Origin of the sequence: Flavobacterium rhizosphaerae (genome assembly GCF_046000445.1) — a bacterium.
Classification (GTDB): domain Bacteria; phylum Bacteroidota; class Bacteroidia; order Flavobacteriales; family Flavobacteriaceae; genus Flavobacterium; species Flavobacterium rhizosphaerae.
In genome coordinates this window covers 112,779-453,172 of record NZ_JBELPZ010000002.1, presented here as the reverse complement: position 1 = coordinate 453,172, position 340,394 = coordinate 112,779, and the positions used below count along the sequence as shown (strand labels likewise).

Below are 340,394 nucleotides of genomic sequence, written 5' to 3'. Positions count from 1 at the left end.
GTACTGCAGTTTGTGGGAGAGTATGTCATCGCCTTCTTATATAAATCCCCTATCCTTATGGATAGGGGATTTTTTTTGTTTTATTAATTTGTGTTAATGTCAACTTAAATACTAATTGTATGTATTATCTTAATAAATATTAAATGTATATTTGATATTCATGTGCTGTAATACAATCTATTAATGGATATTTTTCTGACAATACTCGTAGTAATATCATTGTTATTTACCATACTATCTATAATCAGGAACGACAATTGGGCATTCAGAATATTTGATTATCCACGTCTGCAAAAATTTGTGTTTTCCTTTTTGTGTTTACTGTTACTTTTTATTTTTTTTAAAAATACGCTTTACTATTATATACTTATAGTTTTAGTATTAATCAACATACTGTATATAGGCTATTTAATATTTCCATTTACATTTTTTGCCAAAAAACAGGTATTAAATGCTTCATCAGTAAAAGATGAAGATACATTGTCAATAATGATTGCTAATGTGTATCAGGATAATACAAATTATTCAGGATGCTTAAATCAGATTAAATCTGCAAATCCGGATATTGTTTTATTAATTGAAACCAATAAATACTGGGAGGAGAATACTAATGAGTTAAGTGAAAATTTTGCCTATTGTAAAAAAGTTCCTCAGGAAAACACTTATGGTATGCTTTTATATTCTAAATATGAACTCTTAAATTTAGAAGTAAAATATTTAGTTGAAGATGATATACCCTCTATACATACATTTATTAAGCTTAAAAACGGTGTAGATGTGCGTTTATTCGCAGTACACCCAACACCACCTGTACCTAACGAAAATATAAGGTCTACAGAGAGGGATAAAGAGTTGCTTTTGGTTGCAGATATGGCTGAAAAATGTAAAGACCCTGTTATAGTATTTGGAGATTTAAATGATGTTGCCTGGAGTTATACCACAAAATTATTTTTGAAGATGAGTGGTCTTTTGGATCCGCGAAAGGGTAGGGGATTTTATAATTCTTTCCATGCACATTATTTTTTCATGCGTTTTCCTTTAGATCATGCTTTCATATCCAAACATTTTAAACTTGTAAGTATGAAGAGATGTAAAAATTTTAATTCTGACCATTTTCCTATCTATATAAAATTACAATATGATAAGAATGCTATTTTACAACAAGAATCCATGGAGAAAGATGCTGACGATGTAAAATTAGCCAATGAGAAAAAGAGCAAGATATAGTAATTTAATATAACATTAAGAGTAAGTAGCTTGCTGTTAAGTAACTTTGAATAATTCCTAAAAATTATGATTATGAAAAAGTTCTTATTAATAGTAGCATTAACAGGAGGCTTTTATATTTCTGAAGCTGCTGTTACATCCTGGGGCATAAATAATGAGCGTTGTATATTTATGCAGCAGGAGAAGCAATATAAAAAAATTAAAGTATCTGAGGTTTCTAAAGAAGCTATGGATAAGATAAAAGCCGGTTACGGATCTTATACTGTAAAAGAGGCTTATAAAGCAGAAGATGGCAGTTATAAGCTCGTTTTAAGTAAAGATGGAATAAATACTACAGTGACATTTACTCCTGAAGGAGAATTAATTAAGATATTAGATTAAAAAAAGCTGCCTATTGGCAGCTTTTTAAGTACTAAGACAATATTATTATTTTTTGTCGTGTAATTTTTTAGACAATTCTAATGATATTGCACTGCGTTCCATTTTTAGCCTGCCAGCCATAGTTTCTATAACTACAGTATCGTTAGCCAGTTCTGAAATGCGACCGTGTATACCACTTTTTGTAATTATTTTATCACCAACTTTAAGGGTGCTTTCAAATTCTTTTTCCTGTTTAACCCTTTTTTGCTGGGGCCTGATCATGAAAAAGTAAAAAATGATTACTAATAGAATTATCGGTAAAAACTGTTGAATATCTGCCATGTTTATAATTTAATTATTTTCCTTTTGCAACGCCTATACCGTTGTCTTTTACATCTGCAGTAAATTTAAGCATCTCAGTACCTTTTTCGGTATTAAGTGTAAGTGTTACTGTTTTTGATTGTGATCCTTTTTTCCCTGCAGTATTAAACTCTACAGTTACTTCACCTTTTTCTCCGGGTTTAACGGCATCTTTTGTAAAGCTGGGCACTGTACAGCCACAGCTTGCTTTAGCATCGCTTATAATAAGGTCTGCAGTTCCGGTATTGGTAAAAGTATAGGTATGGTTAACTTTTTCTCCCTGGTCAACCGTACCAAAATCATATTCTGTATTCTCAAATGAAATTACAGGAAGTTTTCCTGCTTCGGCATGTGCCAGTTCAGCTTTTTTTGCTGTCTGGTCATCTATACGTAAAGCTGCATTTTCTTTTTTGCAAGAAGCTGTAAGGGCTAATGAAGCTATGGCGAACATAGCTAATGATTTTTTAATCATGGTAATAATATTAATTTGTTTTACATTAAACCTCTGCCGGTTTTTACTAACTTATTATATGTTTGATAGTCTTTTACAAGGTTATCTAAAATACCGTTGATAAAAATACTACTTTTTGGCGTACTGTATTCCTTAGCAATTTCAAGATATTCGTTAATAGTAACTTTTACCGGAATTGATGGGAATTTTAAAAACTCGCAAATGGCCATTTTTAAAATGATTGTATCCACTTCGGCAATACGCTCGGTATCCCAGTTTGGTGTTTTACCAACAAATTCTTTTGAAAGCTCGGTATCGTTAAGCACTGTTTTCCTGAACAGGTTACGCACAAATTCTTTATCATCAATATCCTTAAACAACCTGGGCGCCAAGTAACTGTTGCCACTATCAACATTTAATTGTTTAAGTTGTTTATTTATAAGGGTATTAACTAAAGGTATATCATCAACCCAGGTAAGCTTATAATCTTCAAGATATTCATAAAGCTTATCATTAGGGGCAATAACCTGTGTAAAAATATTGATTATAAATTCTTTATCCTCTTCAAAAGTATTATCACGGTTGTGCATATACTCTTTATAAATATCGCTGTTTTTTACCTCATTAAGCAAAATAACAATATAATCGTCATTAAGCTTCCAGTTATTTATTTTGCGGTTTTCCAGCGCTATACTAAGGCCGTTGTTTTCTTCTAAAAGCTTTAGCGCAATATTATTTACAAATTTCAGGTTAGGATTACGTTCTTCCTGTGTTGCTAAATGCTTTTTTTGTGATTTTTCAATAAAATCGTCTTCAACATTACGCAATTCTATAAGTGCCGATAACATAACCAGATATAAGTCCTGGATATTTTCTATACTCTGAAACAGGAATTTCTCTTCCTTTTCAAGGTTATCAGAATGATTTTGATGCATGGCGTAGATAGATTGCATCACCTTTACACGAATATGTCTCCTGTTTAGCATCGCGCTTTTTTAAGAACTTTTTAAAATTAATAAGCGAAAGAAAATATTTTCTTTCGCTTAGCAAAATTAGTAATTATATTTTTTAAAGCTAATTTATTTAGCCGTTTCTTTTTTTCTTTCGTCAATACGCTTTTGTGCTATAGACATGGCCGCCTGTTGCGTAGTAATATTATTTAGCTCTGCAAGGTTAAATATCTCTAACGTAGTATTATAAATATTTTCGGTTTTCTTTAAAGCCTCGGCTTTATCATACCCCGCAATTTCAGAATACACATTTATTATACCTCCCGCATTTATTAAAAAGTCAGGGGCATAATGTATGCCTCTTTCCATAAGTATCCTGCCGTGTGTTGCCTCATTGGCAAGTTGGTTGTTAGCAGCCCCGGCAATAACTTTTACTTTAAGCTTTTGTATAGTATCATCATTAATAGTGGCTCCAAGTGCACATGGTGCATAAATATCTACATCGGCGCTGTAAATATCATCGCCTGTAAATGGTATTGCCCCATAAGTTGTAACCATTAACTGCATACGCTCTTCATTAATATCAGTAACATATACCTTGGCGTCTTCTTTGGTAAGGTAACTTATAAGTGTTTCCCCCACATGGCCTGTACCCTGTACCAAAACCGATTTACCCGCAAGGCTATCGGTACCAAAACGGTGCATCGCAGCTGCCTTCATACCCATATACACACCATAAGCAGTAACAGGCGAAGGGTTTCCGGAGCCGCCACGTGACTCAGATATTCCCGTAACATAAGGGGTAACATCACGTATAATATCCATATCTGGCGTGGTGGTACCCACATCTTCTGCAGTTATATATTTACCGCTTAGCGAGTGTATAAATTCGCCAAAACGTTTCATCATGGCAGGGGTCTTGTCAGCTTTGGCATCACCAATTATTACGGCTTTGCCACCGCCAAGGTTTAATCCGGATATTGCCGATTTGTAAGTCATGCCGCGCGAAAGCCTTAACACATCATTAAGTGCTTCCCATTCATTGGTATAGTTCCACATACGGGTACCGCCCAGGGCAGGCCCCAAAACTGTATTATGTATACCAATTATTGCTTTTAAACCAGTATCTTTGTCATGGCAAAAAACTACCTGTTCGTGGTTGTCAAAAGACGTTTGTCCGAAAAGTGGATCAGCTTTTATAAGTTCTGAGGCCTTAATTACATCGGTATACATAGTTATTAATTTTTAGAAAAGTATACAAAATTACACATTTTATTGTTATATGTTATTTTAAGGGTATTTTTTTATATTATTTTTAATTAAACACGGTGTAAATTATGAATGTATGATATTTTTAGGTTGTTTTTTTAACAATGCGCCTGATGTTTTTTTGATATTTTCTATTTTTTACTATGAAAGAACTTAAATATTTAAATAAATATTTTTATAAATATAAATTTCAGTTGCTGCTTGGTATATTCATTACCATTGGTGCACAAACATTCTCACTTTTTACCCCAAAATTAATTGGTGATAGTGTAAATGATATCCAGGTATTTTTAAAAGACCAAAATGCTACCCGCGATGTTATTGTGGAGAGCCTCAAGATGAATTTATTCTGGATAGTGGTTACTACACTGGTAGCAGGGGTGCTTACCTTTTTAATGCGCCAAACCCTTATAGTAATGTCGCGCCATATAGAGTATGACCTTAAAAACGAGATATTCAGGCATTATGAAAACCTTAGCCAGTCGTTTTACAAGCGCAACCGTACAGGAGACCTTATGAACCGTATAAGTGAAGATGTAAACCGTGTGCGCCAGTATGTTGGCCCGGCTATAATGTATTCTTCTAACACAGTTATACGTTTTGTGGTTATTATTACCCAGATGCTTATTATTTCGCCAAAGCTTACATTGTATACCTTGTTGCCATTACCCGTTTTGGCTTATAGTATTTTTTGGGTAAGTAAAGAAATTAACCGCCGTAGTACACTGGTACAGCAAAACCTAAGTTTGCTTTCCAGCTATTCACAGGAAAATTTTTCAGGTATAAGGGTTATAAAGGCCTATGCGCTGGAAGCGCTTAAACATGCCGGGTTTACAGAGCTTTCAAGGGAAAGCAAAAAGCGAAATATGGGCCTTGCCAAGGTGAGCGCTTTATTTGGCCCGTTAATGATATTGCTTATAGGTATAAGTAACCTGGTTGTTATTTATGTAGGCGGGCGCATGTATATTAATGGTGCCATACCTGATATAGGTACAATAGCCGAGTTTATACTGTATATAAATATGCTTACCTGGCCGGTAGCCTCTTTAGGGTGGATATCGAGCATGATACAGGAGGCCGAAGCATCACAAAAAAGGATTAATGAGTTTTTAAAAACTGAACCGGATATTAAAAACGAAAATTCCAACCATACTCCTGTATTGGGTACCATTACGTTTAAAGATGTATCTTTTACTTATGAAGATACCAATATAACGGCGCTTAAAAATATATCATTCACCGTTAAGAAAGGTGAAACGCTGGCAATATTGGGCCGCACCGGCTCCGGAAAAAGCACCGTACTTTCTTTAATAAGCAGGTTGTACGATCCGCAATCAGGGCAAATACTTGTAGACGGGCAGGATATAAAAGAACTTAACCTGTATGACTTGCGTAACAGTATAGGCTTTGTACCGCAAGATGCCTTTTTATTTAGTGATACTATAAAAAACAATATTAAATTTGGTAATGAAGATGCTACTGATGATGAAGTAGTAGCAGTTGCTCAAAAAGCAGTTGTACACCATAATATCGCAACTTTTACAAAACAGTATGAAACCATATTAGGTGAAAGGGGTATTACACTTTCCGGTGGGCAAAAACAGCGCGTTTCTATAGCCCGTGCTATGATAAAAGATGCCCCGGTATTGTTACTTGATGATTGTCTTTCGGCAGTAGATACAGAAACCGAAGAGGCTATTTTAAATAACCTTATGGAGTTTTGCAAAGATAAAACCACAATTATTGTAAGCCACAGGGTATCGTCAGCCAAAAATGCTGACCGTATTATTATAATGGAAGGTGGGGAAATAGTGGAGCAAGGCACTCACAATCAGCTTATAAATGAGAGTGGTTTGTATAAAGAATTGTACCTGAAACAACTTTCGGAAAAAGAATTAGGGTAAAATCTTGTATTATTTAGATTTTTTTTAGATTTTTGAGTGCTACATAAACCAAATAAAATTAACAAAGGATTATGAAAGAAAATGATATGTTGGAAAAGGAAGAAATCTTTTCTAAAGTTTTAAGGGCAGGCAGGAGAACATATTTTTTTGATGTAAGGGCCACCAAAGCTGATGATTATTATATAACCATTACAGAAAGTAAAAAATTTACTGAAGATGATGGTTCTTTTCATTTCAAAAAGCACAAAATTTACTTATACAAAGAAGATTTTGCAGCTTTCAGCGAAATTCTTGATGAAATGACAAATTTTGTGGTAGAGCACAAAGGGGAAGAAGTAATAAGCGAAAGGCACCAGAAAGACTTTAAAAAATTATTTGGTGAAAGAGGCGAAGAAGCTACAGTAACAACAGAAAGTTTTACTGATATAAGTTTTGATGATATTTAATATTAGGTAACAAACACATATAAAACTTTTTTAGGGTCCGGAAGCTAATAGTTTTTGGGCTTTTTTTATTGTATACGCAGCCCGTTCTCAACTACAGTGTCGGGCGAGAGCAAAACCACATCGCCTTCTGTACCCACTGCACCAAGTACCAGGCACTGGCTCATAAAATTGGCAATCTGCTTTTCAGGAAAATTAATTACAGCAATAACCTGCCTGCCTGTAAGCATATCTTTTGTATATCTTTTGGTTATCTGTGCCGATGATTTACGCACGCCAATTTCTTTACCAAAGTCAATAGTAAGCTGGTAAGCCGGCTTTCTCGCTTTCGGAAAATCACTCACGGCTGTTATGGTTCCCACCCTCATTTCTGTTTTTTCAAATTCTTCCCAGGTCAACATTATAATTTTATAATTAAATTTATTCACAAAAATAAACTAAAATGGCTAATACACCTTCTAATATGTTGCTGTCCCTGGGTACCCCTGCACCGCAGTTTTGGCTAAAAGATACCACTACAGGCACTATGCTATCGTTTTCTGAACTTCGTGGGCACGAAGGCACGCTGGTTATGTTTATATGCAACCACTGCCCGTTTGTACACCATGTATTGGAAGAAGTAGTAATGATTGCTAATGATTACCGTGTACAGGGCATTGGCGTTATAGCGATAAGCAGTAATGATGTTGAACGCTACCCGCAGGATGGGCCGGAACGTATGGCAGAATTTGCTTTTAAAAATAAAATAGATTTTCCATACCTGTTTGATGAAACTCAGGAAATAGCCAAAGCTTATAACGCCGCCTGCACCCCTGATTTTTATTTGTTTGATGGAGAAGATAAATTAGTATACCACGGCCAGTTGGATGATTCGCGCCCGGGGAATAATATTCCCCTTAGTGGCAGCGACCTCCGGGGAGCTATTGACAGTGTGTTGTATAACCGCAGTTTGCCAGAAAGCCAAAAACCAAGCCTTGGGTGCAGCATTAAATGGAAACAGCCTTTTTAAATTAGGTTTTTGTTAATACCTGCAAGGCAGAATAAATTTGTAACTTTGCCTTTTGAACGAAAAACAATAATAATGGAAAACGGAATTTACGCAAAATTTAATACTTCTAAAGGTACTATACTGGTTAAGCTAACGCATGATAAAACCCCGGGTACTGTGGGTAATTTTGTTGGCCTTGCCGAAGGAAATCTTGAAAATGACGCCAAACCACAAGGGAAGCCGTATTATGACGGACTTGTCTTTCACCGTGTGATACCTGATTTTATGATACAGGGCGGTTGCCCCCTTGGTAAAGGTACAGGTGGCCCCGGTTATCAGTTTGATGACGAATTTCATCCTGACTTGAAACATAGCGGCCCCGGTGTATTAAGTATGGCCAATTCAGGCCCCGGCAGTAACGGATCACAGTTTTTTATAACCCATGTTGCAACCCCATGGCTGGATAATAAACATACTGTTTTTGGTAATGTGGTTGAAGGTCAGGATGTAGTAGATGCTATTGCCCAAGGAGATAAGATTGAAAGTATTGAGATTATACGCGAAGGCGAAGAGGCTAAAAACTGGAATGCTATAGAAGCGTTCCGTACGTTTGAAGGTTCACGTGAAAAGCGCCTTGCAGAAGCTAAAAAGAAGAGTGAAGAAGCGCTTGATAAAATAGCGGCAGGTTTTGATAAAACCGAAAGTGGGTTGCGCTATAAAATAATACAGAAAGGTGCGGGTAAAAAAGCCGAAAAAGGTAAAAAAGTATCCGTACACTATAAAGGGTCTCTTGAAAACGGAGAGGTGTTTGATTCTTCATACCAACGCAAAGAGCCTATTGAATTCCCATTAGGACAGGGTTATGTTATTCAGGGTTGGGACGAAGGTATTGCCCTTTTACAGGTTGGTGATAAAGCCCGTTTTGTAATCCCTTCTGAGCTTGGTTATGGTTCACGTGGTGCAGGCGGTGTTATACCACCCGATGCTACCCTTATTTTTGATGTGGAACTTATGGATGTGAAATAAGTATTTCAACTTTAAATACTTACTATCTTATATAATAAAACCCGTTTTGTTAACTACAAAACGGGTTTTTAATTAAATATATACCGAATTTATTCTTTTAAAAGTTTTAAAGTTTTACTACTGCCTTTTTCATTTTCAAAACGCACAAAATAATATCCGGATGAAAGGTCGCTTACGTTTATTTGGTTTTGGCCTGAAGCTACATTTCCGCTACTGATTACGCTTCCGGTAAGGCTGATAACAGAATATGTACCGGCTTCTTCAACAGTAAGGTTTACGGTTTGGGTAGCCGGGTTAGGAAATATAGAGAAACTTTTAACAGTTATCTCATCAGGGTTTGCCATCATATCCGGATTAGCATAGCGTGCCGAACTTTCTACCTGGTTAAAAGACCATTGCTGGTTGTTACCACCGCCATAGGCCCATACCTGTATCAGTGCGCCATTTGCAGTAGATACATCTGTAACATCCAGCGCTTTCCCACCATATACATTTTCAATTTTATAATAACCACTACCCACACTGCTAACTATCCATTTGTAGGTATCATTGTTTGCATAGGTTTTCTGCTGCACTTTAATTCCGTCTGCTGTACTGGTACTTGCCAGGGCCAGGTACATTCCGGTTGATTTAACCCTTATATAATAATTGCCGTTGCCCGCATCTTCAAACCGCCAACGCTGGTTGTTGCCGCCACCATTTGTAATGTCCCATTGTTGTATGCTGCCACCGCTTGCAGTTGAGTTATCGGCTACATCTAAACCTTTACCGCTTAATCTCGAAATAATGTTATAATATCCCGGAAAACTACCCGCTGATCCCCCCGAAGGTGTCCATTTAAAAGTAACGGCCGATTTTCCGGGGATGGAATAAGTAAAAGCATTGGAGCCAGATACCACCTTAGTACTTGCCGTAGAAGAATTGTTATTGTAAGCCACTACTACAATGCTGCCATCACTGTTTTTAAAAGAAGAAGCCGATATATTAGCACCGCTTACACTGGTACCTATTCTTTGGGCACCGTTTTTTACAAACTTAGATATTTGCCCAATAATATAATAGCTGGTATTACGGGTATAGCTGCTACTGTTATTTACCGTTATCGCACCTTCGCAATTGCCGCAGCCACCTGCGGTATGGGGGCCGTAAGAAGTATTGGTGGCCAGGTTCCATTCAATAGCTACTTTAGACCAGTTGTTGGCGCTGCCTATCACCACATTTTGCATATGCCAGCCAAAGTCGCCCGAAAAATTGCTGGGCCCTCCAATATATTGCTCAGTAAAATAAACGTTTTTACCCGTATTGTTATGTACAGTACTCATTGCAGAAATATTTCCTGCATACAGGTGAAAAGCCGCGCCGTCTACATAGCCGCTGTTATTAAGTACATCAGTAGGGTAGGCAGTATTATCGCAATTATGGTCAAAAGCAATAATTTTAATATAACCAAAACCGGCAGCATTCATTTTTGGTCCCAGGTGGTTATTAATAAAGTCTTTCTGCTCTGACGAGTTCATAGTCATACTTGGCTCATTGTATGGGTTTTCGGGTTCATTTTGTGGTGTAATACCCCATAAATAAATGCCTTGTGCCTGCATTGCCTGAAAATATTTTACAAAATAATCGGCATAGGTGCTATAGCGGCTGGTAAGCAGGCTGCCGCCCACCCAGCCATTATTGGTTTTCATCCAGTAAGGGGCAGACCATGGGGTTGCTAGTATTTTTATATTTGGGTTTATCTGCAATATTTTTTTAAGTATCGGCACAGTATAATCCATAGTAAAACCCGCAAGGCTAAAGTTATTAAGGGCGGTATCACCATAAGTATCATCGTAGCTGTATGTATATTGGCTAAGGTCAGACGATGCTATGCTGATACGTACCACATTAGAGCTCAGCCCTGTGTTAGGGTTAAATAATTCCTGCAATAAATTATTTTGCTGTGTGGCATTAAGGCTGGATATTACCTGTGCGCTGCCATCGGTAAGGCACCAGCCAAATCCGTCCATTGTCTGGTAAGTATTGCCGGCATTAACAGTTATAGTATAAGAGCTGCTTCCGGAGTTGGGGCCAAAGCTAATATTTCCCTGTTGCTGTATAAGTGCACTTTTATCGCCTTTGGTAAGCCAGGGGGTTACAGTTTGAGCCTGTATAATTGCAGGGAGTGCCACAAAGACACATAAACAGTAAAACAGTTTTTGATAGAGGAAGTTTTTTCTCATAATGATAAAATTTAAGTGAATAATTTTTGTTTTCCTTAAAATTATATCGTTTTAATCTAAGAATAGATAAAATAGCTTTAATCAAAAACACATCAATACATTTAATTATCAAATATTCAGGGCTTAAAAACTATACGTTTGTATATAAAAATGTTAAAACTTTATTAAATAACGAAAACGTTGTAATTGTGTAATAAAGTAGATATTTTAAAAAAATTAAAAGCGACTTTCTGTTTATAACATTATTGTATAAAAGGGATAAGGCAACTATTGCCAGATAAATTTTGCGCCTTAAAAAGTGGAAAAAACGGCTCTTTTTAGCTGCCTGTATGTTAATATATGTGTTTAATGCTTATTTAAAAACCATATAGGCACATGTATTGTAAAAATCATACCTTTGTAAGCATAATAGATTAAATTATGAAATACATTATTTTCATATTAGCAATTATTGGTTTTTCAGTTAATGCCCAGCAAACTACCATGCATTGCGGGTATGATTTCACCTCTTATGTGGTGCTTGATGTGCATGAAGCCGGCAAAAAGGAGAACATAAAAAATTTGCATATTACTATTGTAGACAGCCTGGGTAATGATGTTATAAACAGCAATAACCAATACAGCTGGAAAAATGCCGATAAGCCTATGGTTTTTAATAGTAATTACAGAATAGGCGATGATGATAAAAGGTTGCCCGAAGGCGCTACCGCTACAAAAGAACGCTGGTTTTTTCCTTATTCAGGAGATACGTACCTTATTTCTGTAGCCAACAGCTTTCCGGCTGATAATTTCAGTATAAAAGTAGAAGATATAGACGGCGCTGAAAACGGGGGCAAATATAAAACGGTTATTATTCCGCTATATAGCTACAACATGTACATTTTGTGCAGCAACCAAAGCCAGCAGGCAACTATGAAGTTTGGGCGTAAAATGAACAAACCTATTGACATTGTACTGGAAAAGGAAAGTCTGTAATAAAATTTTATTGTATAGCTATGCAAAGCCTTTTTGACCCCAACGGCAACCGGATTATAATAGAACGTATAGACCAGTTAACGCCTATAGTACTTTCTCAATGGGGAAAAATGACTGTAAGCCAAATGTTGCTTCACTGCCAGATGCCTATCAAGGTGGCTTTTGGTGAAATGGAAATTAAACCCAATTGGTTCCTGAAAACTTTTTTTGGTAGAAGCTCTAAAAAAATGTTTATTGACAGCAAACCCCTGCGCCATGATTTACCCACCTCAAATGAATTTAAAATAACCCATGAGCCTGATTTTGATCAGGCTAAAGAAGAGCTCAAAGCACTGGTGAAACAATTCACTGAAAAAGGTCCTGCTGTTATAAAAATTGAAAAACACCCTTTGTTTGGTAAAATGACTATGGAAGAGTGGGATATGGCACAATACAATCACCTGGACCATCATTTAAGGCAGTTTGGAGTGTAATTTTATTACCATATCAATTTTACAATATACAATTGGCAATAAAAGATAGTGCCTATAATTGTTACATTTGCAAATTGAATGACCTGATCAAATTAAAATTATGCGCATTGATATAATTACCGTATTGCCAGAATTGCTGCGAAGTCCTTTTGAAGCCTCTATTCTTAAACGTGCTATTGATAAGGGCATTGTAGAGGTACATGTGCATAACCTGCGCGAATACAGTACTAATAAACATAAAAATGTAGACGATTACCAGTTTGGTGGAGGGGCAGGTATGGTAATGATGGTAGAACCTATTGACCTTTGCATTACTAAACTGAAAGCCGAGCGGGAATATGACGAGGTGATTTACATGACCCCCGATGGCGAAACACTTAACCAGGGCATGGCTAACCAAATGTCTTTACTTAAAAATATTATTATTTTATGTGGGCATTATAAAGGGGTAGACCAGCGTGTGCGGGACCATTTTATAACTAAAGAAATTTCGATAGGCGATTTTGTCCTCTCAGGAGGTGAGCTTGCAGCGGCGGTGGTAGCCGATGCAGTAATACGGTTGATACCCGGGGTTTTAAGTAATGAAACCTCCGCACTTACTGATAGTTTTCAGGATAACTTACTGGCGCCACCTGTTTATACCCGCCCAGCAGAATATAAGGGTTGGAAGGTTCCTGAAGTTTTGCTTAGTGGGCACGCAGCCAATATTGATAAATGGCGTGAAGACCAAGCCTTGCAACATACTCAAAGCCGAAGGCCCGATTTACTTGAAGAATAAATTATTTTTTAGCCAGACAATATTCGCAAACCTCTGCCACTATACATTCATTGTGTTTGGGGTTTGTGGGGCGGCATACTTCCCGGCCTAAAAAAGACATGGCCATGCCAATTTCTCCCCACATACTTTTGGGCAGGGCATCCATAAGTTCTTTTTCTATCTTATCGGCATTTTTGCCTTTGGCAATGCCCAGTCGGGGCGCTACACGCACCACATGCAGGTCTACCATTATACCTTCGGATTCGGCGCCGGCTTCACGTTTAATAACATTGGCCGATTTTCTTCCCACCCCTTTCAGCGCGGTAAGCTCTTTCATGGTAGTGGGTATATTTTTATCCTCTTTTACCTCAGAGGCAATATCCTGCAGCCATTTAATTTTATTGGTATGAAAACGTACTTCAGAAAGCACCTCGGTTAGCTCTGCCGTATTGGCTTTGGCAAGCGCTTTCATATCAGGATATTTTTTAAAAAATTCCGGGGCAATTTTATTTATGTGTGCATCGCTGTCCTGCGCGCTAAGCACTACCATAACCAAAAGTTGATATAAATTTTTATAATCCAGCGGGTGCTGCCTGCCTTTATACTTTTGTATTAATGGCTTTAAAGCCTTTGGCCAGTCGGTTTGCATAAATAAATCCATTTGTATAAAGTTAGTAAAAAATAAAAGCCGGTCAATACCGGCCTTGCTTAATCTTCTTTTAAATCTATAGAAAGAGAGTTCACACAATAGCGTTGCCCGGTTTCAGTGGGGCCATCATCAAACACATGGCCAAGGTGGCTGCCGCAATTGGCACACACTATTTCGGTACGTTTCATACCGAATGAATTGTCCTGTATGTATTCTACCTTACCCGGTATAGAGTCATCAAAAGAAGGCCATCCGCAGCTCGATTCAAATTTCGAATCACTTTCAAATAACGCCTCACCACAAGCACCGCAGCAGTAAGTACCTTTCTCAAAAGTAAGGTTATATTTACCCGAATGGGGAAACTCAGTGCCTTTGTCGCGTAAAATTTTATAACGCTCTGCCCCCAGTTGCTGTTTCCATTCAGCCTCACTTTTTTGTATATTATAATCTTTCATTATTTATATTCATTCCGTTAAACAAAATTAAATTTTAAAATACAACATAACAAGCTATGTTGGCATTATTGCTATTACTTTTTAGCGGGTATAAACTCTATAGAAACCGAGTTGGTGCAAAAACGTTCGCCGGTAGTATCTTTAGGGCCGTCATCAAATACATGGCCCAAATGGCCGCCGCAGCGCGCACACATTACTTCGGTGCGATCCATGCCATAACTGGTATCATGCTTATAAATTACAGAGCCTTTAATAGCCTGGTCAAAAGAGGGCCAGCCGCACTCTGAATCAAATTTAGCATCAGATGTAAAAAGCGGGTTACCGCAGGCAGCGCATACATATACCCCTTTTTCAAAATGCTTGTAATATTCCCCTGTAAAAGGGCGCTCGGTAGCTTTGTTACGCAACACATCAAACTGTTCCTGCGTAAGGTCGGCCTTCCATTCTGATTCTGTTTTGGTTACCTCAAAAGAGCCCTCCTTCTTTTTAGACTCGGTTTTAGGAGCTTCTTTTTTAATGTCTTTTTTCTTTTCCTGGCCCTGGCACGCAGTCAGCGAAAGCAGGAGTGCAATCATTATTACATATTTCATATTTCTAAAAATGCTGTTATTTTATTAATTACGGCTTTATCGCCCAAAATTTTACGGTGGCCCAGTCCCTGTGTTATATATAATTCGGCATCGGCAAGGTTACTGTATATATTATGGGCGGCACTTACAGGTACATCATGGTCATCTTCATCATGTAGTACCAGCACAGGTATGTTAACCTGCTTTACTGCCATATACGCAGAATATTCATTAAGGGGTTCATTAAATTTTTTCTGGAACTGTTGCCTTACCTTATTGGTGGTGGCAATTTTCATGCCTAATTTTCCGGTAAAGGCGGTTATAATATCATCAATTATATCCCCGCTGCCAATAGTAACAATTTTTTTAACTGATAGCCCCTTTCGCACAGCATTTAGAACAGCCATAGCACCAAGCGAATGCCCAATGGCAAACTCAAAAGGGCCATATTGCTGCTGTAGCTGCAATATGCAGCCTATAAACTCAGTCATATCACTGGTTTTTCCTTCAGATTTTCCATGAGCCGGGGCATCAAAGCTAATAGTGCTGTAACCAGCTTTAATTAGTTTATCGGCAATAGAATGTAATTGTGTACCACGTCCGCTCCAGCCATGTACCAATAATACCTTACGCGCACCGGTGCCGTAGTGGTATACGCAAATAGTTTTATTAAGTGGGGTTATAGTAATGTGTTCCTGCTGCGTGTTTTTATCCATATTTTCTTCCCGTTTTGGGAGCTTATATTTAATGGGAGTCATAAAAAGTTTTATAGCAAACTTAGCGGCTAATTTTGGCGATAATGCTTCTAAAATAACAGAAGCTGTTTTTATTGACTTTGGTATAGAAACCGGGCTTTGTTTAGAGGAGCTCATTACAGAAAATATTTTTATTAAAGATACTCATAAGTTATATTACAATGCACGCATACTTTAATAACGGAGCAAAATGTATTATTTACAATACTTTAACTTTTGTAAGATTTTTTTCGGAAATTATTATAAATTAATTTCATTAATTTTGACAAAGATTTAAATAGCCAAGAAATGAAAAAAAGTATGTTTGCCCTTTCGGGATTTTTATTTATGATGGTAATGGCCTGTAGCACAAACCCGTTTACAGGTAAAAGTTCTCTTAATTTTGTATCAAACAGTCAAATTTTTCCTACTGCTTTTGCCGAGTATGATCAATTTTTGAAAGAGAATCAGGTAATAACAGGTACGGCCCAGGCGCAAATGGTGAATACCGTTGGACAGAAAATTAAAAATGCCGCAGAAACATACCTTAAATCTATAGGGCAGTCAGAATATTTAAATGGCTACCAATGGGAATACCACCTGGTAAAAAATGATGAAGTAAATGCCTGGTGTATGCCCGGTGGAAAAATAGTAGTGTATAGTGGTATCTTACCTATAACTAAAGACGAGGCAGGGCTGGCTACAGTATTAGGTCACGAGGTAGCACATGCTTTATTAAACCATGGAGCGCAACGTATGAGCGCCGATGTTATAAACCAACTTGCTGCTACAGGTGTTGCTGCAGCTACTGCAAATAAAAGCCAGACAACACAACAATTAGTAATGCAGGCATATGGGTTAGGTTCTACTTATGGCGCTATATTGCCATTTAGCCGTAGCCACGAAAATGAAGCCGATGAGGTTGGGCTAACTTTAATGGCAATAGCAGGGTATAACCCTGATAAGGCACTGGAGTTTTGGCAGCGTATGGATGCTAATAGTGGTGGTAGCGCACCACCTGAATTTTTAAGCACACACCCAAGCAATAATACACGTATCAGCAATATACAAAAAGAAATACCCAAGGCTAAGGCTACAGCAGCAAAATTTGGGAAATCATATTAAAATTAAAATGCCAGAAACTAGTAGAGGCTGCCTTAACAGGCAGCTTTTTTTATAGTGCATACTTAATATATGTGTTACGGATTTTTCAAAAAAAATGCATTAGATTTGAAAAATCAAACCAATGTAATATGACACAATTAGAAAAGGGTAGCAAAAAGCTGCTTAATGCATGGGCTTTTTATGACTGGTCTAACTCAGTATACAGTCTTGTTATAGCTTCGGCGGTATTTCCTATCTTTTATAATTTTATTTACCCAAAAGGTAGTGTTATCACTGCTTTTGGTGCCGAAATGAAGAGCACGGCACTAATGAGTTTTACTACAGCTTTTGCTTTTTTAATTGTCGCTTTTATATCTCCTTTACTTTCGGGCATTGCCGATTATTCCGGTAATAAGAAATCATTTCTTAAAGCATTTTGTTACCTGGGCGCCATATCTTGTATCGGGCTGTATTGGTTTGATAGCGCCCATTTATATTTCAGCCTGGTTTGTTACCTCTTTGGCCTTATAGGTTTTTGGGGCAGCCTGGTGTTTTATAACTCTTATCTGCCGGATATTGCCTATGCAGAACAACAGGATGCAGTAAGTGCCAAAGGATATTCAATGGGGTATATAGGTAGTGTAATATTATTGGTTTTCAACCTTTCTATGATCATGTTTCCGGATATTTTTCATTTAAAAGATGGGATTCAGGCCATGCGTATTTCATTTATTTCGGTAGGAGTGTGGTGGATAGTATTTAGCCAGTATACCTATTACTACCTGCCAAAGGGAAACAGAGGCGGCAATAAAGTTACTACCCATGTATTGCTTAATGGTTTTAGGGAGTTGCAAAAAGTATGGGCTCAGCTAAAAATGAATATTACCTTAAAAAGGTACTTGGGAGCCTTTTTTGTATATAGTATGGCAGTACAAACCGTAATGCTGGCTGCTACGTATTTTGGTGCGGAAGAAATTGCCTGGCCCGATGAAGATGCTAAAAGCATGGGGCTTATTATTAGTATACTGCTAATACAGCTTATAGCAGTAGCAGGTGCATTGTTAACATCGTTATTATCAAAAAAAATAGGCAATATAAAAGCACTTATAGTTATTAACTTTATATGGGCGATAATATGTGTATGCGCCTTTTTTGTTACATTACCACTTCACTTTTATATAACGGCTGGTTTTGTAGGGCTGGTTATGGGCGGTATACAGTCACTTTCGCGAAGTACTTACTCCAAGTTTTTGCCACAAACAACCGATACGGCATCTTTTTTTAGTTTTTTTGATGTTACCGAAAAAATAGGTATTGTAATTGGCATGCTGTTATATGGGGCAGTAGACCAGATTTTTGGGAGTATGCGCTATTCTGTAGTGTTTTTAACCATATTTTTTGTGATAGGTATAGGTCTTTTAACACGCATACAAAAAAAAGATTAGGATTTTGATAAAAAATATTTAAATTTGGCAACAATCAATATTTAATACCTTTAGCTATGCGAAAAACTTTACTGGTAAAAGCATTTGTTGCTTTGTTTTTTATAAGCCTTGCTTCCTGTGATACTGAGCCGGTTGACCCCGTACTTAATGATTATGATGATAGCGCAGAAAATCCTGGTGAAGGATCTTCTGACGTTGACGATAATGATGGTGACAGTGGCAGTTCGGAAGGAGATTATTGGCCTATGGCTATAAATAATGAGTGGGTGTTTGAAAGTACGGCTCAGGAAAATGTACAGCCCATGAAGATTATAGGTACCGAAGTTATAGGCGGAAAAACCTATTACCGTGTTGATGACTATTTTTCTGTAGCAGGTACCGACGAGTATACTGAGTTTACAGGAACAACAACAGTATACTTACGTAAGGAAGGGGGCAGTTACTACCAGAGAATTAGTGTGAGTGTGCCTGATGCAGAAGGTATGAGTACAACTGTTACCCCATATGAATATATTTGTTTTAAAGACAATCTTGAGGTAAATGAAGGCTGGACAGATACAGCAACACAAACATCTACGTATACAATGGATGGAGGCGATTTTGATTTTCCTGCAATCGAAATTGATTTAAACCTTAGTTTTCAGGGAGTTATTTTAGAAAAAGGAATAACACTTACGGTAAACGGTGTTACGTACCAAAATGTAATAAAAGAAAAGCTTATACAAACCATAACAATGCAAGGCATGTCTGCGGGTAGTATAACTACTTATATTTGGTTTGCCAAAGATGTTGGGCCTATAAAATCGGAAACTAATGAGGATAGTTATGATGCTACGGTAACCCTTACATCATATACTCTAAATTAAAAAAACAGTGTTAAAATACTTATAAAGCCACTTCGAGTGGCTTTTTTTATTGATTTTTGCCTTAATTCAGCTATTTTTGATAAAAATTAATGATTACTATGAAGAAATTAAAATTAATTTATCCGTTATATTTTTTAATAGCGGTGTTTGTTTTTGCTGGGTGCGATACCGAACCCATTGATCCTGTACTTAATGATTATGTACCAGTAGAAGATGGAGATGCTATGTTTGAGGTAGACTTTAGCGGGCAAACTTATGAAGCTACTGCTACTACCGTAACTATGGAGGAAGGTACAACCACAATTACAGCAGTTAGAAATACTGATGGCGCTGTTTTTTCAATTGTAATACCCGGTACTGCACCCGGTACTTATGCCACTTCTATAATTAGCTATACACCTACAAGCGAATCGCAAAACCACTATATAAATGTTACCGATACCGGCATGTCAGGTTCGGTTACTATAAATACCATTAATACAGTTAACCATACTATTAGCGGTACTTTTAGTTTCACAGGATATTGGTCAGATCCTTCAGCAAACTTGCCTACTATACAATTTACCAATGGTAAATTTACCAGTTTACCGTATACTTCTGATACAGAACCGGACCCGGATCCGGAAACAGGAACACCATTATTTAAGGTAATGATTGATGGTGAAGAATATATTGCAGATAATTATGCAGCCACTGTTGGTAATGGGCTTATTACAATATCAGGAGAAAGGGGCACTGCAGGAGAATATGTTGGTCTGGCAATAGACGGCACAACCGAAGGAACGTATACTGCCGAAGCACTGTTTTTAGCTTATTCACCCGATGGGGGTGAAGATAATGTATATCTTAATATTGATTTTGAAAGCGGAAATAGTACGGGTGAAGTTGTTATAACCAATATAAACCAGTTAAATCATACCATATCGGGTACATTTAGTTTTGTGGGTGTGCTTGAAAACGGAGATTCTAAAACCTTTACACAGGGTGAGTTTACCAATATACCTTATACAACTGGTGTTTCAATGGATGATAGCGAATTTAAAGCTACTGTAGATGGTGTGGCTGTTGATTATGTGGATGATTTGGTTGTAGGCTATGCTAATGACGATATAACTATTAATGGTATAGGGGCAGATCACACTATAACTTTGTTTATTGATGGTTCCCTTGGCCTCGGGTCTTATCCTATTACAGATAGCCCTACTGCTACAGCAAAAGGCACTTATGAGGATGAGAATGGAAATCAATATGATGCCCAGGAAGGTACATTAATAATTACTAATATTTCTGATGGCTGGATAACCGGTACTTTTGAATTTACAATAGAAAATGAGTCAGGCACCGTAATTCATGAAATTACAAACGGTACTTTTCATGTGGAGCAATAATAACACACTTTTAGTCTAAAGTATATATAAATCCGTCCAGATAAAGGGCGGATTTTTTTATGGCACAGTCATTGCCCTGTACACATAGATTTACAATAAATACAGATGCTAATTACTGATATACAGTAGTAAATATAGAGGTTTATATGTAAAGCCTTATTTTGCTATACGTGTAGCAATGACAAAATGACTTTAAATTAACTATGTCTAAACAAAGAATTTTAAATATTGACAGTTTGTCACTTCAGGAACTGGATACTGATGCAGAACTAATTCCGCTAATGACCCCTGAAGATGAACAGGAAATGAATAACGAAATACTGCCCGAAGAGCTTCCTATATTGCCATTACGCAACATGGTGTTGTTTCCCGGGGTGGTTATCCCTATTACGGCAGGCAGGGATAAATCTATAAAACTCATTAATGATGCCAACAGCGGCAATAAAATTATAGGTGTAGTAGCCCAAAAAGACGAAAGTGTAGAAGAGCCTTCGGCAGATGATATTCACAGTGTTGGTACAGTAGCGCGTATTTTACGCGTATTAAAAATGCCCGATGGTAATACTACAGTTATAATTCAGGGTAAAAAGCGGTTTGAAATAGATACTATTACTACAGAACTTCCCTATTTTAAAGCAAATATAAAAGAGGTAAATGAGGTAAAGCCGCAAGAGCCGGACGTGGAGTTTACTACTATTATAGATTCTATAAAAGAGCTTGCCATACAAATTATTAAGGAAAGCCCTAACATTCCTACCGAAGCTACATTTGCCATTAAGAATATAGAGAGCAATTCATTTCTTATAAATTTTGTTTCCTCTAACATGAACCTCACGGTAAATGAAAAACAGGATTTATTGGCAATGAGCGCCCTCAAAGACAGGGCACTGCAAACGCTGCGGCACATGAATATGGAATTGCAAAAGCTGGAACTTAAAAATGATATCCAGAGTAAAGTGCGCTTTGACCTGGACCAGCAGCAGCGTGAATACTTCCTGCACCAGCAAATGAAAACCATACAGGAAGAGCTTGGTGGCGTAAGCCATGACCAGGAAATTGAGGAAATGCGTAAAAAGGCTAAATCCAAAAAATGGAATGATAAAACCAGGTCGCATTTTGAAAGGGAGATTTCCAAGTTGCAGCGCTTAAACCCACAGGCAGCTGAGTATGGTATACAACGCAATTATATAGAACTTATGCTGGATTTGCCCTGGGATAAATTCAGTACAGATAAATTTGACCTTAAACGGGCTGAAAAAGTGCTACACAGAGACCATTACGGGCTTGATGATGTAAAGCAGCGCATTATAGAATATCTCGCGGTGTTAAAACTGCGTAACGATATGAAATCGCCTATATTATGCCTGTACGGTCCTCCGGGTGTAGGAAAAACCTCTATCGGTAAATCGGTAGCAGAGGCTTTAGGAAGGGAATATATACGTATTTCTCTTGGTGGTTTACGCGATGAGGCCGAAATACGCGGGCACCGTAAAACGTACATTGGCGCTATGCCGGGCCGCATTATACAGAGCTTAAAAAAGGCTGGTACCTCTAACCCGGTATTTGTGTTGGACGAAATTGATAAATTGAGCAGCGGCTACCAGGGAGATCCTTCTTCGGCGTTGCTTGAAGTGCTGGACCCTGAGCAAAACTCAGATTTTTATGATAACTTCCTTGAAATTGGTTATGACCTTAGTAAGGTAATGTTTATTGCCACTTCTAATAACATGTCCACCATACAGCCCGCCCTGCGCGACAGGATGGAGGTTATAAACATGACGGGGTATACTATTGAGGAAAAAGTAGAAATAGCCAAAAAACACCTGTTACCAAAGCAAATAAAAGAGCACGGTTTAAATAATAAAGATGTTTCGGTAGGAAGAAAACAGCTTGAAGCAATAGTTACAGGATACACCCGCGAATCTGGGGTGCGCGGTCTTGAAAAACAACTTGCAAAGCTGGTGCGTAATATCGCCAAATCCATTGCTATGGATGAGGAGTATAATGTAAAAGTAACTGATGAAGACATTTCAAAAATACTCGGAGCCCCTAAACTGGAGCGTGATAAATATGAAAACAATGATGTAGCTGGCGTAGTAACAGGCTTGGCGTGGACAAGCGTAGGCGGAGATATTTTGTATATTGAGTCCATACTTTCTAAAGGTAAAGGGCTGCTCACCATGACCGGTAACTTGGGTACTGTAATGAAAGAATCGGCTACCCTGGCGTTAGAATATATTAAGGCAAATGCAGAAGATTTAGGCATTAGTCCCGAAGTTATTGCTAATTATAACGTACACGTACACGTGCCTGAGGGCGCTACCCCAAAAGACGGGCCAAGTGCGGGGATTGCCATGTTAACATCGTTAGTATCTTCGTTTACACAGAAAAAAGTAAAAAAACACCTTGCCATGACGGGAGAAATAACCCTGAGGGGACGTGTATTGCCTGTGGGTGGTATTAAAGAAAAAATACTGGCAGCCAAAAGGGCTAATATTAAAGAAATTATACTTTGTGAAGAAAACAAACGCGATGTAGATGAAATAAACCAGGAATATCTTAAAGGGGTAACCTTTCATTATGTAAAAGAAATGCGGGAAGTATTGCAATATGCCATAACAGGGCAAAAGTCAAAAAATGCAAAAGTTCTGTAAAAACCATCGTTTCATAATATTTAAAACGGCTAATATTTTATTGGCCGTTTTTTTTGTTTAAAAAATAATATCTTCGCATCTGCGTTATACAAAGCAAATCGCCATAACTATAAGCATGTTTAAAAACCTTATTTTTTATTTCTCCCTGCTTTTCACTACTGTTTCTTTCAGCCAGATAGGGGGTAAATATACCTATCAGTTTTTAAACCTTGTAACCTCGCCGCGGCAGGCGGCACTTGGGGGCAAAATAATAACCTTATATGATTATGATGTGAACCAGGCCATTTTTAACCCGGCTACCATAAACAGGGATATGCACAATCAGCTCTCTGTAAATTATGGTAATTATTACGGTGAGGTAACCTATGGCACGGCTGCTTATGCCTACACCTGGGACCGCCACGTGCAAACATTTCACATGGGGGTAAACTATGTCAATTATGGCACTTTTGAGGGCAGGGATGAAGCCGGCCTGCTTACGGGCGATTTTACCGGTAGCGAAATAGCTGTTTCTTTTGGCTACGCTTATAACATTCCGTGGACGGATATTTATATTGGCGCCAACCTTAAAATGATAAGCTCTACTTTAGAAAGTTATAATTCTTTTGGAGTAGCCGCCGATATTGGCGCAATTTATATAGATGACAGAAACGATATTAATATAGCGCTGGTAATACGCAACGCGGGTACCCAGATTACTACCTATGCAGGGTTGCAGGAACCTTTGCCCCTGGAAATTTTGGCGGGTATATCTCAGGAGGTAGAAAATGTACCTATACGCTGGCACATAACCCTTGAAAACCTGCAACAGTGGAACATCGCTTTTTCTAACCCTAATCGCGCAGAATCAGACCTTGATGGCAATACTACCCAAGAAAAAGTATCTTTTGTAAACAATGCGCTACGGCACGTAATTTTAGGGGCCGAATTATTTCCGGGAAAAAGCTTTAACCTTCGCCTGGGTTATAATTTCAGGAGGGCAGAAGAGCTTCGTATTGAAGATAAGCGAAGTTTTTCAGGCATTTCTGCCGGTGTTAGTGTAAGGTTTAATAAATTGCGCTTTGATTATTCATATTCAAGATATACACTGGCTGCCAATACCAGCCTTTTTGGCTTAATGATTAATTTACAGTAAGCATTTGAATAAAAAAATTACCATAGCAATAGACGGTTTTTCTTCTACAGGAAAAAGTACATTGGCAAAACAGCTTGCCAAAGCCCTGGGCTATGTATATGTTGATACTGGCGCTATGTACCGCGCCATCACCCTGTATGCTATGGAGCATGGCTTTATTGTAGATGAGCACATTGATACCGAAGGGCTTATAAAACGCCTGCCCGAAATAAGCCTGCAGTTTTTATTTAACCCTACCCTTGGCTATGCCGAAATATACCTTAATGAGCATAATGTTGAACACAAAATACGCAGCATTGAGGTATCTAACCAGGTGAGCCGCATAGCCGAAATAAGCCAGGTGCGCGCTATGCTGGTAAATCAGCAGCAACATATGGGCGAAAATAAGGGGGTTGTAATGGATGGGCGCGATATTGGTACAGTAGTTTTTCCGAATGCAGAGCTTAAATTGTTTATGACGGCAAGCCCCGAAACACGTGCAGAACGCCGTTTTAAAGAATTACAGGAAAAAGGGCATAAGGCAACGTATGATGAGGTACTCAAAAACGTACAGGAGCGTGACTATATAGATACCCACCGAAAAGATTCCCCCTTAAAAAAGGCGGATGATGCGGTTGAAATTGATAATTCAGGCCTTACGATTGGTGAGCAATATCAAAAAGTACTGGATATGGCCCGTGCAGCGCTACAACTTTAACGATTTACCTTCTTTAAAATTCCAAATTTTATTGATAGTTTTACCGGCGTTAATAAAATGTTAACTACACAAATACATTCATGGGCATAAAACTACGTTTAACAGCAATGAGCTTCCTGCAGTTTTTTGTTTGGGGAGCCTGGCTAATTACTATTGCAAATTACTGGTTTGGTACAAAACAATGGGATGGCACACAGTTTGGCCTTGTTTTTGGCACTATGGGCATTGCTTCTATATTTATGCCCACCCTTACGGGTATAATAGCTGATAAATGGGTTAATGCTGAAAAACTGTATGGGGTGTTGCACATTTTATATGGTATTGTACTGTTTTACCTTACACAGGTAAATGAACCGGGTACTTTTGTGTGGATAATGCTTTTGGCTATGTGTTGTTATATGCCCACCATTGCCCTCAATAATTCAATATCATATACACTTTTAAAAAATAATGGGGGAGATGTGGTTAAAGATTTTCCTCCCATACGCGTTTGGGGCACTTTGGGTTTTATTGCTGCCATGTGGATAACCAACCTCACCGGGAGTAAAGCTTCAGAATACCAGTTTTATATTGCCGGGCTTGCCGCTGTATTATTAGGGTTTTATGCCTTTACATTACCACCATGCAAACCGCAAAACACAAAAAGTAATTCAACGTTTATAGAAACACTGGGCCTGGAGGCTTTTAAGCTTTTTGGCACCTATAAAATAGCCCTGTTTTTTATATTTTCAATGTTTTTGGGGGCTGCCCTGCAGCTCACCAATGCCTATGGCGATGTTTTTCTTGACGAATTTAAGATATTCCCTAAATATGCAGATTCTTTTGTTGTAGAATATTCTACACTCATCATGTCTATTTCACAATTTTCTGAAACCCTTTTTATATTGGCCATTCCTTACTTTTTAAAGCGTTTTGGTATAAAGCATGTTATGCTCATCAGTATGTTTGCCTGGGTACTGCGGTTTGGCTTGTTTGCTTATGGAGACCCGGTAAATGGTTTGTGGATGATTATACTTTCGTGTATTGTTTACGGTATGGCGTTCGACTTCTTTAATATCTCAGGCTCGTTGTTTTTAGAAACCACTACAGACCATAAAATACGCTCATCTGCACAGGGTATTTTTATGATGATGACTAATGGCTTTGGCGCGGTGGCAGGAAGTTTTATTTCCGGCTGGGTGATAGATAAATATTTTACCAGGACATTTACTGATGTAAGCAGCCTTGCCCAATATCTTGACACTACGGTTACCAATAAACAGTTTCTTGCTTTTATTACTAAAAACAATGCAATAGAAGCATCAGGTGTTTTAAAGAATCCTGTAATGTTTAGGGAGTGGCATGATATATGGCTTTCTTTTGCAGCTTATTCACTAATAATTGCTATTGCCTTTGCTGTACTGTTTAAACATAAGCACGATCCCAAAGTTTTGGCTGATGGTGTAGTTACGCATTAACTTTTTGCGGGTTTAAATAAGATATGGCAAATACCAAAACTGAATATTTAGGAAAACTGCTTCTTTTTATTGATATTGAGAAGAAGATAATTACCGATTCAACCACTATTCCGGATGCTATAAAGAAAGGTTATGATACTTTATCAAAGTTTGATCTTAAGTATATAAATGATAATCCTGATATCACTTTAACACAGCTTAAATCAATTACAAAAGAACATTTAATTTACTGGAATGAGAGTATTGGGCTTGATACGGAAACACTTTGGGTGATGCTCAAAAACCATAATATTGATTACCAAAGAAAAGATGAATTAAATTTTGCATTAGCCAAAGGCAGGTTTAGGCGGGTTGACCAAGGTATGTGTGCACGTAATGAGTGGTGGCTGATAAGAGACACGGGACCGGTTAAAGAACGTTTTAGTAATACTGAGATTAAAACAATTGATGAAATTATAAAACAAGATGAAGAAAACCGTTTAGCTGTTTTAACTAAATGTTTAAAGAAATATAGTATTGCGCCTTCCCAATATTTAAAGTTTGGTGAATGCATGGCCTATTTTAATAACTGTAAGTTGTTTGAACAATATTTTTCTAAGGATGAAGTAAAACAGCTTTATACTATATGGCGTAATTTTAAATAAATTACCTGATTAATGAAAAATGCCCCCGGTATTCTTTGCCGTCCTGCCGTTTAACTACAAACCAGTAATCGGTGCTGGGTAGTGGCTTTCCATTAAATGTGCCGTCCCAACCTATACTGTTTACATCAAACCCGGTAATCAGTTTGCCGTAACGGTCATAAATAAAAGTCATTAATTCCGGCTCTGCTGCCGAAAACTGTATTCTCCATGTTTCATTAATAGTATCGCCATTAGGGGTAAAAAACTTAGGATAGGTAAGCAGGTAAGCCGTATCTAAATCAGTTCCGCAGCCCAGCCTGTCTCTAACATATACTACATACATACCGGGAGTAAGTCCTGTAAACGTATTGCTCTCCTGATAGACTATACCGTTTAGGGAATACTCAAAATTTCCGGCTACCCCTTCCGTTTGGTTTACCAATACGGTTAATACATTATCATGGTCTGTCCAGTCTTTAATTTCAACAGTTGCAATACTTGGTTTGGCCGACTGGATAACGGTTACTGTTTTTGTGCCGGTACAACCGTTTTCATCTTTTACGTTTACGGTATAACTGCCTTCTTCCATTACGGTTATTGATGGGGTAGTTTCTCCGTTAGACCACTCATATGATACATAGCCTTCCTGGGCGGTAATAGTAACTTCTTCCCCTTCGCAAACGGGCCATATTTCCTCCATTTCTATTACAGGTGGCTGCCATAAATTAATTTCAAAAGAAGCCAATGCATAACAGCTATAATCGCTGATATGGCTAACCCGTGCATATATTGTGGTGGGGCCACTTGTAATAACATCTGGCAGAGGGTTAGTGCCGGCCTCTGCATCTTCTACTGTGTGGTGATACGTAAGCATAAATGTAGCCGGGTCTTGCCCGTTTAAAATAATAGCATCCTGTACAGAGAGGTCAAAAGTTTCAGTTTCGTCATTACCTTCATCACAAGTCTCGAGAGATGGTGGGTCGGTTGCATTTACAAGCGAAGGTAATTCCGAAATGCTAAATGTAGGTTCTATTACATTACCACAAGGGTCTTCCACGTGCAATGTATATTGTGCATTTTCGAGCCCATAAAATATATTGTTTTCACCATTATCAATATAAAAAGGCTGTCCGTTTTTCTTTATTATAGCGTATGTTATAGGGGTAACTCCTTCTACGTTAACCTGTATATCTGTATCATTTCCTACACAGGTAAGCCTTATAATATCATCTAAAACAAGGGTATCGGTAAAGTTGAATTCATAAAGTGTTTCAACACAGTTTTTGGTTGTGGCAGTATTGCCGCTGCCATACGTTAAAAAGTATTTAACCACCCGAAACGTACCTGTAAAAAACTGTGTAGACAGGGTGCTGTTATTGGTAAGCTCCAAAGAGTTTTCTTCATCAGGTTCTTCACCTTCGGGATACACTTCACCTGTTGAAGGGTGCCCCCATACATTATTCACGGGGTCAACAAGCTTTTGCAGCCAAAAGCTAACAAATGCTACCCCATTAGATTCGTGAAATAACGATAAGTCGAAAGAGCCGCAATAACGTGTAATATATACATCATTCAGGGTAACTTCATAAGCAGTAATTGGTATATCAGTTACATAATCCGTAACACATTCGGTATTGCTTACAAACTGGTAATTGCCCGGGGGCAGGTTATCCATATAAAAAGACCCATTGGCATTTATATTATATGAGGCATCATAGGGTAAAGGGTTATCGGCAATAAAAGCAGCAGGGGCATCGGCTATTGTTACCGATGTAAATGGTCCCGGGCTTGGGGATAAGCGCACAGTGCCCATGCCTGGGGTACAATCTGGCCTGCCCTGTGCACCCACGCTGGCATTTGCAAAAGGCGGAATTATAACTTCACGTATATATATAGTGCCACAGGTATCTGTAATTTCAAGCGTATAATCACCCGGTGGCAAACCATTTATACTAATCTTGCCTTCATCATTAATATTAGCTGAAATATCAGAGGGCAATCCGTTGGGGAGCATATCAATATATTGCTGCGGCGCTTCAGTAATTTTTACTGATGCTATTATATAATCGGTTATAAATGCTTCAAAGCCGCCAAAGCCGCCATTACAATCTGAATTGTAGGGTAAAATAGTGGGTTCAGGGTCGTCCGGCACTTCCAGCTCATCACTGCCATAAAAGGTGCGTCCGCAGCTATCAGTAATTTCATATTCATAAATACCAAAAGGTACTGTGTTCTCTAAATCACCAAAAATAATCTCATTTGCTGAAAATGGCCCCGGATATTGCGTGTTAAGTATTTCAGGGTCAAAACCTGCGGGGGTGCTTGTAAAATTTACCGTGTATGGTTCGCCGTACTTAAAAACATTCAGTTTCATAAAATATTCGCCACAAGATGCAAATACAAACGACATTACACCTATGAGGTGTTGATTTACAACGCTGTTAAGTACTTTATACTCCACGCCACAAGGGTCAGTGAGTATGAGGTCTACATAATAAGGGGTATCATAATAAAAGGGAATAACCTGGTTTAGTTGTGCAAAATCCGGATTACCGCTGCTTATTACAGTAGTATATTCAATTGGTGTACTGCCATCAGGTGGATATACTGTATAATGTGCTGTGAGTGGATAAGGGATGCCTACTTCCGGATAGGTTTGGGCAGCAACCATATGGGTTATGGTCAAGTGGTCGCAATCAGGCAATGCAGAGTCTGGAAAACCGGGATCAGTTACTGTAAGTATCGGCCCGTCTGTAAATAAAATTCTTGTTTTTACCACCGCAAACCCGCAATTATCAGTAACACGCACTTCATAAGTACCGGCGGGCAGGTTATCAAACACACCCGATGTTTGCGGAGGTGCAGTAACAGGGCCGTTAATAATTTCGTAAGTTACCGCCGTGCCCGATGTAATATATACCTCCATATTGCCATCATAACCGCAGAGTGCATTTTTACTGCTTATATAATAGTTAAGCGGAACTACATTATTATCAATTACAACTTCTTCCTCATCAGTAAAAGTAGTGCCGTTAACAACCTGTGTAGCAACAACTAAATACGTGCCAGACTGTAAGCCTGTAACACCTGTAGCCTCACTGTCAGAAATAGCATTGGTAGTATCAGGCAATAAATATACTTTATAATTTACTGCTGCACCCGGGTCAGCATTTTGTACGGTAAACGTTAGTGCCCCGTTGCCATCGCAGGTTTCGGGAGTTACGGCAACAGTAAGCGTAAAGTCTTGTGCCCATAAGGCGGGCATATATAACACACAGATTAATAAAATAAATTTTTTTATTAAATACACATGGTTAGTTACATTAATAGCATTATAGTATTTCATGAGAAATTAAGGGGTCTGCTTAATTTCAAGTTTTTTTCCTTATGCAAGTTAAAAAAAAACCTTGATTAACTATATATTAACATTAGCTAAATCAAATAATTATGTTATAATCAGTTTTAAATACTATTTATTAAAATAATAAAGGATTTTGGTTTTAAAAAAACAATAAGGGTTTGTAAATCACAAAAATAGTATTACCTTTGCGCACCTTTTGGCAAATGGGTTTACCTAAGGGATTTATCAAAATAATATGTAAAACAGCTTCTGTAATTTATTGTTGCTTATAAACCCCGATAAATGCAGGATACAAATTTTAATATCAGACATGTCTGAAGAAACAAAAACAAAAGAAGAATTTTTACAGGATTTTAACTGGCACAACTTTGAAGAAGGTATTGACCCGGTAGACGAAAACAACCTGAAAGAGTTTGAGGATTTAGTTGCAAAAACCTTTATTGATACTGACAGTGATGAAGTTGTTGAAGGTACTGTAGTAAGGATTACTGACAGGGATGCTATTGTTGACATCAATGCAAAATCTGAAGGTGTTATTTCTTTAAACGAGTTCCGTTACAACCCTAACCTTAAAGTAGGGGATAAAGTAGAGGTACTTATAGATGTACGTGAAGACAAATCGGGCCAACTTGTACTTTCTCACAAAAAGGCGCGTACTATAAAAGCATGGGATAGAGTTATCAGTGCTAATGAAACCGGAGAAATTGTAAACGGTTTTGTTAAGTGCAGGACTAAAGGAGGTATGATTGTTGATGTTTTTGGTATTGAAGCATTCCTTCCGGGTTCTCAGATTGACGTAAAACCTATCAGGGATTACGATCAGTACGTAAACAAAACAATGGAATTTAAAGTGGTTAAAATTAACCATGAATTTAAAAACGTTGTTGTTTCGCATAAAGCCCTTATTGAAGCTGATATCGAAGTTCAGAAAAAAGAAATCATCGGACAGCTTGAAAAAGGCCAGGTACTTGAAGGTGTTGTTAAAAACATTACTTCATACGGTGTATTTATTGACCTTGGAGGTGTTGACGGACTTATCCACATTACGGATCTTTCTTGGAGCCGTATTAACCACCCAAGTGAAGTACTTGAGCTTGACCAGAAACTTAACGTAGTTATTCTTGACTTTGATGACGAGAAAACACGTATTCAATTAGGTCTTAAGCAGCTTAACCCGCACCCATGGGATGCGCTTGACCAAAACCTTGCAGTAGGCGATAAAGTTAAAGGTAAAGTGGTGGTTATTGCTGACTACGGTGCGTTTATAGAAGTTGCCGAAGGTGTAGAAGGCCTTATCCACGTAAGTGAAATGTCATGGTCTACACACCTGCGTTCTGCTCAGGATTTTGTAAAAGTTGGTGATGAAGTAGATGCTGTTATCCTTACCCTTGACAGAGATGACCGTAAAATGTCTCTTGGTATCAAACAACTTACTCCAGACCCATGGACAGACATTACCTCTAAATACCCTGTTGGCTCTAAGCACAAAGGTATTGTACGTAACTTTACTAACTTTGGTGTATTTGTAGAACTTGAAGAAGGTATTGATGGCCTTATCTACATATCAGACCTTTCTTGGACTAAGAAAGTAAAACACCCAAGTGAGTTTGTAAACGTTGGTGATGAGCTTGAAGTAGTTGTTCTTGAACTTGATGTTGACGGACGTAAACTTTCTCTAGGTCACAAGCAAACCCAGGCTAACCCTTGGGATAAGTATGAGGATTCTTTTGCAGTAGGTACTGTACACAATGGTGAAATTGCCGAGATTGTTGACAAAGGTGCTACTGTAGAGTTTGGTGATGATATTGTTGCCTTTATCCCATCACGCCACCTTGAAAAAGAAGACGGTAAAAAACTTAAAAAAGGAGAAACTGCCGACTTTAAGGTAATTGAATTCAATAAAGAATTTAAGCGTGTTGTAGCTTCTCACACTGCCACATTTAAAGATGAGGAAGAGAAAAATGTAAGAACTGCACAAGAGTCTAACAACAATAACTCTAATAACAATTCAGAGAGAACCACCCTTGGTGATATTGATGCGTTAGCAGAACTTAAAGAAAGAATGGAAAAAGGAGGTAACTAATCCCTTATAAACCATTTGAAATATAAAACCTCCGCAATACTGCGGAGGTTTTTTTATTGCGTTACTAATGATATTGAAATTTTGGAGTTAACTACATTTCATATATGCTCAGCATGTTAAAAAATCATAAAAATTCTCTCGTAAAAAACCATGATTGATGTATTGGCGTAAATGCCTGTATAATCTTTTAACAAACAAATTATGAAAACGTTAAAATTTTTATCATTAGCATTTCTTGCTTTTACCATGCTTATCAGCGGTGCATCATTTGCTCAAAAAACTAAAATAGTAGGCGGTGCTGCTATGTATCCTACAAAAGATATTGTTGAAAATGCCGTAAACTCTAAAGACCATACTACATTGGTTACTGCAGTTAAAGCTGCCGGCCTGGTAGAAACACTGAAGGGCAAGGGGCCATTTACGGTATTTGCGCCTACCAATGAAGCTTTTGATAAGTTACCCAAAGGTACTGTTGAAACGTTATTAAAACCCGAAAATAAGGCAATGCTGCAAACAATACTTAGTTACCATGTAGTAGCGGGTAAATGGAGTGCTGAAGATATTATGGCTGCCATTAAAAAGCACGGCGGCTCTTATGAAGCTACTACTGTAGAAGGAGGAAAACTATGGTTTAAAATGGATGGAAAAGACCTTTGGGTGATACGAAAAAGGTGGTAAAGCCAAAGTGACCATTGCTGATGTAAACCAAAGCAACGGCGTTATCCACGTAGTAGATACTGTATTAATGCCAAAATAGTATATAACATTGGGCTTATAGCAGTACAAAAAATATTATTGTTTGTAAAACCGTATTAAAAAGTTGTACGTATGTAAGCCATATTTACAGTGAAGGCTGTAAATAAAAAACATAATTTAGGTGGTTGGTTTTTAGCCCTTGTCCTCTCCCCATGAGGCTTGGGCTATTTTTATGCATAAAAAAAGCCCTTAATAATAAGAGCCCCTTTAAGGTTATTATCTTAAAATGATTATTCTTTTATTTTAATTTCAAACATTTTATCCCAGTTTTTGCCCGTAATAAAAAAGCTTTTGGTTTTTGGGTTATAGGCAATACCGTTAAGCACATCAGTAACACCTGGTGTTACAGTAATCTTAGATTTAAGGTCTGCAAGGTTCAATACAGCTTCAACAGCACCATTTTCAGGGTTTATGCGGGCTATGGCATCCTGTTGGTATACATTGCCGTATATTTTGCCATCTACCCATTCCAGTTCATTTACCGCTTTAATTTTGCCGGTTGTACCATATACATTTATATAATCAATTTCTTTAAAAGTTTCGGGGTCTACAATCCATATCTTTTCAGTGCTGTCTGTCATATATAAATTTGTACCGTCAGAGGTAAGTCCCCATCCTTCTACATTTTTAAAGTAATCACCTTCCTTAATCTTTTCAAGGTTATCAGCATTATATACATAGTATTTTTTCTCTTTCCAGGTAAGCTGGTATATTTTATTGTTAACTACTGTTATACCCTCACCAAAAAACTCTGGCCCCATAGTAATCTGCTTATATACTTCTCCTGTTTTATAATTCAGCTTGTGCAATACAGAGTGCCCGTATCGGCCTGTACCTTCTATAAGCGTATCACGGTAAAACTCCAGCCCTTGTGTATACGCATCTGTACTGTGCGGGTAGGTATTCACAATTTCATAGGTAAGTATTTTTGGCGTTACATTACTTACCAGCTCAATACGTCCCGTTGCCTCGGTGCTTTCATTATTATAAAAAACCAGCGCTTTTATATTCTGGTATCCGAATTTTTGCTTAGCCAGTGAAGCGTCAAATGTATTATTGCCTTTTACACCTCCAATACGGGTATCGTTCAGATAGTATACAATAGAATCTATTTCCTTATTTTCAGGATTTTTTATACCTAATGTAAGTGACTCCTGTGGGTGGTATTGCTGCTTAAGTGTAGAAGTATCGATCGAAAATAATTTTTTTTTATTGGTTTCTCCATCATGGCAGGCTTTAAAACTAAATGCCAAGGCTATGATTGCTAAAAGATTAAGTTTTTTCATTGTGTTTGTAAATATAAAGGCAATATACAACGCTATTTTAAAATGGGCAATTGGCTTGTTAAAAAACAAAAAGATTGTATCTTTGCACCCGGCAAGTCCTACACGACCAGCTCCTGCAAAATCCTCCAGGGTGGGAACACAGCAAAGGTATGCGGTTGTAGCGGTGCGATGTAGGTAGCTTGCCTTTTTTTATTCCTTTTATTTTGCAATTCTTTCTGCAAAATCTTCCATCTCCCATTTATATCATTATTATATAAGCCAGTTAAGTAACTTTTGCAGTATTGTATACCAGGGCATAATTGTAAGTACTCGAAAGTCTATTTAAAGATAGTATTAAAAAAACAATAATATTTTTACGATATACTTTATTACAATTGGTATTTTTGATGCTGCTGCTTAAATTATTGATATATTATTGATGGAAAATGTAAAAAAGAAAGATAATATTTATATAAGAGTTATAAAAAACCTCACTTTTTGGGTACTTATAGCCATATTGGCCGGGTTGTTATTAGGGCATTTTGCACCAGCAACCGCAGTTAAAATGAAGGTGGTAGGAGATACGTTTATAGATATTATTAAAATATTTATTGCCCCTATTATATTTATTACTATTGTATTAGGTATTAGCGGTATGGGCGACCTTAAAAAGGTGGGTAAAATAGGCATTAAGTCTCTCATTTATTTTGAAATTGTTACTTCTATAGCTTTAGTTATCGGTATAGTGGTGGGCCTTGTTATAAAGCCTGGAAAAATAAATAAGGAAGGCCTTAATATACAAGATGCCAGTCAGTTTATAAATACCCCTAAAAAGGAATTTAGCTGGTGGCATTTTTTGCAGGATAATGTAACACTGCAGGTGCTTATTGTGGCAATTATTGTGGGTATAATACTAAATTATTCCCGCCATAGGGAAGTAGCTGTTTCTTTTTTAAGTAAATGCTCTAAAGTGGTTTTTATTGCCCTTAAATACATTATGTATTTAGCCCCTCTGGGGGCGTTTGGCGGCATAGCCTACACCGTGGGCAAATTTGGCGTTGTAACACTTATGCCTTTGGGCAAACTTATGTTAACGGTATATGTAACTATGTTTATCTTTATATTCTTTATACTGGGTAGTATACTCAGGTATTATAAAATAAGTATTGTAAAGTTTATAAAATACATACGGGCAGAGCTTCTTATTGTTTTGGGTACTTCGTCATCAGAAGCTGCGCTGCCCAACCTTATGGAAAAGCTGGAGCATATGGGGTGCAGTAAAGCTGTTGTAGGGCTTGTGGTGCCTACGGGCTATTCTTTTAATTTAGATGGTACTTCCATATATCTTTCAATGGCTATAATTTTTCTTGCACAATTATATAATGTACACTTATCTTTGGGCGAAATCATCACCATAATAGGGTTGCTTATGGTTACTTCTAAAGGCGCTGCCGGGGTAACGGGCAGCGGTTTTATTATACTGGCTTCAACATTAACAGCAATTCATAAAATACCTGTAGAGGGCCTTGCCTTTTTACTTGGTGTTGATAAATTTATGAGCGAAGCCAGGGCCATAACAAACTTTATAGGTAATGGTATTGCTACTATAGTAATATCAAAAAGCGAAAAAGAGTTTGTTACTGTAGGTGATCCGTTTGAAGAAAATACATTATAAAGCGTATTAAATATAACTTTTTTTAAAGTTTTGTACTTAACTGAAAAGATAAACGTAACAACCAATGACATCACAAAATAAAATAAATACTATTGTCCCTGTTGTAAAATCTGATTATGCCACAATGCAGGATGGACAAAAAATTGAAATGTATACGCTTACCAATAGTAATGGTATGATTGCAGAAGTAATAACAATGGGCGGCGATATAATAAAACTCACCGCACCTGATAAAAACGGTACCTTTAAAGATGTGGTATTGGGATATACATCACCAGAACTTTATTTAAATGAAAATCCTTATTTTTTTGGGGCTATTATAGGCCGCTATGGTAACCGCATTGCCAATGGCAGGTTTAGCCTGGATGGTAAAGAATATAGCCTGCCGGTTAATAACGGGCCAAATACATTACACGGGGGTAAAGGTTTTGATAAAAGGGTATGGCAGGCTGAGCCGCTTGGCAATCAGACAGTAGGCTTGCAACTTACCTACACAGCAAAAGACGGTGAAGAGGGTTTTCCTGGAAATTTAAAGGTTACGGTTACCTATATACTTACTGATGATAATACACTTGAGGTAAGCTATGAAGCACATACGGATAAAAAAACAGTTGTAAACCTTACCCAGCACAGTTATTTTAATCTTTCGGCTGATTTTGACACGACTATTACAGACCATGAAGTAATGCTTAAAGCCGATAAATTTCTTCCTGTAGGTGAATCACAAATTCCTACGGGGGAATTATGTGCGGTGGCAGGCACACCATTTGATTTTACTACCCCAAAGGAAGTTGGAAAAGATATAGATGCTGATGATGAACAACTGAAAAAAGGCCATGGTTATGACCATTGTTTTGTTTTTTCTGATGGTGCCAATGCAGGATACAGGGAGGTAGGCAGTGTATACCATAAAGGCTCGGGCAGGTTTATGCAGCTATTTACTGATCAGCCCTCGGTACAGTTTTACAGCGGTAACTTTCTAGATGGTAAGGCAGATAGTAAAACAGGTGGAAAGTATGAAAAAAGAAGCGGCCTATGCCTGGAAACACAGCATTATCCGGATGCACCCAACCAGCCTGAATTCCCTTCTACAGTTTTAAATCCGGGAGAAAAATACAGTACTAAAACGGCTTATAAATTCAGCGTAAAATAAAACTGTTTCTACACTAAAGTAAAAAGCCGGTTTTCATAAACCGGCTTTTATATAGCAATAAGTAAAAAGAAATTATTTTTTTCTTGCCATCACCTTTTCTACGGCCTTAATAATATGTTCTGCATCAAGGCCATATTTTGCCATAAGTTCGGCAGGGGTGCCACTTTCTCCAAAACTGTCATTTACAGCCACGTATTCCTGCGGGGTAGGGTTGTGCGTAGCCAGTACCTGTGCAATACTGTCTCCAAGCCCGCCCAGCCTGTTATGCTCTTCTGCTGTAACCACACACCCTGTTTTAGCCGCCGATTTTAATACTGCGTCTACATCAAGTGGTTTAATGGTGTGTATGTTAATGATCTCAGCGTCAATACCCATTTCGGCCAGTTTTTCTCCTGCCTGTATGGCTTCCCATACTAAGTGTCCTGTAGCAAAAATTGTTACATCTTTTCCTTCGTTTACCATCCATGCCTTGCCAATTTCAAACTTTTGGTCAGCATCAGTAAAAATAGGCATTACCGGGCGTCCAAAGCGCAAATATACCGGGCCTTCATATTCAGCAATAGCAATTGTTGCCGCTTTGGTCTGGTTATAATCACATGGATTAATAACTGTCATGCCCGGCAGCATTTTCATCAGGCCGATATCTTCCAGTATCTGGTGGGTAGCACCATCTTCACCCAGGGTAAGCCCGGCGTGGCTGGCACATATTTTTACGTTTTTATCAGAATAGGCTACGCTTTGGCGAATCTGGTCGTATACCCTTCCGGTAGAAAAGTTGGCAAACGTTCCGGTAAACGGAATTTTACCTCCTATGGTTAAACCGGCTGCAATACCTATCATATTGGCTTCTGCAATACCCGTCTGGAAAAAACGCTCAGGAAATTCATTAATAAAGTCCTGCATTTTTAAAGAGCCTACCAGGTCGGCACAAAGTGCCACTACCTGGTCATTACGCCTTCCGGCTTCCAACAGCCCGGCACCAAAGCCAGAACGTGTATCTTTTTTATCTGTATATGTATATTTTTTCATTTATTCAGAATTGAGTATTTGTATTGAGTAATGAGACCGAAAAGCAGATACGGTTAGCATTTACCTATCTCTTATCCAGCATCCCGGAAAAATTAATAGTCGCCCAGTGTTTCTTCCAGTTGTGCCAGTGCGGTTTCAAGCTGCACATCATTAGGGGCAGCGCCATGCCATTTGTGGCTTCCCATCATATAATCTACACCATGCCCCATACCTGTTTTTAAAAGTATAACAATAGGCTTGCCCTGTCCGGTAAGAGATTTTGCTTCTTCAAGTGTCTTTACAATCTGCGCCATATCGTTACCTTCACTCTCTAGTACAATCCAGTCAAAAGCGGTAAACTTAGCTTTAAGGTCGCCCAGCGAAAGCACCTGGCTTGTTGGCCCGTCAATTTGCTGGCCGTTGTAGTCTACCGTACAAATAAGGTTATCTACCCTGTTATGCGGAGCAAACATGGCAGCCTCCCAAATCTGGCCTTCCTGTAATTCTCCATCCCCAAAAAGAGCATACACGAGGTGGTTATCATTATTTAATTTTTTAGCCAGTGCTGCGCCAATAGCTACACTCATGCCCTGCCCAAGCGAGCCCGAAGCAATACGGATGCCCGGAAGATGCTCATGCGTGGTAGGGTGCCCCTGTAGCCTTGAATCAAGTTTACGGAAAGTTTTCATTTCAGAGGGGTCAAAATACCCCGCACGTGCCAAAACGCTGTAAAAAAGAGGAGAAATGTGCCCGTTGGAAAGAAAGAACATATCTTCATCTTTTCCGTCCATATCAAAGCCCTCTTTACGGTCCATAGTATTAAAATAAAGGGCAGTTAAAAAATCAGCACATCCTAAAGAGCCTCCCGGGTGGCCACTTTGGCAACCGTGTACCATGCGTACAATATCGCGGCGTACCTGGCTGGCTATTTGTTCAAGTTTTGTTATATCAGTTATCTTTTTTTCCATAATAATTATGCTTTTTGTGCGGCAGCATGGTCAGCAAGAAACTGAGCAAGGCCATTATCAGTAAGTGGGTGTTTTAATAAAGCAGTCATAGCGCTAAGGGGGCCTGTCATTACATCAGCGCCAATTTTAGCACAGTTAACAATGTGCATGGCGTGGCGTACCGAAGCTGCCAGTATTTGGGTTTCATATCCGTAATTGTCATAAATCAGGCGTATTTCCTGTATCAGGTTAAGGCCATCGGTTGAAATATCGTCCAGCCTGCCCAAAAAAGGAGATACATATGTAGCGCCGGCCTTTGCGGCAAGCAATGCCTGCCCTGCAGAGAAAACAAGGGTAACATTGGTTTTAATGCCTTTATCAGAAAAATATTTTGCAGCCTTAATACCGTCTTTAATCATAGGGAGCTTCACAACAATTTGTGGGTGCAGTGCTGCAAGTGCTTCGCCTTCGGCTACCATTTCGTCAAAAGTGGTTGCAATTACCTCTGCACTAACATCGCCATCGGTAATTTCGCAAATGGCTTTATAATGATTAATAATGTTATCATGGCCGGTAATACCTTCTTTAGCCATTAGCGATGGGTTTGTGGTTACCCCATCTAGCACGCCAAGCTCATGCGCTTCTTTAATCTGGCTTAAGTTGGCTGTGTCAATAAAAAATTTCATATGTGAGAGTTTTGAGTTTATGCTTACTATTTAACAGTTTTAATTTATTCATCTGTCCTGAAGGGTGCAGCAGGAAGTTTTTCTTTATTAATAAGGTTGGGGTTAACCGGGTTATCGGCCCACGCATATCGAACGTATTTTGGCTCAGGTATATCATCATTCCACAATACAATTGTCGAACCCTCTATTTTGGCATTTGCCCAGGCAAACTCTTTATCTTCTCCTGCAATGGCAAACTCTGCAGGCGCCTCGCCATCGCTGGTGGTAAGTCCGCTTCCTGTGTTGGTAAAGCTTATTATTATTTTATTACCTTTAATTTCAGCCGATTTAAACATGGGGCCTGAACTAACAATGTCTTTTTCTCCATAGGCTATCTTTTCTGCTAAGAGCGCAATGCGGTCGCCTACTTCTTTTTTGCGGTCGGGGTGTATATCATTCCATTCTCCCAAATCTATGGCTACAGCCATGGCAGTATTGGGCACTGATAGTGTTTTGGCCTGCGCCTCCCTGAACTGTGCCCACTGGCTATCAGACGGCAGATAATTATAATCCATAAATCCGGGCAGCTGCACAAATATAAAGGGCAGGTTAGGGCCGTGAAATTTGTTTCGCCAGTTGGTTATTAGCGCAGTTTGTAATTTGGTGTACTCGTCTGGCCTGCCTGCATTACTTTCACCCTGGTACCAGGCTATACCTTTAATGTTGTAATTAATATATGGCGCTATCATAGAATTATATAACGCCGTGGGCTGGTTTTGTGCGGCAATTCCGCCACCGCCAAAACTACCTCTTTTAAAAGGCAAGTTTACCCGCCCAACCTTATACTGCCAGTAACCGGTTAGGTCTATAGTATCATTATCAGTTATTAACTGGTAGGGCTTATCGGGCACAAAGCCACCCTTGCCAAAATTGTTGGTGACCTTTACCACAAAAAGGTTTTTACCGGGTTTAAGCAGCCCATCAGGAATTTGGTAACGGCGCTGGGGATACATATAGGTGGTGTTGCCCACTTTTTCGCCATTTATATAAAGCTCGTCAGCATCAACAATACGGCCTAAAAATACCTTGGCTTTTTCTGTTGCCATAGCCTCCGGCACGTTTATTTCACGCCTGTACCAAACTATACCATTTAAATCTTTTACGCCCTGGTCTTCCCAGTATCCGGGTATGGCAATTGTGTGCCACCCTTTAGGGATATAGGCCGGGTCATACCATTTTTCGTCCATGCCCTTATCAGCAGGGATTTTCATATCGCCCCAGTCAGGCCTTTTATTCATACTGTTAACATAAGCAGTATCTTTGTTTTTTGATACAGTTTCCAGTATTTCAGGAAAATCTTTAAAACCGTCCTCACTAATCCAGGCCTCTACCGGGGTGCCGCCCCAGCTGGCGTTTATAATACCTATGGGAACATGGTATTTTTCGTAAAGGTCTTTAGCAAAAAAATAAGCCACTGCCGAAAATTCAGTAACATTGGTTGGGTTAGCGCTTTTCCATGAACTTTCAGGTAAATGGGTTTTAGGGCCTTCCATACTCGTAACATTCGGAACAAAAAACTGCCTTATTTCCGGGTAGTTGGCTTTGGCTATTTCATCGGCATACCGCACACCGTGCAGCCGCATCTGGTGCACCATGTTAGACTGCCCCGCGCAAAGCCATACATCACCCACTAAAATGTTACTTATTGTAATATGATTGGTAGCTTTTACATCCATTGTATAGGGTCCGCCAGCGTTCATTTTGCGTAGCTTTATTTTCCATATACTGTCATTATCAGCCGTTGCACTGTAGCTTTTGCTGTTAAACTTTACAGTTACCTTTTCTCCGGGGGTGGCCCAGCCCCATATATTTATATCTTCATTTCGTTGTAAAACCATTCCGTCGCTAACAAGCCTGGGGAGTTTTACCTGAGATAATGCACTTAAAGAGAATAATGTACATGTAATAAAAAATAGCAGTGTTTTAAAATATTTCATGCAGATGTTTATGTTGTTTGGTGAGTAAAGAAATTTAAAATGCCTGAGGTTTAAAACCGCAGGCATGTAAAAAACTAACCCAATTTTAAATAAATAATATGAAAGCCAAAAAGCTGATTTTTTGTTGTTGTGTAAGCGTGTGTTTTTAAACTATATAGTTGAAACATAATTTTAAGAATGTATTTTAGTAAATTTTGTAATTATACAAATGTGAGTTTCCTGATACATAGTTACAAACTTGGTTTTTTTAATGATAAAATTTTAGAGTGCATATACTAGAAAACGTTTTCGTAATTTTTACTTCCCCATATCTTTTGTTACATCTGTAAAACCTACTTTTGGCAGTAATCCCTTAAAAAATGGGCTTTAAAAGCAATAAATCAGTACGGGGAAAAACTTATTAAAATTTCTTATGGTAAATATGACTACAAGTTTAAAAAAATTATTTAACTTAGCCAAAAAATATTAACCCTATTATTTCATTGTTTTTAAAATTACGTTCAAAATATTTTATTATTACTTAAATATGCTTTATTTATTGGAGAATACGTAAAAGTAAGCCTCTTTGTAAATAAAAATATATAATGAAATATTACATTATAAATGATTAAAAAAACGCTTTACGCTTTAAAGAAATATGTTGTTTTTAGGAATTGATTTAGGTAGTTCATCCATTAAGTTATCAGTATTGGATGGCCAGACAGAAACGATAACGGCCTCTATAACGGTGCCGGATTTTGAATTAGCTATAGACGCACCAAAATTTGGCTGGGCAGAACAAAACCCTGAAGGATGGTGGGCTTATGTTAAAGAAGGTATTGATAAACTCAGCAGGCAATATAATATAGATATAAAAGCCATTGCAGGTATTGGTATAGCCTACCAGATGCATGGCCTTGTGCTTACAGACGAGCAATTGAACCCTGTACGCCCTTCTATAATTTGGTGTGACAGCCGTGCCGCCGAAACCGGAGAAGCCATTTACACTAAAATGGGTACTGTGGCCTGCCAGCAGAGTATATTGGGCAGCCCGGGCAATTTTACAGCTTCAAAACTTAAATGGGTAAAAGATAATGAACCGGATGTGTTTGCTAAAGCACGCTTTATGATGCTTCCCGGCGATTTTATAGCCGCAAAATTTACCGGCATTGCACAAACCACTCCATCGGGATTATCTGAGGCCGCTTTGTGGAATTTTGCAGAACAGCGCCCTGCTACTGAGGTGTTGGATGCTATGGAGCTTTCAGCCTCTATTTTACCAGAGGTAGTACCCACATTTGGGCACCAGGCGGTTATTGACAGCAAAGTAGCCGGAGAGCTGGGGCTTAACCCCAATGTTAAAATTACTTACCGCGCCGGTGACCAGCCTAATAATGCCTTATCGTTAGGGGTGCTTAAACCCGGCGAAATAGCTACTACTGCAGGTACATCAGCCGTAATTTATTCGGTAACACAGGCCAATGCTTTTGATACAGAAAACAGGGTAAATACCTTTTTGCATGTAAATGATATGCCACAACAGAAAAGTAATGGTGTGTTACTTTGCATTAATGGTTCGGGTATTTTATACCAATGGCTTCGCAAAACCCTGAGTACAGGCTCCAATGAGCTTATATCTTACGAAACTCTTAATGGCGAAGTGGCAAAAGCCGAACCGGGAAGTAAAGGATTACGCTTTTATCCTTTTGGAAATGGTCTTGAGCGTATATTCAGCAATAAACCTGCTTTTTCCGGCATACAGAACCTTAATTTTAATATACATCAATCGCCCGAATTGGTACGCGCTGCCTGCGAAGGTATTGTGTTTGCCATGAACTATGGGTTTGATATTATGAAAAATATAAATGCAGGTGGTACCCTGGTAAAAGCGGGCAAGGCAAACTTATTTCTTAGCCGTGTTTTTCGTGAAATATTTGTAAATACCACACAAACCACACTGGAACTTTATAATACCAGTGGTGCAGAAGGGGCTGCCCGAGGTGCAGCTTATGGTTATGGCCATTATGAAACTCTTGAAAAAGCTTTTGAAAACCTGGAACATCTTGAAACTATTGAACCCAATGATGACCTGAAAGATCTGTATTCTGAAATTTACCAATCGTGGAAAAACCACATTTAATTTATATAATTTATAACGCATTATGAGTACAACAAAACACGCTTATTTTAAAACTGTGGATAAAATACAGTTTGAAGGACGCGAGAGTGATAATCCTCTTGCTTTTAAATGGTATGATGAAAACCGCGTTGTTGCCGGAAAACCCCTTAAAGATCATTTTAAATTTGCCATGGCATATTGGCATACCCTGTGCAATACCGGTAACGACCCTTTTGGACCGGGTACCGAAACACATGCATGGGACTCTAAAGATAATGCTGTAGCCCGTGCCAAAGATAAAATGGATGCCGGTTTTGAATTTATGGAAAAACTGGGCATACCTTATTACTGCTTTCATGATGTGGATATGGTGGATGAAGCGCCAACCCTTGCTGAGTTTGAAGAGCGTGTACAGGCAATGGTAGAATATGCAAAAGAAAAACAAAAAGAAACCGGTATAAAATTGTTATGGGGTACCAGTAACCTGTTTAGTAACCCGCGTTACATGAACGGTGCTTCTACAAACCCTAATTTTGATGTAGTGGCCTATGCCGGAGGGCAGGCAAAAATAGCTATTGATGCTACCATAGCCCTTAATGGTGATGGTTATGTATTTTGGGGTGGCCGCGAAGGTTATATGAGCCTTTTAAATACTGATATGAAGCGTGAGCAGGAGCATCTTGCCATGTTCCTTGCTATGTGCCGTGATTATGCACGTAAAGAAGGCTTTAAAGGTACTTTCTTTATTGAGCCTAAGCCGATGGAGCCAATGAAGCACCAGTATGATTTTGATGCGGCTACCTGCGTTGGTTTCTTAAACCAATATGGCCTTCAGGATGATTTTAAACTGAATATAGAAGTAAACCATGCTACCCTTGCAAGTCATACATTTGAGCATGAACTTCAGGTGGCAGCCAATGCCGGGATGCTTGGTAGTATAGATGCTAACCGTGGTGATTATCAAAACGGATGGGATACTGACCAGTTCCCGATAGATATATATGAAGTTACCCAGGCTATGCTGGTATTCCTTCAGAGTGGAGGGTTACAGGGTGGTGGTGTTAACTTTGATGCTAAAGTACGCCGTAACTCTATTGATATTGAGGATAAATTTGTAGCCCACATTAGCGGTATGGATGTTTTTGCACGCGGCTTAATCTGCGCAGAACATATCCTTAAAAACACAAAATATACCGAGTTGCGTAAAGAGCGTTATGCATCGTTTGACGGTGGCAATGGTGCTTCATTTGAAAAAGGAAACCTTACTTTAGAGCAGCTTAGCAAAATTGCCCGTGAAAACGGAAACCCTGAGCCAAAAAGCGGCAAACAGGAACTGTTTGAGCAGATTATTGCAAACTCATACTAAATAATTTTATTAAGCCATTTTGTGATTTACAAAATGGCTTTGTTTTTTATTGTAACTATATCGTTTTAGTAAAATTTAAATCAATGGTAACAAAAAATAATATTTTAAGAGCAGGTGCACTCACTATAACGGCTATAACTGCAATTAGCCTTACAGCCTGCAAAGGAGAAAAAAAAGAAGGCGAAGATACTGCCACAGTAAATGATACCGTACAGGAAGAAAAAAAATTCCTCACAGAGCCATTAGTTACTGATATTTATACTGCAGACCCTTCGGCACATGTATTTGATGGAAAAATATACATTTATCCCTCGCACGATTATGATGCCGGAATTGCTGAAAATGACAATGGCGATCATTTTGCCATGAAAGATTACCACATTTTTTCTATGGACAGCATAGGAGGGAAGGTAACCGACCATGGCGTAGCACTTGATGTTAAAGACATTCCGTGGGGAGGCCGCCAACTTTGGGCACCCGATGCGGCTTATAAAAACGGTACCTATTACCTGTATTTTCCCCTTAAAGATAAAAATGATGTTTTTAAGATAGGGGTTGCTACCAGTAAAAACCCTGCGGGACCTTTTAAGGCTGAAAAAGAACCTATAAAAGGCAGCTTTAGTATAGACCCAGCCGTGTTTATGGATGATGATGGCACTACTTATATGTACTTTGGTGGTATATGGGGCGGACAGCTTCAGCAGTGGGAAAATGGTAAATATGATGCCAACGGCTCTAAAACGGATAATGAAAAACCTGATTCACCTGCACTTAACTGTAAAGTAGCAAAACTGGGCAAGGATATGCTACAGTTTGATGGCCCGGTTATGGATGTGGTGATTAATGACAGCCTGGGCAAACCACTACTTACCTCAGACCATGACAGGAGATTTTTTGAAGGCTCATGGATGCATAAATACAATGGCAAATACTATTTTACCTATTCAACCGGAGATACACATTACCTTGCCTATGCAATTGGCGATAAGCCTACGGGGCCATTTACTTATGCAGGCCATTTTATGCAACCGGTACAGGGATGGACAACACATCACTCTATTATAGAAGTTGACGGAAAATGGTATATTTTCTACCATGATACAGAGCTTTCCGGTAAAACGCACCTTCGTAATATAAAAGTTACTGAGCTTACCCATAACCCGGACGGTACCATTGAAATGATAAATCCATAATGTATGAAGTCTATAACTATAAAAAGCATAGCGGCATTTTTTCTACTGGCCTGTTCAGGGTTTACAAATCCTGTTTCGGAACCTGCCCCGGTAAAGGATATATCTTTTAAAGATGCCTTTAAAGGCAAATTTTATATAGGTGTTGCCATAAACCGCTTTCAGGCTATGGGAAGGGTAGAGGATGAGGCTAAATTAATCAAAGAGCAGTTTAGCAGCATTAGCCCGGAGAACGACCTCAAGTGGCAAATGATCCATCCGCAATCGGACCAGTATAACTTTGAGCCTGCCGATGCCTATGTAAACTTCGGAAAGGAATCTGACATGTTTATTATAGGCCATACTCTGGTGTGGCATTCTCAAACCCCAAAGTGGGTATTTGAAGATGAAAACGGTAACCCGTTAACCCGTGAAGCCCTGCTTAAACGTATGGAAGACCATATTAAAACAGTAGTTGGTCGATATAAAGGGGTTATTAAAGGATGGGATGTGGTTAATGAAGCGCTTAATGAAGACGGAACACTACGTGATTCTAAATGGCGGAAAATTATAGGTGACGATTATATTGAAAAGGCATTTGAATTTGCCCATGCTGCCGACCCTAATGCAGAATTGTATTACAATGATTATAATATGTATAAAGCAGAAAAAAGGGCAGGGGCGGTAAAGTTAGTAGAAAAACTAAAGGCAAAAGGCTTGCGTATTACTGCTGTTGGAGCGCAGGCGCATTACAGCCTTGAGAATGGTACCCTACAGGAAGTGGAGGCCACTATTAAAGACTTTATTAATGCCGGGGTACATGTAAACTTTACAGAGCTTGATATATCTGTATTACCAAATGGTAACGCAGCCAATTCTGCCGATGTAGCCAATTCTGCCGAATATAAAGAAGAGTTAAACCCTTATACTAAAGGTCTTCCGGCAGAAGTGCAGACAAAACTGGCAGATAAATACGGTAACCTTTTTAAACTCTTTGTTAAGTATAAAAAGCATATAGACAGGGTTACTTTTTGGGGATTATCAGACCGTACTACGTGGCTGAATAATTTTCCTATCAGGGGGCGTACCAATTACCCGCTGCCGTTTAACAGGGACCTTAGTGTAAAAAAAGATGTAAAAGAAGCAATTTTAAGCGCTGTACAAACCAGTCGCTAATATAATTTAGTTTGGATTTCACTACTACTAGTTGAAATTTGGGTGTGTTTTTTACACAAAGCCTGTCGGTTTGGGTTCCGGCAGGCTATTTTTTTTCTTTTCTTATATGTGCCAAAAAAAGCCTGCAGGGTTAACCATCCACTGCAGGCAAAAGCAAATTAACTAACCCAAACTTAACTACTTTTATGGGCTGTAATTGAGCCCTGTACTATTTAATTGTAATTATTTTATTTATAATATTTCCGCTGCCTTTATTAGGTTCTCCAGGCTGGCAGCCACCTATTGCAATCTCAACATCACCTGTAAATTGCTTTTGTTTACCATCCTGTGTAATGAAAGACAGGTCTTGTGGGGTAAGCGTGAACGTAATGGTTTTACTTTCACCGGCTTTCAGGTTTATCCTTTCAAAACCTTTCAACGCCTTTAAAGCGGTTTTAACTGTAGTATCTTTATTTACTATATATAATTGAGCAACTTCATCACCCGCTACATTGCCTGTGTTGGTAACCTGTACCGAAACGGTAACATTTTCTCCCTTTTTAATTTTAGCAGGCATTTTTGGTTTATCATATTTAAATGTGGTATAGCTTAACCCATAACCAAAGCCATATAGCGGCGTACCGTTAAAGTATCGGTAAGTGCGGTTATCCATAGAATAATCTGTAAACGGGGGCAGGTCGCTGTCACTTTTATAAAATGTAACAGGCAGCCTTCCTGATGGGTTATAATCTCCAAAAAGTATATCAGCTACTGCTTCTCCTGTGGCCTGCCCGCCATACCATGCGTTTATAATGGCAGGTATATGCTCAGCCTCCCACGAGGTAGCAATGGCACTACCGGTCATCATTACAAAAACAACAGGCTTTCCGGTAGCATTAAGCGCTTTCATTAAATCTGTCTGAACTGTAGGCAGGGCAATAGTAGTACGGTCGCCCCCTTCAAAACCGGGGTCGTTTACTTTCATCTCTTCTCCTTCAAGCTGTGGCGATATACCGCCTGCAAAAATAAAAGCATCGGCATCTTTATATTTCTCTGCAAGGGCTTTATAATCGGTTTTTATAAAACTTCCGGTACTTAGCCTTATATTGCCTTTACCTTCGCCCTGCCAGTATTCTACCTGTAAATTATATACTGAATCTTTTTTTACCTGTAATTCGTAGGTTTTTGCACCCCAGCGGTTTCTTTGCCATGCATCAACCACTGTTTTACCATTTATTTTAAAGCGGTAACCGTCATCACCCTCAAGTTCAAAAGTTATGGTGTCATCATGTTCAGGCTTAAAATTTGTAGTATAGCGGGCAGAGAAATTATTTGCCCTTATATTGCCTATAACCGCCTGGCCCTCCTGCCACATAATATCGAGTTTAGCTTCGGTAGCTGTTACTGCAGTGCCGGATAATTCTTTATTATCAAAATATTCAGCTTTAAAGCCCTGTTTTCCGTTATAGGAATACTGATTGGTCAGGTCTTTGTATACCAGTATATTGTTGTTGGTAAAGTTTACGGCTTTTTCGTAAACTATTTCAGTGTTTTTACCTACCTTATCTTTTATTCCCTGTAGTACGGTACTTAGTTTTGATGGCATCCCGTTATAATTTCCTAATATTGAAATTGCGTTATCGGCATTAGGGCCAAGTACTACTATCTTTTTAAGATCTTTTTTAAGAGGCAGTGTATTGTTTTGATTTCTAAGCAATACCATAGATTCGTGCGCCATTTTTAGCGCATGTTCAGCATGGGCTTTGCTTTCCAGTTCAGAGTCTGGTACCTGTGCATATTTTACCATCGCATCCGGGTCAAACATACCGAGGCGGAAACGTACCATAAACAACCGTTTTACAGAAATATCAATCTGTTTTTCAGTAATCAGGCCATCTTTAACCGCCTGCACTAATGATAGGTAAGCATCTGTACCACACTCTACATCAGTACCATGAAAAACAGCATCGGCTGAGGCTGTTTCTGCATTTTTATGTGTTTTATGGTTTTTAAAAAAGTCATCAATAGCCCAACAATCTGAAGTAACATAGCCGTCAAAACCCCATTGGTTTCTTAAAATATCATTCATCAATATGTCACTGCCGCAACACGGCTGTGTCCTGAATGCATTATAGGCACACATAACCCCTACAACATCAGATTCTGTTACCAATTTTTCAAAAGCCGGCAGGTAAGTATCCCATAGCTCATAAGGCGTTACATCTACATCAAAAACATGCCGTTCCGGCTCGGGGCCGCTATGCACGGCATAGTGCTTGGCACAGGCGGCAGCGTTAATATATTTAGGATCATTACCCTGCAGGCCTCTTACAAAAGCATCGCCAAGTTGAGCCGTTAAAAAAGGGTCTTCACCGTAAGTTTCCTGGCCGCGGCCCCAACGTGGGTCGCGAAATATATTAATATTGGGTGTCCAATAGGTTAGGCCAACATAACGTTCGTTATTACGGCCGGCTTCCAGCGCTTTTCTGTAAATAACCCTTCCTTCGGTAGCAGAATATTCTGCCATAGTATGCAGGGCATCTGTATCAAAAGTAGCTGCCATACCAATAGCCTGAGGAAAAACCGTGGCTTTATACGGTGTGCGTGCTACGCCATGCAGGGTTTCGCTCCACCAGTCATAAGCCGGTATGCCCAGGCGTGCTATGGCTGGCGAAGAATTCATCATTTGTGATACTTTTTCTTCAAGTGTCAGGCGGCCAACCAAATCATTTACCCTTTCTTCGAAAGAAAGATCTGTGTTGTTAAACGGATAAGATTTATTTTGCGCATTACAGCTTAAAGTACTGTATAACAAGTATAAAGTTATAAAACAGAATGTGTAGGTTTTAAACATTTTGGAGAGTATGTATATAGTTAATTTCAAAAATATAATAATGATATGGTACTTATGACAATTAGAGCAACAAAAATACGAAAACGTTTTAGCTTATATTTTTAAAAGATTTGAAAATTAAAGATATTTAGGGGTAATATTGAATTTAGAAATTTAATAATTTACAAAACATATGTTTTATACCACTTCAAAAAATATTTTCTTACTGTTTTTTGGTTTTCTTTATTTTAATTCCATCGCACAACATCTAGTTACAGAGAGAAATAGCGGAGCGGATTTCCCTATCGTGTCTTCAGCCGAAACGGCTACCGTGATGTATGATGAAAATGATGATTCGCTTATTGGTATTGCAGCCAACCTTTTTATTGATGATGTAGAACGTGTTACCGGTAAAAGGCTAAATGCTGTAAACAAACCCGGTAAAAACAAAAATGTAATTGTTATAGGCAGTGTAGAAAAATCTTCTTTATTACAGGAACTTGTAAAAAATAAAAAGCTTGATGTTACCACATTAAAAGGTCAATGGGATGGATATTATGTAACTGTTGTGCATAAGCCTTTTAAAGGGGTAAGCCAGGCACTGGTAATTGCCGGCAGTAACAAGAGGGGCGCGGCTTATGGTGCTTTAGAACTTTCTAAACAAATGGGGGTTTCGCCTTTATACTGGTGGGGTGATGTGCCTGTTGCTAAAAAGAAAGAAGTTTTTGTTAAAAACAATCTGGTTATGGCCGATGCCCCCAAGGTAAAATACAGGGGGATTTTTATTAATGACGAAGCCCCGGCACTGAGTGGCTGGGTACAAGAAAATTACGGTAAGTTTAATCATGAATTTTATGTAAAGGTATTTGAACTGATACTAAGAAATAAAGGTAATTATTTATGGCCTGCCATGTGGGGGCGTGCCTTTAATGATGACGATCCTGTAAACCCGGTACTTGCCGATAAATGGGGTATTGTTATGGGTACATCACACCACGAGCCAATGCAGCGTGCCCAGACCGAATGGAAAAGATATGGTACCGGCGCCTGGGATTATAACAAAAATGAAAAAGAGCTTAAAGCCTTCTGGAAAAAAGGTATAGAAAATATGGGTAACCATGAGAGCCTGGTTACTATTGCCATGCGTGGTGACGGTGATGAACCGATGACTGAGGGCACTGCTACTGAATTGCTGGAACGTATTGTAAAAGACCAACGTGAAATTATTGCGGAAGTTACAGGTAAGCCGGCTGAAGAGACACCGCAGGTATGGGCGTTATATAAAGAGGTTCAGGACTATTATGATAAAGGTATGCGTGTTCCTGATGATGTTACCTTACTGTTGGCGGATGACAACTGGGGAAATATCAGGAAACTGCCTTCACTCACTGAAAAGAAACGTAAAGGTGGGTACGGTATTTATTACCATTTTGACTATGTAGGTGGCCCAAGGAATTATAAATGGATTAACACAAATAATATAGCCCGGGTGTATGAACAGATGCACCTTGCCTATGAATATGATGTGAAGCGTATATGGATTGTAAACGTAGGAGATATTAAGCCTATGGAATTCCCTATATCTTTTTTTCTTGATTATGCGTGGAATCCTGAAAAATGGACGCCTGATAATTTAAGGGATTATTATACAGAATGGGCAGCAGCGCAGTTTGGTAGTGAGTATGCAGAAGAAATTGGCGCAATTATACGCGATTATGGACAAATTTCTGCACGCAGAAAACCAGAGCTTGTAGATAGCCGAACATATAGCCTTACTCATTATGATGAAGCACTACGGGTTGTAGATGAGTATAAAAACCTATTGCACAAGGCAGAGGGTATAAACCTAAAATTACCAGATGTTTATAAAGATGCTTATTTCCAGTTAGTGCTGCACCCGGTAATGGCAACTGAGAACCTGCACCGTATGTATGTTGCCGTGGCATTAAACCATAAATATGCAACTGAAAATGATAGCAGGGCAAATAAATATGCAGACATGGCTAAAGATTTGTTTAAAAAAGATTCGGCAATCAGCTATCAATACAACAAGAAACTGGCCAACGGAAAATGGAACCATTTTATGGACCAGACGCATATTGGTTATAAATCATGGTTTGACCCTAAAAATGATATAATGCCTGAAGTAACGTATGTTGATACCAAAATGGCAGCACAGCCCTTTACCGAAAATACCGTAACCGAAAAATCATCAAAAATAGTAGCTACTATGGATGGGGAACTGGCTTTTTATGAGAAAAATGGCTATGTATCAATCAACGCAGAGCATTACACTAAGGCTAATAATACCAACGGTATAGAATGGAAGGTAATACCTGATATAGGCCGTACAAACTCGGGCATCACCCCGTTTCCTGTTACTGCATCAGAACAGGTTCCGGGTGATAATAGCCCTTATGTTGCATATGATTTTTATACTTATGAAGATGGAACTGTGAATGTTGGTGCTTATTTTTCTCCCACACTTAACTTTCATAACACCGAAACAGGTTTACGCTATGCAGTATCTATAGATGATGAAAAACCGCAAATTGTAGGTATAAACGGCGGCGATACAGGCAGGATTTGGAATATGTGGGTTGCTAATAATATTATTGTTAAAGATACGTCTCACAAAATAAGCAAACCGGGTAAGCATACTGTTAAAATATGGATGGTAGACCCGGGTGTTGTATTGCAGAATATAGTAATTAATTTTGGAGAGTTAGAAAAAAGCTACCTTACACCACCCGAAACAAGAGTTATAAAAGAGTAGAACTATTAAAGTAAAAAGGTTTAACCTATACATTTTATGAAAAATATTAAGTTAGTTTATTTATTGTTATTGTCGTTTCTGTCTGTTTCGCTTTACGCAAATGACGGATATGATTTGTGGCTGAATTACCGTACGATTGAAGATGCCAAACTTCTTGCACAATACCAGAAAAATTTTACAGGATATTATATTGAAGGTAATTCGGCAACAATGCAGGCAATTGACACCGAGCTTAAAAAGGCTTTACCTCTTTTACTTGACAAAAAAATTGATAAAGTAAACTCTATAAATGACGGTAGTATTATTATCTCTACCGGAAAAATGTATATAGACCTTGGTAATGAGTTACAGTCGGTTGGTAAAGAAGGCTTTATAATCAGGTCAGTTACCATAAATAAAAAGAAATGTACACTAATTACAGCAAATACCGATATAGGTGCTATGTATGGTGTTTTTCATTTTTTGAAATTGCTGCAAACCAATACACCGACTGATAAGTTATCTATAACAAGTGTACCAAAGCTTGATTTAAGGCTTTTAAATCACTGGGATAACCTTAATGGAAGCATAGAGCGCGGTTATGCAGGAAAATCACTTTGGAAATGGGATGAATTACCCGGTGTAGTAGATCCCCGCTATACAGATTATGCAAGGGCAAATGCTTCTATTGGCATAAATGGAGCAGTAATTAATAATGTAAATTCTAACCCCTTAATAATGACCGAAGAATACCTGCCTAAAGTTAAAGTACTGGCAGATGTATTCAGGCCATATGGGGTAAAAGTATATTTATCAATTTCTTTTAGCGCGCCAATACGGTTGGGCGGCCTTAAAACAGCTGATCCTTTAGATCCTGAGGTAATTAAATGGTGGCAGGCCAAAACCGCTGAAATTTATAAGTATATTCCTGATTTTGGAGGTTACCTTGTTAAAGCAAATTCTGAAGGGCAACCGGGGCCACAGGATTATGGGCGTAATCATGCTGATGGGGCCAATATGCTTGCAAAGGTACTAAAGCCCCATAATGGTGTTGTAATGTGGAGAGCGTTTGTATATAACAGCAGCCCTACTGAAGACAGGGTTTTACAGGCTTATGACAGCTTTAAACCCCTTGACGGTGATTTTGATGATAATGTATTGGTACAGATAAAAAACGGCCCTATTGATTTTCAGCCGCGCGAACCTTTTTCGCCTTTATTCGGAGCGATGCCAAATACATCGCTAATGATGGAGTTTCAGGTTACGCAAGAATACCTTGGCTTTGCAAACCACCTGGTTTTTCTTGCACCGTTGTATGAAGAAGTTTTAGATTCTGATACCTATTCTAAAGGAAAAGGCAGTACTGTGGCAAAAGTGATTGAAGGCGAACTTACCACAAAGAAACTAACAGGTATGGCCGGGGTGTCTAATATAGGAAACTCCAGAAACTGGTGTGGCCACCCATTTGCACAGTCTAACTGGTATGCACTTGGCAGGCTTGCCTGGGACCCGGAAGCTTCGTCTGCAGATATAGCAAATGACTGGATACGTATGACATTTACCAATACAGAAGCATTTATAAATCCTGTAGAGGATATTATGCTGAACTCAAGAGAAACTACTGTCAATTATATGACACCACTTGGGCTTCACCATATTATGGGCTATGCCAGCCACAGGGGCCCTGGCCCATGGGTTGACAGGGCAGCACAGCCTAACTGGAAATCTACCTACTATCACAGAGCCGATAAGGATGGGGTAGGTTTTGATCGTAGTACTACAGGCTCTAATGCTGTATCTCAGTATTTTCCGCCTGTAAGAGATAAATTTAATTCACTTGAAACCTGCCCTGAGAATTTGTTACTTTGGTTCCACCATGTGCCGTGGACGTATGAAATGAAATCAGGTAATACGCTTTGGGATGAAATGTGCTATCATTATTATGATGGGGTTAAAGAGGTTAGAAACATGCAGAAAACCTGGGAAGGTATGCAGCCCTATATAGATAGTGAGCGTTTTGAAAAAGTAAAAACACTAATGGAAGAACAGGAATGGGAAGCTGTGTTTTGGAGAAATGGGTGTGTGCTCTATTTTCAAACATTTTCCGGAATGCCTATACCAAAGGGGCTAGAGAAGCCAAATAAACCTTTAAGCTATTATGAAGAAACAATTTTGAGGTAATATATGTTATTTATATGTTGTTAAATACAAGTAAAAAAAACTATCTCTTTTCAGGGGTAGTTTTTTATGCTTATAAATTAATACTGTAAATAAAACTTATATTTTTGAGGAAAACATATTTTTAGATTGAAAAAAATATGAAATACTAAATTAACATTTATTTTTTTAATATAAACATTATTAACGTAATTTTCAACTAAAACGTATTCGTAGCTTTTTTGAGTTGATTATTGATGAGTAAAAAAGAAAATTCTACTTTTGGTCTTATTCACTATAAGTAGGTTGTGTTACTTTTAGATTATGTACAAAAATTTGCTTGTAGAATTTCCATGAAAGTTTATTTTTAGGTCATCATTATAATGATTGCCATGTAATTTTAAAAATTCTGGAATATTCATGCTTTAATTACGAAATCGTTTTAGTTTAATTAAAAAAGAGATTTATGATATGAAACAGTAAATTGAATCAACACACAAACGTTAATTTATTTAATAACTAACTAGTCTAAATTTTATGGAGAAACTCTACAAAGTATCAATTAAGTCTAAGCACCTGATACTATTATTCACGCTAATTTTTACAACGCAATTTGGTTTTGCCCAAGGCCAGAACACTACTGTTACTGGTAAAGTTATCTCTTCGGATGACAATATGGGAATACCAGACGTTTTGGTTACAATTAAAGGAACATCAAACTCAACAGCTACCGATTTTGACGGTAATTACAGTATAAGTGTTCCTCAAAACTCTGTTCTTGTATTTTCTTCTGTTGGTTTTTTACCTCAGGAAGTTTTAGTAACAGAAAGTACTGTTAACATTTCAATGCAACCCGATACAAAGTTACTTGATGAGGTTGTAGTAATAGGTTATGGTACTCAGAAAAAAGAAGCGGTAACCGGTTCGGTTGCTTCTATTTCTGGAGACAACCTGCGCGAAATGCCTGCGCCAAACATTACACAGGCAATGCAGAGCCGTTTACCCGGCGTTGAGATAAACCAGACAGATTCACGCCCGGGTGCTGCCATGCAGATACGTATTCGTGGTGTACGCTCTCTTACAGGTAGTAATAACCCGTTAATTGTTCTTGATGGTATTCCGTTTTCAGGATCTATTACAGATATTAATTCAGATGATATTAAAAGTATTGATGTACTTAAAGATGCTTCTGCAACGGCTGTATACGGTTCTCGAGGTTCTAATGGTGTTATTTTAATAACTACTAAAAAAGGCGCGGTAGGCCAGGAAGCTCAGTTTAGCTATAATTCATATTTTGGTGTGAGGACTGCCAGGGAGTACCCAATGATGAGCGGCCCGGAACTTGTTAAGTTACGTGCTGCTGCAAACCTTTATACTAATGGACCTGATGAATTTGATGATGTAAATACTAACTGGCAAGATTTATATTACAAAACGGGTGTAACACAAAACCATCACCTTAATGTAACGGGTGGTACGGCTAAAGGTAACTACACCTTTAGTACTACCTATTATAAAGATGAGGGTGTAGTGCCTTTGCAGGACTACCAACGTCTTTCTTTGTTCGGTGCATTAGATCAACAAATAGGAGATTATATTAGAGTTGGTGTTACAACTAACAGTAACTATTCTGTAACCGACAATGGTACAGGTTTATATGGAGTACTTTCGCAATCACCGCTTGCAAGTCCTTATGATGAAGATGGCAATCCTAGGAGGGCTATAGAAACAGCTGCAGATCAGTCTTGGGTAAATACCAGGAGCACACTTGAAGCATTGGGTGATAAATATGTTAACCAGAATAGGGCCTATGCTTCTTATAACAGTGCTTATGCAGAAGTTAAAGTGCCTGGTGTAGAAGGGCTAAAATATCGCCTTAATCTTGGTGGTAACTTACGTGTTTCTTTTGGTGGTTATTATGAAGGTGCAGGTGTTTTTGACTTTAATGAAGCTACGGTTTCTAATGCTAATATCAACCAATCAATTAATACAACCTGGACGGCTGAAAACATACTGTCATACGATCGTATTTTTGGTGAAAAGCACAGTGTAAGCGCTCTTGCTTTATATTCTGCACAACAGGAAAAATTTAACAGCTCTGCTTTTTCTACTACTAACATTGCTTCAGATGCCTTCCAATTTTATAACCTTGGACGTACTGATGAGCCTGTTGTAGCAGACCCCAATAACCAGGGATACTATAAAAGAGGCCTAACCTCATATATGGGGCGTGTTACATATTCTTATGACGGACGTTATATGTTTAATGCCAGTTATCGTTCTGACGGATCTTCAGTATTAGCGCCAGGAAATAAATGGCATAGCTACCCTGCACTATCTGCTGGTTGGAATATCGCTAACGAATCATTTATGAGCGGTGTTAAGTCTATTAATCAGTTAAAGTTAAGGGTGGGTTATGGACAGACAGCCAACCAGGCAATAAATCCATATAAAACACTTGGTTTGCTATCATCAAGGCCATATAATTACAGCGATGTATTTTTAACAGGTTACTATGTTTCTGAAGCGCCAAGCCCAGATTTAGGATGGGAATATACAGAAGGATGGAACTATGCTATTGACTATGGCTTATTTAACAACCGTCTTTCAGGTTCGATAGAATACTATGTTATGAAAACAAGTGATGTACTTGTTGGCGTAGGTCTTCCTGGTTCATCAGGTTTGGGTAGCTATACTGATAATGCTGCCAATACACAAAACAAAGGTATTGAGTTTTCTGCCAACGGCCTTATTATAGATAATCCTAATGGTTTTAGCTTATCGGCAGGTTTCAATATATATGCCAATAAAAATGAGATAACATCATTATCTAATGGTACTGATAGAAATGAAGGTCAAGGTTGGTTTGTAGGCCATTCGATAAATTCAATCTATGATTATAAAAATATAGGGTTATGGCAAGAAGGTGATCCTTACCTGGATATACTTGAGCCAGGAGGAACAGTTGGTATGATTAAAGTAGAATATACCGGTGAATATAATGAAGACGGTACACCTGTAAGAGCTATTGGCGCTGATGACCGCCAGGTATTGGACGTAAACCCAGATTTTCAGGGTGGTTTTAATACTAATATGAGCTACAAAGGATTCGATCTTAACATTGTAGGTGGTTTCCAGAGTGGTGGTATACTAATTAGTACTTTATATGGTTCTGGTGGTTACTTAAATCTTTTAAATGGCCGTAGGGGTAACGTAGATGTAGATTACTGGACACCTGAAAATACTGATGCAAGATACCCGAACCCTGCAGGGCCACGTAGTGGCGACAATCCTAAGTACGGTAGTACATTAGGCTATTTTGATGCCTCTTATGTAAAAATACGTACTATAACATTAGGATATAATTTTACTCAGGATTTTATCAAAAAAGCAGGTTTTGAAAGACTTAGGCTTTATGCAACGTTACAAAATCCATGGATAATTTCTTCTCCTTATCATAAAGAAACCGGTTTAGATCCTGAGCCAAACTCTTATGGAGATCAAAACCAGGCTGTATCAGGTTATAACAACAGGATATTAGTTGTGGGTACTAATGCACCTAATACACGTAATTTTGTATTTGGGTTAAACGTAACATTTTAAATTAAAAAGCAATGAAAAGAATAAATTTTAAACCCTTTTTACTAGCATCTATGTCAGCGTTATTGGCTGTTGGATGTAGTAAAGACATTTTAGATGAAACACCCCGTGCTACTTATACCCCGGAATTTTTTAGGACAGAAGAAGGTGTTAATGGCGGTGTAACGGGTTTTTATGCCCATTTACGCCAGATGTACGGACAGGCTTATTATTATAATACTTGTGAAACAGGTACTGATGAAGCTACATATGCACAAAGTGCAGATGGTAATTTTAAGGATATGGACATGTCTGGTGTAGGCCAGATTACCCCCAGCACAAGCCGTACCGATGCTATTTGGGGTGAATGTTTCAGAAATATAAACAGTGCCAATGGTGTATTAGAGTATGGTGCAGAAGCAGGCGCTTCGGCATCACTACTTGCAGAGGCGAATTTTTTCCGCGCCTTTGATTACTTCTTGTTGGTACAGACATTTGGAGGAGTGCCTTTAGATTTAGGATCTGGGGAACTTGCTTTTAACACAACTCCATCAACAGAGTCAACGCGGAATACAGTTCCGGAGGTATATACAAAAGCTATTTTCCCTGACTTGATGACAGCTATTGAAAACCTGCCTGATGCCCCGCGTTTAACAGGTACTGTTACAAAAACAGTAGCACGCCTTTATTTGGCTAAAGCTTACCTTACTTATGGTTGGTGGTTGCAAAACCCTAATAACATACCTACGTACCCTGAAACTACACGTACAGACCCTGACGGGCATGATGCACAATGGTATTTTCAACATGCTTATGATATGGCTATGGAAGGTATAAATAATCCTGGTGGATATTCATTACAACCAACTTATTATGATGTTAACGTGGCAGAAAATGACCGTAACAGTGAAATAATGTTGTATGCAGACCATACAGAGGAAAGTGCTTATTATAATGGTGGAGACCTTAATTATGGCAGTGGTGGTGCGCCGGATAACTTTGCCGGCTGGATGATGACATGGAATTATACAAACCTTAAAAGTGCTGAAGACCCTGCGCAAACTACACTTGTAAACTCTGTACAGCGCGAAGCTGCACAGCCACTTGGACGTCCATGGACACGTATGTGCCCAACAATAGAGGTAGTTACAAACACTTTTGCAAATAAAGTTGATGATTCGCGTTATGATGGTACATTTACTACTACATATCGTGGTAACTGGCCTAAAGGAGGCGTTGCTAATGATGTATTATATAACGCAAACTCTTTACCAGTATATCCTGGAGATGCCATCCTGACTTTTCTTGATGAAGAGCCTGCACAAGCTGTAGACTATTCACCTAATATAAGTAATATTGGTGCCGGTAAACTACCAGGCAGGGCTGATTGGGTTATTAATCCACAAGGTATTAGCCGTCTTACATATCCCGGACTATGGAAACTGGGACCTTACCGTACTGATAATGCTGATGGATTAGGACAGCCTAACGCAGGTAGTACACGTCCGTTTAATATTGCAAAATTCTCTGAATTTTACTTTGTTGCTGCCGAGGCTGCCGTTAAAGGTGCAACGGGTAGCATGAGTGCCAGGGATTTAATTAATGTAATACGTGCACGTGCCGGTATGTGGCGTTTTGATAACAACGCAAATGAGGTAAGAATTGAAGACCATAGTGCCGAAATGACAGCTGCTACACCTGCTGTTATAGATGTTGATTATATACTTGATGAGCTTTCACGTGAATATTACGGAGAGGGTCACCGTTGGTTTGACCTTGTACGTACACAGAAATGGGGAGAAAAAGCAGCAACTTACACAATTTGTGGTTCAGCTCTTTATGCTCATACACCAGAAACATTCCAGCGTACTATTGAAACTCATTTTTACCTGCGCCCAATACCGCAGGGACAAATTGATGCAATGACAGGTGATAAAGCGGCATATCAAAACCCTGGTTACAATTAATAATTTGTGTTTTTTAATATTTAAAGCCTGCAACATTATGTTGCGGGCTTTTTTAGTTATATTAGGTTAATAAAATTAGAATAACTTATTTTTAAAGATTAAATCTGTTTAATAAAATACATTAATTTTCAGGGTATAATTTATTATTTTATAAAAAATGTCCTAAATTTTAATTTATTGAAATATTTTGTATTATTGTACAAATGACTATAAGTTGTCAGGCAGATTATAACAGATATACACAAAATGGCTAATATTACCATAAAAGATATTGCAAAGGCACTTAACTTCTCTGTGTCAACTATTTCTAAAGCACTTAACAACAGCTATGAAATAAGCCCTGAGACCAGAAAAATTGTTATAGACTATGCTAATGAACATAAATATAAGCCAAACCGCTTGGCAAAGAGCCTTAAAATAGGCCAGACAAACTCAATTGGTGTTATTGTTAGCTCTTATTTTAGCAGTACATTTCTGGCTCAAATTCTAGATGGCATACATAAAGCCTCTTTTGAGGCCGGCTATGATATTATTATTATGCAGAGTTTTGAAAATATAGACACAGAAAAAGCTAGCCTTGATGCCTTGGTTTCCAAAGGGGTAGACGGAATTTTGCTTTCTCCTGTTAGTGAAGTTTCTAATTCAGAATATATAAATTATATCCATGAAAACCATTGCCCTGTTGTTTTGTTTGACAGGATAAACCCCGATTTAAAAACTACTAAAATTGGTGTTAATGAATACAGGGGTGCGCTTGAAGCTACCCAACACCTTATAACTATAAACAGAAAGAGGATTTTATTTATAACTGGGGACAAATTTGGTGAAAATAACCAAAGGATACAGGGATTTAAAAAGGCTCTTAAAAACCTTGATATTCCTATAAATCCGCGTTATATGGTGTATTGTAATTTAGAAAATGTAGATGAGATTGATGAAAAAATAAGTTCATCTTTATTGGAATTAAAGAAACAGAATATTATGCCAAATGCTATTTTTGGCGCTACTGATACTATTACAATGCGTTCTTTAGGCATATTGGCCAACCTGGGTATAAATGTACCGGAAGATATAGCGGTGATAGGTTTTGCAAATACCGATATTGCTTTTTCGTTAAACCCGGCGCTTTCAACCATACGTCAGCCTGCGAAAGATATGGGGTACCTGGCTCTGAAAAAACTCATAGAGCTAATAGACCTGGAAGCCACCACTGGCAAGAAAACACAGGTGGAAGAAACAATTTTACTGGAAACTTCTATACAGATAAGAAAGTCCACAACACTATCGTAAAAAAGATACAAATTGTGAAAGACTTATAGCCCAAAATACGTTTTGGCGTTGTTGTAGCATATATCTGATATTACAGAACCCATCCAGTTAATATCATTTGGTATAAAACCTTTATTTATATCTTCGGCAAAAAGGTTGCACAGCAACCTGCGGAAATATTCATGCCTTGAATACGATAAAAAGCTTCTGGAATCCGTAAGCATACCTATAAACGTACTGATTAGCCCTTGGTTAGATAAAGCGTTTAGTTGCTTTGTCATACCGTCTAACTGGTCTAAAAACCACCAGCCAGAGCCAAATTGTATTTTGCCTTTAATGCCTTCTCCCTGAAAATTACCAATCATGGCAGCGAACATAGTATTATCAGCGGGGTTTAGGTTATAAATTATGGTTTTTGCAAGCTTTCCTTCGCTTTCAAGGTAGTTAAAGAGTGCTGAAAGCGTTTCTGCCTGCTTATAATCACCAATTGTATCATAGCCTGTATCAGGGCCAAGTACAGCTACTTTATGGGCATTGCTGTTGCGTAACGACCCCAGGTGAAACTGTTGCGCCCACCCTTTATCATGGTACATCTTACAAAGTTCAGCAAGTATATAAAAAGAAAAAGCGTCTTTTATTTCGGCTCCCTGGGTATCATTTCCATTAAGCACAGCTTTAAAAGCATTTTCAATTTTTGCTTTATCATGTTTTCCTTTAGGCGGAATAGCAGTAAGGCCGTGGTCTGAAGCTGCACATCCTGCACTATGGAAATACTTTACACGGTTGGCATAAGCTGCCAGCAGCGACTCAAAATCGGTGATTGTAACCCCCGAAGCAGTACCTAATTTCTTTACATATTCCCGGAAGTTATCACCACTATCTATAGCAAATATTTTATCAGGCCGGAAGGAGGGGAGTACCTTAACACCAAAGCCACTTTCTTTAATTTTAAAATGATGCTCCAGTGAATCTGTGGGATCATCGGTAGTGCCTACCATTGCTACGTTAAAATGCTGTAATAATCCCTGTGTAGAAAAAGCGTCTTGCTGTAACTTTTCAGAAGTATCTTTATATATCCTTTCAGCACTTTGTGTATTAAGCAGTTCTGTAATGCCAAATGGGTTTTTCAGCTCCATGTGTGTCCAGTGAAAAAGTGGATTACGCACTGTGTAAGGAACGGTTTGTGCCCACTTTTCAAACTTTTCATAATCTGTGGCACTGCCGGTTATATACTTTTCATCTATACCCAGTGCACGCATGGCCCTCCATTTATAATGGTCGCCTTTCAGCCATATATCGGTAATATTCTCAAACTTTTTATTTATAGATATGGCTTCCGGCGAAAGATGCGAATGATAGTCTATTACAGGCATTTTTTCAGCAAAGCCATAATATAGCTGTTCTGCCGTATCTGATGCTAAAATGAAATTATCTTTTAAAAAGTAAGACATGCTTAGTCAGTATTTTATGCTCCCATAATACCCAGTTCAAGGCCGCGAAGTTCCGCAAGGCCACGTAACCTGCCAATGGCAGAATATCCGGGGTGGGTGGTTTTATTCAGGTCATCTAACATCTGGTGCCCGTGGTCTGGCCTGAAGGGAATAGGTGTAGTACGTTTTTGGTTTTCGGCAACAATGGCTTTCATAATGTGGTACATATTTACATCGCCATCAAGATGGTCGGCCTCATAAAAATTGCCCTGTTCATCTTTCTTTACATTGCGCAGGTGTATAAAGTTTACACGATTTTTAACTGCCTCAAAAATAGACGGGATATCATTATGTTTTCCGGCGCCTAATGAGCCGGTACAAAAACAGATGCCGTTAAAATCTTCGTTTACACCATTAATAATAAACTCAAGGTCTTCCTTATTACTGGCAATGCGTGGCAGGCCTAAAATTGGGTAAGGAGGGTCATCCGGATGGATGGTCATTTTAATGCCTTCTTCTTTACAAACATCGGCAATTGAGGTAAGAAAGTATAAGAGGTTTTGCCTTAAGCCATCAAAACCTATTGCCTGGTAGGTATCAATACTTTGCTGAAGGTTTTCCAGAGTGATACTATCTTCACCGGGAACGCCCATCAGCACAATTTCTTCCAGTACCGATTTTTCTTCCGGTGTAATGGTTTCCTTTCTTTCGGCAGCAGCTTTCAATATAGCTTCATCATAATCATTTTCAGCACCTTTGCGTTGAAGCACATAAATATCAAAATAGGCAAGGTCAGGCCAGTTAAAATACAGCGCTTTAGAGCCGTCTGTCATTTCAAGGTCAAGCTGTGTACGTGTCCAGTCGAGCACCGGCATAAAGTTATAGCATACGGTTTTTAACCCACATGCACTTAAGTTTTTTAGCGACTGCCTGTAATTATCAAGATATTTTTCAGCATCACTGCTACGTGTTTTTATAGCCTCATGCACCGGTACACTTTCTACTACCGACCATACTAATCCGGCATCTTCAATCTGTTTTTTTCGTTTACTTATTTCATCAACAGTCCATATTGCGCCGTGTGGCACATGGTGCAGGGCAGAAACTATTCCTGTAGCGCCTGCCTGTTTCACATCCTGAAGGCTAACCGTATCATCCGGGCCATACCACCGCCAGGTTTGTTCAAGTTTATGTGTTGTACTCATAATTTGTCTAAAATAATATTAAACACCGCTCCAGGCATTAAAGCCACCATCAACAAAAATAGTTTCTCCCGAAACGAAAGAAGAAGCGTCACTTAATAAGTATACCAGTGTGCCTTCAAGCTCCTGCGGGTCACCAAGGCGGGAATAAGGTGTGTTGTTTACAAATTTCTGCGCCCTGCTGGTAAAACTTCCGTCAGGATTGGTAAGTAGCGCACGGTTTTGCTCTGTTAAAAAAACGCCTGGTGCTATAGCATTAATACGCACTTTATCTCCATAGCGCAGGGCAAGCTCTGCCGCCATCCATTTTGTATATCCGTCAACTCCGTGTTTGGCTACATTATACCCCATAACCCTTGTTATAGAACGGCTGGCTGCCAGTGAAGATATATTAATTATTGAGCCTTTACCTTTTTCGGCAATGGTTTTGCCAAAAATATGCGTGGGTATTATAGTACCATACAGGTTAAGTTCAATAGCTTTTATAGAGTCACCTACGTTGGCATCAAATAAATTATCATCAGGCCCTATGGTAGCGCCGGGTATGTTGCCACCAGCGGCATTTACAAGCCCGTCTATAGTACCAAAATGTTCTAAAATTTCATTTTTAGCCCTAATTACATCCTCTTTATTCATAACATCAGTAAGTACCGCAATGGCCTCGCCACCTGCTTGTTGTGCCTGTTTAACACGTTCTTCGGCACGTTCTTTATTACGCCCCAAAACGGCAATTTTGCCGCCTGCTTCAGCAATAGCTTTTATAAAAGATTCTCCCAAAACACCAGTACCACCGGTTACCACTATTACTTTTTCTTTAAGTGAAAAAGAGTCTAAAATGCTCATTTATAGTTGTTTGTTTTATTAACGAATAAAATTATTTAAAACTCAATATTACTCCGAAATTTTAGTAATTAAACATTTTTTCAGGGTATTCAGCTAAAACGTATTCGTAAATCTGCCTTCCGTTTTTTACAATCGAAAGGTATTTATATTGATATAGGATAAAAATATGTATACAATGTGATTTATAAACAGGTGGATAACCCCGTAATTTTAATTTCACTGAATTAATTAAAAGATACCCAGTCTACTTGGGCAGTATTATCTCCTTTGGATATTACATAAAGGTTATGTACGCCTGCAGCAAATTTTGTAATTGGTGATGTTATAGTATCCCATTGTTGTATATCGTTTAACTTAACGGTGGCTAATAACGGCCCATCAATAGCATCAATCCGTATTTCTATAGTTGCCCCTTTATCAGCAAGTGCTTTTACAGTTAGTTTTTTTAGCTTTTTACTGCCAAAATCTACGGCATTATACTGTACAAATGCGCCTGCTTTGGCAAAGACTGTTTTCCAGCCTTTAAATGCATCATCATGATTAAGAAAAGCTACAGAAGCCCCACCGCCTATGGCGCTGTAACGGTCTATCTGTATTTCAGTTCTGGCATCGGTTAAACCTACCCCTCGCAATGTTGGGATTACTTTTTTTATGGTCCCATCAGTATTAAATGATAGGCTGTCTATACGCACCGACCGGTTCTTATCAAACTCTGGCGATAAATCGTTATGATGGTAAAACAGGTACCATTGTTTTTTGAACTGGATAACAGAATGGTGGTTTGTCCAGCAGCCTGTAGGTGATTCATCCATTATTACCCCGGTTACAGTAAAAGGGCCAAGCGGGTTATCTCCAACAGCATATTCCAGCCGTTCGGTTTTATTTTCAACATGCGGATAGGTAAGGTAATAGATACCGTTCCGTTCAAAAAGGTAAGGGCCTTCTTTTAGTCCCTTGGTTGGCAAATCTGCTAAAATCACCGGTTCAGAGTCCAGGTCCAGCATGTTTTCTTTTAATTTGGCAGCATAAATATTACCCTGAGACCAATACAGGTACGCCTGCCCGTTTTTATCTATAAAAACATTTGGGTCTATGCCTTTAACGCCTGCAATAGGTTTTTCCTGTGCTTTGTATGGGCCTTCGGGTTTATCTGCTATGGCTACGCCAACTGTAAACCCGCGGGCTACAGTGCTGTCTTTAGGGGTAGAAGGGAAATAAAAATAATACTTGCCATTGCGTTCAATACAATCGGGGGCCCACATGCTAAAGCTGTCTGGTTTTACCCAGGGAACTTTATTTTGTGTTACTACTATGCCGTGATCTGTCCAGTCTGTGAGATTCTCAGACGAAAATACATGGTAATCTTCCATCGAAAACCAGTTTTCATGGTTTTTATTGGTATATGGCGGAATATCATGAGAGGGGAACAGGTACACTTTGTTTCCAAATACCCTTGCAGACGGATCGGCAGAATATTGGTCTCTTATGATAGGGTTTTGTGCCATTGCAATACTATTTGTAAGCAGTATTGCAATGGCGGATAATTTATTTAATTTAAATTTTTTCACACTATTACTTTTTTGAGATGGAATCTTCTATCCTGAAATAATCAAAATCGGCATAGCCTCCTGCATTTTTAGTAGCATAGTTAAATAGCCCAAAGCGATACCCCATAAAATGGGGCAGGGTATACGCCATTTTAAGCGGCGAGCCTATTGTTTTCCAGTTTTTATTGTCAAGGCTGTAATAAAAAATTGCTGTATCTTTTCTATCGGTAAAATTGCACTCTGCTTTAAAATATACAGTGTTTTGGGTTAAGGGCATACGGGCATCTTCAATGGGTTCGCCACTACTTGCATTTATAAAAACTATAAACTTATTTTTACCCTCAGTTTTTACTCCCAGTTGCCCGTAATTTTTTTGCAAAAGGCATAGGCCTGCAAAATCTCCATCGTTACTATGAGATACATCTACAGCGGTAGTGCCGGTACATACCGGGCCAATAGTACGTTGTGTAAGGGTGTTTTTAGCCTGTGTAAGTTCAGTATCTGTCCTGCCTGTGGCTAAACGTAAAAAACCTTTTCTTTTAGTAACTGACCATAATGTATTATCGGGGTTATGGTTCCATTGCCAGACCAATGGCAGGTCGGCCTCTCCTTTTTTTCGTTCAAACTCGTCAGAATGCACAATACCCGGTATTAGTGATTTATTGGCAGGAAGGTTGAGTGTTTCGGGTACTTTTCCATTTTCACCCAATACCGGCCAGTTATCTTTCCATGTAACAGGAACAAGGTAAGGTATACGCCCAACAGCGCCATTATCCCTGAAAAGATACGCATACCAATCGCCATTTGGGGTATCTATAAGCCCACCCTGTGCAACGCCCAAATCCTGTAGACCAAGGCGGCCTTCATAAGGGCCGGTTATTTTATCAGCACGGTGTATCACTACCGTACGCATACCCCCCCTGGGCCATGTTATATTAAACAAATAATATTTTCCATTAATTTTAAACAATTGCGAACCTTCGGCTTTTAGCATAATATTATCCCCGGCAGGTGCGCTGGCTTTTTCAACCACTACTTTTTCTGTTCCCGGTACTATGCCGCTAACATCTGGTTTTAGCTCAACCAAAGTAAGGTTGTCTGTGCCATAGAGCATATATACTTTGCCGTCATCATCAAAAAAAAGTGAATGGTCATGCATAACGGGTTCAAATTCAACAGCCTTCCACGGTCCGTTTTCTATATCTTTTGTGGAATAAACATGTGTTTTACCACTGGTTGCCGCAAAAGTTGATACGTAATATATGCCGTTGTGGTAGCGCAGGCTACTGGCCCACGAACCCCTGCCGTAGGTACTCTGCCCGTTATCAAGGTTCATCGCATCATTATCTACGAGTTCATCATAAGCATAACTCACCAAATGCCAGTTTACAAGGTCGTCCGATTTCATTATCGGTACACCGGGGCTCATGTGCATGGTAGTGCTGCTCATATAATAAACATCACTCACACGAATTATAGACATATCCGGCACATCTGCATAAAGTATGGGGTTGTGTGCCTTGCCCTGTTGGGCAGGCGCACTTGCCGAGAGTAACAGGATTAGCCAGAATAATATTGAATTGCAATTTGATTTCATACCTATAAATTTATGGCTGGATATCATTTTCGGAAGTAGCGTATAAGCCTATAAGGCTGCCTGTAAAACCACCGGCTACATCAGTAGATAATATATCACCTGAAACGGTACCGCCAAGGTTTTTATATTCTTTACCATCAATAGCATAGTTAAAATTATAGTCATCACCATTGGCAGTTACTTTTAATGTAACAGATTTTTCTAAAGTTACCTTTTCGCTGGCTAATAGCTTAGAAGCTCCTTTTTCTGTTCTTTGCAGGACCATATAATAATCATTACCTTTTTTTGTCAGGCCGAAAACATAATTAAATGTTTCACTTTGGTAGCATACCAGCCCGGCAATGTCTTTTTCTGATTTTGGTTTGTACTGCAGGGTTGTTTCAGCGCTGAAAGCGGCATGTTGTTGCCTGTAAAACAGGGTTGATATGGGTGCTTTGGCTTTAATGGTGTTTTCTGAAGGATTTATACGGATACCGTTTTTGTCTTTTACTACAAAATTTTCTCTCCAGTTACGTTCGCCTATCCACCTGTAATCAAGCTTATCAGCAGTAAAATTGTCTGTAAAAGTAAAGTTGCCGTTCGGCATAAAACCGTTTTTACCGGTTTGGTTGGTTACCCCTTCAGGCATTTTTATTATCGGTTTAAGCGGCACCAAGCCATTTTGAAATACCGGGAATTCACCACTCCAGTCAACCGGTAGCATAAAGGTTTCTCTGCCTGTGTTTACGCGTTGTTTCTCATTAGGGCGTACCGCAAGAAACACCCCGTAGTAGTCTCCTTCAGGAGTGTCAACAAGGTCGGCATGCCCGGCCCAGTCTACTTTATTTTTCCTGTCTTTGGCAAAATAACGCTGTGTTAGTATCGGGTTATTAGCGGCAGGTATAAAAGGCCCGGTTGCTTTATCGCTTACAAAAATTACTTCACTATGCCAGCCACCGGTACCACCTTCGGCGCACATAAGATAATAACGGCCGTCTTTTTTATATAAGTGGGGACCTTCAATCCAAATGGGTTTTTGTGTAATATCTACGCCACCATTTACAATAATACGGTCAGATCCCGGTACTACACGGTCGTTTTCCACATCATAATCCCACATTTTAATCACGCGGTGCCCCTGGTATTGTTCGGTGCCTGCGGGGGGTGCATCATTATGCACTAAGTAGGCTTTACCATTATCATCAAAAAACAGCGATGGGTCTATACCGTCAAAAGCAAGTTTTACAGGGTCACTCCAGCCTTTAAGCGGATCTTTTGTTTTTACTACAATATTGCCCATATTACCGGCAATTTCGGTAGTAATCATATAAAAAGTATCGTTATTAGGGTTGTATTTAATATCCGGTGCATATACCCCGCCCGAAATACGGGAGTCTTCTACTTTTAACTGGCTTGGTCTGTCTAATACATGCCCTATCTGTTTCCAGTTTACCAAATCGGTTGAATGAAAAATGGGCACCCCCGGTACCATGGCAAAAGATGAATTTACAAGATAATAGTCATTTCCTTTACGTGTGATACTCGGATCAGGGTAACATCCTTGTAATATAGGGCTGTAAAACTCATTGTCTTTCAGTGGATTTTCTTTATAAATTGCATCATTGCCCTCATAAGTAAATTGTGTGAACAGGGGCATATCTTTTTCCTTGATTTTTTTATTTCCCTGAGCTGACGTAGTTAACGCTGCTAATGCAGAAAAAAGGACTACTATTCTTTTCATTGATTTTTTGAATTTGGTTTATGAAATTTAATTTTTAATTCTGTTGTTTACTAGTTAGGGTATAGGTTTTTCCTGCCTCGGTTTCAAAATCATACGTATAAGTTTGTTTGAGGGTAACAGGGGCAAGGCTTGCCGAAGCAGCAACAAGCGGCTCTTTTATATTTGGTGTTTCAAAAAAGGCATTTGGGTTGTTTCCTTTTGCCGGGTTTAATTTTTGTTTGCCCTTTAGCTGTACCGGGTTAGGTACATTAATACGGCAATTGCCTCCTAAAAGGGATGTAATAGTAATTTCGGTGGCTTTGTTATCTTTCCATGCCAGGCTTACTTCAAAACCTCCGTAAGTTCTTAAGCCGCTAATGCTTCCGTCCTTCCAGGCATCCGGCAGGGCAGGGAGTATGTCTATCTGGCCATTTTGGGTTTGTAACAGCATTTCGGTAATACCAGATGTGCAGCCAAAGTTACCATCAATCTGAAATGGCGGATGGGCATCAAACAGGTTGGGGTAGGTGCCGCCACTATGGCCTGAATTAACCGGATCTACCAGTGTAAGCTGGTCGGTTATAAGTTTTAATGCATGATTGCCATCCAGTAATTTAGCCCATAAATTTACTTTCCATCCCATAGACCACCCGGTTGAAACATCTCCGCGGTGAATAAGAACCGTGCGTGCAGCATCAAAAAGTTTAGGGGTAGTATATGGTGATATCTGGTTGCCCGGAAATAAACCGTATAAATGTGATACGTGCCTATGTTTATCTTCGGGGTCATCCCAATCGCCAATCCATTCCTGCAATTGCCCATAACGGCCAATTTGCATAGGGGGCAGGCGGTCTTTTAATTGTTCAAGTTCAATAGCAAAACCTTTATCCTGTTGCAGTATGGCAGTTGCCTTAATCGTTTTAGAAAATAAATCAAAAACAAGCTGGTTATCCATGGTTGTACCAGCCGAAAGCGCACTGCCCTGGTGCCCCTGCGGTATATTTTCGGGAGATATTGAGGGGCTTACCACAAGCCATTTGTGTGTAGGCTCTTCTATTAAAAAGTCTTTATAAAATTCACAGGCCGATTTTAATACAGGATATACCGATTTAAGGTACGCCACATCGCCACTATAAAGATATTTTTCCCAAAGGTGTTGCGAGAGCCATGCCCCACCCATAGGCCATTGCCCGGCATTTGCAAAATCTACCACTCCGGTTATACGCCAAAGGTCAGTATTGTGGTGGGCTACCCAACCATTGCTGCTATACATTATGCGGGCAGTTTCATGCCCGGTTTCGGCAAGCTCTTTTACCATTTGTACCAGCGGTTCATGCATCTCTGGCAGGTTGCACTTTTCTGCCGGCCAGTAGTTCATCTCTGTGTTTATGTTTATGGTATACTTGCTGTCCCAGGCCGGGTGTATGCTTCCGTTCCATATGCCCTGCAGGTTGGCGGGCTGGCCACCGGGTTGCGAAGAGCAGATTAAAAGGTAACGCCCAAACTGGTAGTATAACGAAACCAGTTCAGGATCATAAGTCGAAGCAAAATTTTTAATCCGCTCATCAGTTGGCCGTTTTGCAGCAGCAGAGGTTCCCAAATCAAAAGATACTCGGTTAAAGTACTTTTGGTAAGCTTTGATGTGGTTGTTTAATAGCTCTGGATAGGGTTTTGCAGCTGAGGTAAGATATCCGTCACATTTTTTTACTTCGTCTTCTGCCAGTTTTTTATAATCGCTAAAATTTGTTGCAATAGAAACCAGTATTACAACTTCATCAGCGCCATGTACTTTTATAGCATTTCCATCAATATTTGTACTCCCGCCAGAATTTATTATGCGTGCACGGGCATTATATTTTACCTGACCCTGTACACCTTCATGTGTGCCTGATATGCCACTCATTTCAAGCGTATGGTTATTTATGGATTTTGATGATTGTGCAAGTTCCCCGTTAAACCCTGCTGTAAAATCAATCATGCCTTTTTTATCAGCAGATAGCTTTATTACAATAACCTGTGCGGGTTGCGTGGCAAAAACCTCACGTGTGTAGGTAATGCCATTAACTTTAAATGATGTAGTAAATAGAGCCTTTTCAATATCCAGTTCCCTGTAATACTCTGTATAATTTTCTGTATCGTTAAATTTCAGGTCAAGGTTGCCTATGCTCTGGTAGGCGGCACCGTGAAACTGGGTTGCGGTTAGCCCTTTGTTAGCCAGTATTTCGGCACGCTTATAATTACCGTTAAAAATATAATAACGGATAGAATCGAGCACCTGCGGCCCATTGGGATTATCGTTTCTGGATGGCCCTCCAGACCAAAATGTAGCTTCGTTAAGCTGGAGCTTTTCATTTACAGGATCTCCAAAAACCATCGCACCCAGCCGCCCGTTACCAATGGGCAAAGCCTCGTTCCATACTTTGGCAGGCTTATCATACCACAGTTTTAGTTTTCCGCTGTTTTGAGAACAACAGGCAAGGCTGCTGAAAACAGCACACAAGAGTGATATATGTTTTTTTAAAGTCACAATTACATAGGTTTATATTCCTGCGTTAGCAGCCGTACTTCTATTATTTTAGCAGTAAAAGCCCTTTCTGCGGCTTTAAATTTAACAGTTAATGTTTCCTGAGATTGTTCACTTTCAGGTAATGGCAGTAACTGGTATTGCAGCGCATGGCCTGATTTTCCTTCCAGTTTTTGAGAAGTTACAGTTTTACCGTTTACTTCTATGCTTAGGGTACGGTTTCTGTCATTATCAAAATAAGCTATATATAAATATTTTGCATTTTTATCGGTGTTACGCATCTGGTAGCTAAACCATCCGCGGGCATCTCTGTAATGCCGGTCTTCCATATATCCGGTAAAAGCATCTTCCATCTTAATAAAATGGTCGGCTTCAGGCTGTTGCTCGCCCAGGGTAACTTCATCTACTGTTATAACATCAAGCTTTCTTTCACGCTCTTCAGCAATGGCTTGCTGCTTTTGCATTTCGCTAACTTTATCTGCATTAGCCTGTGGCCAGTAAATAATATAGCGTTCGGCCTGTATTTTATAAAAAGGCACCAGGTCAAAACCCTTTGAAAATGCCTCCTGATAAATACCATCCAGGTGAAAGGTAAGCGTTTTGTCTTTTATTGGATTTATATGAGTAATTACATTTGAAGTTTCACTTAACAGAATAGGTATATCATTTAAAGGAATTTGGGGTCCACGGGCAACATGTCCGCCACGGCTGTCATCAGCAAAAAGGCCTTCCTGTCCTTCCGTTCCAAAGGGCGCGGCTAAAACTACAGGCCCGTATTTATATGCAAAATAATCAGAGCCATCCGGCAGGCGCTCTGCTGTAAGAGTCATAGGGAGTTTAAATACCACCACATCACCATTCTTCCAATTCCTGTTAACTGAAAAATAACCCATACTGTCAGCTGTTGTTTTTACCTCTTTTCCATTTACCAATACTATTGCTTTACGGGCATCAGTCCATTCGGGGCACCTTAGCTTAAGGGTAAAATTTGCTTTTTTAGGGGTATTTATTGTAAACGTTGTTTCCGGTATTTCGGGAAAATTATTTTTCTGGGTAACTTTAATGTTTTTTCCGGCCCAGTTTAGCGTAGAGGGTATAAACAGGTTTACATACAAGTCATTGTCAGTATGTGCATAAATCATCTCGCCATACTTGGCGTGGTTTTCCATCCCGGAGCCTACACAGCACCAAAAGCTGGTATCTGGCTGGGAATATACCCTGTAATGACCCGGGCGCATGGGAGTAAAATAAACAAAACCGCCTTCTTCGCTATTTTGGGTGGTAAGTATATGGTTATAAAGGGCTTTTTCGTAATAGTCTATATATGAAGCTTGCGGGTTAGTACCATATAACTCCTTAGTAAGTTTGAGCATATTATAAGTATTGCAGGTTTCAGGGCCTTCAACACTTTTAACCATGCCCGAAAAATCATCAACCGGGTTAAAATGCTCACTAATACTATTGCCACCTATTGCTACCGAACGTTTTTGCGTTACATTACTCCAAAAAAACCGGGCAGCATCAGCCCATTCTGTATTGTGGTCTAAATCGGCTATACGTTTAAAACCTACCACTTTTGGTATTTGCATATTAGCATGTAACCCCGTTAGGCTGTCTTTATGGTTTATAAGCGGATAGAGTAGTGCATGGTGCGAAAATTTTTTGGCGAGTTCCAGGTATTTAGTATCACCAGTAATTACATAAACATCGGCAAAAATCTCATTTAAGCCGCCATGCTCGCTACGCAGCATATCCTGTATCTGTTCTTCTTTAAGCGCCTTAATTTCATTAGCCATCCAATCGGTAAGTTTTACAAGTACATGTTTCGCTTTTTCATTACCGGTGTATAAATAAGCATCACGCAGTCCGGCATAAGTTTTATGTATGTTATAAAGCGGCACCCACCTGTCATTCAGCCCAAAGCTATGTGCTTTAATAGTACCAGAGGCAATTTGCTGCCATATAATTTTACCGTCAGGAATACCACCAACATACCCATTGCCGTTGGCCTTTTGGCAACGCTCAAGCTCACCAATCATATAGTTAACCCTGCGCAATAGCTCCTGGTCTCCGGTAGCGGCATACATTAGTGATAGCGCCGAAATGTAGTGCCCGCCAATGTGGCCATCTAACCCTGTGCTTTCCCAGTTGGGGTAGTTTTCTTCCTTTGGTGCCAGGCCGGCATCTTTTAAGTAAGGTGCCAAAAGCCTGTCCGGGTCCATTTTTAAAAGATACGCTTTGTCTTTTTCCTGTGCGTTGCTAAAAACACTTTCTAAAAGGCGTACCTCTTTTAAATTAAAGTATTGTATAGTGTTTTGCTGGGCATAAGCCGCACAGCTTAAAAGCAGCAGGGCAATTATATTTTTTAACGGCATTTTTTATAGTTTTTAATGGCAGTAGTCAGGATATTTTCTTTAAAGCTTATCTGAGTATAAAACCTCCTTTTGGCTGAATTTCAATATCTGCTTGTCCGTTATTTTTTATTTTTATTTCCTTTGTATAGGTTTGGCTGTCTTTGTCGTCACTAATCAATTGTACGGTTTTACCCGCAAGCATAGGGAGATTTATTTTTAGTTTTAAGGCTTTTTGTTCTGCATTTACCCCGGCAACATACCAGCTTTCGCCATGCCTGCGGGCAATAACGCAGTATTTACCGGGATATCCGTCAATATAAAGTGTTTCGTCCCAGGTGGTAGGTACCTGCTTTACAAAATCCAGCTCAAAGGCTGGTACATCAGTAAGGTTGTTGGGGGTAATACCAAACATTTGCACAGGGTTTTGAAATAATACAGCAGTAGCAAGCTGAAAAGCATCGGTGGTGAGCCTCTTATTTTTCTCTTTATTACTTTTTGTAAGGTATTTATTAAGCAGTACACCACCAAACTCCATGCTGCCAACCGTATTTCTTATAAATGGATGGAGTGAGGCAAAAAATGCTTCTGATTCCCTTACATTTTGTGAAAAAATAAGCATTTCAGATGCCAGTACAGCTTCACTGCCCACATAATTAGGATACATTACTTCCCAACCTCTTGGTAGTGTGGTACCATGAAAAAATATCATCAGGCCATATTCGTTAGCATCAGAAAGTATATCTTCATACAACCTCATGGTTTCCTGTTTGTCTCCGCCAAAAAAATCAACTTTAAGGCCTTTTACACCCACGTCTCGCAACCATTTCATTTCATCTTTACGTGCAACAGAAGTATTCATCCTGTTTCTTGGCCCTACGGGGGCATCGTTAAACGGGCCATTGGAGTTATACCACAGCAATACATCAACACCTTTAGAGTGCGCGTATTGTATTAGTTCTTTCATTCGTTCTTTACCAATATTTGCATCCCATATTGCATCTATAAGTATATATTCAAATTTTAAGTTAGCGGCAAGATCTATAAAAGTAACCTGGTCTTCATAGTTCATGCTGGGGTCTTGCCATATAATCCAGCTCCATGTAGCTTTACCAAAATCATATTGTTTAGAGGGTTCATAAAGCGGGTCAACCACATCAAACGGTATGGTGGTTTCTACAATCGGTTTCGGGTTGTCGCCAACAGTTATAGTTCTCCATGGAGTTACACCCGGTAGGGCCAATGCAGCGCCTGTACTGCCAAAACCGTTATTTTGTTTCGGGTTAGGGTATTCAATAGTATATAACCCGCCGTTTCCGCCATCGCTTAAATGCGAGGCACAGTAAAGGCTGCTTACACCTGTTTCAGATAACAGTACCCACCCGTTTTTACCCACATGAAACAATCCGGGGAATACATAGCCTTCTTTACCTGAAGTTGTTTTACCAATAGGGGCATCTGCCTCATAACCGCTTTCATAACTGGGGGCAGACCGAGCAAAACCACCCATTGGCGCCATCATAGGAGAGAGGAAAGTGGTAGTGGCAGCAGGAAATTTAAATCCTGTGGCCTCTTTTTCAACCACGCAGGTAAGGCGCTCACCCCAGTTTGGTAGCTCGTAACGGAATGCAATATTATTATTGCTTACCTGAAAAACAATTTTTATTTTTTGCTGTTGTGCATTTTCAAACACGCAGGCCAGCTTGTTTGCGTTGTACTGTACTTCAGATTTTTTAATTTTTGCGTTGGTATATGTTTTTTCAATAGTACCTTTTTCTTTATTTAAAAATTTCATGTCCGATGAAAAATCGCCTTCATTAGTGTAAAGCCCCAAAGGAGAATTTTCGAGCATGGTAACATTATTATACGTTACCTTATATACGGGTTTACCATCGGTAACAGTTATATCAACCCTTGTTTGTTTATCAGGGCTGAAAACACTGGCATCCTGGGCAGATACCTTATAGGTGAACTGAAGAAGAAAAAGTAATAGCAAAAAAGAAGAAGCTTTCATAATTTTTATTGATTGTTGCTGAGTAAGGTTGTTTAAAAGTGTAACTGATTTTATAACAGGTTTTACCAGGGCATTACCTTAATTTACAGTGATTTTAATTGTTTTGAGATCTTTTTGTGCAGAACTTGTTCCATACAATATTTCATATTCACCCGGCATCACTGTTAATTCCTGTATGTTGTCATTCTCATTATAAAAGGCAAATGCCGTGTATGGCAGTTCTATTACTGCATCAGTGGTTTTACCTGGTTTTATTTCTACTTTTTTAAATCCTTTCAGGGTTTTTAGCGGGCCATTTACATCGCCTGTTTTATGTATATATACCTGAACCAATTCAGTACCATTGCGCTTTCCGGTATTGCTAACCGGCACCGTCAGGCTCAGGGTTTCATCTTTTTTAATTTTTGATGAGGAGAGGCGCGCTTTACCTACAGAAAAGCTTGTATAACTAAGCCCATATCCGAACTGAAAAAGAGGATCGTCCATAAAACGGTATGTTCTTCCTTTCATAGAATAATCTTCAAAATCATCAGGAATCTGTTTCATGCTTTTATAAAAAGTTATAGGCAATTTCCCTGATGGGTTAAAATCGCCAAACAGTACATCGGCTACTGCCTGTCCTCCTGATTCTCCACCGTACCATGCCTGTAATATGGCATCACAACTTTGTGTTTCGGGCATAAGCGCTATTGCCGAACCGGAACAGTTTACAAAAATTACTTTTTTACCCGCAGCTTTTAATGCTTTTAAGCAATTGCGCTGTACTTCCGGCAATTCAATATCTGTGCGGTCACCGCCTTTAAAACCGGGATAGGAAACAGGCATTTCTTCTCCTTCAAGCAGGGTAGAAAGCCCGCCTGCAAAAATTACCGTATCAATACCTTTTAGTTTATTTATAAGCACTGTAAAGTCAATATCTACTTCCTTACCAAAATCAAATTCAAGGTTGGCCTGCCAGTTGTTAAGCTGGGCATAGCGTATTTCAATTTTATAGGTTTTCCCTTTTTCAACATTATAAGGAATGCGGGTAGGCAATGTGCGCCAGTTGTTATACTTTGCAATTGACTCATTGTTTATAAATAACTCAAAATAACCTGTTACGCCTACTTTAAAAACAATTTCCTCTGTTTCTGGGGCTTTAAATACTGTTTCATAAAGTCCGGAAAAACCTTCTAATTTTACACCGGAAGCAAATTCATGCTGACCTGCGGTTGTAAGCTTTAGAGGATCTGAAATCTGTACGCTGATTGCAGGATTACCACTTCGATCCGGGTTATTCCAATACGTAGCTTTAAAACCTGTTTTACCATTAAAAGCAGCCCTTTTAAAATAACTTTGCGTTAGTTTATTTTCTACAAGGTCACAAGCTTTATCATAAACTACACTCCCTGCAGGTAATTTTGATTCTATTCCATTCAATATGGTTATTGTCCTTACGGGCTTACCGTTATAATTTCCCCATAGCATGGGGGCATTATCGGCATTTGGGCCAATAACGGCTATTTTTTTGGCAGATTTATTTAAAGGCAGTATAGCATTATTATTTTGTAGCAATGTCATAGACTGTCGGGCCATATCAAGTGCCATCTGGCGGTGCTCTTCATTATTTACAACAGACATAGGTATCTGTGCCCACGGCACCTGTGCCTCTTCATCAAATTCGCCAAGTTCAAAACGCGCTTCAAGCACGCGCATAAGGTGTTTGTCTACTTCTTGCTCAGATAACAAACCACGGGATACGGCTTCTGGCAAATGTTCATAAGCATAGCCCTGCCACACACACTCAACATCTGTACCGGCTAAAGTGCCTTTTGCGGCAGCATGTACAGCATCAGAAGATACTTTATGGGAGGTATAAAAATCGGTTACGGCGCCGCAATCAGATACCACAAGATATTTAAATCCCCATTGTTCCCGCAATATAGTTTGTAAAAGCCTGCTACTGCTGCAACAGGGCTCGTCATCAAGGCGTTGGTAGGCACACATTACCTGGCGCACGTCAGAATCCTTTACAAGCGATTTGAATGCCGGCAGATAGGTTTCCCATAAATCACGTGGGGCTATATTATTAAGATTCAATTCGTGGCGGCTCCATTCAGGCCCGGAGTGTACTGCATAATGTTTGGCACAGGCCAGCAGTTTTCTGTATTTGGCATCTTCAGGCCCCTGAAGCCCCTTTACTACGGCAACTCCCATAAGGGATGTTAAATAAGGATCTTCTCCATAGGTTTCCTGGCCGCGCCCCCATCGGGGGTCGCGAAAAATATTAACATTAGGTGTCCATACCGAAAGGCTTAAAAAACGTTTATTCTCTTGCCCGTTGCGCAGGGCATTGTGATATTTTGCACGTGTTTCGTCAGATACAGCGTCAAAAATACTGTATACCAAATCATTATTAAATGATGCTGCCATACCTATAGGTTCCGGAAAAACAGTAACACTGTCATTATTGGCAAGGCCATGCAGGGCTTCGCTCCACCAGTTAAACTTTTTTATGCCCAGCCGGGGTATGGCCGGAGACTGGTCAAACATAAGGGAGGCTTTTTCTTCAAGAGTAAGCCTTGAAATAAGGTCTTTTGCCCTTTCTTCAAATGAAAGACCGGGGTTTTGGTAAGGTAGCTGCTGTGCCGTGACAGTTGCCAGGGCAGATAAAAAAAGAACTGAAAAAAGCCAATACCGTTTTACTGTAAACATATGTTGTATATTACTTTATAAAAATTTCCACCAGTCAAAATCAAATAAATCACCATCAGCCCCCTTAAAAACAAAATAAACATCGTGTATGCCCTTTGTTTTATTTACTTTGCATGAAACAGTTTCCCATAAATTACCTTTTTTTTGTTTAACAGTACAGGTGCCTATTAGTTCTCCATCTATACCATCTAAATGAATTTCGATAGTTCCACCGCTTATTCCCAATACTCCTGCTTCAAATTTTCTTGCGGATTTTGAAAAGTTTACATCACGTACTTTTATATAATCTCCACTATTAATATCGGTAACATATACACCTGTTTGTGTATTTGCTTTTGTTTCTATACCTTTTTCCCATGCAATGGTTTCGGCTTCCTGCCTTATAAAAGGGTTTAGGGTCCCCACACCTGTTTTAAGGCCGGGAGTAGGGGCAAGGCGTGGTAAAGATCCATCAGGGTTAAATGTAATTTCATCTACACAAACAGACCGGTTAAAACCACCACCGCCCGGTAATGCACCATTGTGGTAAAAAAAGAACGTATGGCCTTTATAATCTGCCATAGCAGGGTGGTTGGTAAAAGCACCCCCGTCTTTTATTATGGGCATAATGGTATCACGATATACCCATGGGCCAGTCGGACTTTTAGCGGTAGAGTAGGCAAGGTGCTCCGGCACACCGCCTGCCGGGTATAATAAATAATAAAGGCTGTTTCTTTTATACAACCACGGACCTTCTTCGTATGTAGTCTGTCTCTTTTCGGTGCTGTTTTCTGTACTTTTTATTTTTGCTGAAAACCATTCTTGTTTATCTGTGGGCACCTGCCGTATGCCTTCTTGTGTATTATAAGACATAAAATCTTTCTCAAGGTTTACATACCAAAGCTCATTTTTTCCCCACACCAGGCAGGCCTGCCCGGCATCATCAAAAATAACGGTGGGATTAGCTCCCGCAGTATCAAAATGATTAGAAATAAAAGGCTTACCTAAAATATCTTTATAAGGGCCAATGGCTTTATCAGACTGCCCCAAAGCAATAGTGTTTTTCCCGCTTGTTTTATCTTTAGCAGTTACAAACCAGTAATATTTATCATCGTATTTGTTTTTTATAGCATGTGCATTTAAAGGATTAACAGAAGCAGCCCATTTAAAAGTGTTTTCTGCATTACGAACTCTATATTTAAAACTTTCTCCTGTTAAAGGCACTTTTACTACACCTGTGTCTTTGTTAAAAGAAACCATATCTTCATTAAGTTTTACATAATAAAGATTTGGGTTCCCCCAATATAGGTAAGCCTGCCCATCATCATCTATAAAAACTGTAGGATCTATATCCCCCCAGGCATTTGCTATAAGTGGTTTACCTAAAGCATCTTTAAAAGGGCCGTCAGGCCTGTCTGATACTGCTACGCCAATAGACATCCGGTTTAATTTCTTGTCGTTAAGGCACACGTACCAGTAAAATTTTCCGTTTCGTTCTATGCATTGCCCTGCCCATGCATCTTTTTTAGCCCAGCTAAAAGTATCTACTGATAGTGGAGATCCTTTATCTGTCCAGTTAACCATATCTGTAGTGGCATAAACATGCCAGTCTTTCATAGTAAACCATGTGGAATTGTCTTCATCATGCCCGGTATAAAGAAAGAGTGTATCCTTATGTACTAATACGGCAGGATCAGCCGTATAAATGGTTTGTATAATAGGATTTTGAGATCTTGCAGGCAATAGAAACAGTAATTGAATTACAAGAAAAAAGTATGAATGGACTTTCATTTTTATATATTAATTCAAAAAAGTGTATATAACTATATCGTTATATATAATGGTTAATATGACTACAAGTGTACTTTCAAAAATAATAAAAAACAAATTATTATGGCAGAAAGTTCTAAAATATACCCTTACTTATTATAAAAGAAAGTCTACAGTAATAATTCTGTAGACTTTCATACTAACTAAACTCTACTTTAGTCACTAATATCCCGGATTCTGAACCAAGTTGCTATTGGTTAACATAACACTATATGGTACAGGATAAAGTTTTTTGGTATCATCTGATGCGTCATGAGAAAACCATGACTTTGTAGTAAAGACCCCGAAACGAATCATATCCTGGCGGCGGCGGCCTTCCTGGCAAAACTCCCAGCCAAGTTCATCTAAAAAGCGTCCATACATAATATCAGCACCACCTTCATGGGTTTCAGATGTATTGTCCCTTCGTCCGTAATCATAATTACTGCCCATGGTAAGTTGCTGGTCGGTTACAATAGCATCATTAGCATCATCAAAATCTCTCATGCGTACTTCGGTAACTAATGCCCCGGCGCCTGATTGTCCGGAGCGCATTAATGCTTCTGCTTTCATAAGCAGTATATCTGCATACCTGAATACAGGAAAGTCATTACCAAGGCGATTGGTACAGCCTATTTTATATTCAAATTTGCCCCAACGGTACCCGTCATCTTTATCAGATTCGTCTATTGAGGGTACCGAGTTGGTGTAGTTTATAGTTAAAGGGTCGCCTGTACGTGTATATTGCTGTCCCTTTATATAATTTTGCTGCAGCCTTTTATCATTAGGATGAAACGATTCTATAAACTGTGGTACAGCACATACGCCACCCCATGGAGAGAAAACCATATCATAGGTTTTTTGGTTTTCCTGTGCAAGGGTATACATGTGGAAATCAAAAGCATTCCAGTCTGTTACATATTTTTCATCCATAGGAAGTGCAAATATGATTTCTTTTGAATCCTGATTTTCTGTGATGAATATATTTTTCTGATTTGCTTCCAGTAAATAATTACCTGAAGCAGTAACAATATCACATTCATCAATACATTCCTGCCACATCGGTTGTCCCCTCCATACTTCAGCGTTAAGATACATTTTGGCAAGTATAGTATGGGCAACCCACTTATTCATACGTCCGTAATAGTAACCCCTTGCTTCATCCGAAAGCAAATCTATATTATCGTTAATTTCAGAAATAATAAAGTCAAAAACTTCTGCCCGGGTAGATTGTACCGGCAAGCTTGTATCGGCATAATCTGTTGCAATAGGCACATTGCCATACAGGTCAACCAGTAAGTAATAGTAAGAAGCCCTTAATACTTTAAGTTCTGCAATTAATGCATCGCTGGTTTCCTGGTCTGGTAATACAATTACGCCTTGCTCAATTTGGTAAAGTAATCGGTTTACGGTATTAATACCCTCAAAAGTGCGACTCCAGGGTTGTAGCGTACTGTCATCATTAGTTGTCCAGGTGTGCTGATGCCATCTTTTATATATATATCCATCTATCCAGCCTATACCAATCCGTGCAGGTATAACATCTTGGTCTGCACTTAATTCCTGTGCCCTTACAATACCATTCCATAATAAAATGGTTTTACGCCACGGTATATACGCAGCATTAACCAGTGAACTTATGTCACTCTCGGTTTCAGGTTGAAAGTTTTCACTCACAACACTTCCATAACTGTCATCATAAAGTTCAGTACACGAAGTTGTACTTAACAACAGTGCCATCGCGGCTCCTAATATTATTTTATTTGTTTTCATCACAGTTTTTTTAATTATTAAAATTGGGCACTCAATCCTATCGCAAATGTTCTTATGGTAGGGAATTTTTCACGCCTGTCAACACCCGGGTCAAGCCCGGAGGTACTTACTTCAGGATCAATACCTTTATAACCTGTAATAATAAAAGCATTATTAACAGATCCATAAAAACGTAAAGAATTAATGGCTTTTGTGTTGAGTTTATTTACAGTATACCCCAAAGTAATGTTATCGATTTTCCAATAGTCGCCATCTTCTACATAATAGCTGTTAAATTCAGCCTGCACCTCCGGGCTTAATGTGGTTTTTCCGAAAATTTTATCATTAACTGAGGTAAGGCGGTTATCCCTGTAACCATTTTGTGTACCTTCAAAATTCATACGGGCTTCATTAATAACCTGATAATTAAAAGCACCCCGCATATTTACCGTAAAATCAAAACTTTTATATCTTATTGTATTATTAAATCCTGCATACCACTTAGGTATACCGTTACCAATATAATGCCTGTCTTCAGGAGCATGGGTAAAGTCATCGTAAGGTACCCTTTGCCCGTTACGGTCTTCATATATCCATTTGCCGTCATTATCAACATCTACTACTTTAAAGCCATAAAAATTACCAATAGACTGTCCTACCTGCACCCTGTGAGAGCTGGTAACTTGCCCTTCATAGCCAACAGAACCTGTATCAAAATAATCATACTCTGTTTTAAACACACTTCCGTTAAGGCTCTTAAGCTTATTTTCATTTGTAGAATAGGTAACGGTTGTGGTCCAGCTAAAATCATCAGTCTGAATGGGTGTAGCATTGATAAGCACTTCAATACCTCTATTCACCATATTACCACCATTTGCCATTATTGTTGGGTAAAGGTTAGGAGGCATAGGTACATTATAAGAATATAGCAAACCAACCACATCCCTGTTATATGCATCTATAGAACCGGAAAGGCGCCCACCTAATGAGGTAAAGTCTAATCCTATATTAGTTTCTCTTTTTTCTTCCCATTTAAGATCCGGGTTTGGGTTAGAGGCAGGTACAATTGTACGTATCCATTCACCATTTACATAAGCATAATCACCATATTTTAACATAGCAGGGCCTAAAAAAGATGCAGAAGGCTGAGAACCCGTAACCCCATAACCAACGCGTAATTTAAGGTCATCAAATATTTTCTGGTCTTTCATAAAATTTTCATTAGATATTCTCCAGCCAACAGATGCTGCAGGAAAAGTTCCCCACGCATTATCAGTACCCCAAAGCTGGCTTGCACCTTCGTGCCTTACACTTGCCATAAGCAGGTATTTATCGTCAAAAGCATAGGTAGCACGGGTAAAAAAGCTTATAAGGTTAGTTTTCCATTTTCCTGAACTCATACCTGCAAAACCTTGCTGTAGTGCATTACCTACGCCTATATTATGCCACCCACCAAAATAATCATCCTGAAATCCATAGTTATTCATGCTCCATGATTCCCCACCGTTAGATATATAGCTGTAACCACCCAGCAGTGAAAATTTATTTTTTCTTAATGTTTTATCATAAGTAGCTGTTAGTTCCATTTGCTTTTCAGTGTCAGTATATCCACCAATAAATGAGTTACCTGCAAAACCATCACGAACATTTGAAATATGGTTTAACGTTTCAGAATACCCGTTTGTGCTTGGCTGCCTCCTTAGGGAAAAATTTCCGTTAAGCGTAAGGTCTTTTATAGGGTTATAGGTTATTGTCCCTGTGTAACGCATTTCGGTAGTTTTTACATTTCCGTTAGATTCATTTATTAATGATAACGGATTTTCATAGCCTAATTTACTAAGGTTTTGGTACCATGTGCCATCAGCATTTCTAATAGGGTCGGTTGGATTGTAGCGCATAGCCTGATAATAAATCCAAGGCCTGAAACTTGATCCTGCACCTGTTGAGGTATATTGGTTATCCCTGCTTAGTAATGAAAAACGTAAATGTAATTTATCATCAAACATTTTATGGTTTACCTCAATCCTGCCGCGTAATGTTTTGTTATCTGATTTTAAAAATATACCTTCCTGATAATTATAGTTAAGGTTAGCTATATAATTGGTTTCAGAATTTCCTCCCTGCATGGTAATGTTATGCACATGTACTATAGGTGTACGTGTTATTTCGTCAAGCCAGTTTGTATTTGCGCCATTATCAGCCTCAGGATATAATTCTCTAAATTGCTCAGCATTTAAAAAATGAAGTTTTCTTGAAATTTGAGAAGTACTTACATAACCAGTATATTCTACCCTGTTTATTTTTGCGCCAGTGGCTTTTTTTGTTGTAATAAGTATAACGCCGTTAGTACCCCTAACACCGTATATTGCAGCGGCTGATCCGTCTTTTAATACATCAATACGTTCTATATCTTCTGGGGCTACAGTATTTAGCCAACCCGGTACACCGTCTATAAGTACCAATGGGTCTGTATATGCGCCTGATAAAGTGTTGTTACCTCTTAATTTTATAGAGGTAGTAGCTGTTGGGTCGCCTGTAGGGTTGGTAACAGCAAGGCCGGCCACTTTGCCTTGTATTAACTGCCCCGCATCTCTAACCTGCCCCTGGGTAAATTTATCTGACTTTACACTTGCTACAGCACTTGTTACATCACCGGCTTTTTGCTTACCATAACCAATAACAACAACTTCATCCAGCGTTTTAGAATCTTCTTCTAAAATAACATTAATCACAGTATTGTCTTCAATTGCAATTTCCTGTGGACTAAACCCCACAAAACTTATTTGTAATACATCACCGGGAGATGCCATTATCGTAAAATTACCCTCAATATCTGAACTGGTTATGGTTTGGGTCCCCTTAACTCTTATGTCTGCTCCCGGTAGTGGTAAACCCTGTTTATCTGTAATAGTACCTTTTATGGCCTGCTGATAATAGACCGAGGCAGATGAGCCGCCCGCTTGTGCAGTAAAAGGCAAACTAAGTAACATTAATAACAGCATAATTGCTGTAGAAAATGTTATGGAGTAATAGAATTTGTAAAATTTGCTCATAATTATTGTGCGTTTTTAAAGTAGGTTAAATTGTTTTTACAACAGATGCCTATTTTACGAATACGTTTTCGTGAACTAGGTAAATTTTTTTTATGAATCATTTAAATCATACGGAAATAATTTTGGTTAACATTAAAATATGAAGGCTGTAAAAGATAGCCTTCATCCATATAATATGGATGAAAGCTTTTGTTGTATTGAGATTTTAGTTTAATATAAATTAGAACTTTACTTTACTGTTCTTACCATTATAAGTCACTTCTTTTTTGGCGCCGGAAGGCAGGACAATAACAAATTTCCTGTTTTGTATCATTCCGTTAAATGAGCCTTTACGATCAGAAATCTTCAATGTTTTTGAAGCATCATTCCAGGTAAATTTTATTTCCGAATAAGCGCCCTTTTCATAATTATAATTGTCAAATTCATCTTCATAAAGAATAAAAGTTCCATCTGCCCCCGGATATACCCTTATTTCAAGGTTATCCCATTTTTTTTCGGTAGCATATTGCACATCAGGGCCAATTGGCAGTATAGAGCCACCTTTAATATATAATGGTATGATATCCAGGGGAGTTTCTTTGCTTACAGTGCTCCCTCCCAAAAATTTTTCACCTGTCCAGAAGTCATACCAGTTTATGCCCGTTGGCAGGTAGGTTTGCGTAGACTTTACATTCGTAAAATCTTCTACCATAACTTTGTTTTGTGAGTTACCAGATTCTTTAACATACATTGGCTCAGTTACAGGGTTTACAAGTATGGATTTTCCAAAAAGGTATTCATTAGTTATTTCCCAGGTTTTTTTATCATCCTTAAAATCCATCATCAATGCCCTCATCATAGAAGAGTTGTTGGCTGTTATAGCTCTTGATTCGGAATATATATAAGGCAACAGGCTATAGCGTAGTTTTATAAATTTTTCTATAGCATCATAAACATTATCCCCTTTTTTACCAAACTGATAAATTTCGCGCGGGGCATCTGCACCGTGTGAGCGCATCATTGGGCAAAAAGCACCAAATTCAACCCAGCGTGTGTAAAGTTCACGATATTCAGGGTCTTCTATTTTTCTTCTGAATTTACCCAGGAAAAAGCCACCTATATCGCTGTTCCAATAGGGTATGCCGCTAAGCGAGAAGTTAAGCCCGGTTGGAATTTGATTTGTAAGTGTTTCCCATGATGAGGTAACATCACCAGACCATGTATTGGCCCCATAACGTTGCTGGCCTGCAAAGGCTGACCGGGTAAGAATGAAGACGCGTTTATCTGAAATGGCTTTGCGCTGATGCTCATATACACCGCCTACAGTCATTAATGGGTAAGCATTGCGCACTTTTCTGAAAGAACCTAAATAGGTTTCAGTATCATAATCAGCCGGCTTTGCATCCAGATGGTCGGGCTCGGTGGAATCCATCCACCACCCATCGATTCCTTTATTTAATAGTGTACTTGCATATTTCCAGTATATATCCCGCGCTTCAGGGTTATAGGCATCATATACCCTAACCCCTGAAGGATAATCGCGGTTTGGGGGCCATTTATCTGATCCGGACTGCGGCCAGGTAGCAAAATTAAATAACATCCCCTTTTCATCTAATTCACGGTATTGTTTAGTTTTAGGGCCAAACGAAGACCATATTGATATTATTATATGCGCATTCATGGCATGTATATCATCAGTCATTTTTTCGGGGGCCGGAAACTCAGCATTAAGAAAGTCCATTGCGTTCCACAGGTAATTGCTTCCCCAGTATTGCCAGTCTTGTATAATGCCATCCAGAGGAACGCCCAGTTCCCGGTATTTTTTTACAACATCTACAATTTCAGTCTGACTTTTATAACGCTCTTTACTTTGCCAAAACCCAAAAGTCCATAAAGGAAACATTGGAGCCGTTCCTGTTAACTCCCTCATCTTGCCTATAACACCATCAGAGCTGTTACCATACATAAAATAGTAGTCTACACTATCTCCTACGTCAGATTTAAACGTAGTCATATCCGTATTATCAGTAAAATCAGTAGGGGAGTAGTTATCCCAAAACAGGCCATAACCTTTTATGGATTGAAAAAAAGTGATAGCATCTTCTGTATTGCCTTGTTCAAGGCGATATTTTTGATTACGCTGGTTTAAATTACCTCTTTGGTGTTGCCCCAAGCCATAAATAGGCTCATCTTTATCTAAAATAAAAGATTGCGACACAGTATACGTGTTATTACCGGCATCATTAAATGGTGTAAAGGTTACACCATTTGGTTGTTCTTTTAATAAAGGATTTCCCGAAGCCGTTGCAAACGAAATATCACCCGACTCCAGGTTTAGCATTATATTTAAGTCTTTGGATGTTAAGGTAACAGTGTGGCCTTTTTGACGGGTTGAAAAGTTTGTTTTTTCCGGCCTTAAAATAACCGATAAACTTTCTTTTTTTAAAGGCTTACCCCCAGGTGTTTTAATTATCCTGGCTATAGAAGGCGAATAAAACTGTATTTCTGTCTGGTTGCCGCCTATATCTGCTTTAATTCCCTTATCTGTTTTTTGGAAAGATTGCGCATAGGTGCCCGCATTAAAAATTATGAAAACAAATAATAAATAGATAAACTTCATTTTTATGAATTAGTGGTTATTGTATAAACATCTATAATATACTACATCGTTATAGTGTTGAGAGCATAGTTATTTCTGTAGTGATAAAAGTAAAATAGTTGATGTTTTATAACTTTTACTAATGTTGAAATATTTATAACTAATGTTGAAAAAGATAGCTTTTGGTGGCTTATGTTTTAATAATCAATAAATTATAAGTGCTTATTTTTAATTATAAATAATTATATAAATCATAATTACACAGAAGACTAAAATATTATATGACAGTACCACCTTTTATGGATGATACTGCTATAATATATAAATTAACAGTGAATAAAGATTGGCTTTTTATTCCTTAAAAATTGTTGTTTCTTCACGATACTGGCTGGGAGTTGAACCAAATGACTCGTGAAAGCATTTTGAAAAGTAAGAGACACTGTTAAAGCCTACTTCTTCAGCTATATCTGCTACAGGTTTTAATGTGCCCGATAATATTGTAGCAGCTTTTTTAAGCCGTACTGCACGAATAAAGTTTGTAGGAGACTGCCCTGTTAGTGCCAACAATTTTCTGTAAAGGCCCGTACGTTCCATACCCATATCAGCACTAAACTTCTCTATAGAATAGTTAGCGTTAGAAATGTTTTTCTCTACAAAATCCAGTGCGCGCTCCAGTATTGCCCTGTCAAGAGGGTTAGAAGTAATTAATTCTGTCTTTATGTCTTTTTCTTTTATAAATGCATTTTGTCTTGCTTCACTAATTTCTAATAGCTTAGAAATACGCAAAAGCAATAGTTTAATATCAAAAGGCTTTTCGAGATATGCATCAACACCCGACTCATAACCTTCAAAATGTGCCTCTTCCGATGTTTTTCCGGTAAGCATCAATACAGGTGTATGGCTTATAATAACATTGTTTCGTAGTGCTTTACAAAAATCCTGGCCATTCATTACAGGCATCATCATATCTGTTATAACAATATCGGGCCTTAATTTTTGCGCTTTTTCCAATCCAATTTTGCCATTTTGCGCAGTAATTACATTATAGTGAGGCATTAATTCGTCACACAGGTATTTAGAAAAAGTTTTATGATCTTCAACAATTAAAACCGTTTTTTTGTCATTTTCATTATCAACATCCAAAGGTATTTCTTCATCTTCCTCTTTAACAGATAGTTTTAGGTTAAATGTGGTACCCTCACCCAAAACACTGCTTACTGTTACATTACCTCCATGCAGTTCGGCATATTGTTTTACCATATACAGGCCTATACCACTACCGCCTGTGGTTTCATTTTGATTTGTGGCCTGGTAAAAGCGGTCAAATATTTTTTCTGTTTCACCTTCAGCGATGCCTTTACCATTATCTTTTACAATTATATTTAACTCTTGATTTTTTTCGTTAATGGTTGCAGAAATAAATACATTGCCACCGGCAGGAGTAAATTTAAAAGCATTAGATAATAAGTTAATTATTATACGCGTAACTTTTTGCCTGTCTATATGAATGTGAACCTCACCTCTTTGTATTTCAGATATAAAGTTAATTTCTTTCTCGGCAGACACCTTACAATAAGCATCACAAATTTCTTCAATAAAATAGAGGTTATCATAAAAGTGGCGGTGTAATAGTTCATTTCCGCTGTCAATTTTTTTGAAGTCAAGAAGCTGATTTACCGTGTCAAGTAATAGGTTTGCATTATTGCTTATTTGTTGCAGGTCGGTTTTTATTTTTTTGTCAGATACTTTAGCTATTAGAGATCGTAAGGGAGTTATTATAAGTGTGAGCGGAGTGCGCAACTCATGGCTCATGTTGGTAATGAAATCAGATTTAGCCGTTTCAATTGCCTCGGTATATTTTTTCTGACGTATTTTACGATTGTGTCTTACAATTTGAACAGTAATAAACCAAATAAGCAGTAATATAAAAATTACATAAAAAAGCTTTGCATAAGTAGTTTTCCAAAAAGGGGGATTAATTATAATAGATAATTTTTTTGGTGTGCCCCACAAATTACTTCCATCGGGGCTGGCCTGTAATTTAAATGTATATTCCCCCGGCGAAATATTAGTATAGCCAGCTTCGCCAATTCCGGAAATCGGGTTGTCAATACGCCAGTCATCATCTACCCCTTCAAGCATATAGCGATAATATGTTTGGGTAGGGTTTGTGTAATTTAATCCGGAAAAACTGATACTAAAAAAGTTTTGATTATAATTCAACAACAGGGTATCGGTTACAGACATTGATTTGTTAAGAACAACATTGCCTTTATAATCACGGCCTTCAACTACATTTTTTCCAAATAACTTCAAATTTAGCCATACAGGGCTAAGGCTGCTTTTATTGGTACTATATTTATCCTTGGGAAATACATTCATACCGTCTACCCCCCCGGCAAAAAGGGTAGATTGTGAAGACAAAAATACAGAACGCTCTGAGAAAGTATGCTCTAACACCCCCGTATTATTATTATAATTTATAATTTTAAAAGAGCAGGTGTTATCTTTACATGTTTTGAAAATGTGGCTTATACCCCTGGAAGTTGTTACCCAAAAAGAATGGTCAGTATCTTCTATAATAGCTTTAATACTGTTGTTTACCAAACCATCATCGGTATTTAACTGATATAGTTTTTGCTTTTTTTCGTTCCAGAGAGTAAGGCCATCATACGTTCCAAGCCACAAGTCTCCGTCAGAATCAGGGAAAAGACATGAATATCTGTGGTTGTTGTGCCTAAACATTGGATATTGTTTATAGCCTTTTTCAAAAGGCAGGTTTACAATACCATTTTCATCAATTACAAAAGGACCTTTAGCACAAAGCCCAAAGAGGTTATCTTTCCATTCTGTAAGGAATTTTATTTGAGGCAGAGTTTCGCCCGGATAACTGTTTTTGAAAGACTTGGTTGTTTTATCCCAAAGTAAAAGTCCATTTTCCTGTGTACAGGCATATAATTTACCAGTTTGGGTTTGATAAACATAGTGCACAGCATCATTTAAATATTTATTGAATGTACCATCAGTATTTATCATGTATAAACCCTGCGAGGTAGATACCCATATGTTTCCGGTTTTATCCTTGTATACTGCGTTACAGTATACATTTGGGAGTATTAGCTTGAAGGTAAGATTTTTTTTAAGAGGCAGGGTGGAGGTGAAGAGACCGTTGTTGGTACCCACTAATAACTGTCGGTTAATCGTCTCCTCAAAACAATTTACCTGAAGTTCAGCCAAATCTGATAAACCAAAAAATCTTTTACCCAGGCATTGAAAAAGAAACCTGTCCGGATGATAGTAATATAGCCCTTTATTTAGTGTGCCTGCCCAAAGCCCTCCCTGGCGGTCATATAGTAGGGTACTAATTTCTATTTTTATTTTATGCCCCCCTGTTATGTTTAACTCAGGATAAAAAGCCCCGTTTTTTTCACCAGCTTTAAAATACCAAAACCCTTCGCGGCAACTCATAAACAAATCGCCATCTTTATTAGCTGCTAAACTGTTTAGCCAATATTTTTTGGTTTCTAATAATAGTGTAGATTTATGAGTTTCTGTATCATATCTAATCAGTTTACCCTTGCAAAAACCCGCCCTTACAAAGTATAGATATTTTTGTACGGGGGTTACATGTAGCCAGTCGGTATAATCATCAGGACGATTATTTATTGTAGATAATTTGTACACTTCCTTACCTGATAAACGGTTATAGCAACGCAATAATCCTGATTTATAACACAGGTATACCATATTATTTAATGTGACAATGTCATACAAGGCATCCAGGTTATTATCAGGATTAGTAACATCATGTACAAAAGTTGTTACTTTTTTAGAAACCTGGCTGTAGCATAATAATTTATTTTGGCTGGTAACAACCCATATACCCATATCAGTATCTACAAAAAGGTCTGTAGGAGTGCCGGTAAAACCAAGATTCTGTAAAACTTTCAGCGGATGTTTTTCACAGTTTTCTTTAGATAGGTTTATAACTGCCAGTCGGCCTTTATTTTTAAACCAAACCCTGTTATTTTCAACATAGCTATGATGAAAACCTGTATATCCTGTAATTGCAGTAGTATACCCATCATCAATATGAATAGTTTTAAACCCGGCCCCATCATAAAGATTAAGCATTCCTTCAGTAAATACGCCCAGCCTTCCATCCTGTAGCTGCACAATATTGCGTATCTGCTCTTCATTAAGTTGTTGTTGCCCTTCGGCAGGTGCAAACAAAAAACCTTGTGAATATTCTCCTTCAGTTTTTTGAATATCTGTAGAAAATAAAGCATCAGCTTGGCCTTGTATTTTTGGAGTTATCAGCAGGAGTAATAGCAATACAAAAAAAACAACTATATCGTTTTCGTTTTTTTTGATATTAACTAATTTATTAAATATGAATTCTGCCATTGCCATTTTTTGGGGTTATACTATTATTAAAAGATAAAATTATTTAATACAATTTTACCCATATAATTATAATAAAGATGACTACAATGTATATAAGAAATTTTAAAAAAGCAATGTTTGTAAATAAATAAATTGTTCGGTTTTTTATATTAGATTATTAGTAGTAATGGCGATTTTGAAGTTGTTTTTAAGGGGGATTTTTTAAAATTGAGGCTATCTCAGAAATGAAAAATATACCCCCATAGAGAAATGAGGGTATAAATTGAAACTATATATAAAAGTATTAATGGGGCATTATTATATCATTATAGGAGGGCTTATTTTGAAATAAATTGCCACCAATCTAATTTAAATAAATCTTTTTCACCTTTAAATATGAAAAACAGATCGTGAACTCCTTTAATATTATCAACTGGTGCTGAAACACTCTTCCAGATATCACCTTCGCCACTAGCATTTATATCTATAGTTACCAATATAGGGCCATCAATAGCATCGGTATGAATTTCTATTTTTCCACCATGTAATGATGCCACGCTAACATTGACAGAGGTAGCCCCTCTTGAAAAGTCAGCTCCTTTAACCATTAGATAATCACCATTATTAATAGAAGTAACTATAAGCCTGTCTGCCACTTTTTTACCTTTATTCCAGGATATGTTTCGCTCCCATTCCGTAGACTTTTCTGTTTTAAGCCCTTCGCTATAAGCTATTGTTTCCGCTTCTACACGATTATATGGGTTTAATGTTCCCTTTTGTTTAACATTTTTAGACCAAAACGGAAGTTTATTAATGGTACCATCGGTATTATAAACCAGTTCTTCTACACATATTGAACGCCTTTCGTAATGTTTTGACATAGTTTGTTTTAAAATGGCATAATTAAAACCAAATACATAAGGAGTGCCTTCATAGTCAATAATTCCGGGATGGTTTCCGCTGGATCTCGGATCGCCATCCATAATCATTCCCTTATATTCCCATGGTCCGGTAGGGGAGTTGCTCATAGCATAACCTATTCCCTCCGGGCAGCAGGTAGAAGCATATGCCATGTAGTAATTTCCGTTACGTTTCCATACCCAGGGGCCTTCCTGATAGTTTTTGGGTTTGGTAGGTTCATTTACAATTTCACCGCTGTAGGAGATCATATCTTCATTAAGTTTCACATAATACAGATTTGGGTTACCCCAGTATAAATAAGCTTGGCCATCATCGTCAATTAATACAGTAGGGTCTATATCGTGGTTGCTGTTTTTAATTAACGGCTTGCCTATAGGGTCTGTAAAAGGCCCATAAGGGCTATCGGCTACCAATACACCTATACCATTACCGTCAGGTACGGGACAATAAAAGTAAAATTTTCCATTTCGTTCTACACACTGTGGCGCCCATGCGCCATTATTTAAAGGAAGCCATTTAAAATCTTTTAATGATGCTACAGCGCCATGATCAGTCCAGTTAACCATATCTGTTGAAGTATACAATAACCAGTCTTGCATATTAAAGCCAAAAGCATCGTCTTCATCATGGCCAGTGTAAAGAAATACAGTATCATTATAAACCAAAGGTGCGGGGTCTGCAGTATATTTAGTTTGTATTATTGGTTTTTGTGCATAACATGACAGTGCGGTAAAAAAAATAAATACGTAATATATTTTTCTGATCATAGTAGTTATAAAATTAATGTTTGCTAAAATTAAACAAAGAAGTGCCATAGCATTTTAAACTATGTTGATTTAGCTATAACATTTGTTGATTTTATCTAATATAATTATTAGTGTTTATATATAAGTACTTGCATAAGAATGGATAAGCTATTGATACCAGCCTCAATTAGATATCCCAATTATTTAAGTATATATACTATATTTTAAGCAGCATGAGCATTTGGTATGCATATCTTTTACCTAAACTCCTATATCCAGCAGCACTGAAGTGCAGCCTGTCTTCAACCCCCTCACATCCTTCCGAAGGTATTACATAAGCATTTGGTAGCGTTTCAGGTAATTTATTTATAATAACATTCATACTGGCACATTTACCATTTTGGTCTTTACCTACTACTTCACCTGCCAATAAAGGAACAGAATCCGGTTTTAGATTCAGGTCTTTGAGTAAGTTATCATAAACTTTTTTAACCTTTTGTGGCCAAAGCGTATCGCCCGTGTTAGATTCTCCCTGATGCAGCAGTATTCCTTTTATTACACCTTTTTGCTGTGCCAGTTTCGCCATAGCTACAAGCCTTCCATACGGATCATCATTATAATTTTTAACGAGGTTTTTTAGCCAGTCTGGCGATGTAGAAATATACTCCTTATAGGTGTCTTTATCAAATAATTCAATTTTGCAGCCTCCCACGGCAACATTAATTACTCCCACAGTTATATTTTCGGGCATGTTGTCAACCATAGTCCGCCCAAAATAATCAGCGGGGGTAAGGCCGGTGTTACAACGGCAAAGTGGTGGGATGGCTGTATACCATTCTCCCTGTTTTCTGTGAAGCTCTGGGCAATCTACAGATGAAAGTACTTTAAAACGACTGTTGACGTTTAGTGTGTCTTGTGGTTCAAATTTTGCATTCCCTTCCATATTAGACTGGCCAAAGCAAAGATATATATGAAAATTAGGGTCTTGTGCCAATGTAGTACCCGATGCAAAAAGAAGTATAAATGTTGCTATTAAAATATTATGCCTTTTCATTACAGGTTTATTTAAATACTATTTGTGCAAAATTATAAAGGTTATTACGCCATACCGGCCAGGTATGGCCACCGGGATATTCGCTATACGTATATTTAATACCCATTTCGTCAAATTTGCCTAACATAATTTTACAGTTTTCATAAGCAATGTCTTCTTTGCCACCCATTGAGATCCAAAGGCTTTTGAGGTTATTGTTTATCATATCCGCGTTTTGCCTCATAAAATCATATTGAGCCGAATACATTTCGGGCTGGTTTGCCCACCATCCGGAACTAAATACGCCCAGATAATCAAACATATCTGTATTTTTTATTCCTGCGTACAGCGTTTGTATCCCTCCCATAGAAAGCCCTGCCAACGCCCTGTTTTCAGAGCCTGTAGCTACACGGTAGTTACTTTCTATAAAAGGTATAACTGCTTGTTTTATTTCATTTTCAAAAGCCATAAGGGCACGTTCATTAAAACCTCTTATACCTGTGCTAAAATTACCATCTGCCATTACAATAATCATAGGTTTGGCTTTTTGTTCAGCTATAAGGTTATCCAGAATCAGGTCGGTTTTACCCTGTTTTGCCCATCCGCTTTCATCTTCTCCTCCGCCGTGTTGTAAATAAAGCACAGGATATTTTTGGGAGGTATTGCTATCATACCCCGGCGGAGTGTAAATGTATAATTGCCTCCAGCCGTTATTTGCCTGCGAATAGTATTTTTTTATGCGTATATCACCATGGGGCACATTTTTAAGGGCATAATAGTCATCGCCCTTAAAAGGTATTTCTATACCACTTGCCATACGGCCCATGCCATAAAATGTTTCGCTGGCAGGGTCAGCTATAGGCAGGCCATCTATAATTAAGGAATAATAATGAAACCCTTCGCTTACAGAATCTGTAGTAGCGCTCCATATGCCATCGGCATCTTTCACCATATCATATTTTCGTCCAAGGTCTACCTGCACTTTTTGAGCATCGGGTGCCTTAGTGCGAAAAATTACCCGGCTGTCCGGCAATATTTGTGGATACGATGCCGACCTTATGTTGGTAGAGGCAGGTATGCCAAGCACGGTATATTTTGCGAATGCAGAAGTATTTACAGGCTTAAATATAAGTTGTGAAAACATATAAAGGTCATTTTTCCAAACTTTAAAATCATGCCCGCCCGGTTCAACATAAAAAATATGTTTTACATTATTTTCAGCAAGGTAATCGTGTGTGCGTTTGCTTATGTACATTAAACCGTCACTATCCCCACAGGAAATCCATAATAGTTTGAGTTTCTTTTGTGCCTCAGCAGGATTAGGTAATAATTCTATTGGTGATTTTGTGTTTGGTGCAGAAGAAAAACCGCCTACCCATGCAAAAGTATCAAGATTGCCAAGGCCAAAGTTAAGCGACTGCCCTCCACCCATAGAAAGCCCTGCTACAGCACGGTTTACACGGTCTTTTTTTACCGGATACTTTTTTTCAATATAGGGTATAAGGTCGTTTAATAAATCTTTTTCAAATGTAGCAAAAGCTGCCACCTTATCGGGAGCCATAATATTTCCGGCAGCACTGTCATCTTTCATGGCGCGGCCGTTGGGCAATACCACAATCATGGGGGTTAATTTGCCCTGTGCATACAGGTTATCCAGTATTACCTGTGGCTGTCCGTTTTTATACCATTCTTTTTCATCGCCCCCAATGCCGTGAAGCAAGTAAAGCACAGGGTATTTTTTACTTTTAGAGTAGCCCGGAGGGGTATAAATTAATGCTTTACGGCTAACCCCTACAGTTTTTGAAGGGTAGGTAACAGAATCAATTTTGCCGTGGGGTATGCCACTTTTTGGGGTATCAAAACCTTCTGGTGCCAACATACTATAGTTTTGGCTATAAGCACAAAAGCTAAATGCTAAAGCGCATAAAAAGAAAATTATATTTTTTTTCATGAGTTTGGTTGTTTAGAATTTATATAATAAACTTTATTGTTATATTCTGAAAACAGATATATGCCTACCTCGCTTATGTTTGAAAAACCAGTACTTGTATGTTTTATAAGGCCTGTTAAATAACTTGCTCTATTATGGATAAAAAATACCTGCTTTAATAGGCAGGTATAGTTTAAACAAATTTACTTTCATTCAGACATTATTTTTTTAACCATAAATGTTCAATCTCTTCAAGGGCTTTGCCTTTGGTTTCTGGTACAAATTTCCATATAAATAAAGCTGAAAGCAGCGCCATAATACCATATATCCAATACGAGAATCCATGGTTAAACATTTCGGTAAGGCCCTGATTATTGTTCATAAGCGGGAATGTCCACGAAACTATAAGGTTAGCCAGCCATTGTGCTGCTACTGCCACGGCCATTACACCTTTAATTTTATTAGGGAAAATTTCTGAAAGAAGTACCCATGTAATAGGCCCCCATGACATTGCAAAGGCAGCTATATATAATAGCATCAATAACAATGACACTACAGGGTCGCCCTGCAGATAAAGTGCAGAACCAAGGCCAAGCATGCTTATGGCCATAAATACACTACCTATTAACATGAGCTTTTTACGCCCGAAATTATCAACGGTAAAAATTGCCAATACTGTAAACAGCATATTTATAAGCCCTACTATAATTGTTTGTATCATAGAAGCATCAGTACCTAACCCCATGCCTTTAAAAATTTCAGGGGCATAATATAAAACTACATTAATACCTACAAACTGCTGAAATATAGATAACATAAGGCCAATTATTACAACTCCCCAGCCATAACTTAGCCAGTGTGCTTTTTTAATATTAAATGAGTTTTTAATATCTTGTAAAATAAATGGTGCATCATCATGCCCATTAAGTTTAGATAATGTTGCCAAAGCTTCAGTTTCTTTACCTTTTAATACCTGGAAACGTGGGGTTTTAGGTACAAATAACAAGAAAACTAAGAACAGTAATGCCGGAATGTTTTCTGAAAGAAACATATACCGCCAACCGTCACTGTTTATCCATTCAACAGTTTGCCCTTTAACAATGTAATAATTTACAAAGTAAACTACAAGCATACCGGTTACAATAGCAAACTGGTTGCAGGATACAAGCTTACCCCTGATTTTTGCAGGTGCCATTTCGGCAATATAAAGTGGAGCCAGCATACTGGCAAGGCCAACACCAATACCTCCAATAATACGGTATATTATAAATGAAGTAAGGCTGCTGCTTCCTAAAAAAATATTCATTACTTCAGGATATCCTGAACCACAAGCTGATATAATAAAAAGTATAGCCGATACAAGTAGTCCATTTCTTCGTCCAATAGAATTAGCAATACGGTCTCCCGCTGCAGCCCCTATAATACACCCTACCAGGGCGCTACTTACCATGAATCCTAATATGGAGTTTTTTAAATTTTCAGTAAGTTCTGGCTTAATCATTAAAAACTCAAAATAAAAATAAGCCCCGGTGGCAACAACTATAGCTGTTATAATAGCATAGGCTGTGCTGCGTTTATAAAATCGAAATATAAATGAGGCACACAAAGCAATTATCGCAAGTGTGCATAATGAAATAATAACTTTAAATTCTGTAATAGCTGAGGCAGACGCAACTATATCGTTTGAAATTGCTTTTATAAAAAAATCATTTAAAGATCCAACAGCTCCAGAAATTACTGCGGTGTCATAACCAAATAAAAGGCCGCCAAGACTGGCTACAGCTGTAATAAGATATATATCAGAACTGCTTTTTTTTGCGGATAAATTCATAAAATTCTTATGGTTTTTAAGACCACAAGTATAGTGATATTTCTATTCTTAACAAAATTTTATGTTTAAAAATTGATATTTGATAATAAATAATAATTTAATCCAATATATCTAAAATAACCTGGCTACTTAATGTAAAAAAAATACTTATATTCGTTTCCCTATAAAATTATGCTTAGTGAAAAAAATTATTAATGAAGAGTCAGGAAAACTCGTTGAACGTTCTGTGATAAATGCTATAACTATTGACTGTGTTATTTTTGGTTTTGATAATGGGGTTTTAGAGGTACTGCTTGTACGCCATGCCGAAGGTATAATGAAAAACCAATGGGGTTTACCCGGGGGATGGATAACTGAAAAAGAAAGTACAGATGATGCTGCAAGAAGGCTGCTGGCCGATCTTACAGGGCTGGATAATATTTACCTGGAGCAACTTAAAGCTTTTGGCGAACCAGACCGTTTTCCTTTAGGTCGTGTAATTACTATAGGCTATTTTGCCCTCATCAAAAAAGAAAATTATGATGTAAAGGCAGGCTTTACAGCTTCAGAAGCAAAATGGTATAAAATAAAAGATGTACCGGAACTTATTTATGACCATAACGAAATATTGGATTATAGTATTCAACACCTGAGAAACAGAGTGAGAAATGCCCCAGTTGGGTTTAATCTGCTTCCAGAAAAATTTACTTTACTGGAGCTAATGCAGCTTTATGAAGAAATTTTGGGTGTAGAAATGGATAAATCTAATTTCAGGCGAAAAATATTAAGAATGAAAATTTTGGTAGCACTTGATGAAAAACAAAAGGATGTTTCTCACCGTGCTGCAAAATTATATGAGTTTAACCAAACGGTTTATAATGATTTAACTAAGAAAGGTTATAATTTTGAGTTTTAAGTTATATTCAATTAGCCTACTGGTGAATATATAGTATTGATAAGTAATGTTTTTACGAAATTAGTACATCATTTTTGTTTATTGTTTCTTAAATAATCTGAAGGAGAAACGCCAAATTCATTTTTAAAATTAATGGTAAACCGCTTAGGGGAGTTAAAGCCTACTTTATAGGCAATTTCAGCAATTTGTAACTGACTTTTCTCAAGTAGTTCCCTGCCGCGTTTCAGCCTTATGGTACGTATAAATTCTGAGGGGCTTTTTCCGGTTATAAACATTAGTTTTTTATATAGGTGGCTCCTGCTTAGCCCCACTGCCGTACCCAGTTGTTCTACACTAAAATCAGTGTCATGTATATTTTCTTCAACAATTTTTATGGCTTTTTCAATTAAATGTTCGTCTAAAGAAGTGATGGTAATTTCTGCCGGCGATACATTTACTTTCTGGCTAAATGAACTATGGCTCCTTTGTGTCCACTCTAAAAATTTGCTTATACGCAGCTTTAATACATCAAAGTTAAAAGGTTTTGTAAGGTAATCGTCGGCCCCAATTTCAAGCCCTTCAATTTTATATTCTTCAGCCGTACGCGCAGTAAGGAGCAAAACAGGTATATGGGACCATTCTATATTGGTTTTTATGCGCCTGCATAATTCCATACCATCCATTTTTGGCATCATAACATCGCTTATAACAAGGTCAATAGTAGTATTATTTAACTTTTCTATAGCTTCAAACCCATTATTTGCCATCAGCATAGTATATTCATCGGAAAGGCTTCCGGCAATAAACTCACAAAAATCCTTATTATCATCTACAATTAGCAATACCGGGTTCTCTTTGGCTTTTTTATTATAATCTATCCCTGGTGAAACTTCGCTTAAAAATGTTGGTTTAAATCCGGTTTTAGATACCATCTCTTCTGCATCTGCTTCTTGTACAGGTAATTTTATAGTAAAAATACTGCCGCTTGGTATATTGTCACTCACCTCAATACTACCGCCATGCATAACTACATATTCATTTACAATATGCAGCCCGATACCACTACCGGTATATTCTTTATTTTGGATAGCCTGATAAAACAGCTTAAAAATATTTTTTTTATCTTCCTCTTTAATACCAGATCCTGTATCAGAAATGCTCATAAAAACAGTTTCATTTTCTATAGTAATGCTTACCGAAACACTTCCGCCGTTTGGGGTATATTTAAAAGCGTTAGAAAGCAGGTTATAGAGTATTTTTTCAACTTTAACCGGATCAAACTGCATAGGTAACGTTTCTGCCTGGCTGCTGAAAGAAAAGCTAATGGAGCGGTCTGTAGCATACGTGTTAAATAATAAACATTTTTCTTTAATAAAGTGGACAAAATCGCCGCTCTTGCGGTTAAGGTGTTCCGCACCCACATCAAGTTTTCTAAAGTCGAGCAAAGAATTTATGAGTTCCATCAACTGCCCCACATTTTTATTAATAATGCTCAGTTTGTGGCGCAAACCATCTGGAAGCTCCTGACGTAGTATATTTTGAAGTGGTATGTCTATAAGGGTTAAAGGTGTTCTGAGGTCATGGCTTATGTTGGTGAAGAATTTAAGCTTCATCTCATTAAGGTTCTTTTCCTGCTCACGTTCCAACTGAAGTTTTTGCTTTTCCAGCTTTTTGTGGTGGTGCCGTTTTGTTCTTATAAAAAATACTATAGGTATGGCCAAAGCTATAATTACATATAAAGCAATGGCCCATACCGAAAGATAAAAAGGGGGGGTAACAATAATTTCTAATGAACTGCTATTGTTATTCCATATACCGTCACTATTGCTTGCCTTAACTTCGAGTACATAATTTCCGGGCGCCAGCGAAGAAAACATTACGTTATTAGCCGTAAGTATTACCCACTGGTTATTAAATCCTTTTAATTTATATGCATATTTAACTTTATCCGCATTAATAAGGTCTCCGGTAGTAAATTCTACAGAAAGCAGTTTATCATTATGTTTTAATGTTATAGATGGCGTCTGCCATAGAGGTTTTTCAAGTAGTTTACGGCCACCATAAACGGAATCTATTAATATTTTTTTATTCCCCAAACTTAAGCCAGTAAACAGCACCCTGGCCAGGGGCTCATTTTTTTCGGCCATTTTATTGGGGTTAACAATAGTATATCCCTCTGTGCCCCCCATAAGTATATCGCCATTGCGTAGCCGGCATAGCGCATGGTTATTAAAATAATTATCGGGCAGCCCATCTTTTGTAGAAAAGTTACGGCTGCTAAACCGGATAATGCCTTTTTTATCGCGCTCTGTAGTGAGTACCGACATACCATTGCTTGTGGTTACCCATATTTGGTTGTGGTTATCTTCAATAATACCCCTTATGGCATTATCACTGAGCCCCTTATCTTTGTCAATATAATAAAGAGTGTCTTTTTTCTGGTCCCATACCGTCATGCCCTTAGGGTGGCCTAACCATAAATTTTCATTATCATCTTTATAAATATTGGATATGGTTACCTGCTTAAATTTTTGTGTACCCTTTTTATTTCCGGTGCAGGATTTATATTTTTTTGAGCTGATATCTACAAGATATAAACCTGTGGTGGTGCCCACATATAAATTATCGCCTTCATCATAATACATTTCCATACAATATTCCAGGCCTTTGCCCGGTAGTAATATAGGGTTAAAACCGGTATCATCATGCTTTAAGTATTGTAAACCAAAGCCCAGTGTGCCAATCCATAAGTTTCCGTAACGGTCTTCTTTGAGGCTCCAGATATCGTTAGATATTAAAGAACTATTACTTTTTGTATATTGTTTAAACGAGCCATTTTCATAGCAAAACAACCCATTTAAATAGGTACCTATCCAAATGCGGCCTTTATAGTCTTCTTCAAGTGATACAATGGCAATATTTGGCATATCCATTTTTTTTATTGTACCACCTGTCAAAGTATTGGCGATGTACAGCCCATTGCCATCTGTGCCCAGCCATATATTACCATTATGGTCTTCTATTATTATACTTATGTCTTTGGCATTACCGGTATCTACATTAACAAGGTTATGGAAACTGTTATCATAAAAAGACAAGCCTTTTTTATTGTGCCCCATCCATATGGTACCATTATCATCTTTATAAAGTGATGTAATATTGTTTGCGGATATTGATATGTTGCTGTTTTTGTTATGGGTAATATTTACAATACTATTATCATTTGTATTGAATATAAAAAGGCCCCTATGATCTGTGCCAATCCATAAATTACCATTTCCATCATCTATAACATCAAGAACAATATTACTTTTGGCATTAAGGCTTGAATTTAGGTGAAGTTTGTGCCAACCGGCAATGGTGTTTTTAAGATAATAGGCAACATCAGATGAACCTGTATATAAAAAAATACCACTATGTGAATCAATATAAATACTGTAATCCCTGTTTGGGATTTCCTTTTGAATAAAATCGGGTAATTTTAGTATAGTTTGATTTCCGGAGTATTTGTTTATTTTTTCTATTTGGCCTGTATTCTGGCATATATAGATATTGTCATCATCATCTCCAATTGCTGATGTTGCAGCGGGGCCAACGGTAAATTTTTTAAGTTTTTTTGCAGACGTATTATAAAAATACAAATAAGGAGCATTTAATACATACAGATTCCTGGCTTTATCAACATAAACAGTATTAGTGGTGTCCACATCAATGCCCAGGGCCTTTAGTAGTAATTGGGGCTTATTATTAAAACTGTCATTATTGCTGTTATAAACAGTATAAGTTTCTCTTCCTTCAACCCATATATTTCCCAATCCGTCTTCCTGCAGTCCGTAAATATTATCAAATGCAATAGATGATTTATTTCCTGCCTGAGAGGTATATACTCTAAATTCATAACCGTCATACCGGTTAAGTCCTGCTTCAGTTGCAATCCATAAAAAGCCATGGTTGTCTTTTAAAATGCTTTTAACATAGCTGTTAGAAAGGCCATTATCTGTTTTAAGATGATGAAACGTATAAGCCTGGCCTGACACATCAATTACAGATAGAGCAACAATAAAAAATAGGCAGTATATAAATTTGTAAAATTTCATTTTGAATAACTGTATTGGTAAAAATATTTAAGCAAAATAATAGTGTGTTAATTTTTTAGATAATCCAATTTATGTAAAGCAAAATTTATAATGTTAAAAAAACACTCAGTAAAATTATTATATTCTAAAATTAGAAGATACAATAATAAGATAAACCTAAAACTTAAAGGTATCTTATGTTTTTAGTAAGGTACTGTTATGTTGCCCGCATTTTCAATTAGGGTAAATATGCCTCCTGACTGGGCTGGTTATGTTTTTAAAATGGTATTGTTATGGGTTATATCCATGTTAGCCTATTGTGGCTCAAAATGTTTTTAGTTTACTTGCATCAGGTTTCATAATAATTTAACACTATAGAAGCCATAAATATCAACTAATAAATAATTTCTTTTAACAGCGTTTCAGGTTAATCCCTGTTTTTTTTGTAACCATTTGCGAAAACGTTTTAGGTTATCAAGACGAAAATTAAAAGAATACTATTAATTGTTTTAGCATGCAATGCAGTATAAAATAAAGTAGAGCTCACTTTAATTAAATCTGTTTTGTATTGTTGAATACATATATAACCCTTGGTTTATGACTGGTAGTAATTACCACCACCAAACTCCAGGAGATTAACAATTATAAATTTAACCAAACTCTCAACTCTATTATGAAAAGTAAAATTACAATTCCTCCAAAAGTTTTAGCTTTTGGCCTCTTTTGCTTTTTTAACCTTTTTGCATTGCCTGCCATGGCACAAACTATTATTGTAACAGGCACAGTCAGCGGAACGTCAGGCGAACTTACGCTGCCCGGGGTAAGTGTAACCGAAAAGGGTACCGCCAATAGTGTAAGTACTGATGTTGACGGTAAATATCAGATAAAAGTAAACCCAGATGCTTCACTGGAATTCAGCTATATTGGTTATGAATCACAAACGGTCACAGTAAACGGTCAGATACAAATAAACATAACGCTTAACCAAGTTATAGCACAACTTAGCGAAGTAGTGGTTGTGGGCTATGGTACACAAAAAAGAAAGGTTAGTACTGCTGCAACTACTGTAGTAAGCGGTAAAAACCTGCAACAAACCAATAGTATTGATGCCACCAGCGCTTTACAGGGGCAAACAAGCGGTGTTAATATAACGCAAACATCTGGCCAGCCGGGTGCAGGCTTTGTAGTAAATATACGGGGAGCGGGCACAGTAGGTAACGCTACGCCTTTGTATGTGGTAGACGGTGTTGTGGTAGATAATGGTATTAGCTACCTAGACCCTTCTATTATAGAACGTATAGATATTCTTAAAGATGCTTCAGCGGCAGCCATTTATGGTGCACGTGCTGCAAATGGTGTTGTATTGGTTACTACCAAAAAAGGATCTAAGGGAAGAATTAATGTATCATTAAACAGCTACACAGGGTTTCAGGAAAGCTATAAAAGGCTGGACCTGCTCAATGCCAGGGAATATGCCACAATAATGAATGAAGCGCGTGTAAATTCCGGTTTCTCTCCCCTTTATAACCAGGAGCAAATAAATACTATGCCTAATACCAATTGGCAGGATGAAATGTTTAATGATGGGGCCGTAAAGCAAAACCATTCGTTATTAATAAACGGCGGTACAGATAAGGCTACTTATAGTGCCGGCCTATCTTATTTTGGGCAGGAGGGCTTAATAGGCAGCCAGACGGGGCAATCTCAGTATGACAGGGTTACCTTTACTACAAACACTACTTTTAATGTGGTAGATGACCGCTTTAAAATAGGAGAAAATTTCTCTTATGCGCGTGCAAAAAGTAAGGGCATAGCAGATCAGGGTATATATTCAAATGCTCTTAGAGGTTTTTTAAATGCTCCGCCAAACTATAGTGTATATAACGAAGACGGTTCATATGGCTCCTCAAACCTGAGTGCCGATATTACAAACCCGCTTGGCCTTTTATACTATACAAACTTTAAAGAAACCCTTTCAAACCGATTTGTGGCAAATATTTTTGCAGAAGTAATACCGGTAAAGGGGCTTACCTTCAGGACTTCTTTTGGTATAGATTCTTACACAGACGACTACAGGGCTTTTACTCCTGAATATTCTTTATCTTCAGTGTCATACAGTAATCTTTCTAGTGTAACCCAAAGTGCCAGCAATAACTTTTCATGGATATGGGATAATACATTACAGTATCAGGAAAGTTTTGGCAGGCACAACCTCGATGTACTTGCCGGTATTTCTGCACGTGAACGTATTACACGTTCTAACAGTGCGACAGGCCGCGACCTGCAGTTTAACGACTTTTGGCATGCATATCTTAACAATGTGCTTGATCCTACCCAAAATACGGTTTCTGGAGATCGGTATGATTACAATATAGCCTCATATTTTGGAAGAATATTATATGATTTTGATAACAGGTATTTGTTTACTGCTACTATACGTCGGGATGGTTCATCAGAATTTGGATCACAAAAATGGGCAGTATTTCCATCTTTCTCTGCCGGATGGAATGTGGACAGAGAAGTATTTTGGCCTCAGCAGGAGGTGGTAAATGCTGTTAAAATACGAGGTAGCTGGGGGCAAAACGGTAACGACCAGTTCAACAGAAGGTTTGCATATATGTCTACCATTTCTACTTATGACAAAAGCTATCATTTTGGCACAGGTGATAACGAATTGCCGCTTGACCCGGGAGCAAGCCCCGACGCACTTAATACACCGGACCTTAAATGGGAAACCAGTGAGCAACTTGACCTTGGGGCCGATATAACTTTATGGCATGACCTTACCATTAATTTTGATTACTATAAAAAAACTACTAAAGACTGGCTTGTACAGGCTAGTGTGCCTTATATAGCAGGTGCCCAGGCTTCTTATATAAATGGAGGTAATATACAAAATACAGGTTTTGAAATTGCGGCATCTTATACACGCAGTTTTAATGAAGACTGGAGGCTTACTGTAAATGCAAACCTCAGCAGGAATAAAAATGAAGTTACCCGTGTTGAAAACCAAAACGGTATTATATATGGAGAAAGCAATTTGCTATTTCAGGGTATAGATGAAATTAACCGTGTGGCAGAAGGCAAGCCTATAGGTTATTTTTACGGGCTTCAGACGGATGGAATTTTTCAAAACCAATCTGAAATAGATGCTTACAGCCAAAACGGAAACCTTATTCAGCCAAATGCAATGCCCGGAGATGTTAGGTTTGTAGACCGTAATGGTGACGGGGCTATTACTGCCGATGACAAAACTATGGTAGGCGACCCTAACCCTGATATATATTATGGCGTTAGTTTTCAGTTAAATTATAAAGCTTTCGACCTTTCTGTTTATACATATGGAGTAGGGGGCAACCAGATAGCTTATAGCCCAAGAGATTACTCCAGGCCGTTTTACAACTATTCTACCAGTGTCTTTAACCGTTGGACTACAGAGGGAAGTTCTAATTCACTGCCAAGGGTAACTTATGGTACAGATACCAATGGCAACTGGACAAAGTTTAGCGACCTTTATATAAAAGATGGCGATTTTTTCAGGATTAAAACCATTACACTGGGCTGCGACCTTGCCAAACTTACAGATGTAATTGGCAAAACATTCTCTCAATTCCGGATATATGCATCAGCAAACAATCTTTACACCTTTACTAAATATCCGGGGCTTGATCCCGAAGTAGGTTTTGGCAACGTAAACCAAAGCTGGGCAAGGGGTATAGATGTTGGGTTTTACCCGCAGCCAAGAACATATATGATAGGTTTAAGTGTTAATTATTAAAACTGTGAGAAAAATGAAAAATATATTTAAAGCAATTATACTTACTTCTATACTGGCACTCACTGCCTGTACAGATGAATACATAACCAATGCCCCATATACCGATGTGGTGGAAGACAACTTTTATAAAACCCCGGATGATGCTTTTAAAGGGCTTGTTGCAGTATATGATATACTACAGCGCGAAGGATATGGTACATGGCTTATGAATACCGAAATAGCCAGCGATAACTGTTACGGTGGCTTTGGTACTGCAGATAGTAATGTTTCTCTTGAATGGGATCGTTTTCAGTTTGTTACAGATAAAGAAATGAACGCCCCTATATGGCAAAATAATTATATAGGTATTTACAGGGCAAATGTATTACTGGAAAATATTGATAACGTAGAATGGGGAAACCAGGAAGAACTACGCATACAATATGAGGCTGAGGCAAGATTTTTAAGGGCATATTATCATTTTCAGTTGGCAAGGGTATTTGGTGATATTGTACCGTTAGACCACACTATAACAGCAGATGAATTTGAATTGCCGCGTGAAAGTGCCGAAGTAACTTATGCCCTTATTGCAAACGATTTTAAATTTGCTGCCGATAACCTGGGCAATGAAAATTATTCCACCCCCGGCAATGCCAACTATGGGCGTATTACCAAATGGGCTGCCGAAGCCTTTTTAGCTAATGCATTTATCTTTTATACAGATTATTATAATACTACAGACCTGGCCGGTGTGGTAACGAAAGCAGAAGCTGTAAACTATATTAACGATGCGGTAAACAATAGCGGGCATGACCTGGTTACAAACTTTGCAAGCCTTTGGCTGGCCTCATCGGCATCAGAATCAGTAGATTATGCCGGTGAAGGCAATACAGAAATTGTTTTTGCCATCCGTTTTAACAGTTCCGGCAATGCTAACTGGAACCTTCATGAAGGCAACCGTTTTACCGTAAATATTTCAACGCGTGGGGGAGATTTAGGTACTTACGGGCAGGGTTGGGGAGGAGCTCCTGTAACACCTTCCTTATATAATGCTTATGGTGCAGGCGATACACGCAGGGAAGCCACCATAATAGACTATGCTGCTGAAAGCCTTGATTTTGATGCTGAAACACGTGGCCAACGCCAATTTACAGGTTATGGATGGAAAAAAGGTACCCGTCTGGTAGACCCGGCTTTTACAGGAGATTTTCAGATTGATAACTACGAAGACATACCGCTGATGCGCTTTGCCGATGTATTGCTTATGGCTGCAGAGCTAAACCTTGATGCAAATGCCGGTTTTGCACAAACCTGTTTAGACAGGGTTCGTGCCCGAGCGTATGGTGATGATGCGCATAGTATAGCAGCTACTTATAATAATATTCTTAATGAACGTAGGCTGGAACTTGCACTTGAAGGCCAAAGATGGTTTGACCTGATAAGGCAAAGTATGGGTGCTACCCAGGCAGCTATAGCAGCTACCGATATGGGTGGTGAGTTTATACAAAGCTTCAGGCCCGAAACACAGGGGTGGTTTGCGCTGCCACAGTCTCAGATAACACTTTCTAACGGAGCGATACAACAAAATCCAGGATGGTAATAAATAAAATGACTATGATTATGAAACAGGTAACAAAAATGCTTGCAGCCCTTTCGGCCTTCGGAATGTTATTTTCATGCGAGCCCGTAGAAGACAGGGAGTCACTGCCTTCTATAACACTTAGTCCTTCAGAGATAAATATCTCGGTAACCCAAAACCCGTCTAACCTTAATGAGGTGACTATGACAAACCTTACGGATGATGTTATTCCGTACTGGAGCTATACCAATGCTTATGGTGATGACCTGGGGCACAGCAACCAGCAAAGTAATACGGTAGTATTTCCGTTTGCAGGCACCTATACCGTTCAGTTCACAGCATACACCCGGGGAGGTGCTGTTGAAGCAGCACCGGTTACGGTAACAATAGATGCCAATAATGAAGAATACTTTAGCGACCCGGCGTGGGATATGCTTACCAATGGTGTTGAAGGAAAAACCTGGGAACTTGATATGGCTTCTCCAATTGGATGGTGTGGGCTTGATTATCCCTGGTATCCAACAGGGGCTGATTACTGGAACTGGTTTCCTACCTATGCCGATGCTTCGTGGGCCATGGAAAATAAAGACTGGGGTAGCATGACATTCAATCTGGATGGTAATTATAATGTAAGTGTAACCCAAACGGCGCTCACAACAAATAACCAGGTTACTAAAACAGGAACGTTTAGTTATGATATTGACAACCATAAACTGACATTTAATGGAGGCCCTGAAATGTTGTATGGAGGAGATTATTATCCCGATGCAAGCAACTGGGTATCAGTAAATGTAATAGAACTTACCGATGCATCTTTACGTTTGGCAGTTATCCGCGACCAAAGCCGTGCAGGCGAAAGCGTTTGCCAGATTATGTTTCATTATAAACCAGTTGAATAAACCTATGCCGGTAAGCATATCAGCTTACCGGCAATTTAAAAAATGTAAATGATAATTAAATATTCGCCATATTTTACTAAAACTATTGGTTTTGTATTCATTATTACACTTATAGCATGCAGCAGTAAAAGTAATAACAGCTTTACCGCCAAACGAAAAGCTGATTTTAATCAGAGCTGGCAATTTCACCTAAATGCCGGCATAAACAATAACGATAGTATAAATAGTAATACAAAATGGCGCACACTTAATCTCCCTCATGACTGGAGCATAGAAGGTCGGTTTAAGCAGGACAGCCCGGCCGGTATTGGAGGCGGGGCACTTGATGGGGGCATTGGCTGGTATAAAAAAATATTTAGTATCCCCAAGCAGGACAGCACAAAAATTACCAGTATCACTTTTGATGGTGTGTACGCTAACAGCAGTGTATGGATAAACGGTCACTATCTGGGTACGCGCCCAAATGGTTATATAGGTTTTACCTATAACCTGACCCCTTATCTTCAATATGGAGATAGAACTACAAACGAAATACTTGTAAAAGCAGATAATGCAAAACAGCCAAATTCACGCTGGTATTCGGGTTCGGGTATTTACCGCAATGTTTGGTTAAATACTACAGATAAACTTCATGTAGCAGAAAACGGAACCTTTATTACAACTCCGTTTATATCGGCTGAAAAAGCTACAATAAAGCTACAGGCTGTTATTAAAAATGAGTATACTCAAGAAAAAGAAGTAACCGTTAATACGGTTATTTATAAAGGCGAAACCATGATAGATGCTATTACTCATGAGCAAAATATAGGGGCGGATACAGAATTTGTAATAAACCAAAGTGTTACTATTAAAAACCCTGTCCTTTGGAACATTGAAAAACCTGAATTGTACCGCGCTGTCACATCTGTAAATATAAACGGTAATCTGACGGATGAATACGAAACAAAATTTGGCATTCGCGAATTTAAGTTTGATTTAGATAAAGGGTTTATCCTGAACGGAAAGCAGTTTAAAATAAAAGGTGTTTGCCTTCATCATGATTTGGGGCCGCTTGGCGCTGCTTTTAACACCCATGCTATGGAACGCGAACTCCGGATTATGAAGAATATGGGCGTAAACAGTATACGTACAAGCCACAATGCTCCTGCACCCCAATTGTTAGACCTGTGCGATGAAATGGGCATACTGGTTATGGACGAAGCTTTTGATATGTGGGAACAGGCCAAGACAGAATATGATTATAGTAACTATTGGGAAAAATGGCATAAAAAGGATCTTGAAGACCAAATATTGCGGGACCGTAACCACCCGAGTGTATTTGTGTGGAGCATCGGTAACGAAATTCCAGAACAGTGGAGCAATAAAGGTGCAGAGATTGGGCGTGAGCTATCTGCTATAGTAAAAAAACTTGACAGTACCCGCCCCATTACAGCGGCAATGAATCCTCCGATAGCTGTAAACCCTGATGAAGCCGGTATTCAATTTAAAAACACGGCCGATAAGCCTAATAACCTTGCTGCATCGGGCGCCTTAAACATTATAGGCTATAATTATGCACACCAAACCTGGCCTAGGCACCGTATCAACTTTCCTGAAACACCTTTTATAGCTACTGAAACTACTTCGGCACTCCAGACGCGTGGTTATTATGATGAGAAGTCTGATGTAGAGAAAAACTGGCCGGTACGGTGGGATATCCCTTTCTATGATGGCAACACAGGCAATACAGTTTCAGCTTATGACCAAACTCATGCACCCTGGGGCTCTACCCACGAAGAGAGTTGGAAAATTATTAAAAAACATGAATTCCTCTCAGGCATGTACATCTGGACAGGTTTTGATTACATAGGAGAGCCTACTCCGTACCAATGGCCAAGTATAAGTTCTTATTTTGGCGTGGCAGATCTGGCTGGGTTTCCTAAAGATGTGTATTATATGTACCAGAGCGAATGGACTGATAAAAATGTGTTGCATATTTTTCCGCACTGGAACTGGACAAAAGGCAAGGAAGTAGATATTTGGGCCTATTACAACAATGCTGATGAAGTAGAACTGTACCTCAATGGCAAATCGCTTGGAAAAAAACGCAAACAGGGTGATAACCTGCATATAATGTGGAGGGTAACCTATGAGCCGGGGTCCCTTAAAGCTGTTTCGCGAAAGGACGGAAAAGTAATACTCGAAAGAGAGATAAAAACATCAGGCCCTGCTGCGGGGCTCAAAGCAACTGCTGACCGCGAAGCGATAGCAGCCGATGGATATGACCTTAGCTACATTACTATTAATGTAACTGATACTAATGGCATATTTGTGCCAACAGCGAATAACCAAATTAGCTTTACCCTTAAAGGCGATGGAAAAATAATTGGTGTTTGCAGTGGCGACCCTGTGAGCCATGAACCTTATAAAGCTCAAAAACATACTGCCTGGATGGGCAAATGCCTTGTAATAATACAATCGGGCAAAAAAGCCGGTAAGCTACAACTTTCGGCAAGTTCCCCGGGACTAAAACCTGCATCAGTCTCTATAATAACTAAATAATTTTTAACCCAAGATGAACAAAAAAAGAACACCCCTTCTTTCGGTTGCATTTATGCTCCTTGCAGCCTGTGGCTATACAGCATCGGCACAGCTGCAAAATGCAGGCACACTAAATGAGCCTGTAGATATAAGCAAGGATTTTGAAGATTACAGAAATACATTTTATTTTGCCGATGAGCTTAACAGTTTTGACCCTGCTACGGGCAAAGGTGCTGTAAAATATACCCGTTATGAATATAAAACAAGGCAGGCTTTTGATAATATGCTGGTAAAACCGGATTCGGTACCTGCAAATGAGTTTCCTGCTACCGAATATGAAGCCTCACCGGTTCAGCCATTCCTCATACAATTTGTTTCAGAACGTACCGTACGTATAAAAATGGCTTCAGGGCCTCAGTTTCACCAGCCCAAGGAGTCAATCATGCTGGTAAACGGCACTGCTCCGAATCACCCCGAAAGCTGGAAGTACACTAAAACCGCAGCGGGGCATAAATACTCAGGTAAATACGGTACGGTAGAAATTATTGCAAACCCCTGGCATGTAAAAGTATATGATGCTTCTGGAAAACTACTCACCTCTACACTGCATAACAGCGATGTGCAAAACACCTATACTCCCGTATTGCCGTTTAGCTATGTGCGCCGTAACAGTGATTACTCCCGCAGCATGGCGCCGGTTTTCAGTCTTGAACCGGACGAAAAAATATTTGGCTGTGGCGAATCGTTCACACAGTTTAACAAACGTGGGCAGAAAGTAATATTATGGACGGATGATGCCAATGGTGTGCAGAATGAAACCATGTACAAGCCCATCCCCTTTTACCTGAGTAGCCGTGGCTATGGGATATTTATGCATACCTCATCGCCGGTTACAGTTGATTTTGGTAAATACTGGGCAAGCGCCAATAAAATGATGATTGGCGATGATGTGGCCGACCTTTTTATTTTTATTGGTGAGCCGAAAGATGTTCTTGATGAATATACTGACCTTACTGGGAAGGCCGCTATGCCGCCATTGTGGTCTTTTGGTTTCTGGATGAGCCGTATAACCTATTTTTCTGAAAAGGAAGGCCGGGAAGTAGCTAAAAATCTTCGTAAATATAAAATCCCCAGCGATGTTATACACTTTGATACGGGTTGGTTTGATGTAGACTGGCGGAATAACTATGAGTTTGCCTCAAAACGTTTTGATGACCCCGTTAAAATGATGGCAGACTTAAAAAAGGATGGCTTTAATGTTTGCCTTTGGCAATTACCGTACTTTACACCGAAAAATACACTTTTTAACGAAATTGTAGATAATAACCTTGCTGTAAAAGACCGTAAAGGAAATATACCTTATGAAGATGCAGTACTTGATTTTACCAACCCCGAAACCGTAAAATGGTACCAGGGCAAACTGAAACATCTTTTAGACCAGGGTGTGGCAGTATTTAAGGTAGACTTTGGCGAAGCTGCCCCTGCCGAAGGTATTTACAGTAACGGCCGTACCGGTTTTTATGAACATAATCTTTTTCCGTTGCGTTATAACAAAGCTGTGGCAGAAGTTACACAGAGAGAAAAAGGCTATACGCTTATATGGGCGCGCAGTACATGGGCAGGCAGCCAGCGCTACCCGCTGCATTGGGGGGGAGATGCCGCTACTACCAACGGAGCAATGAGTGCTACATTAAGAGGAGGGCTCTCTTTAGGGCTTTCAGGTTTTAGTTTCTGGAGCCATGATGTTGGGGGGTTTGTTACCAAATCGCCTGAAGATTTATACAGAAGATGGACACCATTTGGTATGCTTACCTCGCACGTGCGCAGCCACGGAGAACCGCCTACTGAGCCATGGCTGTATAGCGAAGATTTCCTTAAAGATTTCCGAAAAGCAGACAATATGCGTTATGAGCTGATGCCGTATATATATGCACAGGCAAAAGACTGTAGTGAACGTGGTTTGCCAATGATGCGTGCATTGTTTGTAGAGTACCCTGATGATCCGGGATCATGGCTGGTAGACAATCAATACATGTTCGGGTCAGACATGCTTGTTGCCCCCCTGTTTGAAGAGGTAACCGAAAGGGATGTTTACCTTCCGCCGGGGCAATGGATAGATTACCAGACAAAAAAACTATACCAGGGCGGCTGGCATAAAATTAGGTCAGGGGACATTCCTATTGTTGTGCTGGTTAAAAATGGTACAGTGCTTCCTCACATAAAACTGGCACAAAATACCCAGGATATGGACTGGAGTAAGCTTACGCTCAAAATATATGCAGCTGATGCCACAACCACGGCAACAGGTAAAATATATCTGCCCGGTGGCGAAAAGGTGCAAACACTTACGGTTGCTAAAAAGGGCAATGACTTTGAAGTAAGCCAGGATCCATTACAAGGAAAAACAACATTTAAAACGGAATGGATTAAATGAGTTAATATAGGTTAGTTAGTTTATTAATTATTCGGGGAGCCTTTTACAACCGGCTCCCCATCTTTACCATTTTCTATTCACACAATTATGAAGAAAAAAAAGTATACCCAAGTACTATTATTTTTTATATTTTTTACAGTATTTACCATATATGCGCAGGATAAAACACATAAACTGACCTCACCCGGTAACATAAATACTATTGCATTTACATTAAAAAACGGGTTACCCACCTATACGGTAAACCATAACAATGATGAAGTTATAACCCCTTCTTCCATGGGGTTTGTGCTAAAAGACGAAGACCTTAGCAAAAACTTTAAAGTTACTGATAGTAAAACTTCATCTTTTGACGAAACATGGACACAGGTTTGGGGAGAGAAGAAAAATATACGTAACCACTATAACCAAATGGTGGTGCAGCTGCAAACCAATGATAATAGAAAACGGAAACTTAATATTGAATTCCGTGCGTTTGATGACGGCGTGGCATTCCGTTATGTATTCCCGGAACAGGGAATAAAAGACAGCCTTTATATAATGGATGAGGTCACGGCTTTTAACCTTAAAGAAGATGGACAGGCCTGGTGGATACCGGGCTATGAAGAGCAGCAGATGGAATACCTTTTTACCAAATCATCTGTTAGTTCGCTAAAAGTAGTACACACTCCCCTTACAATAGAGAATAAAAATAATATCATCAGTTTTCACGAGGCAGGCCTTGATGATTTTTCTGCTATGATGTTATCTCGTATTTCGGGCACAGCCCTGAAATCTGAATTGCATCCCTGGGCCGATGGTATAAAAGTAAGGGACAAAGGCACCTTTACATCACCGTGGCGCACACTGCAAATAGGTCAAAAACCATCAGACCTTGTGGAGTCTTACCTCATTCTAAATCTTAATGAGCCACCAGCCATACCACAGCAGGAGTATGGGCATCCATTTAAGTATATAGGTATTTGGTGGGGTATGCATATTGGCAAATATAGTTTTTGGGAAGGCAAAAAACAGGGAGCTACAACCAAACATGCCAAAGAGTATATAGATTTTGCTGCAAAAGAAGGTATTAATTACCTGCTTATTGAAGGATGGAATAAAGGTTGGACACCTGACTGGTACAAAAACCAGGTACATATTTTTAGTTTTACCCAGAACGCTGATAACTTTAACCTTGAAGAAGTAGTGCGCTATGGCCGCAGTAAAGGGGTTGAGATTATAGGCTATCATGAAACAGGGTCAAATATAAACAACTACCTTACTGAAATTGATGAGGCATTTGCCCTTTATAAGCGTTTAGGCATACGCAATATAAAAATAGGTCAGGTGGGCTCATTACTTAATATGAAAGAATATCACCAAAGCCAGTATGGGGTGCGCTACTACCGGTATGTTCTTAAAAAAGCTGCAGAATACGGTTTGGCAGTAAACTTTCATGAACCCATAAAAGATACCGGTGAGCGCCGCACATACCCTAATATGATGGCACGCGAAGGGGCACGTGGTATGGAATATAATGCATGGAGCGAGGGTAATCCTCCAAATTATGAAACAATATTACCGTTTACCCGTATGCTTTCAGGGCCGATGGATTTTACGCCCGGCATTTTGGATGTTGAGGTTAAACAGGGCTTTCCTGGCAGGCGTGTGCATACTACAGCAGCAAAGCAGTTAGCACTTTATGTGGTGCTGTATTCACCGATACAAATGCTGGCCGACCTGCCTGAAAATTATGATGGACAACCCGCATTTAAGTTTTTAAAGGATGTACCTTCAGACTGGGAAGATACCCATGTGCTTAATGGGGTTATAGGCGAATATATAACCACTGTGCGCAAAGACCGGAATTCTGCTGACTGGTACCTCGGGAGTATAACCAATGAAAAGGCACGCAAACTGGAGGTGTCACTTTCATTTCTTGAAACTGGTGCTAAATATGAAGCGCAGATTTATACAGATGCACCGGGAACTGATGAAACGCATAACCCGGGAGATGTTGCCCTCTCTTCAAAAGTAGTAACTTCTGAAGATACGATGATATTTAACCTGCCTGTTTCAGGGGGATATGCCATACGGTTTAAAAAAACAGAATAGGCTATATAAAAAAATTAAATCTATATTTATACTTAGGAAAGAAGTGTGTTGAATCTAAAACTGAAATTTTGAGTTAAGGGCTCGCATTGCATCTTATAATATTTAATTAAAAAACACCTGTTATAACCCAATAATCAAGCCTCATTATGAAAAATAATATAGTACTTTTTTTAATTGCCATAATATTTGTTACAGCATCGTGCAAAAATGACAAAAAAGAGAATGATGTTACTGGAGATAAAAGCATTGCGACTTATAAAGGGGTAGCGCTAAGCGATGAATTTGATGCTGAAATAGATAAAATTGTAAGCAAAATGACCCTTGAAGAAAAGATAGGCATGTTGCACGGCTACAGCATGTTTACAAATGAGGGAGTAGAGCGCCTTGGCATACCTGAGGTGCATATGGCCGATGGCCCACTTGGCATTCGTGAAGAACTTGAACGTATGAGCTGGGCACCTGCAGGACGAACAGATGACTTTGCAACATTTTATCCGGCAGGAGGCGGTCTTTCGGCTACATGGAATCCTGAAATGGCTGCTACGTTTGGCAGGAGCATTGGCGAAGAAGCCCGTGCACGTGGTAAAGATATTCTTTTGGCGCCTGCATTTAACATTATACGCACACCGCTTGGCGGGCGTACGTTTGAGTATATGACAGAAGACCCTTTTTTGAACAAAACCCTTGTGGTACCTTATGTGGTTAGCCTTCAAAACCAAAATGTGGCCGCCTGCATAAAGCATTATGCTGCAAACAATCAGGAAACCAACCGCGGTACTGTAAATGTGCAAATGGACGAACGCACTTTGCGTGAGATATACCTACCGGCATTTGAGGCTGCCATTGTAGATGCAAAAGCATATAGTGTAATGGGGGCATATAATAAATTTCGCGGAGACTACCTTTGCGAAAATGCATATATGCTCCAGGATATATTAAGGGACGAGTGGGGATTTAAAGGTATTGTAATATCAGACTGGGCAGCAGTACACACCACCAAAAAGGCACTTGAAGCAGGTACAGACCTGGAGATGGGTACCAATGCGCCTTCGTTTGATGAGTTTTTCTTTGCTAATCCGTTACTCAAGGCTGTAAAAGACGGAGAGGTAAGTGAAGCCGAAGTAGATAAACATGTAAAAAGGATTGTAAAACTGTTGTTTAATCTTAAAGCTATGGGTAATACCAGTGGTAGGGAAGAAGGCAGTATTGCAACTGAGGCGCACTTTAAAGATGCTTATAATATAGCGTCTGAATCTATAGTGCTTTTAAAAAACAGCGAAAACCTGTTGCCGCTTGAGTCAGCCGATTTAAATAGCGTGGCTGTTATTGGTGCCAATGCTACAAGAAAACATGCCCAGGGCGGTTTTGGTGCAGGCGTAAAAACCAACCATGAAGTTACACCGCTTGATGCTTTAAAAGCAAAATTACCTAATTCGGTTACTATTAATTATGCAGAAGGATACAAAACAAACTTTAAACCGAAAAGCAATGTTAAGTTTGGTGATGTTACAGTAGAAAGGGCAGAACCGGTTAATGAGCCTGACCCTAAAATGGTTGCAGAGGCAGTTGAAGCAGCAAAAAAATCTGATGTAGCGATACTTTTTGTAGGTGCTAACCGCGATTATGAAACCGAGGCGAGTGACCGTGCCGACCTGAGCCTGCCTTTTGGGCAGGAAGCGCTTATATCAGCCGTTAAAAAAGCCAACCCTAAAACAATTGTAGTTTTTATTGCCGGAGCACCTTATGATATTAATAATGTTGTGAAAGAAAATTCAGGTGTAGTATGGAGCTGGTACAATGGTAGTGAAGGAGGAAATGCCCTTGCCGATGTGCTTTTAGGCAAAATAAACCCATCGGGTAAATTACCATGGACTATGCCTAAGAAAATAGAAGACTCACCTGCCCATGCTACAAAAAGTTTTCCGGGTGGAGATATAGAAGAGTATAAAGAAGGCATACTTGTGGGGTATCGCTGGTTTGATACCAAAAATATAGAACCACTCTATCCGTTTGGTTATGGTTTATCTTATACAACTTTTGAATTTGAAAATGCAAAGACAGATAAAAAAGAATACAATAACGGTGATACCATAACAGTAACTGTAGATGTAAAAAATACGGGTGATAAAGATGGTAAAGAGGTGGTACAACTATATTCATCCAAACCCCAAAGCAAGGTGCAGCGTGCCACCAAAGAGCTTAAAGGATATAGCAAGGTAGATATTAAAGCGGGTAGCAGTAAAAGTGTATCTATAAACATACCGGTAAAAGAACTTGCATATTATGATACCGTAACCAAAAAGTGGCTTATAGAACCCGGAAATTATATTTTTAAACTGGGCAATTCTTCAAGAGACAGTAAAGCACAGGTTAGTATAACAATTAAGTAAACTATGATTATTTAATCTACAAGATATAGTTAGTTTACAGGTATTTCCAATTCAAAAAAATGAAGAAAATAGCCTTACTGGCCTTTTTATGTACTATAAGTGCCTGCACTTCAAAAAAAGCTATTCTGCAAGTAAAAAATTACGAGCCAACATGGGAATCACTTGCTCAGTATGACCAAACTGCTAAATGGTTTAAAGATGCAAAATTTGGCATTTATGCACATTGGGGCGTACTCTCAGTTCCTGCTTATGCTAATGACTGGTATCCGCGTAACATGCATATAGAAGGTACTGATGAGAATAAGCACCAGATAGAAACCTATGGTCCGCTCAGCAAATTTGGTTATCATGATTTTGTACCAATGTTTAAAGCCCAGCAATTTAATGCTGATGAGTGGGCTGGCCTAATGGTACAGGCAGGAGCAAAATTTGGAGGTATAGTAGCAGAACACCATGATGGGTGGAGCAACTGGGCAAGCAAATTAAACCCTTGGAACAGTATGGATAAAGGTCCGCACCGCGATTTAGTTGGAGAGCTTGCCACAGCTATTAAAGGACATGGGCTGAAATTTGTAACCAGTTTTCATAAAGATCGTAATTTACAGCTCTTTCAAAATGAGTCGGAAAATTGGCTTGATGATACTTCATATTTTCCGTATAATCCGGATATGGCAACTTCGAGTACTGATCCTGAAATAAGCATTATGTATGGTAATATTGTAAAAGAAGGTTTTTACAGGTTGTGGCTGGGCGAATTAGAGGAACTTATTGATAATTATTCGCCAGACCTGATTTATTTTGACAGTAAAATGACTAAGATACCCGAAACTTATAAGCAGCAGTTTCTTGCATATTATTTTAATCATTCAGTAGCCAAAAAAAAGCAGGTTGTTGTAACACATAAAGAAGGTGAACTACCCAAAACCGTAAGCCTTGAAGACCTTGAAAAAGGCCGAATGAACCGTATAACACCGGAGTTTTGGCTTACTGATGAAACCGTATCAGAAGGTAGTTGGAGTTATACTGATACAATGGGGCTTAAAACTGCTGATGAAATAATAGACCTGCTGGCAGATATTATAAGTAAAAACGGCACATTAATGCTTAATATATCGCCGAAGGCAGATGGCAGCATACCACAAAATCAAAAAGATATTTTACTAACCATTGGCCATTGGCTTAAACAAAATGGTGAGGCTGTTTATGCAACCCGTACCTGGGAAACCTTTGGCGAAGGGCCTGCCAGACAAGATAAAGGTGGAATGTTTGTAGACAAGGTTAATTACACATCGAAAGATATACGCTATACCCGCAAGGGGAATAATATATATGCTATAGTTTTGGGGTGGCCAGGCGATAATAAAAAAGTTTTATTGCAAGCCTTTAGCGGAAAAATGTTAGATGTGGTTCCTGAAATTAAAAGTGTAACAATACTTTCAACCGGGCAAAAATGTAGTTTTAATCAGGATGACACAGGCTTATATATTATTACGCCAAAAAATAAAGTGGATGATAAAGCTTTTGTGTTTAAAATAGAAACCAGATAAAAATGAATTATAAAACAGGCTTTTGAGAAGGATAGTCCAAAATTTTTTTGAAAGTAATGATTAAATATACTGTAGTGTCATTATCTGATAAATGCTGTTTTAACTTTTTTTTAACAAAAAATATTACCACTCGTTTACTATTGTCTTTATTTTAGTTAAAACTTATAGTAAGCAGTAACTGGTGTAAATTGTGCTGCTGCTTGCTATAATAGCATCAACAACCAATTATTAAATAGCAAAGGGCTCTTATCATTCAATTACAGCACCCTATTATTTCAATTTTTTTCAGAATATAACATTCAGGAGCAAAAATTTCATAGAGTTGCTTTGGAGCCAGGCATACTTAATTAATACAAAATACAATGAAATATTATTTATTAGTGTTTTCAATTGTGTATATGTTTTCATTTTCTGATACATCACTTAAAAAACGTATATCAGATGAAAACTACCGTTATGAGTTTTATACTACAAATAAAAAAGTATCTCCCCGTAGTGACCGCAACTACTACTGGTTTAAAGGGGGAAGGATACACCAGAGTGAGGAAGGGGTTGCGGGTGAGCTTCTGCACGATGAATTTTTAAAATTTTATCATAGTAACCAACTTGCAGAATCCGGCCTTTTTAAAAATGGGCTTAGGGAAGGTGTATGGAAAACATGGTTTGAAGACGGTACTTTACAATCGGTTGCTGATTGGCATAAAGGCCAAAAAGATGGTAAAAGCCAAGAGTTTGATAAAAACGGAGATTTACTGGAAACCGGACGTTACAGAAACAACAAAAAACATGGTGTATGGATTATTGCTAAAGATACATTACAGTATAAAAAAGGTATACTTTTATTAAAAGCAGCCGATACCATAGCACCCAAAACAGAGAAACCTAAATTTTGGAAAAGAATTTTTAAAAAGAAACAAGATAAACCTGATGATTCTAAAAAGGTAAAAAAATCTAAGGAACAAAAAACTGTAAAAAAGGCTGACAGAAACATGCCTGAAGTAAAAGAGTATGAAGTAGAACCTAAACAAAAAACACATAAACAGGGATTTTTTAAAAGATTGTTTTCGGGTAAAAAAACAACTGATGATTAAAGCCCAAAGCTTACTATACGCTGTATATATATGCCTCATAATGGCAATAATGTGTGCAGCGCTATTATTTACATCATCTATGTATGATGACATTAATTTTTACTACTCAAAAAGAAATTCACTCTATATAGAAAATGGTTTTACGGCTAATTATGCCATATCAAACAATAATTACACAGAGGGCGAACCGCAATATGTGCCAGATTTAAGCAGTAATTATATAATTGACGATTATGGGCTGTTTAAAATTATAAAGGTTAATTCTTTTACTAAAAATGATACTGTATCAGCAGCTTATTTCGCAGGGGTCTCTCAGAATAAAAATTTGTGTTTGTATTTGTCAGACCTGGATAATGGCCTTACTTATTCAGGAAATGTTAAGATTCTGGGAGATAAGAAATTACCAAGTATGGAGATACAGCCAAAATACATCGGAAATATTCAAAACAATCTTGAATCCAAGGGGACTATTACTAAATCGGGCAGAAACCTGCCAATGCTTACTAACGGCTTTGAAAAAATTTTTGCCGCGGATTACAGGTTACAAGTCGAAACATCAGATAATAGTGAACCAGTAGAAGCCGGTCAGCAATTTAATAACTCCTTTCTTTCTCCTGTAAAGTATTTTACATTAAAAAACTCAGTATTAGAAAATACCTCTTATACCGGAAATTTAATTTTATATGCTAATGATTCTATAGTAATTAAAAAAAGTGCAATTTTAGAGGATGTCATTCTTATAGCGCCATCAATACATTTTGAAGCAGGATTTTGCGGCAGTGTACAGGCGTATGCCACTCAAAAAATAAATGTAGGAGAGAATGCTATTTTAAAATACCCTTCTGTACTTGCTGTAAAAAGCGACAATTTAGGTGATAATATGATTACTATTCAGGAAGGGGCAATAGTTAAAGGAGCAGTAGTGTTATTTAATGCCATGCCTAATGTTATAGAGAATACTATTACACTTAATAAAGGAAGTATTGTTTACGGCGAGGTATATTGCCAGGGCAGGCTTTTTAGTAGGGGAGCCGTATATGGAGCCGTATTTACACAAAAATTCTTTTATAGTGAAAATGCATCGCGTTATGAAAACCATATTGCAGATACTGAGATAAACATTTTTAAGAGGCCCGCTTATTTTGTGCCGATATCCATATTTCAGGAAAAAAAACATGATTATGCATTGGTTAAAAAAGTATGGTAATACTAAAGCAGGCTCATTGCTGGAGTCTGTTATAGCACTGTGTATTATTGCAGTGTGTATTTATGTTACCATAATAGTGTTCAGCAGGATATACCTTCCTGCATCATCTGTAAGGGCATCACACCTCAAAAATAAGATGTTTGAAATTGCAATTTTAAAAGAAATAGGGGCGGATTCATTATCAGCAGTAGTAAATAAAAACAATTTACACGTTAAAGAGGAGCTTGACGGAAACCTGGTGAAGATGACAATAACAGCAAATGACAGTATTTATGACAGCCTTGAGCAGATATATTATTATAAGGAGTAACAATGTTTAAAAAGAAAGTACCAGCTTTTACAATGACTGAAATTTTAATAGGACTTATTGTTACGTCCATAATTATCAGTATTATCTTTTTACTGTTTCAGATTTCCGGAGACCGCCTTGTCGATGTGCGTGTACAAAATGAGGAGACAGTAGATATGAACAGGTTTAGCTATACAATAAATAAAAGCATTTTTGAAAGTAAATCAATGAATATTAAAAATGACAAACTTTCATTTAGTACTTATAATAATACTGATATTATTTATCACTTTCAGCAGGACTATGTTATCAGAAATGAAAAAAAATTTTCTGACACGCTTTTTTTAAAGTACAAGCAAATAATATGCGATACTATAGTTTCTGACATCAATCCAATTTCTTATCAATGTCTTAAATGTACCTTTTATACTGGTGGTATGACAAAATGCTTTAGCTATTACAAAAAAATATATCCGGCAGATCTGCTAAATCAATAATTGCAATCCTATTCTTGTGTAAGAAAACAGTTGTTAATTAATAATATTTTAACGATATAAAGTGATTTTTTTTTAACTTTTTTTTAACTTTAAAAAATACATATACGTTAATATTTTATGCTAAGTTTACAATAAGACCAATTTAAACCAACCAATTACCATGATTTATCTAAGAAAAAGTTATTTTTTAACTTTTTTATTGATATTTGCATTTTTTTGTTTTTATCTTATTTTTAACATTATTTTTTCTTCACCTAAAATAGTGTTTGTAGATAAAGAAAAAATACTCCAGGGCTTTGCCATGGTTAAGGAATTGCAAATACAAGAAAAAAAAGAGTATCTACAGTATCAACAGTCAATGGATAGTATAAGGTTATTGCTTGCCGATAACCAGGATAGTTCCGTAAAAGAATATCTTTTTCAGGAACTCGCCAAACAACAATCAGTGTTTAAACAATCCAGCCAGGACTTTTCCAACCAGACTTATACTAATGTGTGGAACCGTATTTCCGGATATGCCAAAGACTTTTCAAAACACAGAGGCTATGATTTTATTATGGGCGTAGCACCCGGCGAAAATGTGCTTTATGGTGCAGAAGGCCTTGACATTACAAACCAATTTCTAACCTATATAAATAAACGGTATGAAGGTGTTGAGTAGTATTATAGCATTTTCGGCGTTATTTTTTTCGTGTAAGACAGAAAATAATAAGCCGGATGATGAAGCCCTTACCTATAAATATTTTGAGATGGAAAACAGGGGGTGGAAGTCAAAGCTGCAAAACCAGTATGTTGATGATATTAATTTTACAGCTACAGAGGTGCCGGTTCAGTATTTCCTGCTTCAGGATTTGGGGCCGGGCGAAGTTTCAAAAGTAGACTCACTATATACTTTAAATAAAGAAGAAAGAATTATAGAGTTTGAGTTTACCCATGAAGAGGAGAAAGACCTTCTTTCATCTGATTTTACAGCACTTAGTTACGAAGATGGTATTAAATACCTTTCGTTTGAAATCAATAAAGATTTCTATATAGTAAGTAGTAAGAACGATACCATTGCCTGTTCTGGGGTTTTATATGAGAGAAATTTTAAAGTAGCTCCTTTTCAGCGTGTTATTCTTTTCTTTTCGGGAGTACCAGAAGGTGACAACATACAGTTAGTATATAATGATAACCTTTACAGAAAAGGTATAATCAAATTCAGGTTCAAAGAAAATATTTCAAATATCTTATTATGATCCAACTAATCAAAACCAGTAAACTCAAAAAGGTTGTAGCCTGTTATCTGTCTTTAATGATATTAATTGAAATTACAGCCCCGGCTACGGCTTATGCACTCACCAGCGGCCCAACACAGCCGGAATTTAATTCGTTTACCCCTATCGGTACCTCCGATATTGTAAACTTATCCAATGGAGATTTTAGTTACAATATACCTGTTATGGATGTTGGGGGGTATCCTATTAATCTTTCCTACAGTTCCGGTATTACAGTAGACCAGGAAGCATCCTGGGTAGGGCTTGGCTGGAACCTTAATGTAGGGCAAATCCAGCGCATGGTGCGTGGGCTTCCCGATGATTTCAGGGGTGATGAGATGAGGTATGAAAATGATATTAAAGATAATGTAACCATAGGTACAAACTTTAACGTATCTCCTGCACTTTTTGGTAATGATACACCTTTTACATTAGGTATGGGCGTTCAGTTTAATAATTATGAGGGCATAACCTTTCATCCCTCTATAGGCATTTCTTATTCCCTGGGAGATAACGTTCAGGTAGGGGCTACCCTTTCAAGTTCAGTGGCAGATGGTGCTACGTTAAGCCCAAACATATCAATTTCCGGCAAAATCCGCGAACAGGAGGCTAGCGCCACAACCCTCGGGGGGAGTTTCGGTATGTCACTAAGCAGCCGCAAAGGTGTAGAAAATATGGGTATAAGCGCATTTGCCCAAACAACAAAAAGCTCTGGAAAATTTTATCCACCGGAAACAGATAAAGCAGGTAAAAGCATAGGGAGGACAGAAGGAAAAGGAGATGTTGGTAGTAGCATAACCTTTAATAACCAAAGCTATACGCCAACAAAACGTACTGCTTATATGAATGAGAGCCTTACATTTAATGCAACACTGGGAGGTGAGATTTTTGGATTAGAAGGGCAGGTGCGGATTTCTGGTTATGGCAGTCGCCAAAAAATTATGCCCGGTTACAAAAACCGTCTGGTAAAAGCATTTGGCTATGAAAATACAGAATATAAAAACAGTACCGAGGGTGTATTAGATTTCAACCGCGAAAAAGAACAGATTGTAAGCAAAAATACAAATGTATTGCCGGTTACCAATTATACGTATGATGTATACTCTATTCAGGGCCAGGGAGCAGGAGGTATGTTTCGTCCATACAGGTCGCAGGTAAGTTACCTATATAATGACAGGGTTATAGATTTTGGCGGAGGCGCCAGCTTTGGCGCAGAAATAGGATTAGGTAACCTGGTACACGTGGGGGGCAGTTTTGTAGAGTCACCTTCCTCAAGCAGTACTGGTAAATGGGCCGGACAAAACTATGCATTGCCTTTATTTGAAGAAAGTTCAGCCGATAATAACAGGCTGGTATACGAACCCACCGCATTTAAGATGGTTGGTGAACTGAATACAGATACGGAGGCTAATATTTATGAAAACCTGCTGCACAAAACTTCTCCGATGCGTATAAAATTAAGCGGCACCAGCTTTCACAGAAAAACCATGCCGGTATATGAAGTGAAGGAATCATCAGCTCAGGCATCAGATGGATATCAAAACATACAATATCCTATTAGCCAGAAAATAAAAAGGAAAGAAAGACTTTTGCGAAACCAGGTAGTTGAGAAAATACAGGCGGCTAACGCCGATAATAAATTTATTTTTGCAAATACCAATGCTAACCCGCACCATACAGCAGGTATAAAAGTATTACAAACAGATGGTAGCAGGTATATATATGGCAAAGCGGTATACAATACCAAAAAAGTTGAGGCTACGTTTGATGTTTCAAACTATACAGGAAGCAATACTACCGGCCTTGTAGGGTATGGCACGGTGGGGAATAGCGGTACCGGGCAAAGCAACCATTTTGTAAATAAAATTACTACCCCGGCTTACGCCCATTCTTTTTTAATTACCAGTGTTTTATCGGCAGATTATGAGGATATAGATAATAATGGCCCCTCTGATATGGATTTGGGCAGTTATACAAAATTTGGTTATGTTACACCGGTCTCAGCATACAAATGGCGTATGCCCTATGACTATGGCAAGGCTTCGTATAACGAAGGCTTAAAAACAAAAAATAATGACCAGACGGGTAATTATATATATGGAGAAAAAGAACTAACCTATCTTAAAAGGATTGAAACCAAAACACATGTTGCCTATTTTGACCTTCAGACAAGGCAGGATGCTCTTGGTGTATCAAGTGATTATGGCGGGGCAAGCACATCTTCAAAGATGTATGCTCTCAAATCAATCCGCCTTTATTCAAAGCCACAATTAATTGCTGCAGGCATAAACCTGGAGCAGGGTCCGGCAGTTGGCAGCACGACTGTTTTACCTATTAAAACAGCCCAATTTGAATATAATTATGCATTATGTACTGGCACACCCAGCAATTTAAGCAGTACCCGCGGTAAACTAACACTTACCAAAGTGTATTTTACCTATCAGGGTAGTAACATGGGCAAATATGCTTATTATGGCTTTGATTATGACACAAATGGCAACAACCCTGCATACGATATGAAAGCTTTTGATATTTGGGGTAATTATAAGCCAAACAGTGCGAGTCCGCTTACAAATACAGAGTATCCTTTTGTAGAGCAGGATAAAGAAAGCGCAGATAAATATACTGCCGCCTGGACGCTAAAATCTATAAAATTACCCTCTGGCGGAGCTATTAAAATTACTACAGAAAGTGATGATTACCAATACGTTCAAAACCGTAAAGCCATGCAGATGTTTAAGGTGGTAGGTGCAGGCAACAGCCCCACTGCATCATCTATGAATAATATTCTTTATAATAACAATAGCCATTATAAATACCTGTATGTAAAAATTAGCGATACCCCGGTAACAATGAATTCTAATGAATTCCGTCAGAAGTATTTAAGTGATAGTTACGGCAAGCCTATTTATTTTAAGTTTTTACTGAACATGACCTCTTCAAAGTCTGATTATGTAACAGGCTATTTTGAGCTCGATAATATTGCTATTCCTAATCTCGTGAACCAGACCTATGTTGCTCTGCCGCTGCGGTTTTTAAGGCGCGACGGCGGCTTATCGCCCAACACCTTAGTAAACCCCATAGCAAAAGCGGGGTGGGGCTTTGGGCGCAGTTTCTTAAACCGCGAGGTATACAGCATGGGGGGCGCCAGCTACAACGGCAATTTCGTCTCGATAGTAGAAGACCTTGTAGGCAGCATTGGCGCTATGGCAGAAATTTTTACCGGCCCCAATAAAATGCTCGAAACAAAAGGCTGCGCACGCAAGTTTGATAATCAAAGGTCTTGGGTAAGGCTGCAAAATCCTGAAGGTATTAAATATGGCGGAGGTTTGAGGGTTAAAAAAATAGAAATGTTTGATAACTGGGACCTGATGACTTCTAATGATAATGACCAGCTTTATAAACAATACTACGGACAGGAGTATAACTATATGCAGGATAATGGAACCTCGAGCGGTGTGGCTACTTTTGAGCCTAATTCATCTCCCGAAAATCCATTTGTAGAACCCTTTTATGGTACTGGAGACCAGGATTATGCCGATAAAATATCGTCACCTAAAGAACTCAACTATGTAGAAAAACCTTTTGGGGAAAACTTTTTTCCTTCTCCAACAGTAACCTATTCAAAAGTTACAGTTTCAAATTTATCAAGGTATGACAATAATACTGACAGGGTGGTTAAAAAACATGCTACAGGTAAAGTAGTTACAGAGTTTTATACCTCATATAATTTTCCTACCCATACTGAAATTACTGATATAGATGTAAAGTCAGATGAAATGCACAGTCCCTTGCTTAACTTTTTAAATGTATATTCTACTAACCATCTTACAGCATCGCAAGGTTTCTCTGTAGTTACCAATGATATGGACGGTAAAATGAAATCGCAAAAGGTATTTGGAGAAGAACAGGCAACACCAATATCATCTGTGGAATATCATTATAAGCTAAACGATGAAGGTAAGCTTGATAATACACTTACTACAATTAATGAGCATGGAAAAACCCAAAAAAACCTTATGGGAGTAAGCTATGATGTTATAAATGATTTTAATGAAAGCGTTTCTGAGCTTGAAACTATGGGGGTTGACGGCAATGTTGCCGGTATGATTTTCGGCATATGGCCATTTGCTGCCCCTACTGTATTGCCGCGCTATGCTTCGCACAAAACCCAGCTTCGCACTGCTGCTACTACCAAAGTGGTGCACCAGACAGGAATTCTTGAAGAAACGGTAGCTTATGATCTTGGATCAAGGGTAGCTACTAAAAATCTCGCCTGGGATGCAAAAAGCGGGCAGCTGATACTAACACGCATAAGCAACGAATTTGATGATGTATACTATTCATTTAATCATCCGGCTTATTGGGAATATAAAAATATGGGTATGGCCTATCATAACCTTGGGCTAAAAATAAAATTCAATACCACTACCGGATCAGGGGATAACACATTCCATACCATTCAAAACATGGCTTCGGGCACTACCATTAAAGACTATTTAAAAATAGGTGATGAAATAACCGATAGCAATGGTGTAACCTTATGGGTTTATGAATATAATAGTGCTGGCACCGCTGTAAAACTTATGAAATCAACGGGTATTATACAAAGTTCAGCCCTTTCCAATCAGTCTGAATACCGGATATCAAGAAGCGGATATAGAAATTTACAGGTAGCCACTATGTCATCAATTAGTTGTATGGTTAACCCAATAGATAAAAATAACGATGGTTCGCTTGAAGACCTTAATGAAAATTCATTTGTATATAATGATACCGGTAGCGGCCTTGTTAATCATTATATCATTTCGGCAGGAGCTGTAGAATATGGTGAAAACTGGCTTTCCCAGTGTGAAAATAATCTTCCTGATGAAAATGGCCTTATCAACGGTACCGGAAATATGGTTAACCCGTTCCGCTATAACATAAAAGGAGACTGGCGGGCAAAACGATCATGGGCATATCTTACGGGGCGTAATAATTTTGAAAGTACCAACCGCAGAAACACAGGTTACTTTAAAGATTTTGTACCATATTATAAACTGATAAATGGTGAATGGACAGTTTATCAACCGGGCTGGACCTATGCCAGTGTAGTTTCTAAATATAGCCCATATGGCCTGGAGCTTGAAAATATGGATGCTTTAGGGCGTTTTTCATCTGCACAATACGGATATGACTATACCCTGCCGGTAGCGGTGGCTGCCAATGCAATGTACCAGGAAATTGGCTTTGACGGTTTTGAAGATTATGATACTGATAATATACCGTATGCTTATAAGCCGCATTTTGGTTTTAGCCAGGGCATGAATAACAGTACAACTTACAGGACAAATACTACATCACACACGGGTAATAACAGTGTAGTAGTAAAACCGGGGGAAAAATTATCGTTCAGCAGAAAAATAGACGGATGTAAAGATTAACAAACCAACCAACTGATTTTTATGAAAAATACACGCTATATCAAAACGATAAGGTGCTTTGCCTTATGGTTGTGCATAACTCTTACCTGTTATGCACAAGAACCCACTGACGAAGAAATTGGTTTTAACCGGGATACATTAAGAAAAGAAATATTGAATTCTGGTGGATTTGTAAAGCAGGAATATGTTGAGGCAAGGCTTGATAAGTTGCGCAAAGATGCCGTATTAAGATACCAGTTAGGAGAGGATAAATGGTTTGAACAGCAATGGCCAAGCATCCTTTTGTCAGGCAGCGAGTCTTTTCCTGATTGTGAAAAAGCCACTTTTAACAGCGATATCAGCGAGCCCTTATCAGCAGGCTGGGAGCTATGGTATAATATCCATCAGCCAGATTACAATTCGGCAGATGATGATTATGATTACAGCGATGATTATATGTTTTCTGTCAGCAATGAATCCCAGATGTCTCACGAAGACCAGTATGGTGAAATACGCTATGTAGTTGACGATGCATTTACAGATAGCTATATGAATGTTGGAGGTGTTAATCCTAACAATACCCAGTTCTTGCAAATTGGTAACTCAGAAACAAGTGTAAGAAGGGAATATATACAAAGAACATTTGAGGTTACAGGATCTGAAGATTTAATTTTTTACCGCTTCGCTATTGTACTTCAGGATCCAGGGCATAGTGAACGTCCTTTCTTTATGATACGGATATTAAAAAATGATATTCCTATAGACTGCTCTGTAGTAAATTATGAAGCTATACCTAACATTCCTGGGTTTATCCAGTCATCATCAGGCAGTTCAGTATGGGTAAGGCCCTGGAGTAGTAATGTGATACGCCCTTCAGATTTTGGCGCCCAGCAGGGCGACGATATCAAAATACAGGTTGGAGTATCAGATTGTGGTGCTGGCGGTCATTTTGGCTACGGGTATTTTGATATAGAGTGTATAGAAGAAAGTGATATTATTGATAGCCCTGACGATGCTTGCTTGGGTGGTTCCATTGAATTTACCTCTACTATTGAACTTTTTGGGGAAGATTATAAATGGAATATTTATAATGAAGCAACCAATGCTTTAGTTGCAGGGCCGTTTACTGCACCCAGTTGTAGTTTTATACCCATAGCCCCCGGTAATTACAGGGCTGAGCTTAGTGTGCCCTATTTTACTACTTCGTCACAATCCTGTAATGTGGTAACACTTTTTAAAAAGAGCTTTAGTATTAAAAACTGTAAGCCAGAGCCCTGTATAGATTGTACATCCTTCAATCTGCTTAAAGGCGATACTTATTTGGTGAGCGGTTGGGTAAAACAGCAAGACCCGGTAAACATGCAAAAGCAATTTTTAAATTATGATCGGGGTTACCTGCGTGTTTATTTTACTGATGTATCAAACACTCTAATAGGGCAGGCAAATATGTTTTACCCTTCGGGAGATATTATAGACGGGTGGCAGCGTATAATAGGTGAATTTACAGTTCCGCCCAATGTTGATGATATGCATCTTGAACTGATGAATGAAGATAATAAATTGGATGTGTTTTTTGATGACATACGCGTATACCCCAGCAAGGCCAATTTAAAAAGCTTTGTGTATGACCAGCATACACAAAGACTTATGGCTGAACTGGACGAAAACAACTATTCAACATTTTATGAATATGATAAGGAAGGTGGCCTTATCCGTATCAAAAAAGAAACTGAAAAAGGAGTATTTACAATACAGGAAACCAGGACAGGAACCCATTTAGAGCCTTAAGCTATGAATAAAATAATATTGTTTTTTTTAGGATTGTTTTGCGCTTCGGCACAAACCCCCATTACTGTTGAAAAAATTTTTGATAAGGTTAATGCAGCTTATAAAGATTCACCTTATATAACATATAACTCACGGTATATAATGTATGATTCCTATACATCAAAAAATGTATACGAAAACTATTCAGGTTTTTATATAAAAAAGGGTAACAGGGTGTACTTTAAGCTTCATAATACAGAAGTAATAGTTTCAGATTCGGTAGGTGCAAAAATTAACCATGACCAAAAGGCTATACTTATTGGAACAGGCGGGGGGGTAGACTCCGGGGCTATGATAACTAACCAACTTGCGTTGCAGGGTTTTAAATCTGAATTAAAAACAGATCCCGGATTTTATATATGCGAGTTCACAGCCGGAAAACTCACGCAGGCGCCATACAACAAAGTAATTGTGTTTGTTAATAAAAAAGATTTTACGGTAGCAAAACAGATATTGTACCTCTCATCCCCACTTGAGGGTAATGATAAATCCGGAAAAAAAACAGTGTCATTTCCACGGCTTGAAATTCAGTTTACACTCCGAAAAAAAGATATTGCAGGCGATGAAAAGTTACTGAGCCTGAAAAACTACTTTACTATTAAAAACAACACAACCATACTTTCCCAGCCTTTAGCGGGGTATCAAATATTTCATAGTAACTAAAACCAGCCAGTACCATGAAGACAACCAACCAACTAAAAAGAATTATTAAGCAACTGCTTTTAGCTACTCTGCTTTTAACGGGAAGTATTTGTTTTGCCCAGCAGATAGATGATTCTAACATATACAACTATACCGCAATTCAAAACAACAATGGCGGCAACGGGTTAACATTTGAGGATCCTGATTATAATTCAACCCAAACCTATGTTACGCTAAATCCTAAAATATACATCAGGCTATATGATGATGCATATACACCACATCCAGCGGAGTTTAAAACTATTATCTCTGTAAAGGTTACAGCCATGAAGCAAGATGGCAACTGGGATTCTCCTTATGATACAGAACTTCTTGTGGAGTATAACCCTAATGGCAACTCTTATAATTTTACCGATTTATCTTCGCATGAAATCCCCAATCGTTATGGGGTTAAGGTAGAGGTTATAAATATTGCAACTTACTATGGATCAATTACAACGCCGGCTAACACATTATATCCAACTACTAAGATGGAAATAGGTTTTGCAGCTGAGCGCTACTATCAGCTAGACGCCGACCAGGGAAATACAGTGTCAGGCAATGTAGTTAATGAGAGTAATGAGCAGGGACAACAGGTGCCGGTTTCACTTCCGCTGAAGTGGAATGAAATAGAGGGCGCAATAGAGTATGAGCTGGAGTGGACCTGGGTTGATGATTATAATACCTCGTTTACAAGTTTTTTGTCGGCATCGCAAATTAAGTTTTCGGAGCGTGATTTTGAACTTAACCATACCAAAATACGCACTAAAAATACCTCCTATAGTATACCCCTTATTTATTCCAGCGGATATATAATTTACCGCGTCAGGGGAGTAGGGCGTTTTATGGAAGACTCCTCTAAAGAACAATTTGGTAGATGGAGCAGTGGTACCAATCAAAAAACAGTGGTGTCTAACTGGAGTAATAGCTATAAAAAAATAAACAGCCATGATAACAAAAAAAACTGGCAGTTTCAGGCAAGCTATGCCGAAGAAGGAAAAAAGAAAGATGTAGTAAGCTATTTTGACGGTACACTTAGAAACAGGCAAACAGTAACTGTTAATAACTCTGATAATACTGCCATTGTTGGCGAAACGTTTTATGATAATCAGGGGCGTGCAGCGGTAGAAGTGCTACCAGTGCCCTTGTTCAAAAAAAATTATTTACGCTACTTTCATAACCTTAACCGCAATTTAGTCGATAAAAAATATTCCCACTATGATTTTGATTGGGATATAGAAGGGCTGCAATGCGCCGCACTGCTTTCGGGCATGATAGAAAAAAGCGGCTCCAGCCAATATTATTCCCCTAATAATAATTTTACAGGTAGTCCTTTCCGGGATTTTATCCCCCAGGCTTTTACCTATCCCTTTAGCCAGGTAGAATATACACCGGATAATACAGGCAGGATAACAAGAAAGGGCGGCGTGGGCCCCAATTATCAACTGGGCAGCGGTCATGAAATGAAATATTTCTATTCTTCGCCATTTCAGGAAGAGCTCAACAGGCTTTTTGGTTATGAGGTGGGCTGGAACTCACATTACAAGAAAAATATAACGGTTGATCCTAACGGGCAGGTGAGTGTAGCTTATCTTGACCCGCAAGGACGCACCATTGCCACTGCCCTGGCTGGGGAGTCGCCAGAATCACTTATCCCGCTTCCCGACACAAAAAATAATGCGCTACACCAGTCTTTAACTATAGACCTGCTGAATAATGCACCAAATTACATTAATACAGATACAGATAATAATATTCTGTCATCATCCAACGATTTTGGTAATCACCAGGATATACTTACCCTGTCAAAACAACTTGGCGTGGCGGGCAACAACATAGGCTATAATTTTGAATATGGCATTTTTCAGCAATCGTCTTTCAATTCCTGCCCGGGCTACTACCCTTTTGTTTATGATTTGCAGCTGAGCCTTAAAGATGATTGCGCACAGGATGTAATGGAGTCTGTAAACCTTACCCTGGGGACAGAAAATCCCGGGGGGGGCGTTATACCCATAGATTTTGGTGTGGCACCACAGGCAGTGCTAAACACAGGAAATTACACCCTGTTTAAAGAACTGAGGGTGAATAAAGAAGCTTTAAACAATTATGCCGATTTTTATGAGTCGCAGTTACGGGACCCTAATAGTGAATGTTATGTAGACCCCGGCATTTTTGCCCCGGTACTCGAAATAGATTGTGAAACCACCTGTGCAGATTGCAGGGAAAGCATTGGTACACAAGCTGATTATATTCTTACAGAACTTAAAGGGTATTATAACATTGCAGATAATGATAATACCTCATTAACTATTAATACCACAAACCTACAGGTAACCATAGGTGCCAGTGCTGTAGATGTATTAGGTAATGCAATTGAACAGCAAAAGGTTAACGGGCTTGTATATCGTTTTAGTGCCGAGTGGGACGCACTTAATGAGGCATGCGAGCAACTGTGCAGGCCAACTTTTGCATCTTCATGTAATTTTATGGAGAAGATGCTTTTAAAAGATGTTTCCCCCATGGGGCAGTATGGTGCTATAGACTCTCAGGCTGTAACCGCGAATCCAGATGAGCAGCCATACTTGTTAAGCATATTTAATGAGCAGAATCAGTTAATACACCATGGTGAAATTATAGATAATGACTGGAGGCACCCCACCCTGATTTATCGTGATGAGGAAGGGCAGGTTTCTATGGTAGAGGTAGTATTAAATGCCGATAATACAACTTATTCACCACCGGTAGTACCAGGCGCAAGTATTATAACCGGCGATGACGGACTGCTATATACCAACCCCCACCAGCTACTAAATGTAGAAGATTTTTTAGCAAACTGGAAAGATACCTGGGCAGAATCACTGGTAGTATATCATCCGGAGTATTGCTACCTTGAATATACCAGGGCGCTTTGTAATGTAACTAAAAACTTTACTGTTACAAGCTATGATAATACCTCGCAGAATGTTCCTCTTAATTCAGACGAATATGATGATTATCTTAACTACATAGATACCTATCAGGAAGCGGTGCAAGAGGGGTTATTCAGCCTCTCAAATCCAGGCTATATATTATCTAATGATCCTTATTTTACCTATTTATCAGGTTACGAAAACAGTACTGTATTTAACCTTAGAAAAGGTATAATGCTACAGGCTATAAATACCCAATACGAAAACTATACTATTTCACAGCAAAACACTACTGCTATAACAATGTTGCAGGCCGCTTATAAACTTATAAACTGTAATGCACTGCAAGCATGTAATATTACTTCGTTTAATTATAGCTCGTTAAGCACTGAAGATAAAGACAGGCTCTGGAATACTTACAAGAATCTTTATAAGTCATTAAAAGACAGAATCAGGCACGTATTTATTAATGTTTATGCAAAAGCTAACGGCTGTTATAACGGTTGTATAGGAGATTCTGGATCTACAAATATTACCAGCGTTATAGAAAATTACCCTCAAAGAAGCAGTATTGATACTTATATTAATTCTAACAACCCCACAGCTACTACGCCCGTTACACCCGTTTTTTGTGATAATTATTATGCCATAAACTATCAGTTTTCCAAAAAAAGGTTTGTACCTATAGATTTTGCTCTTGATTATAAAGATGATGCACAGGGAACTATGGACCAACTTACTGCTATGGCTAGTTATGAGTATTATATGCAAACAGGTAGTTGTCCACGCATCCAGGATATGGATTTGTTCCTTAACAATTTTTTCGAAGCATATAACACAAATGTAAATGTTTCCTCTCTCAATAATACTTCGCATGCTGTAGGACAGTATTTTACGTTCAGCCTTTTTCAAGATTTTACAGGCCTTACAGCCCCAATACCAGATACACCGCAACCTTTAATAAATACATCAGTGTCGGGTAATGCGCTCACATTTTCTTTTACCCCTACAGCGCTTTCTGCTACACCTTATGCTTTACGCCTTAACCTGCCTTCAACCCCTTTTACTTCGGGACTTAGCTGGAACAACTATGGGTTAACAGGAAGCTGGCATATTATAGGCTTTGCACAATTATATTATAATGCTTCAACATCTAATTTTACTGATGTTAATAATCCTGTTTTTGGTTTTTCAGTAATCGCAAGGGTTTCCAAAGGAAGTGAAATTCAGGATGTGCTTATTACTGGCACCACCCGCGCAAAGATAGGGGAGTGCTCTGTTAGCGGTAATTCTGGAGTTGGCGAATCTCTTAATCCTTCTGCTGCTTCAGGGTGTTCCCAAAAAGATTATTTTGCAGCTGCCCTTAAAGGGCTGGTATGGAATTTACAAGTGGCAAATTCGGTTAATAGTACTGTTAACCTTATGAATAACAGTTACTTTAATCCGCAACCATATGTAAACGATGTAAACGAAAGCTTTTTGCGTTACTATTTTGGTGTGCAGCCTACCGATCAGGTAACATGGAGTGTAAGCAACCAGGTTTATACTATAACTATTAATGGTACTCCTCGTTTTGTATTTCATCCAAATGGTAATTTGCTTTATGCTAATGATATTACGTTAGGAGATTATACACCCGGGTCTATAAACTGGCCTGTAAGCATTACTTATAATGCTGCTACAAGTGTAGAAAGTTCTTATGGCTATGCCTCTGCAGGTAATAATCCTTTATATCTTGTATGTTGCTCACCATGCGGGCAATGGGATTTTAACGGCAATGGCATAGGAGATGATTGTGATGAAGGTACAGACCCTTATGTTTTAGATTGTGAGGATATTGCTTATGCAGAAAATGAGGCAAGGTACATATTTGTAGTAGATGTAGAGGTAGGATATGTTGTAGGATCGGCAGGTATAAATTACGATGCACAATCTTTACCTGACAATTTTATACTATACTACTTAAATACAGGCACGCCAATTGGTGCCGAAACACCAGTAGACCAGGTTGCGAGTACTGGTTTTGTGGGTAGTTACCTTTCTTACTCAACCAGCAGCCCGCAATACCAGATAGCATATGAAGGTATTATACACCCTTATTCACCTTCTAATACCACTACCACCAGTTACCCTTATCCTGTTAAGGTGTATAATGGCTTAACCGGGCAATGGGATGTTACGGGCCTTACCGAAACTCATACCTATACTGCATCTGATATTACGTCACCCTCTACAGGAACAGGCACATTAACATTTAATGCCAACGGTTCCAAAAACATGATGCGGATAAAAATTATTGGAGGCTCTTCGGTAACGGTTTGGGATATTGTGGGCTTTATCTGCCCACCAGAAACCGGCGGGCGTCCGGCTAAATCTACAGCTTCTTTGCAAAAAAGGATAAAAAAACAGGAAGATTTAGAAACAGCATTTGCTATGTATGGTTTTGAATTTCCTGAAGAAGAGAAAAAAAAGTTAGTATCTACAGATGCAACAGCTTCAAAAATCCCCGGAAATCCTGCAGGTTTAGCGGTATTTACAGACCCATCGCTTACTTATGTGGCTCCTTCATGTAATTGTGTGCCTCAGCCGGTAGCACCGGTACCCTGTGAGCAAAAGTATGCAGAGTTTATTTCATTCCTTAATTTTAATAGCCAGAATGCTTCTACTGTTATACAAAACCTTGACTTGGATGAAATACCTTCACTACAGGAATTTTATAACGGCAGCCTGCAATACCTGGTGGATTCGTATATATATTATATAACATCATTGGGGGTTACTTCTACTTATCATCCGGAGTACCTTTCGTTAACCCAATTTGGCAATACCCAGCTTAATTACGGCTACCTGCAAATTAATGATGCTATTAATAGTTATGATACTTATGCTTCGCAAAACAGCAACAATCAGGACCGTTTGTTCTGGAATGATTATATCAACACTGTATATATTTTAACAGCACAATGTCCGCCTGCGCCAATGCCGGTTTATTCACCACCTTTTGAGTTAGGCAACCCTTGCGAAGACATGTTTGAAAGCATTATAGCTACCTATACCGATAACTCTTATGAAAGTTATATAGCCTATTTACGTGATGAATTTATCAGAAAATATATTGAAACAGCTATGGGCAGTGTAAAAGAACGTTTCAATGTAAAATATGCTGATAAAGAATATCAATACACATTATATTATTATGACCAGGCAGGCAATTTATTGCAAACAGTAGCACCAGAAGGCGTACACCGTTTTGAAGCAAACCAGTTAGGCAGCATAAATGCTGCAATTAATTCGCACAGGGAGAATGCACAACCCATACTAAATGTGCCTGAAAATCCTTCTTTAGTACCACAGCACAATTTTAAAACAGAATATAAGTATAACAGCCTTAACCAGCTGATATGGCAAAAAACACCCGATGGGGGCGTAACACGCTTTGCGTATGACAGGCTTGGCCGCATCATAGCCTCGCAAAATGCCAGACAGGCTACCTCTGTTGCACCCACCTATTATACCTATATGAGCTATACGGAATATGATGAATTGGGCCGCATAATAGAAGCAGGTGAAGTGCGTATAAGCCCTACTGTTATTAACTTCGGTACGTATAAAATTGACGATAACGGCAGGCTTATAAACATAAATCAGACAGGGCAGTATGTTGCCAGCGGTTTTAATCCGCAATCAATTAAAAGGGAAGTAACCAAAACATTTTACGATAACTCCATAACCATACCGGGCGGGGTACAGTCTTCATCCCTGTTTGAAAGCTCTTACAAGCCTTTTGATGCTAAAAACCGCGTTACTGCCATAGCTTATTATGAAGCTTATGACCCACAAGATCTTACAGACTTTGATAATGCTATTTTTTATAACTATGATGTGCATGGCAATGTAAAAGAAGTAGTAAATTACTATGCCTATTTAAGGGAGGGCTCATGTAATTTTACTTACATAACAGATCCCGATACCGGAAGGCTTAACGATTGCGAAGCCTACCTGAAAAGGGTTATATATGAGTATGACCTTATAAGCGGCAATGTTACCACCGTAACCTTTCAGCCAAATAGGGAAGATCAGTTCATACATAAATACGAATATGATGCCGATAACCGTTTGGTTAGTGCAAAAACCTCTCAAAACGGTTCGCTTTGGGAAAGGGATGCCGCCTACCAGTATTATCCTCACGGCCCACTCGCCCGTACCGAAACAGGTGCCAAAAGGGTACAGGGTACAGATTATACCTATACCTTACAGGGCTGGATAAAATCGGTTAATGGCGACAATAATAAAGATGGTAATTTTGATCCCGGACTGGATGGTACAGAGGGGTCTTTGGTAAACCTTGATGCATTTGGCTATGCGCTTACTTATAACAGCAGCGATTATTTTGCCATAAGTGATGATGATGACGGTAGTTATAACTATTTGCCGCTGTACAACAGCCGCAAATATAACGGTGGTGCCAACCTGTATAACGGTAATATAAAACAGGTTACAAACCACATGCTGGATTTTGATGAAAAAGAATTGCCTGTACAGGTAAATACCTATAGCTATGATCAGTTGAACCGTATAAATGATATGCGCTCAATAGCTGTAATAGGCGGTAAAGTGAAGGACAGCTACCAGTCTGGATATGCTTATGACCGTAATGGTAACCTGCAGAAGTTGGTAAGAAATGTTTTTGATGCCAATGGTGTAAACGGTGGTAGCCCCTTGCCAATGGATTCTTTTGAATATAAGTATACTCCAGGAACCAATAGACTTAATATAGTGCGCGATGGTGTTGATGGTCCATCGCAAATTGTAGATTTTGCAGACGATATTGAAGACCAGGTAACCCAGTTATATCAGGAGTTTGGTATAAACTATAACCCTAACAACCCGGCTACACATAATTATGTGTATGATGCTATTGGCCAGCTTATCGAAGATAAAACCGAACACCTAAGGATAGAATGGTATGTAACCGGTAAAGTGAAAAAGATTTCAAAAACCGATACCGGCGAAGAAATTTATTTTGATTATAACGGCCTTGGCCAGCGTATTGGCAAACGTATTGTAAAAGGCACTAAAGAAACAGCCTCTCATTATGCGTTGGATGCCCAGGGCAACACTATGGCAGTATACCGTGCCAATGTTACCGTTAAAAGCGGCAAACGCTATATTAAAATGTATCTTAATGAGCATGATATTTATGGCAGCAGCCGTTTGGGTATAGAAAAATCTACTAAGCTATTATATGTAAATAATACATCAGGAACATTAGTTCCTGGAATTAAAAAAGAAAAATTCAAAAAATTTGCTAACTTAGTAGGAGATAAGCGTTATGAGCTAAGTAACCACCTGGGGAATGTGCTTGTGGTAATAAACGATAAGAAGCTGCCTTCATCAATGCAAAGCCCTTACCGTTTTAGACCCGATGTAATGTCCTATCAGGATTATTACCCGTTTGGTATGCTGCAGCCCGAACGCCATGGTAGCATTGATAAAGACGGTTACCGGTATGGCTTCCAGGGGCAGGAGCAGGATGATGAGGTAAAGGGAGAAGGTAATAGTTATGATTTTGGAGAAAGGCTATTTGATTCGAGGATAGGAAGATGGTGGAGTACGGATAATTATTTAAAACCATGGCTGACTTCTTATCAATTTGCATCTAATAATCCGATTAACAATATAGATCCTGATGGGAATGATGAGATACATTTCTATTACAGAACTCAACAAATGTTGAATAGTGAAGGAAAAGCACTCACAATTTTAATATTAGAGTCGGAAATTATAAAGAATGATCAAGAGCATACATTTTTTATGCATTCTCCTACAGGTGCCACCACGCAATTCCATCCTTTTCAAAATAATCATTTACCAAATCAAGGCTCTACTGCTGCTTCTGATGCCCAATTACCAATGTCTCAGGGAATAAGTTGGTTTTTTGGTCTCTTTGAAAAAAAGTTAGATGATTATGCTTATTTAGGTAGACTACTTCAAGCTTCTCCAGAAATTATGGATCATTATAGTAATATCCGTGAAGATGGTATGCGTTTTAAAGGAGCAGTGAATATGGCTGGAAGTGTTGAGTTTACAGAGAAGCTTATTACAGCTGAAGAAACAGTTTATGCAATTGTAGATGGTTATTATCTTGTTAAAGGGTTAAGCAAATTTATAGTAAGAGAATATGCAAAAAGTGCTCTTAAAATTACTACAAGTAATTTAGAGTTTTCAGCTAAAATGTCTAAAATTGGTGCTAGTGGTGAAATTGGAGAAAGCTATTTAAAAAGTTTAGGAGGGGCCTCTCAAGTACATTTTGTTACAGAGGTAGGAAAAGGCGGAAGATTTGTAGATCAACTTGTAAATGGAATAGCCTATGAATCAAAAACTGGTTATACTACATTAACAGAAAGCGTTAAAATGCAGATTGCAAAAGATGCAGAATTATTAGCAAATAGTAAAACTACAGGAGTTAAAAAAGTTATTTGGACATTTTTTGAAAGTCCAGTTACGGGGAAGGCAGGTGCAAGTAAACCGCTATTAAAAGCTCTTGAAGAAGCCGGGATAGAAACACAAATAATTAGAAACCCATAATATATGTATAATTTAATAAAATTGCCTAGAGTATTTGACAAGGATGTTTATTCTTTTGATAAATCAGAAGCAAAAGAATATTTTGATTGGTTCAAGAATGTTAAGAATGAAAGATTGGATATTTTAAAGATTTATGTCCAATTAGAGTACCCAAATTGGAACTTAGATTATGATAGAGAATCTCTAATTGATTTATATTCTTGGTTTGCTAAAAATATTTACTTGAAAAAAATTAATATTGAGGAAGTTAAGAGAATGAAGGTGCAGATTAACAAAACACCACCTTTTAGTAATATAATTAATATTCCAGAGTATATTTTTTCAGAAAATACTGTGTCAATTTGTTTTGATATAGGAGTATATTTAGGTGAAACACTCATTAGAAATTGTGAAGGAGTCAAATGGGGACAAAAAATAAGTTCAAAAAATTATATCGATTATGCATATCCTTTGCTCATTTCTAAAAATTATAAAGTTCCCATAAACCCTAGAAGAGCTGCTGAAAGTTTAGCCCATGATATATTGAATAATTCTCCAAAAAAGGAGAATTTTATAAATCTATTTGATGATTTAGCATCAAAATTTAATTAATATTTCACCGTACTTTCTAAAATCTAATTTATAAGGTATAATGAAAGTTAAAATTTTTAACACTAATATCCTTTATTAAACTCTTTTTTATGTTATTTTAGCAAATAAGATATAAAAGTATATACTTTTATTCTAAAACCAACAATCCAACCAATTACTTACTTATGAAAAATTTACTCATTTACCGCAATATTACTCTTTCCACTTTTACTCTGTATATCTCTGAAAAGCACTTTTAAAATTGTAATCTGTATATAGTATAGTTTTCAATTTTTTCAACCCTGAATTCAGATATGAGTATTGACCTTAGCACATATAAGAATACTGTAGGTTCAAAAAAAGCGCAATCGTTTAACCTGCAACTTAATTTCGGTAAAGGCTTCTCTGATAAGCAAAAGGAGCATTTTTACCGGGAGCTGGGCCTGCTATTGCAGTCTGGGGTAGATTTTAGGAAGTCTCTTGAAATAATGGTAAGGCAGGCAAAAAAGAAATCAGAGAAAGATGTTTTAACTCAAATAAAAGACAAAGTTATACAAGGCAAAGGCATATATGAGTCTATGAAGCTTTCAGGCCATTTCTCATCCTACGAGTATTACAGTGTACAAATTGGTGAAGAAACCGGTCTGCTGGAGTCAGTACTTGAGGAGCTGCACAAATTTTTTGAGAATAAAATACAAATGCGCCGGCAGGTAATCTCTGTAATGACGTATCCGTGTATAGTATTGTTAGTCACATTTCTGGTACTATACTTTATGCTTGTAAAAGTTGTGCCCATGTTTAGTTCGGTGTTTAAACAATTTGGCAGCGAATTACCTAAAAGCACCCAGGTGATTATTATGTTATCAAATAATTCGGGCGTGTTTTTCTCGATATTCATTTTTGTTATAATTGCTGCTGTTGCTTCGCACCAGTTAATGAAGAATAAAGATAGCTACAGGAGTGTGTTTACTTCATTTTTATTAAAGGTACCCTATTTTGGCAGCTTAATCAGAAAAATTTACCTATCGCGGTTTTGCCAGTCTATGAACCTGCTCACGGCCTCTAAAACAAACCTTATCACTTCGTTATCGCTCACAGCAAAAATGATTGCTTTTTATCCTGTAGAAAAATCTTTGCAGGGAGTAATACGCGATATTACTTATGGTGAACTTTTAAGCGATAGTTTAAAAAAACATAGTATATATGAAGACAGGCTTGTTTCTATGATTGAAGTTGCAGAACAGGTAAACCAGCTTGATAAAATGTTTGAAAACTTAAGCGACCAATATAAAAATGAAATTAGCCATCAGACTAAAATGATTGGAGTGGTGCTGGAGCCACTCATCATTATCATCATTGGCATTTTTGTAGGTACAATAATGGTTGCCATGTATGCCCCCATGTTTGACCTTAGTAAAATTATGAGCAGATAATATAAGGATAAGTATATGAAAAAAATTAGTTACCACTTTCAAAAAAAATCCCGCTATAATGTAAAGGCGTATTCACTTACCGAAATATTAATAGTATTGTGCATTATAGGTATTTTACTTTTAATGGTACTGCCAAATCAAACTTCGGTAATAGGGCAGGCCAAAGCTATAGAGGCACAGGCAATGCTTAACCAGGTGTATGGCTTACAAAAAAGTAATTTTTACCGTTTTTCAAAGTATTCTCAAAACCTTGAAGAATTAGGTTTTGAACAGGAGGCTACCGTTGATGAGGGGGGGCAGGCTGTTTATAAAATAGAAATAATAGAAGCTTCAAATAATTCTTTTGTAGCACGGGCTACTTCTGTTACTGATTTGGATGGAGACGGAAACTATAACACATGGGAAATTAATGAACGAAAGCTTTTAACCGAAACAGTAAAAGAATAGATGAATTGGGAAGCATTGATTTTAGGAATTTGCCTGGCACTAATAACCTGGCAGGATGCCAAATTCCGCCAAGTGCATATAAGCCTTCTAATTATTATGTTTTTAGTTTCATTTTACAACAGTTATCTACAGCTAGGCAATTTAAGTATCAAAATTAGTGGCTTTAATATCTTATTTTTCTTTTTAACATTTGGCTTGATGGTGGCATATATCAGTATCAAAAATAATTCTTTTAATAATCCTTTTACCCATTATTTCGGATTAGGAGATGTGCTTTTTTATGTTGCGGTCAGTCCATTATTTGTAAACCGTTATTATGTGCTTTTTTTTATATGTTCTTTATTGTTTTCAATGTTGCTCCACGCAGTTTTTAAAAAGGTGAGCAAACACAATACTGTGCCTTTGGCTGGTTATGCGGCTTTTTTATTATTATTGATTATAAGTTGCGATGTGTTGACAGACAGTAAAATAACAACAATATTCCTATGAATGATATAATTATAGCACCAGAACTTCAACATAGAATTAGTCCTGAGGTAGCTAATCATTACAGGGTACTGCCCAAAGAAGCAGCACAAAACGAATTGCACCTGTATATTGATGCAACCCATACTATAATAGGGCAGGAAGATGAACTGGAATTACTTTTAGGGTGCGAAGTTAAATTTCATAATTATCCGGCCGAAAAAATTGAGAAAGCCCTCCAGATATATTACAGGAAAAGCTTAACTGAAAGCAATAAATCTTTTGACATTGATAAGGCTGATTTTCTGGAGAATCTAATGCAGGAAGCTAAAAATTTAGGTAGCAGTGATATACATTTTGAGGTGTATGAAGAGGAAGCACGCATTAGGTTCAGGATTGATGGGCAACTAATTGAGCGTTATAAAATTAAGATGGAAAACTATCTTGAGTTAGTTAATAAGGTAAAAATAAAATCAAAACTTAATATTACAGAAAAAAGGCTGCCACAGGACGGGAGAATAAAAAATAAAAATTTTGATATAAGGGTTTCTATATTGCCAACCCTGTTTGGAGAAAAGATTGTTATGAGGCTTTTGGGTAACGATGCTTCTGATATTGACCTTAACAAACTTGGCTTTGAAGGTAATGAGCAATTGCAGTATTTAGAAGGAATAAAAAAGCCTAATGGTATTATACTTATAAGTGGGCCAACAGGTTCAGGTAAAACAACTACGTTATATGCTACTTTAAAACTATTGAATGATTCAAAAAGAAATATTGTAACCGTTGAAGACCCTATAGAATATACACTTAAAGGAATAAACCAGGTTCAGTTAAAGGAAGATATCGGGTTAACATTTTCATCAGCCCTGAGGTCTTTTTTAAGGCAGGATCCTGATATTATCATGCTGGGGGAAATACGTGATTCAGAAACGGCCCTAATGGCTATCCGTGCTTCTTTAACAGGACATTTGGTGCTTTCCACAATTCACACTAATTCTGCTTTAGGCACTATTTCAAGGCTGGCAGATATGGGCGTGCCTTTATACCTTATAGCTGAAACATTAAACCTATCGGTAGCCCAGCGGCTGGTAAGAAAGCTTTGTAATAATTGTAAAAAACCAGCACCTTTAGTAAAAGAAAATTTCCCCCCGGGTTATAAATTTCCTTACGATGGAGATACAGTTTACGTTCCTGTAGGATGTAATCACTGTTTTCATACGGGATATAAAGGGAGAAGAGCCGTTTATGAGGTGCTTAGTGTAGATTTTGAAACAGCTGGCCATATTAAAGATAACAACCTAAAAAGTATTTATACAAAAAAGCATAAAAGCCTTTCAGACAAAGCTTTTGATATACTGATGGATGGGGAGAGTTCCCTGGATGAAATTTATGCTCTATTAATTAACACCTAAGCATGTACAAATTTTTATACATACTATTATTCTGTTTATTTAGTATCAACCTTAATGCGCAAGGGGATACAGAAGATTTACGCAGCAGGCTAAACGATTTCTCTAAAGAGAAACCCGGGCTTAATGATGTTCTTAAAGTTGATGTATCTGGTTTGCCGTTGCATGATTTTATTGCTGCTATTGCCAGTGAACACCAACTTAATATAAGTGTTGATTATGATTTAAATCAGTCGGTTAATAATAATTTTTATGATGTAACGGTAAAGGATGTATTACTTTTTCTTGCTGAAAAATATCGTTTGGATATAAGCTTTATGAGTAATATTATGATTATTAAAAAACATATAGAAGATATAAAGCCTGTAGCACAGCCTCAAAAGATAATTGATGTAGCCTATAATAAGGAAAATGATTTCCTGTCAATAAAACTAAATAATGATACCCTTTCATCTGTAGCTAAGGCAATTATAGATAAATCAGGTAAAAACATTGTACTCTCACCAGACGTAAAAAATCTTCCTGTATCGGCGTATATATTAAACAGGCCGTTTGAACAGGTTATCGAAATGATGGCTAAATCAAATGGTTTTATTGTTAATAGAGATGAAAACGGCTTTTATTACATTGAGAAAAACCTTCAGCCAGATATTACCACAGACAGAAATGCTCCAAAAAACCGTATAAAACGTCCAACTGATGTAAATGCAGAAGGATATTTTGAAGTTACCCTTAGTAAAAATGGTTTATTAAGGGTAGATGCAACTGCAGCAGATGCTTCTGAGTTGATAAGTGAAGCTGCTGAAAAACTTAACGTTACTTATTTTTTATATAATGACCCCGAAAATGAAAAGGTTACATTGTTGGCAGATAATATAACTTTTGATGAGTTACTCGAACATATTTTTAGGGGCAGGAAATATACATTTAAAAAGAAAGACGATTTTTATATGATTGGAGAGCAAGTAACCCAGGGTTTAAGGGTTACAGAAGTTATTCAGCTGGAAAACCGCTCAATAGAGTCGGTCATGATGTCTTTACCAAAAGCCTTTTCTGAAAGAGTAGAAATAAAAGAGTTTGTAGAACTTAACGGACTAATTGTTTCGGGGGCAAAAGAAACAATTGAGGAAATGAAGGTATACATAAAACAAATTGACCGAGTAGTGCCTTTGGTGCAGATTGATGTTATGATTGTACAGTATAATAAATCACATACCGTAGAAACGGGTATAAAGGCAGGCCTGGACAATACCCCGGGAAGAAAGACAAGCGGGGTGTTATTTCCGACAGGCGATATTAGTATGAACTCAACTTCGGTTAACAGCCTTATAGATGCTTTTAACGGTATGGGGGTTATGAAAATAGGAAAAGTTACCGACGCTTTTTATTTAAACCTTCAGTTTTTAGAAGATAACTCTATTATTAAAATTGAATCTACCCCAAAAATAGCAACCATAAGCGGACATGAAGCAAAACTTGCCATTGGAGAAACCAGCTATTATTTTGAGCAAAATAACCAGTTGCTTACCAATACAATAACCAGCAATATTTTACAAACCGGTACATGGAAATCTACTGAAGCTAATCTGAGTGTGAATATAAAACCTTTTGTAAGTACAGATGAGACGGTAACCTTAAATATTTCGGTAGAAAAAAGTTCATTTTTGGCGCGAGCAGGAGAAAATGCTCCCCCGGGAAAAGCCACACAAAAATTTGAATCGCTGGTACGGGTTAAAAACAATGAAATGGTTTTGTTAGGTGGGCTTGACGAATTACAAAAAGATGGTACTGCATCGGGAGTGCCACTACTTTCAAGGATACCTATAATAAGCTGGTTTTTTAGCAGTAAAAGAAAAGCCAAAAGCAACTCTAAACTGCATATTTTTATCAGGCCTACAATAGTATATTAATGAGCATACTTACTAAAATAGTAAAAATTAATGATGTAATTGTCATAGGGGCTTTTAGAGATGAGGCTGCTATCCGCTATGCTTATGCCGAAGTACAAAAAAAAGGGAATAAGCTTACTATAAAGGCTTTAGGAGCTTTTGAAAACAGTGAGCAGCTGGCTGGTACTTTAAGTACAAATAAACCGGTAATATTGGTTCTTGACGGTAAGAACGTACTTTATAAAAAAATAGATTATACCAGTGAAGCCGATATTAACTGGAGGAAAAACCTTGATTTTGAAAATATCTATTACAATCAATTAACATATAGCAACTGTGCTTTCATCAGTTTGTGCCGTAAAGAAAAAGTTGATGATATTATAAAAGACATACAACAATATAAATTTCAAATCATAGGCTTGCATATAGGTATCCTGAATACAGTATTACTGCAGCAAATTATAGGCAATACCCACATAACGGCTAATAAAACTATTTTAAATTTTGCAAACCTTGAATTACATGATGTAGAAAAACTGTCGGAAGACGAAGAGGAATCGTATAAAATAGCAGAAACGCATTTAAGTAATTGGCAGCTTCCACTTTATGCAAGCGCATTAGCCTATTTTATAAACAATGATAAATTTACGGGTAACACAGAGCGTATTGCTGAAAAAGATGAAGCGCATTATAAAAAAGCATTTGAATACCTGGGAGTTGGTATGATGCTATTTTTTTTTGCTACGCTTTTAATAAGCTATCTTGCCATACGCCACTATTCCGCAGAAAATTTAGAACTCAACCAGAAAACTCTTTTTTCCGGACAGTCAATTAATAAAATAGAAGAGCTGGCGCGTAAAAAAAGTGAGAAAATGCGCCTTCTTACCGAGACAGGCCAGTTATCTAAAAATTTTCTTTCTTTTTATGCCTATTCGCTTTTTCAAACCGTTCCGGAGGGGACACACTTAACATCATTAGAAGTGTTTCCCTTAGCTGATGATATTAAAGAAAGTAAAAAGGCAGAGTTGATTGCAAAAACAATTGGAGTTACAGGAACAACTTCAGGCGAAACATCATTTAACAATTGGCTGGAAACAATTAAAAAGCTTAGCTGGATTCAGAAATTTGAAATAATATCCCTAAAAAAGGATTCTAAAAACATACAGCATTTTGAACTGAAAATTTTAGTAGATGATGTTTGAGCAATATTCATATAAAATAAAATTTAAAGCACTGCTGGTTATTATAGTTTTACTTTCGGTAACAGCATATAAAAAATCGTTTAGTACACTAATTAGTGTATTTAAAGAAAATAGGGCGTTATCATCAAGAGTGCAGGAACTTAAGGGCACAACAGGTAACCTTAAAGCTTTAGAGCAGGAAATTGATATGATAGACCGGGTTTTAGGAAAAGGTGGGGCAGATAAAGAAAAGATACAGCAAAAAATTATGGCTTTTGCGGCCACACATAATAAGCATCCGTCTATTTATAATCTGGCGCCCATACACACATTCCAAGATGATGATTTCAGGACATATACCAACAGGCTTGAAGTTACGGGTAACACAAATCAGTTACTACAGTTGAGCTATGATTTTGAAAAAAACTTTGAAACATCCAGGCTTGTAGGATTACATTTTTATACTATAAAAAAGGGCAGCAGCAAGCCCGAATTACATCTTAACATGATATTTCAAAATTATGAAAATAATAAATAAAATACTTTTACTGGCAGTTGCATTTTGTTTTACAGGTTGCGATGATATTTTTGAAGAAGACATCTCTGGTGATACTGTTGTTATGATTTATCCTCAGTATCAAACCGTTGTAGAAAGTAATATAGTTAATTTTCAATGGCAGGAGCTGGACGGAGCCGATGATTACCGCCTTCAGGTATATGGAGGCAACCAGATAGTTGCTGATACTTTAGTAAGTACGGCCTATTTTTCAGTTCCTGTTCCGCCAGGCAGTTATCAATGGCGTTTGCGAGGAGAAAATTCTGCATACAATACTAATTATTCTTTTCCGGTATCTTTTTCAGTAGTAGCTTCTGAAGACCTTACCAATCAGCAGGTTTTGCTAAGCAGCCCATCTGCCAATATTTATATGCAAAATACACAGCCAACCTTTACATGGAATACCCTTAACAATGCCACCTCATATAATTTTTCTCTTATTAATCTCACTAACGGGAACAGCATTATTACCGAAGTGCCTGATATTAATGACACGAGCTATACACTACCTGAAAATATTATTACGCAAGACGGCCATTATCAATGGAGGATAAAAGCTTTAAATGAGGAAAATGAAACGGAAACGGCCTACGCCACAAGAAATTTTTATATAGATACCACACCACCAAACCAATCTCAAAATGTTGAACCAGAGAATGAAGCAACTTTTGAAACAGATATTGAAGTAGATTTTGAATGGAATATACCCCAAGATTCCGGTATTATCACCTCACCATTAGTGTATACTATTCAAATAGCTACAGATACCTCTTTTACCAACATTATACAAACAGGCAGCAATATTGCAACTAATTCATATAGCTATACTTTTACTACCGAAGATACTTATTACTGGAGGGTAAAAAGTACCGATGCTGCCGGTAATCAAAGTACTTATAGCAGTTATTTTAAAATAATGGTTTATGAATAAAAAAACGCTGAACATTATTTTATTATTTTTTGTGTTAGGCCTTTGGGGTGTTGCTGGCTACCGGTTTTTTAAAAACACTTTTGCAACTACTGCATACCCCACTGCCTTAAAATTTGATGGCCCGCAATTAGGCGTTTTAATAATTAAAAGGGATACTTTTTTACTAAATCCTGTACAACGCGATCCTTTTCTTGATAATGTAAAAACAAACCCTGTACGCACTATTCCTAAGCCAGCACGCAGGTTAAGAACAACTATACTGCCAACAGCTTTAAAACCCGCTGTAAACTGGCCGGAAGTAAATTATTTTGGATATATAAAGGCAGCTAAAAATGACGAGCTTGCCCTTATAAAAATTGATAAGGTTCTTTATAAAATGCATAAGAAAGAAACACGTGCAGGGTTAACACTTAAAAATATTTACAAAGATTCTGCACAGGTTTTATTTAATAAAGAGTTGAAAATAATTAAAAGGAATTAAATAATTATCATATTTATTATTGACCTTTTATAATTTGCTATAAGTGCAGAATATATTTAGTACAATAAACTTTTATAAGCTATTGCAACAGTACCACATCTATTATTTGTTTTTAACTTTTGTTTAACTTATTTTATTTCTTAATAAAAATAAAATTAACTTAATTTGATGATAATCATATTGTTCTGAAACAATAAATAAACTCAATTAACAAACAATTATAAAATTTAATATGTAAATATATTTTTTTAAAACGAACCAAAAACCAAAACTAATCAATTATTAAACTATGAAAAAATCTTACATGAGCCCCTCAGGTTCCTTGTTGTGCTTCCTATTATGGATATCGGTTATACTTCCTGCCTTTAGCCAAAGCACAATTTCCATAAAATGGAATTCAGAAACAGGTTGCCGGGAAGAAATTAAAGGCAGAAAAGAATATTCACAGGAAATTGAACCTTCAGAATGTGTGCGTATTTGCGAATTCAGCTATGTTACATATAGTCTTACGGGTAATGATACTTCAAATTCAGCAGGCTGGATTAATACTCAGTGGAATGTAGGCGGGGGCAGTATAAGCAGCTCTAATCTTACACAGTGTAATGTAGTATGGGGTTCTGCCGGTTCCGGTCTGGTTAGTGCAACCATCACTAAAAGCGATGGTACACAGTTTTCAACAGAAGTATGTATAGAGGTTATAAAGGCTCCCAAAGCCAATTTTGGAGTGAGCCCATACTGGCCGCAACTTCCTTACGAAACCTGTGTTGGGCAGGTTATTAACTTTTCAAACCTTTCTACCGCCGATGGAGGTACAGGTATTACCAATAGCTATTGGGATTTTGGCGACGGTACTACCTCTTCGTTGTATAACCCTACTCATACCTATAATGCTCCCGGTGTTTACCCTGTAAAGCTAACAGTAACCAATGCATGTTTTTGCACAGACACCTATTCAGGAGAAATAAAGGTGGGAGACTACGGTTTTAATATTGATTGCCCCGGGGTTGTTTGCGAAGGCAAGCGTGAGGTATACTCGCTTCCGCCCAATGCCGCGTCAGCCTGTAACCAGTTTGTCTGGAAGGTGGAAGGGGGAACCATAGTAAATTCAAACGTTGGCCCGGGTTCTGTAATGGTAGAGTGGGATGATGTTGATGAGAGCGGGTTTGGTTATGTAACTTTTGATTCTAATTACTGCCAGGTTGCCTGTCCGGGAGTTACTACTATAAAAGTTCCGGTTATACAAAGCGAAGGGACTATACAGGGAGAAACAACTGTTTGCGGAGGCAACCAGTTTAAATACTCGTTACCGCAATGGCCTGCAACTCAATTTAACTGGAATTTGACTGATGGAGGTACAAATTCGGGCTTGCTTGAAACAGACCAGCCTAATGAAATAGTATTGCAGGCAGGTGAAAATAACGGACAGGTTATATTAACATGTACTTATGTAAATACGCTGCTAAATTGTGGAGGCACAGCAACCATTACTATTAATGTATTGCCCCTTATAGAAATACAGGGTAATGATGAAGTTTGTAAAGGAAATAGCGAAACATATAGCATTAGTACTACCGCCAACTGGACATTAACGGATGATGATGAAAATATTGTAGCAACCGGTACAGGTACTACTTTCAATCATAATTTTTCACAATTAGGAAGTTTCAGGTTGCGCGCAGAAACGGCCAATGCCTGCCCTGCGGAAGATATGATTATTACTGTGCACCCTTCACCGGGAAATATTACAGGAATAACAGGCCCCAGTGTAGTTTGTCCTGGTAGCCCTGCCACTTTTTCGGTTGATGATAGCGAACCCGGCACTGTAATAGAATGGGAAGTAGTTAATGGACAAATACAAGGTTCATCTTTTGGAGATGAGGTAAGTGTGTTGTTTAATTCTTCTGGTCCGTTTCAGGTTAAGGCCGTACGAAAAATGCAAAATGACCCACAGTGCGAATCGCCGGTATTTACAAAAAATGTAAGTACCCCTGTAGTGAATATCCCCATTTCCGGGCCAGCTACTGTTTGCCCCAATTCAGAACAGTCCTATCATGTCCCTTATGCTGATGGCGAGGTTTATACCTGGACAATTCTTGAACCGGGTGTTGGTAATGTAATTTCTGGTAATGGCACTAAAGATGTTTCTGTTATATGGAATAACGCCACTACAACAACTACAGCAACACTACAATTAGAAGTAAGAAAATGTTCGCAGGTTTACACCTCTCAGTATACTGTAACGGTGCAGGTGCCAACTTTTACGGTAAATACGCCAACACAGATATGCCGGGGGCAGGTTGCAAGTGTTTCATTAACGGCTAATCCGGGAATTGGCCCCGGTACTGTAACCTGGGATTTTGGTGATGGGTCAACAGCCACAGGATTATCTGCAAGCCATGTATACAATGCAGCCATATCTTCCAACGTATCCTATATTATTACTGCTACCGTACAAGGTGCAGGGGGGTGTGACAATACCTATATCTTTAACAGGACAATTGAAGTAGTACCTGCGCCTAAGGGTCTTGTAAGCAGTACCAACGGTATTTATTATTGTGGCTCTTTCTCTGAAGACCTCGTACTTACCCTACAGTCAGGGTATGGCGCTACTACGGGCATAAAATGGTATTACCAAAATAATCTTGTTGCTACAAATGTTACAACCTATACTGCTACACAATACGGAACCTACTATGTTAAGGTGACTAATGCACAGGGTTGCGAAACAAGAACAAATTCTATTACAATTCAGCAAACCTGCGGAGGAGGGTGTGAAATAGACCCTTATCCAACAGTTACCTTAAATGCTCAAAAAACATCCTGTAATACCTTTTCAGCTTCAGGAACTTTTACAGGCAGCCCTGTAAGTGTAACGTGGAATACAGTGCCTTCTACAGGTGTTACTATTTCTAATAATAATAATAACGGTGCTCAATTTTCTGTAACCACCGCAGGAAATTACCTGATTAACTATTGGGTGAATTATAATGCTGTTGGAGGTGGTTTATGTACACAACATAGAACCGCTTATGTAGAAATACCTTACATACCAGAAGTTAAATATAGCGTATCATGTGGTTCAACTCCGGGTACTTATTCTGTTACCCTGCATGACCATACCGACTATTATTCGCAGGCATCATTGTCAAGTAAACAATTTATGATAAACGGTACAGGCCAGGGGCAGTTGCCGGGTAGTGCCATAAGCCAGACATTTACCCTTCAACCTGGTAATTATACTGTAGGCATACAGGTAAATGGTAGCGGCGGCCCATGTAGCGCTTATACAACATTGGCATTGCCCGCACTGCCTACAGCACATTTTACGGCAGATAATAATCAGGTATGCCCTGATGAGCCTGTAAGCTTTACAAATACTTCAACTGGCGGTGGCAACCTGCAATATCATTGGGATTTTAATGGTGAAGCTGAATTAGCGTTAGAGGATGGTATTACTACGTTTGATAGCGATGGGCCAAAATATGTTACGCTAACGGTTACCAACCAATATGGTTGTTCAAGCCAGTATGCATTACCTATAACGGTAAAGTTAAATAATATGAAAGGGCGTTTGGGAGATGATAATATGTATGCTTGCAAAGGAGATCAAATAACTCTTTTATATCAGCCTACCCAAGGTACACAAAACCCCGTTAGTTATACCTGGATGCAGGGTACACAGGAAATTACTTCAACCACAACAAATACTTTTAATGTTACCCAAAACGGAAGCTATTGGGTAAAGGTATATAATGCAGACGGCTGTATGGAAGAAATAAGTACTGTAAACGCAATATTTATAAATCCGCCGGTAGCAAGAATCAAAGGCCCGGATGTAGTGTGTGCTGATTGGGAATTTGAGCTTTCCGGCGATGCAGGAGGTGATGATATAGAATATACGTGGTACCGTAACGGCTCTCAAATAGCATCTGGCGATGCAGAGATCACCCAGCAATTAACCAATCCGGGAGTTTACACCTACAAACTGGTTACAAGTATTTCACAGGGGCAAACTGTATGCTCTGATTCCGATACATTTACGGTAACAGTATTGCAAAGCCCAGGCACACCTTATATAAGCGTAGACCCTGTAGATTGTGATAATTATTTAATAAAACTATCAGCATCACTCCCTACAAGTATGCCGGGAACGTATACCTGGAGCAATGGTGCCACGGGGCAAACCATACAGGTAAATACTGGCGGTCCGTATAAAGTAACCTTTACTAATAATAATGGTTGTACTTCTTCCGCAGAAGTATATGTGCCTGAAGATCCTAATAAATATTTATGGATTTTCCCAACAGGATGTTATTCTATGTGTGCCTATTTTAACAACCCTTATGTTATAGGGCCAATAATTCCCTTCAATAAATGGGCATGGAACCGAAATGGTTCGGTTGACCAGATTGGTTCTGGCATGGTGCCGGATTATACCCTTAACGGGAATAATAAATACAGCCTGATGCTTGATAATGGCTTATGCAATGCTACGAGTGGCGATCTTGTGGTTGACCTTGAATTTTGCCTGTGCGAGATAGACGAAAGCAAAATTAAAAAGCGCGGGGCACAACTGGCAGATACACCTTATTGTGCTTACGATTTAGTATTTGTTCTTGATAACCCTTATTCTACTGCACTGTCTTATGTAATAACAGCCGATAATGGAAACCTCTTATTTACGCCTTCTTCAGGTATTGTAAATCCTTCAAGCAATACATTAGGATTTGAAGCTATCCCTGTTACACCGTTTTATACAACTACTACAATTGATATAGTTATAGACTTTACGTTCCCTGATGGCAGCACGTGCAGGCTTGTTTTCCCTGTAACCTTCCCGGGTTGTGGTGTGCCAAAAGGGGGTAAACTTGCCGATGGTAGTAGTGATGCAGTACAGGAAATATTATCATCCGGGCTTAAATTAGTGCCTAATCCTGCTGGAAACTACCTTTCAGTAAATTATTCTTATGCAACACCAATATCTGGCCATGAAAGGAGCCTTGAGATTTATGATATGTCTGGCCGTAAGTTAGGCTTATTCAATGTAACAGATAGTAGCAATACCTGGCAGCCAGATATTTCTGCCTACAGTGATGGAACATATATTGTTGTGATGAAGGAAGATGGGCAAATACTTAAACAGCAACGGTTAATAGTTAAACATTAAATCATGGTAAAAAATATTCTGTTCTTAATTAGTATGTTAGTGACACCCTTGCTACCAGCGCAAAGCTGGCAGTGGGGTGTCAGGGGTGGGAGTGATGATACTTTTTCATCTACAGGGTTGTCATTTCCGGAGCAGGTACGTTGTATTGAAACAGATAATGAGGGTAATATTTATATGCTTTCGCCTGTGGGGGTTTCCAACCTCGATATTGCAGGTATGCCTAAAGAAGGGTATAGCGAATTTAATCCTGTAGGAGAAGTAATGTCAGATTATGCCATTGCCAGCTTTGACTGTTCCGGGCAATACCGCTGGTCTAAAATTATTGGCGGTTTTGAAGATGACCGGATACAACGTATATCTTTAGATGCAGAAGGTAATGTGTATGCTGTTGGCCAAGGTATAAACCCCGGGGGGACAGGTGAATCTTGGGATGCCGAACCGGTACATTTTGATACCGACACCATACTCCCGGTATCGCCTTCTGGTGTAAACCTAAATAAAAAGGGGCTTTTTATGGTTAAATATTCGGCTGAAGGTGAATTAAAATGGCTGCGCATGCCGCAGCCGGACGATATAAGCTTTAGTGATAATTTTTCATTGTATGGTTCATATGAACTTTCGGTTGACCCACAGGGAAATTCTTACTGGCTTTGTGCGTTGCCTGTAGGGCCGATTGCTGACGGGCAGTATATGGTGAATGAAAGTGATAGCTACCATATCCTTAAATATGATGCCGATGGTAATTTTTTAGGGGGATTCCCTATGGATATGCATTTGGATTTTGGGGCAAACTTTCAGTACAAAATGGCACGCAACCACGCGACCGGTACTATTTATATTGCCGGTTACCTGTATGGGAGTGACAGTGCTGCCACGTTTGGCGACCAGGAAGTGGAACACTTTTTTTACCTTGCCGCTTTTGACAGCCAGGGTCAGTTTTTATGGATGAAAGAAAATACCTCGACTTTTGAACAGGGCTTTGGTTTTAATGACATAAAACTTGATGAGGCCGGGAATATTTATCTTACTGGTGGTACCGTAAACGGAGATTCGTTTGGGGGGCATGTGTTTAACAATGAGGTAATTTATCCTTTTCCCTTTGTGCTAAAGCTGGATCCTGACGGAAATGTTATCTGGGGAACCAACGCCTACTCTTCTTCGGTTATGCATGGCAGTGGCATAGCCATAAGCGGTACAGAAGTAGCCATAACCGGATATTACCGGGTAGTACACTGGGGGGATCTGGTGTTGGAGATACCCTATAATACCGGTGTCGATGCCTATATAGCCCGTTTTGACCGTGCTACGGGAGATATCATTGCCATGGATGGTATTGCCTCCTATAACCAAAGCCGCGATGAAGGCACTGCTATTACGGCCGATAATTCAGGTAATTTTTATGTAGGGGGGCTTTTTGATTACCAACTGTATATTAATGAAGAAACACTTTATAATGACGGAAGCCAAACCGATTTTTTTGTTGCTAAATATGGTGCTGACAACTGTGATTGTGTTTCGCCCGTTGCTTCCTTCACCAGCACTCAGGGAAATGTTGATTATAGTTTTAATTTTAGTTACACAGGCAGTGAAAATTATGACAGCCTGGAGTGGGATTTTGGTGATGGAAACACATCAACTGATGTTAACCCGCAACATATTTATGCAGACGGCGAAACGTATCAGGTGTGCCTGAATGTTAATAGCGCAGATTGTGGGACTGATGTGTACTGTACACAGGTTACTGGTGCATTGTCTTTAGAGCATAGAGTTATAGAAAATATCAGAATTTACCCTAACCCTGTCAAGGATAAAGTCACGATAGAAAATATACAGGATATTGCGGGCTATGCTGTTTATAATGTACTTGGCAGTATTATACAGCAGGGTACTCTAAATACAGGTCAGAATAGCATTAGTTTTTCAGAATTTAATAAAGGAATTTACTTACTTACTATAACAACAAATTCGGGAAGTAAAACAGTTAAAATCATAAAAGAATAATATAAAATTTTCGGTTTTTTACAAGGCCGGTTTATATATCTCTTTATAGTTATTATATGTATTGAAAGCCGTCTCCTAATTTAACAGAGGCGGTTTTTTATTTAAGGCAGGCTTGTTTATTTTTTATGCATTTTAAAAGACATTTTTATTTAAGGTAGAGTATAATGAACTAACCCCAATACAGATACAATCCTGTCCGATACGGATACTTTTATGGTGTGCTTTATTAGGAATTTTGCTTCATCATTAATATTTTTTAAATGAAGAAGACAATTTTTATTACAGGAGCATCGTCGGGGCTTGGTAAAGCTACCGCAAAACTATTTCACTATAAAGGCTGGCATGTAATTGCCACCATGCGCCACCCTGAAAAGGAAACAGAGCTAAATACATTAGAAAACGTTACGCTGTTGCCTCTTGATGTTACAGATAATGAACAGATTAAAGAAACTCTGAACAAAGCTATATCGTTACACAGTATTGATGTAGTATTTAATAATGCCGGCTATGGACTTATGGGTTCACTTGAAGCCTTTACAGATGAACAGGTACTAACACAGCTTAACACCAATCTTTTGGGAGTAATCAGGGTTACAAAAGCTTTTATTCCCTACTTTAGAGAAAAGAAAAATGGCCTTTTTATAAGCACAACATCGATGGGAGGTTTTCTTACCTTCCCCCTGCACAGCATCTACCACGCAGCTAAATTTGGAATTGAGGGATGGTCTGAAGGGATGTCTTTTGAACTTGGTTTGCACAATATTGGAATTAAAACGGTAGCTCCGGGCGGTATAGCCACGGATTTTTTAGGACGCTCTCTGGACAAAGCCTCACACACTGCCTATACGGAGCTGGAAGACAAACTTTTTAGTATAACTAATGCAATGATGGATGCCGCCGCTAAAGCAGAAGATATTGCTGCAGTAGTTTTTGAAGCAGCTACTGACGGTAAAGACCAAATACGTTACGTTGCCGGAGAGGATGCCAGCACTATGTATAAAAGGCGCAATGAAATAGGTAATGAAGCCTTTAGGAAAGAGATAAGAAAGCAGATATTAGGCAATTAAGATATTTATCAGAGCAGCATATTCCTGCTCCCGGTTTAATAAATAATACAAGCTATGATTAGTATTAATTCCATAACCGAATTTCACCGGCTAGTGGGGCTTCCTGATCCCCTGCATCCGCTTGTAAGCGTTTTCAGGGTATCGGAAATGCAGTTTGAGGAAACTGAAGTCTGGAAACAGTTCAGTTTGGGTTTTTACTGTATCTCCCTTAAAAGAGGGATTGGCAGCAAGGTGCGCTATGGTGGACAATACTATGATTATGACAAAGGGGTAATGACCTTTATCGCTCCAAAGCAGGTACAGTCAGTTGATATTCCGCACTCAGAAATACTGGGCAATATTGCCGGAGATGGCTACACGCTGCTCATCCATCCAAATTTACTCTACACCTACCCGATTGCGGAGAATATCAAACACTTTGGTTTCTTTTCCTATGAAGTGAATGAGGCGCTACACCTTTCAGAAAAGGAAGAAGTATATATTGCTGAATTACTTGAAAAAATAAGGGAAGAGTGTGCCCATATCGATCGCACCACACAGGATATTATGGTGGCCCAGGTGGAACTCCTGCTCAACTACAGCAAGCGTTTTTATGAGCGGCAGTTTTTAACCCGCAAAGCCGTCAACCATGATCTGCTCACCAAACTGGAGCAATACCTGGACCAATATTTTGATTCGGAGGATATTTTAAACAACGGCCTGCCAACAGTAGAACTGCTTGCCTTAAAGTTACATGTATCGCCTCACTACCTTAGCGATATGCTTCGCTCATTTACCGGGCAAAATGCGCAGCAGCTTATACAGGATAAGATTGTAGATAAAGCGAAGGAGTATCTTACCCTAACCAATATGTCCGTTTCAGAAATCGCCTACAGGCTGGGATTTGGTTATCCGCAGTCGTTCAATAAAATGTTCAAACGAAATGTATCCTTATCCCCTTTACAATTCAGGCAGTCTTTTAATTAAATGACATTTAGAAAAAAACTGGAAATTGACACCAAAAGCAATATTATAGGTATACGTGGAAAGGCTATAAGCTAGAAGTTAAAACTTAAAAAAATTCCTTTTGACTTAACTAATATATTACTTATACACAATTTACTTTAGGCGTTCAGAACCTATTTTTTTAAAGAAAACCCAAATAATCCTGAATATGCAAATCCATATCAATCAAGTGTGAAAGATTTATTGAACAAAGTGATATTGGAGTAGCGATTGGAAGGGACACCCTTATATTCCACCAATGTAGGAATTAATTTATGAAGTCTGAAATACATCCAGGCATTCTGCATGTTCCAATACGCCGTGTGCGCATTCATTTTTCAGTGCGTAAATCAATTATGATAGCATAAGAATCTGAAGCTAGCTGCTCTTCCCATGCTTACTGAGATAAATTTTTCATGATTTTAAAATTATGAACTTACTGTTTTCTTACCTTTTTCATTCCACTCCTTCATCCCGGCAGAATAATTTTTCACTTTAATGCCATGTTTCTCCAGTAGCGACTGTGCGATAGCAGCCCTGTCGCCACTCTGGCAATGGATCACTATCTGTTTATGGGTATTGATCTTATCAAGGTTTTGTTCCAGTGTACCCACAAAAACGTTATCAGCTCCTTTAATATGCCCGGCTTTGTATTCGCTTTCCCCGCGCACATCAACAATTTGAGTGTTTTCTTTTCCGATATATGATGTAAACGCATCAATATCAATTATCTCACTGCTTTCTGTTTTTATACTCAGTGTAGAAATATTATCTACAAAACCGTAAATGTTATCAAGGCCAATCCGCATGAGTTTACGGGTTAGGTCGTCCATCTGGCTTTGGTCAGCCACAAGTATAAACTGCTCATCATAACCAAGTATCCATCCACACCATGTGGCAAAAGAGTTATTGCCCTGGATATTTATAGTACCAGGTAAGTGTTCCTTGGCAAAATCAAATTTATTGCGGGTATCAATTACCTTGATACCCTTGCTGTAAGCCTCATTAAATTCATCTTTGCTAAGCTTTTTATGCTTTGGCACTTCAATAAGCAGGGGACGGTCAACCTTATTGAGATGTTTCATCATCGCAAAGTATTTTGGAGGTTCGGGCTGTCCATCAAGAAGATAATCCACAAAGCCCTGCTCGTTATTTTCATACCGGAATGCCCAGTTGCGTATCAGCTCGTAACCTACCGTAGAGCTTGGCACAGCGCCCAGAGCCTTACCGCAGGCCGATCCGGCGCCATGCCCCGGCCATACCTGTACATATTCCGGCAGTGCCGCAAAACGCTGTATGGATTCATACATTTGCCTTGCACCTTTTTCCTGTGTCCCTGTAAACCCTGCCGCTTTTTCCAACAGGTCCGGGCGGCCTATATCGCCTACAAAAACAAAGTCGCCTGTAAATACCATCACGGGTTTATCGGTAGCCGGGTGGTCGGTCAAAAGGAAACTGATGCTCTCCGGGGTGTGACCCGGGGTATGCAGTACTTCCAGGGCCAGGTTGCCTACTTTAATGGTATCGCCATGCTTCAGGCCTATATGGTCAAATTCATACTGCCAGCCTTCTCCGCCTTCATCAGACAGGTACATTTTAGCCCCTGTAACGGCAGCCAGCTCGCGCGAGCCGGCAAGAAAGTCGGCATGGATATGCGTCTCGGCAATATGGGTAATTTTCATATTGTTCTGCGCGGCAATTTCCAGGTAGGTGTCAATATCCCTTTTGGCATCAATTACAATGGCTTCACCTTTTGCCTGGCAGCCTATAAAGTAGCTGGCCTGTGCCAGTGATTTATCGTACACGTGTTGAAAGTACATACTGTTTATTTTTTAAGTTGATCCTTATTAATTTATTAATTATAAAGTAAAATTACACTATCGTACAAAGCCATGCAGTAACAAAAGTTACATAAGCTTTTATTTAAAAAAAGTTCTTTAACCATAATATACACTCCCATAATCAGAACAAAATAGCCAAAGCCTTTTTTAAGCTTTTCGCCCTCTATTTTGCGAGAAGCCAGTATACCAATGAAAATACCTGCAACAGCAACTGCTGTAAAGGGTAGTAAAAAGCCCCAGTCAGTATCCTGCCCGAAAGCATCGCCAGCAAAACCCGCCAATGACTGTATGGCGATGATGAATAACGAGGTGCCTACGGCGTTCTTCATGGGCAGCCCTGCAAGGAATACCAGCGCCGGAATGATAAGGAAACCGCCACCGGCACCTACAGTGCCTGCAAGCAGGCCGGTAACCACACCGCTTATCATAATTTTTCCTTTAGAAAGGTTTTTAGCGGCTGATGTTACAGGAGCCGAGCGTATCATTTTAAGGGCAGCCAGTAACATTATGGCTGCGAAGAGTACCATTAGCAACAATGGTTTTGTCACGGCAAAGTTGTTTACTGTAAAAATAATATGGGGTAGAGCCGGGATAAGAAAGGCGCGCACAAGGTAGGCGATGATGAGCGAAGGTAAGCCAAAAAGCAGGACAATATTAAAATTCACATTGTGCTGGTACGCATTGCGCAGCCCTCCCACAAGGGCGGTGCCACCCACTACAAACAGCGAGTAGCCTGTCGCTGTAACAGCATCAAAACCTAAAATATAAACTAAAACAGGTACTGTGAGTATTGAGCCGCCGCTGCCTACCAGCCCCAGTGAGATGCCTACCAGTAAGGCCATAAAATAGCCTGATATCGCTAAAAGATCCATACGAATGTCTTTATAAATATCAGGCTAAAGTAGTATAGTAAATTTGGCTGTGCAGTAACAAAAGTTACACAGCCGGTTTATTTTAAAAGTTCTATAGTATTGCGGTTTAGTTTTATTACCCCCTCATTTTCGAGTGCTTTTAAAAGGCGTGATATTACTACGCGTGACGTATTAAGCTCATAGGCAATTTCCTGGTGGGTATTGGAAATAATACTGGACTGGTTCACCTTGGCCTTTTCTTTAAGATAGTTTAATAGCCGCTCGTCCATTTTCATAAAGGCCAGGTTATCTATGGCAGACAGCATTTCGCTAAGCCTTTTATTATAGCTGCTGAATACAAAGTTGCGCCAGCTTTTGTATTTACCCAGCCATTCTTCCATTTTTGCAACGGGTATCATGGCTACGGTGCCTTTGGTCTCGGCAATAGCGCGTATCTCACTCTTGGTATCACCCAGGCAGCAGGCCAGGGTCATGGCACAGGTATCGCCTTTTTCAAGAAAATACAGCAATAGCTCACCTTCGCTACGGTCTTCGCGTAATATTTTAATAGCGCCATTTATAAGCAGGGGCATCTGGCGGATGTACTGGCCAATCTCAATGAGGTAATCGCCTTCATTAAAATCGACAATGTTTGCTACACCTGCAATCTCTTCTATGAGTTTGGATTCAAAAATAGCACCGTAGGCTTGTGTAAGTTCGTTCATATTTTAAAGATTGGCTTATTGTAAATATACAAATTAATGCGGCAGTTTATCTTTAATAAGGCCATATACCCATGTACCAGCAACAGCCCCCGCTATGACGATAAGTATCGGGAAAAAACCCGCACCCAGCAATGTAAACATAGGGCCCGGGCAGGCCCCTGCCAATGCCCAGCCAAGCCCGAAAATAATACCGCCGTACATGTATCGGGAAAAGCTTTTTTCCTTTGGGACAAAGTCGATTGGGCTGCCTCCTATGTGTTTTAGTTCACGGTGCTTGATAATTTGTACTACAATGATTCCCAGCACCAGCGCCGAGCCGATGATGCCGTACATGTGGAATGCTTTGAATTGAAACATCTCGTAAATGCGGAACCACGACGCGGCTTCCGACTTAAACATAACTATACCAAAAAAGGTACCTATAAGTAAAAAAAGTAAGTTCTTCATAATAATAATTTTAAAATAGTAGAGGAAACAGCAGATGTACCATAACCAGCCCACCGATAAAAAATCCTATTACCGCAATAAGTGAAGGCAATTGCAGGTTGCTAAGCCCTGATATGGCATGGCCTGAAGTACATCCACCTGCATAACGGGCACCAAAGCCTACCAAAAACCCGCCAACCAGCAACAACGCTATGATTTTTACTGATGAAAAGGCACTGTTGCTAAATAGCTCTGTGGGCAGGTAGTTGCTACCGGCACTTTCAAATCCTTTTTGCTTAAGGTCGGCTATTACCTCAGGGCTGATATCCGGCACGGGATTACCCGACAGGTAGTGCATGGCAATAAAGCCACCTATTACAGCACCTGCCATTACAAAAAGATTCCAGCGCTGGCCGCGCCAGTCAAAACAAAAGAAATCACAGTTTTTTCCCGCACCCAGTGCCGCACAGGCTGTACGCAGGTTAGACGACATGCCGAAATTCTTCCCGGCAAACAGTAGCGCCGCCATAGTGGCAGCAATTAGCGGCCCGGACACATACCAGGGCCACGGTTCATAAATCCAGCTCATACCTAATTATTTTAATGAGATGCAAAGTAAGCCTGTGTGGTAAGGTCAGTCAGTATCATTTGTTACATAACCCAAAATTTACCTGAAGTGTTAAAGTTTCTCTTATTGTAACTTTTGTTACACTTAACTGCTGATATTATGAGTTACTTTGAAAAATAAAATTTACTGTTTGATGCAACTGCCGAAAAGGTACATACAACTCATTATACTATTGCTCACGGTGCTTATTGCCACACCGTGCAGTATAAAAAAATTGTATAACAATGCTATCGGTGTAGAAACATCCCACAAAACACAAAGTCGCAATGCCAAAGTACAGTGCCAGGCTTTTGTAGCGAATAAAAAAGAGCACGCTAAAAAAGCAACTGCTTTTGCTATACCCGGTTTCCTACCATTTTTTGTTGCCGTTGCTCCAGAAGGATGCACGAGCAAAAAAGCAGTTCATTTTTACCTTCAGCAAAAAGAGAAGGTTCCCTCTTATCTGTTATACCGCAGCTTACTGATTTGATTACGACTGATTTCGTACGCGTAAATCATTTTAATCTAAATCCGTTTTTATGACTCAGAATGTTAAAGTCAGCGGCTTTTCTGTATTACTATGCAGGATAGCCCTAAGCATCATTTTTATATTTGCCGGGGTAGCGCCCAAAACGGCCTTATCTACATTTTCGGGCTACAGGAAAACGGATATAAAACGATAACATTATAGATAAAACATTTACTGCACCTGCAAAGTTGCACGTTGCAGTATTTGATACAGTAGCATACTAATGACATATAAAAAAATAATATTCTTTATCCTCCTGATAGCTTGCCTTACGGCATATGTATCGGCACCCCTTGCCCTGGCCATAGGTATAGGCTTTGCCATTTTAATAGGAAACCCCTACGCAAAGGAAAGCGGGAAAACCGTTAAGCATCTTTTAAAAATAGCTATTGTAGGCCTGGGCTTTGGTATGAATTTTTTCAGCACCGTTAAGGCGGGCCGGGAAGGTTTGCTTTTTACCATTGGGACCATAGTACTGGTACTAAGCTTCGGTTACCTTTTGGGCAAACTTTTAAAGATCGACCGTAAAACATCCTACCTTATTTCATCAGGCACTGCTATTTGCGGGGGTAGCGCTATAGCAGCCGTAGCACCCTTAAATGGCGCCAGCCCCAGGCAGATAAGCGTGGCGCTGGGTACGGTATTTACCCTTAATGCAATGGCGCTTTTACTGTTTCCGGCAATAGGGCACCTGCTGGGGCTTAGCCAACACCAGTTTGGTTTGTGGAGCGCCATTGCCATACATGATACCAGTTCAGTAGTAGGTGCGGCGGCTGCCTACGGCGATGAAGCCCTACAGGTAGCCACTACCGTGAAACTGGGCCGTGCCCTCTGGATCATTCCTCTTTCCCTGTTTACCGTGGCCATCAACAGGGGCAATACCCGTAAGCTGTCCATACCTTACTTTATACTGTTCTTTATCGTCGCCATGATTGTAAGTACACTGTTCCCGCAGTATCAGGAACTATATGGCTGGATAACCTTCGGGGCAAAAAAAGCCCTTACAGTAACCTTATTCCTTATCGGGACAGGGCTGTCGCTAGAAACTATAAAGGCGGTGGGGCTTACAGTATTTTTACAGGGCGTACTGCTGTGGATAACCATCAGCATCGTGTCGCTGGTAACCATCACGCTTGTTTATTAATTTAAAATCTAAAACATGAAAAACTTTTTAATACTACTTATTATGGCCACTGCGTCAGTTACGGCAAACGCACAGGCAAAAAAGGCAGAAAAGCATAGGGTGGTCTTCCAGATGAGCACTGCTGATGCGCAGGAACAGCAAGGCCTGATACGCAACCTTAACCACCTAATGGAAGGCTGGGGCGATACTTTTGAAGCGGAAGTTGTGGCTCATGGGCCGGGTATCAGTTTTGTAACCAATCAGTCTGTGGTAGCCGGTGAGGTAAAAAAGCTCGCTGCAAAAGGGATAAAATTTGTAGCCTGTGAAAACACGATGAAACAAAAGGATATTAAACATTCTGACCTGCTGCAAGGGGTAGGCACAGTACCTATGGGCCTTGCTGAAATAGTCCTGAAACAGGAAGAAGGATGGGCTTATATAAAAGGAAATTTTTAAAATTATGATATCATGAACAAAAGAAGAGATTTTTTAAAGTCGATGGGCCTCTTAGGGCTGGGTGCTACCATTGCCCACCCGCTATCGGCTTACGCAGATATAGCAGATAGTAAAAGTTATAAATCAAAGGATACAACTATGGAAGGTAATATTAATGAAAAACAGGTAATTTCAATATTGCAGACCACTGATGTACATTGCCAGGTACACCCGCACGATGAGCTGTTTTGGGAAAACGGCCAGATTGAATTCCGTAAAACAGGAGGATACGCCAATCTGTCGGCCATGCTTAAAACATTGCGTGCACAAAACCCCCATACCTATACTTTAGATACCGGGGATATGTTCCAGGGAAGCGAGCTGTCAGTAGAAACCACAGGCAAAGCCTTTGTACCCGTGCTTAACGCGATGGACTATGACCTTTACCTGCCGGGTAACTGGGAGGTAGTATATGGCAAAAAGAACATGCAGGACTTAATGGGTTCACTTACCGCGCCTAAAATATGTACTAATATGTACCATGACCTGGGCGAAGGCAAAAAGGGCGAACTGATTTTTCAGCCTTATCAGGTCTGGAATGTGGCAGGCGTAAAAATTGGTTTTCTGGGTTATACCGACCCGTTGGTACCCAAGAGGCAGTCACCCATTTACAGCAAGGGTATATTATACACCACCCCGGAAGAAAACCTGCAACATTATGTAGATGTGCTGAAAAACCAGGAGAAGTGTGCTTTTATCATCATCATTGCCCATTTGGGGTTATCGCAGCAAATAGCTTTAGCCAACAGGCCGGAATGTGAAGGGGGTAAATTATATTTTGGGTGGCGATACCCACGAACGCGTGCGTAAGCCTATTGAATGTAAATATGCCAAAGTGGTAGAGCCGGGCGCTTTCGGTTCTTTCATTGGAAAGTTGGATTTAACTGTAGAGAACGGAAAAGTTACCGGCGATACCTATGAGTTGCTGGAGGTAACGGCAGACAAAATAAAACCCGACCCTGTTGTGGCAAAAATAGTAGCTGAAAATGAACAGCCCTATCAGGATGAAATCAATAAAGTTATAGGCTATAGTACCATACCGCTGTACCGCTACTTTGTGGTGGAAAACCCGATTGATACCTTAGTGCTTAATGGGCTGAAATGGAAATTTAAGGATGTGGATATTGTGCTGTCTAACGGTTTCCGTTTTGCCCACCCAATGCCACCCCTGACCATACCGGGAACATCCCGATTACGGAAGGCTACCTGTATGATATGCTTCCGGTTGACAGCATCGTACGCACAGGGAAAGTTACCGGTGCACAGTTACAAAAATGGCTTGAAAAAGAGCTCAACAATGTTTTTGCTGAAAAGGCTGAGAAGCGTTTTGGCGGCTGGGTAGTAAAGTTTAAAGGCATGGAGGTAACCTTCAATGCGTTTGGCCCGGAAGGCAGGCGCGTAAAAATAGTAACAGTAGGTGGCAAGCCACTGGATACAAATAAAACCTACAGCGTATTGGCCTGCGAAAGGGAGGGTGACCCGGAAGACATGCTGTGCCGTATAAAAAATGTGAAGGAGGCACACAACACCGCCTACACCCTGCACAGTGCACTAACGGAATACCTTCAAGCAAACAGCCCTGTCACTCCAATACCAAGGGGGAATGCGGTAGCGCTTGACGCGCCTGAAACACTGCTCTCACAGGTTACCGGGGTAGATTACCGGTTTACTTAAAACAAATAACAGCGGCCATGAGCCGCTGTTATTTTATACATCTTCGCCTTTCAACATTTACTATAGTACAGGTAAGGCAGCATGTATCTCTTCAGCAGCCATAGCCTCCTGTGTTCCTATAACTTTTAAAGACAAGCATCTGCTTCAGTTTAGGGTCCGGGGTAAATTCATTCTTATAATTAAATTCAGCCAATACCATCTTGCCGTACCCGGTTACCAGCGGGCAGGAAGAATAGCTATTGTAAGATTTGTCATCAGCAGGCTAGTGCTTTATAAGCTTTACAATGTTTCGCAGTACTATTGGTATCTGCTTGCGTATGGCTGCCCCTATTTTGGCTGTGGGTAAGGGCGAAAATATTGGCAGACCTTTTATGCTTCAGGCTGTTAATATCTACATCGAGCCATCCTGCCTCTTTGGCAAGGGTGCATTCTTTAATAAATTTATGGGCGGTTTGGGGGTGGTGCCAGATGCAGAAAATATTAAAATTAGTTGTTATTAATAGCGGTAAAATGGTTTAATCTTATTGGTGTAACTTATCGGAATATATAAACCAACAGTATTAACTTATCAAAAATCCCAAAACCTCAGACTATGTAGATTAATAAACAAAAAAATCCCGAAATCATATTGATTTCGGGATTTTTTTGTGACCTCGACAGGATTCAAACCTGTAACCTTCTGAGCCGTAATCAGATGCGCTATTCAGTTGCGCCACGAGGCCTTTTTTTGCATGAGTGTTACTTTAAGTGTAAAGTGTAACCCTGTTTGCGGGTGCAAATATACATATATTTGTGTAACTTGCAAACCACTTGGTAAATTTAAAATATAAAAAATGGGTTTAGAACAGTATATACGTGATATTCAGGATTATCCAAAGCCGGGAATTGTATTTAAAGATATAACACCTTTACTTGCCAACCCACAGGCTATGCAGGATTGCCTGAAATTACTTTTAAACTCTCTGAAAGATAAAAATATTGATGTAGTTGTGGGGGCAGAAAGCCGGGGTTTCTTTTTTGCAACGCTATTGGCCTATGAACTTAAAGCAGGTTTTGTACCCGTGCGTAAACCGAATAAGCTGCCGTTTACAACCTTTTCAGCTGAATATGAACTGGAATATGGTACCGATACACTTGAGATACATACCGATGCTATAACGCCTGGCGATAGGGTAGTGGTGCATGATGATGTGCTGGCTACGGGGGGTACTGCTGCTGCTGTATGTAAACTGGTGGAAAAACTGGGTGGTGAAATTGTGCAATGCAATTTTCTTATGGAGCTGTCATTTCTTAACGGGCGTAAAAAATTAAGTAAGTATGATGTTTTTGCCCCTTTAATTTATTAATCTAAAGAGCGGCTTGTTACATAATACTTCCAGGCAATAATAGCCTTTTGCAGTTTAGAGGCTTTGGCAAGGTCTAATTCCTGTTTAGTATAATTTGGCAAGAGCCATTTATTAATTTTAGCTAATAACTTAAACATAGCTTATTGTTTAATTATCAAAGATATAAAAAGGCAGCTGTTTAACAGCCGCCTTTTTTCATAATAAATTGTTATTTATTACACATTAACTAACTCCAAAGTTTATTGCTTTTTGTTTTTTTCAAATTCTTTTTTACGTTCTTCCATCATTTTCTTCCTTTCCTCTGCGATTTTTTCCCTTTCTGCTTTAAGTACTTCGCGCGCGTGCTCTAAATCTTTCCTTGCTTCTTCTAAATCTTTGCGTGCCTCATCCATTTCTGCTTTCCCCGAAATGAAGAATCTCTCATTATTTTCTATCTGCTGTTTATCGTTTTTTAATTTACCAAAATCTTCAATATAAATATCAGACAGGTCAGCGGCTTTTATTTCAGGAATATCAAGGTTTTGTAAAATATATGTTTTATCAGCAGCAAGCCTTGAAAGTTCTTCGCTGCTTATTTCTCCGCTTGTTGAAAATGTAAACGAGCGGATATTGCTATTATTTGCAGGTTGTTGGCTCATATAAGTATTCATCCCCCCGTTTAAATAGCCATTGGGCCCGGCATGGCTTATAAAATCAACTCCCGCTACACGCGTTGGCTTTGTTGTAATTTCTACCGCGCCTTTTTTGCCATCCCGACCATATTTCTTTTTAGCCTCTTTTTTATCAAGAATTTTTACTGTAGAAATGTCTTGGTTAAGAGGTAGGTTTATTTTCTCTCCTTTTTCCTGTTTTTGGCCATTAATAACAATAAGCATGTCTTCATTGTCAATTTTAATATCATTAACAGACCATCCGTTTACAGGCGCAGCCGGTGGGGCCGGAAAATTTACTGATGGCGGTACCGGGGGCAGGGGTGTATTGTTGTAAATTTTTAATTGTTTTGCTTTAACAGCACCGTTTTTAAGTTGCGAACCAAAATAAGCTATAGCTGGTGCATCTTTATCCTTTTCAATATGCAGGGTAAAAGGTTTTATAGCTTCATCCCCGCTTACCTCATATTTTGCATCACTGTCCTGCGTTTTTACAGTAACCTTAATGGCAGTTATTTCTCCCTTGCCGTTGCGTTTTATACCGGAAAATTCAACCTCTGCCCCAAATGTTTGCATTAAGTAATTCCTATCGGTTTCAAGCTTGGCTTCGTCGCTGTTTTTATCGATTCCAAGTTCAGCAGAAGAAATGGTAATCGGCTTTTCTTCATTAATATCAGTTTCCTGTTCTTTAACCTGTGCCTGTACCTGTAGCTGAAAAGTAAACATAAAGGCGGCAAGGGCAGGTAATACTACTGCAAATTTCCAGGTATTACGCTTTTTTGATTGTTCTCTGTTTAACATAACAATTCGTTTTTTGATTAATGATTGATAAAAGTGATTGATGATTGCAGTACCTTTTGGCTGTACTGTTATTTTTAAAAGTGTTTTTTGGTAAGTTGTAATGTCTTTTATTTCCTTTGCAGCCTCGGCATCAGCAATAAACTCAAGATTTTGTGCTACAGCTTTACGGTATAGCCAAGCAAAAGGGTTAAACCAGAATGCTATACAGAATAGCTGGCTTATAATCATGTCAATAGAGTGCTTTTGTGTGCTGTGCACCCTTTCATGGCTTATAATACTTTGTAATTCTGCCTCCGATAGTTTTCCGGAATTATAAACAATATAGTTGAAGAAAGAAAACGGCGATTCAACCTTTTCTGAATCAATATACTTATATCCGTTATTTTTTATAACTACATGCCCTTTAAGTAAGCGGCGTACTGCCAATAGTTCAATTATAAATTTTATACAAAAAAATATTATTCCCGTTGCATAAAGTGTGGCCACAACAGCCAGCCAGTCTACAGGATTTTCTTTGGGCGGCTGCGCTATTGCTTTTTGCATGAGCATTAGTTCATCAAGGCTAACACTTTTATATACCGAAGGTGCAGGCTCTACCCAAACGGTTTTAGTGAATACGAGCAATGGCATAATGGCAGAGGTAATGAGGCCACCAAGTAAAAAAGTACGGTTGCTGCTAAAAAAGGTTTCTTTTCTGAGCAGAAAATAATAGGCAAGGTAAAAAACAGCCATCAGCCCTGCCGCTTTAGCTATATATATAAGTAATGCTTCCATATTATTTTTTTTTCTCTATCATTTTCAATATTTCACGAAGCTCTTCTGCGCTTATTTTTTCTTCTTTTGCAAAAAACGAAACCATACTCTTGTAAGAGTTATTAAAATAATTTTGTATGGCATTGCTCATAAAGTTCTTCCTGTAATCTTCTTTACTAACAGTAGGGTAATACTGGTGGGTATTACCGTAGGCAACATGGTCTACATAACCTTTTTCTTCAAGGTTGCGGATGATTGTACTTATTGTATTGTAATGGGGCTTTACATCACTTACTTCAAGTAGCACATCTTTAACAAAAGCTTTTTCCAGCTTCCATAAAATGTGCATAATTTCTTCTTCTTTATTTGTTAGTTTTTGCATGGCTTTTTAATTACTTACACAAACATAAAACTATTTTTTTAGTTTTCAAACTATTTTTTTAGTTAAATACCTATGCAGGTAGTTTTTTAATTTAATTACAGCCGCAAATATTGCGTAGGGATATTAAAAATGTAGTAGTTTTTTATGTACTAAATAACATACTAATGTGGCAGTAAGCCCCAATGAGCCCATAATAAGCCAGTTATATGTATAGCCAATAGTAGCAATAATTTCCATACCTGTTTTGGCGCTCATAATGTGCGCCAGGCTAAAAGTCATGGTATAAAGCGCCATGTAGTGCCCTTCCTGACCGCGGGGTGCCCTCCCCAGAGCAAAAGAATTGGCAAAGGGGAAACACAGCATTTGTGCCAGGGTAATAAATAGTATATTAATTACTAGTATTGAGGCATTAAAATTAAACAGTAATATATAGAATGCCAAAGCCATAAAGAAGGAGCCTACTGTAATTACCTTCATTTTTGGTATGTTTTTGCGCTCCATAAAACCTACTAATGGCATTTCGAATATAAATATCAAAACCCCGTTTAATGATATAAGCAGCCCGGTATATACTTCGCTTAAACCAAAACCATCATGATGATAAAGTGGGAGTGTGGTAAATAACTGAAAAAATATAAGTGCTATAATAAAGCTGCAGTATAAAAACATTGCAAACGGAATATCGGTTAAAGGCGACTTTTTAGGGGTGCCTTCCGGGTGCTGTGTGGCTGTATTTTTCTTTTCTTTTATTAAAAAGAAAAACAGGGTAATGGCCGCTATACAGGTAGCGCCATCTACCCAGAAAAGCCCTTTATAACCTATACCCATAATTATTAATCCCCCAAGCGCCGGCCCGGCAGATATGCCCAGGTTTATGGCCACCCTTAGCAATGTCATGGCACGGGTACGGTTTTCGGGCCGTGCATAGGTGCGTATAGATACAAATACGGCGGGGCGGAACATATCGGCAATGGCCATTAATACAAACATGGCAGCGCACAGCCCATAAAAACTGGTAACCCGCTGTATGGCAAAAAGTAACAGGCCACTGGTAAACATACTGAAAACCATAATGCGGTAAAAACCAATTTTATCGGTTAATTTCCCGCCGATATAAGAGCCTGTCATGGAGCCAAGCCCAAAGCAAACCATAATCCACCCCACTTTACCTAATGAAAAGCCTAAATCTTCCCTTAGATATTTTGAAAGAAAGGGTAATACCATAGTGCCGGCACGGTTTATAAATGTAGAGAGTGTAAGTATCCATATTTCCCGGGAAAATCCCCTGAAGTTATCTATATAGCGGTTAAAGGCTTTTGCAAGCATGGCAACGGTTTGTATGCAAAGATAATAATAATACTGCCTGCGGCTTTTTTATACGGGCGCCTGTGGTTATTTTTGCGGTATTAATTATTTACCATGAAACTAATTATCACCCTTATTGCCCTGGCTGCCACATTAACCTTAAAAGCGCAGGAGTGCAGTGAACAAACCGTAAAAAAATGGCAGCAGGAAATTAACGGCGAATATGCCGATGCTACTACATCGCCCTTAATCAAAAAAGACCTTAAAAAATTTCAGTCACTTGATTTTTACCCTGTAGATATGCAGTATTGCGTTACGGCAAAGCTGGTGCGTACTCCTAATGAAAAACCTTTTGATATGGCCACTACTACTGCCCGTACCTCTAAACACGTAAAATATGGCGAACTGCATTTTACTTTAAAAGGTAAAAAATGCCGCCTGGATGTTTTTCGGAATCTGGAACTGGCGCGGCTGGATAAGTATAAAGATTACCTTTTTTTACCGTTTACAGACCTTAGCAGTGGGGAAGAAAGCTATGGTGGTGGCCGCTATATAGACCTTAAAATGCCAACTAAGGGAGATACTTTACAAGTTGATTTTAATACAGCCTATAACCCTTATTGTGCCTATAACCATGAGTATTCATGCCCTATACCGCCAAGCCAGAATTATCTTGAAGTTGACGTAAAGGCAGGGGTAAAGGCGTTTAAGAAAAAATAGTATTATAAACATTAATTAACGGGCTCCATTTGCAGCCCGGTTTATTTTATTTACTTTCTTTCAAGACCATATCAATAGTAATGGCTCCGGATAGTATCGCTATTTTATTTTTCTTGTCAGCATACTCCGGGTTAATGGTAACGTTGTACTTATCGGCAGAAGTAAAAAATTCTTTAGCCGCACCTGCCCATTTTTTAGATACAGCGCCTATCTGTGCGCCTTTACTGTCGATTATCTGAAAATTCCATGCTTTCCAGTCACCTTTAATTTCAGCTACAAGCACTTCTGATGCATCAAGGATTTTAAAGGTAGGCTTAAGCAGCTTAAATTTTTGTTTGATAAACCCTACGGTTTGCCCATGCCCGTCTTTTACGGTTATTTTAGACATAAAAAATGTCCACCCCCTTGAAATAGAGGCTTCCACTTTGCCATCAGCGTTTTGAATTTCAAGTAAAAAAGGCAGCATGTTTTTGTTTAATGCAAGGCGCAACAGCTTTTGGCCTGTAGTAAGCTTTTGCTTTACAGCCCCGGTAAGCTGGCCTTTGTCATTATACACCTTGTATTCGTTTTCAAATTTAAACATGTTTACTTTTTCATCTATGAAAAAGCTGTCAGAGTCAAAAAAATTACTTTCCATTTGTGTGTTTTATAGTTATATAGCTGGTTAAAAGTGTGTGAATATAAAAAGAAAAACAATCGAAATGATGTGTATTTGAATAAAAAACAAAACCCCGCTAATGCGGGGCAGGATAATTTAAAATTTTTGAACACTGTTTGCTATACAACCTCAAGAGGGATAGTTGCCTCAGCTTTTTTTTCGGTAACAGCCTGAATCAGGATGAAAGAGCGGTCTCCTCCATTTTGAGATTGCAGCGTTTTTAAGTTTTCCAGGGTTATGGTGCCGGTTAGATAACCTGTATCATGATTGGTATAGGCTTCTTCTATGTCATTAAAATACAGTTTAAAGTTTTCGGCATCTTCCTTTTTATGGCGTAATAAAACCTTTAGGGCTACATCGCCTGCCAGAAATACGTTTTCTTCCCGGTATATTTTTTTATATTCATAACGGTAATCATAGCTTAACGCCGATATATCAGACAATACCGCTGAGGCTGTAGGGTAAGCACCGGCGCCTTTTCCCACAAAAAAATGGGTATCGGCAAATCCTGTTTTTGTAATTACCCCGTTAAATACATCGTCTACATTATACAGCCTGTCTTCGGGCGAAACAAATTTTGGTATTACAAGCGCTGTTAGTCCTCCATCTTCACGTTTAAATGCTTTGGCTACCAGTTTTATTTTAAGGCCTTTTTCGCGGGCATATTTCAGTTCCAGTTCCCCAATATTATCAATGCCTATATTAAAAATATCGTTGGGTTTGGCAATATAGCCAAAAGCATGCGCCACCAGTATCTGTAACTTGTATTTGGCATCAAAGCCCCCGGTATCCAGTATGGGGTTGCTTTCGGCAAAACCTTTATCCTGCGCCTGTTTAAGCGCCTCATCATAGCTAAGATTTTCTTCAAATGTTTTGGTAAGTATGTAGTTGGTAGAACCGTTTACAATACCTTCTATAGATTCCAGCAGGTCATTATCATAATACTCTTCCAGGTTACGGATGATGGGCATGCTGGCACACGCAGCCGCTTCATATAACAACGGAACATTATATTCTTTTTGCAGCTTTAGCAATTCGGTAAAATGTTCGGCCACCATCTTTTTATTAGCCGAAACTACCGCTTTACCTTTTTTGAGTGCGGCAGATACAATTTCAAAAGCCGCGTCCGCATCATCAATAAGCTCTACTATTACATTTATAGACTCATCATTAAGGATGTCGTTTTTGTCAAACGTAAAATGTTCGGGTCCAATTTCACGCTCCTTGTTTTTATCTTTTACACAAATGTTTTTAATAGTTGCCCTTAACGCAGGGGTTTTCTGGAGTACTTCATACAGCCCGTGGCCCACGCAACCAAAACCAAACAGGCCTATATTTAATTGTTTTCTTGACATTATAATTTTTATCTGGGGAGAATTAGTTATACTGTTGCAGCTTCTTTTTCATTGGTTATGGCAACAGCGGCTGCAAGTGCCTGTTTTAAGTCGTCTATAAGGTCGTCAGCATCTTCAAGGCCAACCGAAAGGCGTATCAGGCTATCGGTTACACCGGCTTCATAACGTTTTTCGGCAGGAGTTGATTTATGTGTCATTTCGCACGGTAAGCACAGCAGGCTTTTTACACCGCCAAGGCTTTCGGCCAGTTTAAATAATTTAGTGCCTGTAACAATTTTTGTGGCCAGTTTTTTATCGTCAATAACCAGGTCAAACGTTACTACACCACCAAAATATTTTTGCTGCTTTTTGGCAACCTCATGGTTGTGATGTGTGGGCAGGCCGGGGTAATATACATTTTTAATCAGTTTTTCACTTTGCAGGTATTCTGCCACTTTTTGGGCATTTTCGGCATGTGCTTTTATTCTTAGTGATAATGTTTCTATCCCTCTTATAACCAGCCAGCTGTCAAAAGGAGCCAGTATGGCACCCGATGCATTTTGTACAAACTTAATTTTATCGCCAAGCTCCTGTGTTGCTGTAACTACAAGCCCCGCAATAAGGTCGCTATGCCCCGAAATGTATTTGGTAGCGCTGTGCACTACTATGTCAGCACCAAGCTCAATAGGTTTTTGCGATACGGGTGATGCAAAAGTATTATCTACACAAAGCAGTACGTTATTGGCTTTGGCTATTTTAGAAATAGCGGCAATATCAGAAATTTTTAGCGTAGGGTTGGTAGGGCTTTCAATCCAGATTAGCTTGGTTTTATCTGTAATGGCATCGGCTACATTTTGTGCATTGGTAGTGTCAACATACTTAACACTTATGCCGAATTTTTGGTAAATGTGGGTAAACAGCCTGTAAGCGCCGCCATAAATATCATCTACTGCAATAACCTCATCTCCGGCAGAAAGTAACTTTATTACCGAATCTATTGCTGCAAGTCCGCTGGCAAATGCATAGCCATTGGTACCATTTTCAAGTCTGGCAATGGTATCTTCCAGTACTTTACGGGTAGGGTTGTTGCTGCGGGAGTAATCAAAGCCTTTGTTTACGCCGGGTGCTTCCTGTACAAAAGTTGAAGTTTGGTAAATTGGCACCGAGATGCTTCCGGTTAAAGGGTCAATTGGCAGGCTGTTCAGGATGTTAGTTTGCTCTTTCATTTTAAAACTTGTTTTAGATTTTTTGTTAAACATTTTTGTTTTTCAAAAACTATCCAAAGCCAGGTATCGGAAAGGGCATAAAATAAAAAATGCCTTCCCGATAAGTCAGAAAGGCATATATATGTCGAAATATAAATTGCATTTTCTTACTTATCTTTCCACGTGAGTGGTTGAAAGTGGCACCTTATCGTTTAACGGACAGGTTGCCAAGACGTCATAGGGTCAAATCCCTCGGTCTTTCTGGATAAGAATATTTTTTGAAAGAACTTGCAGCAAAGATATGGCAGAAGTTTTTTAATTTCCAAATAAAATTCACATAAATATTTTAAGTGACTCTATTTCAGTAAAATATTTCTAATTATATAGTTGTGAAAGCGTAATAAATACTATTGCAGCAATAGCTAAAAAGATACCCGCATAGTTTACAGCAGAGAGTTTTTCTCTAAAAACCAATACGCCTGTGAGGCTCCCAATTATAATTACCCCAAGGTTCATTCCTGCAAATACTGTTGAAGGATTGCTGGAGAAAGCTTTATGAGCCATTAGGTAAAACAGAATATTTCCAAAATTAAATATGCCTACCAGTGCCCCATAGGCAATATTCATGGCATTAAATTTTTTACTTTTAAAAGCAATTTCATACACCCCAATAATAAAGCTTACTACTATTGCGCCGCAAAAAATAATAAATAATGATGTGGTGTAACCCGCTGTTGAAGATAGTGCTATCTGTTTAAATAGAATATCGATAATACCAAAACCCAACAGCACCACTACCGGGTAAAACCATTGGCCTTGTTGTTTATCGGCTTTTTTATTAAGTATTAAAATCAGGGCAGGAAAGGCAAGGCAAAGCCCTATAATTTTGTAGGTATTAAAATACTCATTAAAAATAAGCCATGCCGCCAGTATGGGGATAAAAAGTGATAGCCGCTGGGCAGCATCGGTACGCACAATTCCTACATTTCTTATTGAGGCGGCCAAAAATATAAAAATAGACGGCAACAAAAGCATAAGCGGTATATAGACCGCCCAGGGGAGGGGTGCTACATCTTCTGGCAGCTGCACATCAAAAAAAAGATAGGAAAGCAGCAGGGCAACTATGTAATTAAAAAAAATAATTTGTGGAATACGGATAATATTGCAGCGTGCGGTTTTAAATATAATGCCTACCGATACGCTACAGATAATACTAAGAAATAAATATAACATTTGTGTTATTAGGTTTGCTGCAAATTTACATTTTTACAATAACCTTTGTAACTGGATTTGTATATTTGGTAGTAATAAAATATTAAATTTCGTAAATTTATGTATGACAGGGTGCTATATATTGCAGCTTTATTTATAAGCCTTGCGGCCTATGCACAAGAAGATGCCTGGGTATATTTTAAAGATAAGCCTGAAGCTGCCTTTTACCTGGCTAACCCGCTTGAAATGCTTACCCAGAAGGCAATTGACAGGCGCGAAAAGCAACATATAGCCTTAGATGAAAAAGATGTGCCTATATCTCCCACATATATACACTCTGTGATTGCTGCAAATGGTATTACGGTAATGGCAAAAAGCAAATGGCTTAATGCACTGCATGTGAGAGGAACACAGGGTGATATACAAACGCTCACATCACTTGTTTTTATAGACAGGGTAGATTTTGCCAATACTTCGCTTAATGCGTCAGGCAGGCAGAAAAAGCGAAAAGCAGAAAAAGTGCCGCAAGCACAGCGTACTGCGCAGGAATTTAATTATGGCGGTGCAGCTACACAAATACAACTGCTAAACGGCCAATTATTACATCAGCAAAATTTTACAGGCACCGGTATGACAATAGCTGTACTGGATGGCGGATTTCCGGGGGTTGATACCGCGCAGCCTTTTGAAAGGTTGCGTAATAACGGACAAATACTGGGAGGGTATAACTTTGTAGGGCATTCCCCGGATTTTTATACCTCGGGCAGTCATGGTGCTATGGTACTTTCTGATATAGGCGGGTTTACAGAAGGCAAATTAGTGGGCACTGCCCCCGATGCGTATTACTACCTTTTTATTACCGAGGATGTAACCTCTGAAAACCCAGTAGAAGAATCGTATTGGGTACAGGCTGCAGAAGTAGCTGATAGCCTTGGGGTAGATGTAATTAATACCTCTTTAGGGTATTTTGATTATGATAATCCGGCTTATAATTATACATATGAAGATATTGATGGCAAAACAGCTTTTATAACCCGAGGCGCCAATGTTGCCTTTACACGGGGCATGTTGTGTGTAACTTCGGCAGGAAACAGCGGTATTACCTCTCACCCACATATTGGAGTGCCGGCTGATGCTGTTAATACACTAACTGTTGGTGCTGTAGACAGTGCCGAAATAGTAACCTCTTTCAGTTCCCGCGGGCCAACGTATGATCAAAGGATAAAGCCCGATGTTATGGCAATGGGGTACCAGGCGGTAGTAGCTAACCCTGAAGGAAATATTATTACTGCAAATGGTACATCATTTTCCAGTCCTATAACTGCCGGGCTGGTGGCCTGCCTCTGGCAGGCCCTGCCTAATCTGGATAATGCGCAAATTTTACAGCTAATAAAACAATCAGCGGACAGGTATGAAAACCCTGATACGGATTACGGTTACGGGATACCCGATTTTTGGCTTGCGTATAAAAACGGAAAAAAATTGCAGCAAGCTATGCAAAAGTTTATTTTATACCCAAGCCCGGTGCCTGATGCGGTAACTATTTCCATTCCCAATGGTATAGAGAATGCAATGGTTATATTTTATAATAGCTTAGGTCAGGTAGTAGTGCAAAAAGAAATTACGCCGGATAATGCTGTAATAGCAGTACAGCAATTACCGCCGGGTGTGTATGGTTATAGGATTGAATGTTCCGGTAAATTACAATGGGGCAGATTGTTAAAGCAATAAGGCAGGTGTTCATGAATTAATAAATAGACATAAAACGATAATTTTAAGTCGTAGATAAATGAAAAATAAAATAACTCAACTTTTCAATATACAATATCCCATAATTCAGGCAGGTATGGTGTGGGCGAGTGGCTGGAAGCTTGCCAGCGCTGTGAGTAATGCTGGTGGGTTAGGTTTATTGGGGGCAGGCTCTATGTATCCGGAAGTGTTGCGCGAACATATACAAAAGTGCAAAAAAGCCACTGATAAACCGTTTGGGGTTAATGTGCCGCTGCTGTACCCGGATATTGATAAATTGATGGAGGTTATTGTAGATGAAGGTGTGAAAATTGTATTTACCAGTGCCGGGAACCCCAAAACATGGACTGCTTTTTTAAAAGAAAAAGGCATTACTGTAGTGCATGTGGTGAGCAGTGTAAAATTTGCTCTTAAGGCACAGGATGCCGGGGTTGATGCTATAGTAGCCGAAGGTTTTGAAGCCGGGGGGCATAACGGGCGTGAAGAAACCACCACGTTTACGCTCATCCCGATGGTAAAAGAGCAAATTAAAATTCCGCTTATTGCTGCAGGAGGCATTGCCACGGGCAGGGGGATGCTGGCGGCAATGGTTTTGGGTGCCGACGGCGTTCAGGTAGGGAGTAGGTTTGCCGCGTCTGAGGAATCGTCGTCACACATAAATTTTAAAAATGCCATAATAGCCGCACAGGATGGCGACACTCATTTAACGTTAAAAGAGCTGGCACCCGTCCGGCTGATAAAAAATAAATTTTATAATGATGTGGCAGCGCTCTACTCCAAAGGCTGCACCGCAGAAGAATTGCAAACGCTTTTAGGGCGTGCACGTGCTAAGCTGGGTATGTTTGAGGGTGATTTGGATGAGGGAGAACTGGAAATAGGGCAGATTGCCGGGCTGATACACGACATAAAACCCGCCGCTGAAATTGTGACCGAAATGCTCACGGAGTTTGAGGAAGCTAAGAAAGAGGCTGCTTTGGTTTAAATCTTCTTATACTGCTATAAATCAAAAAGATAAAGGATAGTGTAAGAACTATCAAAGCAATTATCAAATAAATCGGTTTGCATATAGGATAATATGTTTCAAAAAATTGTGGTTTGGCACTAAGTGGTGGGTAGATGGTCCAACCTGAAGGTGAAGAAAACTTTTCATTGAAAATATATAAAAGTATCGTAACAAGAATTAAAACAATATTAAAGACAAAAATAAAAACGGATACTATTTTATTGTGACGAAAAGTATATAATAGTCTTGATATATAAGCCACCAATAAAACCAGAGTCGACAGGAATATTATAAAAGTATTACGGCTTATGATAAAATAAGTATCGTGCACATTAATATCCAGTATGATTTTATCGCCACTACCAAAACCAAAATACAACAGAACGAACAGCCACGCCAATAAAAAGGGCGAAATAAGCCAAAGGATTTCGCGAATGTATTTATTCATAATTGTGGTGTTTGATAAAAAAATGCCGTGCTTTCGGCACGGCATCTAATATAAAAATTAATCTGTTTGTTTTTAAAACTTGTTTTCTACCTCTGCTGCCTGTAGCATCATGTAATGCAGGTCAGTATTTTTAACAAAGGGTTTAAGCTGTTCGCTACCGGGGCCAAACATTGTCAGTTCTACATAATCGGCACTGTGGTCCATGCTAATCCAGCCTACAGATGTATGCTTTTTCTGCATTTCGGCAAAAGCCTCAAAAGGCAGTTTGTTATAATTATACAGGCCACCTTCTTTACCAAACTGTCCGGTATAGTGGCTTAATATAAACTTCGCTTCTTCTTCGGTAACAGTATTTTTGCCTGTGCCAGATTCTATAATTTCTCTCACAGTGCTTACTGAATCAGTAGGCTTTATCTGGTTCAGTATCCACTCGTTAGTGTGTTTGTACTCCTGCAGGCTGTCAAAATTACTGTTCGCCTGCTTGCCATAAATAATACCCGGGTTTGCATTACCGTGATCTGTAGTGATAATAACCAGGGTTTCTGTATCCTGTTCGGCAAAATCTATGGCTACTTTAATAGCATCGTCAAACGCTACCATGTCATACAACAGCGCGCCAATATCATTACTGTGTGCCCCCCAGTCAACCTTACCGCCTTCAACCTGAAGCACAAAACCATTTTTATGACCTTTCATGTGGTCTATGGCTTTTTGGGTCATCTCTGCAAGGGTAGGTACTGTTTTTTCCAGTTCTTTATCGTTGGCACGGTCCAGGCTGTAGGCCATGCCATTTTTGCTGAATATGCCTAAAACCGGCTTATCATTGCCAACACCCATCATGGCAGTGCGGTCACGCACAATATTCCAGCCTTTGGCTTTGTATTCGGTATACATATCTTTTTTATCCTCGCGGTGATCAGCATTAAAATAATCATCACCGCCCCCCATCATTATATCAAAGCCTAAGCGAAGGTATTCCTGTGCAATGTCTTCCTGTGCATTACGGCTATCGTTATTTACGCAAAATCCGGCAGGTGTGGCGTGGGTAATAGGCACTGTTGTAACACAACCGGCTTTTTTTCCTGCTTTTTTAAACTTTTGCCATATAGGCATATAGTGTTCGCCATCCGGGCCAATATTAAGCACCCCGTTGTTAACCCGGTGCCCGCCGCCCCATGATGAGGATCCGGCAGAAGAATCGGTTACTATAGAACTTGCCGAAGCCGTATCCATAAGTGCACGGCTGGAGCGCTGTTGTTTATAAAGATTTATCCAGTTAGAAGACCTGCCCAGTTTACGGTTTATATACAGGTCGGCCATATTAAGTGTGCCGGTACTCATACCATCTGCCACCATAAAAATGATGTTTTTGGCTTTTTTGTTTTTATGAAGGTTACCTGCGTTAAAAATATGTGCAGTACTTTCAAAAGGATTTGCCAGGGCAGCCCCCATTGTAAAAAGAGAACCGTTCCTGAAAAATTTTCTTCTGTCCATGAAATTAAAATTGCATTATCGGCCAAAGGTACTAACTCTGTCCTTTTTGCTTTTGCTGTTATATGTTATGTAACAGTTATTTTTAACTAAACATGTCTAATCCGGGAATATTTGGCATGCCGTCTTTGGCCACAGCGCCCAGTTCGGCCTCATTAACAGCGGTAGCTTTTTCTATAGCTTTGTTTAAAACCAGTACCAGATAGTCTTCAAGCTGCTCTTTGTCTTCTAAAAGGCTGTCGTCAATATCAACCGATTTTATGGTGCGGTTAGCGGTTAACGTAACTTTTAGCAGCCCATCATTACTTTGCTCATCAACTAAAACAGTGTCTAAGCGCTTTTTAGTTTCTTCAATTTTCTGTTGGGTTTCTTTAATTTTACCCATCATTCCCATGATATCTCCAAACATTTTTTTAAATTTTAAATATTACCACAAATGTATTAAATTGCAGAGTTATATACCAACCGGTAAAAGAATGAAAAAACACTTATTTATAAGTTTAGTTTGTGTTATTTTTGCAGGCAATGCACAAATAGGCAAAAACAAAATGACAGAAACCGTTACCCCACCGGTTGCCGCCATAAAGGCGAAACAGCTGGAGATGCATGGTGATACCCGTACAGATAATTATTACTGGCTTAACGAAAGGGAAAACCCTGAAGTTATAGACTACCTTACCAAAGAGAATGAATATTATGAAAAAATGACGGCCCACACCAAAGAGTTTCAAAAAGAACTTTTTGAGGAAATGAAAGGCCGCATTAAAGAAGATGACTCTTCGGTACCTTACTTTTATAATGGGTATTATTATATTACCCGCTATGAGAAAGGAAAAGATTATCCTATTTACAGCCGTAAAAAAGGAAGCCTTAATGCCCCTGAGGAGGTAATGTTTGACTGTAATGTTATGGCCAGCGGCCATGCTTATTTTAACCTGAACGGCATTAATATAAGCGAAGATAATAAATGGGCTGCTTTTGGCGTGGATACCGTATCGAGAAGGCAATATACGCTGCAGGTAAAAAACCTTGAAACGGGGGAGATTTTACCTACAAGAATAGAAAATACTACCGGCGGCTCTACCTGGGCTGGAGATAATAAAACCCTTTTTTATACCCGTAAAGACCCTGTAACCCTGAGGTCAGAAAAAATATACAAGCATAAACTGGGAGCAGATGTAAACAGTGATGTGGTTATTTACCATGAAAAGGATGATACCTTTGGCACCTTTGTGTATAAAGAAAAGTCTAAAAAGTATATTGTAATTGGCAGTTACAGTACCCTTACTACAGAGTACCGCTATGTAAATGCCAAGAAGCCCGATGGCGAGTTTAAAATTTTTCAGCCGCGCACCCGTGGCCTTGAATACAGTATATCACATTTTGATGATAAGTGGTACATAGTAACCAATAAAGATAAAGCTACTAACTTTAAGCTTATGGTAACGCCTGAAAACGCTACCGCTAAAGAAAACTGGAAAGACCTTATTGAGCACAGGGAAGATGTATTGCTGGAGGATGTTGATATTTTTAAACATTATCTTGTTATTAGTGAGCGTAGTAACGGGCTCAACAAAATACGCATACGCCAATGGAAGGGCGGGGAGGAGTATTACCTGCCATTTAACAGTGAAACCTACACGGCTAACACCAGTGCCAATCCTGATTTTGATACTGATGTGTTGCGTTACAGCTACCAGTCTTTAGCCACACCATCTTCGGTTATAGACTTTAACATGAAAACCAAAGAGAAAACCGTGTTAAAAGAGCAGGAAGTACTGGGTGGCAAATTTGATAAAAACAATTATGAAGAGGAGCGGGTATGGGCTACAGCACAAGACGGCACTAAAGTACCTGTTTCTATGATATACCGAAAAGGCATAGTAAAAGACGGTAAAAACCCATTATTGCTTTATGCCTATGGCTCTTACGGGCACTCTATGGATGATTATTTTTCATCGGTACGCCTCAGCCTTTTAGACAGGGGCTTTATTTATGCCATTGCCCATATACGCGGTGGCGAAGACCTGGGAAGAGAGTGGTATGAAGAGGGCAAACTGCTGAAAAAGAAAAATACTTTTACCGATTTTATTGACTGCTCAAAATATCTTATTGAGCAAAAATATACCTCGCCCGAACATTTATATGCACAAGGAGGCTCTGCCGGAGGGCTGCTTATGGGCGCAATTGTTAATATGGCGCCCCAGTTATACCACGGCATTGTAGCACAGGTACCTTTTGTAGATGTGGTTACCACAATGCTTGATGACAGTATTCCGCTTACAACAGGGGAGTATGACGAATGGGGAAACCCTAATGATAAAGAATATTATGATTATATAAAATCGTATTCGCCGTATGATAATGTTGTTGCCCAAGCATACCCTAACATGCTTGTTACCACAGGGCTGCACGACAGCCAGGTGCAGTATTGGGAACCTGCCAAATGGGTGGCTAAACTAAGAGTAGTAAAAACCGATAACAACCTGCTGTTTCTGGATACTAATATGGAAGCCGGCCACGGAGGCGCTTCCGGCCGTTTTGAAGCCCTGAAAGAAGTTGCCAAAGAATACAGTTTTTTGTTAGATTTGGAAGGAATTAAAAAGTAATTAAATTTTTTTTGTTAGATTTGCAGGGTTTGAGGTCACTAAACTTTTAAAACAGTTTACCCTGATAAACTTATTTTTATGAAAGAAGATATAAAAGCCTATAATAATGTATTAGAGTTAATAGGTAATACCCCCCTAATTAAACTTAACAAAATATCTGAGGGTTTAAAGGGAAATTTTTATGCCAAGGTAGAAGCTTTTAATCCGGGCCATTCAACCAAAGACAGGATAGCCCTTTATATTATTGAGGAAGCTGAAAAAAAAGGTATAATTAAACCGGGGGATACCATTATTGAAACTACTTCTGGCAATACAGGCTTTAGCGTAGCTATGGTGAGCATAATTAAAGGCTATGACTGTGTACTTGCGGTTAGTTCTAAATCTTCTAAAGATAAAATTGACATGCTGCGGGCCATGGGAGCCAAAGTATATGTTTGCCCGGCAAACGTATCAGCAGACGACCCACGCTCCTATTACAGCGTAGCCAAAAGATTGCATGAAGAAACCAAAGGTTCAGTATATATTAACCAGTATTTTAATGACCTTAATATTGATGCCCACTACAATTCTACCGGCCCAGAGATATGGGAGCAAACTAACGGTAAAATTACACACCTTATAGCCTGTAGTGGCACGGGTGGTACCATATCCGGCGCAGCAAGGTTTCTTAAAGAGAAAAATCCGGATATAAAAATACTTGGTGTTGATGCTTTTGGTTCGGTACTTAAAAAATATCATGAAACAAAAGAGTTTGACAGTGAAGAGATTTATCCGTACCGTATAGAAGGACTGGGCAAAAACCTGATACCTACAGCTACTGACTTTGATATGATTGACAAGTTTATGAAAGTATCTGATGAAGACAGTGCCCATACCGCAAGACATATTGCAAAAGCAGAAGGCTTATTTGTAGGGTATACCAGTGGCGCAGCTTTTCAGGCCGCAAAACAATATGCTGAAGCCGGGGAGTTTGATGAAAACAGTAATATAGTGCTTATTTTTCCAGATCACGGTTCGCGTTACATGAGCAAAGTATTTAGCGATGACTGGATGAATGAGCAGGGCTTTTTTGACAGCGTTAATATGGAAGCCACACAAAAAATTGAATTTATAAAGTAATATTCTTACCTACAATACAAGAGAGGCTTTACATTTCTGTAAAGCCTCTTTCTATATAAGCCTCTTTAAAAATTAAAAAGCCTTAATAATTACAAGAGGCTATTGTTGCCTTGAATATGACCCGGTTAGATGTTTTATATTAGCAGAATATTATTTAAACCTATAGATACAAATTAGCTTAGATTATGAAATTTAACCACCGCATGCGAATATGGCACCGCTACCTCGGATTTTTTTTGGCGGGTATAATGGCTGTATATGCCCTTTCGGGTATTATCTTAATTTTCAGGAAGGAAAGTATTTTTAAAAAAGAGGTAACAGAAGAGCGTACTATAGCCCCGGGGTTAACTCCAGATGCACTTGGGCCTGCACTACGGATTAGAGACTTTAAAGTTGAAAAAACAGAAGGCAGTCTGATTTATTTTAAAGATGGCACTTATGATAAATCTAATGGGCATGCAGTATATAAAACGCTGCAATATCCGTATGTAATAGATAAGATGACACAACTTCATAAAGCGAATAGCGGACAGCCTTTGTTTTTCTTAAATGTGTTTTTTGGTGTGGGTTTACTGTTTTTTGTTGTTTCGTCTTTCGTTATGTTTTTACCAAAAACAGTTATATTTAAAAGAGGTATTTATATAGCCCTGGCCGGACTTGTACTGGCGCTAATTTTAATTTTTGTTTAAACGAGGACTTATCCTGTTTAGAAATAAAGAAAAGGGTTCTCTTAAAAAAATGCCCAAACGGCAATTTTAAGAGAACTCTTTTCAGGGTAACATAACTATTTTAGCCTAAAAAACTTCAAAAGTACCGCTTCCAATACATTTTAAATCCTGGTTCTCAGGTTCGCCCGTAAATGCAATAGTACCTGTGCCGTTTATTCTGCCTGTAATTTTATCATTACTCATAACATTAAGTTTGCCAGAACCTGTAAGATATGCTTCTACCGTGCGTGTTTCCAGTCTTTTAGTATCTATAACACCAGAGCCTGTCAAGTCTAAACTAGTATGTTTACAATATCCCCTTAAAGTTATACTGCCTGAGCCATACACTTTAGCCTGTGTGCTATTGGCATACAGGTAAAAATCCATATTACCGCCGCCATTAAGCTTAAATACAATATCATTTTTAAACGTTTTGCCCGATGCTATACTCCCAGATCCGTTAAGGGCTATTGTAGTAAACTCTTTGTAAGGTATTTCTATAGAAATTTTATTGTGCCTTCCGGGTTCAATAGTAAGATTTTTTTGTAATGAAATATACAATGTACCCTCCTTAACTTCACTTAAAACTAGCGGTGTAATATTTTCGGGTCCGTTAATAGTTATCTGGTTACTGTTATGGCGGGTAATGGTAACTTCAAAAGGGCCGGTTATATCCAGCGCATTGTAAGCTTCTGTTTGTCGCTGCTCTTTTATGGTGTGTGAACTTGCTGTAATGACTTCATTTTTTAATTCTTGTGCATTTTGTGCTCTTGCCGAAAGGGTAAAAAATATCCCGGCAGCCAAGGCTACTAATTGTTTCATAATGTTCGTTTTTTTATTGATTAAAATTGATGATTACTGATTGATGATGATTTATTAGATGATGATGATTGCTGATTGTTACATGATTTTTTTATTTGATTATAAATATTGCATTTCCAAAGTCAGAAGTGATATTGATTTTGCTCTTACCTTGGGCTTTATAATAGCCCTTTAAATAAAGCTCCTCATCCTTTTGATGCCGCTTAGTAAAATTGGCACCACTAAGGCCCGAAACATTAAAATAGTCGCCATTTAATTCAAAATCAAAGGAAAATCCGGGTGAAGATTTAATATCTATATTACCATAGTCGCCATTAAAATTAAGCGACTTTAAGGTGTTTTCAACATCTATGATGATGGTAGAATAATCAGAAGTAAGGTTTACTTTATCTTTAGCCGATTTTATTTTAAGGGTAATATAATCGCCGTTACCATTAAAATTATGTACACTGTCAATTTTTAAATCACCATAATCTCCATTAAAACTAAGGTCGGCTACACTTTTAATTGTTAGTAATGAGTAATCTCCGTTGAAAATTAATTTTTCACATTGGTCTATTACAATATCCGAATAATCAGCTGACATTGTTAACGATTTTACATAGCCAATCCTGGACACTTTTGAGTAATCTATTTCAATAATGTTACCGCTACCGTTAAGGGACTGTATGTCAATAGGGCCATAATCACACTGTATATTCGCCTTGCCATTTATTTCACCTGTTTTAATGCTGCCATATATATTTTTAAGCATTATACTGCCCTGCTTAGGTATTTTAACGGTGTAATTTATAGACATACTTACTTTATGCCCGCTAAAATTGCCAATAATTGTGCGTGCTGTAGCTTTGGCAGATGTAGCCGCGAAGTCTACATTTATAGCATTTATTCTTTTTTCGGCTACTTCCTGTTTATCTGCCCCTACAGTAATCACTACATCAATAGCAATTTTATTTTCATCCCAGGTGGTTACATATATATTGCCATACTGGTTATCTATATCCAATAATGCATTACTGCTTACCGAAAATGTTTTGCTTATCCTTTTCTCTTTTTTATATTTACCATTTACCTCGCCGGCATGTAACGCAAAGGGCAGCGCCAGTAGTAGCAGTAAGTAATTAAGCATTGTTGTTTTCATGGTATTGTTCTTTAATTTTTTTGATGTTTTCTATTTTTTCTGATACTTCTTCCAGAAAAGAAATACGGGTTTGCAGGTTAGTAATCAGGGCATGTATAAGCTGTTTGCTTTCGCCTTTTGTACTCAGTTCCTGTAAAAGCCTGTTGTAATCTTTTTCCAGTACATTTAATCGCTTTAGTGCATCCTCAACCAGTATTTTGGTTTCGGGGGTACTTTCCTGCTGCACTTTTTTTAATTCTGTATTAATAACAGTGGTAAAGTAATCCTGTGTTTGCTGTGCCTTAGGCGATAACGTTGCCACGTTATGCTTGCTAACGGGCTGCGGATTAAACATAAAAATAATTGTAGCTACTATAACTGCTACCGCTGCAGCGGGTATTGCCAGTAAAAAACGTTTCTTTTTTTTCTTTTTTCCATCCAGCTCGTCCAGCCTTTGCATAAAGCGCTTGTGGTGGCCCATGGGTGGCTCATGCACATCCCACCGGTTGTTTAGCATCTCATCCATTTTATTCTCCCCGTTCTTCATAAATGTTTAAATTTTTGAGCAGGCTGCTTTTGGCCCTGCTAAGGGTAGTGCGGCAATTGCCGGCAGTAATACCCATTATTTCACAAATTTCTTCCTGGTCATACCCTTCTATATATAGCAGGGTAAGTATAATCCTGTAACTTTCTTTTAAACCCTGTATGGCTGTTATAACCTGTTGTACCTGCATATTGGTAAAATCCAGTACCTCTTCATTTTTATAATCCTCATCTTCTACTTTATATAGCACAGGCTCTAAAGCTTCGGCAGTATGCCGGTTTATTTTTTTATAACTGTCCAGGCTGTGGTTTACCACAATCTTTTTTAACCATGCTCCAAAGGCAACATCTCCTTTAAAAGTATCCAGTTTGGTAAAGGCTTTTAAAAAAGCCTCCTGCATAACATCTTCTGCCCAATGGTTGTCTTTTACAATGCGTAATGCAGTATTATACATGGCTTTGTAGTACCGGTTATACACTTCAAATTGTGCACTACGGTTGCCTTTGCCACATTGGGTTATTAAATAATCAATATCCGGATTTGTACTTGCCAATGGTTAACTGGTTTTAATATAATGACGATATTTATTAACCAAAGGTTACAGTTATTACATGTTTTTTTGAAAAAAAGTTTTTTATAAAGGTAATGTGTAAGAAAAATTATAATAATATTATGGCTTTTTTAGATTAACTTTACCCTGTTTTAAGTGCAATGTAAAAATGGATGACTTATGAAGAAAATATTATTATTTGCCGGCTTGCTGGCTGCTAATTTTGCCGGGGCACAGGCTTTTACCGGAAAAGGGGATGCCAAGCTGAATATTGGCGCTAATATACAAGATGGCGGTGCAGGTATTACCGGTACAGTTGATTTAGGTATTGGGGAAAACCTTTCTTACGGTTTTTCTGCTACGTATTTGCTTGGAGTTGATGAAGTATTAGGTGAAAAACCAGATTTTGCAGACAGGGCCGATATTAAAGCCAGGCTTAATGCTAATATAGGTAATGTAATTGGTATAAGTGAACAGTTTGACCTATATCCTGGTTTAGACCTTGGCCTGCGTAATTTTGGTGCCCATGTGGGCGCCCGTTACTTTTTTACAAATGGTTTTGGGGTGTATAGCGAAGCGGGTTTTCCTATTGCGCGATATGACACTGACCCTGTTGGGTTTGATTATCTTAATAACCAGTTTGTGTTTCAGGTAGGCGCTTCGTTTAATTTTTAAAAGAAAGAGAACATATTATAAAAGTAAGGGCTGCCATTTGGGAGCCCTTACTTTTATAATATGTTATAATGTACTATTCTTCATCATCTGTATCACGCTCCTGCATGGTGTGGTACACATTCATCACATCATCGTCTTCTTCAATTTTTTCAAGCAATTTTTCCACATCGGCAGCTTCTTCAGCACTAAGCTCTTTTGTTACCTGCGGAATCCTGTCAAAACCTGAAGAAAGGATTTCGATATTACGGCTTTCCAGTTCTTTTTGTATGGCGCCAAAGCTTTCAAAAGGGGCATACATTACAATGCCGTCTTCGTCTGCAAAAATCTCCTCTACACCATAATCAATCATTTCCAGCTCCAGTTCTTCAACATCCTGGCCTTCGGCAGGTATGCGGAAGTTACAGGTGTGGTCAAACATAAATTCAACCGATCCCTGCGTGCCCAATGTACCGTTACATTTATTAAAATAACTCCTTATGTTGGCAACGGTTCGGTTATTATTATCGGTAGCGGTTTCTATAAGTATGGCAATACCGTGTGGGGCATAGCCTTCAAAAAGTACTTCTTTATAGTTGGCCGTGTCTTTATCAGATGCTTTTTTTATAGCCCTTTCAATATTATCTTTGGGCATGTTTGCCGCCTTGGCATTTTGTATTACCGCCCTAAGCCTTGAGTTGCTTTCGGGGTTAGGCCCACCTTCTTTTACGGCAATAACAATATCTTTACCTATGCGGGTAAATGTTTTGGCCATAGCAGACCAACGTTTCATCTTTCTGGCTTTCCTGAATTCAAACGCTCTTCCCATATATAACAGTTTATTTGCTGTACAAAAATAAACTTATTGGCTGTTTTTGCAAAACTATTGCATATTGATTTTAGCGGTTCTTCATAAGGGTATGCAGGTCGCGTAAAATATTGATACTTTCAGGAATGTACGGATCTCTTTTAACCGATTTTATTTTGAAGTTATTTATAGTGCTGTAAAAGGTGTCTTTAAGCTGCTTTTCGGGCACATCGCTATTGGTTACGGTAATATCGTATTCTGTATCAGTAGTTTCAGATATTTCACTCCAAAGGCTGTCCATAAGGTGTACATCATCAAAAACATCATCAAAGGTAACCGGCAAAGGTGGTTTTTCGGTATCATACAGCGTGCTTATACGCTGGCTCACTTCCTCTATATTTTTTAGCCCTGCATTGGTGCTTATTCTTGCCTTGCTTAGCACAATAGCCTTTTTAAGCGCATCATACGGCATTTTAACATAGCGTAACTTTATATCAATGGTATCATTTTTAAGGGCGGTGGGCATGGTGCTTTCGCGCATCATGAGCTTTTCATATACCGAAGGCAGTTCAATATCAGGAACAACGCCAATATATTGGTTGCTTTTACCGGTTATCCTGTAAAACTTATCAATGGTTACCTTAACAAAATCGGTTGGGTTTTCTTCTTCAAGCGGCATAATGGTTTGCATGGTGGCCTTACCAACAGTAGTGTTGCCTACAATTAGTGCGCGGTTATAATCTTGCATTACCCCTGCAAAAAACTCGCTTGCCGAAGCGGTAAAACCATTTACAAGCACTACCATGGGGCCATCATACAACATGCCGCGGTTATAATCGCGTATGGTGTTATACATTTGCCCGCGCTCTGTTACTACCGATACAGGGCCAAAATTAATAAACATGCCTGCCATGCGTATTACCTCGTCCATAGAGCCGCCACCGTTAAACTGCAGGTCTATTATAAGCCCCTTTATATTTTTTTTCTTTAGTTTTAAAACTTCAGCGGCAACATCATCAGCACAGCCATTAGAACCGGCTTCGGTTGCGGTATAAAAGCTGGGCACTTTTATATAGCCTACAGCGCTATCACCATCATTACCTTCATTCAGCACAAAACTGTAGACTGAGTTTTCATCGGCTTTCATAATTTGTTTCTCCAGGCTTACAGTATATAGTGTACCGTCTTTTTTGCGGAGTGTGAGTACTACTTTTTTATAGCTGTCTGATGAAACTATTTCTGAAATGGCCTCCCATGAGGCACAGGACACTTCATAAGTTTTATTATTGGCTGTGAGCTTTAAAAGCTGGTCGCCTTCTTCTATTTTGCCCGATAAAAAAGCCGGACCGCCGGGTACTACATCCTGTATAACAATATCATTATTTCCATTTTGCCCTATATAGAGGCCTAAAGAGTAATTATCTGATGATATGGATGATACAAAAGATGCCCGCTCATTGTAGTTAAAGTAGGTAGAGTGCGGGTCGAACCAGGAGCAGAATACCGAAAAAAAGCGGTTATACACACTTTCTTCAAAGCCTTCTGAGGGATCCAGCAGCATATTAATGCGGCACAACTGAGCCTCAAATATTTTATCACGGGCATTTTTAGAAAGGGAATCAAACTGTAATTTAAGCGAGTCTTTGTTTTTACTGAGCTTGGCTACATCTTCCAGTATTTCCAGAATAATTTTTTTACGCGTAAATTTCTTTATGTCATCGCCGTTGCTATGGTAGGGAAATGATTTTTTGGAATAGAAAATAGTATCGTTGGTGGTGAGAGAAAAATTTGTTTTGCTAAACTCCTCAATATACTTTTTATTGCGGTTTAGTGCGGTACGGTAAGACTTTATAAAATCGCCAAAAAAAGAACAGTCATTGGCTAAAAGGTAATCGTCAATTTTATACTGGTGTACCGCAAGGCTGTCATATTCACTTTTTAAAAACAACTGGTGGTTATCGTCCAGTTGTTCCATCACGGTATTGAATACGTATGCCGAAAGGGAATCGTCAATAGGTTTTGGCTGGTAATGCCGCTCCTGCAATACGGCATTAATACGGGTAAAAATGCTGCATGCCTTTTCATATTCCTGGGCTTTTGCTGCCTGTAGGAACAGTAAAAAGGCCAATGCAGCTATTTTTTTCATACTATCATGTTTTATTTTTTATAAAATGGCGGTTTAACCACTTTTGCAGGGACATCATTTTTACGTATCCTGATAAAAATTTCGCTTCCTTCAGCGGCAAACTCTACAGGTACATACCCCATACCAATGCCTTTGCTTAATGATGGCGCCATAGTGCCCGAAGTAACTTTACCAATTATTGTACCGTTTGCATCTGCAATTTCATAATCATGCCTTGGTATGCCCCTTTCGGTAAGTTCAAAGCCTACCAGTTTGCGGGTAACACCTTCTTCTTTTTGCTTTTTTAGCGCTTCTGAATTTACAAAATTTTTGGTAAACTTGGTAATCCATCCCAAACCGGCCTCAAGGGGCGATGTAGTGTCGTCTATATCATTTCCGTACAGACAAAAGCCCATTTCGAGGCGTAGGGTATCACGTGCAGCAAGTCCGATAGGCTTAATGCCATAAGCAGCACCTGCTTCAAATACTTTATTCCAGATTTGTTCAATCTCGCTGTTTTTGGCATAAATTTCAAATCCACCACTGCCTGTATAGCCTGTAGCAGAAATTATTACGTGCTCAATGCCGGCAAAATCCGCCACTTCAAAATGATAATATTTTATAGCAGAAAGGTCTATTGATGTAAGCGGCTGCATAGCCTCAACCGCTTTTGGCCCCTGTATGGCAAGCAGTGAATAATCATCGCTTATATTTTTCATTTCGGCGCCCACAGTGTTGTGCGAAGAAATCCAGGCCCAGTCTTTATCTATGTTGCTGGCATTTACCACCAACAGGTACTGTTCTTCTTTTATTTTGTATATAATAAGGTCGTCTACAATACCGCCTGTTTCATTAGGCATGCAAGAGTACTGCGCACGGCCAACGGTAAGGGTGGCAGCATCATTGGTAGAAACTTTTTGTATCAGATCCAATGCATTTGGGCCGCTGATTAAAAATTCACCCATGTGCGAAACATCAAAAACGCCCACACCATTGCGAACAATTTCGTGTTCTGCATTAACCCCTTCATATTGTACCGGCATGTTATATCCTGCAAACGGAACCATTTTAGCCCCAATTGCCTCATGAACATGTGTTAGTGCTGTATTTTTCATTTATTTTTATAAATAATGTTTGAGAGCGCTAAATTATTGAAAAAAATGCAATAGGCAGGGTGGTTACTAAGAATTGTTAGATATTTTCAGGATTATAACTTTAGCAAGCTAACAAAATTTGTTACGCTTACCACATGTCTGTTGTTATAATAGACACAATAAAGAAATTTTAAAACTTTTTGATGGTATCAGCTTTTTAAAAATGCTTTCAGCTCCTCATAATTGCTAATTTTTTCTGCTTTTTTCTCACCATTTAAAACGGCTTTTATCTGCTCGGGTACCGGTACTTCAATATTGAGGTTATTGGTAATACTATCAGCAAACTTTACAGGGTGGGCAGTTTCCAGAAATACCCCGGTATACCCCGGATTTTTCTCCATATATTTTTTCAGGCCGAGGTAGCCCACTGCCCCGTGAGGGTCGCACAAATAGTTATGTTCCTCATATACTTTTTTGATGGCTGTAAGGGTTTCATTATCAGTAAAAGAGTAGGAGGTGAATGCATTATCTAACTCCTTAAACTCTTTATTGAACAGTTGCATTATCCGTACAAAGTTGCTTGGGTTGCTTACATCCATTGCATTACTAAGGGTTTCCACAGTAGGCTTTGGTTCATATTTCTGCGACCCCATGTAGCGCGGTACCGTATCATTTACATTGGTAGACGCCACAAAATGCGCTATAGGCAAGCCAATACGTTTAGCCATTAAACCTGCGCAAATATTACCAAAATTACCACTGGGCACGCTTACTACTAATGGTTTGCCTAACTTTTTTAGCTCTTTGTAAGCAAAAAAGTAATAGAACATCTGCGGCAGCCAGCGTGCTATATTTATAGAGTTAGCAGAGGTTAGATTTATACCGCTGAGTTCTTTATCCATAAAGGCTTGCTTAACCATATCCTGGCAATCATCAAAAGCGCCGTCAACCTCAAGTGCCGTGATGTTCTGCCCAAGGGTGGTAAGCTGTTTTTCCTGTACATCACTCACCTTACCGCTGGGGTAGAGTATCACTACATTAATATTTTCCACGCCCAAAAAGCCATTTGCCACAGCGCCGCCGGTATCACCGGATGTAGCTACCAGTATGGTGATTTTCTTATTTTCACCTTCGGTAAAATAGTTGAGACATCTGGACATAAACCTGGCACCGACATCCTTAAATGCCATAGTGGGACCATGAAATAGCTCGAGTGCAAAAATATCGTTCTCAACCTCCGGCAGCGGGAATGGAAAAGATAAAGTCCCGGAAATTATTTCCCGAAGCTTTTTTTCCGGAATCTCTTCACCTACAAAGGTTTTAATAACCTGATAGGCAATTTCCTCATTAGTATACTCTTCCACATGCTGAATGAAATTTTTATCCAAACTGTGAATGATTTCGGGGAAATAGAGCCCTTTATCGGGGGCAATACCCGTTATGGCAGCTTCTTTAAAAGTGGCTTTCAGGGTGGGGTTATTCAGGCTATAGTATTTCATGGTAATATTTTTATTCCTGTTGGATTAATAGGTGATACATGCACTTCAAACGGCACGCCAATATCTTGCATTACAGCAGCCATAGCTGTTGCGGCTTTTTGGGCGGTTTCCCTGCCTTTGCTGAGCGCAAACACCGAAGGCCCGGAGCCTGAGATACCTCCGCCCAACGCCCCTTCGGCTTTGGCTGCAGCTTTAAGTTCCTTAAATTTTGGTATTAATATACTGCGTACAGGTTCTACCAGTTCATCGTGCAGGCTGCGCCCAATAAGCTCATAATCATTAGTATAAAGTCCGCTTATCAGTCCGCCCAGGTTACCACATTGTATCGTGGCTTTTTTTAGGCTGATGTTTTCCCGAAGTACAGACCGCGCATCTATAGTTTTAAGTTCTATCTGGGGGTGTATCACGCTGGCATACAGTTCTTCAGGAGCTTTTATACTGATGACATCCAGAGGTTCATAGCTTCTGACCAGTGTGAATCCTCCCAAGAGGGCAGGGGCTACATTATCGGCATGTGCGGTGCCGCTTGCCAGTTTTTCGCCCTCTGTTGCAAAGGGTATTAACTCTTTTAACGTAAGCGGGTTATCAAGTAAATAATTTATACCGAAAACTGCCCCGGCCGCACTTGCCGCGCTGCTGCCGATACCGCTTCCGGCTTTTATTTTTTTATGTATCTGTATCTCAAAACCGTAATCAGGCTGCAATTTTTCGATTAAGGCAAGTGCTGCAACTCCCGCCACATTTTTTTCTGTTTCAAAGGGTAGGTCGGCGCCGGTTATAGCTGTTATGCGGACGCCTTTTTCGTTAGTTTTGGTTATAATCATTTCATCACCAATGCTTTCAAGGCACAGGCCAAGCACATCGAACCCACAGGATACATTGGCTATGGTGGCAGGGCAAAATATTTTTATGGTGTCCATTCTGTCTTTTTATCTCCCTTACATTCAGAGAGGGTTGGGGCTTATCTGTTTCCAATCCGTATTACATCTGCAAAAATACCTGAGGCCGTTACATCTGCCCCAGCCCCAGCGCCTTTTATCAGTAGTGGCTGGTCGGCATATCTGTCAGTATAAAAAAGTACTATATTATCTTTACCCTCAAGGTTATAGAACGGATGGTCTGCGGGAATCATCTGCAGGCTAACACTGGCTTTATTCTTTTTGAAAGAAGCTACAACCTTCAGTTTGCAGTACTGTGCTTTGGCCTGGTTGTACAGGTTATCAAAATAATCCTTATTATCTTTTAAAGATTGTATAAAGTCGGCGTTATTGGTAGTAGCCATACATTCATCCGGCAGGAACGATTTGGTTTTAATGTCGTCAATCTCCATTTTATAACCGCTTTCGCGTATTAGTATTACCAACTTGCGCTTTACATCAATGCCACTAAGGTCAATTTTTGGATCGGGTTCTGTATAGCCTTCTGCCATAGCCTGTTGCACCACTTCATCAAAAGGATTATCCTCATTAAAATTATTAAAAATAAAGTTCAGGCTGCCGCTAAGTACCGCTTGTATTTTTTTAACCCTGTCGCCACTGGCAACCAGGTTTTTAAGGGTGTCTATAATAGGCAGCCCCGCACCCACATTGGTTTCAAATAAAAAGGGGGCATTATACTGGCGGCTCAGGTTTTTTAGCAGCTTGTAATTTTCGTATTCAGATGAGCATGCTACTTTGTTACAGGTTACCACACCAATACTGCTTTTAAGATATTGCGCATAGGTTGCCGCTACATCATGGTTGGCCGTATTGTCTACAAAAATGCTGTTACGCAGGTTCAATTCTTTTATTTTACTGATAAAGCCCTTAAAGTCAGATTTTTCACCTTGAGGTAATAATTCTTGCCATTTTTTCAGGTCAATACCATCTTCGTCAAAATACATGGTACGGCTGTTAGCCATACCTGCAATACGCACGTTCATCTTCAGGTTTTTTTTAAGGTATTTGGCCTGCGCCTGTATCTGCTCAATAAATTTTTTACCCACGTTGCCCACACCCATTACATACAGGTTAAGCTGAACGGTGGCATCCTCAAAAAAGGTCTCGTGCAGGGTATTCAGGGCTTTTTTTACATCTTTTTTATCTATTACGGCAGAAATATTCCGTTCAGATGCCCCCTGTGCTATTGCCCTTATATTAATATTGTTTTTACCGAGAGAACTGAACATACGCCCGCTGAGCCCCTGGTGGTTTTTCATGTTTTCTCCTACAACGGCAATAATGCTCATACCGTTTTCTAATACGGCAGGATATATTTTGCGCTGTTCCATTTCATAGCTGAATTCTGCATTAATAGCAGCTTCTGCTTTCTTACCTTCAGCTTCCAGTATCCCCAGGCAGATAGAATGTTCGCTGGAGGCCTGTGTGATGAAAATCACGTTTATATTTTCTTTGCCAATAACATCAAACAGGCGTTTGGAAAACCCTGAAACACCAACCATGCCCGGGCCTTCAACCGTTATTAGCGTTATGTCGTCAATGTTGCTAATGCCGCGTATGGGGTTGTCACTTTTTACTTCGGGCATTTTGCTAATGGCACTTCCCGGGGCATCAGGTTCAAAGGTATTTTTTATATAAAGGGTAATGTCTTTGTTTAGTATGGGCTGTATGGTTGGCGCATACAGCACTTTAGCGCCAAAGTGGGAGAGCTCCATAGCTTCCTCAAAAGTAATATGAGGTATGGGTTCTGCCAATTTCACCATTTTCGGGTTGGCAGTAAAAATTCCGCTTACATCAGTATAAATTTCAAGGGTATTTACTTCAAGTGCTGCGGCTACAATAGCCGCGGTATAATCGCTGCCGCCACGCCCAAGGGTAGTAGTATGCCCGTCTGCCGATTTTGCTATAAAGCCGGGCATAACAGTTACCCTATGCTCCGTTTCCTCAATATAATCAAATATGAGTTTGTTGGTAACGGCAAAATTTACGGCCGCCTTACCAAAACGGTTATTAGTCTGTATTAGTTCACGACTGTCTGCCAGTGCAGTATCTTCGCCCTGTGCCTTTAACGCTTCGGTAATAATATAGGAAGAAAGGGCCTCACCAAATGAAAGTATCAGGTCTTTGGTACGTTCAGATAATTCACCAAGCAAAAAACAACCATCCAATAGTGTTTCAAGCCGGTTCAGCTCCCGCTTCACATGGCTTAGTACACTGCTTTGTCCGGCAACAGGTATCAACTCTTTAACGGTTTCCAGGTGTCGGGTTTCAACCTCCTGCATTATTTCCTTATATGTTTCCGTTTTTTCAGAGGCATTTATGGCTGCTGTAAGGAGGAGGTCGGTTACACCGCCCAGTGCCGAAACAATAACAATTACAGATTCTTTTTCACTTTTTTGTTTGATGATGCTGATACAGCTTGAAATATTTTGTGCATTGGCTACAGAAGTACCGCCAAATTTGATGACATTCATTACGGATTGGTTTTAGGGTAAATATACAATTATACATGGGGTAGTAGGTTATTTTAGTTTAAAAAATAACGCCGTACGCTGGTTATATGTAAATGATTATACCCCTAATGGGGTGATGGTGGTAGTTATAATGCCGGTAATGCCAAACACTTTGTTAAGCGGGGCAGAAAGGGTTAAATATTTGTTGTAGTTACCGTACATATCCTTACAAAAATAATAAATTTACAGGGCGGGCAATGATGAGCCTAAATTTTTACGGATATTTTATAAATACAACAATCCTGTTAAAAAATGAAGATTTTTGAAACTATAAACACTAAAGAAGCTGATAAAATTACAATAGAGCGTCAGGGTATTACGTATTACCAGCTTATGCAGCGTGCAGCGGGTGAAGTATTTTGGTGGTTGAAAAATCATTTTGCAGACAGGGAAACCACATTTCACTTTTTTTGCGGCCAGGGTAATAACGGTGGAGATGGGCTTGTAGTGGCAAAACTTTTACATAAAGACAATTACCGTGTTTTTGTAAATGTGGTGGAAGAGGCAGGGAAACCCACAGAAGAATTTTTGACCGCTAAGGAAGAACTGGAAAAAACAGACCTTAAAATTAACACTAGGGCAGAGTATATGTTGGACCGTGCCCAACTGGTTTTTGTAGATGCTATTTTTGGCCTGGGGCTTAACCGTGAGATGCCAGAAGAAGTAAAATCATTGATTAAACAGATAAATAATGACACCCGCGCAATACGTGTTTCTATAGATGTACCCTCAGGATTATTTATGGATAAAGGCAGTACATTTGCAGTAAAGAGTGATTATGTATTAACATTCCAGTTCCCTAAGCTCGCATTTTATTTGCATGGTAATAAGGATTTTGTAAATCATATAGAAATTTTAGACATAGGGCTGGATAAAGAATATATTAATAATACACCAACAGGCTTATACCTTACCGATAATATTGAAGCACGTAAAAAATACCGTCCTGTAGCACCCTATGCGCATAAAGGTACACAGGGCCATGCTGTTATTATAGGGGGCAGCTATGGCAAAATAGGGGCAGTATGTCTTTCTGCCAAAGCGGCGCTAAAATCGGGCTGCGGACTGGTGACGGCTTATTTGCCTAAATGCGGATACACCATAATACAGTCATATTTTCCTGAGGCTATGGCACTAACCAATGGTGAGGAGTATATTGAGGCTATAAGTTTTGATGTTACTCCTAAAGCCATAGGCCTTGGGCCTGGCATAGGACAGCACCCCGATACGCAGCAGGCCATATATAATTTTCTTAAAAATAACCATACACCTCTTGTAATAGACGCCGATGCGCTTAATATACTGGCGCAACACAAAGAATGGCTAAGCCTGCTGCCCGAAAATACCATACTTACGCCACACCCTAAAGAAATGGAACGGCTGATAGGCAGCTGGCAGAATGATTTTGAACGTATTGCAATGATGAAGGCTTTCTCACACGCCCATAATATTATACTTGTTGCTAAAGATGCACACACCATGATTGTTGAAGGGAATACTGTATTTGTAAACCCTACCGGCAATGCGGCACTGGCAACAGGTGGTACAGGAGATGTACTTACTGGTATTATAACTGGTTTGCTGGCACAGGGTTACCCACCAGCCGATGCCGCTATATTTGGGGTATACCTGCACGGCCATACTGCTGATATCGCTTCGGGAAAAACAAGTATACAGGCATTTACGGCATCAGATTGTATAGATAATATAGGTAAGTCATACCTTGCAATAGAGAAGATAGCCTTGAAAAAATGAAAATATATTAAAAAAGTTGTTTTTTAATTGCAGAATAATGAATTTTGGCATCGAAAAACCCTCGCCTAAAATGGAAACCATACATTATATTAGTAGTGATATACTCTCTCTAGAACTTGTAAATGAAATAATTACACAGAATAAAAAACTCGCACTTTCTGAAGAAGCCCGTAGCAACATAGAAAAATGCCGAAATTATCTTGATAAAAAAATGCAGGCGGATGATACCCCAATTTATGGTATAAATACGGGTTTTGGGGCGTTATATAATGTAAAAATTGCAGGAGATAAACTGGCACAACTACAGGAAAATCTTGTGAAATCTCACGCCTGTGGCATTGGCGATATTGTGCCCGAAGTTATTGTTAAAATAATGCTGTTGCTTAAAATACAATCACTTAGTTATGGTAATAGCGGGGTACAGTTATCAACAGTAGAACGCCTGGTTGATTTTTTTAATAATGATATTTTACCTGTTGTATATACCCAAGGTTCGCTTGGGGCATCGGGAGATCTTGCACCACTTGCACATCTTTCGTTACCTTTAATTGGTGAAGGCGAAGTGTTTGCCGATGGTTTTAGGCAGCCTGCTCAAAAAGTACTGCAAAAAATGGGTTGGGAGCCTGTTATACTTAAAAGCAAAGAAGGTTTAGCCCTGCTAAATGGCACACAATTTATGGCCGCCTATGGAGTATATATACTGCTAAAATCTTTTAAATATTCGTATTTGGCCGATGTTATTGCCGCCATATCACTGGAAGCTTTTGACGGCCGGCTTGAGCCTTTTAACGAGCTTATACATATGGTACGCCCCCACAAAGGGCAAATTGTTACCGCACGACGCATTACCGAACTGCTGGAAGGTAGCGAGATTATTATACAGCCCGGTAAACATGTTCAGGACCCGTATTCATTCCGTTGTATGCCACAGGTACATGGGGCAACTAAAGATACTATTGATTATGTAAAGCGTGTTTTTCGAACTGAGATAAATTCAGTAACCGATAATCCGAATATTTTTGTAAGTAGTGATGAAATTATATCCGGAGGTAACTTTCATGGACAGCCTTTAGCCTTAACACTCGATTTTTTGAGCATTGCCCTTGCCGAGCTGGGAAGTATATCTGAACGCAGAACCTATCAACTTATCAGCGGACAACGCGGTTTACCGCCATTTTTGGTAAGTAATCCCGGGCTTAATTCCGGCTTTATGATTCCGCAGTATACTGCTGCCAGTATTGTGAGCCAGAATAAACAGCTTGCCACCCCCGCTAGTGTAGACAGCATAGTGTCTAGCAATGGGCAGGAAGACCATGTGAGCATGGGCGCTAATGCAGCTACCAAAACACTAAAGATAATGCAGAATGTTGAGCGTATACTGGCAATAGAATTAATGAATGCCTCCCAGGCATTAGAATTCCGCAGGCCATTACAATCCAGTGAGTTTGTAGAATCGTTCATAAAATCATACAGGCAGGAAGTTCCTTTGGTTAAAGAAGACCGAATACTCCATTATGATATAGAAAATACTATTGCTTATCTTCAAAGCCTGCAGATTGAAGAGATAATTGCAACTAATATATAAAGCAAAGCCTGAAAGCGAATTACTTCAAGCTAAGTTTACCCTTAAAAGAATCCCTTAAAGTTTCAATTTTTTCTTTTAAAAATTTGCTAAAAGGCTTTTCTACTTTATTGTTTATCAAGTATGCTAGAAATAGCATAAAGCATATTAACAAAATGAGCAATAAATATTTATTAATGTATTGATGCAAATGATTGATTATCATGTATCCAATATTTTGATGTATTAAATACAAGGGGTAAGTAAGTAATCCGAGTTTCAAGAAATAACTTTTATTAAGTACTTTTAATTTATTTTGACTTATTAAGTAAAAGACAATATAAAATATTATAAATAAAATGTATACAACAGTTTTTGAAATGTATACTTCATGATGGTGCAGTGATAAATATACTGCTTCTCTTTCAGCTAGTAATATTGAAGAGATAAAACATAAAAATAATTCAATTATATATAATAATTTATTTCCATTTTTTTGTATACGATATATAATCATCCCAGCTAAGAAAAGGGAATTATAGCCATACAAATTCAAAAAAAGATTTATTAACGTAAATTTTTCTACCTGAAAAAAATTAAATGATAATGTAATTAAAAGCCATATTGCTACGAAATAATCTATATTAATTTTTTTAAAGTAATTAATTAGCAAATATATTGTAATAAGACTATAAAATTTTAATTCAATTGTCAATGTCCAATAAACACCATCAATATGCTTTACACCTACTATTTGTTGAAACATAGTAAGGTTAGTAATGTAATCTTTGAAATTAACTGAGAAATAAGATTGACCGAAGAAATATATACATAAAAAAGTAAGGGTAACACAAAACCAATATGCTGGATATAGCCTTGTAATCCTTGATTTTATAAAGTTAAAAGTATTGCGATCATTTATTGAAAGTAATATTACATAGCCACTAATTATAAAAAATAAATGGACTCCAAAATAACCATATTTTAAAACTGATGCAATTTCTGGATAATAAATTTCAGACTCGTTATAAGTATACCCGTGAAATGTATAATGGAATAGCAGTACAGACAATGCAGCAATAAACCTTAAGAAATCAATTTGATAAAATCGTATAGTATCCGCCATTTCTTTTTATGCAAATATAGATGTATTTTAAATTTTACCTATTTATTTTTTTAGTAGAATAATATTTCAATAATGATTAAAGACATCCTTTCAAACTAATCGTAGCTTTTAAAATAATTGTCGCCTTTCTTGTTAGCCTACAATCATCTCAAGATATGTATTAAACCTTTTACATATCCATATTTTTTAATTATAATTATAACGAATTAAAAAAAAGAGTATTTTTAGCGCTCTTAACTAAACTAATCGAATTAAAATGAAAAAAATTCTATTACTTGCCTTCCTTGTGGTATCAGGAGCGGCTATGGCTCAAAAAATGAAAGTTACTAAAGGTGATTTCAAATTTTTAAGTGGTGTAAAAGAAATTAATGTAGAATTTAATTATGCCGATCTTAAATTAATGAAAGACAACCTTACCAACGATGAATATGTAGCCAACAGGTCTAAAGAACTTAATGAGAAAAACAAGGGAGTAGGCGACCGTTGGAAGAAAAAATGGGAGGACAGCCCGGAAGATATCTGGAATCCTAAATTTATGGAGCTTTTAAATAAATACTATGGCAACCCAAAAAATGTTGAAATTCAGCAAGGGCTTACAAGCGCTAAATATACCTTAGTGGTTGATGTAGTCTGGATTTATCCGGGTTGGGATGCTGCTGTTATGAAACAGCCTGCAAAAGTAACTACTACCCTTCGTTTTGTAGAAACAGCTAACAGAAACAATGTATTGCTTGAAATTACGTCTAAAGAAGCTCCCGGTGACCAGTGGGGCAATAACTTTAGCAATGAGTCTAGAATAGGTGAGGGGTTTGCAAAAACAGCTAAATCTTTAGCCAAATTAATGGATAAGAAAGTAAAATAAATTTTTATATCAGTCGTATTAAACAAGCGCCCTAACAGGCGCTTTTTTTGTAAATAAGGTATTAATTGAAAGTAGTTGCATTTTGGAAGTTTGTAATGCTTTATATTATTATAGGCTTTGTAATCATATTCAATATTATCGGTTATCCAAATAAAAATAGCGCGTGCTTTATATTCGTCTTTATCGTAATTTTTAGTGAGTTCGTTTACCAGTTGCCATAAGTCGTTTTTGTAAACTTTTGTGCGTGCAATGCTATCAATATGTTGGTAAACAGATAGCTTTTCCGGCTGGCAATAACTTGTAAATGAAATAAGAATAAAGAGGGCACAACATATTTTACAGAATTTCATTATGAAGTATCATAGCTGTTAATTTATTATCTTTAAAATATATAATAACCGTTTGGTTTAAGCTTGCGTTCTCATTTTGAAAATACCACTCATACCTAATTATATTTTGTATTGTTTCTTTTTTAATGCCAACCTTTATTACTGGTAAAATAAAAGTCTTTTATATATCTCTGAGTTTAAATTTTCATGATCAGTATTTATTTACTCTTTAACCACAAATACCTCATCCATGCGCCTGAATTTTGGGTTGTTGGCTACCGTAACCCGCTGTATATAACTGTTTTCTTTAGTTTTGGTAATTTTCACCGTCATGGTGCCTGTTTTATCCAGCTCTTTATTAAGCTGCAGTGCCGAAGCTGTAGGAGTAACCGTATAGGTACAATCATCAATCCAAACAATATCAAAATTATATTCTTCGTCAGAGTCTTCCATCCTTTCGGTTTGGGTATTTCCGTCACGCGTTATATAACATACCTGCTTACTGGCAGGGTCAGTTACTTTAAACTTACCATTTTTAAATTGCGTGCAATCGGTCGTTTGTGAGAAACCAATACACCCAAATAACATAAAAAGAGATAAAAAAGTAATTTTATTAAACATAGGCATTTACTTTTTAGACATTATAAGGAATATAAATATAAGCAAAACACAAATACCAATAAGGGTATAACTTACATATTGCATTAAATAACCCCAAGGCCAATGCAGTATGCGAAAGAAGAAACCAATTATATATAGTATAACCCCAACGCCGCCTATAACAGCAACTATATTTCTGTGGTTATCTTTCACTCAATTTTATTTTAAAATTCTTTTCAATAGCTTTTATCATTTCCCCTGCAATATCTTTATTGGTAGCTCCTTCTATACCCTCAAGGCCGGGAGATGAATTTACTTCTAATAATAACGGGCCTTTAGTAGAGCGTATTATATCAACACCGGCAACTTTAAGGTTCATAGCCTTAGCTGCTTTTACCGCTATCCTTTTTTCTTCTAATGTGGGCCTTATTAACGAGGCTGTACCGCCAAGGTGAATATTTGCACGGAATTCTCCAGGTAAAGCCTCACGTTGGATGGTTGCCACTACCTTACCATCTATAACAAAAAGGCGCAGGTCTTTACCATTAGCCTCTTTTATAAATTCCTGAACTAATATATTTGCATTTAAACTTTTAAATGCATTTATAACACTTTCTGCCGCTTTTTTAGTTTCTGCCAGCACCACACCTTTGCCTTGTGTACCTTCTAATAATTTTACAACCAAGGGGCTACCGCCAACCATTCTTATCAGGTCATTAGTGTCAAGTGGAGAGCTTGCAAATCCGGTAGTAGGTATATCTACTCCGCTGTTTAATAATAACTGTAATGAAAAAAGTTTGTCGCGGCTCTGCGTTATAGCAGCAGATGAATTTAGGCTAAACACTTTTAAGGCTTCAAAATGGCGGGTAAGGGCACAGCCATAAAACGTCATGCTGGGCCTTATACGAGGTATAACTGCATCAAGATCATTTAAAACACGTCCGCCCCGGTAATGAATTTCCGGTGTATCGGCATCCAGCTTCATGTAGCAATACTTAAGGTTTAAAAAATGCATTTCATGCCCCCGCATTTCCCCCGCTTCCATAATACGGCGGTTGCTGTACAGTTCCGGGTTGCTGGCAAGTAACCCTATTTTAAGCCGTTTAGGGTTATCTTCTTCCTTAACGTAATACTCTTTTAATTCTTCGCGGCTTGGCTGACCCAGCACATATTTTTTCTCAGGGTCTACCAACAGCCTCCCACTCATTGCTTCACGGCCCAATAGCATACGGAACCCCATGGAGTCCCTGTTAGTAAGAGTAACTTCTATCTCCCATTTAGCTTCGCCAACCTGTATTTCTGTTTTAATAACATAACGCTGCTCACGGTAGCCGCTACTGCTTTTTACCACCCGTTTATCTACAAGGGGAGCACGGCAGTTTATAATAGCGCGGGTATTGTTTTGTATTGGATTAACATCAAATTTTACCCAGTCTTCACCGTTTTGCGTGAAGGGGCTTATGTTAACTGCATGAAGTGCAGAGGTTTTGGCTCCGGAGTCTACCCGGGCTTTTATGGCAGGTATGCTAAGCTGTGGAAAAGAACACCACTCTTCGCTACCAATAACTATTTTATCAGACATTATATAATGATTTGGAAACTAAAATACTATTTTTTTTATAGGTACAGCCTGATAATCCTTTTTTTAAAGAAAATATTTTATTGCATCTAATTAATTGTATATCAGTAGTAAAAAACAAAATCCCTGTACAAAATCTGTACAGGGATTTTTTATAATCAGAAATAAAACCGATTTGTCATTAGCTGGCAGGGTTTTCTGCCTTACGGATGGTAACTTCAAGTTCGGTCTCGTTTTTATCAAGATCCATAAAAATCTCATCACCACCAGATATTTTAGATGTAATAATCTCTTCGGCCAATACATCTTCAACATATTTTTGTATGGCACGCCTTAGCGGCCTTGCACCATATTGCTTATCAAAACCTTTTTCAGCAATAAAATTTTTAGCTTTTTCACTCAATTGAATGTTGTAGCCAAGATCTTTAATGCGGCCATAAAGTTTTTCAAGTTCAATTTCGATGATTTTATCCAAATCTTCTCTTTCCAGCGGGTTAAATACTATAATATCGTCAACCCTGTTGATAAACTCCGGAGCAAAGGTTTTTTTCAATGCGGCTTCTATAACACCTTTTGAGTATTCATCAGCCTGCGCTTTTTTGGCGGATGTACCAAAGCCAACGCCCTGTCCGAAATCTTTAAGCTGCCTGGCACCAACATTTGATGTCATGATGATAATAGTATTCTTAAAGTCTATCCTGCGGCCCAGGCTATCGGTAAGAAAACCATCATCAAGCACTTGTAACAGCATGTTAAATACATCCGGGTGTGCTTTTTCAATTTCATCTAAAAGTACTACACTATATGGTTTACGGCGTACTTTTTCAGTAAGCTGCCCGCCTTCTTCATAACCAACATATCCAGGAGGCGCACCTACAAGTCGAGATATGGCAAATTTTTCCATATACTCGCTCATATCAATACGCACAAGGGCATCTTCACTATCAAAAAGTTCTTTTGCAAGTACTTTTGCCAGTTGGGTTTTACCTACACCGGTTTGCCCAAGAAAGATGAACGAACCTATTGGTTTGTTAGGATCTTTAAGCCCCGCACGGTTACGTTGAATTGATTTTGCAATTTTGTTTACGGCATCATCCTGGCCTATAACCTTACCGCGTATTAATTCCGGTAATTTTGCCAGTTTGTTGCTTTCGGTCTGGGCTATACGGTTAACCGGTATACCCGTCATCATGCTTACCACATCGGCAACATTATCTTCGGTAACAGTAATCCGGTTGTTTTTAGAATCTTCTTCCCATTGCTCCTGGGCTATGGCAAGGTCTTTTTCAATACGTTTTTCGTCATCACGAAGCTTGGCTGCCTCTTCATACTTTTGTTTTTTAACTACCGAGTTTTTGAGCTCGCGCACTTCTTCAAGCTGGCGCTCAAGGTCAAGTATCTGCTTAGGTACATCAATATTTGTAATGTGTACACGGCTGCCGGCTTCATCAAGCGCATCGATTGCCTTGTCCGGTAAAAAACGATCGCTCATATACCTGCTGGTTAATTTCACACAGGCATCAATAGCTTCGGGGGTATAAATTACATTGTGGTGATCTTCATACTTACCTTTAATATTGTTAAGTATAATAATAGTTTCATCTACCGTGGTAGGTTCTACTATTACTTTCTGAAAACGTCTTTCCAGCGCGCCGTCTTTTTCAATATACTGGCGGTACTCATCAAGGGTAGTAGCACCAATACATTGTATTTCGCCACGGGCTAAGGCAGGTTTAAACATGTTGCTGGCATCCAGCGAACCTGTTGCGCCACCGGCACCTACAATGGTGTGTATTTCGTCTATAAATAAAATAATATCATCATTTTTTTCAAGCTCGTTCATTACGGCTTTCATACGCTCTTCAAACTGACCGCGGTATTTAGTGCCCGCTACAAGGCTGGCAAGGTCTAAGGTTACCACACGTTTGTTAAAAAGTATGCGTGATACTTTTTTCTGTACTATACGTAGCGCAAGCCCTTCTGCAATGGCTGATTTACCCACACCGGGCTCACCAATGAGCAAAGGGTTATTCTTTTTTCTCCGGCTCAATATCTGAGATACACGCTCAATTTCTTTTTCGCGCCCCACAACCGGATCCAGCTTACCTTCTTCAGCAAGCTCGGTCAGGTCGCGCCCAAAATTATCAAGTACCGGAGTTTTAGATTTTTTGTTCGCTTTAGACCCGGAAGAAGGGTTGCTGAACGAACTTTCGCGCATACTGTCATCCTGTCCGGTATCGTCGTTATAAGACTCCGCTTTCGGCAGGTTTTCCATATAATCTTCTTCGTTTGATGTCATGTTGATAAATTGTTCTTTTACAGTTTCGTAATCAATTTTCAGCTTATTCATTAATTTTGTTGTAGGGTCGTTTTCATTACGTAAAATACATAATAGCAGGTGGGCTGTACTTATAGAACTGCTCTGAAATACCTTTGCTTCCAGAAAAGTTGTCCGTAGTGCCCTTTCAGCCTGGCGGGTTAAGTGAAGGTTTTTCTTTTCGTTATTACGCTCGGTGTTTGGATTTGCAGGGCTGAGTATTTCAACCTTTTTGCGTAAATGATCTAAATCTACCGATATGTTATTTAAAATAGAAATAGCTTTTCCGTTCCCGTCTCTCAAAATTCCTAACATTAAATGTTCCGTACCAATAAAGTCGTGACCAAGCCGTAATGCCTCTTCTTTACTGTAGGAAATTACATCTTTAACCCTTGGTGAAAAATTGTCATCCATAATGTTCTCTTTAATAGGGTAATTTAACTATTCAGATAAGATTTTACAAAAACCGTACCTATTGAAATTCGTGTCATGCTAATTGACGAAAAAAAAGTAAGTAATGCAAGATATTTAATAATACTTTATTAACTCACAGCACCCTTAAAACTGTTGATAAATGTATTAAATTTATTGCCCTTACCCTCACAATATACTAATATAAATACGTATATTGGCTCGTTTTTTAATATAACGCTAATTTTAAAAATTATAACCAAATTTATATGGCAGAAGGAGAAAAGTTAATTCCTATTAACATTGAGGACCAGATGAAATCGGCCTATATCGACTACTCCATGTCGGTAATTGTGTCAAGGGCGCTCCCAGATGTTAGAGATGGCTTGAAACCCGTGCATCGAAGAGTACTTTATGGTATGTATGAATTGGGCGTGTTTAGCAACAGGGCCCATAAAAAATCGGCAAGGATAGTTGGAGAGGTGTTAGGTAAATACCACCCGCATGGTGATACATCAGTTTATGACGCCATGGTACGTATGGCCCAGGAGTGGAGCCTGCGTTACCTTTTGGTAGACGGGCAGGGTAACTTTGGCTCTGTAGACGGCGACAGCCCAGCAGCTATGCGTTATACCGAAGCAAGGCTGCAAAAAATATCAGAAGAGATTATGGCCGACCTTGATAAGGAAACGGTTGATATGCAGCTTAACTTTGACGATACCCTGCACGAACCCACAGTTATGCCTACTAAAATACCAACACTATTGGTAAACGGGGCATCGGGTATTGCCGTTGGTATGGCTACCAATATGCCGCCACATAACCTTAGTGAGGTTATAGACGGAACTCTTGCTTATATTGATAATAATGAAATTGAGATAGACGAACTTATACAGCACATAAAAGCACCCGATTTTCCTACAGGGGGTGTAATTTATGGCTATGAGGGCGTTAGGGAAGCTTTTAAAACTGGCCGTGGCAGAATTGTGGTGCGTGCCAAAACAAATTTTGAAGAAGTAGATGGCCGCGATGCCATTATTGTTACCGAAATTCCTTACCAGGTAAATAAAGCCGAAATGATCAAAAGAACGGCTGAACTGGTAAATGAAAAGAGGATTGAAGGAATAGCTACCATACGAGACGAGTCTGACCGTAAGGGTATGCGTATTGTGTATGTATTAAAGAAAGATGCAGTACCTAATGTGGTAATGAACACCCTGTTTAAATTTACCCAGCTACAATCTTCTTTTAGTGTAAACAATATTGCACTTGTAGCCGGAAGGCCGCAAATGCTAAACCTGAAAGACCTGATTCACTACTTTGTAGAACACAGGCATGATGTAGTAATACGCAGAACAAGGTATGACCTACGTAAAGCAGAAGAGCGCGCCCACATATTAGAAGGGTTAATTATAGCATCTGATAATATTGATGAGGTTATACAGCTTATCCGTAGCTCTAAAGACGGAGAAGAAGCCCGTAATAAACTTATAGAACGTTTTAACCTTAGTGAAATACAGGCACGTGCTATTGTAGAAATGAGGTTAAGGCAGCTTACCGGGCTGGAGCAGGATAAACTAAGGGCAGAATATGAGGAAATCATGAAACTGATAGCTGAATTAAAAGCCCTGTTAGAGAGTAAAGAACTGCGTATGCAGCTTATTAAAGAAGAGCTTAGCGAAATCAGAGAAAAGTATGGTGATAAGCGCCGCTCTCAAATTCAATATGCCGGAGGCGATGTAAGTATTGAAGACCTTATTGCCGATGAAAATGTGGTAATAACCATATCACACGCCGGTTATATTAAACGTACACCACTTAGCGAATATAAAACGCAAAACAGGGGTGGAGTAGGCCAGAAAGGTGTAACAACACGTGACCAGGATTTTCTTGAGCACCTGTTTGTAGCTACCAATCACCAGTATATGCTGTTTTTTACACAAAAAGGTAAATGTTTCTGGATGCGGGTTTACGAAATTCCGGAAGGAAGCAAAACCAGCAAAGGCCGCGCAATACAAAACCTTGTTAACATAGAGCCTGATGATAAAGTAAAAGCCTTTATCTGTACCCAGGACCTTAAGGATGAAGAATACATTAATAACCATTATGTTATCATGTGTACCAAAAAAGGTACTGTGAAAAAAACCTTGCTGGAGCAGTATTCAAGGCCAAGGCTTAATGGTATAAATGCTATTACGATACGTGAAGACGATGAACTTCTGGAAGCCAAGCTTACCACAGGCGAAAGCCAGGTACTTATAGCTGTAAAATCGGGCAAGCTGGTTCGTTTTGAGGAAGGCAAAACCAGGCCAATGGGCCGTAGCGCCAGCGGTGTGCGTGGTATTACCCTTCAGGATGATAAAGATGAGGTAATTGGCATGGTATCTGTAAATGATATCAACAGTGAAATACTTGTAGTATCAGAAAAAGGTTATGGAAAACGTTCAAGTCTTGAAGATTACCGTATTACCAACCGCGGTGGTAAAGGAGTGAAAACACTTAACATAACCGATAAAACCGGTGTGTTGGTTTCAATCAATAATGTTACCGATGCCGATGATTTGATGATTATTAATAAATCGGGCCTTACTATACGCATGCGGGTTGATGACCTTAGGGTTATGGGACGTGCCACACAGGGTGTACGTCTTATAAACATTAAAGGTGACGATGCTATTGCAGCCGTAGCTAAGGTATTGCGTGAAGAAGACGCTATTGATGAAGCTGTAGAAGAGGTGTTGGATAATGTTGATGCCGAAAATGGTGTTACGGGTTATATAGAACCAAACGAAAATACGGAAGGAGATACACAGGAAGATAATAACGAATAATAAATACCTAAAAATATGAAAACCCGTTTTGTAATTGTGGCGGCACTCATGCTTTCTTTTAGTGCTTTTGCGCAGAAGGATGAGCTTAAAGCCCTTAAAAAACTATCCGGTAAAGAGGCTACAAGTGCCAGTGTGCAGGAATCAAAAAAACTTATTGCAGATGCAGAGGGTAAAATTGATGCCGCAGATAACGAGCAAAAAGTACAGTTTTACTTTTACAAAGGTGAAGCTGCACTTAACAATATGATGCTTAACCCAAATACTATAGGTACTGAATACCCTGTGGCTTTAGAGAGCTTTGATAAAGCTATAGAGCTTGAAAAAAATGAAAAGCGGCCAAAGCTTACCGAAAGCATTAAGCAGGATTATTATCCTAAACTTAGGGCAGTAGTATTGCAAAGAGCCGGAGACCTGAGTAAAGAACAAAAATTTGCAGAGGCGGCTACATTATTTAAAGCAGCCTATGATATGGATAAGACTGATCAGGTGAACCTGTATAATGCGGCAGCTATGGCAGTAAACGCTCAGGATTTTGATCAGGCTCTAAATTACTACCTTGAACTTGATAAACTTGGCTTTACCGGAGAAGGTACTATATATATGGCTAAAAATGCTGATGGAGTAGTAGAACAATTTCCTAATAAACAACTTAGGGATGTTTCTGTTTTAAACGGTGGATATAGTGAGCCTACAGAGCAGCAAATACCTTCAGTAAAAGGGGAAATTGTAAAAAATATAGCGCTTATCTATAACTCAAAAGGCGAAACTGAAAAAGCAAAACAGGCTATTATAAAAGCTAAAAAAGAGAACCCTGATGATGTAAACCTTATTATTACTGAGGCAGAATTATATCTTAAAACCAAAGATACCTTAATGTATAAAAACCTTATTAAGGATGCTTTGGTTAAAAATCCAAACAATGCCGAATTGTTCTTTAACCTGGGTGTTATTACTTCTAAAACCGATAAGGATGAAGCAATGAAACTGTATCAGAAGTCATTAGACATTAAGCCAGATAATGTAAATGCACTTATTAATTTAAGTATACTTAACCTGAAGGATGAACAAAAGATTGTAGATGAAATGAATGGACTTGGCAACAGTGCTGCTGATAACAAACGTTACGAAGTGTTGAAAAAACAGCGTGATGCATTATATGCCAAAGCACTGCCGTATCTGGAAAAAGCAGAAAAAATAGAACCTAAAAACCAGGATGTACTTTCACTGCTTGCTACTATGTACCAAGCGCTTGAACGTATGGACGATTATAAAAAGATTAAAGCTCGTATGCAGTAATTACAGTAATTACGGGCAATACAAAAGAGGCTTCCTAGAATTCAAGGAAGCCTCTTTTGTATTTTAATAGTGTATGGTTTATGGTAGTTGATTTATTAATCAAACATCTGATAGGGATGATAGGAACCCTAAAAAGAAATCGCCTGTATAAATAATATCAGGCGGTTTCTTTTTTTTTACTTTATTGATGCTATTTTATTGCTATTATTGATATTTCAACATTTACATCCTTTGGCAGCCTCGCTACCTGCACCGTTTCGCGTGCCGGGGCGTTTGCTTCATCAAAATAAGCACCATATATAGCATTTATTTTTGCGAAGTCATCCATGTTGCTAATAAATATAGTTGCCTTTACAACATCAGAAAAATTCATTTCGGCAGCTGCTAATACGGCTCTTATATTTTCCATAACCTGGCGCGTCTCAGTTTCTATATTTGCAGTAATTAATTCACCAGATTGTGCATTAATAGCTATCTGTCCAGAAGTATATAAAGTATTACCTACCAGTACTGCCTGGCTGTACGGGCCTATTGGCGCAGGGGCTTTATCAGTAAAAATTATTTTCTTCATACTATCTTAGTTTGTTAATATCCTGTCAGGTACACGTTGCTTATCATACTTAATATCGCTAAGTACAGAAGATTTTATACCAATAAAAAATCCCCAGCTTGTATTAGTGCCAAAAGGCACCCAGTTAAAATTCATCCTCCAGCTCAACAGGTCGCGTTCAAAACGCAATTGAGTAAATGTAACACCTTTTTGTACAAAGTCATAACCACTGCTAATCCCCACCTTCCAACGGGGCGTTATATCTATATTACCCGAAAACATGAGTGAATTTCCTGTTATTTCCTGTTGTCGGTTATTATTAGAATAGGTTAAGGCATAGGCAAACCGCAAATCCCACGGTAGCTTGGCATTATAAAATCCACCAGCGCTCTCATCACTTACACTTTCATCATCTTCATCAAACATACTCCTGCTGCTGTCACTCAAATCATTGGCCCGCCCAAAAAGGTCGTCTTCGCGTCCGCCATTACGTGCAGTCTGGCTGTCTTCATCATGCCCCTCGCCCGATTTTCCTTTATCGCTGGTTACGGAGTAATTTACAGTTACGTTAGCACGTGTAAGCCTAAAAAGGCTGCCGCCGTTGTCAATATTATAAGTATCTATACGCCTGCCGGAGTTATCAATAGCATAGGGATCCAGCGCGGTGTTAAAGTTGATGTTCATTTTTTCTTTAAACAGGTTGGTACCTGCTGATATTGTTAGTGGCGACCACGCCAGTGAATCGGCAGCCATGTTATAGCTTGTTTGCAGGTTAAGGTTATTAAGCAGCATCACTTTTTTAGGCTCTTTGGCATCTTCATCATCATTTCGCACTTTAGCTTCAAACGTGTTATTAACACCAATACCAATACTGTTAGCATAATTTTGCCCAGGAGAACCAAAAAGCCCCCCCTCAAAGCGTGTATACTCCCTCATTGCACCTGTAGCATCATATTGGTATTCGTCCCAATATTGGTCAAAAGCAGGGGTGTAGCTGTAAGAAACAGATGGCCTTATAACGTGCCGTATAGCCTGTATTTTTTTATCATCGCCAAATTTAAAGGTACCATAAATAGTGGTACCAATGCTTGAAGTAAAGTTATAGGTACGGTAAGAATCAAAACCTTTAACATCTCGTGTTACAAGGCTGTCGGTATATTGCCTTCTTATGGTATTAAATACCCAGTTTTCCTCAAAACTTGTTCCTGCAGAAACGCTAAAATATTTAAATACTTTAAAGTTGGTGCTAATAGGTATGCGGTGCTGTAACCCCGATTTCATAGCATCAAACATTTCGGGTTTAAAAAAATCAGTTTCAGTAGTAGTTACGGTGTTTTTACCAGTAAGGGTATATTGCAGGTTAAGGTTTTTTATGATACCTTTTTTAGGGGCATCTGCCGGTGCAAAAGGAAATATCCTGTCAACATTTAACGTTAATGTCGGCAATGTCATATTTATAACCTCTGTGTTGGTGCTTTGCGAATGTGTTGCTGCAAGCGTAAAATTTACCTGGGGTACTGTAGGTATTGTTTTAGAATAAGAAATACTGGACGTCATATTATTATTGAGGCTGGAACCAATATTACTTAAATTTTGAGACTGGCGGAAATACTTACTGGACCCAAGGTTTACCGAAGCAGAAAAATTAGAACTTGGGTTAGCTTTGGCATCTTTACTATGGCTCCATTGTATGTTATAATTATTGGCCTTGCTATAATTTGGGAAACCACGCTCGCCATTTATAATGTTTTCAAAATTTATGTTTATATTACCGTGATATTTATAGCGGTTAGCATAATCTGACTGAAAACGTAAGCCGTAACTACCATTGGTATAATAATCACCCAATACAGTAAGGTTATAATAATCGCTGAGGGCAAAGTAATACCCACCATTTTGCAGAAAATATCCCTGATTATTATTATCACCAAATGTGGGCACAATAAAGCCGGATTCGGCCTCTTTAGTCATTGGGAAAAAAGCAAAAGGTAATACAAGGGGTGTGGGCACATCGGCTATTACCATGTGTGTAGGCCCAACTACTACCTTTTTACCCGGCACAAACTTTGCTTTTTGTGTTTCAAAATAATACTCAGGGTTATCTACATCTTTAGAGGTGGTAAACCGTACGGTTTTCATATAAATAACCGAATCATTTTCTTTTTTGGTAACCTCTGCCTTTACGCGGAATTCTCCCTGGTCGCTGCGGCTGTTCCATACCCTCGCCTTTTTTGTAACCGTATTAAAATGTATGGAGTCGGCCTCAACAATATTATCGCCCTGCTTAAAATAGGGATATTGTGTATAATTGCCCAAAGAGTCTTTAATTCGCCCGGCAAAAACTTCACTCTTGTCGTAATTAAAAATAATGATACCGGCCTTTAGTTCTATATCTTTATAATAAAGTTCTGCCTCATCATATAAAGTAAGCTCCTTTTTTTTCTGGTCGAGTTTCTCGTAACTTTTTGCAACACGGCGCACCTGTGCATCTATACCAGATTTTTTATTTTTATTGGTGTCCTGTACAATAACGTTTACTTCATCACCTTTCTGCAGGGTATCGGTAATTGCCTGTACAGCGTTGCCGTCGGGCGGTAAACTATCTGTTTTTTGCTCGGAAGAAATTTTTGGCGTTGTTTTTGAGCCTATTTCCTGGGCTGAAATTTTAAAACTCCCGAATGTCAGGAAAATTGCTGATAAAACGATATGAAATAAATTTGTACGCAACGCTTTTAATGCTAATTTTGTAAAAAAGGTGGCTTTTTTTTGAAGTGTCAAACTTACAATATTTTTGTCAAATTAAACCACTAATTGCAACGCAGAAAATATTAGATAATTATAATGAAGGGGAATATCAGACTAAAACTGTTTTTTTTATTTTTTATTACTTTTTCCGGGATTAGCCAGGCCCAGAATAAAAAATTTAATGTAGTGCTAGACCCCGGACATGGCGGTAAAGACTACGGCGCTATTTACCATGGCTTTAAAGAAAAAACCATTGTGCTTAGTGTAGCGCTTAAGGTGGGTAAATTACTTGAAAAAGATAATAATATTAATGTAGAATACACCCGCAAAACAGATGTGTTTATTGAACTGGATGACCGTTGTACTATAGCTAATAAGGCCGATGCCGATATTTTTGTATCTATACACTGCAACGGCGAGCCCAAAAAAACAGCGTATGGTACCGAGACCTTTATTATGGGTATGAGTAAAAATGCATCGCACCTTGCGGTAGCTAAAAAAGAAAACTCGGTAATTAATCTGGAGAATGATAAACGAAAATACGGTGGCTTTGACCCTGATAAGCCGGAATCTCTTATTGCAATTACTATTCAGCACGAAGACCATATCATGAAAAGTATTGAACTTGCAGGAAGGGTTCAAAACAACATCATAAAAACATTAAACAGAAAAGACAGAAAAGTAAAGCAGGCTCCTTTTTGGGTATTGCACCGCACCGCTATGCCCAGTATACTTATAGAACTTGGTTTTATATCTTATAAACCCGAAGGTGAATATCTTGATAGCGAAGCCGGTCAGGATGAACTGGCTGCTTCTATTGCAAAAGCAATATTAGAGTATAAAAAAGAGTATTATATAGTAGGGGCAGGGGCTGTGGTACAACCTATGGTTTCGGTGGCCGAAAAACCGCAAGCCCAGGTGATTGAGCAGGCACCTGCTACCAGAGTTGCAACTGTAGCTAACGGTATTATATATAAAGTACAAATTTCGGCAGGAAGCAGCAAGTTAGAGTTAACCCCTTCTAACTTTAAAGGGCTTAACGATATTAGTAAAGATGAAAGCTCTTTACCCACAATAAAATACTTTTACGGGGCCACTAACGATTATAACCGAGCGAAAGGCGAACTCTTAGAAGCGGCACGTTCAAAAGGTTATAAAGAAGCTTTTGTGGTGGCTTTTAAAGACGGCAAAAAAATTTCTATACAAGAAGCACTTTCCCTTGGTAAAAATTAGCTTTTTTAAATAATTATTCACATATACTTAAATTTATTTGACCTACATTTGTTAAAAAAATAGAACAGTTTTGAAAATTACTAAAGAAGCAAAAACAGCAATACTGGTTTTAGGAGCAATATTGTTATTCATCTGGGGATATAGTTTTTTAAAGGGAAAAGACCTATTTAAAGACTATAAAACATTTTATGTAGTATATAAAGATGTAGAAGGATTACCTCCCTCCGCACCGGTTACCCTCAACGGTGTTACAATAGGTAAGGTGAATAACATGACATTTAATAATACACCTGAAGGATTGTCAATTTTAGTTGAATTACAGATAAATACAGATTTTCCTATCTCAAAAACAAGCTCTGCAACCTTATATGAGCCGGGATTGTTATCTCTTTCAGGTAAGCAGGTCGCTATTACACCAGACCTTGATAATCCTGACCTGGCTGAAGATGGCGACTATTTAAAATCTGAACTTGAAGAAGGCATGATAGCGGCAGTGGGTGATAAACTTGCACCGTTGCAAAATAAAGTAGAATCTACCGTAACAAGTGCCGATAGCCTGTTACGCCACATTGATAATATTTTTGACCAGAAAACCCAGGAAGATTTGCGTTATGCTATTTCAGATATGCGCAGCACCATGAATGAGTTTAATAAGGCCGCGCATTCTCTTAATGGTGTTATATCTGGCAATAAAAGAAATATTGATGCCACCCTTTCAAACCTGAATGAAACTACCTCAAATTTTGCTGCCCTTTCAGATAGTTTAAATAAGGCAGATTTAGGCCAGGCCGTTAAAAAACTCGAAGCGTCTCTTAATAATGTAGATAAACTTATTAGTGATGTAGAGTCAGGCAAAGGCACACTGGGTAAGCTTATGAAGGATGAGGAAATGTATAACAATCTAAATGCAGCTTCTAATGAACTAAAAGAGCTTTTGGCTGATGTGAAAAATAACCCTAAAAGGTATGTGCATTTTTCAGTTTTTGGTAAAAAAGGCACACCTTATGTTGAAGAGAAGGTAGAAGAAAAGAAAGACTAAACCGGCTTTAATCGGCTGTTCATTTATTTTTTATGGCTTATCTGGATAATATTCTGTTTGTTATAGTGCTTACGCTTGGTTTTGGCTACTTTGCCACGAATGTAAAAAAACTAACGCGTAACATTAGGCTCGGCAGGGATGTTAACAGGTTTGATAATCCCGCAGCACGCTGGCGAAACATGGGGATGATTGCCTTGGGGCAGTCAAAAATGGTTCGCAGGCCCATAGCAGGCTTATTGCACATTATTGTATATGTAGGTTTTGTTATTATTAATATAGAACTTCTCGAAATAATTATTGATGGTATTTTTGGTACCCACCGGCTTTTTAGCTTTATGGGTAGCTTTTACAGTTTCCTTATAGGCTTTTTTGAAATACTTGCCTTTGGCGTGCTTGCTTCGGTAATCATCTTCTGGATTCGTAGAAATATAATTAAACTATGGCGTTTTGCCCATGGCGACCTAAAAGGTTGGCCTCATAATGATGCTAATTATATTCTTTATTTTGAAGCCGTTCTTATGTTGCTTTTCCTTACCATGAATGCGGCAGACCATTACCTTCAGGGTCTGGGGGCAGCACATTATACACAAGCGGGGGCTTTTCCTGTTTCCGGCTTTATATCATCCCTTTTTAACGGAATGCCTCAGGGAACTGCCATTGTTATAGAGCGTACTGCCTGGTGGCTTCATATTATAGGTATATTAGTGTTTATGAATTACCTTTATTTTTCTAAGCATTTACATATACTGCTGGCTTTTCCTAACACTTATTTTGCAAGGCTTGACCCTAAAGGGAAGTTTGAGAATCTGGAATCGGTTACCAATGAAGTTAAACTGATGATGGATCCGAATGCAGACCCGTTTGCGGCTGCACCGCCTGCTGCTGAAGGGGAGGTTCCTGCTAAATTTGGTGCAAGTGATGTGCATGATTTAAGCTGGGTGCAATTATTAAACGCTTATACCTGTACAGAGTGTGGCCGTTGTACCGATTCATGCCCGGCTAACCTTACAGGCAAAAAGCTTTCTCCCCGTAAAATAATGATGAAAACCCGCGATAGGCTGGAGGAAGTAGGGCGTAATATTGATAAAAATAAAGGTGCGTTTGTTGATGATGGCAAACAGTTACTTAATGATTATATAACCCCGGAAGAACTTTGGGCATGCACAACCTGTAACGGCTGTGTAGAGGCATGCCCTGTAAATATAGACCCGCTTTCTATAATAATGGATATGAGGCGTTATCTGGTGATGGAGCAAAGTGCCGCACCAACAGAGCTTAACGGAATGATGGGCAATATTGAAAACAATGGAGCCCCGTGGCCGTACAGCCAGATGGACAGGTTACAATGGAAAGAAGAAATGTAATTACAATAACAGGCATAATTATGAAAAAGGAAGATATTAATAAAAATCTTCAGGAGTTAACAACCGAGACAGGTGAGCATTTAAGCCCGATATTGCCACAGGGCGTAAAAAATTACCTGATTGATATAGATGGCACTATTTGTGACGACATACCTAATGAAGAACCGGAAAGGATGGTAACCGCAAAAGTTTACCCTGACGCACTGGAAACTCTTAACCGCTGGTATGATGAAGGCCATATAATTACATTTTTTACCTCACGTACCGAAGAACACCGTACTGTTACTGAAGAATGGCTTAGTAAACATGGATTTAAATATCACGGTATGGTTATGGGCAAGCCCCGTGGAGGTAATTATCATTGGATAGATAACCATTTGGTGCGTGCTACACGCTATAACGGTAAATTTACCGACCTGATTGAAAAAGAAGTTACCGCACAGGTTTTTGATGATGGCACACACGATGAAGCATAGATTATGAGCGACCAAAGTATAAAAGTACCTACAATGGCCGAAATGCTGGCCGCAGGACAGCAACCCGAAGTTTTGTTTTGGGTGGGTTGTGCGGGCAGTTTTGATGACAGGGCCAAAAAAATAACCAAGGCATTTGTAAAAATATTAAACAGCGCAGGTGTTTCTTTTGCTGTTTTGGGCACAGAAGAAAGCTGCACCGGCGATCCTGCCAAAAGGTCCGGTAATGAGTTTTTATTTCAAATGCAGGCCATGGCTAATATTGAGGTGCTTAATGCTTATGAAGTTAAAAAAATTGTAACAGCTTGTCCGCACTGTTTTAATACTATTAAAAATGAATATCCCGGCCTTGGCGGCACTTATGAGGTGATGCACCACACGCAGTTTTTAAAATCACTTTTAAACGAAGGCCGCCTTACTATAGAGGGAGGGCAGTATAAAGGAAAAAAAATAACTTTTCATGACCCATGTTACCTGGGCAGGGCAAATAATATTTATGAAGCCCCCCGGGATTTGGTTGAAAAACTGGATGCTGCACTTGTAGAAATGAAACGCAGCCGCCGCAATGGCCTGTGCTGTGGTGCCGGTGGTGCACAAATGTTTAAAGAACCGGAAAAAGGTAACAAGGATGTAAATGTAGAGCGGACAGAAGAAGCACTTGAAACACAACCTGAAATAATAGCCGCAGCATGCCCGTTTTGCAATACCATGCTTACCGATGGCGTTAAAGCCAAAAATCATGAGCACGATGTAAAAGTGCTGGATGTGGCAGAACTCATTGCTAATGCAATGGACTTATAAAAATTAGATTATGTACGTTTTATTTGAAACATTACCCGATGAATCCCGGGTTTGGGTATACCAGAGCAGCCGTAAATTTACTGATGAAGAAGTGGCTGAATTAGAAGAATCCCTTAAAAATTTTATTGAAGAATGGACAGCACATGGCAAAGGCCTTGAGGCATCATATCTTATTCAGTACAATCGTTTTATTATACTGGCAGTTAACCAGGAAAACCAGTCGGCTACCGGATGCAGTATAGATGCCTCGGTGCATTTTATACAGGAGTTGGAAAAGAAATATAAAGTAGATTTGCTTGACAGGATGAATGTTACCTTTAAGCAGGGTGAATATATTACCTACAAGCCCCTTACCGATTTTAAAAAAATGGCTAAAGAAAAGTCAGTTTCTGCTAACACCATAGTATTCAATAATCTTGTAAACAATATAGGAGAGTGGAAAGATTATTGGGAAGTTCCGGCAGCAGAGAGCTGGCACAGCAGGTTCTTTTAATATCCTGAACAGGATATTGCACTAATCATCATTATATTTTGTAATGGTGATTTATTATTTTATAAATATTATTTTACATGAGATTTACCGCTTTAGTATGTATCCTGGTTATACAGGCAGCTTTTGCCCAAAACCCGCTTTACCAAAACATATATCAATCGCCTGCTGAACAAAAATGGACTGACAGTGTATATAGCAGTATGAGTTTTGACGAGCGTGTAGGGCAGCTATTTATGGTAGCGGCATATAGCAATAAAGACCAGGCTCATGTACAAAGCATTGATAAACTTGTAAAAGAATATAAAATCGGTGGCCTAATATTTTTTCAGGGCGGGCCGGTACGCCAGGCGCGGCTTACCAACCGGTATCAGTCAGAGGCTAAATTGCCTTTGTTTATTGGTATAGATGCAGAATGGGGCCTGAGTATGAGGTTAGACTCTACCTACCGTTATCCCTGGAATATGACGTTAGGGGCAATTCAGGACCTTTCGCTTATAGAAAAAATGGGCAGGCAGATGGGCGAACAATCAAAACGTATGGGCATACAATTTAATTTTGCCCCGGTGGTAGATATTAATACAAACCCTTTAAATCCTGTAATAGGAAGCCGTTCTTACGGAGAAGATAAGTATAGTGTAACTGAGCACGCTTCGGCATTTGTAAAGGGTTTGCAAAGCACAGGTATATATGCTACGGGCAAACACTTTCCGGGGCATGGCGATACCGGCACCGATTCGCACCTTACACTGCCTTATGTGCAATATGACCTGGAACACCTTAAAAATATAGAATTATATCCATACCAGCGCCTTTTTGATGAAGGTATGGCAAGTATAATGGCAGCACACCTAAATGTGCCCGCGTTAGATCCTACACCTAATTATCCTACTTCATTGTCTTATAATGTAATTACCAATCTTGCACAGCGCGAAATGGGTTTTAAAGGGCTTATTTTTACCGATGCACTAAATATGAAAGGAGCGAGTAATTATATGCAGCCCGGAGGTATAGACCTTGAAGCTTTTTTGGCGGGTAACGATGTATTGCTGTTTGCCGAAAATGTGCCGGTTGCGGTTGAAAAATTCAGGCAGGCTTATGCTGATAGTGTGCTTACGGAGGAACGGTTACAATATTCGGTTAAAAAAATACTGGCTTATAAATACAGGGCAGGGCTAAATAACTATAAGCCAATTGATTTAAATAATCTGGTTTCAGACCTTAATCAATATCAGTATGATGCACTCAACTATACTTTATACGAAAATGCAGTAACCGTACTTAAAAATGATGATAATACCCTGCCGGTAATGGACTTTATAAATGAGAAGGTAGCCTATGTTAAACTTGGCGATGATGATGGTTCAGATTACCTTACAACATTACAGCAATATACTGAGGTAGATGAAATTCAGGTAGATACCCTTGAAGTTTTAATGGATAGGCTTAAGGAATACACCACAGTTATAATTGGCTTTCATAAAGCTGACGGTGCCTTTAAAAAACATGAATTTACCTCGTCAGAACTGGTTTTGATTGATAGCATTGCCAGTAAAAAGAAAACCATACTTACTGTTTTTGCAAGGCCATATGCACTAAACAGTATTAAAAGCTTTACTAATATAGAAGGAATAGTACTAGCGTATCAAAACAATAAAATTGCAGAAACGGTAGCGGCAGAAGTAGTTTTTGGGGCGTTGGGGTCTAAAGGTAAATTGCCGGTAAGCATTAGTAGAGCATTTAAGGTTAACGATGGTATTTTTACAAAGCCCACCAACAGGCTTGGGTTCTCAGTACCTGAAAACGTTGGTATGAGCTCAGCTATGCTTACAAATATAGACCTGATAGCAAACCGTGCAATACATGATAAAATGACTCCTGGCTTGCAGGTACTGGTTGCGCGTAGGGGTAAAGTAATTTATCAGAAATCATTTGGATACCATACCTACCAGGAAGATGTACCCGTTAAAAACACCGATATTTATGACCTTGCATCCCTAACCAAAATGCTGGCCACATTACCCAATGTTATGCAGCTGTACGACAGGGGCAAGGTAAAGCTTGATGAAAAACTGGGCCGTATGCTGCCTGTTTTTGAAAAAACGGATAAAAAAAATATAATATTAAAAGATATGTTGCTGCATCAGTCGCGCCTGCAGCCCTGGATACCGTTTTATACCGAAACACTGGATAGCCTTAAAAAGCCCGATTCCCTTTATTACAGGCACACATATAGTGCAGAATTTCCGTATCAGGTGGCAGAAAACCTATATATACGCGAAGATTATCCTACAATTATGATTAACAAAATAGCACAGAGCAAGCTATTACTTAAGAAGGAATATAAATACAGCGATTTCAATTTTATTTTGCTTAAAGAATACCTGGAAATGAGAACAGGAATTTCTTTAGATGTATTGGCAGAAAATAACTTTTATAAGCCATTGGGTGCTACAACTACCACTTTTAACCCATTGCGTAAATTTGACATGAGTGTTATTCCGCCAACAGAGGTAGACAATTACTTCCGTTACCAAACCATTCAGGGCTATGTGCATGATATGGCCGCCGCCATGCAGGATGGTGTTGGCGGGCATGCCGGCCTGTTTTCAGATGCGCTTGATGTAGCCAAAATTATGCAGATGTATTTGCAAAAAGGTAATTATGGGGGAAGGCAGTTTTTTTCGGCCAAAACATTTGATATATTCAATACCTGTTATTCCTGTAAAGAAGGCAACAGGCGCGGTCTTGGCTTTGATAAGCCACAGTTGCAACAGCCTGGCCCAACGTGCAATTGTGTTTCAAGGTCAAGTTTTGGGCATACCGGGTTTACAGGTACAATGGCATGGGCAGACCCCGAAACAGAAATTGTATATGTTTTCCTGAGCAACCGTACATACCCCGAAGCAACTGAAAATAAACTGAGTAAAGGAAACATACGCGAAGATATACAGCAGGTAATTCAGGATGCTATTACCGATACAGATGATAAAAAATAATTTATTTTTGCGTAAGTAACTAAAGATAATATGCAGTCATCAGCTATAACTATTGAAGCGTATTACCAACAATTGCCCGAAGAGCGAAAAGCAGCTATGCACAAGCTTAGGGACACTATTAATAATAATCTGCCCCGGGGTTTTAAAGAGAGTATGGGCTATGGTATGCCCGGCTGGGTAGTACCACTACAAACTTATGTAAATGGTTACCACTGCAACCCAAAATTACCATTGCCTTTTTTAAGTATTGCGTTGCAAAAAAACTTTATTGCCCTTTACATATGGGTATTTATGCCGATGACAATTTGCATAAATGGTTTGTAGAAGAATATCCCAAACACAGTAAAACAAAGTTAGATATGGGCAAAAGCTGTATACGGTTTAAAAAACCGGAGAATATACCTTATCAACTCATTGCAGAACTGGTTTCTAAAATGACTCCCCAAGACTGGATACTACTTTATGAAGAAAGCCTGAAAGCAAAATAATTTGTTGCGGTTAATTTCTTATTAATAAAAAAAATCCTGCTGTTTTTTTAAGTAACTTCGTCTTTTATTTTTTACATTTTTTTATGAAAATTGCAATAGTGTGCTATCCTACCTTTGGCGGAAGCGGGGTGGTAGCTACCGAACTTGGGCTTGAACTGGCACGCCGTGGGCATCAAATACATTTTATTACCTACAGGCAGCCGGTACGCCTTGCTACTCTAATACCAAACGTACATTATCACGAAGTACATGTTCCGGAATATCCATTATTTCATTATCAGCCTTATGAGCTTGCCCTTTCCAGCAAACTTGTAGATATGGTAAAGCTCTATAAAATAGAACTGTTACATGTGCACTATGCCATTCCGCACGCCTATGCAGGCTATATGGCAAAAAAAATGCTAAAGGCACAAGGCATAAAAATACCTATGGTAACTACGTTACACGGCACTGATATTACCCTTGTAGGCAACCATCCCTTTTATAAACCAGCAGTAAGTTTTAGTATAAACCATAGTGATGTGGTAACTTCGGTATCACAGGATTTAAAAGATGAAACCTACCGCCTTTTTGATATTAAACGAGATATACATGTTATCCCGAATTTTATAGAAATTAAAAAAGATAAAGTGCCTGACGTTCCATGTAAACGTTCTCAGATGGCCGGAGATAACGAAAGAATTATTACACACATCAGCAACTTCAGGAAGGTAAAACGTATACCGGATGTAGTTAAGGTTTTTAATGAAATACAGAAAAGAATACCGGCTAAACTTATGATGGTAGGTGATGGGCCCGAAAGAGAACCTGCCGAAAAATTATGTGATGAACTTGGACTGAGTGATAAAGTATTGTTTTTTGGCAACAGCAACGAAATAAACGAGATACTTTGTTTTAGTGACTTGTTTCTGTTACCCTCAGAAACAGAAAGCTTTGGCCTTGCTGCACTTGAAGCCATGGCGGTGGGGGTTCCGGTAATATCATCTAATACGGGTGGGCTTCCAGAGGTAAACCGTGCAGGCTATTCCGGATACCTAAGTAACGTTGGCGATGTAGAAGATATGGCGCAAAAAGCGCTTTCAATACTTTCTGATAAGGATAAGCTTGCGACTTTTAAGAAAAATGCACTTGAAGTAGCTAAAGAATTTGATATACAAATGATTATGCCTATGTATGAGAATATCTACAGAAAAGCTTTAAAACAGCAATACGTATGAAGAAGTTAATTGTTTTAAATTTTCTGTTAGTTTTAGTTGCTGCCTGTGGACCACAAAAAGGCAAGGATGGCAAAAGAGGCTATGATGGTTACAGCATTTTAAAGCAGGAAACCTATGGTGGCAGGGAAACAGAAGGTTATGAAACCATAACAAGCTTATCAGGGCTTGAAACTTTATATAAAGAACTTGGTATAGAAAATGTACCTGCAATTGATTTTACTAAAAATAATATTGTTGCCATTTTTATGGGATAGAAAAATACGGGAGGCTATAGTATTTCGGTGGCCGATATGAAAGTGGAAAATGATACAATTTACCTTACTACTAAAAAGACGGTGCCTGATGGCATGGCTACAATGGCCCTAACGGCACCTTATGTTATAGTATCTGTACCCAAGGCTAATAATGTAAATGTAAAATAAATACAAAATGAGGTTATATAAAACAGATAACCGCATTTTGTACTAATATAAAATATTACTTTTTAATTTCCAGTTCTGCATAAACCGGAAAATGGTCACTGGGATAACGGCAAAGGTCACTATTGCTTAAAACAGCATATTTCTTAACTTTTATACCATTTTTACTGGTAAAAATATAGTCAATACGGTTTGTTACGGGCTTAGTAAACTCAAAGCCATTAAAGGTGCCCTGTGGGCCATAAGTAAAATCAGCCGCAAGCTTACTGTCATTCATTTCTTTACTTATCGTTATAATAGGCTGGCTTTCGGGCTCAAGGTTAAAATCACCCGTTAGTATAAACGGCAGGTTCTGCTTATTTACTTCCTGTATTGTTTTTAGAATCAGTTTTGCACTTTCATTGCGTGCTACATCACCAACATGGTCAAAATGGGTATTAAACATCCATAATTCCTGTCCGGTTTTAGTGTTTTTAAATTTTCCGTAAGTACAAACTCTGTTATAGGCTGCATCCCATCCTTTTGATGGCTTTTCGGGCGTTTCACTTAGCCAGAATGTGTTACTTTCTATTAGTTTATATTTCTTTTTATTATAAAATACAGCAGAAAATTCACCTTTGTTTTTGCCATCATCGCGGCCTGCACCTATTGAGCTGTATATACTGTCCAGGTTTGTATTAAGGAATTGCATTTGTTCCGGTAGCGCTTCCTGTACCCCCATAAAATCGGGTTCATAAAACAGCACCTGCCCGGTAAGCATTTCTTTGCGGTTATCCCAACGGTTTTCGCCGTCGCTGGCTGTATTAAGCCTTATATTATACGTCATAACTTTTACCTGCTGTGCTGATGTAGCAGTTATTATAAACACTGCAAATAGCGTGCAGAGCAACCCGAAATTTTTCATATTATGTTTAATTTTTAAAGAAATAAAAGTACTAAACATTTAAGGTAATGGCAAGCCCGTAAGTTAGCCTAACGTTAATTTACCGTTTTGAAAGGTAAACAGGCATGGCTTTTGTATAATAGTAAGCATGAGAATAGCCAAAACATATTTATTAGCCTTAATAGCAATGTTTGTATTGTCTTGTAAAAAGGAAGAAAAACCAGCTATTATTATACTTGAAAATAATGAAACGGCACAGGCCCTCAATAATCCGGATACTGAAGTGCAGGTTACATTTGATGTAGCAGAAGCCAAAAATACTACACAGGTAAAAAGTGCAGGTACACCAAAAAGAGATGCTGTTATAGCGTATGCTAAAAAGTTTTTAGGCACCAGTTACTGTTATGCTTCGGCAGACCCTAAAAAAGGTTTTGACTGTTCAGGCTTTGTAAATTATGTATTTGACCGCTTTGATATTGACCTGCCCCGCAGCTCAAAAAATTTTAAAAATCTTGCCCCTGGGTTAAAACCCAAAGAATTTAAGAAAGGGGATGTATTGGTTTTTTATGGGTATAAAGACAGCACTTCTATTGGGCATGTGGGTATAGTATATGAAGCTGACGGTATGAATTCTAAATTTATACACGCTTCTTCAGGCGGTGAAAAAGAGGTAATGATAAGTGATTTGGGCAGTGATATGTATACCAAACGATTTTACAAATGCATCAATGTGCTTAATTTAAAATAAAACCGTTTTAGGTTTTATTTTGATACCATATTATGGTAATCATCCGGCTCAATATGTATTAGTATGTGCCCAAGGTCGGGAATTTGTTTCCTCAGGTAATTCTCAAGTTCATGCGCCAGTTCATGCCCTTTTTTTACGGTTAGGTTTCCATTTACTATAGCATGCAATTCTATATGAAACGCCATTCCGGCTTTTCTCACAAAACATTTTTCGGTTGCCAATATGCCCGGTACAACAGTAGCTTCCCTTCGTATAGTATCAACCAAGTCATCATACAAATGTTCATCCATAAGTTCACCCAGGGCAGGGCGAAAAATAAGATAGCTGTTATAAAGTATAAACCCGGAAGCAAAAAGCGCAGCCCAGTCATCTGCCGATTCATATCCTTTGCCACATATCAGGGCTATACTTATACCTGTAAAAGCTGCTATCGAAGTAATAGCATCACTACGGTGATGCCATGCATCTGCCTTTAAAGAAGAGCTGTTGGTTTCCTTACTTTTACGCATAACCAGCCTGAAAGATATCTCTTTCCATAAAATTATGGCACCTAGTATTATTAATGTCCACGCTTTTGGCAAATCGTGTGGTGTTTGTATATTTATTATACTCTCATAGGCAATAACAGTAGCAGATGTAATAAGAAAGCCTACAACCATAAAAGTCACCAGGGTTTCTGCCCTGCCATGGCCATAAGGATGGTTATCATCTGCCGGCTTGCTGGAATATTTTATACCAAACAATACGAGAAAAGAAGAAAAAATATCAGTAGTAGATTCTATTGCATCTGCAATAAGGGCATATGAGTTACCAAAAAAACCGGCTAATCCTTTTATAAGTGCCAGCGCGGCATTGCTTAATAAACTAAAGTAAGTTGCCTTTACTGCTTTGCTTACATTGGTAACATCCATAATTAATCTATAATATAATCTGAGCAATCTGGTTTTGGCTTATGTACCCCGGCGCCCTGTTGATAAACTACAGTTGCCCCAAGGTGGCCGGAATATAAAAGGCTTGCTGCACCTAAAATATAAAGTGCCCCGCATATAATATTTAAAGGTATGACAAACTTTTTACCCAACCATTTTTTCAGGATATGAATTGCCAATGCGACAGAAAATATAATAATAGCTACATAGGCCCACAGTTCATGTTCTTGTAATACTTTAGGGTCGCAAATTTTACGCACTTCAATATTATAAGCCAGTAATCCTGTGTAGATAGCCGCCCATCCACCTGCCACTCCTATAACAAGCAATATCATACACATTTGTAATGCAATTTTTGCATTGGCCTTTGACAATATAAATTGTAACAGCCCTGCTATTGCAGCCAATAGCAAGGCTGTTATGGGTAAATGAACTATAAGCGGATGCCATAATTCAGTACGCCACATTGAATGAACTTCAACCATTAGTCAAGAACTTTTACAGAAACAGGGTCAAGTTTGTTGCCTTTTTTTTCTACGGTAACTTCTACCTCGCCACCTTCATGTAATGTGCTGAACTCTACAGTTTCACCATCTTTGGTTAAAGTGGTAGCATCAGTAAAATACAATTCAAGTAATTTGTCATCAGGTGTCCTTACGTAAATTTCTTTTTCATCAGCATCAACTTCTTCAGCTTTGCCCTGATAAGTGCCTGATGGTACAATGTCTGTGTCTTTGTTTTCTCCGCAGGATGTAAATAATGATAACCCTGCAAAAGCAAGTAATGCAATTGTTTTTTTCATGATTGAAAGTTTTAAATTAGTAAATGATAAATTTCCGTATTTCAAATACGGGTATAATTATATTAAATTATATAGATTGCGTGGAGGCCTTAATAACGAGGTAAAAAGAACAAAAGAATGCAGGTTTTTTTGCTGCATTATTTTCTTTTCGGCAGATTTGTGTTTTACAAACACTATTTGCTCAACCGCAGGGGCAGGAATATAAATTATACTGTAACTATGCTGGTCTATGTGTTTAAAAGGTAGTTGCATATCACGGTCCTGATCGTTATCATTTATATCTTGCCCCATATAATGCATTGATATAAATGTAAATATATCATGAGTTGTGCCCGCTTGTTTGTGCTCTTGGTAATGCTTATAAAAAGCAGGTGCTTTTAACAACTCCTGAAAACAAAAGTTGTTAGAGCTTATGATAAGTATTAATATGTATATACCCGCTTTTTGCACAAAACCAAAGATAAGGCTGTTTATGGTAAACTACAATTTCTATTATTAAAATATACGTTAAATCCGGAACTTTTAATTAAGTTCCGGATTTTAAAAAATATACATACGCAGTAGCTTGACATTAATTTTTATATAGCAGGTTTGCCAGGCTGTTATCCCTTTCATATATATCATCAAAAAACGCCACATTACCGTCTTCATCTGCCCATGCAGTAAAGTAGGTTATATACACAGGGATTTTCTTTTCAAGGTTAAAATACTGTTCTGTGCTGGCATTCATTGCTTTATCAACTTCACCTTCGTTCCATCCTTTCTGTTCTTTTGTTATAGCAAGTGCAAGCTCCTTAGCCTTTTGCACACGTACACAACCATGGCTAAACGCCCTGTCGTTCCTGTTGAACAAACTCTTGGCAGGCGTATCGTGCAAATAAATATTATTAGAATTAGGAAACATAAATTTGACTTTACCTAATGAATTATTTCCACCCGGTTTTTGCCTTACGCTTTTACCGTTGTTATACCATTCCATATTATGCTGGGCCAGGTAATTTGAGTTTTTTGCAATACCGGGCTTTATTTCCTTTTCTAATATACTTTCGGGTACATTCCAATACGGGCTGAAAACTATATAGCTCATTTGCCCACTAAAAACAACAGTTTTATTTAGTTCTTTACCCACTACCACATTAGATATAAGTTTTATATCGCCATCGTGCACATATCGTAACCTGTACGAAGGTATATTTACCGCAATATATTCATCAAGGGTATCTATATCAGGCGATATCCAACGGCAACGCTCCATATTCAGACTAATGGTTTTAATACGTTCTTCCACAGGTATATTAAGTTCTCCAATAATTTGTGGCCCTACTTTGCCATCAAATTCACTGTAGTGGCTTTTTTCATAATTATCTACGGCTTTATACAGGTCATCATCAAACACATTACTGGTTGTATTGCCTTTAAAATATCCTTCAGCAGCAAGCCTGGCCCTGAGTTGTACTACAGCCTGTGCAGAATCGCCCTTTTGTAATGATTTTACATTTTCGGGCAACTCAATTTTACCCCAACCGCCTTTATTTTTTATTTCGCGGTATTTTTTCAGCCCTTTTTTAAGGTTATAATATTCACTAAAAAGTTTTTCTGTACCATCTTTTAACAATTTGGGTTCCTGCATAAGTGTATCAAGATAAGCAACATAATCTACGCGTTCACGTGGAAGATACCAGCCGGTCTGCTTGCTTTTTGAAGTGTCAATACCATCAAGTACTTTATCAGTATAATAAAAATACATAGCGCTCAAAAGTAATTCTGAGTCTACATTTGGTTTTTCACGCCTGCCTTTGCGGGTAAAAAGGGCATCAATTTTATTTTTATAGGGTACTTTACGTTGCAGGCCTTCTTCATCAAGCTGGTTTACCTTATCATAAATTATTTCGGCAGATTCTATAAACCCCCTTTTTTCATGCCATATATAATGGTTATGTTTTTGGTATAATTTCCTTATTTCTCCCTCATAATTTTTAAATTCGGGATACTTGTTAAAAAAGGCTGTAAATTTAGTAGTATCAATAGCAATATCTTTACTACTATCATCATGTGTGTGAACCTCGGGATTATTTTTCTTACATGATAATACCAAAAGCATGATTCCCACAATAAATATAAACCCAATATTTCTTTTTTTCATAACGTAAATTTTCTTTTTAATAAATGTAAGAAGAAAATTATTAATTGGGATGTTTGTAACTTGCGAGTAGGTTTGATTTAACTAACAATTAGCAGATTTTAACCTATGTTGGCAATTGAGCTTCTATTAAATATTACAGTACTAAATTTATCTAAAACTTGTTGTTGAAATTTTTTAGTTTAAATAACTTTATGTAATTAAATTATACTATGGAAAAATTTAATAACCTTATAAATGGCTCTAAACCTGTTTTGGTTGACTTTTTTGCAACTTGGTGCGGACCCTGTAAAATGATGTCACCTATACTTAGTGATGTTAAGAAAGACCTGGGTGACAGTATAACCATTATAAAAATAGATGTTGATAAAAACCAGGCTTTAATGTCAAACCCTCAGTTTCAGGTTAGGGGAGTACCTACACTTATGCTGTTTAAAGATGGTAAAGTGCTTTGGAAACAGGCAGGGGTAGTACCTAAAGATGAAATTATAAACCGCGTTAAGAGTATTTAGTTTCTGGTGAACAGTTTACGCTTTAGAGGTCAAAATGTTTAGGCTATAATATGAAATAAAGATAAAACTGTTTCTGTTTCCTGTGAACTGAATATTGCCAACTGACTAAACCGGTTCCTGCTGGCTAAGGCAGTGAAAACTACCTAATCCCCATATCAGGTCGGTACTGTCAATACCAATTACTTCGCGGGTTTTAAAGCATTCTTGTAGTATATCAAGCGCTTTTTTATCTTTTATATCATCCCTGAAGGTAGGTACAATTACTGTTTTATTAGCTATGTAAAAATTAGCGTATGATGCAGGTAATCTCTGGTCTTCCCAAATTACAGGCTTAGGCATAGGTAATTCAATAATATTAACCTGTTTGCCATCCTGAAGCTTCATGTTTTTAAGCAGTTTCAGGTTTTCCTGCAACAACTCATAATTTTCGTCGTTCTTGTTTTCTTCAACAACGGTAACAACAGTATCCTCATTTACAAAACGGGTAATATCATCTATATGGCCATCGGTATCATCACCAACAATTCCATCGCCAAGCCATAAAATATGCTCAACACCATAGTATTGTATAAGGTATTCTTCAATTTGCTTTTGGGTAAGGTGTGGGTTACGGTTTTTGTTCAACAGGCAGGCTGTTGTTGTGAGCAATGTACCCTTACCGTTAAATTCCACACTACCGCCTTCCATAACAATATCCGGGTGAAAAACCTTAAGTCCTAAAGCTTCCCCAATACGGGTGGGTATCACATCATCAAGATCATAAGGTGGATATTTATCGCCCCAGGCATTATATCCCCAGTCAACAACAGCTTTTTCCCCGGTAGCAGGGTTTACAACAAATGCAGGGCCGTGGTCGCGGCACCACGCATCATTAGTAGGGTGAAAATAGAAAGTAACCTCGCTAAGCTTAGCACCTGCAACCAAAGGCAAATAAGTATTTAATTGCTGTATTGCAAACGCTTCCATAGTTTCATCAGCTACATTTATACAAACCTTCTGGTGGCGGGAAACCTGTAAAATAAATTCACAATACGGCTTATAAATAGCATGCAACTTACCCGGCCATGAAGCCTCTTTATGCGGCCATGAAAGCCAAAGGGCACGTTGCGGGGCAAATTCTGCAGGGAAATGAAAGCCGGAGCTTTTTGGTGTTACTTTATCTTGAATTGACGACATTTAAATAAATTAGAATTAAATATAATTTTTAAACCCGATTTATTCTTCGTCAATAAAACGTTTATTTATCGGTGCATAGCTGTCTATCCTCCTGTCGCGTAAAAAAGGCCAGTGGGTACGGTAATGGTCGGTTGCCTTAGTGTCAACTTCCACAACAGTAGTTTCTTCATCATCATGAGAGGCAAGGTACAGTAGTTTACCATGAGGATTGGCAACAAAACTGCCACCCCAAAATTTCATGGCGCCATCCTGTTCAAAACCAACACGGTTTACGCTTACTACGTGCACACCGTTGGCAACGGCGTGGCTGCGCTGTATAGTTTGCCAGGCATCATATTGTTCTTTATTGGTATCTTCATCCTGGGATGTAGCCCAGCCGATAGCAGTTGGGTAAAACATAATCTCGGCACCCATAAGTGCTGTTATGCGGCTTGCCTCCGGGTACCATTGGTCCCAGCAGATAAGCACTCCAATTTTGGCATACTTGGTCTGAAAGGTTTTATACCCTAAATCACCCGGTGTAAAATAAAATTTCTCATAAAAGGCAGGGTCATCAGGAATATGCATTTTGCGGTATTTACCAAGGTAAGAGCCATCAGCATCAATAACGGCAGTGGTATTATGGTACAGGCCTTCGGTACGTTTTTCAAATAGCGATGCAATAATTACAACATTCAACTCTTTGGCTACATCGCAAAGTGCATTGGTAGAGGGCCCGGGAATGGCTTCTGCCAATTTAAAATTTTCATAATCTTCAACATCGCAAAAATATAATGAAGTAAATAATTCCTGAAGGCAAACAATTTGTGCGCCCTTTTTAGCAGCATTACGTACTTCCTTAATGGCTTTTTCCAGGTTTTGCTGTTTGTCTTTCACACAACTCATCTGTACCAGCCCAATTTTTACTTTACCCATAGCTTATTAAAATTAAAGCTGCAAAGTTATATAAAAAGTTTCGGATTTATAGCCTATATGATTGTTAGGGATAGGTTAATGTATATATATTAAAACCTACGCTCTTAGAGGGAAAACATTTTTAACAGTACGGCAGAAAAATATTTAATATAGGGTTTTACCTATTATTAATATTAGAATAATAACCATTTTTATATCATTCAATTATTTAACTTTTAAAACCTTATTATTATGAAAAAAAATTTACTTTTTGTTCTTTTTGCTTTTTTATTGATTGGGTGTAAAAATAAAACTGAAGTAAAGTCATCAAGAGATGCTCAAGAAAATATATCCTTAGTTGGAGGAGATTGTAATGATCCTATTTTTGATAATATTGAAGATTTAGAAACCTTAGAAGATTTTTTAAATTAGTTAAGAAACAATGGCTCTACAATATGCGATAATGATTTAGTAGAATGTATTGAAAAATTTCATACTGTGGATTCAATGGATTTTATGCAAATGGCTGCTACACATCCTGAAAATAATATTAATAGACATAAAGTATATAAAAAAACTTTTGATGAACTGAACCTGTATTTAGATTCAATTCAATGTTATGAAAAATATATAGGATTTAAATTTCATAATAATAAAATTAATTTTAAAGTTGATACATTTACTGTTGACAAATCAGTATATTCAAAACCTTTTTTTGAGAGTTTAGAAAAAAAATACAAGGGCACAGATACAATAAACTTTGTTAAACGTATAGGTCAGGATAGTCATGGTAATGATGTTGAAAAATTAATTTTTAAAATGAAGGTTTCAAGAACACCTCCCCAAATGGGTTATGATATATACTATTATAATATTTCAGATAACCCAACCATTAACATATTATAATGGCATTTATAACAAACCCAGTTAAATTATATATTTTATTTACATGTGTTCTTTTTTTTATTTTATTAAAATGGAAAAATAAAAAACATATAGGATTATTGTTGTTGATTAACTTATTTACTGTAATAATAAATTCTTTATTATTACAATTAAAATTACCAATTAAAATATCTTCAAATATTAATATCATATTTACAATATTATTATGGCTGTTAATATTAATGAAAGTAAGTAAGTTAAATAAAAAAGCAATGAGTATAATACTTATTGCTTTTTTTATATTTACTATTTTAAATGTAATTATTTTTGATGGATATCATAATTTTATTTATAATAATTTTATAATTGGATCTTTCATCTATATAGTTTTATTTATTTATTTTAGTTTTAAAAATCTTCAAAAAGAAGATTTAAATTTTTTTTATTCAAATGCTTATATTCTTTTGACAGTGCCTCTTATTTTCTTTTTTGGATTTTCATTTATGTTCTCCTTTCAAGATAGTAAATTGACAAATGTTTTATTATTGAATGTGAAGTTATATAATATTATAAGTTTTTTTTCAAATTTCATTTATTACACTTTACTAAACATTTATATTTATCGTGAAAGAAAAATTAAATAATGCAAGATCTCACTAATATAGCATTTGGCATCATTATAGGTTTACTTTTTGTAAGCCTGCTTATACTTTTTTGTGCGCTGATTATTAAATTATATATCCGTAAAATAAAAAATTACACTAAAGTAATTTATGAAAAAGATATAACCTTTCAGAAATCTCTTAACAGCGCTATAATAGAAACTCAGGAGCAAGTGCTTAATAATATTAGTGGCGACCTGCACGATGATGCCGGGCAACAGCTTACCTACATCAATTTTATTGTAGAAAACCTTAAACTGGACAAGCCTGAGCTTATAGCAGACTTGGAGCCCTTAAGTGCTTCGGTTGCCATGCTTTCGGGTTCATTACGGGATATTAGCCATTCACTTAACAACCAAAAGCTTTTGCAGCAAAACCTGGTAAAAGCTATTGAAGCCGAAGTACAACGCCTTAGAAAGAATAACAGGGTAACTATTAATTTTAAACAAGGGAATAATATAAAGGCTTTTGGTACAAACGAAAAAATAGTTCTCTACCGTATTTTTCAGGAAATTATTAATAATATTTTTAAACATTCCGGGGCTGATACAATTGATATAGCAGTTAATTGCGAACCTCTATTTGTATTATCTATTGCAGATAATGGGAAGGGGTTTGATTATGAAGAGACGCTGAAAAAAGATGGCGGCCTTGGATTGAAAAATATTGTAAACCGTGCAGAATTTATTAACTTTAGCGTGTCAGTTAATTCGCAACCTGGCAAAGGCACAACAATAAAGCTTTCAGAAAAAACATCCTGAAATGGAAACTGTTACTATAGGCATTGCAGATGACCATAAAATTGTCCGGCACGGGTTAAAAGAACTCCTGCATAAACTTGGCAATTATAAAGTAACCCATGAGTTTGAAAGCGGTACACAATTACTGGCAGCGCTCCCTATAAATAACAGCCCGCAACTTTTTATTGTTGATTATTCTATGCCGGGGCTAAATGGTGTAGAGGTGCTGAAAACCCTTGAAGAAAAAGGGCTGGACTGTAAAGTACTTTTATTAACGCAGCATTTTAATGAAGAAATAATTGATGCAGCCTATCACTATGGCGCAAGAGGCTTTTTACACAAAAACTGTACTGCACAGGACCTGAAATTTGCTATAGATAACATTGTTTCTATAGGTTTTAATAATGTAGTTGAAATATTAAAAAGGGTAAGAAATTATAACACTGCGGACAGCAATGAAGAAAAACCGCCTTTATCACACCGTGAACATGATTTTTTAAGGCTGGTTTGTGATGAGAGGGAATATACTTATGACCAGATAGCAGATATTATGTCGGTTTCCGTAAAATCTGTTGAGGCATACCGCACTGCGCTTTTTGAAAAATATAATATAAGGTCCAAGGTAGGATTGGTGCTTTTTTCGCATAAACATAAGCTTACAGAGCCCTTTTTATAATTCGCCGTATTTAAAAAATTTTCCTTCTTAGTTTTTGCACTTTAATAAAAAATTAACCGGTTTATAAGGTTTACTAATAAGATATACCTTAAATTTAATCTTACAAATTTAATTTACTTTATGGAAAATACAACTAAACATTTTGAAGGGCTTTTTAAACCTACTGACCAAATACCTGAAGAATATAATATATCCGAAATACACCAGAGAGAATATTTACTTAATGGAGAAATGGTGCACTGGGATGGGCCTGTAATAGAGGTGTATTCACCCGTTTGCATTCCCGGGCCTGACGGGTTGGTGCGAAAATTTGTGGGTAGTTATCCTCATACCACCCCAAAAGAATCTATGGAGGCACTGGATGCTGCTGTGGCGGCCTATAATGATGGCCAGGGGGAATGGCCTACCATGAGTGTTGAAGGCCGTATAAAATGCATGCAAAAGTTTGTATACCTTATGGTTCAGCAAAGGGACTTGATTATTAAGCTCTTAATGTGGGAGATAGGTAAGACACTGGCAGATTCTACTAAAGAGTTTGACCGTACCGTTGATTATATTAATGATACTATTGATGCACTTAAAGACCTTGACCGCGAATCATCACGTTTTAAGCAGGCCGAAGGTACTATTGCCCAGATACGCCGTGCACCACTCGGAGTAGTGCTTAGTATGGGCCCTTTTAATTATCCGCTTAACGAAATTTTTACCACCCTTATACCCGCGCTTATAATGGGTAATACTATATTATTTAAGTTACCCAAGCATGGTATTTTACTGCATTACCCGTTATTGAATGCTTTTAAAGAGGCTTTCCCAAAAGGTACAGTAAATACTCTTTATGGGCGTGGCGCAGAAATTATTACACCCATTATGGAAAGCGGCAAGGTAAACGTACTTGCTTTTATCGGGTCGAGTAAAGTAGCAAACGGGCTTAAGAAGCTGCATCCTAAAGTAAACAGGCTTCGTGCTATTTTAAGCCTCGATGCCAAAAATGCTGCTATTGTAACTAAAAATGCCGACCTTGATGTGGCTGTTAGCGAGTGCCTGTTGGGGTCGCTGTCATTTAACGGGCAGCGTTGCACGGCGCTAAAACTTATTTTTGTACAAAAAGAGGTTGCTGATGAGTTTGTGACCAGGTTAAGCAAAGCGGTATCAGCTTTAAAAGGCGGTTTGCCTTGGGAAGACGGTGTAAAAGTTACACCGCTACCAGAACCCGGTAAGCCTGGATATCTTAAAGAATGTATTGAAGATGCAATTGAACATGGAGCTAAAATAATGAATGAAGGAGGAGGATATAACCAGGAATCATTTGTGTTTCCCGCTGTTATGTATCCGGTTAACGATAGTATGAAGCTGTACCACGAAGAACAGTTTGGGCCGGTAATTCCTGTAGTGCCGTTTGAAACTATAGATGAGCCTATAGAATACCAGATAAATGCCTCCCATGGTATGCAGGTAAGTATTTTCAGTCAGGATCCTATAGAGGTTTCCAAACTGATTGACCCGTTTGTAAACCTGGTGAGCCGTGTAAACATTAATTGCCAGGCACAACGAGGCCCCGATGTTTTTCCGTTTACAGGAAGAAAAGACAGTGCCGAAGGTACACTTTCCGTTTATGATGCACTTCGCTCATTCTCAATAAGGTCGTTAGTGGCTACTAAGGCTACAGAGGCCAATAAGCAATTATTAAACACTATTGTTACAGATCATGACAGTAACTTTTTAAGTACCGATTATATATTTTAATATTGGATATAAAGGATATTAAAACGGCTGCCTCAGCAGCCGTTTTATGTTTATATAAAAGAAGTTTGTAAAATCTATTTGTAATATTCTGCATTTTTTTACGCTTTTTAAAACGTAAAAAAACATTAAGGTATAAGGTAAAGAAAGATACCCAAAAAGTGCAGCGTACTGCCGCCTAACACAAACACATGCCATATAGCATGGTTGTAAGGTATTTTTTCTTTAGCGTAAAAATAAATACCAAATGTATAACAAAGCCCTCCGCCTAATAAATAAATTAAAGCGCCCGGGGCCAGGTTTTCTATAAGTGGTTTTATAGCAACAATAATAAGCCACCCCATAAGTGCATACAGGGATAACGATAATTTTTCAAACTTGCGCAATGGCGAAAATTTAAAAATAAACCCACCAATGGCAAATGCCCATACTGTGCAAAATATTGTCCAGCCCCAAACACCCTTTAGTCCTAATAATGCAATAGGGGTATAGGTGCCTGCAATTAGCACATAAATACAAAGGTGGTCTACCAGCTGAAATAACCGTTTCCATTTTAATTTTGCAACAGCGTGGTATATGGTAGACGCAGAATATAGAAGTACCAGGCTTGTGCCAAAAATAAGCGAGGCTGCTAAATGCATTGCCGTACCTTTAAAAACAGAATACACCACAAGCAGCGAAAGTGCTACTACAGATAAAACAGCCCCCATACCATGGGTAAGCACGTTTAATAATTCTTCCCGTTTTCTGTTCTTTTTAACCATATAACAAAGATAAGGCTGATGGAGCTTTGATTTCATAAAACTACCTTAAAAATTTTGTTCTTGAATATTAAATTAAAAAACTGTTTACCAGTTTTTTAATGATGTTTATGCGCTAATTATAAATATAAAACGGCAATATTGTAAAAAAATATATAGCTTTATATGCTGTTTTACCGGATACTGATTATACTGAAATATAATTTAAAATTCTATACTTTTTATATGAAATCGATTGCGAAAATACTTTTTACAGTTGCATGTTTTTTAGGTTCAGTACAGCTGTTTTCTAAAACCACTTTACCCTCTTTTTTTACTGATAATATGGTGCTGCAGCAAAATACGGCTGTGCCATTTTGGGGAACTTCAGCAAAAAATACTTCAGTTACCATAACTGCTTCCTGGAATGACAAGTCATATACGGTAACTTCCGGTGCTGACGGCAACTGGAAAGTAACACTGCAAACACCATCTTACGGAGGGCCGTATACTATAACTGTAGATGACGGAAGCCGACTTATGCTTAAAAATATACTTATTGGAGATGTATGGCTGTGCTCAGGTCAGTCTAATATGGAAATGCCACTGGCGGGCTGGGGTAAAATAAACAATTATAAAGAAGAAATAGCCAATGCTAATTATCCTGAAATAAGGTTATTACAGGCTGAACATGTATATAGCGAAACACCTCTGGACAAATTAAAAGTACAAAACGGAGGCTGGCAGGTTTGCAGCCCTCAAACTATTGCCGATTTTTCTAGTACAGCTTATTTTTTTGCCCGTAAAATATATAAAGAAAAACATATCCCCATTGGTTTATTACACAGCTCATGGGGAGGCACTGTAATAGAGGCCTGGACAGAGGCAGGAGCTTTAAAAACAATACATGATTTTGATAAAGCGATTGATGAAATGCAGGAGGACCAGGGGGTATTAGCAAAAAGACAGGGAGCTGCGCTTAATGAATGGATGGATGCGCTTGAAAAAGCTGATAAAGGATTTAAAAATGGCACGCCTGTTTACATTTTGCCGGAATATAATGATGGCGCATGGGCTAAAATGGAATTGCCGGGCTTGTGGGAAAATGGCGGATTGCCCGATTTTGATGGTGTGGTTTGGTACCGCAGGGAAATAGAGTTACCTGATGATTTTGTGGGCAAACCACTAACACTTACTTTTTTTGCTGACGATGATGACAAGGTTTGGTTTAATGGTAAAGAAGTAGGAGCTACTAAAGGCTATAATGTAAAGAGACAATATACAATAGCCCCGGACCTTATTGAGAAAAGAAATAGTATCACTATCCGTGTGTTTGACGGAACCGGGGGCGGTGGCATATATGGCGATAAAAATGAGTTTACCCTGAGTTCAGGAAATACCGTATTTTCTTTAGCGGGTGAGTGGAAGTATACTGTTGGGATATCTAGCACCGATTTGGCGCCAATGCCGGTTATTACCCAGGGGCAAAATAAGCCTACAGCGCTTTATAATGCCATGATACATCCCATATTAAACTATAAAATTAAAGGCGTGATATGGTATCAGGGTGAAAGTAACGATATGAGGGCGCACCAGTACCAGACACTTTTCCCGTTGATGATTAAAGACTGGAGGGAAAAATTTAAAAACCCCGGCATGCCTTTTTATTTTGTTCAGCTGGCGGGTTTCAAGGCTAAAAAAAATGAGCCGGGCTCATCTGCATGGGCTGAGCTGCGTGATGCACAGTTTAAAGCACTTACATTGCCAAATACAGGTATGGCTGTGGCTATTGATATTGGTAATGCCGAAGATATCCACCCTAAAAATAAACAGGAAGTAGGTGAGCGGCTGGCCCGTATAGCGCTGGCCAAAGTGTATGGGGTAAACATAGATTATTCTGGCCCTTTATATAAATCATATGCTGTTAAAAACAGTAATATAGTGCTTACCTTTGATTTTGATGAAAAATTACAGGCAAAAAATGGTGATCTAAAAGGTTTTTCTATAGCCGGGGCTGATAAAAAATTCTACTGGGCAAATGCAAAAATTCAGGGGAATGTGGTTGTAGTATCGTCGCCGCAGGTTAAAAATCCGGTAGCTGTTCGCTATAACTGGGCCGATAACCCGGAAGGAAACCTCACCAATGCCTCCGGGCTGCCGGCTTCACCCTTCCGCACCGATGATTGGGAAGGTATAACATTCGGAAAAAAATAAGTTATGCAATACAATAGCTTAGATAAAGCAGGCTTTAAAGTAAGCAGGGTAAGTTTTGGCTGTATGTCATTAAAAAATACAGCAACTAATAATGATGCCCTTATTAGTAAGGCTATAGATGAAGGAATTACGTTGTTTGACACAGCCGATTTATATGATAAAGGAGAAAATGAAAAATTATTAGGCAAGGCATTAAAAGGTAATCGGCAAAAAATACATATTTCTACCAAAGTTGGTAATCAATGGCGGAAAGACGGTTCCGGTTGGGATTGGAACCCCCGGAAAGAATATATATTAAAAGCGGTAGATGATAGCCTAAAAAGACTGCAAACAGATTATATAGACCTGTATTTACTGCACGGGGGTACAATAGAAGACCCAATTGATGAAACCATAGAAGCTTTTGAGCGTTTGACAGAGCAGGGAAAAATAGTAAGCTATGGTATATCCAGCATACGGCCTAATGTAATAAAAAAGTATGTAAAAAAAAGCAATATTGCTGCTGTTATGTTGCAATATAGCCTGTTAGACAGAAGGCCTGAAGAAGAAATACTGAAACTGCTTAAAGATAATACTATAGGAGTGTTAGCCCGCGGTACCGTAGCCGGTGGCTTACTTGGTGGCAAACCGGCCAAAGAATATCTTGGTATACCTGAAATTGAAGTAGCAACTATTGCAAACCACCTTATTAAACTCACACCTGAGAAAGCGACAGCTGCCCAAACAGCTATGCGTTATGTAATGTCTAACCAGGCAATAACCACTGCTGTAGCGGGTATACGTACAGAACAGCAATTATATGAAGCTTTGCAGGCCGGGCAGTCAGGTACTCTGCCGGCAGGAGAATATAACAGCTTGAGAAATTTGCGAGAGGGTAATACTTACCAGCAGCATTTATAAAAATCCAAACCCATAATAAAAATGATATTTTCAATTAACCGAAAATCAGGCTTTATCATAGCAGCTTTATTACCCCTGCTGCTGGCAGGGTGTGGTAAAACCGTTACAGATTTGAATATCTCGGTAAAAAATGAACTTGGTTTTGACCGGCAGGAAATTGTTGCCCTAAACCATCAACAATTAGCTGATATTTTAAAGGATAATAGTGAAAATACCCTTCGGATTAGAAAACAGGGTACTTCAGAGTACCTACCTATACAATGGATAGATTATGATGGCGACGGAAAAAATGATGAACTACTTTTTCAGGCTAAGGTTCCCGCCAATAGTAGTGTTTATTATGATATAATTGCCGATAGCACCATTGCTGTGCCTGAGAGCAAACAGGTAGCCTACTCCCGTTTTGTACCGGAACGTACAGATGATTATACATGGGAAAATGATAAAATTGCTTTTCGCACCTATGGGCCAACAGGCCAGAAAGAGGCACTGGAGGGTGTGGCAGGCAGTACACTTTCAAGCGGTATAGACCTTTGGTTAAAAAGGGTGAATTATCCTATCATCAACAAATGGTACAGCAACCATGTTAAAACACCGGGCTATTACCATATAGACCATGGCGAAGGATATGACCCCTACCATGTTGGCGGCAGCCGCGGTACAGGTGGTATAGGCATCTGGGAAAATGACAGCCTTATGGTTTCTCAAAATTATACCGGATATAAAACCATTTCCAGCGGCCCGCTGCGTACGGTTTTTGAATTGAGTTATGCGTCATGGAGTCCGTATTATGTGCATGAAACAAAGCGTATTTCACTGGATATAGGTGCTAACTTTTCAAAGTTTGAAATAACTTTAAAAGCCGAAAAGCCTGTTCCAAACTATACTGTTGGCATTAGTCTGCATGAAAATAAAGGAGAGTCAAAAATCAAACAAGAAAAAGGCTGGTTTCGCCATTGGGAGCAAATTGATGATTCTCATGTAGGTGAAGGTATTGTTATAGCACCCGGAGATATAGAGAAAGCTTTTGCTTTTAAATCTGAAGTGCCAGACCAGAGTAACCTGCTTATTGTGGCAAAGCCTACACAAAAGCTTATATATTATGCAGGTTTTGCATGGGATAAAAGCGGACAGATACAAACTGTTGAAGATTGGGATGTTATACTTGATCAACAGGCACAGGTTTTAAAAAGCCCTTTAAAAGTATCACTTAAAAAGTAACAATTAGTTTGGTATGGCATTTCGATATTTAAAAATAGTACTGTTGCTTCTTTTTCCGATTATGGCACTGGGACAGCGTAAAACAGACGTGGCTCCTAAATTTAAGGCGATAGCTTTTTTCACGGCTAAAAATGACCAGGCTCACATAAGTTATGTACATGAAGCCAACAATTGGTTTTTAAAAGAAGCCAAAGAAAATTTATTTGTATATGATACGACAAGTAATTGGGATAATATGAATTTGCCTTTTTTGAAGAAGTATGATGTTGTGCTGTTTCTTGATACAAGGCCGGAAAAACCAGCACAGCGGGAAGCTTTTCAAAAATATATGGAAAACGGCGGTGCATGGATGGGGTTCCATTTTGCTGCATTTGCCCTTAACGGTTCGCAGGTGCCGCAAAACTGGGATTGGTATCATAACACTTTCCTGGGTTCTGGGGAATACGTGAGCAATACCTGGAGGCCCACTTCGGCAGTTTTAAAAATTGAAAACCGAAACCCTGTTACGCAAAACCTGCCGGATAAATTTACTACTGCACCAAATGAATGGTACCGTTGGAGTAACGATTTAACTAAAAATAAGGATATTACTATACTGCTTTCTATAGACCCATCCAGTTTTCCGTTAGGTACAGGCCCTAAAAAACACGAAATATGGCATGAAGGTTACTACCCTGTAGTATGGACTAACAACAATTATAAAATGCTATATATAAATATGGGGCATAATGATATTGATTATGAAGGCGGAACCAACAAAACGCTTTCCTATACTTTTAAAAATGAGGTACAGGCATCCCTTATAAGAGATGGATTATTTTGGCTGGCAGGGATAAAAAATAGTAGATAAAAATGGGTTCGGTTACCCTTCATGAAATATCAGTAATGGTATTTTTGAATGGTAGGCCATTTTTTTGGTAAGGCTCCTGTGGAAAAGCCTTTCAAAAAAATTACGTTTGTGGGTGCGCATTACCAAAAGGTGTACAGCCTGGTTTTCTATAAAATCTAGAATGGTCTGCTCAATATGCTGACCATCTATATTAAAGAAATCAATTTGCTCATCGCGGTAATATATTTTCCATTCATTTATACGCTCTTCAATATCTATTGGGTCATCATCATTTTTTATGTACAGGCATTGTATGCGTGCATTAAATTTTTTGGCTAACTGTATTGTCTGTGCAAGGGCGTCGTTATCCCTGTCCATATATTGTGTGGTAAACACAACATTTTGTATAGGCTGGTATTCTGCCTCGGCAGGAATACACAACACAGGCCTTTCTGTATGGGCTATAACTGAGGCTGCATTAGAACCCAGAAACGTTTCTTTAAGGCCCGTAGCACCTTTAGTACCCATAATAATCATATCAATATTCTCGTCATCACAAACCTTATTTATATTATAAATAAGATCTCCATATTGTAGCAATTTAGATGTTTTAATATGTGACAGGCTTTGTTCTGCAGCAATTTGCTCCATTAATGGTATTTCTTCCCTAAAGCTTTCAAACTGGTTTGCTTCTACAATGTCAAAAACTTCAGCAGCAGTTTCTGGCAGGGGTGGAGTATCCACAATAGGCAGGTCATAAGAATGCAAAATAAATATTTCTGCGTCATAAGAATCTGCAAACTTAAGGGCGTATATATAAGCCGTTTTTGCTGCTTCAGAAAAATCTGTGGGGAAGAGTATACGTTTCATGTGGCTAGTGTAATTAGACATTAAAAATACAAAATTATTCGTTCTTTTCTTACTTTTTAGTTTATACTTAACAGAAAAATAATTCACTTTATCAAGGCAAAATTTTGCAATTGCTAATGTTGTATCTTTGCAAAAAAGCATTTCATGTTACCACAAGATACTATAGTGGCTTTGGCAACGCCACCGGGCGCAGGTGCTATTGCCATAATAAGAATCTCGGGACTGCAAGCGCTGGAAATAGCGTCAAAGGTTTTCCGTTCGGTTTCCGGTAAAGATATTTTAAAACAAAAAACGCATACCTTGCATTTAGGCACAATTGCAGAGGGTAATACAGTTTATGACCAGGTATTGCTTTCGCTTTTTAAAGGCCCTAACTCGTATACCGGAGAAAACACCGTCGAGCTGTCATGCCACGGGTCAGTATACATACAGCAGCAAATAATACAGTTACTGTTGCGTAAAGGTTGCCGTATGGCCAATGCTGGTGAATTTACGCTGAGGGCTTTTTTAAACGGTAAATTGGACTTAAGCCAGGCTGAAGCAGTGGCAGACCTTATTGCCAGTGATAATGAGGCCAGCCATCAGGTGGCCATGCAACAAATGCGTGGCGGCTTTAGTAATGAAATAGCCAGGCTGCGTGAGGAGTTACTCAATTTTGCATCGTTAATTGAACTGGAGCTTGATTTTGCCGAAGAGGATGTAGAGTTTGCAGACCGTACACAATTTAATGACTTAATTAATCGTATTGAATTTGTATTGAAGCGCTTAATAGACTCTTTCTCGGTAGGTAATGTAATAAAAAACGGTATTCCTGTAGCTATTGTAGGTGAGCCCAATGTAGGTAAGAGCACACTGCTTAATGCCTTACTAAATGAAGAACGCGCTATTGTAAGCGATATTGCAGGTACTACACGTGATACTATTGAAGATGAGTTGGTTATAAACGGTATTGGTTTTCGGTTTATAGATACCGCTGGCATAAGGGAAACACAAGATGTTGTAGAAGGTATTGGGATAAAAAAAACCTTTGAAAAGATAGCCCAGGCACAAGTGGTTATTTATCTGTGTCCGCTGGCGGCAGACGAAAATACCGTATCATCTATAAAAAATGAAACAGGAAAAATTAAAAATCAATATCCACAAAAAGCACTAATTATTGTAGCCAATAAGATGGATTTATATACTGAAGCACAACGTAACCTGCTTACAGATGAAATACCGGAATTATTATTTATATCTGCCAAAACGGGTAGTGGAGTAGAAGAGCTGACGGATAAACTATTGTCTTTTGTAAATACTGGGGCACTGCGTAATAATGAAACCATAGTTACCAATACCCGCCACTATGATGCTTTATTAAAAGCATTAGAAGAAATACAAAAAGTACGCTTTGGATTAACTTCCGGCATTAGTGCCGACCTTATGGCCATAGACATACGCCAGGCTTTGTATTATTTTGGAGAAATAACCGGGCAGGTTACAAATGATGAATTATTAGGAAACATATTTGCTAATTTCTGTATCGGAAAATAACTGCTGTTATATAATTTGATATACCAAACATAGCTTTTTTAGATAGCAACCACTGTTTAATGAATTTGCCTGCAAGTTTTTAGTAAAATTTACCCGTATTATCTTTTTATTTTCCTCAATACTTCTATTTATTACTCTTAAATAAGTAGCTGCTTAAAGTGCTTTAAACAGTGAAATCTATAAATCTTCATGTTTTAATATATATCAGTAAAAACCTCTATTAGGTATGATATGTTTAAATATTTTAATATCGAAATCGTTTTCGTATTAAAATAATTTATATTTTCGCGCTGTAAACAACACTAATAAAATTTAAAAATGAGTCAGATTTCTTTAAAACCGAAAACGATTTCGTTGTCCTCTTGGGGAATCAGGAATGGAACTGTTTATTACCAATTGTCACCGGAGGACTTGCAGAAAATAATTTTGGATAAAGGGCAGGGGGTTTTAACAGATTCCGGAGCCTTGGCCATCAATACCGGTAAATTTACAGGAAGGATTCCAAATGATCGTTACATTGTAAGAGATGAACTTACTGAATCTAAAGTATGGTGGGGTACTATCAACAAGATTTTCCCTCAGAAAAGTTTTGACAGGTTATTATCCAGGGTAACAGCTTACTTGTCGGGTAAAGAGATTTTTGTACGTGATGGTTTTACCTGTGCCGATTCGGAATACCGCACCGGTGTGAGAGTAATAACCGAATATGCATCGAGTAATTTGTTTGCTTATAATATGTTTATCAGGCCTTCTGCTGATGAATTAGAGGGGTTTACTTCAGACTGGACCGTGATAAATGCTCCCGGTTTTACTGCAAACCCGGTTGAAGATGGTACCGTTTCCCCACATTTCACAATTTTAGACTTTAGCAGAAAAATAGTTTTAACGGGTGGAACTGCATATACCGGAGAAATTAAAAAAGGTATTTTTTCTGCATTGAATTTTGAATTGCCTTTACAAAAAGATGTATTCCCTATGCATTGTAGTGCTAATGTAGATGAAGAGGGTAATACAGCATTGTTTTTCGGTTTATCAGGAACCGGAAAAACTACTTTATCTGCTGATCCGGACCGTTTTCTTGTTGGAGATGATGAGCATGGCTGGACACCAGACCATCATATTTTTAATATTGAAGGAGGCTCTTATGCTAAAGTGATTAACCTGAGTAAAGAACATGAGCCCGCAATTTATAATGCTATAAAACCCGGCGCATTGTTAGAAAATGTAGTAGTAGATAAACAGGGTAAAGTAGATTATAATAATGATGCCATTACCCAGAATACACGTGTTAGTTATCCGTTACATTATATAGATAAAATTATTGAACCCTCGGTTGCCAAAGCGCCGGAGCATATCTTTTTTTTAACGGCCGATGCATTTGGGGTTTTGCCTCCAATAGCACAATTAACGCCAAAGCAGGCATTTTACTATTTTATTTCGGGCTACACCGCAAAAGTTGCCGGTACTGAAGCCGGAGTTTCAACTCCCGAACCCGTATTTTCAGCATGTTTTGGCGCTCCTTTTATGCCCTTGCATCCTGAGGTATACGGCAAAATGCTGCAGGAGCGCATTAAACAGTGTAATGCTAAAGTATGGTTGATAAATACAGGATGGACCTCAGGAGCTTATGGGCAGGGCCACCGTATAGCATTAGCGCATACAAGGGCTATAATAAAAGCTGTGCTTAATGGTGATTTAACTGACATTGAATATAAAACTGATTCTGTTTTTAACCTGCAAATACCTGTTGCCTGCCCCGGAGTGCCAAACGAGTTATTACAACCCAGAGATACATGGGATGATAGATCTGCGTATGACCTGCAGGCAGATAAATTGCTTAAAGCGTTTGAAAAAAATTATCAGCAGTTTGCAGTTAATAAACCAATAGAGGAGTCTTTACAAATGCACTAAAGATTTAGATATGATACAGGAATGGAATATGGAATGTAAAACCACATTTTCAACAGAAGCTTTTGAGCAGCAAAAGTCTGCATATATTAAAGATGTGAAAAAAGCCATAACACTTCAGGGATTAATCAATCAGTTATGGTATACCTATGGTATAGAAATCATGATATTTCATGAAAGTTTAATTCAGCATACTCCCGGTAGTTTATTACAGCTTTTAGAAGAAATTAATAATAAAGGGACAATTTCAATAACTATTGAGAATATCGTTCAGGTAGTACAAGCCATACAGCCCGAAAAGTTACATTCTGGCATACTAGATATAGGAGATGCACTTTTAATTCCGCAAACAAATACAGAAGGACAGCAACAGTGGTTAAACAAGCATTATGATGCTTTATTTGAAGACAGAAGCAAAGATGTTATTCTTTTTGGATTTGGCAGAATTGGCCGTTTGGTAGCCCGTACTTTAATTGAACGGATGGCATCTAAAACATTCAGGCTACGTGCTATTGTAATTCGGGGTTCTTTAGATGCGGCAGAATTGGAAAAAAGGGCCTCTTTGTTACGAACCGATTCTGTACACGGTAGCTGTAAGGCGATAATTAAAGTTGATTATAAAAATAAATCATTTATAATTAATGGAATACAAATTCCTGTTATTGCCGCTGATAATCCCAGAAAGATAGATTATACCGAATATGGAATAAAAAATGCATTGGTTATTGATAGCAGTGGCGCTTTTAGGGATAAAGAAAATTTGCAGCGCCATTTGGCAGCATTTGGGGTAAGCCAGGTATTACTTACGGCACCGGGCAAGGGCATACCCAATATTGTATTCGGGGTAAACCATCATAATTATAATCCGGATGAAGATGCAATACTTTCTGCGGCATCATGCACTACTAATGCCATAGCACCCGTATTAAAAGCAATGCATGAAACTTTTGGAATTGTATCGGGCCATATGGAAACCATTCATGCCTATACTAACGACCAGAATCTGGTAGATAATATGCATGCTAAAAACAGGAGGGGGCGTGCTGCGGCTTTAAACATGGTAATAACCGAAACCGGCGCAGGAAAAGCAATTGCTAAAGTATTACCAGAACTGGAAGGAAAATTAACCTCAAATGCTATCAGGGTGCCCATACCTAATGGCTCTTTAGCCATATTGCATTTAAAACTGCAAACGGCTACCAATATAAATGCCATAAATGCTGCATTGCGGGGCTATGCTTTTGAGGGGATTTTAGGGGCACAACTGCAATATGAAATCAGTGATGAACTGGTTTCATCTGATATTGTTGGCAATAACAGGTGCGCCGTATATGATAGCAAAGCAACAATAATAGATAACAGCGGCCATGATGTTACCCTTTACATTTGGTATGATAATGAGTATGGTTATACCCAGCAGGTTATCAGGATTGCGCAAATGATGTGTCAACCCAAATATCAGCATATACTACAATAACAATATAAATACTGGGAAAAGTTTGCTTTTTCCGGTATTTAACTAACCCGTAAAATTAAATTTGTTGAAAACAACACAGCCAAAAACACTGGGAGAGTTTATTATTGAGCACCAGGCTTCTTTCCCATATTCTACCGGAGAATTATCAAGGCTTATTAATGCCATCCGCCTTGCAGCTAAAGTGGTAAACCATCATGTAAATAAAGCAGGATTATCAGCAATATTAGGAAATGCAGGAGCAGAAAACATTCATGGGGAAACCCAGCAAAAGCTGGATGTACTGGCAAATGAGTTATTTATACAGACGCTTACCAACAGGGAAATTGTTTGTGGTATAGCATCTGAAGAAGAAGATACATTTATAAGCATTAACAGTAAACAAAACGATTACCAAAACAAATATGTAGTGCTTTTTGACCCTTTAGACGGATCCAGCAATATAGATGTTAATGTATCTGTAGGTACTATATTTTCTGTTTACAGGCGCAAAACGCCATTAGGTTCTCCCGTTACGCTGGAAGATTTTCTGCAACCGGGAAGTGCCCAGGTTGCTGCGGGATATATTATCTATGGTACTTCGACCATGCTGGTATATACCACAGGCGATGGTGTAAATGGTTTTACCTTAAACCCTGCCATAGGCACGTTTTACTTATCACACCCTAATATGAAATTTCCCGACAATCCCCGTATTTATTCTATAAATGAGGGCAATTATAATTATTTTCCTGATGGGGTTAAAAAATATATTAAATACTGCCAGCAGCCAGAAGAAGGCCAGCCTTATACTTCCCGGTATATAGGCTCCCTGGTTTCAGATTTTCACAGGAATTTAATAAAGGGTGGGATTTTTTTGTATCCGCAAACTGCTGCTGCACCAAAGGGTAAACTCAGGCTGTTGTACGAATGTAACCCAATGGCTTTTTTAGCAATACAGGCAGGAGGGAGTGCCACTAACGGAGCACAAAATATTCTAGATATAGAACCTAAAGCCCTGCATGAACGTACACCTTTTTATTGCGGAAACACAATTATGGTAAATAAAGTAAAACAAATGCTACTGTATAAAGATAAATGTAATTAACGCGTTATAAGCTGTAAAAACTATCTTGCTTAAGTGGTTCAGGAGTGTTTTCTTCACCTAACAGTTGCCGTATGTTTATTTCAATGGTACGTGCAATAGTAGTTACATTAGTATCACTTGGCCGGTTGCGGAAAGGATCCTGAAGGTGGTATGCTGTTTTTTCTAATAAAAAAAACAACATGCTTATTAGCATAAGCAATGGTAGCTCATAATACAGAGGGACATTTCTAAGCCCTATAGAGAGTATAATTACAAACATGTATATAATTAAGTGAAGAAAAAGCCTGTATGTGGTAGGGAAAACGGTATTATTTATGCGTTCGGCTTTGCCCATATTATCTGAGAAACGGATAAAAATATTATTAAACTGTATATGTGTAAAATCTGATATTTCACCCAGGGTATGTAGTGCACTTATTTGTAATACGTTTTGTTGTAAAATGCCCAGCACCTTATTATCATGTTTTGCAAGTGCCGCTAAATCTTCATTACTCAACAGGCTTTGGCAATCAGTTAAAGGCGGTAGCCCGCGCAGTGAGCGGCCCAATACATAATTCCACGCTATTTGGCGGTAAGCCATGGTTTTAATTTGTGGAGTAAGCTGCGGATTTTTTAAAAATGCCTGCATTTGCAGTACAAAGCTGCGGGAATCATTTACTATAGCACCCCATATTTTACGGGCTTCCCACCAGCGGTCATAACTCTGACTCATTTTAAAAGATAATAACACCGATATGGCAGTACCTATAAATGTGGCAATAGTAAGCGGCATATCAGGAATATATGGATGTAAATACTCTGTTATGTAATGTATTACTACTCCTAATACAAATACATAAAGCATTTCATATTTAATTTTACTAAAAATATATTGTAAAGGAGGTATTTTATCTATTAGCATACAGGAAGGGTTAATTGCAGTAAAAATAATTAACTAGAACCTATAGGCGACAGTTAATACTGAAATTTATATAAAATTTCACACAAACAGTATCATTACAGTTCTCAATTTAGTATTAGAACATAACTATTGACAATATGCAGCTCTAGTGCATAAAACTGGTTTAGGTTTGTTTAAAAATAATAAAAAATCCGCCCCAAAAGTATCAGGGCGGATTCATATAATTTAGTAGCTAAGATAAAACTTATATGTGTATTACCTCATCATAAGCAGCTGCGGCAGCTTCCATAATGGCTTCACTCATGGTAGGGTGTGGGTGTACTGATTTGATAATCTCGTGGCCTGTAGTTTCAAGCTTACGGGCAACAACTGCTTCGGCAATCATATCAGTAACGCCGGCGCCAATCATGTGGCAACCCAGCCATTCGCCATATTTGGCATCAAAGATAACTTTTACAAAACCGTCTGAATTTCCGGAAGCTTTTGCCTTACCTGAAGCAGAGAACGGGAATTTACCTACTTTTATATCGTAGCCTTTTTCTTTAGCGGCTTTCTCGGTTAAACCAACAGAAGCTATCTCTGGTGTAGCATAGGTACAACCGGGTATGTTACCATAATCAAGCGGCTCTACATGCAGGCCTGCAATTTTTTCTACGCACAGTATGCCTTCTGCAGAAGCCACGTGTGCCAGTGCCTGGCCGGGAACTACATCGCCAATGGCATAGTAGCCCGGTACGTTAGTCTGGTAATATTTGTTTACCATTATCTTGTCCCTGTCGGTAGCAATACCTACCTCTTCGAGGCCAATGTTTTCTATGTTAGATTTAATACCTACTGCAGAAAGTACAATATCTGCCTCAAGTATTTCTTCACCTTTTTGTGTTTTTACGGTAGCTTTTACACCTTCGCCGGATGTATCTACTTTTTCAACAGATGAGTTTGTCATTACCGTAATACCGGCCTTTTTAAGCGAACGCTCAAATTGTTTAGAAACGTCTTCATCCTCAACCGGAACCACATTTGGCATAAACTCAACAATGGTAACTTTGGTGCCCATAGAGTTATAGAAGTGGGCAAACTCAACGCCAATAGCGCCTGAACCTACTACTATCATACTTTTAGGCTGTTCCGGTAAAACCATTGCCTGGCGGTAACCAATTACCTTTTTACCATCCTGCGGCAGGTTAGGCAACTCACGGCTGCGTGCGCCGGTAGCAATAATTATATGGTCTGCGCTAAGCTCGGTTGTTTTACCGTCTTTATCCGATACATCAATTTTTTTACCCGGTTTTACTTTGCCGGTACCGTATATTACTTCAATTTTATTCTTTTTCATCAGGAACTGTACACCTTTGCTCATACCTTCTGCAACAGAACGGCTACGGGCTATAACAGCGCCAAAGTCTTTATCAAACTCATTAACGGTAAGGCCGTAGTCTGAAGCGTGCTTGAGGTAATCAAAAACCTGTGCGCTCTTCAATAACGCTTTTGTTGGGATACACCCCCAGTTAAGGCAAATGCCGCCCAGGCTTTCTTTTTCTACTATGGCTACCTTAAAGCCTAACTGAGAAGCCCTTATGGCTGTTACATAGCCACCGGGGCCGCTTCCCAAAACAATAACATCGTATTTCATCAGCTTATAAATTTCTAATTAAAAATTCGCGTTACGAAAATAGGTATTTATTTGCAAAGTGGGAAATGTTTTAGGGTCTGAAAAGCCGAAGGCATTTTGTTACACAGATGAAGCGTAAAAAAGTGCCTTATTGTGTAACAATTTTATACATTACTATTCTTATAGCTATCAACATTTACTATTATGCCTAAGGACACCTTGATAAAAAACAAATGGATAGCTTTGCTATTGCTTACTATACCAGTGGCGATGGCTAATTTTCCGATAGCAAAATTTCCGGTTAAATTTATTATCATCACAGCGGTTGTATTTGTTTTTACCTGGCTACAAAACGGTAGCCTACGCCCGCTGAATTTTAAAAAACTGTCACTGAAAGATTTAGGCATCATAATTATAACCTATATTGCTTTAGAACTCGTTATGGACTTTGCCATTCAGCCGCTTATCTCATTCTTATTTAATGAACCGGCTGATTACAGCACTTTTGCTGTGTTAGAAGGAAATACACCAAAATACCTTAAATATTTATTTTATATGTGGATAAGCGCTGCCATTGGCGAAGAGGTATTATACCGTGGCTTTATATTTGCTCAGTTGGAAAAGCTTATTGGCAACAAAAAGTTTGTTATCATCCTCATTAGTGCCATACTTTTTGCTATTCCACATTTATATCTTGGTATAGCCGGAGTGGTCAGCACCTTTGTATTCGGGCTGGCATTTGGACTTTTATATGCCCGCTACAAAAACATCTGGATAAACATTATTGTGCATGGGCTTATTGATACCCTTTTTCTTACACTGGCTTATTTTGGTGAAATAGGTTTTTATGAGTAAATTTTAAACACAATTAAATAAATTCTAAATATTAAATTTTAACTTTACACTGGCTTTAGGGGTATTCTGAAAAGAATTGAGAGAGTCCCTTTGAACCTGAAATGGTTAATACCATCGTAGGGAAAAGCGTACAACCGCATCAATACTTCCATTTTTTCAGGAAGCTCTTTAGCCATACTATAAATATAAAAACGTAACAGTATGAAAGAGTTTCTGTGGAAATCAATCCAAAATGTAAAAACATCGTCACCATTAGTACATAATATTACCAACTATGTGGTAATGAATAATACTGCAAATGCCTTACTTGCCGCAGGCGCGTCGCCCATTATGGCACATGCACACCCCGAAGTTGAAGATATGGTTGCCTTATGTAGTGCTACAGTAATTAATATAGGAACACTTGACGATTATTGGGTTGAAAGTATGCTTAAAGCAGCTGCAAAAGCCCATAAAAGCAACACGCCATGGGTTTTAGACCCTGTTGGGGCAGGGGCAACAGCGTACCGCGATGAAAAAGTAGCGAAACTTTTGGAGTATAAACCCACAGTTATAAGGGGAAATGCTTCAGAAATTATGGCGCTGGCAAAAGCAAGCCTTACCAAAACCAAAGGGGTAGATAGTGTACACCAGAGTTTTGAAGCGGTGGAGGCTGCAATATGGCTCAATAAGACTGTGGGCAGTGTCGTGTGCATTTCAGGCGCAGTTGACGTAGTTGTTTCAGGAAATGAAAAGGTTTTGTTGAAAAACGGGCATCCCTTAATGCAGCAGGTAACCGGTCTGGGTTGCAGCGCTACCGCTTTAATAGGAGCGTTTGTAGGTTCGGCACCAGAAAATCCGTTTCATGCCACCGCAGCAGCAATGGCGCTATTAAGTGTAGCGGGTGAGCTGGCTCAAAAAACATCAAGCGGGCCGGGCAGCCTGCAAATGAACCTGCTGGATAAACTGTATAGTATTACCGAAGAGGAATTTTTAGCAACCATAAATTGTGAACTCAATAATGCAGGGGTTTCCGTATAAATTATACCTGGTGATTGGTGAGGAGTACTGCCATGGCCGGGATTTGTTTTGGGTAGCAGAAGAAGCTGTTAAAGGCGGGGTTGATTTGGTACAGCTACGTGAAAAGCATAAATCAACAGCAGAATTTACCTTAATAGCCCAAAAGCTTAAACGATTACTGGATAGTTATAATATACCATTGATTATTAACGATAACCTTAATGTAGCTATGGCTATTGGGGCTACAGGTATTCATGTAGGGAATAGTGATACACCACCTTCCGAAATTAAACGATTATGGCCTGAATGCCAGTTATTAGGGTATTCTATTGAGTCTGTTGAGCAACTGGATAATCGAGAAATACAATTTGCCGACCACTTAGGTATAAGCCCTGTATTTAGTACCCCAACTAAAACCGATACAATTACGCAATGGGGTATACAGGGAATTGGCCTTATCCATAGCCTTACTGATAAGCCTTTAATTGCCATAGGCAGGATGTCAGCCAGTAATGCATATGATGTTATAAATGCCGGGGCACATTGTATAGCAGTGGTTTCGGCAATATGTTCAGCAGAAAACCCAAAGCAGGCGGCCATTGAAATTAAGAATGAAATAATGAAAGCATATGCACAAAAAGTATAAATATCCTATAGCATTAACCATAGCCGGATCAGATTCCGGGGGTGGGGCCGGTATACAAGCCGATTTAAAAACATTTAGTGCGCTCGGATGTTATGGTACCAGCGCTATTACTGCACTCACCGCGCAAAATACCTTAGGCGTTAGCGGTATACACAGTATTCCCGCTGAGTTTGTTAAACAACAATTACAAGCAGTGCTAAGTGATATTACCCCCGATGCTATAAAGATAGGCATGGTGCATACGCCCGAACTTGCCAGCGCTATTGCAGAAGTATTGCAGCAGTATAAAGATATACCGGTAGTGTTAGACCCTGTTATGGTGGCAACAAGCGGCGCTCGCCTTATTGAAGAAACTACCGTAAAGCGTATTGTAGCAGAACTGTTTCCGCTGGCAACACTGGTAACGCCTAATATGGATGAAGCAGCTTACCTGGCCGGTATTACTGTTAGTGGGGTTGAGGACATGTATGAAGCGGCAAAAATAATATTGCGTGAGGGGGCGCACGGTTTGTTGCTTAAAGGCGGGCATCTTGAGGGGGGGCAAATAACCTCGTTACTTTACCTGAATAACAATGAACCTAAAGTGTTGGTTTCAAAAAAAGTGAACACACAAAATACGCATGGTTCGGGTTGTACGCTTTCCAGTGCTATTGCGGCTTTTCTGGCACGTGGCGAGCAGGTAGAAAAAGCAGTTAGAATGGCAGAACAATATGTTTACAATGCCATATCAGAAGGGGCCGATGTAGTAACCGGAAAAGGCTTTGGGCCCTTAAACCATTTTTTTAACCCTGAAAAACTAATTAAGAATGAAATGGAGTGAAGAAGCATGGCAGGCTGCCCAGCCGGTTTACAACACAATACTGGATATGCCTTTTATAAAAGAACTGGCAAACGGCACCCTTGATGCTGAAAAATTTAAATATTACCTGCAACAGGATGCCCATTACCTTGAACATTTTGCACGTGCACTAGCCATAATAGGCGCAAAACTTACAGATGTAGATACCATGTTGCAATACATACGTTTTGCTGAAGGTGCTGTAGTGGTAGAGCGTGCCCTGCACGATTCGTATTTTAAAGAGTATAAGATAGGAGAAAGGGCCGAAGTTTCGCCAACCTGCCATCATTATATACATTACCTGCAAAGCACTGCGTATAGTGCTGATGCCTGTGTGGGGCTCGCTGCGGTATTGCCTTGCTTCTGGATATATAAAGCGGTGGGAGACCATATAGTACAAATAGCTGAAACCACAGGCAACCCCTACCAAAACTGGATTGCTACTTATGCAGGAGAAGAATTTGGCATATTAGTAGAGAAAGCCATTGCTATTACTAATGACGCAGCAAATAACGCTACAGTTATTCAACAGCAACAAATGACAGAAGCTTTTATGTATGCAGCCCGTTTAGAATATGCTTTTTGGGATAGTGCTTATACATTAGAGAAGTGGTAAAGGCTAAAAATTACTTCCTCAATCAATAAATTGTGATTTTATAAAATTAAAAATTACGAATTAAAAATTAACGTTAAGATAAGTTGACATTTGTTAATGGAGAAATTGATAATGCTTAGATTTCTCTTTTAGGATAATCGACTCCTTCGTCCGACCATTTTTTTAATAAAAACTTGTAATTGTTACCATTCATATCTTTTAAAGTGTTATTCATAGCAACTAAATCTTGAACAGTATCACTATGTTCTACAGCTATTAAAATTGCACTTGTAGGAATTAATTTATCCACAACACAAGCATCCCAATATAGTCTTAAAGTGTATAAATCTATAGCATTAGAAATCCCTTTTTTCCCTTTATATAAAATTATTTTACTATCATAAGCTACAAATAAATCTACTTTAATTGACTCTTTTGAGATTTTTAATATTCTTCTATTAATGTCTATTGATATTGGAGATTCAATTACTTCACTTAATTGCTTTTGCTTAAGCGTTTTTAAGTGTTCGAATAAATGTATTTCATCCCTTTCATTTTCATAAGGGACATTGCAATGTGATTTAATCCAATTATATAATCCGATTAGTTTAATATCTGCTTGGCGAAAACCATTTTTTGAAGATTTTGTTGCAGGTAATGAGTCTATTTGATCACTAATTAAATCAATTGTTACTAAAAAGTTATTAAAACGATTATGTTGATCGACATTTTCCCAAACTTCAGAGAGTAAATTATTTTTTATCATTCTGCCATTAACCCGAATTTCAACACTAGAGGATTTCATATTTGTTTGGTAATAAACTATTTTCTCATTTTCGTCTACAGCTTCTCTATTATTTATAGTTCCAAATTGATAAGAAATAGTAACTTCCCCTGTTGGAACACTATCTCCCATTAATCCTAAATCAATTTTTTGGTTTCCTATTCCTGGTGATATAGTATTTTTCCACCAAGGTTCAACTGAATTAACCGTTAATTTATTATGATTATCTATTAAAATTTGAATTTCAGCAATCCCTCTTTTTATAATTCCAGCATATATAAATCCAAGGTCCTCTTTAAGATATAAAGCTATTTTATGAGGGTCTTTGATACCATATTTTCCAAGAGATTGATACATTGCTTTAGTAGTAGTAAAATGTACTATAGTTCCTGTTTGAACATTTCCTAAGGTTGAAGGAAAAGTATTAATGTTAAAGTCAAATATTTGAGCTTCATATCCATTTATTTTGTATGGAGATTTAACTATTACAACTTCATTATTTTCAAGTGATTGCTTATTTCGGGTATAAACTGCCCAATCATCATTTTTAGGATTTGCAGATGCAAGAGCATGTTTTAAACCAAAACCATGTTCGTTTAAAGGACTTTCTGCATTATTTCTGTCGCCCAATGTAAATGCAGAATCAATATTTGTAATTCCAGAACCAGTATCTTCAATGAATATATCTACATATCCCCGACTATAATGATCAGTATTAATCTTAATTAGTATTGTATGATGAGGTAGATTAGGATTAAATTTAAAATTTGAAATACTATTATCTACAATTTCGTGAAGGATTTGATGTAATGAATCAAAATGTCCCCCAATTCCTTTCCATAAATCATCAGGATTAATTGAGTTATTAATAGTATGTTTTCTTATTGCTGTCATTTTAATAGATCTTTAGTTGTGTTAACCTTTATTGTAAATAAGTGATCCTCATTTATATGCTTAATAAGGAAATATAATTTAGTAAAATTATCAAGAAATTATATTTCAGCTTTACTAAAATCTACTGTGTTTTCTAAATTATCTTCTAGAGAGTTAACAAGATAGTCGGATAAGTTTCTATATACTTTTTGAAGAGAGGGCAAATACAAAGAACGTAAGACATTATTGGTTTCAATTTCTAAATGCTTAAAATCATTATTCCCTGCTTTTCTAAGATTTATCCTTTCAATTAATTGAAGAAATATATTTATTATATAAATTACTTTTCTAATCTCGGAGTTATTTGCTGGTTCTAAATAAATTGCTAAATCCTCATTGTTTTTATCTTTAATATCTCTTTCAAGATTTTTTACATAGTCAATATTATTTCTCAGCCATTGTAAATCTTCTTTTAAAGAACGCTCTAATTCAGCGTGATAAAACATTTGGTTAGCTTCATATTGTTGGATGAAAGCTTTATAAAGAAATATTATAGTTATAATGGAAATCGTTGGAGTTACCATTCAGTTAAAAAAATCTCCTATTGACCCTAACCCTCCATCATCTGGCGCAACTTTGATAATAAACTCCTCATATGCAGTAGAATTAATAAGACCTAAAATACATAGACCTAATATTCCTAAGAATAGTAATAATAATAATGGGGAGGTATTATTTTTATGGGAATATTTAACAAACTTAATTAAAGCATTGAATTTGTAATTAAATAAAGTGTATAAAATAGTATATACAATTAAGACTATAAAAATTATAAAAGAAAATGCTATAAAAAAATTAGTCTCCATTAATTTTTATTATTATGCAATAATAATAAAATGAATTAACATTTTTTAACTATGTTAAAAATCATTACTCTTTCGTCTCCACTGCAAACTGTAATAATAAATGATTTTATAGTCGCCTTAAAAAAGATTTTATCAATTGATCTTCTCTTTTTTTTTCCAGTTATTAATTATAATAATAACAAAAGTATGTACAACTATATTAATAATAACCACCGGTATAGTTATATACCAGGGGTCGGGTGAATAATAGGGATAGCTTCTGTCTGCCAGAGAAGCCGGAAAACTTATAATTGCCATTATTATATTTCCGGTAATATTGGCAATTTTGTTATATACTCCCTGCTGCAGGAATACAGCGCCCATACCTAATAAAATTTCACCAATAAAAAGAAGGGTAAATATTTTTAAAAAGCGTTTCATTTATTCTTCTTCTGCAGATTCTGCTACGAATTGCGAATAATACAGGTTTTTATAGTAGCCTTCGGCGCGGTTTATCAGTTCATAATGCGTACCGCTTTCTACAATTTTACCTTTATCCATAACAATAATCTTATCGGCATTAACAATAGTAGCCAGCCTGTGCGCAATAACTATAGAGGTACGGCCTTCGGTAATTTTTTCTGTAGCCGTGCGTATCAGTTCCTCGCTGTAAGTATCAATAGATGAGGTAGCTTCATCCAGTATCAAAATACTTGGGTTGCTTACATACGCCCTTAAAAAGGCTATAAGCTGCCGCTGTCCTGATGATAACATTACACCACGTTCTTTAACATTGTAGTCATACCCACCGGGCAGGCTCATAATAAAGTTATGTACACCAATGGCTTTTGCGGCGGCTATAACATCATCTTTAGTAATGGCAGGGTTGTTAAGTGTAATATTATTTACAATGGTATCGGCAAATAAAAACACATCCTGCAAAACAATGGCTATCTGCCTGCGTAGCGATTCAAGCTTAAACTCGTTTATGTTGGTGCCGTCTATAGTAATAGTACCGCTGTCTATTTCATAAAAGCGGTTCAGTAAATTAATTATGGTGCTTTTTCCGGCTCCGGTAGAACCTACAATGGCAATGGTTTGCCCTGATTTTATAGAAAGGCTTATACCTTTTATAACTTCTTCACCTTCAAGATAGCTAAAGCGTACATTGTTAAAATCAAGTTCGCCTTTAAAGTGCCAGGCCTCTTTAGAGCCACTTAATTGTACCGCCTCTTCAAGGTCCAGTAATTCAAAAATCCTGTCAGAAGCTACAATACCCATTTGCATCTCATTAAATTTATCAGCAATCTGCCGTAAAGGGTTAAACAGCATAGGTATAAACATGGTGTAGGCAAACAGGTCGCCCGCTGTGGTAAGGTTATCACCCTGCACAATACCAAAGCTGCCGTACCATATTACCAATCCAAGGGTTAGAGAAGAAATAATATCGGCAATAGGGAAAAAGATTGAGTTATAAAGAATGTTCTTTAACCAGGCATCATTATGCTTTTTATTAATCTTGGTAAATTTTTCATACTCAATATCTTCCCGGTTAAAAAGCTGTACTATTTTCATCCCGGTAATACGCTCCTGTACAAAAGTGTTAAGGTTGGCTACCTGGGCGCGTACTTCTATAAAAGCGCCCTTCATTTTTTTCTGGAAAATACGCGTTGCCACAACCAGAAAAGGCATAGCAATCATTACCACCAGGGTTAATTTCCAGTTCATCCAGAACATTATCCCCAATATAACAATCATTTTAAGCATGTCGCTTATAATCATAAATAAGCCCTGACTAAAAATGCGCGCAATAGACTCAATATCAAATACAGTGCGTGTTACCAGTTTACCTACGGCTTCATTATCAAAAAACTTCATCCTGAAGTTGTTGATGTGGCCAAAAAGTTTTTCGCGAAGGTCTTTTACAATATCCTGGCCCAGCCAGTTGGCCCAGTACACGAAATAAAATTGCGATGCAACTTCAAATAACAGCACAATACCCATTAGCATAACATAAAAGAGCAGGCCTTCAAGGTTTTTGTTCATCAGGTAATTGTCTACCGTTTCTTTCATCAGGTAGGGCCTTATGGCAGCAAATGCTGATAAAGCAATGCTGAATATAATGACCCACATAAATCGCATACGGTAAGGCCTTGCAAAGCGCATAAGCTTTTTTAGCGAGGCCGGTTTATTAGTAGGGGTAGTAGTAGTCTCGACTTTCATAACAGGTATCAAAGATAAGGATAATTTACCTTAGTAAGGTATAATCCGTGTGCAGGAACTGAAAAACCTGCAAGGTTTCTGTCCCGGCTTTCTATAACTTTCCTGAAATCTTCAACAGTTAGTTTTTTTAGCCCCACACTTACCAATGTACCTACAGTAGCGCGTACCATATTACGCAAAAACCTGTCTGCTGATATAGTAAATATAAGATTAGTACCATTTTGCTGCCAGTAGGCTTGAGTAATTTTACAATTAAACGTTTTAACGTCAGTATGTGTTTTAGAAAAGCATTTAAAGTCGGTATATTCAAATAAAATCTGTGCAGCTTCATTCATTTTATCCAGATCAAGCGGATTAAAAAAGTACCAGCTGCCTTCATTTACAAAAGCATCTTTAAAAGTATGCAGGTGGTATTGATAAGTACGGGCGGTAGCATCAAAACGGGCATGGGCATCCCGATGGAGTGGAATGAACCTGTATACTACTATATCTTTGGGTAAAAAAGAATTAAGCTTTTGGATAAGTATAGCACTGTCAATAGTTTCATCAAAATCAAAGTGGGCAAACATCTGTTTTGCATGTACCCCGGTATCGGTACGGCCGGCTCCTACCACATCAATTGGGGTGCGCAACAGAGTAGATAGTGCTTTATTTAGCGTTTCCTGTACCGAAGGGCTATGGGGCTGATATTGCCACCCACAATAATTTTTACCGTTGTATGCAAATTCTACAAAATATCTCATAGGGGGCAAAGATATTTATTTTGTTTCAAGTTTAAGGTTTCAGGTTTTATTACCTCAATTAAGAATAACAGGCTTTTATTACCTTTACACGATGAAAAAAATCCTTTTACTTTCTGATACGCACAGTTATATTGATGAAACAATACTTAAATATGTAAAACAGGCCGATGAGGTTTGGCATGCGGGCGATATTGGTAACCTGAGTGTTACCGATGCCATTAAAAAAGAGAAACCGCTGCGTGCAGTATATGGCAATATAGATGATGCCAAGGCAAGGATGGAATTTCCGCTTAATAACCGTTTTATGTGCGAAGGTGTAGATGTGTGGATTACCCATATAGGCGGCTATCCCGGTAAATACAATATAGCTGTCCGTGATGAATTAAAGCAAAACCCGCCACGGCTGTTTATTTGTGGGCATTCGCATATACTGAAGGTTATGAATGACGCTAAGCTTGGCCTGTTGCACATGAATCCCGGTGCTGCTGGGGTGCACGGATTTCAAAAAGTGCGTACGATGCTGCGCTTTGAAATAGACGGAGATAAAATACAAAACCTTGAAGTAATTGAAATTGCTAAAAAGGCGTGATTGGTTTTGCTGACAAATATCATAAAGGTTACTTGGTTTATTCACTAAATTTGATGAAAACCAATAACATTAGTCCATGAAAATTATTTTCTTTTCGGCAAAACCTTATGACAAGCAATTTTTTGACCGCTATAACACCAATACCGGTTTAACTTTTGAATATTTTGAAACACACCTTGGCCCGCATATAGTTAATGTTGTGGAAAATGCAATAGGTGTATGTGTTTTTGTAAACGATAAGCTAACTGCCGATGTTATAAAGGTACTTGCCTCTAAAGGAGTAAAAATTATTGCATTGCGTTGTGCCGGTTTTAATAATGTTGACCTTGAAGCTGCTAAACAGTATGGCATGAGGGTGTGCCGCGTGCCAGCCTATTCGCCAGAAGCAGTTGCAGAACACACTGTTGCAATGTTGCTTACCCTTAACCGTAAAACACATAAAGCGTATAACCGGGTACGGGAGCAAAATTTTTCGCTTAATGGCCTGCTGGGTTTTAACGTACATAATAAAACCGTTGGGGTTATAGGAACTGGGAAAATAGGTAAGGCGTTTTGTAAAATAATGCTGGGCTTTGGGTGCCATATTGTGGCTTTTGACATGTTTCATGATGAAGAATTAAAAGCTGCCGGGGTAACTTATTTGCCCAAAGAGGCCGTTTTTAAGCAGGCAGATATACTATCGCTGCATTGTCCGCTTACACATGAAAATCATTACCTGATAAATAAAGATACTATGGGCATGATGAAGAAAGGTGTAGTAATACTAAATACCAGTAGGGGAGGGCTTATATGTACTACTGATATTATAGAGGCACTAAAAGAAAGGCACGTTGGGCAATTGGGTATTGATGTATATGAACAGGAAGAAAAACTTTTTTTCAGAGACCTTTCTGAAAATATTATTGAAGATGATACTATACAACGGTTAATGAGTTTTCCTAACGTATTAGTTACAGCGCACCAGGCCTTTTTTACCGAAGAAGCCCTTTCTCAAATATCACAGGTAACCATCAACAGTATCAAAATGCTTTCGGCAGGTGCCGAGCCGTTTAATAATGCCGTAATATTACTATAAAAATTATATACTAAAAAACCCGGGATTATCCCGGGTTTTTACGCACTAATAAACTAAGTTAAAAAGGTTTATCGTAAACGGTCTGCCGATTTTACGCGGTCTTCGTCCTTTTTTATAGCCCTATTGGCAAGGCTTAGAAAAACGATAGAAATAATAGGAAGAAACACTGCAATACCCTTCTCTGAAACCTGGGCCTCTCCGGATAAGTTTAGCAACCTGAAAACAAATAACCCTAATAAAATAAAATTTAATATTATGTTCAGCCTGCCCATAACAAACTGATTTTTTCTTTTTTTGTAACTAAAAATACTCACTATAGATAACGTAGCACTAAAAATAAATAATACTATGTAGGCCAGGTTATCTAAAAAATAAAATTCTTTTCCGTTATCAAGTGTCCATAACGAAAAAACAAATGGCATAACCCCGGAGGCTATAAAAGCTATAAAAAGGAATATGGTTTGTATCCGTTGTATCATTGATTTTTTTCTTACAGCACAAAATTATATTTTCTTTTTGAAAAAGAGGTGTTGCAAAATAAAAATTAATTTGTAATATTGCAGGAGTAAATATAAAATACTGCAGCCTTCGTAGTATTGTTTACTTAAAATAAAACTTATTTCCCCTGCACACATCTTATAACCCATTATAATTAACCTAAAAGCAATAAATGTTTGATATTTCTGAATTAAAAGAAATGAAGCTTACTGAGCTTCAGGAAATTGCAAAAAAAGCTAAAATCAGTAAATACAGAGGTTTAAAAAAAGACGATTTAATTTACCAGATTTTAGACCATCAGGCAACTAACCCTGCAGTTGTTAAGCCACTTTTTGAAGAAACTCCGGCTGAAGAAAAGCCGGCTGCAACAAAAAGGGCAAGGATAACAAAAACAGCTACCACCACACCAGAAGCTGAAAAAACACCTACACAGGTTAAAACGGAAAATGTTAGCGTTCCTGTTGCTGCAGAAGCAAAGGAACAAAAACCTAAACCAAAACCCTCAAGAAAAAGGGCTGATGCACCTGCGCAACCCAAAACGGCACCTGAGACGGTTAAAAATGAAAATCCGGTTACTGAAAAAAAGGAGGCTAAACCGGCTACGGAAGAGGCTACACCTAAAAATGATAATCAGAAACCTGTTGCAGATACAAAAAACAGGCCTAACGATAAAAAATCAAGGCCACAAATGAGTGAGGAAGAGCGTTTGGCACAAATTGAAAGGGCTAATGCCAATAACCCAAACCACCCAAGCTATAAAAAAAGGCACCAGCAGCAGAACAACAATAATAGCTCTCATCAAAATAATAACAACCAGCACAGTCAGCAGAATAATAATCAGCAAGCGCAGCAGCAACAGCCTAATTACCGTGAGCCTGACTATGAGTTTGACGGTATTATAGAAAGTGAGGGTGTATTGGAAATGATGCCGGATGGCTACGGTTTCTTAAGGTCTTCTGACTATAATTACCTTGCTTCGCCGGATGATATTTATCTTTCTAATTCGCAAATACGTCTTTTTGGGCTTAAAACAGGAGACACTGTAAAAGGGGTGGTACGCCCGCCTAAAGAAGGCGAAAAATATTTTCCGTTAGTGCGTGTGTTAAAAATAAACGGGCATGACCCGCAGGTTGTGCGCGACAGGGTTTCTTTTGAACATTTAACTCCGCTTTTTCCGGAAGAACGTTTTAACCTTGCTGATAAACGAAGCACTATATCAACACGTATAATAGATTTGTTTTCACCTATTGGTAAAGGGCAGCGTGGTATGATTGTAGCACAGCCTAAAACTGGTAAAACGATGCTGCTTAAAGATATAGCAAACTCAATAGCGGCAAATCATCCAGAGGTATATCTTATTGTGCTGCTTATAGACGAACGCCCGGAAGAGGTAACTGATATGCAACGCAGTGTAAAGGCAGAAGTAATAGCCTCTACGTTTGATGAGCCTGCCGACAGGCACGTAAAAGTTGCCAATATCGTTTTGGAAAAAGCCAAAAGGCTTGTAGAGTGCGGACATGACGTAGTAATACTCCTGGATTCTATTACGCGCCTTGCACGTGCATATAATACTGTACAGCCGGCATCTGGTAAGGTGTTGAGTGGTGGTGTAGATGCCAATGCATTACAAAAACCAAAACGCTTTTTTGGTGCAGCACGAAATATTGAAGGAGGAGGATCATTAAGCATAATTGCAACTGCGCTTACCGATACAGGATCTAAAATGGACGAAGTTATCTTTGAGGAGTTTAAAGGTACCGGTAATATGGAGCTACAGCTTGACAGGAAAATTGCAAACAGGCGTATTTTCCCGGCTATTGATCTTACTTCATCCAGTACAAGGAGAGATGATTTACTTCTGGATGAGCGTACAGTGCAACGCATGTGGATTATGCGTAAGTACCTTGCAGATATGAACCCTGTAGAAGCTATGGATTTTATAAATGACCGATTTAAGAAAACAAGGAATAATGAAGAGTTCCTTATTTCTATGAATGATTAAGTAATATTACCTAATTATATAACAAAAGCCCTTAATTAAGTTAAGGGCTTTTGTGTTTTAGAGATATTTTTTAAATAAATCCTCTATTATTATTGCTTTGCTTCTTTCACAACTATAACAGTTGCTTTAAACCCGGTAGCAAGGTTCCACTGATTGCTGCTTATTACATTTTCTTTATCATCAAATACCCGGAATTCTGCTGTGTTGGGGCCAGAAGTACCTTGGTTAAGGGCTTCAAAATCAATTTTATTAAAGCCTTCATCAAGAGTTATTTGTACCCCTTTAAATGAACTGTCCAAAATAATTTCAGGCACAACTATACGGCCATTTACCAAAACTTTTATACGGTCGCCATCCACATACTCAAAGTCGCGTGCCATTACCTGTACATATTTTGCATCAGTACGTACTTCTCCAAAAAATTGGTTGCCCCTGTAAGCCTCGTTAGATTCACCTTTAGGGCTAACTTTGGTGCGGTCAGCATATTCTTCAGTACGGTTAACAAATTTATCGCTATCATCATACATACTAAACTCGCTCTTTTTTTCACCCACCCTAAAAACAGGGTAATTATAATCCTGCTTTTTCTCGGGTTCAAGTTTAAAAGGGCTATCCGGACTGACCATTGTATTAGAGGGCTCAATTTGTGTATCAGGAGTTTTAGGTATAGCTATTCCCCCTTTAGGGCCATCGCCCTGAGCGGCAGCACTAAAGCCAATGAATATAAAAAGTAAAATAAAAACTTTTTTCATTTCAAAAAGAATTACACTATCTGTTAATGGCAAAGTAACAAAAATTTTGCCATTCTTTTCAGGCAGGCTTAAACCACCTTGTAAATAACGTATAAAATTTATTTTCATTGTTAGCAGCATACCATATCTTAATAAACTATTTTGAATATATTTGATTACCAATAAAATTTACCTCTAAACTATCATGAAAACATATAATCGTTTTTTACTTATTTTTATTTTATGCATTGTTTTTATAAGCCTTACCTCATGCAAGCTGGGCAGGTTTGCTTATTATAATTTTGCAAATATAACCGACTATAAAATATTTCCGTATCGTACAGCGAAGAATGATTCTGTACAATTCACTTTTATTACACCCGAAAAACCAAAAAGCCCCAAAACAATAACCGTAAGTAATAAAGAGATGCCATTTGAAACGTATTTGGCTGAAAACAAGACTGTGGCTTTTCTTGTGATAAAGAATGATACATTATTATATGAGAATTACTTTAACGGATATGATGAAGAATCTATTGTAGCCTCATTTTCAATGGCCAAATCAATACTTCAATATTGCTTGGTTGCGCAATTGCAGATGGATATATACAATCTGTTGACGAACCTGTGATTAAATACATTCCCGAATTAAAAGATAAAGAAGGTATGGAAAACCTTACTATTGAGCATTTACTGCAAATGACCAGTGGTGTCAAATTTAATGAAAGTTATATAAACCCTTTTGGAGATGCAGCCACATATTATTATGGCACTAATTTGCGTAAAGCTATATATAAAAGAAAGCTTGAGGCAGCGCCAGGTACCCGTTTTAGTTATAGCAGCGGCGATAGCCAGATGCTGGGTCTTATACTATCAAGGGCATTAAAAGATAAAACGCTTACCCAATATCTTGAAGAGAAATTATGGAAACCCCTTGGTATGGAATATGATGCCACATGGAGCCTTGACCTTGAAGACGGGCTTGAAAAAACATTTTGCTGCATTAATGCACGTGCCCGGGATTTTGCAAAAATAGGCAGGCTATACCTTAATAAAGGCAATTGGAATGGTAAACAAATAGTTCCTAAAGAATGGGTAGAGGCTTGTACTACAGCCGATACTACCAATGGTGGGGTTTCATACTATAAATATCAGTGGTGGCTGCAAAAGGATAATAATTTTATGGCCGAAGGAATACTTGGGCAGATGATTTATGTAGCACCGGAAAAGAATATGATTATGATACGTTTAGGCAGCGCTTATGGTAAAACCGATTGGGATACTATTTTTGAATCGTTAGTGCAAGCTTATTAACGATGGCGGCTTGTGCGGCTTTCTTCTGCATTCCAGTCGTTAGTGCTGTCTTTTGCATCCCGTTCATCTTCCCGGGTAATATTGCCCTCAGCATCATAATGTACATTGTTGTTAACATTGTCATTTGCCTGTGTAGTTCCTGTTTTAGATTTTTCGTTTTTCATAATATGAAATTTAAGTTATGTAAATTACATTAAAAGCATTTAAAACATTGTTAAGTAATTTGTAAAAGTGTTTGTGTAATTGATTTTTTTTAAGTAACTTTTTACTCGTTTAAAACCTTCCCCCCCAAAATATCGTAAGTTGTTAAAAAATAGATATGTGATGGAACATTATTTTATTCTTTTACAGCTTCCAGGGAAGCCAGAAGACCGATTTTGTGAGGGTAATAAAAAGCCTCACGAATTTTGGCACAATGTTGCTGATATGATACAAAAAGGAAAAGCCAGGATAATATCCCAAAGGCAGGATACCGGCGTTTCTGAAGAATTTCGCGGGCATATAAAGCGAATCAGAAAATTTAAAACCTATATTATCCTTAACCTGCATCTTGACAGTAATGAATGCCTGGACAAAAAAGCGATATTTAAAAAAGCAGCCAGGTGGATTTCTAACCCCGAACATGAAGTGCTTATTGAAACTTCAGATAATTTTCAGTTAGTTTCAATAGACTGACAGGAGGTTAGTAAATAAGTTCTTCTATATTTTTTTGTATATTCTCTGATATTTTATCAAGGGGCAGGTCATTGGCATCATTTCCAAATGGGTCTTCAATTTCTTCAGCAATAAGCTCTAAACTTGCCAGTACATAAAATACAAACATTACTACAGGAATAATATAATATCCTAGCTGAAACACATATCCAAATGGCAGCGACATTACATAAATAAAAATAAATTTTTTTATGAATGCGCTGTAGGAGTAGGGTATAGGGGTGTTTTTTATACGCTCACAGGCACCGCAAATATCAGTAAGGCTCTGCACTTCGGCATTAAGTGTTATAAGTTGGTCACCGGTAATACTCCCTTTTTTATAAAGTGTATTTACATGGGCCATAATATTTTTGGCTACCTGATTGGGTTTATGCTTGTAATGACCGGGTAAAAGTGATTCACCATCAAAAAGTTCATGGCTTATATCTTCATCTTTAAGATGTTGGTTAAGCACATGGGCATAAGCCGGTATAAGCTTTTTAAACAGCATTTTATCTTCTTTATCCTGTACCATTACCGCAATTTTTATGGCCAGGTTGCGGGTATTATTAACCAGCGCCCCCCACATTCTCCTTCCTTCCCACCAACGGTCATAAGCTGTATTAGTACGAAAAACCAAAAGTAATGATATTACAAACCCCAACATGCCGTGCATGAGGGTAATATTTTTTAAGTGTAAATTATCTGAAAGCTGCCAGTATTCCAATTCCATCCAGGCAACAGCGGCAGAAAATATGCCAATGGCCATCATTGTGGGTAACAGTTTACGAAAGGTATCTGCCTTGTGAAACTGAAAAATAATAGCAAACCATTGTTTGGGATTGTAATAAAGCATTTTGCACTGATTTTGTGCAAATATGCATAAAGATTTTTAAAAGTGGAGTTATATTTTTAACTCAATCCACACAGGGGCATGGTCGCTGGTTTTTTCCCAACCGCGTACATGGCGGTCAACAGCTGCTATTTTCAGGTGGGGTACAAGTTCAGGGCTTAGTAGAAAATGGTCAATACGCAAGCCGGCATCACGCCCATAGGCATTGCGAAAATAATCCCAAAAAGTATAAATAGTTTCATCAGGATACAATTTTCTCATGGCATCGGTCCATCCCTGATGTAGTAATTTATGAAATGCCTCACGTGTTTCAGGACGAAAAAGAGCATCTTTAATCCATCGTTCCGGTTTATAAACGTCTTTTTCAGTCGGCATAACATTATAATCTCCTGCCAACACTACAGGAATATTGAATTTTAATAATTCTTCAGCACGGTCGTTAAGGCGTTTAAACCATTTTAATTTATACTCAAATTTAGAGCCCGGGGCGGGGTTGCCGTTGGGTAAATACAGGCAGCCAATAAGTATATCGTTTGCCATAGCCTCAATATACCTGCTCTGAATATCCTCCGGGTCACCCGGCAGGCCGCGGCCCACTTCTTTTAATTCAATTGCTTGTGTTGCAAGAATAGCAACACCATTCCATTGTTTTTGACCGTGCCAGAAAGCCTGGTAACCTACAGCATTAATAGCTTCTATCGGAAATTTTTCCTGTGGCGCTTTTAGTTCCTGCAGGCAAACTACATCTGGCTTAGCTTCCTCCAACCACTTTAGCAGAACAGGTAGCCTTCCGTTAACGCCATTTACATTATAAGTTGCTATTTTCATGTTTAAATAAAGTTTTTGCTTTAATAAAAGTACCAAAAAAGGGTAACAATTCAATATTGTTACCCCTTATACTCTATCTGTAAATTAATGTTATGAATTACCGTATAGATTAGATTCACCACCATCTATAGCTATGGTTTGGCCGTTTACATAGCGGCAATCATCGCTTAATAAAAATGCTACCAGTCTTCCTACTTCTTCAGGCTGACCAAGCCTACGGGTAGGGTTGCGCTGTGCATATTCTGTTTCTGCTGCTTTCGGGTTATCGGGGTTTACCTCTTTAAAGGCCTGGGCCACCATTGGTGTAAGTATGGCGCCGGGCGCAATAGCATTTGTAAAAATATTGTCTTTACCATATTCTATGGCAGCATTTTTTGTCATGCCCGATACAGCATGCTTGCTGGCTACATAAGGGGTTTGGTTTATTACTCCACGAATGCCGCCCACAGAGGCCACATTTACTATTTTACCACCGCCCTGTTTTTGCATAACCGGTATTACATAGCGCATACCATAATAAACGCCAAGCAGGTTAATATCAATTACTTTTTTAAATATTTTTACATCATAGTCAGTTAGAGAAGCCTGTTTTCCTTCTATACCGGCATTATTATAAAATCCGTCTATATGCCCAAACTCTTCCACAGCTTTGTCAACATAGTTTTTTACAGCTTCTTCATTGCTTACATCTGCAACTATTGTAAGCACTTTAGCCCCTGATTTTTCAAGTTCGTTTTTTGCTTTATCAAGAGCTTCTTCATTATAATCAACAATAACAAGGTTGGCCCCTTTATCTGCCAAAACCTGTGCGGTTGCAAGGCCTAAGCCCATTGCACCACCGGTAATAATAACTGTTTTATTTTCAAATGCTTTCATAATTAAATAATTTAATTCTTACATAAAATTACTAATGATGAATGTGTAGCACTGTTAATAACGGGTTAATTAACGCTAACCATTGCTTCTTTTTAAAGCAATAGCCTTTTAATTATATTTAGTGTTGAAAATAATAGATAGAACTATATATTATTCAATACTATTAGCTCGTGATTGGGCAACATTTACACTCATTTCACTTAACTTTTCTCCACCTTTAATTCCAAAGTCTAAGGTACGTATTGGGAAAGGTATCATAATGTCATTATCATCGTAGGCTTTTTTAATACGCATAATGGCCTCACTGCCTACTTTTTTAAATGCCATTTGTTCTGGTGTATTTACCCATATGCGTATGCTAAAGTTAATAGAACTGTCGCCAAAACCGGTGTAAAACATAGTAGTTTCATCTGCTTCACTCAGCCCTTCAATATCCCTAACCGCCTCAAGGGTTATGCGTTTTACTTTTTCCAGGTCATCACCATAAGATACCCCGACTTCAAGGTCAAACCTGCGCTTTCCCTGTAACGAATAATTTTCTATGGCGTTTTGAAATACATCTTTATTTGGTATGATTACTGTTTTACCTTCAAAAGTACTTATAACAGTATCGCGAAGGTTTACTTCTATTACTTTACCCATATAGCCGCTTACTGAAACGATATCCCCTACATGAAGTGGCTTCCTGAACGAAATGAATACACCTGACATAAAATTGGCGGCAATATCCTGAAACGCAAACGCAAGGGCTAAACCTAAAATACCCGCACCGGCAAGGGCGGTGGTTACTGCTTTATCTAATTGTAATATGCTAAGTGCCGTAAACAGCACTATACCTATTACCGTTATATATATAATAGAGCCAAACAGGTTATTTAATGTAGCATTTTGCGACATTTTATTAATAAAACGCAGGGCAAGGTTACGTATGAGCTTTGCCAGATAAAAGCCTAATACCAGTATAATAGCTGCTATAACAATATTTGGCAGCAGGCGCACAAAATCGTTAAACCAAGTGGTAAGCTTGTCTGTAAGTAAGTTGGTTATGTGGTTTACATCTATTTCTAATACCATACATCAATTTTTTTTAAAATTTTATGTTGTTTTTGCTAAAATACTTACAAAAAACAGCTTATGCATGTATTTTAAAATAGTTTTAACCGTTAGAAAGCCTACTTACGAGATATAATTCCAGATATTCTTCTTTTTAGTAAGCTCAATGTAGGCGTTACGCAGGGATGCATTTTCAGGCAGTTTCATGTTCGGATCGGTTTTTAGCAATGCTATGGCATATTGCCTTGCCAGCGAAAGTATTTCGCGGTCTTTTACAATATCGGCTATTTGCAAATTTAGTACACCACTTTGCTGTGTGCCCATAATATCGCCGGGGCCGCGCAATTTCAGGTCAACTTCGGCAATTTCAAAACCGTCATTAGTGCGGCACATAGTTTCCAGCCGGGTTTTGCTATCATTGCTCAGCTTATGGCTGGTCATTAATATACAATAGCTTTGTTCAGCCCCCCTGCCCACACGCCCGCGCAGCTGATGCAGTTGCGAAAGTCCAAAACGTTCGGCGCTTTCAATTACCATAACGCTGGCATTGGGCACATTAACACCAACCTCAATAACCGTTGTAGCTACCATAATATTTGTTTTACCCGCTGCAAAACGAGACATTTCGCTGTCTTTATCGGCAGGTTTCATTTGCCCGTGCACAATGCTCACACTATATTGAGGTAACGGAAAATCACGTGAAATGCTCTCGTACCCATCCATTAAATCTTTATAATCCAGTTTTTCACTTTCCTGAATCAGTGGATATACAATATACACCTGCCTGCCTTTGGCAATTTCATCTTTAAGAAATTTCCAAACCTTTAAGCGATTGGCATCATACCGGTGTACTGTCTGAATGGGTTTACGTCCCGGGGGGAGCTCGTCAATTACCGAAATATCCAGGTCACCATAAAGGCTCATGGCCAGTGTGCGGGGTATTGGTGTTGCCGTCATTACGAGTACGTGCGGCGGAATATCATTTTTATGCCACAGCTTGCTGCGCTGCTCAACCCCAAAGCGGTGCTGCTCATCTATAATGGCCAAGCCAAGATTTTTAAATTTTACTTTATCCTCCAATAGGGCATGGGTACCTATAATAATATGCAGGCTGCCGTTTTCCAGCTCTTCATGTATAATTCTCCGTTCAGATATTTTGGTAGACCCGGTAAGTAATTTAATGTTAAGGCCCATTGGCGCTGCAAGTTCATTTAACCCGATAAAATGCTGGCTGGCTAAAATTTCGGTGGGTGCCATAAGGCATGCCTGGAAACCATTATCAAGGGCAATAAGCATGCTCATAAATGCCACTATAGTTTTCCCTGAGCCTACATCGCCCTGCAACAGGCGGTTCATCTGGGCGGGCTGCCCCATATCATTACGTATTTCTTTTATTACCCTTTTTTGAGCATTGGTAAGGTTAAAAGGCAGGTAGTTATTATAAAATTTATTAAAATATTCGCCAATATTACCAAATGGGTGCCCTTTAATTTTATGTTTACGCACAAGGTTTTTTGTAATGAGCTGTAGCTGGATAAAAAAAAGCTCTTCAAACTTTAAACGGAATTGTGCTTTTGCCAGCAGTTCCTGGCTTTTTGGGAAATGTATATTAAAGAGTGCAGCATTTTTTGGCAGCAGCTTAAGGTCGTTTATAATGCTTTGCGGCAATACTTCGGCAAACAGCGCTTTTGTTTCTACAAAAAGCTGTTGCATCATTTTATTAATCATCTTATTACTAATTCCCCTTTGTGAAAGTTTTTCTGTGCTTGGGTATACTGGCTGCATAGCGCTACGCAGGCTGGCCTGGTGCTCACTGAGAAGTTCCATTTCCGGGTGCGGCATATTAAATACACCATTAAAAGCACTCACCTTACCAAAAATTACATAAGGCTCATTAATTTTTATAGCTTCCCGAACCCATTTTTGTCCACGGAACCAAACTAATTCCATTTCTCCGGTGTCATCCCTAAATGTGGCTACCAATCGGGGCTTTTTATCGCCAACTGTTTTTAAGTGAACAACTTTTCCTGCTACCTGTACTTCTGCATTATTATTTTGCAGCTCATTAATACGGTAATAGCGCGTACGGTCTATATAACGGTTAGGGTACAGGTTTAATAAATCGGCATATTGTTTAATACCCAGTTCATCGCGCAGCAATTTGCCGCGGGTAGGGCCAACGCCTTTAAGGTATTCTATAGGAGTTTCAAGGAGGTTATTCATCCGGAAAACTTTGCAAAAGCGAAGTTACTAATTAAAGGGAAATATATTGCTAAAGTTAGGCGTGGATAGGTTATTATAAAAAGATATAGTTTTTAATTATTATGTCAGAAATAAATCGGGCTGCCTAAAACCTTTAGGCAGCCCGATTTATATAATAACAAATATTTTGCTTAATTGTTGAGCATTACCGGCATTACCAGCATGGTTACTGTTTCGCCTTCATCCAGTCCGTCAACAGGGGTAAGTATGCCCGCACGGTTTGGTAATGACATTTCAAGCTGAATTTCATCACTATGCAGGTTATTCAGCATTTCGGTTAAAAACCTCGAATTAAAACCTATCTGGATGTCATCTCCCTGATAATCGCAGGTAAGGCGTTCTTCAGCCTTATTTGAATAGTCAATATCTTCTGCAGATATATTTAATTCTGTTCCGGCAATTTTAAGGCGTATCTGGTGTGTTGTTTTATTAGAAAATATAGCTACACGCCTTACAGAGCTTAAAAACTGCGTTCTGTCTATAAGTAGTTTGTTAGGGTTTTCTTTTGGTATAACGGCTTCATAATTAGGGTATTTGCCATCTATTAAGCGGCAGGTAAGGACATAATTATCAAAAGAAAAAGTAGCATTGGCATCATTATATTCAACTGTAACTTCTGAATTAGAAGTAGCCAGAATACTTTTTAAAATGTTGAGTGGCTTTTTAGGCATGATAAAATCAGCTACCTGAGAAGCTGTGACATCAGTTCTGGCATATTTAACCAGTTTATGTGCATCGGTAGCTACAAAAGTTAATCCCTGCGGAGAAAACTGAAAGAATACCCCAGACATTACCGGGCGTAAATCATCATTACCGGCGGCAAAAATAGTTTTGCTTACAGCAGTTGCCAAAACCTCGGCAGGTACAATAGTACTTGAAGGATCTTCAAGGCTTACAGATTTTGGAAACTCGTCGCCAGAGGCATACGCCAATGCATATTTACCTGAATTTGAGCTTATCTCAATAGTGTTGTTATCTTCAACAGTAAAGGTAAGCGGTTGCTCAGGGAATGTTTTAAGTGTTTCCAAAAGCAATTTTGCAGGAACCGCTATGCTGCCATTGCTGTCTGAATCAATCTCCAGGGTGGCAGACATAGTAGTTTCTAAATCTGATGCCGATACTTTTAATTCTGAGCCATTTAACTCAAATAAAAAGTTATCCAGTATAGGCAATGTATTACTGCTGTTTATAACGCTGCCTAATACTTGTAATTGTTTAAGTAAATATGAACTCGATACTATAAATTTCATCATGGGTTATACTAAATGTAAGTAGCAAATATATTTTAATATGGTGGATTATTGAAACTTTTTTATCAACACAATAATTATTTTGAATATGCCCTCTTACGAAGGAATGTAAATAGAAGCCCAAAAACAAGAAGGATTAGCAGAGGCAACCCTACCGTAATAACTTTTGACTGTGTATAATTATCATATACTTTCTGGGTATCAAGCATAGGCAGATGCACATCTTTGCTGCGTATATAAATAAGCCCATTGTCATCAAGCAGGTAGTTTACGCTGTTTAATAAAAACTCTTTGTTTTCATATAAATGGCCTGTCCATTTATCATACCCGAGCTCTAATGCCTGATTGTTTTTATCAAATTGGTTTTTAATAACATCCCCATCAGACACTACAATCATTTTACTGTCTTTACCAATAGTCTGGTATGATTTATCTTTAAAAGGCAGCACACGGTTTTCGTACATGGAATGAAACTTACCTTCTAACAGAACAGAAACAGCCATATATCCTTCTCCCTGATAGTCAGCAGGGTTTACCTGTTCTGCCACCATAGAGAGGTTTACAACTGTTGGTGTACCAACTTTTCGGCTGTACTGAGATGATGTTAACAGCACCGTTTTGGCAATGTCGTTTTTAAGGGTATCTATAGGGTTGGCAAACTCAAATTTTATCCCCCCCATATTTTTAACTATGGGATGCTCTGAATTTGGATAAATAAAAGGAGCGTACTTCCACATATATTCCTGATATTGTGTTTGGCTGCCCTGTGCACCGGTTGCCAGCTTTATAGGGGTTGCCAGTTCATCTTTAATAATATCAGGCTCTACACGGAAACCATATTTAAAAAACATGTCGTTAAGGTTCAGGTCGCGGGGCAGGGCATAGGTGCTGCCGGTTTGGTTATACAGGCTGTCCATTTCAACCTGTACGGCATCTATAAGCCAAAGGGTTTTACCACCATTTATGATATACTGATCCAGTACTTCTTTTTCTTCTTCAGTAAATTTTTGTGTGGGCTTGGCTATTATGGCAAGGTCATATTCCTTTAGTTGTTTTAATGTAGCTATTGGATTTGCCGCTACAGAGTCAAGCGTAAAAGGTGCCGTAAAATAATTTTCCTGTAGCTTTCTTAAAAAATCAGCCATGTAGCCCCCGGCTATTTCGCCGTTGCCTTGTAGTACGGCAATCTTCTTTTGCTTTTCGTTAATAAGTTTATTAAGGGCATCAGCAAAAACATATTCAAGTTGTTGTACAGAGCTTTCTACTTTTTCTGATGTAGAGGCTCCTAAACTATTTTTAAGCAGCGGAATTTTTACACTACGCCCTTTATAGGTAGCTATAGCCCATGGAAATATAAGTGTTTCAGACTGTTTGCCTTTATCTACCATATTTACACTGGCAGGTTTCATTCCGGCTCCTATAAACGAGTCAAAAACAGCTTTATCAAGGTCGGTAATACCGGCAATGCTGTTTTTTATTTCGCCTTCTTCACTCGGGTCAACACGGCTGTCGAGCTTAAATATAGTATAAATCAAATTTCTTTTTTCTTCATCGGCTCCTTCAGATTCATCCATAGGGTTAAAGAAACTAAAGCGTATCTGTGGATTATATGCTGTGTATTCTTCAAGAAACTGGCGGGTTTCGTCCTGCAATTTTTTAAACTCCCCCGGAAATTCACCGTCAAGAAAAATTTCTATATATAAAGGCTCCTGAACTGATTGTACCAGGTTTAATGAAGTTTGTGAAAGGGTATACCGCTTATCCTGTGTGAGGTCTAATCGTTTAAAAAAGTAAGCGCCTATAAAATTAATTGCCAAAACAGCCAGTATGATAATAACAAGCGGGCGGGAGTTGTTTTTTTTAGCTTTTTCCATTACCATTTCAGTGTTTTAAGTTTATAAACAGTGAACGATAAAAACAGGAAAGCAATGCTGGTGAAATAAATAATATCACGCGTATCCAGCACCCCACGGCTCATACTTTTAAAGTGGTAATCCATGCCCAGGTAGGCTACAACATTACTAAAGCTACCTGCAAAGCCGGAAAGGCCCTCAAAGCCAAAATAAAATAAAAAACATAAAAATAATGACACTATAAATGCTACAATCTGGTTATCTGTAAGTGCTGATGTAAATATGCCTATGGCAGTATAGCTTGCTATAAGAAACAATAACCCAAAATAAGAGCCTAATGTACTGCCCATATCTACATTGCCGGGCGGGTTGCCCAGGTTGTTGAGCACAATTATATAAATAACAGTGGGTAACAGTGCCAGTACAATTAATATGAAAGCTCCAAAAAATTTTCCGTTTACAATTTCCCAGGTTGTTAGCGGCTTGGTAAATAAAAGCTCTATAGTACCCTGTTTTTTTTCATCTGAAAAGCTGCGCATAGTTACTGCCGGTATAAGGAACAGTAATATCCAGGGGGAAATTGTGAAGAAAGGGGTGAGGTCTGCAAAACCGCTGTTCAGTATATTAAAATCGCCATCAAAAACCCATAGAAAAAGGCTGTTGAGCAATAAAAATACAGCAATGACCAAGTAACCAACAGGCGACCCGAAAAATGATTTTATTTCTCTTAGTAATAATGCTTTCATTTCTTCATGAAAATAATAATATCCTGGTGTTCATTTATCGGGTGTGGTTCAAGGCCAGACCAAAATCCCCTCATAAAGTGTTCGATTTTTAAATCAGCATCTTTAATAAAGTTAATTATGTAATCTTTATCATATGCTACATTGGCTTCTTTCACATTTTTATCCATCAAAGCATAATTACCATAATCATAGTTAAACGTTTTGCTGCCTTTTTTTAACATAGATTCCCTGCTGCCATTATCTAAAATAAAAAATTGTGCAAAGCAAATTTTACCGGGTTTTAAAACACGTTTTATTTCTTTAATGTAATTTTCTACATCTTCGGGCAGCATATGGGTAAAAACTGATGTAAGGAACACAAAATCAAAAGAATCATCTTCATACGGGAAAACCATTTTAGAGGCCTGTAAATCGGTACTCAGATTATAAAGGTCATTTTTTAGCGGAATATGCTTAAACCTGAAATTTGGATACTGCTTCGTAATATTATCTGTACACCAGTCTACTCCCATTTTTACAATATCAAACCCTTCATACACACCGTCCTTATCAAGGAATCCTGTAAAGGGCACTGCCATTCTTCCAATGCCAGAGCCTATATCTAACACATGGCTTTTTGGGGTAATATTGCCGTACTTTTTAAACCGTTCTAAAAAAAACTTACCTGTTTCAGAAAAATTTCCCCGTCCGGTAAAAATTTTACCTTTTGGTGGTACAAGTGTTTTTTTATCCCTCAAAAGGTCTTGGGGTAAATAGAGTATCCTTCTTGCAGCATATCTTAAATTTACAGGAAGTGAATAATATAGTTTTCTTATTAAAGTATTCATTAAAATTAGTTTTTATACCTCAACTTATTTATGGCATAGTTATCAGTTTGTCTACACTCCAGGCTTCCGCTTTTTGAGAAAACAGAGGCTTGGTTTTACCCCATACCTCTTTAAACAGTTCCGATTTTCTGTAATTTTCCAGATCATCTTCACTTTCCCAGTAACTATAGGTAAAAAACACGTTGTTGTGTTGCCTGTCCCGGTATAATTCTAACAAACGGTTTCCTTTTACATTTCGTATTTCATGGCGTGCCTTTTCAAAATTTTCAAGAAATTCATCAACTTTTTCTTCTGTAAAGGCCATTTTTACTATGCGTACAAACATACAGTTTTTATTATTTAAATACTACCGATACCACATCCCTGTATTTTAGCCCGAAAAGGCTGCTTGCCGTACCTACAGTAGAGGGGTTACTGCGGTAAATGGCAATTTCGAGATAGCCTGCTTCGTTAAATATAGCCAGCTTTTCCCCTTCATAATTTTTAAGTGAAAAACGCTCATTAACCGTAAAATCAGAATAGCCTTTTTTTACCCCTTTAATTATTTTGGTACTAAAATTTATTTCAAAATCCCTGCCACGCGCTGCTTCTCGCACCTGCTTTTGGGTAATGTTGGTAACGCAGTTACCAAAATGATCTATATATACTACGCACCCTCTTATAGAATTTTTATCATCTGCCACTGTGGGTTGTAGCTCCTGTATGGGTTTTATCTCATTGGTTTCGCGCCCTATTACATTCAGGCTGCCGCCTTTTGCCAGGTGGCAGGCAACGGTTACAAATACATCCATATCGCTGGCATTTTCGGGCAGGCGGTCGTGTATGTTTATTTCTACTATTTTTTGAGGCACAATTTTCTGGCTCAGCAGGCTTAATATGCCGTTATCGGCACAAATAAAAAAGTGCCCGTTTAGCTGCATAGCAATATGCCTGTTTTGTTTGGAATATTCTGCATCAACACCAATAAGGTGAACAGTGCCTTCTGGGAAACTTTCATAAGCCGCACCAATTATGTAGCTGGCCTGCGGTATGTTAAAAAGGTCTATATGGTGCGATATATCTATAATGGCTGCCTGGTTATATGCCGATAAGATTTTACCCTTGAGGGCACCCACAAAATGGTCTTTAAGGCCAAAGTCTGTAGTAAGGGTAATTATTGACATAAAAATTGTGTAAAACTTTTAAAAAGCAGATTAAAAATTCACTAAATTTGAATGCAAAGCTAATAATTATACTGCTATAAATTTAAATTAAAAACTACTGCTTTTGAACGAACGGATTATTGAACTAACCAATATTGCGCCCAAAGATTTTTGGGGAGCACAGGATAAACACCTTGAAACAATAAAAAAATACTATCCTAAGCTTAAAATTGTAGCCCGGGGTACCACATTAAAAGCATTTGGCGAAAAAACATTGCTCGATGAGTTTGAAACCCGCTTTAAGCGGCTCATGCTTCATTTTTCACGCTATAATAATATTGATGATAATGTTATTGAGCGTGTTATAAACAGCGATACCAACGTTGAGCAAATGAACCCTAATGATAAAATACTGGTGCATGGGGTAGGGGGTAAGCTTATAAAGGCCATGACCCCAAACCAGCAAAAACTGGTAGATACCATGCTGGAGAATGACATGGTTTTTGCTGTAGGCCCTGCCGGTACAGGTAAAACGTATACCGGGGTTGCTTTGGCAGTAAAGGCGTTAAAAGAAAAGCAGGTAAAACGTATTATACTTACACGCCCGGCTGTAGAAGCAGGGGAGAACCTTGGGTTTTTACCAGGTGACATGAAAGAAAAGCTGGACCCTTACATGCAGCCGCTTTATGATGCATTGCGGGATATGATTCCGCCTGAAAAATTAGAAGATTATATTTTAAAGGGCATCATACAGATAGCTCCCCTTGCATTTATGCGTGGGCGTACGCTAGATCATGCTTTTGTAATATTAGATGAAGCGCAAAATACCACACATTCTCAAATGAAAATGTTTTTAACCCGTATGGGGCGTAATGCTAAGTTTATGATTACTGGTGACCCCGGACAGGTAGATTTACCACGCCGAACTAATTCCGGATTAAAAGAGGCTTTGCTAATACTTAAAAATGTTAAAGGAGTAGGTATATTATATCTTGATGATAAAGATATTGTGCGCCACAGGCTGGTTAAAGAGATTATTGATGCTTATAAAAGTATTGAGAATATTGACTAATGGCTTGGCTGCGTGTTAATTTTAAAAATCCGGCTCATGTTGCCTTATCAATAATTGCCCTTATAGTATTGCCTGCTTTAATAACATGGCTTTCTATGATTGTGTATTATTATTTATGGGCTAGTGGTGTTTCGGGAACCTGGGGTTCAAACCGCACCGTAGGCTGGGCTTTTGATGCCTGTACACTTAACCTTATTTTTCTGTTATATAGCGTTGGGGCAATAGTACTGTTATATTTCTGCTTTTATTTTTTTAAGATGAAACTAAACAGGCTTGTATCAATATTACAACTTATAGTAGTACCACTAACATTTTATTTACTAATTATAAGTTTTTATTATTCAATTGGTTACAATATATGGGCGTCGTACGTTTGTTACTATTCAATAGTGCTTATAGCAATAATTATATTATTGTTTTTTATAAATGCAGCCTGGGCAATAATAATAAAATACGCAAGAAATAACAATTAATTAGTTTCAGGTTTTACAGGCTGCTTTTTATAAAGCGGAATAAAATAGGAAATGGTATAGTTTAAACCCACGCCAAATTTTCCGTCATAAGTACGGTTAAAACCCGGTATATACAGGTTATCAAAATCGGTAGGTTTTTTATCTGTAATCAGGTAATTCAGCCTTAAGCTAAACCCTAAAAAAACATTATTAAAAAGTTCTGCTTTAAGGCCGGCCACAAACTCTACCCAGTGTGCAGAAAGAGCCTTATATTCCCTATCAGCATTAATAGTAACATCGGTTAGGTAGTTACCAGTACCATCAATATTAGAGTTTTGGTATACTGTATATGTATTAAGTGTCTGGCTAAAGCTCGAAAAGCCATACCTGCCTCCCACATAAATCATATTTTCCATATCCAGCCAGTTTTCATAGGTATTATAATCAACACCAATTTTAAGATAACTTCCTTTAGTGGTATAATTTAACTGCGGTTCATCAATGGTATAGTCAAGAGTACCAAGTTCTGCAGCAGCATATAGCTTTTTCTTCAGCCTGTAATCGCCAACCAGTTCAATACCTTTGTAGCCATCTTCATAAAAAGAACGTGCCAGCCTGTACAGGTCTACACCTACACGCAGGCCATAACGCTGTGGGTATACGGGTACGGCAGTGTCTTTAACCACTGTGGTTTTAGGCAGGCTGTCTACATTAGTAACAGTCTGCGAAAAAGCAGTTGCTGAAACCAGTAATAAAAAATTAATAATAAATTTTAATGTGTGTTTCATTTTCGTTTATTATGTTACTGGTTTCTACATCAATATCATCAATCCAAAGGCCTTCGGCACCGGGGCCGTTTGTAAGTGTGGGGTTCGGTACTAAATTAGTTCCCGGCACCAGCCTGAAGCTGTCTTTAAATCCGCATGCCCTGTTTATGTATTCTTCTTCTTTTGTGTAAGTAAACTCAAGATAATCAATATTGTAGATGTAATGGTTTCCGGTTACACGTGTACCTTGTTTTAATCCCCATTTCACATTTTCGGCATCAACGAGCAGCGGTAGCCTGAATTTACTGGTACTGCCCAACCTTATAGTGTCTTCACGGCCTTCAATAAAAAGACGCAGGCTGTCAACAGCCCTTGCGACACTACGGTTTTCGGCGTTAAAAATTTCAATAACCATACTTGGGGTAGTTACGGTTCCTTCCGGGCAAATATCATCTTTTTCGCAACTCAATAAATAGCAGCTTGCCAAAACAAGTAAAAGTACTGTAGCAGTCAATTTTTTCATAGCAACTTATCGTTTCTCCAAAAGTACAACATTTTCCACATGGTGTGTTTGCGGAAACATATCTACAGGCCTTACGCGGGTAACCTTATAAAATTCGTCCATCAGGGCCAGGTCGCGCGCCTGCGTGGCAGAGTTACAGCTAACGTATACTACTTTTTGGGGTGCAATTTGTAGTATTTGTGCTATAACATCTTTATGCATACCATCACGAGGCGGGTCGGTTATAATAACATCCGGCCTGCCGTGTGTGTTTATAAAATCATCGTTAAAAACTTCTTTCATGTCTCCCACAAAAAACTCGCAGTTGTCTATATTATTGTGGCTGGCATTGGCTTTAGCATCGGCAATAGCTTCTGGTACAGCCTCTACACCCACAACTTTTTTTGCCTTGCGCGATACAAACTGGGCAATAGTACCTGTACCGGTATATAGATCATATACTAATTCATTACCGGTAAGTCCTGCAAAGTCGCGCGTAATGCTATAAAGTTCATACGCCTGTGCACTGTTTGTCTGGTAGAAGGATTTGGCATTAATTTTAAAAGTAAGCCCTTCCATTTCTTCCAAAATATAATCACGCCCTTTGTAAAGCACTACCTCCTGGTCATAAATAGTATCGTTGGCCTTTTGGTTGATCACATATTGCAGTGATGTAATTACAGGGAATTTATGTTGTAAATGATCAAGCAACAGTTCACGCTGTTGTTTATTATCATCAAAAAACTGGATAAGCACCATAATTTCCCCTGTTGATGCTGTGCGTAGCATCAGGGTACGCAAAAGCCCGCTATGTTCCCGTGGGTTAAAGAATGCCATATTGTTGGCATTGGCAAAATCGCGAACTTCATTACGTATGGCATTGCTTGGGTCTTCCTGAAGGTGGCAATGTGTAATATCCAGTATTTTGTCCCACATGCGCGGTATATGGAAACCCAGTGCGTTGTGGTTGTCAATTTCTTCACTACTGTTAATTTCATCCTCAGTCATCCAACGTGCGTTAGAGAAAGAAAACTCCATTTTATTGCGGTAAAAAAACTGTTTATCGCTGCCTTTTATGGGTTCAAATTCCGGTAAGTCTACCTTGCCTATGCGTTTAAGGTGATTGTATACCTCGCGGTTTTTGTAGTAAAGCTGCTTTTCATAATTCATGTTCTGCCATTTGCAGCCGCCGCAAGATCCAAAATGTTTGCACGGGGGTATAACCCTGTCGGCAGAATATTCATGAATGTGTGTAGCTTTACCTTCATAATACGCCTTGCGCTTTTTCATGGTTTGTACATCTACCACATCGCCCGGTACTACATTGGGTATAAATATTACCTTGCCATCGGGTGCTTTTGCTACAGAAACGCCTTTAGCGCCAGCGTCCAGCACCGCTATATTATTAAAAACTATCTTTTCTGTTTTTCTTCTTCCCATGCCGCAAAAATAAGTGTTATATTTAAATCTTTTATTCTTATAACTTCAAAACTCATTATTATGCCAAAATACCTTGCCCTTTTTCGTGCTGTAAATGTAAGCGGGCATAATATTATTAAAATGGAGCATTTGCGTAAACTTATGGAAAACAATGGGTTTAAAAATGTTGCTACTTACATACAAAGCGGTAATGTAGTTTTTGAGACAGATGAAACCAATAAGGCTAAAATTGCCAAAAACCTGGAAGTATTATTATATAAAGAGTACGGCCATGACGTTTTTATATTTATACTTGATAAAGCCGATTTAGAAAAGGTAATAGATAGCAACCCTTATACAACGAGAGAACCGGAACCTTCAGGTATTAAAAAGTTTTTTGTGTGCTTTCTTGCGGGGGATGTATCTCCGCAGGGTATAGACCAAATGAATAAATTTAACAGGAGCGATGATGTGTACAAAGCCATTGGCAATATACTTTATTTAAAACTTTCGCAAAGCGCTGCCGATTCTAAACTCACAAACTCTTTTATAGAGGGTAAGTTAAAATTAAAAGCTACTACACGCAACTGGAATACTACGCTAAAACTTCTTGAAATGCTTTCCTGATATAATAAACTTCTGTTAAATAAAATAAGTACGTCTTTGTTTGTTTTTGCTTTAAGTAACTTTATAAAACTACAAACAAAAACTTTACTATTATGAAAAGAAATGCCACTGCCGTATGGGCAGGATCATTAAAAGAAGGGGATGGCAAAATAAGTACTGAGAGTAATGTGCTTAACAATACCCAATACAGCTATAAAACACGTTTTGAAGAAGGAACAAGCACTAACCCCGAAGAGTTGATTGCTGCGGCTCATGCCGGCTGTTTTACAATGCAGCTAACGGCCTACATAAATGAGGCAGGTTACACTGTTGCCTCTATAGAAACTAAATGCGATGTTAATTTTCAGAATGGCAGTATTGCAGGTTCCCATCTTTCCGTTATAGCTAGGATTGATGATATCGAAACACAGCATTTTCAGCAACTGGTTACCAAAGCAGAGCAAAACTGCCCTGTTTCAAAGTTGCTAAATACACAAATATCCAGCAATGCTACACTAGTGCAAAATTAATTTTTTGTATTATAAAACTTTTAAAGCCTCTTTTTAGGGGCTTTTTTTATATTTGAAAAAAAGACATGAACCGTTTTGACCGTATAACCGCTATATTAATACAGCTACAGTCTAAAAAAGTAGTAAAGGCACAAGATCTTGCCCAACGCTTTGATATAAGCCTGCGCACAGTTTACCGTGACATTCGCTCGCTGGAAGAAGCCGGTGTACCTATTTATGGAGAGGCAGGGTTAGGTTATATGCTGGTAGATGGTTATCGCTTGCCCCCGGTTATGTTTACCCCGGAAGAGGCTACCGCCTTTGTGGCTGCCGAAAAGCTGATGGAAAAATTTACCGATGCCGCTACAAGGGAGCAATTTGCTTCGGCCATGTTTAAGGTAAAAGCAGTATTACGAAGCAATGAAAAAGATCTGGTTGAAAAACTTGATAGCCATATATTAATAAAAAACAGTAAAACAAATAATAATAAGCCGGAAAACTACCTTAATGTACTCCTAAAGGCTATCTCTGATAAAAAGGCTGTTGATATAGAGTACAAAACTTTTGGTAATGATGAGGTTACAAGCCGCCTCATAGAACCCATTGGTGTTTTTCATGAAAATGATAACTGGTATACTATTGCCTATTGCCATTTAAGGGAAACTTACCGCCAGTTTCGTTTAGACAGGATTATCAGCCTTGCTAAAACCGATATTTCACAACAGGAACGTGTTTCTTTACAAGAATATGAAGCACAGCAGCAGGAGAAGGCATTACCGGCATTGCAAAAGGCGGTAATCTGCTTTGATAAGTCCGTTGTGCCGTATATACAGTCAAGGCGGCATTTTTATGGTTTTGTGTCAGAAACCATAACCAATGATGGGGTTGAAATGACTTTCCTAACCCAGTCGCTAGAGGAGGGGCTGGCACGCTGGTACCTTAGCTTTGCAGATTATGCCAAGATAATAGAACCTCAAAAACTTAAAGACAGGATTGTTGAACTTTTAGGAGAGATTTTAGTGAAGGTAAAAGTATAAGTAAGTATTAAGACGGTCCAAATCTTCCTGAAATAATTTTATTTTTATTAATTTGCAGCCTTAAGGATGATTTCTCTCCATAAAGAAGGAATTACTGTTTTTAAGAATTTAAAAATCAAAATTTCAAAATGCCGGTATTAGAGAAATTAAGCTCGCAAGAAGCTATTGTATTAGAAAATAAATATGGAGCCCATAACTATCACCCACTGCCTGTTGTACTAAGCAAAGGTAAAGGGGTACATGTATGGGATGCTGAAGGGAAAAAATATTATGATTTTCTTTCAGCTTATTCTGCTGTAAATCAAGGACATTGCCATCCTAAAATTATTGATGCCATGGTAAACCAGGCACAAACCCTTACGCTTACCTCGCGTGCATTTTATAATGACCAGTTGGGTAAATATGAGGAGTTTGTAACCAAATATTTTGGTTTTGATAAGGTATTACCCATGAATACTGGGGCAGAAGCAGTTGAAACAGCTATTAAAATATGCCGTAAATGGGCTTATGAACGGAAGAGGATGCATGAAAATGAAGCAAAAATTATTGTTTGCGAAAATAATTTTCATGGCCGTACTACAACAGTTATATCTTTTTCTAACGATGAAACTGCCCGTAAAAATTTTGGGCCTTACACTCCCGGATTTGTAAAAATACCTTATGATGATATCGCTGCACTTGAAACAGTGCTGAAAAAAGAAAAAAATATTGCCGGTTTTTTAGTAGAACCTATACAGGGTGAAGCCGGTGTATATGTACCTGCCGATGGTTACCTTAGCAAGGCTAAAGAACTTTGTAAAGAACATGGCGTGCTTTTTATTGCAGATGAGGTACAAACCGGTGTAGCGCGCACAGGTAAATTACTGGCTGTACAACATGAAAATGTAAAACCTGATATCCTTATCCTGGGCAAGGCGCTATCAGGGGGAGCGTATCCTGTTTCGGCGGTTTTAGCCAATGATGAAGTTATGGATGTAATACAGCCAGGCCAACACGGCTCTACCTTTGGGGGTAATCCCATAGCTGCAGCTGTAGCCATCGCCGCGCTTGAAGTAGTTAAAGAAGAAGCGCTTGCAGAGAATGCAGAGGCTCTTGGTGAAATTTTTCGCAGTGAGTTAAATGAATATATTAAGCAGAGTACTATTGCTGCAAAGGTTAGGGGTAAGGGGTTGCTTAATGCTGTTGTAATTAATGACACCGAAGACAGCGATACTGCCTGGAATATTTGTGTTGCCTTAAGTAAAAAAGGACTTTTAGCCAAGCCAACTCACGGTAATATTATACGTTTTGCACCACCGCTTGTAATAACAAAGGAACAGTTGCTGGATTGTGTTGAAATAATTATAAGCACTTTAAAAGAGTTTGAATAATCAATTAATCACTAAATAAACTAAATTATTATGGAAGACAATTCTGCTTTCGAATCATTTGAACTCCAACTTACAGAAGGTGCAAAAGCTTTTTTAGCTGAAATAGCCAAGTGGGCAAGGTTCCTGGCTATTATTGGATTTGTTTTTTTAGGCATTTTTATATTATTTGCTTTAGTAATGTTTACCACCGGTGCAGGTGTTCTTATGAATAGCGGTATGGGAGCAATGGGAGCTGGTGCCGGCGCAATAATGGGTGTATACCTTTTAATAGTTGCGTTGTTATACTTTTTTCCGGTGAGGTATCTTTATTTATTTGCTATTAAAGCAAAGAAAGCCCTGGCTGAAAGTAACAGTGAGCGTTTAGAAGAATCATTTAGCAACCTTAAATCACATTATAAATTTGTAGGTATACTAATGATTATTGTACTTGCAATATATGCCATTTCATTGTTAATAATAATTGCAGGTGTTGCCGCATCTATGTAATAAAAAATAAATTTAATATGGCCCGGGCGCTTTTTCCCCGGGCTTTTTTTTATGAAAACAATTTATATAGTATTAATGTTTGCTGCTGCTTTTTTAGCGCTGTATGAGCAATCTCTTGCTAAACCCAATATGCTTATTATGGTTATTGCCATTGTAGCATTTATGTTGGGATTAATGCGGTTAATGTCGAAAGTACCGAGCAAGCATAATGACCATGAAGAAGGCCGTGATGAAGAAATTTAATAAAGGAGATAAGGTAGCAGCCCTTGATGATTCTTTTAACGGTAGTGTTAAGGGATATAAAGGGAACAAGGTTATAGTTGAAACCATTGAAGGTTTTGAACTTGAATTTGGCGAAAACGAACTTGTTGCTATTGCTGCAGATACTGATATGCGGGCTCTTTTTATGAATAAAAGTATAAGCGCTGTATTAAAGGAAAAAGAGGAACCTAAAAAACGCTCTTTTACGAAAGAAAAACGTGCCAAAAAGGAGGGTTTTGTATTGGAGGTAGACCTGCATATTGAAAAGCTTGTGCCGAATAAAAGAGGGATGAGTAATTATGACATACTAACACTACAGACAGAAACAGCCAAGCGCCAGTTAGAATTTGCCATGCTCAACCGTATGCCTAAAGTAGTTTTTATACACGGCGTGGGCGAAGGCATATTAAAAGCTGAACTCGATTTTTTATTTGGCCGTTATGAAGGCATTGTTATACAGGATGCCGATTACCAAAAATACGGCCTTGGCGCCACAGAGGTGTATATAAAACAAAACCCTGAAAGATAATTAATTACTGGGTGTTATAAATCCCGAAATTATAACCTGTTGTTTCATCAAAGTCGTCTAAATCACTTATAAAAAATGATTCATCCTCATTTGCGGCATTGGTGAATTTCACATCATCAAAATAAATACTGTGGTCATAATATCCGGTGTCGGTATTGTACGTGGTATTAATTTTAATAGTGCCCTCAGTGGCTGTCCACTTTTCTATCAGCTGTGGCGTTAAAGCATAATTGTCACATATATTAGCTAACCCCGGGCTGCCGTTATATACATTTAATTGTAATGTGTTATCATCAGTATCATTGCTAAGATCTATGATAATTTCGCCTGTTGAATTAGGGAAAGCAGCGGCTCCAAACTCAAATAGTAATGCTGCATTAGCATCTGTTTTGTATAAAATATTACTATCGTCACAGGTCTCCGGCTGATTTCCGTCTTCCTCATCAAATTCAAAATTAAAAGTAAAGCCTAATGTGGTACGTATGGTACCAAAATCACTATCAAGTATTCTTATAACTTCGTCACCTTTGTTAAAGCTTACATCTACTAAAATTATTTTATGGTCATAGCCTGCCAGCAAGCCGGTTTCAACATCAAGCACCGCATTGGTTTCTATACTTATAGTACCTTCACCATTCCACTCGTCTATAACAGTAGGGTTAGCACTGGGTACCTCGCTGCAGAGTGTGTTCCCGGCACCTGTACCACTGTAATTGCGGTATGTTATAGCATCAGTGCTAAACTGTTCAGGCTCACTTTCAGCATTTTGTAAGTAAGAGGGGTTTAAGTTTAATATTAAGACTTCAGTACCGTTTACTTTATATAAGGTATTATCACCACATACTTCTACATTGGCATCTTCAAAGTCAAATGTTTTAAAAGTCATATCTCCGTCATCGCATCCGGTAAACAGGGCAAATGCGGCTAAAAGGCAAAATATCTTTTTCATAAATAGATTTTGTACAAAAATACTGTTTTTTAGTGTTTTGTTATAACGTAATTTCATCTAATAGCGTGTATGGCTCACAAAACTAATTTTATGTAATTTTGCGGGTATGAAAATGGTTTACCTAGATAATGCATCTACCACAGCACTTCGCCCTGAAGTTACCGAAGAAATAACACGTATTTTATCTCAAACATATGGTAACCCATCATCAACTCACAGCTTTGGCCGATCTGCAAAAGTAGTGCTGGAAGCATCGCGTAAAGCTATTGCTTCTATGATTAATGCCGAAGCGCGCGAAATAATTTTTACATCGGGTGGTACCGAGGCTAATAACTGGGTATTATATAATGCAGTAAAAAAATTAAAAGTAAAGCGTATTATTAGTAGCCGTATAGAACACCATTCGGTTTTAAATACTATTGCAGAAACAAAAAGCCAGGGTATTGAAGTAGTATATGTAAATCTGCTACCGGGCGGTTATATTGATATTGGGCATCTTGAAGAATTACTGGCAGATACTACCCCTACACTTGTAAGCCTGATGCATGTTAATAACGAAACAGGTACGGTTTTAAACCTAAATGTAGTAGGTGGGTTATGTAAAAAATATAATGCTTATTTCCATTCTGATACGGTACAATCGGTTGGTAAATTTGTTTTGGATGTAAAGCAATTACCGGTAGACTTTTTAGTTGCAAGCGCACATAAATTTCATGGGCCGAAAGGAGTGGGTTTTCTCTACATCAAAAAGGGGCTTAGTGCAGGGGCTATGCTTTTGGGTGGCGAACAGGAAAAAGGCCTGCGCGCAGGTACCGAGGCTGTGCACCAGGTTGGAGGTATGGCAACAGCGCTTACTGTTTCTTATAAAAACCTGACACAAGAGCAGGGGTATATAACTGAAATTAAAAAGTATCTTTTAGAACAGTTAAATATCCATTTCCCGGGATATAAAGTAAATGGGGAAATTTATGGCAGGGAAGATGAAGTGTTTTATAACATTGCAAACATACAATTACCTTTAGTGAAAGAAAAGACACAAATGATATTGTTTCACCTTGATATGAAAGGAGTAGCGATATCAAGAGGCAGCGCATGCCAGTCCGGAAGTATAAAGCCTTCTCATGTACTAAAGGAAATTTTACCAGAGAATGAAGTTAAAAAACCTTCATTGCGCATTTCTTTTAGCCATTATAATACTAAAGAGGATATTGATTTATTAATTGCAGCACTTAAAACGGTATAAAAAAGGGAGGCATTTTTCGCCTCCCTTTTGTTATTCTTTTGACCAGTAATTATCTGCAAGGTTAATATCCGGAATAAAATTGCCCGGGTCTATAGTAACTGATTTTATCTCTTTGGCCGAAGATACAAGATAATCCCACTCGTTACTGCGTTGCCATACTTCTACAGGAAGTCTTTTTTCTTCGGTTGAATTATCGGCATAGGTAATTTTAAATACTACTGGCATTGGTATTTCACCTTTATTTGTAAACGTAATGATGGATGCCCCGTCTGTTTCGCGCACGCCGCTAATACCAAGGTCTATATTATCATTATTAATAAACCATCCCCTCCAGAACCAGTTAAGGTTTTCTCCTGCTACATTTTCCATACAATTATAAAAATCAGAAGGCTGTGGGTGTTTAAATGCCCAGGTTTTTATATATGCCCTAAAGGCATTATCAAACCTTTCATGTCCCAGTATATATTCACGCAACATTATAAGGCCATCGGCAGGTTTATAATAAGCGGTAAAGCCAAGGTTGCGCGATTGTGCCACATCAGGATAAGTAGCAATACTTTCCCTGTATGGTGAGCGGAACCAGCGCACCTGCTTGCGGGCCATAGAAATATCGCCTTTATATTCGCCGTTATTAAATGCTGCAGAACTGTAGTAATTTATAAAGGTGTTAAAGCCTTCATCCATCCAGGCATAACGGCGCTCATTAGAACCTACTATCATTGGGAACCAGTTATGGCCAAATTCATGGTCAGTTACCTCCCAAAGTTCCATACCCGCACTCGGTGCCCCACAAAACGAAAGCCCCGGATATTCCATACCGCCCACGTTAGAGGCCACATTTACTGCATTGGAATAGGGGTAGGGATACCACATTTCAGAATAATGCTCAATAGATGTTTTGGTATATTCCGTACTACGGCCCCACGCGCTATCGCCTTCATCTTCGTTAGGATAAACCGATTGTGCCAGCGCTTTTTTACCTTGCGGAAGGTTAATACGTGCAGCATCCCAAATGAATGATTTTGAAGAGGCAAAGGCTACATCGCGTGTATTCTTCATTTTAAAATGCCACGTTAATTTACCCGATTGTACAGGCCTTGTTATGGTTTTATTACCCGCTTCCTGCGGGTTAACTATAAATACGGTTTTATCACTGTTTTCGGCCTGTTCCAAACGTTGCTGCTGTGTTTTTGTAAGTACTTCTTTTGCATTAACAAGCTCGCCTGACCCAACAACAATATGGTCATAAGGTACAGTTACCTTATAATCAAAATCACCGTATTCAAGATAAAATTCACCTGCGCCAAGATAAGGTTCTGTATTCCAGCCAACAACATCATCAAAAACGGCAACACGCGGATACCATTGTGCTATAGAGTAGATAATACCCTTATTGGTTTCAAGCTGGCCCATACGGTCCATACCTGCTATGGGTATCTTAAAAGTAAAGTTCATACTTACAGTAGCTTTTCCCCCTTTTGCTTTTACAGGCTGGTTAAAAAATACCTGCATGCGTGTGTCAGAAATAAGGTGTTTTGAAGATGGGGTTCCTTTTGTTTTTGCAGAAACATTACTTATAGTGATACCACCATTTGTGTCGCCACTATAACGGTTACCTTCTATAGGTGTGGTAAGGGTACCCCTGGAATCTTCTGTAAAACGGTTTTGCTCCACATACATCCAAATGTAATCCAGCGTTTCGGGGCTGTTATTATAATAGGTCATGGTGAGCTTTCCTGTAACAGTATTGTTAGTATCATCAAGCTCTGCCTCTATAACATAATCGGCCCTGTTTTGCCAGTATTCCGGTCCCGGTACACCTGATGCAGAACGATAAACACTGCTGCGGCGGTAGCCTATATCATCAAACTTATTCTGGTTATTGGGGTTAACATCCTGTGCATTGGTATTAAAAAAATATCCGCAAAAGATAAGGGTAATCAGTTTACTGTAAAATCTCATTTGAAAAATTAAATATTAGATAGGCATTTTATAATATTCCTCATCTTCTCTGCTTTATCTGCTGTAAAATCAGAATCACGGCTGTAATTTACCAAAGAACCATTTTCTGATTTAGAATATTCTATGCTTATTTTTTTTATTGTTTTTGTTTTAAATAATTCGAGCTCTTTGTCTGTGCCTACACTTTCCCCTAAAAAAAGCGAGAAATTGCCCTCACAATTTAATTTGCCCATATGTGTCACGGTTATTTTTGTACCATCGGTAAATTCTACATTCATTGGGGCTTTAGTACCAACGCAAATAACTTCCCTGTCTGCCGGGCTAAAGTTTATCATAACTGCAGAAGACCCTTTTATTAAATCTATACTAAGGCCACCGGCACCATTAGCAACTACAACCTTTTCTTTGGCTGATGTCATATTTTGCCCCCGGATGTTTTCTGTTTTCAGCAATTCTGCGCAATCGGCATACATCCATGTGCCATCATTATTCAAAATTACTTTTTTTCCGTCATTTGTAGTAGCACTTGTTTGAGAAAAAGCAGCAGTATATGCAAATACAAGTGCTGCCAATAGAATTTTTTTCATTTTATAGATAATTGATTAGAATTACAAATATAAATACATTCCGCTAAATTAAAAATAAATAGTGCCTGAGTTTTTTAAGTCCGAATTTCTTAAGGTTAAAAGTGTTATGGCTTTTTGAGAGATATTTTTAATGGATAAATATTATTTTTAGAAGTTTATGAAGTACTTTTGCCACACTTTATCACAGATTTTTCTATGCCATGCATAAAATAATATCCTTTCTTTTCTCCACCCGTTTAATGGCCATGCTTTTTGTAGTTTTTGCTCTGGCAATGGGTATTGGTACTTTTATTGAAGATGCGTATAACACCGAAACAGCGCGTGTATTTATATACAACGCCTGGTGGTTTGAGGCCATTATGTTATTGTTTTTTGTCAACTTTTTTGGTAATATAAAACGCTACAAGCTGCATAAAAAAGAAAAATGGGCAACATTGTTACTTCACCTTTCTTTTATATTTATAATAATAGGGGCTTTTGTAACCCGCTATATTAGTTTTGAAGGCAGGATGCCCATACGGGAAGGGGCTACCGAAAGCCGTTTTTACTCGGATAAAAAATTTATAACCGTGTTTGTTGATGGCGAACACCAAGGGCAAATGCGACGTAAAGTATTTGAAAAACCATTGCTGTTTACCAGCAAAGAGGTTCCTTTTTTAGCCAGCAATTATTTTGATATTTCAGACAAATTCAGTGATATACCTTTTGATGTTGCGTTTAAGGATTATAAACAGGGAGCAACAGAAGTTATAAAAGAAAATGCAAATGGAGAACTATACCTTAAACTGGTAGAACAGTCTATGGGTACTCGCCATGATCATTTTTTAAAAGGGGGGAGTGTGCAGAGCATAAATAATATACTTTTTGCACTTAACCAGCCCACACCCGGGGCGGTAAACATATCGGTTAAAGGAGATGATTATACGATTTCAACCCCTTTTGAAGGTACGTTTATGCGCATGGCAGATCAACTTCAGGGTACTGTGGCAAAGGACAGTGTACAGCCATTAATGATGCGTTCGCTATACAGGGTGGGGGGTGCCATGTTTGTAATTCCTGACCCGGCTATAAAGGGCAAGATAGAATATGAGGCCGATAGTGATTTTAAAACTAAAAAAGATGCAGCATTAACGGTTACTGTAACCAATGAGGGCCAAAGTAAAGATGTTACCGTATTAGGGAATATGGGTAAAATGGGAGAACCTGTATCATTTAAACAGGGCAGCCTGGAGTATACATTATTTTATGGCAGCAAAGTATATGAACTGCCTTTTGCCATAAAGTTAAATGATTTTATTGCAGACAAATATCCGGGTACAGAAAAAAGCTATTCATCATTTAAAAGTAAAATAATGCTGATAGACGAACAGAACAATGTAAACCGGATGGATAGTATTTATATGAACCATATATTGGATTACCGTGGCTACCGCTTTTTTCAGTCGTCTTTTGATGATGACGAACAGGGCACAGTACTTTCGGTCAACCACGACCAGGCTGGAACCTGGCTTTCATACATAGGTTATTTTTTACTCTATACTGAATTATTAGCCATACTTTTTGATAAAAACTCCCGTTTTGGCGACCTTGTTCGTAAACTTAATAAAGTAAAGGCTAAAAAAGAATCGCTGAGCGTTATTTTATTATTCCTGTTTATCGGTATGGGTATGAATATGAATGCTCAGACTCAGACACAGCATAACCACCAAAAGCTATCGGAAAAACAACTTGACTCTATTATTCAAAAGTATAAGGTAAGTGAAGAGCACGCCGAAAAATTTGGGCATATCATTATACAGGATTTTGGCGGCAGGATGAAGCCTGCCAATACATTTTCATCAGAGCTTTTGAGAAAAGTAAGTAAAAGTGATACCTACAACGGCCTTAATGCCGACCAGGTGTTTTTGTCAATGGCTTTAATGGATCAGCTTTGGTATGATGTGCCAATATTGGATATGGAAAGGGGCAATGACAGTATTCGGGTAATAGCCGGCTTGTCTAAAGAGGCTAAATATGCCGCCATGTCTGATTTTTTTGATAGCAAGGGTAATTATAAACTGAACCCATACCTGAATGATGCATATAAGGCGGGTACGCCAAACAAGTTTCAAAAAGATTTTATAGATATAGATAAACGCCTTAATCTGCTAAACTGGGCATTGTCAGGGCAAATATTGCGCGTATTGCCTGTTCCCGGCGACGAAAACAATAAATGGGTAAGTTATCCTGAGGCTGTAACAGATAACATTAAAGGGCTTGATACTATCCGTAATGTGATACCGGCTTATTTTCAGTCGTTAGCCGAAGCTACACAGAGTAATAATTATACGCTACCCAATAGTTTTCTGGAAGGCTTATCAGCCTACCAGAAAAAATATGGGGGCGATATTATGCCCAGTGAAGACAAGGTAAATGCCGAAATATTATATAATAAATATGATATTTTTAAAAGGCTGTATTCATACTATGCACTGGCCGGTATTTTAATGATAGTTTTTGTTATTATTACCATATTTAATAACCGTAGCTGGATTAAAAAAGTAGTAAATATATTATATTTCTGTGTGTGGTTTTTATTTGTATTGCACACCCTCGGCCTTATTGCACGCTGGTATATATCTGGCCATGCACCGTGGAGTAATGCGTATGAATCGGTTATTTATGTAGCTTGGGCTACTACACTTTTTGGACTTATCCTGGGCAGAAAATCTATGCTTACAGTAGCCTCAACTGCTTTTGTGGCTTCAATTGTACTAATGGTGGCACAAGGCAACTGGACAGATCCTGAAATTGCCAACCTTGTACCGGTACTTAATTCCTATTGGCTGATGATTCACGTAGCGGTTATTGTAGCCAGTTATGGGCCATTTACTTTAGGCATGATATTAGGCCTGGTTGCTTTATTGCTGATGATTTTTACCAACAAGGATAACCGTTTAAAAATGGAGCTTAATATAAAGGAACTTACTTATATTAATGAAATGGCACTTACTGTTGGTTTGGTAATGCTAACCATTGGTAACTTTTTAGGCGGACAATGGGCTAATGAAAGCTGGGGCCGCTACTGGGGCTGGGATCCTAAAGAGACCTGGGCATTAACAAGTATAATGGTATATGCCTTTGTAATACATATGCGTTTGGTGCCCTCATTAAGGGGCACATGGATATATAACCTGGTTAGCGTTTTTGCTTATTTTTCTGTACTTATGACTTATTTTGGGGTAAACTTTTACCTTACCGGACTGCACTCTTATGCCAGCGGTGAGGTGCGTACCCCCATGCAGTTTTTTTATATGGCGTTTGGTGTAATAGTACTGGGTATAGCTGCTAACTTTAAATACCGTAAATACCTTAAAAAATAACTAGTTATTTTTACGTTTGCGATAAGGGCGTGATTGGGCATAGTGGTTTTGCAGTGTATTGATAAACTGTAGTATCACCCCAATGCCAATAACGATATAAAAAATGGTAAACAGTTTACCTGTATCGGTTTTAGGAGAGAGGTCGCCAAAACCTATTGTAGTAAGGGTAACTACCGAAAAGTAAAGCGCATCAATAAACCTCCAGCCCTCAATATAATGATAGGCAACTGTGCCAATTACTATTACAGTAACAGTAGTAAAAAGCAAGTCACGGTATTCTTCGTTTTTAAGAAAGCTGAGTATTGTCCTGAAAAAATGCATGATGGTTTAGGTTTTAAATAACCTTAAATATATGAAAATTGATAGGCTGATAGCTTTTTTTACGTAATTTTATATCAAATATTTAATCATGAAAAAAGTAGTATTTACAGTGTTTGCAGCCGTGGCGTTGCTAAGTTGCAAACAAAATGAAAGCACACCTGAATCTGCTGAAATTGCTGCAGCCGAAAAAACTATACCTATGACTAAAGAAAATATATACCAGTTTAAAGTACAGGATCTTTATGGCGATGAGTTTGATTTTGCATCGCTTAAAGGTAAAAAAGTGATTATAGTAAATACCGCTTCTAAATGTGGCCTTACCCCTCAATATAAAGATCTTGAGGCACTGTATGAACAGTATAAAGATAAAGGCTTGGTTATTGTAGGTTTCCCTGCCAATAATTTTGCCAGCCAGGAACCTGGAACCAATAAGGAAATTGCAGAGTTTTGCCAGCAAAACTATGGCGTATCTTTCCCTATGATGTCTAAAATATCTGTAAAAGGTGATGATATGGCACCTATTTATAAATTTTTGACACAAAAAAGCCATAATGGCCTTGAGGATAGCGAAGTGCAATGGAACTTTCAGAAATACCTGATTAACGAACAGGGAGAACTGGTAAAAGTAGTTGACCCTAAAACATTACCTACAGATCCGGTAATTGTTAACTGGGTTAAATCGTAAATGTCATTGCAGGTTACAACCTGCATTATTTTAATTTTTCAGAATGATCTATCCACAAATACCTTTAGCCCAAAGTATTATTGAACTTTGCAGGCTAAAAGGAGTTACTGATATTGTAATATCTCCGGGTTCGCGAAATGCACCGCTTACAATTGGTTTTGGCTCTAACCCTGCTTTTAATTGTTATAGTATTGCTGATGAGCGTTGTGCGGCTTTTTTTGCTATGGGCATGGCACAGCAATTACGCAAACCAGTAGCGGTAGTGTGTACTTCCGGTTCGGCTTTGCTTAATTATTACCCTGCCATTGCCGAGGCATTTTACAGCCAGATCCCGATTATTGTAATTTCTGCTGACAGGCCTCATGATAAAATTGATATTGGCGACGGACAAACCATCCGCCAGGAAAATGTGTATGCTAACCATATTTTATACAGCGCTAACCTTTTAGAAGATCCTTCTGAAGAAAATAATTTAGAAATAATTAAAGCTATTGATACAGCTACGTGGCAAAAAGGGCCTGTACATATTAATGCCCCATTTGAGGAACCGCTATATAATACAGTACCAACGCCCGGTATTGAAATAACTATAGCTGATGTTGCAAAAAACGAAATACCTTTTGAGTTAAACCCTGAATTTGCCGAAAAATGGAATAAAGCATCAAAAAAGTTAGTGCTGGTTGGAGTTGATTACCCCAATGAGATTGATGCGGCTGTTGTTGAAAAGCTTGCCGCAGACCCATCGGTAGTGGTAATGACAGAAACAACGAGCAACCTGCACCATGAAAATTTCCTGAACAGTATAGATGTTATAATAACATCTTTTACAGAAGAAGACTTTAGAAACTGGCAGCCCGATATACTGCTTACTTTTGGCGGCATGGTAGTTAGCAAACGGATTAAAGCCTGGTTGCGAAACTACAAACCTGCCGAACACTGGCATGTAGACCCTTTTAGGGCTTACGATACCTATGATGCCCTTACGGCCCATATTAAAACCACACAAAATAATTTTTTCACACAGCTGTTTTTAAAAACCAGTGTGAGGGAAAGTAATTATCAGCAAAATGCGTTGCGAATAAAAGAGCGCCGTAAGCAACAGCATGACAGCTACCTGGCAAGTGTGCCATTTTCTGATTTAAAAGTTTTTGAATTAATATTACCGGCATTACCACACGGTTCGCAATTGCAGGTAGGCAATAGTTCGGCAGTGCGCTATGCACAGCTTTTTGATATTAAGCCCTCTATTGAAGTGTTTTGCAACCGTGGTACCAGCGGCATAGATGGCTGTACCTCTACGGCAGTGGGGGCGGCATTTGCTTCAGGAAAACTTACAACACTCATCACGGGTGATGTGAGCTTTTTTTATGACAGCAATGGTTTGTGGAACAATTATATCCCTAAAAACTTTAAAGTTATACTTATTAATAATGGGGGCGGGGGTATCTTCCGGATTCTTCCGGGGCATAAAGAAACACCTCTTTTCAATAAGTATTTTGAAACAGAGCACAACCTTACCGCAGAGTACCTTGCTAAAACATTTGGATTTGGTTATTGTACCGCACATAATGAACATGAACTGAAAGCGCAGTTAGACACATTTTTTACTGATAATGTGCAACCGAAAATATTGGAAGTTTTTACCCCTATGAGGGAAAACGACCTTATACTGAAAGAATACTTTAAGCACTTGGTTTAATTATATTTTTCAATCAGTTTATCCCGTAATATAAAAATTGCTTTTTGTGCCTGTGGTGTGGCACTATTAGCTATTATTATGTATGCCCGGTTACGTTTTTTATCTATTAATGTATAGCAAAAAAATGTTCCCGCCGAGCCACTGTGCTCGCTAAGCTGCTCATTATTGTCAGTTGTATTTGCCCATCCTATTGCATATTTACTAAGCCCGTAATGAAGGTAGTTGTAAGTTTGCGACTTTAAAAAATTATCTTTACCCCTCAATCCCTCAAGGTTAAGCCTTATGAGCTGGGCATAATCGGTTATGGGCATAGATATGTCTCCTGCAGGTTCAATATAATTTAATTTATAAGGATGATCCGACGGCAGAGCCATTATGTTTCCGTCTTCTATCAGGTGGCCCCAGGGTTGTGAGAGATCTTTTTGATTAGGCCAGCCAATATAATAGCGTAGTTTCAGTTTTTGGTTAAGTATTTCGTCAACCAGTTCCTCCCAAGTTTTTCCTGATACCTTTTCCAGCATTAAAGCGGCAGCACTATATACTCCGTTTGAATAATCAAATAATTTATTGCTTTGTATGGGTTGCTGTTGTAAGAGGTATTTAACAAAAAGGCTGCGTTGTTGCGCTTTGCTTCCTGAAAATTCAGGAAGCAGGTTAAATTCTTCACCGCTGGTGTAAGGTTGTACTTTAGCCCTGTGTGATAATAGATCGGCTAATGTAATATTAGTGTATGCAGGGTTACTCTCCTTTTTCATTTCAGGAAAAAGGCTGTAAAATTTTGTATCCCATTTTATTTTATCCTTCTCAACAAGATAACCTGCAATTAACCCCGTAATAGCCTTTGTGTTTGATCCTAAATGGAAATAATCATCTATCGCTGCTTTTGTAGTATTGTTTTGTATATCAGATCTTTTATACCCTATGGTTTTTAATTCATAAATTGTATCTGATGAAACCACGGCATATGCCAGTTCGGGTATATCTGCTGCTTTACGCAAGCTGTCAGCATAGGTTTTTATATCCTGGGCTGTTGTGTGTAGTGAGATTATTAAAAGGCACAACCTTAAAAAAGTATTCATCCTAAAATTTTTTGTTAATATAACTAATTTCCCCTTAAGATTATTTTACTGCTACTGGTTTAATTATTGTATTTTTACCCCTTGCAATTTTGATAACTATGATTGAAACAGGACAACATAACACACTTACTGTAGCCCGCAGTACCACAGTAGGTTTATATCTTACAGATGGCGAAAATGATGTGCTTTTACCCACTAAATATGTGCCTGACGGATATAAGACCGGTGATGAAATTACTGTTTTTGTTTACCTTGACCAGGAGGAGCGTCCGGTGGCCACTACGCTTGAGCCATATATACGGTTGAACGATTTTGCCCTTTTACGGGTAAATTACATTAATAAGTTTGGAGCATTTATGGACTGGGGCTTAGAAAAGGATCTTTTTGTGCCCTATCGCGAGCAGGCGCGCCCTATGGAGCAGGGCAAATGGTATTTAATATATATGTATCTGGATGAACAATCAAATAGACTGGTGGGGTCCAGTAAATTTAGCCGTTTTCTGGATAATGAAAACCTCACTGTTACAGAGGGGGATGAAGTAGAAGTTATTGTTTCCCGCTTTACCGAACTTGGTATAAATGTTATTATCAATGGTAAGCATGAAGGTCTGGTTTATAAAAATAAAGTTTTTGACGACCCCAGGCTCGGCGAGCGATTGACAGGGTACATTAAGGCTATTCGTCCGGATAATAAGATTGATGTTACCCTACAAAAACCGGGTGTTGAAGCCATAGAGCCTAATGCTGAAAGGATATTGGAAGAATTAAAGGCAAGCCGCGGATTTTTACGCCTTAATGACAACAGCCACCCTGAAGATATTAAAACAGTACTGAAAATGAGTAAGAAAGCGTTTAAGAAAGCTATTGGTTCATTATACAAACAAAGGCTGATAGAAATTAAAGAAGAAGGTATTTACCTTGTAGAGTAATGAACAAATTAGTTTTGTATTGTTTTTGAAAATAAATTGATGCTCATAAAATCTGAATGATTTATCTGACAGCTCGGAACAAATAAGCCCTGACATAACTAGCATTTATACAGTCTTTCTCTTCAGTATGATAAAGATCAACTGAGCTTTTAATAATAACTTGGTCTAAGTTTCCCCAATAGGGCAAGAGTTAAGATTGTATAGATATTATTTCCACCAAATATCCAATTCGTCTTTTTTCGCTTTTTCATCACCGTAAAGCCATGCTTGCTGGTATTGGCTCCAGCCTTTGTCGTAATATTTTTCACTTGGCGAAAACTCCCCAGCACCTATGTCAAAGTCTTCGTTAGGAATAGGTATACGGTAATCTGCCCAGTTGCATTTTTTTGCATTGCCGGTCGCATAACTCTCCCATACTCCAATATAGGCATTGTTTAAATATCCATCTGCAACAGATTGTATATCATTATATTTTAATATATTGGTTTTATCAATATGCCATTTAGTATAGAGTGTGCCCTTAAAAATGCCGCTATTCTTTTGGCTTGTATTTTCCTTAAAATTGTATTCTGCTACCAAAAGCCCCTGTGTTTTTATGCCTGTACCATAGCAGATACTATCAACGCCGTAATTCAGACTTTTTGTTTCGTAAATATCTCTTATAATAATTTCACCGCTAAAATTGCAAATTACACCTTTAACTTTTGATTTTCCGGTAACAGTATATTTCTTATGATTTTCGTTGTTTTTAGAAACTGAGACCAGTTTTATCTGTAAACGCTGGTTATCATTACCAATAACACCTAATATATTATGGTTCTCAGTTTTAAGCCAAATCGAAGAGAAATCGTAATGGGAATATTCATCAACTTTATTCTCAGGCTTTAAAAGTTCTTCAAGCAAAAACCGGTTAAGAAACTCTTTATCATCCTGCGCATAAGAAGCACAAAAAGTCAGAAGGCAAAGCAAGTAAATATTTTTCATTATTGGTTATATCGGTATAGGTAAATATAACAATTTACTTAATAGGATAATCACCAAATTTTGTACTTAGCTTATATATTTTATAAGGCTTATAAGAAAATTTATTGCTGAGTGCTATAAGTGTAACCGTATCTTTTTTTAGGGTAACGTATGATGTAGTGTTGCCGTGCCACCAGCCATTATGGTAAAATAGTTTTTTACCATTTTTCCACTCGTGCATGCGTATGCCCAAGCCATAGTTCTTTTCGCCACGGTGTTCATAACTATATCCCTGAAAAACCTGCTTCACAAGATCCGGATTTAGAAAATGGTCGGAGTATGTGGCAAGGTCAAACTTCAGCAGGTCGCGTGGCGTAGAATATATATTTTTATCACCATATATATTATCCAGAAAATCAAATTTAAAAATTGACTTATCTCCTTTGTAAGAACGGGTTACATTGTCTTTGTCTTTATTGTAATCAAAAACAAAAGTATCATTCATGCCCAGTGGCTCAAAAATAATTTTTTTCATCGCCGTGGGGTAATCCATATAAGTCAGTTTTTCAATAACCAGCGCCAGTATAGCATAATTGGTATTGCAGTAGCTAAATTTTTTATCAGGCTTAAAATACAGGTCAAATTTATGTTTAACCATTAAATCCAGCACATCCTGGTTAGTCATCATTTTTGTGCGGTCCCATATTTCGTCATGGTCGCTAAAATAAGCATAATTGGGTAGGCCACTGCGGTGGTTCAACAGCATTTTTATGGTAATATCCTCATAAGGGAAATTGGTAAGTATTGTGTTAACCTTTTGGTCCAGTTCCAATTTGCCACGGTCAATTAACTTTAATATTACAGAGGCAGTGAGTACTTTACTAACCGATGCCAGGTTTATGGCCGTATGTTCATTAATTTTGGTTTTAGTTTTAAAATCGGCATAACCGGTATAGCTCTCATATAATACCTGCCCGTTTTTGGCTACTAAAAATCCACCATTAAGGGTTTGCTTAGGCCATAAGTCATTATAAAAATCTTTAATTTCAGTAGTAAGGGAGTCTTTATATGATTTTGAGAGCGGTTTTAATTTAATGTCTAAAGGGGTTATGTGAGGAATGGTATCTATAACTTTTGCAGGTGCAACTTGTGCATGAGCCATTAATTTTTCTTCTTTCTTGCAGGAAATTAAGAGAAATCCTGTGATAAATAACCAGCAAACGTATTTTAAAATCTTCATTCTATAGGCATATAAAACGCAAATATAACCAAACACTAAGTTAATAATGGTAATATATATTGGGGTTTAACATTTATAACACTACTAATTTGCCTAAAATATGCATAATATTTTGAATAGCAGCCATTTTTGTTTTTGATGCTATAATTTAAAGGCAGAAAAGGCAAAAAGGCTTATTTTTACGCTTAAATAATTTAATTTTTGAGATGGATACAATTAACTGGACCACTGTAAAGCAGTACGAAGATATAACCTATAAAAAATGTAACGGTGTTGCCCGGATAGCTTTTAACAGGCCTGATGTGCGCAATGCCTTTCGCCCGAAAACCACATCAGAGCTTTATGATGCTTTTTTAGATGCCCGCGAAGATACTTCTATTGGTGTTGTATTGCTTTCGGCAGAAGGGCCCTCAAGTAAAGACGGTGTGTATTCTTTTTGCAGCGGCGGCGACCAAAAAGCCCGCGGACAGCAGGGGTATGTTGGTGAAGACGGATATCACAGGCTTAATATACTTGAAGTGCAGCGCCTTATCCGTTTTATGCCAAAAGTAGTTATTGCCGTAGTACCCGGTTGGGCAGTAGGGGGTGGGCACAGCCTGCATGTGGTGTGCGACCTTACCCTTGCCAGTAAAGAACATGCGATTTTTAAACAAACCGATGCCGATGTTACCAGTTTTGACGGAGGGTACGGGTCGGCTTATCTGGCAAAGATGGTGGGACAAAAGCGTGCACGGGAAATTTTCTTTTTAGGCCGTAATTATTCTGCACAGGATGCCTATGAGATGGGTATGGTAAATGCGGTAATACAACATGATGAGCTTGAAGATACTGCCTACCAATGGGCGCAGGAAATACTCGATAAATCGCCGACATCTATAAAAATGCTAAAGTTTGCTTTTAACCTTACTGATGATGGAATGGTAGGGCAACAGGTATTTGCGGGCGAAGCTACACGCCTTACTTATATGACCGAAGAAGCCAAAGAAGGCCGGGATGCTTTTCTCGAAAAAAGAAAACCTAACTTTAGAGATATTAAATGGATACCATAATTTTTATTTCGGGTTTCAATTTTAAGGCTATACTTGCAACTTGAACCCGAAACCTGAAACTTTAAAATGGAAAACTTCAGCAATGAGACTATAGATACGTTAAACCTGCCCCGGTATGAAGATGTCGCACTCACGCCATTACATTTTTCTTATCTCAGGATAATTTATATCAATATAGCCTTTTGGTTTGTTATAATAGATATTGCAGCAGCAGCGGCATTTTATTTTATTGAAGAAATAAGGCTATATTGGCTGCCTGTTACTCTAAGTTACCTGGTTATAATGCTGATTGTTTTACTAGTTCAGGTTATTAGTTTTAAAAATAAAGGCTTTGCATTTCGTACCCATGACGTTATTTACCAAAGTGGCGCCATAGCCATTACAAATACGGTAATTCCATATACACGCATACAGCATGTGGCACAGCATGAGGGGCTTTTATCACGGTGGTTTGGGCTGGCAACGGTAGAAATTTATACTGCCGGTGGGGTTGGAGGCGATATTAAAATACCCGGGCTTGAAAAACAACATGCTACTGCGATCAAAAAATTACTAACCGGCAAGGTTGAACAAAAGGCCGAGGAAGTTACCGAAAAATCTACCGGAGAGGAAATTATTGAAATAAACCCTGACAAAGGCTATGCAGAGTGATTTTAGTAAACCACAACGGCAGTCTTTATTGGGTATTTTTATACTTTTTGCTGATTCTCTGCAAAGCAGTATAAGGGCGCTTTTTCCTATATTGATTATTTCGCTTTTTAACGACAAAAACAAAACCTATTACTTAATACTTGGGGCTGTTGTGCTTTTGTTGGCGCTTATAGTAGGGTATTTGCGTTATCGTAATTTTACTTTTTTTGTAGATGAGGATAATGAAGAGTTTGTAGTACATAAAGGCATTTTAAGCAAAACCCGTATTGCAATACCACTAAATAAAATACAGCAGGTAAACCTTAACCAAAGCCTGTTGCAGCGCATTCTTAGTGTGCATGCGCTTGAAATTGATACAGCAGGAAGCGCAAAAACCGAAGTTACCATAAAAGCCATAACCCAAAAATATGCGCTTGTACTTAAAGAGCGCCTGCTGGAGGAAGGTTTTACTCCCCATTATGAAGAAGCTGATTATGCAGACAGGGTAGAGCATGAGCAAAAAAAACAAAGGCCTTTTATACGGGTAAGCCCGGTAAGCCTTTTAAAAACCGGTATAACTAGTAACTATGTACGCAGTTTTGGGTTATTGCTTGCCTTTTTTATATCTACCTCACAGTATGTTGATGATTACCTTACTTATTCTGATACTGATGCTGCTTTTATAAACGAATATTTTAACAAGGTCTTTTTACTGCGCTTTATATTTTCTATCATTTTTGTTATACTGGTGCTTACGCTTTTGGTTAACCTGGTGCGTACGATGGTGCGTTATTATAACTTTACGGTTACAAAGCAACACAATGCCCTGTTGCTTTCTCATGGGCTCATCGCTACCCGTAACACCATTATACGGCCGGAAAAAGTACAGATAGTGAGCGTAGGGCGGAATTTTTTTCAGAAAAAGTTTAATATAAACGATATAAAAATACGCCAGGCAGCCGATTTGGAGCAAAGCCGTGAACGCAGAAAGATGGCAATGGAAATTCCTGGTGTAAATGAGCAGGAAAAAAATATACTGATGCAGTTTTTACTGGAAAAAATGCCCGAGAGGGGCTTTACTGTGGTGCCTAATATAAGAAAGGTTATATTAAATATTTTCAGGTTGATAATTATTCCGGTAGCTCTATTTTATGCTTATACCAGGCTCGTTACCGATGTTGCGCCATTTCTAATACTCATTCCTTTTTATGTTGTGTTTATAGGCATACTTATATATTTTGGTTTTCGTCATAACCGATTATTTATATCGCCTGATTTTATCATTATGCAACACGGTGCCTGGGATGTAGAAAATGATTTTATAGCCCCTCACAAAATACAAGCCATTAAGCTCACGCAATATTTCTGGCAAAAAAGCAGTAATGTAGGTACTGTAAAAATATATACTGCCGGGGGGAATGTTAATTTTGGATTGGCTAATTTTACACAGCTTAAAAAGCTTACAAATTTCTGGCTCTATCAGGTAGAAACAACGGATAAAAACTGGATGTAATTTTTTCCGTGATGTATAACTTTGTTGAGCCGATAATTTAGAATTTAGTACTCAGATTTAAAATAATTACAAGATGTCTAATGCAAAAGCATGGTTGGAAGCTGCACGTTTACGCACTTTGCCGCTATCAGTTTCCGGGATTTTAGTAGGTAGTTTTTATGCCTTTTCTCAGGGGTATATTAATTGGGGCATACTTTCACTGGCATTGGTAACCACTTTGGGATTACAGGTATTGTCAAATTTTGCGAACGATTATGGCGATGGTGTTAAAGGTACAGATAATGAGCACCGGATAGGTCCGCAGCGCGCCATACAAAAAGGCGCCATTACTATTGCTGCCATGAGAAAGGGCATTATAATAACATCGGTCCTTACCCTAATTGCTGCAGTAATACTGATATATCTTTCATTTGGGCGTGAAAATTTTGGTTATTCAGTGCTGTTCTTTTTATTAGGTTTGGCAGCTATTGGGGCAGCTATTAAATATACCGTGGGGAGTAATGCTTATGGCTACCGTGGGTTGGGCGACCTGTTTGTATTTATCTTTTTTGGGCTGCTAAGTGTTATTGGCTGCTATTTTCTTTTTACCAAACAGCTAGACCGCCTTGTAATACTACCTGCTGCTGCTATAGGGCTACTAAGTGTAGCTGTGCTTAACCTTAACAACATGAGGGACCAGGTGAGCGATGCTATGAGTGGTAAAAATACACTTGTAGTAAAATTAGGGGCAAAAGCGGCCAAGATATATCATTTTACAGTTATTATACTTGCTTTATGCCTTACGCTTACTTTTGCAGTGTTGAGCCGGTTTGAGGCTGTACAATATTTATTTTTACTTGCGTACATACCGTTTATAATGCACCTGAAAACAGTTGCTAATAATACAATACCACGCGAACTGGACCCAGAACTTAAAAAGGTAGCATTAAGCACATTTTTACTTTCGGTACTGCTTTGTATTTCATTTCAATTATAACAATAAATAAACAACTTTAAATAACTATATATCATGAAAATAACATATTTAGGGCATGCCAGCCTTGCTATTGAAACCGGTGGTAAGTATATTATTGTAGACCCGTATATATCAGCCAATGAACTGGCAAAAAATATTGATATAATGCAGCTTAAAGCGGATTATATTTTAGTGACACATGCACATGGTGACCATATACTGGATGTTGAAACTATAGCTAAGAATACTGACGCTACTATTGTTTCTAACGCTGAAATCGCCACGTACTATACCAATAAAGGCTTTAAAGCCCACCCGATGAACCACGGCGGTGCATGGAATTTTGATTTTGGTACGGTGCGCTATGTAAATGCCATACACTCAAGCTCATTTCCTGATGGCACCTATGGCGGCAACCAGGGTGGGTTTGTAATTGAAGGAGAACATAAAAACATTTATATAGCAGGCGATACCGCGCTTACTTATGATATGAAACTGATTCCCCTGCGAACTAAGCTCGACCTTGCTATATTGCCTATTGGAAGTAATTTTACTATGGATGTTGAAGATGCGGTTATAGCTTCGGATTTTGTGGAATGTGATAAAGTTTTAGGGTATCACTTTGATACTTTTGGATATATTAAAATTGACCACGAGGCTGCTAAAAGAACTTTTTATGATAAAGGTAAAGATTTGATGCTGCTGGATATTGGCGGATCTATTGAGCTTTAAAATAATGAAAGCTTTTTATAAGAAATACATATTAGACTTCAAGCGGCCAAGCGGTACTTCAAGGGGTGTGATGACCCAAAAGGAAACCTGGTTTTTGATTATAGAGGATAACGGTAAAACCGGCATAGGGGAGTGTGGTATTCTGCGAGGCCTTAGCGCTGATGACCGTTCTGATTATGAAGAAAAACTTCAATGGGTTTGCGATCACATTCATTTAGGAGAGCAATCTCTTTGGGACCATCTTAAAGAATTCCCGTCTATACAGTTTGGGGTAGAAACTGCTTTTGCCTCGCTGCGTGCCAAAACCCCTTTTGTACCCTTTCCTTCAGAGTTTACTTCCGGAGCAGAAAATATACCTATAAACGGTTTGATATGGATGGGGGATAAGGCTTGTATGAAAGCGCAGATTGAAGAAAAATTACAGCAGGGCTTTAACTGTATTAAACTTAAAATTGGGGCAATTGATTTTGATTATGAGCTGGATTTGTTACACTTTTTGAGACAAAATTACACACCTGATGTGATAGAGATTCGGGTAGATGCCAATGGTGCTTTCATTGTAACTGAAGCTTTAAGTAAATTAAATAAACTATCTGAATTTAAAATACATAGTATTGAACAGCCTATTAAAAAAGGTCAAGCTGACACGATGGCAGATCTGTGTAATATTACACCTTTGCCTATTGCGTTGGATGAAGAACTTATAGGGGTGTTTGACTATGAAGATAAAGAGGTATTATTGCAAAAAATAAAGCCGCAATACATCATTTTAAAACCGAGCCTTGTGGGTGGTTTTAGGGGATGCATGGAATGGATTGGACTGGCTGAAAAAATGAATATAGGCTGGTGGATTACTTCGGCATTAGAAAGCAACATTGGGCTAAATGCCATTGCACAATGGACCTATTTGCAAGGTAACCCTATGCCACAAGGATTAGGTACCGGCACACTTTATACTAATAATTTTGAAAGCCCGCTTGAGGTTACAAACGGGCAGTTGCATTATAATCCAGATATTGCGTGGCAGGTAGCTTTATAGATTATGCCTCGGCAGCCCTGTAAGTAATTATAGGGGCAAGGCAGCTATCGGGTATATTAAAAGCTTCTACAAGCGGCACCGCATCCTGGCGTATTTCCCAGCAGAGCTGGCTTACCATTTTGCGTATAGCTTTGCTTTTTACGCCCTCAATATAACCCTGCTCTAAGTACCATGCTTTATTTTCTTCCAGTTTGTGCAGTGCAAACAGCTGGTACAGTTTTTCTAAAACAGTGTGTAATTCTTTATTCTTGGTAACCTCCAGTTGTTTTTGAAATTGCTCTAATATCACCCTGTCCAGATAGGCCCCGGCTATATTAAGCATGTGCGGGTGCATTATGTTTGCAGCATCAAATGTATCAAGGCCTTCATCAACCAGCCTTTTAAAACGCCTTGCAGCAGAACTTACAATTTCTTTTTCACGGTATTCAAAAGCCTGGTGGTGAAAGTTAGGGTCTTTAAGGTGTGCTTCGTCTGTATTACGGGTTGTAAACGGGTTTTTTTCGGTAATAGATGTTTTGGCTGTATCTACCACATAGCTGAAAATAGTGGAAAAGTTCATTTCCCCAAACTGCTTACGGAATTTGCCTAAACGGTTTTTAGCTACAAGCTGCATTAGTACGGTGTTATCACCTTCAAATGTAGTATATATTTCCGTGTCGTTTTTTAAGGCGCCAATACGGTTTTCGGTAAAATATCCTTTACCGCCACAGGCTTCGCGGCATTCCTGTAATGTATCGCGTGTATTCCAGGTAGAATAAGCTTTCATACCGGCTGCAAGGGCCTCAATTTCCTGCATGTCGTCTTCGGTACGGTGCAAAAAGCGCTGTGTTAAGTATTGCAGCCCAAATTGCAGGGCATAGGCATTGGCCAGATAGGGCATAAGCCTGCGCTGGTGCATACGGTAGTTTAATATAGGCACCTCCGGGGCGCCCTCAGGGCCAAACTGCTGGCGCTGGTCGCCATACTTTATAGCAATGGACAGCCCGGTTTTTGCGGCTGCCAATGCAGAGCGAGGTATGCCTATACGGCCTCCAACCAATGTGCCCAGCATGGTAAAAAAGCGGCGGTTATCGCTCGGTATTGGGCTTTCAAATTTGCCCTCTTTATTTATAGAGGCAAAACGGTCCAGCATATTATCATATGGCACTATTACATTATCAAAATATATAATGCCGTTATCTACCCCATTAAGTCCCATTTTATGGCCGCAGTCTTCCAGGGTAATGCCTTGCAGGGTTTCTTTGTTTTTATTGCGTATAGGTACTATAAAAGTGTTTACGCCATAATCTTTACCATCAATAATAAGTTTGGCAAACACAGTAGCCATTTCACCGTGGTTGGCAGCATTGCCAATATATTCTTTACGGGCATACCTTTCCGGCGTATTAATTATAAATGTTCTGTCGGCATGATTATAGGTAGCCGTGGTTTCAATACCTTTTACATTAGAGCCATGATGGGTCTCTGTCATGGCAAAACAACCGGGCAAATCAAGTGTGCCAACATCTTTAAGGTATTTTTTATAATGTTTTTCGGTACCCAGAGAGAGTATACTCATACCCCAAAGGCCAAACTGCACCCCAAATTTTATAACCAGGCTAAGGTCATGGTAACTCAGGGTTTCCATAATTGTAAAATATCCTTCAATATCATTTTTGCCCCCTTGCGCTACCGGATAAGCATAAGATCCATACCCTTTCTCGGCCAATAGTTTACACCACTGCAATACCTTTTCACGGTATTCCAATGTATTTGTAGGTATATCTAGTGTAAATTCGGGGGTACTAATAATGTTTTTAATATTATTTATTATCCCGGCCTGGCTGCCGTCAAGCAGGGCGGCTAATTGTTTTACATCAAATCGTTGCAGGGTTTTATAGGCATTGGTTACGGTATCACGCTTTTCGCGAAAAGACGCCATATATTCTGCCCCTATAATGCCGAATTTATTTTCAAGTTCCAGAAGTGCCGGTGTAATTATTTCTGTTTCACTTTTGGTAAAACCTGCCTGAAGCGTTTCAGCTATCCATAACCCTAAACCGGCTATATTATTTATGCTTTTATTTTGTTGTAGTGCGGTGCTGATTTTTTCTTTCCATTCCAGTAATTCAAAACGGGAAGGGGGCATGCTGCTATCCGCTTTATCCTTCAGGAAGTTTTTTTCATCATCAGCCAGCCAGGCAGCATGTTCAATGGAATTATTTAATATGGTGTATTCTTTTGGTGTTAGCCTGTCATCCTGCCAGGCAAGATATAGTACAGGTATAAAAATATTTAGTTTGGGGCGGGTATTAAAATTTATATCCATGTAAAAGAAATTGTTTGAACATAAATTTAAAAATTAAGTATGTAAACTTGCTAAAGAAAGTGTTAAGAATAATATAGTGGTAATTGATTTGTTTACAGTTATATAACGCAGTTTTAATTTTTAAATTTAACATTTTAGATAATATTTTTTGTATATTTACGGTAATGCTGAACTAAAGCATATAAAGACCCGAATATTTTTTATCACATTTTAAATTGCCTTTATCTGTTATGAAAAATAAATTTTAAGAAAAGGATAGCAGGAAGTCCTTTTATCTAAATATAACTACCTAATGAACCCTAAAAACAGGACTTACAATGAAACGTTTCAGCTTTATGCTATCAATCACGGCTTTGATAGTAACATTTTACTTTATGATGAGCGATTTTCCCGACCTTACAAACCTTAATGGTATTATATATTTTTCTCTAATGTTTATTCTTATGCTTATATGTATTACGGGTATAATTTTTAATATACCGGTTTTTAAAAAAGCACATAAACGCATGCGGTTAAGCCATAGATAAAAGGTTTTGCATAAGCCTAAAACTAGAAACAAAAAAAGCTGCCCGTAAAGGCAGCTTTAAAATTTATATTTGTAGAAATTACTTAGTCTGGTTTTTCATTTCTTTTTCAATCATATCGTAGAACTGGTCAATTTTAGGCAGTACTAAAATTCTTGTCCTTCTGTTGCGAGCCCTGCCTTCTGCAGTTGTGTTTGCTTCTAAAGGTACATATTCACTACGTCCAGCAGCAACAAGCCTTGCCGGGTCTACACTGTAGTCGTTCTGTAAAATCCTTACAATAGATGTAGCCCTTTTTACACTCAAATCCCAGTTGTCTTCCAGTACAGGGTTTTTAATTGGCACATTATCGGTATGGCCTTCTACCATACACTCAAAGTTTGGCTTATCTTTAAGTATAGCTGCTACTTTACCCAAAATTTCTTTAGCCCTGTCGTTTACCTGGTAACTACCGCTTTTAAATAGTAATTTATCAGCAATAGAAATGTAAACTACTCCTTTTTCTACTGTTACTTCAATATCCGGGTCATTAACACCAACAGCACGTTTAATGCTGGTAACTAAAGCAAGTGTAACAGAATCTTTACGGGTTAATGCATCCTGAAGCCTTGTAATTTTAAGATCTTTCTCCTTTAAGCTTTCTAAAGACTTTTCAAGGTTTTCAGCTCCTTTTGAAGACAAAGTGGTAAGATTACCCATGTTGTTAATAAGGTCGCTGTTGTTCTTTTTAAGGAAATCAATCTGGCTGGCAAGGGTTTCCTTGTCTGATAGACAACTGTTTAATTTTACTGTTGTAGAATTCAACTGATCTTGAATTTCCTTGTTCTTAGCTTCTAATTCTGCGATTTTCTTTTTTGCACCGCAAGAAGTTAGTGTAAAAGCTGCTAATGAAAGCATGAGAATGACTTTTTTCATAAAGTTCACTGTTTAAATTTTTAACAAAATTACATTTTATCACTTAAATATTGAATATAATAGCTATAAACTATTGTTAAATTGCGAATCAAATATCTTGCCGTTTTTAACAAAATATTTATAAACAATACTGCGGGTTTTATAGTATTTTTGGTATTGTTTTGATTGTCTTTTGTTTAAAAAATAAAAAAGTTTTAAATAAAAATAAAAGTGCGATGCCAGTACTGCCCACAGGTGTGCCGGTTTACCCTGGAGCAAAAACCGTATGCCTGCAAGGCCATCCATAGAGAGCCTTATAAATAATACAGGAAACAATTTATAAGGAGGAAGGTTTTTAAGCATCATCCATAATGAATTGCGGAAATTGAGGAATGTTTTGTGTGGATTTGTGTTGTTTAATGTGGCACCCCCCAAATGATATATGGTTGAGTCTGGGCAGTACCATGCTTGATAATTGTTATTAAATGCACGCCAGCAAAGGTCAATTTCTTCCTGATGGGCAAAAAAATCTTCATCAAAGCCACCGAGCTCCCAAAATATGGTTTTGCGTATACAAAGGCATGCGCCACTAGCCCAAAAAATGGGGGTAACCTCATCATATTGGCCTCGGTCTTTTTCAATAGTTTCAAAAATCCTGCCCCTGCAAAATGCAAACCCGTATTTATCTATAAAACCACCTGCCGCACCGGCATACTCAAACATGGCTTTATTTTTATAATCCTTAATTTTTGGCTGAACAATGGCTACCTCACTGTTTTGCTCAAATAAACTAATAATAGGTGATAGCCAGTTTTCGGTTACTTCTACATCACTGTTCAGTAAAACATATAAGGGTTCAGATACGTGCTTTAATGCTTCATTATACCCTTTAGCGTAGCCAAAATTGCTCTTGTTTTGTATTATAGTAAGTTGAGGATACTTGTTTTTTAAAAAATCTACAGAACCATCTGTTGATGCATTGTCGGCTACATATATTGCGGCTTCGGTACTGTGCTGGATAACTGAGGGTAAAAACTGCTCCAGCAGTTTTATACCATTCCAGTTTAAAATTACAACGGCAATTTTTTTCATATTAATGCATATTGGGGTACATCCTTTAAAAAAACGTATTTTTTATTTACATTATCCATCTGGCAAAAATAATGGTTAAGCCCATTGGTTACCATAAGATAAGAGGCATTTAGTGTGGTATTATAACGTGCTATCTGGTCAAAAACAGTTTGGGTAATGCCCACCCCGGGCGCTTTACATTCTACCAAAAGATAAATTTTACCATCTGGTTTATATACCACCACATCATAGCGCTTGGTAAGCCCGTTTATCTTTAGTATTTTTTCTGCATTGATGTGCAGCCGCGGATATTTTTTTTCATAGAGCAAAAAATGCAACACATGTTGCCTAACCCATTCTTCGGGAGTAAGAAGAATGAACTTTTTACGGATTTCATCAAAAATGGCGACTCTATTTTCACTATTTTTGAACCTGAATGTATAGTCAGGGAAATTTAATTTTTGCATCAATGCAAATGTAAGTTTTTGGCAGTATTCATCAAAACTATAAATAGGTGTGGACGAAGTTTTACGATTAGTTAATGATATTAAGGGAGGCAATATAAAGCCTTTATATTTTTTTATGGGTGAAGAGCCCTATTATATTGATAAGCTTACTGAATATATAGAAAATAACCTTTTGCCTGAAGAAGACAGAGGGTTTAACCAAATGGTATTGTATGGTAAGGATGTGAGTATGGATGAGGTGATAGGCAATGCCAAACGCTACCCTATGATGGCCGAAAGGCAGCTTATTATAGTTAAAGAAGCACAGGAACTGGCGCGGCAGATAGATAAGCTGGAACATTATGCCGAAAATCCTCAGCCTACTACTGTATTGGTTTTTGCTTATAAATACAAAACACTTGATAAGCGTAAAAAAGTTACCAAGCTGATTAATAAAACCGGGGTTGTATTTGAAAGTAAAAAGCTGTATGAAAATCAGGTAGGAGACTGGATAAAAAGGGTGCTTTCGGGTAAGGGATATAGTATTGAGCCTAAGGCTGCTGCTATGCTGGTAGAATTTTTAGGTAATGATTTGGGGCGTATTAGCAAAGAACTTGACAAACTCTCTATAATTTTACCACAAGGCAGTACCATTACCCCTAAGCTTATTGAGGATAATATAGGTATTAGCAAAGACTATAATGTTTTTGAGTTACGCAAGGCTATTGGCGAAAGAGATCAGCTTAAAGCGTATAAAATAGCGGATTATTTTTCGCAGAATCCTAAAGATAACCCTTTGGTAATGACGATTGGCTTATTGTTTGGATTTTTTTCGCAGTTATTGCAGTACCATGGTATAAAGGATAAAAGCCCCGGAAATGCCGCCAAGGTTTTAAAGGTTAATCCTTTTTTCCTGAAAGATTATGATATTGCCTTACGCAATTACCCTATGAAAAAAGTGAGCGCCATTGTAGCGGCACTTCGCGATACTGATGTTAAAAGTAAAGGTGTAGGGGCAAACTCATTGTCGCACCACGACCTTTTAAAGGAAATACTAGTAAAGATATTCAACTAAAATATTGCGGTATAACAACAAAAGGCATGCTTTAAAGCATGCCTCCCGTTTTTTGATTGTAAAAAACCGCCTTTTAAAAGGCATAACCCGGTAAGGTTTTTTTACTGCAATACATAATCCGGTTATATATGTACAGTAATAATGGTTGGTATGGTTGGTTAAGTCGTCGATTAACCTTTGATGTCAAAATTACCGTTTAATACTTTTTAAAATATACCTAATAATGGGTATTTTTTGTTAAAGAAGCTAATTTTACAGGGAAAAAGGTTTTTAAGCTTTCATAATTATATCACTAGTGTTGCAGACTCTTTTGCAAGTCCTATTGTGGCAGTAGTACCACTGTTAAAATTTATAAAGTCTTTCTCAATCCCATCGCTAAAAATAATCCCGTTGGCAGGCATGAGCGATTCTATAGTAAGCAAATGGTTATTATCAACTATACCGGTAAACATATCTGCCTGAGTGCGTACGCTTAAAAAGGGTTCTCGTACTGCAAATAATAATTGTTCACGACTCAGGGTAGGACGTTTTAGCTCATTATTTTTTCCGGACAGCCCTGCAATACCGTATGCCATATTAAATATTGAGCTTAGCCAGCCGGTGGCCCCGGCAGGTGTAGATACAATTATTCCGCTGGATGAGTGTTCTTCGGTTGTATTGTTATAAGTAATTTTATACCGTGCCGATACGTGGCCTGAAATGCCTATAAATAAATCGTTAAAGGCCAGCAGGCGCTGCCCGTCATTTAACTTTGCTTCTGCAAAAGACATTTTTTTAACTGAAAATTTCCCCAAAAGTACACTTTCTATACCTCCGATAAAATTTGTGGTATCAAAGGGCAGTAGTATACCATCATATCTTTTTTTATCCGGGTTTACTGCAATAATGGGTATACCGTTTGCATATTTGGCGGTATTAGCTACAAGGCCATCCTGCCCGATAACTACTATAATATTTTTAGGCGAAAAGATATAAGAGGGTAGGTAAGTGCGGTCAACAATTTTGTGTTTTATAATTTTAGAAAGTTGAGACTGTAGCGAGGCAAGAGATTGCATAAAAATTTCATGCTCATTTTCATAATCGCTGAAATTACCACCGCTACGTTCTATGTAAAATTTTGCCTGCGCCCTTGTGTTAAACTGCTCAATAAGAGTTTCAAGGCGGGTTTTATTTTTTACTATAATAGCATATTCAATACTCATGGTGCTATTTCTTCAGCATGGTATCCAAAAGGTCCGGACTTATATTGAGGTTGCCTATTTTGTCTGCATTTTCTGCCAGTTCCCTAAAGGCAAGTGCAATATTAAATTTAGGGTCGGTATTATTGTTAAGAGCTGTAAGCAGCTTCCAGTCTATATCTTTGTAAGGTTTTAGGGTGGCTTCAATTACATAGCCTTTGGTTTCGGCTTCGGCCTTATCATTAGCTGTTCTTTGTTCTATAAGTTGCGTGCGCTGGTTCTCTATGGCAATATCAGTTTCTACTTCCATCTGCCTCAGTCTCCGCTGGTTTTCGGCATCCAGCACCTGGCTTTCCATCTTTTTCTCAGTAATTTGTTTTTGCTTTTCTTCAACAGCAATTTCGGTGTTCAGCTCACTTTCTTTAATTTTCCGTTCCTGCTCTACCGCAAAGTTCCTACGTTCATAAATGGCTTGGTCTGCCTGCTGCTGTAATTTTTCACGGGTTTCTGTTTCCAGTGCGCGTGCCATTTCGGGTGAAGGCGTTATGGCAAGTACATTGGCGCCAATAATTTCTATACCCAGCATACTAATGGCTACAGAATTGGTTAGGCCAGCAAGTATATGTTCTTCAATCTGTTTTGCAGATCGTATCGCCTCTTTGAGTTTTGTTTCATGTATAAATGACGATGTAGCTGTCTGCGCTTCGTTTATAATACGCTGATTTAGCTTTTCAATATCGTTCTTCTTGTACAGGCCGTCATCATTAACAGTAAAATCAAGCACATCGGCAAGTACCTTCGGGTTGCTTATTTTATAGCTTATTTGTCCCTGAATAGAAATCTTCTGGTAATCGTTTGTGGTTTCGCTAAATATAAATGGCAGATCATTACTGCCCATAGGTATTGCTACAATAGAGCTGTTAGGCGCAAAATAAAAAAAGGAAAGACCCCTGCCTTCTTTAGCTACTTTACCGTTACGGAAATGCAGCACATAGGTCATCGAATCAAATTTAATCTGTTTGATGCCAAACATAATATTGGTATTTATTGGTTGTTGTAAAAATAGGATTATTTTAATAATATTAAAATAAATCTTATTCTAAAAAGGATAACCAATTGCCAGGTTAAATACCAGGTTTTCTTTACGCCAGGTTCTGTCGCCAAAATCTATACTGTCAAATACCCATCTGCTGCCTTCCGGCAACCAGGGTTTTCTAATAGGGAAAGCAAGGTCTGTACGCAGTATGATAAACGAAAGGTCAAACCGTAGCCCAACGCCCGTACCCACAGCCAGCTGGCTTAAAAACTTGCTACTGAATTCAGCACCGGGTTTTTTATCATTCTTATTCCACAGCCATATATTTCCCGCATCAACAAAAACTGCCCCTTCAATAATACTGTATAATTTTGAACGGTATTCGGTATTCAATTCCAGTTTTAAATCTCCGCTCTGGTCGGGTAAAAAGTCATTTTCATCAGTTTCGGGCCTAAAGGTACCCGGACCTATTGACCGTGCCCTGAATGCCCGTATACTGTTTGTACCGCCAATAAAAAACTGGCGCATATAAGGTATTTCCACAGAGTTACCATAAGGCACGCCTACCCCTACAATGATACGGCTTGCCAGCTTTGAGTTGCGACTAAGGCGAAGGTAATGCCTAAAATCCTGCTCTGTTTTTACAAACTGGCTAAAAGGTACATTCAATACCGTTATTGTGTCCCCCTTTTTAGCATCAGCGCCTGTAACCAGGCCTGTAATAGTACCTGAAAGGTCTAAAGAACCTTTGTAGTAAAATGTATTTTTTTTGTATTTGCGTATGGTATTGGTATAAGTATAAGAGTAGGTAGGGCCAAATATTAGCTGTTTTTCTATAACCCTTTGCAGCGAAATATTATTATTTGATATCGAATCATATTCTTTAGTAACATTTGCAGGGCTTACATAATTTATATCAACCACATTAAGCTGCTGCTCTGTGTATATATTATCTTTCCATAAATACCCAAACTGGGCCTTAAATGAATTTAAGGAATATAGCTTAGCCCTGTTTTGGTATTCATAACTTAAAAGGGCCCTGGTGCGGGGTACAAACGCGCTTGAATCGGCTATATGTATTGGTGTTATAAAACGAGGCCAAGTAAGGGAGGCCTCGCTACCAATACGATAAACATTATAACCTTTATTTTGCCCTGCTACCTGCACTTCTAATCCGCCAAAGGCTGATATGCTCAGTAATTCTGCCGCTCTAAAGGTGTTGCGGTTGCTCCAGTTTACATTTACCTCTGTACCATTATAATTGGCACTGTTTGTTTTGCCCGTAAGCTCAACACGTATTGATTTTTTAGGCAGCGGTGTAAAATAATAATAGGCGTCCAGTAAGTTACTTATAGAATCGGCGGGCTTAAATTCATTTTTTACAAATTTAAATGTGCCCAGGTTTATAAGCCTGTTTAATGAGAGGTTGTGATCTCTGCGGTTATAAATATCGCCCTTATGAAAAAACAGTGTCCTGTCATAAATAATAGGCCTGAAGGTGTTTTCCGGATCTATAATGGTAAAATCTTTATATTTTTGTATTGAATCTGCAGAATAAGTAATACTGTCCTGCCCAATGGAAAAGTTAGGGTAAACAATAATGTCATTTATTTTATATACTTCTTTTGCTTTTTTAGGAGTTTCATCTTTTACAATAAGTTTCATATCTACCTGGTAGTTACCAACAGTACTGTCTACTCTTACTAATAAGTAATCTGGATTAAAGTAAAAATATCCTTTGTTTTTAAGGCGCTGGTCTATACGCTCGCGCTCATCTTTAATCATATTGAGGTCGTAAGGTCTTCCAGGGCGTAACAATGTACGCCTTTTTGTTTTTGAGATAGCGCTGTCTAATTGTGTTTTTACCGAATCTCCCGGGAAGGTTACATTACGTATTTTCCATTGCTTGCCGGGTTTTACGGTGTATAATGCTGTTGCTTTTTTATTATGAGATGTAGAATCTGATTGTGTGCGAGTGCGGAAATACCCCATATTTTCTGAGTAATTCTGTAGTATATCTGCATTATAATCTAAATCTACCTGGCTAAAGAGTACCGGAGGCTCCCCAACCTTATTGCGCAGCCAGTATTTAAACCCATGGTCTTTTTTTGGTTTTCCGGCCAGGTTATAAACAGCCAGTTTAATACGCATGCCCAGTATTTTCCTGTTTGGTTTAGGACGCAAAAGCTCTTCCATCTGATCTTCCAATTCCTTGCGTTCTTTTTTAGAGAGTAGAGTATCTTCAACTGTTACTTTACCACCAAGGTAAAGCATATCACCCTCCGGTAAATGTTTGGTGTTGCTGCATCCGTAGGCAATCAGCAATACTATAATCAGGCTGGTTTTAAAAATTCTATTCATTATCACTTTTGGTACTGTTAGGCGGTAAATCATCTTCTGCTGCTTTTTGTTGTTCAGCTTCTGCTTTTTCACGTTTGCGTTCTTCTTTCTGGCGTTGCTTGCGTTCTCTTTCGCGCGCTTTCATCTTTTTTTCTTCCTCGGTACGGTGAAACAACTCCCTGAATTTATTGTAATCCATCGTGATTATAAATGATACCCCGGTTTCTATCACCTGGCCCTGAAGGGCTATCTGGTAATCATTAGTGCGGTATGCCCGCACAAGGTAGCGGCCGTCTTGTGTTAGCTGGTAATCTACCGATATATCCCCTGCAATGTTAGTAGTTTCTTCATTGGCCTGCTGTCCCTCAAGGCCAAAACTGCTGCCTACAGTTACTTTAAGCCTGTCATTAAACAGCCTTTTAGAAACCCCAACATTGAGGTCGGTACGGTCTTCACGGCGGCCGGTAGTGTAATCTTCGGTAGATTCAAGATCAAAATTTAGTTCTACGCCATTTATAAGGTCGCTGGCAAGGTTATTAAGCTGTTGCGAAAGTATTTTGCTTACACTTTGCCTTGCCAGTGTTTCGGCATTGGCGCTTCCGGCTTCGCTCGAAAAGGGATTTTCTCCAATAAATCTGTTTAGCAACAGCAAAGCAAACACCTGTTTGTTTAGCTCGCTGGGTTCCTGTCGTAGTTGCTCTAATTTGGCCTTGGTGGTATTTATTATTTCTGAAGACACATTGTAGTTCCCATCAGGCACCTGTATGTCAAAAGAAAGTTGAGGTTCTAACAATTCCCCTTTCATAATAAGGAGTGTATTGAACGGTATTTTTTGTTTATAGGTATTGCGCCTTCCCGCCTCAAAGCCCCCAAGCTGATCATCAACCAGGTCAATAGGGGCGGCTTCGGTTTTATAAACGGCTGTTATATCTATTGATGCTTCGGTTGGCTCACCTGTCCATAATAGATAGCTGCCCTGCTGAATATCAAATTTACGTTTTATGAAATTAAAAGTCATTTCATAAGCGCCTTCGGTAAATTCATACCGCCCGGTTAGTGTGGTTTTACCCGAAGGGTCTATACCGCCATTAAGTTGTGCCTGACCTTTAAGGCGCAGGTAGTCACCATTTCCTTTATCTATAATCAGGTTTAATTCTGCCTCTTTTACAATTTCTATATTAACGGAAACATCCATACCTGTTACATCGCTTGTATTTACGGCTTCTTCCATTTTCAGGCGTTGCTGGAAAGCTACATTATCCTCATCTACAAACTCTACCACACCTTCACGGTCTGCTATAGACGGATCCTGCTGTGGCAGTACTACGGTAAACTTGGTATCTTCATTAATTTTTAAATCGCCGCTTATAACAGGGCTTTCAAGTGTACCTTTAATATCCAGGTCGGTATCCAGGTATAAATCGCCATAATACAGGTCGTTATCCTTAGCGGTACTGTTTACTGCCCTGAAGTTTACAGCAGTTACATTCATGTCAAATCCAAACGACTGGTAATCGGTAGTTGCAATGTCGCCATTTATGGTAAGCAGGTTGTTTTTTTCGTCCTCAATTTTAAAATTATTCATTTCAATGCCACTATCACTAAATACGATATTATCGTTAATTGATTTGAATTTTGCATTGAGTTGTGTAACCTTAAAACTAACATTATTAAAATCAAGATTGCCGTTTACATTAGGATCTGTTGTAGATCCGGTAATATCAAATTTACCGGAAAGATAGCCGCCGCCATCATTCAGCGCGCCAAACGTAAGAGCCTGCAGGCTGGCAATATTTAACCGCTGCATATCCAGGTTCATATCAAAATTTGAGGCACTGGTGTTATAAGTACCATCAAGGTTTACCTGATTGCCCTGGCCGGTAATAGCCACTTTTGCTGTATAAATATTGTCTGCCGTTTTGTTATCTACGTTTATAGCTATATTTCCTACGGTATCTTTTGCCACCGCAAAATTGGTTATATCCAGGTTTGCTGTAAATACAGGGTCAGCTGCCAAATCCTTGATGTTTGCTTTTCCGTTTATTTTACCTCTGAATTTAAGCTCCTCTTTCTGAATCATATTAGTCAGGGTCTCAATTTCAAAATTTTCAAGTTCAACATTAAGGGGTGCATTAGGCTTTTCAGATTCTGACTGTATTTTAATGGCATTCTGCTCATGTTGCATTTCAAAATTATTGGCATAAATACCATCACTACCAAAACGTATAACATTGTCTGGCGCTATGGTCCATTCCTCATAATTAAGCATGAGCCCATCTTGGTTGAGGCTTATCTCATTAGTGCCTTCACTTGCTTTTAGCTGCCCTGCAATGCGGTATTGTTCGCTTTTCTTTCTGTCGTCTATAGCAAGGGTATAATTTACTATATTATTTTTTATATCTCCTGTAAGGCTGGTTTGCGAAATAAGGAATTGCTCATTTTTAATTTCATTTATTTTAACGCTGTATACCAAAGCGGTATCACTGCTGCTAAGGTTAATCACCAGTCCCGAAATGTTGTTGCTGCCATATTCTATGCGCGGCATAATGGCATTTAGCATAAGGCTGTCTGTAGCGCTGTTGTACCTGCCCACAATAACTACCGGTTCAATACGGGTAAGTTGGGGTAGTAGTTTTGGTAAAATAGGATCATCTTTTATCCTCATGCTAAAGACTAAATCCTGCTTAGGGATAACAGTATCATTTGCCGGTGTGCCTGTATTGTAATATTTTGAAATTGTTCTTGATAATGCTGTTGGTAAATTAGTAACCTGATATTTACCATTAACATCAGCATCAATTATTTGCGATCTTATTTTTATAATATTGGTGTCAGGCGTACTTTCGGCAATTACATTTACAGAATCCAGCGCAAATTCTTCTTCTGCATTGGCAAACATAAAGTGGTGCAGGCTTATTTTTCCATTCAGGTTATTTGGGTTAAGGTCTGCAATATCAGCATCTACATTACCACGCATTTTTAGCGGCCCTGCATGCAGGTTAAGCTTATTCAGGTCGGCAATATCAATATTCAGGTTAATTTTTCCCTGCGGATACTCACCTTTAAACCCTCCGCTGGCTACCAGGTCAAAATCAAGGTTAGGGTCTTGCATATTAGCTGTTGCCTCAAACGTACCGTTTTTTATATTTCCGTTAATAGCCAGGTCTCTGTAGGTATAATTATTATATTCTGCTTTTACCAGTTTACCATTAAGGATAGCATTGGCCGTTTTAGGGTCCAGCCCTGTACCTTTAACATCGGCAATAAGCGTTACCCGGCCAATAGAATCATTTTGGAGCAGGCTGCCCACATCAAAATTTTGTATATCTACTTTGCCATCATATTTTTCTTTGCCTTTATTCCGTTGGTCAAAATTTGCATTGATATTAGCTTTACCGTAACTACTGGCAAGGTTAAGGCTGGTATTAAAATTATCAAGCGTACCTTTAAACTTAACCTTTGCAGCTATACTTTGCGGCAGTTTAATACTGGCAGGAAGCGTGCCTGGTGGCAGAAGGCTGTTTATATCTTTAGCTGTAGATTTAAATTCGCGCACATTAAGGTCAAAATAAGCAGTTTTTACATCAGGCAGGCCTTTTATACGGCCAGAGGCTGCTAATACCGTTCTGCCAATACCCCTTATTTCTATATTTGAAATATAAAGGTTATCAAGCGTGCCCTGCACACGGCTATTAATAAACATACTGCCGTTGGGGTTATCTTTAAAAGGATTGGTGTCGGCTAACTGGGGTGCAAACAGTAAAACATCCTTAAAACCTATCTGGCTGCTTTTTAAATCGGCATCAATAGTAATACTGGCCAGGTCTGTACTTACTGCTTCAAGAGAGGGGTAGGATACCTGTATTTTGTCACGTAATAAAGTTTGCGGTGTTTCCAGATACAAATCATTTAATTGCGCACCTTTAGGACCATAGAAAAATTCTGTTTTAAGCGACTCTACATCCAGGCCACTTTGCTCTCTTACGGTAAATTTATTAATAGCTCCTGCTATAGAGTCTGGGTAATAAGCAAGGTCATTCGCTTCAAGGTTAAAATTGGTTATGTTGAGGTGTTTATAATCAATACCTTTTTTAACGGGTGGCGAATTCATATCATCATATTTAAAGGCCACATTTTTTATATCAGATTCCTTAAGTGAAAATTTCCATTGTGACGAAGCTACTTCGGGAGATGCTTCCGGTAATGACTGCTGGACCTGCTTTTCAAAGGTACCAATAGCCAACTGTCCGCGTACGCCATTAAGCTCCAGGTTATCCAGTGCGATAAGTTGCTTTTTCAGATCTATATTGTCTACTTTAACTACAAGCTTCTCAAGTTTTAGCCCAGTATCAAGGTTACTGCCTACATTATCATAGCTTACCTCTATATTAGCGATGGATATATTTTTTAGCGAAAGTTTCAGGTCTGGTTTAGAAGATGCATCTTCAGCTACTTTCTGTGTGCTTTTAGATATTTCTTTTACCATAGCCTGCTTAAATTTTACTTTAAGTCCGTCAAGATTAATATCAGGAATTTCATATCCTTGGTTTTCAAGGTCAAAAACAGCAATATGGGTATCAAAATGTGTAAGGTTGGCGCTGAGATAGTTTTTAGTAATATCATCATCATAGTTAACCCGTATTTTGTCAAGGTTTATATTTTTAATGGATATTGCCATTGATGAAGAAGTGGTATCCTTTGGTTTATTTGTAGCAAAAGCATCAATAATATAATCAAAGTTAAAAACCGAATCTTTATTACGTTTTACATTTGCCACAATACCCTGGAGATCTACTGAGTTTATTTCTACTTCATTGCTGAGCAGTTTAAAAAGGCTGATGTCTATCTTTAATTTCTCCCCAGAAAATAATGTATCGCCCTGTTGGCTTTCAAAATATATTCCTTCCAGTATCACTTTTTTAGGGAGGCCTATCTCAATGTTATCAATATTTACGTCTGTACCTATTTTTTCTTCAAGATAGGTTACTGCTTTATCTTTTACAATGTTTTGAAAGTAAGGGATTTGCAGTAAAAGTACAATCAATAGGAATAATGCAATAACAGACCCTATTATCCACAAGAATATTTTTAAGCTTTTACGTAAGTATTTTTTGACCTTCTTATTCATAATTGCGACTAAAATAGATATAATAATAAGAAGGGTTATCTAAAATTTTGCTAAAAAAATACTTACGTTTTATATACTTTTAATAAGAAGCGCCACTTTGTAGATTTTAGTAACTTTGTATTATGAAATTATTCATTAAAAATATGGTTTGCCCCCGCTGTATCACTTCTGTACAACAGGTGTTTGAAGGACAGGGAATAGCACCTGTTGGGGTAAACCTGGGCGAGGTTGTAATTAATGAAGAACTGACGGAAGCCGAATTGTTGCAATTGAAAGATGTATTAGCTGAATTAGGTTTTGAATTACTTGAAGATACTAAATCACAGATTATAGAAAGAGTAAAATCGATTATTATAGCGCAGGTACAAAATGGAGACGGGCACATTGTGTTTTCTGATTTGCTGGCCGGTACGCTTAATAAGGAGTACTCCAGTCTCAGCAAGGTATTTTCCACAAATGAAGGGATAACGATAGAACAGTTTATTATCCTGCAGAAAATTGAACGGGTAAAAGAACTTTTAACCTATAATCAAATGACTTTAAGCGAGATTGCGAATGTAATGGGTTACAGTAGTGTAGCACATCTTTCCGGACAATTTCGAAAAATAACAGGTTATACTCCCACAAATTATAAATTATTGGATGATAAATTACGCCTTCCGCTTGATGGCCTTGCCAAAAAGGTATAAACACTTTCCGTAATTATATAAACACTTTTTACCGGTATTGCCGAACTTTGTTATATATAATTAAAGATATGGCAGGTACTGATAAACATACTATATACTTACCCCTTGAAGATGTTGACAGCGAGCATTGCGCTATGATTGTTAACAACGGGCTTGATGGGGTTAAAGGAATTTTATCTCACAAAGTTGAATTAAATAATAACCGTGCTGTTATAGAAACAGGCGACCCTGCTACTGCTATACCCAATGCAGTAAGGCAAATACGCGATTTGGGCTATGGTGTTACTACCGTTAAAAAAAATTACCCGGTTATGAATATGAGTTGCGCATCATGCGCGGCAAGCAGCGAAGATGTACTCAAAATACAGCCGGGAGTAGTAAATGCCTCGGTAAATTATGCAAACGGTACGGGTACTGTTGAATTTGTGCCCGGTATAACCGACGCACAAAAACTTAAGGAAGCATTACAGGCAGTAGGTTATGACCTGATGATAGAGGAAGGTGATGAGGCCGCTACCAGCCTTGAGGATTTGCAGCAACAACATTATAACGATTTAAAAAAGCGCGCCTGGTGGTCTATAGGCTTATCTATACCCTTGGTTATTATAGCTATGGTTCCCGCCCTTATGAAGTTGCCTTTTGCCGTTTATATAATGTGGGCATTAGCTACACCGGTAGTACTTTATTTTGGGCGCCAGTTTTTTATAGGGGCTTATAAACAGGCCAAACACCCCTCTGCCAATATGGATACCCTTGTGGCAGTGAGTACTGGCATAGCCTATATTTTTAGTGTATTTAATATGATATTCCCTGAATTTTGGGTTAACAAGGGGTTGGAGGCGCATGTGTACTTTGAAGCCTCTGCTGTAGTAATTGCATTTGTATTGTTAGGAAAAATGCTCGAAGACAGGGCTAAAGGACATACTTCTTCGGCCATTAAAAACCTTATGGGGCTACAACCCAAAACGGTAACGGTAATACACGAGGGCGGGCACCGGATGGAAATGATTATATCCCAGGTTAAACCCGGTAACCTGCTTTTAGCCAAACCCGGTGAAAAAATTGCAGTTGACGGTGTGGTACAATCAGGTAACTCTTTTGTGGATGAAAGTATGATAAGTGGTGAACCGGTTGCTGTTGAAAAAAAAGAAGGAACCAAGGTTTTTGCCGGGACAATTAACCAAAAAGGCACTTTGGAATATACTGCCGAAAAAGTGGGTGGCGATACACTTTTGGCACAGATTATTAAAATGGTTCAGGACGCACAGGGCAGTAAGGCGCCCGTGCAACGCCTTGTAGATAAAATTGCGGGTGTTTTTGTGCCGGTAGTCATAGGGCTTTCGCTAATCACGTTTGTGTTGTGGCTTATATTTGGAGGTGAGGATGGTTTTACGCATGGCGTGCTCGCCATGATTACCGTATTGGTGATAGCCTGTCCCTGTGCGCTGGGGCTTGCCACGCCAACTGCTATTATGGTGGGGGTGGGCAAAGGCGCAAAACATGGCATACTTATAAAAGATGCCCAAAGCCTTGAGGCCGCAAAAAAAGTTAATGCCATTGTACTGGATAAAACCGGTACCATTACTCAGGGAAAACCTAAAGTGAACCATATAAAATGGTTTGCAGGTGAAACTGAACAAAATCGGGATATATTATATAGTATAGAAAGTGCCTCCGGGCATCCGCTGGCAGATGCGGTATCGGCGTATCTTAAAGATGCCTCGCATAATTTAAAAGGTTTACATATTCAAAATAAAGAGGGCAGGGGCGTTGTGGCGCATTATAACGGAAAAGAATATGCCATAGGTAATACTGCCCTTGCCCGGGAACGTAATATTGCTATAGATAATAATGTTACACAATGGGTTGATGAACATGTAGAACAGGCCAACACGGTAGTAGTATTTACAGATGATACACGTGTTTTATGCTCACTTGCTATAGCAGATGCGGTTAAAGAAACTTCAAAACAAGCGGTTAAAGAACTTAATGAGGCCGGTGTTGAGGTCTATATGCTAACGGGGGATAATGAGCAATCTGCCAAGGCTATAGCTAATTCAGTAGGTATAGAAAACTATAAAGCAGGGGTGTTGCCACAGCAAAAGGCTGATTTTATTAAAACACTGCAACAAAAGGGTAAAGTAGTAGCTATGGCCGGAGATGGTATTAATGATAGCGCCGCACTGGCGCAGGCTGATGTTAGTATTGCTATGGGCACAGGTAGTGATGTTGCAATTGATGTTGCTAAAATGACAATTGTTTCCAGCGACCTTATTAAGGTACCGCAGGCCATAAAACTCTCCAGGCAAACAGTAGCTACCATAAAACAGAATTTATTCTGGGCATTTATTTATAATGTTATAGGCATTCCTATTGCTGCGGGTATTTTATATCCGTTTAACGGCTTTTTACTAAGCCCCATGATTGCCGGTGCAGCAATGGCCTTTAGCAGTGTAAGTGTGGTTAGCAACAGCCTGTTGTTAAAACTTAAAAAACTTAATTAAATAAGGTTACCATGAAAGAACAAAAATTTAAAACTACTATAAACTGCGGAGGCTGCGTAGCAAAAGTTACTCCGTTTCTGGATGCAGAAACAGGTATTGAAAGCTGGGATATAGATACTACTACTGCCGATAAAATATTAACTGTAAAATCGGATACTGTTTCACAAAGCAGGATAATGGAAATTGTAACAAACGCCGGGTTTAAAATCACATCTGTTTCTTAGAAAGACATTGTTAGTATAAGCTTCCTGATTATTTAAAAAATACTTAACTGTATATACATGTAGGGGCAGCCCCATTACATCATAATTTACCTCAACATAGCTACTATAACGTTAGAGTTGAGGTGAATTTTATTACTTTTTACCTATACACGACTACACACCAGGTTGAAATTAAGGGTTGTTATTGATACTTTAGTGGTAAATTTAGTTTAAAATAATATAATTAATAATTAAAACTTTATTTACTGATAAAAATATAATTACAATTTTAACCTTAATTCTTAACTATTTGACATGAGAAAATTATACTTAAGTGTATTAACAGCAGTATGTATCTGGCAAGTAACTGCTGCCACATCATTGGTAAAAAATACCTCAATGATGTTACCGCCACCCGAATGCGAACTTATTACCCCGGTTGCTGCAACAGCTTCTACCGGCGATGCTAATTTAGCTATAGATGGTAATGGCGCTACCCGCTGGGAGAGCGCTGCAGAAGACCCACAAACGCTTACCGTTGACCTTGGCACATCAACATATATAAGTGCAGTAACCATAGACTGGGAGGCTGCCAATGCGAAAGATTACACCCTGAGCGGTTCTGTAAATGGTACTGACTGGGTAACTATAGGTACATATACCGATATGCCAGCCGGCGCGCGTACCGATGTTATTAATGATATTAATGCGGAATACCGTTACCTGCAAATGCACGGTACTGCCCGAAACTTAACCTACGGTTATTCTATATGGGAGTTCCATGTATGCAGCACAGCAATTACGGAACCGGAGCCAAGCGATTGTAACCCGGTAATGGCAACATCTGCCACAGCTACAACCGGCGATGCCGGCCTTGCGATAGACGGAAATGATGCCACACGTTGGGAAAGTGAACAAGGGGTAGACCCTCAGGTCATTACTGTAGATTTAGGAGAGTCAGTAATGATAAGCGCGTTACAAATTCATTGGGAAACCGCCAATGCTAAAGATTATACCCTTAGCGGTTCTGTAAACGGAACCGACTGGGTTACTATAGGTACGTATACTGATATGCCCGTTGGCGACCGTACTGATATGGTTGATGATGTTGATGCTGAATACCAATATATAATGGTAGAAGGTGCAGCAAGAAACACACCTTATGGGTATTCTATATGGGAAATTACCATTTGTGGCCCTGCAACTGAAGAGCCGGAACCTTGTACAGGTATGGATATTGAGTCGGCTACAGCCTCAACAGGTGATGCTGCACAGGCCATTGATGGTATTGACGGCACACGTTGGGAAAGTGAAGCAGGAGTAGACCCGCAATCGCTTACCGTTGACCTTGGTGCAGTGGCTGAAGTGCAAACCATTAGAATACACTGGGAAACCGCCAATGCTAAAGATTATACCCTTAGCGGTTCTGAAAACGGAACGGATTGGGTAACTATAGGTACCTATACCGATATGCCTGTTGGCGACCGTACTGATGTGATTGAGGATATAGATGGCAATTATCAGTATATTATGATGGAGGGCACCGCCAGGAATACCCCTTACGGATATTCTATATGGGAGTTCACCGTGTGCGGCGTACCGGGTGAAACTGAAGAAGAGTATACAGCTATACCTGCTTTTATTGAAGCTGAAGATTATAATGATATGTTTGGTGTTGATGAAGAGGCTACAACAGATGAAGGCGGAGGAGAAAGTGTAGGCTGGATAGATGCAGGCGACTGGATGGATTATAATATCAACGTGCCGGAAGCAGGAGATTATAAAATAGATTTCAGGGTGGCTAGTAATGTTGATACCGGGATGATTGAATTATTTTCGGGAGAAACTTCTTTGGGTACCGTGGCGGTTCCTAATACAGGGGGCTGGCAGGTATGGCAAACCGTGAGTACAACGGTAACGCTGCCTGCGGGTAATCAGGTATTCAGGATATTTGCTGATACAGCAGGTTTTAATATTAACTGGTTAGAATTTACTGAAGCGCCTACAAATAGCTTACAGCAATTTGATAAGCAACTCTTCACCGTATACCCTAACCCGGCGCACGGCACTGTAACTATAGCCGCTGATAAAGACAGCGACCTGTATATATTTACTATGTATGGCACAATGGCCGGTAAAGTGAATATTAAAGCAGGAGATAATACACTATCTCTTGATAACTATGCTACGGGGCTTTACCTGCTTAAAATGGACGGTAAAGTAGTTAAATTACTAATTAAGTAGTTTTATTCTTTAATAGTTTTGATTTTTTACCCTCCGGAAATCTCCGGAGGGTTTTGTTTTTAGAGGAGTATAAAAGAAACAATTATTTCTTTTTATGAACCAGTAATTTATCAACAATTGCCGCCGACATGCTGTCGGTAAAGTAATTGTTTCCGGTTACCAGTACACCCTTATGCCCCGATGTGGATTGGATGCCATATACTGTAGCTTCGTCATCAGGGTTAGATTCGCCTTCATAAAAGTATATATCAGATATTTCAAATTCGTCTTCATTAAATGCCCCAACACTACAAACAAGGCAGTTTTCATCAAGGTTAAAGTCTTCAGTAAAGCCTTTAGCACGTAGTTCTTCTATGGCTTTTATAACAGTTGCATAGTGGTAAGTAATACTCATGGTTAAAAATTTTAGGTATACCCCAAATATACTTCATAATTTTTTTTAAGGTATAGACATTAACCCATAAAACCTGAATTCGCCATTAATTTTTACAAACTGAAAAGCATGGCTGGCGCCGGGGTGCCCTTGTGACAATTCGTTTTTAAGGTAGGTGGGCACCCACACTTCATATATAAACAGATTGTTAGGGTAATTTTTAGGGAAAAACTTAGGCTTGAAGTTTTTTATCTCGGCAATGCTAAACGTATAGCCTCTTTTGGCTAACGCTTTGTAAACCGGAGATTTAGTAAAGTTTTTTGCAACATTAAGAAAAAAAATATCTGCCGGTACAAAATACCCCTCACCATTAAACTCGGGTTTACCCACACAATCTATACACTCCACCTGTGGCAGGCTTATTTTTTTAAACCCGGCCTTATCTTCTTTTTGCAGGGTTTGAATAAAGGCTACAAAAGTAGCATCCAAAGTATCCCATTCAGCATCGCTTACCTGCCCTTGCTTAGTATCAGTTTGTGCATAAAATGGTATCCCGGCTATAAAGGCGCATACCAAAAAAAATACTTT

Annotated in this window: 263 protein-coding genes, 1 tRNA gene, 1 other RNA gene, 3 pseudogenes and 2 riboswitches (1 of these 270 only partly in view); of the genes and pseudogenes, 148 read left to right on the top strand and 120 right to left on the bottom strand. The window is 38.4% G+C overall.

Annotated features, from left to right (window positions below):
- The first annotated feature begins 183 nt into the window (after nt 1-183).
- Nucleotides 184-1,227: an endonuclease/exonuclease/phosphatase family protein gene (locus ABS766_RS04310; RefSeq protein ID WP_408083890.1), complete on the top strand. Its 1,044-nt coding sequence runs from the start codon at nt 184-186 to the stop codon at nt 1,225-1,227.
- Nucleotides 1,228-1,299: 72 nt separating this feature from the next.
- On the top strand, nt 1,300-1,608 hold the full coding sequence (locus ABS766_RS04305) for a hypothetical protein (RefSeq protein WP_408083889.1): 309 nt from the start codon (nt 1,300-1,302) through the stop codon (nt 1,606-1,608).
- Nucleotides 1,609-1,653: 45 nt separating this feature from the next.
- Here ABS766_RS04305 and yajC read toward each other — a convergent pair whose 3' ends face one another.
- From yajC to ABS766_RS04285, 4 genes are all read right to left on the bottom strand, one after another.
- Nucleotides 1,654-1,929: a preprotein translocase subunit YajC gene (gene yajC, locus ABS766_RS04300; protein WP_408083888.1), complete on the bottom strand. Its 276-nt coding sequence runs from the start codon at nt 1,927-1,929 to the stop codon at nt 1,654-1,656.
- A 13-nt stretch (nt 1,930-1,942) separates the two neighbouring features.
- Complete coding sequence (locus tag ABS766_RS04295; RefSeq protein ID WP_408083887.1) at nt 1,943-2,419, bottom strand: DUF1573 domain-containing protein; 477 nt, start codon at nt 2,417-2,419, stop codon at nt 1,943-1,945.
- A gap of 20 nt (nt 2,420-2,439) precedes the next feature.
- On the bottom strand, nt 2,440-3,351 hold the full coding sequence (nusB, locus tag ABS766_RS04290; RefSeq protein ID WP_408083886.1) for a transcription antitermination factor NusB: 912 nt from the start codon (nt 3,349-3,351) through the stop codon (nt 2,440-2,442).
- A gap of 126 nt (nt 3,352-3,477) precedes the next feature.
- Nucleotides 3,478-4,581: a Glu/Leu/Phe/Val dehydrogenase dimerization domain-containing protein gene (locus tag ABS766_RS04285; RefSeq protein WP_408083885.1), complete on the bottom strand. Its 1,104-nt coding sequence runs from the start codon at nt 4,579-4,581 to the stop codon at nt 3,478-3,480.
- 179 nt (nt 4,582-4,760) lie between these two features.
- Here ABS766_RS04285 and ABS766_RS04280 point away from each other — a divergent pair, with 179 nt between their 5' ends.
- Together ABS766_RS04280 and ABS766_RS04275 are read left to right on the top strand one after the other, a co-directional pair.
- Nucleotides 4,761-6,521, top strand: coding sequence for an ABC transporter ATP-binding protein (locus ABS766_RS04280; RefSeq protein WP_408083884.1), 1,761 nt, complete (start codon nt 4,761-4,763; stop codon nt 6,519-6,521).
- Between the two features lie 71 nt (nt 6,522-6,592).
- Nucleotides 6,593-6,967: a PUR family DNA/RNA-binding protein gene (locus ABS766_RS04275; RefSeq protein WP_408083883.1), complete on the top strand. Its 375-nt coding sequence runs from the start codon at nt 6,593-6,595 to the stop codon at nt 6,965-6,967.
- 65 nt (nt 6,968-7,032) lie between these two features.
- On the opposite strand, the gene ABS766_RS04270 is transcribed toward ABS766_RS04275, so the two are convergent.
- The gene (locus ABS766_RS04270; RefSeq protein ID WP_408083882.1) at nt 7,033-7,365 is read right to left on the bottom strand and encodes a tRNA-binding protein; all 333 of its coding nucleotides are present in this window, start codon (nt 7,363-7,365) and stop codon (nt 7,033-7,035) included.
- A 41-nt stretch (nt 7,366-7,406) separates the two neighbouring features.
- On the opposite strand from ABS766_RS04270, the gene ABS766_RS04265 reads away from it, so the two are divergent.
- Together ABS766_RS04265 and ABS766_RS04260 are read left to right on the top strand one after the other, a co-directional pair.
- Complete coding sequence (locus tag ABS766_RS04265; RefSeq protein ID WP_408083881.1) at nt 7,407-7,973, top strand: thioredoxin family protein; 567 nt, start codon at nt 7,407-7,409, stop codon at nt 7,971-7,973.
- 72 nt (nt 7,974-8,045) lie between these two features.
- Nucleotides 8,046-8,978, top strand: a complete 933-nt coding sequence (locus tag ABS766_RS04260; protein ID WP_408083880.1) for a peptidylprolyl isomerase — start codon at nt 8,046-8,048, stop codon at nt 8,976-8,978.
- A gap of 89 nt (nt 8,979-9,067) precedes the next feature.
- On the opposite strand, the gene ABS766_RS04255 is transcribed toward ABS766_RS04260, so the two are convergent.
- Nucleotides 9,068-11,200, bottom strand: coding sequence for an RICIN domain-containing protein (locus ABS766_RS04255; protein WP_408083879.1), 2,133 nt, complete (start codon nt 11,198-11,200; stop codon nt 9,068-9,070).
- Between the two features lie 420 nt (nt 11,201-11,620).
- On the opposite strand from ABS766_RS04255, the gene ABS766_RS04250 reads away from it, so the two are divergent.
- The 3 genes from ABS766_RS04250 to trmD all read left to right on the top strand — a co-directional run bounded on the left by ABS766_RS04250 (nt 11,621) and on the right by trmD (nt 13,426).
- Entirely contained in the window at nt 11,621-12,175 is a 555-nt protein-coding gene (locus ABS766_RS04250; protein ID WP_408083878.1) for a hypothetical protein, read from the top strand.
- 20 nt (nt 12,176-12,195) lie between these two features.
- Nucleotides 12,196-12,648, top strand: coding sequence for a DUF1569 domain-containing protein (locus ABS766_RS04245; RefSeq protein ID WP_408083877.1), 453 nt, complete (start codon nt 12,196-12,198; stop codon nt 12,646-12,648).
- A 100-nt stretch (nt 12,649-12,748) separates the two neighbouring features.
- A complete protein-coding gene (trmD, locus tag ABS766_RS04240) occupies nt 12,749-13,426 on the top strand; it encodes a tRNA (guanosine(37)-N1)-methyltransferase TrmD (RefSeq protein WP_408083876.1) in 678 nt (225 codons plus the stop codon).
- A 1-nt stretch (nt 13,427) separates the two neighbouring features.
- On the opposite strand, the gene ABS766_RS04235 is transcribed toward trmD, so the two are convergent.
- The 4 genes from ABS766_RS04235 to ABS766_RS04220 form a co-directional block, all read right to left on the bottom strand.
- Nucleotides 13,428-14,066, bottom strand: a complete 639-nt coding sequence (locus ABS766_RS04235; RefSeq protein WP_408083875.1) for an endonuclease III domain-containing protein — start codon at nt 14,064-14,066, stop codon at nt 13,428-13,430.
- A 47-nt stretch (nt 14,067-14,113) separates the two neighbouring features.
- On the bottom strand, nt 14,114-14,509 hold the full coding sequence (gene msrB / locus ABS766_RS04230; RefSeq protein WP_408083874.1) for a peptide-methionine (R)-S-oxide reductase MsrB: 396 nt from the start codon (nt 14,507-14,509) through the stop codon (nt 14,114-14,116).
- Between the two features lie 74 nt (nt 14,510-14,583).
- The gene (gene msrB / locus ABS766_RS04225) at nt 14,584-15,099 is read right to left on the bottom strand and encodes a peptide-methionine (R)-S-oxide reductase MsrB (protein WP_408083873.1); all 516 of its coding nucleotides are present in this window, start codon (nt 15,097-15,099) and stop codon (nt 14,584-14,586) included.
- Complete coding sequence (locus ABS766_RS04220; protein WP_408083872.1) at nt 15,096-15,950, bottom strand: alpha/beta hydrolase; 855 nt, start codon at nt 15,948-15,950, stop codon at nt 15,096-15,098. The genes msrB (ABS766_RS04225) and ABS766_RS04220 overlap by 4 nt, the downstream gene beginning before the upstream one ends.
- 171 nt (nt 15,951-16,121) lie before the next feature.
- Between ABS766_RS04220 and ABS766_RS04215 the strand changes: the two genes are divergently transcribed.
- The 9 genes from ABS766_RS04215 to ABS766_RS04175 all read left to right on the top strand — a co-directional run bounded on the left by ABS766_RS04215 (nt 16,122) and on the right by ABS766_RS04175 (nt 27,202).
- Complete coding sequence (locus ABS766_RS04215; RefSeq protein WP_408083871.1) at nt 16,122-16,937, top strand: M48 family metallopeptidase; 816 nt, start codon at nt 16,122-16,124, stop codon at nt 16,935-16,937.
- A gap of 128 nt (nt 16,938-17,065) precedes the next feature.
- Nucleotides 17,066-18,361: an MFS transporter gene (locus ABS766_RS04210; protein WP_408083870.1), complete on the top strand. Its 1,296-nt coding sequence runs from the start codon at nt 17,066-17,068 to the stop codon at nt 18,359-18,361.
- A gap of 56 nt (nt 18,362-18,417) precedes the next feature.
- On the top strand, nt 18,418-19,227 hold the full coding sequence (locus tag ABS766_RS04205; RefSeq protein ID WP_408083869.1) for a hypothetical protein: 810 nt from the start codon (nt 18,418-18,420) through the stop codon (nt 19,225-19,227).
- 98 nt (nt 19,228-19,325) lie between these two features.
- The gene (locus tag ABS766_RS04200; protein ID WP_408083868.1) at nt 19,326-20,615 is read left to right on the top strand and encodes a DUF6252 family protein; all 1,290 of its coding nucleotides are present in this window, start codon (nt 19,326-19,328) and stop codon (nt 20,613-20,615) included.
- 203 nt (nt 20,616-20,818) lie between these two features.
- Entirely contained in the window at nt 20,819-23,269 is a 2,451-nt protein-coding gene (gene lon / locus ABS766_RS04195) for an endopeptidase La (RefSeq protein ID WP_408083867.1), read from the top strand.
- Between the two features lie 115 nt (nt 23,270-23,384).
- Nucleotides 23,385-24,404: a type IX secretion system protein PorQ gene (porQ, locus tag ABS766_RS04190; RefSeq protein ID WP_408083866.1), complete on the top strand. Its 1,020-nt coding sequence runs from the start codon at nt 23,385-23,387 to the stop codon at nt 24,402-24,404.
- 4 nt (nt 24,405-24,408) lie between these two features.
- Nucleotides 24,409-25,101 carry a (d)CMP kinase gene (gene cmk, locus ABS766_RS04185; RefSeq protein ID WP_408083865.1) on the top strand — a complete coding sequence of 231 codons (693 nt, stop codon included), beginning with the start codon at nt 24,409-24,411 and terminating at the stop codon, nt 25,099-25,101.
- Between the two features lie 80 nt (nt 25,102-25,181).
- Nucleotides 25,182-26,558: a nucleoside permease gene (locus ABS766_RS04180; RefSeq protein ID WP_408083864.1), complete on the top strand. Its 1,377-nt coding sequence runs from the start codon at nt 25,182-25,184 to the stop codon at nt 26,556-26,558.
- A gap of 23 nt (nt 26,559-26,581) precedes the next feature.
- Entirely contained in the window at nt 26,582-27,202 is a 621-nt protein-coding gene (locus ABS766_RS04175; protein WP_408083863.1) for a hypothetical protein, read from the top strand.
- A 1-nt stretch (nt 27,203) separates the two neighbouring features.
- On the opposite strand, the gene ABS766_RS04170 is transcribed toward ABS766_RS04175, so the two are convergent.
- Entirely contained in the window at nt 27,204-30,446 is a 3,243-nt protein-coding gene (locus tag ABS766_RS04170; RefSeq protein ID WP_408083862.1) for a T9SS type B sorting domain-containing protein, read from the bottom strand.
- 406 nt (nt 30,447-30,852) lie between these two features.
- Here ABS766_RS04170 and rpsA point away from each other — a divergent pair, with 406 nt between their 5' ends.
- Nucleotides 30,853-32,625 (top strand): 30S ribosomal protein S1, encoded by a 1,773-nt coding sequence (gene rpsA / locus ABS766_RS04165; protein WP_408083861.1) that lies wholly within the window; start codon nt 30,853-30,855, stop codon nt 32,623-32,625.
- A gap of 201 nt (nt 32,626-32,826) precedes the next feature.
- Nucleotides 32,827-33,382: pseudogene (locus ABS766_RS04160) on the top strand (fasciclin domain-containing protein).
- A gap of 229 nt (nt 33,383-33,611) precedes the next feature.
- On the opposite strand, the gene ABS766_RS04155 reads toward ABS766_RS04160, so the two are convergent.
- Nucleotides 33,612-34,667, bottom strand: coding sequence for a glutaminyl-peptide cyclotransferase (locus tag ABS766_RS04155; protein WP_408083860.1), 1,056 nt, complete (start codon nt 34,665-34,667; stop codon nt 33,612-33,614).
- Between the two features lie 89 nt (nt 34,668-34,756).
- Between ABS766_RS04155 and ffs the strand changes: the two genes are divergently transcribed.
- From ffs to ABS766_RS04140, 3 genes are all read left to right on the top strand, one after another.
- An RNA gene (gene ffs, locus ABS766_RS04150) (signal recognition particle sRNA small type) lies at nt 34,757-34,855 on the top strand.
- Between the two features lie 230 nt (nt 34,856-35,085).
- On the top strand, nt 35,086-36,321 hold the full coding sequence (locus tag ABS766_RS04145) for a cation:dicarboxylate symporter family transporter (RefSeq protein ID WP_408083859.1): 1,236 nt from the start codon (nt 35,086-35,088) through the stop codon (nt 36,319-36,321).
- Nucleotides 36,322-36,385: 64 nt separating this feature from the next.
- Nucleotides 36,386-37,474, top strand: coding sequence for an aldose epimerase family protein (locus tag ABS766_RS04140; RefSeq protein WP_408083858.1), 1,089 nt, complete (start codon nt 36,386-36,388; stop codon nt 37,472-37,474).
- A 72-nt stretch (nt 37,475-37,546) separates the two neighbouring features.
- Here ABS766_RS04140 and ABS766_RS04135 read toward each other — a convergent pair whose 3' ends face one another.
- The 4 genes from ABS766_RS04135 to ABS766_RS04120 all read right to left on the bottom strand — a co-directional run bounded on the left by ABS766_RS04135 (nt 37,547) and on the right by ABS766_RS04120 (nt 42,091).
- Entirely contained in the window at nt 37,547-38,503 is a 957-nt protein-coding gene (locus tag ABS766_RS04135; protein WP_408083857.1) for a transketolase family protein, read from the bottom strand.
- A gap of 92 nt (nt 38,504-38,595) precedes the next feature.
- The gene (locus ABS766_RS04130; RefSeq protein ID WP_408083856.1) at nt 38,596-39,450 is read right to left on the bottom strand and encodes a transketolase; all 855 of its coding nucleotides are present in this window, start codon (nt 39,448-39,450) and stop codon (nt 38,596-38,598) included.
- 5 nt (nt 39,451-39,455) lie between these two features.
- Nucleotides 39,456-40,115: a fructose-6-phosphate aldolase gene (fsa, locus tag ABS766_RS04125; protein ID WP_408083855.1), complete on the bottom strand. Its 660-nt coding sequence runs from the start codon at nt 40,113-40,115 to the stop codon at nt 39,456-39,458.
- A 44-nt stretch (nt 40,116-40,159) separates the two neighbouring features.
- Entirely contained in the window at nt 40,160-42,091 is a 1,932-nt protein-coding gene (locus tag ABS766_RS04120; RefSeq protein WP_408083854.1) for a sialate O-acetylesterase, read from the bottom strand.
- A gap of 637 nt (nt 42,092-42,728) precedes the next feature.
- Between ABS766_RS04120 and ABS766_RS04115 the strand changes: the two genes are divergently transcribed.
- The 4 genes from ABS766_RS04115 to ABS766_RS04100 all read left to right on the top strand — a co-directional run bounded on the left by ABS766_RS04115 (nt 42,729) and on the right by ABS766_RS04100 (nt 47,900).
- Nucleotides 42,729-44,210, top strand: coding sequence for an FGGY family carbohydrate kinase (locus ABS766_RS04115; protein WP_408083853.1), 1,482 nt, complete (start codon nt 42,729-42,731; stop codon nt 44,208-44,210).
- A gap of 22 nt (nt 44,211-44,232) precedes the next feature.
- Nucleotides 44,233-45,555, top strand: coding sequence for a xylose isomerase (xylA, locus tag ABS766_RS04110; RefSeq protein WP_408083852.1), 1,323 nt, complete (start codon nt 44,233-44,235; stop codon nt 45,553-45,555).
- Nucleotides 45,556-45,638: 83 nt separating this feature from the next.
- Entirely contained in the window at nt 45,639-46,748 is a 1,110-nt protein-coding gene (locus ABS766_RS04105) for a glycoside hydrolase family 43 protein (protein ID WP_408083851.1), read from the top strand.
- Between the two features lie 3 nt (nt 46,749-46,751).
- Nucleotides 46,752-47,900 (top strand): endo-1,4-beta-xylanase, encoded by a 1,149-nt coding sequence (locus ABS766_RS04100; protein WP_408083850.1) that lies wholly within the window; start codon nt 46,752-46,754, stop codon nt 47,898-47,900.
- A gap of 208 nt (nt 47,901-48,108) precedes the next feature.
- Here ABS766_RS04100 and ABS766_RS04095 read toward each other — a convergent pair whose 3' ends face one another.
- On the bottom strand, nt 48,109-50,694 hold the full coding sequence (locus tag ABS766_RS04095; RefSeq protein ID WP_408083849.1) for a glycoside hydrolase family 3 C-terminal domain-containing protein: 2,586 nt from the start codon (nt 50,692-50,694) through the stop codon (nt 48,109-48,111).
- A gap of 211 nt (nt 50,695-50,905) precedes the next feature.
- Between ABS766_RS04095 and ABS766_RS04090 the strand changes: the two genes are divergently transcribed.
- The 5 genes from ABS766_RS04090 (at nt 50,906) to ABS766_RS04070 (ending at nt 62,460) form a co-directional block, all read left to right on the top strand.
- Nucleotides 50,906-53,488, top strand: coding sequence for a glycosyl hydrolase 115 family protein (locus ABS766_RS04090; RefSeq protein ID WP_408083848.1), 2,583 nt, complete (start codon nt 50,906-50,908; stop codon nt 53,486-53,488).
- A 36-nt stretch (nt 53,489-53,524) separates the two neighbouring features.
- Nucleotides 53,525-55,648, top strand: a complete 2,124-nt coding sequence (locus ABS766_RS04085) for an alpha-glucuronidase family glycosyl hydrolase (protein WP_408083847.1) — start codon at nt 53,525-53,527, stop codon at nt 55,646-55,648.
- 513 nt (nt 55,649-56,161) lie between these two features.
- Entirely contained in the window at nt 56,162-59,227 is a 3,066-nt protein-coding gene (locus ABS766_RS04080) for a SusC/RagA family TonB-linked outer membrane protein (protein WP_408083846.1), read from the top strand.
- Between the two features lie 11 nt (nt 59,228-59,238).
- A complete protein-coding gene (locus ABS766_RS04075; RefSeq protein ID WP_408083845.1) occupies nt 59,239-61,170 on the top strand; it encodes a RagB/SusD family nutrient uptake outer membrane protein in 1,932 nt (643 codons plus the stop codon).
- Between the two features lie 246 nt (nt 61,171-61,416).
- Nucleotides 61,417-62,460 carry a LacI family DNA-binding transcriptional regulator gene (locus ABS766_RS04070; protein WP_408083844.1) on the top strand — a complete coding sequence of 348 codons (1,044 nt, stop codon included), beginning with the start codon at nt 61,417-61,419 and terminating at the stop codon, nt 62,458-62,460.
- A 23-nt stretch (nt 62,461-62,483) separates the two neighbouring features.
- On the opposite strand, the gene uxaC is transcribed toward ABS766_RS04070, so the two are convergent.
- The 19 genes from uxaC to xylE all read right to left on the bottom strand — a co-directional run bounded on the left by uxaC (nt 62,484) and on the right by xylE (nt 100,358).
- Nucleotides 62,484-63,890 carry a glucuronate isomerase gene (gene uxaC, locus ABS766_RS04065; RefSeq protein ID WP_408083843.1) on the bottom strand — a complete coding sequence of 469 codons (1,407 nt, stop codon included), beginning with the start codon at nt 63,888-63,890 and terminating at the stop codon, nt 62,484-62,486.
- Nucleotides 63,891-63,904: 14 nt separating this feature from the next.
- Complete coding sequence (uxuA, locus tag ABS766_RS04060; protein WP_408083842.1) at nt 63,905-65,074, bottom strand: mannonate dehydratase; 1,170 nt, start codon at nt 65,072-65,074, stop codon at nt 63,905-63,907.
- 18 nt (nt 65,075-65,092) lie between these two features.
- Entirely contained in the window at nt 65,093-65,914 is an 822-nt protein-coding gene (locus ABS766_RS04055) for an SDR family oxidoreductase (RefSeq protein ID WP_408083841.1), read from the bottom strand.
- Nucleotides 65,915-66,138: 224 nt separating this feature from the next.
- On the bottom strand, nt 66,139-67,482 hold the full coding sequence (locus ABS766_RS04050; protein WP_408083840.1) for a family 43 glycosylhydrolase: 1,344 nt from the start codon (nt 67,480-67,482) through the stop codon (nt 66,139-66,141).
- A gap of 4 nt (nt 67,483-67,486) precedes the next feature.
- Nucleotides 67,487-69,058: a glycoside hydrolase family 43 protein gene (locus ABS766_RS04045; protein WP_408083839.1), complete on the bottom strand. Its 1,572-nt coding sequence runs from the start codon at nt 69,056-69,058 to the stop codon at nt 67,487-67,489.
- A 10-nt stretch (nt 69,059-69,068) separates the two neighbouring features.
- Nucleotides 69,069-70,778 (bottom strand): glycoside hydrolase family 43 protein, encoded by a 1,710-nt coding sequence (locus tag ABS766_RS04040; RefSeq protein WP_408083838.1) that lies wholly within the window; start codon nt 70,776-70,778, stop codon nt 69,069-69,071.
- A gap of 34 nt (nt 70,779-70,812) precedes the next feature.
- The gene (locus ABS766_RS04035) at nt 70,813-73,284 is read right to left on the bottom strand and encodes a glycoside hydrolase family 95 protein (protein ID WP_408083837.1); all 2,472 of its coding nucleotides are present in this window, start codon (nt 73,282-73,284) and stop codon (nt 70,813-70,815) included.
- 2 nt (nt 73,285-73,286) lie between these two features.
- Nucleotides 73,287-75,656 carry a beta-L-arabinofuranosidase domain-containing protein gene (locus tag ABS766_RS04030; RefSeq protein WP_408083836.1) on the bottom strand — a complete coding sequence of 790 codons (2,370 nt, stop codon included), beginning with the start codon at nt 75,654-75,656 and terminating at the stop codon, nt 73,287-73,289.
- Between the two features lie 46 nt (nt 75,657-75,702).
- Nucleotides 75,703-77,646: a glycoside hydrolase family 97 protein gene (locus ABS766_RS04025; protein WP_408083835.1), complete on the bottom strand. Its 1,944-nt coding sequence runs from the start codon at nt 77,644-77,646 to the stop codon at nt 75,703-75,705.
- A gap of 78 nt (nt 77,647-77,724) precedes the next feature.
- Complete coding sequence (gene xyl3A, locus ABS766_RS04020; RefSeq protein ID WP_408083834.1) at nt 77,725-80,340, bottom strand: xylan 1,4-beta-xylosidase; 2,616 nt, start codon at nt 80,338-80,340, stop codon at nt 77,725-77,727.
- 15 nt (nt 80,341-80,355) lie between these two features.
- Nucleotides 80,356-82,110, bottom strand: coding sequence for a family 43 glycosylhydrolase (locus tag ABS766_RS04015; protein ID WP_408083833.1), 1,755 nt, complete (start codon nt 82,108-82,110; stop codon nt 80,356-80,358).
- A 201-nt stretch (nt 82,111-82,311) separates the two neighbouring features.
- A complete protein-coding gene (locus tag ABS766_RS04010; RefSeq protein ID WP_408083832.1) occupies nt 82,312-83,901 on the bottom strand; it encodes a RagB/SusD family nutrient uptake outer membrane protein in 1,590 nt (529 codons plus the stop codon).
- A gap of 17 nt (nt 83,902-83,918) precedes the next feature.
- Nucleotides 83,919-86,933 (bottom strand): SusC/RagA family TonB-linked outer membrane protein, encoded by a 3,015-nt coding sequence (locus ABS766_RS04005; RefSeq protein ID WP_408083831.1) that lies wholly within the window; start codon nt 86,931-86,933, stop codon nt 83,919-83,921.
- A 220-nt stretch (nt 86,934-87,153) separates the two neighbouring features.
- Nucleotides 87,154-89,532 (bottom strand): glycoside hydrolase family 31 protein, encoded by a 2,379-nt coding sequence (locus tag ABS766_RS04000; RefSeq protein WP_408083830.1) that lies wholly within the window; start codon nt 89,530-89,532, stop codon nt 87,154-87,156.
- 330 nt (nt 89,533-89,862) lie between these two features.
- On the bottom strand, nt 89,863-93,918 hold the full coding sequence (locus tag ABS766_RS03995; RefSeq protein WP_408083829.1) for a hybrid sensor histidine kinase/response regulator transcription factor: 4,056 nt from the start codon (nt 93,916-93,918) through the stop codon (nt 89,863-89,865).
- Between the two features lie 317 nt (nt 93,919-94,235).
- On the bottom strand, nt 94,236-95,585 hold the full coding sequence (locus ABS766_RS03990) for a glycoside hydrolase family 43 protein (RefSeq protein ID WP_408083828.1): 1,350 nt from the start codon (nt 95,583-95,585) through the stop codon (nt 94,236-94,238).
- A gap of 196 nt (nt 95,586-95,781) precedes the next feature.
- Nucleotides 95,782-96,618 carry a sialate O-acetylesterase gene (locus tag ABS766_RS03985; RefSeq protein ID WP_408083827.1) on the bottom strand — a complete coding sequence of 279 codons (837 nt, stop codon included), beginning with the start codon at nt 96,616-96,618 and terminating at the stop codon, nt 95,782-95,784.
- A gap of 7 nt (nt 96,619-96,625) precedes the next feature.
- Nucleotides 96,626-98,548: an alpha/beta hydrolase-fold protein gene (locus tag ABS766_RS03980; RefSeq protein WP_408083826.1), complete on the bottom strand. Its 1,923-nt coding sequence runs from the start codon at nt 98,546-98,548 to the stop codon at nt 96,626-96,628.
- Nucleotides 98,549-98,747: 199 nt separating this feature from the next.
- On the bottom strand, nt 98,748-100,358 hold the full coding sequence (gene xylE / locus ABS766_RS03975; protein ID WP_408083825.1) for a D-xylose transporter XylE: 1,611 nt from the start codon (nt 100,356-100,358) through the stop codon (nt 98,748-98,750).
- A gap of 178 nt (nt 100,359-100,536) precedes the next feature.
- Between xylE and ABS766_RS03970 the strand changes: the two genes are divergently transcribed.
- Entirely contained in the window at nt 100,537-101,253 is a 717-nt protein-coding gene (locus ABS766_RS03970; protein WP_408083824.1) for an NUDIX hydrolase, read from the top strand.
- A gap of 68 nt (nt 101,254-101,321) precedes the next feature.
- On the opposite strand, the gene ABS766_RS03965 is transcribed toward ABS766_RS03970, so the two are convergent.
- Entirely contained in the window at nt 101,322-105,329 is a 4,008-nt protein-coding gene (locus ABS766_RS03965; protein ID WP_408083823.1) for a hybrid sensor histidine kinase/response regulator, read from the bottom strand.
- Between the two features lie 652 nt (nt 105,330-105,981).
- Between ABS766_RS03965 and ABS766_RS03960 the strand changes: the two genes are divergently transcribed.
- From ABS766_RS03960 to ABS766_RS03805, 32 genes are all read left to right on the top strand, one after another.
- The gene (locus tag ABS766_RS03960) at nt 105,982-109,086 is read left to right on the top strand and encodes a SusC/RagA family TonB-linked outer membrane protein (RefSeq protein WP_408083822.1); all 3,105 of its coding nucleotides are present in this window, start codon (nt 105,982-105,984) and stop codon (nt 109,084-109,086) included.
- Between the two features lie 13 nt (nt 109,087-109,099).
- Entirely contained in the window at nt 109,100-110,665 is a 1,566-nt protein-coding gene (locus ABS766_RS03955) for a RagB/SusD family nutrient uptake outer membrane protein (protein ID WP_408083821.1), read from the top strand.
- A gap of 20 nt (nt 110,666-110,685) precedes the next feature.
- Nucleotides 110,686-111,543, top strand: coding sequence for a hypothetical protein (locus ABS766_RS03950; RefSeq protein ID WP_408083820.1), 858 nt, complete (start codon nt 110,686-110,688; stop codon nt 111,541-111,543).
- A gap of 48 nt (nt 111,544-111,591) precedes the next feature.
- Complete coding sequence (locus ABS766_RS03945; RefSeq protein WP_408083819.1) at nt 111,592-114,084, top strand: glycoside hydrolase family 2 TIM barrel-domain containing protein; 2,493 nt, start codon at nt 111,592-111,594, stop codon at nt 114,082-114,084.
- A gap of 13 nt (nt 114,085-114,097) precedes the next feature.
- Entirely contained in the window at nt 114,098-116,497 is a 2,400-nt protein-coding gene (locus ABS766_RS03940) for a glycoside hydrolase family 31 protein (protein WP_408083818.1), read from the top strand.
- 87 nt (nt 116,498-116,584) lie between these two features.
- Complete coding sequence (locus ABS766_RS03935; RefSeq protein ID WP_408083817.1) at nt 116,585-118,591, top strand: glycoside hydrolase family 97 protein; 2,007 nt, start codon at nt 116,585-116,587, stop codon at nt 118,589-118,591.
- A gap of 146 nt (nt 118,592-118,737) precedes the next feature.
- Entirely contained in the window at nt 118,738-120,981 is a 2,244-nt protein-coding gene (locus ABS766_RS03930) for a glycoside hydrolase family 3 C-terminal domain-containing protein (RefSeq protein WP_408083816.1), read from the top strand.
- Nucleotides 120,982-121,040: 59 nt separating this feature from the next.
- Nucleotides 121,041-122,528: an alpha-L-fucosidase gene (locus ABS766_RS03925; RefSeq protein WP_408083815.1), complete on the top strand. Its 1,488-nt coding sequence runs from the start codon at nt 121,041-121,043 to the stop codon at nt 122,526-122,528.
- A gap of 362 nt (nt 122,529-122,890) precedes the next feature.
- Nucleotides 122,891-123,619 (top strand): toxin-antitoxin system YwqK family antitoxin, encoded by a 729-nt coding sequence (locus tag ABS766_RS03920; protein ID WP_408083814.1) that lies wholly within the window; start codon nt 122,891-122,893, stop codon nt 123,617-123,619.
- Nucleotides 123,620-123,659: 40 nt separating this feature from the next.
- On the top strand, nt 123,660-124,826 hold the full coding sequence (locus tag ABS766_RS03915; RefSeq protein ID WP_408083813.1) for a hypothetical protein: 1,167 nt from the start codon (nt 123,660-123,662) through the stop codon (nt 124,824-124,826).
- Nucleotides 124,801-125,136, top strand: coding sequence for a hypothetical protein (locus tag ABS766_RS03910; RefSeq protein ID WP_408083812.1), 336 nt, complete (start codon nt 124,801-124,803; stop codon nt 125,134-125,136). Before ABS766_RS03915 ends, ABS766_RS03910 begins: the two co-directional genes overlap by 26 nt.
- A 2-nt stretch (nt 125,137-125,138) precedes the next feature.
- Nucleotides 125,139-125,612, top strand: coding sequence for a hypothetical protein (locus ABS766_RS03905; RefSeq protein ID WP_408083811.1), 474 nt, complete (start codon nt 125,139-125,141; stop codon nt 125,610-125,612).
- Between the two features lie 262 nt (nt 125,613-125,874).
- Nucleotides 125,875-126,273 carry an OmpH family outer membrane protein gene (locus ABS766_RS03900; RefSeq protein ID WP_408083810.1) on the top strand — a complete coding sequence of 133 codons (399 nt, stop codon included), beginning with the start codon at nt 125,875-125,877 and terminating at the stop codon, nt 126,271-126,273.
- Entirely contained in the window at nt 126,257-126,850 is a 594-nt protein-coding gene (locus ABS766_RS03895) for a hypothetical protein (protein WP_408083809.1), read from the top strand. Before ABS766_RS03900 ends, ABS766_RS03895 begins: the two co-directional genes overlap by 17 nt.
- Nucleotides 126,847-132,294: a hypothetical protein gene (locus ABS766_RS03890; RefSeq protein ID WP_408083808.1), complete on the top strand. Its 5,448-nt coding sequence runs from the start codon at nt 126,847-126,849 to the stop codon at nt 132,292-132,294. The genes ABS766_RS03895 and ABS766_RS03890 overlap by 4 nt, the downstream gene beginning before the upstream one ends.
- A 21-nt stretch (nt 132,295-132,315) precedes the next feature.
- Complete coding sequence (locus tag ABS766_RS03885) at nt 132,316-134,061, top strand: hypothetical protein (protein ID WP_408083807.1); 1,746 nt, start codon at nt 132,316-132,318, stop codon at nt 134,059-134,061.
- Between the two features lie 3 nt (nt 134,062-134,064).
- Complete coding sequence (locus ABS766_RS03880; RefSeq protein ID WP_408083806.1) at nt 134,065-134,763, top strand: hypothetical protein; 699 nt, start codon at nt 134,065-134,067, stop codon at nt 134,761-134,763.
- A 14-nt stretch (nt 134,764-134,777) separates the two neighbouring features.
- Nucleotides 134,778-144,278: an RHS repeat domain-containing protein gene (locus tag ABS766_RS03875; protein ID WP_408083805.1), complete on the top strand. Its 9,501-nt coding sequence runs from the start codon at nt 134,778-134,780 to the stop codon at nt 144,276-144,278.
- Between the two features lie 3 nt (nt 144,279-144,281).
- Nucleotides 144,282-144,869 carry a hypothetical protein gene (locus ABS766_RS03870; protein ID WP_408083804.1) on the top strand — a complete coding sequence of 196 codons (588 nt, stop codon included), beginning with the start codon at nt 144,282-144,284 and terminating at the stop codon, nt 144,867-144,869.
- 293 nt (nt 144,870-145,162) lie between these two features.
- On the top strand, nt 145,163-146,281 hold the full coding sequence (locus tag ABS766_RS03865; RefSeq protein ID WP_408083803.1) for a type II secretion system F family protein: 1,119 nt from the start codon (nt 145,163-145,165) through the stop codon (nt 146,279-146,281).
- A 15-nt stretch (nt 146,282-146,296) separates the two neighbouring features.
- A complete protein-coding gene (locus ABS766_RS03860; RefSeq protein WP_408083802.1) occupies nt 146,297-146,728 on the top strand; it encodes a type IV pilin protein in 432 nt (143 codons plus the stop codon).
- Nucleotides 146,729-147,217 carry a hypothetical protein gene (locus ABS766_RS03855; RefSeq protein WP_408083801.1) on the top strand — a complete coding sequence of 163 codons (489 nt, stop codon included), beginning with the start codon at nt 146,729-146,731 and terminating at the stop codon, nt 147,215-147,217.
- Complete coding sequence (locus ABS766_RS03850) at nt 147,214-148,608, top strand: GspE/PulE family protein (RefSeq protein ID WP_408083800.1); 1,395 nt, start codon at nt 147,214-147,216, stop codon at nt 148,606-148,608. The genes ABS766_RS03855 and ABS766_RS03850 overlap by 4 nt, the downstream gene beginning before the upstream one ends.
- 2 nt (nt 148,609-148,610) lie before the next feature.
- Nucleotides 148,611-150,515, top strand: a complete 1,905-nt coding sequence (locus tag ABS766_RS03845; RefSeq protein ID WP_408083799.1) for a type II secretion system protein GspD — start codon at nt 148,611-148,613, stop codon at nt 150,513-150,515.
- Nucleotides 150,515-151,696, top strand: a complete 1,182-nt coding sequence (locus ABS766_RS03840; RefSeq protein ID WP_408083798.1) for a hypothetical protein — start codon at nt 150,515-150,517, stop codon at nt 151,694-151,696. The genes ABS766_RS03845 and ABS766_RS03840 overlap by 1 nt, the downstream gene beginning before the upstream one ends.
- The gene (locus ABS766_RS03835) at nt 151,686-152,213 is read left to right on the top strand and encodes a hypothetical protein (protein ID WP_408083797.1); all 528 of its coding nucleotides are present in this window, start codon (nt 151,686-151,688) and stop codon (nt 152,211-152,213) included. Before ABS766_RS03840 ends, ABS766_RS03835 begins: the two co-directional genes overlap by 11 nt.
- On the top strand, nt 152,197-153,162 hold the full coding sequence (locus tag ABS766_RS03830; protein ID WP_408083796.1) for a hypothetical protein: 966 nt from the start codon (nt 152,197-152,199) through the stop codon (nt 153,160-153,162). The genes ABS766_RS03835 and ABS766_RS03830 overlap by 17 nt, the downstream gene beginning before the upstream one ends.
- On the top strand, nt 153,155-153,643 hold the full coding sequence (locus tag ABS766_RS03825; RefSeq protein WP_408083795.1) for a hypothetical protein: 489 nt from the start codon (nt 153,155-153,157) through the stop codon (nt 153,641-153,643). The genes ABS766_RS03830 and ABS766_RS03825 overlap by 8 nt, the downstream gene beginning before the upstream one ends.
- 289 nt (nt 153,644-153,932) lie before the next feature.
- Complete coding sequence (locus ABS766_RS03820) at nt 153,933-158,810, top strand: PKD domain-containing protein (RefSeq protein ID WP_408083794.1); 4,878 nt, start codon at nt 153,933-153,935, stop codon at nt 158,808-158,810.
- 3 nt (nt 158,811-158,813) lie between these two features.
- Entirely contained in the window at nt 158,814-160,811 is a 1,998-nt protein-coding gene (locus tag ABS766_RS03815; protein ID WP_408083793.1) for a T9SS type A sorting domain-containing protein, read from the top strand.
- 260 nt (nt 160,812-161,071) lie between these two features.
- The gene (locus tag ABS766_RS03810; RefSeq protein WP_408083792.1) at nt 161,072-161,878 is read left to right on the top strand and encodes an SDR family oxidoreductase; all 807 of its coding nucleotides are present in this window, start codon (nt 161,072-161,074) and stop codon (nt 161,876-161,878) included.
- Nucleotides 161,879-161,932: 54 nt separating this feature from the next.
- Nucleotides 161,933-162,844 carry a helix-turn-helix domain-containing protein gene (locus ABS766_RS03805; RefSeq protein WP_408083791.1) on the top strand — a complete coding sequence of 304 codons (912 nt, stop codon included), beginning with the start codon at nt 161,933-161,935 and terminating at the stop codon, nt 162,842-162,844.
- 446 nt (nt 162,845-163,290) lie between these two features.
- Here ABS766_RS03805 and ABS766_RS03800 read toward each other — a convergent pair whose 3' ends face one another.
- The 5 genes from ABS766_RS03800 to ABS766_RS03780 form a co-directional block, all read right to left on the bottom strand.
- A complete protein-coding gene (locus ABS766_RS03800; protein WP_408083790.1) occupies nt 163,291-164,682 on the bottom strand; it encodes an MBL fold metallo-hydrolase in 1,392 nt (463 codons plus the stop codon).
- 35 nt (nt 164,683-164,717) lie between these two features.
- Nucleotides 164,718-165,575, bottom strand: a complete 858-nt coding sequence (locus tag ABS766_RS03795; protein ID WP_408083789.1) for a sulfite exporter TauE/SafE family protein — start codon at nt 165,573-165,575, stop codon at nt 164,718-164,720.
- A 77-nt stretch (nt 165,576-165,652) separates the two neighbouring features.
- On the bottom strand, nt 165,653-166,279 hold the full coding sequence (locus ABS766_RS03790; protein ID WP_408083788.1) for a Crp/Fnr family transcriptional regulator: 627 nt from the start codon (nt 166,277-166,279) through the stop codon (nt 165,653-165,655).
- Between the two features lie 33 nt (nt 166,280-166,312).
- Entirely contained in the window at nt 166,313-166,726 is a 414-nt protein-coding gene (locus ABS766_RS03785; RefSeq protein ID WP_408083787.1) for a DUF6691 family protein, read from the bottom strand.
- A 10-nt stretch (nt 166,727-166,736) separates the two neighbouring features.
- On the bottom strand, nt 166,737-167,294 hold the full coding sequence (locus ABS766_RS03780; protein WP_408083786.1) for a YeeE/YedE family protein: 558 nt from the start codon (nt 167,292-167,294) through the stop codon (nt 166,737-166,739).
- Nucleotides 167,295-167,466: 172 nt separating this feature from the next.
- Between ABS766_RS03780 and ABS766_RS03775 the strand changes: the two genes are divergently transcribed.
- The 7 genes from ABS766_RS03775 to ABS766_RS03745 all read left to right on the top strand — a co-directional run bounded on the left by ABS766_RS03775 (nt 167,467) and on the right by ABS766_RS03745 (nt 171,633).
- Nucleotides 167,467-167,802: a hypothetical protein gene (locus ABS766_RS03775; RefSeq protein WP_408083785.1), complete on the top strand. Its 336-nt coding sequence runs from the start codon at nt 167,467-167,469 to the stop codon at nt 167,800-167,802.
- A 262-nt stretch (nt 167,803-168,064) separates the two neighbouring features.
- Nucleotides 168,065-168,985: a YeiH family protein gene (locus tag ABS766_RS03770; RefSeq protein ID WP_408083784.1), complete on the top strand. Its 921-nt coding sequence runs from the start codon at nt 168,065-168,067 to the stop codon at nt 168,983-168,985.
- 15 nt (nt 168,986-169,000) lie between these two features.
- Nucleotides 169,001-169,420, top strand: a complete 420-nt coding sequence (locus tag ABS766_RS03765; RefSeq protein ID WP_408083783.1) for a DsrE family protein — start codon at nt 169,001-169,003, stop codon at nt 169,418-169,420.
- Nucleotides 169,421-169,432: 12 nt separating this feature from the next.
- Nucleotides 169,433-170,269 carry a metallophosphoesterase gene (locus ABS766_RS03760; protein WP_408083782.1) on the top strand — a complete coding sequence of 279 codons (837 nt, stop codon included), beginning with the start codon at nt 169,433-169,435 and terminating at the stop codon, nt 170,267-170,269.
- Complete coding sequence (locus ABS766_RS03755) at nt 170,217-170,801, top strand: bifunctional UDP-sugar hydrolase/5'-nucleotidase (protein ID WP_408083781.1); 585 nt, start codon at nt 170,217-170,219, stop codon at nt 170,799-170,801. The genes ABS766_RS03760 and ABS766_RS03755 overlap by 53 nt, the downstream gene beginning before the upstream one ends.
- Nucleotides 170,693-171,133 carry a 5'-nucleotidase C-terminal domain-containing protein gene (locus tag ABS766_RS03750; RefSeq protein WP_408083893.1) on the top strand — a complete coding sequence of 147 codons (441 nt, stop codon included), beginning with the start codon at nt 170,693-170,695 and terminating at the stop codon, nt 171,131-171,133. Before ABS766_RS03755 ends, ABS766_RS03750 begins: the two co-directional genes overlap by 109 nt.
- A 284-nt stretch (nt 171,134-171,417) precedes the next feature.
- Nucleotides 171,418-171,633, top strand: coding sequence for a hypothetical protein (locus ABS766_RS03745; protein ID WP_408083780.1), 216 nt, complete (start codon nt 171,418-171,420; stop codon nt 171,631-171,633).
- A 148-nt stretch (nt 171,634-171,781) separates the two neighbouring features.
- Here the strand turns inward: ABS766_RS03745 and ABS766_RS03740 are convergent.
- Nucleotides 171,782-171,855 (bottom strand) — tRNA-Arg (locus ABS766_RS03740).
- 111 nt (nt 171,856-171,966) lie between these two features.
- Here ABS766_RS03740 and ABS766_RS03735 point away from each other — a divergent pair.
- Complete coding sequence (locus ABS766_RS03735) at nt 171,967-172,479, top strand: adenine phosphoribosyltransferase (RefSeq protein ID WP_408083779.1); 513 nt, start codon at nt 171,967-171,969, stop codon at nt 172,477-172,479.
- On the opposite strand, the gene ABS766_RS03730 is transcribed toward ABS766_RS03735, so the two are convergent.
- From ABS766_RS03730 to ABS766_RS03715, 4 genes are all read right to left on the bottom strand, one after another.
- Nucleotides 172,476-172,616: an SsrA-binding protein gene (locus tag ABS766_RS03730; protein WP_408083778.1), complete on the bottom strand. Its 141-nt coding sequence runs from the start codon at nt 172,614-172,616 to the stop codon at nt 172,476-172,478. The genes ABS766_RS03735 and ABS766_RS03730 overlap by 4 nt on opposite strands.
- A gap of 102 nt (nt 172,617-172,718) precedes the next feature.
- Entirely contained in the window at nt 172,719-174,704 is a 1,986-nt protein-coding gene (locus ABS766_RS03725) for a M56 family metallopeptidase (protein WP_408083777.1), read from the bottom strand.
- 1 nt (nt 174,705) lies between these two features.
- Entirely contained in the window at nt 174,706-175,065 is a 360-nt protein-coding gene (locus ABS766_RS03720; protein ID WP_408083776.1) for a BlaI/MecI/CopY family transcriptional regulator, read from the bottom strand.
- 123 nt (nt 175,066-175,188) lie between these two features.
- Entirely contained in the window at nt 175,189-176,391 is a 1,203-nt protein-coding gene (locus tag ABS766_RS03715; RefSeq protein WP_408083775.1) for an MFS transporter, read from the bottom strand.
- A 93-nt stretch (nt 176,392-176,484) separates the two neighbouring features.
- Here ABS766_RS03715 and ABS766_RS03710 point away from each other — a divergent pair, with 93 nt between their 5' ends.
- Nucleotides 176,485-177,090, top strand: a complete 606-nt coding sequence (locus ABS766_RS03710) for a DUF1684 domain-containing protein (RefSeq protein WP_408083774.1) — start codon at nt 176,485-176,487, stop codon at nt 177,088-177,090.
- Between the two features lie 46 nt (nt 177,091-177,136).
- Here ABS766_RS03710 and ABS766_RS03705 read toward each other — a convergent pair whose 3' ends face one another.
- The 4 genes from ABS766_RS03705 to ABS766_RS03690 form a co-directional block, all read right to left on the bottom strand.
- Nucleotides 177,137-177,727: an LURP-one-related/scramblase family protein gene (locus tag ABS766_RS03705; protein WP_408083773.1), complete on the bottom strand. Its 591-nt coding sequence runs from the start codon at nt 177,725-177,727 to the stop codon at nt 177,137-177,139.
- Between the two features lie 140 nt (nt 177,728-177,867).
- Nucleotides 177,868-179,103: a homoserine dehydrogenase gene (locus tag ABS766_RS03700; protein ID WP_408083772.1), complete on the bottom strand. Its 1,236-nt coding sequence runs from the start codon at nt 179,101-179,103 to the stop codon at nt 177,868-177,870.
- A 26-nt stretch (nt 179,104-179,129) separates the two neighbouring features.
- Entirely contained in the window at nt 179,130-180,308 is a 1,179-nt protein-coding gene (locus ABS766_RS03695) for a trans-sulfuration enzyme family protein (RefSeq protein ID WP_408083771.1), read from the bottom strand.
- A gap of 147 nt (nt 180,309-180,455) precedes the next feature.
- Nucleotides 180,456-180,559, bottom strand: a riboswitch (SAM riboswitch).
- 103 nt (nt 180,560-180,662) lie between these two features.
- Nucleotides 180,663-181,520, bottom strand: coding sequence for an EamA family transporter (locus ABS766_RS03690; protein ID WP_408083770.1), 858 nt, complete (start codon nt 181,518-181,520; stop codon nt 180,663-180,665).
- 99 nt (nt 181,521-181,619) lie between these two features.
- Between ABS766_RS03690 and ABS766_RS03685 the strand changes: the two genes are divergently transcribed.
- Both ABS766_RS03685 and ABS766_RS03680 read left to right on the top strand, forming a co-directional pair.
- A complete protein-coding gene (locus ABS766_RS03685) occupies nt 181,620-183,230 on the top strand; it encodes a S8 family serine peptidase (protein ID WP_408083769.1) in 1,611 nt (536 codons plus the stop codon).
- 58 nt (nt 183,231-183,288) lie between these two features.
- Nucleotides 183,289-184,230, top strand: coding sequence for an NAD(P)H-dependent flavin oxidoreductase (locus ABS766_RS03680; RefSeq protein ID WP_408083768.1), 942 nt, complete (start codon nt 183,289-183,291; stop codon nt 184,228-184,230).
- Nucleotides 184,231-184,771: 541 nt separating this feature from the next.
- Here ABS766_RS03680 and ABS766_RS03675 read toward each other — a convergent pair.
- On the bottom strand, nt 184,772-186,193 hold the full coding sequence (locus tag ABS766_RS03675) for an alkaline phosphatase (RefSeq protein ID WP_408083767.1): 1,422 nt from the start codon (nt 186,191-186,193) through the stop codon (nt 184,772-184,774).
- Between the two features lie 82 nt (nt 186,194-186,275).
- Entirely contained in the window at nt 186,276-186,599 is a 324-nt protein-coding gene (locus ABS766_RS03670) for a YbaB/EbfC family nucleoid-associated protein (RefSeq protein ID WP_408083765.1), read from the bottom strand.
- A 67-nt stretch (nt 186,600-186,666) separates the two neighbouring features.
- Here ABS766_RS03670 and ABS766_RS03665 point away from each other — a divergent pair, with 67 nt between their 5' ends.
- From ABS766_RS03665 to ABS766_RS03655, 3 genes are all read left to right on the top strand, one after another.
- Complete coding sequence (locus ABS766_RS03665; protein WP_408083764.1) at nt 186,667-188,799, top strand: S9 family peptidase; 2,133 nt, start codon at nt 186,667-186,669, stop codon at nt 188,797-188,799.
- A 78-nt stretch (nt 188,800-188,877) separates the two neighbouring features.
- The gene (locus ABS766_RS03660; protein WP_408083763.1) at nt 188,878-189,918 is read left to right on the top strand and encodes a PLP-dependent cysteine synthase family protein; all 1,041 of its coding nucleotides are present in this window, start codon (nt 188,878-188,880) and stop codon (nt 189,916-189,918) included.
- Nucleotides 189,919-190,103: 185 nt separating this feature from the next.
- The gene (locus ABS766_RS03655) at nt 190,104-190,607 is read left to right on the top strand and encodes a hypothetical protein (protein WP_408083762.1); all 504 of its coding nucleotides are present in this window, start codon (nt 190,104-190,106) and stop codon (nt 190,605-190,607) included.
- Nucleotides 190,608-190,712: 105 nt separating this feature from the next.
- On the opposite strand, the gene ABS766_RS03650 is transcribed toward ABS766_RS03655, so the two are convergent.
- The 4 genes from ABS766_RS03650 to ABS766_RS03635 form a co-directional block, all read right to left on the bottom strand.
- Complete coding sequence (locus ABS766_RS03650) at nt 190,713-191,447, bottom strand: head GIN domain-containing protein (RefSeq protein ID WP_408083761.1); 735 nt, start codon at nt 191,445-191,447, stop codon at nt 190,713-190,715.
- Nucleotides 191,448-191,538: 91 nt separating this feature from the next.
- Nucleotides 191,539-192,588, bottom strand: a complete 1,050-nt coding sequence (locus ABS766_RS03645) for a hypothetical protein (protein ID WP_408083760.1) — start codon at nt 192,586-192,588, stop codon at nt 191,539-191,541.
- On the bottom strand, nt 192,569-193,114 hold the full coding sequence (locus ABS766_RS03640; RefSeq protein WP_408083759.1) for a hypothetical protein: 546 nt from the start codon (nt 193,112-193,114) through the stop codon (nt 192,569-192,571). The genes ABS766_RS03645 and ABS766_RS03640 overlap by 20 nt, the downstream gene beginning before the upstream one ends.
- On the bottom strand, nt 193,095-193,664 hold the full coding sequence (locus tag ABS766_RS03635; RefSeq protein ID WP_408083758.1) for an RNA polymerase sigma factor: 570 nt from the start codon (nt 193,662-193,664) through the stop codon (nt 193,095-193,097). Before ABS766_RS03635 ends, ABS766_RS03640 begins: the two co-directional genes overlap by 20 nt.
- Before the next feature lie 177 nt (nt 193,665-193,841).
- Between ABS766_RS03635 and ABS766_RS03630 the strand changes: the two genes are divergently transcribed.
- On the top strand, nt 193,842-194,336 hold the full coding sequence (locus tag ABS766_RS03630) for a DUF6646 family protein (protein ID WP_408083757.1): 495 nt from the start codon (nt 193,842-193,844) through the stop codon (nt 194,334-194,336).
- A gap of 73 nt (nt 194,337-194,409) precedes the next feature.
- Here the strand turns inward: ABS766_RS03630 and ABS766_RS03625 are convergent, their stop codons facing one another.
- The 6 genes from ABS766_RS03625 to thrA form a co-directional block, all read right to left on the bottom strand.
- Entirely contained in the window at nt 194,410-195,141 is a 732-nt protein-coding gene (locus ABS766_RS03625) for a YebC/PmpR family DNA-binding transcriptional regulator (protein ID WP_408083756.1), read from the bottom strand.
- 70 nt (nt 195,142-195,211) lie between these two features.
- The gene (locus ABS766_RS03620) at nt 195,212-197,266 is read right to left on the bottom strand and encodes a S41 family peptidase (RefSeq protein ID WP_408083755.1); all 2,055 of its coding nucleotides are present in this window, start codon (nt 197,264-197,266) and stop codon (nt 195,212-195,214) included.
- Nucleotides 197,267-197,277: 11 nt separating this feature from the next.
- Nucleotides 197,278-198,360, bottom strand: coding sequence for a glycine cleavage system aminomethyltransferase GcvT (gene gcvT, locus ABS766_RS03615; RefSeq protein WP_408083754.1), 1,083 nt, complete (start codon nt 198,358-198,360; stop codon nt 197,278-197,280).
- Nucleotides 198,361-198,548: 188 nt separating this feature from the next.
- A complete protein-coding gene (thrC, locus tag ABS766_RS03610; RefSeq protein ID WP_408083753.1) occupies nt 198,549-199,838 on the bottom strand; it encodes a threonine synthase in 1,290 nt (429 codons plus the stop codon).
- Nucleotides 199,835-200,758 carry a homoserine kinase gene (locus ABS766_RS03605; protein WP_408083752.1) on the bottom strand — a complete coding sequence of 308 codons (924 nt, stop codon included), beginning with the start codon at nt 200,756-200,758 and terminating at the stop codon, nt 199,835-199,837. The genes thrC and ABS766_RS03605 overlap by 4 nt, the downstream gene beginning before the upstream one ends.
- A 41-nt stretch (nt 200,759-200,799) precedes the next feature.
- Nucleotides 200,800-203,250 (bottom strand): bifunctional aspartate kinase/homoserine dehydrogenase I, encoded by a 2,451-nt coding sequence (gene thrA / locus ABS766_RS03600; RefSeq protein ID WP_408083751.1) that lies wholly within the window; start codon nt 203,248-203,250, stop codon nt 200,800-200,802.
- A gap of 291 nt (nt 203,251-203,541) precedes the next feature.
- Between thrA and ABS766_RS03595 the strand changes: the two genes are divergently transcribed.
- A complete protein-coding gene (locus ABS766_RS03595; protein WP_408083750.1) occupies nt 203,542-205,044 on the top strand; it encodes an NAD(P)H-hydrate dehydratase in 1,503 nt (500 codons plus the stop codon).
- Nucleotides 205,045-205,114: 70 nt separating this feature from the next.
- Nucleotides 205,115-206,629, top strand: a complete 1,515-nt coding sequence (gene hutH / locus ABS766_RS03590) for a histidine ammonia-lyase (RefSeq protein WP_408083892.1) — start codon at nt 205,115-205,117, stop codon at nt 206,627-206,629.
- Nucleotides 206,630-206,648: 19 nt separating this feature from the next.
- Here hutH and ABS766_RS03585 read toward each other — a convergent pair whose 3' ends face one another.
- Complete coding sequence (locus ABS766_RS03585; protein WP_408083749.1) at nt 206,649-207,731, bottom strand: acyltransferase family protein; 1,083 nt, start codon at nt 207,729-207,731, stop codon at nt 206,649-206,651.
- A 256-nt stretch (nt 207,732-207,987) separates the two neighbouring features.
- Here ABS766_RS03585 and ABS766_RS03580 point away from each other — a divergent pair, with 256 nt between their 5' ends.
- The gene (locus tag ABS766_RS03580) at nt 207,988-208,593 is read left to right on the top strand and encodes a hypothetical protein (protein ID WP_408083747.1); all 606 of its coding nucleotides are present in this window, start codon (nt 207,988-207,990) and stop codon (nt 208,591-208,593) included.
- A 551-nt stretch (nt 208,594-209,144) separates the two neighbouring features.
- Here ABS766_RS03580 and ABS766_RS03575 read toward each other — a convergent pair.
- The 3 genes from ABS766_RS03575 to ABS766_RS03565 form a co-directional block, all read right to left on the bottom strand.
- Complete coding sequence (locus tag ABS766_RS03575; protein WP_408083746.1) at nt 209,145-209,543, bottom strand: hypothetical protein; 399 nt, start codon at nt 209,541-209,543, stop codon at nt 209,145-209,147.
- A gap of 181 nt (nt 209,544-209,724) precedes the next feature.
- Nucleotides 209,725-211,104, bottom strand: coding sequence for a 30S ribosomal protein S6--L-glutamate ligase (rimK, locus tag ABS766_RS03570; protein WP_408083745.1), 1,380 nt, complete (start codon nt 211,102-211,104; stop codon nt 209,725-209,727).
- A 178-nt stretch (nt 211,105-211,282) separates the two neighbouring features.
- On the bottom strand, nt 211,283-213,832 hold the full coding sequence (locus ABS766_RS03565) for an ATP-dependent Clp protease ATP-binding subunit (protein WP_408083744.1): 2,550 nt from the start codon (nt 213,830-213,832) through the stop codon (nt 211,283-211,285).
- Nucleotides 213,833-214,098: 266 nt separating this feature from the next.
- Here ABS766_RS03565 and gyrA point away from each other — a divergent pair, with 266 nt between their 5' ends.
- Together gyrA and ABS766_RS03555 are read left to right on the top strand one after the other, a co-directional pair.
- The gene (gene gyrA / locus ABS766_RS03560; protein WP_408083742.1) at nt 214,099-216,660 is read left to right on the top strand and encodes a DNA gyrase subunit A; all 2,562 of its coding nucleotides are present in this window, start codon (nt 214,099-214,101) and stop codon (nt 216,658-216,660) included.
- A gap of 15 nt (nt 216,661-216,675) precedes the next feature.
- Nucleotides 216,676-217,956 (top strand): tetratricopeptide repeat protein, encoded by a 1,281-nt coding sequence (locus ABS766_RS03555; protein ID WP_408083741.1) that lies wholly within the window; start codon nt 216,676-216,678, stop codon nt 217,954-217,956.
- A gap of 190 nt (nt 217,957-218,146) precedes the next feature.
- Here ABS766_RS03555 and ABS766_RS03550 read toward each other — a convergent pair whose 3' ends face one another.
- Together ABS766_RS03550 and ABS766_RS03545 are read right to left on the bottom strand one after the other, a co-directional pair.
- A complete protein-coding gene (locus tag ABS766_RS03550) occupies nt 218,147-218,527 on the bottom strand; it encodes a RidA family protein (RefSeq protein ID WP_408083740.1) in 381 nt (126 codons plus the stop codon).
- Nucleotides 218,528-218,533: 6 nt separating this feature from the next.
- Nucleotides 218,534-221,284, bottom strand: a complete 2,751-nt coding sequence (locus ABS766_RS03545) for a putative LPS assembly protein LptD (RefSeq protein ID WP_408083739.1) — start codon at nt 221,282-221,284, stop codon at nt 218,534-218,536.
- A 63-nt stretch (nt 221,285-221,347) separates the two neighbouring features.
- On the opposite strand from ABS766_RS03545, the gene ABS766_RS03540 reads away from it, so the two are divergent.
- From ABS766_RS03540 to ABS766_RS03490, 11 genes and pseudogenes are all read left to right on the top strand, one after another.
- The gene (locus tag ABS766_RS03540; RefSeq protein WP_408083738.1) at nt 221,348-222,484 is read left to right on the top strand and encodes an N-acetylmuramoyl-L-alanine amidase family protein; all 1,137 of its coding nucleotides are present in this window, start codon (nt 221,348-221,350) and stop codon (nt 222,482-222,484) included.
- A 70-nt stretch (nt 222,485-222,554) separates the two neighbouring features.
- The gene (locus tag ABS766_RS03535) at nt 222,555-223,523 is read left to right on the top strand and encodes an MlaD family protein (protein ID WP_408083737.1); all 969 of its coding nucleotides are present in this window, start codon (nt 222,555-222,557) and stop codon (nt 223,521-223,523) included.
- A gap of 32 nt (nt 223,524-223,555) precedes the next feature.
- Entirely contained in the window at nt 223,556-224,887 is a 1,332-nt protein-coding gene (locus ABS766_RS03530) for a 4Fe-4S dicluster domain-containing protein (protein ID WP_408083736.1), read from the top strand.
- Between the two features lie 20 nt (nt 224,888-224,907).
- Nucleotides 224,908-225,363, top strand: coding sequence for an LNS2 domain-containing protein (locus tag ABS766_RS03525; RefSeq protein WP_408083735.1), 456 nt, complete (start codon nt 224,908-224,910; stop codon nt 225,361-225,363).
- Between the two features lie 3 nt (nt 225,364-225,366).
- The gene (locus tag ABS766_RS03520) at nt 225,367-226,161 is read left to right on the top strand and encodes a (Fe-S)-binding protein (RefSeq protein WP_408083734.1); all 795 of its coding nucleotides are present in this window, start codon (nt 225,367-225,369) and stop codon (nt 226,159-226,161) included.
- Between the two features lie 10 nt (nt 226,162-226,171).
- Nucleotides 226,172-226,654 (top strand): ABC transporter ATPase, encoded by a 483-nt coding sequence (locus ABS766_RS03515; RefSeq protein WP_408083733.1) that lies wholly within the window; start codon nt 226,172-226,174, stop codon nt 226,652-226,654.
- Between the two features lie 77 nt (nt 226,655-226,731).
- Nucleotides 226,732-229,650: a glycoside hydrolase family 3 N-terminal domain-containing protein gene (locus tag ABS766_RS03510; RefSeq protein ID WP_408083732.1), complete on the top strand. Its 2,919-nt coding sequence runs from the start codon at nt 226,732-226,734 to the stop codon at nt 229,648-229,650.
- 30 nt (nt 229,651-229,680) lie between these two features.
- Nucleotides 229,681-230,138 (top strand): annotated as a pseudogene (locus tag ABS766_RS03505) (DUF1801 domain-containing protein).
- Between the two features lie 83 nt (nt 230,139-230,221).
- Nucleotides 230,222-231,355, top strand: a complete 1,134-nt coding sequence (bshA, locus tag ABS766_RS03500; protein WP_408083731.1) for an N-acetyl-alpha-D-glucosaminyl L-malate synthase BshA — start codon at nt 230,222-230,224, stop codon at nt 231,353-231,355.
- Nucleotides 231,352-231,609 carry a hypothetical protein gene (locus ABS766_RS03495; RefSeq protein ID WP_408083730.1) on the top strand — a complete coding sequence of 86 codons (258 nt, stop codon included), beginning with the start codon at nt 231,352-231,354 and terminating at the stop codon, nt 231,607-231,609. The genes bshA and ABS766_RS03495 overlap by 4 nt, the downstream gene beginning before the upstream one ends.
- 12 nt (nt 231,610-231,621) lie before the next feature.
- Nucleotides 231,622-231,777: pseudogene (locus tag ABS766_RS03490) on the top strand (protease complex subunit PrcB family protein); the annotation flags it as partial.
- A 55-nt stretch (nt 231,778-231,832) separates the two neighbouring features.
- Here the strand turns inward: ABS766_RS03490 and ABS766_RS03485 are convergent.
- Nucleotides 231,833-232,678 (bottom strand): endonuclease/exonuclease/phosphatase family protein, encoded by an 846-nt coding sequence (locus tag ABS766_RS03485; RefSeq protein ID WP_408083729.1) that lies wholly within the window; start codon nt 232,676-232,678, stop codon nt 231,833-231,835.
- Between the two features lie 127 nt (nt 232,679-232,805).
- Here ABS766_RS03485 and ABS766_RS03480 point away from each other — a divergent pair, with 127 nt between their 5' ends.
- Nucleotides 232,806-233,405 carry a C40 family peptidase gene (locus tag ABS766_RS03480; protein WP_408083728.1) on the top strand — a complete coding sequence of 200 codons (600 nt, stop codon included), beginning with the start codon at nt 232,806-232,808 and terminating at the stop codon, nt 233,403-233,405.
- A gap of 14 nt (nt 233,406-233,419) precedes the next feature.
- On the opposite strand, the gene ABS766_RS03475 is transcribed toward ABS766_RS03480, so the two are convergent.
- The 5 genes from ABS766_RS03475 to ABS766_RS03455 all read right to left on the bottom strand — a co-directional run bounded on the left by ABS766_RS03475 (nt 233,420) and on the right by ABS766_RS03455 (nt 237,279).
- Nucleotides 233,420-234,316, bottom strand: a complete 897-nt coding sequence (locus ABS766_RS03475) for a cation diffusion facilitator family transporter (protein WP_408083727.1) — start codon at nt 234,314-234,316, stop codon at nt 233,420-233,422.
- 2 nt (nt 234,317-234,318) lie between these two features.
- Complete coding sequence (locus ABS766_RS03470) at nt 234,319-234,819, bottom strand: DUF2231 domain-containing protein (RefSeq protein ID WP_408083726.1); 501 nt, start codon at nt 234,817-234,819, stop codon at nt 234,319-234,321.
- Nucleotides 234,819-235,136, bottom strand: a complete 318-nt coding sequence (locus ABS766_RS03465) for a hypothetical protein (protein WP_408083724.1) — start codon at nt 235,134-235,136, stop codon at nt 234,819-234,821. The genes ABS766_RS03470 and ABS766_RS03465 overlap by 1 nt, the downstream gene beginning before the upstream one ends.
- Before the next feature lie 57 nt (nt 235,137-235,193).
- Nucleotides 235,194-235,427, bottom strand: a complete 234-nt coding sequence (locus tag ABS766_RS03460; RefSeq protein WP_408083723.1) for a hypothetical protein — start codon at nt 235,425-235,427, stop codon at nt 235,194-235,196.
- Between the two features lie 280 nt (nt 235,428-235,707).
- Complete coding sequence (locus ABS766_RS03455; RefSeq protein WP_408083722.1) at nt 235,708-237,279, bottom strand: L,D-transpeptidase family protein; 1,572 nt, start codon at nt 237,277-237,279, stop codon at nt 235,708-235,710.
- A 209-nt stretch (nt 237,280-237,488) separates the two neighbouring features.
- Here ABS766_RS03455 and trxA point away from each other — a divergent pair, with 209 nt between their 5' ends.
- Nucleotides 237,489-237,788 (top strand): thioredoxin, encoded by a 300-nt coding sequence (gene trxA, locus ABS766_RS03450; RefSeq protein WP_408083721.1) that lies wholly within the window; start codon nt 237,489-237,491, stop codon nt 237,786-237,788.
- A 105-nt stretch (nt 237,789-237,893) separates the two neighbouring features.
- Here the strand turns inward: trxA and ABS766_RS03445 are convergent, their stop codons facing one another.
- Entirely contained in the window at nt 237,894-238,964 is a 1,071-nt protein-coding gene (locus tag ABS766_RS03445) for an agmatine deiminase family protein (protein WP_408083720.1), read from the bottom strand.
- A gap of 39 nt (nt 238,965-239,003) precedes the next feature.
- Entirely contained in the window at nt 239,004-239,879 is an 876-nt protein-coding gene (locus ABS766_RS03440; protein WP_408083719.1) for a carbon-nitrogen hydrolase, read from the bottom strand.
- Between the two features lie 231 nt (nt 239,880-240,110).
- Here ABS766_RS03440 and ABS766_RS03435 point away from each other — a divergent pair, with 231 nt between their 5' ends.
- From ABS766_RS03435 to ABS766_RS03410, 6 genes are all read left to right on the top strand, one after another.
- Nucleotides 240,111-240,290 carry a hypothetical protein gene (locus tag ABS766_RS03435; RefSeq protein ID WP_408083718.1) on the top strand — a complete coding sequence of 60 codons (180 nt, stop codon included), beginning with the start codon at nt 240,111-240,113 and terminating at the stop codon, nt 240,288-240,290.
- Nucleotides 240,291-240,356: 66 nt separating this feature from the next.
- Nucleotides 240,357-240,764 carry a hypothetical protein gene (locus ABS766_RS03430; RefSeq protein ID WP_408083717.1) on the top strand — a complete coding sequence of 136 codons (408 nt, stop codon included), beginning with the start codon at nt 240,357-240,359 and terminating at the stop codon, nt 240,762-240,764.
- A complete protein-coding gene (locus tag ABS766_RS03425) occupies nt 240,764-241,387 on the top strand; it encodes a hypothetical protein (protein WP_408083716.1) in 624 nt (207 codons plus the stop codon). The genes ABS766_RS03430 and ABS766_RS03425 overlap by 1 nt, the downstream gene beginning before the upstream one ends.
- Complete coding sequence (locus ABS766_RS03420) at nt 241,387-242,166, top strand: sensor histidine kinase (protein ID WP_408083714.1); 780 nt, start codon at nt 241,387-241,389, stop codon at nt 242,164-242,166. The genes ABS766_RS03425 and ABS766_RS03420 overlap by 1 nt, the downstream gene beginning before the upstream one ends.
- A 1-nt stretch (nt 242,167) precedes the next feature.
- Nucleotides 242,168-242,821 carry a response regulator gene (locus ABS766_RS03415; RefSeq protein ID WP_408083713.1) on the top strand — a complete coding sequence of 218 codons (654 nt, stop codon included), beginning with the start codon at nt 242,168-242,170 and terminating at the stop codon, nt 242,819-242,821.
- 120 nt (nt 242,822-242,941) lie between these two features.
- Complete coding sequence (locus ABS766_RS03410) at nt 242,942-244,567, top strand: NADP-dependent glyceraldehyde-3-phosphate dehydrogenase (protein ID WP_408083712.1); 1,626 nt, start codon at nt 242,942-242,944, stop codon at nt 244,565-244,567.
- A 125-nt stretch (nt 244,568-244,692) separates the two neighbouring features.
- Here the strand turns inward: ABS766_RS03410 and trhA are convergent, their stop codons facing one another.
- On the bottom strand, nt 244,693-245,364 hold the full coding sequence (trhA, locus tag ABS766_RS03405; RefSeq protein ID WP_408083711.1) for a PAQR family membrane homeostasis protein TrhA: 672 nt from the start codon (nt 245,362-245,364) through the stop codon (nt 244,693-244,695).
- Nucleotides 245,365-245,550: 186 nt separating this feature from the next.
- On the opposite strand from trhA, the gene ABS766_RS03400 reads away from it, so the two are divergent.
- From ABS766_RS03400 to ABS766_RS03385, 4 genes are read left to right on the top strand one after another with little or no spacing between them, the layout of a single operon-like run.
- Nucleotides 245,551-247,518 (top strand): sialate O-acetylesterase, encoded by a 1,968-nt coding sequence (locus ABS766_RS03400; protein WP_408083710.1) that lies wholly within the window; start codon nt 245,551-245,553, stop codon nt 247,516-247,518.
- A 3-nt stretch (nt 247,519-247,521) separates the two neighbouring features.
- Nucleotides 247,522-248,418 carry an aldo/keto reductase gene (locus ABS766_RS03395; protein ID WP_408083709.1) on the top strand — a complete coding sequence of 299 codons (897 nt, stop codon included), beginning with the start codon at nt 247,522-247,524 and terminating at the stop codon, nt 248,416-248,418.
- Nucleotides 248,419-248,439: 21 nt separating this feature from the next.
- Nucleotides 248,440-249,639, top strand: a complete 1,200-nt coding sequence (locus ABS766_RS03390; protein ID WP_408083708.1) for a DUF4861 family protein — start codon at nt 248,440-248,442, stop codon at nt 249,637-249,639.
- A 13-nt stretch (nt 249,640-249,652) separates the two neighbouring features.
- Nucleotides 249,653-250,489, top strand: coding sequence for a ThuA domain-containing protein (locus tag ABS766_RS03385; protein WP_408083707.1), 837 nt, complete (start codon nt 249,653-249,655; stop codon nt 250,487-250,489).
- Nucleotides 250,490-250,501: 12 nt separating this feature from the next.
- Here ABS766_RS03385 and ABS766_RS03380 read toward each other — a convergent pair whose 3' ends face one another.
- Nucleotides 250,502-251,338 carry a universal stress protein gene (locus ABS766_RS03380; RefSeq protein ID WP_408083706.1) on the bottom strand — a complete coding sequence of 279 codons (837 nt, stop codon included), beginning with the start codon at nt 251,336-251,338 and terminating at the stop codon, nt 250,502-250,504.
- Between the two features lie 144 nt (nt 251,339-251,482).
- Between ABS766_RS03380 and mnmE the strand changes: the two genes are divergently transcribed.
- The 4 genes from mnmE to fbp all read left to right on the top strand — a co-directional run bounded on the left by mnmE (nt 251,483) and on the right by fbp (nt 257,340).
- Nucleotides 251,483-252,871 (top strand): tRNA uridine-5-carboxymethylaminomethyl(34) synthesis GTPase MnmE, encoded by a 1,389-nt coding sequence (gene mnmE / locus ABS766_RS03375; RefSeq protein WP_408083705.1) that lies wholly within the window; start codon nt 251,483-251,485, stop codon nt 252,869-252,871.
- Nucleotides 252,872-253,189: 318 nt separating this feature from the next.
- Nucleotides 253,190-254,782: a phosphoenolpyruvate carboxykinase (ATP) gene (gene pckA / locus ABS766_RS03370; RefSeq protein WP_408083704.1), complete on the top strand. Its 1,593-nt coding sequence runs from the start codon at nt 253,190-253,192 to the stop codon at nt 254,780-254,782.
- A 10-nt stretch (nt 254,783-254,792) separates the two neighbouring features.
- Nucleotides 254,793-256,256, top strand: coding sequence for a glyceraldehyde-3-phosphate dehydrogenase (locus ABS766_RS03365; RefSeq protein ID WP_408083703.1), 1,464 nt, complete (start codon nt 254,793-254,795; stop codon nt 256,254-256,256).
- 64 nt (nt 256,257-256,320) lie between these two features.
- Nucleotides 256,321-257,340, top strand: coding sequence for a class 1 fructose-bisphosphatase (gene fbp, locus ABS766_RS03360; RefSeq protein WP_408083702.1), 1,020 nt, complete (start codon nt 256,321-256,323; stop codon nt 257,338-257,340).
- A gap of 4 nt (nt 257,341-257,344) precedes the next feature.
- Here the strand turns inward: fbp and ABS766_RS03355 are convergent, their stop codons facing one another.
- Both ABS766_RS03355 and lpdA read right to left on the bottom strand, forming a co-directional pair.
- On the bottom strand, nt 257,345-258,241 hold the full coding sequence (locus ABS766_RS03355) for a bestrophin family protein (protein ID WP_408083701.1): 897 nt from the start codon (nt 258,239-258,241) through the stop codon (nt 257,345-257,347).
- Between the two features lie 244 nt (nt 258,242-258,485).
- Complete coding sequence (gene lpdA / locus ABS766_RS03350) at nt 258,486-259,874, bottom strand: dihydrolipoyl dehydrogenase (protein ID WP_408083700.1); 1,389 nt, start codon at nt 259,872-259,874, stop codon at nt 258,486-258,488.
- A 183-nt stretch (nt 259,875-260,057) separates the two neighbouring features.
- On the opposite strand from lpdA, the gene ABS766_RS03345 reads away from it, so the two are divergent.
- The 5 genes from ABS766_RS03345 to tenA all read left to right on the top strand — a co-directional run bounded on the left by ABS766_RS03345 (nt 260,058) and on the right by tenA (nt 263,807).
- Nucleotides 260,058-260,708 carry a CPBP family intramembrane glutamic endopeptidase gene (locus tag ABS766_RS03345; RefSeq protein ID WP_408083699.1) on the top strand — a complete coding sequence of 217 codons (651 nt, stop codon included), beginning with the start codon at nt 260,058-260,060 and terminating at the stop codon, nt 260,706-260,708.
- A 47-nt stretch (nt 260,709-260,755) separates the two neighbouring features.
- Nucleotides 260,756-260,848, top strand: a riboswitch (TPP riboswitch).
- 61 nt (nt 260,849-260,909) lie between these two features.
- Complete coding sequence (thiM, locus tag ABS766_RS03340) at nt 260,910-261,728, top strand: hydroxyethylthiazole kinase (RefSeq protein ID WP_408083698.1); 819 nt, start codon at nt 260,910-260,912, stop codon at nt 261,726-261,728.
- Nucleotides 261,697-262,353, top strand: a complete 657-nt coding sequence (gene thiE, locus ABS766_RS03335; RefSeq protein WP_408083697.1) for a thiamine phosphate synthase — start codon at nt 261,697-261,699, stop codon at nt 262,351-262,353. The genes thiM and thiE overlap by 32 nt, the downstream gene beginning before the upstream one ends.
- Nucleotides 262,337-263,173, top strand: coding sequence for a bifunctional hydroxymethylpyrimidine kinase/phosphomethylpyrimidine kinase (gene thiD, locus ABS766_RS03330; protein ID WP_408083696.1), 837 nt, complete (start codon nt 262,337-262,339; stop codon nt 263,171-263,173). The genes thiE and thiD overlap by 17 nt, the downstream gene beginning before the upstream one ends.
- Nucleotides 263,160-263,807 (top strand): thiaminase II, encoded by a 648-nt coding sequence (gene tenA, locus ABS766_RS03325; RefSeq protein ID WP_408083695.1) that lies wholly within the window; start codon nt 263,160-263,162, stop codon nt 263,805-263,807. The genes thiD and tenA overlap by 14 nt, the downstream gene beginning before the upstream one ends.
- 115 nt (nt 263,808-263,922) lie before the next feature.
- On the opposite strand, the gene ABS766_RS03320 is transcribed toward tenA, so the two are convergent.
- Nucleotides 263,923-265,464 carry an ATP-binding protein gene (locus ABS766_RS03320; protein WP_408083694.1) on the bottom strand — a complete coding sequence of 514 codons (1,542 nt, stop codon included), beginning with the start codon at nt 265,462-265,464 and terminating at the stop codon, nt 263,923-263,925.
- Nucleotides 265,465-265,562: 98 nt separating this feature from the next.
- The gene (locus tag ABS766_RS03315) at nt 265,563-265,949 is read right to left on the bottom strand and encodes a hypothetical protein (RefSeq protein WP_408083693.1); all 387 of its coding nucleotides are present in this window, start codon (nt 265,947-265,949) and stop codon (nt 265,563-265,565) included.
- Between the two features lie 55 nt (nt 265,950-266,004).
- Here ABS766_RS03315 and ABS766_RS03310 point away from each other — a divergent pair, with 55 nt between their 5' ends.
- The gene (locus ABS766_RS03310) at nt 266,005-266,226 is read left to right on the top strand and encodes a hypothetical protein (protein ID WP_408083692.1); all 222 of its coding nucleotides are present in this window, start codon (nt 266,005-266,007) and stop codon (nt 266,224-266,226) included.
- A gap of 215 nt (nt 266,227-266,441) precedes the next feature.
- Here ABS766_RS03310 and ABS766_RS03305 read toward each other — a convergent pair whose 3' ends face one another.
- The 3 genes from ABS766_RS03305 to truA are packed head-to-tail and all read right to left on the bottom strand — an operon-like array spanning nt 266,442 to nt 269,254.
- Nucleotides 266,442-266,729, bottom strand: a complete 288-nt coding sequence (locus tag ABS766_RS03305) for a hypothetical protein (RefSeq protein WP_408083691.1) — start codon at nt 266,727-266,729, stop codon at nt 266,442-266,444.
- Nucleotides 266,730-268,511: an ABC transporter ATP-binding protein gene (locus ABS766_RS03300; RefSeq protein WP_408083690.1), complete on the bottom strand. Its 1,782-nt coding sequence runs from the start codon at nt 268,509-268,511 to the stop codon at nt 266,730-266,732.
- Between the two features lie 8 nt (nt 268,512-268,519).
- A complete protein-coding gene (truA, locus tag ABS766_RS03295) occupies nt 268,520-269,254 on the bottom strand; it encodes a tRNA pseudouridine(38-40) synthase TruA (RefSeq protein ID WP_408083689.1) in 735 nt (244 codons plus the stop codon).
- 91 nt (nt 269,255-269,345) lie between these two features.
- On the opposite strand from truA, the gene ABS766_RS03290 reads away from it, so the two are divergent.
- Together ABS766_RS03290 and ABS766_RS03285 are read left to right on the top strand one after the other, a co-directional pair.
- Complete coding sequence (locus ABS766_RS03290; RefSeq protein ID WP_408083688.1) at nt 269,346-269,843, top strand: metallophosphoesterase family protein; 498 nt, start codon at nt 269,346-269,348, stop codon at nt 269,841-269,843.
- A 76-nt stretch (nt 269,844-269,919) separates the two neighbouring features.
- Entirely contained in the window at nt 269,920-270,918 is a 999-nt protein-coding gene (locus ABS766_RS03285) for a 2-hydroxyacid dehydrogenase (RefSeq protein WP_408083687.1), read from the top strand.
- Between the two features lie 68 nt (nt 270,919-270,986).
- On the opposite strand, the gene ABS766_RS03280 is transcribed toward ABS766_RS03285, so the two are convergent.
- Nucleotides 270,987-271,397 (bottom strand): DUF4293 domain-containing protein, encoded by a 411-nt coding sequence (locus ABS766_RS03280; RefSeq protein ID WP_408083686.1) that lies wholly within the window; start codon nt 271,395-271,397, stop codon nt 270,987-270,989.
- A gap of 191 nt (nt 271,398-271,588) precedes the next feature.
- On the opposite strand from ABS766_RS03280, the gene rho reads away from it, so the two are divergent.
- Nucleotides 271,589-273,418, top strand: coding sequence for a transcription termination factor Rho (rho, locus tag ABS766_RS03275; RefSeq protein ID WP_408083685.1), 1,830 nt, complete (start codon nt 271,589-271,591; stop codon nt 273,416-273,418).
- 89 nt (nt 273,419-273,507) lie between these two features.
- On the opposite strand, the gene ABS766_RS03270 is transcribed toward rho, so the two are convergent.
- Nucleotides 273,508-274,170, bottom strand: coding sequence for a hypothetical protein (locus tag ABS766_RS03270; protein ID WP_408083684.1), 663 nt, complete (start codon nt 274,168-274,170; stop codon nt 273,508-273,510).
- Between the two features lie 184 nt (nt 274,171-274,354).
- Here ABS766_RS03270 and ABS766_RS03265 point away from each other — a divergent pair, with 184 nt between their 5' ends.
- Together ABS766_RS03265 and ABS766_RS03260 are read left to right on the top strand one after the other, a co-directional pair.
- Entirely contained in the window at nt 274,355-274,780 is a 426-nt protein-coding gene (locus ABS766_RS03265; protein ID WP_408083683.1) for a hypothetical protein, read from the top strand.
- Entirely contained in the window at nt 274,777-275,463 is a 687-nt protein-coding gene (locus ABS766_RS03260) for a serine hydrolase domain-containing protein (RefSeq protein ID WP_408083682.1), read from the top strand. The genes ABS766_RS03265 and ABS766_RS03260 overlap by 4 nt, the downstream gene beginning before the upstream one ends.
- Here ABS766_RS03260 and ABS766_RS03255 read toward each other — a convergent pair.
- Nucleotides 275,460-275,627: a hypothetical protein gene (locus ABS766_RS03255; protein WP_408083681.1), complete on the bottom strand. Its 168-nt coding sequence runs from the start codon at nt 275,625-275,627 to the stop codon at nt 275,460-275,462. The two genes, ABS766_RS03260 and ABS766_RS03255, sit on opposite strands and share 4 nt — an antisense overlap.
- Before the next feature lie 160 nt (nt 275,628-275,787).
- Between ABS766_RS03255 and ABS766_RS03250 the strand changes: the two genes are divergently transcribed.
- Entirely contained in the window at nt 275,788-276,138 is a 351-nt protein-coding gene (locus ABS766_RS03250) for a hypothetical protein (protein WP_408083680.1), read from the top strand.
- A gap of 7 nt (nt 276,139-276,145) precedes the next feature.
- On the opposite strand, the gene ABS766_RS03245 is transcribed toward ABS766_RS03250, so the two are convergent.
- From ABS766_RS03245 to ABS766_RS03195, 11 genes are all read right to left on the bottom strand, one after another.
- Nucleotides 276,146-277,012, bottom strand: coding sequence for a bestrophin family protein (locus ABS766_RS03245; RefSeq protein WP_408083679.1), 867 nt, complete (start codon nt 277,010-277,012; stop codon nt 276,146-276,148).
- A 48-nt stretch (nt 277,013-277,060) separates the two neighbouring features.
- Complete coding sequence (gene xth / locus ABS766_RS03240) at nt 277,061-277,837, bottom strand: exodeoxyribonuclease III (protein ID WP_408083678.1); 777 nt, start codon at nt 277,835-277,837, stop codon at nt 277,061-277,063.
- Between the two features lie 90 nt (nt 277,838-277,927).
- Nucleotides 277,928-278,713 carry a glucose 1-dehydrogenase gene (locus ABS766_RS03235; protein WP_408083677.1) on the bottom strand — a complete coding sequence of 262 codons (786 nt, stop codon included), beginning with the start codon at nt 278,711-278,713 and terminating at the stop codon, nt 277,928-277,930.
- A gap of 150 nt (nt 278,714-278,863) precedes the next feature.
- Nucleotides 278,864-279,787, bottom strand: coding sequence for a mechanosensitive ion channel family protein (locus ABS766_RS03230; RefSeq protein ID WP_408083676.1), 924 nt, complete (start codon nt 279,785-279,787; stop codon nt 278,864-278,866).
- A 102-nt stretch (nt 279,788-279,889) separates the two neighbouring features.
- On the bottom strand, nt 279,890-281,989 hold the full coding sequence (gene recG / locus ABS766_RS03225; protein ID WP_408083675.1) for an ATP-dependent DNA helicase RecG: 2,100 nt from the start codon (nt 281,987-281,989) through the stop codon (nt 279,890-279,892).
- 170 nt (nt 281,990-282,159) lie between these two features.
- Nucleotides 282,160-283,278, bottom strand: coding sequence for a DNA polymerase III subunit beta (gene dnaN / locus ABS766_RS03220; protein ID WP_408083891.1), 1,119 nt, complete (start codon nt 283,276-283,278; stop codon nt 282,160-282,162).
- Nucleotides 283,279-283,355: 77 nt separating this feature from the next.
- The gene (gene gldG / locus ABS766_RS03215; protein WP_408083674.1) at nt 283,356-285,152 is read right to left on the bottom strand and encodes a gliding motility-associated ABC transporter substrate-binding protein GldG; all 1,797 of its coding nucleotides are present in this window, start codon (nt 285,150-285,152) and stop codon (nt 283,356-283,358) included.
- The gene (gene gldF, locus ABS766_RS03210; protein WP_408083673.1) at nt 285,152-285,877 is read right to left on the bottom strand and encodes a gliding motility-associated ABC transporter permease subunit GldF; all 726 of its coding nucleotides are present in this window, start codon (nt 285,875-285,877) and stop codon (nt 285,152-285,154) included. Before gldF ends, gldG begins: the two co-directional genes overlap by 1 nt.
- Complete coding sequence (locus ABS766_RS03205; protein WP_408083672.1) at nt 285,874-286,704, bottom strand: class I SAM-dependent methyltransferase; 831 nt, start codon at nt 286,702-286,704, stop codon at nt 285,874-285,876. Before ABS766_RS03205 ends, gldF begins: the two co-directional genes overlap by 4 nt.
- A 28-nt stretch (nt 286,705-286,732) precedes the next feature.
- A complete protein-coding gene (locus ABS766_RS03200; RefSeq protein ID WP_408083671.1) occupies nt 286,733-287,029 on the bottom strand; it encodes a putative quinol monooxygenase in 297 nt (98 codons plus the stop codon).
- A 10-nt stretch (nt 287,030-287,039) separates the two neighbouring features.
- A complete protein-coding gene (locus tag ABS766_RS03195) occupies nt 287,040-287,867 on the bottom strand; it encodes an SAM hydrolase/SAM-dependent halogenase family protein (RefSeq protein WP_408083670.1) in 828 nt (275 codons plus the stop codon).
- A gap of 103 nt (nt 287,868-287,970) precedes the next feature.
- On the opposite strand from ABS766_RS03195, the gene ABS766_RS03190 reads away from it, so the two are divergent.
- Nucleotides 287,971-288,918 carry a PhoH family protein gene (locus ABS766_RS03190; RefSeq protein WP_408083669.1) on the top strand — a complete coding sequence of 316 codons (948 nt, stop codon included), beginning with the start codon at nt 287,971-287,973 and terminating at the stop codon, nt 288,916-288,918.
- A 469-nt stretch (nt 288,919-289,387) separates the two neighbouring features.
- On the opposite strand, the gene ABS766_RS03185 is transcribed toward ABS766_RS03190, so the two are convergent.
- Genes ABS766_RS03185 through rlmD form a run of 3 tightly spaced genes read right to left on the bottom strand, consistent with a single transcriptional unit; the run spans nt 289,388 to nt 292,079 of the window.
- Nucleotides 289,388-290,158, bottom strand: a complete 771-nt coding sequence (locus tag ABS766_RS03185; protein ID WP_408083668.1) for a DUF6048 family protein — start codon at nt 290,156-290,158, stop codon at nt 289,388-289,390.
- Nucleotides 290,130-290,660: a DUF6452 family protein gene (locus ABS766_RS03180; protein WP_408083667.1), complete on the bottom strand. Its 531-nt coding sequence runs from the start codon at nt 290,658-290,660 to the stop codon at nt 290,130-290,132. The genes ABS766_RS03185 and ABS766_RS03180 overlap by 29 nt, the downstream gene beginning before the upstream one ends.
- Nucleotides 290,661-290,666: 6 nt before the next feature.
- Nucleotides 290,667-292,079, bottom strand: coding sequence for a 23S rRNA (uracil(1939)-C(5))-methyltransferase RlmD (gene rlmD, locus ABS766_RS03175; RefSeq protein ID WP_408083666.1), 1,413 nt, complete (start codon nt 292,077-292,079; stop codon nt 290,667-290,669).
- A 60-nt stretch (nt 292,080-292,139) separates the two neighbouring features.
- Between rlmD and ABS766_RS03170 the strand changes: the two genes are divergently transcribed.
- The 7 genes from ABS766_RS03170 to ABS766_RS03140 all read left to right on the top strand — a co-directional run bounded on the left by ABS766_RS03170 (nt 292,140) and on the right by ABS766_RS03140 (nt 296,856).
- Nucleotides 292,140-292,685, top strand: a complete 546-nt coding sequence (locus tag ABS766_RS03170) for a DUF1697 domain-containing protein (protein ID WP_408083665.1) — start codon at nt 292,140-292,142, stop codon at nt 292,683-292,685.
- Nucleotides 292,686-292,777: 92 nt separating this feature from the next.
- Nucleotides 292,778-293,194: an OsmC family peroxiredoxin gene (locus tag ABS766_RS03165; RefSeq protein WP_408083664.1), complete on the top strand. Its 417-nt coding sequence runs from the start codon at nt 292,778-292,780 to the stop codon at nt 293,192-293,194.
- 65 nt (nt 293,195-293,259) lie between these two features.
- On the top strand, nt 293,260-294,210 hold the full coding sequence (locus ABS766_RS03160) for a helix-turn-helix transcriptional regulator (protein ID WP_408083663.1): 951 nt from the start codon (nt 293,260-293,262) through the stop codon (nt 294,208-294,210).
- 128 nt (nt 294,211-294,338) lie between these two features.
- Nucleotides 294,339-295,580, top strand: coding sequence for an ornithine--oxo-acid transaminase (rocD, locus tag ABS766_RS03155; protein ID WP_408083662.1), 1,242 nt, complete (start codon nt 294,339-294,341; stop codon nt 295,578-295,580).
- A gap of 30 nt (nt 295,581-295,610) precedes the next feature.
- Nucleotides 295,611-296,066, top strand: coding sequence for a hypothetical protein (locus ABS766_RS03150; protein ID WP_408083661.1), 456 nt, complete (start codon nt 295,611-295,613; stop codon nt 296,064-296,066).
- 51 nt (nt 296,067-296,117) lie between these two features.
- Nucleotides 296,118-296,309 (top strand): hypothetical protein, encoded by a 192-nt coding sequence (locus ABS766_RS03145; RefSeq protein ID WP_408083660.1) that lies wholly within the window; start codon nt 296,118-296,120, stop codon nt 296,307-296,309.
- The gene (locus tag ABS766_RS03140; protein ID WP_408083659.1) at nt 296,281-296,856 is read left to right on the top strand and encodes a DNA mismatch repair protein MutS; all 576 of its coding nucleotides are present in this window, start codon (nt 296,281-296,283) and stop codon (nt 296,854-296,856) included. Before ABS766_RS03145 ends, ABS766_RS03140 begins: the two co-directional genes overlap by 29 nt.
- Before the next feature lie 4 nt (nt 296,857-296,860).
- On the opposite strand, the gene ABS766_RS03135 is transcribed toward ABS766_RS03140, so the two are convergent.
- Nucleotides 296,861-297,805: a hypothetical protein gene (locus ABS766_RS03135; protein WP_408083658.1), complete on the bottom strand. Its 945-nt coding sequence runs from the start codon at nt 297,803-297,805 to the stop codon at nt 296,861-296,863.
- 106 nt (nt 297,806-297,911) lie between these two features.
- Here ABS766_RS03135 and ABS766_RS03130 point away from each other — a divergent pair, with 106 nt between their 5' ends.
- Nucleotides 297,912-299,048, top strand: a complete 1,137-nt coding sequence (locus ABS766_RS03130) for a cysteine desulfurase family protein (protein WP_408083657.1) — start codon at nt 297,912-297,914, stop codon at nt 299,046-299,048.
- Nucleotides 299,049-299,078: 30 nt separating this feature from the next.
- On the opposite strand, the gene ABS766_RS03125 is transcribed toward ABS766_RS03130, so the two are convergent.
- Together ABS766_RS03125 and ABS766_RS03120 are read right to left on the bottom strand one after the other, a co-directional pair.
- The gene (locus tag ABS766_RS03125; RefSeq protein ID WP_408083656.1) at nt 299,079-301,010 is read right to left on the bottom strand and encodes a M1 family metallopeptidase; all 1,932 of its coding nucleotides are present in this window, start codon (nt 301,008-301,010) and stop codon (nt 299,079-299,081) included.
- A gap of 8 nt (nt 301,011-301,018) precedes the next feature.
- Entirely contained in the window at nt 301,019-301,597 is a 579-nt protein-coding gene (locus ABS766_RS03120; protein WP_408083655.1) for a hypothetical protein, read from the bottom strand.
- A gap of 200 nt (nt 301,598-301,797) precedes the next feature.
- Between ABS766_RS03120 and ccsA the strand changes: the two genes are divergently transcribed.
- A complete protein-coding gene (gene ccsA, locus ABS766_RS03115; protein WP_408083654.1) occupies nt 301,798-304,959 on the top strand; it encodes a cytochrome c biogenesis protein CcsA in 3,162 nt (1,053 codons plus the stop codon).
- On the opposite strand, the gene ABS766_RS03110 is transcribed toward ccsA, so the two are convergent.
- A complete protein-coding gene (locus ABS766_RS03110) occupies nt 304,960-305,280 on the bottom strand; it encodes a potassium channel family protein (protein WP_408083653.1) in 321 nt (106 codons plus the stop codon).
- 88 nt (nt 305,281-305,368) lie between these two features.
- Between ABS766_RS03110 and ABS766_RS03105 the strand changes: the two genes are divergently transcribed.
- Both ABS766_RS03105 and menD read left to right on the top strand, forming a co-directional pair.
- Entirely contained in the window at nt 305,369-305,965 is a 597-nt protein-coding gene (locus ABS766_RS03105) for a glutathione peroxidase (protein WP_408083652.1), read from the top strand.
- A 43-nt stretch (nt 305,966-306,008) separates the two neighbouring features.
- On the top strand, nt 306,009-307,664 hold the full coding sequence (gene menD, locus ABS766_RS03100; protein WP_408083651.1) for a 2-succinyl-5-enolpyruvyl-6-hydroxy-3-cyclohexene-1-carboxylic-acid synthase: 1,656 nt from the start codon (nt 306,009-306,011) through the stop codon (nt 307,662-307,664).
- Here menD and ABS766_RS03095 read toward each other — a convergent pair.
- Nucleotides 307,661-308,743: a serine hydrolase domain-containing protein gene (locus ABS766_RS03095; protein ID WP_408083650.1), complete on the bottom strand. Its 1,083-nt coding sequence runs from the start codon at nt 308,741-308,743 to the stop codon at nt 307,661-307,663. The genes menD and ABS766_RS03095 overlap by 4 nt on opposite strands.
- Nucleotides 308,744-308,841: 98 nt before the next feature.
- Between ABS766_RS03095 and ABS766_RS03090 the strand changes: the two genes are divergently transcribed.
- A complete protein-coding gene (locus ABS766_RS03090; protein WP_408083649.1) occupies nt 308,842-309,672 on the top strand; it encodes a CvfB family protein in 831 nt (276 codons plus the stop codon).
- Nucleotides 309,673-309,879: 207 nt separating this feature from the next.
- Here the strand turns inward: ABS766_RS03090 and ABS766_RS03085 are convergent, their stop codons facing one another.
- Together ABS766_RS03085 and ABS766_RS03080 are read right to left on the bottom strand one after the other, a co-directional pair.
- Nucleotides 309,880-310,656 carry a hypothetical protein gene (locus ABS766_RS03085; protein WP_408083648.1) on the bottom strand — a complete coding sequence of 259 codons (777 nt, stop codon included), beginning with the start codon at nt 310,654-310,656 and terminating at the stop codon, nt 309,880-309,882.
- Between the two features lie 34 nt (nt 310,657-310,690).
- Nucleotides 310,691-311,797 carry a serine hydrolase domain-containing protein gene (locus ABS766_RS03080; RefSeq protein ID WP_408083647.1) on the bottom strand — a complete coding sequence of 369 codons (1,107 nt, stop codon included), beginning with the start codon at nt 311,795-311,797 and terminating at the stop codon, nt 310,691-310,693.
- Nucleotides 311,798-312,081: 284 nt separating this feature from the next.
- Between ABS766_RS03080 and ABS766_RS03075 the strand changes: the two genes are divergently transcribed.
- The 6 genes from ABS766_RS03075 to ABS766_RS03050 all read left to right on the top strand — a co-directional run bounded on the left by ABS766_RS03075 (nt 312,082) and on the right by ABS766_RS03050 (nt 317,793).
- Entirely contained in the window at nt 312,082-312,924 is an 843-nt protein-coding gene (locus tag ABS766_RS03075) for a 1,4-dihydroxy-2-naphthoyl-CoA synthase (protein ID WP_408083645.1), read from the top strand.
- Nucleotides 312,925-312,990: 66 nt separating this feature from the next.
- Nucleotides 312,991-313,575, top strand: a complete 585-nt coding sequence (locus tag ABS766_RS03070; RefSeq protein ID WP_408083644.1) for a PH domain-containing protein — start codon at nt 312,991-312,993, stop codon at nt 313,573-313,575.
- Nucleotides 313,565-315,067, top strand: a complete 1,503-nt coding sequence (locus tag ABS766_RS03065) for a PH domain-containing protein (RefSeq protein WP_408083643.1) — start codon at nt 313,565-313,567, stop codon at nt 315,065-315,067. Before ABS766_RS03070 ends, ABS766_RS03065 begins: the two co-directional genes overlap by 11 nt.
- Before the next feature lie 73 nt (nt 315,068-315,140).
- Entirely contained in the window at nt 315,141-316,043 is a 903-nt protein-coding gene (locus tag ABS766_RS03060) for a 1,4-dihydroxy-2-naphthoate polyprenyltransferase (protein WP_408083642.1), read from the top strand.
- Nucleotides 316,044-316,076: 33 nt separating this feature from the next.
- Entirely contained in the window at nt 316,077-316,754 is a 678-nt protein-coding gene (locus ABS766_RS03055; protein ID WP_408083641.1) for a metal-dependent hydrolase, read from the top strand.
- Nucleotides 316,755-316,758: 4 nt separating this feature from the next.
- Complete coding sequence (locus tag ABS766_RS03050) at nt 316,759-317,793, top strand: o-succinylbenzoate synthase (RefSeq protein ID WP_408083640.1); 1,035 nt, start codon at nt 316,759-316,761, stop codon at nt 317,791-317,793.
- 1 nt (nt 317,794) lies between these two features.
- Here the strand turns inward: ABS766_RS03050 and ABS766_RS03045 are convergent, their stop codons facing one another.
- From ABS766_RS03045 to ABS766_RS03030, 4 genes are all read right to left on the bottom strand, one after another.
- On the bottom strand, nt 317,795-320,101 hold the full coding sequence (locus ABS766_RS03045) for an acyl-CoA dehydrogenase family protein (protein WP_408083639.1): 2,307 nt from the start codon (nt 320,099-320,101) through the stop codon (nt 317,795-317,797).
- Nucleotides 320,102-320,706: 605 nt separating this feature from the next.
- On the bottom strand, nt 320,707-321,540 hold the full coding sequence (locus tag ABS766_RS03040) for an OmpA/MotB family protein (RefSeq protein ID WP_408083638.1): 834 nt from the start codon (nt 321,538-321,540) through the stop codon (nt 320,707-320,709).
- A gap of 63 nt (nt 321,541-321,603) precedes the next feature.
- Nucleotides 321,604-322,611 (bottom strand): glycosyltransferase family 2 protein, encoded by a 1,008-nt coding sequence (locus ABS766_RS03035; protein ID WP_408083637.1) that lies wholly within the window; start codon nt 322,609-322,611, stop codon nt 321,604-321,606.
- Nucleotides 322,608-323,057 (bottom strand): type I restriction enzyme HsdR N-terminal domain-containing protein, encoded by a 450-nt coding sequence (locus ABS766_RS03030; protein ID WP_408083636.1) that lies wholly within the window; start codon nt 323,055-323,057, stop codon nt 322,608-322,610. Before ABS766_RS03030 ends, ABS766_RS03035 begins: the two co-directional genes overlap by 4 nt.
- Nucleotides 323,058-323,106: 49 nt before the next feature.
- Here ABS766_RS03030 and holA point away from each other — a divergent pair, with 49 nt between their 5' ends.
- Nucleotides 323,107-324,111, top strand: coding sequence for a DNA polymerase III subunit delta (gene holA / locus ABS766_RS03025; protein WP_408083635.1), 1,005 nt, complete (start codon nt 323,107-323,109; stop codon nt 324,109-324,111).
- Nucleotides 324,112-324,395: 284 nt separating this feature from the next.
- Here holA and ABS766_RS03020 read toward each other — a convergent pair whose 3' ends face one another.
- The 4 genes from ABS766_RS03020 to ABS766_RS03005 form a co-directional block, all read right to left on the bottom strand.
- Nucleotides 324,396-325,313, bottom strand: coding sequence for an NAD(+)/NADH kinase (locus tag ABS766_RS03020; RefSeq protein ID WP_408083634.1), 918 nt, complete (start codon nt 325,311-325,313; stop codon nt 324,396-324,398).
- A 4-nt stretch (nt 325,314-325,317) separates the two neighbouring features.
- Nucleotides 325,318-326,322 (bottom strand): SPFH domain-containing protein, encoded by a 1,005-nt coding sequence (locus ABS766_RS03015; protein WP_408083632.1) that lies wholly within the window; start codon nt 326,320-326,322, stop codon nt 325,318-325,320.
- A 66-nt stretch (nt 326,323-326,388) separates the two neighbouring features.
- Nucleotides 326,389-328,686, bottom strand: a complete 2,298-nt coding sequence (gene tamL, locus ABS766_RS03010) for a translocation and assembly module lipoprotein TamL (protein ID WP_408083631.1) — start codon at nt 328,684-328,686, stop codon at nt 326,389-326,391.
- On the bottom strand, nt 328,679-333,793 hold the full coding sequence (locus ABS766_RS03005; protein WP_457809840.1) for a translocation/assembly module TamB domain-containing protein: 5,115 nt from the start codon (nt 333,791-333,793) through the stop codon (nt 328,679-328,681). The genes tamL and ABS766_RS03005 overlap by 8 nt, the downstream gene beginning before the upstream one ends.
- A 122-nt stretch (nt 333,794-333,915) precedes the next feature.
- On the opposite strand from ABS766_RS03005, the gene ABS766_RS03000 reads away from it, so the two are divergent.
- From ABS766_RS03000 to ABS766_RS02985, 4 genes are all read left to right on the top strand, one after another.
- Nucleotides 333,916-334,482, top strand: a complete 567-nt coding sequence (locus tag ABS766_RS03000) for a helix-turn-helix domain-containing protein (RefSeq protein WP_408083628.1) — start codon at nt 333,916-333,918, stop codon at nt 334,480-334,482.
- A 68-nt stretch (nt 334,483-334,550) separates the two neighbouring features.
- Complete coding sequence (locus ABS766_RS02995; RefSeq protein WP_408083627.1) at nt 334,551-336,986, top strand: heavy metal translocating P-type ATPase; 2,436 nt, start codon at nt 334,551-334,553, stop codon at nt 336,984-336,986.
- Nucleotides 336,987-336,997: 11 nt separating this feature from the next.
- On the top strand, nt 336,998-337,210 hold the full coding sequence (locus ABS766_RS02990) for a heavy-metal-associated domain-containing protein (RefSeq protein ID WP_408083626.1): 213 nt from the start codon (nt 336,998-337,000) through the stop codon (nt 337,208-337,210).
- A 294-nt stretch (nt 337,211-337,504) separates the two neighbouring features.
- Nucleotides 337,505-339,433: a discoidin domain-containing protein gene (locus tag ABS766_RS02985; RefSeq protein WP_408083625.1), complete on the top strand. Its 1,929-nt coding sequence runs from the start codon at nt 337,505-337,507 to the stop codon at nt 339,431-339,433.
- A gap of 82 nt (nt 339,434-339,515) precedes the next feature.
- On the opposite strand, the gene ABS766_RS02980 is transcribed toward ABS766_RS02985, so the two are convergent.
- Complete coding sequence (locus ABS766_RS02980; RefSeq protein ID WP_408083624.1) at nt 339,516-339,827, bottom strand: hypothetical protein; 312 nt, start codon at nt 339,825-339,827, stop codon at nt 339,516-339,518.
- Between the two features lie 45 nt (nt 339,828-339,872).
- A protein-coding gene (locus tag ABS766_RS02975) for a hypothetical protein (RefSeq protein ID WP_408083623.1) crosses the window boundary here: on the bottom strand, nt 339,873-340,394 show its 3' portion. Its footprint extends 3 nt past the window's final position; the window shows 522 of its 525 coding nt (coding positions 4-525); the start codon falls outside the window, past its right edge; the stop codon is at nt 339,873-339,875.

Excerpts from the sequence above, each read along its gene's own strand:
- ABS766_RS03120 (WP_408083655.1), bottom strand. The coding sequence starts at position 301,597 with ATGAAAAAAATTCTATTGGCAGCACTTGTATTTGCATATACTGCTGCT.
- ABS766_RS03165 (WP_408083664.1), top strand. The coding sequence starts at position 292,778 with ATGAAAAGAAATGCCACTGCCGTATGGGCAGGATCATTAAAAGAAGGG.
- ABS766_RS03990 (WP_408083828.1), bottom strand. The coding sequence starts at position 95,585 with ATGATCAGAAAAATATATTACGTATTTATTTTTTTTACCGCACTGTCA.
- ABS766_RS03180 (WP_408083667.1), bottom strand. The coding sequence starts at position 290,660 with ATGAAAAAATTGACTGCTACAGTACTTTTACTTGTTTTGGCAAGCTGC.
- ABS766_RS03850 (WP_408083800.1), top strand. The coding sequence starts at position 147,214 with ATGAATGATATAATTATAGCACCAGAACTTCAACATAGAATTAGTCCT.
- ABS766_RS03965 (WP_408083823.1), bottom strand. The coding sequence starts at position 105,329 with ATGAAATTTTACAAATTTATATACTGCCTATTTTTTATTGTTGCTCTA.
- ABS766_RS04245 (WP_408083877.1), top strand. The coding sequence starts at position 12,196 with ATGCAAAGCCTTTTTGACCCCAACGGCAACCGGATTATAATAGAACGT.
- ABS766_RS03445 (WP_408083720.1), bottom strand. The coding sequence starts at position 238,964 with ATGTCGTCAATTCAAGATAAAGTAACACCAAAAAGCTCCGGCTTTCAT.
- ABS766_RS04260 (WP_408083880.1), top strand. The coding sequence starts at position 8,046 with ATGGAAAACGGAATTTACGCAAAATTTAATACTTCTAAAGGTACTATA.
- ABS766_RS03855 (WP_408083801.1), top strand. The coding sequence starts at position 146,729 with ATGAATTGGGAAGCATTGATTTTAGGAATTTGCCTGGCACTAATAACC.
- ABS766_RS04210 (WP_408083870.1), top strand. The coding sequence starts at position 17,066 with ATGACACAATTAGAAAAGGGTAGCAAAAAGCTGCTTAATGCATGGGCT.
- porQ (WP_408083866.1), top strand. The coding sequence starts at position 23,385 with ATGTTTAAAAACCTTATTTTTTATTTCTCCCTGCTTTTCACTACTGTT.
- ABS766_RS04270 (WP_408083882.1), bottom strand. The coding sequence starts at position 7,365 with ATGTTGACCTGGGAAGAATTTGAAAAAACAGAAATGAGGGTGGGAACC.
- ABS766_RS03935 (WP_408083817.1), top strand. The coding sequence starts at position 116,585 with ATGAAGAAAAAAAAGTATACCCAAGTACTATTATTTTTTATATTTTTT.
- ABS766_RS04140 (WP_408083858.1), top strand. The coding sequence starts at position 36,386 with ATGACATCACAAAATAAAATAAATACTATTGTCCCTGTTGTAAAATCT.
- ABS766_RS03945 (WP_408083819.1), top strand. The coding sequence starts at position 111,592 with ATGATAATTAAATATTCGCCATATTTTACTAAAACTATTGGTTTTGTA.
- ABS766_RS03960 (WP_408083822.1), top strand. The coding sequence starts at position 105,982 with ATGAAAAGTAAAATTACAATTCCTCCAAAAGTTTTAGCTTTTGGCCTC.
- ABS766_RS03425 (WP_408083716.1), top strand. The coding sequence starts at position 240,764 with ATGGCATTTATAACAAACCCAGTTAAATTATATATTTTATTTACATGT.
- ABS766_RS03160 (WP_408083663.1), top strand. The coding sequence starts at position 293,260 with ATGAACCGTTTTGACCGTATAACCGCTATATTAATACAGCTACAGTCT.
- ABS766_RS03005 (WP_457809840.1), bottom strand. The coding sequence starts at position 333,793 with ATGAATAAGAAGGTCAAAAAATACTTACGTAAAAGCTTAAAAATATTC.
- ABS766_RS03705 (WP_408083773.1), bottom strand. The coding sequence starts at position 177,727 with ATGGAAAGTAATTTTTTTGACTCTGACAGCTTTTTCATAGATGAAAAA.
- ABS766_RS04145 (WP_408083859.1), top strand. The coding sequence starts at position 35,086 with ATGGAAAATGTAAAAAAGAAAGATAATATTTATATAAGAGTTATAAAA.
- uxuA (WP_408083842.1), bottom strand. The coding sequence starts at position 65,074 with ATGAGTACAACACATAAACTTGAACAAACCTGGCGGTGGTATGGCCCG.
- ABS766_RS03650 (WP_408083761.1), bottom strand. The coding sequence starts at position 191,447 with ATGAAACAATTAGTAGCCTTGGCTGCCGGGATATTTTTTACCCTTTCG.
- ABS766_RS03075 (WP_408083645.1), top strand. The coding sequence starts at position 312,082 with ATGGATACAATTAACTGGACCACTGTAAAGCAGTACGAAGATATAACC.
- ABS766_RS03665 (WP_408083764.1), top strand. The coding sequence starts at position 186,667 with ATGAAAAAACACTTATTTATAAGTTTAGTTTGTGTTATTTTTGCAGGC.
- ABS766_RS03525 (WP_408083735.1), top strand. The coding sequence starts at position 224,908 with ATGAAAAAGGAAGATATTAATAAAAATCTTCAGGAGTTAACAACCGAG.
- ABS766_RS04250 (WP_408083878.1), top strand. The coding sequence starts at position 11,621 with ATGAAATACATTATTTTCATATTAGCAATTATTGGTTTTTCAGTTAAT.
- ABS766_RS03205 (WP_408083672.1), bottom strand. The coding sequence starts at position 286,704 with ATGAATACTTTAATAAGAAAACTATATTATTCACTTCCTGTAAATTTA.
- ABS766_RS03090 (WP_408083649.1), top strand. The coding sequence starts at position 308,842 with ATGATTGAAACAGGACAACATAACACACTTACTGTAGCCCGCAGTACC.
- ABS766_RS03585 (WP_408083749.1), bottom strand. The coding sequence starts at position 207,731 with ATGGCGGATACTATACGATTTTATCAAATTGATTTCTTAAGGTTTATT.
- ABS766_RS04030 (WP_408083836.1), bottom strand. The coding sequence starts at position 75,656 with ATGCCGTTAAAAAATATAATTGCCCTGCTGCTTTTAAGCTGTGCGGCT.
- uxaC (WP_408083843.1), bottom strand. The coding sequence starts at position 63,890 with ATGTCTTACTTTTTAAAAGATAATTTCATTTTAGCATCAGATACGGCA.
- ABS766_RS03065 (WP_408083643.1), top strand. The coding sequence starts at position 313,565 with ATGCAGAGTGATTTTAGTAAACCACAACGGCAGTCTTTATTGGGTATT.
- ABS766_RS03035 (WP_408083637.1), bottom strand. The coding sequence starts at position 322,611 with ATGAAAAAAATTGCCGTTGTAATTTTAAACTGGAATGGTATAAAACTG.
- gldF (WP_408083673.1), bottom strand. The coding sequence starts at position 285,877 with ATGAAAGCATTATTACTAAGAGAAATAAAATCATTTTTCGGGTCGCCT.
- thrC (WP_408083753.1), bottom strand. The coding sequence starts at position 199,838 with ATGAAATACTATAGCCTGAATAACCCCACCCTGAAAGCCACTTTTAAA.
- ABS766_RS03575 (WP_408083746.1), bottom strand. The coding sequence starts at position 209,543 with ATGTTTAATAAAATTACTTTTTTATCTCTTTTTATGTTATTTGGGTGT.
- ABS766_RS03625 (WP_408083756.1), bottom strand. The coding sequence starts at position 195,141 with ATGGGAAGAGCGTTTGAATTCAGGAAAGCCAGAAAGATGAAACGTTGG.
- ABS766_RS03355 (WP_408083701.1), bottom strand. The coding sequence starts at position 258,241 with ATGCTAATAGATAAAATACCTCCTTTACAATATATTTTTAGTAAAATT.
- ABS766_RS04265 (WP_408083881.1), top strand. The coding sequence starts at position 7,407 with ATGGCTAATACACCTTCTAATATGTTGCTGTCCCTGGGTACCCCTGCA.
- pckA (WP_408083704.1), top strand. The coding sequence starts at position 253,190 with ATGAGTCAGATTTCTTTAAAACCGAAAACGATTTCGTTGTCCTCTTGG.
- ABS766_RS03305 (WP_408083691.1), bottom strand. The coding sequence starts at position 266,729 with ATGAAACGCTTTTTAAAAATATTTACCCTTCTTTTTATTGGTGAAATT.
- ABS766_RS04070 (WP_408083844.1), top strand. The coding sequence starts at position 61,417 with ATGGCTAATATTACCATAAAAGATATTGCAAAGGCACTTAACTTCTCT.
- ABS766_RS04090 (WP_408083848.1), top strand. The coding sequence starts at position 50,906 with ATGTTTTATACCACTTCAAAAAATATTTTCTTACTGTTTTTTGGTTTT.
- ABS766_RS03230 (WP_408083676.1), bottom strand. The coding sequence starts at position 279,787 with ATGGTATTAGAAATAGATGTAAACCACATAACCAACTTACTTACAGAC.
- ABS766_RS03680 (WP_408083768.1), top strand. The coding sequence starts at position 183,289 with ATGAAAAATAAAATAACTCAACTTTTCAATATACAATATCCCATAATT.
- ABS766_RS03435 (WP_408083718.1), top strand. The coding sequence starts at position 240,111 with ATGAAAAAAAATTTACTTTTTGTTCTTTTTGCTTTTTTATTGATTGGG.
- ABS766_RS03520 (WP_408083734.1), top strand. The coding sequence starts at position 225,367 with ATGAGCGACCAAAGTATAAAAGTACCTACAATGGCCGAAATGCTGGCC.
- ABS766_RS03125 (WP_408083656.1), bottom strand. The coding sequence starts at position 301,010 with ATGAGATTTTACAGTAAACTGATTACCCTTATCTTTTGCGGATATTTT.
- ABS766_RS04005 (WP_408083831.1), bottom strand. The coding sequence starts at position 86,933 with ATGAGCAAATTTTACAAATTCTATTACTCCATAACATTTTCTACAGCA.
- ABS766_RS03475 (WP_408083727.1), bottom strand. The coding sequence starts at position 234,316 with ATGGATGTTACCAATGTAAGCAAAGCAGTAAAGGCAACTTACTTTAGT.
- ABS766_RS03760 (WP_408083782.1), top strand. The coding sequence starts at position 169,433 with ATGAACAAAAGAAGAGATTTTTTAAAGTCGATGGGCCTCTTAGGGCTG.
- ABS766_RS04155 (WP_408083860.1), bottom strand. The coding sequence starts at position 34,667 with ATGAAAAAACTTAATCTTTTAGCAATCATAGCCTTGGCATTTAGTTTT.
- ABS766_RS04040 (WP_408083838.1), bottom strand. The coding sequence starts at position 70,778 with ATGAAAAGAATAGTAGTCCTTTTTTCTGCATTAGCAGCGTTAACTACG.
- rimK (WP_408083745.1), bottom strand. The coding sequence starts at position 211,104 with ATGTCTGATAAAATAGTTATTGGTAGCGAAGAGTGGTGTTCTTTTCCA.
- ABS766_RS03020 (WP_408083634.1), bottom strand. The coding sequence starts at position 325,313 with ATGAGTATTGAATATGCTATTATAGTAAAAAATAAAACCCGCCTTGAA.
- ABS766_RS03630 (WP_408083757.1), top strand. The coding sequence starts at position 193,842 with ATGAAGAAAATATTATTATTTGCCGGCTTGCTGGCTGCTAATTTTGCC.
- hutH (WP_408083892.1), top strand. The coding sequence starts at position 205,115 with ATGGAAACCATACATTATATTAGTAGTGATATACTCTCTCTAGAACTT.
- ABS766_RS03605 (WP_408083752.1), bottom strand. The coding sequence starts at position 200,758 with ATGGACACCATAAAAATATTTTGCCCTGCCACCATAGCCAATGTATCC.
- ABS766_RS03685 (WP_408083769.1), top strand. The coding sequence starts at position 181,620 with ATGTATGACAGGGTGCTATATATTGCAGCTTTATTTATAAGCCTTGCG.
- ABS766_RS03785 (WP_408083787.1), bottom strand. The coding sequence starts at position 166,726 with ATGAAGAACTTACTTTTTTTACTTATAGGTACCTTTTTTGGTATAGTT.
- ABS766_RS03200 (WP_408083671.1), bottom strand. The coding sequence starts at position 287,029 with ATGTTTGTACGCATAGTAAAAATGGCCTTTACAGAAGAAAAAGTTGAT.
- ABS766_RS03745 (WP_408083780.1), top strand. The coding sequence starts at position 171,418 with ATGTTTCGCAGTACTATTGGTATCTGCTTGCGTATGGCTGCCCCTATT.
- ABS766_RS03390 (WP_408083708.1), top strand. The coding sequence starts at position 248,440 with ATGATATTTTCAATTAACCGAAAATCAGGCTTTATCATAGCAGCTTTA.
- ABS766_RS03365 (WP_408083703.1), top strand. The coding sequence starts at position 254,793 with ATGATACAGGAATGGAATATGGAATGTAAAACCACATTTTCAACAGAA.
- rocD (WP_408083662.1), top strand. The coding sequence starts at position 294,339 with ATGCCGGTATTAGAGAAATTAAGCTCGCAAGAAGCTATTGTATTAGAA.
- ABS766_RS03145 (WP_408083660.1), top strand. The coding sequence starts at position 296,118 with ATGAAAACAATTTATATAGTATTAATGTTTGCTGCTGCTTTTTTAGCG.
- ABS766_RS03550 (WP_408083740.1), bottom strand. The coding sequence starts at position 218,527 with ATGAAGAAAATAATTTTTACTGATAAAGCCCCTGCGCCAATAGGCCCG.
- ABS766_RS04000 (WP_408083830.1), bottom strand. The coding sequence starts at position 89,532 with ATGAAGTTTATCTATTTATTATTTGTTTTCATAATTTTTAATGCGGGC.
- ABS766_RS03710 (WP_408083774.1), top strand. The coding sequence starts at position 176,485 with ATGAAACTAATTATCACCCTTATTGCCCTGGCTGCCACATTAACCTTA.
- ABS766_RS03620 (WP_408083755.1), bottom strand. The coding sequence starts at position 197,266 with ATGAAAAAAATAGCTGCATTGGCCTTTTTACTGTTCCTACAGGCAGCA.
- menD (WP_408083651.1), top strand. The coding sequence starts at position 306,009 with ATGATCTATCCACAAATACCTTTAGCCCAAAGTATTATTGAACTTTGC.
- ABS766_RS04275 (WP_408083883.1), top strand. The coding sequence starts at position 6,593 with ATGAAAGAAAATGATATGTTGGAAAAGGAAGAAATCTTTTCTAAAGTT.
- trxA (WP_408083721.1), top strand. The coding sequence starts at position 237,489 with ATGGAAAAATTTAATAACCTTATAAATGGCTCTAAACCTGTTTTGGTT.
- ABS766_RS03810 (WP_408083792.1), top strand. The coding sequence starts at position 161,072 with ATGAAGAAGACAATTTTTATTACAGGAGCATCGTCGGGGCTTGGTAAA.
- xylE (WP_408083825.1), bottom strand. The coding sequence starts at position 100,358 with ATGAATTTATCCGCAAAAAAAAGCAGTTCTGATATATATCTTATTACA.
- gyrA (WP_408083742.1), top strand. The coding sequence starts at position 214,099 with ATGGCAGAAGGAGAAAAGTTAATTCCTATTAACATTGAGGACCAGATG.
- ABS766_RS04075 (WP_408083845.1), top strand. The coding sequence starts at position 59,239 with ATGAAAAGAATAAATTTTAAACCCTTTTTACTAGCATCTATGTCAGCG.
- ABS766_RS03280 (WP_408083686.1), bottom strand. The coding sequence starts at position 271,397 with ATGATACAACGGATACAAACCATATTCCTTTTTATAGCTTTTATAGCC.
- ABS766_RS03690 (WP_408083770.1), bottom strand. The coding sequence starts at position 181,520 with ATGTTATATTTATTTCTTAGTATTATCTGTAGCGTATCGGTAGGCATT.
- ABS766_RS03835 (WP_408083797.1), top strand. The coding sequence starts at position 151,686 with ATGATGTTTGAGCAATATTCATATAAAATAAAATTTAAAGCACTGCTG.
- ABS766_RS03700 (WP_408083772.1), bottom strand. The coding sequence starts at position 179,103 with ATGTCAAGAAAACAATTAAATATAGGCCTGTTTGGTTTTGGTTGCGTG.
- ABS766_RS03840 (WP_408083798.1), top strand. The coding sequence starts at position 150,515 with ATGAGCATACTTACTAAAATAGTAAAAATTAATGATGTAATTGTCATA.
- ABS766_RS03455 (WP_408083722.1), bottom strand. The coding sequence starts at position 237,279 with ATGAAAAAAAGAAATATTGGGTTTATATTTATTGTGGGAATCATGCTT.
- ABS766_RS03770 (WP_408083784.1), top strand. The coding sequence starts at position 168,065 with ATGACATATAAAAAAATAATATTCTTTATCCTCCTGATAGCTTGCCTT.
- ABS766_RS04255 (WP_408083879.1), bottom strand. The coding sequence starts at position 11,200 with ATGAGAAAAAACTTCCTCTATCAAAAACTGTTTTACTGTTTATGTGTC.
- bshA (WP_408083731.1), top strand. The coding sequence starts at position 230,222 with ATGAAAATTGCAATAGTGTGCTATCCTACCTTTGGCGGAAGCGGGGTG.
- ABS766_RS03530 (WP_408083736.1), top strand. The coding sequence starts at position 223,556 with ATGGCTTATCTGGATAATATTCTGTTTGTTATAGTGCTTACGCTTGGT.
- ABS766_RS03380 (WP_408083706.1), bottom strand. The coding sequence starts at position 251,338 with ATGAAACGTATACTCTTCCCCACAGATTTTTCTGAAGCAGCAAAAACG.
- ABS766_RS03045 (WP_408083639.1), bottom strand. The coding sequence starts at position 320,101 with ATGGATATAAATTTTAATACCCGCCCCAAACTAAATATTTTTATACCT.
- gldG (WP_408083674.1), bottom strand. The coding sequence starts at position 285,152 with ATGGAAAAAGCTAAAAAAAACAACTCCCGCCCGCTTGTTATTATCATA.
- ABS766_RS03880 (WP_408083806.1), top strand. The coding sequence starts at position 134,065 with ATGAATAAAATAATATTGTTTTTTTTAGGATTGTTTTGCGCTTCGGCA.
- ABS766_RS03050 (WP_408083640.1), top strand. The coding sequence starts at position 316,759 with ATGAAAGCTTTTTATAAGAAATACATATTAGACTTCAAGCGGCCAAGC.
- ABS766_RS04120 (WP_408083854.1), bottom strand. The coding sequence starts at position 42,091 with ATGAAATATTTTAAAACACTGCTATTTTTTATTACATGTACATTATTC.
- ABS766_RS03515 (WP_408083733.1), top strand. The coding sequence starts at position 226,172 with ATGTACGTTTTATTTGAAACATTACCCGATGAATCCCGGGTTTGGGTA.
- ABS766_RS03780 (WP_408083786.1), bottom strand. The coding sequence starts at position 167,294 with ATGAGCTGGATTTATGAACCGTGGCCCTGGTATGTGTCCGGGCCGCTA.
- ABS766_RS04180 (WP_408083864.1), top strand. The coding sequence starts at position 25,182 with ATGGGCATAAAACTACGTTTAACAGCAATGAGCTTCCTGCAGTTTTTT.
- ABS766_RS03235 (WP_408083677.1), bottom strand. The coding sequence starts at position 278,713 with ATGAAAGCATTTGAAAATAAAACAGTTATTATTACCGGTGGTGCAATG.
- thiD (WP_408083696.1), top strand. The coding sequence starts at position 262,337 with ATGCACAAAAAGTATAAATATCCTATAGCATTAACCATAGCCGGATCA.
- truA (WP_408083689.1), bottom strand. The coding sequence starts at position 269,254 with ATGAGATATTTTGTAGAATTTGCATACAACGGTAAAAATTATTGTGGG.
- ABS766_RS03290 (WP_408083688.1), top strand. The coding sequence starts at position 269,346 with ATGAAAAAAATCCTTTTACTTTCTGATACGCACAGTTATATTGATGAA.
- ABS766_RS03660 (WP_408083763.1), top strand. The coding sequence starts at position 188,878 with ATGAAAGAAGATATAAAAGCCTATAATAATGTATTAGAGTTAATAGGT.
- ABS766_RS03885 (WP_408083807.1), top strand. The coding sequence starts at position 132,316 with ATGAAAAATACACGCTATATCAAAACGATAAGGTGCTTTGCCTTATGG.
- ABS766_RS04100 (WP_408083850.1), top strand. The coding sequence starts at position 46,752 with ATGAAGTCTATAACTATAAAAAGCATAGCGGCATTTTTTCTACTGGCC.
- ABS766_RS03895 (WP_408083809.1), top strand. The coding sequence starts at position 126,257 with ATGAAGGTGTTGAGTAGTATTATAGCATTTTCGGCGTTATTTTTTTCG.
- ABS766_RS03675 (WP_408083767.1), bottom strand. The coding sequence starts at position 186,193 with ATGGACAGAAGAAAATTTTTCAGGAACGGTTCTCTTTTTACAATGGGG.
- ABS766_RS03540 (WP_408083738.1), top strand. The coding sequence starts at position 221,348 with ATGAAGGGGAATATCAGACTAAAACTGTTTTTTTTATTTTTTATTACT.
- ABS766_RS03110 (WP_408083653.1), bottom strand. The coding sequence starts at position 305,280 with ATGCATTTTTTCAGGACAATACTCAGCTTTCTTAAAAACGAAGAATAC.
- ABS766_RS03095 (WP_408083650.1), bottom strand. The coding sequence starts at position 308,743 with ATGAATACTTTTTTAAGGTTGTGCCTTTTAATAATCTCACTACACACA.
- lon (WP_408083867.1), top strand. The coding sequence starts at position 20,819 with ATGTCTAAACAAAGAATTTTAAATATTGACAGTTTGTCACTTCAGGAA.
- ABS766_RS03465 (WP_408083724.1), bottom strand. The coding sequence starts at position 235,136 with ATGAAAAAAACAATTGCATTACTTGCTTTTGCAGGGTTATCATTATTT.
- ABS766_RS03000 (WP_408083628.1), top strand. The coding sequence starts at position 333,916 with ATGAAATTATTCATTAAAAATATGGTTTGCCCCCGCTGTATCACTTCT.
- gcvT (WP_408083754.1), bottom strand. The coding sequence starts at position 198,360 with ATGAAAAATACAGCACTAACACATGTTCATGAGGCAATTGGGGCTAAA.
- ABS766_RS03415 (WP_408083713.1), top strand. The coding sequence starts at position 242,168 with ATGGAAACTGTTACTATAGGCATTGCAGATGACCATAAAATTGTCCGG.
- mnmE (WP_408083705.1), top strand. The coding sequence starts at position 251,483 with ATGTTACCACAAGATACTATAGTGGCTTTGGCAACGCCACCGGGCGCA.
- ABS766_RS03645 (WP_408083760.1), bottom strand. The coding sequence starts at position 192,588 with ATGAAAACAACAATGCTTAATTACTTACTGCTACTACTGGCGCTGCCC.
- ABS766_RS03265 (WP_408083683.1), top strand. The coding sequence starts at position 274,355 with ATGAAAACATATAATCGTTTTTTACTTATTTTTATTTTATGCATTGTT.
- ABS766_RS03940 (WP_408083818.1), top strand. The coding sequence starts at position 114,098 with ATGAACAAAAAAAGAACACCCCTTCTTTCGGTTGCATTTATGCTCCTT.
- ABS766_RS02985 (WP_408083625.1), top strand. The coding sequence starts at position 337,505 with ATGAGAAAATTATACTTAAGTGTATTAACAGCAGTATGTATCTGGCAA.
- ABS766_RS03915 (WP_408083813.1), top strand. The coding sequence starts at position 123,660 with ATGGCAATAATGTGTGCAGCGCTATTATTTACATCATCTATGTATGAT.
- ABS766_RS03670 (WP_408083765.1), bottom strand. The coding sequence starts at position 186,599 with ATGTTTGGAGATATCATGGGAATGATGGGTAAAATTAAAGAAACCCAA.
- ABS766_RS03055 (WP_408083641.1), top strand. The coding sequence starts at position 316,077 with ATGAAAATAACATATTTAGGGCATGCCAGCCTTGCTATTGAAACCGGT.
- xylA (WP_408083852.1), top strand. The coding sequence starts at position 44,233 with ATGAGTACAACAAAACACGCTTATTTTAAAACTGTGGATAAAATACAG.
- ABS766_RS03015 (WP_408083632.1), bottom strand. The coding sequence starts at position 326,322 with ATGTTTGGCATCAAACAGATTAAATTTGATTCGATGACCTATGTGCTG.
- ABS766_RS03860 (WP_408083802.1), top strand. The coding sequence starts at position 146,297 with ATGAAAAAAATTAGTTACCACTTTCAAAAAAAATCCCGCTATAATGTA.
- rlmD (WP_408083666.1), bottom strand. The coding sequence starts at position 292,079 with ATGGGAAGAAGAAAAACAGAAAAGATAGTTTTTAATAATATAGCGGTG.
- ABS766_RS03985 (WP_408083827.1), bottom strand. The coding sequence starts at position 96,618 with ATGAAAAGGCATAATATTTTAATAGCAACATTTATACTTCTTTTTGCA.
- ABS766_RS03510 (WP_408083732.1), top strand. The coding sequence starts at position 226,732 with ATGAGATTTACCGCTTTAGTATGTATCCTGGTTATACAGGCAGCTTTT.
- ABS766_RS03485 (WP_408083729.1), bottom strand. The coding sequence starts at position 232,678 with ATGAAAAATTTCGGGTTGCTCTGCACGCTATTTGCAGTGTTTATAATA.
- ABS766_RS03140 (WP_408083659.1), top strand. The coding sequence starts at position 296,281 with ATGAAGAAGGCCGTGATGAAGAAATTTAATAAAGGAGATAAGGTAGCA.
- ABS766_RS03920 (WP_408083814.1), top strand. The coding sequence starts at position 122,891 with ATGAAATATTATTTATTAGTGTTTTCAATTGTGTATATGTTTTCATTT.
- ABS766_RS03790 (WP_408083788.1), bottom strand. The coding sequence starts at position 166,279 with ATGAACGAACTTACACAAGCCTACGGTGCTATTTTTGAATCCAAACTC.
- ABS766_RS03555 (WP_408083741.1), top strand. The coding sequence starts at position 216,676 with ATGAAAACCCGTTTTGTAATTGTGGCGGCACTCATGCTTTCTTTTAGT.
- yajC (WP_408083888.1), bottom strand. The coding sequence starts at position 1,929 with ATGGCAGATATTCAACAGTTTTTACCGATAATTCTATTAGTAATCATT.
- ABS766_RS03925 (WP_408083815.1), top strand. The coding sequence starts at position 121,041 with ATGAAGAAAATAGCCTTACTGGCCTTTTTATGTACTATAAGTGCCTGC.
- lpdA (WP_408083700.1), bottom strand. The coding sequence starts at position 259,874 with ATGAAATACGATGTTATTGTTTTGGGAAGCGGCCCCGGTGGCTATGTA.
- ABS766_RS03170 (WP_408083665.1), top strand. The coding sequence starts at position 292,140 with ATGCCAAAATACCTTGCCCTTTTTCGTGCTGTAAATGTAAGCGGGCAT.
- ABS766_RS02980 (WP_408083624.1), bottom strand. The coding sequence starts at position 339,827 with ATGAGTATTACTTACCACTATGCAACTGTTATAAAAGCCATAGAAGAA.
- ABS766_RS04080 (WP_408083846.1), top strand. The coding sequence starts at position 56,162 with ATGGAGAAACTCTACAAAGTATCAATTAAGTCTAAGCACCTGATACTA.
- ABS766_RS03795 (WP_408083789.1), bottom strand. The coding sequence starts at position 165,575 with ATGGATCTTTTAGCGATATCAGGCTATTTTATGGCCTTACTGGTAGGC.
- ABS766_RS03995 (WP_408083829.1), bottom strand. The coding sequence starts at position 93,918 with ATGGCAGAATTCATATTTAATAAATTAGTTAATATCAAAAAAAACGAA.
- ABS766_RS04305 (WP_408083889.1), top strand. The coding sequence starts at position 1,300 with ATGAAAAAGTTCTTATTAATAGTAGCATTAACAGGAGGCTTTTATATT.
- ABS766_RS04235 (WP_408083875.1), bottom strand. The coding sequence starts at position 14,066 with ATGGATTTATTTATGCAAACCGACTGGCCAAAGGCTTTAAAGCCATTA.
- ABS766_RS03480 (WP_408083728.1), top strand. The coding sequence starts at position 232,806 with ATGAGAATAGCCAAAACATATTTATTAGCCTTAATAGCAATGTTTGTA.
- ABS766_RS04280 (WP_408083884.1), top strand. The coding sequence starts at position 4,761 with ATGAAAGAACTTAAATATTTAAATAAATATTTTTATAAATATAAATTT.
- ABS766_RS04130 (WP_408083856.1), bottom strand. The coding sequence starts at position 39,450 with ATGGAAAAAAAGATAACTGATATAACAAAACTTGAACAAATAGCCAGC.
- ABS766_RS03735 (WP_408083779.1), top strand. The coding sequence starts at position 171,967 with ATGGGTTTAGAACAGTATATACGTGATATTCAGGATTATCCAAAGCCG.
- nusB (WP_408083886.1), bottom strand. The coding sequence starts at position 3,351 with ATGCAATCTATCTACGCCATGCATCAAAATCATTCTGATAACCTTGAA.
- ABS766_RS03060 (WP_408083642.1), top strand. The coding sequence starts at position 315,141 with ATGTCTAATGCAAAAGCATGGTTGGAAGCTGCACGTTTACGCACTTTG.
- ABS766_RS03085 (WP_408083648.1), bottom strand. The coding sequence starts at position 310,656 with ATGAAAAATATTTACTTGCTTTGCCTTCTGACTTTTTGTGCTTCTTAT.
- ABS766_RS03640 (WP_408083759.1), bottom strand. The coding sequence starts at position 193,114 with ATGAAGAACGGGGAGAATAAAATGGATGAGATGCTAAACAACCGGTGG.
- msrB (WP_408083874.1), bottom strand. The coding sequence starts at position 14,509 with ATGAAAGATTATAATATACAAAAAAGTGAGGCTGAATGGAAACAGCAA.
- ABS766_RS04105 (WP_408083851.1), top strand. The coding sequence starts at position 45,639 with ATGGTAACAAAAAATAATATTTTAAGAGCAGGTGCACTCACTATAACG.
- ABS766_RS03910 (WP_408083812.1), top strand. The coding sequence starts at position 124,801 with ATGCATTGGTTAAAAAAGTATGGTAATACTAAAGCAGGCTCATTGCTG.
- ABS766_RS03345 (WP_408083699.1), top strand. The coding sequence starts at position 260,058 with ATGCCTAAGGACACCTTGATAAAAAACAAATGGATAGCTTTGCTATTG.
- ABS766_RS03255 (WP_408083681.1), bottom strand. The coding sequence starts at position 275,627 with ATGAAAAACGAAAAATCTAAAACAGGAACTACACAGGCAAATGACAAT.
- xyl3A (WP_408083834.1), bottom strand. The coding sequence starts at position 80,340 with ATGTTTACAGTAAAACGGTATTGGCTTTTTTCAGTTCTTTTTTTATCT.
- ABS766_RS03865 (WP_408083803.1), top strand. The coding sequence starts at position 145,163 with ATGAGTATTGACCTTAGCACATATAAGAATACTGTAGGTTCAAAAAAA.
- ABS766_RS03730 (WP_408083778.1), bottom strand. The coding sequence starts at position 172,616 with ATGTTTAAGTTATTAGCTAAAATTAATAAATGGCTCTTGCCAAATTAT.
- ABS766_RS04135 (WP_408083857.1), bottom strand. The coding sequence starts at position 38,503 with ATGAAAAAATATACATATACAGATAAAAAAGATACACGTTCTGGCTTT.
- ABS766_RS03070 (WP_408083644.1), top strand. The coding sequence starts at position 312,991 with ATGGAAAACTTCAGCAATGAGACTATAGATACGTTAAACCTGCCCCGG.
- ABS766_RS03695 (WP_408083771.1), bottom strand. The coding sequence starts at position 180,308 with ATGAAAGAGCAAACTAACATCCTGAACAGCCTGCCAATTGACCCTTTA.
- rpsA (WP_408083861.1), top strand. The coding sequence starts at position 30,853 with ATGTCTGAAGAAACAAAAACAAAAGAAGAATTTTTACAGGATTTTAAC.
- ABS766_RS03815 (WP_408083793.1), top strand. The coding sequence starts at position 158,814 with ATGGTAAAAAATATTCTGTTCTTAATTAGTATGTTAGTGACACCCTTG.
- ABS766_RS03765 (WP_408083783.1), top strand. The coding sequence starts at position 169,001 with ATGAAAAACTTTTTAATACTACTTATTATGGCCACTGCGTCAGTTACG.
- ABS766_RS04200 (WP_408083868.1), top strand. The coding sequence starts at position 19,326 with ATGAAGAAATTAAAATTAATTTATCCGTTATATTTTTTAATAGCGGTG.
- ABS766_RS04045 (WP_408083839.1), bottom strand. The coding sequence starts at position 69,058 with ATGAAATCAAATTGCAATTCAATATTATTCTGGCTAATCCTGTTACTC.
- ABS766_RS03825 (WP_408083795.1), top strand. The coding sequence starts at position 153,155 with ATGAATAAAAAAACGCTGAACATTATTTTATTATTTTTTGTGTTAGGC.
- ABS766_RS02990 (WP_408083626.1), top strand. The coding sequence starts at position 336,998 with ATGAAAGAACAAAAATTTAAAACTACTATAAACTGCGGAGGCTGCGTA.
- ABS766_RS04310 (WP_408083890.1), top strand. The coding sequence starts at position 184 with ATGGATATTTTTCTGACAATACTCGTAGTAATATCATTGTTATTTACC.
- ABS766_RS04025 (WP_408083835.1), bottom strand. The coding sequence starts at position 77,646 with ATGAAAGCTTCTTCTTTTTTGCTATTACTTTTTCTTCTTCAGTTCACC.
- ABS766_RS04285 (WP_408083885.1), bottom strand. The coding sequence starts at position 4,581 with ATGTATACCGATGTAATTAAGGCCTCAGAACTTATAAAAGCTGATCCA.
- msrB (WP_408083873.1), bottom strand. The coding sequence starts at position 15,099 with ATGAAATATGTAATAATGATTGCACTCCTGCTTTCGCTGACTGCGTGC.
- dnaN (WP_408083891.1), bottom strand. The coding sequence starts at position 283,278 with ATGAAATTTATAGTATCGAGTTCATATTTACTTAAACAATTACAAGTA.
- ABS766_RS04115 (WP_408083853.1), top strand. The coding sequence starts at position 42,729 with ATGTTGTTTTTAGGAATTGATTTAGGTAGTTCATCCATTAAGTTATCA.
- ABS766_RS03245 (WP_408083679.1), bottom strand. The coding sequence starts at position 277,012 with ATGCTTTATTACAATCCCAAACAATGGTTTGCTATTATTTTTCAGTTT.
- ABS766_RS03720 (WP_408083776.1), bottom strand. The coding sequence starts at position 175,065 with ATGCAAAAACTAACAAATAAAGAAGAAGAAATTATGCACATTTTATGG.
- ABS766_RS03655 (WP_408083762.1), top strand. The coding sequence starts at position 190,104 with ATGAAATTTAACCACCGCATGCGAATATGGCACCGCTACCTCGGATTT.
- ABS766_RS03420 (WP_408083714.1), top strand. The coding sequence starts at position 241,387 with ATGCAAGATCTCACTAATATAGCATTTGGCATCATTATAGGTTTACTT.
- tenA (WP_408083695.1), top strand. The coding sequence starts at position 263,160 with ATGAAATGGAGTGAAGAAGCATGGCAGGCTGCCCAGCCGGTTTACAAC.
- ABS766_RS03400 (WP_408083710.1), top strand. The coding sequence starts at position 245,551 with ATGAAATCGATTGCGAAAATACTTTTTACAGTTGCATGTTTTTTAGGT.
- ABS766_RS03130 (WP_408083657.1), top strand. The coding sequence starts at position 297,912 with ATGAAAATGGTTTACCTAGATAATGCATCTACCACAGCACTTCGCCCT.
- ABS766_RS03410 (WP_408083712.1), top strand. The coding sequence starts at position 242,942 with ATGGAAAATACAACTAAACATTTTGAAGGGCTTTTTAAACCTACTGAC.
- ABS766_RS04010 (WP_408083832.1), bottom strand. The coding sequence starts at position 83,901 with ATGAAAACAAATAAAATAATATTAGGAGCCGCGATGGCACTGTTGTTA.
- ABS766_RS04295 (WP_408083887.1), bottom strand. The coding sequence starts at position 2,419 with ATGATTAAAAAATCATTAGCTATGTTCGCCATAGCTTCATTAGCCCTT.
- ABS766_RS03185 (WP_408083668.1), bottom strand. The coding sequence starts at position 290,158 with ATGAAACACACATTAAAATTTATTATTAATTTTTTATTACTGGTTTCA.
- ABS766_RS03495 (WP_408083730.1), top strand. The coding sequence starts at position 231,352 with ATGAAGAAGTTAATTGTTTTAAATTTTCTGTTAGTTTTAGTTGCTGCC.
- ABS766_RS04215 (WP_408083871.1), top strand. The coding sequence starts at position 16,122 with ATGAAAAAAAGTATGTTTGCCCTTTCGGGATTTTTATTTATGATGGTA.
- ABS766_RS03040 (WP_408083638.1), bottom strand. The coding sequence starts at position 321,540 with ATGAAAAAAGTCATTCTCATGCTTTCATTAGCAGCTTTTACACTAACT.
- ABS766_RS03195 (WP_408083670.1), bottom strand. The coding sequence starts at position 287,867 with ATGTCAATAATTACCCTTACTACAGACTTTGGCCTTAAAGACCATTTT.
- ABS766_RS04175 (WP_408083863.1), top strand. The coding sequence starts at position 26,582 with ATGGCAAATACCAAAACTGAATATTTAGGAAAACTGCTTCTTTTTATT.
- ABS766_RS03580 (WP_408083747.1), top strand. The coding sequence starts at position 207,988 with ATGAAAAAAATTCTATTACTTGCCTTCCTTGTGGTATCAGGAGCGGCT.
- ABS766_RS03270 (WP_408083684.1), bottom strand. The coding sequence starts at position 274,170 with ATGAAAAAAGTTTTTATTTTACTTTTTATATTCATTGGCTTTAGTGCT.
- ABS766_RS03805 (WP_408083791.1), top strand. The coding sequence starts at position 161,933 with ATGATTAGTATTAATTCCATAACCGAATTTCACCGGCTAGTGGGGCTT.
- ABS766_RS03310 (WP_408083692.1), top strand. The coding sequence starts at position 266,005 with ATGGAAATCGTTGGAGTTACCATTCAGTTAAAAAAATCTCCTATTGAC.
- ABS766_RS03820 (WP_408083794.1), top strand. The coding sequence starts at position 153,933 with ATGAAAAAATCTTACATGAGCCCCTCAGGTTCCTTGTTGTGCTTCCTA.
- ABS766_RS03315 (WP_408083693.1), bottom strand. The coding sequence starts at position 265,949 with ATGTTTTATCACGCTGAATTAGAGCGTTCTTTAAAAGAAGATTTACAA.
- xth (WP_408083678.1), bottom strand. The coding sequence starts at position 277,837 with ATGAAAATAGCAACTTATAATGTAAATGGCGTTAACGGAAGGCTACCT.
- ABS766_RS04170 (WP_408083862.1), bottom strand. The coding sequence starts at position 30,446 with ATGCCCGCCTTATGGGCACAAGACTTTACGCTTACTGTTGCCGTAACT.
- rho (WP_408083685.1), top strand. The coding sequence starts at position 271,589 with ATGTTTGATATTTCTGAATTAAAAGAAATGAAGCTTACTGAGCTTCAG.
- ABS766_RS03800 (WP_408083790.1), bottom strand. The coding sequence starts at position 164,682 with ATGTACTTTCAACACGTGTACGATAAATCACTGGCACAGGCCAGCTAC.
- ABS766_RS04085 (WP_408083847.1), top strand. The coding sequence starts at position 53,525 with ATGAAAAATATTAAGTTAGTTTATTTATTGTTATTGTCGTTTCTGTCT.
- ccsA (WP_408083654.1), top strand. The coding sequence starts at position 301,798 with ATGCATAAAATAATATCCTTTCTTTTCTCCACCCGTTTAATGGCCATG.
- ABS766_RS03905 (WP_408083811.1), top strand. The coding sequence starts at position 125,139 with ATGTTTAAAAAGAAAGTACCAGCTTTTACAATGACTGAAATTTTAATA.
- ABS766_RS03950 (WP_408083820.1), top strand. The coding sequence starts at position 110,686 with ATGAAACAGGTAACAAAAATGCTTGCAGCCCTTTCGGCCTTCGGAATG.
- fsa (WP_408083855.1), bottom strand. The coding sequence starts at position 40,115 with ATGAAATTTTTTATTGACACAGCCAACTTAAGCCAGATTAAAGAAGCG.
- ABS766_RS03955 (WP_408083821.1), top strand. The coding sequence starts at position 109,100 with ATGAAAAATATATTTAAAGCAATTATACTTACTTCTATACTGGCACTC.
- ABS766_RS04205 (WP_408083869.1), top strand. The coding sequence starts at position 18,418 with ATGCGAAAAACTTTACTGGTAAAAGCATTTGTTGCTTTGTTTTTTATA.
- ABS766_RS03930 (WP_408083816.1), top strand. The coding sequence starts at position 118,738 with ATGAAAAATAATATAGTACTTTTTTTAATTGCCATAATATTTGTTACA.
- ABS766_RS03470 (WP_408083726.1), bottom strand. The coding sequence starts at position 234,819 with ATGGTTGAAGTTCATTCAATGTGGCGTACTGAATTATGGCATCCGCTT.
- ABS766_RS03595 (WP_408083750.1), top strand. The coding sequence starts at position 203,542 with ATGAAGATTTTTGAAACTATAAACACTAAAGAAGCTGATAAAATTACA.
- ABS766_RS03565 (WP_408083744.1), bottom strand. The coding sequence starts at position 213,832 with ATGGATGACAATTTTTCACCAAGGGTTAAAGATGTAATTTCCTACAGT.
- ABS766_RS03250 (WP_408083680.1), top strand. The coding sequence starts at position 275,788 with ATGGAACATTATTTTATTCTTTTACAGCTTCCAGGGAAGCCAGAAGAC.
- ABS766_RS04015 (WP_408083833.1), bottom strand. The coding sequence starts at position 82,110 with ATGAAAGTCCATTCATACTTTTTTCTTGTAATTCAATTACTGTTTCTA.
- thrA (WP_408083751.1), bottom strand. The coding sequence starts at position 203,250 with ATGAATGTCATCAAATTTGGCGGTACTTCTGTAGCCAATGCACAAAAT.
- recG (WP_408083675.1), bottom strand. The coding sequence starts at position 281,989 with ATGAATAACCTCCTTGAAACTCCTATAGAATACCTTAAAGGCGTTGGC.
- ABS766_RS03440 (WP_408083719.1), bottom strand. The coding sequence starts at position 239,879 with ATGGGTAAAGTAAAAATTGGGCTGGTACAGATGAGTTGTGTGAAAGAC.
- ABS766_RS03395 (WP_408083709.1), top strand. The coding sequence starts at position 247,522 with ATGCAATACAATAGCTTAGATAAAGCAGGCTTTAAAGTAAGCAGGGTA.
- ABS766_RS03775 (WP_408083785.1), top strand. The coding sequence starts at position 167,467 with ATGCAACTGCCGAAAAGGTACATACAACTCATTATACTATTGCTCACG.
- ABS766_RS03135 (WP_408083658.1), bottom strand. The coding sequence starts at position 297,805 with ATGAAAAAGATATTTTGCCTTTTAGCCGCATTTGCCCTGTTTACCGGA.
- trhA (WP_408083711.1), bottom strand. The coding sequence starts at position 245,364 with ATGAAATCAAAGCTCCATCAGCCTTATCTTTGTTATATGGTTAAAAAG.
- ABS766_RS03385 (WP_408083707.1), top strand. The coding sequence starts at position 249,653 with ATGGCATTTCGATATTTAAAAATAGTACTGTTGCTTCTTTTTCCGATT.
- ABS766_RS03870 (WP_408083804.1), top strand. The coding sequence starts at position 144,282 with ATGTATAATTTAATAAAATTGCCTAGAGTATTTGACAAGGATGTTTAT.
- ABS766_RS03320 (WP_408083694.1), bottom strand. The coding sequence starts at position 265,464 with ATGACAGCAATAAGAAAACATACTATTAATAACTCAATTAATCCTGAT.
- ABS766_RS03285 (WP_408083687.1), top strand. The coding sequence starts at position 269,920 with ATGAAAATTATTTTCTTTTCGGCAAAACCTTATGACAAGCAATTTTTT.
- ABS766_RS03890 (WP_408083808.1), top strand. The coding sequence starts at position 126,847 with ATGATCCAACTAATCAAAACCAGTAAACTCAAAAAGGTTGTAGCCTGT.
- tamL (WP_408083631.1), bottom strand. The coding sequence starts at position 328,686 with ATGAATAGAATTTTTAAAACCAGCCTGATTATAGTATTGCTGATTGCC.
- ABS766_RS03150 (WP_408083661.1), top strand. The coding sequence starts at position 295,611 with ATGGAAGACAATTCTGCTTTCGAATCATTTGAACTCCAACTTACAGAA.
- ABS766_RS03725 (WP_408083777.1), bottom strand. The coding sequence starts at position 174,704 with ATGGAAGCATTACTTATATATATAGCTAAAGCGGCAGGGCTGATGGCT.
- ABS766_RS02995 (WP_408083627.1), top strand. The coding sequence starts at position 334,551 with ATGGCAGGTACTGATAAACATACTATATACTTACCCCTTGAAGATGTT.
- ABS766_RS03460 (WP_408083723.1), bottom strand. The coding sequence starts at position 235,427 with ATGGGGCAAGATATAAATGATAACGATCAGGACCGTGATATGCAACTA.
- ABS766_RS03080 (WP_408083647.1), bottom strand. The coding sequence starts at position 311,797 with ATGGCTCATGCACAAGTTGCACCTGCAAAAGTTATAGATACCATTCCT.
- ABS766_RS03105 (WP_408083652.1), top strand. The coding sequence starts at position 305,369 with ATGAAAAAAGTAGTATTTACAGTGTTTGCAGCCGTGGCGTTGCTAAGT.
- ABS766_RS03875 (WP_408083805.1), top strand. The coding sequence starts at position 134,778 with ATGAAGACAACCAACCAACTAAAAAGAATTATTAAGCAACTGCTTTTA.
- ABS766_RS03030 (WP_408083636.1), bottom strand. The coding sequence starts at position 323,057 with ATGCAAAAATTAAATTTCCCTGACTATACATTCAGGTTCAAAAATAGT.
- trmD (WP_408083876.1), top strand. The coding sequence starts at position 12,749 with ATGCGCATTGATATAATTACCGTATTGCCAGAATTGCTGCGAAGTCCT.
- ABS766_RS04055 (WP_408083841.1), bottom strand. The coding sequence starts at position 65,914 with ATGAGCATTTTAGACTCTTTTTCACTTAAAGAAAAAGTAATAGTGGTA.
- ABS766_RS03980 (WP_408083826.1), bottom strand. The coding sequence starts at position 98,548 with ATGAAAAAAAATATAATTTTCTTTTTATGCGCTTTAGCATTTAGCTTT.
- ABS766_RS04220 (WP_408083872.1), bottom strand. The coding sequence starts at position 15,950 with ATGAGCTCCTCTAAACAAAGCCCGGTTTCTATACCAAAGTCAATAAAA.
- ABS766_RS03830 (WP_408083796.1), top strand. The coding sequence starts at position 152,197 with ATGAAAATAATAAATAAAATACTTTTACTGGCAGTTGCATTTTGTTTT.
- ABS766_RS03845 (WP_408083799.1), top strand. The coding sequence starts at position 148,611 with ATGTACAAATTTTTATACATACTATTATTCTGTTTATTTAGTATCAAC.
- ABS766_RS03715 (WP_408083775.1), bottom strand. The coding sequence starts at position 176,391 with ATGCTTGCAAAAGCCTTTAACCGCTATATAGATAACTTCAGGGGATTT.
- thiM (WP_408083698.1), top strand. The coding sequence starts at position 260,910 with ATGAAAGAGTTTCTGTGGAAATCAATCCAAAATGTAAAAACATCGTCA.
- ABS766_RS03300 (WP_408083690.1), bottom strand. The coding sequence starts at position 268,511 with ATGAAAGTCGAGACTACTACTACCCCTACTAATAAACCGGCCTCGCTA.